Raw genomic sequence first — 461,373 nt, forward strand, 5'->3', positions numbered from 1 at the left:
GGGCGGGATGACGGCAATAAAATACATTTCGATTGCTAAAACTTCAAGAGCAACTGCAACAAGAGATTTACAGGATTTGACAGAAAAGAAGATTTTGATGCCAAGAGGAGAAGGCCGAAATCGTTCGTATGATTTGAACCTGGTTATCAAAAAATAAGTAAAAGCTTCACCTTATATTAGCGCTTTCTTGACTTTAACTCAGGGGAAATTATTTCAAAAAAACCTATTTTTGCACTTATGATAAATCCCTTCACCGACGAATATTTTATGAAAAAAGCTTTGCAGGAAGCTGAAATGGCTTTTGATAAAGGCGAAATTCCTGTTGGAGCAATCATTGTAGTTGCCGATAAAATCATTGCAAGAAGTCACAATTTAACCGAATTGCTTAACGATGTTACGGCTCATGCCGAAATGCAGGCCATAACCGCTGCGGCCAACTTTTTAGGCGGAAAATATCTCAAAGACTGCACTTTATATGTTACCCTCGAACCTTGTCAGATGTGTGCGGGAGCTTTGTACTGGAGTCAGATTTCAAAAATTGTTTTTGGTGCACGTGATGAGCAACGTGGTTTTATGACCATGGGAACCAAATTGCACCCAAAAACGACCGTAGTTTCAGGAATCATGGCCAATGAAGCCGCCGATTTAATGAAACGTTTTTTTGTGGAGAGACGTAAGTAATTAGAATAAATATCCTCCAAGGTAAACACATATAAACATCATAAAGCAATTAAAGCAGATGATATTATAAAACATATTTTCGGAGAAGCCTTTTTTTGAAAGTAGTATTTTTGTACTTATCCCTATTGAAATAAGGAGAATAAGACAAGCGTAGAATTGAATCCCATTAATGCTAAAGCCACTTGAAAGAAGATCGGTGTAGTTTCTTGTTTTGGATTTTATTTTTGTTACAAATTTAAATAGTAAGGAAGTTTCAATTTCAATATTATTTTCTTCAATGTATTCTTTTGTAGTAGAAAAAGTAAATCCTTTATGTGTAAAATAATGATAAGAAACTTTTTGTCCGGATTTTCCTGAAGTTCGAACAAAGTACTTAGTTATTGTATCATTAGTTTTTGAAGAGGGTAAAATATAATAGTCTGCAAAAGCAATTAAAATCAAAAATGAAATTATCCCCAGCAGATATATAATGATATTTTTATTTTTAATGATAAATTCATTTTCCGTAGAATAACTGTTGGAGTTGCGGGACATTTTTTTTACGTATTAAGATATATGAAATATAGTGTTTTTGTAATAACTTTTTTTGAATTTTCAACAAAAGTTAAATAATTCACTCTGCTGAATTTTCCTCTTAAAAGATTTAGAAAAATACATTATATTTATGCAATATAATTGACAAACCACTAGTTAATCATAGAGCGGTTAAAGCTAAAACATGCTGTCAATTTCCAAATTCATAAACCTGTAATTCTAAATTAAAGTGAAAGTAAAAGGACTATTTCTCGCGTTTTTTGTGTTTTTTATTTTTCAATCCTGCGGCAGAAAATCAGCTGCCGATTTCAATTCCGATTTTTCATTATTCAAAGAGTACATTGTCAGTTTTACGGGAGGAATCGTCTCTTCGGAATCTGACATTAGAGTCGTTTTGGCTTTTGATAAAAAGGAATGGAAAGTCAATCAGGAATTAGACGACGATTTATTTGATATTTCGCCAAATGTCCGTGGAAAAGTAGTGGCGCTTTCGACCAATACGATTGCTTTTATTCCGGAGAAAAAATTAGAAGCAGGAACAGAATATCAGGTGACCTTAAACTTAGACAAGCTCATCACTATTCCGAAAGAGAAGGAGGAGACACTTTCGAAATTCAACTTCACAGTCAAAACAATCAAGCAGGATTTCACCATCAATACGATGGATATTCAATCGTACAGTAAAGATTACCAGTATCTGAACTGCGTTCTAAAAACGGCAGACAATATGGATATCGAAACGGCTAAAAAATTAATTACGGCCCGTCAGAATGGAAGTGATCTTAAAATTAAATTCGAAAAAAAATCAGGCTCAGCCAAAGAATTCAATTTTAAAATTGACAGTATTCAACGCTATTTAGAAGCTTCGAATCTGGAAATCGCATACGATGGCGGTGATTTTGATATCGACCAGAAAGGGCAATTGGATTATGCCGTTACGGGTTTAAAAGAATTTAAAATTGTAAAAGTTGATATTCCCGAGGGAAGCAATCAGTCCGTTGTAATTAATTTTTCGGAGCCCTTAGAAAAAGGCCAGGATTTTAAAGGATTGGTTTCGATTCAGAATACCAACAATCTCAAGTTTTCGACTCAGGGAAACCTGCTGAAAGTATATTTTAGCAATACAGCACCGGAGAAAAAAGAAGTGCCAGTGCCGGTAGCGGTAGAAGAAAGCGCAGCTATAGCTGTTGATTCTGCAGCTGTTGTGGTCGATTCTGCAGCGGTAGCGACCGATAGTGCCGTGGTGGTAGTTCAGGAAGAGGAAGCTAGTCCGGAGCCGGAACCCGTTTTATCGGGGGAATTGCTGCTTGAAGTTTTTCAGGGAATTGAAAGCCAGTACGGCAAAAAGATGGACGCAAATTATACCGAAAAAATCAATTTTGACCAGATAAAACCGAACGTTAGATTTGTTAAAAACGGAACCATCCTGCCAAGTTCAAACAATCTGAAACTGAATTTTGAAGCGGTAAATTTAAGTGCTGTAGATGTAAAAGTGTATAAAATTTATAAAAATAACATTCTTCAGTTTCTGCAGTACAATGAGCTGAACGGAAGTCAGAATCTCAAGAAAGTGGCGCAGCCGGTGGCGAAAACCACACTGAATTTAATTGAGAGCAAACTGATAAATCCGGCGAAGTGGAACACCTTTGCTTTGGATTTGTCTAAAATAATTACGCCTGAACCGGGAGCTATTTATCGCGTAGAATTTGTTTACAAAAAGAAATATTCACTGTACAAATGTGAAACGTCTGAAGGAGATTCAGAAGGCGAAGAGGAAGAAGAGGTAGATGAAGATGATGTAAACTACAGTGGCAATTCGTACGATGATTACTATTATGACGATTATGACTGGCGAGAAAGTCAGGACCCTTGTTCAGGATCTTACTATTATAATGCCCGAATTGCGACCAATATTTTAGCAACAGATTTAGGAGTTATAGCCAAAAGAGGTGAAAATAAATCGTACTTATTTGCCGTAAATAATATTGTAACCACAGAACCTGTTTCGAACGCAAGAGTGGATTTGTACACCTTTCAACAGCAAAAAATTGCGACTGCGGCTACGAGCAGCGAAGGGATTGCTTCGTTTCAGCTCAATAAATTTGCCTATTTCGCTATCGTTACTTTGGGGGATCAATCGACTTATGTGAAACTGGATGACGGATATTCGTTATCGGTAAGTAACTTTGATGTTGCAGGGGAGACTTTGCAAAAAGGGTTAAAAGGGTTTATCTATGGAGAGCGTGGCGTTTGGCGTCCGGGAGACAATGTGTATTTGTCCTTTATCTTAAACGATGCGTCGAATAAACTTCCGAAATCACATCCAATTAAATTGCGACTGAACGATCCGAATGGTAAAACGACCTATCAGACCATTCAGAAAACAAATGACCTGAATCATTATAGTTTTATAGTTCCAACAAGTGCCGATGCGCCAACCGGAAACTGGGAAGCAATGATAAGTGTGGGAGGTGCTAAGTTTTACAAAAGCATAAAAATAGAAACGATCAAACCGAACCGTTTAAAAATCAAGAATACGTTCTCCAGAAAAACACTATCGTCCTCTTATCCTAACAACAGCAATCTTGAAGTGACCTGGCTTCATGGTGCCATTGCAAAAAATCTGAATGTAGAAATGCAGGCGAAATTTTCGCAGCAAACAACTACTTTTAAAGGCTATGAGAAATTTAATTTTGACGATCTGGTACGCCAGTTCAGCACGGAAGAGATCAATGTTTTCTCCGGAAAATTAAACGAGAGTGGAAGAGCTTCAGTTCCTATTCAGCCAAAACTGCAAGGACAGGCTCCGGGAATGCTTCGCGCTTCATTTATTACAAAAGTATATGAAGAAGGAGGCGATTTCAGTACCGATGTTATTTCGACGACCTATTCACCTTACAAAACCTACGTAGGGATAAAAGCACCGGAACCTAATAAATACGGAATGCTGGAAACCGGAAAGAACAACCGTTTTGATATTGTTACCGTGGATGAAAACGGAAGACCAAAATCAGTTCGAAATCTGGAAGTAAAAGTGTTTAAAGTAGACTGGCGTTGGTGGTGGGATGCTTCCAGCGATAATCTCTCGAATTATAATTCATCAAATGCGACTACCTCTTATAAAACCCTTGTGATCGATACCGATTCCAGAGGGAAAGGAAGTATTGATCTTTCTTTAAGCGATGAAGAATGGGGACGCTATTTAATACGTGTTGCGGATAATACCGATGGACATGCAACTGCTTTAACGGTAAATATTGACTGGCCAGTCTGGTCTGGAAAAACCCGTAACAGAGATGCGTCTACAGCCAATATGTTGGTATTCTCTACCGATAAGAAAAATTATGCGGTAGGCGAAAAAGCGCAAATTTCGTTCCCGTCAAGTGAAGGCGGTCGTGCTTTGATTTCGATTGAAAACGGATCAAAAGTGGTACAGACCATCTGGGCCAAATCAAAACAGGGCGAAACCAAAGTGGAAGTTCCAATTACAGCAGCGATGGCGCCAAACGTATATTTTAATATCACACTTTTACAGCCTCATGCTTCGACTAAAAACGACTCGCCTATTCGTATGTACGGAATCGTTCCGATCGAAGTAGTAGATAAAAACACCATTTTAGCACCAACCCTTTCCATGCCGGATGTTTTAAAACCGGAGCAGACTTTTACGGTAAAAGTGGGAGAGAAAACCGGTAAAGAAATGACCTATACGATTGCAGTTGTAGATGAAGGACTTCTGGATTTAACCCGTTTTAAAACACCAAATGCCTGGGATAGTTTTTACGTTCGTGAAGCTTTAGGAGTTAAAACCTGGGATATTTACGATGATGTAATCGGAGCCTATGGCGGAAAAATAAATCAAATCTTCAGTATTGGTGGAGATCAGGATTTAGGCGGTGGAAAAGCCAAAAAAGCCAACCGATTTAAACCTGTAGTGTTGTATTACGGACCGTTTAAATTAGAAAAAGGCCAGACAAAAGCACATCAGTTAAAATTGCCAAAATACATAGGTTCTGTTCGAACCATGGTTGTGGCGGGTGATGCCAGTACAAGTGCTTATGGAAGTGTAGAAAAAGCAACTCCGGTTAAAAGTCCGTTGATGGTATTGGCTTCGTTGCCAAGAAAAATATCGCCTTCAGAAAAAGTGACTCTTCCGGTTACTGTTTTTGCGACCGAAAAAAATATTAAAAGAGTAACTCTTCAGCTTAAAACGAGCAACGGATTAAAAGTAATGGGAAGTGCTGCCCAAAGTCTGAATTTTACACAGCCTGATGAAAAGATGGCGTATTTTAATCTGGTAGTGGGTTCTGCTACCGGAATTGCTAAAGTTCAGGTAATTGCGACCTCCGGAAAAGAAAGATCGGTTTATGATGTAGAGATCGATATGACCAATCCTAATCCGGTTACAAATACCTATACCGATGTTGTTTTACCTCCAAACAGTACCAAAACAATTACATGGAAAACCTTTGGAGTTTCAGGAAGTAATAAAGCCAGATTGGAAGTTTCGTCAATGCCAACTATCAATTTGAATGGAAGATTGCAATACCTTATTCAGTATCCGCATGGCTGTGTAGAGCAAACTACTTCGTCTGTTTTTCCACAGTTGTTTTTAAGTGATATTGTCGATTTGGACAATACCCGAAAAGGAATCATTCAGAAAAACATCACTGCCGGAATTACCAAATTAGGAAGCTTTCAATTGCCGTCTGGTGGCTTGTCGTATTGGCAGGGAAATACAACCGCCGATGATTGGGGATCTTCATATGCCGGACATTTCCTGATTGAAGCAGAGAAAAAAGGGTATGTTTTACCAATTAACTTCAAATCAAAATGGATTTCATACCAGCAAAAAGAAGCCAAACAATGGCGTTTTGAAGCGAAGTATGGCAATGATCTTGCTCAGGCCTATAGGTTGTATACATTAGCGCTGGCAGGCAATGCCGATTTGTCTTCGATGAACAGATTGCGTGAAACGAAAGGGATTTCAAACGAAAGTAAGCTTCGTCTGGCAGCTGCGTATGTTTTGGCCGGGCAGAAATCAGCTGGACAAAATTTATTATTACATGCCAGTATCGACAATGAATCTAATGAGTATAATTATTACTACTATGGTTCAAGCGAAAGAAACAGAGCAATGGCTTTAGAAACGATGCTTCTTTTAGGGCAAACGCAAAAAGCATTCACTATGGCTTCAAAACTGGCAAAAGAAATGTCGACAAACCAATGGATGAGCACACAAACAACAGCGTATTGCCTGTATGCGATGTCTAAATTTGCGGCAAGTAACGGGCCAAAAGGGATCAACCTTCAGTTCAGTAAAAACGGAAAAGGTGAAACCATAAACACGCAAAAGACAATCGCTGACAGAAGTTTAGTTGTTCAGGCAGGTGCGAATAGTGTGGTTTTAAAGAATCTTAAAAACAACACCGTTTATGTTCGTGTTTTAAATACCGGAATATTACCAATAGGACAGGAAAATGCAATTCAGAGTGATGTTTCGGCCAATATTATTTTCAAAAACAGAAAAGGCAGTGTCATTAATGTTTCGAAAATAAGTCAGGGAACCGAGTTTGTTGCAGAAGTTACGGTAAGAAATCAAAGAAATGAAAGCGTTCAGAATGTGGCATTATCGCAAATTTTGCCTTCAGGATTCGAAATCGTTAATACCCGTTTCACCGACTACGGTGATGCAACAAATAATATCGCAGATTATATTGACATTCGCGACGACAGAACCAATTTCTATTTTGGAATGAAAGCCAGAGAAACCAAAGTATTCCGAATTTTGTTAAACGCATCGTATTTAGGAAATTATTATTTACCGGGATTACAGTGCGAAGCCATGTACGACAATACATTCCTGGCCAGAACAAAAGGGTTCTGGGTTGAGGTTGTGAAATAGAAAATAAAATGGTCCACGGGTTTTACGGATTAAGCGGATGTTTACGGGTTAAATTTAATTCAGTCTAATCCAATAAAGAAGATCTGTGCGAACCTGTTTAATCCGTAAAACCCGTGGGCTAAAATCATTACTAAACTTTGAAAAATAGATTAATAGCGTTCATACAACGCATTATAAATTGGATTAAAAAGAATAAAATAAAATCAGCAATTGCATTTGTGCTCTTGCTGATTTATTATTTCTCTATACCCCGAACGTTGTTTAAAGAGCCGTACTCAACGGTTATTGAAAGTAAAGAAGGAGAACTGCTTGGTGCTAAAATCGCCCGTGACGGACAATGGCGTTTTCCGGCACAGGACAGCGTACCCGATAAATTCAAGAAATGCATTGTTTATTTTGAAGACGAGTACTTTTATAAACATCCCGGTTTTAACCCAGTTGCGATGGTAAATGCGATCAAGCAAAACCGAAAAGCAGGAAAAGTAGTTCGTGGCGGAAGTACACTGACACAGCAGGTAATCCGATTGTCCCGAAAAGGAAAAGGAAGAACTTATTTTGAAAAACTGATCGAAATGATTCTCGCAACCCGATTGGAATTGGGCTATTCTAAGAATGAAATTCTCGAATTGTATGCGGCTCATGCTCCGTTTGGAGGAAATGTGGTCGGACTTGAAATGGCCGCGTGGCGTTATTTTGGTGTGCAATCCAATCAATTGTCGTGGGCAGAAAATGCGACACTGGCAGTTTTACCCAATGCGCCAAGTTTGATTTATCCGGGTAAAAATCAAATAAAATTATTGAACAAACGAAACAGGCTTTTGCTGAAATTACACCAGGAAGGCGTAATTGACAAGCAAACCTATGAACTTGCCGTTGAGGAACCTTTGCCGCAAAAACCATACGATTTGCCTCAAATAGCCCCGCATTTGTTACAAAGAGTGGCTAAAAACGAGGAAGGAACCAGGGTGAAAACAACAATTGATTATGCTTTGCAAAACAGAGTCAATCAAATTGCGAGATACTATTACAATCAGTACAAGCAGAATGAAGTGCATAATCTGGCGATTCTGGTAATTGATGTTTCCAATAGAAATGTAATCAGCTACGTTGGTAATGCTCCAACGGATAAAGACCATCAAAAAGATGTTGATATTATCGATGCGCCAAGAAGTACCGGAAGTATCCTGAAACCCCTTTTATATGCCGGAATGCTGGACGATGGCGAATTACTGCCCAACACTTTGATTGCCGACGTACCAACACAGATTGCAGGTTACACACCGCAAAATTTCAATCTGACCTTTGATGGCGCGGTACCGGCGCATCGGGCTTTATCGCGCTCGCTGAACATTCCGTCGGTTTTAATGCTGCAGGAGTTTGGAGTCAATAAGTTTTATGAAGAACTGCAAAAGTTTAAATTGCGCGACATTAATAAAACTCCGGATCATTACGGCTTATCGCTTATTTTGGGAGGAGCCGAAAGTAATTTGTGGGATTTATGCCGAACCTATGCAAATCTGTCTTCTACCTTAAATTATTATGTTAAGAATCAGGCACAATACCGAACGAATGAATTTACAGAGTTAAATTACAAGAACGATTTTGAGCCCGATTTTGGCTCAGAAAGTGATCAGAAGAACATCTTGGGTGCCGGATCAATTTGGGCGGCTTACAATGCCATGGAAGAGGTCAATAGACCGGAAGGAGATGAAGCCTGGAAGTTTTACGACAGCTCTCTTAAAATTGCCTGGAAAACCGGGACCAGTTTTGGTAATCGTGATGCCTGGGCAATTGGTACAAATTCAAAATATGTGGTAGGAATCTGGGTTGGAAATGCAACAGGCGAGGGCCGACCTACTTTAACGGGAGTCACAAGCGCAGCACCGGTTTTGTTTGATGTTTTTAATTTACTGCCAAGGCAAAAATGGTTTCAAACGCCTTATAAGGATTTGGAAGAAGTTGAGGTGTGCCGTTTGAGTGGTTACTTAGCCAAAGACGGTTGTCCAAAAATGAAACAATGGGTTCCCAAAAAAGGAAAATCGACAGCCGTTTGTCCGTACCATAAAACTGTTCATTTGGATCGTGCAGAACAATTTCAGGTGAATAGCAGCTGTGAAAACATTGATAACATAGTGACTAAAAACTGGTTTGTTTTGCCTCCGGTTATGGCTTGGTATTACAAGAGTCAGCATATCGAATACCTGCCGCTGCCTCCGTTTAAAGAGGGCTGTCAGGGTACACAAACCACAACAATGGATTTTATTTATCCGAAGACCAACGGCAAAATTTATTTAACGAAGAATTTTAATAGCGAAGTTCAGCCTGTAATCCTGAAAGTAGCCTATTCGGAGAGGGATAAAGAGCTCTTTTGGTATGTGGATGACGTTTATAAAGCAACCACAAAAACGTTTCATGAACTGCCTGTTACTCCAACTTCAGGAACACATTACATTACAGTTGTAGATGCATTTGGCAATGAAATTAGAAGAAAAATCGAGATTGTGAGGGAATAAGCGAGTATAAATTCCAATTTTTAAATTCCAAACTCCAAACTGTTTGTTGTTTGTTTAATGAATTTTTAAACAAGTGCTATGTTAGGCTTCGACTTCGCTCAGGCAGACATAGCACTTGTCATTTCGACCGTAGGGAGAAATCACGCACGAGACTCGACAAAGATTGGCGACTTTAGGGACGGAATTTCTTATGTGATTTCTCCCTTCGGTCGAAATGAAAGAAAAAAACTTCTTATTAATTCGTGAATTGCTTCGCCTGTTCGCTATCGCTCGAGTCGTGGCGAAAAAAAAAAGGCATAAAAAAACCGCCAGTCTTTCGAAAGGCGGTTTTGATTTTTATTCTGAAATAACATTTCCTTTTTTATCATAGAAATGGTATTCTAAGTACGTGTAAGCGTCACGAGGTATGATTTTCACCCATTTCTTATGTTCAAAAAACCATTTTGAACGTAATGATGGAAAACCTTTACTGAGGTATGCAGCCACAAACGGATGTACGTTAAGCACAACACTTTTGTGGGTTTTTAGAATTCTATCTAAATCAGATGAGATTTTATCAATGATTAAAATTGGCGCTTCAATTTCGCCATGCTCATTGTTTGGATCTTCTTCTCTGGTTTTAATATTAACTTCTGGTCTTACGCGTTGTCTGGTAATCTGAACTAAACCAAATTTACTAGGCGGTAAGATTTTATGCTTTGCTTTATCGTCGCTCATTTCTTCTCGCAAGAAGTCGAACAAAACCTTCCTGTTTTCAGGATTAGACATATCGATAAAATCAACTACGATTATTCCACCCATATCACGCAAACGAAGTTGTCTGGCAATTTCGGCAGCGGCAATCATATTCACTTCCATGGCAGTGTCTTCCTGGTTGGTTGCTTTATTCGAACGATTTCCACTATTTACGTCAATAACGTGAAGAGCTTCAGTATGTTCGATGATAAGATAAGCACCTTTACTCATGGAGACGGTTCTTCCAAATGAAGTTTTGATTTGTCTCTCTATATTGTATTTCTCAAAAATTGGAGTGTCATTTGATTGATAAAACTTAACAATCGATTGTTTTGAAGGTGCAATTTCTTGCAGATATTCCTTCGTTTGATGGTACAACTCTTCGTCATCTATTTGAATACCGCTAAAGGTATCGTTGAATACATCTCTTAATATCGAAGAAGCTCTGTTGAGCTCTCCTAATACTTTTGAGGGATGATGAGCAGTTGGTAATTTTTTACACATTGCAGTCCATCTGCCAAGCAGGTTCTGCAAATCTTTTTCTAATTCGGCTACGTTTTTGCCTTCGGCTACTGTGCGAACAATAACACCAAATCCTTTAGGTTTGATCGATAGAACAAGTTTTTTTAGACGATCCTTTTCCTTTTTGTCCTCTATTTTTTGAGAAATAGAAACACGGTCAGAAAACGGAACGAGAACAATAAATCTTCCAGCCAATGAAAGCTCAGCGCTTATTCTTGGACCTTTGGTCGATATAGGTTCTTTTACAACTTGAACTAAAACAGATTGATTGGCACTTAAAATATCAGTAATGATGCCATCTTTGTCAATCTCTTTTTCAAACTGAAAGGTTTTTAGGGAGAAATCTTTTATTTTACCTGCGCTTACAAGTTTTATGAATTTCAGTTGAGAAGCTAAGTTAGGTCCTAAATCGTGATAATGTAAAAAAGCATCTTTTTCGAAGCCTACATTTACAAAAGCAGCATTAAGTCCGGCAACTGGTTTTCGTATTTTGGCAATAAAAATATCACCAACTTGAAAATTGCTTTTCTCTTCTTCTTTGTGTAATTCAATTAGTTTTCCATCTTTTAATAAGGCAAAATCTACGGCTTCAGAACTAGATCTAATGATTAATTCTTTATTCACACTGTAAATTTTTATCTGTTTTTTCAGAAAATAGAAGAAAGAGGAAAGGCTAGAGATTTTTAACAAAATCTAAAGTCTAAAATCTAAAGTCTAAAATCTTATTTACAGATGGATTAAACAATATTTTTAACAGGTATTGAACCCGGGAGGGAAAGTTTAAATTTCAATTTTCTAAACTCCAAATTCCAATTGAAAGAAATATTGATTTCTTAAATTTTGGAGTTTGGATTTTATTTTTTGGAATTTTTGAAGTTTCCCAAATTTCAATGAACGTTTAAAAAGAAAAAAGTAGTTTAAAACTACTTTTTCTTCTTGTGACGGTTAGCTCTCGCTCTTTTTTTACGTTTGTGAGTAGCTACCTTATGTCTCTTTCTTTTTTTACCACTTGGCATATCGTGTCGATTTTATAATTAATTAATAGTATTATTTTGCTTCGTTATTTGTTTTTACTCCTTCTACAAAAACTTTTGCAGGTTTAAACGCAGGAATGTTGTGTGCTGGAATCTTGATAGTGGTATTCTTAGAAATGTTTCTACCAGTCTTTTCAGCTCTGGTTTTTACGATAAAACTTCCAAAACCTCTTAGGTAAACATTGTCTCCAGTTTCTAGTGAAGTTTTAACTTCTTCCATAAAAGTTTCTACTGTTGCTTGAACATCTCCTTTTTCAAGACCTAGTTTCTCTGAAATTTTCGCTACGATATCTGCTTTCGTCATTTTCTTTCCTATTTTATTTTATAAATGGTGTACTATTTTTTTGAGTTTGCAAATATAGGAATTAAAAAAATAATTAATCAAGCTAAATCGTTAAATTTTAATTACATAAACATTTACTTTTGTATTCTAAGTATTTTGCAATGAATTTTTCTAACATATTGATAAAATGGTATTTACAAAACAAACGTGATTTGCCATGGCGAAAAACGACCAATCCATACCATATTTGGCTCTCAGAAATTATGTTGCAACAGACGCGAGTTGCGCAGGGAACGCCTTATTTTTTTGCATTTACGAAGGAATTTCCTACTGTATTTGATTTGGCAAATGCTTCGGAAGAGCAGGTTTTGAAACTTTGGCAGGGATTAGGGTATTATTCCCGTGCCCGAAATTTGCATAAAACGGCTCAATATGTCGCAAATGAGCTGAATGGAATTTTTCCTCCTAATTATAAAGAACTTTTAAAATTAAAAGGTGTTGGCGAATATACAGCGGCTGCAATTGCTTCTTTTTCTTATAATGAAGCTGTCCCTGTTGTTGACGGAAATGTATTTAGAGTACTTTCCCGTTATTTTGATATCGAATCGGATATTGCTTCCCCTGCTACTAAAAAAGAATTTACAGAACTGGCACACGAATTAATGCCAAAAGACAATCCTGCTATTTTCAATCAGGCGATAATGGAGTTTGGTGCTTTGCAGTGTGTGCCTAAAAGTCCGGATTGTAATACCTGTGACTTTAATGATAGCTGTGCAGCATTACAAAAGAAAAAGGTCGCTCTTTTGCCGGTGAAGTCGAAGAAAGTTAAAGTAACCAATCGCTTCTTTAATTATCTGATTTTGGAAGATGTTTTAGGAAATACTTTAATTCAGAAAAGAACAGCAAAAGGTATCTGGCATAACTTATATGAGTTTCCTCTTTTGGAAACGACTGAAATTGTAGATTTCGATGTAGTTTCAAAAGCGGTTAAAGACAGTGTTTTTTCGTCCTATACAATTATAGGTATAGAAGATTACGCAGAGAGCACTGTTGTTCATAAACTTTCGCACCAACATTTGCACATACAGTTCTGGAAGGTTAGAATAGAGGGTGTAGTTGAAAATGGATTGAATACCAGTGATTTAAAGGGTTTTCCTTTTCCGATTGTGATTTACAATTTTATCGAAAAGCAGGAAATAATTTGCTAAAAAAAATGTATCTTTGGGTTAAATACCACTAATAAATTATGAACGGAACATTAAACAAAGTGATGTTAATTGGCCATCTGGGCGATGATGTAAAAATGCATTATTTTGATGGAGGAAATTGCATTGGGCGTTTTCAGTTGGCTACAAATGAGGTTTATATCAATAAAACGACCAATGAAAAAATAACTTCAACAGAATGGCACAACCTGGTTGTACGAAACAAAGCGGCCGAAATTTGCGAGAAATACTTGTCGAAAGGAGATAAGATCTATATTGAAGGACGTATCAAATCACGTCAATGGCAAGCAGAAGACGGTACTACAAAATATACGACAGAAATTCAGGTTACGGAGTTTACTTTCTTGACTACCAAAAAAGAAACCGGAAATCATAAACCCAATCAGGATACAGAACCGGCAAAAAACACTAACTTTGACGCGACTAACGAAGGCTTACCTATTAATGATTTGCCTTTTTGATTGTTTAACTAATCTTTTTTAATTTGGACCCGGAGCCCAGTTTGTTTTTTAATACGATACTAGACATCAATTTGATAATTGGTTTTGTCGGAATATTTATTTTGCTTTTTTTATCGGCAATAGTTTCAGGTGCCGAAGTGGCACTTTTCTCTTTGTCTCAAAAAGACATCGACGATGCACTGCAGGAGAACCATTCCAAAGGAAAAATTATTTCCAGCCTTTTAGATAAACCCAAGAAACTTCTGGCGACCTTATTAGTAGCCAATAACTTTTTTAATATTGGAGTTGTTATTCTGTTCTCTTATACAGGACAGAGTATTTTTGCGAATATAGATTCGCCAATCCTTAAGTTTATTCTCGAAATAATACTGGTTACTTCCCTGATCTTACTATTTGGAGAAATACTTCCTAAAGTTTATGCGAGCCGCAACAATGTGAAATTTGCAAAACGCATGGCTTACCCCTTACTTGTTTTGGATAAATTACTGTCGCCAATCAGTTTGCCTATGCGTAGTGTTACGTTATATTTGCACAATAAATTGGGAAAACAGAAAAACAATTTCTCTATCAATCAGCTTTCACAAGCCTTGGAATTGACGGATTCTGAAGGCACATCAAGCGAAGAGCAAAAAATACTGGAAGGCATAGTGTCTTTTGGGAATACCGATACCAAGCAGGTAATGAGTCCGAGGATTGATATTTTTGCGCTGGAGATGTCCGAATCGTTTGCGGGGATTTGCCCAAAAATTATTGAAAAAGGATTTTCGAGAATTCCGGTATATCGTGACAATATTGATCAGATAGAAGGCGTTTTGTTTGTGAAAGATTTACTGCCTCATATTGATAAAGAAGAATTTGACTGGACGTCGTTAATCAGAGAAGCCTTTTTTGTTCCGGAGAATAAGAAACTGGATAATTTGCTTAAAGATTTTCAGAGCCTTAAAAGCCATTTGGCGATTGTAGTTGATGAATACGGAGGAACATCAGGATTGGTTTCGCTGGAAGATGTTATCGAGGAGATTGTGGGGGATATTAGTGACGAGTTTGATGATGAGAACCTCAATTTTTCTCAGATTGATGAAAAGAATTTCCTATTTGAAGGAAAAATAAATCTTAAGGATTTTTACAGAATCGTAGACGTTAATGAAGAAATCTTTGAATCCCGTAAAGGAGAGGCCGAGACACTGGCAGGGTTTATTTTGGAAATTCTGGGTAATTTCCCTAAAAAAGATCAAAAAATAGCGTTTGAAAACTGCGTTTTTACAATAGAAACGGTGGATAAGAAACGTGTAAAACAAATAAAAGTAACAATAGATTAAGAATGCTAAAAAAGACAATTTCGATAGCAACAATTTTACTGGCATTGACGGTTGTAAGCTGTAAAGATGATGTGGTGCCAAAGCCGGCAAGTTTTCTTCGTTTGGATTATCCTGAAGCAAAATATGTAGGTTTTGAAAACAATTGCCCGTTTACTTTTGAAATGAATGAAGGAGCTGTAATTAAAGGAGAGAAAAACTGCGGATTTGCCATTACTTATCCAAAGATGAAAGCTACCATTTATCTGACCTACAAACCAGTTCATGGTGATATTGAAAAACTGCTGAAAGATGCCCAAAAGCTAACCTATGAGCACGTTATCAAGGCCGATGATATCTTAGAACAGCCGTATTTAAACCCCGAAAAAAAGGTTTACGGTATGTTTTATCGTGTAGATGGAAATGCTGCTACAAACTCACAATTTTACGTGACCGACAGTACAAAACATTTTATTACAGGATCGGTTTATTTTTATGCCAAACCTAACTTTGATTCGGTTATGCCGGCTGCGAGTTACATCAGGAATGATATGCAGCGATTAATGGAAACATTAAAATGGAAATAAAAGTCCGTACTTAATTTTATACTACCCCCAAAAAGTGAGATACTGTTTTGGGGTATTTTATTTAAAAGTTTTTTGGTTTAGTATCAAAGTGCTAGGCTTTTGTTATTTGCGCCTCAGGAAGCAGAAAAAGCCTCATTCATAAACTGTTGAAGTCCCGATTCTTCAAGGATTTCAATCGAGAATTCGCCAAAACGTTTCGGAAGCCAGAGGATTTTAACGCCGCTTGGAGAGTTAAGACTTTCTCGTGATAAGGGATTTCCGTTCTCGTCCTCTGGCTGCACGCCTGAATGGATCAATTCGTCAAAAGCAGCTTCGATGTCGGGAGTAGAATAACAATGGCGGTAAATTGTTCCTTCGCCCTTTGTGTCTATTAGATTTTTTAGATTTCCGGAAAAAGGTTGCACCAGCATAAAACGTTCCTCGCCAATTTTTACAACAGCATAGGTAACATGTAATTCGTCTCTTTCCCAGGTGAATTTTTTTGAGATTTGCGCTCCGAGGATTTTTGCATAATAGTCGCAGGCCGCTTGCAGATCGTTAACTAAGATGTCTATGTGGCTAAATTTAAGTTCCATTATTTTTTAGGGCTGTTTGAAATGATTCATAAAAAAAACAGTAGCAAGCCTGAGTTTACTACTGTTTAAAGATTTATTTTTTGTCAATTCTTTTAGAACTGAATAATCGCCTGATTACGATTTGATATCTAAAACTTTATACGTTTTGCCGTCTCCGGTTGCCTGAACTGTTTTGGTTAAATTTTCCTGGTTTTGAACTGTTTTATCAAATACCACAGTCGCTGTTTTTTTCTCAAAATCAACCGTTGCTTTTTCTACACCGTCCAGATTCGATAATTCTTTTTCGATCGTTTTAGCACATCCCATAGCACAAGTCATCCCTTCGATTTTGAAACTTGAAGTCTGCACATTTTCAGCAGCAATAGCTTTGTGTTCTTTAGGAGCTGTGTTCTCCGATTTTATGTTGGCCAGATTTTTATCTTCTTCTTTTTTGCAGCTTACCATTACTAAACCTGCGATGGCGATAGCAGCGATGATTTTTGTGAATTTCATATTATAAGATTTTAATTTGCGAATAATGTTCTTTGCAAAATTAGTAAAAAGGAAGAGGTCAATTCGTAAAATTATTACAAATTTGCAGTAAAATACGATTTATGGAGGCAAAACAATTAAAGTGGGCTTATTTATTGGTACTCTCGCTGATCTGGGGAAGTTCGTTTATCCTCATCAAAAGAGGTTTGGTTGGATTGACAGCGGTTCAGGTGGGTTCGTTCCGAATTATATTTGCAGCTTTGTTTTTGCTGATTGTGGGTTTTAGAAGTTTAAAGAAAATTTCGCGTCGTCAATGGAAATTTGTCGCCATTACTTCTTTCTTCGGGACCTTTATACCGGCTTTTCTTTTTGCGATTGCCGAAACGGAAGTTGACAGTTCAATCGTGGCCATTATGAATTCGCTTACCCCTTTAAATACATTGGTTCTGGGGATACTTGTTTTTGGAATCCAATTTCAGAAAAGGCAGGTTTTGGGTGTTTTTGTGGGTTTGATTGGGTGTTTGCTGCTGGTTTTAAGCGGGGCGTCTTCGCATCCTGGGCAAAATTACTATTATGTTATTCTGGTCGTTATTGCGACGCTTAGTTATGCGATAAATGTCAATTTGATTAAGAAATACTTGTCCGATTTAAATTCACTGAGCATCACCACAGGGAATTTCGCGGTATTACTTATTCCGGCTTTACTTATTTTAAGCACAACCGATTTTTCTCAAAGAATAAGTCTTGAAGCCACGCAGCATTCTATTTTGTTTGTCATGATTTTAGGAGTTCTGGGTACCGGAATTGCCAATGTTTTGTTTTTTAAATTAATACAAATGTCATCGCCGGTGTTTGCAACGTCGGTAACATATTTAATTCCAATCGTGGCATTTTTCTGGGGACTTCTGGACAATGAAATGCTTACACCGATTCAGTTTTTTGGTGCTTTTATTATCCTTATCGGAGTTTATTTATCGGCTAAAAAGTAGGTGTTGTTTGTGAGATGTCTTCTGTGAGATGTTTTCTGTGAAATGTTTTCTGTGAAATGGGAGATGTTTTTTTGTGCATTGACAGTCTTTCTTTGTTTGTGATGAAAACGATTGTCACCCTGAGCGAAGTCGAAGAGGAGGCAAATGGAGCGGGGGGCTTCGACTTCGCTCAGCCTGACAAAGGCTTGTCGCAAAGTTGTCATTTCGACCGAAGGGAGAAATCTTCGCAAGTAGCTCCGCAACGAGTTTACTTATCAGCTGAAAAGTAGCTGTTATTTGTAGATTTATAGCCAGACAACGGTTTGTCGCAAAGTTGTCATTTCGACCGTAGGGAGAAATCACAACAGAAATTCCGTATGGAGTATTGTCAACTATTGTCAATAAAAAAAGCTTTGCCAAAGTGATGAACTTTAACAAAGCTTTTAAAATCTTAGTATCTCAGAACCTTAGTACCTTAGCGCCTCAGCTCCTCAGATTAAAGAAAATCTGCTTCTGAAACTCCTTCGTTAATTTTGATGTCAGACATTTTGATGTCTAATTCAAAACCTACATTTTGAACGATGTTAAAAGGAACTTTTACTCCTTTTACGTCTTTATAATCGTTGAAGTTTGTGATTTGTGTAGTTGCTTTTCCACCTTGCTCACGATCTTTTGATTCGGCTAGTTTAAGGCCTGAAGTAACATCGTAGAAATAAGTTGTTTTACCTTCTTTAATGGCATAAGCATCTTTACCGTTGATAGGCTCGATACGGTCTACTTTTAAGTCGGCTCTTTTTGAAAGCAGAAGTTCCTCAAAAGGTGCAGCACTTGCTTTCATTTCAGCAAGATCAGCTCCTTCAAGGTTTTTGCGTTGTCCTTGTTGTTCGATATAAGCGCCTTTATCGTTTACCACCTGTTTCATTAAATTCATCGGTCCCATGGCTAGAGAAACCATCATTTTTCCTTTTGAATCTAATTTAGAAGTAAATGTTAATGGAGTAGGAGCTTGCGGAACAGTTGTAGATCCTGTCATCGAAAGGGTTTTAACGGCAGCTACTGCTTTTTCTCCCCCAATTGCTTTAAGGTAGTTTTCGAAAACTGTTTTAGCAGTAATTCCGGCTGGAACTTCTTTTTTGGTTACTGGTTTTTCAACAGGATTTCCGTATTTATCAAAATAGAAAATCGGAATTTGAAGTTTCTCTAAACCTGTAATCACGTCAGCTCCTTTTCCGGCAATCACAATTCGCATATTGTCCAGTAAAAAGTATTTGTTGGCAACACGGTAAATGTCGTCAGCGGTTACATTGTTTATAGTTTGGATGTATTTTTCGTAGAAATCAGCTGGAAGTTTTTCTGTTTCAATGTTTAAGGCATATTGTGCAACGGTTTGCGGTTTTTCAATCTGCATTACAAAACGTCCGATATATCCGGCTTTTACATTCTTCAAAATGTCTTCAGAAACTTTCTCCGTTCTGATTCTTTTGATTTCTTTAATAAATTGAACTACTGCACTATCCGTTACGGTGTTTCTTACGGCCGAAGAGGCTCTGAATTTGGTTACATACTTTCCGCTTCCAATGCTGGAGCGAGCACCGTAGGTCCAGGCATGTTTCTCACGTAAATTCATGTTTAGGTAACTGTTGAAATCACCTCCTAAAATTTGATTTGCGATTACAGCAGGAAAGAAATCAGGATCGCTCATTTTTAAATTCACGGTATTTACCAATGAAATTTCAGATTGAACTGCATTCGGAACATCAACAAAATCAATTTGAAGTTTAGAAGCGTTCGCCGGAGCAGGGTAAGTGTTTTTTGGAGCGGCTTGTTTTTTCCACCCGTTAAAAAGTTTTTCTACCGCAGCTTTTGTTTCTTTAAATTTAACATCACCTATGATAACTAAATAAGCATTTTCAGGAACAAAGTGAGTGGCATAATTGGACTGAACATCAGTAAGAGTTACATTTTTTACGGTTTCCTCTGAAAGATATTCTCCTGATGGATGGTTTTTTCCAAAAGCTAAAACGTCAACAACTCTGTTGGCAATTGCCGGAACGCTTTTTTCGTCGGCTTTAAGTCCTTCGATTAATTTTGCTTTTTCCTTATCAAATTCTGCCTGAGTGAAATTCGGCTGTAATGTTCCTTCGGCTAAAAGTTCTAAAATACGTCCGGAATATTTAGAAAGCGAACTTGCGGAAGCTCCTGAAGAAGAGAAGTTAATGTTTGCTCCGTAAAAATCGATTTCTTCATTGAAAGCTTCTTTGGTTGTTTTCTTTGTTCCGTTACCAATCAAACTGCTTGTCAGATCATCAACACCTTTTTTGTTTCCTTCTGTAAAAGGAGCATTGTCCAGTGTCAGGTTAAAACTTACTCGGGGTAATTTATGATTTTCAACTACCAAAACCTTCATCCCGTTTGCCAAAACAAAAGTTTGTGGTTTCTTGATGTTGACTACAGGCGAGTTGCCTGGTTTCGGTTGTGGACGGTCTTGTGCTTGCATAATTCCAGTTAGGAATAAAAGGATTAAAAATGTATGTATTTTTTTCATGATTCGATGACTTAGTTTTGAGCTTTAGTTGAAGGAATATAGTCTAAAATTAAACGCTGGTTAGGGTTTAGGTACTTCTTGGCTACTTCTCTGATTTCTTCTCTGGTGATAGAATGATAAAGGTCGATCTCGGTATTGATAAGGTTTACATCTCCGTAAAGCAGGTAGAAAGAAGCGAGGTTTTCTGCAATTCCTTCAACACTTGCATTGGCGTTCACAAAATTATTGTCGAATTTGTTCTGTAATTTTTGATAATCTTTTTCAGAAATCAAATCCGTTTGAATTTTTACAATCTCTTCGTCCATTTCTTTTAAAATGTCGGTTGTAGTGTTAGGTGCCATTGGTAAGCCGTACAAAATGTACATTCCATAATCTTCCTGACTAAATCCTACTGCTCCAATCTGAAGCGCCATTTTTTTGTCGTCGACTATTTTCTTGTACAATTTAGAGCTTTTTCCATCACTTAAATAAGAAGAAATCAAGTCTAAAACTCTGGCATCTCTGGTTTTCATAGACGGAGTTCTGTACGAAGCAACTACCATCGGAATCTGAATATTCGGATCTTCGTAAGTGGCTTTGATAGTCTGATTGATTGGTTCTTCGATATAAGTTTGTTTTTTTACCTCTTCGCCTCTCGGAATTGCTGCAAAATACTTCTGAATCCATTCTTTTGTTTTGGCTTTGTCAAAATCACCTGCCACAACTAAAACAGCATTGTTTGGCGTATAGAATTTTTTATTAAAAGCCTGAAATTCTTCAAGAGTTGCAGCATCCAGATCCTTCATAGAACCAATAGTGGTCCAGCGGTACGGGTGTTTTTTAAACATATTTTCTTTTACAACCGGCAGAATGTTTCCATAAGGCTGATTGTCGTAACGCATTCTTTTCTCTTCCTTAACGACTTCATTTTGAGTATCAACACCAATTTTATTGATCACCGGATGCATTAACCTTTCTGATTCCATCCATAAACCAAGTTCTAAGCTGTTGGAAGGGAAAACTTCGTAGTAATACGTTCTGTCGTCAGTAGTGTTGGCGTTATTTACACCTCCATTGGCGGTAACAATTTTCATCCATTCGCCACGTTTGATGTTTTTGGTTCCTTCAAATAACAAATGTTCGAAGAAATGGGCAAAACCCGTTCGGTCCGGACGTTCATCTTTTGATCCTACATGGTACATGACTGAGGTGATCACCACCGGAGCCGAGGGATCATTATGCAAAATGACGTGCATACCGTTATCTAAATTGTATTCTTCAAAAGCTACCTTTTGAGCATGAGCCACTCCGCCGAGCATTAGTGCCGCACTTAACATAAGTATTGAATTTTTCATAAATTAATAAATTTATATTTACCTAAATAAATAGGTAGTCAAGAGTTGATTATCGTTACACCAAAAATAACTTTTTTTACTTAGCATTTAGGAAAACAAGGGTAAAATGATTTTATTTTAACAGTATTTTACTTCTAAATGGCTTTTTTAGAGCGCAGGAACAGCTTGAAAAACAGTGCTAAAAAGGAAATAAATATTTTTGGAATAAGGGATTGCACAGTAAATTATTAGTTGTATATTTGCAACCTTAAAAATCAATAAATCAATTTGGTATGTATGCAATCGTAGAGATAGCAGGGCAACAATTTAAAGTAAGCAAAGACTTAAAGGTTTATGTTCACCGTTTGGCTAACGAAGAAGGTTCAAAAGTTTCTTTTGACAAAGTTCTTTTATTAGACGATAACGGAAATGTAACTTTAGGCGCCCCAGCTATAGAAGGTGCTTCAGTAGAAGCTAAAGTGTTACAACACTTAAAAGGAGATAAAGTTATCGTTTTCAAAAAGAAAAGAAGAAAAGGATACAAAAAAAGAAATGGTCACAGACAATATCTTACTCAAATTGTAATTGAAGGTATTACTGCAGCAGGAGGAACTAAAAAAGCAGCAGCTAAAAAAGCAGTTGTAGCAGAAGATGCAGCTACTGAAGAAGTAGAAGCTCCAAAAGCGAAAAAAGCAGCTCCAAAAGCAAAAAAAGAAGCTACTAAAGAATAATAACAATATTTAAACTCATACGTCATGGCTCACAAGAAAGGTGTCGGTAGTTCGAAGAATGGTAGAGAATCAGAATCAAAACGTCTAGGCGTTAAGATTTTTGGTGGTCAAGCTGCTATTGCTGGGAACATCATCGTTAGACAAAGAGGTTCAAAACATAATCCAGGTGAAAACGTTTACATCAGTAAAGATCACACACTACACGCAAGAGTAGCTGGAGTTGTTAAGTTCCAAAAGAAAAAAGATAACAAATCTTATGTATCTATCCTTCCATTCGAAGCATAAGCATTAGACTACTTATTACAAAACCCGTTCATCTTTGGTGAACGGGTTTTTTGCTTTATATCCAATACTTATTATTTGTATTTTTGGAAGGATTAATCTATCCAAATTTTGAAAAAAATAGTTTTCCTCCTGTTTCTTTTCTGTACAAGCCTGTTTGCAAAAGAAATTCACTCTGCCGAGCAAGTTGCATCATTGACCGATGCTCAAAAAAAGATTTTATACGAGTTTGCCGTTTTGCAAAAAAGGGGTTCTGATGTTACTGTTTATTGGCAAAAGCACAAAAAACAATTTTCTGGACTAAACGACACGGTAAGAAATCAATTAGCGAACGAAATTTATGCCAACTCTCATATAGTCTATACTCCCGTAAAAAATTCTGCAGTTCAACTATGGATGCAAACACAATCGCTGACCAATTGGATGTTGTATCTCTCGGCATTTATTGCAATATGTTCGATAATAGGTTTGTTGCGTAATTATTGGAATTCATTGATCGGTATCCTGATCAATCAGTTTGCTCCCTTATTCAGACTTTTATTTTCTGCAATTTTATTAACGTACGAATTGTTGTTAGTGGGGGCTGCCTGCGTTGTTTGGGGGTGTTTTATAGAAGAAATGACATTGCGGACGATAGTAATTCATACAGGTTTGTTTTTGCTATGGAGCCAGTCCACAGCAATTTTTACCCGTAAATATTTGGTGCAGAAATATATTTTTGAAGTAAAGAATAATTTCTGGGGAAATGATAAATGGGAAACTGTAAAAACAATTTGCTTGCCCACTATCATCGTTACCCTGGCGCTGTTTTATCTCTTGTATAAAGTTCCGGCGGACACGGTGTATAATTATGAAATTGTGATTGCTGCAATGGCGGCTATTTGTGCTTTGCCTTTTTGGCGAATTTTAGAGAAATATATGTACCCGATTCTGATACCCTACAAAGAGAAAGATACTTATATTGAAAGAAGTGTTTATTCGCTCGCAGCTTGTGTGGTTTTGGCGCTAATAATCGACGGATTCCTTATTTGGCAGTATAATGCAATTTTTTCGTATGTAATAACCGCTTTGACAAGCTTACTAATTGTATCTTTTTTACTGTTGTCGCTTAAGGATAATTACAAACGCAATTATAAGAATTACTATTATTTACAATTTGTTACAACGCTCTTTTTTGCCTCGGTTTTGTTTTATAGTTTTCACATTCATTCTGCCGAGATGATTTGGGTTTCATTAATTGGTGTAAGTACTTTTATCGTGATTAAATATTGGGAAATCCCGACATTTTTCTTTAGTTGGAAAAGAAGCAGCAACTGGACTTGGGGATTTTTAGGTATGGCAGCCTTATTGTGGTTGTTGGCAAAAGGTATTTTATATGTTTCCGGAACATTGTCTGTTTAGTAATGGACTAATATAATGCTATAAAAACCTGTACGTTAAATCTTTTGTTGAAAATGCAAAGCCATTAGAGATCACAAAAGAATAGCAATCTCTAACGCGCTTTACAGTAAAGTGAATACCTTTTTTGAGCCTGATCCTGACTTTTATTTTAATATTGATGGAAGTATATAGTCTTGTACAATTTTTTCAGCTTGTGCATGCCCATAAGGTTTGTTGTAGGCTTTTGAAGTAATGATTACGACAAGCGGAAGGTTCTTGAAAATCATAAACTCATTTCCACCATTTCCGGCGCAGTAATAGGTTTCGTAAGGAGTATTTTTAAAAGTAAAAGTTTTGTTCCAAAACAGATAACCATAGTATTGGTTTTCTCTTTCCGGAATCTGAAACTGGTGGGTTAGGGTTTTTTGAACCCAATCAGTCGTTAAAATTTGTTTACCATTCCAAAGGCCATCATTCTGATACAATTGCGCATATTTGGCATAATCCAGTGCTGTCATTTGCAGGCTTCCGGCTGTATTGGCTACTTTCTGCGGAGTGTATTGCCATTGGTAATGCGTTATGTTTAGGGGTTTAAAAAGCTTTTCATCGGCATATTTTTCCAATCCTCCAGGCACAGATTTATGAATGATGTCACCCATTAAAACGACACCGGCCGTAAAATAATCCCATTTACCGCCATTGGTTTTAGATTTGTCCATCGGTAAGTCTAAAGTAAATTTTACCCAATTGTCTGTAGGGTACATGTTCTCTTCGTTTCCGGGAGAATCGCTATTTTGATCAGAGCCCTCAAAGGCGGAGCTCATGGAGAGTAAGTCCTTTATTTTTACGCTGTCTTTTTTAGACTCATAATTGGCATAGTTCTTTAAATCGTAGAACTGGTTCAGCGTTTGATTTTCATTCTTAAGATAACCGTCGTTTATGGCAATTCCTGCTAGGGTTGAGGCAAAAGATTTTCCTGCCGATCGGGTATCGTGCAAAGTGTTTCTGTCGGCTTCATTAAAATATTCTTCAAGCAGCAGTTTTTTATCGTAAATGACAACCACACTGGTGATTTCCTTCAAATTGTAGCTGGCAATAGCGGCATTGAGTTGTTCAATTTTCTTTTTGTCAAAAGCAAAGTTTGAAACTTCCCAGCCGCTGTTGGGTTGAATGGGTTGAATTTCGATTTGTTTGGGGGTCAGTTTGGGTGCTTTTAAGATCAGCTGAATTTCTCCTTTTGCAATTAAATCTCCCGTTTTGACTGAACCATTTTGATTCGTTTGATAAGGACGAATTTCAATTTTCAGTTTATGCTTGCCATTGGTTAGCGCATTCTCTCCGCCATTCACTTTAAATCGTTCCCAAAGGTAAATAGACCACCAGTCTTCTTTTTTGGAACTCGTTAAAGGAACCCTGAAGGTTGTTGAAGTGTCTTTGCTGCCTGCCGATCCAAAACTGCATCCGTAATTAAGGTTTTCGGTATAGAGAAGTTTATTGTCGATGTAAAAGGCAAATTGAAGGTTTCCTGTCGTTAAAAGTTGATCTGCGGGTAATTCCGGATTCAATTGATGTAGGTAATTTGTAACAGAGTTGTTCATGAAAACCCTGATGTTCAGATCGGATTTATAGGTTAGTTCAAAGGATTTCAGAAAATCAGTTTCTTTATACTGATCCAGTGGAATGTTGCCTTTCATAAAAGTGACTTTACCCACATTGTTTTTGTGCAGTTCAGTTGTAATTCCGTCCGTTTGGAACAGGTCACTGTTTTGTGCCGAAATCATACCATTACAAAATAGCAGGGCAAGTAAAAAAAAGTGTTTTATCATTTGATTGATTATAAGGATTGAAAGGCAAATCTACGCTGCAACAAATTCTAAAAATTGTACAGGATTAACATTTGACTTATTTTTTGAAAAGTAATTTTTTATGCGCTGACGGATTTAGTCCGTTTATTTCTCTGAAGGACCGGGTGAGATGACTTTGGTCGGAGAAACCGCATTCGTAGGCGATTTCGGTTAGCGATTTGTTTTGTAATGCGATGAGCGATAGTGCTTTTTCTACTTTTAATTTTCGGATGTACTCTCCTAAGTTGCAATGAAAATACTTTGAAAAATCTCTTGAAAGGTGAATAGGGTGTATGCCTAATGTTTTCGACAAATAATCGAGTGTCATGGTTTCGGTAAGCTGATCGTGAAGAATTTCATCAATCATTGTAACCCATTTGGGGTTTTTATGCAAGACAGACTGAAAATCGCCATTTAGTTTTGATAAAATCTCGATCAATAGCGTTTGGGTGGGCAGGTCATAATGAAAGTCGTCAACCTTGGTCGCTCTGAAAATTTTATACATCAAAAGTTTGATGTCGGGGTTCAGGATGGTCGCGCTTCCCTGCAGGTTGTCGCTGTTCATGGTGAGGCTGTCAAACCATTTCTTTTCGATTTCGAGATGAAAACCTCTTGTGAAACCTTCCGGTTTAATGTTGTAATGTGGTTCCTGCCAGTTGTGAAAAAGGAGGCTTCCGGGGGCGCAATTGTACACTTCTTTTTTATTTCCTTCAATTACATTTCCCTGCAGGATAAAGGTAAAGTAAGCATGCTCGTGATAATGCCAATCTACTTTAGGATGTGTATATACGGTATCTGTTAACGTTATTCCTTCGAGAGAAATCGTTTTGTTTGTCTGGCCGTAAAACTCTCCTCTTTTTGATTGTTTCATGAGTAGGTTGCATTGCTCTTCAAAACTATAAATATAATTTGATTTAAATAAAAAAACCTGTCCATAATGAACAGGTTTTCAGGATTTATTCCTCAGTATCTTTTGTTTCCTCTAAATTTTGAGATTTTCTTCCCACTTTTATTTTTGGATTGTCCTGAGTTCCGGTAATGGTCAGCGGAATTCCAAAAATTCCTAAAGGAGGAAGGCCTAAACGCATTTTTAAGTTCAGTTTTCCGTCTAAACTTGTTGTGCCTTCGATTCTTGGTCGGAAGCCTGCAAACTTAAACTTAAAGCGTTCTACGGTCATGATATTGTTTTTGATCGTAGTTTTAATGTCTACTTTTGAAAGATCCGGATTTTTTATCGATTCCGTATTGGTTTGTTTGCTTACCGCACTAAACATTTTCAATCCCCTAACTTTCACATCTTTTATCGAAAGAGTTCCTCCACCGGCAAGCGACGGATAAACCGGTTCCATATTGCTGTTTAAACGGCCTTTTAACTGGTAGTCTAAAGAAACAATTCCTTGTGCTTTTTCGGCAGCGCTTGCCATTTTTCTAAAAACTTCAATTTCGTTGTAGGCTCTTTTAATGTCAAAATCAGAAGCTTTAATCGCGTAATCAAAATTGGCTTTTTTAGGAGTTATCGCTTGATAATTAGCGTTCATGCTCACGTCGCATCCAATGAGATTAAAACCGGTATTCTGCATGTTCAGTTTGCCTTTGTTCATGCTTAAATTTCCAACTGCATTTAAAAGATTCAATTTGTCGAAACTTACTTTTTGGGCATTCGCTGTAAATTGCAGATTTAAATTGGCAGGAATAATAATAACTCCTGTTTGTGTCGTTTGCTTTTGAGGCTGAGTTTCTGTTTTGCCTTCGGTAACCGAAGTAGTTGTCGGAGTAGCCGACATAAATTCATCCACATTAATATAGCGCGATGTCGATTTGAAAGAACCTTTTAAGACGCCGGTATTGGTCGTTGCATAATTAAAAACGTTCTGTAAATAACCATTTAACCTAAAGTCGGATTGGCCGTAGGCTGCCAGAAAGTTATTGAAGGACATTTTATCCTGATTGATCTTAAAAATACCTTCTTTGATGATGAATTTCTTCGGAAGATACTCAGAGGTAATTCCAATATTTCTAAGTTCAAGAGTTCCTTTGTTGTGCAGCTTGCGGTAATTTCCTTTTTCGGCATCGCTTTGTTTGCCTTTTAAAACCAAATCAGCTTTAACGAAACCGTCTAAGTCTAGTCCTTTTTGAGAGAAAACTTTATAGATTTTGTTGACATCCAGTTCTCCTTTTGCTTTGATGTCGTAAGCTAAATCATTAAAATTGCTAAGATCGGCTTCTACAAAAACAGGCTTTCCTTCAAAGGTAAATTGAGCGGGTTTTAGTTTTATTTTTAAGTCACCAAAAGTTCCTTTCTGATTCTCAACCTTAGATTTGATGGTGATGTCTGTAATCGGATTTGGATAATAAGGTGTTTTTAAATAACCGTTTTCCAGATCAATGACACCATTGGTAACCGGAAGAAGTTTGTTTTTTAAATCAAATTTACCATTTGCTTTTACATCTCCTGCCAGGTTTCCTTTTAGTACGATGTTTGGAATTCCAAGTGCCTGCATTAATTTCCCAAGGTCAATTTTGGCTTTAAAATCGGCGTTGATATCCGGTGTTTTTACACCTTTAACGTTGAATTTCGTTTTTAAATAATCTTGCTTGATGTTTAACGACAGGTTTTTGGCGTCAACCATAAGGAGATCCGGATTTAATGACGGGACTTTTGTTTTGATCTCTAAATTCAGATTAGAAACCGGGAAAGCGCTTTTGTTGTAATTAACAAATCCGCTGTCTATTTTCACATCCATATTAAGATCCGGTGCAATATTTTGTGCGGCAATATAGTCTCCTTTTAAAGTTAAAAGCAGGTTGGTATTTCCTTTCAATTCTGTTTTCGACAGCCAGGTAATGTATTTTGGAGGGAAGGCAGTAAAAACATCGTGTAAATCACTATTGTCTGATTTTATCACAAAATCCATATTGTATCCGTCTTTCAGGAAGTTGAATTTCCCAATAAAGTCGACAATAAGGTCGTTTATTTTAAGGTTATTTTGTTGGAAATAAAAGGACAGGGAGTTGACGTTGACTTTTGTGATCAGGTCAGCATTTACCTTTTTGTTCATCAAATAAGGTTCATTTTCATAAACGATATTTAACTTTTCAATTTTTGCTTTCGAATACAAATCGAAAACGGCTTTGTTTAAATCTCCTTTTCCTAAATAATCAAATCCAAAAGCATCAAAATGTATTTTCGTCGATTTGTCGTCGTAAACAATCTTACTGTTTAAAATCTCGATTCGTTCCAGTTTTAAGGCGGTTTCGGTGCTGTCTTTCGGATTTGAATCCTGCGAAGATCCTTTGTAAATGTTGTAATTGGCTTCTCCTTCTTCGTTTACTTTTACATTGATAAAAGAATCAGACAAATAAATCTGATCGATTTTTACCTCTTTGCTAAAAACCAGACTGGCTACATTTATACCAAAAGAAACTTCCTTGGCGGTAATGAATTTTTCGCTTTTATAAGGAGCTGAGCCGTTAAGGTTTAAGTCGCTTAAGGTTAGAGTCAGAGAGGGGAAATGCTGAAAAAAAGAAACCGAAACATCAGAATAGTTGAGTTCTGCGCTAAGTTTCTCGTTGGCAGTTTTTTTAATCTGTTCCTTGATTGTATCTTCAAAAATAATGGGCGTAAGGAACAGTAATCCTATAATGACAACAAAAGTAATCCCAAGGTATTTGGCCGTTTTTAGTAAAATGGTCTTTATTTTATTTGCAGACATAACAAATTGTGGTATTTATAGGTAAAAATGAAAATCGAATTTTAAGAATTATTATCCGTGTACGGTCTCACTTTTTCCGTAGTTGGTAATAATTGAACCTTCGAATTCAATCCATTCTTTCCAGCGTTTATCGATATCTATATTGTCGGTATATTTTCTTGCAAAACCTAAAAATGTAGTGTAATGTCCGGCTTCAGAAATCATTAAATCACGGTAGAATTTAGCCAGTTCTTCGTCTTTTATGTTTTCTGAAAGTACTTTAAAACGCTCGCAGCTTCTGGCTTCAATCATAGCCGAAAACAACAGACGATCGCAAAGAGCATCTCTGCGGCTGCCGTCTTTTTTCATGAATTTAAAAAGTTCATTTACATAATGATCTTTTCTTTCACGCCCCAGAGTCAAACCTCTTTTTTTGATGATATCGTGTACCATTTGCAAATGCTCCAGTTCTTCTCTTGCGATCACAAGCATTTCGGTTACCAGTTCTTCCAATTCAGAATTGTAAGTAACTAAGCTGATGGCATTTGAAGCGGCTTTTTGTTCGCACCAGGCATGATCCGTCAAAATTTCTTCGATATTTGATTCTACGATATTGACCCAGCGGGGGTCTGTGGCTAATTTTAGTCCTAACATAATTGCTTCCGAAATTTGTATTTGGCAAAATTAGTCTTTTTTCGACCAAAAACAGGAAATATCGTGCGAATACGCTCGAAAAAGCATTATTTTGCAGGTTGAAATGAATATAAATGAATCCAGTGCGTAAACTTTTAATTATTGGTTCTGTCTGGCCCGAGCCAAATTCGTCTGCTGCCGGAGGAAGAATGATGCAGTTAATTTCCATTTTTAAGGATAATGGATTTGAGATTACATTCGTCAGTGCAGCCCTGGACAGCGATTTTATGGTAGACTTGTCTGCGTTTGGTGTTGATAAAAAAAGTATCGAACTCAATTCGGCCAGTTTTGATGCGTTTGTGATGGAGTTAAATCCAAATGTTGTGTTGTTTGATCGTTTTATGATGGAGGAACAATTTGGGTGGCGTGTGACCGAAAATTGTCCGGAAGCCATCCGGATTCTTGATACAGAAGATTTACATTGTTTGCGTGCAGCAAGGCAAAATGCTTTTAAGAAGAACCGAAAATTTGAACTCGAAGATTTGTTTTCTGAAGAGGTCGCCAAGCGGGAAATTGCCAGTATTTTAAGGTGTGATTTGTCTTTGATTATTTCAGAATTTGAGATGAATATTTTGAAAGAAATGTTCAGAATCAACGAAGAGCTGCTTTTGTATCTCCCTTTTTTAGTAGAGGCAATGTCGGATGATGCCCTTTTGAAATTGCCTTCCTTTGAAGAAAGGAAAAAGTTTGTTTTTATTGGGAATTTCTTTCACGAGCCCAATTGGAACACCGTTCAGTATTTAAAAGAAACCATCTGGCCTTTGATAAAAAAGGATTTTCCGGAAGCTATTTTAGAAGTTTACGGTGCTTATCCGTCGCAAAAAGTAGTACAGCTGCATCAGCCAAAAAACGGGTTTTATATAATGGGCAGGGCAGAAGATGCTAATGAAGTTGTGAAAAATGCAAGGGTTGTTCTGGCGCCTATTCGGTTTGGAGCTGGCTTAAAAGGTAAATTGCTTGAGGCAATGCAATGCGGAACACCTAGTGTAACCACAACCATTGGTGCTGAAGCCATGCACGCCAGCTTACCCTGGAATGGATTTATAACCGATGATGTATCCGAATTTGTTAAAAATGCCATTGCACTTTATCAGGATGAAAGTCTTTGGAAAGAGGCTCAAAAAAAAGGTGTCGCTATTATTAACGAATGTTATCTGAAAGATAAATTTTCAGCTGGATTAGTGTCTGTAGTCAACTCATTGCTGATGGATTCTAAAAGCCATCGTCTGCATAATTTTATGGGGAATTTATTGCAGCATCACGCGTATCGAAGTACGATGTACATGTCGAAATGGATCGAAGCTAAGAATAAGAACTAAAAAAAAACCAGATTACACTTTGCGTAATCTGGTTTTTTTTAGTCTCAGTCTCAGTTTTCAGTCTCAGTCGCAGTCTCAGTTTTCAAGCAGCACTGCCTACTACAACTGTTCACTGCGACTGAAAACTGGGACTAAAAAACTCTATTTCAAAACCCCTTCAACAGCTTGAATCGTTGTAGCATGATAACCTGATTTTGCTTTTTCGAAAATCTGTTTTGCCCAAACTTTTCCTTCCGGAGTTTTAACCATTTCTTTGTAAAGCATCATTACCGATCCTGTTCTGCTTATTCCGATTAGGAATTGCTCAATTGCAGGATTGGCTGCTTTGTATTGATGTTCAATGGCCTGAACAAACCATTGGCGTTTGATGATGAAATTACCGCCTTTTGTAAAGTTGAATTCTTTGTCAATCGCTTCCATTTCTGCTGCTGTAATGTCAGCTGGAAGATGATCTATAAAATGTTGTTTTTCGGCAGTTGTCGTAATTTTTTTGCTTAGACCTGCTACGCCCGTTTCTCTCCAGGTTTTTTGGATTTGATCAATTGCATCAAAATCAGGAGAACTTACCGGAAGGATGTTTGACGGAATTCCCGGTTTGTAAATCCAGTCTTCTAATTTGATTTTATCGGCTAAAGCTTTGTCGCCTTTAATCAGGTTTTCATTGATGTACTTTACAAAATCTTCTGTTGTAATGGATTTGAAGGCATGAGAATCGAAATAGTTTTTAATAAACGGATCGAATTTCTCACGGCCAACCGCATTCTCGATAACTCTTAAAAAAGCATACCCTTTTACGTAAGGAATCATACTGATACCGTCGTCAGGATTTCTTCCCGTAAGGCTTACTTTTAATCGGGTATCCGGATTTTCTGCTCCATATTCTGCTACATTATCCACTAATTCTTTGTTGGTGATAACATTTTGCATTTCAAATTCTTTCTTTCCAAAGATGGCTTCTCCAATTCTGTGTTCCACATAAGTGGTAAAACCTTCGTTTAACCAAATGTCATCCCAGGTTGCATTGGTCACTAAGTTTCCGCTCCAGCTGTGTCCTAATTCATGTGCTAAAAGACTTGTTAGGGAGCGATCTCCTGCAATTACGCCCGGAGTTAAGAAAGTTAGGTTCGGGTTTTCCATTCCGCCATAAGGGAAGCTTGGTGGTAAAACCAATACATCATAACGTCCCCAACGGTATGGACCGTAAAGTTTTTCGGCAGCAACGACCATTTTTCCAAGTTCAGCAAATTCCCAAGCCGATTTTTTCAACATGGAAGGTTCTGCGTAAACTCCGGTTCTGTTGTCGATTGCCTGGAATTCAATATCTCCAACGGCAATTGCCATTAAATAGGACGGAATTGCTTTATCCTGCTTAAAAGTATAAACTCCGGTATCGTTTTTCTTCTGTGGATTCACAGCGCTCATAACGGCTAATAAATCTTTAGGAACCGTAACTTTTGCATTGTAAGTAAAACGAATTCCCGGTGAATCCTGACACGGAATCCAGGTACGCGACCAAACGCTTTCGCCCTGAGAGAATAAGAATGGCTTCTTTTTGTCTGCGGTTTGTTCCGGTTTCAACCATTGCAATGCTACAGCCTCTTTGGTGGTGTTGTAGTAAATATTTACTTTGGTAGTGTTGGGTTCAATGGTAATATGAAGCGGTTTTCCGTGAAATTCGGTGTCCGCACCAAGTTCGAATTTAGTTTCTTTTTCTTCGTCTCCTAAGGTTACTTTGGTAATGTTAAGGGTGTTTTCGTCGAAGATAATTTCGTTTCCTTTACTGATGTTGTCAATTTGCCAGGAAGCTTTTCCTGTGATGGTTTGGGTGTTGAAATCGACTTTAATGTCAAGGTCGAGGTGTTTCACAACAGCCAATTCCGGTTTAGAATAGCTGTGTTCGTCAATGACGGCTGTATTTTTTTCGGTTTGTTCTTTTTTCTGGCAGGCGAAAGCCGTTAAGAATAAAGCTACAAGGATTGTTTTCTTCATTTTTATGTGTTTTGGATTTGCGGATGAAAATTAAACAAAAAATCCCGTTTTGAATGAACAAAACGGGATTTTATTATAGGGGTCTTCGACTTCGCTCAGACGGACATTCGACTTCGCTCGGACATTGACTTTGCTAAGATGAACATGGCATAAAAATTATGCTAACATGGTCACCGGGCTTTCGATGTATTGTTTTAGTGTTTGTAAAAACTGAGCTCCGGTTGCACCGTCAATCGTTCTGTGGTCACAAGCCAATGATAACATCATGGTATTTCCAACTACAATCTGACCGTTTTTCACTACCGGTTTCTCTACAATTGCTCCTACAGAAAGGATAGCAGAGTTTGGCTGATTGATGATTGAATTGAATTCAGTGATACCAAACATTCCAAGGTTAGAAACTGTAAAAGTGCTTCCTTCCATTTCCTGTGGTCCTAGTTTTTTGTTTTTAGCTCTTCCGGCAAGATCTCTTACTGAAGCGCCAATTTGAGATAAACTCATGGCGTCTGTAAATTTCAATACTGGAACTACTAATCCGTCTTCAACCGCTACAGCAACACCAATGTTTACGTGGTGGTTGATGATGATAGCATCTTCTTTCCACTGAGAGTTGATTTTTGGATGTTTTTTCAAGGCTAATGCACAAGCTTTGATTACCATATCGTTAAAAGATACTTTTGTATCCGGAACGGTATTGATTGTTGCTCTTGCGCCCATAGCTTCGTCCATGCTTACTTCGATCACTAAGTTGTAGTGAGGAGCTGTAAATAAAGATTCTGCCAAACGTTTTGCGATAATTTTACGCATTTGAGAGTTTTTGATCTCTTCGGTGAAAACTTCTCCGGCAGGAACAAATACTTTTGGTGCAGCAGCAGGAGCAGCTTCTGGCGATTTAGCAGCAGCTGTTACAGTTGCAGCAGGTGCCTGAGCAGCAGCTGGAGTAAAGTTTTCGATATCGCTTTTTACGATACGTCCGTTTTCTCCTGAACCTTTAACCTGAGTCAATTGGATTCCTTTGTCAGAAGCGATTTTCTTTGCTAATGGTGAAGCTAAGATTCTTCCTCCGTTTGAAGTTTCGGCTACAGTTTCTGTTGCTTTTTCAGCAGCAGGAGCAGCTTTTACTTCTTCAGTTGCAGGAGCGCTTGCAGCACCTCCGGCAGTATAGTTTGCAGAAATTCCCGAAACATCAGTTCCGGCAGGTCCAATGATAGCTAATAAGCTGTCAACAGGAGCTGTATTTCCTTCCTGAATTCCAATGTATAATAAAGTTCCGGCATTGAAAGACTCAAACTCCATAGTGGCTTTGTCTGTTTCAATTTCGGCTAAGATGTCTCCTTCAGCTACAGTATCACCTACTTTTTTCAACCAGGAAGCTACAGTTCCTTCGGTCATAGTGTCGCTCAAACGTGGCATGGTAACCACTACAACACCTTTTGGTAATTCAGTTGCCCCTTTTGCAGGAGCAGCAGTTTCTGTTTTTGTTTCTGCAGCAGGGGCAGCTTCCGCTTTTGGAGCTTCTGCAGCAGGGGCAGCACCACCGGCTAAAAGAGCAGAGATGTCTTCTCCTTCGTTACCAATGATGGCTAATAAAGAGTCAACAGGAGCAGTTTCTCCCGCTGGTATTCCGATATGTAAAAGAGTTCCTTCGTTGAAAGACTCAAATTCCATTGTTGCTTTGTCTGTTTCAATCTCAGCTAAGATATCTCCTTCGCTAATTTTGTCGCCTACTTTTTTAAGCCAAGTCGCTACCGTTCCTTCCGTCATAGTATCGCTCAAACGAGGCATTGTAATAATTGTTGCCATTGATTTATAGTTTATGAGGTGTAAATGGATAGTCTTCTTGTGCGTATACTACATCATACAATTGTTGTAATTCAGGATATGGAGATTCTTCAGCAAATTTCACACATTCTTCTACTAAATCTTTTACTCTTTGGTCGATTACTTCAATTTCTTCTTCCGTAGCATATTTTTGATCCATAATTACATCTAAAACCTGAGTAATAGGGTCAATTTTTTTGTATTCTTCTACTTCTTCTTTAGAACGGTACAATTGTGCATCAGACATTGAGTGTCCTCTGTAACGGTACGTTTTCATTTCAAGGAAAGTAGGTCCGTCACCACGACGTGCTCTGTCAATCGCTTCTGTCATTGCTTCTGCAACTTTTACCGGATTCATTCCGTCAACAGGTCCGCAAGGCATTTCGTATCCTAAACCAAGTTTCCAGATGTCGGTGTGATTTGCAGTTCTTTCAACAGAAGTTCCCATTGCATAACCGTTGTTTTCAACGATAAATACAACCGGTAATTTCCATAACATAGCCATGTTGAAAGCTTCGTGTAATGAACCTTGTCTGGCAGCACCATCACCAAAGTAAGTCATAGTAACTCCGCCAGTGTTGAAATATTTATCGGCAAAAGCCAAACCAGCTCCTACCGGAATTTGTCCACCAACAATTCCGTGTCCTCCGTAAAAACGGTGCTCTTTAGAGAAAATGTGCATAGAACCTCCCATACCTTTTGAGGTTCCGGTTGCTTTTCCTAAAAGTTCTGCCATTACGTTTCTAGGATCAACTCCCATACCAATTGGCTGAACGTGGTTTCTGTATGCAGTAATCATTTTGTCTTTAGTCAGGTCCATAGCGTGCAATGCACCTGCTAATACAGCTTCCTGACCATTATATAGGTGTAAAAAACCTCTAACTTTTTGTTGAATGTATAATGCTGCAAGTTTGTCTTCAAACTTTCTCCAAAGTAGCATGTCTTCGTACCACTTTAAATATACTTCTTTTGTAACTTCTTTCATCTGAATTCTTTCTTTTGCTAAAGTTTGTTTGTGTTATCAATTGTTGCCTATAACGCAAAATAGTTTCCTCCCACAAATTTGCGCCCGAAAGGTCGGGATGCAAAAATAAGACATTCCTATTAAGAAGTAAAATTTAAAAGCCACTTTTTGGCTTTTTTTTACAAGAACTTTTTATCAAACATAAAAGGAAGTAAATTTTTTAGGGATGCCGATTTATAAACTTCACCTATTTCACCCATAAAATAGATTTCGATAGGGGTATCCTGTCTGATCTCGTATTCTGCAATAGATTGTCGGCAAGAACCACATGGTGGAATCGGTGCTGTCGTCTGGTTGGTGTCTGAAGCTGCTGTAATGGCCATTTTTAAAATTTTGGCTCCCGGATACACACTTCCTGCATGATAAATAGCAACACGCTCTGCACATAATCCTGAAGGATAAGCTGCGTTTTCCTGATTAGATCCTACGACTATTTTTCCGTTGTCTAAAAGTAAAGCAGCTCCAACCCGAAATTGAGAATAGGGAGCGTAAGCGTTTTTGCGGACTTCGACTGCCTGACGCATTAAGTCCTGAATGTCGTTTGAAAGTTCTTCAATGTTGTTGTAAACGTTAAAGGATGATGTAATGCTTATTTCTTTCATTTGTTTTTAAGGGAAAAAAAATCCAAATCTCTAACTTAATAGAAATTTGGATTGTTATTAATTTTTTTGTTTTCTGGTTTTAGTATACTTCGTATTTGTCGCCAAAGTTAAAGGTTAAAGAAAAACGAAGTGTATTTTCTAACGGATTTTTAACTTTTGAAGTCGAAAATAAATACGAAACGTCAACTTTTACAACATTATATTTGAATCCGGCTCCTAAAGAGAAGAATTGTCTTGCTCCTTTTACCGGGCTTTCGTGAAAATATCCTGCTCGTAAGGCAAAAGCATCCTGATACATATATTCGGCACCTACACTATAAGTGATTTCTTTTAGTTCTTCGCTAAAACCACCCGGCGCATCGCCAAATGATTTAAAGATTCCGGATACCCAGCCAATGTCTTTGTAGTTTTTGTAGTTTGCTGCGTTAGCTTGTTCCTGAGAAATGTCTCCCGGATCTGTAAAATCGCCGTCGCCATTTGCATCTACAGGAGTTCCTGGTCCCGGAGGAGTTGGAACTAAAAGTTTGCTGACTTCGACACTAAGGCCTACTTTGTTGTAATCGTCTAAGATGAAGTCGAAACCTCCTCCTAATCTAAGATTAGCCGGTAAAAAGTTAGAGCTGATATCGTCGTTATCATAACTTATTTTTGGTCCAAGATTTTGAAGGTTGAAACCACCTCTCCATCTTCCGTTGAAGTCAGAATAAGCAATTTCTTCCGATTGGTAGAATCCGGCAACGTCTACAGCGAACGAACTTGCTGCTGATGCATCGATATCTTCCGAAGCAATTTTCAGGTTAGAACGAATGTATCTTGCGGCTACAGCCATAGAGAATGTTTCGCTTAATTTAAGAGAATAAGATCCGTCGAAAGCAAATTCATTCGGTGAAACGATTCTTGCCGCTTCATTTGGATCTCCGGTGGTGCGTAACTCAATATCTCCAAAACCAAAATAACGGAAACTTCCCGCGAAGGCGCTTCGGTCGTTGATTTTGTTGTAGTAGGTTACCTGGCCTAATGAAATGTCATTGGCTAAGTCAGTCAGATAAGGAGTGTAACTGATAGAAAATCCCTGCTTGTCTACGGAGAAAGCATATTTTGCGGGATTCCATTGTTGCGAATAGGCGTCGGCTGATGTAGCAACACCCTGATCGGCTAAACCGGCGGCTCTTGCGTCGGCTGCGACTAGTAAAAAAGGTACTCCGGTAGTAATAGGGCGTTCAATGTTTTGAGCTTTTGCGTACGGAATAATTAAAAAACAAATTAATAATAGCGATATTTTTTTCATTTACGTAATTATGGAGTTGGTGATACAAATATATAGATTATTATAAGATGACAAGCTTTTCGTATTTTTCTGCCTTTTTATTTGTCAAATTTGATTTGACAGTGAGTTTGTAAATATAAACGCCTTTCCCGATTCGATCGCCAAAATCATCCTTTCCGTCCCAGGTTATTTCTCTCGACAGGAAGCCTTCTGTGGTGACGATCTGGTTTTTTGTCCAGACTACTTTACCGGTTATGGTCATGACCTGAACCTGAACATCAAGCGGTTCGTAAGGTCTGTTGTGTGAAAACCAAAATTGGGTATAGGTTGAAAAAGGGTTAGGATAATTAAGAACGTGAGTTAGGGTTAGCGATTCATCTCCAACAACTATAAATTGTATTTCACTGGTTACAGGATTGTTGTATACATCCCATGCCGTAAAAGTTATAGTGTGCATTCCGGCGGCAAGATTTCGCAATGGAAAACGTAAATTTCCATTGGTATAATCGTCTAGTTTTGTCTGATAATAATCATTGAGAACAAAAGGGTTGCTTACATCGCCATCCAGCACTGCTATAATATCATGCCCGATTCCGCTTGCTGTATTGATTCCGTTTTCATCTTCAAGAAACGCCAGTAAAAAGGGCGATTCGTTTGTAATTCCTCCCGATACAAAAGTTTCATCGTTCATATATAACTTCACTTTTGGACTTATATTGTCCTGTGGAGCATTTTCATTTATTCCTCCAATTTTTATGGTAGTGTTGTAACCGGTTTGATTTTCAAGTGTTTGTGTTTTCTTGGAGTAAAAGCTGATTCGGCCGTAATCAACTGGGACACGAATGTCTCTTGGTACGACAAAGCTAAATTCGAACTGACCGTTGGTTACCGACGCATTTCCTCTGAAAATAGTTTCACCTAATATTTTGAATGACATTGCAGGGCTATATCCATCGTTGTTCAGAGTGGTGGAGGTGATTAATTTATCGAAAATAGCTGTTGCCAATTCGCCATTGTAATTGCTTAAAAGATTGTTGTTCTCGTCGGTAATTTCTCCTGTGATTTTAATTTTAGATAAGGATTTGAAATCCGGAATTGCCTGAGAAACTGCAATATCATTGATTTTTGTTAGATTGATTTTTGGTTTCGGAATGGCCAGCATCAAAGCGGGATCTCCAATATAAAAAATAACATTACTGGCAGAACTTGGGTTTTCATTTTTAGAAATTCGGAGTGCCTCTGCGATAGTTGTGTATTGACTGGATCCGTAAGAAAACAGGTTTTTGTTCAGGCTGTCGTTAAAGTTTTCGGCATTGTATTGTCCGATCGCACGAACGGTGGTTAACATGGAAATAGCGCCGCCTTTTGGGTTCCAAAAAGTATATTCTCCTGCGGTTGGTCTCGTAGGGTCGTCAAATCTTGAAAACTCACAGGTGATGGTGATAAATAACGGGTATTTGTATTGGTTGCTCAGGTTTTGTCCGTCTGATTTTTCCCAGAGTCGTTCGCCTGCCAGTCCGTCTTCACCGCCATGTCCGAGATAGTTGAAAACTAAAGCGCCTTTTTCGAACGCATTAAACATATCGGTTCTGGCTTTAGGGTATCTGGCTCCTCCTGCCGAAGCTTCCTGTGTATAAGAGTCGAGAAGAATTTTGTCGATATTAAAGAATGGTTTTTGAGTAGTAATCGCATCGGCAAGGCTGTTTTGGCGGACTTGCAGACTCGCGTCTGAGGCTCTGTCGGAGTCATCGCTTATCATAACGATGTTGTTGCGCCAGTTTCCAAAAGATTTCTGATCGTGATATTCGAGAACTTTATTGACCATTTCAGCTGCTTGTGCATTATCAGAAATTAACATTCGGCCTACTGCGATATCAATTCCGCCAAATGGGAAAACAACAACTCCTTCATTGGCATCCATCAGGCCGTAAAAATCATCTGATGCAAATGAGGCTTCTCCGGTAGAGTTGCTGGTTGCAGATTGATATATAGGTACAATATTGGTGTTGTTTGAAATTCGGTCCTTATAATCAAACGAGGCGTCTCCAAATAAGTTTACATATTTAAGTCTTTTGTCGGGAGAAGAAGCGTTATTATAAAGGTATCGAATGCAATTTCGGATGGCTGCTACATCTTGCTTTCCGGAAGAGAACTCCTGGTAAATGTTTTCTAATGCTACTACTTTTACGTTAAATTGGAATTCCCCGGTGAAAAGTGGCTAGTTTTTCGGCTTGGGAAGTCAGAGATTTTGGAGCTACAATAATATAGTCGATATCCTGAAAGCTGTTTTGAGCATTCCTGAAAAGGGTTCCTTTTAAATTCTGATTGACAACTTTAGACTGGTTCTCTTTTAAAGGAGCGTAATAATCGGCGGGGTCAATCGCTATGTATTTTCTGATTTCTCCTAAAGCTGCCTTAAAACTAAAGTTGGCTTGCCCTGTGTTTTCTATTTTTAAGGTATTGGTCGGATCTGTGACGTCCCAAATTTGAGCAATACCGGCGGCGTTGCCTACTGTGTAATTGACTATTCCGGGGGTTGCACCTGCTAAATCGTATTGAAATTTAAATTGTTTTCCGGTGCCCAGAAGTTTTCTTTTGGCAATCAGATTAATGAAATCAAGGTATCCTTTTGATCCCGGAACACCATTGTTATTATAGGTAAGTTTTATTTTTACATTTTCGGCTCCGGTAAAAGTTGCGTTGGCCGGTAGTTTCTGAGCGTAAAATTTTATATCGCCATTGAGAACTAATGCCTGAAAATTGAGAGTGCCAACATTTTGCCCGTTGGCAGAAATGGCAAACGAAGTAGGAGTATAGGCTGCCGAAGCTGCTTTAACGTCTATTTTTACAGGAGTAGAAGGGTCGATATTCGGGAAGTTGAAGTTGAACTCCTGCTCCTGAGTAATGTCGAAAGATTCACCGTACCATTCGCGGCCTAAGTGAGCGATGTTTGTTTTGTCGATTTCGTGAAACTGGTAGTCGTCAAAAGTATTGAGTTCTAAAGTGCTGCTTCCGGTTGGCTGGTTGAGCGGAGAGATTCGTTTTCCGTCGCCGCCCGTAATGGTAATGTAATAGTAAGACTTGGTGTCGTACAGGTTTAAGTTGGTCTGGCTTTCGGTACTCCAGTTTTCAACTCCTTCACCATAAAAAAGAATATAGTCTTCGTTGTTAAAAACACCATCTGCTTCCCCGATAATCTGAATGGCATTTTCTGTCAGGTCTTCCGGATAATAAACGTTGTTGGCCAAAGGAAGCATTTTTCCTCCGTTTCCATAGATTTTGATTCTTCTCGGATCCGTTTTTCCCGGGTCAAAACCAATACTTTGCAAAAAGGCTCTGGAGAGTTTATAAACACCCGATTTCTCGACGTAAAAACGGTACCAGTCTCCCGAAGATAATACAGAATTGTAAACGGCAGCTGTTTTTTGAAAAGAAGAAGAGTTATTGTTTTTTGCTGTTGTACTGGTAGTCGTATTGTAGGAAAAAGATCGTATTCTTTTAAAGCTGTTTCCTTCTTTTATGATAGGCGACAAAGATAAAAACACCTGCGTCAGGTCTCTTGAAAGGGTTGTTTTTAAGGTTTCATTTGGTTTTTCGGGGATGTTTTCAAGGGAAAGGTCGCCAAGATCAGCAATTGAAACAGACTCGTAAATAATGTTGGAAATTTGAATCGAATTGTAGTTCGCAGAGCCTGCTTCCGTCAGATTCAATAATAAAATTATGCTTTTTTTAGTAGTATCATACCGGAAACCGTTTCCTGAAAAATAGGGTATTTTTAATTTAGAGTCACCAAAACTCATCTCTTTTTTGTTTTGCCAATCTAACGTAAAGCCTCCATTTATCTGGGAAAATGAGATAAAAGGAATCAGAAAAAGGTATAAAATCAGGGCTTGTTTCATTAGTGGATAAAACGGTTTTTAATTAAAAATATTTTAGTAGGTAAAAATATAGTATTTCATGTTATAGTAAATAATAAAAAGTATATTTTTGCGTTCGTAACAATAGGTTATTTTCTGGTAAAAAACAGCTAAATAAAATTATTAGACCGGATGTTGCTAATTAAATGTTAATTATTATATTGCAGCACCTAAATTTATCACCTACAGAATGAGTATGAAAGTAAACAAAATTGTAGTCTTGCAATTAATGATGTCAATGGTATTGATGTTAGGCACGGCTAGTTGTAGCAAAAAATCGAGTTCCAGTCATGCGTCCAGGGCAACTGGTTGGGACGTAGACAGTCAAAATGGAACTGCTGCCAGAAATGCAGGAAAAAAACAACAGGCTGGTCCTGGTTTAGTTTTTGTTGAAGGAGGTACATTTACTATGGGTAAAGTACAGGATGATGTTATGCACGATTGGAATAACACACCAACTCAACAACACGTTCAGTCATTCTATATGGATGAAACTGAAGTTACCAACGGTATGTACTTAGAATACCTGGAGTGGTTAAAGAAAGTTTTCCCACCAACAGAAGAAAATTACAAGAATATTTACGAAGGAGCATCTCCTGATACGCTTGTATGGAGAAATCGTTTAGGATATAACGAAACGATGACCAACAACTATTTAAGACACCCATCTTACGCAAACTACCCTGTAGTAGGTGTAAACTGGATTCAGGCTGTTGAATTCGCTAAATGGAGAACTGACCGTGTGAACGAAGCAGTTTTAGAGAAAAACGGTTACCTTAAAAAAGGAGCAAAAACTCAGGATGTTAGCGCTGAAAGTTTATTTAATACAGAAGGTTATGTTGCTTCTCCAAGTACAACTTACGGAGGTAACGAAGAACTTGTATTAAAGAAAAACCCTAGCGGAAGAAAAAAACCTAAAGCAGGTAAAGACGGAGTAGTTTCGGAAGAAAAAAATGTATACGCACAACGTTCTTCAGGGATTATCCTTCCAGAATACAGACTTCCTACCGAAGCAGAATGGGAGTATGCTGCAGCTGCTGATGTTGGACAAAGAGAATACAATATCTATAAAGGACAAAAGAAATATCCTTGGTCTGGAGATTATACACGTTCTTCAAAGCGTAAAAATAAAGGAGATCAATTGGCTAACTTTAAACAAGGAAACGGTGATTACGGTGGAATTGCAGGTTGGTCTGATGATGGTGCAGATATTACAAATTCTGTAAAAAGCTACGCTCCTAATGATTTCGGATTGTATGATATGGCTGGAAACGTAGCCGAATGGGTTGCCGATGTTTACAGACCTATTATTGATAATGAAGCAAATGATTTCAACTACTTTAGAGGAAACCAATACGCTAAAAACAAAATCGGGAAAGATGGTAAAATTGAAATTATCACTAAAGATAATATTCAGTACAAAACATTAAGTAACGGTAAAAAAGTAGCAACTAACTTACCAGGAGAAATTGCTCAGGTTCCGGTTGATGAAAACGAAACTTATTTAAGAACAAACTTTGATACAAGTAACAACATCAACTACAGAGACGGTGACAAACAATCTTCTAAGTATTTTGATTTTGGAGATTCTGAATCAGGAACTAAAGCAGATCAAACGATGTACAACTCACCTAAACACAACATCACTACTGATAGTTTAGGTCAGATGGTTAAAAAATATGACAACTCTAGTAAACGTACCACATTAATCGATGATAATGTAAGAGTATACAAAGGTGGTTCTTGGAGAGACAGAGCTTATTGGTTGGATCCGGGTCAAAGAAGATATTTCCCTCAGGATATGGCAACTGATTATATCGGATTTAGATGTGCAATGTCTAGAGTAGGAGCTAAATCTGAAAAAAGAAAATCGCCAAGAAACTAAATTCTGGCAAATTCAATAAAAAAATTCCAAATTCCAACTGATTTACTCAGCTTTTGGAATTTGGAATTTTTTTATTGCTTAATTTTAATATGTAAATATTTTTATAAATGAATATCCAGGACATTCATAGCTTGTTTTTAAAATGTAAATCAGTTTCAATTGATACCCGAAAAATTGAGAAGGATTCTATGTTTTTTGCTATTAAAGGTGAAAATTTCGATGCCAATACATTTGCTGCACAGGCAATAGAATTAGGCGCTTTATTTGTTGTTATTGACAATGCGGCTTATGCTATTGACGACAGAACGATTCTCGTTGAAAACAGCCTGGAAACGTTGCAGGAATTGGCAAAGTACCACAGAGCATACTTAAAACTTCCTATTATTGCCCTGACCGGCAGTAACGGAAAAACAACGACCAAAGAGCTTATCAACGTAGTGTTGTCTCAAAAGTATAAAACCAAAGCCACTGTTGGGAATTTAAACAACCATATTGGTGTTCCGCTAACCTTGTTGTCTTTTACAAAAGATACCGAAATTGGAATTGTCGAAATGGGTGCAAATCACAAGAAAGAAATTGCTTTTTTATGTGATCTTGCACAGCCGGATTTTGGTTATATCACCAATTTCGGAAAAGCACACCTCGAAGGTTTTGGCGGTGTTGAAGGAGTGATTATTGGGAAAAGCGAAATGTACCAGTATCTGGCAAAAGAGGATAAGATCGCTTTTGTAAATCTGGAAGATCCAATTCAGATCGAGAAATCGGAGGGAATTGAGTCTTTTACCTTTGGAGTAAACAAAGCTCAGGCCAACTTAGAAATCAAGAGCATTAAGGCCAATCCTTTTGTGGTGATTGAATACAATAATTTTAATGTAGAATCGCATTTAATTGGGCTTTACAACGCCAATAATATTAATGCGGCTGTAGCGATGGGTGCTTATTTCAAAGTGGAAGACAGCGCCGTAAAACACGCTATCGAAAACTATATACCGGAGAATAACAGATCGCAGTTGCTAAAGAAAGGATCAAACGAGATTATTCTGGACGCTTACAATGCCAATCCGAGCAGTATGGCGGTGGCTATTACTAATTTCCTGCAATTGGAAAACCTGAATAAGGTGATGATTTTAGGAGATATGTTTGAGTTGGGTGATGAAAGCAGGCAGGAGCATCAACTGATTGTAGATTCGTTAGCAGATCAGGATAAATCGGTTTGTTATCTGATCGGAAAATCCTTTTACGAAACAAAAGTAAGCAGCGATAAACTTCATTTTTTTGAGACTTTCGATACTTTTGCAGCGTTCTTAAAGACCACACATTTTGCAGAAAATACGATTCTGATAAAAGGCTCCAGAGGAATGGCTTTGGAACGAACCTTAGAATTTATCAACTAACAAAAGGGGACTGTCCGAAAAGTATGAACTTTCTCTTATTATGTTATTGGTTTAAGTCTCTACTTTAGTTCGACGCGGATAAAACAGATTTACTTCGTAAAAACGCGAATGAAAACAGATTTTTTTTCCTCATTTAAAAGTTTTTTAATTTTTAGAATCCGTTTTTATTAGCGTCTTCGCGATAGCGAATCCGTCAAATCAGCGTTAAATTAAGACATTAATTTTTGCCGACCAATAAACTGCTTTTGGATTATAATTCAATCTAAAATTATTTATAAAACAAGGCTATCCGAAAAGTATGAACTTTCTCTTATTATGTTATTGGTTTAAGTCTCTACTTTAGTTCGACGCGGATAAAACAGATTTACTTCGTAAAAACGCGAATAAAAACAGATTTTTTTTCCTCATTTAAAAGTTTTTTTAATTTTTAGAATCCGTTTTTATCAGCGTCTTCGCGATAGCGAATTCGTCAAATCAGCGTTGAATTAAGACGTATAATTTTTGCCGACCAATAAACTGCTTTTGGATTATAATTCAATCTAAAATTATTTATAAAAACAAGGCTGTCCGAAAAGTAAGGACAGCCTCTTTTTGCTTTTAAATGCTCATGAGAAAACCAATCAGGTTTTCTTTTTTATTCAGTCCTAGTTTTTTCCTCAGTCGGTAGCGGGCCAGTTCGACGCCTCCTGTCGAAATATTCATAATTTCGGCTATTTCTTTCGTCGACATATTCATCAGTAAATAAGTGGACAAATCCAGCTCGCGTGGCGATATGGTCGGATACTTTTCTTTTAAGCGTTTTAAGAACTCAAAATGCACGTTTTTGATGTGTTTTTCAAGGTCTTTCCAGCTTTTGTCGGTGTTGACTTCCTTAACAATGCTTTTGTTTAATTTACTCACCTGAAATTTTGTCGATTCATCAAGAGCCTCAATGTCAATTTCTTTCAGTTTATGAATGATTCCGTTCAGGATCTTGTTTTTCTTTACTACTTGTAAAGAATTGTTCACCAGTTCTTTGTCTTTCGCCAGAATTTTGATTTGCAGTTTGTCGTTTTTTAGCTTTTCAATTTCTTTCGCCAGTTCATATTGCTCCTGTCTTGTTTTTGCATCTCTTTCGAGGTACAGTTTTCTTTGTTCAATGGTTTCGTAGTATTTATTTTTTCGGATTTTTACTTTTATTCGATTCGAAACAATATAAATCAGGATGATAAGCAATAAGAAATAAAGCATAAAGGCTAAAAAGTGCCTGTACCAGGGTGGTGAAACCGTGAAAGAAAGCGTTGAGGGTTCAGATTGTATTCCGTAACTGTTTCTGACTTTTACATTCATCGTATATTCTCCTTCCCGAAGGTTGGTGTATTCTTTTATTGAAATGGTCGACCAATTGCTCCATTTGTCATCAAAAGGCTCTAACTGATAGGAGAACTGCACGTTTTCCAGATTTTCATAGGTAGGAGAGGAGAATGTAAATCGTACATGATTGGAGGAATAGGGAATGCGGATGTTGCCTATTTTATTTGGATTGTTCCCCAGTACGATCGTGTCGCCGGGAATGAAAAACTTCGGATGAAAGCCTTAGGCTTGGTTACAAAATGAGTTAATAATTTAGAATTGTAATGTGCCAGACCATCTGTTAGTCCTATAAAGATATTCTGAGGGTCTATGGTGTTTATCGATAAATAGTTGCTCACCAGATTACCCGTTAGATTGGAGAACGGCGCAACTACATTTTTATAGGTATTGTTTTCCTTCATTAAAACCCCAAGAGATTCATCAAAAGCATACCATAAATTGGATTGCGAATCTTCGCTTAAGGCATTGATAACAGGGATGTTTTTGAAAAGCCTGGACAATGCTTTGTCCTCGATAAACAAGTTTTGCTCTTTGGAGTACAGATAAAAATGATTGTTGGATTGAAAGTATATTTTGTGATCAATTTTCTGAAGGCTTCCAATGTTTTTGTAGGCAGGAGTCAATTGGTCTATTTTTTTTATGTACGAAAAACGGGTTAGCTCATCGTTTAGTGTCATCCTGTAAATAGACGCATCTCTTTTAAGCCACAAATAAGAGTCGTCAACTTCAAAGCTGTTGGATGATTTGTCAAAGCCGTTAATCTGATTTTTGAAAACTAAACCGCCAGCTGTTTTTTCAAAAATGGCAAATCCATCGTAATTAGAACCAATGAAAAAATTAGGACGATTTGGGATTCTCTTAAAACCATAGTAGCCTTTTGAATCGATCGTACGGGTTACTTTTCCTCCATTTATGACGAGTGCCCCTCTGTTGTTTGCACAGATAAGTTCGTTTTCTATCACCTGTACATTCCAGGATTGCGCGGTTGTTCCTTCTACAAGTTTAAAAACGCCTTCTTTAAAAGTAGTATTCCAGGCGTGGTAAAAAACACCCTGATTGGTCGCCACATACAAATTACCCTGATCAATTACAGAAGCATAAACGGTACTGATGTCGTAGCTAAATCCAAAATAGGTAAAGGGGGAGTTTTCGTTAATGTAGGCAATACCGTTGTCGAGGCCAAGCCAGAGATTGTTCTTGTTGTCTACAAAAGAAGTCAGAATGGTATTGTTTTGAAGTCCTTTTTTACGGTTAACATGCTGAATGATTTTACCGTTAAAATCGCAAATAATCACACCGTCTAGGACTGAATTTAAAACAATAAAGTTGTTCTTTATAATAGATCCGCCAAGAGAATTGTTCTTTTTTACAAAATCATTGGCTTCCGTATTCCATGGTTTTACAGTGCTGTTTTCGTAGATAAATAAGCCTCTCTCAAGAGTAATGATGAGTATTTTGTTTTTCTCTAACGTATACATGCCCCAAATCTCGGTATTGTTTAAGACTTTGGTGTTGGGTAAAACATAGAGTCTATTATTACGGTACTCTAAAATACCGTGTTCTACATCCTGAAAATATAGCTTGCCGTTTACCACGAATGAAAATTGGAAACGCCCCGGGGCTTTCAGGATCGAAAGCTTTCCGTTTTTGTAGATGTAGGCCCGTGCAAAAGACTGAAAGATGATTTCATTGTTTACAGCATGAATCTTCCATATAAAGTCAATGATCTTGATTTTGTTTTTGTCTACTTTTTGAGCCAGTGAGGTATATTTAAGTCTGCCTTTAGCATTGGGTTGAAAGTATCCAAATTCATTATAGCCTCCAACAAAAATTTTGCCCGAAGCGTCAATCTTCAAACAACGAACGGAGGTTTCATTGGGAAGAGGATATTTTCGCCATGAAGCTCCGTCGAATTGCAAGAGACCATTATTGTTTGCGAAATAGAGATTACCGTTTTTATCCTGACCAATATTCCAGTTTTGTGTTCCTCCCTTGTATTCATTACGCTTGTAATTTCTTACATCGGGTAATCCAATGTTTTTAACCTGCCCGAAAAACGGAATTGCGAATAAAGTAAAAAAAGTAATAATAAAATATGATTTTATCAATTTCATGGTTTTTTAGGGTTGTTTTGGTTTTTGGTAGTTAAGTGTTTTATTTTGAGTTATTTAGGTCTGATTTTTCGCTACTATCACGATGTAGGAGCCTGTTTTTATGATAAAAATAAGCATTAAAGGGTAAGTGTAGTGTTTGTTTTTGAAATTAACATTTCGATAACATCTTAAAATAAGAATTTATTTATCTGTAAATTAGTGTTTTATAAAAAAAATGATGTGTTTTTGTATGGCAGTTAAATTTACTTTGATGTGTTTTTGTAGTGAAGTTTAATTGCTGATAGTAGAAATTTAGGTTTAGTATTGCATCAAATTACTAATTAATTAACCAAAATTTTTAGAAAAATGAAATTAACAAAATTACTTACTTTTTGTATTTCGTCTCTATTGTTTTCAGTTATCGCAATGGCACAAGATGTTACGGTAAACGGAATCATAAATGATGAAAGTGGAATGCCAGTTCCGGGTGCATCTATTTTAGTAAAAGGTACAACCAAGGCAACTGCATCTGATTTTGATGGAAAATTCCAAATACAAGTTCCTTCAAATGGAGTATTGACGATCACTTTTATTGGATATGCTCCGGTTAATGAAGCTGTAAATGGAAGAACAAAAATGACAATAAAGCTACTACCGGAATCACAGTCGTTAAATGAGGTTGTGGTAGTAGGATATGGTACTCAAAAGAAATCAGTAGTTACAGGAGCCATCTCCAGTGTAAAAGCTGCCGATCTGGAAAAAGTGCCAAATGGCCGTGTAGAACAATCTTTACAAGGTAGAGTCGCCGGTGTATCAGTAGCTGCTACATCAGGACAACCAGGTTCTGCTTCAAAAGTTCGTGTCAGAGGGGTAACTACTTTCAGAGAAGGCGGAAACGATCCTTTATGGGTGGTTGACGGTATTGCTGTAGATGCAAACGCAATTGGTTTTATCAATCAGAGTGATATCGAGTCTATCGAAGTCCTTAAAGATGCTGCTTCTGCCGCAATCTATGGTACTCGTGCGGCAACCGGGGTTATTTTGGTAACCACTAAAAAAGGAAAATCAGGAAAAATTTCGGTGAACTATAATGGTTTTGCAGGAACTTCAGCTCCGGCTAAAAGATTGGATCTGTTAAATGCAGAACAATACGGGAGAATAATGAATGATAAGTCTATTGCAGACGGTGGTGCTATCAAGTATCCTAATCCGGCATCTTTAGGAAAAGGTACAGACTGGCAGGATGCGATTTTTAATGATTCTGCTTTTAGATATACACATGAGTTGAGCATTAGTGGAGGTAGTGAAAAATCTACTTTTTATGTTTCTTTCGGAATACAGGATCAGGAAGGGATTGTTGCAACAGACATTTCGAACTATACAAAGAAAAACTTCCGTTTAAATTCTACTCATAAAATTTCAGACTATTTTACGTTCGGACAAACTTTTGGTTACACACACCAAAAAACCAAAGGTATCGGAAACACCAACAGTGAGTTTGGAGGTCCTTTAAGTTCAGCAATTAACTTAGATCCGCTTACTCCGTTAACCGTGACAGATCCTGCTGTTACAGGTACTGGTTTTTACACCAATCCAAATGCGGTTAGAGATGCAAACGGAAATCTTTACGGAATTTCTTCATTGGTACAACAAGAGATGACCAATCCTTTGGCTTATACGCAGACAAGACTGGGCGGTTTTGACTGGTCGGATGATTTTGTTGGAAACGCTTATTTGGAGGCCAACATCACAAAACATTTAAAATTTAGAACTACACTTGGTGGTAAGATCGCTTATTGGGGGAAACAAGGTTTTACTCCGATCTTCTTCTTAAATCCAAACATGAAAGAGGACCGAAACAATTACAGCCAGGACAATAACAAATCATTCTCCTGGACCGTGGAAAACACTTTGGCTTACTCTAATAAATTTGGGAATCATAGTGTAAATGTTTTGGCAGGGCAAGGTGCTTATGTGGAGAACATTGGAGGTACGATTGGGGTAACGATGTTTGGTTTGCCAATTACAAGCTACAAAGATGCGTCTTTCAATTTTGATATTCCGCAAACGGATCGTGTAAACAGAGCAAGTGATCTTGTAGAACACAAACTGGCATCCTTGTTTTTACGTGCCAATTATGATTATTTAGAAAAATATCTTTTCACAGGAATCATTCGTCGTGACGGATCAACCCGTTTTGGTGAAAATAAAAAATGGGGAGTTTTCCCTTCCTTCTCTCTAGGATGGGTGGTTTCTAAAGAAGGTTTCTGGAAAGAGAATAACGTATTCAACAGTTTAAAACTGCGTGGAGGATATGGAGTTGTGGGGAATGATAATATAGAGGATTTCAAATACAGAGGTTTGGTTGTTGGAGGATACAATTATTCCGTTGGAACTACAGGTTCAATCACAACCGGTTATGGAAACTCTACTTTGCCTAATGCCGATTTAGGATGGGAAGAAACTTCACAGACTACGGTAGGTCTTGATGCAAAGATTTTTAGCGATTTTTCTCTTACTCTCGATTACTTTAAAAAGACGACCAAAGGAATTTTAAGAAATGTGGTTATCCCGGGATATGTTGGAGTTGTTGATGCTCCTTCAGCTAATATCGCAGATATGAACAACAGTGGTTTTGAAGTTGAATTGGGCTACAGAAAAAAACTTGGGGATTTCAATTTGGGGGTTAATGCCAATTTTGCCTATTTAAAAAATGAGATTACGTATGTGGGATCTTCTACCAACTACATTGTTGGAGACGCTACTTTCCAGTCTATGGGGCCGGTAACAAGAACACAGGTTGGTCATTCCTTCAATGAGTTTTATGGTTTTAAAACAGCGGGTATTTTTCAGAATGATGCCGAAGTTGCTGCTTACAAAAATGCTGCGGGAGGCTTAATTCAGCCAAATGCAAAACCGGGAGATTTCCGTTGGACAGATACCAATGGCGATGGTGCGATTACCGATGATGATAAACAATTTTTAGGGACTAATATTCCTAAATATAGTTTTGGATTTACAGTAAACCTGGATTATAAAAACTTTGATTTCATGGCATTCGCTCAGGGAGCTGCTGGAAGTAAAATTTTCCAGGGATTACGAAGACTGGATATCCTGAATGCAAACTACCAGACAAGCGCTTTAGGACACTGGTCAGGAGAAGGAACTTCAAACGATTATCCTAGATTGTCAAACAATGACCCGAACAAAAACTTCAGCAACATGTCTGATTTTTACCTTGAAAACGGAAACTACCTGCGTTTGAAAATCGTTCAGCTTGGATATACATTACCAACTAACCTATCGTCAAAAATTGGTTCAGACAAAGTTCGTTTTTACTTGACCGGAGAAAACCTAATCACTTTTACCAAATACAGTGGATTTGATCCGGAAATTGGAGGACAGGTTTATGGTGTAGATAAAGGAGTTTATCCACAAGCCAGATCTATACTGTTAGGAGCTAACGTTCAATTCTAAAAATTAAAAGCTATTATGAAAACTATAAAATTTAAATACCTATATATTGCTGCTGCAATGGCTGTTCTTGGATCTTGTTCTGAAGATTTTGTAACCATTGATCCGCAAGGAAAATTTGATACCAGTACGTATTTTTCTAACGAACAACAATGTTACGCCGCATTAATGGGCGTGTACGATCCATTACGAAAAAACACCGGTGGTTTTGAAAACCTTCTGGCCATGTTAAATGCCGGATCAGACGATTTTTATGCCGGAGGCGGAAGTGCGACAGACGGAAATGGAATCCAGAATTTCTCTACGCACTCTCTTACTTCTATCAGTATTCCGGGAAGTTACTGGAACGATCATTACCAGGGAGTTTCCAGAGCAAACATTTTATTAGATAAACTTCCGGGCGCTACTATGAGCGAAACGGTAAGAGCCAGATTTGCTGCAGAAGCTAAAACCTTACGTGCACTTTATTATTTCAATTTAGTGAGATTGTTTAAAAACATTCCGTTGGTTTTGGTGCCTTTAAATACACAGACGATTTACGATCCGGAGCAGGTTGCACCAACTGTAATTTATGCACAAATCGAAAAAGATTTATTAGAAGCGATTGCTGCTTTGCCTAATACCGTGGTTGCCGAGACTGAAGCCGGAAGACTCAACAAAGGGGCAGCACAGGCGATATTAGGAAAAGTATATTTGTTTGAAGGTAAAAATCCTCAGGCAGCGGCTGTTTTGGCACAAGTAAATGGTACACCGGGTCAGGTAAATCAATACGGAAATAAATTATTGCCTGAATTTAGTGACCTGTGGGTGACGACCAATAAATTTAATGCAGAATCATTATTAGAAGTATCCCATACCAGTGCAGGAAATTCTGACTGGACCTTTTGGGGAACGGGTAGAGACGAAGGAAATACGCTAAACATTATGGTTGGACCAAGAGGATATTCAAGACCAACGGGTTCTACTGCACCTGATCTTCCTTCAGGCTGGGCTTTTAATGTGGCCACTCAAAAACTGTACGATGTAATGAAAGACGATCCAAGATTTGGAGCTACTATTTTAGATTTAAAAGCATTAAAAGCAGCAGGTAAGGCAAACTACATTCCGGCTTATCAGGATACCGGTTACTTCCTGAACAAATACCTTCCGAGACAGTCAGACGTTCGTACCGGTGGGGGTAATGCCGAGTTGAACTACAAACAAAATTCATATATCATCCGACTGGCGGATACCTATTTAATGGAGGCTGAGGCTTTAGGATCAGGAGCCAGAGCACAGGCATTGCTTGACGAGGTTAGAAAAAGAGTGCATTTGCCTTCAGTTCCCGTAACCTTAGCGGCTATTAAAACTGAGAGAAGAATGGAATTAGCGGGTGAAGGACATCGATTTTTTGATTTAGTACGTTGGGGAGACGCAGCCTCTGCACTAGCAGATAGAGGGTTTAACGCTGGTACAGACGAAATTTTCCCGATACCTTATACCGAACTTAATGGTACGAAGCTGAAACAAAATCCGAATTACCAATAGAGGGTTAACAAGTTCAAAAACACAAAAAAATCCAGCTATAAAGTATTCCTAATGTCGTTTTAGCATTAGAAATACCGGATAGTTGCGATACTAAAGCAACAGCAATTTCTTCGCTGATTGCAACACTACGATAACAAGCGTTGAAGGACGCTGAAAAGGAAGTTTTGAGTTAAGTTTAAGTTTGGTTGGCAATAGCCCATAATCAGTATGAGTATGGGCTATTTTTTAAATCTCTTGAGCAGTCTCGAACCATTTTTATTGAAAAGAGCTCAGTAAAAAATCAATTTTAGAATTAAAAATAATACTGTAAGAATGAGAAAAAAGTTTTAAAATACTATGTTTTTTGTTTTCGTTGTCGGCTTTCGCACAGCAGTCTAAAACAAAAAAAGAATTTACAACCAACGGAAAAAAGATAACAGTTTATACCACTGCCGAAAATTCAAATTTAAGATTGGCTTCAACCGCTAATCTGACTTTTTCATCGGCCAAACAGCCCCTTGAAATTGAGGCTTCTGTTTTTGTAGAACCGTCTAAAAAATTTCAGACTTTCATGGGAATCGGAGGAGCCATTACCGATGCAAGTGCCGAAGTTTTTGCTAAACTGCCAAAAGAAAAACAAACCGAATTTTTAAATGCCTACTACGACAAACAAAAAGGGATAGGCTATTCATTGCTAAGAACCACAATCCAAAGTTCTGATTTTAGCAGTGGAAGCTATTCTTATATCAAAGAAGGAGATAAAGATTTAAAAACGTTTTCGATTGATCACGACAAGCAATATCGCATTCCTTTAATAAAACAGGCTATAAAAACGGCCGGAGGAAAACTCACCACTTATGCAGCTCCCTGGTCGCCAAATGCTTTTATGAAAAGCAATAAAGACGTTTTAAAAGGCGGAACCTTACTGCCGGAATACTATCAGAGCTGGGCCAACTTTTATGTCAAATTTATAAAAGCCTATGAAAAAGAAGGAATCCCAATTTGGGGAACTTCTACTCAAAATGAGCCGATGGCGGTTCAGAAATGGGAATCGTGTATTTATACCGCTGAGGAAGAAAGAGACTTTATTAAAAATTTCCTTGGACCAACTTTAAAAAAGGAGCAATTAAGTAAGGTTAAAATTATTGCCTGGGACCACAATCGCGATTTAATGAATTACAGAGCAAATGTGATTTATACCGATCCCGAAGCATCAAAATATGTATGGGGAATGGGGTTTCACTGGTACGAAAACTGGTCTGGAGGAGCATCCATGTTTGACAACGTAGCAAAAGTAAATGAAGCCTATCCTGACAAAGGATTGTTGTTTACAGAAGGCTGTGTCGAAAAATTTGATGCTAAAAAATATCAATTTTGGGGCAATGGCGAACGATATGGCATTTCGATGATTAATGATTTTAACAATGGAACGGCCGGATGGACCGACTGGAACATTCTTTTAGATCAAAATGGAGGGCCTAACCATGTGGGGAATTTTTGTTTTTCACCTATTCATGCCGATACTACAACCGGAGAATTAATTTACACCCCATCTTATTATTACATCGGGCATTTTTCAAAATTCATTCACTTAAATGCCGTAAGAGTAAGTTCTGCCGTAAGCAGAAGCGCTTTGTTAAGTACGTCATTTTTAAATACAGATGGCACAATGGCAACAGTGGTCATGAATCAGACAGACAAAGAAGTGACCTACAATTTAATCATAGGTGCTGAACAGGCTGCAGTAAAAATTCCGGCACATGCGATACAAACACTGGTTTACTAGTGTGCTTTTACAATTGAGGGGTAAATCGGGTCTTCCGGATTAACCCTCAATTGATTTCAAACTTAAATCAAATCCCTTTTGACAGTAACAATGAAAAACCGAAATAAAATTTTAATTGCGCTTGTATTCGTTTTAGAATTGAGTTGTTCGTCATCCAATGATGCCGTTGTTCCTCCGGTCGTACCGCCAGTTACAGTGGCGAATGATGTCGATTTTTGGCTGACAAAAGGAGATCAGAGTGTTTTACTGGCAAAGCAAACCGGAAACTTAGGATTTAATACGATCCCTAATAGTTATCCAAACATTGAAGTAAATGCTGCCCAAAAATACCAGACCATTGATGGTTTTGGCTATACCCTGACCGGTGGAAGTGCGAGCGTCATCAATCAATTGAATGCGACAAAAAAAGCAGCACTTTTACAGGAACTGTTTGGTACCTCAGAAACAGCAATCGGAGTGAGTTACATCAGAATCAGTATAGGAGCCTCCGATTTAAATTCGGAACCCTTTACCTATGATGATATTGCTGTTGGAGACACTGATTTAGATTTGGCAAAGTTCAGCTTAGACAAAGACCGAAACGGAGTCCTTGCGCTTTTGAAGCAGATTCTGACAATCAATCCCAGATTTTAATTTTGGCAACGCCCTGGTCTGCGCCACTTTGGATGAAAGACAAAAACAGCTTTGTTGGAGGGAAGTTGCAAACCAAATATTACGGAGTCTATGCGAAGTATTTTGTAAAATACATTCAGCAAATGAAAGCCGAAGGAATCACCATTGATGCGATAACGCCTCAGAACGAACCCTTGCATGGCGGCAATAATCCAAGTATGGAAATGTCGGCTTTAGAACAAACGGATTTCATTAAAAATCATTTAGGACCTGCCTTTAAAACAGCCAATATTACGACTAAAATTATTGCATACGATCACAATTGTGACAATCCCAATTACCCAAAAACCATATTGGCTGATGCTGCTGCATATGCTTTTGTCGACGGTTCGGCTTTTCACTTATATGCCGGCGACATTTCGGCACTTTCGGAAGTGTATACCGCTTATCCGGCCAGGAATATTTATTTCACAGAACAATTTACCGCTTCAACAGGTGATTTTGGAGGAGATTTAAAATGGCATCTTAAAAATGTAATCATCGGTTCGATGCGCAACTGGAGTAAAAATGCATTGGAATGGAATTTAGCCAACAATGCGGCTTTTGAACCGCATACGGCAGGCGGTTGTACTACTTGCAAAGGCGCACTAACCATTAATTCGGGCGAAAGTTTTCAGCGTAATGTAGCTTATTACATTATTGCGCATGCGTCTAAATTTGTTCCGGCAGGTTCGGTCAGAATTGGCAGTAATATAAACGGGAGTCTTCAAAATGTAGCTTTCCTTACGCCCTCAGGTTCAAAGGTTCTCCTTGTGGAAAATGACGGTTCGGGCAGCGTAAATTTCAATATTAAGTTTGACGGTAAGTGGATTACAACATCCTTAGACGCAGGAGCGGTAGGGACTTACACATGGAAATAATCGAATAATTGATGAAAAAAATAAATAGTTTTCAGATGAAAAAAATAATTATAGCAGTACAGTTGCTGCTTTCGGCTACAGTTTTTGGACAGGGATTTTTGCACAGAGACGGGCAGAAAATTGTGGACGGAAATGGAAAAAACATCGTCTTAAGAGGATTAGGTTTAGGCGGCTGGATGGTGCAGGAAGGTTATATGTTACAAACGCAGCCTTTCGCAAGTCCTCAATATGTCATCAAACAAAAAATTCAGGAGGTTATTGGAGAACAGGGCACAAAAGAGTTTTATGCAGCCTATAAAGCCAATGGAATCACAAAACGCGATATCGATTCTTTAGCAGCCTGGGGCTTCAATTCGATTCGTTTGCCGATGCACTATAATTTGTATACCCCATCCATTCAGGAAGAAAAAAATGGAGAAATTACCTGGATCGAAGAGGGATTTACCATGACCGACAATTTATTAAAGTGGTGTGCCGAAAATAAAATATACCTTATTCTCGACCTGCACGCTGCTCCCGGAGGACAGGGGAATGATGCTGCAATTTCAGATTATGACACTACCAAACCTTCCTTATGGGAGAGTGAAGCCAATCAGAAAAAAATGATTGCCCTCTGGAAAAAACTGGCGTCACGCTACAGAGACAACCCGTGGATAGGGGCTTACGACATTATCAATGAACCCAACTGGAATTTTACCGGAACAAACAAAAATGGTTGCGACGAAAACTCCAACGGCCCTTTAAGAGATTTGATGGTTCGGGTTACAAAAGCCATTCGGGAAGTTGATACCAACCATTTAATTTTTATTGAAGGAAATTGTTGGGGGAATAATTACAACGGAATTTTTCCTTTGTGGGATGAGAATATGGCTTTGAGTTTTCATAAATACTGGAACTATAATACCAAAGCGTCGATTCAGAAAATGTTCGATTACCGAACGCAATACAATGTGCCGATCTGGCTTGGAGAAAGCGGTGAAAACTCGAATGTCTGGTTCAAGGATGTATTGACATTGGTAGAAAGCAACAACATCGGATGGGCGTTCTGGCCTATGAAAAAAATCGAAAACATAGCAGGAGTTACTTCTGTAACCAAGATTCCGGAATACGATGTATTATTAAAGTACTGGAAAGAAGGCGGTTCGAAACCAACTGCCGATTTTGCGAAAAAGACTTTAATGAAAATGGCCGATAATTATAAAATGGAAAGGGTAACCGTAAAACCGGATGTGATTGACGCCATGTTCAGACAGGTACAAACCAACGACACCAAACCCTATAAAAAACACGTAATTCCGGGGAAAATTGCAGCAACGCAATACGATTTAGGAACCAATGGATATGCTTATTCCGATACAGATTTTATAAACTACAGAGTTGAAACCGGAAAATTTGAAGAGTGGAACAAAGGAAATACCATGCGAAATGATGGTGTAGACATTCTGCCCTGCAAAGATGCCGGTTCAAACGGATATCAGGTTTCCTTTATCGAAGACGGGGAGTGGTTGCAGTTTACTGCGCAGGTAGCGAAACCAAAAACATACAAAGTAGCGATTCGTTATTCGGGCGAAAATGCAGAGGGGAAACTATATCTCGAAACACAAGATGGAAAGAAATCTGAAGTGCTTACGTTGCCGGCCACGGGAGGAAAGGACAAATGGAAAACGGTTGTTTTATCGGGAGTGACACTAAACGCCGGAACACAAAAAATTAAAGTCGTTTTCGAAAAAGGAGGTTTCAACCTGAATTACTTAGATTTTTCAGAACAGAAAAAATAAAGGCTTAAAGAGGTATTAATAAGAGAGTAGGTGTGTTTAAACAACCGCCACAGATTAAAAGGATTTAAAAAATATATGCGTGGGATGTAAAATGTGAGATGTTAGATGCAAACTGTGACTGTAACCTGTGACTGTAACCTGCGACTGAAAACTGCGACTGCAAACTGCGACTGAAAGAGCGACTGCAAACTTTCTATGTGTTTAAATGCATCCAACGGGTTAAATTAACATTATTTTGAAGTTTATATTTTTCTTTGAGACCAATGAAATGCTAGCTTTACGGATCAAATTTTTTTAAGATGAAAAAGACAAACACAATTACTCTCGTACTGCTTCTGCTTTTAGTTAATGGCTCATTTTATGGCCAGAATGTAAAATTGATGACCTATAATATTCGTTTGGATGTTGCTTCTGATGGAGAAAACGCCTGGCCTAACCGGAAAGATTATTTTAATTCTCAAATCAGATTTTACAGTCCGGATATTTTTGGAATTCAGGAAGCGCTGCCCAATCAGGTGGCCGATATAACTTCCGCTTTTAAGGATTACAACCAATTTGGAATAGGAAGAGAGGAGAAAGGCACAGGAGAAGCCTGCACGATTTACTATAAAAAAGATCGTTTTCAGGTACAGCACAGCAACACCTTCTGGTTGTCGGAAACACCAACTGTGGTTTCAAGAGGCTGGGATGCTGCCTGTAACAGGGTTTGTACCTATGGATTGTTTAAAGATTTAAAAACGAAAAAAGAGTTTTGGGTTTTCAACCTGCACCTTGATCATATGGGCGAGGTGGCCCGTGTAAAAGGAGTAGAGCTGGTACTGTCTAAAATAAAAGAAATAAATACTAAAAATCATCCGGTGTTTTTAATGGGAGATTTTAACTCAGAACCGGATACCAAACAAATTAAAGAGATCAAAAAAGTGATGGAGGATACACAAGAGGTTTCGAAAGAAAAACCTTTTGGCCCTTCCGGTACCTTTAATAATTTCAAGCACAATGAAGCTGTAACCTTATTGCTGGATTATATTTTTATCTCTAAAAACAGCGGATTAAAAATTCAAAAACACGCAGTCTTAAGTGACTCCAGGGATTTAAAATATCCGTCGGATCACTTGCCTGTCTTAATAGAAATAGATTAAAATGAAAAACATCAACAAAAAACTTCAGATTTTACTCTTGCTGCCGCTCATCGCAGTTCAGATAAAATGTGGAACTTCAAACAACTCCGCTGCCCGGTCCGGAAAAGCCGAAGCCTGGATCACCACTACTAATGAAGTTTCAAAACTTCAAAAGCAAAGTGACTTGGTTTTTAAGGCTGAAACCAATTCGAATCCGACCATTTTGGTAGACGCTTCCCAAAAGTTTCAGACGATCGAAGGTTTTGGATTTTCGTTAACGGGGGGAAGTGCCCAAAACATTCTAAAACTCGATAAAGCCAAAAAAGAAGCACTACTTCAGGAATTGTTTTCCCGAAAAAAGGATGCTATTGGATTGAGTTATCTGCGAATTAGTATTGGCGCTTCTGATTTGAATGAAAGAGTTTTTTCGTATGATGATCTGCCCGAAGGGCAAACCGATTTAAAATTAGAGCACTTTGATCTTGGACCTGATTTAAAAGACGTGGTGCCGCTTTTAAAAGAGATTTTGGCCATAAACCCAAAGCTCAAAATTATGGGTTCGCCATGGTCGCCGCCTGTTTGGATGAAAGACAACGGAAGTTCGAAAGGCGGAAGTTTACAGCCCAAATACTATCAGGTTTATGCCGATTATTTTGTAAAATACATACAGGCAATGCAAGCGCACGGAATCGTTATTGATGCGATAACACCACAAAACGAGCCCCTGCATCCGGGAAACAATCCAAGTATGTACATGACGGCATTGCAGCAGGCAGAATTTATTAAAACCAATTTAGGCCCTGCTTTTGCAAAAGCTAAAATCAAAACCAAAATTGTGGTTTACGACCACAATTGCAACAAACCCGAATATCCTTTAACCATTCTGAATGATCCAAAAGCATTGCCTTTTGTGGCAGGTTCAGCCTTTCATTTGTATGAAGGAGACATTAGCGCTTTAACTACCGTTCATAACGCCTATCCGAAAAAAGAGTTGTATTTTACAGAACAATATACCGGATCGGGCAGCAGCTTTGAGTCTGATTTAAAATGGAGTGTGAAAAATGTGGTCATTGGTTCTATGCGCAATTGGAGCGTCAATGCACTTTCGTGGGGACTGGCCAATAACGAAAAATATGAACCCTTTACTCCGGGCGGATGTTCGACCTGCAAAGGAGCTTTGATGATCGATAAAAACCAGAACATTAAAAGAGAAGTAGGCTATTATATTATTGGGCATGCTTCCAAATTTGTTCCCGAAGGTTCTGTGAGGATTGCCAGCAACCTTAGCGGAAATTTGTATAATGTTGCCTTTAAAACACCAGACGGAAAAACCGTTTTAATTGTTGAAAACGATGGTGCAAACACAGAGACCTTCAATATAAAAGAGAATCAAAAACAAGTTACAACATCCTTGGACGCGGGTTCGGTAGCAACTTACGTATGGTAAATCTAAATTTAGTATGAAAAAAATAACCACATTCACTTTACTGCTGCTGTCGTTTGTTGCGGCAGCCCAACAAGAAACAGTAGATCAAAAGGTAAATGCGCTATTGAAAAAAATGACCCTTGAGGAAAAAATTGGTCAGCTCAATCAATACACAGGCGACAACGCAGCAACGGGGCCCATTACCATAAACGCAAATAAACAGGCCGAAATAAAGGCCGGACTTATCGGTTCGATGTTAAACGTGGTGGGAACAACCTATACCAGACAGTATCAGGAATTGGCGATGCAGTCTCGTTTAAAAATTCCATTGTTATTTGGTCAGGACGTCATTCACGGTTACAAAACTACCTTTCCAATTCCGTTAGCCGAAGCGGCCAGCTGGGATTTACCAGCAATCGAACTGGCGGCCAGAGTGGCAGCGACAGAAGCTTCAGCAAGCGGGATTCACTGGACCTTTGCACCAATGGTCGACATTGCCCGTGACCCGCGTTGGGGACGCGTAATGGAAGGCGCCGGAGAAGATACCTATCTGGGATCTAAAATAGCCTATGCCAGAGTAAAAGGTTTTCAGGGCAATAAACTGGGAGATCTGAACTCGGTTATGGCTTGCGTAAAACACTTTGCAGCCTATGGTGCAGCGGTGGGCGGAAGAGATTACAACTCGGTAGACATGAGCGAACGAATGCTTCTGGAAACCTATTTGCCTCCTTTCAAAGCCGCTCTTGATGCCGGGGCAGCCACTTTTATGAACTCCTTTAATGACTTAAACGGAATTCCGGCCACAGCAAATGTACATTTACAGCGTGACCTCTTAAAAGGAAAATGGAACTTTCAGGGATTCGTAGTATCCGACTGGGGATCGATAGGCGAAATGGTCGCACACGGTTACTCCAAAGATCTGAAAGCTGCCGCACTTGCCGCCATTACAGCAGGAAGCGATATGGATATGGAAAGTAATGCCTACCGCTATCATTTGGCAGAATTGGTTAAAGAAGGTAAAGTGTCTGTCGATTTGATTGATGACGCCGTAAAACGTATTTTACGCAAGAAATTCGAATTGGGTTTATTTGAGGATCCGTACCGCTATTCCGATTCCAAAAGAGCAGACAAAGCTTTAAGCAATCCTGAAAACAGAAAAGCAGCGCTGGAAGTAGCTCAAAAAAGTATCGTGTTATTAAAGAACGATAACGAAACATTACCCCTTTCAAAAAACGTAAAAACAATTGCCTTCATAGGTCCGATGGTTAAAGAATACAAAGCCAATATGGGATTTTGGTCGGTTGAATTACCGGAAGTGGATTATGACAAATGGGTGGTTTCGCAATGGGACGGTTTGCAAAAGAAAGTAGGCAAAAACACCAAATTGCTCTATGCCAAAGGATGTGAAGTAGACGGAGACAACAAAGACGGTTTTGCCGAAGCAGTGGCAACAGCTAAACAAGCCGATGTTGTTATTTTGAGTATCGGAGAACGACGTGATATGAGCGGTGAGGCCAAAAGCCGAAGCGATCTTCATTTGCCGGGGGTACAGGAAGACTTAGTAAAAGCCATTCAGGCAACCGGAAAACCGGTAGTTGTTTTGGTAAATGCAGGGCGTCCTCTTATTTTCAACTGGACAGCCGATAATGTTCCGGCCATTGTGTACACCTGGTGGTTGGGAACCGAAGCCGGAAACGCCATCGTAAATGTGTTATTTGGAGACTACAATCCGTCCGGAAAATTGCCTATGACTTTTCCGAGAGAAGTAGGGCAGATTCCGATTTACTACAATCATTTCAGTACCGGAAGACCCGCTAAAGACGAAGATGCCAAAAACTATGTATCAGCTTATATCGATCTGAAAAACTCTCCTAAATTTCCTTTTGGATATGGGTTGAGTTATACAAAATTCAATTATACCGATCTGAAATTGTCTTCGACTAAAATGACCGGCAACGAAACCATCAAAGTTTCTTTTCAATTGTCCAATGTTGGAAAAGTAGCCGGAGAAGAAGTCGTACAATTGTACTTAAAAGATAAATTTGGATCTGTAGTTCGTCCGGTTTTGGAATTGAGAGATTTCCAAAAAGTAAAACTAAATGCCGGAGAATCCAAAACAATCGAATTTACAATCGACAAAGAGAAACTGTCTTTCTACACTAGCAAATTAGAATGGACCGCAGAACCCGGAGATTTTGAAGTACTGATTGGCACCTCATCAGCTGATCTTAAACTAAAAGCAAATTTTGAATTGCTTTAGATTTTAAACACAAAAAGATAGATTACATATATAAAAAAGGGGCCAATTGCAGCCCCTTTTTTGTATTCTTATTTAAACACATAGATACATAGTTAAAAATGCAGGGCAAGACGTTTCACTTCAAATAAAGCACATATCCAGCTATGCGAAAGAAATTTATTTCTTTTTGTATCCTCCTTTAGCAATCCAAAATCTATGTTTCTATGTGTTAAAAATTTAGCGTTCCAATCAACAGCACTTGTATTCAAACACCACTAGGTTAAAGAATTAAATTAGTGACAATTCGTGTAATTGGTGTTTAAATAATAGCTCTTTTTTTTATAATTATTTCACTAATTTTTTGAAATTGAATTTCAGCTTGTTCAGCAAACCTTCTTCTATAATATCAACCCCAATTCCATAATTGCTGTCTGCGATTTCGTTATGTGCCTCCCTGAAAGCTTCAAAGTCGTTTTCGGGAATTTCTAAATTAATTAAAGGTTTAAAATCGATCGTAACAGTTCCTCCGTTTTTGTTGATTTTTTTACGGCTCACATAATCAAAATACGGATTGTTGATCGTGCTTTCCTGTATGGTGAACTTCTCCGTAACATCGATTTTCTGATCGGTTACCAGAGTGATTTCATATCTTTCATTGTCAAAATTGTGCCAGAAAGAAATGTCTTGGTGTATAAAATCCCTTACCCTGTTTTTAACGATATTAGCATCAAAATACATTAAGAAACGATTTTTTTGACCGTCTGAAAAATAAGGATTGTCAATAGTAGTCTGATACTCCACTGTAAACTCGTTACTTTTTTTATCATCGCTGACAATTTCAATTGCGGCATCTTTAAAAATCTTTCTCAGATCCGTTCCGTTTCGGTCGTTCGTATAATTTAAGGTATAAAAGAAGAAATTATTCCAGCTGTCAATAATCTCTCTTTTATTGGTGTTTTTAAAATATCGGCGCATGCTGTTGGCACGATTTCCTTTGTACACCGTTGTTACCTTTAGCTTGCCCACATTTTGCTGTGCCACAAATTCCGATTTTTCGTCTACGGCATAATACGAAAAACGATGAGGTGGTTTGTGCTGTAATTCCAAATTTGGTTTTACTTCCAGATAATGCAGGAAGAAAATAAAGCCGCGGTTTTCGATCAATCCAAATTCATCGCGTAGGGTCGCATCCACAAAATAACTTTCGTCCTTGTAATTGATTTTAACAATAACGTGATTAAAAGTCAGTAGCGATGGTAAGTAGTACTTGATATAAAAGTCAGTACCAAAATTGACCAGAATAATCGAAGAATCAATTCCGATATAATCTAAAATTACTTTTAGCAAAACCGATTTTGCCTTGCAGTCACCTTGTTTGTTGGCAAAGGTTACGGCAGGTTCCTGCGGTTTGTGGCCGTTCATCTCGTCGGCATTGTAAATATAATTGATGTGGTTTTGAACATATTCTATGGCAAATTGCAGTTGATCGTCTTTAGAATCAATCTTGTCCAGTTTTTCCACCAAATCCGGAGCAAAATCCACCAGAGAAGATTGGTCGAAAATCGTCTCATAAATAGGAGAGATGTAATTAGACAACTCATTCCAGTCGGCTGCGGTAGCAAAATCGATATAAGAAGAAACCTCGCGGTTCGAATCTACAAAATTGATGTAGTTTTCTTCTTCGCGAACATAGGCTTCCCCTTTTTTCAAATAGTTGACCTCCGGAGCCAGTACATTTCCGTCTTCATCTCTAAAAAACGTTTTTTTGTAGGCAATCGTTTTCTCGCGATCATTTTTAAAAGTGAACTTGTACTTTCCGTAAGCCCAGTAACTGTCAGGGCCTACCCATACATATTTGGAGAACTCTTTGCGCAGAAAATCACGATCGGTAAATATTTTAATTCTCGAATCTTCCATGATCAGAATATCATACAGACGAAGGTCTTTTATGGTAATATTGATCTTTTTATTACTGCTTAAAACACCTCCGCCGCTTTGGTTTTCGCTGTCGAGTATTTTAACTTTAGTATCGGCAATTTTGTCTACCAAAACACCATCCCGCAACACACTGATTCGGTGTATCACATAGGTTTCATTTTCTTCGAGTACTACATCCACAACCGAGGCTCTTTCTAAATTAGAAGGCTCATTCAGCGTATAGGCCAGGCAGGCATATTCACTGTTTTCGTTATCGTTGGTGTAATAAATTTTATCTAAAAAATAACAATAATCACGTCCCTCGTCGGCTTGCTTTTGAGAGAAGTCCGATTCTTTTATGTAGTCAATAAGTTGATTATCGGTAACAACAGTGGCCCAGTGTTCCGGCTTTTGAATCTTGTAAATTTCTGATTGAATGGCTTGTTCCATAATAATTTGAGTTGAAGTAGGTAAAATCTTCTATTTCTAACAAAAATATAGATTTTTACCAATATCCGAATGGGGCGGATGTATTATTAAGAGAAGTTCAGTTTTCGCAGCATAAATAAAATATTATTTGATTTTGACGAAATTTCACCTCCAATACTGTAACAAACAGCCGAAAAATGGGGGAAATTGCAAGAAATAGCACCGTTTTTGAAGGGATGCATTTTTGTTTAATACTCCAAACAGAATAATTCTATAACTGCTTATTCTACCGCTTATTACTTGTACAGATGCACTTATTACGTCCTTTTGGAAGGGGGTTTATTTTGACGTAAAAAACGTACATCTTGTCGGATATTTGCGAAAAAAAGGAAGGATATGAAAAAAAAATACTTCTACGCAAATTGCTATGGAGGCAGCAAATTCGGGGGGTCTACAGTCTTAGATCCTGTACCAAATAACCAAAGAATAATAAGGCCGGAGTTGCTTTAAAAGATTAAGTGACAGGATAATAATTACGAATGGTAACCCGTCAGGTCTGTTCGTTTTTACTGCACCAACAGTTACAAATGTAAAGCCGCCTTGCTATTCATGGAGATGAAAACATTTTCGGATTCCTGATTTTCTTAACGAATAACAAATTAAAACATGAAAAACCCCCAGTTTAAAGTGTTTGCTTTTTTTATGAAAGCAGCACTGATTGTACTTCCTTACATCTCCTATAGTCAATGCACGGTAATCACTAATAATCCGGGTTTTGAGTATCCTTTGGGTGGTGGGATAGTGAATCAAAGTCAGGTTCCGGGATGGAAAACGACAGCTCCGGATGAATCTATAGAAATTTGGACCAGAGTAAACGCAGAGAATTTTCCCCCGTTTGAAGGAGATCAGTTTGCCGAACTTAATGCTTACGTTGCAGCGGGATTGTATCAGGATTATAATACTGGAGAAGCGACCACGTTTAATTATTCGTTTGCCCACAGAGGAAGAAAGGGTACCGATGTTATGGTGCTAAAAGCAGGTCCTCCGGGAGGTCCTTATACCGAAGTAACCAGAGCGACAACAGGAAATACGGCCTGGAAAGTATATACCGGAACGTATCAAATACCTGCTTCTCAAAATACGACAAGGTTTATTTTCGAGGCTGTTTCCACCTCAACGGGTAATGCAGCTATGGGTAATTTGTTAGATGCAATAAATTTTACCGCTACTGTAGGTACACCGCCGGTTACAGGCACCAGTACTGCTGTTTGTGAAGGAAATCCGGTAACACTAACAGCTACTGCCAAACCTGGCTCTACTGTTAATTGGTACGATTCGGCGGGGAGTTTTATTCATACAGGATCAAGTTACACCACTTCAGCTTTATTTAGTAATACAAAATTTCAAATAGAACAGGTTAGTAGTTCAGGGTGCAAAAGTGGTTTGTCGGATATAAATGTAACCGTAAATCCCGCACCTGTTATCACTATATCGGGAGCGTTAAAAGCTTGTTTAACAACAACCCTAACAGCAGTTACCAATGCTCCTGTGCCAAGTTATGTGTGGTACAAAGACGGTTCAATTATCAATGGACAAACAGCAGCAACACTTGTTGTATCAACCAATGGGAGTTATAAAGTAAGCGTTGTAAATGGTAGTACTTCCTGTAGGCAAACTTCGGATGCAAAAACGGTGGTCGTTACGGATACCACTAGTCCCCTGATAAGCTGTCCGGCAAACATTAACCAGTCTGCCGATAAAGGAAAATGCACTACCAACGTTACGATCACAAACCCAACTGCGACTGACAACTGTTCGACAACCTTTACCTTTAAAGGAGTTCGTTCGGATGCTTTGGATTTAACCGCGGCTTACCCGGTTGGGGCAACCACCATTTTATGGACCGCTACCGATGCTTCGGGCAATGTTTCGACAGCCTGTACACAAACCATTACGATTACCGATAGCGAAAAACCAATCATCAGCTGTCCGCCCAATATTACACAAACGGCTGATGCCGGAACATGCGGCGCAAACCTTACGATTACAAACCCAACGGCTACTGATAATTGTTCAGCTGCCTTTATTTTCACAGGCGTTCGTTCGGATGCTTTGGCATTAACCGATCCTTATCCGACCGGGATAACAACTATTACATGGACAACTAAAGATACCGCGGGAAATATTTCGGTATCCTGTGTACAGACCATTACGATTACCGATAGCGAAAAACCAATCCTAAACTGTCCGGCAAACATCACTCAGGTTACAGATTTGGGAACATGCAACGCAAGCGTTACGGTCACTAGCCCAACGGCGACTGACAACTGTTCGACTGCCTTTACTTTTACAGGAGTTCGTTCGGATGCTTTGGCTTTAAACGCGGCTTATCCTACTGGCGTAACCACCATTTCATGGACCGCCACAGATGCTTCGGGAAATGTTTCGGCAGCCTGTACACAAACTATTACGATTACCGATCGCGAAAAACCAATCCTAAACTGTCCGGCAAACATCACTCAGGTTACAGATTTGGGAACCTGCAACGCAAATGTTACGATCACAAACCCAACGGCGACCGACAACTGTTCGACTGCCTTTACTTTCATAGGAGTTCGTTCGGATGCTTTGCCTTTAACGGCTGCTTATCCTACTGGCGTAACCACCATTTCATGGACCGCCACAGATGTTGCTGGAAATGTTTCGGCAGCCTGTACACAAACCATTACCATTATCGACGCTGAAAGACCAATACTAACTTGTCCGGTAAACATTAATCAGACGGTCGATGCAGGGAAAAATAGTGCAAACGTTACGATCATAAATCCAACTGCGACTGACAACTGTTCGACTGCCTTTACTTTCACAGGGGTCCGCTCCGATGCTTTGGCACTAACCGCTGCTTACCCGGAAGGCATTACCAGAATTGTATGGACAGCCACAGATGCTTCAGGAAATATCTCGACATTCTGTGTGCAAAAGATTAAAATAACCAATCCTGCAAAACCGGTCTCAATCTGCCCAGAAGAGTAAGCAGTTGGGGAATGCAGAAAAAAGCAACCGGGCAGTTCTGGTGCTCTATTGTAAATCCGGAGATAGCCAATAATTATGTCGGAAGCCTTACCGTCAGGGAAGAAAACCAACTAATGATTGCCGCTTTTATCCGATTAAATAAAATTACAATTAGCAAAACAGCCCGGAATTTTCTGAGCCATTTAGATGATGTAAAAAGAACATTTAGCAAAATGTCGGGATATTACGATGCCTATTAAATACAAATAACAGGAATCATTTTTAGCTCAAAATCACACCATAATTTCAATCAAAACAGTATCTATTCCTCTGGGCGAGGATTGTGACTTCAAAACAGTTGTGATCCTACTCCAAATTCAGGTTCTTAAATTAAAAAAATAGCAACATATGCAAAATACTAGTTTTAAAAAACTCGATTTTCTCAATTTACTTTATAAAGAATACAGAGGTTATTCTTTTTTGTTGAGAATAGCACTGCTTGTGCTTCCTTATATCGCACACAGTCAATGTACGGTAAATACTGTAAATCCAGGTTTTGAGCTGCCAGTGGGGGGCGGGATAGTGAATCAAAGTCAGGTTCCGGGATGGAAAACGACAGCTCCGGATGGATCTATAGAAATTTGGGCCAGAGTAAACGCAGAGAATTTTCTACCCTTTGAAGGAAATCAGTTTGTCGAACTTAATGCTTACGTTGCAGCGGGATTGTATCAGGATTTTGATACTAGAGAAGCTACTACGTTTAATTATTCGTTTGCCCATAGAGGAAGAAAGGGTACCGATGTTATGGTGTTAAAAGCAGGTCCTCCGGGAGGGCCATATACCGAAGTAACCAGAGCGGCAACAGGAAATACGGCCTGGAAAGCATATACCGGAACGTATCAGATACCGGTTTACCAAAGTACGACAAGGTTTATTTTCGAGGCTGTTTCCACCTCAACGGGTAATGTAGCTATGGGGAATTTATTAGATGCAATAAATTTTACTGCAACTTTGGGTACGCCACCAGTTACAGGTGCCGGCAGTGCTGCTTGCGAAGGAAATTCGGTAACACTTACGGCCTCTGCCAAACCGGGCTCTACTGTTAATTGGTATAATTCAAGCGGGATTTTACTTTATACAGGACTAAGTTACACCACTCCGGCTTTATTTAGTAATACAAAATATCAAATAGAACAGGTTAGTAGTTCAGGGTGCAAAAGCGGTTTATCCGATATAAATGTTACAGTAACCCCCAGACCTGCGATCACGTTATCCGGAGCGGCAAAAGCCTGTTTAACCACCACCTTAACGGCAGTTACCAATGCTGCTTCTCCAAAATTTGTTTGGTATAAAGACGATGCAATTATCAACGGGCAGGTTTCATCGACATTGGTTGTAACGGCCAATGGAAATTATAAAGTAAGAGCTATAAATGGTGTGACTTCTTGTGATCAGACTTCTGACGTAACAACTGTGGAAGTTGCTGATACCACAAGTCCCGTTATAACCTGTCCGGCAAACATTACACAAACTGCTGAAGCAGGAAAATGCGGCGCAAACATTTCGATTACAAACCCAACGGCTACCGACAACTGTTCGACTGCTTTTACTTTCACAGGAGTCCGTTCGGATGCTTTGGCTTTAAACGCGGCTTATCCTACTGGCATAACCACCATTTTTTGGACCGCTACCGATGCTTCGGGAAATGTTTCGGCAGCCTGTACACAAACCATTACGATTATCGATAGCGAAAAACCAATCATAAACTGTCTGGCAAACATCACTCAGGTTACAGATCCGGGAACTTGCAACGCAAGCGTTACGATCACAAACCCAACCGCGACTGACAACTGTTCGACTGCCTTTACTTTTACAGGAGTGCGTTCAGATGCTTTGCCATTAACGGCTGCTTATCCTACTGGCGTAACCACTATTACATGGACTGCGACAGATGCTTCGGGAAATGTTTCGACAGCCTGCGCACAGACCATTACCATTACCGATACTGTAAAACCGGTTCTAAAATGTCCGGCAAACCTTATACAAACGACCGATACAGGAAAATGCAGTGCAAGCGTTACGATCACAAACCCGACTGCGACTGACAACTGCTCAACTGTCTTTACTTTCACAGGAGTGCGTTCGGATGCTTTGGCTTTAAACGCGGCTTATCCTACTGGCGTAACCACTATTACATGGACTGCCACAGATGCTTCAGGAAATGTTTCGACACCTTGTACACAGACCATTACCATTACCGATGGCGAAAAACCAATCATCAGCTGTCCGGTAAGTATTACACAAACTACCGACGCCGGAAAATGCACTGCAAGCGTTACGATCACAAACCCAACGGCTACCGACAACTGTTCGACTGCCTTTACTTTCACAGGAGTTCGTTCGGATGCTTTGCCATTAACCGCTGCTTATCCGATAGGCTCCAGTACAATTAGATGGACTGCGACAGATGCTTCGGGAAATGTTTCGACAGCCTGTACACAGACCATTACCATTACCGATACCGAAAAACCGGTTATCACTTGTCCTGCAAACCTTACACAAACTACTGGTGCAGGAGCATGCGGTGCAAACCTTACGATCACAAACCCAACGGCTACTGACAACTGTTCGACTGCCTTTACTTTCGCAGGAGTGCGTTCGGATGCTTTGGCTTTAACGGCTGCTTATCCAACCGGGATCACGACAATTACATGGACTGTGACAGATGCTTCGGGAAATGTTTCGACACCTTGTACACAAACCATTACCATTACCGATAAAGAAAAACCAATCATAATCATTCCATCCAATATTGAACAAACTGCCGATGCAGGAAAATGTGGTGCAAAAGTTACTATTGTAAATCCAACTGCGACTGATAATTGCTCAACTGCCTTTACTTTCACAGGAGTGCGTTCGGATGCTTTGGCATTAACCGATGTTTATCCTATAGGTACAACCACCATTAGCTGGACGGCTACCGATGCTTCGGGAAATATTTCGTCATCTTGCGTACAAACCATTAAAATTACCGATACCGAAAAACCGGTTATCACTTGTCCGGCAAACATTACACAAACGGTTGATGCCGCAACATGCAGTGCAAACCTTACGATCACAAACCCAACGGCTACTGATAACTGTTCAACTGCCTTTACTTTCACGGCAGTGCGTTCAGATGCTTTGGCTTTAACTGCCGCTTATCCTATAGGTACAACCACCATTAGTTGGACCGCCATTGATAATAATGGTAATGTGGCAACCTGCGAACAGCAGGTTACGGTATTGGGTTCGATAAAAGCGACCAATGATTCAGGAGCTCCCGTAAATAGTACTGTAGGGGGTATGGTTGTAAATGTTTTAGACAATGACTTGCTGAATTGCACAACAGCAACAGCAGCTAAGGTAAAAATTGCTTTGGCAGGGACCTTGCCCGCAGGAATAAATTTTGACACCGCTACGGGTAAAGTAAGTGTAAATGCACATACCCCGGCAGGAACCTATACCTTTGATTATACGATTTGTGATCTTTTGAATCCTACAAATTGCAGTACATCGACAGTTACAATAGAAATTGAAGCTTCCAAAATAGAAACCCCTGTCCAAACGCCATCCTTTACGATTGGCGCTACAGGAGGTACTACGCCTTCGATAGTATCCGGCAATACCCTAAACGGTCAGCCGGTAGTCATCGGTACCAAACCGGGAGAGGTAACCCTTACAGGTACAAAAGTGCCGGCAGGATTTACGCTAAATCCCGACGGAACAGTTACCGTTCCGCCAAATACACCTGGAGGAAGTTATACGGTCGAATATCAGCTGTGTGAAGTAATTAACCCCGCCAATTGTAATACGTCTACCGTTACAATAGAGGTGGAAGCCTCCAAAATAGAAACCCCTGTCCAAATGCCATCCTTTACTATTGGGGCTACGGGAGGTACTACGCCTTCGATAGTATCCGGCAATACTATAAACGGTCAGCCGGTAGTCATTGGTACCAAACCGGGAGAGGTAACCCTTACCGCTACACAGGTACCACCGGGATTTACGCTAAACCCCGACGGAACAGTAACCGTTCCGCCAAATACACCTGGAGGAAGTTATACGGTCGAATATCAGTTGTGCGAAGTAAGCAATCCTGCCAATTGCAGTACAGGTTCAGTTAAAATAGAGATCGAAGCTTCCAAAATAGAAACCCCTGTCCAAACGCCATCCTTTACTATTGGCGCTACAGGAGGAACTACGCCTTCGATAGTATCCGATGTTAAAATAAACGGTCAGCCGGTAGTCATTGGTACCAAACCGGGAGAGGTAACCCTTAGCGGTACAAAAGTGCCGGCAGGATTTACACTAAACCCTGACGGAACGGTTACAGTTCCGCCAAACACAGCCGGAGGAAGTTATACGGTCGAATATCAAATGTGCGAAGTGAGTAACCCTGCCAATTGCAGTACAGGTTCTGTTACAATAGAAATTAAAGGACCAACAAACAACTGTGAGATTAAGGTATCCAATGCCTTTTCTCCAAATGGAGATTCCCTGAACAATCGTTTCTATATCCAGGGGCTCGAATGTTATCCGGATAATACCGTAGAAATCTACAATCGCTGGGGCAAGCTGATATACAAATGTGAGCGCTACAACAATGAAGATCGTGTTTTCACTGGAGGAAACGGCGAAGTGGCCGGAACCTATTATTATGTCTTAAAATACAGGGATAGTAACGCTCAAACTCATGAAAAAGCAGGATACGTATTTATCAGTAAATAGCCTATTGGGTAGGCAAGATCAAAAATTAACAATCGTTAATCTTCATTCTAAAATCTATGTGTTAAAATAATAGCCACAGCTTATAAGGATTAAAATAATCTGCTCAATCTGCCAAATCTGCGTGAAATGTGAGATGTAAACTGCGAAATGCGACTGTAAACTGCGACTGCAAACTCTGAAAAGTGAAACGTTTTTTTATAGGCGCAGTACCTATGTAACTATGTGTTAAAATAATGATACCCAAGAGGGGTTAATTGTAGCCCGCGGTCTGAACACGAATTCCACGAATTTACACAAATTAGTGGCAATTGGAACGCTGAAATTTTTAACACATAGAAACATAGATTTCTATTGCGAAAAGAGGATACAAAAAGAAATAAATTTCTTTCGCATAGCAGGATATGCGTTTTATTTGAAGTGAAACGCCTTTTTTATAGGTGCAGTACCTATGTTTCTATGTGTTGAGGTAATAGCCACAGCTTATAAGGATTAAAAGGATTAGCTCACCCGAGCGATAGCGAATTGGCGAAGCAAATCATAACAGAAATTCTGTATAGAATATTGTCAACCTTTGTCGAATTCAGCATGTGATTTCTCCCTCCGGTCGAAATGACAACTTTGCGACAACCCTTTGCGACAACCCTTTGTGATAAACCTTTGTGACAAGCCTTTGTCCGGTTGAGCGAAGTCGAAGCCCCCGCTACAATTGCCTCCTTCGACTTCGCTCAGGGCGACAATCGTTAATCATCATTCTAAAATCAACAAACCACACCTGCTTTTCAGTTGATAAATAAACTCGTTGCGGAGCTACTTGCGAAGATTTCTCCCTCCGGTCGAAATGACAACTTTGCGATAAACCGTTGTCTGGCTATAAATCTACAAACCACACCTACTTTTCAGCTGCTAAATAAACTCGTTGCGGAGCTACTTACGAAGATTTCTCCCTCCGGTCGAAATGACAACTTTGCGATAAACCGTTGTCTGGCTATAAATCAACAAACCACACCTACTTTTCAGCTGATAAATAAACTCGTTGCGGAGCTACTTGCGAAGATTTCTCCCTCCGGTCGAAATGACAACTTTGCGACAACCCTTTGCGATAAACCTTTGCGACAACCCTTCGTCAGGCTGAGCGAAGTCGAAGCCCCCCGTACCAAATTCCAAATTCCAAATTCCAAATTCCAAATTCCAAATTCCAAATTCCACATTCTCACATTCTCACATTCTCACATTCCCACATTCCCACATTTTCACATTTCACATTCCCACATCTCACATTTCACAAAAAACATTTCACAAAAAAACATACTCCAACTACCTTATACTACCGCTTATTACCCATACAGACGCACTTATTACGTCCTTACTCGGGGATGTTGATTTTGCTCGTAAAATTCTTACTGTTATTAGATATTTGTCTCAAAATGTAAGGATTATGAAAAAAAACTACTTATACGCAAGCAGTATAGGGCAAGCAAAACCGGACCGATCTACAGGCTTAGATACAGTGCCCCATCACAAAGTTGTCATTTCGACCGAAGGGAGACTCGAGCGACAGCGAACAGACGGAGTAAATTACATTCTCGAAGTTTCTTTAAACCGTAAACCACTACTGCCGATTGGCGAGGGCTATAGGCCTTTAACAGCAACTGCGGTCAGTCGTTCCTGCGGGTATCACTACCACTCAAACAAGCCCATAAGCTGCCCGGCTCGTTTATTTAATGACCTCAGCTCCAACCTTATTTTTTTACAGAAAGTGGAAACCGTTTATGGTTTGGCCTAAAACAATCTTAAAGACCTGATTATTTAATGAATAACAAAATTACCTATGCAAAATATTAATTTTAAAACAGCCCATTTCCGCCCTGTATTTCCTAAAAAATACATCAGGTATTCGTTTTTGCTCCAAATAATAGCCATGCTATTGCTTCCTTATATGGTGCACAGTCAATGTGGCGCTAACTTAGCTGTAAACCCAGGTTTTGAGTCAGGTTTTCAGGGATGGGGATCTAATGTATCATTGGTTCAGAGTGGAGCATGGTTTTCCGAACCGACCAGAACTAAAAGTGATCGTAGCTATGCTGTAAATGTTTATGAGGGATCCTACTCTGCTAATGTTTCCGGTGGATCCGTATATCAGGATTTTGATACTTCGGGATTCCGTAGTGTTGATTATTCGTTTGCCTTTTTAGGAAGCGATGCTAGTGGTTGGCATGGTGGTGCAGGGTTAACCTTACAAGCGGGTCCTCCGGGAGGTCCTTATACTGATGTAATTCAAACTTTAGAGTACGACTTAAATTGGCATTTAGTTACCGGAAGTTATCAAGTACCGGCCAATCAAACCAAGACAAGGTTTGTTTTTGCGTATACAGGAGCAACTTTATTAGGTTCGGACGGGGGATCAATTGTTTATGGAACTTTTATAGATGATGTAAGTTTTAAGGGTGTTCTAAATGAACCGGCCGTTAGTTTCATTGGTAATAATTCGATTTGTAAAGGGAATTCGAAAACAATGAGGGCCTCTGGTAATTCTGGCGCAACATTTAATTGGTACGATGCAACCGGAACCACTTTACTGTATACAGGACAAAGCTACACTACTCCGGCTTTATCGAGTGAGACGACTTATAAAGTACAGCAGGTTTTGAATTCGAGCTGTAAAAGCGGCTTCACCAGTATAACGGTTTACGTAGAAGACTTACCTAATGCTAGTATCTCGGGAGCTTCAAAAGCCTGTGTAAAAACTACCTTACAAGCAGATGCCTATTATCGTAATTCTATTAATTTGGCTAAATTTGTTTGGTATAAAGATGATGCCGTCATCAACGGGGAAACTCGACCAACTCTTGTGGTAACAGCCAGTGGAAATTATAAATTAAAAGTTATCAGTGCCAGTATTAATGCTTGCGAGCAGACTTCTGCTCCTCTAGCTGTAGAAATAGTTCCCGATATCGAAAAACCGGTCATCACTTGTGCGGCCAACATTACACAAACGGCCGATGCCGGAAAATGCACGGCAAATGTTACGATCACCAATCCAACTGCGACAGACAACTGTTCAACTGTCTTTACTTTCACAGGAGTTCGTTCGGATGCTTTGGCTTTAACGGCTGCTTATCCTTTGGGGAAAACCACTATTTCGTGGACTGCTAAGGACGATTCTGGAAATGTTTCGGCATCTTGCGATCAGACCATTACCATAACCGATACCGAAAAACCGGTCATCACTTGTGCGGACAACATGAACCAGGGGGCCGATTTCGGAAAATGCACTTCAAATGTTATCATCACAAAACCAACTGCGACTGACAACTGTTCAACAGTCTTTACTTTCACGGGAATCCGTTCAGATGCTTTGGCTTTAACGGATGCTTATCCTTTGGGCACAACCACCATTAGTTGGACGGCGAAGGATGGTGCCGGAAATGTTTCGGCATCTTGCGATCAGACCATTACCATTACCGATACCGAAAAACCGGTGATAATTTGTCCGGCCAACATTAGCCAAACGGCCGATGTCGGAAAATGCACGGCAAACGTTACGATCACCAACCCAACTGCGACAGACAACTGTTCGACTGCGGTTACTTTCACAGGAACCCGTTCAGATGCTTTGGCTTTAACGGCTGCTTATCCTTTGGGGAAAACCACGATTAGTTGGACTGCTAAAGACGATTCTGGAAATGTTTCGACATCCTGTGATCAGACCATTACCATTACCGATACCGAAAAACCGGTTATCACTTGTTCGGCCAACATTACACAAACGGCCGATGCAGGCACAAACAATACAACGGTTACGATCATCGACCCAACGGCTACTGACAACTGTTCGACTGCGGTTACTTTTACGGGAGTTCGTTCGGATGCTTTGGCCTTGACGGATGCTTATCCTGTTGGGAAAACCACCATTTCGTGGACGGCTAAGGACGACGCCGGAAATGTTTCGACATCTTGTGATCAAACCATTACCGTTACCGATAAAGACGTCTGTGACGTAAAGACTATAAATGCGAGTTTTGAGGAACCTTCGATTAAAGGGGCCCCTGCTAAGTATCAGTCGGTGAATCAAAGTCAGTTTCCGGGCTGGAAAACAACAGCTTCGGATGGAATGATGGATATTCTCGTAACGGGTTTTGAGAATATTTCTGCTGTTGAAGGATCCCAGTTTGTTGAAGTTAATGGTAATGTTGTAGGGGCATTGTATCAGGATTTTGATATTAGTGAAGGAGTCTCTGCCTTTAGATATTCGTTTGCCCATAGGGGAAGAATGGGTGTCGATGTTATGGTATTAAAAGCCGGTCCTCCGGGAGGCCCTTATACCGAAGTAACGAGAGCTTCAACAGATAATACGGCCTGGCAGGTCTATACCGGAACGTATACTATACCGGCTTCCCAAAAAAAGACAAGGTTTATTTTTGAGTCTCTTTCATCTGCAGGAGGTTCGTCAACTCAGGGTAATCTTTTAGATGCGATACATTTTACGGCTACTTTAGATGCGCCGCCTGTTACAGGTGCCGATAAAAGTATTTGTGAAGGGAGTTCGGCAACGCTTAAGGCCTCTGCTATAGCTGGCGCAACCGTTAATTGGTATGATGCAGCCGGGACCAATTTACTGTATACAGGACCCAACTACACCACTCCGGCTTTATCGAGTGAAACCACTTATAAAGTAGAACAGGTTACAAGTACGGGCTGTAAAAGCGCCAAATCTGATATAAAAGTTACCGTAAACACCAAACCTACGGTTAGCCTGTCGGGAGCTTCAAAAGCTTGTTCAACCACCACCTTAACAGCAACTACCAATATTAAAGCTATTGCTAATAATAATAGTGTTACTGTAAATGATCCTGGTTTTGTTTGGTATAAAGACGATGCTGTTATCAATGGGGAAACTAAAGAAACACTTGTGGTAACAGCCAGTGGAAAATATAAAGTAAAAGCTACAAGTAGTTTAACTGGTTGCGATCAGACTTCTGATCCTATAGATGTGGTAATTGGTGATACCGAAAAACCGGTTATCACTTGTGCGGCCAACATCAGCCAAACGGCCGATGCAGGAAAATGTACCGCAAACGTTACGATCACCAATCCAACTGCGACTGACAACTGTTCAACTGCGGTTACTTTCACGGGAGTTCGTTCGGATGCTTTGGCTTTAACGGCTGCTTATCCTTTGGGAAAAACCACGATTAGTTGGACTGCTAAAGACGATTCTGGAAATGTTTCTGCCTCTTGCGATCAGACCATTACGATTACCGATACCGAAAAACCGGTTATCACTTGTGCGGCCAATATTAGCCAAACGGCCGATGCAGGAAAATGTACTGCAAACGTTACGATCACCAACCCAACTGCGACTGACAACTGTTCAACTGCGGTTACTTTCACGGGAGTTCGTTCGGATGCTTTGGCTTTAACGGCTGCTTATCCTTTGGGGAAAACCACTATTTCGTGGACGGCGAAGGACGATGCCGGAAATGTTTCAGCCTCTTGCGATCAGACCATTACTATTACCGATACCGAAAAACCGGTTATCACTTGTGCGGCCAACATTAGCCAAACGGCCGATGCAGGAAAATGCACTGCAAATGTTACGATCACCAATCCAACTGCGACTGACAACTGTTCAACTGCGGTTACTTTCACAGGAGTTCGTTCGGATGCTTTGGCTTTAACGGCTGCTTATCCTGTGGGAAAAACCACGATTAGTTGGACTGCTAAAGACGATGCTGGAAATGTTTCGACATCTTGCGATCAGACTATTACTATTAGCGATAGCGAAAAACCGGTTATCACTTGTGCGGCTAACATCAGCCAAACGGCCGATGCAGGAAAATGTACTGCAAACGTTACGATCACCAATCCAACTGCGACTGACAACTGCTCAACTGCGGTTACTTTCACGGGAGTTCGTTCGGATGCTTTGGCTCTAACGGCTGCTTATCCTGTGGGAAAAACCACGATTAGTTGGACTGCTAAAGACGATGCCGGAAATGTTTCAACCTCTTGCGATCAAACCATTACCGTTACCGATACCGAAAAACCGGTTATCACATGTCCGGCCAATATTACACAAACGGCCGATGCAGGAAAATGTACGGCAAACGTTACGATCACCAACCCAACTGCGACTGACAACTGTTCAACTGCGGTTACTTTCACGGGAGTTCGTTCGGATGCTTTGGCTTTAACGGCTGCTTATCCTTTGGGGAAAACCACTATTTCGTGGACTGCGAAGGACGATGCCGGAAATGTTTCGACATCTTGTGATCAGACCATTACGATTACTGATACAGAAAAACCGGTTATCACTTGTGCGGCTAACATTAGTCAAACGGCCGATGCAGGAAAATGCACTGCAAATGTTACGATCACCAATCCAACTGCGACTGACAACTGTTCAACTGCGGTTACTTTCACGGGAGTTCGTTCGGATGCTTTGGCTTTAACGGTTGCTTATCCTGTGGGAAAAACCACGATTAGTTGGACTGCTAAAGACGATGCCGGAAATGTTTCAGCCTCTTGTGATCAGACGATTACTATTAGCGATAGCGAAAAACCGGTCATCACTTGTGCGGCTAACATTAGCCAAACGGCCGATGCAGGAAAATGCACGGCAAACGTTACGATCACCAATCCAACTGCGACTGACAACTGTTCAACTGCGGTTACTTTCACAGGAGTTCGTTCGGATGCTTTGGCTTTAACGGCTGCTTATCCTTTGGGGAAAACCACTATTTCGTGGACTGCGAAGGACGATTCTGGAAATGTTTCGACTTCTTGTGATCAGACCATTACGATTACTGATACCGAAAAACCGGTTATCACTTGTGCGGCCAATATTACACAAACGGCTGATGCAGGCAAAAACAATGCAAACGTTACGATCACCAACCCAACTGCGACAGACAACTGTTCAACTGCGGTTACTTTCACAGGAGTTCGTTCGGATGCTTTGGCTCTAACGGCTGCTTATCCTATGGGAAAAACCACGATTAGTTGGACTGCTAAAGACGATGCTGGAAATGTTTCGACATCTTGCGATCAGACTATTACGATTACCGATACCGAAAAACCGGTTATCACTTGTGCGGCAGATGTTGCAACAAAGGCAGACGACGGTTTGTGTACGGCAACAATTGCCCTAATTGCACCAACTGTTAACGATAATTCTGCGGCTGTAGCGGTAACCAATAATGCACCGGCTGCATTTCCGGTGGGGGTTACGACAGTAGTCTGGACCGCTACGGATAATAGCGGTAATAAGGCTACTTGCGAGCAGAAAGTTACCGTATATAGTTTGATAAAAGCGACCGATGATGCAGTAGCTTCCGTAAATGGTGCAGTAGGAGGTAGTGTTGTAAATGTTTTAGACAATGATGTACTAAATTGTGGTGTGGCAAAAGCCAATGAGTTAAAAATTGCTTTGGCAGGTAAAGCGTTGCCATCAGGAATAGATTTTAACACCGCTACCGGTACAGTAAGTGTAAAACCAAATACACCAGCAGGAACCTATACCTTTGATTATACGATTTGTAACCTTTTGAACAGTTCAATTTGTGGCACAGCTACCGTTAAAATAGACGTGGTAGCACCAAAAATAGAAACTCCGGCTCAAACGCCAACAGTGGTTGTGGATCCAAAAACGGGTACCACTCCTCCGATAACATCCGATATTAAAATAAACGATCAGCCCGTAACCATCGGAACAAAACCGGGTGATGTAACCGTTACCATTATAAAAGCGCCTCCAGGATTTATTTTGAACCCTGATGGTACGGTAACCGTTCCGCCAAACACACCGGGAGGAACGTATACGATAGACTATAAGGTATGCCAAGTGAGCAACCCTGCCAATTGTGTTACAGGATCGGTTAAAGTAACCGTGGATGCACCAAAAATAGAAACCCCGGTCACAACGCCAACAGTTGTGGTGGATCCAAAAACGGGTACCACCCCTCCGATAACATCCGATATTAAAATAAACGATCAGCCCGTAACCATCGGAACAAAACCGGGCGATGTAACCGTTACCATTATAAAAGCGCCTCCAGGATTTATTTTGAACCCTGATGGTACGGTAACCGTTCCGCCAAATACACCGGGAGGAACGTATACGATAGACTATAAGGTATGCCAAGTGAGCAACCCTGCCAATTGTGTTACAGGTTCGGTTAAAGTAACCGTGGATGCACCAAAAATAGAAACCCCGGTTACAACGCCAACAGTTGTTGTGGATCCAAAAACGGGTACCACTCCTCCTTTAACATCGGATATTAAAATAAACGATCAGCCCGTAACCATCGGAACAAAACCGGGCGATGTAACCGTTACCATTATAAAAGCGCCTCCAGGATTTATTTTGAACCCTGATGGTACAGTTACCGTTCCGCCAAATACACCGGGAGGAACGTATACGATAGACTATAAGGTATGCCAAGTGAGCAACCCTGCCAATTGTGTTACAGGTTCGGTTAAAGTAACCGTGGATGCACCAAAAATAGAAACCCCGGTTACAACGCCAACAGTTGTGGTGGATCCTAAAACGGGTACCACTCCTTCACTAGTAACCGATGTTAAAATAAACAATCAGCCCGTAACCATCGGAACAAATCCGGGCGATGTAACCGTTACCATTATAAAAGCGCCTCCAGGGTTTATTTTGAACCCTGATGGTACGGTAACCGTTCCGCCAAACACACCGGGAGGAACGTATACGATAGACTATAAGGTATGCCAAGTGAGCAACCCTGCCAATTGTGTTACAGGTTCGGTTAAAGTAACCGTGGATGCACCAAAAATAGAAACCCCGGTTACAACGCCAACAGTGGTGGTGGATCCTAAAACGGGTACCACTCCTTCACTAGTAACTGATGTTAAAATAAACAATCAGCCCGTAACCATTGGAACAAATCCGGGTGATGTAACCGTTACCATTATAAAAGCGCCTCCAGGATTTATTCTGAACCCTGATGGTACGGTAACCGTTCCGCCAAACACACCGGGAGGAACGTATACGATAGACTATAAGGTATGCCAAGTGAGCAACCCTGCCAATTGTGTTACAGGTTCGGTTAAAGTAACCGTGGATGCACCAAAAATAGAAACCCCGGTTACAACGCCAACAGTTGTGGTGGATCCTAAAACCGGTACCACTCCTTCACTAGTAACCGATGTTAAAATAAACAATCAGCCAGTAGTGATCGGAACAAATCCGGGCGATGTAACCGTAATCATTACAAAAGCGCCTCCAGGATTTATCCTGAACCCTGATGGTACGGTAACCGTTCCGCCAAACACACCGGGAGGAATTTATACGGTAGAGTATCAGATCTGTCAGGTGGGCAATCCTAAAAATTGTACTACAGGATCCGTTAAAATAGAAGTTGGAGGACCAACAGACGCCTGCGTGATTAAGGTATCCAATGCCTTTTCTCCAAATGGAGATTTAGAGAACGATCGTTTCTATATCCATGGTCTCGAATGTTATCCGGATAATACCGTAGAAATCTACAATCGCTGGGGCAGGCTGGTATACGAATGTAAGCACTACAATAATGTAGATCGTGTTTTCAGAGGAGGAAATGACGAATTGGTTGGGACTTATTATTATGTCATAAGATACACTGATGACAAGTCTCGAACGCATGAAAAAGTAGGATACTTATATATCGGTAAATAATAATTAAACCAAAAAGGGCTCAGTCAAACAAAGCTGAGCCCTTCTTAAAAGAAAGGACATGAGAAAATTATTTTTATTTTGTATAATTTATTCCACAATTGGATTTGCACAGCAAGATTCACAGTTTACCCAATACATGTACAATACGCTTACTATAAACCCGGCTTATGCTGGTTCAAGAGGGACAACGAGTATCTTCGGATTGTACCGTACCCAATGGATTGGACTTGAAGGAGCACCCAAAACAGGCAGTTTTTCGGTACATACACCGCTGAACAATAGTAAGTTGGGAATGGGGGTTTCGTTGGTAAACGATAAAATAGGGCCAACGGATGAAACTACATTATCGGCCGATATATCGTATACAGTACCCACATCGGCCACCTTTAATCTTTCTTTTGGGATTAGGGGAACAGGCAATTTGTTCAGTTTGGACCCCAATAAATTAAATCCCGAACGACAGGGAGATCCACAGTTTCAAAATTTAGAAAGTGTGTTTTCACCCAATATAGGAGCCGGTTTATATTGGTATTCCGATAAGGCTTACATTGGTTTGTCGATCCCTGCTTTTATCGAAACCAATCGATACAACGATAACAATGTATCTATTTACAAGGATAAAATATGTTACTATTTTATAGGCGGTTACGTATTTGATTTGTCTCCTTCAATTAAATTTAAACCCGCAGTACTGACCAAAATGAGCGCAGGGGCCTCCTTGCAGGTAGATCTTTCGGCAAACTTTATGTACAACGAGAAGTTTGTACTTGGAGCGGCCTATCGAACAAATGCTGCCGTAAGTGCTCTGGCCGGGTTTCAAATTACAGAAGGCCTGTTCGTAGGATATGCATACGATTTTGACACCACTGCTTTGCGCAATTACAATTCAGGTTCACACGAGATATTCCTGCGATTTGAATTGTTCAAAAATCAAAAATCAATAATGTCGCCCAGATTTTTCTAGACGGATACTAATAAAAAACGGAGGTAGTAACACCTCCGTTTTTTTTATAGCATGCCGACTAAGAATTATTTTAAAACGGTGTGGATAAAGTCCATGGCGCCAATTCCTTTGTAAGAGGCATAAAGGGCTTTGTCAAAAGCTTCCCGCTTTGCTTTTTTATCTTTCGATTCCGTTTCAACAATCATTTCATTGAAAATTCGCTCCTGTTCTTCACTATATTTTAAAGAAGCTTCCAGAAGATACGTTTTAGAAACAAACCCGAATGACTCCCAGATCTTATTCCTGATTTTTTCATTTATATTTTTTAACGGATTGTTACTCATATCTCCTGCATTAGTGTTCTACGTTTCCTGTTGGATTAAAAAGGGTAAACAGGGTGTTGGTTTACAGTGTGTTTCTGATTTTTTGTTCAAAAACGAACAAAACACGTTTCAAATGTGTTATTATGACGCAATGTAATTATTTTTTTTAACTCCATTTTTATTTTAAGCAAAAATTGTGATAATTACAGGGGTTGTCTTTTACGGAAATCCGTAATATAACAAAAACTCAGTTGTCTAAAAAGGCTTCGGATTTATAAAAATGCATTAAATTGCAAGGACTATTAAAGAACTTGCTGATTTAAGAAATACCGGATGCCGAAAAAAATAATAGAAAATAGCGAAAATTATCAACCCGGACTTTCGATTGACTGTGTCATTTTTGGATTTCATGACAATCAGCTTAAAGTTTTACTCATCAAAACTTCTTTTGATGACAAATGGTCTTTGCCCGGAGGATTTATACCCCTTGAGGAGGATATTGACACCGCAGCAGTTACCGTTTTAAAAGAACGCACCGGAATGCAGGGGATTTTTTTAAGGCAGTTTGCGACTTTTGGCCGTGTAAATCGATACGATCAGGATTTTGGGAATGCGGTACTGGATCATTATGATATTCCGAGAGAAGAGGGAAAATGGCTCCTCCAGCGTTTTATAACCATTGGATATTATGCTTTGATTGATTTTTTGAAAGCAGTGCCTCAAAAAGAAAACAGTCAGGAAATTATAGAATGGATTGATCACAAAGAAGTTCCCGAACTCATTTTAGATCACAGAGAGATTCTCGATAAAGCGTTGACTACCCTTAGGATTGAGCTGAATTTAATGCCGGTTGGTTATAATCTGTTACCTGAAAAATTCACCATTCCGCAGCTTCAAAAGCTGTATGAAACCATTTTGGATCGAAAATTAGACAGACGAAACTTTCTGCGCAAAATCACCAACATCGGGATTCTGAAAAAACTGGACGAAAAGAAAAGCAACGTTGCACACAAAGCGCCGAACTTGTATACTTTTGATACCGATAAATACAAGGAAGTCCTTAAAAACGGGTTGAATCAGGGGTGGTAAGAGAGGGGACTTCATCAATTTTAAGCAATAGAATCTTAAAAAAAAGAGTTACATATGGTTACAATTGAAACATTCAGAACCCTTGCATTGTCCTTTCCGGATGCAACAGAAGAACCTCATTTTGAGAAAACATCTTTTCGTATCAGCAAAAAAATATTCGCCACTTTTGATGAAAAGAACAACACCGCCGTTTTAAAATTAAACGAAATCGACCAGTCTGTTTTTTGTGCTTCTAGCGAAATGATTTTTTATCCGGTTCCCAACAAATGGGGCAAGCAGGGCTGGACGATTGTAGCGCTTTCAAAAGTAAGACCCGAAATGTTTGAGGACGCTTTGATTCTTTCGTATCAAACTGTGGCATTCAAAAAAAAGTAGCGTTGTACTAGGGGTTTACAATAGTTCTGAACGTTAAATTGACTCTGGGTTTTGAAACCGTTTTTGTGGGAGGCAACCGATGCAACCAATGGGTTTGGGTAGTGCCTTTCATAACTAGTAAACTTCCGTGTTCTAAAAGTAAAGACACCGTTTCTTTGGTTTCTTTGTGTTTGAAGGCAAATTTCCGTTCAGCGCCGAAACTCACTGAGGCAATGGCACCGTTCTTTTTTAGATCTTTTTCGGCATCACTGTGCCACGCCATTCCTTCCTCACCGGAATGATATAAATTGAGCAGACAGGAATTAAATGTTTCTCCCGTTTTTTCTTCCATGATAGCTTTTAATTCCAGTAATTCTGGAGTCCATGAAAGTGCTTTTTTGGTCGTATTGGAGTAGGTATATTCAAAACCCGAATCGCCGTACCAGGCTACTTTTCGTTTGGTTAAAATTAGTTTACCAAAGATAACTGCTTCATCATTTTTCCATTCAATCGTGTCGAGAAGCACCTCTAAATAACGATTTGAGTCTGCTCTCGAAAAAAGCTTTCCGTAATAATTAACCGTCCCGTCTTTAGGAAGCAGATTCGTTGTTTCGTCGGTATGCGGATTAAATAAGTCCATTTTTCCAGTTTTGATATTCGGTTTTCATGCAATGTCCGCAAGGTCGGAAACCATTTTTTTCGGCTTCTTCCCGAGTAGAAAAGAAAACCCGGTTTTCTCGTTTCATTCTTTTCCCGGAATTGCATTTTAGCGTTCCGTAGATCTTTAGTTTTCGGTTTCCACCGAAGCAAATTTCTACATTTTTAATTTTACTTCGTAAATCCGAATCGGAAATTTTAGAGTGTTGGAGCATTTTTTTTGAGGTTCTGAGGTTCTGAGGTTTTGAGGGGCAAAGGGGCAGAGGTGCAAAGGGACAAAGGTTTTTTTAAATCTCAATCAGAGATTTAATAGTGTCAAGGCATTTATTTTTAAGTTGCAAAAACTTAGAATCTTAGAGCCTTAGTACCTCAGAACCTCAAGACAAAGCATCATGAAAAATAATCCCCAATGTATGTCGTTCACCCGAATGGATCTCGCTAACACCATGTTTCATAGCAGCGCGATAATATCCTTTTGTTCCTTTTACGGGTCTGAAATTGGTGGTAAAAACTAAAATGTCTCCTTTTTTAGGTTTCAGCACGATGGCTTTAGATTGTGCCCGCGGTGTTTGCTGTGTCAATACAAACTCACCGCCGGTAAAATCTTCGTCGGGTTCATTGAGAAAAAGTACAATTTGAATTGGAAAATAAATGTCTCCGTACAAATCCTGGTGCAAAGTATTGAAACCGCTTTTGCCGTATTTTAAAATTAAAACAGTCGCCTTAAATTGATGATTGGCATGGCATTGCTCCAGTAATTTTTCGTGCGTATCGGGGAAAACAGTTTGTATATTAAGGGCTTTCATCCAGGCGTTTGCAATGGGAGCCAATTTGGGGTAAATAGAAGTACGCAGGCTCTGGATTAAATCAGGCAGCGGATAATTGAAATATTTGTATTCGCCTAAGCCAAAACGGTAGCGTTCCATAACGACCGTTTTTCGGTATAAATCCGGATTGGAATAATCGGCTTTTAAAGCTTCGCATTGTTCGTTATGGAGCACATTCGGAATGATGGCAAATCCATTTTCGTGCATAGATTCGGTGATGCTGTCCCAATGAAGGGAAGCAATTTTTGAGGATATATTTTGCATAATAATTTTAGATTGAGGTTTTTTTGCCGCTATCAAAGCGATAACGAACAGATGAAGTAATTCACGAATTTATTTTTCACATTTTGAGAAAATCGATGCAGTAGCATTAGTTTAATTCGTGAATTCGTGGCAGAAGAATTAAGGATTTATCTGTGCGCCTTCCCAGCCAATAATAGCCGTTTTACGGGTGTTCCCCCACATATATCCCCCAAAGGTTCCGGTGGATTGAATCACACGATGACAGGGGATCAGAAAAGCTACAGGATTGCTTCCAATAGCGGTTCCCACAGCGCGCGAAGCATTTGGTTTCTCAATTTGCTGCGCTATAGCACCGTAAGTAGAAAGTTGCCCCATTGGAATTTTTAAGAGCGTTTCCCAAACTTTCAATTGAAAATCGGTGCCTTTTAAATGCAGTTTAATTTCGGATAGTTTACTCCAGTCATTTTGAAAAATAAACAGTGCATTTTGCTGTATTAAATCCAGTTTTCGGGAAAAAACGGCGTTGGGGAATTTATGTTTTAAATCCTCAAAGCCTATTGCTTCACTTTCTGCAAAAGCCATAAAACAAACTCCCTTGAGGGTTGAAGCCACAATGATATTTCCAAACGGACTTTCTGCAAAACTGAAATTGATTTCTAAGTTCTTTCCCCCGTTTTTATACTCGGCAGGGGTCATGCCTTCAATATTGACAAACAGATCGTGCAAGCGGCTGGTGCCCGAAAGACCAGTGTCAAAAGCGGCATCGAATAAAGTCGCCTGACGGTCTTCCTGAAGTATTTTTTTGGCATGTTCAACACTAATGTACTGCAAAAACTTCTTCGGACTTGTGCCGGCCCATTCCGTAAACAAACGTTGAAAGTGAAAAGGACTTAGATGCACTTTTTCGGCAACTTCATCAAGATTGGGCTGTGCTTTAAAATTGGCTTTGATATAATCAATTGCATCAGCAATCCGATTATAATTAATGTTTTCCTGTGTGTTCATTTTCTTTCCATTTTATAAGGCAAATATCGACAGGTTTTTAAAGGTATAAAATCCGAAACTTGCGGAAGTAGTTTTTTGTTTCAGGTTTCAGGTTTCACGTTCTGTTCAAACTTGAAACTTGAAACTTGAAACCTGAAACCTGAAACTTGAAACCTGAAACAATTACCACTACAGTTCTTTTTCCATCTTATAATTAATCAGTTCAACCCCCAATCTTAGATTTCGCTGTTCGACTATTGAGGTAAAACCGTTTTTTTCGAAAAAGGGTTTAGCGGTGATACTGATGTCAGAGGTTATGATTTTTGAATGTTGTTTCTTCGCTTCACGTTCTAATTCGATTAAGAGTGTATTGGCGATGCCTTGTCTTTGATAATCTTTGTGGATGTAGAAGAAATCAATATAATTTCCGTCCTTCAAAGTTCCAAAACCAACAATCTTGGACTCGATAATAACCAATAAAACGATTTGTGTATGGATAACGGCTAACCAGCGCTCGGTATTATGAACACCTGAAGTCCAGGCCTCAATTTGTGCAGGATTGTAATCGTTTTTACAAACAGCTTGTATGGTTTCGGTATACAATTGCTGCATTTCCGGTAAATCTGAAATTGTTGCTTTTCTGAAAGTTGTCAAAGTATTGATTTTTAGTGTGATGCGTGTCTTGATAGTATCAAATGATACTATCAATTATTGATTTAAAATGCCCTAATGTGCCGTTGTCTTCGAAAAAACATTAATTACAACTACACCAATTAAGATCAGGGCTAATCCAATTATCGCCGGTAAATCAGGTATTTGTTTGAAGAAAATAGCGCCAATAATAGTGATTAATACAATACCAACTCCGGACCAAATGGCGTAGGCAATTCCGACCGGAATGGTTCTGATCGCAAAACTTAAAAAGTAAAATGCACCGCAGTAGCCAATAATGGTTATAATGCTTGGAATCAGTTTTGTAAATTCTTCCGATTTTTTTAAAGCCGAAGTAGCAATGATTTCAAACAGAATGGCAATTCCTAAAAAAAAGAAATTTTTCATGCTTTTATTATTTTTATAAAGTTAGGTTTAATTATTTAAGATTATTTTTTGCTGCAGCAACAAGTATCAATTTATAACCGTTTTCGGTTCTTAAAAATTCAAGATGATCCTGTTTAAAGTCGGCTTTGTTTTTTGAGGTAATGACTATGTTTTTTAAGGGATACATCCATTCTTTAGCTTCATTGCAATTGTTGAAGTAAGTTGTATATTCATCTGTTTCAAAAATAAATGGATTGAGTCCGTCATTTGATACAAAATAATCCGTTTTAGCGTTTTTTAATTCTTCAAGTTTTAACTTTAGATAAGTATAATTCTGATGGATAAAGGCAGCTTTGGATTCATTTTTCCAGCCAGTTGGTTCTTTCCAGTAGGTGATTTTATCAAAGGAGTGCTGCTTTAAGTTCTTTTTTGATAAATCAGAAAGCAAACTGGTTTTTAACCACAATTTAAATTCTTTCTCATAATTGATGAACGAATAATACTGACCGTCAACGCCGAGGAAATTTTCCCTTGTTTCGTCTTTACCTGGAGCTTTTGATTTTTCTAAAGAATAAAAATTAAGTTCGTCATGATAGGCAAAATTCTCAATTAAGATTTTATTGTGGGTGTCAATCAGATCTTCTTTTCCCCCGGACCAGCTAAAGTGTTCGTCGCCAAATTTCTTTTTAACAGCACCTTTTAAGGCGATAATCATTCCGTTTCGGGCTTTGGTCAGGGCGCTATATTCCGCAGGAATTGCAATTTTTCCGTCACCGTCAAACATTCCTGTTAAGTCTGTTTTAGGGTCTGTAAAACGAATAAAACCTTCATTTTCACAATCAGGACCATTGTCAAAAATGTACAAACTGTCGCGTCCGACTATTTTACCGGATTTACTGAGATAATAACTCTTCCAGCTTTGGCCAGTTTCTTCGGTGACGGCAATAATTTTGTCGAATTTACGGGCAGTAGTGAATCCCATAAACTTTGGCGGTATCTGAATAGTTCCGTTCAGGTCTTTAAATCCGATATGGGTAGTGTCTTTGTCCCAAAACGCAATCCAGCTGTCTTTGTTTTGTGACAGTACAGTATAATTGGTAAAAAGGAACACATATAGAAGGAGCAGACGTTTCATGAAAAGAAATTTACAGTAAAGATAAGGATAACGTTTTTGAAAAAAAGATATTGGTTTTTTGGAACAAAAAAATGTACTTTTCAAGAAAAAATAAATAAATGAATAGAATTGTATTGATTTTGATGAGCTTTAGTCTTTCTGTGTTTTCCCAAAAAAAGCAACCAAGTAAAGAGGAGAAAGACATGATTTATGAAGTTACGTATAATGTAAATAAAGAAATTTTTAAAGCACCTAATTTCCCATTTAAAAAAGTAAAGGGAAAAATGGATGAAATTCAAAAGAAAGCAATTCAATCTGCTGAAGTGATAAATTCTTCAATAGATACAATTATCGCAAGAGGAATTTTGAAATTGGAAAAATCTAAGTATGGATACGACCTGTTGTTTAATTCACGCTTTCCTTCCTATTTTAAAGAAAATGATGAACCTTCTATTGTAGATTTTCACCCTGTAACCAGCAAGCTGTTTAATCTGAAAAAAGAGTTGATTGAAATTCAGCATGTTGGGGGAACTTCTTTTGGAAGCGAGTTTTTGTATAAATACAAGAACGGAAAAGAGGTTAATTTGAATTTTACGACGCTGCGTAAACAGGATCAGATCAACAATGCTATAGATTTTAAAAACAACAACGAACTTGACGAAATTAAAGGAAGTGTGGTTTACAATATTAAATTCATTACAGATTATGCTCAGGTAAAGCTTTCTCAAAAGGATATAGGAAGTACGTTTAAGTTGAATAACATTGAGTACAATTTAGTAGATGTTATAAACAATGTAGTTTTGATAGAGGCCGTTGATCTGAATAGCGATCGAAACAATAAGATGCGCTTGATAAATTATGATGAGTTGGGCAATGTATTGGTCAATTACAGCTATAATGAACTAGCAGAATTAAAGAAGAAAAATAAAAAAATCAATGATGAAAGGGCTGGTTTTGGTGATGTAAGAGGTAATATCAGTAAACGTGTTTTTGAGGCTCTTAAAGCTAATCCTACGATGAGTTTTGAAGAGTTTAAAAAATTATTTACGATAGACGATATAATAAATGAAAAAAAGAACTACATCTTTATTCAGACTATTGCTCCAATTAAAAATGATTTTGTTCTTTTTGAACCTATTTATGGTATAGACAGGTCTTTTGAGATGGTTCCGAATCTGAAAGAGCCAGAACCAAAAAAAATGATGGCAGAAGATTACAATGCGCCACAATTATCTGCAGATTGGAATGAGAAACTATTCGGAAATATTAAAGAATACACAGAGAACTTTTACTATGCAACAAAAAAGAACGGCAAATACGTAAAAGGTAAAATGCAAAATTATACCACGTATAAAAGGAATTCGAATGGGGAGTTTGTTGAAGATAAAATGTTTCCTAAAAAGTCTGATTTTCCGGAGAACAAGTACAATAGTTTAAAGCAAAAGATCGAATCAATAGGTTACGATGATGATGAAAAGATTACCGGAAGAACGATTTATAGTTATGATACCGGAAATAAATTATTGGAAGAGAAAAGTTATTTTTCGGATAATGATACTTTAAGAAGTTTAGTAAAGTATGTGTATAGTAAAAATCAAGTTGTAAAAACAAGCTTTTCTTATGATTATCAGGGAGGAGAAACGAAAATTTCAGAGTCTGAGGATGTGTTAGTGTATGATGAAAGAGGAAATCTTATAGAAGAACATTCGAAGAATAATAAAGAGGATTCTGTGTATTTGGATGAAATGGTAATTTATAGAAAATACAACTCTGATAATAGAAGAATAGAAGAATCAGGTTCGGATACTTTTTTCGGGGATGGGAAAGTTAAATTGAGTACAAAACTGGAATATCTTAAGATTGACAATCAAAAAAACTGGACCGAAATGTTTATTGAGGGAGGGTTAAGTTCAGAAAAACCAGAAGCTAATTTTGTTGAGCGAGTTTTTGTCTATGAATAAGAAGTGATACTAAAAAACAAACCCCGACAGGTTTTTTAAAACTTGTCGGGGTTGAAAGATAGTAATGGTTTAATTTTCCTAAGGATTAAGCGACAATCCGACACTGAAAAACAATCTGACTTTATCGATATTATTGATCCATGAAGTATCGAAATGGATTGGGCCTAAAATGGACTGATAGGAGATAGCAGCTCCTCCGGATATCAGAAGACTGGTATTGAAATTATCATCCCATTTTCCTTTTGGCTTAAACACATTGTCGCGGAAATCGCGAAAAGTATCAAAACCTACAGAGGCAATATTAACATGAGGGGTCAGATAGATTTTCCGGTAATATTTATTTGTGATCCGAGTTTAAGCCCCATATATTGCGTTACATTGAGTTCGTCTTCATGCAAACCCGGAATGAAAAGCGATTGCTGCCAGAACTCGGGATAATACCACCCAGAAAATATTTTGCTGCGTAACCAAAATCTGTAAAGGGCAGTTGATGGTCTTGAAGTCTATCCTGAAAAATAAAATAGGTATCAAATCCTATAATTCCCGTAATTTTCTTTTTTAGGGATATTCTCTTTTCATAGCTAAAACCAAATTTTGTGTAGTCGTTTGTTGCCCCCGAAACACGCGTAAAACCTTCATCGGAAAAGGAGGCATTGATATCGGTAAGAAAGGATCGCGCAATATTTGATTTTATAATGGTTCCGTTTGTAGCAAAGAAAACTTTATCCATATCATTATAGGAATAATGCATGTTGAATTCGATGTTGTTAAAGTTGTAGCTTTTTAGCGAAATGGTGTTCGGACCGTATTCCCGATCATATTTTGGTTTTAAATTGGTGTAATTATAGTTTAAGCCAAAGCCAAAATAGCTTTTTAGCGAATTTAAATTTCGGTTGATCTCACTGCTAAATTCAAATGCATTATAAAGAATATTGTCTGAGGCCCTGCCATTGATGTAAATTTCCTGTTTTAGGAGAGCTCCGTAAAGTTCAGTTCCCCACCACCATTCTCTGCGGCCTCCAAAATTTTTCTGAAAATTGATTCTGGCTTTTGGCTGTTCTGCAATATCGGCAGTTACCAAAAGACGAGAGGCATCTGCAAGAATATTTCTGGCGGTGTAATTAAAAATAATGCCAACCCCTCTATAGGTGTCATAGTGTACGGAGGTGTTCAGCTGGTTTTTGGCACGTTCAAATCCAAATAAGGTGATGCCCGTTTTGTTACCGTCTTTAACGAAATAGCTATAACCAATTTCATCAAAAAGATTGGTTCCCATAGCTCTGTTTATACCTGAGATTAAATCTTTGGAGGTATATTTTACATGAGGCCTAAGATTGGCTCTTCCAACGACCAGAGGCAGGTTTTCCGGACTTATTTTTTTATAAACGATCGAGTCAAGAACAAATTCTTTGGGCATATACGGCAATTTGTGCGTTCGTTGCTGAAATCCCTTTAACTTTTCCGACAAAGCAATTAAAGCCGGAAGATTGTGATTTGCGGCTACTTTACCGTCTTTGTAGATTTCGTTACTGGCTGCAAAGTCAGCTGTCGAGAAACGCAGGTTGGGCATATGATCGACTAATATGGTACACAGATCACGGTTTGCCGGGTTTTTAACATTACTCGGAAACATACTGGTCTGCATTAATATCATCATAATATTATTTAGTTTGCCCATTGGTTGCATTCCTCCCCCTACATCACTACCAATAATAATGTCGGCACCCATTTGTTTGGCAACATCAGTTGGGAAATTATTTAATACACCTCCGTCTACTAATACCGTTTTTTCGTAAGGCACTGGTTTGAAAATAGCAGGTAAAGACATACTGGCGCGCATGGCATAAGCTAAATTACCTTTGCTTAAAATAACTTCTTTACCTTCAACCAGGTCGGTAGCCATAGCTCTAAAGGGTATCGGGAGACTGTCAAAATCTTTAACATTATAGACAGGAAAGGTTAATTCGGAAAGAGATTCTCTAAGATTTTGATCGTTTAAAAGCGAACCCACACTATTGAGCTTTCCGTCTTTAATTCCTATTCCGACCAAATATCTTTGGAATTCTCTTTTTTCTTCGGCACTTACAGATTGCAACGATTGACCTCCGCCAAGGAGTTTGTCCCAATAAATATTCTTGGTGATTTTTTCGATACTATCGCCCGAATATCCCATAGCATATAAACCGCCAATGATACTGCCCATACTGTTTCCAACAATAAGATCCGGAACGATATGCAGGGAATCCAGTTTTTGCAAAAGCGGAATATGTGCAATTCCTTTTGCTCCACCACCGCTTAGTACTAAAACGACTTTAGGTTTTTTTTCCTGCGAAAAAAGAATGCCCGGAAGACATACTAGAAACAAGAAGATCAATAAAAGATATTTTTTTTTCAAGAGCAGGGTGTTTATGTAGTTGAGAAGTAGTGACTTATTTGAATTCTTAAAATTAAAAAGTTATTCTGAAAAAAAACTTTTTTTGGCAGAAATCTTTTGTTTCCATAGAAATAGGCCTCGTTTATTTGTGAAAAGCTATTAAAAACAAAATCCGACCCGTTTTTAAAAACCGGTCGGATTTGAAAGATATAATCGAAGAAATCTAAAATCAGAGATCTTTGATCTAAAATTATTTAGTATCTGTAGTATTCTGGTTTGAATGGACCTTGAACTTCAACACCAATATAAGCAGCCTGATCTTCGCGAAGAACTTCAAGTTCAACACCTAATTTAGCTAAGTGTAAAGCAGCCACTTTTTCATCTAAATGTTTTGGCAACATATAAACGTCATTGTTGTAAGCAGCACTGTTGTTCCATAATTCGATTTGAGCCAAAGTCTGGTTTGTAAATGAGTTACTCATTACAAAACTTGGGTGACCTGTAGCACAACCAAGGTTTACTAAACGACCTTCAGCCAAAATGATGATATCTTTTCCGGCAATAGTATATTTGTCAACTTGTGGTTTGATTTCGATTTTAGAAGCACCGTGGTTTTTGTTCAACCAAGCCATGTCAATTTCGTTATCAAAGTGTCCGATGTTACAAACAACAGTTTTGTCTTTCATTTGCTCGAAGTGCTCTCCAAGAACGATATCTTTGTTTCCTGTAGTAGTAATGATGATATCAGCATTAGCAATTACAGTGTTTAATTTTTTAACTTCATAACCGTCCATTGCAGCTTGTAAAGCACAAATCGGGTCAATTTCAGTAACCGTTACGATAGAACCTGCACCTCTGAAAGAAGCAGCAGTTCCTTTTCCAACATCACCGTATCCGCAAACTACCACTCTTTTTCCAGCTAACATTAAGTCAGTTGCACGACGAACAGCATCTACTGCAGATTCTTTACAACCGTATTTGTTATCAAATTTAGATTTAGTAACAGAGTCATTAATGTTAATTGCAGGCATTGGTAAAGTTCCGGCTTTTACTCTTTCGTAAAGTCTGTGAACACCAGTTGTAGTTTCTTCAGATAATCCTTTAATTCCAGGAACCAATTCAGGGAAACGGTCAATAACCATATTCGTTAAATCTCCACCATCATCCAAAATCATGTTCAATGGTCTTCTGTCTTCACCAAAGAATAGAGTTTGCTCAATACACCAGTCAAATGATTGCTCATCTAGACCTTTCCATGCATAAACCTGAATTCCGGCAGCAGCAATAGCAGCAGCAGCCTGATCCTGAGTAGAGAAAATGTTACAAGATGACCAGGTAACTTCAGCACCAAGAGCAATTAAAGTTTCGATCAAAACAGCAGTTTGAATCGTCATGTGCAAACATCCAGCAATACGAGCACCTTTTAAAGGTTGTTCGTCTTTATATTCAGCACGAAGCGCCATTAAACCTGGCATTTCTGCTTCAGCTAATTCAATTTCTTTTCTTCCCCAAGCCGCTAGAGAGATGTCTTTTACTTTGAAAGCCACAAAAGGCGTAGTTGTAGTACTCATTTATAGTATATTTGTAATTGTAAAATTTTTGCAAATTTACGGAATAGCTTTTTAATTTTGACTACTTTCTGTCAGATTTGTGAAATGTTTAATTTCTTAATCTTTAGAATATTAGTGGATTACTGTTGCTGTCCTATTGAGCATAGTCAAAATAAGAAGCTAATCCTGCTGTCCACTATATCTTTTGCGGCGAACCCCGCCACAAAAGGATGCCGTTTCCATCAGGGCTAAAAGACGAGACATTAAATAAGAAATTTCGTTTTCAAATCAGGAACAACTCATAACTAAAAACTCATAACTCATAATTAAAAAAGAATGCCTCTATTTCAAACCATACAATTCAACGAGACAACTAAAATCTTAGTTTGGCACATAACCGAATCATTTGAGGAGTTAGTGAGCCAAGTAGTTTTGAAAGAAAAAACACAGTTAAGGTTGGACGGAATGAAATCTCAAATGCACCAGCGTGCCTTTTTGAGTGTTCGCATGCTTATTCAGGAAATGGGGTTTACAGATCATGATTTGCACTATGACGAATTTGGGAAACCGTATTTTAATGGTCACACTTATATTTCCATCACGCATTCGCATGATTTTGCAGCCATTATAATCAGCGATGAAACAGTAGGAATCGACATGGAATTGCAACGCGAAAAAATTCTTCGAATCGCCGACAAATTTGTAGAGACCGAAAACAGTTATTTAAACACCCAAAACACCCCCGACTACATCCGCGAACTGACGATAATCTGGGGAGCCAAAGAAGCTATTTTTAAAATCAGAAACGAAAAAGGAATCAGTTTTAAAGATCATATCAGCGTAAATGCCTTTTCGTTAGCTAAAAGCCAAACGGAGGCGAGTCTCCATTTTAATGATCTGGTACTGGATTTTGAGGTGCATTATAAAGAAATTAAATCAGACAGCACAGGGCAAAGCTTTACTTTGGTTTATGCTTTTGAAAAACAAAATTCCAATAAAAAAATTCCAAATTCCAAGGTTTAGTCTTGTCATTTCGACTGAAAGGAGACTCGAGCGATAGCGAACAGGCGAAGCAAATCACACCAGAAGCTCGGCAAAAATTGGCAATTTTGTCAGCGGAATTGCTTATGTCATTTCGACCGAAGGGAGACTCGAGCGATAGCGAACAGGCGAAGCAAATCACGCTAGAAGCTCGACAAAGATTGGAATTTTTGTTGGCGGAATTCCTTGTGTGATTTCTCGTTCCTCGAAATGACAAGATTGTGGGGTTGCTTTGTTTTTTTGCGTTTAGTTTGTCATTTCGACCGAAGGGAGAAATCACAAACAGTGCGTTTTAAGATCTGGTATCACAAGGTTTCACTCATCTTCTTACGGTGCTCAAACATACTCATAAACAAGAAAGTACCCATTTTTCTGGCGCGTCGTTTTAATGTTTCGGCATTTTCGCCTTCAAAATGTTCCTCTAAAGTCTGAAACCAATAGTTCAGCCAGATTCCAAATTCATTCGAAGTGATTCTTCCTTCAAAATGCGAATCAACCTCATTGTGCACCGCATGCGGATTGCCTTTGTATTTTTTGACGGCAAATAAATTGGTTTCCCAAAAATCGGTTAGCTTCTCTAAATGAGCGTCCCAGTCCTGGATCATGGTATTAAAATAAAAGCCGATTTCTTCATCGGCTCTTATTTTAGCATAAAACTGATGTACTAAAAATTCGACATCTGCCCGGTTCTCTATTTGTTTTCTCATAGTATAAAACTATTTAACAGAATGAAAAATACACTTAAAAGGGCACTTGCAATAATAAAGTTAAAAACCGTTTTGTGTTTCATTTGTGCCAGTATAGAAGTATTGGCAAAAACACAAGCCAGAACAATAATAGCAAGTTGTATCATTTGTAGTATTGAGGTTCCGTTAGCCAGCACATACATTGCAGCAGCACCCCCTAAACAGCTTTGACCAATTACAGCCATTGCAGCAGAACCCATATAATTTTTATTGAAATTTTCGAATGTTGTTTGATATAGTGTCATGATATTGAGATTTTTATACTACAAAGATACAGTCACTATGAGGGTGCATTTTATGACTTAAATCATAAAAACTAAATTATTTTATCGGTATACTTTCCTGTTTATAATTTTTAAAAGACCTTTTTTCTCAAGCGCTTTTATGGTTCTGATGACCGTTTCGACACGTAAACCGGTTAGGTCTCCAATTTGTTGTCTGGTAAAGTTGATGAGGTAGCCATTTTCGTTTTTTTCAAAATTGAAATAGGCAATTCCATGATCGATTAACTTTAAAACACGATGTTCCGGTTCCTGCGTCGACATTTCAGCTGCCATAACCGATTTGTAGTACAGACGCTGCGCCAGGTTTTCGATGATTTTAAGACTAATACCGGGGTTTTCTTCCAGCAATTTCATAAAGTTGCTTTTGGAAAGTAGCAGTACTACTGAGGCTTCAACCGCAATGGCATTCGCAGGATAATTTTGATTTAAAAATAAAGGAGGTTCTCCAAAAGACTGCTCTTTATAAAAAATACCCTGAATAAACTCACGTCCGTCATCGTTATAATTGCTCATTTTCACCTCGCCTGAAACAATTTGGTAATAATGTGTGGGCAGGTTATTCTCTTCAAAAATAATTTCATTTTTGTCGAATGACTTTTTCAACGCGTCATATTTTTCCAACAGATCAATTGCAATCATACTTTTGTTTAGCTATAACACAAATATAATTCATTCAAAATAGTTCTTCTGCATCAAAAAACTTTTACTTTTACGCCCATTATGAGACAAAAATTACTCACCATACGGCAAGAAATTTTGGAAGCTAAAAGGAATGGGCAAAAATTACTGGCTATACTGTTAGATCCGGATAAGATTGTTTGGGAAAATTTAGATCATTTATTGCTCAAAATAAATCAATCGCCCGCAACACATATATTTGTGGGAGGAAGTATTGTACAGGCAACAATTTTAGAAGATTTAATTTCAAAATTAAAACAAGATACCAATTTACCCGTTGTTATATTTCCGGGTGATCCTTCACAGATTTCGCCTCAGGCAGATGCGATTTTGTTTTTATCATTGTTATCAGGCCGGAATCCGGATTATTTAATAGAATATCAAGTTCAGGCTGCTCCAATTTTAAAAAGAACCAATCTGGAAGTAATTTCGACAGGTTATATTTTGATTGAAAGCGGGAACGAAACGGCCGTAGCACGCGTAAGTAAAACAAAACCACTGGATCGGGATAATTTTGATCTGGTTTTGGCAACAGCACAGGCAGGAGAAATGTTAGGGAACCAATTGATTTATTTGGAAGCGGGAAGCGGTGCAAAAAAAGCAGTTCCGTTAGAAATGATTCGGTTAATTGCCCAAAATGTGGAGATTCCTATAATTGTTGGCGGAGGAATTGTAGATTTGCACGGAATTCAAAACGCTTATAATGCCGGTGCTGATTTAGTGGTTATTGGAACCGCTTTTGAAAACGACAGTCATTTTTTTGAATCATAAAAATAAAACCAACCCAAAATAACCAATTCGATTATGATTGATTTTTTTCTGGACAGTTATAAAAACACTCCGTTATGGCATATTGCTCTGGAGTTTGTGGTTTTTATCTGCGGTATTTTGAGTGTTTGGTTTGCAAAAAAAGAAAATATATGGGTATATCCGACGGGTTTGATCGCCACCGTTATTTCGGTTTATCTGTTGTATGTTGCAGGTTATATTGGTGATATGATTATCAACGGATATTTTTCCATTATGAGTATTTACGGTTGGTATGTGTGGGCCAAAGGAGGAACAGTAGAAGATAATTTGCCCATAACACGTACAAACACAAACGAAAAAATAATTGGAATTGTATTGTTTTTTATAACTGTTTTTGTAGTTTTCGGCATTTACAAATACTTTGATTATGAAATCAAAAATGACAATTATGTCGATATGATTTCATCTGGAATATTTTTTGCGGGAATGTGGTACATGGCGAAGAAAAAGATCGAGAACTGGACGCTTTGGATCATTGGTGATATTATCGTGGTGCCCCTTTATGCTTATCGCGGTTTAGGGATGTTGTCACTTCAGTATTTAATTTTTACAATTTTGGCTATTTCAGCTTATTTAGAATGGAGAAAAATCTTAGACAGCAAAAAACAGCTATCATAAAAATTGCTTTATTTGGTCCTGAAAGTACAGGAAAAACTACCTTGGCAAAACAGCTTTCGGAATATTATGAAACCGAATGGGTTCCTGAATTTGCACGTGATTATTTGCAGGAAAAATGGGAAGAGAATCAGCACATTTGTGTAGCTGAAGATATGTTGCCTATTGCCTACGGACAAGTAGCTTTAGAAAATCAAAAGCTTAGTTTGTCTAAAAAATACCTTTTTTGCGATACCAACTTAATGGTGACAAAGGTTTTCTCTGAAATGTACTATGGTTTTTGTGATCCGCTTTTAAATGAGGCGGCATTAGAGCACGAATACGATTTGTTTTTCCTGACGGACATTGATGTCCCATGGGAAAAAGACGATATCAGAGATACTCCGGAAGGCCGTGAAACGGTATTTTCTGTTTTCAAACAAACTCTTATTGATACAAAGAAGCCTTTTATTATCCTTTCCGGAAATAAAGAGAGCCGTTTGGCCAAAGCGGTAGCTATTGTAGAACAATTGGCTATTGCAAAACAACATGGTTTTTCGTCAGAAGATTTTGTTCAGATATACGAACACGGAATTTCTTTTGAAAAGATTGTACAGCAACTACAAATTTTTAAAAACGGAATAACAAAATCTAATTTAATTAGTCCGGCTACAATAACCAATGGTGTTTTAAGTTTATCAGAAGCAGAATTTGAAGAAAAAGCAGCTTTTTTTGATGTCCAAAAATCAAAAATCAAACTTAAAAAGTTTGTTCCGGCTTCGGGAGCGGCGAGTAGGATGTTTAAATTTTTAAGTGCTTTTTTGAATGATTTTGAATTTGAGAAAGAGACTATTAATGCTTATATCAATAGGAAGAATGATAAAGAGCTATCTATTTTTATCGTGGCAATGGATAAATTTCCATTTTTTAAAACTATTGATAAAAAGCTGAAAGAAATTTATCCTGATTTTGAAACGTTAGACAGAGATTATAAAAATTACTATTTCATAAAGCTTTTACTGTCACTTGAATATTTTGATTTTGCGAATAAGCCAAAAGCAGTTTTGCCTTTTCATCAATACCAGACACATATAGCAAATCCAATCGAAGAACATCTGAATGAATGCGTTCACTATGCGTCATCAAATCAATTTTCTAATTTGCATTTTACTGTTTCAGAGATGCATCAGGATTTGTTTGAGAATGAAATAAAAGTTCTTAAAGAAAAAATAGAAAAAGAATCGGGAGTTAAAATTGAAATTGGTTACTCGTATCAGCGTAAAGGCACAGATTCTGTTTGTGTCGATGCAGTAAACGACCCTATTCGGGATAAAAATAATAAATTAGTTTTTAGACCTGGTGGGCATGGAGCATTAATCGAGAATTTGAATGGGCTTGATTCTGATGTCATTTTTATTAAGAATATCGATAATGTAATTCAGAATCATATTGATCAAATTGCGTTGTATAAAAAGGCACTAGCGGGAGTTTTACTTGAAATTCAGCAAAAGGTTTTCGGTTATTTAACTGCAATTGAAAAACAGGAGATAAAAGAAGAAGACCTTGAAGAGATTGTTACTTTTTTATTGAAGAAGCTTAATATTGAACTGAATAGTGATTTTAGTAAATTTACTTTTGAAAATAAAATCAGTAAGATTAAAGATTTGCTAGACAGACCAATTCGTGTTTGCGGAATGGTGAAAAATGAGGGAGAGCCCGTGGTGGACCATTTTGGGTAATGAATGATAAAGGATCGGTTTCATTGCAGATTGTTGAAGCATCGCAAATAGATCTGACCAATAAAAAACAACAGGAAATCCTGGCTTCGGCAACTCATTTTAACCCCGTTGATTTAGTTTGCGGAATTAAAAATTATAGGAATGAAAAGTTTGATCTATTGCAATTTGTAGATCAAAAAACAGGTTTTATTGTTGAAAAAAGTGTTGAAGGAAGAGTAGTAAAAAGCTACGAACTGCCAGGATTGTGGAACGGAGCAATGGCCAATTGGCTGACTATCTTTGTGGCAGTACCCTTAATTACTTTTAATCCGGTGAAAACAGTAAACGATTTATTAAAAGCAGCACATCAGCCACAATAATGGATGTCGAAAAAATTATATCAGAGTTAAGTTTTAAAGCAGTACGCAGCAGCGGTGCGGGAGGACAAAATGTAAACAAAGTGTCATCAAAGGTTGTACTGACTTTTGATTTGAATAGTTCGCAGGCGTTGTCTGAAGACGAGAAACTGCTTTTGCAAAAGAATATTGCTGCCCGTTTAACAACAGAAAATATTCTGATTTTAAATTGTGATGAAGACAGAAGTCAGCTTAAAAACAAAGATATTGTTGTAAAACGTTTTTTAGAGCTGATTAAAAAAGGTTTATATGTTCCTAAAGTTCGTAAAGCAACTAAAATTCCAAAATCGGTGATTAAAAAACGAATCAAGGATAAAAAGAACGTCTCTGAAATAAAGCAATCCAGAAAGAAACCCAATTTGGATTAAATACCAAATTCCAATCATAACGATTAGATTTCGTTGTCAAAAATTGGAATTTGGAATTTGGAATTTGAAAGTTGGATTTCTTAGATTTCGTTGTCAAATATTGGAATTTGGAGTTTGAAAATTGGATTTTTTAATACTACCTTTACTCCGTCTCAAAGGGGTGCTCTAAATAACGAGCTGAGATCATACCCAAAGAACCTGAGCGAGTAATGTCGCTAAGGGAAAGACGACAATTTTAGCGTATACACTATACTTTGTCGTGAAACATTTATTAATTTAACAATAAGAATAATTCCCCCTTTTATTTGTAATTCTTTACAGATGAAAACTTTTTTTAAAGGTGCTGAGGTGCTAAGTTACAAAGGTTCTAAGATGAACCAAAAATCAATTTTCTTTCTTCTATTTTCTATTTTCTTTTCTCAATTGTCTTTCGCGCAAGAGCAGGATTCTACTAAAGTCAATAAACTGGATGATGTTTTAGTTTCGGCAGTTCGTGTTACGACCAAAACCCCGGTAAGTTTTAGTAATCTCGATAAAAAAGACATTAAATTTAGAAATCTTGGTCAGGACATTCCAATCCTAATGAACTATCTGCCGTCAGTGGTTACCACTTCTGATGCAGGAGGCGGAATAGGGTATACCGGAATCAGGGTGCGTGGTAGTGATGCTACCAGAGTAAACGTGACCATTAACGGAATCCCCTACAATGATGCCGAAAGCCAGGGAACTTTTTGGGTAAATATGCCCGATTTTGCTTCTTCTGTTGAAAGTTTACAGTTGCAGCGAGGTGTTGGAACTTCTACCAATGGTTCTTCTGCTTTTGGAGCCAGTTTGAACATGCTGACCGATAATTATGCGACCAAAGCAAGTGGGGAAATTTCAAGCTCTTACGGAAGTTTCAATTCAAATAAAAATACCGTAAAATTCAGTACAGGTTTATTAAACGATCATTTTGAACTGGCAGGACGTTTGTCTACTATTAAATCGGATGGTTATGTAGATCGTGCAAGTTCGGATCTAAAATCGTATTTTCTTCAGGGGACTTATGTAGGTAAAACAACTTTGATTAAAGCGCTCGTTTTTGGAGGAACTGAAAAAACGTACCAGTCCTGGAACGGAATTGATGCTGAAACTTTAAATTCAAACAGAACTTACAACTCTGCCGGAAAATATAAAGACGAAGCAGGAAATGTTCATTTCTATGATAATGAAACAGACAATTACAAACAAAATCATTATCAATTACATTGGAGTGAATCCATTTCCGATCAATGGAGCAGTAATTTAGCGGTTCATTATACAAAAGGGCAGGGCTACTATGAAAACTTTAAATACAATGAGCCAGTTGCAGGTTATGGACCAATTCAGCCTACTAAAATGGTGGAAAATGATCTTGGAGAACTTGTTCCCGGTACTGACTTAATTCGTCAGAAATGGTTGGACAATGATTTTTACGGGACAACTTTTTCAGTAAAATACAAAGAAGAAAAACTGGATGTGATCGTAGGTGGTGGCTGGAATAAATATGAGGGATCTCATTTTGGTAAAGTTATTTGGGCAAGAAATTCTTCTCAAGCCCTGCCTGGAAATCACTATTACGACGATTTCTCAACTAAAACGGACGGGAATATTTTTGCAAAAGCAAATTATCAGTTCACTGAAAAGTTAAGTTTCTATGGCGATTTGCAATACAGAAATGTACAGTACAAAGCCAATGGTAAAGATACAGGATTAGTAGATGATAGCTTTAATTTCTTTAATCCGAAAGCAGGTTTGAATTACGAAATTAACTCCAAAAACACCCTTTACTTTTCATACGCCAGAGCCAATCGCGAGCCTAACAGAACCGATTACGAAGGTGGAAATGTAAAGCCTGAAAAACTAAATGATTTTGAATTAGGATGGAGATTCAATTCGGATAAATTTCAGTTGAATTCAAATGTTTATTACATGGCTTATAAAGATCAGTTAATTTTAACCGGAAGACTGGACGATGTTGGAGCTCCAATTCGTGCAAATACCGAAAAAAGTTACCGTTTAGGTTTGGAAGTAGATGCTACTATACAACTTTCTGAAAAGTTTATTCTTAGACCAAACTTCACTTTAAGCAACAATAAAAATATTGATCTGGCTGTTGAAGGGGAGCATTACGGAACAACTGATATTGCTTATTCACCATCGGTTATTGCTGGAAATATTATTGTGTACAGTCCGATTCAAAGTTTACACATTTCGTTATTGCAAAAATATGTAGGCGAACAATACATGAACAATATTGAATTGCCGGCTGCTAAACTGGCGGATTATTTTGTGAACGATTTGAATGTTTCTTATGAAATCAAGCCAAAATCTGTTTTCAAATCAATTTTAATTACAGGTTTGGTAAACAATATTCTGGATAAAAAATATGTTTCAAATGGAGCAATGTGGGACGTTTACCCTTACTACTATCCTCAGGCCGGGATTAATTTCCTAGCGGGATTGACATTGAAATTCTAAAAAAGTAAAAAAGCCTGAAAAGTTAATTTTTCAGGCTTTTTTTTATTTTAATTGTAAACGTGAATCACCGTTCCGGTTACTTCTACACGATATTGTTTTAAGGGATATTCTTTACCTCCCAATCCGGTAAATAAACTATACGCAGTCTTGTCGCAGGAACAAACAGCATTTATACCATCGATGGTCATGGCGGTGCATGATGTTATAGGCTGATTAGGACAGGCAGCGTCAAATGCATTGTAACCGCTTCCGGTATTAAAAATAATAATTCCTTTTGCACCATAATTTGGAACAATGACAGCATTACTTACAAATTTAAGGTTTGAATAGGCCGGCAAATTCATATCAACAGAAAGGTTAACCGTATAGCTTGGAATGTAAGGGTTTTTATTACTTCGGTTATTGTCGCTACAGGATAAAAGCACAGAAACAAAGACAATTAAGTACCAGAATTTTTTCATTATTTTAATAAGAATTAGTGAAACAAAAATAATTTATTTAGATTTGAATTCTATATGATTAACATATAATTATGTACTATTAAAAATAATAGTATATTTGTAATAAGAAATCCCGTCCCGATGGGATTTTTTGTATTTATATAAACGACGAAGTTATGAGTAAAGTATCTTATTATACAGCAGAAGGATTAAAAAAATTAAAAGATGAGTTGGAGCATTTAAAAAGTGTAATGCGTCCAAAGGCATCTCAAGATATAGCGGAAGCAAGAGATAAAGGTGATTTATCTGAAAACGCCGAATATGATGCTGCAAAAGAAGCGCAGGGTCTGTTAGAAATGAGAATTGCTAAGTTGGAAGAAGTGTATTCTAATGCGAGATTAATTGACGAATCTCAATTGGACGTTTCGAAAGCGTTGGTTCTTTCTAATGTGAAAATTAAGAATCAAAGCAACGGAATGGAAATGAAATATACGCTTGTTGCCGAAAGTGAAGCCGATTTAAAAACAGGAAAAATCTCTGTAACCTCTCCGATTGGAAAAGGTTTACTAGGAAAATCTGTTGGAGAAGTAGCTGAAATTACGGTTCCAAACGGAGTTTTGAAATTCGAAATTCTTGAAATTACCAGAGACTAATTTTTTAAGTGTAACTGTTTAATCGTTAAATCGGTTGAACAATGAACCAATTAAACGAAAATAGAATGTCAATATTTACCAAAATAGTAAACGGAGAAATTCCGGCTTATAAAATTGCTGAAGACGATAATTATTTGGCTTTTTTAGATGTAAACCCAAATGCAAAAGGGCATACACTTTGTATCCCAAAAAAAGAAATCGATAAAATTTTCGAGATAGAAGACGAGTTGTATTTAGGGTTAATGAAGTTTTCTAAAAAAATTGCAATTGCTTTAGAAAAAACCGTTCCCTGTAAAAGAGTCGGAATGGCGGTTGTTGGTTTAGAGGTGCCTCACGCACACGTACATTTGATTCCGTTAAACGAAATGGATGAAATGCGTTTCCAGAATAAAGTTTCGCTTTCTAAAGAAGAGTTTGAAGCTTTGGCTAAAGACATTCAGTCAAATTTATAAAACAATGTCAGACTGAGCGAAGCCGAAGTCTGTCGTTTCAAACATAAAAATCTCGACTCCGCTCGATTTGACAGTCGAAATAAAAAAGATAAAGTGCAGTAAAGTAATTTTACTGCACTTTTTTATTTAGCGAAATCAGTCAAATTTATAAAACACCACGTCAGACTAAGCGAAGTCGAATATGTCAGACTGAGCGAAGTCGAAGTCTTTTGTTACACTTTTTTATTTAACGAAATCTGGAATGTAGTTCCTTTTCCAATTTCAGAATGTAAAACTTTTATTTTTCCGCCATGATATTCCTCAACGATTCTCTTGGTCAATGAAAGTCCCAGACCCCAGCCGCGTTTTTTCGTGGTAAAACCGGGTTCGAAAATAGTTTTGAACTGTTTTTTATAAATTCCTGTTCCGGAATCTTTTACATTAATTTTTACATGCTGCGAATCTTCTTCGATTTGAAGGTCCAGCGTTCCTTTTCCTTTCATGGCGTCGATTGCATTTTTAATCAAATTTTCGATCGTCCAGCTGTGCAGCGTGGGGTTTATCATAGCCAAAATGCTTTGCTGAGGGGCATGATAAGAGAACGAAACCTGTTTTGAAAAACGGGATTGCAGGTATTTGTAGGTGTTCAGCGTTTCGGCAACAATATCTTTCTCTTCTAACACAGGAACCGATCCAATTTTAGAAAAACGGTCTGTAATGGTTTGTAAACGCTCAATGTCTTTTTCGATCTCAAGGGTTATGGACGGATCGATCTCTTCAGTTTTTAAGATCTCGACCCAGCCAATTAAGGAAGATAAAGGTGTTCCGATCTGATGTGCTGTCTCCTTAGCCATTCCTGCCCAAAGCTTGTTTTGAGTGGCCATTTTGGTACTTCGGTAAAAGTTATAAATCAAAGCTCCAAATAAAAAGATAATAAGCAATAAGGCGATCGGATAGTATTTTAATTTGTTGATCAATGCCGAGTTTCCATAGTACAATGCCTGATGTTTTCCGGGAGCATACTCAATAACGATAGGCTCATTTTCATTTTTTAGATTTTTGAGATAGGATAATGTGCTTTTTTCATTTTGAAGAACTTCTTCGGGTACATTGACAGAACTAATTACCTTGTCATACATCGTAAGCATAACGGGAACCGAGGTATTGTTGTTGATGATTTCAAGCGGTAAATCCAGATCTGTATTTTCATCTGCATTGACCAGTGTCTTTTGTGCATTGGCCCAAAGATTCATTTTCAGGCGTTCTTCGTTTTTAAAGATTTGAAAAAAAGTATAAGTGTTCCAGAGAATCAAAGAAATGATTAAAAAGGAAATAAAAATAATGATCCAACGTGTTGTATTTCTTCGCTCGGAAAAAGACATAACTATTTTTTTGTGGTATAAATATAACGAAATATACACATTTAATATTTTGTGGAGCGTTAAAGATTTTTTTGTTTTTAAGTCTGAAACTATTTCTTTGGATTAAACGATTTTTCTATTTTTGTAGCTACGGAAATGAGGTTCCATTAAAAAGAAAAATATGATTAGCATTGATCCAAAAGAAATACCAACGGCAAAATTACAAGGTTATTTACAAAGTGCTGTAGGGCCGAGGCCAATTGCATTTGCGAGTACAATTAGTGCTAAGGGAATACCTAATTTGTCGCCTTTTAGTTTCTTTAATGTGTTCAGTGCCAATCCGCCAATTTTGGTTTTTTCACCGGCCCGACGTGTACGCGATAATACCGTTAAACACACTTTGATTAATGCGGAGGAAACCCGCGAAGTCGTAATTAATGTTGTGAATTATGATCTGGTACAGCAAACATCGTTAGCGAGTACAGAATATGGTGAAGGCGTAAACGAATTTATAAAAGCCGGATTGACGCAAATTCCCTCTGATTTTGTAAAACCTTATCGCGTAAAAGAGTCTCCGGTACAGTTTGAATGCAAAGTGACTCAGATTATTCCGTTAGGAGATCAGGGTGGTGCGGGGAATTTAATTCTTTGTGAAGTGGTTAAGATTCATATTCATGAAGCAATTTTAGATGAAAACGGAGCCATTGATCAGCATAAAATCGATTTGGTTTCGAGATTGGGAAGTAATTGGTACTCCAGATCGAATCAGGGACTTTTTGAAGTGCCTAAACCATTGACAACTTTAGGAGTTGGAGTAGATGTGATTCCGGATTTTATCAAAGAAAGTCCTGTTTTTGACGGAAATGATCTTGGAAAATTAGGCAACATTGAAGCCTTGCCTACCACAGAAGAAGTTAGTATATTTGTGAAAGAAAATTTTTCGGTAAAAGGAGTTTTAAGCTCAGACGATCTCGAAAAAGTACACTTGGAAGCCAAAAAATATCTGAATAAAGACGATATTTCATCGGCCTGGAAAGTACTTTTAGCAAAACAATAAGAATAGAAACAATAATTAATATAGAAAGAAGATGGAAGTTACAGGAAAAGTAAAAGTGGTGAACCCAGAGCAACAAGTTAGTGCTGCATTCAAAAAAAGAGAGTTGGTTGTTACCACAGATGAGCAGTATCCACAGCATATTTTGATCGAATTTACGCAAGATAAATGCGATTTGTTAAGTAGCTACAAACAAGGTGAGGCAGTAAAAGTTTCTATCAATTTAAGAGGAAGAGAATGGGTTAATCCACAAGGTGAAACCAGATATTTCAATAGTATTCAAGGTTGGAGAATCGAGAGACTGGCACCGGAAGGTCCTGGACAAACGGCTCCAATGCCAGCTGCAGAAGCTTTTGCACCGGCAACTAATTTGAACGAAGACGAACCGGACGATTTACCGTTCTAAAAAAGTTAAAATTTCAAATAGTAAATTCCAAATTCCAATTCATGAAATGTGTAATTGGAGTTTGGAATTTGCTTTTATATTTAAACTTCGTGTAATCGTTTATCCTTGCTGAAAAAGGAAAAAATGAAACACCCTCCCGGAATTTGGAATTTTAATATTGGATTTTTTTAAAATGTATTACGTATTTAACGATTTGTTTTTTCCACCCGTTTCAGAAGCCGATGAAGAAGGAATTCTGGCTATTGGCGGAGACTTAGACCCGGAAAGACTGAAACTGGCTTATAAAAGCGGAATTTTTCCGTGGTTCAATGAAGGAGAACCGATTCTTTGGTGGTCACCCGATCCCAGAATGGTTTTGTTTCTTGATGAGTTGATCGTGTCAAAAAGTATGCGTAATATTTTGAATAGAAAACAGTTTAAAGTTACCTTTAATCAAAGTTTTGAAGCTGTGATTTCGAATTGCCAGAACATCAAACGTGATGGTCAGAACGGAACCTGGATTTCAAACGAAATGATTGATGCCTACTGTAAATTAAACGAACAGGGGATCGCAAAATCTGTTGAAGTCTGGCAGGATGAAGTTTTGGTAGGAGGTTTGTATGGGATTGATTTGGGTCATGTTTTTTGCGGAGAAAGCATGTTTTCGAAAGTATCAAATGCTTCAAAAGTGGCTTTCATCGCTTTGGTGCAGTACTTAAAAGAAGCGAACTACAAACTTCTGGATTGTCAGGTTCATAATTCGCATTTAGAGAGTTTAGGTTGTCGTGAGATTGATCGCGAAGTGTTTATATCCATTTTAAAAAAGGAATAAAATGAGTGCAGTTCATATTGTAAAAGAACTTTATATCTATCCTGTAAAAAGTCTGGCAGGAATAAGTTGTCAAAGCGCCCATGCCGAAGAAATGGGGTTTGAAAACGACCGCAGATGGATGCTTGTTGATGCTGAAAACAAGATGCTGACACAAAGAGAATATCCTCTTATGAGTCAGTTTTATCCTCAGATTTCGGAAGGTAAAATCAGCATTGCTTTTAAGGACCAAAAACATGATTTTTTAATCGAAGAACATTTAGATCAGCCCATTGCCGTGAAAGTGTGGGAGGATGACAGTGATGTCGTTGAAGTCAATAAAAATACTTCGATCTGGTTTAGCGAACTTTTGGGTTTCGAATGTAAACTGGTTAAAATTATTAGAAACGGAGATCGTAAACACGAAAGTTCAAAACTAAAAGAAACCTTTAATGTAAGTTTGGCCGACGGTTATCCGTATTTAATGATCGGAACCGAAAGTCTGGATTTTCTAAATGAAAAACTGGAAGACAAAATTACCGTTTTGCGCTTCCGTCCGAACATTGTAATCAGCAGTCAAAAGGCTCATGAGGAAGACGATTTTGTTGCTTTTAAAATTGGAGAAGTGCGGTTTAGAAACATAAAACCCTGCGGAAGATGCATTATGGTAAATAATGATCCGCAAAAAGGCATTGTAAAAAAAGAACCTCTGAAGACTTTAAGTAAATATCGAAATGTAAACAATTCCGTTTTATTCGGAACCAATATTGTAAGCCTGAATTCAGGACTTATCAGTGTTGGAGACGCGATTGTTTTTTAAAAATTAATTTTCATAAAGTTCCAGTTTAGCGTATTGAAAAGCACTAACTCATTGTTTAAAGTGGGTAATTCCAAAATTAATTTTAGTGTTTCATGCGCCATCATTGTACCGATAATTCCGGGTAATGTTCCTAAAACGCCATTTAGGTTACAATTCGGGACATCTTTTGGATCTGGCATTTCGGGGAATAAATCACGCAGATTTTTACTGCCCTTATGATTGAAAACGGCAACTTGCCCTTCAAACTTTAAAATGCTGCCATACACCAAAGGTTTTTGCAGCGCCACACAAGTATCGTTAACCAGATAACGGGTGGTGAAATTATCCGAACCATCGACTACAATATCGTATTGCTCAATAATCTGTGCTGCATTTTCGGGAGTTAATTTTTCAACAATAGCTTCAGCTTTTATTAATGGATTTAGTTCCGAAACCACTTCTTTTGCAACAATAGCTTTGAGTTTGCCAATTTCATTTTCCGTATATAAAATTTGCCTGTGCAGATTGTGAATTTCGATAGTGTCAAAATCCATAATGCCAATATAACCAACTCCGGCTGTGGCAATATATTGTAGAATTGGACAGCCTAAACCACCAGCGCCAATCACTAAAACTCTGGCTTTTTTGAGTTTTTCCTGACCTTCATCGCCGATTTCGGGAAGAATGGTTTGTCTGTTGTAGCGGAGAAATTCTTGTATGATGCTCATTTTGGAATTTTAGATTTTAGATTGTTGGAATTTGGAATTTAAGTATTGGAATTTGGATTTTGAATATTGAAATTTCCCTAACAGTAACTTTTGTCCCAGTCTTTCCAAACAGGTTCATAGCCTGAATTGGTTATAATTTGTGCAATCTCTTTGGCAGAACGTTCATCGCTGATCTCAAATTGTTCTAGTGATTGCGGGTCAACAACATAACCACCGGGATTGGTTTTCGATCCTGCACTCATGCTTGTAACGCCAATTGGTATAATATTATTTCTGAACTTCTCATTTTCACGTGTAGAAATCGAGATTTCCAGATCTTCATTCCACAAACGGTAGGCACAAATCAACTGTGTGAGATCTTTATCATCCATAATAAAATTAGGCTCGATAATGCCTTCTGCCGGTCGGAGTCTTGGAAAGGAAACCGAATATTTGGTTTGCCAGTATTTCTTTTGCAGATAATCCAGATGCAGGGCATTAAAAAAACTATCCGTTCGCCAATCTTCCAGACCTAATAAAACACCAAGCCCCATCTTATGGATTCCTGCTGTGCCAATTCGGTCGGGAGTCTCCAGTCGGTAATCAAAATTAGACTTTTTTCCTTTTGTATGGTATTTTTTATAGACATCCTGATGATAGGTTTCCTGATAAACCAGAACAGAATAAACACCAGCCTGATGTAAACGCTCATAATCTTCGGTGGAAAGCGGCTGAACTTCAACAGAGATAATTGAAAACTCTTTTCTTATTAACGCAATGGCATTTAAAAAATAATTGATGTTTACCGTGTAGTTTGCTTCACCGGTAACCAGTAAAACGTGGTCAAAACCGATCTCTTTTAAAGCTTCTACTTCAATTTTGATCTCCGCATCAGTAAGGGTTTTTCGTTTGATTTTATTGTCTAAACTAAATCCGCAATAGGTACAAATGTTTTGGCATTCGTTGCTTAGGTACAGCGGTGCATACATTTGAATGGTTTTACCAAAGCGCTTTTTGGTAATTTCATGACATTGCTGTGCCATTTGCTCCAGATATTGTTGTGCAGCAGGAGAAATTAATACCAAAAAATCATCGAGACTTCGTTTGGTTTTAAACAAAGCGCGTTCTACATCTTTTGATGTGGTTTGATATATTTTAGATTGAATAGTATCCCAATCATAATTCTCAAAAACCGATTTGAATGTTTTCATTGGATTGTGTTTTGTTTCACGCAGATTTTTGTGGATAGGTTAGATTTTGTTTACGACTCGATGTATATTATCCAGAATATTTATGCAATTAAAGTTGACCAATAGCCCCAGTTTTTTATCTGTTAATTTTAAATAAGTATTTAATTGTTTAAAGTGAATGGCTTTTAATTCATCTACAGATTTTAATTCAACAATTACTTTGTTTTCAACTAATAAATCCAATCGAAAAGTGATATCTAATTCTACATTATCATATTTAACAGGTAGATTAATTTGTTTGATAGTATTTAGGCCATCCTTGTTTAATTGATAATATAAAGCACTTTCGTAAACGGATTCCAACAATCCTGGGCCTAGAGTGTTGTATACTGTAAAAATAGCTCCTCGTACTCGATATGAAATTTCATTTTCTGACATAATAGTAACTTTAAATCAAATTTAATGAAATTTCCTACTTTTTTTGTAAAATATTTTCTCGCAGATTTGGCAGATTGAGCAGATTATTTTTGTCCTGTTTTAATTCAGATAAATCTGCTTAATCGGCAAGATCTGCGAGAGATTAAAAACTACTCATATAAAAAAGAGGTCAAAGGACTGGAAGCCAAAGCATGATTTTGCTGAGGAGCAATTTTAGCTTCAAAGGCTTTTCGGCCGGCAATAACCGCTTCTTTAAAGGCCTCTGCCATTAATCTCGGATTTCCTGCAACCGCAATTGCAGTATTCACTAAAACAGCATCAGCGCCAATTTCCATCGCTTTTGCAGCGTCAGACGGTGATCCGATTCCGGCGTCGACTATTACCGGAACATTACTCTGTTCGATAATAATTTCCAGAAAATCGATTGTTTTTAAACCTTTATTGCTTCCAATGGGAGAACCTAAAGGCATAACGGCTGTTGTTCCTGCACTTTCCAAATGTTTGCATAAAACGGGATCGGCATGAATGTAGGGCAGAACAAAAAAACCAAGTTTAGCCAGTTCTTCTGTTGCTTTTAAAGTCTCTATCGGATCGGGCATCAGGTATTTCGGATCTGGGTGAATCTCGAGTTTCAACCAATTCGTTTCCAGTGCTTCTCTCGCTAATTGTGCTGCAAAAACGGCTTCTTTAGCATTTCGAGCTCCTGATGTGTTGGGTAATAAATGAATGTTCGGATGATTCAAATGCGTTAAAATAGCATCTGTTTCGGTTTCGAGATCGATACGTTTTAGAGCCACAGTTACCAACTCGCTTCCCGATGCCAAAATGGCCTCTTCCATTTCCAGGTTGGAACCAAATTTTCCCGTTCCTAAAAACAGGCGGGAGGTTAAAGTTTTATCTCCTATGTTAAACAATGACGTTTGCATATAACTTTTCGTTTAGTTGTTGAATAAGTTTTCCTTTTTGATCGCTTTCTGTAAGCATTCCTGAGACTGCAATTCCATGAATTCCGGTTTCCATTAAAGGGGATATGTCGTTTAGCGTGATTCCTCCAATAGCATAAACAGGAATCTCAAGTTTATTTCTTTTTAGCTCCTGTATAATTTTAAAATAGCCTGACAAACCCAGAATCGGACTTAGTTTTTCTTTGGTTGTTGTAAAACGAAAGGGGCCCAAACCAATATAATCACAGCCATTTTTAATATGGCTTTCAATGTCTTCAAAAGTGTTGGCTGTTGCTCCTATGATTTTGGTATTGCCCAGTATGGCTCTTGCTTCGTCGATTTTCATGTCCGAAAGTCCTAAGTGAACTCCGTCTGCTGCGATTTGCTGAGCGAGGTAGAGGTTGTCGTTCACAATAAAATTCGCCAGATACTCTTCGCATAAAAATTTTACGGCTTCAGCCAAAGCAAAAGTGTCTTTTTCAGTTTGATTTTTAAAACGCAGCTGTACCCAATCGCACCCGGCATCTAAAGCCTCATGGATATTATACAGTTGCTCTTCTATGGTTTCTCCTTGTGAGATGTATTGCAATTTATGATACATAATGATGTCCGATTAAAGTTGAAGTGGAATTCAGATATTTTTCTATGTAGATCTTAGCATTCCTGCAGGCTTCTTTTAAAGGTTGATTCCATGCAAGATTTGAGGCAATTGCGGCTGATAATACGCAGCCTGAGCCGTGTTTCTCAAAGCATTTTTTATCAGAAGGCAGCAGATCGGTAATTTCGTCTTTCAGAAACAAACGATCGGTTCCGGTTGTCGAAGGATGATGTCCGCCTTTTAATAAAATGTTCGTGGGAATTTCATTTTGAAGCCCAGGTTGATTAGTGATAAAACCCGGAAATAATAATTCGATTTCGTTGTAATTAGGCGTAATCAAATTAATTTTGGATAAAATTTCATTTAAATCGAAACGATCGTCAAGGCTTGTGAATTCAAATTGAGTAGTTGATTTTAAGACCGGATCCCAAACAATTAAAGTGTCAGGCGATAGTTGTTTTATCACCGAAAGAATCTGATTCAGATAATTCAAGGACGGAACAATTCCAATTTTAACAGCGCTGATTTCGTACCGTTCGAAAAAGGTTTCGACAGTACGAATGACAAAATTCAAAGGAGTCCATTGAATTTCAATAAACTCATTTTCAGTTTGAATGGTATTCGCGGTTAAAATCGCAAAACCGGTTACCTGATGCTGCTCAAAAGTTTTGATGTCTGCCAAAACACCGGCACCACCCGAGGGATCAAAGCCGGCTATTGAAAGTGCAATTGGACGATTTGCTGACATAATTTAAATTGTTTTACGGGGTTTTCATTTTTCCAGATCGTTCCTAAAAGAGCGATATCATCAAAACCATTTTTGAGTGTTTTTTGAATGTTTTCAGCATCCATTCCGCCTAAAGCGATCACTTTTGTTTTGTGATTTGTTCTTGATTTTAAAACTTCAAACAGGTTGGTTTTTGGATGATATTCTTCTTTGGAAATACTTTTAAAAACAGGACTTAGAAATGCGTAATCAAAATCATTTTCCAGCGAATTAAAATCTTCAATAGTGTGTGTTGATGTTGATTTTGATCCGTTTTTATTCCTGCCGGGGTTTAAAAATTTTGCTGGTACCTCATGACTATGTTTTCTTTCTTTTTCAGAAAAATGTAAGTTGCCAATTCCTAAATCTTCTGCGAGGTCATGATGATTATGCAAGACAAGTTTATTTCGATATTCCGGTTTTATTTGATGAATAAACTGCACGGTTTCTGCTTCAGAAAAATCGGGTTTCCGAATATGAAGCAAAGCCAATCCTTCTTCAAATAAGGAATGAACGATGTCTGTTTCATTTTTAATTTGGGAAGGATTGGTAATTACGATCATATTTTTTTTGTAAAATGTTTTATGTGAGATGTTTTTTGTGAAATGTAAAATGTCAAATGTTTTCTGTGAGATAGGTAATCCTCATCTAACATTTCACAGAAAACATTTTACATTTCACACGCACTAGATGTAGATCTCTTTCCCCTGCTCGATAAACTCTTCTGATTTTTCCTGCATACCTTTTTCAGCAGCAGCGACATCACGAATTTCCTGAGAAATCTTCATAGAACAGAATTTAGGACCGCACATCGAACAGAAATGAGCCACTTTTGCACCATCGGCAGGTAGTGTTTCATCGTGGAATTCTCTAGCCGTATCGGGATCTAGAGCTAAGTTGAACTGATCTTCCCAGCGGAATTCAAAACGCGCTTTACTTAAGGCATTGTCACGGTATTGCGCACCCGGATGACCTTTGGCCAAATCGGCAGCGTGAGCAGAAATTTTATAGGTGATTACGCCGTCTTTTACGTCTTTTTTATTGGGTAAGCCAAGGTGTTCCTTCGGAGTAACATAACACAGCATCGCGCAGCCGTACCAGCCAATCATTGCCGCTCCAATGGCAGAGGTAATGTGATCGTAACCCGGTGCAATGTCGGTTGTTAGAGGTCCCAAAGTATAAAAAGGTGCTTCGTGGCAATGTTCCAGCTGTTTGTCCATATTCTCCTTGATCATATGCATAGGAACGTGACCCGGACCTTCAATGAAAACCTGAACATCGTGTTTCCAGGCAATTTTAGTTAATTCTCCCAAAGTTTCTAACTCGGCAAATTGAGCGGCATCATTGGCATCTGCAATAGAACCCGGACGTAAACCGTCGCCCAGAGAAAAAGCAACATCATATTGTTTCATGATTGCACAGATCTCTTCAAAATGAGTGTATAAAAAGTTTTCTTTATGGTGAAACAAACACCATTTTGCCATAATAGATCCGCCACGCGAAACAATTCCCGTAACCCTGTCGGCAGTTAAATGAATGTAACGTAACAGTACCCCGGCATGAATGGTAAAATAAGAAACACCTTGTTCTGCCTGTTCGATTAAAGTATCGCGAAAAACTTCCCAGGTTAGGTCTTCGGCAATTCCTTTTACTTTTTCCAGAGCCTGATAAATGGGCACGGTACCAATCGGCACAGGAGAGTTGCGAATAATCCATTCTCTGGTTTCATGTATGTTTTTACCCGTTGATAAATCCATAATGGTATCGGCACCCCAACGGCAAGCCCAGACGGCTTTTTCAACTTCTTCTTCAATGCTTGAAGTCACAGCGCTATTACCAATGTTGGCGTTTATTTTTACCAAAAAGTTACGACCAACAATCATAGGTTCGCTTTCAGGGTGATTGATGTTGTTTGGGATAATAGCTCTTCCGCAAGCTACTTCGCTTCGAACAAATTCGGGAGTGATTTTGCTTTTTGGCGTATTGGCTCCAAAACTATGACCGCCGTGCTGGCATTGCATGGCTTTGGTTTGTTCGTTTAAAAGCTCTATTCGCTGGTTTTCACGAATAGCAATATATTCCATTTCAGGAGTGATAATGCCTTGTTTGGCGTAATACAATTGTGTGACATTTGCTCCGTTTTTGGCTCTTTTAGGCTGATGCAAATATTCAAATCGAAGATGATTTAAACTTTCGTCTTTCAATCGGCTCTGTCCGTAATCGGAAGTAATTTCACTTAGGATTTCGACATCATTACGATCTAAAATCCATTGTTCTCTTAGTCTTGGAAGCCCTTTTCGGATGTCAATTTCAATATTTGGATCAGTGTATGGCCCTGAAGTGTCGTAAACCGTTACGGGAGGATTTTTTTCAATTCCGCCGTTTGAAAGTTTAGTGTCGCTTAGCAGCACTTCGCGCATGGCCACTTTGATAGGGTGAATTTCACCATTTACGTATACTTTTTTGGAGTTGGGAAATGGTGTTCTGGAAATTTGTTCTTCTGTAGTCATAGCTTGTAGTTGTATTTTGTGAGATGTGAAATGTAAGATGTGAAAATATAATTGTCGATTGTAGAGGGGCACGGCAGTACGCCTGCTTCTTACTTGACAATTGGAATTTGGAATTTAAAAAATTGGAATTTTAACCTCCCTGAGTAGCAGAAATAATTAGAATTTCGTCAGTTTCGGATACGAGTTGTTGGTTCCAGTTGGCTCTTGGAACAACAGTATTGTTGAGGGCAACGGCAATTCCGTTTTGTTTATTGGGAATTTCGAGATCGAGCAATGACTGAATGCTTAACGATTCAGCATTGAATTGTTTGATTTGTTGGTTGATTTTTAGTTCCATTCCTTTTGGGTTTAGTATGTAGTTATACTTTAGGAATGGCTGCAATTGCGCATAAAAATGCGCGCAGAAGTCATCTTACTTTTCCCTACGCTAGTGTGAGCTAGATCAGGTTCAGAGGGTAAAATCTCAGCCTACAAGTTGTAGACACCCCTAAAGTGTGAAGCAAATATATGTAATTTTTGTTTAAAAGTTTCAGGTTTCAAGTTTCATGTTCAAAAAAACTGAAAACTGAGACTGTGACTGCGACTAAAAGCTGAAGCTATTTCCCCTTTCGGATAAAGCAGTCTTCGACATGATCGTTAACCATTCCGGTGGCCTGCATATGAGCGTAAATCACCGTTGAGCCAACAAACTTGAAGCCGCGTTTTTTCAAATCTTTGCTGATTTCGTCGGAAAGTGGAGTTGTAGCAGGAACATCTTTTAAGGTTTTTGGGTTGTTGTCGATCGGTTTTCCGTTGGTGAATTTCCAAATATACTTGGAGAAGGTACCAAATTCTTCCTGTACTTTCAGGAATGCCTGTGCGTTTGAAACGGTAGCGCGAATTTTAAGTTTGTTGCGAATAATTCCGGTATCCTGTAATAGAGATTCTATTTTCTCTTCTGGGTACTGAGCAATTTTTTTATAGTCGAAAGCATCAAAAGCAGCTCTGAAGTTTTCTCTTTTGTTCAAAATGGTGATCCAGCTTAAGCCTGCCTGAAAGGTTTCCAGAATTAAAAACTCGAATATAGAAGGATCGTCGTAAACAGGAACGCCCCATTCTTCGTCGTGGTATTTTTTATATAAAGCACTGGAAGAACACCAGCCGCAACGTATTAGATTTTCACTCTCCATTATTTTTTGTGTTTGGGGTCTTCGTGTGCTGGATCTCTGTCTAAGTATTTCTTAATCAAATGATGTCCTGCATAAATCGCCGGTGTCAGTAAAACAGCAACTGACAGTTTAAAAATATAACCCGTTAAACCTGATGAAATGAAAGTATCAAAATCAATTTTTCCGGGCAACCAGAACGCAATTCCAAGTACAATAAAAGAATCGAATAATTGCGAGATTACAGTTGATCCGGTTGTTCTGAGCCATATTTTTCGTTCTCCGGTACGTCTTTTAAAAAACCAAAAGATCCAGACATCGATCAGCTGAGAAGCGATGAAAGCGATTAAACTCCCGACGATGATCCACATACTTTGACCGAAAACGGCACTAAATTGCTCGTCGTTAACAGGACTGATTCCTTTGGCAGCCGGAATAACAATGGCCATGAATAAGATTAGAAAGGCATATGCAATCAAACAGGCGGTTATAAAGGACAGTTTTTTCACTCCTTTTTCACCAAAATACTCGTTGATCAAATCGGTTGTTAAAAAGACAATAGGCCAGGGCAGAATACCAATGCTCATGACAAATGGTCCAATCTGAATTAATTTTCCTCCAATAAGTTCGGCTACAACAGCATTCGTGATAAAGATGCCGGCCAGAATTACAAAAACAATTTCTCTGCGGTTTTTAAACATGTGGTTTGGTTAATGATGTTTCAAATTTAAACTATTTCTCTATAACTTTTTAGCGGAATTTTTAAATTAAAGGGTAGTTTTTTAGAGGGGCTCAAAGTTAAAATTTTCAAATGAATACTGATTTTTAGTTACATTTGGGATAATAAACTATTTAAAACAAATCGACGATAATGAAAAAATTAATGACAATTTTTCTCATGGGAACAACCTTATTTGCGGCTAACGCACAGACCAATCCGTTGGTTCAAAAATGGACGGGCCCCTATGGCGGAGTTCCTGCTTTTAATGAGTATAAAGTTTCGCAGTTTAAACCGGGAATTGAATTTGCTATTCAGGAAAAACTAAGCGAAATAGATGCTATTGCTAACAATCCGAAAGCACCAACTTTTGATAATACAATTGCTGCGATGGAGCGTTCAGGTGCCACAATGGACCGAATTTCTGCTGTTTACGGAATTTACAGATCTAATTTAAGCAGCCCGGAATTTAGTGCTATTGACAGAGAAATGTCTCCTAAGTTTTCGGAGTTTAGTGATAAAATCAATCAGAATAAAAAACTCTTTACAAGAATTGAAACGCTTTACAATTCTAAGGAGAGTAAAAAATTAACCAGCGAACAACAACGTCTGATCTGGTTGTATTATACAAATTTTGTTCGTCAGGGAGCAAAATTAAATGAAGCGGATAAAGAGAAAGTGGCCGCAATAAATAAGGAGCTGGCGACACTTTTTACCCGTTTTAGTCAAAACTTATTGGCGGAAGAGCAAAATCAATATGTGGAATTAAAAACAGAAAGTGATTTTGACGGACTGCCTGAAGAGGTTAAGAAAGCCGCTATTGCTGAGGCCAAAGACAGAAAACTAAATGTTTTGGGTTGTATTGCTAATACACGTTCTTCAATTGAGCCTTTCCTGACTTTTTCTACACGCAGAGATTTAAGAGAAAAAGCGTTTGATATTTTTGTAAAACGTGGTGATAATGGAAATGCGAATGATAACAATTCAACATTAGTTTCTATTTTAGAATTACGAACTAAAAAAGCTAAATTATTAGGTTTCCCAACTTTTGCGCATTGGAGTTTGTCTAACAAAATGGCAAAGGATCCTCAAAAAACTTTAGACTTAATGCTTTCTGTATGGGAACCTGCAGTTGAAAAAGTGCGTGAAGATGTAGCAGAAATGCAAAAAATCGTAGATGCAGAAGGGGGTAAATTCAAAATTCAGCCATGGGATTACCGTTATTATGCTGAAAAAGTTAGAAAAGCGAAGTACGATTTAGATCAAAATGAAGTTAAACCGTATTTACAGTTAGAAAAGTTAAGAGAAGGAATGTTTTGGGTAGCGGGCGAATTGTTTAATTTGAGTTTTAAACAAATTTCAAATGTGCCGGTGTATCACCCTGACGTTCGTGTTTGGGAAGTAAGTAATAAATTGACAGGTAAAGCAGTTGGTTTATGGTATTTTGATCCTTATGCACGTGCAGGAAAACGTTCAGGAGCCTGGATGAATGCGTATCGCAATCAGGAGAGAATGGATGGAGAGGTGTTGACGATTGTGTCTAACAACTGTAACTTTATAAAAGGAGCTCCGAACGAGCCTATTTTAATCTCCTGGGAAGATGCTTCAACTTTGTTTCATGAGTTTGGACACGCGCTTCACGGATTATGTTCAAATGTAACTTATCCAAGTTTAGCAGGAACTTCTGTAGCTCGTGATTATGTTGAGTTCCCATCTCAATTATTAGAGCATTGGTTAGCGACTCCTGAGGTGTTGAACAAGTTTGCATTACACTACAAAACGGGTGAGCCGTTGCCAAAAGCTTTGGTGGACAGAATTGAAAGAGCAGCTAATTTTGGTGAAGGTTTTTCAACTGTAGAAACTATTTCGAGTTCTTTAATCGATATGAAGCTTCATTTGGCGACTACGACTATTGATCCTCATAAATTTGAAAAAGAGATTTTAGATGCGCTTCATATGCCGTCAGAAATTGTAATGCGTCATAGAATTCCTCAATTCGGACATATTTTCTCAGGTGACGGATATTCGGCAGGATACTATAGTTATTTATGGGCTGATGTAATCAATGCAGATGCTTACGAAGCTTTTACGGAAGGAAAAGGACCTTATGATAAAGCGGTGGCAAAACGTTTGTATGAAACTATTTTCAGTGTTGGAAATACGATCGATCAGGAGAAAGCCTATGAAAACTTTAGAGGAAGAGCTCCTAAATCGGATGCTTTAATGCGTGCCAGAAATTTTCCGATTAAGAGTAAGAAGTAATAATGTAATATGTTAGATGTGAACTGTGAGATGTGGATTGTAAAATGTACATCTCACGGTTTGCATTTTACTTTTCACAGTTTACATTTCACAAATCCACAATAACATAAAAAAAGCCCGAATAAATTAATATTCGGGCTTTTTAAATATTGAAATAATATATTAACCTAAAGTAACTCTTTTGAAACCTGTAATTTCAACATTGAATCCTTTAACATAATCACCAACTTTTTTACTGTCATCTTTGATAAAGTTTTGATCTAACAAAGCTTTTTCTTGATCTAAAGTAGTGTTGTCAGAGATGAAACGTTGAACTTTTCCAGGAATAATTTTATCCCAAATTTGCTCTGGTTTACCTTCAGCTTTTAATTCAGCTTTAGCATCTTCTTCAGCTTGTTTTAAAACTTCTTCAGTTAATTGAGAGAAAGAGATGTATTTAGGAACATTTTTTAAAGTTTTTCCTAAACGTTTTGCCTCTTCATTATCTTTTTCGATTACAGCAATACGAGCAGCAAGTTCAGATTCAACGAAAGCAGGATCAAAATCTTTGTAAGATAATGTATCAGCTCCCATAGAAGCAACTTGCATAGAAACATCTTTAGTTAAAACGTCAGCGTTAGGAATTGCAGCAGAAATTGCAGTTAATGCAGCAATTTTGTTAACGTGAACATAAGATCCAACGAAAGCACCTTCTAAAATTTCAAAACCACCGATTTCGATTTTTTCACCGATAACACCAGTTTGTTCGATTAATTTTTCAGCAACAGTAATTCCGTTGAAATCTGAAGCTAAAAATTCTTCTTTAGAAGAAAAGTTAATAGCTTTTTCAACTAAATCTTTAGCTAAAGTTACGAAAGCTTCATTTTTACCTACGAAATCTGTTTCGCAGTTTAAAGTGATGATAGCTCCTTTAGTGTTGTCTGCATTGATAAAAGAAACAGCAGCTCCTTCAGAAGACTCACGGTCAGAACGGTTAGCAGCAACTTTTTGTCCTTTTTCTCTAAGGATTTGGATCGCTTTATCGAAATCTCCTTCAGCTTCAACTAAAGCTTTTTTACAGTCCATCATTCCGGCACCTGTAGATTGTCTTAATTTATTTACGTCTGCAGCAGTAATTGTTGCCATAATATTTTGAATTTTAATGTTAAAAGTAAAAATTCCATCTTCTAAATTCTAAACTCCAATTTTATTAAATTATCAACATAACGTTTTTAATTTGTGTTTGGAATTTAGAATTTAAAATTTGGAATTTAAAATTTGATTTATTCTTCAGTTGCAGGAGCAGTATCAACAGCTGGTGCAGCTTCAACAGCAGCAGCAGTTTCTTCTGTAGCTTCAGTTTCTTTTTCAGAACCTCTGTCAGAAAGACCTTCGATTACAGCAGCAGTTACTAAAGATAAAATTTTGTCAATTGATTTAGAAGCATCATCATTTGCAGGAATAACGTAATCAACCTCTCTTGGGTCAGAATTCGTATCAACCATTGCGAAAACTGGAATGTTTAATTTTTGTGCTTCTTTTATTGCGATGTGTTCAGCTTTGATATCTACTACGAACAATGCTGCAGGTAGTCTAGACATATCAGCGATTGAACCTAAGTTTTTCTCTAATTTAGCACGTAGACGATCAACTTGCAAACGCTCTTTTTTAGATAACGTCATGAAAGTACCATCTTTCTTCATTTTATCAATAGAAGACATTTTTTTAACTGCCTTTCTGATAGTAACAAAGTTAGTTAGCATTCCACCTGGCCATCTTTCAGTGATGTAAGGCATGTTTGCAGCTTTTGCTTTATCAGCAACGATGTCTTTTGCTTGTTTTTTGGTAGCTACGAATAAGATTTTTCTACCTGATGCAGCGATTTTTTTCAAAGCTTCGTTAGCTTCTTCAATTTTTGCTGCAGTTTTATATAGATTGATAATGTGAATACCATTACGCTCCATATAAATGTAAGGGGCCATATTTGGGTCCCATTTTCTAGTCATGTGTCCAAAGTGAACACCTGCTTCTAGTAAGTCTTTAACTTCTATTTTGTTTGCCATTTTTGTACTAGTTTACGTTCTGTTGATTAGCAATGTGTTTTTTTGGCTTTAGGCGCTAAGCATTAAGCTTCCGACTTCAAGACTTTTAACCCATTTAGATGCTAAACTATTTCCTACCTCGATAGGAGAGCAACAACAACTGTGTTTTTTAATTTCAATAAATAATTGATGGTGTCCTGTACCAAATGCACAAGACAGGTAAATATTAACGTTTAGAGAATTGGAATCTCTTACGAGCTTTCTTCTGACCGAATTTCTTACGTTCAACCATTCTTGGATCTCTTGTTAATAAACCTTCTGGTTTTAAGATAGCTCTGTTTTCGATGTTCACTTCACACATTACACGTGCTAATGCCATTCTTACAGCTTCTGCCTGACCAGTTGAACCACCTCCGTAAACGTTTACTTTTACATCAAAGTTACTTGCATTTTCTGTCATAGATAATGGTTGTAAAACTTTGTATTGTAAAGTTGCAGTTGGAAAGTAAGTTGCGAATTCTTTTTTGTTTACAGTGATTTTTCCTGTTCCTTCAGAAACATATACACGTGCAACAGCGGTTTTTCTTCTACCGATTTTGTGAATAACTCCCATTACTTAAGATCGTTTAGGTTAACAGTTCTAGGTTTTTGAGCTCCGTGAGTATGCTCAGCACCTACAACAACATTTAGATTTCTAAAAAGTTCAGCTCCTAATTTGTTTTTAGGTAACATTCCTTTTACAGCTTTTTCTACTAATAATGCAGGATTCTTAGATTGCAATACTTTAGCAGTTAAAGTTCTTTGTCCTCCTGGGTAACCTGTATGACGCATGTAAATTTTGTCATTCATTTTTGTACCTGTAAGGTTAATTTTTTCTGAGTTGATAACAATTACGTTATCTCCACAGTCAACGTGCGGTGTGTAACTTGGTTTGTACTTACCTCTTAAGATCATTGCAACCTTTGAAGCAAGACGACCTAAGTTATGACCCTCAGCATCAACAACAATCCACTCTTTAGTTACAGTGGCTTTGCTCGCTGAAATTGTCTTGTAGCTTAATGCGTCCATAATATTATTTTAATTAAACATTCCATCCCCAATAAAGGGGATGCAAAAGTACAATTAATTATTTTAAAACCAAATACCTGAAAAGAATATTTTATCTGCTGAAAATCAGGGCATCAGTTTTTGATTTAAAACAATTAAAAAAAACCGCCTTCACAATAACGCGAAGGCGGTTCAATATTTAGAATTGTTTTGTACTAAACAATAAATAAATTTGCAATATCAACCACTTGTTGTGTTGTAAGTGGCTCATCATAAGCTTCTGACCCTGCGGAAGCTCCAAATGCGGCGGCGGTATTAAATCCTGCCTGCACCGTAACTCCTTCGCCATTGTAAACCGCTTGAGTTGCTTCGGGCATTCCTGCTCCTCGCTCGCTATTCGAAATCCATCCTTTTAATCCTCTTAAGCGTCGTACTTCAGAAGCATGGCGGGCTTCTACGGAGTGAATTTGTAAGGCAGCAGTCAATAAATCGGGAGTTGTGATTAAATTTGCAGCCTGACCTTTGTAGGCTCTAACGCCCGTATCTTCAAAGGCTTGTGCCAATGCTAAAAAGGTTGGGTAGTCATGAAATGGATCAAAAGCGCCTCCTACGGTAAAGTCAAAAGTAGGTTTGGGAACAAAGTTCGCACTCATCGTACCTCCTAATCCTTTGATTAAAAAAGCAACGTGATCGGACTCGTGTGCTGCTATTTGTTGGAAAACTTTCAAATCGCGTCCGCCATTTTCTGATGCCGGGATTACTCCGAAATCTAATGCCATGGCATAAAATTCGTTTTCCAGGTATTCTAAAGTTAAGGCAAATTGCAAAGCTCCAATGGGAGTTGCAGGTGTCGCTGTAATGTCTTTTGCCAATGCTTTATTGGCCATTGCAGATAATCCAAAAGGGATGGATGCGTAAGCCAGTGTTTTTCCAATACTTCCAAACTGATTAAAACTGTCTCTTCTTGAACCAGTGCTTCTCATCAAGCTATCATCAGTAAACGTTTCTATAAATTTTAAAATATTCATAATTTCTAAGTTTTAGCTTGTTAAGATTAAGGTAAGTATTTGGCTGTGAATTTTGTGGTAATGAAACCTCCTGCAATAGGTAGAATTTTTGAAGGATCTTGTGCAACATCCAAACCTGTAGTTGCGTTTACAACATCATCGCCGGCAAAATCCTTAGAGTTCGGATTAATTAAGCTTCTGATGGCCGAGGCATGTCTGGCTTCTACCGAAACAATTTTTCCAGCTAAAAGCAGGTAATCAGCACTTTTAATTAATTTCCCTGCTCCGTTATAAGCAGCTACTCCGGTATCTTCGAGCGCTTTTGCGGTAGCAAGAACTTCGGTACGGCTGTTGAAATTTAAAGAACCATAATTAAAAGCTAAGGAGGGAAGCAGTTGAGAGCTTGGGTCAGGAAGCGCTCCGGTTAAAGCGGCTTTGAAAAAATCTCTGTGAATAACTTCGTGATGGTACAAGTCTGTTAATACCTGTCGTTCGATAGGATTAAAAGTGGCATTAAAGTTTGCTGCGTTTACAACCTTAGTATAAAAGTCGGCTTCCAGCTGTTCTAAAGCATACGCATAGGTTAATACTCCAAAATCACCGGATCCTAAATCAAAGACGCCGTTTCTGATTCCGGGTAACGTAGTGTCTTCCATTTCGTTATCATTGTCATTATCACTGCAACCGGCCATAATCAAACCGGCACCAACTAATGTAAGACCGCTAAGCTTAAGAAAGCTCCTTCTGTTATTCAATGAAGGGTCAACTTCATGAATTTTAACTTCGTTTTTCATAATCAAGGACTTTTAAAAGGTTAATAACATGTATTAAGGTATTAACGAAATTTTAGGACTTGCGGTTTTAGAAACGAAGCTTATTTTAGTTTTATTTAAAAAACACGCTGAAATTTTAAATAGGATCACGTGTTTTTTGTTTTATTTTAGGTAATTCTACTATATTTGTATTAATTACATAAAATTTATTTTTAAATGAAAGCTAAAGCAACTCTAAAACAAATTGCGAAGGAACTGGGTGTTTCTGTATCGACTGTTTCTAAGGCACTGAATGATAGCCCGGAGATTAGTGAGCAAACAAAGGTGAAGATTAAGGAGTATGCCAAACTCAAAAATTATAAGCCCAATGTTATTGGTTTGAATCTGAAGAATCGTAAAACCAAAACAATAGGAGTAATTATACCTAATATATTAAACTCCTTTTTTGCAAAGGTTTTTAGTGGTATCGAAAAAGTAGCAGATAAAAAAGGATATAATGTAATCACTTGTATTTCGAATGAATCTTTGGAGAAAGAAGTGCATACACTTGAAATGTTAAGCAACGGAACGATTGACGGGTTTATCTTATCAGTATCAGAAGAAGCGCAAAAATTAGAAGACTATGCTCACTTTTCGGCTATCATTGCTGATGGAACACCTATCGTGATGTTTGACAGAATAGCTGATGGGGTAGAATGTGATAAAGTGGTCGTAGACGATTTCGATTCGGCCTTAAACTCAACACAACATTTGATTGATTTAGGCTGTAAAAACATTGCACTGATTTCTTCGGTAGACAATTTAAGTGTTGGAAAATTAAGAGCCGATGGTTACTTAAAAGCGTTGAAAGACAATAATATTCCGGTAAACGAGAATATCATTCTTCGTACCGACTCAGAAGAGGATATGAAAGCTAAAATTGACGCCATTTTTGAACATAAAGTAGATGCTATTTTTGCTTTGGATGAAAATGATTCGGTGGCTGCTTTACGTGTAAGCTTGAAAAAAGGATATAAGGTTCCCGAAGATATTTCGATAATCGGTTTTGCTGATGGAATTCTGGCTTCAAGACGTTTGTCGCCAAGTTTAACGACAGTAAGTCAGCATGGAATTGAAATTGGTGAGGTGGCTGCCCGACAGTTAATCAAACGTTTAGAGGAGTCGGAAGAAGAAACCTCCGATTATGAAACAATCGTCATCAAAACAAAGTTGAAAGAACGGGAATCAACCAGAAAATCTAAATAATAAAGAAAAACCATCAGCTGAAACTGATGGTTTTTTTATGTTTAAAATAAAAGTAAAAGAATAAATATCGTTAGAAAAAATAATAGTATTCTGAATTTCTTTTGTTGTTCTGCTTTACGCAAATACCCCTCTTTTTCTAAATCCCAGGCGAATATAATTTCTATAAGTGTTTCTCCTAAATTAAATATAAAGTCAAAGATGCTATAGCTTTCTTTGGAAATTTTTAATGCCTCAAGATTTTCCTTTTTCTTTTCTATATATTTAGCCTGATCTATTAATTTAAAATTGATTTTTCGGTTGTAGAGTTCGTCAATTGCCAATTTGTATGCCTGAGGATTCCATTTTTTTGGAGCTCCTGCTATCGCCAGTAATTCTTTTGTTGTTCGGGTTTTAATAGGCGGCTTAAAATTGTCTTTCATATGAATCTGACATAAAATCTAAAATCAACACTCTGAAATCTAAAATTATTAATGTGCAGCCAGCCAGTCTTTACCCATTCCGAGTTCAACTTCTAAAGGAACGGCCATAGTAAAGGCGTTTTCCATTTCGTGTTTGATCATAGGCTGAATCTTCTCGAGTTCGTCGTTGTGAACATCGAACACAAGCTCATCATGCACCTGAAGCAGCATTTTGGATTTCCAGTTTTCTTCTTTTAGTTTTTTATGAATGTTGATCATGGCAATTTTGATCACATCGGCAGCGCTTCCCTGAATTGGTGCATTTACGGCATTTCGCTCGGCAGCACTTCTAACTACAGCATTTGCTGAATTAATGTCTTTTAGATAACGACGACGGCCCAAAATGGTTTGTACATATCCTTTTTCACGCGCAAATTCAATTTGTTCAGAAATATAAGATTTCAGTCTCGGGTAGGTTTTGTAATACGCCTCGATCAAAGCGGCGCTCTCGCTGCGGGATAACGAAGTCTGATTGCTCAGTCCGAAAGCAGAAACCCCATAGATAATTCCGAAGTTAACGGTTTTGGCGTTGCTTCTTTGTTCGCGGGAAACTTCATCCAGAGGCACATCAAAAACTTTAGCAGCGGTGGCTTTGTGAATGTCTTCTCCGTTTTTAAAAGCCGCAATCATATTTTCTTCACCACTTAAAGCGGCAATAATTCTTAATTCTATTTGCGAGTAATCGGCAGAGATTAAAGTGTAGTTTTCATCGCGTGCGACAAAAGCTTTACGAATCTGACGTCCTCTTTCAGTACGAATCGGAATGTTTTGTAAGTTCGGATTGTTAGAACTCAAACGTCCTGTAGCTGCAACGGTTTGCATATAATCGGTATGAACGCGTAATGTTTTTTTGTCTACTTGTTCCGGTAAAGCCAGTATGTAAGTACTTTGCAATTTCACCATCTGACGCCAGTCCAGAATTTGTTTTACGATAGGGTTGTCGTTGGCCAAATAAGTCAAAACCTCCTCGCCGGTTGCATATTGCCCGGTTTTGGTTTTCTTTTGCTTGGCTCCTCCAATTTTAAGTTTATCAAATAAAATATCACCCAACTGTTTCGGAGAAGCTAAGTTGAATTTTTCTCCGGCAGTTTCGTATATCTGCTGTTCTAAAGATTTGATCTCCACATCCATTTCTTTAGACATTGCATTTAAAAACTCTACATCCAGACGAATTCCTTCGGTTTCCATAGCTGCTAAAACGCTTACTAAAGGGATTTCGATTTCGTCAAACAGTTTTTTAGTCTCAGTTTTGTCTAATTCTGTAGTAAAAATTTCTTTTAACTGCAACGTAATATCAGCATCTTCGGCAGCATATTCCTTGATGTCTTCAAGTGCTACATCGCGCATTGTAATTTGATTTTTTCCTTTTTTACCAATCAGTTCTTCAATTGGTTTAGGGGCATATTTCAAATAGGTTTCTGATAAAACATCCATATTGTGACGCATGTCCGGATTGATCAGATAGTGCGCAATCATGGTATCAAAAAGTTTTCCTTTTACAGTAATGTCGTAATTGGAAAGGATTTTTAAATCGTATTTTAAATTCTGACCTATTTTTTCGATGTTTTCATTCTCAAAGAAAGGTCTGAATTTTTCAATTAAAGTCTGAGCTTCTTCCTGATTTTCCGGAAACGGAACGTAAAATGCTTTTCCTTTTTCATAAGAGAAGGCAATACCTACCAACTCGGCATGCAAAGCATCTAAACCTGTAGTTTCGGTATCAAAACAAACAGAAGTCTGGTTTTGCAGGTTTTGTAAAAGCAGTTTTATGCCAAGATCTCCCTGAATCGCCTGATAGGAGTGAGGCGTATTTTCGAGCGTATTGTAAAAAGAAGTTCGGGTTGTTTCTGTATTTTCTTCGGTAGCACCGCCTCCAAAAAGATCAAACTGATCTTCGTTTTTAGGCTGTGGTTTTTTGTATAATTTGGCATCAGAAACCGGAGCAGAAGCCGCTGATTCATTCCCGTTGCCTGTTTTAAACAAATTGTCAAACTGCTCTGCCATTCGTCTGAACTCAAGTTCCTGAAAAATAGCATCGGTTTTTTCAATATCAGGACGAACTAATTCGTAATCGTCTTCGTTAAATGTTACCGGACAGTCCAATAAAATGGTTGCCAGTTTTTTAGACAACAATCCTTTTTCTTTATTGGCCTCGATATTCTCTTTCATTTTTCCTTTTAGCTTATCAGTATTGGCTAATAGGTTTTCCATCGTTCCAAATTCTTTCAGAAGTTTTTTGGCGGTTACTTCACCCACTCCCGGAAGTCCCGGAATATTATCGGCAGCGTCACCCATCATTCCAAGGAAATCAATCACCTGTTCCGGACGCTCGATTTCAAATTTTGCCAAAACTTCAGGAACTCCCCAAATTTCAATTCCATTTCCCATACGGGCAGGTTTGTACATAAAGATATTTTCTGAAACCAATTGGGCAAAATCCTTATCCGGAGTCACCATAAAAACTTTATAATTTTCTTTCTCGGCTTGTTTGGCGATCGTTCCAATTAAATCATCGGCTTCAAAACCCGACACTTCAATAATTGGAATGTGCATGGCTTTCAATAATTCACATATATAAGGAACGGCAATTTTGATGGCTTCAGGTGTCACATCGCGATTGGCCTTGTATTCAGGGAATAATTCGTTTCGCAAATCGCTTCCGCCTTTGTCAAAAGCTACAGCCAGGTGATCCGGTTTTTCACGTTTGATCACATCTAAAAGCGAATTCATGAATCCCATGATCGCAGAGGTATCCATTCCTTTGGAGTTGATCCTTGGGTTTTTTATGAAGGCGTAGTAGCCGCGAAATATTAAAGCGTAAGCATCAAGTAAAAAAAGGCGTTTTTGTGACGACATATGTTCAGTTTATCAATTCAATTTTCAAAGTTACAAATATCGATATAATATTAGGACACAAATTAATTTGTTATTTGTTTTTCCTGATTATAGTAGGAAGGATTTAATTTTTTTTCTGTGAAGTTTAAAATAGAACTAAACCAGAAGGAAGGTTTTGTCGTAAGTAAATAAAAAACAATGTGTTATGAGAGAAAATTTATTTACACCGCGATCACTTTTTTTGATGGGATTAATGTCATTTTTAGGTGCATGTTCTAATGATGACGACAGAACTCCAATTCCACAGCCCGAACCAGAACCAATGCCTGGTACTGCCCCTCCGGTAGACTTTACCGCATTAAGTAATGATAACAAAGTTTTTTACTTTAATGCCAAAGATTTAAAAACTCCTGTTCGTTCCTATTCTATAACAGGGTTACAATCAGGCGAGAGTATCATTAGTATTGACTACAGACCAGCTACAGGCCAATTGTATGGATTGGGCTCTACCAGCAGATTATATACCATAAATGAAAGTTCGGGATTAGCAACAGCTTTAGGAACGGCATCTTTCTCTCCGGCAATTGAAGGAACATCGTCTTCTATAGATTTTAACCCCACGGTTGACAGGGTACGTCTGGTGTCTAATAACGGAAAAAATCTGAGATTGCATCCCGAACTCGGAACTGTAGCTGCAACCGACGGAAATATTAATGGGGTAGCGAATGCTCAGGTAGGAGCGATTGCTTATACCAATAGTCTTTCAGGAAGTACGACGACACAGCTTTTTGATATAGATTATGCTACGGATAAATTGTACTTGCAAAATCCCCCAAATGATGGAACTCTTCAGGAAGTAGGGAGCTTAAAGGTTGATTTTTCGGGAGTTGGAGGTTTTGATATACAGCCGGATTCGAATTTAGGAATAGCAGTAAACAATAAAAATAGCGAATCAAGATTATATACGATTAATTTAACGAATGGAGAAGCAACCTGGGTTGGGGTTTTTACACAGCAGATTGTTGAAGTAGCTTTTAAAACAAAACCTATCGCTTTCGCAACATCCGAAACAAACATTTTGTACCGATTTAATCCGGCTACAGGAACTTCAAATTCAGTTGCTCTGATAGGGATGAATTCAAGTGAGCAGGTGGTTGGTTTGGACTTCAGGCCTGCAAACGGAGCACTTTATGCCCTAACCAATCAAAGCAGACTGTTAACGATTAATTCTTCAAACGGACAGGTGACCGCTGTTGGTACTGGATTGTCTCCAACATTGTCCGGACAGAATTTTGGTTTTGATTTTAATCCAACGGTTGACAGAATACGTGTGGTAAGCAATACAGGGCAAAACCTCCGACTGCATCCGGATACAGGAGTAGTTGCGGCTACTGATGTTCTTCTTAATCCGGGGTCACCATCCGTTACAGCTGCCGCTTACACGAATAATTTTGCACAAGCTTCGACTACACAGTTATTTGTTATCGATTCCGGTACTAATAGTCTCTACCTTCAAAATCCGCCAAATAACGGAACTTTGGTGTTGGTGGGCAGTTTGGGAGTAATGACAACGGGAATGAACGGGTTTGATATAGGAGGGGCCAGTAATGAGGCGTTTGCAGTATTAACCGTTAGTGGTGTACAGTCGGTTTATAAGATTAATTTAACCACCGGTACAGCAACAAAAACAGTTGATTTTTCTCCGGCAGTTACTTCGATGACTTTAGGATTGGGCTTTTAAAAGATAGAATAAAATATACATGCGATAAAGCGACAGGATATTCCGGTCGCTTTTTTTATAAATTAAAGTTAAAATTTTAATAGGGCATGATTTCTTCATTTTGTCTTCATATTGCAGGGGTAAATTTGATCTGTAAAATAAAAGGTATTAATATAAAATTTTAGAAATCATGAGAAATTTATTGATGTTGCTAGTGGCAGTTTTAGGAACAAGTGTTATGGTAAGTGCATTTCCAGCTAAAGGTATTAAACCGGCTCCGGCTAAAGAAGTAAAAGCGACAAAACACCCTAAGCATAAAATGGATAAAAAAGCGAAAGCAGTAAAAACTGCAGCGCCAAAAGCAGAAGCTCCAAAAGACAAAAAATAAGACAATAAAAGTGTAAAACAAAAGAACTATTTAAAACAAAAGTTATGAAAAATCTAATGATGTTACTCGTGGCAGTTTTGGGAACAAGTGTAATGGTTAGCGCGCAAACAGCTCCGGCAAAGCCAACTCCTGTAAAAGAAGTAAAAGCAACTAAGCACCACAAAAACAAAGCCGATAAAAAAATGAAAGCGGAAAAAAGCGAAGCTCCAAAAGCAGAAACAACTAAAATGAAGTAGTAAAAATTGTTTTCGTTTTGCTTACGGAAAATTGTAAACGAGGCAAAACAGAAGTAATGATTATGGAGAATGAGGTTGAAGAGAGCTGGTAAAGAAATTTACTGGCTTTTTTTATTCGTTAAATTTTTTAATAATGCGCAACGATGCTTTTTATAATTGCTTAAATTTAGTTGCGCTTAAAAGCTGTATTATGAATATTTTAATTGTTGAAGATACTAAAGAACTTGCGGTAGAAGTTTATGATTTTCTGTGTAATGCAGGTTACGTTTGTAAAATTGTTCACAATTGTGGTGACGCTTTAGAAGAAGTAAACAGCAACGATTACGACGCTATGCTGCTGGATCTTGGTTTGCCTGACGGAGATGGATTTGAAGTGCTGAAAACCGTTCGGAAAACCAAATCGAAAATGGCTGTTATTGTGCTTACTGCCCGCGGTGAACTCGATGACAGAATAAACGGTTTGCATTTGGGTGCCGATGATTATCTGACAAAACCGTTTGCGCTCACCGAACTTAGTGCGCGATTGTTTGCCGTCATTCGCAGGATGCATGGTTTTACTTTGAACAATTTAAGCATTCATGGTTTTTTACTGCAGCTTCAGGATTACAAAGTAAGTTATAATGAAACGCCTATCAATCTCACCAAAAAGGAGTTTGATATTTTTCAATATTTGGTTCTCAATAAAAACAGAGTCATTACCCGATTGCAATTGACAGAGCATATTTGGGGAGACATTCTCGAGGTCAATTCCGATTCTAATTTTATTGATGTTCATGTTCGGAACCTTCGAAAAAAACTGGACAAACATACCGAAATTGACTGGTTTGAAACGGTCAGAAATGTTGGGTATCGTATAAACGAATAAAGAATAACGACTGTGAAAATAAAACATCAACTGGCTATTTTTAATGCGCTGACAAGACTGTTGGTTATTTTAATTTTATGGCTGATGCTGCCTATTTTGGTTGAAAATGTGGTGTACCGACATATTAATAACGGCCTGCTCGAAAAGAAACAGAAGTTTATCGAACATTTGAATCAGAATGAGATTGATGATTTTATGGAGAATTCAGGAGATTCGACTGAAACCTACTCGCAGTTTTCAACCCTTCACAGTGAGTTTCTGGTACTTTCAAAGTCTTCAGTGAAACCCGATCAGAAAAAGCCTGTTTTTAGTAATGACTATCGGATTATCGAAGGAGAAGAGAACGAATACCGAATTTTGCAGTATCATTTTACTTATGGAAATCAGGATTATCAGCTCGAAATTGGAAGCAGTTTGGGGGAAGTAAAAGACCTTACTTTTATCATTCGCTTTTTTATCATAATTGTTTTTGTGGTTATATTGCTGATTACTTTTTTAGCGGATACTTTTTACATCGAATATTTACTCAAGCCTTTTTATAAAATTATTGACACTAAAATAAGGCGGGTCAATGAGCCTGAAGCCTTTGATCATACCCCAATAAAAGCCAGATCACGGGATTTCAGAGAGCTTGATTTTGTTTTAAATCAGATGATGGACCGTATTGCGGAGCTTTTTAAAAAAGAGAAACAGTTTATTTCAAATGTTTCGCACGAGCTTCTAACGCCAATTGCTCTGCTTAAAAGCAAGTTTGAGAACTTATTGCAAAACGAATCTCTGGATGATAATGCATTTGATAAAATTGCAGGGTCGTTGAAAACATTAGACATGCTCAAAAAAATCATCAACAATTTATTGCTGATTTCCAGAATAGAGAACAATCAGTATGAAGCCATCGAGCATATCAATTTTCATGAGATTGTAGATGATCTGCACGAGGATTTGCAGGACCGAATTGAGGACAGGGAAATTCAGTTTCTGAATAAGATGCAGCATCATTATGTCTTCACAGGAAATAAAACGCTGATTCATATTCTCATTTACAACTTGGTGACCAATGCTATAAAATACAATAAACCACAGGGCAGTATTACGATAACGGACGGTTTCAACCAGCCTAACTATTTTATTTCGATAACAGATTCCGGTGTTGGAATGAATGATTCTCAAATCGAACAGATCTTCAACAGGTTTGCCAGAATCAGTTCAGATCAGGACGGTCAGGGCTTGGGGCTTGCTATTGCCGAAAGTATCGCTTCTTTTCATCATATCGAAATTAAGGTGACTTCTGTAGTAAATGCAGGAACCACTTTTACCTTGTTGTTTCCGGAAACGGGAAAACACAATTAAAAGTTAATTTTTTCAGAAGACCCCAATCTTCATTTAATCTTCATTTTCCGATTCTATCTTTGAGGTATAATAAATGAAGATATTAATAATCATAAAAACTAAAATCATGAGAAAATTAGTAATGTTAGCAGTAGCTGTTTTAGGAACAACTGCAATGGTAAGCGCGCAAACAACCCCAGCAAAATCAGCCCCTGTAAAAGAAGCAAAAGCGCCTAAAAAAGACAAAAAAGCGGATAAAAAAGCGAAAAAAGAAGCAGCAGCTAAACCCGAAGCAGCAAAAGCTCAAAAATAAAACAACATAGTTTACTGTGGTAGACCTGTTGTGGATTATAAAAGGTTTTAAAAAATTTGGTAGAAAAAAAGCTGATAGAGAAATCTGTCAGCTTTTTGTTATTAGCAGCGTTAAATTTTTGATAATAAAAAGCCATACAATTTTCATTCTTTGTTACTTTGCTTAAAACTATAAATAATGATCCTTAAGTTTCTAATTCTTTGCGCTCTTCTTCTATTTATTGAGTTCTATGCGTATCAGGCCTTTCGCACTTTGATCAAATTAAGATGGGTGTTGGTAGGGTATCAAATTATAAGTTTACTGCTTTTAATTTTTATCATGTATTCTTTTTCACAGGTTGACCGCTCCGTTGGACAAACGAGACAGTTTATGTTTACGACCGGTTTGATGCTGTTGGTTTATGTGCCAAAAATTGTACTGACACTAATCATGTTTGGCGAAGACATTTTTAGATTGGGAGCAGGAATAGTAAATTATTTTGTTTACAATTCAAGCGGTTCAGAGGCTATTCCGTCAAGGCGAAAATTCATCAGTCAGATTGGTTTGGGATTGGCAGCAGTTCCTTTTCTGTCTTTGATTTATGGAATTTTTGAAGGGAAATATAACTTTAAAGTAATCAAACAAACCATCTTTTTCCCGGATCTTCCGGATGCTTTTGATGGGTTTAAAATTACTCAGATTTCCGACGTTCATAGCGGAAGTTTTGACAATCCGGATAAAATCAATTATGCCATTGACCTGATCAATGCTCAGGAAGCCGATTTAATTTTGTTTACCGGAGATATTGTCAACACCCATGCTAAAGAAATGCATCCCTGGCTGGAAACCTTTAAAAGAATAAAGAATTATAAATATGGGAAATTCTCCGTTTTAGGAAACCATGATTATGGCGAATATGTAACCTGGCCTTCTGAAAAAGAAAAAGACGAGAACTTCAAAGAAATTAAGAATCTTTATGGTCAGATAGGATTCGACCTTTTGTTAAACGAACACCGATACATTCAAAAAGGTGATGACAAAATTGCACTGATTGGGGTAGAAAACTGGGGAGAGAATTTTAAAAAGGCAGGAGATTTAAACAAAGCCTCTCAGAATGTCACTCAGGACGATTTTAAAGTGGTGATGAGCCATGATCCGACGCACTGGGAATACGAAATTAAAAATCATCCGAAAAAGTTTCATTTAACACTGTCAGGACATACACATGGCATGCAATTTGGGATAGAAATTCCGGGTTATTTTAAATGGAGCCTTGCGCAGTATATCTATAAGCAGTGGGCAGGGTTGTATGAAAATGCAGGCCGATACGTTTATGTGAATCGTGGATTTGGTTTTCACGCTTATCCGGGGCGTGTAGGGATTATGCCCGAAATAACCGTGATTGAACTAAAAAAAGGGAACAATGTGGCTTAATTCGTTAAAAATGCTACATTTGTATATAATTATCTCTTTTTAAAAGATTAAAAAAGAATTAAATTTTTGGTTTTATGTCAAAATTTGGAGAACTTATAAATGCTCAAGTTCCAGTGTTGATTGATTTTTACACCGATTGGAACGAATCATCTGTATCAATGCATCCTGTAATTAAGGATGTTGCGGCTGCACTTGGCGATAAAGCCAAGGTGATCAAAATTGATGTGGATAAAAATCAGGAATTAGCAGAAGCACTACGTATTAAGGGACTTCCTACTTTAATGATTTATAAAGAAGGGCAAATGATCTGGAGACAATCCGGAGAACTTGATGCAAATACCATTATAGGAATTGTCCAGGAACAATTTAGTTTATAGAATAACGAACTTCTTAAGGATATTATTTAATGAATAATATCAAATGTATACCCATTCTCTTTTAAAAAATGTAACGTTTTAGGCAGGGCAAATTTTAAATTTGGTGATGCTTTTATACTGTCATGGAATACAATTACACTTCCTGATTTTACATTTTTAGTTACATTTTCAAGACATTTCTCGGGAGTAATACTCTGATCGAAATCGGCGCTTAAAACGTCCCACATGATGATTTTGTACCCTAATTTTCTCAGGATTTTAGATTGTGCTTTTTTGATTTTCCCGTAGGGCGGGCGAAAGATAAGGTTGCACGTTTTTTCCTCTTTCAGAACGGCAGCGCAATGTTGCACATTTTGAATATAGTCATCGGTGTGGCTTTTCCAGCCATTAACGTGATTCATGGTATGGTTGCCAATGGAATGCCCTTCTGTGATTAATTTTTCAAACAAAGACAAGTTGGCTTTGATGTTTTTTCCAATACAGAAGAAAGTAGCTTTTGCATCAAACTTCTTTAATTCAGATAAAACCCAGTCTGTAATCTCCGGAGTTGGGCCATCGTCAAAGGTGAGGTATATTTTCTTTTCGTTGTTTGGAATGTCCCAACAGTACTTAGAAAATACCCTTTTGATGAATGAATTTGTTTTTACCCAGTAAAAGCTCATTGTGTAGTGATTTACAGATATGTAAAATTAAAAAATGCAGCGCTACTAATCAAGCTGCGCTGCATTTTTTTAATTGCTATGTTTTTCGTATCTTATTCTTTTTCTCTTCCAAAGCGTTCGAAAACATTTACATAAGTATTAAAAGTTACTTTATGTTTTTCGTAAAAAGCAAGATCCTTGTTCTCTTTCATCACTTGTAATAAGCTTCTGTAGCGCTCGATGTCTGTAATGATATCAATCGCTAAGTCGGTTTGATCACCAGGCGTCAGAGTGGCATAATAGTTTAGTTCTTCTTTGTATTTCTGAACCAACTGGTTAAGCAAATCATGTGCTTTGGCAGTTTCTCCTACTTTGTAATATCCTCCTGCGAAAGGTTCTACTAAAGAGTAATAACCAAATTTGTCTACAGGCATTTTTGTCATGGCCAGTTCGATCACTTTTTTCGCTTTATCGGTTTTGCCTTCAACAATAAGCTGATTCATTAAACGGGATAAATTGGTACGGTAGGTGATGCTGTTTCTTCTGGTTTCAGGATCATGGTAAATGTTACCATTGCTGTTACCCCAGTCCCATTTCATTACAATATCGTAAGTTTTGTCAGCATCCATTTGTCCCATATCCATTGGACCTCCGTCTTTTGAAGGTACATTTTTAATAGGAACTAATTTGTAAACCATTCCGTCCAGCTGCAAATAGTCTTTTAACCATAAATAGTCTTCATCGTCAAAAGCGCCTCCGCTAAAATAAATTGGTCTTTTCCAATTGTTATTAGCCAGGATGTCCAGCATCATTAAACGGTTTTTGTACAAGGCACTTCCTTTGATGTCAATATCCATATAAGAAACGATAGAATCGTTGTATTTTGGATTAACGACTTTGTTTTTGATGATGACATTTTTGTCTATAGGAACTCTGATTTTGTTCGTAGGATAAAAATGAATCGTTTGTCCGTTTTGTAAACCTACAGTTGATTTTGGATTTTTAATAAAATCAATAAAGTCCTTGATGTTCCAGCGGGTATCAATTTTAGGAATATGCGCTACATAATCCAATTTGTCACCCACATATTGATCGTGTGTAAAAGAAATTGGCAACGGATCAGACTCGTATGCTTTTGCTTTCATTTGATCGATATACCAGTCGGTCATAAACAGGCTGGTGTTTACGATTTTAACATCCGTTCTGATGTGTTCAATTTCCTGAGCATACCAAAGCGGGAAGGTATCGTTGTCTCCAATGGTAAATAAAATTGCATTTTTGTCGCAGGAGTTCAAATAAGCTTTTGCCATTGCAACAGCCGTGTATCTTCCTGAACGGTCGTGATCGTCCCAGTTTTGAGAAGCCATTAAAATAGGTGCGGCTAGTAAACTTGCAGCAATAATAACCGGGCCGGCAATTTTAGGGGCAACATATTTCTGGATGCTTTCGTAGAGCGAATAAACGCCAAATCCAATCCAGATGGCAAACACATAAAAAGAGCCTACTAAGGCATAATCTCTTTCACGAGGCTCAAAAGGTCTCTCGTTTAAGTATATTTTTAAAGCAATTCCGGTAAATAAGAATAAAGCTAAAAGAACATAGAAGCTTTTTAAGTCTTTATTGGCATGGTACATTAACCCGATAAGTCCCAAAATAAACGGCAAGAAGTAATAAACGTTTCTTCCTTTGTTGTTGGTTACATCAGCAGGTAAATTGTCCTGAGAGCCAAGGTGTAAAGAGTCAAGGGCTTTGATTCCGCTAATCCAGTTTCCGTCAATATTGTCGTATTTTCCTTGATTGTCACTCTGACGTCCAACGAAATTCCACATCAAATATCTCCAGTACATATATCCAAATTGGTATTCGAACATGAAGCTAAAATTGTCTACAGCAGTTGGCTTCTCGATGATTAGATAGTCACCATAGCTTCTTAAGAATTTTACGTAACCTTCGTTGTCAATTTGTTTTTGAGCATACGCTTTTCTGAATTCTGAAACTGTTTTTTCAACTTCATTACGCAATTGTGCGGTAGCTTTGTTGTATTCCTCTTCGCTTAACTGACTGGCATCGATTCCGTATTTCCCTAAATCCTGCTCGTAGTCATAATTTGGGTTAATTTTGAATTGAGGAGGGTTAGTGAAATTGATATAGTTTTGAATGTGCCCTGTTTCGGTACTCCACATTCTAGGCAGAATCGTTTTTTGATTGTCGTCTGAATTTTGTTGAGCGTTTTTGTAATTATTGGTAATGATATATTTACCGTTTTATAATCTCTTTCGTAGTTAGGAGCTTTATCTGAATACGGATTTTTAGCATCAAGACCTGCAAAAACTTCGGTGTACTGAGGGCCATAAAACAACGGATTTACACCGTACTGTTCACGATTGTAGTAAGCAAGTACTTCGGCAGCATCAGACGGTTTATTTTCGTTAATTACAGTATTGGCATTCGCACGAACAGGAAGCATGATCCAGGTAGAGAATCCGATTAAAATAAATAGAACACAAAGAATAACCGTATTGTAAAAAATCAATCCTTTTTGTTTGGTGAATTTTAATCCAAAATAGAAGAAAGCGATTAGAATAAGCGTTACAAAAATAGTTCCTGAGTTAAAAGGCAGTCCAAAACTATTTACCATGAAAACTTCAGTATCTGCAAAGGCTGCCATAGTTAATGGTAAAAGCAATTTGAAGATGAAAAGCAAAACACCAATTACCACAACATTGGCAATAAGGAAGTTTTTGATCGTAACTTTTTCGTAATGTTTGAAATAATAAAGGAATCCGATAGAAGGAATGGTTAATAAAGCCATAAAGTGAACTCCAAACGAAAGTCCGATAACAAGAGAGATGATTAAAAGCCATTTGTTTCCTTTTGGCTGGTCCATATCCTGCTCCCAACGCAAACCAAGCCAGAAAAGCAAGGCAATTAATAAGGAGGCCATGGCATAAACTTCGGCTTCAACGGCATTAAACCAGAAACTGTCAGAGAAAGTATAGGCAAGGGCTCCAACAAATGAACTTCCTAAAATAACAATTGAATTGTTTTGGTCGATTTCGGCAAAACGCCCTACAATTTTTTTCAAAATCATAGAAGAAGACCAAAACATAAACAGGATCGTAAAGGCACTTGAGAAAACCGACATCATATTAACCATTACCGCTACATGTTGTGCATCTGTCGCAAACATCGCGAAAAAAGCACCCATCATTTGAAATAAAGGAGCTCCGGGTGGGTGGCCTACTTCCAGTTTAGCTGCGGTGGCGATATACTCTCCGCAATCCCAAAAACTCATAGTAGGTTCAACGGTTAAGGTATAGGTAATTAAAGCGATTGCAAATGCAAACCAACCAACAATAGTATTCCATTTATTGAAATTGAATTGTGCCATATTTAGGTGTTAAAATTTTGTAATTTTTCTATCGTACAAAGAAAATGTTTTTTTGTTTAAAGAAACGAGCATTAACAAAAAAAACTGTAAAAGTATTTGTTTGAAGTAAGGTGTTGTTTGTGAAATACTTGTGCAAACGTTACGGATTTTGAAGAAAAAAAAACAGCAAAAAATGATTTTTTTTCTTCAAAAAGCTTGTGCGAACTAAAAAAAGCTTTAAATTTGCACTCGCTTAACCGCTTTTACTGGTCTATGGTGTAATGGTAACACAACTGTTTTTGGTGCAGTCTTTCTAGGTTCGAGTCCTAGTAGACCAACGTAAAGCCTCTCATTCGAGAGGCTTTTTTTATGCCCTGATGTTTCGGTCCGTTTTAAGATGTGGGCAAAAGTTGGGGTTTAGAAAAAAATAAGCAAGAGGGTAAAAATAAATCTGGGTTTCTTGTTGTTTTGAGCAAGAAGCTGACTTTGTGAGGTTTGTGTGGGTTTTTGAGGTGAAAAGGAAAGCGGGAGAGTGGAAAAAGGTGTAGTAGTACGATTCGCTAATTCTTAAATATTCATTTTTTGTTAAAAAAAGTTTGCGTAAACTAAAAAAAGTTTTAATTTTGCACTCGCTTAATCGCACTGCTGGTCTATGGTGTAATGGTAACACAACTGTTTTTGGTGCAGTCTTTCTAGGTTCGAGTCCTAGTAGACCAACATAAAAAGCCTCTCATTCGAGAGGCTTTTTTTTATGCTTTAGTTTTTCTGAAAGTGCCGGATTGTAAAATTTGTCAGCTGGACTCTTTTAGATTTTGAATGTAAGTACTGGTCTGATCGCGTGATTGACTAATCCTTCGCTAATGCTTCCGTTGAAAAAGTGTGCAAAACCGGTTCTTCCGTGTGTGCACATTCCGATGATGTCGGCATTAATGCTGTTGGCGAAATTGATGATTCCTTTTTCGATGTTGGTGTCGTTGTAGATTTGAGCCGTGTAATTGTTGAGATCAAATTTGGAGACAAAAGCATCTATGGTTTGCTGAACTTCGTGAGTGGGTTTGAAGCTGTTGGGAGTGCAGATGGTGACTAAGTGTATTTTTGAATCGAAAATTTTGGTTAATTTCAGGAATTTTTCAAAAGGTTTTTTGGCTTCCTCTGAGAAATCTGAAGCGAAAACAATATCGGAAGCGCTAAAATTGGTGATGTTTTTTTTGATTACCAGGACTGGGGTTTCGGAATTTCGAACTACTTTTTCGGTATTGGAGCCAATTAAGAGTTCTTCGATGCCGGATGATCCGTGTGATCCCATTATAATTAAATCAATTTCGTATTCTTTGCTTACCTGAGTGATGCCGTGAATCGGTTTGTCTATTTTTACAATTTCGGTAACCGGAATCCCGTCCAGATAAGGTTTCGAGGAAATTTGATCGAGCATTTCGTTGGCTTTTTTCATAAAAAGCATGGTTTCCGGAATGCTTGTACCGCCCAGAACTGCGTCGTTCATTTGGCTTGGTAATTCGAGCATGTGTAAAATGATAATCTCAGAATTGTTTTTCTTTGCAATCTGAGAAGCGACTTTTAAAGCGTCTTCCGCATGTTCGGAGAAGTCGGTAGGAACTAGGATTCGTTTCATGGTGTTTTAGGGCTTGAATAGTTAAAAATCGATTATTTTTATGTATTTATAAAGATAAGAAATATTTTTAGGGCAATCTATTTATTTTGATTTATAAAAAAAACACTATATTTGCACCGTTATTTATTAAAATCTAAATAATGAGGGGACTAAGTGTCCCCTCTTTTTATAAAATTATGACATTTAAAGAAAAAGTAAACGGATTAATTACAGAAGCACTTCTGGAAAAGCCATCGATCTTTTTGATTGATCTGGCTGTGTCAGACTCTTTTAAGGTTAGTGTTGGTTTAGATGGTGATAATGGAGTGGCGCTGCAGGATTGTATTGATGTAAGTCGTGCAATCGAGAATAATCTGGATCGTGAAGAGCAGGATTTTTCGCTTGAAGTAGCCTCTGTTGGAGTAGGGTCACCTTTGAAAATGACAAGACAATACATCAAAAATATTGGTAGAACGTTGATTGTTACTACAAATACTGAAAAAATTGAAGCAGAATTGGTGGAAGCTAACGATGTTTTTATAATTTTGTCTTGGAAAGCAAGAGAACCGAAAAAAGTAGGAAAAGGAAAAGAAACAGTTCAAAAAGAGCAACAAATACCTTATACAGAAATTAAAGAGGCAATTGTTACAGTAACATTTTAATTAAAGAATTCGCATGGAAAATTTAGCATTAATCGATTCATTCTCAGAGTTTAAAGATAATAAACTTATTGATCGTGTAACGCTTATGGCAATTTTAGAGGACGTGTTTAGAAATGCATTGAAGAAAAAATACGGTTCTGATGATAACTTCGACATCATTATAAATCCTGATAAAGGAGATATGGAGATCTGGAGAAGAAGAGTAATTGTTGCTGATGAGGATCTGGATTTTGAAAACGAAGAGATTACTTTAACTGAAGCAAGAATGATTGAAGCTGATTTTGAAATCGGTGAAGAGGTTTCTGAAGAGGTAAAATTGATTGATTTAGGAAGAAGAGCTATTTTGGCTTTGCGTCAAAACTTAATATCTAAAATTCACGAACACGATAATACAAATCTTTACAAGCAATTTAAAGATATTATCGGTGATATTTATACTGCCGAAGTACACCACGTACGTCCAAGAGTTGTAATTTTGGTCGATGATGAAGGAAATGAGATTGTGCTTCCAAAAGAAAAACAAATTCCATCTGACTTTTTCCGTAAAGGAGATAATGTTCGTGGAATTATTGAAAGCGTTGAATTGAAAGGAAACAAACCTCAAATTATCATGTCAAGAACTTCTGAGAAGTTTTTGGAGAAATTGTTTGAGCAGGAAATTCCTGAAGTATTCGACGGTTTAATTACAGTGAAAAATGTAGTGCGTATCCCGGGTGAAAAAGCAAAAGTAGCGGTAGATTCTTACGATGACAGAATTGATCCGGTTGGAGCTTGTGTGGGTATGAAAGGATCTCGTATTCACGGAATCGTTCGTGAGTTAGGAAACGAAAACATTGATGTAATTAACTATACAAACAATATTCAATTGTTTATTACAAGAGCCTTGAGTCCTGCTAAAGTTTCGTCTATCAAAATTGACGAAGAAAATAAAAGAGCTGAAGTTTTCTTGAAGTTAGAAGAAGTTTCTAAAGCAATTGGTAGAGGAGGTCATAATATAAAATTAGCAGGTCAGTTAACGGGTTACGAGTTAGATGTTATCAGAGAAGGTGATGTTGCTAGTGGCGAAGACGATGACGTTGAATTAACTGAGTTTTCAGATGAAATTGAAGGCTGGGTTATCGAAGAATTTGCAAAAATTGGTTTAGATACAGCTAGAAGTATCTTAAAGCAAGAAGTAGAAGATTTAGTAAGAAGAACAGATTTAGAAGAGGAAACGATTCTTGATGTTATGAAAATACTAAAAGAAGAGTTTGATAGCTAGTTATCTGCTCTAACAACACAACGAAAAAGGTAATAATAAAAAGGTTATATGTCTGAAGAGAGAGTAATAAGAATAAACAAGGTTTTAAGGGAATTAAATATTTCGTTAGAAAGAGCTGTTGATTATCTAAAAGATAAGGGAATTGCTATTGATGCAAATCCAAATGCAAAAATTTCTGATAGCGAATTTAATATCCTACAAAGCCAATTTGCGGGCGATAAGGGGAATAAGGAAGCTTCTAAAGAGGTAGGAGAAGAGAAAAGAAAAGAGAAAGAAGCATTACGTGTTGAACGTGAGAAAGAAATTGAGGACAAACGCAGACAAGACGAGGAGCGCCAAAAACAACAGGAAGTTATAAAAGCGAGAGCCGTTGTAACAGGACCTGTTCAAGTAGGTAAAATTGATTTAAACCCGAAGAAACCTGCAGTTGTTTCTACTCCTGTTGAGGAACCAGTGAAAGCTGAAGAACCAAAAGTAGTTGTTACTCCAACTCAGCCAGAAAAACCTGTTCAAAAAGAAATTGTACAGCCAGAGCCTGTAGTTGCTCCTGTAGTTTCTGAAGAGAAAAAGGTAGAAAAACCTATTATTACAGAGAAAAAAGAAGTAAAAGTAGAGGCTCCAAAAGTAGCGCAGGAACCTGTTGTTTCAACTGATCCTACGACTGCGGAGGAAACCATTACTACACAATATCAAAAATTATCTGGAACTACTCTTACCGGGCAAACCATTGACTTGTCTCAATTTAACAAGCCTAAAAAGAAGAAAGAAGATCCAAAGATCACTCCTAATAAACCAGGAGCTCCGGGAGCCGGAAATAACGCTAACAAAAATAAGCGTAAAAGAATCGCTCCTAAACCGGGAACTCCGGGTGCACCAAAACCTGCAACAGGTAATGCGCCGGGAACTCCAAATCCTAATAAAATTACACCAAATACTGGTGGTGGAGGTTTTAATGCTAACAGAAGTGCAAGACCTGGTTTCGTAAAAGGAAACCGTCCTGCGATTGTAGCAAAAGTAGAGCCTACTGAAGAGGAAGTAAAAAACCAAATTAGAGAAACTCTTGAAAAACTTCAAGGTAAAGGTGGAAAATCTAAAGCGGCTAAATACAGAAGAGATAAAAGAGAAACGCACCGTCAGAAATCTGATGACGAGCAAAGAGCACTTGACGAAGGAAGTAAAACAATTAAAGTTACTGAGTTTGTTACTGTAGGTGAAATTGCAATCATGATGGATGTGCCGATTACTAAAGTAATTGGAACTTGTATGTCACTTGGTATCATGGTAACCATGAACCAGCGTTTAGATGCTGAAACTTTAACTATCGTAGCTGACGAGTTTGGTTATGAAGTAGAGTTTATCACAGTTGATATCGAAGAAGCTATCGAGGTAGTGGAAGATAAAGAAGAAGACTTAGTGGTTAGAGCACCGATTGTTACTGTAATGGGTCACGTCGATCACGGTAAGACCTCTTTACTGGATTATATCCGTAAAGAAAATGTTATTGCCGGAGAGTCAGGAGGTATTACACAGCACATTGGAGCTTACGGTGTAACTTTAGATAATGGTCAGAAAATCGCATTTTTAGATACTCCGGGTCACGAGGCGTTTACCGCGATGCGTGCACGTGGAGCTCAAGTTACCGATATCGCTATTATTGTTGTTGCTGCGGATGATGATATCATGCCACAAACAAAAGAAGCAATTTCTCATGCACAAGCGGCGGGAGTTCCAATTATATTTGCAATCAATAAAATTGATAAACCAAATGCTAATGTTGAGAAAATCAAAGAGCGTTTGGCTAGTATGAACTTACTTGTTGAAGATTGGGGTGGAAAAATTCAATCACATGATATTTCTGCAAAAGTTGGAACAGGTGTAAAAGAATTATTAGAGAAAGTTTTATTAGAAGCGGAAATCTTAGATTTAAAATCGAATCCAAACAAAGCGGCTCAAGGAACAGTTGTTGAGGCGTTCTTAGATAAAGGAAAAGGATATGTTTCTACCATTTTAGTTCAACATGGAACTTTAAAAGTAGGGGATTATATGTTGGCAGGTAAGCATCATGGTAAAATTAAAGCTATGCATGACGAACGTGGACATATAGTTAAAGAAGCTGGACCTTCGACTCCGGTATCTGTTTTAGGTCTTGACGGAGCTGCAACTGCGGGTGATAAGTTTAACGTTTTTGAAGACGAAAAAGAAGCAAAACAAATTGCGTCTAAACGTTCTCAATTAATGCGTGAACAATCGGTACGTACACAACGTCATATTACATTGGATGAAATTGGACGTCGTATTGCTCTTGGTCAGTTTAAAGAATTGAACGTAATCCTTAAAGGAGACGTTGATGGATCTGTTGAAGCATTATCAGATTCGTTCTCTAAATTGTCTACAGAAGAAATTCAAATTAATATCATTCATAAAGGTGTTGGAGCAATTACTGAAACCGATGTTATGTTGGCTTCTGCTTCTGATGCGATCATTATCGGATTTAACGTTCGTCCTGCAGGAAATGCGAGACAGCTTGCTGATAAAGAAGAAATCGATATCCGTTACTACTCTATTATCTACGCTGCAATCGATGACTTGAAAGATGCAATGGAAGGAATGTTAGCTCCTGAGATGAAAGAAGAAATTTTAGGAACTGCTGAAATTCGTGAGATTTTCAAAATTTCTAAAGTGGGTTCAATCGCTGGTTGTATGGTGATGGATGGTAAAATCATGAGATCTTCTAAAATTAGAGTGATCAGAGACGGAGTAGTGGTGCATACAGGTGAACTTGTAGCATTGAAACGTTTCAAAGATGATGTGAAAGAAGTTTCTAAAGGATACGATTGTGGTATTCAGATTAAAGGATACAATGACATTGAAGAAAGAGATGTTATTGAGGCTTACCATGAAGTAGCAATCAAAAAGAAATTGAAATAATATTCGATACTTATATACTAAAGTCCCAACGAGAGTTGGGACTTTTTTTTGTGAATATATTTTAAAGAAAAGTGGAAACATCCGATGTGATTTCTGACTTAAATAATTATTTCGTTTATTTCAATTTTAATATTATTTTTGATTAAAAATATTTGATTATGAAACAACTTATATACACAGTACTTCTTTCTTTGAGTTTTTCTACACTATCTTTTGCTCAGGAAGCAGTTGAAAAAGCTGCTCCGCCGGCAGGCAATGCAGTAGTGGGAGATTATTATGGTGCCGATGTTTCTAAGACTTCGGAAACTAAAGCGATCACGGTCGAGAAGTTAAAAAGTGAATTGGAAAAGACGAGTAAAGCGGAAAACATCTCGGTAAAAGGAGTGGTGACGGATGTGTGTCCGAAAAAAGGCTGCTGGGTTACGGTGAAAACAGAAGACGGTTCTCCGTTTTTTGTAAAAATGAAAGACTATGCTTTTTTCGTGCCAACAGCATTAAAAGGAAAAAGTATTGTACTGGAAGGTACGGCCGAGAAGAAAATTACTTCTGTCGAAGAGTTGAAGCATTATGCTAAAGATGCCAAAAAAACAAAAGCAGAAATAGATGCGATTACCAAGCCAAAAGCAGAAATACGATTTATGGCGGATGGAATTAAAGTGGTGAATTAAAAGGCCTTTTTGATTTACAATTCGATATTTAAATTTTAAAGTCTCAACGAAAGTTGGGACTTTTTTATTGGAGTAAAATTCAAAACGGCATTTGCAGATCAGGGCAAAGTGATTCGGGATGAAATTCTAGAGATTGGTTGTTATTGTGTTTTAATTCATAAAATGAAACAGAAAGACAGCATATTTAGGAGGGTTCAGTTTTGGGGGAATTGATTTCTTTGTAGGATTATTTTTTATTTTTGTGATGTTGAATATATCTGTATGGATTATATATTTTGTATGAGACTGAAACTATTTCATATGATGACCGGTTTTTGGGGTAAAAGATTCAAGTCTGGGAGAGTTATGCATAAGTTTACAAATGTGGAAGAGATGAGAATGGTGATGCCGGATTTGCTGCAGGGTTATCTTTTGGATGAAGAAATGCCGAATAGTTTGCTGCTGTTGACTCCGCCTCCTGAACCCGCTTCTGATACTTTCAAATTTGATTTGGAGCACGCCAGAAGAGTGTCAAAATCTAAAGATCAGATTCGTTTTTTGCAGGCGGTTAGTGATGCCAATTTGTCTTTTCCGCATGCGGTCAGATCGTTTGAGGCTGTTTTAGGAATTGATATTGATGAGCTGCTTACGCCAAAGCTGTATATCCTTATGCGTCGGGTGATGACAGATGCAGGATTGTCGACGTATACAGCAAAGAATTTTTACAATCGCGAACGGCCTTTTGTAGTGAACAAACAAAAAACCTGCACTCCTGAAAAGGAAGATGTCTTACGAAAAGTGGGGTCTTTTCCGTCAGGACATGCTGCGGTAGGCTGGGCGTGGGCTTTGGTTTTTAGTGAAATCTTTCCCGATAGAGAAGAGGCGATTCTTGAACGGGGTCATGATTTTGGCGAAAGCCGGGTGGTTTGTAATGCACACTGGTATAGCGACGTCGTGAAAGGCAGGGAAATGGGAAGGGCAACGGTGGATTGTCTTCGTGCCAATACAGCTTTTAATGCCGATTTAGTGATGGCTAAAGAAGAAGTGTTTCAGCTTTTGAAAAACAAGGAAAGCTAAGAGGGAATTAACTTCTAAAACGGATGTTTTTGAAGTTGGATAAGGGATACAAAAAAAAGGCAATTTCGATTGAAATTGCCTTTTTTTTGTGCTGTTTTGTTTTGAATTGGAGATTACTTCCCGGGCTTTAGTAAAAACACACTTTTGTATCTCTTTTTGATGTCTGCCAGGTTCTTTTCAGCTTCTATTCGGGTCTTGAAATTCCCTACAATTACTTTGTAGTTGGGCGTATTGAAGATTATGGTCCCGTCTATAGTGTTGTATTCTCTTTTGAAATCCGATAACGTTTTCTTTGCTTCTTCGCTTTTACCGCTGAAGATTTGGATTTTGTAAGTATCGTTTGTACTTATTGCTGTGTTAATTTTGCGTTTGTCGTTCAATAATTGCTCGAATTTAGGATCCTGATTTAGTGTTAAATTTTGATCCTGAGCATGAATATTATAAGCTAAAGTGAACATTGTTAGGGTGAAGAAAACTCTTTTCGAAGGGGTTAAAATTCTCATAATGTGATGGTTTTTGAGCAAAAATACTATTTAAAATTAGTATGTGAAAATTTGATATTATTTAGAATTGATATAAATTGATATTTAAGACTATTTTAAGGTTTTGAGAATAACACATAAGTCGTATTTTTGTGCAAGTTTTAAAAGAAGGTATTAGTTTTTCGTTGATTTACTACAGAAAAAATCATACCAAAAATTAGTAGATAATTATTATACTATATGAAAAAGGTGGGTAACCATAATTCGATCTCAAGAAAATTGCTGCTTAGCTTATCGCTAACGCTGCTTTTCTCCCTAACTTCATTTGCTCAAGATCCTGCTGCTCCTGCGGCGCCTGAAGCTGCTGCTCCGGCTGCAACTGCTGGTGGTGATCCGGTAAAAGGGAAAGAACTTTTTAATGCAAATTGCGCTGCATGTCACAAATTAGATGCCAAATCAACAGGTCCTGCTTTAAGAGGAGTTGCTGGAAAGCATGACATAGCCTGGATCTACAAATGGGTTCACAACAGTTCTGACATGATTAAGTCAGGTGATCCTGTAGCAGTAAAACTTTTTGAAGAAAACAACAAGTCTGTAATGACTTCTTTTCCTCAATTATCAACAGGAGATATTGATAACATTATCGCTTATACTTCTGAGGTAAAAGCTGAGCCAGCGGTTGCTGCTGGTGGAGCTGCAACTCCTCCCGGAACAAATGTAAGCGGTGGAGGTATTTCTAATAATATTATTTTAGGTGCACTTGCACTTGTAATGGCTATCTTGGTGGTTATGTTGTTCATGGTGAACAAAGTATTAACTAAAGTAGCACGTAATAATGGTATTGAAGTTGCTCCTAAAGAAGCTTCAACTCCAATCTGGAAAGCATTTGCCAGAAACCAATTTTTGGTATTAGTAACTGCAATTTTCTTGCTATTGGCAAGTGGGTATTTCGTTTACGGATATCTAATGCAGGTGGGTGTGGATCAAAACTATGAGCCAATTCAGCCAATTCACTATTCTCACAAAATTCACGCTGGTGATAACGAAATCAATTGTAAATATTGCCACTCTGCTGCACGTGTGAGTAAAACTGCTGGTATTCCATCTTTAAATGTTTGTATGAACTGTCATAAAAACATCTCTGAAGTTGCTGAAACTACTGCTACTCCTGAGTACAGCAAAGCGTTTTACGATGCTCAAATCCAAAAGTTATATGATGCTGTTGGTTGGGATAAAGCAAAACAAGCTTATACCGGAAAAACGCAGCCAGTAAAATGGGTTCGTATTCACAACTTACCTGATTTTGTTTACTTCAACCACTCTCAACACGTTACTGTTGGAGGTATCGAATGTCAAACTTGTCACGGTCCTGTGGAAGAATTTGAAATCATGAAGCAATACTCTAAATTAACAATGGGATGGTGTGTTGATTGCCATAGAAAAACTGATGTTAAGATGGAAGGAAATGCCTACTATGATAAAATTCATGCTGAACTTTCTAAAAAATACGGTGTAGAGAAATTGACTGCAGCGCAAATGGGAGGTTTAGAATGCGGTAAATGCCACTATTAATCGAATTATTAAGATTTTAATATTTATATACAATGTCATCAAACAAAAAATACTGGAAAAGTGTTGAGGAACTAGAAAATAGTTCTATTGTTGAGGCGCTTAGAAATAACGAGTTTGTTGAAGAGATTCCTACAGATGAATTCTTAGGGAATGCAGATGCTTTAGCGTCATCTGGAACTTCACGTCGTGACTTTTTAAAGTACGTAGGATTTAGTACTGCGGCAGTTACACTTGCTGCGTGTGAAGGTCCTGTGCACAAGTCTATCCCTTATGTTTTACAACCAGAGCAAATCATTCCTGGTGTTGCAGATTACTATGCAACTACTGTATTTGATGGTTTTGATTTTGCTAATCTTTTGGTAAAAACTCGTGAGGGTCGTCCAATTAAAATTGAAAACAATACAATCGCTGGTGCTAAATTTGCAGCTAATGCGAGAATTCACGCATCTATCTTAGGATTGTATGATAGCGCTCGTTTAAAAGAGCCGAAAGTAGAGGGTAAACAAGCTACTTGGTCAGCTGTTGATTTAAAAATTAAATCAAGTTTAGCTGAAGCAAAAGCTAAAAACCAACAAGTGGTATTATTAACGAATACACTTGCAAGTCCATCTACTGAAAAATTAATCGCTGAATTTATTGCTAAAAATCCAAATGCTAAGCATGTTGTTTATGATGCAGTTTCTTCATCTGAGGCTTTAGATGCTTTCCAGGCAGTATATGGTCAAAGAGCTTTAGTTGATTATGATTTTTCAAAATCTAATTTAATTGTATCTGTTGGTGCTGATTTCTTAGGAGACTGGCAAGGTGGTGGATACGATAGTGGATATGCAAAAGGACGTATTCCTCAAAACGGAAAAATGTCTCGTCATTTCCAATTCGAATCAAATATGACATTATCCGGAGCAGCTGCTGATAAGCGTGTTCCAATGACTACTGCTGTTCAAAAACAGGCTTTAGTTCAAATATATAACATTATTGCAGGTGCTTCTGTTCCTGTTACTTTAGATGCTGCTTCTAAAGCTGAAGTAGTGAAAGCTGCTCAACAATTAAAAGCTGCCGGATCTAAAGGGGTTCTGGTATCCGGAATCGAAGATAAAAACGCTCAGTTATTAGTTTTAGCTATCAACCAAATTTTGGCGAGTGAAGCTTATACTACTGCAGGAGCAAGACAAATTAGAAAAGGATCTAATGCGGTTGTTTCTCAATTAATTAAAGATCTGAATGCTGGAAGTGTTCACACTTTAATTATGAGTGGAGTTAATCCTGCTTACACTTTAGCTGATTCAGCTGCTTTTGTTTCAGGATTGAAAAAAGTTAAAACATCTGTTGCTTTTTCATTAAAAGAAGATGAAACTGCTTCAATTGTTACTGTTGCTGCTCCGGCTCCTCATTATTTAGAGTCTTGGGGAGATGTAGAAATAACAAGCGGAACTTATAGCTTAACGCAACCAACGATTCGCCCTATATTCAATACCAAACAATTTCAGGATGTTTTATTGTCATTAAATGGTGCCGCAGGTACTTTTTATGATTATTTAAAAGCTAATTCTTCAGGATTTACTGCAGGATCTTCTTGGAACAAAGTATTACATGATGGTGTTGCAGTGGTTGGATCTGCTGGATTGTCTGGAGGTGCTGTTGATGCTGCTACCGCTGCAAATGCACTTGCAAAATCTAAAGCAGCTGGTGATTTCGAATTGGTATTATATACTAAAACGGGATTAGGAGATGGACAACATGCTAATAACCCTTGGTTACAAGAGTTCCCGGATCCAATTACCAGAGTTTCATGGGATAACTATGTTACTGTTTCTAATGCTGATGCTAAGAAATTAGGATTGTCAAATGAAATCGTTGCTAACGGTGGTTTGAATGGAAGTTATGCTACTATTACTACTGCTGACGGGTTTAAATTAGAAAATGTACCGGTAATTGTTCAGCCAGGACAAGCTGTTGGTACAGTTGGTTTAGCAGTTGGTTACGGTCGTAAAGCAGCTTTAAAAGAAGAAATGCAGGTAGGTTTAAATGCTTACGCTTTATATAAAAATTTCAATAGTGTTCAGTCTGTTTCCATTGTGAAAGCAAATGGAGAGCATGAGTTTGCTTGTGTTCAGGGACAAAAAACATTAATGGGTAGAGGAGATATCATTAAAGAAACTACCCTTGATGTATTTAACAAAGAAAATGCTGAACATTGGAATCCACAGCCAATGGTATCTTTAGATCACCAGGAAGTTAAAGCTACAACAGTAGATTTATGGGAATCATTTGATCGTTCAACAGGACATCACTTTAACCTTTCTATCGACTTAAATGCTTGTACAGGTTGTGGAGCATGTGTTATCGCTTGTCACGCAGAGAACAACGTTCCTGTTGTTGGTAAAGCAGAGGTAAGAAGAAGCCGTGATATGCACTGGTTGCGTATCGACAGATACTATTCTTCTGAAAGCACTTTTGAAGGTGATAACGAAAGAAAAGAAAATATTGCAGGTTTATCAAGTTCATTATCTACATTTAATGAAATGGAAAAACCAGGAGACAATCCACAAGTTGCATTCCAACCAGTAATGTGTCAGCACTGTAACCACGCACCGTGTGAAACAGTTTGTCCGGTTGCTGCAACATCTCACGGTCGTCAAGGTCAAAACCACATGGCATACAACAGATGTGTTGGTACTCGTTATTGTGCAAACAACTGTCCATATAAAGTACGTCGTTTCAACTGGTTCTTGTACAACAAAAACAGTGAATTCGATTATCACATGAATGATGATTTAGGTCGTATGGTATTAAACCCAGACGTAAACGTTCGTTCTCGTGGAGTTATGGAAAAATGTTCATTCTGTATTCAAAGTACACAAGCTGTTATTCTTCAGGCAAAACGTGAAGGTAGAGTTGTGGCAAAAGATGAATTTAACAATGCTTGCGCTTGTTCTGCAGCTTGTTCGTCTGGAGCTATGGTGTTTGGAGATGTAAATGATAAAGAAAGCGAAGTTGCTAAGTTAGCAGAAAGCGATAGAATGTATCATTTATTAGAGCATGTTGGTACAAAACCGAACGTTTTCTATCATGTAAAAGTTAGAAATACTTAGTAAAATTATTAATTAGAAACAATATAAAGGATTATGTCGTCTCACTACGAAGCACCCATTAGAAAACCTTTAGTTATAGGTGATAAATCTTATCACGATGTAACAGTAGATGTAGCTGCACCTGTTGAGGGGCCTGCAAACAAACAATGGTGGATTGTATTTTCAATCGCATTAATAGCCTTCCTTTGGGGGTTAGGTTGTATAATTTACACTGTATCTACAGGTATCGGAACATGGGGATTAAATAAAACAGTTGGTTGGGCCTGGGATATCACGAACTTCGTTTGGTGGGTTGGTATTGGTCACGCCGGAACATTAATTTCTGCGGTACTATTACTTTTCCGTCAGCGTTGGAGAATGGCTATTAACCGTTCTGCTGAAGCGATGACTATCTTCTCAGTAGTTCAGGCAGGTTTATTTCCAATTATTCACATGGGGCGTCCATGGTTGGCATACTGGGTTTTACCTATTCCAAATCAATTTGGATCTTTATGGGTAAACTTTAACTCGCCATTACTTTGGGACGTATTTGCAATTTCAACGTATCTTTCGGTATCATTAGTTTTCTGGTGGACTGGTTTATTGCCTGACTTTGCAATGCTACGTGACAGAGCAATAACGCCTTTCAATAAAAGAGTTTATTCTATCCTAAGTTTTGGATGGAGCGGTAGAGCAAAAGACTGGCAACGTTTTGAAGAAGTATCTTTAGTACTTGCAGGTTTAGCTACTCCACTTGTACTTTCTGTACACACTATTGTATCGATGGACTTTGCTACTTCTGTAATTCCAGGATGGCATACTACAATTTTCCCTCCGTACTTCGTTGCAGGAGCGGTATTCTCAGGATTTGCAATGGTAAACACCTTGTTGATCGTAATGAGAAAAGTTTCTAACTTAGAAGCTTATATTACACTACAACATATCGAGTTAATGAATATTGTAATCATGATTACAGGTTCTATCGTAGGGGTAGCGTATATCACTGAGTTATTCGTAGCTTGGTACTCAGGTGTAGAGTATGAGCAATATGCGTTCTTAAACAGAGCTACCGGACCTTACTGGTGGGCATATTGGTCGATGATGACTTGTAACGTTTTCTCTCCACAGTTCATGTGGTTTAAAAAACTAAGAACAAGTATCATGTTCTCCTTTATTATTTCGATTGTAGTAAACATCGGAATGTGGTTTGAAAGATTTGTAATTATTGTTACTTCTTTACATAGAGATTACCTTCCATCTTCTTGGACAATGTTCTCACCAACATTTGTTGATATTGGAATTTTCATCGGAACGATTGGTTTCTTCTTCGTATTGTTTTTATTGTACTCAAGAACATTCCCTGTAATTGCTCAGGCAGAGGTGAAAACAATTTTGAAAGGAACAGGAGATAATTATATTAGAGAAAGAGCAGCAAATAAAGATTCACACCATGAGTAATAAAGTAATATACGCCATTTATAATGACGATGATATTTTGATGGATGCAGTAAAGAAAACCAGAGCTGCTCATCATCATATTGAAGAGGTTTTTACTCCATTCCCAGTTCACGGATTGGATAAAGCTATGGGCTTAGCACCAACAAGATTAGCAATTTGTGCATTTTTATACGGATGTGTTGGTATTTCTGTTGCTACAACTATGATGAGTTATATCATGATTCATGACTGGCCTCAGGATATTGGTGGAAAGCCAAGTTTCAGTTTCATTCAAAACATGCCTGCATTCGTGCCAATTATGTTTGAGATGACTGTATTTTTTGCTGCCCACTTAATGGTGATCACTTTTTATATGAGAAGTAGATTATGGCCATTCAAACAGGCTGAAAATCCTGATGTAAGAACAACAGACGACCATTTCTTAATGGAAGTTGCTGTAAATGATAACGAAGCAGAACTAGTTTCTTTTTTCGAAGGTACAGGAGCTGTTGAAGTTAAAGTAATTGAAAAGAATTAATTGTAGCTATGAAAAGGATATATAAAATAACACTTTTAGTTGGTATAACTATTTTAGTTTCATCTTGCCACAATAATTCGGCACCAAACTATCAGTATTTCCCAAATATGTATGAATCTGTTGCTTACGAGCCATACACAGAAGCAAAAATATTTAAAGGAGGAAAAGAAGGACAACTTCCTGTAGAAGGAACTATCAATAGAGGTTTTGAACCTTACGAATATGAAAATTCAACTGCGGGTTATGAATTAGCGAAAGCCAATTTAAAATCACCTTTGAGTGAAGCAGATAGAAATTCTGGAAAAGGTAAAGAACTTTTCGAAATTTACTGTATCAGCTGCCATGGTGCAACTGGAAACGGTAAAGGTAAATTGGTTGAAAGAGAAAAATTTCTTGGAGTACCTAGCTACAAAGACAGAGTTATCACTGAAGGAAGTATCTTTCACGTTGAAACTTATGGTTTAAACGCAATGGGTTCACATGCAAATCAATTAAGTGCCCACGAACGTTGGTTAGTTGCTGACTATGTTCTAAAACTAAAAAGCCAATTATAATTGTTGAACAAACTGATCGTAATAGATATGTATACATTTTCAAGTAAATTAAAAACTTTTTCTATCATCCTAATGGTTCTTGGCCTATTAGGAATTGGGTATGGTTTTTTAAGTGCACCTAAAGATATTCAAGAAGTTGAAAAAATACTAGCTGCAGATGCTCATGGTTCTCATGGTGCTGCGCATGGTGAAGCTGCCGAAGCTTCTCATGAAACTGCAGGTCATGAAGCTAAAGAAGCTTCACATGAAGGTGCTGCGCACGCAGAAGCTCCAGCAGTTTCTCATGATACAGCAGTAGCTTCACATGATTCACTTAAAGGTGCAGCGCACACAGAAACTCCAGCAGTTTCTCACGAAGCTGCAAAAGTTTCACATGACTCACACGAAGGTGGAGAGCATGCGAAAGTTGATGCCGCAGGTGAACATGAAAAACATTTGGAGCATGTATTGCACCAATTGCAAAACAAACCATGGTCAGCATTATATGTTGCTTGTATTTTCTTTTTACTACTTTCTATGGGAGTTTTAGCATTTTATGCTATTCAACAAGTTGCTCAGGCAGGTTGGTCTCCGGTATTGTTTAGAGTAATGCAGGGAATCACAGCTTACTTACCAGCTGGTTCTGTTATATTCTTCATCATTTTAGTACTTTGCGGATTGAATTTTAACCACATTTTTGTTTGGTTAGGAGAAGGAGTTACAGATCCAAAACACGCTAATTATGATGCTATCATTGCTGGAAAAGCAGGTTACCTGAACTTTCCTTTCTGGATCATCAGAGCAGCAATCTTCTTAATAGGATGGAACTTATACCGTCACTATTCAGCAAAAAACTGTTTGGCTCAGGACGAAGCTAAAGATGATCTATACTACAAAAAGAACTTTAAGTTATCTGCAGGATTCTTAGTATTCTTTATCGTATCTGAGTCTATTATGTCTTGGGACTGGATTATGTCATTTGATCCACACTGGTTCAGTACATTGTTCGGATGGTATGTTTTTGCTTCTTTCTTTGTAAGTGGTATCACTTCAATCGCATTAGTAACGATCTACTTGAAATCTAAAGGATATTTAGAGTATGTAAATACAAGCCACATTCACGATTTAGCTAAATTCATGTTTGGTATTAGTGTTTTCTGGACATACTTATGGTTCTCACAATTTATGTTGATCTGGTATGCTAATATTCCTGAAGAGGTTACTTACTTTGTAACCAGAATTCAATTATACAACTTACCATTTTTTGGAGCTGTAGTTATGAACTTTGTGTTCCCATTATTAATATTGATCAATACAGACTTCAAACGTCTTAGCTGGGTTATTGTAATGGCCGGTGTAGTGATCTTATTAGGACACTATGTTGATTTCTTTAATATGATTATGCCAGGTACAGTTGGAGATAAATGGTTTATTGGAGTTCCTGAAATTGCCTCTATTCTTTTCTTCTTAGGATTGTTTATTTTTGTAGTGTTTACTGCATTAACTAAAGCTCCTTTGTTAGCAAAAAGAAATCCTTTCATTGAAGAAAGTAAACATTTTCATTATTAATATTTAAAGAAGTAAACAGATGACAAGTTTGTTGGTAATTATAGTTTTAGTTTTATTAGCAGTTGCTTTGTGGCAATTGACCAAGATATTTGATCTTACTCAGGTAGGATCTTCTTCGGACGATTCTCAGGTTGCATCGGATAATGATAATAATGTTCAGGGGTATATCATGTTTGGCTTTTTGGCATTCATTTATATCTTTACGATTTACGGTTTACTAAAATGGGGTGGTTTAGCACTTCATACTCCTGCTTCAGAGCACGGACTTTTAGTAGATAATTTAATGAATATTACCTGGGTTTTAATCTTTGTAGTTCAATTTATTACACAAGGATTATTATACTGGTTCTCTTTTAAAAACAGAGGAAATAAAGATAAAAAAGCTTTATTCTTTGCTGATAGTAATAAATTAGAAGCAATCTGGAGTATTATTCCATCTGTAGTGTTGGCTTGTTTGATCCTTTACGGATTGTACGCTTGGAACAACATTATGTTTGTGGATAAAGACGAGGATGTAATCGAAATCGAATTATACGCACAACAATTTAAATGGACAGCAAGATATGCTGGTCAGGATAATGTTTTAGGAAAAGCAAACGTTCGTTTAATCGAAGGTATCAACACTTTAGGAGTTGATATGTCTGATCCTAACGCTCAGGACGATATCGTAGTTTCTGAATTGCATATTCCAAAAGGTAAAAAAGTACATTTCAAAATGCGTTCTCAAGACGTATTACACTCCGCTTACATGCCTCACTTTAGAGCGCAAATGAACTGTGTTCCTGGAATGGTTACTGAATTTGCTTTTATTCCAACGTATACAACTTCTGAATACAGAGAGTTACCATTTATGGTAGAAAAAGTTGCACACATCAACAAACTTAGAGCTGAGAAAAGCGTTGAGTTAGTTGCTAAAGGAGGAACAGCTTTAGATCCTTATACATTTGACTATTTATTATTATGTAATAAAATTTGTGGAGCTTCTCACTACAACATGCAAATGAAAGTAGTTGTGGATACTCCGGAAGATTACAAAAAATGGTTAAGCGAAAAAACTACATTAGCTCAGGATATTAAAGCCGCTGCTGCTGCAGATGCTGAAAAGAAGGCTGGTGAAGAAGCAAAAGCGAGCACTGATAGTACTGCTAAAGATACTGTAAAAGTAATTATCGATACGGTTAAGGCAGTTGTAGCTAAAGTGGCTATGAAATAATATTATTAAGAAAATTTAAAGTACACATATATGTCAGCAGAAGCGCACGGTCACGATCACGGACACGATCACGAGCACGAACATCATCATAAAGACACGTTCATTACTAAATACATCTTTAGTATTGATCACAAAATGATTGCTAAGCAATATTTAATTACCGGTATCATTATGGGTATTATTGGTATTGCAATGTCTTTGCTTTTCAGAATGCAATTGGCTTGGCCAGAAGAGTCTTTTAAAATCTTTAATGTTTTATTAGGAGATAAATTTGCACCTGATGGTGTAATGGCAAATGATATTTATTTGGCCCTAGTTACAATTCACGGTACCATCATGGTATTCTTTGTACTGACGGCCGGTTTGAGCGGAACCTTTAGTAACTTATTGATTCCACTTCAAATTGGAGCGCGAGATATGGCTTCCGGATTTATGAACATGATTTCATACTGGTTGTTTTTCTTATCTGCTGTAGTAATGTTATGTTCTCTATTTGTTGAAGCTGGACCAGCATCTGCAGGTTGGACAATTTACCCTCCATTAAGTGCTTTACCACAAGCAATTCCAGGTTCTGGAACAGGTATGACACTATGGTTAGTTTCGATGGCTATCTTTATTGCATCTTCTTTAATGGGATCTTTAAACTACATCGTAACCGTTATCAACCTTAGAACTAAAGGAATGTCTATGACTAGACTTCCATTAACAATCTGGACATTTTTCGTAACAGCTATCATTGGTGTTATTTCATTCCCTGTATTGTTGTCTGCTGCTTTATTATTGATCTTTGACAGAAGTTTTGGTACTTCATTCTTCTTATCTGATATCTATATTGCCGGAGAAGTTTTACACTACCAAGGAGGTTCTCCTGTATTGTTCGAACACTTATTCTGGTTCTTAGGTCACCCTGAGGTTTACATCGTAATCTTACCAGCAATGGGACTTGTTTCTGAAATTATGGCTACGAACTCTCGTAAACCAATCTTCGGATACAGAGCGATGATCATGTCAGTTCTTGCAATTGCATTTTTATCTACAATTGTTTGGGGTCACCACATGTTTATTTCAGGTATGAATCCTTTCTTAGGATCTGTATTTACTTTCACTACTTTATTGATTGCAATTCCATCTGCTGTAAAAGCGTTCAACTGGATTACAACTTTATGGAAAGGTAACTTACAATTCAACCCTGCAATGTTATTCTCTATCGGAATGGTTTCTACTTTCATCACTGGAGGTTTAACAGGAATCATTTTAGGAGACAGTACTTTAGATATTAACGTTCACGATACTTACTTCGTAATTGCTCACTTTCACTTAGTAATGGGGATCTCTGCACTTTACGGAATGTTTGCTGGTATTTACCACTGGTTCCCTAAAATGTACGGTAGAATGTTGAATAAAAACTTAGGTTACATTCACTTTTGGGTAACAGCAGTTTGTGCTTACGGAGTATTCTTCCCAATGCACTTTATCGGATTAGCTGGTTTACCAAGACGTTACTATACAAACACGAACTTCCCATTATTTGATGATTTACAAAATGTGAATGTTTTAATTACAACATTTGCACTTATAGGAGGAGCGTTCCAATTGGTATTCTTATACAACTTCTTTAGCAGTATTTTCTACGGTAAGAAATCTGTTCAGAATCCATGGAAATCAACAACATTAGAGTGGACTACTCCGGTAGAACATATCCACGGTAACTGGCCGGGAGAAATTCCTCACGTATACCGTTGGCCATATGACTACAGTAACCCAAATCACGATGTAGATTTTGTACCGCAAAATGTACCGATGAAAGAAGGTGAAGAAGTTTTACACCACTAAAAATACTTTAAAAGACTGTCTGAAAAGACAGTCTTTTTTGTTTATACAGGTTTCAGTACAGCATAGCATCAGATCTGGGTTAAAGCGTGGAAAATAATATTGTAAGGATTTGAACGATAGGTAATTGTCGTATATTTATAGAGAAGTTAGTTTGATTTTTCATAAATAGATTATTCCCCGATAATATGAAGGTACTACTGATTCCCAATACCATTTTTAGTTTTTTTAAAAACAGAAAAGGAGTTTCTTTTTTGCGTGAAAACGATAAGATCATTAGACAGTCTATATTCACTGTCTTTTTTATTGGAATCGGGATCTGGTTTATCAAACATGAGCGATCTGAGTTAGGAGAAGTTAAAAACGCAATTGCCAATGCCAGTTCTTTTTGGGTTTTGTGTGGTATTGCCCTTTCTTTGATTTATATAACACTTCAGGCGTTAATGTATTTTGCCTCCTTTAAAGCGGTTCAGAGTACAATATCTTTTAAACAGGCCGTCATTTTATTTTTAAAACGAAACTTCGTAAGCGTTTTTTTACCGGCAGGCGGAATTTCTTCTTTGGCCTTTTTTACAAAATCCATTGAAAAGAGTGGAGTAAAACCCACTCAAATTCATTTTGCCTCCATCGTATATGGTTTTGTGGGGATACTTTCGGTTATCATTGTTGCCATTCCCGCTTTGATGTACTCCTTGTTTCAGGGAACTGCCGGATCAGGAGAATGGTATGCGTTGGGAGCTGTCATTGTCTTAAGTTTAAGCATCTTTTTTATTTACGATTCGATTCTGAAAAAGGGGAGCTTATATCGCCTGATCATAAAGTTTCTTCCCTCGGCGGTGGTCTTTTTGGATGATTTGCAGCAAAACAAAATCGTAAAAAAGAATTTCCTGCAAGTTGTCTTTTATTCTGTACTCATCGAGTTCGCTGGAATAGCGCATTTGTATATCGCTATGATTGCTTTGGGGTTTACACCCTCGCTCCCCGCATCTGCAATGGGCTATATTATTTCGGTTATATTTTTAATTGTTTCACCCTTTCTCCGAGGGCTGGGTGCGATCGAAATTTCAATGAGTTTTATCCTGATGCAATTTGGTTTTGATAGTGTCAGTGCGATAGCCATTACTTTTTTATACCGTTTCTTCGAATTTTGGGTCCCATTGCTGGCCGGTGCATTCATTTTTGTTTTCAATGCCAATAAATTATTGATGCGCATTGTACCTTCTTTTTTGCTTTTTGTTTTGGGATTAGTAAACATAATATCTGTTTTAACCCCGGCTATCGCAGAACGTTTGCACATCCTCAAAAATATCATTCCGGTTTCGGCCATTAGAGCCTCCAATTATTTTGTCATAACTGCTGGCTTATTTATGCTGGTGAATGCTGCTTTTATGCTAAAGGGACTCCGTAATGCCTGGTGGTCTGCCGTTTTTTTAACCACTATTTCAATCATCGGGCACCTTACCAAAGCGATCGATTATGAAGAAGCCGTAATTGCCCTGATTGTACTCGTGAGTTTAATTATAACCCGAAAAGAATATTATATAAAAAGTAACGCCCACTTGCAGAGCATTGGACTTAAAACGGTTTTAATTAGCATTGCGGCAGTCTTATTGTATGGGATTCTGGGGTTCTATTTTCTGGATAAAAAACATTTTGACATTGACTTTCATTGGCAGGAATCCATAAAATATGCACTGCAAAACTTTTTTTTAATCGGGAGTTCAGATTTGGTACCACTTGACAGATTTGCAAGACACTTTTTACTATCGATCAACATCTGTGGTTTTTTATCGATTGCATTTCTTGTCTTTGCTTTAATACGACCTTACACCATAAAAAAAGGAGCGGTAGAAGATGATTTCCTGTCGGCATCCGAACTTTTGAAACAGTATGGCACCTCTTCTTTGGATTATTTTAAAACCTATGATGATAAAAACATCTTTATCGCAAAAAGTAAAAAATCTTTCCTTGCCTATCGTGTGGCCGATAATTTTGCCGTAGTCTTAGAAAACCCCGTAGCGGCTTCAGCAGATGAAATCAAACAATGTATAGTCGAATTTGATGTTTATTGTTACGAGAACGGCTTAAGAAGCATTTATTATCGGGTGCCGGAAGACAACTTAGAATTGTTTGCTTCATTGCACAAAAAAAACTTATTTATAGGTCAGGAAGCGGTTGTCGATCTGTCTGTATTTACAATGGAAGGAGGAGCCAAAAAATCATTGCGTAATGCGATAAGCAAAGTCAAAGAGAAAGGCTTTCAAACAACCATTCATAACGCACCCGTAAAAGATGGATTGCTGCAAAAAATAAAAGCAGTAAGTGATGAATGGCTTGCAAGCACCGGAGAAGTGAAATTGTTTTTTCTCAAGGCAGATTTGAGTGGGAAGAACTCAAACAGCAAACCATTATTACAGTAGAAAATGCCGAAGAGAAAATAGTGGCTTTTTTAAATGTCATTCCTGATTTTGCCAAAGGAGAAGGGACCTATGATTTGATTCGTAAAACCAATGATGCCCCAAACGGAATCATTGATTTTATACTTCTGGAACTTTTCGCTTATTTAAAATCGCAGGGCTGTACTTCAGTCAATTTAGGATTGGCAGCTATGAGCGGAATTGAAGATGCAGATAGCTTTCCCGAAAAATCAATGAAGTTTGCCTATGAAAGAATTAAATATTTTTCGCACTATAAAGGATTGCGCGATTTTAAAGAAAAATTCACTCCGGTATGGCACAACAAATATTTAGTTTATACCCATGACTATGATTTATTGCAGGTTCCGCTAGCTTTAAACAAAGTTGTAAAACCATAATAAAGAACATGAAAAGGAGGAAGGCAGTGCGGGTAAATTGGGTTAAGGTCATGGCAATAGGCTGCATCATTACCTGTATATTCGATTTTTTGCTGCTCTTTTTATTAGGAAGCTATTATAAGGGGTATAGTCAGCTGCACAACACCATTAGTTCTTTGGGGGCAACTGTGAGTCCGGTTTCAGAATTGATTTCCATATGGTGGATCGTAATTGGGATTGTATTTATTGTTTTTGGAATCGTTTTTAAAAGAGCATTTGATAAAGACCTCAAAGGAGTAAAGCTGGCTTCTTTGTTAATTATAATGTATGGTTTAGGAGAGGGGATTGGTTCGGGGCTATTTAAAGCAGATGTAATAGACGGTAAAAGAACCCTTTCGTTTTTGCTGCATGACATTGCCGGAGGTATCGGAATTGTTGCTGCTTTGCTGTTGCCCTTAGTGATGTGTACCGTAATTTCAAAAGAAAACAATCCTCGTTTTTATAACTTTTCCGAGATTGTTTTTGGTATTGGAAGTCTTACCCTCTTATTGTTTGTACTTCATATTCCCTCTGATACAGGGGCATTAATTGCTTCGTACAAAGGATTGTGGCAAAGACTTTTTCTGTTGAATTTGTATGTTTATTTTATATCAGTTTCAATCATAATGTATAATAAGAACACTATAGTTTAGGATTTCGTAACGTTAAAAAATAATTCAGATGAACAAAATCATAACACTCCTCTTGTCCGTTTTTATTTTTAGTACTCCTGCTTTTGCTGTAACAGCAGACACTATAAGAGTTGGAGCATTTGGAAAAGTCACCATTTACAAACCAAAAACAGTACCAACTGCGGTCGTATTGTTTGTTTCCGGCGATGGAGGCTGGAACAGCGGCGTTGTTGAAATGGCCAAAAACATTGCCGATCAGGGGGCAGTCGTTGCAGGGATCGATATCCAGCATTATTTTAAAGAAATAAAAAAGCAAAAAGCAAAATGTTATTACCCGGCCGGAGACTTTGAAGAGCTTAGTTTGCTGCTGCAAAAAAAGATCAGGATCAAACAATACTTAAAACCAATATTGGCCGGATACTCTTCAGGAGCAACTTTAGTTTATGGAATGCTGGCTCAGGCACCTGCCAATACTTTTAGCGGGGCCATTGCTTTAGGTTTTTGCCCCGATATCGAAACCGACAGGACTTTATGCGACGGCTCAGGACTTACTTCGCATGTTTTAAAAGAAGGGAAAGCCTATTTTCTTGAAAAAACAGAAAAATTATCAGCTCCTTTTATCGTGCTTCAGGGAACTACAGATCAGGTTTGTAATTATGCCGACACCAAAAAATACATGGAGGGCATGAAACAGGGAAAATTAATTACATTGCCCAAAGTGGGTCATGGATTCTCGGTTACTAAAAACTGGCTGCCACAGTTTACAGCCGCATTTAAGGAGATTTTAAATACGCCCACGTATAGCGAACAGAAAGCACAACAAAATCAGTTGCTCAAAGAACAGCAGCTGAAACCGTTGCCATTTGAAATGCCGCTAACCTTAATCCCGACAAAAAATAAAGACGAAGCGTTGCCTGTTGCCTTCTTAATTTCCGGAGATGGAGGATGGACAAGTTTTGACCAATCTGTTGGTGAAGCTCTGGCAGAAAAGGGAATTGCCGTAATAGGACTGGATGCCCAGAAATATTTCTGGAATGCAAAAACGCCCAGCGAGACTTCGGAAGCAATAGGTAAGGCGGTTGAACATTATTTACAGCAATGGAATAAAAAAACATTTATACTGGCGGGTTATTCATTTGGAGCTTCTGTAATTCCGTTTGCTGCGGGTAATTTTCCCGAAGCATTAAAAGAAAAATTAAAAGGCCTGTATCTCTTGTCGCCTGATGTGAAAGCCGATTTTGAAATTCACATTGCAGACATGCTGAGTATGGAAAGTGCAAAGGATACTTACGATGTGATTTCCGAAATAAAAAAAGTCAAATCCTATAATCCGGTTTGTTTTTTTGGGGATGAAGAAGATGCCGCAACCCGTAACAGGTTTTCAGAATCGGGGATCAAAACTATTGAACTGCCGGGCTCGCACCATTACAACAATGACTACAATAAAATAGCAGAAAGTATTTTGAAAGAAATCAAATAAAGCAGGGACTTTAAAAAAGCAAAACGACTCCTTTTGTTGAGTAAAAGGATAGCTAAATACAGGGTTTAAATTATTGGTTTTTAAATGTTTGAAAATAATTTTGAAAAAAAATCTTTTTTGAGGTAACAAATAGTATAGCAGTGCATCAAAAGGGAAACTTTAAAAAATTAAACATTATGAAAACGAAATCAATTTTACTTGTCGTGTTACTGCTTCTTATTTCAAAACCTGTTTTTTCTCAAACTGCCTTTAAGGTAGAAGTAAAAGGTAAAGGAGCACCGTTGTTGTTATTTCCTGGTTTTGGCTGTACGGGAGAAATGTGGAATGAAACTGTAGCCGGGCTTTCTAAAAATTACGAATGTCACATTTTTACCTTCGCAGGATTTGGCAACGTTCCTCCAATTGAAAGTCCGTGGTTGTCTACCATAAAGAATCAGGTGGTTTCTTATGTAAAAACCAAAAAATTAAAGAAAGCTACATTAATCGGTCACAGTTTGGGAGGGACTCTGAGTTTGTGGCTGGCTTCTGAAGAAACCAATTTGTTCAAAAAAGTAATTATAGTGGATGCGCTGCCGGCAAGTGCGGCACTAATGATCCCGAACTACAAAGGAGAAGTTATTCCGTATGACAATCCGCAAAGCAAAATGATGCTGGCGATGGATCAAAAGGCATTTAATGCGATGAATTCTCAAACGGTCTCTTATATGTGTCTGAACAAAGAAAAGCAAAAAACAATCAGCGAGTGGATGAATGTTGCCGATCGAAAAACCTATGTATACGGTTATATTGATATGCTTAATTTAGATTTGCGCAACGAAATTGCTAAAATTAAAATTCCGGTAGTAATTTTAGCAGCAACAAATCCGGATCTTGCTACCGTACAAAACACCTATAAAGCCCAGTATGAAAAGCTGCCGTCTGTTAAAATTTATTATGCGGCCAACTCCGCTCATTTTGTCATGTATGATCAACCGGAGTGGTTCATGGAAAAAATAAAATCAGAAATACAGTAAAGTGGCTAAAAAAGAACAATTTAACGATCTCTACAACACACATTACAACAAAGTGTTTCGTTTGTGCAAAGGTTATTTTTGTGGAGATGTCGCATTAGCATCTGATGCAGCTCAGGAAATTTTCATAAAAGTATGGGAAAGTCTGGATACCTTCCGAAATGAATCGAGCATTAGCACCTGGATGTACAGGATCGCGGTAAACACCTGTCTTCTCTATTTGCGGAAATCATCATCCAGAAAAGAAATCAGAGCAGCGGTCCTGCCTCAGGTGGTTTCGGAAACCTATTCAAACGAAAAAGAAGAACAACTGCAACAAATGTATCTATGCATACAAAAGCTTGAAGAGACCAACAAAATGATTATTCTGATGACTTTAGACGGCATAGAATATCCGGAAATAGCAGAAGTAATCGGGATAACTGAAGAAACACTTCGGGTCAGAATCCATCGAATTAAAAAAAGTTTAACGCAATGTGTACAAAATGAAAACATTTGAAGAATTACAAAATATTTGGGATCAGCAGGCAGAATCCAATACAAAACCAGCTGCAACGGCTATAATTAACAAAGCGGAGGCACATACTAAAAAAATCAAACGCAACCATTTTTGGACCAGGGTAATCCTGAGTGTAACCTCGATCATACTCATCTCTTATTATATTTGGGTGGGCGCCTATAAACAAACATTGTTTAGTTTTGGATTGGGAACTATGATTGCAATGCTCGTATTTCGTATCGTTTTAGAGTGGATTAGTGCCGAAAAATTAGCACATTTAAATACAGCGGTTCCCTTATTGGAATACAGTCAACAGGCAGAGCAGTTTTATCAATGGAGAAAAAAAATCCACTACATCTTTACACCAATAATTTACCTGACCTATATTGGCGGTTTTGCGTTCCTTTTACCCATTTTTAAAGAAAATTTCTCCAGAGGCTTTTACCTTTATATCGTATGCAGTGGTTTTGGTTTTTTACTGTTTTTTGGACTATTGATGATAAGAATCATTAAGAAGGAAGTAAAGCTCTTGGACTTCTTAAAAAACATTTCTTAAAAAGAGTATCAGAAATCACATGGCGGATAACGAAGGCTTGTTCGCCATTAACCCGCAAAGGAACAATTTGAAACTTGAAACTTGGAATTTGGAATTTGAGATTTGGATTTTTTTATTTGATTTGTAACTGTTTTACAAACTGATTTCTTTGTCTATCTTTGTAAAATGAATGAAAACTTAGATCCCACCACAAAAGGATACAATCCGGAAGAATTAGATCTTGAAAAAAGATTGCGTCCGCTGTCATTTGATGATTTTGCAGGACAAGATCAGGTTTTAGAGAACCTAAAGATTTTTGTTGCTGCGGCTAATCAGCGTGGTGAAGCACTCGATCACGCCCTTTTTCATGGACCTCCGGGATTAGGGAAAACTACTTTGGCTAATATCCTGGCCAATGAGCTCGAAGTGGGAATTAAAATTACTTCAGGACCTGTTTTAGACAAACCGGGAGATCTGGCAGGCTTGCTTACCAATCTTGATGAAAGAGACGTGCTGTTTATTGATGAGATTCATCGTTTGAGCCCTATAGTCGAAGAATATTTGTACTCGGCGATGGAGGATTTCAAAATAGACATTATGATCGAATCTGGTCCAAATGCCAGAACGGTGCAAATCAATCTGAACCCTTTTACGCTGATAGGCGCTACAACACGTTCGGGACTACTGACCGCTCCAATGCGAGCCCGTTTTGGAATTTCATCACGCTTACAATATTACACCACTGAACTTTTGACCACAATTGTCGAAAGAAGTTCTTCTATACTTAAAATGCCCATTTCATTAGATGCTGCTATCGAGATCGCTGGCAGAAGCCGTGGGACACCTCGTATTGCCAATGCATTATTGCGAAGAGTTCGTGATTTTGCACAAATAAAAGGAAATGGAACCATTGACATCGAAATTGCACGATATGCCCTAAAAGCCTTAAATGTCGATGCACACGGATTGGATGAAATGGACAATAAAATTTTACTGACCATCATTAATAAATTCAAAGGAGGACCTGTAGGACTATCGACTTTGGCAACTGCTGTTTCAGAGAGCAGTGAAACCATTGAGGAAGTTTACGAACCCTTTTTAATTCAGGAAGGATTTATTATGCGTACACCACGCGGACGTGAGGTTACAGATAAAGCGTACAAACATTTAGGAAAAATAAACACCAACATTCAGGGCGGATTGTTTTAATCCTGTTAGACATGTCTGAAAATAAAAAATACAAGTACCCGAACAAGCTTTCAATCGTTAGGTTCTTTCTGGATGCCGAAGGAGTGCGTAAAAATCCTATTCCTTACCATAAAAGATACTTTGAGCAGTTTGGAGACTCCTTTTCGCTAAAAATAGGACGGTCGAAACATTTGATCTTATCACGGGATAATGAGATTGCCCAGCATATTTTACAGAAAAACCAGAAGAACTATCACAAATCAAAATTTCAGTCCGTTTACCTTTCTAAATACTTAGGAAAAGGACTTTTGACTGTCGATGGTGAATTCTGGCTCAAACAAAGACGGCTGATTCAGCCTGCATTTCACAAGCAAAAAATGAATCAGTTGGTCGAGAACATGAACGAAACGATTGTCTCAGAACTGAAGGAAATCGTGGAAGAAAAATCCTTTGATCTTTTTCCTGTTATGAGCCAGCTGGCCTTTAATGTAGTGGCCAAGTCGCTGTTTCATCTCTCGGTTTCTGAAGAAAAATTAAATCGTCTAAAATTTATCATCGAAGAAGTTCAGAACTTTTTAATCAAAGAAATTCGGCTTCCGCATAAAGCATGGTGGTTTTCGGTAAGTGGTCAGGTAAAAAAACATCTTGAACTGGCCGAAGAAAACAATCAGATTATTCAGGAAATTATCGAGGATCGAACCACTTCGGGAGAGGCAGTAAACGATTTGCTTCAGCTGCTTTTAGAAACCCGTTATGAAGATACCGGTGAAGGAATGTCGGTCAAACAACTGATTGATGAAATTAAAGTTCTTTTTATTGCCGGACATGAAACGACTGCCAACGCCTTAACTTTTACACTTTACCTTTTGGGAAGAAACCCCGAAGTGCAACAGAAGGTACTGGACGAAATTCTGGAAATCGAATCGCAAACAGCAAACGTGGTAGAACAGCTGCAGCAAATGACCTATTTGAATGCGGTGCTCAATGAATCCATGCGTTTGTATCCGCCTGCCTGGATTACAGACCGACAAAATGTGGAAGACGATACGATCGGGCAGTACCATTTAAAAAAAGGGACTTTAATAGGCGTTTCTTTTTATGAGCTGCACCGAAACCCTAAATATTGGAATGCGCCGGAGGAATTTATACCGGAGCGCTTTCTGGGAGAACAGAAGAAACACTCCATGCAATATTTTTATCCTTTTGGAGCCGGGCCAAGAATGTGTATTGGAGCCGGATTTGCGATTTATGAAATGTGCCTTACTGTGGCCCATATTGTGAAAAAATACGAACTTAAATCGGAGACAGCTGCGATTGGGTTCAACCCCTTAATTACCTTAAAACCTGTTGGAGTAGAAGTTTTATTCTCTAAAAGATGACCATCAATTCTAAAGAGACATATTCAGCATTCATAAAATCCGAAGCCAAAAGGCTGGGTTTTCTTTCTTGTGGAATATCCAAAGCAGGATTTCTGGAAGAGGAGGCACCCCGTCTTGAAAAATGGTTAAACAACAACCATCACGGGAAAATGGGGTATATGGAAAACTACTTTGACAAACGACTGGACCCAACTTTACTGGTCGATGATGCCAAGAGCGTAGTGTCGCTTTTATTAAATTATTATCCAACAGAAACCCAGACCGAAGACAGTTTTAAAATTTCAAAATACGCTTACGGTCAGGATTATCATTTTGTAATTAAAGAAAAATTAAAAGAATTTTTACACTCCATTCAGGAAAATATCGGCGAAGTATCAGGTCGTGCTTTTGTAGACTCGGCACCCGTTTTAGATCGTGCCTGGGCAGCAAAAAGCGGACTGGGCTGGATTGGTAAAAGCGGTAATTTGCTGACGCAGAAAGTAGGATCTTTTTATTTTATTGCAGAACTTATTCTGGATCTGGAATTAGAATACGATCATGCTACAACAGATCATTGCGGATCCTGTACCGCCTGTATTGATGCCTGTCCCACACAGGCAATAGTGGCTCCTCATGTCGTAGACGGGAGCAAATGCATCTCGTATTACACCATCGAACTCAAAGAAAACATCCCTTTTGAAATGAAAGGCAAATTTGATGAATGGATGTTTGGTTGTGATACCTGTCAGGACGTTTGTCCCTGGAATCGATTCTCAAAACCGCATTCCGAACCTTTATTCAATCCCAATCCGGAATTACTTTCTTTCTCAAAAAAGGACTGGATCGAAATTACGGAAGAAACTTTCCGATTAGTTTTTAAAAATTCCCCTATCAAAAGAACCAAATTTGATGGCTTAAAACGCAATATTATTTTCCTGGAATAAAACGGAAAAGAAGGTATTATTTTTCTGATTTTTTTATCTTTTTAACGCTTAAATGTGTTTTTTGTCGGTTTTTTTAGAACAATCCCCTCGTTTTTTACATCGCAACTAGTTGATATTCAACACGGTACAAGGTGTTGCTTTTGGAGTAAGATATAACTATCTAATAATCAGTCTATTTACGTGTGGGATAAGCTTTTTTTATTAAATTTGTGTTAATCCCCCCAAGTTTGTACTGTCATTTCTTTGTTTTTAATTCAAAAATTTAAATTTATGAAATTAAATTACTCTGATAGATTACATAAAGGACTGAATAACACACTTTTATTTTTTTTATTTGTACTTCCTGTTTACACCTTTTCGCAAAACTGTACTGTTAATGCAAATGCTGACAGAACAATTTGCCCCGGTGGAGCTACAGCTTTGCCCCCCGACCAGTTTTATTTACTGGGAACGGCAAATACAGCACCAGGTACTAACTTTCTGGAAAATCCGGTATGGAGTCAGATAGCAGGACCGGCAGTACAGATCGTAGATCCTAATTTACAGCAAACTTTAGTAAGAGGAGCAGTCCCGGGAAATACCTATACTTTTAGATTAACCGCTAAATGTGAGGACGGTTCCACCATATTTGATGATATCGTAATGGTGATTTCACCAATCACCCTTTCAAATGCAGGAGCGGATCAAACGTATTGTCAGGGGACGTATCCCTTAAACGCAAATGCGATTGGGCCAACAGAAACCGGAACCTGGTCAGTTGAAGGAAATAATAATGCCGGAGTTACGGTTAATAACCCGAATTCGCCAAACAGTACCATTACAGTTTCAGGAAACAGCTCAGGCTCAACCACTTTAAGATGGACCATAACAAATGGATCGTGTACCTCAACGGATGATGTTATTATTTCAAGTCTGGGTGGAAGAATGCCTGTTACTGCGGGAACCGATATGACACTTTCACACTGTTATTCATCGACCCAAACGGTAAACCTTAACGGAAGTTTCGGCGGAAATACTCCAGGACAGCAGCAAGGTACCTGGACCGTTGTTTCGGGACCGAGTATACCAACTTTTTCCAATGCAAACCGAAATAATACAGCAGTAAGCGGTTTACTTGAAGGAACCTATGTTTTTAGATGGACCGTAGCCGGAACCTGTGCAAATGGTGTAGATGAAGTCACCGTAATCGTTCCGCCACCAACGGCCGATGTTACCAATGTCACCGGTTCGACCGCTTATTTTTGTGATGGACGAACCTCAACAATTCTGCAGGGAACCATACCGCTGTATGTAAATGAAAGCGTGCAATGGACGCAGACAGGAGGTCCGACAGCAACAATTCAAAACCCTACTTCTCCTTCGACACTAGTATCGGGAATGACCGCATTAGGGACTTATACTTTTTCATATACCCTTACCAACAGCGTTACCAATTGTGTTAGAACAGCAAACTACGTTGTGGTTTTAGAAGATATCATTTCGATTTCGGGAGGCCCTAATCAGACTTTAGGGTGTAACGAATCGGAGGCCGTAATTCCGGTAACTTTTACGGGTAACGGACAAATGAGCTGGCAATTAGTATCCGGGCCAAACATAAACCCGGTACTCAATCCGCCATACCCGTCTTATCCAACAGCTCCGGTAAATTTTTCAGGTAATAGCGTTACGATTGGACAATTGACATTTTCCGGTACTTATGTACTTCGGTTAATCAAAGCTCCAAATCCGGGGTCACAATGCGAAACAGTGTACAATACGGTCGTTATAGTAGTTTCGGCGCAACCGACCACTTCAAGCGCAGGAACCATGCAAATTGTGCCCTGTAATTCTACTTCTGCAACCTTAGCCGGAAATTTGGTAATTTATGGAAAAGGAACCTGGTCGCAGATTTCCGGTCCAAGTATTGTCACTTTTACAGATGTGAACAGCCCAACAACCGGGGTATCACCTTTGGTTAATGGAGGGTATATGTTTAGATGGACCATTTCGGGTGGATCAGGCTGTGATGTCACACAAAGTACTTCTGAAGTATTGGTGTCGAGTGCTGCTCCAACCCCTGCTAATGCCGGAAACGATCAGGCGGTTTGTTTTGACAGTACAGTAAAATTACAAGGAAATGCCACACAAAGCAGCGAAAACGGAACCTGGACAGTTTCTCCCAGTGCCGGTGTCGTTTTTAGTGATCCGGGCGATCCTAACAGTACCGTAACCGGATTGGCCGCAAATACAACTTATACTTTTACATGGACAATTGTAAATGGCTGCGGTACATCGGCAGATACGGTAGATGTTGTTACCAATAACACCGAAGGAGCGGATGCTAATGCCGGAGCAGATCAATGTTTGCCTACCGGTACAACCACCATCACCTTAAGCGGTAATACTCCAGCTCCGGGAACTGGTTTATGGACACAAACTGCAGGCACAGCAGCAACAATAACAAATCCAACACTATACAATACTACAGTAACCGGACTAAGTGATGGAGATTATACTTTTAAATGGACCGTTAGCAATGTAGGCTGTGCGGATGGAGAAGATACTGTGGGGATTACTATAGCTCCTGCTATTACAGTAGCTCAGGCGGGAGCCACGCAAAATTTATGCAGTAATAGTACAACCGTAACCGGAAATGCACCTGCACCCGGAGAAAGCGGTTTATGGGAACTGGTTAGCGGAGGAGACGGACCTGTTATTGCAAACCCAACGAGTCCGACCACTACAATTACCGGTCTGACTCCCGGCTCCTGGGTTTATAAATGGACCATTTCAAGAGGATTTTGTGCGAGTACTTCAGATACCGTACAACTCAATATAGACGAAGCACCTTCACCGGCAATAGGAGGACCGGATCAGACCGTTTGTAACCAAAGTCAGGTTACTCTTGGGGCAACACCTCCTTTGACGGGTAACGGGATATGGTCGTTAATTAGTGGTCCGAATTCACCTGTTTTTTCAGATGCAAGATCGGCAACCTCAACTTTATCAGGACTAATAACCGGAGAATATATTTTAGAATGGGCTACCTATACAGGTGTGAATTGCCCAACAAACAGAGATCAGGTGACGATAAAAGTAACAGAAGTTGCGGCAGTCGGTCCTGATTTTGCTACCTGTCTGGAAGGGCCTTTGTTTTTGGTTGGTAATGTTGCCAGTACCGGAATCTGGAGCTATGTTTCCGGAGGGACAGGAGCACCAACGATTACCACAACCAGTAACAATAGTGCGGCCGTAACCAATTTAGTACCGAGTGTATATGTTTTCAGATATACGATCGCGGCACAGGGTTTTTGCCCTGAAACGTCAGATGATATTCAGGTCACGGTAAACGGTCAGATTGTGACAGCTCCCAATGCGGGTCCGAATCAGGAATTTTGTGATGCGGGTGTAAATCAAATTCAGCTGGCAGCTTCGGCACTTGATCCCGGAACAACAGGAAAATGGACCAAATTGTTTGGCCCTGCAGGAGGATCTTTTGTTGATGATACAAACCCCAACACCATATTTACAAATCCGGGTTATGGATTTTATGTGTTTAACTGGACGGTTAGTTCAGGAACCTGTAGCGAATCGGATCAGATTAGAATTGAGAACTCAGAGCCACCTTCACCGGCACTTGCAGGAGGAGACCAGGTTATTTGTGGATCGGTAACAGATCTTACGGCAATTCCTCCTTTAGCAGGTGTGGGAAATTGGACGCAGGTATCCGGTCCTACAACTGCCGTATTTAGTTCTGAAATTTCAGCTACCACTTCCGTTAGTAATTTAACTCAGACGGGAGGGATATATGTTTTCAGATGGACTATTACCAACGGAGCGTTATGTCCTTCTACAACAGATACAGTTCAAATTACCGTTACGGCAAATCTGACGATTCCTAATGCAGGACCAGATCAGACCATCTGTGTATCGGATAGTGCAACTTTAGCGGCCAACGCAATTACGGCCGGAACGGGGCAATGGTCAAGAGTTAGTGGCCCTGCGGGATCTTTTTCTGATACTGCAAGCCCAACTTCGTTATTCACGCCAAGTGCTCAGGGAACCTATGTTTTGCGATGGACAGCGACGAATCTTAGCTGTGTACTTTTTGATGAGATGACCTTAGTCGTTAATCCGTTACCCTCAACTTCAAATGCAGGAACACCCATTAACATTTGCGAATTCCAAACCCTGACTTTGGCCGCAAACACGCCAGCAATCGGAACGGGATTATGGACACAGGTTTCGGGACCAACAACCGTTGCTTTTACCGCTGCAACTTCACCAACAACGACTATTTTAGGAACACAGCCGGGAGTGTATGTTTTTGCCTGGACCATTTCAAACGGATTGTGCGCACCAAGTTCCAGTAATGTAACTGTAACCGTAAATGCGTTACCGCCATTGGCAGATGCAGGACCTGATCAGACGATTTGTAATACCGGAACGGTAACGCTAAATGGGAATAATCCTGTAACCGGTATCGGAACCTGGACTTTTGTGACGAATCCGGGAGGTACGGCTTTGATCACCAATCCTAATGCTTTTAATACGACCGTAACCAATATATCAGTAGGGACAACGCGATTAAAATGGACCATTAGTAACGGTTCTTGTAACTCTTATGCGGATGAAGTAAATATTATACGACCATCAGATTTAACTCTTTCGGCATTACCAAGTGACACCACAATTTGCCAGGGCGGAACCACAACTTTAACGATAACCCCAACAGGAAGTGTAGCTCCTTATACGTACCAATGGCAAACATCAGCCAATGGAATAACGGGCTGGACGAATGTTTCAGGGCAAACAGCTGCATCCTTTACAACCAGTAGTGCCTTGGCAAATGGAGAATATTATTACAGGGTAAATGTTTCAAGTACCTGTACGCAGGTGACGAGCAATGTGGCAAAATTAACCATTATTCCGGATCCTGTTGTGACTCTTCAGCCAACGGGAAGTACCATTTGTTCGGGCGAAACACATACCATGACCGTTGGGGCAACCACTACCAATACAGCAGCCGGGACGATCGCTTATCAATGGCAAAGTTCGGTGAATGGAACTTCAGGTTGGACCAATGTTTCGGGTGGAAGCGGAGCCAATACGACAACTTACACCACAGCGGCATTAACATCCAGTTTATACTTTAGAGCACAAATTACACAATCGGGAAGCGGCTGTGAAACCTTCTCCAATTCAGCATTGGTCAATGTGGCACGAATTACAACGCAACCGCAAACTCCTGCAGCTGTCTGTGTAGGCGGGATTGTTAGTATCAATATTGTCGCAACATTGGACGGAGGTACAGGAACGCTAACCTATCAATGGCAAAGTAACTCGGGTGCCGGTTTTGTGAATGAAACGAATCCAACAGCGACAACAGCCAATTTTACTTCGGATATTTTGAATACAACCACACAGTTCAGATGTCTGATCACTTCATCAACAACTAATTGTGTACTGACTTCCAATACCGTTACAGCAACGGTAGTACCCGATCCTGCGATATCAGTTCAGCCAACCGGAGGAATTGTCTGTACGGGCGGGGCATTTACCTTGTCGGTTACAGGAACAGGCGGAACCCCCGCTTTAAATTATCAATGGTACAGCAGTTCCGACAACCTGAGTTTTACATTACTTTCCGGGGCAACTTCAAGTACTTACACGACTCCGGCACTCACTCAGGACACCTATTATCGTGTAGACGTTTCGGCAACGGGAAGTGGCTGTGGTCTGGTATCTTCAAATAGTGTATTGGTAGATGTAATTCCGGATCCTGTAGTAAACGTACAGCCTGTTGGAAACACCATCTGTTCGGGAGCAACACATACTATGACCGTAGTAGCTTCGGGAGATCCTTTGGGCGGAGCTTTGGTCTATCAATGGCAAAGATCTGTAAATGGAACCACAGGCTGGGTAAATACAACAGGTGGAAGCGGGGCAACAACAGCGTCTTACACCACCGGAGCATTAACATCTACTTTTTATTACAGAGTCAGAGTGAGACAAGGGGCTAATGGTTGTGAAGTATTTTCGGATGCCGTTCCGGTATTTGTGGCAACTATTACCACTCAGCCGACAACTCCGACAGATATTTGTGTTGGAGGAATTGTAAACATCAACATTGCGGCCTCTTTAAACGGAGGTGCGGGTACCCTTACTTATCAATGGCAAAGTAATACGGGTTCAGGTTTTGTGAATGAAACAACTGCAACTGCAACCACTCCTAATTTTACGTCAGGGGCATTAAATGCAACGACACAATTCAGATGTTTGGTAACATCATCTACCACCAATTGTATCTTAACCTCTAATACCGTTACGGCAACAGTCGTTCCCGATCCGTCGATTACAGTACAGCCGGCAGGAACAACAATTTGCTCGGGAGGAAATCATACCTTATCAGTAACGGGGGCCAATGGAACCCCAGCTTTAACTTACCAATGGTTTAGCAGTACCAACAATGCTACTTTTACAGCCATTGGCGGTGCAACTTCGGCAACCTATACAACCCCGGCTTTAACTCAGACGACCTATTACAAAGTAGAAGTTTCGGCCAGTGGAAACGGCTGTAATACCATTACTTCCAATGTGGCTATGGTGACCGTTTTATCTGCGATCTCCATCGTAACACAGCCGGTCGCAAAAACAAATATTTGCAGTGGATCAAATGCGACCTTAAATGTAGTCGCTGCAGGAGGTTCAGGGAATTACAGTTATCAATGGAAAAGCTCCGTTGTTTTAGCGGGACCTTATACCAATATTGCAGGAGCAACTTCGGCAAGTTATACCACCCCAAATTTAACACAAACTACTTTTTACCAGGTGGCGATTTCTGATCCTACTCAGGGTTGTACCACAGTGTTGTCCGGTATCGCCGCAGTTATTATTCCAAGTATTGAGACTCAGCCTGTAAATCCAACTACCGTTTGTGTGGGAGGTACAGTGGCGATTTCAACAGCGGCTTCGGCAAACAATGGTTCTGCTTCCTTTACTTATCAGTGGCAGCGTTCCGCAGATGGTGTGACTGGCTGGGCCGACATTACAGGAGAAATTAGAGCCACAAATCCACATTATTTATCAGGACCACTTAGCGCTACGACTTATTACCGCTGTGTAATCACCTCATCAAATCCAAGCTGTACTCTTATTACAAATGTTGTAGTCGCAACCGTTATTCCCGATCCGACGATAACAGTACAGCCGGTTGGTGGAAATATTTGCGAGGGAGGAGTATTCACCATGACATCCGGTGCACAAAATGGTTCCGGAAACTTTACCTATCAATGGCAAAGATCATTGGACGGAACAACAGGATGGGCAAATGTAACAGATGGCTCCGGTGCCAATACCACCACTTATACCACAGGTTTTGTAAATGCAGATGCTTTTTACAGATTGCGTGTAACCGATTCAGGAATTGGATGTGGTGTTATAAATTCCAATCCGGCGAAAGTAGATGTTTTCGAAATCCCGATAATTACGACACAACCAAAAGATGGAGAAGCTTGTATCAACCAGGCTCATACTTTTACCGTTGTGGCTACAGGAAATATTCCTGCGAGTCCTGTATTGTATCAATGGCAGACCGCCAGTGTTTTGGCCGGCCCTTATACCGATGTTACAAGCGGAACAGGTGGTACAACAGCTTCGTACACCACACCAACTTATGCAACAGCAGGAAACAGATATTTTAGAGTCATCATTTCTCAGGGAGAGTCAGGTTGTCGTACCACATCCAATCAGGTGACGTTAGAAGTTTTTGATATACCAGCCGCACCAACGGGTTCAGTCATACAACAGCCTTCCTGCGCAAATGCTACAGGAACAGTAAGCATCGTGAATCCTGATTTAGGAACCGGTTACGAGTACAGCAGTGATGGAACGACCTTCCAGGCGAGCAATGTTTTTGCAGGTTTGGCTTCGGGTACGGTAACCATTTATGTGAGAAGAGTGGGATTGAATACCTGTATTTCATCGGGTACGACCTTTACTATTTTTAACAGAATCTGTGCGGTTCCTGAAACCTTTACAGCCATCAACGGAGATACGGGTGGAAGTACAGCACCACATTCTATATTAGATAGTGATACCTTAAACGGAGTTATTTTAAACCCATCAGCAGTTAATGTTACGATAAACTCTATTTCGAGTTACTTAATTTATGATTTTAATCCGCTATCCAGAACTATTTCTGTAGCACCGGGAACTCCACCGGGAGATTATACTTTAACCTATACCATTTGTGAAATCGTAAATCCGGGAAATCCTTCTGATCCTGCAAATTTTGTAAATTGTTCTACCACTACAGAAACCATTAGTGTAACCACAGCCGGAATCGATGCCCGAATTGATATTGTTAAATATCTTGTAAACGGCTATACCGGTGCCAACAATGTAATTAATGCTTTAACAAACGATACTGTGGGCGGTGCACAGGCTACATTATCCAATGTGACGCTTAGTGTAGTCAATCCGGCATTACCGATCGACCCTCTGGTAACAACAGTTCCGTATCTGGATATTACAACCGGAAACGTGAATGTACCGCCGGGAACGGTAAAAGGCTTGTATGAAATTGTGTATAAGATCTGTGAAATTGGAGCGCCTTTAAATTGTGATACCTCAAGTATTCTGGTTCCGGTTGGAAACGCAGTGATTATAGCGAATGATGACAGAGTAGAAAATATAAATGGTCATTTAGGACTCATGAATGCTGCGAATGCCTTAACCAATGACACTTTAAACGGAGTGCCAATTACAGGAGCAAACTTTAATGAAATAACCATTACACAAAATGTGTTTGCCACACCTTTATATCCTGGCGCCAATGTACCGGTCTTTAGTACAGCCACGGGAAGCATAAGCATTCCACCGGGAACGCCTGCCAACACTTACTTTATGACCTATACCATTTGCGAAAAATTAAACCCAACCAATTGTGCGGACGGTAGTATTGCAGTGGTGGTAAATGCCGCTCCGATCATTGTAAATGACGACCGTATAGACAACATAAATGGTTACGACGGAGGTGTAGACGTAATTAATGTGTATACAAATGCAGCCGGTGCTGATACTTTTGACGGACAGGTTATCAATATCAATCTGGCCAATGTGCTGACTCCTTCAATTGTAACCCCTGCACAGCCTAAAGCTCCGGGAGCTCCGGTTCCTGTTTTAGATATTTCGTCAGGTTTTGTTACCGTTCCTCCGGGAACCCCGGCAGGGCAATATCAAATTAAATATCAAATCTGTGAGGATCTTAATCCGGGCAATTGTGATGATGCCATTGTGATCATTACGGTAATTGCACCAGTTATCGAAGCAAATGATGATACTGTTTTAAACGTAAATGGTTATGAAGGAGCAGACGATGTTATCAATATTTATGATAACGACTTGCTAAATGGCGGAATGCTGGATCTTCCGGATATTACAACAACTGTTATATCAACTCCGGCTCCAATAAACGGAGGTCCGGTTCCTACACTTGATAGCGTTACCGGTTTAGTAGACGTTCCGGCAGGAACACCGGCAGGAGAATATAAATTTGTGTATAAAATCTGTGAAAACCTAAACCCGACGAATTGTGATCAGGCGGTTGTTACTATTGTAGTAGCTCCTGCTGTAATCGATGCCGTAAACGATGCCAATTTTGCACCAATTAATGGTTTTGTCGGAAGTCCAAATGCCTTAAATGCTCTAGACAATGATACCCTTAATGGTCTTGCCGTAAATCTTTCTGAAGTTGTCATTACCAATATCATTCCGGCTACACCAATCAATGGAGGTCTGGTTCCGGTATTAAACGGAACAACCGGAATTGTAAGTGTACCTCCGGGAACTGCGGCAGGAATGTATTTTATTGGCTATCAGCTGAACGAAAAATTGAACTTGTCCAATACCGATTCAGCCATCATAACCGTTGAGGTTTCAGCTCCGCTAATTGTAGCCAATGATGATACAATTGCCAACATTAACGGCTATGTAAACACCACGAACGCAATTGACGTTTTATTGAATGATACCCTTAACGGAGTTACAGCAAACATTTCGAAAGTTACCATTACAGTTGATGTTGCGGCAACACCAATAAACGGAGGGCCAATTCCGGTACTCGAGCCTTTAACAGGATTTGTAAGTGTTCCGGCAGGTACTCCAGCGGGAGATTATGAAATTCAATACCATATTTGCGAAAAAATTAATCCGCTGAATTGTGACAATGCTAAAGTTTTCATTACAGTAACAGGAGCACAAATTGATGCGGTAAATGATGCGGTGGCCAATATCAATGGATTTACAGGAGCGACCAATGCCGTGAATGCCCTGACGAATGATACTTTAAACGGAATGACCGTTATTCCTTCTCAGGTTACCATTAGTAATATAGTTCCGGCTACACCAATAAATGGAGGAGCTGTTCCGGTTCTAAACCCTTCGAACGGAAATGTTGATGTGCCACTGGGAACCGCAGCAGGTACTTACACCATTGGATACCGCCTAAGCGAAAACTTAAATACGACCAATTTTGATACAGCCACCATAACAATTGTTGTTATAGCGCCAACGATTATTGCGAATGCAGACAGCACCGGTAACATTAACGGATTTACCGGAGCAAACAACGCTGTAAATGCCATTACAAATGACAGATTAAACGGCTTAGATATTCAATTGACTGCAATCGATATTACATCCATAAGTACCACAACTCCGGCAGCATATATTTCTGGAAACCCGGTTCCGGTATTAGATATCATTACCGGAAATGTAAATGTACCGGCAGGAACAGCAGCCGGAACTTATGTAATTCATTACCGTATTTGTGAAAAACTAAATCCGTTAAATTGCAGCGAGGCCGATATAACCATAAACGTTATTGCCCCAATCATTGATGCGAATACTGATTTTGCGGGTAATATTAATGGATATACCGGAGCCAATAATGTAGTAAATGCTCTAACGAATGATACCGTTAACGGACTTGCCGCACAAGCCGCTCAGCTTAACATTAGTGTTTTGAGTATAACTCCTCCGGCAACTTCAACAAATGGAATTGTTCCGGTATTGAATACCGTCACCGGAAGTGTCGATGTACCGCCAGGAACTTCTGCGGGGACTTATTTTATTCAATACCAAATCTGCGAAAAAATAAACCCGGCAATTGCAGTCAGGCAGCAATTATCATAGTCGTAAATGCGCCTGTAATCGTTGCTGAAGATGACACCATTACCAACATAAATGGTCAGTCGGGAATAAATAATGCTCTGAATGCCTTTACAAATAATGACACGTATAATGGTGTACTGTTAACAGATGTCAGCTTAATCATTCCAACCATATTAAGTCCGGCAACATCTATAAACGGAGGTTTGGTTCCTGTCTTAGATCTTGCCACAGGAAATGTAAATGTACCGGCAGGAACGCCGGCAGGAGCTTATCAGATTAAATATAGAATCTGCGACAAATTAAATCCGACGAATTGCGATGATGCCGTTATTAATATTGTAGTAGTCGTTTCGACAATTGTTGCGAATGACGATGCAATCGACAATATTAACGGAGACACCGGAGCAACTAATGTATTGAATGCGTACGCCAACGATACTTTGAACGGAACAACAATTTTGCAGACCAATATTAACAGTACCCTGATTAGCGGAGCAAACTCCATAAACGGAGCTGCAGTTCCTGTTTTAAATGTTCTTACCGGTGCTGTAGACGTTCCTGCGGGCACGGCTGCCGGAATATACTCTATTGTATATAAAATTTGTGATAAATTAAATCCGTCCAATTGTGATGAAGCTGTTATTAGAATTACGGTAGCGCTGCCCTCCATTCGATTGCTTAAACAAGGAGTTTTCGTAGATAGCAATGGCGATGGTTATGCACAGCCGGGAGAGCTAATCCGTTATTCTTTTGTGGTGACAAACACCGGAACTTTAGATTTAACCAATATCATTGTAACAGATCCGAAGGCAACAGTTACCGGAACTGCAATTGCAGTATTGGGAGTTGGACAATCGGATACCACAACTTTTAAAGGAACCTATGTCTTAACTCAGGCTGATATTAACAGAGGATATGTCGAAAATCAGGCTTTGGTTACGGCACAGCCTGTTAGCGGAGCAGCCATACAGGATTTGTCCGACAGTAATGACCTTACTTTAATTGGACCTAATGACCCTACGATCACTCCGGTACCGCAGCATAAAGAACTGACCTTGATAAAAGGAGGAGTATTAACAGGCAATGGAGGAGTAGGTTCGGTTATCAAATATAGCTTTACGGTTAAAAATACCGGAAATGTAGTCGTTACCAATCTGGTAATAAGCGATCCGATGTTAACAGCCACTTCTATAGCGGTTACTCCAAATGTGTTGGCCCCGGGCCAAACGGGAATAGCCATGGCATCGTATACGGTAACTACAACAGATGTAGCCAATGGCGAAGTAGTCAACTCGGCATTGGTCATTGGAGATGATCCGCAAGGGAATCCGGTCATCGATATTTCCGATAGCGATGATCCTGCTTTAACCGGTGATGATGATCCGACAGTGGTTGATTTAGATCTTAAACCTTCTATTGCGCTTATCAAAACAGCCACTTTTAATGATGAAAATAAAAATGGATTTGCCGAGATAGGAGAAACAATTACGTATCACTTTAGCGTTACCAATACCGGAAATATTCTATTGGTGAATGTTGTGGTCAAAGATCCGAAACCGGGAATAACCATTACAGGCGGTCCGATCATTTTAAAACACGGAGAAACAAATTCGGATAGTTTTGTCGGGACTTATGTTTTAACCGCTGCTGATATCGAGGCCGGATCTGTTGAAAATCAGGCTGAGGTGAATGCCGTAAGCCCGGACGGAAAAACGGCAACAGATTTGTCTGATGGCAATTCTATTCTGGGAGATGACCCAACCGTACTACCCTTAAACTCTTGTAAAATTGTAGTTCACAATGCGTTCTCACCAAATGGTGACGGAATCAATGAAGTTTTCAAAATTGACGGAGTTGAATGTTACCCGGATGTATTTGTAGAAATTTATGACCGTTGGGGAGTTTTGGTTTATGATGCTCATGGTTATAATAACACGTCAGTTGCCTTTAAAGGAATCTCAGAAGGAAGGGCAACGGTCAACAAACAAAAAGGATTACCGGTTGGTACTTACTTTTACGTGATTACGTATAAAACGTATTTAAATGAGCCAATAAGTCTGATGGGGTATTTGTATTTCTCTAAATAATGTAAAGTATTGATTTCTAATTTGTTAAAATAAAAAAGGCGCGACATTGTTGCGCCTTTTTTATTGCGTTTTTGTCACTATATTCTGTAAAAGTGTAATATATACATAATGTACCTGCTCATTTTTATCGGTTCGTTATCAAATAGTCATTTTTTTTGTAGTCAAAAGAGTATTACGGTCGGCAAAAAGTGTTGTTTAACGTTAATCTGGGTAGTTTATCGAAAAATGTAGCTGATAGACAGTTGTTTGCATATTTTCGCGCCTCCAAAACTACATAATTTAACCAGAGACAATTTGTGTCTTGAACCTAAATACCTATGGTCCAAACGCTATCTTTTTTTGATAAAGCCTTTAAGAAGTTTTTTTTAAGACTTCAAAAATCCATTACTATTATTTTTCCGTATCTATTCTGTATGCTGAATACCCCTGTTGGTTTTTCGGCAGCGGATATTTCCATTTCTAAAACCCCACTATTTTATGTATAACTTTACTTTTAACAAGTTTAATTTTTTGAAGCAGATCTTTTTTGTTTTGTTTTTTGGATTAACATCATTACCTGCGTTTTCACAAGTTTGTGGTACACCAGGAGGTGACGGACCTGTTACCGTATCAAGTTCTGTAAATACGTATTTCCCTATTTCGGGTAATATTACATTGAATGCAGGAACCCAATCGATAGTATTGGGAGCAGTACCGGCAACAGATCAATATTCTAACAATTTTGGGGCAACCCCAATTTCGGTAGGAGATTTGATTTTGATTATTCAAATGCAGGATGCTACAATAGACTATACCAATACAACCAGTTATGGTTCAGGAACTTCAAACAGTGGGCCGGATAATTTAGGAGGAACAGGATTTACTTCTCTTGGTAATACGGGAGTTTTTGAATATGTAATTGCAACTAATAGTGTCCCGCTAACTGGTGGGAATTTAACGTTTAAGGGTACTGGAACAAATGGTGGAACCCTGAATAGTTTTTATAATGCAGATGCTACAACGACCAGAGGGAAAAGAACTTTTCAAATTGTCAGAGTACCACAATATTCTAATTTAACACTTACTTCTTCGATTACTACACCGCCTTTTAACGGTGTTGCCGGAGGAGTTATTGCTTTTAATGTTTCCGGTACATTCAATTTTGCCGGATTTTCGATTGATGGAAATGCCAGAGGTTTTAGAGGTGGTTATAGCCCAAAAGCTGATTCTAATCTTAATAATGCTACAACTTATGTTGGCTTATCAGGTGATAATACAATTTCAGGAAAAGGGGAAGGAATAGCCGGAACCCCTCGCTATATGTGGGATGGATTTAATCAGGTTGATAATTTAGTGGAAGGAATGCCTGGCGGATCGTCAGGTAGAGGAGCTCCTGCTAATGCCGGAGGCGGTGGAAATGACCATAATTCCGGAGGCGGTGGTGGTGGTAATGGCGGATTCGGAGGCTTAGGTGGTGCAGGCTGGCAAGGTGGAGGAGGAAATGTTCTTCCTTTGACTGGAGGCGGAAGACCGGGTTTCAGATCTTATATTACGGCAACTCCCTTTCCAAAATTGGTCATGGGAGGCGGTGGAGGTGCCGGAGATGCTAACAATGCCTCAACCGGTGTAAAAGGAGGTGTCGGTGGAGCCATTATTCTTATCAACGCAGGGACAGTTCAGGGAACAGGTAATATTTATGCCAATGGAGGAAAAGGAGCACCAGGTACTTTTTCGGGATCACCCGATGGAGCCGGAGGTGGTGGAGCCGGAGGAACTGTATTATTGAATATCTCGAACACTAGTACTGCAACGATCAGAATAGAAGCCGATGGAGGTGCAGGAGGAAATACAGAAAATGATAATAACAATTCACACGGACCTGGTGGTGGTGGTGGTGGTGGAATGATCCGTCACAATCTTACCGGTACCGTAACGGTTACGACCAGTGTACTAGGAGGGGTTTCAGGAAAATCTAATGGAGGTGCAGGAATCGCAAACGGAGCTGCAGCAGGAACAGCCGGTAGCGCATCAACTTTTACATCACAAGACGTGCCGCCAAACTTACAAGTGAATTCCAATTGTTTTCCATCTTTGGAAACCAAAGTAAAAGCATTATCAACTGCATCAGCTTGTAATGCTATAGGAGAGAAAGTTTCCTATGAAATTCAGATTAAAAATACGGGAGCAGGAAATGCTGCAGGAGTCTTTTTAGACTTTCTTTTTCCAACAGGTATTGAGTTTGATACTGCTACAGCAACTTATTCTGCGGAAGCGACAGGTCCTTCGGGAATATTGACCAATACAGCTACAGCTAATAATCCGTTATTCGGAGGCTTTAATATTGCGCAAAATGGAGTGGTTACTATTACCTTAACAGGAAAAGTAGCGGCGTCTATTGCTGCGGGAACCTATAGTGCTAATGCACAGGCTTTGTACCTGGATCCGACACGTACAACGGCAAATCCAAACAGAAGAATTACAGCATTTACAAACGCTTATGGTTCTGCAAATAAAACCTATGAAGGGGTAAATCAGGCCAACGTTGCCGGAACAAACTTTAAAGGCAGTGGAGAAACGGTGGATGATATCACCATTTTACCTTTGCCGGCAACGCCAACCGCTACAGTGGTGCAATCTACTTGTCTTACACCAACAGGAAGAATAACAGTAAACACTCCTGCACCGGGGCCGGGAATCAGTTACACCTTAAGAGGAACAAATCCGGTAACGGCACCAGTAAACAATACAACAGGTATTTTCTCGGGATTAGTACCAAACAGCTATGTAGTGACCACGACAAATGCTCAGGGATGTACTTCGGCTCCTACTGCAAGTATGACAATCAATTCGGTTGCGGGAGCACCAACAACTACAGGAGTTTCGATTTGTCAGGGAGGTAGTGGGACATTAACGGCTACTTCTACCTGTTCAAATTCGGCTGCTATAGAGTGGTACACATCGGCTTTAAGTTTAACACCAATATTTACAGGTGCCTCTTTTAATCCGGTAGGGGTTGCGGGATCAGGTTTGACAAATACAAGTACAGCAGGAACCACCACCTTTTATGCGGCTTGCCCGGGTATTGGAAACTGTAGAACAGCTACAAATTTTGTGATCAATGCAATACCAACCATCACCGGAACAACACCGGCTGCACAATGTGATGCGGGATCGGTAACCTTAGGAGCTACTGCTTCGTTAGGAACAATTAGCTGGTATGCTGCTCCTACAGGTGGTACAGCATTGGCAACCGGAACTAGCTTTATTACACCTAACTTATCAACTACGACGACTTATTATGTAGATGCAACCGGAAATGGATGTACTACAGGAACGAGAACGGCGGTTATAGCTACAATAAATACAAGACCAACAATAGATGCTACAACACAGGATTCCAGATGTGGTGCAGGAACATTAACGTTAAATGCAACAGCATCAGCAGGAGCAACTATCAACTGGTATGCTAATTCAACAGGAGGGACATCATTAAAAACAGGAGCGAGTTTTACCACGCCAAGTTTATCAGCTACCACTACTTATTATGTAGAAGCTGTTTCAGCAGAAGGCTGTCCTTCGGCTTCAAGAGTTGCGGTTGCAGCGGTTGTAAATACAGCCTCTACAATTGCATTTACCAGTGGGACACAAAATCCGACAATTTGTAATGGAACAGCAATTCCAAGTGCCGTTTATACTTTTGGAGGAAGTGCCACCAATGCTACGGCATCAAATTTACCGGCAGGTTTGTCGGCTACTGTTGATTCCAATGCAAAAACAATAACTATTTCGGGAACACCAACAGCCAGCGGTACTTATACCATTACAACAGTTGGACATACAGCACCTTGTGCGGCTGTTACAATAAATGGAGCTGTAACAGTAACCACTGCATCAAATGCAGGTACTTTATCAGGGACTCAAAATATTTGTGTTGGCGGAACCACTACGTTTACTACCAATGGAAATTCAAATGGAAGCTGGTCAAGTAGTGCTACCGGAGTTGCAACAGTAAATAGTTCAACGGGAGTAATCACTGGAGTTACAGCCGGAACCGCTACAATTACCTATACAGTAACCGGAACAGGAGGTTGTGCCAATGCAACAGCTACCAGAACGGTAACGGTAACTGCCGCTCCAAATGCAGGTACTTTATCAGGAACTCAAAATATCTGTGTTGCCGGAACGACTACGTTTACTTCAAACGGAAATACAGGCGGAAGCTGGTCAAGCAGTGCTACCGGAGTTGCAACTGTAAATAGTTCAACAGGAGTAGTTACCGGAGTTACAGCCGGAACCGCTACAATTACCTATACAGTAACCGGAACAGGAGGTTGTGCTAATGCAACAGCTACCAGAACGGTAACAGTAACTGCTGCGCCAAATGCAGGTACTTTATCAGGAACTCAAAATATCTGTGTTGCCGGAACGACTACATTTACTTCAAACGGAGATACAGGCGGAAGCTGGTCAAGCAGTGCTACCGGAGTTGCAACTGTAAATAGTTCAACAGGAGTAGTTACCGGAGTTTCAGCCGGAACCGCTACAATCACATACACCGTAACTGGAACAGGAGGTTGTGCTAATGCAACAGCTACCAGAACGGTAACCGTAACTACTGCACCAAATGCAGGAACTTTATCAGGAGCTCAAAACATCTGTGTTTCTGGAACGACTACATTTACTTCAAACGGAAATACAGGCGGAAGCTGGTCAAGCAGTGCTACAGGAGTTGCAACTGTAAATAGTTCAACAGGAGTAGTTACCGGAGTTTTAGCCGGAACTGCTACAATTACCTATACAGTAACCGGAACAGGAGGTTGTGCCAATGCAACAGCTACCAGAACGGTAACCGTAACTACTGCACCAAATGCAGGGACTTTATCAGGAGCTCAAAACATTTGTGTTGCCGGAACGACTACATTTACTTCAAACGGAGATACAGGCGGAAGCTGGTCAAGCAGTGCTACAGGAGTTGCAACTGTAAATAGTTCAACAGGAGCAATCACTGGAGTTTCAGCCGGAACAGCTACAATTACCTATACAGTAACCGGAACAGGAGGTTGTGCCAATGCAACAGCTACCAGAACGGTAACCGTAACTACTGCACCAAATGCAGGGACTTTATCAGGAACTCAAAATATTTGTGTTGCCGGAACGACTACGTTTACTTCAAACGGAGATACAGGTGGAAGCTGGTCAAGCAGTGCTACCGGAGTTGCAACTGTAAATAGTTCAACAGGAGTAGTTACCGGAGTTTCAGCCGGAACCGCTACAATTACCTATACAGTAACCGGAACAGGAGGTTGTGCTAATGCAACAGCTACGAGAACGGTAACAGTAACCACTGCACCAAATGCAGGAATTTTATCAGGAACACAGGAAATCTGTGTTGGAGCAACAACAACATTTACCTCAAACGGGACGAGTGGAGGAAGCTGGTCAAGCAGTAATACAACAGTCGCTACAGTAGATGCTGCCGGGATAATTACAGGAAAAGCATTTGGAACAGCAACAATAACTTATACCGTAACCGGAACAGGAGGTTGTGCTGATGCAATTGCTACGAGAACCGTAACAGTTAGCGACACTCAAAAACCAACGATCACTTGCCCGGCAAATGTTACTGCTGTGGCAGATGCAGGTTCATGTACGGCTACGGGAGTTGCTTTAGGAACTCCAACTACGAGCGATAATTGTTCGGGAGTTGTAACGGTGACTAATAATGCGCCATCAAGCTTCCCAATAGGAGTAACCACTGTAACGTGGACAGCTACTGATGCTGCCGGAAATACACAAACTTGTACTCAAACTGTAACAGTTAGCGACACTCAAAAACCAACGATTACTTGTCCGGCAAATGTTACTGCTGTGGCAGATGCAGGTTCATGTGTTGCTACGGGAGTTGCTTTAGGCACTCCAACCACAAGCGATAACTGCTCTGGAGTAGTAACGGTGACTAATAATGCACCATCAAGCTTCCCAATAGGAACAACAACCATAACCTGGACGGCTACTGATGCTGCCGGAAATACACAAACTTGTACTCAAACGGTAACAGTTAGCGATACTCAGAAGCCAACAATTACTTGTCCGGCAAATGTTACTGCCGTGGCTGATGCTAATTCTTGTGCTGCTACCGGAGTTGTTTTAGGTACTCCAGTGACTTCAGACAATTGTTCAGGAGTAGTAACGGTGACTAATAATGCGCCATCAAGCTTCCCAATAGGAGTAACCACCGTAACTTGGACTGCTACAGATGCTGCCGGAAATACACAAACTTGTACTCAAACCGTAACGGTTAGCGATACGCAGAAACCAACCATCACTTGTCCGGCAAATGTTACTGCTGTGGCTGATGCAGGTTCATGTGCTGCTACGGGAGTTGTTTTAGGCACTCCAATTACGAGCGATAACTGCTCTGGAACAATAACAGTAACTAACGATGCATCATCAAGCTTCCCAATCGGAATCACAACCGTAACCTGGACGGCTACTGATGCTGCCGGAAATACCCAGACTTGTACGCAAACGGTAACCGTTAGCGATACGCAGAAACCAACCATCACTTGTCCGGCGAATGTTACTGCTGTGGCAGATGCTAATTCATGTGCTGCTACCGGAGTTGTTTTAGGTACTCCAGTGACTTCAGACAATTGTTCAGGAGTTGTGACAGTGACTAATAACGCACCATCAAGCTTCCCAATCGGAACAACAACTGTAACCTGGACTGCTACTGATGCTGCCGGAAATACACAAACTTGTACTCAAACGGTAACGGTTAGCGATACTCAGAAGCCAACAATTACTTGTCCTGCAAATGTTACTGTTGTGGCTGATGCTAATTCTTGTACGGCTACCGGAGTTGCTTTAGGCACTCCAACCACGAGCGATAATTGCTCTGGAGTAATAACAGTGACTAATAACGCGCCATCAAGCTTCCCGATCGGAATAACAACCGTAACCTGGACGGCTACTGATGCTGCTGGAAATACCCAGACTTGTACGCAAACCGTGACGGTTAGTGATACTCAAAAACCAACCATCACTTGTCCGGCAAATGTTACTGCTGTGGCAGATGCAGGTTCATGTGTTGCTACCGGAGTTGCTTTAGGAACTCCAACTACGAGCGATAACTGCTCAGGAACAATAACAGTAACTAATAACGCGCCATCAAGCTTCCCAATCGGTACCACTACCGTAACCTGGACGGCTACTGATGCTGCTGGAAATACACAGACTTGTACTCAAACCGTAACAGTTAGCGATACGCAGAAACCAACCATCACTTGTCCGGCAAATGTTACTGCTGTGGCTGATGCTAATTCATGCGTTGCTACCGGAGTTACTTTAGGTACTCCTACCACGAGCGATAACTGCTCAGGAGTAGTAACGGTGACTAACAATGCACCATCAAGCTTCCCAATCGGAATCACAACCGTAACGTGGACGGCTACTGATGTGGCAGGAAATATTGAGACTTGTACTCAAACCGTAACAGTTAGCGATACGCAGAAACCAACCATCACTTGCCCGGCGAATGTTACTGCTGTGGCTGATGCAGGTTCATGCGTTGCTACCGGAGTTGCTTTAGGAACTCCAGTAACTTCAGACAATTGTTCAGGAGTAGTAACCGTAACCAACAATGCACCATCAAGTTTCCCAATCGGAATCACAACTGTAACCTGGACGGCTACTGATGCTGCTGGAAATACACAGACTTGTACTCAAACTGTAACGGTAAACGACACTCAAAAACCAACCATCACTTGTCCGGCAAATGTTACTGCTGTGGCAGATGCAGGTTCTTGTACTGCTACCGGAGTTGTTTTAGGTACTCCAACTACGAGCGATAATTGTTCAGGAGTAGTAACTGTAACTAACGATGCACCATCAAGCTTCCCAATCGGAATAACAACTGTAACCTGGGCCGCTACTGATGTGGCAGGAAATACTGAGACTTGTACTCAAACCGTAACAGTTAGCGATACTCAAAAACCAACCATCACTTGTCCGGCAAATGTTACTGCTGTGGCTGATGCTAATTCTTGTACTGCTACCGGAGTTGCTTTAGGTACTCCAGTGACTTCAGACAATTGTTCAGGAGTTGTAACCGTAACTAACGATGCGCCATCAAGCTTCCCAATCGGAACAACAACTGTAACCTGGACGGCTACTGATGCTGCCGGAAATACCCAGACTTGTACGCAAACCGTAACGGTAAACGATACTCAAAAACCAACCATCACTTGTCCGGCAAATGTTACTGCTGTGGCTGATGCTAATTCATGCGCTGCTACCGGAGTTGTTTTAGGCACTCCAACCACGAGCGATAACTGTTCGGGAGTAGTAACAGTAACTAACGATGCACCATCAAGCTTCCCAATCGGAACAACAACCGTAACGTGGACGGCTACTGATGCTGCCGGAAATACACAAACTTGTACGCAAACGGTAACCGTTAGCGATACTCAGAAACCAACCATCACTTGTCCGGCAAATGTTACTGCTGTGGCCGATGCAGGTTCATGTACGGCTACCGGAGTTGCTTTAGGTACTCCAACCACAAGCGATAACTGCTCTGGAGTTGTAACCGTAACCAACGATGCACCATCAAGCTTCCCAATCGGAATCACAACCGTAACCTGGACGGCTACTGATGCTGCTGGAAATACCCAGACTTGTACGCAAACCGTGACGGTTAGTGATACTCAAAAACCAACCATCACTTGTCCGGCAAATGTTACTGCTGTGGCAGATGCTGGTTCATGTACGGCTACCGGAGTTGCTTTAGGAACTCCAACTACGAGCGATAACTGCTCAGGAGTAGTAACCGTAACGAATAACGCACCATCAAGCTTCCCAATCGGAACAACTACCGTAACCTGGACTGCTACTGATGCTGCCGGAAATACACAAACTTGTACGCAAACCGTAACCGTTAGCGACACGCAGAAACCAACAATTACTTGTCCGGCAAATGTTACTGCTGTGGCAGATGCTGGTTCATGTACGGCTACCGGAGTTGCTTTAGGTACTCCAGTGACTTCAGACAATTGCTCTGGAGTTGTGACAGTGACTAATAATGCGCCATCAAGCTTCCCAATCGGAACAACAACCGTAACCTGGACAGCGACTGATGCTGCCGGAAATACACAAACTTGTAGGCAAACGGTAACCGTTAGCGACACTCAAAAACCAACCATCACTTGTCCGGCAAATGTTACTGCTGTGGCAGATGCAGGTTCATGTACGGCTACCGGAGTTGTTTTAGGAACTCCAGTAACTTCAGACAATTGTTCAGGAGTTGTAACTGTAACTAATAATGCACCATCAAGCTTCCCAATCGGAATCACAACCGTAACGTGGACCGCTACTGATGCTGCAGGAAATACACAAACTTGTACTCAAACGGTAACGGTTAGCGACACGCAGAAACCAACAATCACTTGCCCAGCAAATGTTACTGCTGTGGCTGATGCTAATTCATGTACGGCTACCGGAGTTGTTTTAGGAACTCCAACCACGAGCGATAACTGCTCAGGAGTTGTAACTGTAACTAACGATGCACCATCAAGCTTCCCAATTGGTACCACTACGGTAACGTGGACGGCTACTGATGCTGCAGGAAATACCCAAACTTGTACTCAAACCGTAACGGTAAGCGATACACAAAAACCAACCATCACTTGTCCGGCAAATGTTACTGCTGTGGCAGATGCTGGTTCATGCGTTGCTACCGGAGTTGCTTTAGGTACTCCAGTGACTTCAGACAATTGCTCTGGAGTTGTGACAGTGACTAATAATGCGCCATCAAGCTTCCCAATCGGAACAACAACCGTAACCTGGACAGCGACTGATGCTGCCGGAAATACACAAACTTGTACTCAAACGGTAACCGTTAGCGACACTCAAAAACCAACCATCACTTGTCCGGCAAATGTTACTGCTGTGGCAGATGCAGGTTCATGTACGGCTACCGGAGTTGTTTTAGGAACTCCAGTAACTTCAGACAATTGTTCAGGAGTTGTAACTGTAACTAATAATGCACCATCAAGCTTCCCAATCGGAATCACAACCGTAACGTGGACCGCTACTGATGCTGCAGGAAATACACAAACTTGTACTCAAACGGTAACGGTTAGCGACACGCAGAAACCAACAATCACTTGCCCAGCAAATGTTACTGTCTTGGCAGATGCAGGTTCATGTACGGCTACCGGAGTTGTTTTAGGTACTCCAGTAACTTCAGACAATTGTTCAGGAGTAGTAACGGTAACTAATAATGCACCATCAAGCTTCCCAATAGGTATTACTACGGTAACTTGGACAGCTACTGATGCTGCTGGAAATATTGAGACTTGTACTCAAACGGTGAAAGTAATAGGACCAATCAAAGCAATTGAAGACCGTGTAACATCATTTAATGGTGTTCTAGGGGGAATTGCGGTTCCAAGTGTTTTGGATAATGATTCTTTGAATTGTAAAAGTGTAGTTAGCAATGAAGTTATAACTACTCTGGTTACAACCTTACCTTCAGCTTTAAGTTTCGATACCAATACAGGAGCCGTTACGGTTAAGTCAAATACGCCATCAGGAACTTATACTTTCGATTATCAAATTTGTGAAGTTTTAAATTCAACAACAAATTGTGCGACAGCGACGGTTACTATTATAGTTGAAAACCCAATTGTAGCCAATGATGACAATACCTATCCGGTACAAACACCAGGTACAACAGTAGCCACTACCGTTGGAAACGTAACAGGAAATGATACTTTAAACGGAGTAGTAGTAACAGCTGCCAATACCAATGTAACTCCAATCAAAACAGGACCATTGAGCATTGACGCTGATGGTAAATTAACCTTAGATCCAAACACGGTATCGGGTACTTACCAAATCACGTATGAAATCTGCGAAGAAGGAGCAACACCTAAAAACTGTGCTTCTGCAACAGCAACAGTTGAAGTTAAAAATCCTCTTGTAGCCAACGATGACAATACTTATCCGGTACAAACACCAAGTACAACAGTAGCCACTACCGTTGGAAACGTAACAGGAAATGATACCTTAAACGGAGTAGCAGTAACCGCAGCCAATACCAATGTAACCCCAATCAAAACAGGACCATTGAGCATTGACGCTGAAGGTAAATTAACCTTAGATTCAAATACGGTATCGGGTACTTACCAAATTACGTATGAAATCTGCGAAGAAGGAGCAACACCTAAAAACTGTGCTTCTGCAACAGCAACAGTTGAAGTTAAAAACCCAATTGTAGCCAACGATGACAATACGTATCCAGTACAAACACCAGGTACAACAGTAGCCACTACCGTTGGAAGCGTAACAGGAAATGATACCTTAAATGGAGTAGTAGTAACAGCTGCCAATACCAATGTAACCCCAATCAAAACGGGACCATTGAGCATTGACGCTGATGGTGAATTAACCTTAGATCCGAACACGGTATCGGGTACTTACCAAATCACGTATGAAATCTGCGAAGAAGGAGCAACACCTAAAAACTGTGCTTCTGCAACAGCAACAGTTGAAGTTAAAAACCCAATTGTAGCCAACGATGACAATACGTATCCGGTACAAGTACCAAGTACAACAGTAGCCACTACCGTTGGGAACGTAACAGGAAATGACACCTTAAACGGAGTAGCAGTAACCGCTGCCAATACCAATGTAACCCCAATCAAAACGGGACCATTGAGCATTGACGCTGATGGTAAATTAACCTTAGATCCAAACACGGTATCGGGTACTTACCAAATCACTTATGAAATCTGTGAAGAAGGAGCAACACCAAAAAATTGTGCTTCTGCTACAGCAACAGTTGAAGTTAAAAATCCAATTGTAGCCAATGATGATACTACCTATCCGGTACAAACACCAGGTACAACAGTAGCCACTACCGTTGGAAACGTAACAGGAAATGACACCTTAAATGGAATAGCAGTAACAGCTGCCAATACCAATGTAACCCCAATCAAAACAGGGCCTTTGAGTATTGACGCTGATGGTAAATTAACCTTAGATCCAAACACAGTATCGGGTACTTACCAAATCACGTATGAAATCTGCGAAGAAGGAGCAACACCTAAAAACTGTGCTTCTGCTACAGCTACTGTTATAGTTGGAAATGGAGCGATTAACGCACTGACGGAAACTACACCTTCGATAAATGGAAGTGTTGGAGGAACCACTGCTTCATTGTTAAATAATGATACTTTGAACGGAAATCCGGCAGTGATTAAAAATAGTCCGGGAGGAGTAATTTTAAAAGGCATAAATGTTCCAGCAGGATTAACTTTAAATGCAGACGGAACAGTAACTGTAAAAGCAGGAACTCCGATAGGGAAATACGAAGTTGAATACAGTATTTGCGAATATCTGAATCCAACAAACTGTGCCACTGTAAAAAGTTATGTTCCGGTAACAGGAGCGGTTATAAAAGCAAATAATGATAACGCCGGAACTGTTGACAGCAGTAAGGGACAAAGCTCGACAACAAGTATTTTTCAAAATGATACTTTAAACGGTGTGTTGCTGAATCCTTCAACGGTTATCTTAACGACCGTTGTTCCAAATCCGAATTTGACTTTAAAAGCGGATGGTACAATTGAAGTAAAACCGGGAACAGCATCTGGAACATATGAAATAACGTATCAAATTTGTGAAGCTTTAAACCCAACGAATTGCAGTCAGGCGGTTGCGAAGATTACGGTAATTAATATTGTAGACCCTGATCCTCCACTACCATTTGTGAAGATTGTGGTTGTAAATGATGGTATTGTAAATGTTGACGGGATAAATGGTTCTCTTGAATTTATCAATGTTTTAGGCAATGATTTATTGAAAGGTTTACCAATTAATCCTTCAGATGTTACACTTACAGATCTGTCTAAAAACCCTTATTTTGAATTTAATTCAGATGGAACTGTAAATGTAAAACCAAATACTCCGGGTGGAAATTACAGCTTAAATTATCAGGTTTGCGAAAAAGCGCATCCAACGAATTGTGGTACCGCTACGCTAACTGTTTTTGTTGAAGTTCCTGCTATTGCAGTAATTAAAACAGCAGTATTTAATGATGAAAACGGAAGCGGATTTGCAAATGCCGGTGAAACCATTACGTACAAATTTAAAGTAACCAATACCGGAAACGTACGATTAACAGGTGTTATGATTTCTGACCCATTACCGGGAGTTGTAGTTTCAGGACAGGCAATTACTTTAGAGGTAAACGAATCTGATGAACACAATTTTACCGCTACTTATAAAATCACACAAAATGATATCAATAAAGGTAAAGTAAGCAATCAGGCGAGCGTTCAGGGACGAAGCGGTAAAGGAGTTGTGGTCGATGATATTTCAGATGATGAAAGCAACCTGGAAGACAAACCTACCGTATTGGATTTAACGGGTTGTGTGATAAAAGTCTTTAATGCATTCTCACCAAATGGAGATTCTAAAAACGAACGTTTCTATATTCAAGGATTGGAATGTTATCCAAGTAATACGGTTGAAATATACAACCGTTGGGGAGTTTTGGTCTTTGAAATGGACAACTACAACAATGAAGATCGTGTTTTTAAAGGTTTCTCAGAAGGTCGTACCACTATAAAACAATCTGAAGGATTGCCGGTTGGAACTTATTTCTACATCCTGAAATACAGAGACAACGAATCGAATCCGCATGAACAATCGGGTTATTTATATATCAACAAGTAAAAATTACGGCGGCCTGACACTTCCGGGCCGCTTCTTAAAAGCCATTCAAATGAAAAAGATAATTTTAATGTTCCTGTTATTTTCGGTTGTGTGTTCGGCTCAGCAAGATGCGCAATACACACAATACATGTACAATACCATCGCAATAAACCCTGCTTATGCGGGCTCCCGTGGTGCATTAAGTGTTTTTGGGTTGTACCGTACACAATGGATTGGACTGGACGGAGCACCCGAAACCAGTACTTTTTCCATCAATACTCCTCTAAACAACAGTAACTTAGGATTAGGAGTTTCTTTAGTAAACGATAAAATTGGACCTACCAACGAGAACACTTTATCAACCGATTTGTCTTATAGTGTTCCAACCTCAGAAACTTTTAAGCTTTCTTTTGGAATAAAAGCCACGGCGAATCTTTTTAATTTGGATATCAACAAATTGAATCCCGAAAATCAGGGAGATCCGCAATTTCAGAATCTAAACAATAGAATTACACCTAACATTGGAGCCGGAGTGTATTGGCATTCTGATAAAGCCTATGTAGGATTGTCGATTCCGAATTTTATCGAAACCAATCGTTTCAATGATGATGATACGGCAATTTTTAAAGATAAAATCAACTACTATTTAATGGCAGGTTATGTTTTTGATTTGGACTATTACATCAAATTCAAACCGGCAATATTAACCAAAATGGTTCAGGGAGCGCCTTTACAAGTAGATGCTTCGGCTAACTTTATGTTCGATGATAAATTTGTTGTAGGATTGGCCTATCGTTGGAGTGCCTCGCTGAGTGCAATGGCAGGTTTTCAGGTAACAGATGGTTTATATATTGGTTATGGCTACGATCATGAAACCACTAATTTAAGAAGATACAATTCGGGATCACATGAGATCTTCCTGCGTTTTGAGTTTCTTAATAATTATAATAGAATTACCTCACCAAGATTCTTCTAAAATGTTCCTCTATGAAAAGCCAAAAAATACTATACACCTTATCCTTTTTATTTCTTTTTCTAAATACAATTGCACAGACCGGCAAAATAAATTATGCTGATGCCAAATACGAAAAGTACGCTTATATCGATGCCATAAAAATCTATGAAAATGTGGCTGACAAAGGATATAAAGACGAAAAAATGTTTCAGCGTCTTGGGAATTCCTACTATTTTAACGGAGAGCTCGTAAAAGCTTTGAAGTGGTATGATGAATTGTTTGGCATGAACAAACAGCAGGAGCCGGAATACTTGTACCGATATGCACAATGTCTGAAAGCTGCCGGAAATTATACGAAAGCAGATGCGACATTAGAAAAATTCAATCAAAAACAGGCAACCGATAAAAGAGGGGTTTTGTTTGAAACGAATAAGAACTATTTAAGCGCCATAAAAGCAAATTCAGGACGATTTGAAATTGCCGATGCCGGAATAAACTCTAAATATTCAGATTACGGAAGCACCATCTTTGACAATAAATTAGTTTTTACCTCCGCCCGGGATACAGGAGGAGTGGCAAAGAAAAATTTCAAATGGACCAATAGTTCCTTTACCAATTTATACACCGCCGAGATGTTGCCGGACGGGAGTATAGGAACGCCACAACGTTTTCAGAAAAAAGTAAATACAAAATTCAACGAATCGACACCCGTTTTCACGAAAGACGGTCGAACCATGTACTTTACCCGAAATAATTTTTTAAACGGGAAAAGAGGCAGAGACGAGAAAAAAGTCACCTTATTAAAATTGTATAAAGCAAACCTAATTGAAGGGGAATGGAAAAATATAGAAGCACTTCCGTTCAACAGCGATCAGTATAGTGTAGCGCATCCAACCTTAAGTTTAGACGAAAAAACACTTTATTTTGCTTCAGATATGCCGGGAACCTTAGGCCAGTCTGACTTGTTTAAAGTAGCCATAAACGGTGACGGAACCTTTGGAAAACCTCAAAATTTAGGCGCAGCAATCAATACCGAAGGCAGAGAAACCTTTCCTTTTATTTCAGAAGATAATGAACTTTATTTCGCAACCGACGGAAGACCTGGATTGGGCGGACTTGACGTATTCGTAGCAAAAATAAATAAAGAAGACACTTTTGAAGAAATACAAAACATAGGGGAACCAATCAATAGTCCACAGGACGATTTTGCTTTTGTAATAAACAGTAAAAACAGAAACGGATTTTTCTCTTCCAACAGAGACAATGGCCACGGACTTGATGATGTTTACCGATTTACCGAAAGACGAAAACTAAATTGCGAGCAGGAATTACTGGGTACTATAACCGATTTGGAAACCAATGTGGTTCTTTCAAATACCAAAGTAGCATTGTTTGATGAAAATTTCCAGGCCGTAGCAGAAGTTGTTTCGGATGAAAAAGGAAACTATATTTTTCCGAATGTAAAATGTGGTAAAAATTATTTTGTACGTGCTTCAAAAACAGATTATGAAAGCAAAGAAACCCCGGTAACCATAAACAGAAACTCTGGAAAAACAACCTTACTAATTCAGCTCGAAAAGAGAGTTAAACCAATTGGAGTTGGAACCGATCTGGCCAAGACACTTGATATTCCGATTATTTATTTTGATCTGGACAAAGCGACTATTAAAAAAGAATCTGCTTATCAGCTGGAGAAAATTATCGAAATACTAAAACAGTATCCAACCTTAAAATTAGATATCCGTTCTCATACAGACAGTCGACAAACCTTGAAATACAATCAGGTTTTATCGGATAAACGAGCCAAATCGACTAGAAACTGGCTGATTCAAAAAGGAGTAGATCCAACCCGATTAACCGCAAAAGGTTACGGTGAAACACAATTGGTAAACCACTGTTCTGATGGTGTAAAATGCACCGAAGAAGAACACGAACGCAACAGAAGAAGTGAGTTTGTAATCACCAATTTGTAAACAAAAATAAACAGTAAAAAAGCCCTTTTCTAAAACTTAGAAAAGGGCTTTTTGTTATTATCAAATTATTCGCAATCTTGTCATTCCGAGGAACGAGGAATCTCCACAAGAAACTAACACAAAGTGTATGCTGTTGTTGTTATCAAATTATTCGCAATCTTGTCATTCCGAGGAACGAGGAATCTCCACAAGAAACTGACACAAAGTATATGACGTTGTTGAGTTACTCCCTAAGATTCCTCGTTCCTCGGAATGACAAAACGATGTATAAAATACGCATTGACATCAACAGCCAACAATAAAAAACTTTGCGCCTTAGCGTCTCTGCGAGCAAAAAAACATCCCTTACGTAATATAATTCGCAAAAAAGTTTTAAAATTCATCCATTTCTTTAACATAAAATTTATAAAACAGAAAATATTAGTTATTTTGTTTAAAATGAATGAGTTAGATTTTAAAAAATCGTTTTCGCTGTTGTGTGTGTACATTTTTTTCTAACTTTATAGATCTAAAATTTTTCAGATATGACTGTAGATCAAATACTAAACACAAAAGGGAAAAATGTTTACTCAGTTCTTTCAACGACAACGGTTTATGAAGCCTTAAAAGTGATGGGAGAGAAAAACATAGGAGCCATTCTTGTTATTGATGGTTCCGATTTAAAAGGAATATTGTCTGAAAGGGATTATGCCCGAAAAATTGTTTTAAAAGATAAATCATCAAAAGAAACCTTTGTGCATGAAATTATGGAAAGCAATATTTTCTCGGTAAAACTTTCAAATAATATTGAAGATTGTATGGAACTGATGAGTACCAAAAGAATCAGGCATTTACCGGTTTTAGAAGATGGAGTCGTAGTAGGAATAATATCTATAAGTGATGTGGTTAAGGCCATTATCGAAATTCAGAAAGACACGATACATCATTTAAACTCTTATATTTCGCAGTAAAACAAGCTAAAAAATAGAATCTTTTAAATAGTCCAAAATTTTTTGGGCTATTTTTTTTGAGGTCTCTAAAATTTATTTTTAAGAAAAGAAAGTAGCAAAAATAGGCCATTTTAAAACAAGACTTATATCTTTGTAAGCTAGAATAAAAGCTAAAATAAATGAACAAAGAGAGTAAAAGAAGAGAAGCGTTACTGTACCATTCAGAACCAACTCCAGGAAAAATTCAGGTAGTTCCAACAAAAAAATATGCAACCCAAAGAGACTTGTCTTTGGCTTATTCGCCAGGAGTTGCAGAGCCATGTTTAGACATTGCAGCAAACGTAGAAGACGTTTACAAATATACAGCAAAAGGTAATTTAGTTGCCGTAATCTCAAACGGTACAGCAGTTTTAGGACTTGGAGACATTGGCCCTGAGGCTTCTAAGCCTGTAATGGAAGGGAAAGGATTATTGTTTAAGATATTCTCTGATATTGATGTTTTTGATATTGAAATCGGTACAAAAGATATTGAAGAATTTATTCAGACCGTAAAAAATATTGCCCCAACTTTCGGAGGGATAAATCTGGAAGACATTAAAGCACCGGAATCTTTTGAAATCGAAAGACGATTGGTAGAAGAATTAGACATTCCGGTAATGCACGACGATCAGCACGGTACAGCCATTATCTCGTCAGCAGCTTTAATTAATGCCCTTGAATTGGCAGGAAAAAAAGCAGAAGATGTAAAAGTTGTAGTTTCGGGTGCAGGTTCTGCAGCGATTGCTTGTACTGATTTATATGTTTTGTTAGGAGTTCAGGTTAAGAACATCAAGATGTTTAACAGTAAAGGACTTTTAACAAAAGACAACCCTTCACTATCAGAATTGCAAATGAAATATGCAGTTGATGGTCCTAAAGTTGATTTGGCAGAAGCAGTAAAAGGAGCTGATGTTTTCATCGGATTATCTTCAGGAGACATCCTGACGCCTGCAATGTTGTTGACCATGAAAGAGAATCCGATTGTTTTTGCGATGGCAAATCCAAATCCGGAGATCGATTATAACGTAGCGACAGAAACTCGTAAAGATGTTATTATGGCTACAGGACGTTCGGACTTTCCTAACCAGGTAAACAACGTTTTAGGTTTTCCGTATATTTTCAGAGGAGCATTAGACGTACGTGCTACAAAAATAAACGAAGCTATGAAAATGGCTGCGGTAAAAGCATTAGCTATTTTGGCAAAAGAGCCGGTACCGGAGCAGGTTAACGTAGCCTACGGAGCAACAAAATTAGGTTTTGGTAACGATTATATCATCCCTAAACCATTTGACCCTAGATTGATTACCGTTGTGGCGCCTGCAGTTGCAAGAGCAGCAATGGAATCAGGAGTAGCAAAAAATCCTATTACAGACTGGGCAGCTTATGAAGATGTGCTTCGCGAACGTATGGGGAACGATAATAAAATGGTGCGTTTGATTACCAACCGTGCTAAAGTAAGCCCTAAAAGAATTGTTTTTGCTGAGGCAGATCAGTTAAACGTACTTAAAGCAGCGCAAATTGTACATGAGGACGGAATTGGTTTCCCAATTTTACTAGGAAACAAAGAAGTTATTTTAGAGCTGAAAGAAGAATTAGGTTTTGATGCAGAATTGGAGATCATCGATCCTAAAACGAATGAAGAAGAAGGAAGACGTAACCGATTTGCAAATTCTTACTGGGAAACAAGAGGAAGAAGAGGCGTTTCGTTATTGGATTCACAAAAATTCATGCGTGAAAGAAACTACTTTGCTGCTATGATGGTGAATGAAGGTGAAGCAGATGCTTTGGTAACTGGTCATACAAGAAGTTATCCAACGGTAGTAAAACCAATGTTACAACTGATTGAAAAAGCACCGGGAGCTTCATTAATCGCTACAGCCAACATGATGTTGACGTCACGCGGACCAATGTTCTTGTCTGATACAGCAATTAACATCAACCCTTCAACAGAAGATTTGATTAACATTGCTATCATGACCGCTAAAACCGCTAAAATGTTTGGTGTAGAGCCTGTTATTGCAATGGTTTCTTATTCAAATTTCGGATCTTCAACAAGTCCAAATGCATCAAAAGTAAGAGAAGCTGTAGCTTATCTGCATAAAAATCATCCGGAAATGATTGTTGACGGAGAAATTCAGGCCGATTTCGCATTGAATCAGGAAATGCTTGCAGAAAAATTTCCATTCTCTAAATTAGCAGGTAAAAAAGTGAATACTTTGATCTTCCCTAACTTAGATTCGGCTAACATTACCTATAAAATGTTAAAGGAATTGTATAAAGTAAACTCTATTGGACCAATTATGATGGGAATGGGTAAACCAGTTCACATTTTCCAATTAGGAGCAAGCGTTGAAGAGATGGTAAATATGGCTGCAATTGCAGTTATTGACGCTCAGGAAAAAGAGAGTAAAAAGATTAAATTAGCAAAATAGTATAAAAAATAAGGTTGCAATAATATTGTCGTATTTTTAACGCATTTTTATTATATTTGACCTTAATATATTATACTATGATAGCACATTTACAGGGGAAATTAGTAGAGAAAAATCCAACAGATGTCGTAATTGAATGCGGCGGAGTGGGGTACCAGGTAAACATTTCTTTACATACCTTTTCATTAATTCCCAATGTAGAAAATATAAAATTGTATACGCATCTTCAAATCAAAGAAGATGCGCATACATTATTTGGTTTTGTAGAAAAATCAGAGCGCGAAATATTCAGAATGTTATTGTCGGTTTCCGGAATTGGAGCAAACATTGCCAGAACAATGTTGTCGTCTATAGAACCAAGACAAATTATCAATGCTATTGCCTCTGGAGATGTAGGCGTAATCCAGTCCATAAAAGGAATCGGAAACAAAACAGCACAAAGAGTTATACTTGATTTAAAAGAAAAAGTGTTAAAATTGTACGATTTGGACGAAGTTTCGGTCGTTCAAAACAATACAAATCGAGATGAAGCGTTATCTGCTTTGGAGGTTTTAGGTTTTGTACGTAAAACTTCTGAAAAAGTAGTGGAGAAAATCGTAAAAGAAGACCCAGAAGCTACGGTGGAAACCATCATCAAAAAAGCATTAAAAAGCCTATAAAACCAATTTATTTAAACCAAGAGTATGCGTAAAATTTGTATTTTTTTACTGTTTTTATTTTGCGGTAATGTTTTGCGTGCGCAAGTAAACCCAACAGTTCAAGATACAACTAAAACACAATTCTCCGTTGGTAAAGTAGAGTTAGGAAATCCGCCAAGTATACTTTCGGCCTATCGGTATGATCCCATAACTGACCGATACATTTACACCAGTTCAGTAGATGGATTTTCAATCAATTACCCTATTGTATTAACACCAAAAGAGTATGAAGATTTAGTTTTGAAAGAATCGAGAAGAGATTATTTCAGAAAAAAATCAGATGCTATAGACGGTAAAAAAACAGGAAGTGAAGCCAAGAAAAAGGATTTACTGCCCCGATATTATATTAATTCAGGACTTTTTGAAAGCATCTTCGGAAGCAATACGATAGACGTAAAGCCAACAGGATCAGTAGAAATGGACTTAGGGGTTCGATATACCAAACAGGATAATCCCGCTTTTTCACCTCGAAACAGATCGAGCCTTACCTTCGATTTTGATCAGCGAATCAGCATGAGCTTACTGGGGAAAATAGGAACCAGATTAGAGGTAAATGCAAATTATGACACCCAGTCTACCTTTGCTTTTCAAAACTTATTTAAGCTTGCTTATACCCCTTCAGAAGATGATATTGTTCAAAAAGTTGAAGTAGGTAATGTGAGCATGCCTTTAAACAGTACCCTTATTCGTGGAGCTCAAAGTTTGTTTGGAGTTAAAACCGTTTTACAATTTGGTAAGACAACCGTTACCGGGGTTTTCTCCGAACAGAAGTCACAAACCAAGAGTATAGTTGCAGAAGGTGGCGGTACAGTTCAGAACTTTGATTTGTATGCACTCGACTATGATAATGACAGACACTTCTTCTTATCGCAGTATTTCAGAAACAAATACGACGCCTCTTTAAAAAAATATCCTTTTATCGATAGCCGTGTTCAGGTGACCCGAATAGAAGTTTGGGTAACCAATAAACAAAACAGGGTAACCACCAACAATAATAACCTGCGTAACATTATTGCGCTTCAGGATTTAGGAGAAGGGCAGGTTACCGGAGTGCCGGACAATCAGGTTGTAGTAATAAGCAATCCGGCTGGTTTTTTTAACAACCCGATCGACACACCAACAGACAACAACAACAACAAATACGATCCGGCTACCATTGGAAAACCGGGGGCGTATTTGAATTCGAATATTAGAGAAATTGTAACGGCAAAAACCGGATTCAATAATGCCAATACCAGTGAAGGAACAGATTATTCTGTTTTGGAAAATGCCAGAAAGTTAACCGCAAACGAATTTACTTTCAACGCACAGTTAGGATACATCTCTTTACAGCAGCGTTTGGCTAATGACGAAATTTTGGCAGTAGCCTTTGAATACACTGTTGGAGGGAAAATTTATCAGGTTGGAGAATTTGGAAGTGACGGAGTTGACGGGACAGTAGTTACCGGAAACAACAACGCCAATAAAGCGATCATTACACAAAGCTTAGTATTAAAAATGCTGAAAAGTAACTTGACCAACGTTCAGAATCCGGTTTGGAATCTGATGATGAAAAACGTTTATCAAATTCCTCAGGCTTATCAAATCAAACAAGATGATTTCAGATTAAACATACTTTATACGGATCCTTCTCCGATCAACTACATTACGCCGGTTCCGGGAACAACTTTCCCAGCAAGCCCAACCGCAGATAACAAAGTCGATCAGACTCCGTTATTAAATGTCTTCAATCTGGACCGATTAAATTACAACAACGATCCGCAAACCGGAGGGGATGGTTTCTTCGATTATATTCCGGGGGTTACCGTAGACGTTCAGAACGGGCGAATTATTTTCACCACAAAAGAGCCTTTTGGAGAACTATTGTTTAAAAAGTTAAACACAGGTGCGGGAGAAAATTATGACGATCCAAATTCCTATAATGCCAATCAGAAAAGATACGTTTTTAGAAACATGTACCGCAACACACAGTCCGGAGCTTTACAGGACAGTGATAAAAATAAATTTTTATTAAGAGGAAAATACAAATCATCAGGAAGTAACGGTATTCCAATTGGAGCGTTTAACGTTCCTCAGGGATCGGTTGTCGTGATGGCTGCCGGAAGAAGACTGGTAGAAGGAATCGATTATAGCGTAGATTATCAATTAGGGCGTGTTCAGATTCTGGACCCTTCGCTTCAGGCTTCCAATACACCAATCGAGGTGTCTTTGGAGAACAATTCAATTTTCGGCCAACAAACCCGAAGATTTATTGGCTTCAATGTTGAGCATAAAATCTCAGATAAATTTATCGTTGGAGGAACCTATTTGAAAATGAATGAAAAACCATTTACTCAAAAATCAAGCTATGGTCAGGAATCTGTAAACAATGCTATTTTTGGATTCAATGGAAATTACTCCACCGAAGTTCCTTTCTTCACCCGATTAGTAAATAAACTACCAAACATTGATACCGATGTTCCTTCCAATCTTTCGATAAGAGGAGAAGTAGCTTTCTTAAAACCGGATGCTCCAAAAGCGAGTGATTTTGAAGGAGAAGCCACTATTTATGTAGACGACTTTGAAGGCTCACAGTCTACCATCGATATGCGATCAGCATACGCATGGAGTCTGGCTTCAACACCATTTGTAAACTCTATAAACGACAATACTTTTAATGCCAATTCCAATACATTAGAGTATGGTTTTAAACGTGCAAAATTAGCATGGTACACCATTGACCCTGTTTTTTATGCCTCAAAACCATCCGGTATTTCAAACGATGACTTATCATTGAATACCACCCGACGTATTTATAGCAGAGAATTATATCCAAACACAGACATCGCTCAGGGGCAGATTCAGGTCGTGAATACCTTAGATTTAAGTTATTATCCATCTGATCGTGGACCTTACAACAACAATCCAAACTTCGGTACAAGTCCGGCCAGTTCAAACTTTGGAGGGATCATGCGTGCTTTGAACTCGACCAATTTCGAACAAGGAAATGTCGAATACATTCAGTTTTGGGTAATGGATCCTTATGTGGGTAATGGACAAGCCGCAGTTAACAATACCGGAAAAATTTATTTCAACTTAGGAGAAGTTTCAGAAGACGTATTAAAAGACGGAAGAAAACAATATGAAAACGGATTAGGCCCGGATCAGATTATGGTGAATCCGAGACCACTATGGGGAGACGTTCCGGCATCGCAGTCTTTAATTTATGCCTTCGATAACAATGCCGGTAACCGTAGCAATCAGGATGTTGGTTTAGACGGTTTGCCAAATGGTAAAGAGGCTTCAGTATATACAAATTATGGAGGAGAAGGAGATCCCGCTGCAGACGATTATACGTATTATTTAAATACAGACGGAGGCGTTTTAGAACGTTATAAAAATTACAACGGTACTGAGGGGAACTCACCTGTAAGTATCGATTCACCTAACCGTGGATCAACAACATTGCCGGATGTGGAAGATATTAACCGTGACAATACCATGAGTACGATCAATGCGTATTATGAATACAGTATTGATATGAAACCGGGAATGCAGGTAGGGCAAAACTTCGTTACCGATATTCGTGAAGTGAGTAATGTTGAATTGCCAAACGGATCAACCACTACAGCAAGATGGATTCAGTTTAAAATCCCGGTTGCTCAACCGCAAAATACTATTGGAAACATTACCGATTTCAGATCGATTCGTTTCATGCGTATGTTTATGACGGGCTTTAGCAATCAAATGACCGTTCGTTTTGGAGCCTTAGATCTGGTTAGGGGAGAGTGGAGAAGATACACAGGAACACTGGATGCTAACGATACGAATCCGAATGACGACGGAACGGAGTTTGATGTTTCGGCAGTAAACATTCAGGAGAATGGCACAAAATGCCCTGTGAATTACGTGGTGCCGCCAGGAGTTCAGAGAGAGCAATTGTACAACAACAATACAATCATCAATCAAAACGAGCAGGCTTTGGCATTGCGTGTAGGAGGGTCTGGTTTACAATATACAGATGCAAGAGGAGTTTTTAAAAATGTAAGTGTAGACATGCGTCAGTACAAAAAACTAAAAATGTTTTTACACGCTGAATCATTACCAAATGAGAATACTTTATTAGACGATGAAATGATTGGTTTTATTCGTTTTGGAAATGACTACACTCAAAACTTCTATCAGGTCGAAGTTCCGTTAAAAGTTACCCGAACAGGAGGGTCTTGTACCATAAGCCCTGATCAGGTTTGGCTCGAAGAGAACAATATTGACTTGGCACTGGAATTATTGACCAGAATGAAGATTAAAGCCATGAGCATCGATATTAACTCTGATAAAAGAGATATCAACGGAATTTATTATCCGGACGACGATTTAAGCATTAGCGGAGGTGACGGAGACGGTAAGTTGAGATTAGGGATAAAAGGAAATCCGAACTTTGGTTTGGTGCGAAATTTAATGGTAGGGGTTAAGAGTAGAGCCGATCATAAAACCATAAAAGGAGAGGTTTGGTTTAACGAACTTCGTATGGCCGATTTAGAGAATAAAGGCGGTATGGCAGCGATCTTAAATATCGATACCAATATGGCCGATTTTGCGACCGTATCTGCGACCGGTAAGAAAAGTACAATTGGTTTTGGATCTTTAGAACAAGGAGCCAACGAAAGAAGCCGTGAAGACATTCAGCAGTATAATATCGTAACCAACTTGAATTTGGGTAAATTATTACCGCCAAAATGGGGGATCAATTTACCGTTCAATTATGCTATTGGAGAAGAAGTAATCACACCGGAATACGATCCGTTCAATCAGGATATCAAACTAAAGCAGCTGATTAGAGAAACTACTAATGAGGCTGAAAAAGAAAACATCAGAACCAGAGCGATTGATTATACCAAACGCAGAAGCATTAACTTTATCGGGGTTAGAAAAGACAGGGCTCCTGAACAGAAGCCACATGTTTATGATGTCGAGAATTTAACCTTCTCGCAATCGTACAATCAGGTAGAACGTCACGATTATGAAGTAGCAGACTTTGTAGACGAGCAATCGAATACAGCGGTGAATTATGCCTACACCTTTCAGCCTAAAGAAGTAGTGCCTTTCAAGAAGACCAAATTCATGAAGAAAAGCGAGTACTGGAAGCTGTTAAGCGATTTTAATTTTAACTATTTGCCTTCCAATATTTCTTTTAATACAAATGTTTTAAGACAAAGTAACCGTCAGCAATTTAGAGAAGTAGAAGTAGAGGGGATTGGTCTCGATCCTTTGTACCGCCGAAATTTTGCCTTTAATTATCAGTACGGATTTGGTTTTAATCTGACAAAATCCCTGAAAATTAACTACACGGCAGCATCCAATAATATCGTGAGGAACTTCCTGAACGATGATAATTCGCCAAAACAGGATTTTAATATCTGGGACGATTATTTCGATATCGGGACACCAAATCAGCACTTACAGCAATTGGTACTGAACTATGATATTCCAATCAATAAAATTCCGGTTTTGAGTTTTGTAAAAGCGACTTATTCGTATACTGCCGATTACAGCTGGCAGCGTGCTTCGACGGCATTTTCGCAATATGAGGATCCTAACGGAAACCAGTTTGATTTAGGAAATACCATCCAGAATGCCAATTCGAATACGCTTACGACAACACTTAACATGAACATGCTGTACAAGTATTTGGGATTAACTCCGGGAGCAAAAGCAGGGGCAAAACCTAAAGCAATTGCACCTCCAAAACCAGGAGAGAAAATTGTAAATACAGCAAAACCGGCAACCACCAGCAGTCCGTTTTACGATGGCATGATTGGTATTCTGACCAGTGTTAAAAACATTCAGATTAACTATACTAAAAATAGCGGAACGGTTTTACCGGGGTATACGCCGGGTGTTGGTTTCTTTGGAACATCAAGACCTACTTTAGGATTTGTTTTCGGAAGTCAGGATGATATTCGTTATGAGGCCGCCAAAAATGGTTGGTTAACGACCTATCAGGATTTCAACCAAAGCTTTACGCAGGTAACAAACAAATTATTGAAAGTGACTGCGAATATCGATTTATTCCCGGATTTAAAAATTGATCTGAATATGGATCGCGCTTATTCCGAAAACAGATCAGAGCAATATAGTGTTGTCAAAAATACTGGGACAGGAGAGTTGGATTACACGCCTTTGTCACCTTATAATTATGGGATGTTCTCTATTTCGACAGTGCTGATCAAAACAGCATTTTCAACCAGTAGTGCCACAGAGTCTGCTGCATTTGATGATTTCAGAAACAACCGTTTGATTATAGCAAACCGTTTGGCAGAGGACCGTTATGGTGCAGGAGCTCCAATACCGAGATACGGAGATGCTAATAACCCGATTCCGGCAACAACAGATCCAAATTATAAAGTTTATGTGGCCAATGAAGGATACCCAATCGGATTTACCAAAAGCAATCAGGCTGTTTTATTGCCGGCATTCTTAGCGGCCTATTCCGGAGGTAATGCGTCAAGCAGTTCGACCGATATTTTCAGAAGTTTCCCTATTCCAAACTGGAGTGTGAAGTACAATGGTTTGATGCGTTATAAATATTTTAAAGATAAATTCAAGCGTTTCTCTTTACAGCACAACTACAGGGCGTCGTATACAATCAACCAGTTCCGTTCGAACTTTGACTATATTGAAAAACCTAACGGACAAGATGTGAACACCAATTTCTATAACAAAACCATCATGTCAAACATCAACCTGGTAGAGCAGTTCAGTCCGTTAATCCGAATGGATTTTGAATTGAAGAGTTCATTGCGTGTGCTTACAGAGATTAAAAAAGACAGAGCTTTGTCGATGAGTTTTGATAATAATTTGTTGACCGAAGTAAAAGGAATGGAATATGTTATTGGTCTGGGGTATCGTTTTAAAGATGTGATCTTCTCCTCAAGACTGGCAGATACTCCAACAGGAATTATAAAAAGTGACATCAATATTAAGGCTGATTTCTCGTATAGAAACAACGAAACATTAGTACGTTATTTAGATTACGACAATAATCAGTTAGCGGCAGGACAAAATATCTGGTCGTTAAAACTAACAGCAGATTATGCTTTCAGTAAAAACCTGACCGCAATATTCTATTACGATCACTCGTTTTCAAAAGCGGTAATCTCGACGTCATTTCCTTTAACCAACATTAGATCAGGATTTACACTCCGCTATAATTTTGGAAATTAATTTTTAGTTTCTAAAGGGGATTTTATTAGAAGATTATTACATTTGTGCCTCAATTATTAAATTACCAATTTTCAAACACAACTATTATGAGCATACCAGCAAATTTAAAGTACACAAAAGATCACGAATGGATTAGCATCGAAGGCGATGTTGCAACAGTAGGAATCACTCATTTTGCACAAAAAGAGTTAGGAGATATCGTGTATGTTGAAGTAGAAACTTTAGATCAGACACTTGACAAAGACGAGGTTTTTGGAACAGTTGAGGCTGTAAAAACAGTATCAGATTTGTTTTTACCATTAACAGGAGAAATCATTGCGTTTAATGACAGTCTTGAAAGTGCACCTGAAACTGTTAATTCTGATCCGTACGGCGATGGTTGGATGATCAAAATTAAAATTGCAGATGCATCAGAAATAGATTCTTTATTGTCTGCTGACGCTTATAAAGAACTTATAGGTGCCTAAACAATTGCTCTTAATCTGGGCGATTATCTGTTCAGGAATCATTACTTATTTTTGTTTGACAGATTCAAGTAACATTCCGGCGGTAAATTTTCCGAGTATAGATAAAATTGTCCATTTTTGTTTTCATTTTGGATTTACAATTTCCTGGATTTTGTTTTTCAAAAAAGAGCTAAAAGGGAAAGCACCAGACGATTTCAAAGCTTATTTAATTTCATTTATATTTTCAGTTTTTTTCGGAATTACAATCGAAATTCTGCAAAGTGTTTTAACGGTTACACGAGCATCTGATGTAACAGATGTTTTGGCTAATGCACTTGGAGCTCTATTTGGTATCTTTGCCGCTATAGTGTTTAAAAAACAAATAGATAGAATTTAAAAATATAAAATCCCACTTCGGTGGGTTTTTTTGTGCCCTAATGGTAACGCTTTCCAAATTGGGTAAAACTTCGCGGCTTAGCGACTTTGCGAGAAATTCTATTTAGTCAGAGAAAAATGGATGAAAAGATTAACGATTTTAGATTTTTGATGTGCCATAAAATGGTCGATTATATTATTGAGAAACATCAAATCAAAAAGCAGCAATCGTTACGCTGCATTCAAAAATCACTTAATTTAATGACAGCACGTTGTCAGATTATTTTTTCATGTTGCTTTGTTTGAAAAGAAACCCGTGTCGACTTTGTGTAAATCTTCGTGGCCATGACTGTTAATTTTAATTTAAAATGTATTTTTGTCCCAATTCTCAGAACACTCGCAAATCATGAATGTTAAGCAATATCTGGACTCTACCTATTTAAAAACCGCTGCACAAGCCGGACTGTCAGAAGCAGAAAACACCCTTGTGGTTAAAAATGCTATTGAAGAAGCAATTCGTGAAGGCTTTAAATTAATCATGATTCGGCCGGAACAGGTGGTTTTGGCAAAAGAAATGATTCATAAAGCCAATTCGACTTTGCTGGTGGGCACCGTTATTGACTTTCCCGAAGGAAGTTCAGATTTAGAATCTAAATTAAAAGAAGCAAACAAAGCAATTGAAGACGGAGCAGACGATTTGGATTTTGTTTGCAACTATACTGCTTTTAAAGAAGGGGATATCGATTTGGTGAAGCAGGAAATTTTAGTGGGAACACAAATTGGTCTTGCGAACAATAAAACCGTAAAATGGATTATTGAGGTTGCGGCCTTAAATGATACCCAAATAATTCAGCTTTCGGCATTGATCAAAAATGTAGTCATATCACATTTTAAAGAAGAAAACTATGCTTCGGTTTTTGTGAAATCATCTACCGGATTTTATAAAACCGAAAACGATTTGCCAAACGGAGCAACACTGCCAACCATTATAATGATGTTAGAAAACGCATCGCCTTTGCCGGTTAAAGCGGCGGGAGGAGTTCGCTCTTACGACGATGCCATAGAAATGATTCGTTTAGGAGTAAAACGAATCGGAACCTCTGCTGCAAAAACAATTGCAGATGGAGGGAATACCCCAAATCAATATTAAATAAAAACCCAAATTTACGTGAATAAGATTTTCCTGTCTTGTATTTTAACCTTAACCACTTTGTTTGCTTTTTCGCAGGAAAATACAAACACCTCTATTAAACCCGGTTTTACCGCAGAACAATTTCCGGTTTTCCCAAATTGCGAAAACCTTCAGTCCAAACAACTGGAAAATTGTTTTTATAAAGAAGTACAGGATTTTGTGTTTCAAAATTATCAGGTGCCCGAAAATCTAAAACAAGCCAACTACAAAGGAGAAGTAAAAGTGCTTTTTGAAGTAGATGCAAATGGAGAATTCAAAGTAATTTATGTAAATGCGGTAAACGATGCTTTGTCAGAAGAAGCGACACGTGTTTTTAAGAAATTCCCAAAAATAAAACCGTCTACCTATAACGGGAAACCAACCTATTCCAAATACACCATTTCGATAGACATTCCGTTAAAAAGCGCAAATCAGCTTGCTGAGGAAGCGTTGGCAGCGGCTCAAATTTTAAAACCTCTTGAGAAACCAATGACCGAACTGGATAGTATTGTGTACAAAAAATACAACAATCCGGAATTTGAAAGTCATTTGAATATTCCGTTTTCACACAGCTATTATGCGCAGTTTGATGGAGCGATGAATCAGGTGGGAACTAACAATCATACCGCGTCTAAGCCTTATACGTATACCGAAGTTTCGAAATACTACAATTTAAAAGCAGTAAATCAATCACTTCAAAAAAATGTTTCTAGCTGGCTGGGAAGAAAATTCTGGAATGAAAACATGGTTCAGATTCAGGGAGAAGACTATTGGCTGGCCCTAAATCCAATTGTGGACTTGCAAATGGGTAAAGCTTCAGATTTGGATGCTTCCTATACCTATGTAAATACACGTGCCTTGAATTTTAGAGGAGGATTAGGGAAACAAATTAATTTTACCACAACCATCTTTGAAAGTCAGGGAGATTTGCAGGGTATTACAATGATTTTGCCGAAACCTTAAAGCCATCAGGAGGAAATCCGGCTATTCTTCCGGGAATGGGAATTGCCAAGCGATTCAAAACGGATGCCTATGATTTTCCTTTGGCAGAAGCAAATATCACGTACGCCCCAAGTAAAATCTTTGATCTGCAATTGGGTTACGGAAGAAACTTTATCGGTGATGGTTACCGCTCCTTGCTGGAAAGCGACGGGGCAAGTCCGTATCCGTATTTTAAAATCAACACCACTTTCTGGAAAATAAAATACACGAACACCTATATGTGGCTCAAAGATGTTCGTCCCGATGTTACATTGGAAAAAACGTATGCCACAAAATTTATGGCCAATCATTATTTGAGCTGGAATGTTTCGAACAAACTGAATTTAGGCTTTTTTGAATCGGTAGTCTGGACGGATACCAACAACAGAGGCTTTGATATTAATTTTGTGAACCCAATTATTTTCTATCGTTCTGTAGAATTTGCCTCATCGTCAAGAAGTGGAAATGCATTATTAGGGTTAACTTCTAAGTATAAATGGAACAATAACGTTAATTTGTATGCACAGTTTTTACTGGATGAATTTTCATTGGGAGACATTAAAAGCGGAAATAATAGCTGGAAAAATAAATTTGGATACCAGATTGGAGCGAAGTATTACAATGCTTTTAAAGTGAAAGATTTGTTATTGCAGTTCGAATACAACCATGTACGTCCGTATGTGTACTCACACAGTGCGGTGATTACCAACTACGGGCATAACAATCAGAGTGTCGGGCACCAATGGGGCGGGAATTTTAAAGAACTATTGGTAATCGGGCGTTACCACAGAGGACGTTATTTTGCAGATGCCAAGTTTACTATGGGGACAAGAGGACTGGACTTTGATACTGCTGAGGATAGTTTTAACTACGGAGGGAATATTTACAAAAGTTATGATGAAAAACGTCCGTTCGATAATGAGGTAAAAGTAGGACAGGGAAACAAAACAAGCGTTTTTATTGCCGACATACAAGGAGGTTATCTGCTAAACCCGATGACGAATCTGAAACTGTTTGGAAGTTTCTTATACCGAAACTTTGATCCTACAAAAGATACAGCGACAACTTTTAAGCAAAGTACGACTTGGTTTTCGATCGGATTGCGTTCGGATATCTTCAATTGGTATTTTGATTACTAGGATTTTTAATAAGATTTTTCGAAATAATTGTGTTAAAGATTTGCAAGTCCTTATTTTGTAAAGGTTTTATTGAAAAAAATCTAATTTTATAGGTCTAAATTCTACAATCTAATTTGTACATTTGCACCACTCAAAAAAAACATCCAAACAATTACCGTATTGAACGCTACTAAAAATACATTTTCAATAAAATCAATATTTACCGATTTCAAAGAGATTACTAAAGCTGGTTTAGCAATCAGTGTATTGTTTTCTTCTGTTGCCGGGTATTTATTGGGAGTTAATGAGGAACATCCTTTCAAATGGAGCGTTTTGGCAGTTTTGGCAATTGGAGGGTATTGCATGGTTGGGGCTTCAAATGCTTTCAATCAGGTGATCGAAAAAGACATCGATGCTTTAATGGATCGAACTAAAAATCGTCCGGTTCCTTCTGGGCGCATGTCTCCAAAAATGGCTTTGTTTGTGGCGAGTTTGCTTACTATTGTGGGTATCGCTTTGCTTTACACCATAAATGCCAAGTCGGCAATGTTTGCTGCCATCTCCATATTTTTATACACCAGTATTTATACCCCTTTGAAAACCGTAACTTCGTTATCTGTTTTTGTAGGTGCTTTTCCGGGGCGATTCCTTTTATGTTAGGATGGGTTGCTGCTACAGGAGAATTTGGTATCGAAGCCGGAACACTGTTTTTGATTCAGTTTTTCTGGCAATTCCCTCATTTTTGGGCTATTGGATGGTTTTTGTATGAAGACTATGAGAAGGCTGGGATCTTTATGTTGCCCACCGGAAAAAAAGATAAAGGAACTGCTTTGCAGATTATTTTATATACAGTTTGGTTAATCATTGCTTCGTTACTGCCGGTTTTAGGTTATACAGGGCAATTGTTTATTACACCAATAGCAGCAATTTTAGTGTTTTTATTGGGATTGTGGATGTTGTTTTATGCCGTGCGTTTGTATCAGTTAAGAACAGCAAAAGCAGCGAGAACATTAATGTTGGTAAGCGTTTCGTATATATCATTGCTGCAAATCGTATTTATAGTAGATAAATTTTTAAGATAGTTATGGAAATGACAATAACAAGAACAGAAACGGCGGCTGAAGATAAGCTAAGGAAAGCCAAATCGGCAAAACTTATCCTGTTATTCGCCATGGTAAGTATGACCATGATGTTTGCCGGACTTACAAGTGCTTTTGTGGTAAGTAAATCAAGAGCTGACTGGTTGAAAAACTTTGAATTGCCAACAGCGTTTTATTACAGTACGGCAGTTATTATAGCGTGCAGTGTTACTTTTTATCTGGCTAAAAAAGCCATTCAGAAAGACAATAGAAGCGCTACTACAGCATTGCTTTTGGGAACTTTGGCATTGGGGATTTTATTCGTTGTACTGCAATTTGCAGGCTTCGGACAAATCGTAGAAAGCGGGTATTATTTCACCGGAGAAGGTAGTTCGATTACTACAACATTTTTGTATGTAGTAACCGTGACACACTTGTTACACTTGGCCGGAGGGTTAATTTCACTTTTAATTATAATTTATAATCATTTTAAACAAAAATACAATTCGACTCAAACTCTTGGTATAGAACTAGGTGCGATGTATTGGCACTTTTTGGATTTATTATGGTTGTATTTATTTTTATTTTTATATTTCTTTAAATAAGAAAAAAACGTAAATTTGGGAACTTTTTAACGAATATCTTTTATGGGAGCGACAGTTACTACTGCAAACAACGACGAAAAAACTTGGGGAGGCGGAGACATTCAGCCACTAGGAGCAAGTTATGGTAAAATGATGATGTGGTTTTTTATCGTATCGGATGCCTTAACATTCTCTGGATTCCTTGCCGCTTATGGCTTTTCTAGATTTAAATTTATTGAAACCTGGCCTTTGGCTGATGAAGTGTTTACTCACTTTCCATTTATGCATGGCGTTGCGGCACCAATGTACTATGTGGCCTTAATGACTTTTATTTTGATTTTCTCATCTGTAACAATGGTTTTGGCTGTTGATGCAGGTCACCAATTGAAAAAAACAAAAGTTGCAATCTATATGTTCTTAACGATCATTGGAGGTTTAATCTTCGTGGGTTCTCAAGCCTGGGAGTGGAAAAACTTCATCAAAGGTGAGTACGGAGCAGTAGAAACAGCAGGTGGAAGTTTATTGCAGTTTGTTGATAAAGATGGTAAAAGAGTAGCTCTTGCTGATTTTGCAGTTAAATTGCCGGAACAAAGAGAAGCTTTAACAAGAAGCCATTCAACTTGGTTTATGGAAGATGCTCAGTCACAGCCAACTTATACAGTTGCTGAAATTCAGGCTGGTTTTAAAGCACATCCTGAAGTTTTGATCAGAACAGAACAACTTACAGATAAAAAGAAAAAAACAGTTTTATCAAGAGAAGAATCTGAAACTCGTTTAGCAAGCGCTAAATATGTTGTAGAAGGAGCTAACTTGATTAGAAACGAATACGGAAATAAATTATTTGCTGATTTCTTTTTCTTCATCACAGGATTCCACGGATTCCACGTATTTTCTGGAGTTATCATTAATATCATTATTTTCTTTAATGTATTATTGGGTACTTATGAAAAAAGAAGAAGCTACGAAATGGTAGAGAAAGTTGGTTTATACTGGCACTTTGTCGATTTAGTTTGGGTATTTGTATTTACAGTTTTCTACTTAGTTTAATTTTAGATTTTAATTATTATGTCACACGAGCACGTATCAAATACAAAAAGAATCTGGTTTGTTTTTGCATTACTATCAGTAGTAACTACAGTAGAAGTTATCCTTGGTATTTACAAACCTGGAGTATTAGAATTTAATCATTTTGTTGGTCTTAATTTATTGAACTGGATATTTTACATCCTTACAATATTTAAAGCATATTATATAGTATGGGCATTTATGCACATGGAAGGTGAAAAAAGCAGCCTTAGATGGTCTGTGGTAGCACCGGTTATTTTCCTAGTTTTATATTTATTGTTTATTCTATTGACAGAAGGACATTATATTTATGGGGTTTTTAAAGATTCTACTATTAAATGGAATTTTTAACATGATATTAATTCGAAAAGAGTCCCGATAACATCGGGATTTTTTTATTTTTGTACCTCAATAACTTCTGCAGATATAATGAAAAAAAATATAGTTCTCTTTGTCCTTTTTGTTTTGCCAATTGTAGCTTATTTGTTTTTTGCTTCCGGTGTTAACAGCTTCACTACACTTCCCGTTATAACGCCAAAAATTGCCGACTTTGGTAATTGGAAATCTCTGGATGGTAAGAAAGTTTTATTGGATAAAAAGATCACCGTTTTGGGTTTTTCAGGATCTGAGATTTTAAGTAATCGAGGGAATTATTTCAACTTAAACGAAAAAATCTACAAACGTTATAATGGTTTTGAAGATCTTCAGTTTGTGATACTTTGTCCGCTCGGAACAGAAGCAGATGCACAAAAAGTATTAGATGCACTTAAACCTTTTACAGATGTGAAAGGCTGGAACTTCGTTTTTGCTTCACCTGAGGAAATTCAAACATTTTACAATCAACTGCATTTAAAAGGAAAATTAGATCAGAATCTTGGGACTCCGAATGTCTATATTGTAGACAAAGAAAGAAACCTAAGAGGAAGAAAAGATGCTGCCGAATACAAAGAAGGTTATGATACTTTTCATCCTTCTGAGTTAAGCAATGAAATGCTGGATGATTTTAAAATTATTCTATACGAATATCGTGCTGCTCTAAAAAAGAACCACAACTCAACTAAGCAACTTTAATCCTTGTATCATGTTTAAAAATAAATCCTATATCGGTATTTCATTTATCATTTTAATCTTTGGAATTTATGCTGTACCTAAAATCGTTGACAGAATTAAGAACGGCGAAATTGTAAAAGGAAACCGTTTGGACAATGTAGGTGTGAAAACATCAAAAGCCGATGGTAAATTGATAAAGATCGGACCTGCTCCAAAATTCGAATTAACGAATCAGGACAACGCAAAAGTTTCGAATGAAACCTACAAAGGAAAAGTATATGTTTTAGAATTTTTCTTCACAACCTGTCCGTCAATCTGCCCGAAAATGAATTTGAGCATGCTGGAAATTGAAAAAACGTTCTTCGGAAATCCAAATTTCGGAATCGTATCCATTACCATCGATCCGAAACACGATACACCACAAGTTTTAAAAGACCATGCGAAGTTGTTAGGAGTGAAATCATCTACCTGGAATTTCTTAACGGGAGATAAAACGACGATCATGGAACTGTCGAACAAAGGTTTTAATTTGTATGCCGGAGAGAACGAAAAAGTAAGCGGAGGTTTTGAACATTCAGGTTTGTTTGCTTTAATTGATAAAGACGGAAATATCCGTTGCAGAAAAGATGAATTTGGAAATCCAAACATCTATTATGACGGATTAGACAAAAAAGGCGTAAGAGAGATACAGGAAGACATTAAAATATTATTAGAAGAATAAAAATGGAAGATCATTCATTAGAAAAAAAATACAGTAAGCTTATTGTTGCGGTTTCAATTGTAATTCCGCTTGTAGTGGCGATACTGTTTGGAGTTAAATTAAAAGATTTTGGAGTTAATGTTGAACCGCTTTCTTTTCTTCCTCCAATTTACGCTACCACAAATGGTATTACGGCTGTAGTTTTGGTTTGGGCGGTATTGGCTATTAAAAATGGAAAACGTAAGCTTCACGAGCGTTTAATGACTTTTGCGATCGCGCTTTCAGTTGCCTTTTTAGTAATGTATGTAGCGTATCACATGACCTCTGATTCTACTAAATTCGGAGGAGAAGGAGCAATCCGTTATATCTATTTCTTTATTCTGGTTACTCATATTTTATTGTCTATCGCGATTATCCCATTGGTGTTGATTACTTATGTACGTGCACTTGCAAAACGTTTTGACAGACATAAAAAAATTGCAAAAATTACCTTCCCTCTTTGGCTGTATGTTGCCGTTACCGGGGTTGTAGTTTATCTAATGATTTCTCCTTATTATGCGCATTAAAAACAATAATATTCAACCTTTAAAATCCAAATTCCAGGCAATACTATTTGGAATTTGTTTTTTCTTCATTGGAATTTCAGCAAATGCACAATGCGCGATGTGTCGTGCGGCACTTGCCGGAGATTCAAATATTAAAAAAGCAGAAGCAGTAAACAACGGAATTGTTTATTTGATGGTCATCCCGTATTTACTGGTGGCTGTAATAGGTATTCTGATCTACAGAATGTACCAATCTAAAAAGAAAAAAGATAATTAGTCAATTAGAAAATTAGATAATGTGGTAATTCATTCATTATCTAATTTTCTAATTATCTCATTATCTCATTATTATTTCAAACCGTTTACTGAGACATTTACAGTACCATTTATTTTGATAAAGGCGATAATGGCCTGATTGGTCAGTTGAATTTTGTCAAATTGAATGTCTTCCATTTTTCCATTCACAAAAACACCCGGCATTGGAGAATAGTTTTTAAGATAGGCAGCCATATTCTTTTTACCCTCTTCTAAATTGGGTTGTATCGAATAGCGACAGCTTTCTTCCATTTTTCTTAAAATATAACCTTGTCCCAGCCAGCTTGCCGTGCGCATTAACTTGCTTTTTGTATCTAAAACATAATCAAGTTTTTCAAAGTAAATTTCTTTGGTCTGCGCGTTGTATTGCGGGAATCCGTTGAGATAAAGAGTACCGTTTATCGATCCTAAAACATCAAGAGCGATCACCATTTTTCCGTTTTTATGCCAGATCGATACATTTTTTACCGTGATCTTTTTACTCCCGGAACCAAACTCCTGACCGGCAAAATTTTTGGTCATAATCTTTGAGGCATCAATATAAGTCGATATAGCGGCTATATTTGCCGAAATCTGATTTGGGATCTTAGCAACAGGTTTCAGGATGATTTTATTAGCACTAAATTTCGATTCGGGCTGTTTGCCTACGATCGTCTCCATATTACACTTCATTCCCATATCCAGTACAAACTGATCATTTTTCAGTTTGGCATTGGTCGAATAAACTTCAACCGGAACAACTCTTAGCCAGCTTTCGTAGGTATCACTCAATTGAAAGGGCGTGCATATTTTTTCTAGGGCCGCTAATACATTAGGTTTAAAATCCATTGATTTTTCGATGGCCTCATCGATTTTCTTTTCGATTTTCGATTTAAAAATAGAAATCGCAGGATTTACCAGATACGTAATAGGCATGTTTTTTCCAAAAATTTGCATCGTTGGACTTTCATTCCAGTCCAGTGATTTGAACTCCGTTTTAGTATTTAATTTCCAGTTCGTCAGTGCCACTTCGCTAGAGAGTGTAATTACACCATTCAGGTTGAACTCTCGGGTATCGTAAAGTTCAACGCCTAGTTTTTTGGTGCCAATACGGTATTTGATCGTTGCTTTTAGTGGCAAAATTGTTTTTATCTTTTTGTCCGGGCTCGCAGGATCATTTAGGATTTTTATCGGAGCCTGTTTCCAGATTTTCATCTCGATATCGTCGTCGTCGATCGTATTGTCTTCATAAATCAATCCGTTTAGAAGAGAATTGGTCTGATTTTCAATGTCAGTAAGCTTTACCGTGATGGGTAAATTGATAAAAGAGGGTGTTGCTTCATAAACTAAGGGGCTTGCGTCGTCTGGTTCCGGTTTTAAGGTTTCCAGTTTTTGGGCTGTAGAGCAGCTTGTAAGTACCGCAATTAGCGTGAATAAAGAGATAATGGAAGTAAACTTCATCGTTAAGATTTTTTTAAGTCTGACAAAATTAAGAAAACAATTATATTATCGTGAAAATGTGTAACAATTAGCAAGAAAGAGAGTCTAATTCCAAGAACAAAGGCTAATTATTAACGTTTTATTACCATAAACCGGTTAAGAAAAATGTTATTATTGTTTTAAAATTTAACAGTTATTACCATGATCGAGATCAAAGATTTGCACAAGTCCTATAAAATGGGCAATTCGGAGTTGCATGTGTTAAAAGGAATTAATTTTAATATTGAAGAAGGTGAACTGGTTGCGATTATGGGATCATCAGGATCTGGGAAATCTACACTTTTGAATATATTGGGAATTCTGGATGAGGCTGATTCTGGTAGTTATGTGTTAGATAAAACCCCTATTAAGAAGCTAAACGAAACCATAGCCTCTAAATATCGCAACAAGTTTTTAGGTTTTGTTTTTCAATCTTTCAATCTCATCAATTATAAAACGGCTCTCGATAATGTTGCAATGCCTTTGTATTATCAGGGAATCAAAAGAAAAGAACGTTACGATATCGCAATGAAATATTTGGAGAAGGTCGGACTTGGTTCACACTCTCATCATTTACCTAATGAGCTTTCCGGAGGTCAGAAACAGCGTGTTGCTATCGCGAGAGCTTTGGCTTCAAATCCAAAGGTTTTGCTGGCCGATGAGCCAACGGGAGCTCTGGATACTAAAACTTCCTATGAAGTTATGGAGCTGATTCAGGGAATTAACGATGAAGGAAAAACAATTCTGATTGTAACTCACGAACCTGATATTGCCGCAATGTGCAAAAGAAACGTGGTCCTGAAAGACGGATTAATTATCGATGATAAAAAAGTAGAACAAGTTAGAGCCTCATCTTATGTTTAATATTGAGCGTTGGCAGGAAATATTTGATGCAATCTCTAAAAACCGGTTGAGAACATTTCTTACCGGAGTTTCTGTAGCGTCAGGGATTTTTATTTTAGTGATTTTGCTCGGAGCAGGGAAAGGACTTCAAAACGGAATTGAGAAGCAATTTGAAAATGACGCAAAAGGAATAATCGAAGTCTGGTCTGAAGCAACGACCAAACAATATAAAGGACTAAATCCTGGCAGACAAATTCAGTTACGAAATAGTGATTATGATCTTCCTGTTAAAAAGTTTGGTGACGTGATTGATAAAAAATCACCTGTTCGCAGTACCTGGGGAGGGGTTGTGAGTTACGGAAAAGAATCAGGAAATTATTTGTTTAGGGGGATTAGTTCGGATTATATGGTGCTTGAAAATGCAACTATTATTAAAGGACGCTTCATTAATAATAATGACATGATTCATAATGAGAAAGTGGCAGTTATTGGTTTGAAGGTTAAACAAGATCTGTTTAAAGAGCAAGATCCTATAGGAAAAGAGATTTTAGTCAACAATATTAATTTTAAAGTGATTGGGGTTTTTACAGATCCTTCAGGAGAGCGTGAAGAATCAAGGGTTTATATGCCCATGACTACTAATCAGCGTGCTTACGGAGCTGGTGATAAAATAGACGGAATGCAGTTTGTTTTAAATAAAAAAGAGAATTATGATGAGGCGCTGGCACAATCAAAAAAATTCACAGAAGAGGTAAAAGCATTATTGAAAAGTAAAAATATTATTGCACCTGATGACAATAGCGGCATCGGTATTTTTAGTTCAGTAGAGGAGGCAAAACAATTTTATGATTTAAATCTTTATATCCGATTGTTCTTTTGGTGGGTTGGTATTTGTACCATCATCGCCGGAGTTGTGGGAGTAAGTAACATTATGCTTATCATCGTAAAAGAAAGAACAAAGGAAATTGGAATACGAAAAGCACTTGGAGCCTCTCCGTTTTCCATTATTTCGATGATTCTCCATGAGTCTATCTTTATTACCACGATCGCCGGTTTTATAGGTTTATTGTCCAGTTTATTATTGCTGGAATTTGTGGGGCCGTTGGTACAAAGTGAATATTTTAGAAATCCTGAAGTTGACTTTAGTGTAGCTTTAACCACGCTTGTCCTGCTTGTATTTGCTGGTGCTATGGCAGGATTTTTCCCGGCATACCGAGCAGCCAAAATTAGACCTATTGTAGCACTTAGAGACGAATAATTATGTTTAAAAAAGATAATTGGGACGAGATTTTACAGGCTTTGACAGCCAACGTTTTCAGAACGATTCTAACGGCATTTGGGGTATTCTGGGGTATTTTTATTCTGGTCATTTTGCTGGCAGCCGGAAATGGTTTGGAGAATGGTGTAAAAAAAGGTTTTGACGGAATTGCAACCAATACCATGTTTATGTGGAGTCAGACAACGTCAAAAGCATACAAAGGTTTGCCTAAAACACGTCGTTATGATTTTAGAAATAGTGATGTTGCGGCTTTGAAATCGACTTTACCGGATTTATTGTACGTATCACCCCGAAATCAGCTGGGTGATTTTAACGGAACCAATAATGTAGTTCGCGGTACCAAAACTGCGGCATTTACCATTTACGGAGATTATCCGGAGCTGATCAAACAGCAGCCGATGGATATTATTAAAGGACGATTTGTCAATCAGCAGGACATTCTTGACAGACGAAAAGTGGCAGTAATTGGTAAAGGAGTGATTAGTGAACTTTACGGAAAAGAAGAAGAAGCGGTTGGAACCTATGTGAAAATCAACGGGATCAATTTTATGGTCGTGGGAGTCTATAAATCAAAACAGCAAGGCGGGAATGCAGAGCAGGAACAGAAAAATATATTTATTCCGTTTACTACTTTTCAACAGGCCTTTAATTTTGGGGATAAAGTAGGCTGGATGGCACTAACCGCAAAAGACGGAACCTCTATTACCGATTTAAAACCAAAGATTTTAGAAAAAATAAAAGCGCTTCACTCGGTTAATCCTGCTGATGAAAGAGCTGTTGGAAATTTTGATTTATACGAACAGTACAATAAAGTACAAAGTCTTTTTAACATACTGAAAATTATTGCCTATTTTGTGGGGACATTGGTTTTGATTTCGGGCGTAATTGGTATTTCAAATATTATGCTCATTGTAGTTAAAGAACGTACTAAAGAAATTGGTATCCGCAGAGCTTTAGGAGCGACTCCTGCAGCAATTCGCGGACAAATTTTATCTGAATCTATATTTCTAACGATTATTTCGGGAATGCTTGGGATTGCTGTAGCTACCGGAATTATTGCGCTCTTAAATATGGCTTTAGATTCGATGCCGGCAGATAGTAACACCATGTTTGCTAATCCAAGTGTCGACTTAGGAGTTGTATTTGTCGCTTTAATCATATTAGTAGGATCTGGTTTGCTGGCAGGATTTATTCCGGCACAAACCGCAATTAATGTAAAGCCGGTAGACGCTTTGCGAACAGAATAAATTATCAATCAGAATATAATCGAATTAAACTGAAAACACAATGAAAAAAGGAGTAACCGTAACCATTTTAATCTTTATTGCTATTGTTTTTTTTGGCGCACTATACTACTTGTACGCTAAGAACCAAGAATCTCCAATTGTTTTTAAAACGGAGAAAGCAGAGATTAAAACGATCGTGAAGAATACAATTGCAACGGGTAATATTCAGCCTAATGAAGAGGTCCTAATCAAACCAAACATTTCAGGTATTATCGAAGAAGTGTATATCAAAGCAGGAGAGAAAATTAAGGCGGGCGATATGATTGCAAAAATCAGAGTTGTAGCCAATGTTTCTAATGTGAGCAGTACCCAGAATCAGGTACAAACCAGTAAAATTGCTTTAGACAATCAGGAGAAAATTTATCAAAGACAAAAAACATTATTTGACAAAGATGTAATTTCTGCAAATGATTTTGATGCGGCACAATTGGCTTACAAACAGGCCAAACAAACCTATCTTGCAGCCAAACAAAGTTTAGATATCGTAAAAACAGGAACAACAACTTCGCTTGGAAATTATGCCAACACCTTAATTCGTTCAACGGTAAACGGAATGATATTGGCAGTTCCGGTTAAAGTAGGAAATCAGGTTATCGAAAGTAACAACTTTAACGAAGGAACCACCATTGCCAGTGTTGCAGATGTAGGAAGAATGATTTTTATTGGAAAAATTGACGAATCTGAAGTAGGGAAAATCAAAGAAAGAATGGCAATAGAAATCACAGTCGGAGCGATCGAAAACAAGAAATTTGATGCAGTGCTGACCGATATAGCTCCCAAAGGAGTTGTAGAAAACGGAGCCATTCAGTTTGAAATCAAAGCGGCTTTAGAGAATAGAGACGCTACTTTTATCAGAGCGGGTTTAAGTGCAAATGCTTCGATTATTTTAGAAAAAGCAGATAAAGTTTTAGCGATCAAAGAATCATTAGTGCAATTTGATAAAAAAACGCAAAAGCCTTATGTGGAGATTGAAACTGCTCCTCAAAAATTTCAAAGAAGAGACTTGGTTTTAGGGGTTAGCGACGGAATTTATGTTCAGGTGAAAAGCGGAGTTAAAGCTTCAGATAAAATTAAAATCTGGAATCAGGGATTGATAACTGAAACAGAAAAAAAATAAATTGAAGCAAATAAAGAGTTTTTGGTTTTTAAAAAATGTTAAATTTGCGTAGTCTTTTTACTATGCTTTCATTCAAAATATATGAAAATAAATAAATACAATAGCCTGGTTTTTGCAATGTTATTTGGGTTTGGCTTGTCTGGTCAGGCGCAGGCGAAGAAATGGACTTTGGAAGAGTGCGTGAAATATGCAATGGAGAATAATATCACGATCAAAAATTCAGAACTGGATATTAAAAGTGCAGCCATTGATAAAAAAGGAGCAATAGGTAATTATTTACCAAGTGTTAGTGCAAACGCTTCACATTCCTGGAACATTGGTTTGAATCAGAATATTACAACAGGTTTGCTTGAAAACCAAACAACTCAGTATTCTTCTATCGGAGCTACGGTTGGAGTTGATATTTACAGAGGTTTACAAAATCAGAATACACTTAGAAAAGCAAATCTTTCTATAGTAGCATCAAAGTATCAATTGCTTAAAATGCAGGAAGATATTGCGCTGAATGTAGCCAATGCTTTTTTGCAGATACTTTTTAACAAAGAAAATTTAAAAGTAAAAACAGAGCAATTGTCTATCGATGAAAAACGTTTAGCCCGTTCTGAAGAGATGGTAAGTGCAGGAACAATTCCGCGTGGTGATTTATTTGACCTGAAAGCAACAGTGGCTACAGATAAACAAGGTATTATTGTTGCCGAAAATAATTTGCTGATTTCTAAATTGAGTCTGGCTCAGCTTTTACAATTAAAAGAATTTGCAGATTTTGATGTAATTGATAATACAAACGCAAAAGATGAAAATAACATCATGGCACAAAGCCCGGTTGATATTTACAATAAAGCAAAAGAAATAAGAACCGAATTAAAACTGGCTCAGACTAATCTTGAAATTGCGCAGAAAAATGTAGCGATTGCAAAAGGAGCTTATCAGCCAACTTTGAGTGCTTTTTACAATTTTAATACAAGAGCGAGTTATTCGGAGATTGTTACTGGATCTACTTTGAATACGGCTAACCCTTCGATTCCGATCGGTTATGTTCAGGGAACAAATCAACCCGTTTTAAAAGATAACTACTCACCAATTTTAGGAAATGCAGCACCAATTTTAGATCAGTTTAACGATAATAAAGGACAATCTTATGGACTGCAACTTTCGATTCCTATTTTTAATGGTTTCTCCGTTCGAAATAATGTAGAAAGAAGTAAAGTAAGTTTAGAGAAATCTAAAATAGATTTAGAGCAAAAAAGTTTAGATTTGCAACGTAATGTTTATACTGCTTTTACAGATGCAAAAGGAGCTTTAAATACTTACGAATCGTCAACCGTAACATTAGAGGCAAGACAGCAGGCTTACAACTATGCAAAAGAGAAATACGATGTAGGTTTGATGAATTCATTTGATTTTACGCAGGCACAGACATTATTAACGAATGCACAGTCTGACGTTATCAGAACAAAATACGATTACATTTTCAAAATAAAAATTCTTGAATTCTACTTTGGAATTCCAATTGTTCCAATTGTTACAAAATAATTTATTATGTCTAAAAAAACGATTTATTTTTTAGTAGGTGGCGCAGTAGCACTTATTGCAGTTTTAGTTGGTCTTTCGAAAGCGGGGGTTATAGGGAATAAGGATGAGGGAAAAGAAGTAGAAATTTCAAAAGTAATAGCTTCAACAATTGTTGAAACAGTTTCGGCAACGGGTAAAATTCAGCCCGAGATCGAAGTTAAACTATCGTCAATGGTTTCGGGAGAAATTATTGCTTTAAACGTAAAAGAAGGTCAGGTAGTTAAAAAAGGAGATTTATTGGTAAAAATAAATCCTGATTTGTATACTTCAGGTCTGGATCGTTCTGTTGCTAATTTATCCGGAACTAAAGCTGGTTTAACTCAGTCTGAAGCGAGTTATAAAGAAGCAAAAGCAAGTTACGACCGTAATAAAACTTTATACGATAAAGGAGTAATCTCAAAATCAGATTGGGATAAAGCAATTTCGACTTATGAAGTGGCCAAGGCGAATAAACAAAATGCGTACTACAATGTTAAAAGTGCTTCGGCATCGGTTACCGAAGCTAGAGACAATTTAGGGCGTACTTTAATTTATGCTCCTGCCGACGGAACAATTTCAGTTTTAAATGTAGAGTTGGGAGAGCGTGTTTTAGGAACACAGCAAATGGCAGGAACAGAGCTTTTGCGTGTAGCCAACCTAAACAATATGGAGGTTGAAGTTGATGTAAACGAAAATGATATTGTTAAAGTAAAAATTGGCGACGAAGCAAACGTTGAAGTTGATGCTTATCTGAAAAAGAAATTTAAAGGTATTGTAACCAGTATCTCTAACTCAGCCAGTACAGCACTGACTTCAGATCAGGTGACAAACTTTAAAGTGAAAGTACGCATCCTGAAAGAATCTTACCAGGACTTACTGGAAGGACAGCCGGCTACTTATTCACCTTTCAGACCCGGAATGACCGCTACAGTTGATATTTTGACCAAAACTAAAAAAGATGTTTTGGCAGTGCCAATCAGTTCAGTTGTCGTAAAATCAGATACTAGTGCTGTAAAGGACTTTAAAGTAGAAGACCCGAACGAAGACAAAAAAGCAGCTCCGAAAAGCGATAAAAAGTTTGAGTGCGTTTTTGTAAAAGAAGGAAATAAAGCCAAAATCAGAATTATTAAAACGGGTATTCAGGACGATACTAATATCGAAGTAATGTCAGGACTAAAATCGGGAGATGTTGTCATCACAGGCCCTTATAGTACCGTTTCTAAAGATTTAAATTCAGGAGATAAAGTAAAGCTTAAAACAGCAGCTGCTCCTAAGAAATAATTTGCATAACTATCAATTTTAAAAATACACACATTGTCTTTTATTCTCAATATCGAAACCGCTACCAAAAATTGCTCCGTATCCATTGCTAAAAATGGAGAAACAATCAGATGCAGAGAAATAGCCGAAGAAGGCTATTCGCATGCCGAAAAACTGCATGTTTTTATCGAAGAAGTAATTGCAGAAGCAGGTATCGCAGTTGAGGATTTGGTGGCTGTTGCCGTGAGCCAGGGGCCGGGTTCTTATACCGGTTTGCGTATTGGTGTTTCGGCAGCCAAAGGACTGTGTTTTGCTTTAAATATTCCATTGATCGCCGTAGATACTTTACAAACCTTAGCGTCACAAGCCAAAGTTGCCGAAGGGAAAATTATTCCGATGCTCGATGCCAGAAGAATGGAAGTGTATAGCGAAGTGTTTACAGCAGATTTAAAAGTAGAAAGAACGATTCAGGCTGAAGTTATTACGGAAGACTCTTTCAAAGAGTATACAGAGACTGTTTATTTTGTGGGAGATTGTGCCGATAAATGTAAAGCAGTTTTAACCCAGCCGAATTTTGTCTTTTTAGAAGACATTAAATACCCTTCAGCGGCTGCGATGAGTCAAATCAGTTACGATAAATACCAAAAAAGCGACACTGTTGATGTCGCTTATTTTGAACCTTACTATTTAAAAGATTTTATGATGGCACCTCCATCAAAAAAAGCATAAAACCTTTTTATTTCTGAAGTGTATACGGCTGAACCGAAATTCCGGCTTCATCTAAAGCGGCTTTACAATTCTCTAAAGTTTCAGAGAAAACAGCTCCATAATTAGCATTTTTTGCCCAAGGACGTACGGCGAATTCTACCGAACTTGCGGTTAAGTTTTTGACAAAAACTTCCGCAGCAGGCTTTTTAAGCACTTTCGGATTGCTGTTTAAAACGTTCAAAAGAATGTCTTTTGCCTTTTTGATATCGGAGTCATAAGAAACAGCAAACGTCAAATCGGCTCTTCGTTCTCCCTGCATCGAATAATTGATGATTGTTCCGTTTGATAAAGCACCGTTAGGGACAAAAACGGTCTGATTGTTGGCCGTTAACATCTTGGTTACAAAAATCTGAATTTCGACTACTGTTGCAACAATTCCGCCCGCGGTTTCGATGGTATCGCCAACTTTGAAAGGTTTGAAAACAATAATCAGCATTCCTCCTGCAAAGTTAGAAAGTGATCCCTGCAAAGACAAACCTACTGCAAGTCCCATGGCTCCTAATATGGCAACAAATGATGATGTTTCGATTCCCAATTTTGAAATAAAAGTCACAAACAATAAAATTCGGAGTGCCCAAATTAAGATGTCAGAAAGGAATCGGGTCAGGGTAGGATCCAAATTTCTTTGCACCATTATTTTTGTAATGATTCGGTTTATCAATCGGATGGCGTAGATTCCGACAAATAAAATGATAAATGCCGAGATTAATTTTGGAGAATAATCAACTAATACGTTAATAAATTTAGTAGCATAACTACTAATCTGCTCTGGATAAATGTACATGTTTTTCGAATAAAAAAACCTTCTCAGGGAGAAGGTATATTAGTTTTGCAAATATAAAGATATTTCCTAAGATAAGAAAAAGTAGTTTTATTCCTTCTCAGGAGTCTCGTCAATAACTTCATCCGCTTTAGCAGCTGTTTTTTCGCTAATATCGGCTACGGTTTCTGAAACAACTGTTTTGGTTTCTCCGGTAAGCTCGCTGGTTTTTTCTTTTACGGTATCAATTACATCGCCTATCGAATCAGATGCTTTTTCTACATATTCGCTAACGAAGTCTTTCGCCTGATGTGCATAGTCCGTTGCCGTTTCGATCAATGGTTCTGATGCCTCTTTGGCTTTTGTAAAAGTTTCTTCGGCAAAGGTTTCCGCTTTATCGATATAAGGAGCAGCAGCTTCTTTGGCCTGTTCAAAAGTAGTTTCGGCCTGTTGTGCCAAATCAGTAGCAGAATCTTTGGCTGTGCCAAACAAATTCTTAAAGAATGAAGATAATCCCATAGTTATGATATTGATTAGTTTAGAATACAATATTAACTATTTTTAAAGTATTATAACCTTTTTAGAGTAATAATTTGCTGATAATTAGTGGGATATGTTTTTGCGTAAAAAAAGCGCCTACCAATGGCAGACGCTTTTTGTTCTTTATTATCGGATAAAAATTTTAAGCATTTAAAGCTTCTACCTTAATTTCTTCATCGTTTAACATGCTTTTTAGCATATTTTCGATTCCGCTTTTTAAAGTGAAAGTAGAGGACGGACAGCCGCTGCAAGCACCTTGTAGAATTACTTTTACCGTTTTGTCATTTTCATTATAAGAATCAAAAGCAATATTTCCCCCATCAGCAGCTACTGCCGGTTTTACATATTCTTCCAGTATGTTGATGATTTGTTGTGAAGTAACATCTAATTTATCAAAAGCTTCGTCTTTGGTAATGTCGTTTTTAGTAGCCACTTCAATAAGGCTCTCATCCAAAACAGTTCCACCATTTTCAATAAACTGCTTGATAAAAGTTCTTACTTCAAGAGTAATTTCCTGCCAGTCGTTGATGTCGTATTTGGTTACCGAAATGTAATTTTCATCAATAAAAACTTCTTTCACGTAAGGAAATTTGAACAATTCTTTAGCTAGTGGAGAAGAAGCAGTTTGATCGATATTTTTGTATTCAACCGCGTTTCTTGTCAGCATTCTGCTTACCACAAATTTCAGCGCAGCAGGATTTGGAGTTGTTTCTCCATAAACCGTGATGGGCTGTTTTTTAGCTGTGTTCTCATCCGCTTTGATAATTACACCACCTTTGTCTACAAATGCCGTAATTTGTTCTGCAACGGCATCTTTTACATCATCCCATTCTACAATACTGTATCTTTCGATTGCGATAAAGTTTCCTGAAATATAAACGGTTTTTACGAACGGTAAATAGAATAATTGCTGCGCTAAAGGAGACGCTTGTGCCTCATCAATATTTTTGAATTCAAAACTTTGATTTTGAGTAATAAAATCTTCAAATTCAAATTTTAATATCGTTGGGTTTTGAGTTTCTTTTATGGTGATTTTTGTCATGATTTGTAATTTTTTACAAATTTAGTAAAGTTATTTTTTGCTGATACCTACTATTTGATTTTTTAATAAAAGAATTAAGACTCTTTTCCAATAAATCTTATTAAATTTGTACTGCCTTAAATTTAGTTGATTAATATGTTGTTTTATGAAGTTTAGAATCAGTGTTTTATTGTTTTTTTTAATTGTATCGACCTACTCCTATTCACAAGAAGGAATTCCCGTTTACTCCGATTATTTGTCAGATAATTATTATTTAATTCATCCCTCTATGGCGGGCGCTGCAAATTGCGCTAAGATAAGATTGACGGCCCGGAAACAATGGTTTGGTCAGGAAGATGCTCCCTCGCTACAAACACTGACTTTTAATGGCAGGATAGGGGAACGATCAGGTGCCGGAATCATTATTTTCAACGACAAAAACGGATACCATTCTCAAAAAGGATTAAAACTTACCTACGCACATCATATTATGTTTTCGAGAGACGAAGTTGATTTAAATCAGCTGTCATTTGGTATTAGTGGTGGAGTGATTCAGAGCCAGCTGGATGAAACGAAATTCGGAACTACTTTTGATCCTATAGTTTTTGGTTCGATTCAAAAAGATTCATACTTCAATTTAGATATCGGAGCATCGTACAACTATCTTGATTTTTATGCCCATGCAACAGTTCAGGGCGTGCTGGAAACCAGAAGAGAATTATATACCGAATATGAGAGTGATAATCTGAGAAAATTTCTTTTTAGCGCCGGATATGTTTTTGGAAAAAGAAGTGATATTACCTGGGAACCTTCCGTATTGTTTCAGTTCTTTGATAAAACCAAAGAAAAAACAATCGATTTAAACCTTAAAGCTTACAAAAATATGGACTTCGGAAGTTTATGGGCTGCCTTGTCCTACAGAAAAAGTCTTAACGGTACGCAATACAGCACTAACAGTGGAGTAGCCGCTCAAAAACTACAGTACATTACACCAATCGTTGGTGTGAATTATAAAAATTTCATGTTTGCCTATACCTATTCTCAGGTTACCGGTGATGTAAAATTTAATACAGGTGGCTACCACCAAATTACACTGGGAATCAATTTATTTTGTAAAAAGGAACGCTACGACTGCGCTTGTCCTGCAATTAATTAAAAATATAGTATGCTGATTAAATCTGTAAATGGAAAAACACCTTTGATTCCAGAGGATTGTTATGTTGCCGAAAATGCAACAATTGTGGGTGATGTTACCTTTGGAGCTTCGTGCAGTGTTTGGTTTAATGCCGTTATCCGTGGTGATGTAAACTTTATTACCATTGGAAATAAGGTCAATATTCAGGATGGAGCCATTATTCATTGTACGTATCAAAAACACCCGACTATCATAGGAAACAATGTTTCAATCGGACACAATGCTATTGTTCACGGTTGTACCATTCACGATAATGTGCTGATCGGGATGGGGGCTATTGTTATGGACAATTGTGTAGTCGAAAGCAACTCTATTGTTGCGGCTGGCGCTGTGGTTACGCAAAATACGGTAATCACCTCGGGAAGTATTTATGCGGGTGTTCCGGCTAAAAAAGTCAAAGACATTGATCAATCTGATTTTGCAGGCGAAATAGAACGTATTTCAAACAATTATGTCATGTATTCCGGCTGGTTTAAAAACGATGAACAGGAATAAATATTTCAAAATTCCAAATTCCAAAAATCAAATTCCAAATTCCAAGGTTCGACACTTTTGGAATTTGGAATTTTATTTTTTTGAAATTTAAAAATTTAGAGGTTGATCTTTTCGAAAAAAGCCGTTTTATAGCTTTCGCTAATTGGGATTCGCTTGTCGCTAATCAGAACTTTATTTTTTTGAATGGATTTCACATGTTTTATATTGATGATATAAGAGCGGTGAATGCGTGAAAACCCTTTGTTTGAAAGCAGGTTTTCAAGTTTGATTAAGCTAATTAGAGTAAGAGTAAATTTATTATCAATAGTATATATTTTTACGTAATCTTTAAGTCCTTCGATAAAAAGGATATCAGAAAAATTCATTTTTACATTTTCGTATTCAGCCCTTACGAACATAAAATCCTGTTCTGTTTCAGCTCCGGCGGTGTTTTCAGAAATAGCCTGAACCGTTGTGGCCGGGTGTAAAACCTGCTGTGCTCGTACGACCGATTTTAGAAAACGATGGAACGGAATGGGTTTTACCAGATAATCTACTGCACCCAGATTAAAACCTTCTACAGCATAATCGGAAAAAGCGGTCGTAAAAATTACCAATGGTTTTTTTTCAATGGTATTTAAAAAATCGATTCCGGAGAAATGAGGCATCTGTATGTCCAGAAAAATCAGATCAATATTGTTTTGATTGATAAAAGAAACGGCATCAATGGCGTTGTTAAAAGTGTGCACCAATTCGAGAGAATCTACTTTTCGAACAAAATCTTCCAGTAACTCAACCGCTAAAGGTTCATCGTCTATAATTACACATTTCATCTGTTGAAGTTTTAATTTTAAAAATTTTGTTTAGAGCCAAAAGTACTTTTAAACCAGTAAAATAAGTTTTAAAATTATCATAAAATACGGACCGGATTTTAAACGATCCTGCTACTTTCGGGGTCTTGTTTTGCGGTAAGCTGTTGTAAAATTGCAATTCATCGTATTTAGTTTATGGCTGTTTGAATTTTATCTAATTCCAGATTCAAATGCACACGAAAAAATTTGTCGTCTTGTGTGATATCCAATTTGTGCGCATTGGGATACAGCAAATCCAGTCGGTTTTGAATATTCACCAACCCAATACCTGAATTGTCAGGATCTTTGCTATAGTTTTCGATCGTATTTTCGATCCAGAAATCGAGACTGCTGTTCAGAATGAATATTTTAATTTTAACATGAGCCGCACCTTTATAATCGGTTCCGTATTTGAACGCATTTTCGACAAACGAAATCAATAACAGAGGCTCAATAAATTTGTTTCGGGTGTCGCCATGAACATTGATAACGATGTCTTCGATATTGTTTAACCGTAGTTTTTGCAATTCGATATAGTTCTGGATGTAATTGATCTCTTTTTCCAAATCAACGGTTTTATTATCGGTTTCATACAGCATATACCGCATGAGCTCGGATAAGGTAACGATGGCATCAGGAACTAAATCGGATTTTTTGTGTGCCAGCGAATAAATACTGTTTAAGGAATTGAATAAAAAATGCGGATTGGTTTGTTTGCGCAAATAGATCAACTCGGTATTTGTTCGGTGGGTTTCGGCAATTAGTTTGTTTTGCTGATTGTTGTAAAAAGCTGTAAGTGTTCTGATAATCGCACTGATGGTGATGATTAAAATATAGAAAAACGATGGGCCAATTTTAAAAAATAAAGGCTGCTGTCTTGTTGCAAAAATTGCTTTTACTCTGGTGCCTTTGTACATTAATTTAAGATCTTCCGGAGGCGGCAAATTTTTTAAAGGTCTTGCCTGGCTAAAATCAGGAATAAAATAATTGATCCGGATAATCATAAAAAGTAAAATAAGAGCAAATACAAATACAAAATAGAGCCAGTATTTTTTCTCTAAAAGCAAAACAGGAACCAGATAAAAATAATTCAGATAAAACAAAACAATTCCCGTACTCCATTGTACATAAAAATCGGTGCTGACCTTAAACGGACTTTCATAAAACTGAATTAATGAAGTCAGAATAAAGAAAACCCAGATGATGGTATGGAACAAAATTTTGTTTGAACTTGTATTTCTGATCGTATCTAGTGTCATCTATAATTTTATTTTTAATAAAATTAAATCATTTTTGGTTACTGTTGGCGATCTATTTTGATCGAGTCGGCTTGCGACTAAGTGCGCTACCTTTAAGGCATCACTTTCTGTGGCGAAACTTTTAGAGTCGTTTATGACGGGAATAATAGCCTGCTTGATGATGATTTTGTTCTTTATAGCAATCGAATAACCCCAACCTGACGTAGTTTTGAAGGCTTCGATTTTAAAAGTTTCATTTTTCGCGCAGGCTATAAATTGTAAAATAAGTACCGTAAGCAATACATTCTTCCGGATTTTACTCCAGAAGAACTGCATTTTTATTTTAGTTGTCATCACTTGTTTGTTCCTCTAATGGTTTAAATTCCCAGGCATCATCAAAATACGTTGAACCTGTTCTTCCCAGCATATAAAATCCGCGATTGTTGATGGCGAACCCCACAGCATCTGTTCGGCTGGCACCTTCCATAGGTGTTTTTTCTGCCCATAAATCGGTAGTTGGATTGTATTCCCAGATCGTTTTGATGTTTTCTCCACCCACAACATATCCTAAACCGTTCATTGCAAAACTTGAGGCATTTGAACGAACAATAGCATAATCGTCATTGTAAGAGTTGTCATCATCGGTATCTTTATCAATATCGCGTTTTCGGGTCCATACATCAGTTGCAGGATCAAATTCCCAAAAATCTTCCTGATAAACGCCATTATTGCTTCCTGTTCCAAGATATACTTTATCGGCGATCACAAAGGCTGTTGCGTTGCGTCGTTTATTCCCGCTAAAACCATTTACAAGTGTCCAGGCATTGGTCTGGTCGTTGTATTGGTAGAAATCTTTCAGGTAATTTCCATCATAACCGGTTCCAAAATAAGCTTTGCCACCCGCCTGAAAACCTACTGCTGCGTAACGGCCTGTTCCGGCAAAATCGGCTTTTTGAGCCCACGTATTGTTAGCGGGATTGTACTGATAAAAGTCTTTTAATTTATTCGTCCCGTCATAACCCAAACCAATGTACCCTTTTTGATTCAGGGCAAAAGCCGAGGCAGAACTTCTTCCGATACCTGGAAAATCAGCTTTTTGCTCCCAGTAATCTCCGGTAGAATTGTAAGACCATAAATCTTTCAAATAAACATCTCCGGTATAACCTGTTGCAACATAAGCATAATCGCCAATTACAAAACTGGTAGCACTGGATCTTGCAGGTCCGTCAAATGCCGATTTTTTAATCCAGTTTCCTATTAAATCTTCGTCGCTGTCGTTGCTGCAGCCTATAAAAAAGAGACTTGAAAACAACGTTGCGAATACTATTCTTTTTTTAAAATTATTCATAATGTATTAAGTTTATTTAGTGTTTGTATTTGATGCCAATTCCTAAGACATAGCCATTGCCAGTATTAAAATCATAGACTTTATGATGGTCTTTGTCCGTCAGACTGTATTTTTTGTTAAAATCATATCCGGCTTTAAAATTCAGAAACCAGTTTTTGTCTACATTTCTTTCATATTCAAATGCTGTCGTCATTTGTGATAAAGTAGCCTTCTCAGCACCGTTAATCGGTTGATTTTCGGCGTCTAAATGATAGAAATTACCATTGAAGCTGTTGGTCAGACTAAATTTGTTGCGGACATTATTAGAGTAGGTGATCTTTGAATCCGGAAAACCAATGAGCAAACTGCCCTCCGTGTTGAATTTATAATGCAAAGACAGTACAGGTAAGAACTTGGCATTGCCCAGTGCAGTCGATCTCGCAATTCCAATCTTAAGGCTTGTTTGTGAATTGAACTGCTGCTTCATTTCTAAACTTCCCAAAACAGAAAGATCACTCAGCTCCGGACTACTCTGGAAATTTAGCGTTGGAACAATCGAAAAACTCATATGAGTTGTATTGGAAAGCGCATGCGTAATTTCAAATTTGTTTTGAATCTGGTTGAATTGTTCCTCATTCTCCTTTGTTTTGTAACGTCCTAATTCATAATTCACGCTCAGATTCGAATAGGCTAATGTGTTTGTTATTTCGTTTTTGCTACCTGTTTTTTTGCTGTAGGATAGGCCAATACTGCTTTGAGTGAAATCAATTTGATCTGTTGGTTCCGTTTTTAAACTCAGGTTGACTTCAATATTTTCCTGAGCTTTCATCCCGAAAAACGAAATCAACAACATCGAACGAATGAGTACCCTTATTTTCATTGTTTATTTATTGGTTCAAAAGTAGGAGGCTACTGGTTTTAAAAAAAAGAAGATATATGTATGGGTATTTTTGATAGACTAAACAGCCGTTTTTAAGGCTGAATGCGGTATTTGTTGGTGTTGATCTGTTATAGATGATTTTTGGCTGTTTGTAGTGCAAAAAAGCAGGACTGTATATGTTATGATGCAGCGCGAAAGAGTGCCATTTATATTTGTTCAAAAATTTAGATTATGCACAAGTATATAGGGATGTTATTTTTAGCGATCAGCCTGTTTTCATGCGGAACCGATTCGGATGCCGGCGAATTTGTGGTTGGATCCGATTATCTGGCCTTAGGCAATAAGGTTATTTTGATTGATACGATGAGTGTAGAGGTGTCAACCATAAACTTTGACTCTTTGGTAACATCTAATCAAAAGCGGATTTTAATTGGGAATTATGAAGATCCCATTTACGGAAAGGTAAAATCGAACAGTTATTTTCAACTGGCTTCCGATTCTTATGCTTTAAAAAATGACGGATCGGATACGGAAACGACCAATTATGTTTTTGATTCTATTTCGATGATTCTCAAATACGACAAGTATTATTACGGAGATACCACCAGAGTACAGACTTTTGACATTCGTCGACTGACTCAGAAAGTCAAGCCCAATACAAACGATTATAATTTTTACAACAATTCGGTTTTAAGTTATGGTGATGAGAGTCTGGGAACTATTTCATACAAGCCCAGACCAGGTGAGAAAGACTCGATTAATGTAAAAATGAGCAGCACTTTTGGAGCCGCTCTTTTTCAGAAACTCAAGAAAAGAGAAATTACAGATTTTGATAGTTTTAGTGAATATCTAAAAGGGCTCGTTCTCGTTCCGTCTACTGCAAATTCGGGAAGCGTTATTGGTTTTCATGTCGCGACAAGTACAGTGCGGTTGTATTATTCGAAATATCAGGCAAACACCGAAGAAGTTCCATACATCATAGATTTTAAAATTTCGGATGCTCAAAAACAGTTTAATGCGATCTCTTTGGATAAAACGGGAACCATAATCCAAAATTTACCGGCTTCGAATAGTAAACTGCCGAGTTCGCTGACTAATCGACAGGGGTTTATTCAGGCGGGTACCGGAGTGGCCTGTAGGATTGATTTCCCCAACATTAAACAATTGAAGAATATCTCGGCTAATGGAGCAATTGTCGATGCGCAATTGTTTCTTAAACCGGTTAACAATACCTACTCAGAAAAATACCCGCTGGCCGATTCTTTGAAAATTTATGTAAGCGATAATTTAAACCGAATTAGTGCTTCATTGGTCAATTCAGCCAGAAAGGAAGTATTTGGTGTTTTGAACAAAAAGAGCGATGAATTTAATGAGAACGTTGGTTATTCGATCCCTATTGGTTATTTCCTGCAGAAAGAAATGCTGAAACCATCCAATACAAGATCTTCTTTGATTCTCACCTTACCCGGGATTTCTAAGACAGTAGACCGGATTGTTTTAGGCGATCAGAAACATTTGAACAATAAACTCCTGCTTAAAATTTATTACATCTCTTATTAAATGAAAAGTAAAATTCTTTATTTAAGTGGGCTCATTTTGATGTCACTTACTTCGTTTTCTCAAAGTATTTCAAGTTCTCCTTATTCGCTGTATGGTTTAGGAAGCGTGTATGATTCCGATTTTGGAGATATTCCGTCTATTGGGTCGTCGGGAATTGCTTTGCCGTCTGCTACTTTTATCAATAATCTGAATCCGGCTTCTCTGGGGTATCTGCCACAGCATCATTTTATGTTTGATATTGGAGGAAAAGCCATTTCGACCACTTACCAAAGCAGTTCACGAAGCGAAAGTCGTAACAATTTTCAATTTTCACATCTGGCTTTTGCATTTCCCGTAACTAAAAACTCGGGATTTAGCATCGCGATACGCCCTTACTCGAGTTCGGCTTTTAAAATTTCGAATTTAAAATTGCCAATCGAAAACAGTCAGGATTTTTATTATTTAACGGCAGCAGGTTCCGGCGGATTAAACAATCTGGATTTGTCATATGGCTACCGATTTGGTAAGAAATTTTCTGTTGGAGCTTCGGCATCCGTGCTGTTTGGAAATACAACCGACAACAGGAGTTTTTTAATCATGAATTCGGTTACCAGCATTCAGAAAAAAACAAATTACAATGGTCTGCGTGCCACATTAGGGGCTCAATATCAAATTGATTCTACTTTTACGGTTGCGACAACTTTTAAAGTACCAAGTCAGATAAAGGCGTCCAAAGTACAAACCGTTCAAACCATTGCCAATGATGTGGTAACAACAATAGAATCGGATGTGGCTTCAGATACCGATGATTATTATATGCCTTTAGAGATGGGTATCGGGATCAGTAAACGCTTCAAAAACAATTTAAACATGACACTGGATTACGAAAAAAGTCTGTGGGGGAATACCAATCAATCTGAATTGTACGGCAATTTTGTAAACCAGGATCGGTTTGCTTTGGGATTTACCTACAGTGGAAGAAAAAATGTTCGCAAGTACTGGGATAGGGTACAGTATGCTGCGGGAGCCAATTTTGACACGGGTTATCTTGAAATCGATGGAAAAAGAATCAACAATGCCGCAATTTCAATAGGGCTTACTTTGCCTATCGAAAATACAAACTCGTCTTTAAATATTTCTTATTCGTACGGACAAAGAGGGAGAATTTCGGATAATCTAATCAAAGAAAACTATCATAAAATATCCCTTAATTTATCTTTGGACGGAATTTGGTTCGTCAAGCGAAAGTTTGAATAAGGCTTTAAAAATCCTTTTCAATTACGGGATATTTGTACTCCAAAATCGATTTTAAAACCTCGGGATTAGAGTTGACATAAAATACAGGTTCGCTTTTTGGGTTGGTGGTAAAACCAACGGTCTCGCGCAGGATGTTTTGTGTTTGTCTGGCAACAGCCTCTCCCGAATCAATGATGTGAATGTGCTCCGGAAGTATCTTTTTGATTTGCGGAATCAAATAGGGGTAATGACTGCATCCCAGTACAAGATAATCGATATTGGCATCGATCATAGGCTGTAAGTAGGATTCCAGTAACTGAGTCATTTCCGGCGAATAGAGCTTCCCGTCTTCAATGAGCTGAACGAGTCCGTAACCCACCTGTTCAATGATAGTCGTATGCTGAAACATTTCGGCAGTTTTATTGAACAGTTCGCTGTTTAGGGTTCCTTTGGTCGCCAGTATTCCAATAACCTGTGTTTTCGAATTGGTAGCAGCCGGTTTAATGGCCGGTTCAATTCCGATAAAGGGAATGTCGTAATCAGCGCGAAGTTCACGAATGGCATTGGTTGTTGCCGTATTGCAGGCTACGACGATTAGTTTGCAGTTTTGTTCCAGTAAAAAATCGACATTTTTTTTACTTAAAGCAACAATCTCTTCTTTTGTTCTTTGACCGTAAGGAGCATTTTTACTGTCGGCTAAATAAATGGTCTTCTCGTTTGGAAGTAGCTCATGAATGGCGTTCCAGATGGAAGTTCCTCCAATACCGGAATCAAAAACGCCTATAGGATTGTTGTTTGTCATAGTACAAATTTAATGTTTTTTGAAATATATGCATATCTCAATTTAAAGGAAATCTTTGAATGTTTTTTTGCTCGCGAAGACGCTAAGTCGCCAAGTTTTTTTTGGGTTACCGATATCTAACTCCTAAAAAAGTAGACAAAGCCGGTATCTCGGAGAGATTACATATCGATAGAATATGAAAAGATGACAGGTTTTTTACAGTTGAATAGATCATAATAAAAAACGGTCCGCACACAAGTACAGACCGTTTTTTATATAAAGAATTCGTTTATTAGAATCCTAAATCTTTTTTTACATCAGCAGTGATGTTTGGACCATCAGCTAATAATAAAGTAGAACCGTCTAATACATATTGGAAACCTTTAGCTTTTCCAACTTTTTGGATAGAAGCTCTTACTTTTTCCATTAATGGTTTTACGATGTCAGTTTCTTTTTGTTGTAATTCTTTTTGAGCGTTGTCTCTGTAGTCAACAATTCTTTTTTGCATGTCCTGAACTTCTTTCGAACGTTCTCCGTTTACAGCATCAGTTACAGTTGCAGCTTCAGCTTCGTATTTTTTGATTTTTACTTGATATTCGTCAACCATTTTTTTGTATTCAGCATCATATGTACCACTTAATTTTTGTAGTTGATTTTGAGCATCTAGCATTGCAGGCATTTTCGACATAATCTCGCTAACATCAACGTGAGCTACCTTAGCTTGCGCGTTCATCGTGTTGCTTGCTCCTAAAACTAGTATTGCAGCAATTAGTAAAGTTTTGATTTGTTTCATCATTTTTAAAAATATTAATTAATTATTGGTCGTATTTGATTTTTGCATTTCGGCTTCTTTTGCTTTTTTCGCCGCTTCTCTTTCTTCTAAAATTTTCTTTCTTCTGTCTTCTAATTCTTTCTTGCGCTGTTCGTAAAGTTTTTGTCTTTCTTCAGCTTTATTTACTGCCGGTTGTGCCGGTGTTGTTCCTTCCGTTGGTGTAGCAGTGGTAGTGGCAGGTTTAGCTGTTGTACCGTCTGTTTTCACTGGCTCTGTTTTCGCAGGTTCAGAAACCGTGCCATTTTTTTTGGCATCCCTTTCGGCTGCTAGTGCTTTTCTTCTGTCGTCGTATTCTTTTTTCTTAGCTTCCTGCTCCAGTCTTCTGTCTTCAAGCAATTTTAATCGGGCTGCTTTTTTGTCGTCCAATGTTTTTTGACGGTCAGCCATTTCCGGATTCTCATCAATTGCATTTTCCAGTTTTTCTTTAGCTTCCTGGTTTTTCAATTGTTTTTTAGACAGCTGTTCGCGTTTTTCAGTTCGGTTCAGAATACGAATAACCTGATCGCTGATGTCGTACTTTTTATTGCTAAAAAGCATTGTTAAATCAGAGGATTTGTCAAAGATAAAATCGTAATTTTTTGCTTCGGCAATATCCTGTACCGCTGTAAAAACCTGATCTTGTATAGGCTTTGCCAATCCTGCTTTCTGATGCATTAAATTACCGTCAGAACCAAATTGCTTCTGCTGATAATCCATCATTTCAGTTTCGAGAAATTTAATCTCGGTTTCTTTTTCCTCAATAAGCTCTTTCGTCAGTAAAGCTCTTTCGGCTTTAAGGCTTTCTTTAAGATTATTGATGTCTATTTTTTTGGTTTCTATTTCTTGTTTCCACTTTTGAGCCTTAAGCTCTAATTGTGCTTTTGCTTCTTTGTAATCAGAAACATTTTCCAAAATATACTCCATATCGATGTAGCCAATCCTTGTCGTTCTTGTTTGAGCCTGACTTGTATTTGCTACAATCAGGGCTAAAAATATAAATAAAAATTGTTTTCTCATAACATTACTTTATTTGAAAATTTTTAACCAACTATTGTTTTTTTAAAATTGTTGTCCGATAATAAAATGAATTTCTTTACCATGCGCCTTAGTTTCTCCCGGTTGAGGATCGAAACCGTAACCCCAGTCAATTCCTAATAATCCGAAGGCTGGCATGAATACACGTAAACCAACACCTGCTGAACGGTTCAGATCAAATGGATTGTAAGCTTTAAAAGTTGGGTATGATGAACCCGCTTCTAAAAACGCCAATGCATAAATCGATGCAGAAGCTTTTAATGTAATCGGATAACGCAATTCCATAGAGAACTTGTTGTAGATTGTTGCTCCAATCTGATCTCCATTTGCATTTACCGGAGTCAAAGAGTTATTTTCATAACCTCTTAACTGTACTGTTTCTCTACCATCCATCGAGTAGTTCGCCATTCCGTCTCCTCCTAAATAGAAGCGCTCAAACGGTACAACACCTCTTTGCTGATTATAGGCTCCAAGGAATCCAAACTCTGTTAAAGTTCGCATTACTAATTTACCATAAAGTTTGGTATACCACTCACCTTTGAATTTAATTTTATAATATTCCAGCCAGTTGTATCTTTTTTGATCCACTTTACCCTGGTCTGTATCTGCACTTGCGTAATCAGAACCTACACTCACTACACCCGGTTGTCCGTTTATAGTTTCTGTTTTCGTGTAATCTCCAGTATTCATTGGTCTTCCATCTGCACCAGATGTTGGACTTCCTGTATATTGTGTTTTGTATTCTTTTTGATTTTTTAAATCACCATAATCAATTCCGTTAAATAAGGAATAAGGAGGTGTTACTTTTGCCGAAATACTAAAGTCTGAACCGTAGGTCGGGAATATTGGGTTAAGCCCTTTATTACTTCTCGAAAGTCCAATAGTATACGCTAAGTTTCTTGACGCTCCGTTACCAAAGGTAAACAATCCTGTATTATAATTGTTCAAATCATAGTGCTGGTAACTTACAGATTGTGACAATACGAAGTAATCGTCCGGCACATTAAGTCTTTTTGCTAAACCAACTTGTAACGTTAAGATGTTAAAACTTTTGCTTTTATCTACATTTCTGGTAGCGAAGTTGTTTAAGAATTGTTTACTGTATGAGATAGATGAACTAAATTGTACCGGTTTTTTTCCTCCAAACCATGGCTCTGAAAACGATACACTATAGGTTTGAAAGTAAGTACTTCCTTGTAAACGAAGGGCTACTTTTTGACCGTCTCCCATTGGTAATGGTTTGTACGATTCTTTGTTGAAAAGGTTTCTTGCTGAGAAGTTGTTGAACGATAATCCCAATGTTCCAATGAAACCTCCACCACCGTAACCTCCCTGAAGTTCGACCTGGCTGGATCCTTTTTCTACAACATGGTACTCAATATCAACAGTTCCAGCTGCGGCATCTACGTTCTTGAATTTTGGATCAATTGCTTCAGGATCAAAGAATCCTAATTGTCCAATCTCGCGAATTGTTCTTACCAATTGCTCTTTACTGTATTTTTCTCCCGGTTTTGTTCTTAACTCACGATAGATAACGTGGTCATTTGTTTTATCGTTTCCTACAACCGATATTTTGTTGAAGTAAGCGATAGGACCTTCGGTAACTCTAATTTCAAAATCGATAGTATCGTTTACTGTTTTTACCTCTACAGCGTTGATGTTAGAGAACAGGTAACCGTTGTTTTGATATAAGTTTGTGATGTCTTCTGCATCAGGTTTTGTTTTGTCGGCGATACGTTTTTCCAATAAAACACCATTGTAGGTTTCTCCTTTTTTGATTCCTAAGTAACGGTTTAATAATTGATCAGAGTAAACGGTATTTCCTAAGAATTTGATGTTTCCGAAGTAGTATTTGTTTCCTTCTTCAACTTTAATTTTGATGCCCAGCATGTTCTTGTTCTTGTTGTAAGTAACAGAATCATAAATAATACGGGCGTCACGATATCCTTTTTCTTTATAAGCAGCAACGACTTTTTCTAAGTCGGTTTTGTATTTTTCAGGAATGAATTTGGAAGATTTTAAGATACGAAGTACATTTTTTTGCTTGGTATCTTTCATGGCAGATCGCAATTGATTTCCGGTAAGTTGTTTGTTACCTATGAAATCGATATTGCTAATTTTGACTTTATCGCCTTTGTCTATCCGTACCAGAATGTTTACACGATGACCGTTTAGGGTATCAGGAGTGTTGGTAATGGTGACTTTGGTGTTGTAGAAACCTTCTTTTTTATATTTATTTTCAATATAATTTTTGGTTGTCGTGATTAAGTTTTCGTTGACAATTTTGTTTTTGGTTAAATTGTTGTCCTTAATTAATCCTTCGATTTTATTTTTCTTAACCCCTACAAATTTAACTTCATTTAATTTAGGAAGCTCGACAATGTTCAGATCCAGATAGATACTGTCGTTGTCGATTTTATTAACGTAAAAAGAGATTTCGTCAAAAAGTCCAAGTTTACCTAATTTTTTAATAGCGCCACTAATTTCTTCCCCCGAACTGCTATTTCCTGTCCTTTTTGAAGGCCAGAGAAAGTAACAACGGTTTGTTCGTTAAAGCTTATTTTACCAACAACAGAAACTTTAGCAAGAATATATTTTTTCCCTTGATCAAAAGGAACTCTTTCTTGTGCTTTAATTTGTGAAAAACTACCCAAAATAAGTAGGGTAAAGACTATTTGTATTCTTTTTTGCAACACTAAAATATTATTTAATTTGTTCACTGGTTTTTCCAAATCTACGTTCTCTTTTTTGATAACTAATAATAGCCTCATATAAATCTTGGTCTTTAAAGTCTGGCCATAAGACATTAGTAAAATATAGTTCTGCATAGGCGATCTGCCATAGCAAAAAATTACTTATTCTATGCTCTCCACTTGTTCTTATTAATAAATCTACGTCAGGTAAATTTTGCGTGTAAAGATGCTCATTTATAATTGAATCGTCAATAGCGTCTATTGAAATTATATTATTTTTAACTTTATCACTGATGATTCTCACGGCATTTACCAATTCTTCTCTTGATCCGTAACTTAATGCAAGAGTTAAGGTTAGACGCGTGTTATTTTTTGTTTTGTCGATTACATCCAAAAGCTCTTTTTGAGCTGATTTTGGTAGTTTTTCAAGGTTACCAATTGCATTAAGTTTGATGTTGTTTTCCTGTAAGGTAACAAGTTCTTTTTTTAATGAATTGATCAAAATTTTCATCAGTGCTTCGACTTCCAATTTTGGACGATTCCAGTTTTCTGTCGAAAAGGCGTATAGTGTCAGGTATTCAATACCAAGTTTGGCACAGGTTTTTATGGTGTTTTTTACAGATTTTGTTCCGTTTTCGTGACCAAATGCTCTTAAAAAACCTTGTTGTTTTGCCCAACGACCATTTCCGTCCATAATAATGGCCAAATGTTTGGGTAAGTTTGTTTGATCTATAGATTCTAGTAAATTCATTTTATTATTCTGCGCAATAGCAAGGTTTTTGTCCAAAGGTATAAGTTAAAGTAATACCAGAGAAGACATACCAATCATTATTATTTAAATTTCCAAACTGTAATATGTTCGTGTTTTTTGTATTTGGGTTGCTGGAGTCGATAGCATCTGTAAAAGTATATCGTGCTCCAACTTCGGCTCCAAGCACTAAATGTGGGGTAATGTTAGATTTTATACCCAATATAATAGGTATAGCAAATGAGTTTGAGCTCACCGATTGTGTTACGCTTGGACTTGATGTAAAGCGATACAACTTGTCGTACATAAAAAAGTTTAATCCTGAGAATATATAAGGAGTCACTTTTGGGTGGTAATCATGCAGATTAAAATCGAAAAAATTGAATTCCAAACCCGCAGAAAGTTCTTTTACATTATTTTTAAAGCTATAGCCTCTTCTGTTTCTTCCCGTTTCCTTAGAGTCTAAATCGTTTCCAACAACGGTTGATTGAGTGTAGGAGAAGCGATATGAGTGACGTGGACTCTTGTTCCATTTGTACAAAACGCCGAAAGCCAATTTTTCCGGTGAGATATAAGTAGTGTTGCCTACATCTCCTACAAAGTTGCTTCCGCCCAGAAAAACACCAATCTCATTGATTTGAGCATTTAGTGTGATAAAGGGGAAAAAACATAACAATAAATTAAAAATTTTCTTCATTTAATTGGAAATTGCGTGCAAATATAATAATTATCGATACGAATCAACGTTTGTTTAGCTAAATGTGCTTTTTTTTCAATTTACAATATGATTTTAAGCCATTTAATGTCGATTCGCTATATGCAGAACGGGAAAATGTAGCATTATCGTATAGTGGTAATTCAGAAAAAAGCTTAATTTCTCTTGTCTTCTCCCCAAAGTAGCTTGTTTCTCAAGGTTTTTAAGAAAGTTTCGCCCGGTATTTCCACCATTTTTATTTTGAAATCCGTCTTTTTGATTTTTAAAACAGATTCATTTTTTACAGAAGTGATTCTCGAATCTAAAGAGACTAAATACTGATCTTCTCTTCCGGTAACGCGAAGTTTGATCTCGGTATTGTCCGGGATGACTAATGGTCTGGCGTTTAAATTGTGTGGTGCAATAGGAGTGATTACTAAACTTTCGACATTTGGGGTCAAAATAGGACCGCCACAGCTTAAAGAGTAACCTGTTGAACCGGTAGGTGTTGAAATGATTAAACCATCTGCCCAATACGAATTCAGATATTCGTTGTTTAAATACGTTTCAACCGTGATCATCGAGGTGGTGTCTTTTCGGCTCACCGTAACTTCGTTCATCGCAAAGTTTAATTCGTCTTCGATAGCGTCGTTTTTCGGATCGCAGGTTAAACTCAATAAAGTCCTTTCGGAGATGGTGTATTTTTTGTCAATGATATATTGTAGAAAATTATCAATACTTTCTTTTGGAACGCTTGCCAGAAATCCTAATCTTCCTGCGTTGATGCCTAATATAGGAAGGCCCGAGTTGCGAACCAGGGTGGCAGCTCTTAAAATGGTACCGTCACCACCAATACTAATAAGCATTTCAAAACTATCATCTAACGAAGTAGTGGCCGAAAAGGTATTGTATTCCTTTTTAACGATCTTCTTTTCGTAGAGCATTTTCAGGAAGTTCTCTTCAATTACCATTTCGACATTATTGGAATTGAAAAAAATAAAAATGTCTTTAATAATAGGCTCTGTACTGTTTTGGTAATACTGCCCGTAAATGGCTACTTTCATTCTTTGTAATTAGATAATGAGGTAATTAGAAATTAGATAATTAGTCAATGTGTTAATTAGATGATTTGTCAATAGGAAATTGTTTAATTATCTAATTTACTCATTGGTACATTATATATTAAGGTATTTGTCCAGGTAATCTGAACGTTCTTTTAAACTGTTGATATAGGCGTCTTCCTGATGTTCTGAGATGATTTCGTAATTGTAGCGTCTAAACGTCTGAATGATTTCATTCATAGGTCCAACCCCAATTTTTATGGTAATCTGGACATTGTCTAAATCAGCTTCAGAGATAAAACAGCCAAGGATTTTACCGTTGTTACTTTCTATAATTTGAGTCACTTGACCCATAGAGTAATCCAAAAGTCCTTTTTGAACGATAATAATACCGCCTTGCTCTTTTATGAATGGGGTTTCCTGAAAAAATTTCATGATGTCTTCCATTTCATAATAACCAACATAGGCATTATTTTCATCAAGAATCGGAATGGTATTGGTATGATTTTTTGCAAATACTTCCAAAACATCGAGCCACAGCATTGATTTTCGGGCATAAAAACGTTCTAAAGTATATTTGTAATCAATTGCTTTTTTGTCGGTGTCAAAAGTTTCGACATCATCAGCGGCAATACTTCCAATAAAAATGCCGTTTTCCAGAACCGGAAAATGCGAAAAGTTCAAATCAGCAAAAAAGTCCTGAACCGATGCTATCGTTTCCTGACTATCAATTGCCCTGAAATCATTGGTGATATAGTTTGTAATTTCTGTCATAAATCTATTGAAGATATTTCATGCAAAATAATCAAAAAATAGCAAAAAACGCTACGTTTTACTTTGTATTTTTGTCGTAACAAATATAGTGTTACTAGAATTAATTATCTATTTATATGACAAAGTTAAGTGTAAATATCAATAAAATTGCAACGCTGCGAAATGCACGTGGCGGAAATGTTCCTGATTTATTAAAAGTTGCGGCCGATATTCAGAATTTTGGTGCGCAGGGAATCACGATTCATCCGCGTCCGGATGAGCGTCATATTCGTTATCAGGATGCACGCGATTTAAAAGCAATTGTACATACCGAATATAATATTGAAGGAAATCCACAGCATAATTTTATCGATCTGGTTTTAGAATGCAAACCAACACAGGTGACTTTGGTTCCTGATGCCATTGGGGCGATTACCTCGTCTGCAGGCTGGGATACTGTAGCCAATCAATCGTACTTAACCGAAGTTATTCAGGAATTTCAGCGCAACGGAATCAGAACTTCGATTTTTGTTGATCCGGTGCTGGAGGTTATTGAAGGAGCAAAAAAAACCGGAACAGATCGTATCGAATTGTACACCGAAGCTTTTGCACATCAATACGGCCTGGGGAATAAAAACGGAATCGATCCTTATGTTGAAGCTTCAAAATTAGCCAATGAATTAGGTTTGGGAATCAATGCAGGTCACGATCTTAGCTTGGATAATATTCAGTTCTTCAAACAAAATATTCCGGGATTGCTAGAAGTTTCTATTGGTCATGCTTTGATTTCAGAAGCGCTTTATCTTGGTTTGGATAATGTCGTAAATATGTATCTGAATAAGTTGAAATAAGTTTTCTGTTTTAGATGATTTCGTGACGCATTGCGTACCGAATTGAACAGAATGCCAATTCATTGAGGAAATAAAATAGCATATACGCTCAGAAAACATTGGGTAATTGTTTACTTTCGCACTTTTCTTATTAAAATCAAGTGCCAAAAACAATTACCCTCTTTTTTTTACTCTGTTTTTCCAATGTATTTGCCCAATCCAAAGCCAGCATTATTGGAAATATAAAATCTTCTGAACACGAAAACCTCATTGGAGCAAGTGTTTCTTTAGAGGCGGATCAGCAGTACTATTACACAATATCAGATTCTATTGGTAATTTTTTACAACAAATGCCCTTAGGGCAGGTAGAAATAGCCATTAGTCAATTGGGATATCTTAAGAAAGTTATTAAGCTTAAGGTCGTAAAAGATACCGTGCTTTCGATTATACTTGAAAAAGATGTTGCTCATTTGAAAGAAGTCATAGTAAACAATGATAAAAAAAGTGCCATTACGACTTTATCAGGAGGCAAATTATCATTTAATTTAAAAGAATTGTCGGCTGTTCCGACCGTTTTGGGAACCACCGATATCATCAAGCTTTTACAGTTGACACCCGGAGTGCAAAATTCGGGAGATGCAAACGGATATTTATATGTTCGGGGTGGAGACCCGGGGCACAATGCCATTTTATACGATGGAACGCCTGTGTATGGAATGTCACACTTGTTGGGCATTTTTCCTTTTTACAATACCGATCATATTAAAGGTGTCGAGTTTGATAAATCAAGTTCGAATGCAAAATATGGCGGACGTTTAAGTTCAACCACACTTTTGATTCCGAATAAAAAAGTACCTTCAGAATTGGGTATTCAGGGGAATGTTGGAATTTTAGCTTCACAACTTACCTTGACGGCTCCTATAGGTAAAAATTCGGGCTTGTATATCTCGGGCAGGAAAACGTATATTGATGAGATTGTTGCGCCATTACTGCGTTCCGGTTCAAAAAACAATGACGTTCAGAATATGAAATACGGTTTCTCTGACGGAAATATGACTTTTATTTCTCAGGTTTCTAAGAACAATTTACTCTCTATAGATGCTTTTGTTAGTGGTGATGCATTAAAAATCAATGATGAAAATCTTGCTTTGCGCACAAGTTTAAAGTGGAGTAATATTACCATTTCGCCAACCTTAGTAACGACCATTTCGCCAAAAGTAAGCATGTCAAACGCTGTTTATTTTAGTAAATATTCTAATGAGCTGGATATGGAGCAGGCTACAATTGGGTTTGACGTTTCGTCCTATGTAAAAGACTTTGGATTTAATAATGTCTTCCGATATCAGATCAAAAATGTTCCTGTAGAATCTGGTCTGCAATATGTACATCATGATTTGCAGCCTCAAAAAGTCAATGTCGAAAACCTGACCGATGCCAATAGTGCTATTCAAAACAAAACAATTAATGCCAATGAAGCGGCTGTTTTTACTACTATACGACCAAAATTTACAGATCGTTTAAATGCTGAATTGGGTATTAGGGTTAATTATTACACGTCCGGTTCCCGTGATTCCTATTTGCATTTTCAGCCCCGTGTTTTGTTGAATTATAACTGGAACGAGAAATATTCTTTTTACGGATCTTATAACAGACAATATCAGTATCTGAGTTTGATCACAACTTCAAGTGTCGGGATTCCTACTGATTTTTGGATCGCCAGTTCCGATGGTATAAAGCCGCAATTGTCAGATGAGTTTTCGATTGGTTCGAATCAGAATATTTCAAAGAACTTTACGACTTCTCTAGGAGGATTCTATCGCTCGATGAAAAATTTACTCGAATATCCGTATGGGATTACTCAGTTTAATGAAACGACAACATTCAAAAACGATTTGTTGACAGGAAAAGGAAAAGCATACGGATTGGAAGTAATGCTGCGCAAAAGTAATGGGAAGTTTACAGGCTGGCTGAGTTATACGTTAAGCTGGTCCGATCGAAATTTTGCGGAATTGAATAATGGAAAAACATATTTTGCCAAATACGACAGACGCCATAATTTGTCGATCGTTGGAATGTATGAGCTGAATGCCAAATGGAATTTTGGAGTAACACAGCTATTTGGTTCCGGAAACCGATTTACAATGCCTACTTCCTGGTATTTCATCAACAATAATCCCGTTAAAGAATATTCGGGCTACAACAATGCGCAGATGCCCAATTACATCCGGACAGACCTTTCGGTGAATTACTTTTTCCTGAAAACGAATAAAAAAGAAAGTGCGCTGAATTTTTCAATTTACAACACCTTCAATATAGAAAATCCGATTTATGTGGTTTTGGATGTTAAGGTGAATAAAGATAAAAACAGTGTAATTGTAAAACAGGAAGAAAAGGTTTTGTATCGCATATTGCCTTCTGTAAGCTGGAGATTTAAATTTTAAAAGATGAAAAAATATATACTGTTTCTTGTAGCTTTGATTGTGACGAGTTGTTCGAAAGACGATTTTAGTACGCAAAGTGCCGAATCTAAAATTGTAGTAGAAGGCTGGATTGAGGAAGGCGATTATGCTCAGGTTTTATTGTCGAGGAGTATTCCGGTTACCGAAATGATTGATTCTACCAATGTTTTAAATCATGTGATCCGATCAGCCAAAATTACAGTTTCTGACGGTCAGACGTCGGAGATCTTAAAGGTTAAAAATGATAAAGACAGAGTGCCTCCGTTTGTCTATTATGGGACAACCTTAAAAGGAGAAGCAGGAAAAGAATATTCGCTAAAAATTGAATTCCTGAATCGGATTGTGGAAGCGACAACGAAAATTCCAAAAACCGTAGCGATAAAAAGTGCAGAGTACGTAAAGAAAACGGATACCGATACAACGGGTTATGTGTTTGTGAAATTTGACGATCCGGTAAACGAAAAGAACTATTATCAGATTGCGACACGAATAGAAGGGAAGGAGTCCATTTTTGTGCCTTCGTTTTATGGTAATTTAGATGATAAGAACTTTAGTACAACCACAGTATCCGTACAAATTAACAGAGGAGTTTTACTCTTTCCTAAAACTAAGTTTACGCCTTATTTTACAGACGGAGATTTAATTCATGTAAAATTGAGAACTCAAAATAAAGAAGCGCTGGATTTTTGGAACAGCTGGCAAAACGAAATCGTAAATAGCAGAAACCCTATTTATCCTGCAAACACCAGTTTAAAATCGAATATAAAAGGCGGTATAGGTATTTGGGCAGGATATGGTCAGAGTACTTTGATTGTAAAGACTCCGGAAAAAAGAAAGCCGTTTTGAAAATGTTTTCAAAACGGCTTTAAGGTTATCTTTTAAAAGCAATTATCTTTGGAATGCTTTTACGAAATTCTCGAATTTAGTTTCAAGTGCTCCAAAACCTTCTGAGAAATAAGTACTCATTTCTACCTCAGTGTTGTCACTGAATTTTAGGTAATAGATTTCTTCCATATAAGGTTGTGAAAATGATTCCCCTTGATTTGTACCCCATGACCAGTATTTGTCTTTCTCATTCCAAACAGGCAGGTTAAAAGTATGTTTACCTCTCGCTTCTGAATGTTGGATAATATCAGCTATTTTAGTTCCGTCTTTCTTAGAAACTAAGATCAATTTTATGTTTTTGTTGAAAAGAGCGACCAAACCTTCAGAGTATTTTTTCTCGTATGCGTTTAAAGCAGTGTAATAGGCTTTGTAGTCATTTTTAGGGTTGGTGTTGTCAGTTATATAAGCAGGACGGATTATGCTTTTGTCTAATGCAATATCATCAGCTGCTTCAGTAGCTAAATCCATATTAGCAACAATAATAAAATTGTCCATTAACTTAATTAAACCATTTGCTTTTCCTCTGTATTGAACCAGTTCGCTATTTTCAAGTAAACCATCAATGTTTGCTGTACTTCCGGCGTTGAAATCAACTAATGTTTTTCCGTTAAAAGTAAAAGCTGCTTTTGAAGTGCTTTCAAGCGCTTTTTTACCACTCATTTCCCAGGCATAACCATCATTTAAAGTCATCTTGTAGGCAAAATCGTCCGGAATTTCTTTTTTGTTAGAATACTTTGCAGTTTGTGTAAAAGTAGCTGCCGGAGCATTATCAATTGTTAAGGTAGCATCTGCAGTTGTTGGTAAAAAGAAATAGTCATATACAGATGGACTTTGAGTGTATTGTTGTTTTACAGGGTCATACTTCCAGCTTCCATAAGTATCGATGCTTTTTACTTTGATATCAGATGAAGTGCTTTTAGCAGAGAATACTGCATTGTTTGTTGTTTGCGATGCTTTTGCAGGGAAAACAAACTTTAATTCTGTAGTAGAAGCTGTTTTAACCCAGATTTTTGCAGTATTGTCCCAGGTATAAATACCGTAAACACCAGAAACATTTAAAATATCTTCTACTGCATTATCATTTTTCCCATTAAAAATATCAATCTTTCTAAGGCCTAATAATCTGCCTAAGTTTTGTATTGCTTCAATAGCACCAGAACTTTTTGATTTGTCTAACTGAACCAGCATCTCATTCGCTTCAGCTTCTAATTTTACTTTTTGTTCCGCCGGAGTTAGTTTTGAATAAGGCTGTTTTACAAGATTTGCAATTTGTTCTGCCAGAGTCTGGTTTTGTTCAGTTGGAGTTTCTTCTTTGAGTTCGTCACTAGAACATGAAACCATAAGTTGAGAAGCAACTAACGATAGTAAAAATAATTTTTTAATCATGGTTGAGGTTTAAATTAAATAAATTGAATCAAAAATTCACTTTGATTTTTAGAGCCGCAAGTTACGTTTAGTATTTGTGCTTTCTTTACGGGAAGCCGTAAGGCAGGAAACTTTTTTTCTACTAAAATAGCCTTATGAAGCCTAATTAGTTTAAAGGTGGATCCCTAAACTTTTTTTACCTTTGTGAGCAGTTTTTAAAACCACAATAAATGTTATACTCAAAAATAGAAGGAGAAGGAAAACCTTTAGTCATCATGCACGGATTTTTAGGAATGTCTGATAACTGGAAAACACTAGCAGGACAATATGTCGATGCTGGTTTTCAGGTTCATCTTTTAGATTTAAGAAATCACGGCCGCAGTTTTCATTCAGATGAATGGTCTTATGAGGCGATGGTACAGGACGTGTTTGAATATTGTCAGGCCCATCAGTTGCATAAAATAGATCTTTTGGGACATTCAATGGGAGGAAAAGTAGCCATGCTTTTTGCGACTACCTATCCTGAAATCCTTGATAAATTAATTGTAGCCGATATTGGTCCGAGATTTTACAAACAACACCATCAGGATATACTGGCAGGTTTAAATGCCGTTGATTTTTCGGTAAAACCAAGCCGAAATGATGTTGAGGCAATCGTTGCACAATACGTTCCCGATTTTGGTACCCGACAATTTTTGCTGAAAAATTTATACTGGGCTGAACCAGGGCAGTTGGCTTTTAGATTCAATCTGGCTGTTTTTAATGACAATCTGGACGCTATCGGAAAACCATTGGCTGAAGGTCTGGTTTTCGATAAAGATACCTTATTTATTAGAGGAGGAGATTCAGGTTATATTGCAGATTCAGATTTTGATGCCATACGCGGGCATTTTCCAAAGGCTAAATTCGAAACCATTCCCAATGCCGGGCACTGGTTGCATGCCGAAAATCCGAAATTGTTTTTTGAACTGACCGCTACCTTTTTAAAAGAGTAGGTTTTGATTTCAGACTGTAAATGCTGTTCCGCTTAAAAAGATGAAAGTTATAATTGTATTAGGATCTCCAAACTCAGACAATGGAGACTTGGGGGAAATTGCTTTAGACCGTTTAAATTATTGTCTGGATATTTTTAGCCCTAAAGAGCATTGTATTATTTGTACAGGTGGTTTTGGCGAACATTTTAATAATACTCCGCATCCGCATGCCGATTATGCCATGAAACATTTACGAAACAACGGACTTAGTACGGAAAATTTTTTAGAGGCCGCATTGTCTGCTAATACAGTTGAGGACGCTGTATTGTCTAAAAAAATAATCTTAAAGCATCATTTAAATTCAGTTGTTGTCGTTACTTCCGATTATCATGTGGAAAGGGTAAAGCTTATTTTTGATGAAATTTTAGGATTTGATGGTATAGAATACGCCGGAGTAGTACACGACATGTCTGATGAGGAAAAAGAAAAATTGCTGGCTCACGAAAAAAAAGCAATCAGCGGAATTTTAACTAAAGGTTTATATTATTAAATTTTAGTACTTTTAAATAAAATTTTAAATCAAAAAAATATGAAACTATTACTTAGACTCCTTGTTACCGCAGGCTTGGTTTTGTTAATCGCAAATTTCTTACCGGGTGTACACGTAGCAAGTTTTACGACAGCAATAATTGTTGCGGTTGTTTTAGGGTTATTAAATCTGTTTATAAAACCAATATTAGTCATCCTGACATTGCCTGTGACACTTATTACTTTAGGTTTGTTTTTACTGGTGATTAATGCGATCATTATTTTACTATGTACCAATATTGTCGGAGGATTTGCGGTCGATTCATTCTGGACAGCCTTGTTCTTTAGTGTCATCTTGTCTATCCTTCAGTCTATTACCTACAAAATAGTAGGAGACGAGAATTAAAACAAATTGAGAGAGCGTGATTAAAACGTATTCAAATACAATAGATTAAAAACTTGGTTGGGTTGCAAAAATTTTATAATTTTGCGACCCAATTTTATTATGTAAATTAAAGAAGAAAATGGATATTAAAAGAGTAGCAACAGACGCTGTGAACGAAACCATCGTAATGACAGTTGTTCACATGGATTATAAAGGTCAGGTAGCAAAAAGAATAAACGAAAAAATGCCATTGGCTACTGTAAAAGGTTTTAGAAAAGGACAGGTTCCTAAAGACCTTGTTGAAAAACAATACGGAAAAGCAATTAAGCAGGAAGAAGTTAAAAAAGTAGTTGATTTGGCTTTAGAGCGTTTTGTTCAATCTGAAAGATTAAATCTTTTAGGAACTCCACTTGCCAAAGAAAATGAAAATTTTGACTGGGATGCTGAAGAATTAACATTTGAATACGAAATTGGTTTAGTGCCAAACTTCGAAATTGATTTAGAAGCTAAAAACAATATCGTAAAATACATCGTAACTGCTGACGATAAATTAATCGACGGTCAGGTAGAGCGTATCCAAAAACAATTCGGAAAAGCAATTCCACAAGAAGCGGTAGTGGCTGATTCAGATTTGACAGGAACTTTCTCTAACGAAGAAAAAGGAATCAACAATACCACTACAATTGCTTTATCTACATTCAACAAAGCTACTGCTGATAAATTCATCGGTAAAAAAGTAGGTGATGTTGTAGCGGTAAGCACAAAAGGTTTATTCGAAGATGATCACCAATTAATGGATTACTTAAAAGTAGCTCATGATGATGTTCACGGTTTAGATATCGAAGTAAACTTTACTATCGAAGCGATCAACGGAGCTGAATTGGCTGAATTGAACCAGGAGTTATTTGATAAACTTTTTGGTGAAGGAAAAGTAGCTTCTTTAGAGGATTTGAAAGCTAAAATTAAAGAAGATGCTGAAGCTCAATTCGCACAGCAGGCAGATCAAAAATTATTGTTAGACGTTCAGGAATTCCTGATCGAAAGCACAAAATTTGATTTACCGGCTGAATTCCTTAAAAAATGGTTGCAAACTGTTGGAGAGAAAAAACTTTCTGCAGAAGAAGCTGAGGTTGAATACGCAAGATCTGAAAAAGGATTACGTTTTCAATTGATCGAAGGAAAAGCTATGGCTCAAAGCAATATCCAAATTACATTTGAAGATTTGAAAGCTTTTACAACAAACGCAATCAGACAGCAAATGGCTCAATTTGGACAAACAAATCCAACTGACGAAGAAGTTCAGGGAATTGTTGCAAGAGTATTATCTAACCAGGAAGAAGTGAAAAGACTTTCTGAGCAGGTAGTAGCTGAAAAATTATTGGAAGTGTTCAAAGAAAAAGCAAATCCAACAACAAAAGAAGTAACTTACGAAGAATTTATTGCCGCTTCATACGGAGAATAATTTCTAAAAAATAAGTATATTTGAGCGTCAGGAGTTTTTTCTGACGCTCTTTTTTTTGTTTCAAGTTTTTTTTGTTTCAGGTTACAAGTTCCAAGTTTTCGTTGGAACGAACGGTAAACAACCTGAAACTTGAAACCTGAAACAAAAAAAGTAAGACAAATTGGCATCCTTTATAAAAAGGTATGAACTTTGTCTTATCCGATTAAGTCACTTTCTGACTTTAGATTTTCAAACTTTAAACTAAAAATATGAACTACGGTAAAGAATTCAAAAAATTTGCTACAAAGCACCAGGGAGTAAACGCAATGTACTATGATAAAATCATAGCTGCAATGAATCCAACTAATATGACTCCATACATTATTGAAGAACGTCAGTTGAATATTTCTCAATTAGATGTTTTCTCGAGATTAATGATGGACAGAATTATCTTTTTAGGAACAGGTATCGACGATCAGATCGCGAATATCGTTCAGGCACAATTATTATTTTTAGAAAGTGCTGATGCTTCAAAAGACATCCAAATTTATCTAAATTCTCCTGGAGGAAGTGTTTATGCAGGATTAGGAATTTATGACACCATGCAGTATATCAAACCAGACGTAGCGACAATTTGTACCGGTATGGCAGCCTCTATGGGAGCTGTTTTATTATGTGCAGGAGCAGCAGGAAAACGTTCGGCTTTACCACATTCAAGAGTAATGATTCACCAGCCATCAGGAGGAGCTCAGGGAGTTGCAACAGATATGGAAATCAACTTACGCGAAATGTTGAAACTGAAAGATGAATTGTATCATATTATTTCTCAGCATTCAGGACAAACTTTTGACAAAGTACATAAAGACAGTGAGCGTGATTACTGGATGATTGCTGACGAAGCGAAAGAATACGGAATGATTGATGAAGTATTAAGAAGAGGATAATTTTTTAAAGGTTCAAAGTTGCAAAGTTATTAAGGTTATAAGATTAACTTGAAACTTGAAACCTGAAACAAAATTACACTTGAAACAAAAAATAAAAAGTTAAGAGGTTGCTAAGTTTTTAAGGTTTTAGTGATAAATCTTAGAAACTTAGTAACTTTGCAGCTTAGTAACTAAGAAAGAATGGCTAAAGTAGTATTAGAATGTTCGTTTTGTGGAAGAAAAAAGCCAGAAACCAATTTATTGATTGCAGGTATTAATGCACATATCTGTGATAAGTGTATCGAACAGGCACATGGAATTGTATTAGAAGAATTAAAATCAAGCGGAAGCGCAAAACTTGTTGGGGATTTAATTTTAAAGAAACCAAAAGAAATCAGAGCCTTCTTAGATCAATATGTTATTGGTCAGGATCAGACAAAAAAAGTAATGTCGGTTGCTGTTTACAATCACTACAAGCGTTTAATGCAACAGCAATTAGACGACGAAGTAGAGATTGAGAAAAGTAACATCATCATGGTGGGACAAACCGGAACAGGAAAAACATTAGTAGCTAAAACAATTGCTAAAATGTTAGATGTTCCTTTGGCTATCGTTGATGCGACCGTACTTACAGAAGCAGGTTATGTAGGAGAAGATGTTGAAAGTATTTTGACACGTTTGCTGCAAGCTGCCGACTATGATGTAACCAAAGCCGAAAGAGGAATCGTTTTTATTGATGAGATCGATAAAATTGCCCGTAAGAGCGATAATCCATCCATTACCCGTGATGTTTCTGGTGAAGGAGTGCAGCAGGCTTTATTAAAATTATTAGAAGGAACAGTGGTTAACGTACCGCCAAAAGGAGGACGTAAACACCCGGACCAGAAATTTGTGGAAGTAAACACCCAAAACATCCTGTTCATCGCAGGAGGTGCTTTTGATGGTGTCGAACGCATTATCTCTAAACGTCTGAACCGTCAGGCCGTTGGATATTCGACTTCTAAAAATGTAGACAATATCGATAAAGACAATTTATTGCAATACATCATTCCAAAAGACATTAAAGATTTTGGTTTGATTCCTGAGATTATTGGACGTTTACCGGTTTTAACGCATATGGATCCTTTAGATAAAGAGACCTTGCGTGCAATTTTGACACAGCCTAAAAATGCTCTGGTAAAACAATATCAAAAATTATTCCTGATGGATGATGTTGAGTTCACCATTACAGATGAAGCATTAGATTTTATTGTAGACAAAGCATTAGAGTACAAATTAGGTGCACGTGGATTGCGTTCGTTATGCGAAGCAATTTTAACCGATGCCATGTACGAATTGCCAAGTTCAGACGATAAAATCTTAAGTATCGATAAAGATTATGCAAAACATACTTTGAATAAAAATCTATTGAAACGCATGGAAATCGCTTCATAAGTTTCTAAAATTAGATTAAAACAGTTTATTAAAACCTGCTCGTTAATTCGGGCAGGTTTTTTTATGCAGTAAAATATCTTCCTAATCTAGTTTGTTTTAAGTTTTTTCTTATATTTAAAAAAATGTATTGCTATGAAGAAGATGCTAGTCAGAGTAATTGACGATTATGCTAATTACGAGTTATAATTGAGAACTATTTGATTGACACCGTCCTAAAAATACCATTTTAATTAAACATAACACATTATGAGTAAAGTATTAATTGTCTTAATGGTATTCTTTACAGTGCGGATTATATCGCTTGCCATATCTCTTGCAAATGAGAAAAAACTAAAAGCTGAGGGAGCAACACAATTTGGAAAACTAAATTCTTTTTTTCTATCCGTAACACATTTCCTTTTTTATGTATGCTCCTTTTATGAAGCCTATACCCAGAAAATAACGTTCAACAGATATAGTGAATACGGGCTTTGCCTCATGATCTTTGGTTATACAATGCTTTTTTATATTATTTATCAGTTAAGGGAAATATGGACTGTAAAAATATATATTGCTCCCAATCACAAAGTAGTCCGGTCATTTTTGTTTCGAACGATACGACATCCAAATTACTTTTTAAATATCATTCCCGAACTTGTGGGAGTCGGATTATTGTGTAATGCATGGAAGACATTAACATATCTTTTCCCTGTGTATCTGGTACTTTTAGTGATTCGGATTATTCAGGAAGAAGAGGCGATGAAAAGCATAAAGTAACCCATCTTTCAGGAACATTTTTACTGCACCCTGAACTTCTCTCTGTACTCAATAGGTTTCATACCCACCATTTTATAAAATACTTTTCTAAAAGCTTTGGGATCATTATAGCCCGTTTTCTCAATAATTTCAGAAATCGAAAGTTGAGTTTGCTCCAGATATTTTTTAGAACTTTCCACTCTTATATTTTGCAGATACTCAATTGGCGGATACCTGTAACTTGCTTGAACCGTCTTGTCATGTTGCGGGCACTTGTAGGAATGTCTTTGGTAATTTCTTCCAGTTTTTCGATCGTGTGGTATTGGCTTTCTATTTTTTGTTGCAGCATCGCAACTAAGGTGTCATTGTGCAAATGATTCGGTCTAAAAGTGCTGAAATAGCTTTGTTTGTATCGGTTTAAATCAATCGAGAAAATCTTTGCAATTTGAACTGCAATTTCATTTCCACAGTATTTCTGAACCAAAAGAATCAGTAAGTGAAAAGTTGAGGTCGAGCCTCCGCTGGTATACAAACTACCGTCTGCGGTTAAAGTTTCCTCGGGTTTTAATTTTACCAATGGAAATGCTTTGGTGAAAGCGCTGCAGGCATCAACATGTGTTGTGGCTAACTTTTCGTTAAGCAAACCCGAAGCTGCAAATAAAAAGGCACCAGTACAAAAACTCGCCAGTTCGGCTCCGGACTGATGGTGTTTTTTCAGCCAGGGGATGAAATTTTTGTTCTTTGCAATCATCTCACTCATATTATCAGTAGTAAAAGCGGGGATCAAAATAAGTTCAAGAATGGTGTCAGAATCTTCAATCGGATTAACCTTATACCCAAACAACTGTCCTTCATTGATCTGCTCAGCCGATTGAAATACCATAATTTCAAAAGGTTTTTCGTTTTCTTTAGAGAGTTTGTTGGCGGTTTCAAAAACTTCTAAAATGGCCGCTATGCTTAGTAATTTATAGTCGTGCGGAACAATTAATCCTACTTTCTTAGTCATGATAATATAGGTTTTTGGAAAAATGAATGTTTACAAAAGTAAGTATTTTGTCTTAAATGCCCCTAAAATTGACTTTTAATGTAACCTAAAGCTAATCCTAAAAAATTAAATTTGCTTTAAATAATTTGTAATTTTATAAAGAATGATCTTTTATTTTAATAAATAAACCATGATAACAGTACAAAATACCATTAACGCACCCGTAAGCAAAGTCTGGGAGTTCTGGACAGCACCCGAACACATCACAAAATGGAGTTTTGGTTCTCCGGACTGGTCTACACCTTATGTCGAAAATGATTTGAGGGTTGGAGGTAAATTCAAATATACGATGGCCGCCAAAGACGGAACTGCGACTTTTGATTATGAAGGAGTTTATACCGGGGTAGAAACCTTTTTGGTAATAGCGTATCAATTATCTGACAACAGAATCGGAAGTGTTCATTTTGAAGAAAATGGTGAAAAAGTAATTGTTACAGAGAAATTTCAACCTGAAACAGAAAATTCTGAAAGCATGCAAAGGCAATGGTGTCAGGCTGTGATAGACTGTTTTAAAGACTATGTTGAAAATAACTAAATAAAAAACGAAACAAGATTTAAGTTTAAAAAAAACAATTAAAAACAAAAACAAAATGATAACAGTACAAAACACGATTAAGGCATCAATAGACAAAGTTTGGGAATTTTGGACATTACCCGAACACATCACAAAATGGAGTTTTGCTTCTCCGGACTGGCATACACCTCATGCCGAAAATGACCTGAGAGTAGGAGGGAAATTTACATCGACTATGGCTGCAAAAGATGGCAGTATGAGTTTTGATTTTGGAGGGGAATATACGGTAGTCGAAAAAAATAAAACCATTGAATATATTTTAGAAGATGGGAGAAAAGTAGAAATTGCTTTTAAAGAAACAGCAAACGGAGTGGAGGTCATTGAAAGTTTTGATCCTGAAACGCAAAATCCGGAAGAGATGCAGCGCGGCGGCTGGCAGGCGATCATGGATAATTTTAAAAGTTACACCGAGAGCAATTAGTTTTTTTAGGCTCAAAGGTTCAAAGAAGCAAAGTGACAAAGGTGTCGATTGACATCACACAGATAGAGTTTAATTTTAAAAGCAGTAAGAATGACAAAGCAAATATGGCTGAATTTGCCAGTAAAAGAGGTGGCAAAATCAAAAGCTTTTTTTTCGAAAATAGGATTCTCTTTTAATGAAGAACACGATACACCAAGCTCGACTTGCATGGTGGTTGGAGAAGGAAAATTTGTAGTGATGCTTTTTGAAGAAGCATTGTTTGCCAGTTTTTCTCAAAATAAACTCACCGATACCCAAACAAGTTCAGAAGTTTTGATTTCGATTGATGCCGAAAGTATTGCCGAGGTCGATGAACTGGCGAGAAAAGTTACAGAAGCCGGAGGAACTGTTTTTGCTTCTCCTGCAGAAAGTCAGGGCTGGATGTACGGTTTCGGTTTTGCAGATTTAGACGGTCATCGTTGGAACGTATTATTTATGGATTTTAGTAAACTATCATGAGTATGGAAACTTTAGAATTTAAAATTAGAATTAAAGCTCCGGCACAAAAAGTCTGGTCGGTTTTGTGGAATGACGAAACGTATAAAAAATGGACAGGAGCTTTTTGCGAAGGTTCATATGCGGTAAGCGAATGGAATCAGGGTGATAAAATACATTTTCTGTCTCCAAACGGAGAAGGAATGAACAGCATTATCGAGACCAAAACGCCAAACGAGTACATGGCTTTTAAACATATAGGCGAAATCAAAGATTTTAAAGAACTGCCTATTGACGAAGAAACAAAAAAGTGGAGCGGCGCAATGGAAACCTATCGATTAACAGCCGACGATGAGTTTACTGATCTGGTGGCTCAGGTAGATGTAGTCGAAAAATACATTGACTACTTTAAAGAAGCTTTCCCTAAAGGGCTCGAAATGGCCAAAGAACTTTCAGAACAATAAATAACAGACAACAAACGACAAACGACAAACGACAAACAATAAACAAAAAAAAACAAATATCATGGCAACAGCAGTAAACCCCTATTTAATTTTTAACGGAAATTGTGAAGAAGCATTTCTGTTTTATCAATCCGTTTTTGGAGGAGAATTTCCGTTTCTTGGAAGATTTAATGAAATGCCGGAAGGCGAAGAAGGATGTGGTCCGGTATCCGAAAAAGACGGTAACCGAATCATGCACGTGTCACTGCCAATTGGAAACACTATCCTGATGGGAAGTGATAGCAGCGAACAATCCGGTGATGTAGTTTTTGGCGGGAATTTTTCAATCTCCATAAATGTAGACAGCGCAGCAGAAGGGGATCGAATTTTTAACGGACTCTCAGCAGGAGGAGCCGTTTTTATGCCAATGGCGAAAACCTTTTGGGGAGCTTATTTCGGAATGTTCAAAGACAAATTCGGTGTAAGCTGGATGGTAAACTTTGATGAAAATATACCGACTTAAAATAACTTCTTTCATTTTGTCCACCATAAAAAAGATTTCAGGGATTCTTAATATAATCCTTGAAATCTGTGGTCAAAAAACAGTTTTGAGATCAAAAAAGTTAGGTTATTTTGATCCCGGAACTTAATTGTTAAATTACTCCAAAAAGCACATTCTTAGGTGCTTTTTCTTTTTAAAAAACAAGCAATATCTTTTTTTATCAACTTTAGATTGTCGATTTTTGTCACTCATAAAATCAATAAAGATTAAGATGGTAAGAGAAGACAAAGAGATTATTTTATTAAAAGTTTCAGGACATGATAAAATAGGAGTGACGGCAGGTTTGACTGCTGTGTTGGCAACCTACGATGCTAATATTTTAGATATTGGTCAGGCCGATATCCATGATACACTTTCTTTGGGGATTTTATTTGAAATTCAGGCAGGTTCCTCCTCGGGCCCGGTTTTAAAAGACTTGCTGTTCAAAGCTTATGAGCTGGAAATTAAAGTAAAATTTATTCCGATTTCTATTGACGATTACGAAAAGTGGGTAAAATCACAATCGAAACAGCGTTACATTATCAATATACTGGGCGAAAAACTGACCGCTTCTCAGTTGGCTGCTGTAACTAAAATAATGTCAGACCAGCATCTGAACATTGATTCTATTATAAGATTAACAGGGAGAACCTCTATTGTAGAAATAGAAGAATATCCACGCTCTTGCATACAATTATCCGTGACTGGTGAAATTGTAGATAAGATCCATATGACAGCAAGTTTCATGGAAATTTCCAGAACTTTGGATGTCGATATTTCATTCCAGGAAGACAATATTTACAGACGAAACAGACGTTTGGTTTGCTTCGATATGGACTCGACTTTAATTCAGACCGAAGTAATTGATGAACTGGCTGAGCTGAACGGAGTAGGAGATGAGGTTCGTGCGATCACTGAATCGGCAATGAATGGCGAGATTGATTTTAACGAAAGTTTCAAACAGCGTATGGCTTTGCTCGAAGGGCTGAGCGAAGATGTTTTGCAAAATGTTGCCCTCAATTTACCCATTACAAAAGGAGCCCATCGATTGATGAAAGCCTTAAAATATTACGGATATAAAACGGCAATATTGTCTGGAGGATTCACCTATTTTGGAGAGTATCTACAGAAAGAATTGGGTATCGATTATGTTCATGCGAATCGATTGGAAATCAAAGACGGTAAGCTAACAGGTAAATACATAGGCGATATTGTAGACGGCCAAAAGAAAGCCGAATACCTTAAAGCAATCGCCGAAAAAGAAGGAATTCACATCAATCAGACCATAGCGGTCGGAGACGGTGCCAATGACTTGCCAATGCTAAATTTAGCAGGTTTGGGAATTGCTTTTCACGCCAAACCAAAAGTAAAAGAAAACGCGGCAACCTCAATTTCAAGTCTGGGTCTTGACGGAGTTTTATATTTATTAGGGTACCACGACAGGTATATTGATATGATGTAAACCTGACAGTTGAAATAAATCAAAAAAAACCTTAGTTTTTCAATAAAAGCTAAGGTTTTTTTATGGGCATGTCCCGCTGAAAAAGCGGGTCGGGCTATCCGTTGCGCACGAGCGAAGCGAACTGACGAAGTAATCTTTTATGTCCGCCGCGGCGGACACAAAAGGATTTCCACTTCTATCCCTCATGCGATTCGGTAATATTGAGTCTTATTTTTCTCTGGATTTCAATTCTTCTTTGATGTCTTTTAAAGTCTTAAAATTTAAAACAAGTAGTGGCAGTAAAGCAATAGGAACAACCTGAGAAGCACTGAATCCTTTTTTAAAAACAAGATAGATGTTGACAATACATAATAAAAGTAAAATTACGGCAAAGCTATAGGTGGCTGTTTTTGACATCTTTTGGCTTTTAAGTAATTCTTCGGTAGTCATTTCGCTAAATTTTTTAGTACTCATCTTATTTTGGTTTTTGGTTAATTGAATAGTGTATTTTGAGATTTCAGGTTGCAGGATGGTTTAGTTTCCACCCTTTCCCGATTAAATAGTTTTTACATTTTAAGCAAAAATTAGTTTCCTCATCTAAATGGTTTTTTCCTTCAGCATCTCGCATTAAACATGTTTTTACCGGACAATGAGGTAGACCTTCGGTATGGCCTAACTCATGCAAAACAACTTTATAGAATTGTACTTCTTTGTTTCTTTTGCTCAGTCTAAAATCAGAAACCACGCAGGATTTGCCAGGATGATACCCCAGTCCCATAACGCCCCAATCCTTGTTTTTACCTTTGGTAACGCTAATGTCGCTGTTGGATAAACCCACAATTACAGAATCTTTACCTACATTATCTTTGATGGTTTTAATAATAGTGTCGGCACGATACCTGTTTCTGGCCGGGTAAAATGCATTTTCCGGGAAGGGAATGTTGGCTCTTAAAACAACATTAGGGTTAATCGTTTGTATTTTATGATAAACATTTTTTGCCTGCTCTGTTTTGAAATTCCCCAAAGGTTGAAGAACAATTATTTTTGAATGCTGTTCTTTGGTACAGGAAACGAGAATAAACAGTAAAATCAAAAGGGAACTTTTCATTTTGCAGATTCTAAGTTCGTTAACTCAATATTTTTAATAGATCCGAGAGGGGCAATTTTGATCGCATTATTTTTTGGAGTCAGATAAAAATAATAAGCGCTATTTACATCTATCAAAAAAATGGCTTCGGTTTCCCCTGTGTTAAAGGTGAGTTTTTGCTCGTATTTCAGTTTATTAAGCCTGATTTTCTCTGCAATTTTGTGACCTTCGCCAATTCCTAAGCCAAGGAAAAAACTAAGCAATCCAATTCCAATGGAAACTAGAAAAAAATGTTTCAGCTTGCTTTTGATCTCTAAGTCTGAAAATTTATCGCCATCCGGTTTAGTACCGATTAATTTTTTTGCCCAGCTTTTGTTGCGATCCTTGTAGCACAAACTCAGAAAAACTAAGATAAGAACGGCGAAAACAATTAGACTTAAAATGATAATCGGATTTGCAGTTAGATCAGCAATGGGGCTGATCAGAATATCCATAATGGTGGAGTATTTCAGAATGTTTATTTTCAATTGGAAAAAGAAAACACATTCTTTTAAAATTCCCAGTACGACAAGAAACAGATAACCTATTGGAATTAAATTCTGGATTTTTTCTGTTGATTCCATTCTAACTAACGTGGTATTTCATTAAAGTTCTTATCAAAAACTACATCTCTTTCAATTGCTCCAAATAATCCCTCTGATTCGAAAGCCTTGGAATCTTATGCTGTCCGCCTAACTTGTCACGTTCTTTTAACCAGTCGTAAAACAAGTTCTCGCGTGCCACATTAATCACCAGAGGATTTAAAGTCATATTGTTGTGACGTTTGGCTTCGTAATCAGAATTTAAAGTTTGTAGTGTTTCATCCAGCACTTTTTGAAAAAGCCCTACATCAGCAGGTTTTTTCTTGAACTCAATCATCCATTCGTGAGCTCCTTTTTCCTTGTCCTGCATAAAAATAGGAGCAACGGTATAATCGATCACTTCGGTGTGCGTCAGCTGGCAGGCTTTGGCAATGGCCTGATCGGTATTTTCGACCATTAGTTCTTCTCCGAAAACATTAATATGATGTTTGGTTCTGCCTGTTACTCTGATTCTATAAGGGTTTAGAGAAGTAAAACGAACCGTATCTCCAATCAAATAGCGCCATAAACCGGAATTCGTTGTAATGACAATGGCATAGTTTTTATCGAGCTCCACATCGGCCAAACGAATTACTTTTTGATTTGGAGTACCAAAGGTATCCATGGCTATAAATTCATAGAAAATACCATAATCCAGCATCAGCAGTAAATCGCTCGAATTGTTTAAATCCTGAATAGCAAAAAAGCCTTCTGACGCATTGTAGATTTCGTAGTATCTGAAATCTTTGCTTGGTAAAATCTTTTTGTATTGTTCTTTATATGGGGAGAAACTTACACCTCCGTGGAAATAAACTTCCAGGTTTGGCCAGAGGTCCAATAGACTTTCTTTACCTGTATTCTCCAAAACTTTATTCATTAAAACGAGCATCCACGACGGAACGCCTGCAAAACTGGTTACATTTTCGTTTTTCGTTTCATTTATAATCGCAGCAATTTTAGATTCCCATTCGCTCATTAGCGAAGTTTTGCTGCTCGGGGTACTGCTAAATTCAGCCCAGATAGGCATATTCTCAATCAAAATAGCAGATAAATCGCCAAAGAAGGTATTGTTGTTTTCATAGATTTGGGAACTTCCGCCCAGACGGAGACTTTTGCCCAGAAACAATTCCGAATCCTCATTGTTGTTGAGGTACAGACAAAGTAAATCTTTACTCCCTTTATAATGACAATCCTCGAGGGCTTCATTACTCACAGGGATAAACTTACTTTTGGCATTTGTAGTTCCGCTCGATTTGGCAAACCATTTTATAGGGGTTTCCCAAAATACATTTTGTTCCCCTTGTCGGGTACGTTCAATCAAAGGCTGAAGCTCTTCGTAGGTAGCAATCGGCACCCTTTCGGCAAAAGTTTGATAAGAATTGATCGATGCAAAATCATACTGTTTCCCTACAATAGTATTTTCTGAAGCTGTCAACAAATTGTGCAGCAGCTCTTCCTGAACTTCATTCGGATATTTTAGAAAAAGTTCTATTTGATGTATCCTTTGTTTTAGGACCCAGGAAGCGAAAGAGTTGATTATTGATAAGGGCATGAGTGAAATTTATATTTTAGATTGCTGATTGTAGATTTTAGATTTTACAATTCGCGTAAAATCAGGAACCTTAAAATTTGAATATCGAAAGACAAATACTAACTTTGCCGTTGTATCAAAAATAGTGTTTTTTTGTAAAAAATAACATTCTATTTTTATTAAACATTCCGGTTCAGCTGAATTTTAATTCTTAAAATTCAGAATTCAGGCAGGCCAATCTAAAATCTACAATCAGCAATCTCAATTCTAATGACATATCAAGGCGTACTTACAAAAATGCAAACTGAAATAGGGGCTCCAATTCAGTATTATTTGGTTTTCGAAGACAGTTTTCTAAACATGAATCAATTACTGAACAAAGAAATTGAGATTAATTTTGTGGGATTTGAATGTCTGAACTGTCATAAGAAGAAAAAGATTTACCGACAAGGGTTTTGCTATGAATGCTTTTATTCGAGCCCTGCCGTTGGTGATTGGATTATGCGCCCGGAACTGAGTACGGCGCATCTGGGAATTGCAGACCGGGATTTGGAGTACGAACAAAAAGTACAGCTTCAGCCGCACGTGGTTTATCTGGCTTTAGCGAGTGAGGTAAAAGTTGGAGTAACCCGTAAAACTCAGGTGCCGACACGTTGGATCGATCAGGGAGCAACTCAGGCGATTGCGATTGTTGAAGTTCCAAACCGATATTTGGCCGGAATTACGGAGGTCGCACTAAAAGACCATTATACCGACAAAACAAACTGGAGAAAGATGCTTCAAAATACAGGTGAAAGTTTTGACCTGCTTGCCGAGAAAGCAAAAGTGGAAAGCCTAATTCCGGCAGAAGTACAGGAATATTTTTATTCGCAAAAGAATGATTTGTATGAACTGCACTATCCGGTTTTAAATTATCCGACTAAAGTAACAAGTCTTAATCTGGATAAAACCCCAACTTTTCAGGGAAAACTAACCGGAATTAAAGGGCAGTATCTGATTTTTGAAAATGGAACCGTTTTTAATGTTAGAGGGTCCGAAGGTTATGTGGTGAGCATAGCGGTTTAACATTTTAGAGAGAAAAAATATCTCGTAAAGTATTGATTGTTAATTTTTTATTATATTTATAACACTGTTTTTAGCATGTTGTAATCTGAATCCTGAAAGATTTGATTACAATTTTGTAATAATTATTTATTAGAAGATTTTTATTTTAGATCTAAAGAGAACCTAGTTTAGTAAAAGGATAAACGAAAGTTTTTTTTGAATTTCCAAAGACAAATATTTAATCAATAAATTAGTTAAAAGATGAGTGTTTTAAAAAGAGTAAATGTGGTCAGGCGCAGCTTAATGCACTACCTCACTAAGAACATTGGAAAACCAAGAACAGAACAGAACATTGTTTTAGTAGATAAAAACGAAGTAAGGCGGGTTTTGATCTGTAGGCCAAATGCCAGACTGGGAAATTTATTATTGATTACACCACTTGTTCAGGAAGTCACCGATATGTTTCCAAATTGTAAAGTCGATTTGTTTGTTAAGGGAGCTTTAGCTCTGGTGATTTTTGGAAATTATCAAAATATTAATAAAGTAATCGGTTTGCCTAAAAAACCATTCAGCAATTTATTCCAATATCTGAATGTCTGGATTTCAATAAAAAGACAAAACTACGATATCGCGATCAATGTCGATCAAAATTCTTCTTCAGGACGTTTAGCAGTCCAGTTCTCTAATGCTAAATATAAATTCTACGGAGATTCAAACGATGAATCTCAACTTCTAAAAAATGACTACGATCATATTGCGAAATACCCCGTTTATAATTTCCGAAATTATTTAACGAAACTTGGATTAGCAAAAAGCAATAAAATAATAGCCCCGATTGACCTTAGATTGTCTTCTTCTGAAATTGTGGAAGGAAAGAAAATCTTAACTGATTTAGTACAAAACTCTAAAAGAACGATTTGTATTTTTACTTATGCAACAGGCGCAAAATGCTTGCCAGAGGAGTGGTGGGAGAACTTCTACACCCAACTAAAGGAAGAATATAAAGACTATAATATTATTGAAATTCTGCCTGTAGAAAATGTTTCGCAGATTGGCTTTCAGGCGCCAACTTTTTACAGCAAGGACATCCGAGAAATAGGATCTGTAATCGCCAATGCCGACTTGTTTATTGGTGCCGATAGCGGAATCATGCATTTGGCCAGCGCAGTACAGACTCCAACAATTGGACTCTTCTCGGTCTCCAACCTTAAAAAATACGAACCTTACGACAATTGCAGTATCGGAATAGATATTAATTTGCACACCAAAAAGGATTATGTGAAAATCATAAACTCCATCCTGAATAATGGGAAGCTTAGTACTATCGGACAAGCAATTTAAAAATATAAGAACAACAAAAAAGGCATCCGTAGATGCCTTTTTTATTTAGTTTTTCTTCTTAAACAAGCCATTTATTAAGTCGCTGGCTTTTTTAGTTACTTCCTGAGTTTTCTGCTCTTTTTCGGTTGCAGCTGCTTTTGTGGTGTCTTTTGCCTTTGTGTTTTTATTGATAAAATCATTTAGGGCCGAAGTTCCTTTTTGAGTCAGCTTGTCTCTTTGCTGATTCGCAACCTGTGCCGCCAGACTTGTCACTGCACTTTTCATATCCGTTGTTATTTTTGGATTCGAAAAATTACCGCTAACAATAGCATTTATCGGAATGTTTTGCAGTTTTGCAGCATCCGCAGGAGACATTTTTGCCAGGAAAGCATTGGCTTCATTTCCTAAATATTTGGCAGGAACGTCTAATTTTAAATTGTAATTCATCGTTTGGTCAAAACCATGTGTTCCGCCAACTGTAATCTTAATGTCCTGATATTTGATGTCAAATGGCTTTACACTCACTTTTCCGTTATCAAAGGTCAAGGCTGCTTTAATATCGTTTAGATTTATTTTATTTGGATCAATAAACTTCAGGTTTGAAGTTAAGGCATTTAAAACCGTTGAGTTTTTAGAATTTACAGTAGTCGAAAGCAACTGACCTATCAAATCTCCTGAAATCGATTTTAAGTCCGGAGTTAACTCTTTGTCGTCTAAGTTTCCGTTTAATTTTATAGTCGAATTTAATTTTCCGTTGATGATTCCGGCCAAAGGAGCAATTTTTTTCATCATGTCCAATTGCGTAAAAGTTTGCGCAATATCCACCTGATTGAAACCTAAATTCATATCAAAAGTAGGCACCTTTGTTTTGGTAGAAACAGCTCCGTTCAGACCAATTGTTCCGCCAAAAATCGATGTTTTAAAGTTTTCTAAAGTTGCTTTTTCATCCTTCACAATCAACCTGCCCGAAACGTCTTTTAGTTTTAGATTGTCATATAAAACCGTAGTCGCTTTGGCATTTAAAGTACAATTTAAAAAAGCAGGAATCTTCATGGCTTCAGATGGTTTGGCAGCCGTTTTCTCTGTTGCAGCCGTTCCCGAAGTCATAAAATCATCAACCGCTAACTGGTTTGAACTCATATTGAAATTCCCTCTCAGCTCTTGTTTTTTGAACATAAAACCATAGAAATTTTCCAGTACACCATTAATGCTTAAATCACTTTTTCCGGTCGTAGCATCAAATTTCTTCAGGTTTATGGTACTCGGATTAAACTCAACCAATGCTGTACTAATGTTCATCGATTTGTTGTTCTCGTCGGTATATTTAAATCCTGACAAGCTCATTGTTCCGGCGTTTTTAATATTTTGATATTGACTCTTTTCAACAGAAGCCATATCAAATTGTGTGGTAACATCGGCCTTTAAAATACCCGCAAGAGGTTTGTCCATCTTAATTGGATACGCTTTAGAAAGATTCGACAAGTTGATCGTCCCTTTTAAAGCGGCATTCACCATCGGATTTTGTGTTATGTTTTTAATGTTGGCTTTGGCATTAAAAACATCTTGATCAATTCGGAAAGAAAGTTTATCCAGATTCACATAAGTATCATTCAGAATTCCCGTTTCATTGATGATTTTTGTATCAATTACAATATTCTGAACTGACTTTGGCAGGTTTGGATATTGAAACGAAGCATTGTTCGAAGCAATCGCAATATTAAATTTAGGAACCGTGGTCTCCGTCAGTTCTCCTTTAGCAAAACCGGCTACTGTAAAATCTCCGGTAGTCTTTACACCATCCAGACTAGAAGCATAAGCGGAAGGAATTAATCCAAGAAAGTTTGTAAAAGATGAGGTAGGCGTCTTAAACTTCAGATCGTAAATTTGTTTGGCATCTGCCATCTGAATAAATCCGTCAAACTCTAAAGGCAATTGATTGATTAAAGCTTTGTTCTCTTTAAACGTATACTTGCTCTTTTCAAGGTCAATTCCTAACACAGCATCTAAAGTCAGTTTTACATTTTTCATGTAATTGATTTTATCCATATCCAAAGAAACGTTAGCCGTAGACTTTGTTGTCAAATCTAATTTTGAATTGGTAAAATCACCCGTTCCTTCGTGATTCAAACTGTCGATTACCATTCTTATTTTAGATCCCTGATCGATATATCTGAAAGTAAATTGTTCAATTTTATAGTTTTGAATTTTCAGCGAAAGCGGTTTGCTTTTATCGTCTTTCACCTCTTTTTCTTTGTTTTTTAGGGCAATATCAAAATTCCCAACACCATCTTTGTTAAAAATAATATTGATCAGACCATTTGTAGAACTGATTCCCTGTATGTTCAAAGGTTCGTCTTTTCCTTTAAAAAGCTCTTTAATGCTCATCTTCAAATTCAGTTCGCCTAACGAAACCAAAGTGTCCCCTTCAAAAGGAGCTTTATTGATAATCACCAGTTTTTCGATCCCCACTGTGGCGTTCGGAAAGTTGCGAAACAAACTTAAATCGGCATCCGTAAAACTTACTTTCGCGTCAACACTTTCGTTGATGGCTTCTGAAATTTTGGCTTTTATTTGATCTTTAAAGAAATACGGAATGGCAAATAAGGCCGCTATTAAGACCACAAGAACTATGGCTGTTATTTTTAAAATTTTCTTTAACATATAAATAAATTGAGGGGTTAAATTGCTAACTGATTGCTGCAAAAATAGTTTTTTTTGGTGGAGTTCGTATATAAAGTTTTTGTAAAACATAAGAGTATACTCCTGTTTCTTAAAAACAAAAAACCGTCTGAATTATATATTCAAACGGTTTTTTAAGGATTTTATGATTGGGATTATTTTTTAATGAAAGAAACAATCTTATCGATCATGATTTGGGAGACAGGCAAACTTTCGTTTTTATAACTTTCCAGATTGGCCTGATGGTCTCCGTCGACGATTTTCATGATATGATTCATTTTGTCAACGATCAGGAGTTCCGCATTTTTATTGGCTTGAGATAACTGTTCTGCATCTTTTACGGTTACTTGTAAATCCTGATTTCCCTGAACGATTAAAATAGGGAGATTCAACTTTTTGATTTCGGTTTGCGGATTGTATTTAAACCACGAAATTAAATAGGGCTGAATGCTTGGTCTAAAAAGAGAATTCAGCATTGGATCTACTTTATTTACCGTATGACCGCTTTTCAGGCTGTCAATAATAGGGAAAGTCATTTCCTCTATTTGTTTGTTTGATTTAGAAGCAATTTGCGTTTTGATCAATTGGTCAGCAGATTCTCCCGCTCCCGCAATGGAGATGAACTTATTGGCTTTTGCTCCGGCAATCATTCCAATTAAAGAGCCTTCGCTGTGTCCAATTACAATGATCTGAGAAAAACGAAGGTCTTGCTTTAACAGATTGATCCAGCTTTTGGCATCTTCAGTGTAATTTTCAAATACAAGAGTTTGTTCTGAAATGGCCGATGGTTTGCTTTCTCCAATTCCTCTTTTATCGTATCGCAATGAGGCAATTCCGTTTTTTGCCAGGGCTTCTGCCAGCATTTTCAGAGAATTGTTTTTCATCATCGGATTGTTGCCGTTGCGATCCGTAGGGCCCGAACCCGAAATGATTAAGGCTACCGGACATTTTGTTTTTAAATCCGGCATTGTCAACGTACCAAAAAGCTGATCGATGTTGATTTTTAAAACGATCGGAGTTTCTTTAAAAGGAACTTCCGTTTTATTTTGGGCATTTACAAAACTCAGAAACAAAAGAGCAGCAAGCGCAAATAACTTTTTCATTTTTAAAATGGAATTATTTAATGTTTATTCCAAAAGGAAGCATCGCCTGAACGCCTTTTTGTTGCTGAAGTCTTTTTACCTGCTCGATAAGCATGTAATTTTCTTCACCAATTTCTTCCTTAATAAAAGCTTCTTTTGATTGCGCAAAAGGCAATCTTGAAATAAGGTCATTGAATGTTTTTTCGTATTCAGGATAGTTTTGTGTGCTGTACGTTTTGATTTTTGCAATTTTCGCCGCTTCAGCAATCGCATCATTCAAGCCTCCGATTTGATCCACTAATCCAATTTTTAAAGCTTCACTTCCTGACCAGACTCTTCCTTGTGCGATAGCATCTACCTGAGCAAAAGTCATTTTTCGGCCTTCCGCCACATGCGTTACAAAAGTGTTGTAAATGTGTTCTACACCTTCTAAAGTAAAGGCTTTAAATTTTTCGTCCACACGTACAAACGGGCTGTAATTTGCCGAGTTTTCATGCGTTTTTACCTGTTCGGTGTTTATGCCCAGTTTATTGGCTAAAGGCGTAAAGTTGGGTAGTATCCCGAAAACACCTATAGAACCTGTAATCGTATTGCGCTCTGCAAAAATTTTGTTGGCGTTACACGCAATATAGTAACCGCCTGATGCAGCATAATTTCCCATAGAAACCACAACCGGTTTTACTTTTTTGGTAATCTCAATTTCTCTCCAGATCAGATCAGAAGTTAAGGCACTTCCTCCCGGCTGTCTATTCTGAGGACGATTGCTTTTACATCTTCATTTTTGCGGGCTTCCTGTAAAGAACGTCGCATAGAACCTTCACCAATTACCGTAACATCTCCTTCACCGCTTTGTATTTCGCCCTGAGCATAAATAATAGCAATTTGATCCGTTGCCGTATTGGTTAAAGCTGTTGTAATGTTATTTTGCGTATAATCTGAAATAGAAATCTTGTTGTAATCGTCGTCTCCCGTTACTTTCAGAGCTTTTTTGATTGCATTATGGTAAACGTCCTCATAAGCAATAATATCTACCAGATGTTGTGCTTTGGCCATTTCCGGAGTTCTCGCTAATAAACCATTGGCGATTTCATTTAATTTGGCCAGCGGAATATTTCTGCTTTTTGAAATATCCGTTGAAACAGTAGTCCAGATCGAGTTTAAAAGCGCAGTCACTTGTTCTCTGTTGGCATCACTCATCTTATTTTCAAGAAAAGGCTCAACAGCACTTTTGTATTTTCCGTGACGAATCACTTCCATATGGATACCTGATTTATCCTGAAAATCTTTGAAGAACATCACCTCAGATGAAAGACCTTTAAAGTCTAAATCACCGGCAGGATTCAAATAAATAGTATTGGCTACTGAATTAAGGTAATATTCTTTCTGAGAGTAGGTATTGGCATAAGCCCAAACAAATTTTCCTGATTTTTTGAAACTTTCAAGCGCATTTCTCAAATCTTTGTATTGTGCCAAACCTAAAGAAGACTCGTCATTTAAAATAGAAATTCCTTTAATATTGTCATCTGTTTTTGCCGCTTCGATAGCATTGATCACATCGGTTAAGCCGATGCCTTTTTTATCCGAGAAAACAGTTACCCAAGGGTCTTTGTACTTTCCGGCATAGTCGTTTTGAATTTGTTTTAAATTTAATTCGATTACAGAATCATTTTTGACAGAAACAGCATCGTCTCCTCCAAAAATTGCTCCAATAAGAATTACCCCAAAAAAGAAGAGGATAATAAACACAAAAATACCAATAACGGTGGCAATTATATTTCCTAAAAACTTCATAAGTGTATTTTTTTTAATAAGTATCTAAAAAGGTTGGTTTGTTACAAAAGTAGTCTAAAAACAAAGTAATTTGAATACAGAATTTGATGAAATAGCTGTAACTGCTATGTTTTGGGACATTAAATTAAAGATAAGATATTTAGTAAGATAAATATTGTTTGAGCTTAGAATATTTTATATTTGATGAAAACAATTGTTGTACTATGAAAGATAAAGTGATCATTTTAACCCTTTTCTTCTTTGGGTTTTATGCCGGGGCTCAAAAAATACAAACTAAAAAAGTAGTAGTCGATAAATTGACAAAACTTCCCTTGGAAAATGTAAGTGTTTACAATCAAAAAGACAACTCGATGACCAATGCTGACGGTGCTTTTTCTTTTATTTCAGATCAGGATGAATTGAATTTTAGTTTGATTGGCTATGAAAATCTTAAACTCAGCTTTGCGGAAATAAACAAACAGGACACCATCTTTTTAGAAAGCAAAACCATTGAATTGGAAGAGGTAGTAGTGGGCGCCGAAATGGCAATCATGAAAAAAGCATATGCCAAAGTGAAAGAGAATTATATCTTCGAACCTTACAATGAAAATTTCTTTTTGCGCTGTGTTTTGAAGAGAAATGGAGAAATGCAACGACTGCAGGATATTTATGGAAAAGTATCGAGAAAGGGTATTTTTAAAACAAAATCACAACCGGATAATAAATGCGAAGTAGAGATTTTGAATATGAGGAAAGCCGGAATAAAAGTGAAGGAGGATTTTGTGTATTTTGAATTTCAGAGTTTTGAAAAATTATTTGATTTAAATGCGATGATATTAATCAATCTGGAAGACTTTGAGCTAACTCAGGAAAAAAAGATAAACGGTAATTTTTTTAAAATTAGTTTTATCCGAAAAACGGAGAATGCGAGTGGGCAAAAAAGGAGTGGTTATTTTATCATCAACAAGGACGACTATGCTATTGTAGAAACCTATTTTGATTTTAATGATAATGAGGAAAAGATACCGTTTCAAAAAAAGGGTAAAGTCGAATATCGAACGACTGTTTTAAAAATCAGCGCCAACTATAAAAAAAGCAGCAGTACCCATAAATATTATCTGAATAACGCAAAATCAGAGGTTAGAGTAGAATTGCTTGAAAACGAAGTAGTGAAAAAAGCGTTTTACGATTATTCGACCAATTTTTTTGTAACGAATAGTTTTATTGCCGAAAAAGCAAAGTCAAATCTGTCGATGGATAAGGATCTTTTTAAAGTCAAATACCCGTACTCGCAACAATTTTGGAAAAGCCAGAATCAGCTGCCGTTAACAAATGATTTAAGTGCGTTTTTGAAACGGGTTTCAGAAAACAAAGACAACAAGAAAGAGTTTGAAATAGATGGAAACTTCTAGTTCTTGAATCAAATAATGTGGTTAATTCTAAAATAGTTTTAGTTAATTTGCATTAATTATGAAGTCACAACATCAGATCGTTTTATCAATAGGCAGTAATCAGGGAGACAGGTTAGCAAACATCGAAACGTGTATCAGTTTGATACATAAAGAAGTGGGGACTGTAATCAGAGTTTCAAAACTCTATGAAACTCCTGCCTGGGGGTTTGAAAGCGATGCATTTTATAATTGCGCGCTGGTTTTGCATACCTACTTATCGGCACAAAAAGTATTAAGTCAGGTTTTAAAAGTCGAAAAACAATTAGGTCGAATCAGGTTGGAGCAACAAGGGTATCAATCCCGGATTATCGATATTGACCTGATTACTTTTGATGATGAAATTATTGAGTCTGAAAAATTACAGATTCCACATCCATTAATGCAAAACAGAAATTTTGTTTTGCTTCCTATGCAAGATTTAAGCTTAGACTGGAAACACCCAGTTTTTCAGAAATCTGTTTCAGAGTTAATTGCCATTTCGCCGGACGATAGTATTTGCAAAGTCGTTCAGCATTTGAAAAATCCTTTGCGCGAAATTGTACTCGAAAACTTCAATTATATTGCTTTTGAAGGGAATATCGGAGCAGGGAAAACGACTTTGGTGCAAAAAATAGCCGAAGATTTTAATGCTAAAACAGTCTTAGAGCGTTTTGCCGATAATCCGTTTTTGCCTAAATTTTATAAAGATCAAAATCGCTATGCTTTTCCGTTGGAAATGTCTTTTCTGGCCGATCGCTACCAGCAGTTATCAGATGATCTGGCACAGTTTGATTTGTTTAAGGATTTTATTGTAGCCGATTATCACATCTTTAAGTCCTTGATTTTTGCTAAAATTACCCTTGCAGAAGATGAATATCGCTTGTATCGAAATTTGTTTGATATCATCTATAAAGAAATGCCAAAACCTGATTTGTATATTTATTTGTATCAGAATACGGAAAGATTGCTGCAAAATATCAGGAAACGCGGACGAAATTACGAACAGAATATTGAGGCCGGTTATCTGGATAAAATCAACAACGGTTATTTGGAGTACATTAAATCTCAAACCGATCTGAACGTACTGATTATTGACGTTTCAGATCGCGATTTTGTGAAAAACCACAAGGATTATCTTTTTATCTTAGATGAAATTCAGAAGAAGATTTTAATTAGATAATTAGTCAATTAGAAAATGTGATAATTCCTTAATCAATTACCTCATTTTCTAATTATCTAATTGCCTCATTGCCTATTTTGGCCAGTTTAATTTCTGAAACAGATCCCAAACAACAATTCCGGCACTTACCGCAATGTTTAAAGAGTGTTTGGTGCCTAATTGCGGAATTTCAATACAACCATCGCAAAGCGCAACGGCTTCCTGAGCAACACCGTAAACTTCATTACCAAAAACCAATGCATATTTTTGATTTTCCTCGGTTTTAAAATCCTGAAGAAAAATAGCGCTCTCCACCTGTTCAATGGCAAGCGTCAGTACATTTTCTTTTTTAAGATTTTCGATCACCTCGAGTACATTCTCGTGATGCTCCCAGGCTACAGTTTCGGTAGCGCCAAGAGCTGTTTTGTGGATTTCTTTATTGGGTGGAGTGGCGGTAATGCCACACAGGATTATTTTTTCGATCAAAAAAGCATCGGCGGTTCTAAACACAGATCCAATATTGTGCAGACTGCGAATATCATCTAAGACTAAAATTAAGGGAGTTTTGTCTGATCTCTTAAAATCTTCAATTGATTTTCGGTCCAGTTCGCTATTTTCAAGTTTTCTCATATTGTTTGTATTCAGGTCATAAAAAAAGCCTCCAAAGATAAGGAAGCTTTTTTAATTATTTTATTTTACTTTTCAGATTAGCTTTTTACCGGATCTGGTAAAACAGTACCTTTAATAGTAAGAACTTTTGTTGGTTGTCCTTCAGCATTAGAAGTAACAGTTACTGTTTTTGTAAAAGCACCAACTCTGTCAGTAGCATATTTTACACCAATAATACCTTTAGCTCCCGGAGCGATTGGCTCTTTTGGAGTTGTTGGTACAGTACAACCACATGATCCTGTTGTGTTTGTGATGATTAATGGTTTTGTTCCGTTGTTTACAAAAACAAACTCACGTTTTCCATCTGCATTGTGAGCGATAGTTCCGTAATCAATAGTTTCTGTTTCGAAAGCCATTCCAGCACCTTCAACTTTAGGAGCTTTACCTTTTTTAGCGCTTTGAGCGTTAGAAGCTGTAATTCCAACTACAGCTAACATAGCGATTAAAATTATTTTTTTCATCTTTTAGAGTCTTTTTTAATTATGACAAATCTATGTAAAATTCTTATATCTCAACTTAAAAAAAGCTTAAAATATTTTAATTTTTGAACGACTTCTATATTCCTCCAAAAAATCATAAATTCGCTGTCTTAATTTTTTCATTTAAAATACAATAATTTGGCAGCGAAAGAGAAAGTGGTGAAAGAAACACCTTTAATGAAACAGTACAACGAGATCAAGAGAAAATATCCTGATGCATGTTTGCTTTTTAGAGTAGGTGATTTTTATGAAACCTTTGGAGAAGATGCTATTAGAGCCTCAAAAATTCTGGGAATAACGTTAACCAAAAGAGGTGCAGGTTCTGATACAGAAACTGCTTTGGCTGGTTTCCCGCACCATTCTATTAATACGTATTTGCCAAAATTGGTCAAAGCCGGACTTCGTGTGGCCATCTGTGATCAGCTTGAAGATCCGAAAATGACCAAAACCATCGTGAAACGTGGTGTAACGGAGCTTGTAACTCCCGGAGTTTCTTTAAACGATGAGGTTTTACAGTCTAAATCAAATAACTTTTTAGCATCGGTTTATTTTGCTAATAAAAATATCGGAGTTTCCTTTCTGGATGTTTCCACAGGAGAGTTTCTAACGGCTCAGGGAAATGCCGAGTATATCGATAAATTGTTGCAAAACTTTAACCCAAGTGAGGTTTTGGTTCCGAAAAACAATAAGGGCGATTTTAAAATTGCTTTTGGAGATGATTTTCATAGCTTTTATTTAGAAGACTGGATTTATAAGGAAGATTATGCTTTGGAAACGCTGACAAAGCACTTTCAGACTTCTTCCTTAAAAGGTTTTGGTGTAGAAGAATTAAAAGAAGGAATCATTGCTTCCGGAGCAATCTTGTATTACCTGTCCGAAACACAGCACAACCGCGTGCAGCACATTACAGCCATTCAGCGTATTGCTGAAGATGCCTATGTGTGGATGGATCGTTTTACCATCAGAAACTTAGAATTGTATCACAGTTACAATCCGAATGCAGTAACCCTTCTGGATGTGATTGACAGAACACTTTCGCCAATGGGAGGACGTTTGTTGAAACGCTGGCTGGCTTTGCCTTTAAAGGATAACGCTAAAATAAAAGGACGTCATGATGTCGTTTCGTATTTAAAATCCAATTCCGAAGTTTTACAAAGTATCCAATATCAGATCAAGCAAATTTCGGATTTGGAACGTTTGATTTCTAAAATTGCAGCTGGGAAAGTTTCACCGCGTGAGATTGTTTATCTGAAGGAATCTCTGGATGCTATTATTCCGATCAAAACCCTTGCACTTGAAAGTCCGCAACAAGCGGTGAAGGTTATTGGAGATAGTTTGCATGCCTGCGATTTGTTACGAGAGAAAATTGGAACCACCTTAAATCAGGATGCGCCGGTTGCTGTGGCTAAAGGAAATGCCATTGCCAAAGGAATCAGTGAAGAGCTGGATGATTTGCGTGCTATTTCAACTTCGGGAAAAGAATATCTGGAGGGGATTGAAAAAAGAGAATCAGAGCGTACAGGAATTTCCTCGCTTAAAATTTCATTCAATAATGTTTTTGGGTACTATATTGAAGTTAGAAACACCCATAAAGATAAAGTTCCTGGAGAATGGATTCGTAAACAAACACTGGTAAATGCGGAGCGTTATATTACAGAAGAGTTAAAAGAATACGAAAGCAAAATTCTGGGAGCAGAAGAGAAAATTTATAAAATAGAATCGGAGCTTTTTGAGCAATTGGTTGCCTGGATTGCAACTTATATCAAACCGGTACAAATGAATGCCAATTTGGTGGCGCAGTTGGACTGTTTGTGTTCGTTTACGCAATTGGCTATAGAAAACCAATATGTATGTCCGGAGATCGATGAAACTTTTGAATTGGAGATCAAAAACGGACGTCACCCTGTTATTGAAAAACAATTGCCGGTTGGCACTCCTTATATTGCTAATGATGTTTATCTGGACAGAGAGACACAGCAGCTGATTATGATTACCGGTCCGAACATGTCGGGTAAGTCTGCTATTTTAAGGCAAACCGCTTTAATCGTATTGTTGGCTCAAATGGGAAGTTTTGTTCCTGCTGATAGTGTTAGAATGGGAGTTGTGGATAAAATCTTCACCAGAGTAGGGGCGTCGGATAATATTTCGATGGGAGAATCTACGTTTATGGTTGAGATGAATGAGACGGCTTCTATTTTGAACAATATCTCAGATCGCAGTTTGGTACTTCTAGATGAAATAGGACGAGGAACCAGTACTTATGACGGGATTTCGATTGCCTGGGCGATTGCCGAGTTTTTACACGAACACCCATCAAGGCCTAAAACCTTGTTTGCAACACATTATCACGAATTAAATGAGATGACGGAATTGTTGCCTAGAATTCAGAATTATAATGTTGCGGTAAAAGAGTTAAAAGATAATGTTCTTTTCATTCGTAAACTGGTAAAAGGAGGAAGTGCTCATAGTTTTGGAATTCATGTGGCAAAAATGGCCGGAATGCCTCAGATCGTAATTTTGAAGGCGCAAAAGTTATTGAAGAAACTGGAGAAAAACCATTCAAGTGAAGCGTTAAATGGTGTTAAGTCTGAAAATGACGAAATGCAGATGAGTTTCTTTAATTTGGATGATCCTTTATTGGAAGAGATAAAAGAAGAAATTCTGGGGCTTGATATCAATGCGATTACACCAGTCGAAGCACTGATGAAACTCAACGAGATTAAAAGGATGTTAGTTCGAAAATAAATTTCATTTTTAAAGTTTAGGTTATCAGAAAGTTATAAAATAAGTCGATTTTTTTTTCGAAAAACGCTTGTGTAATTGAATAAATGTCCTAAATTTGCACTCGCAATACAGAACAAGTCAAGTATTGTAGTTCTTAATTAGAATTTGAAATGCGAAAATAGCTCAGTTGGTAGAGCGCGACCTTGCCAAGGTCGAGGTCGCGGGTTCGAGCCCCGTTTTTCGCTCAATACCAAATAATGCTCGGATGGTGAAATTGGTAGACACGCTGGACTTAAAATCCAGTGAACAGCAATGTTCGTGCGGGTTCAAGTCCCGCTCTGAGTACTAAAGCCTCTTCTTTTGAAGAGGCTTTTTTTATGGCGTAAACTCACGCGTTTAATAATGAACTCACGAAGTGAATTTATTACTAAGAATCTAGGATTCTAAGAAATCTAAAATCAACAATCTGAAATTTAAAATCTAAAATAATATATGGGTGCCTTTGTAATTAGTAAGCGGTTTAATGATGAATACAAATTCGTGTTTACTTCGAGGAAAGGTAAAGTGATATTTACGAGTCTGAGTTATGAATTGAAGTTTGAATGCGAGGAGGATGTTGAGAAATTTAAGGTGAATATTGACATGGCCAGGTTTTTGAAATTTAAAGGCTCTGGAGGAAAGTATTTTTTTAAATTGATGTTGGGGGAGGTTCACTTTGCGACAAGCCGAAAATACACTACTGAATTGCTTTTGCAAAAGGGGATCAAGGAAATTGTAACGTATGCTTCACGGTCGGAGATTTTGGACTTCTCGTCAAGTGAGTCAATTTTTGAGGATGAGGAAGTGAATGAGGAGGAGGAAGTGATGGATTAATACAAAAGTATCTTTGAGATACTTTTTTTTGGTGTATGGGTATAAAAAAAGCTATCTTTTAAAAGATAGCTTTTTAATTTTTTGTGTAATTTAGAATTACTTTTTAGCAGGAGCAGCAGCCTCTTCAACTTTTGCAGCAGCAGAGTCAACTTTAGCAGCAGCAGAATCAACAGTTGCAGCAGCAGAATCAACTACAGCAGCAGCAGAATCAACAGCAACAGCAGTAGAATCTACAGCTTCAGTAGCTGCAGCGTCAGCTTTTTTACAAGATACAACAGTTAAAACAGCAACAACAGCTAAACTTAAAAATACTTTTTTCATCTTACTTTATTATAAAAGGTTAATTATTAATTCGTGGCAAAGATATAAATTTTTTAATATGTAAAATATTTTTTTATTTTTTTTTTAAAATATTTTCATTGCTCACGATTATCTTATTTATCAAAGAATATGCCAAAGTAATAAAAAATTGTTAAATTGCTGTATATTTTGTCTAAATTATTTTTCGCTGAGGATTTCATAAGAGAATTGGGGGTTTTTGTTCTCTTAGTTGCAGTTTGTTTTGTTTTTTACAGTTTACGGAGTTGCATCAGGAAAAACAAAAAGAGCTTAAATAAGCTCTTTTGTATATAATAAGGTTACCGTACTTCGTGTGATTTGAAAAAAGGGCTTAGGCAACGAGATTCATAATGCTGTTAGTAGCGCCAATGTTGTCCTGAATATACGATTTACAGATCTGACTTTTTTCTTCCAGGTATTCTTTGTTGTGAAGCAAAAGATCCAGCTGCTGTTTTAGTTCAGAAGGATTAGAGATTACCAGACATCCTCCAAGTTTGACCAGCTGGACAGCTTCGGCAAAATTGGAGTAATTAGGGCCAATCACAATCGGGATTCCAAATGTTGCAGGTTCCAGAATGTTGTGGATTCCCGGGTTTCCAAAACCACCTCCTACATAGGCGATTGTTCCGTAACTGTAAATTTTGGTCAGCAATCCTATAGTATCTATAATAAAGACGTTATAGCCGGACAAGTCTTTGTCTTTTTTTTCTGAGAATAAAACAGTCGATTTCGTGATTTGTGCTTTTAGGCTTGCAATCTGATCGGTCTTAATATTGTGCGGTGCAATGATGAATTTTACATCTTCTCCTGCCTGATTAATATATTCAGCTAGTAATGCTTCGTCTTTGGGCCATGAGCTTCCTATAACTATGGTTGGGGTGCTGTTTTTGAATTGTTCGATAAAATCCAGTGTGTTGTCTCTTTCTAAAATAGCATTTACGCGGTCAAAGCGGGTGTCGCCTGAAACCACAACATTGTGAAAACCGATACGTTCTATTTTTTCTTTCGAACTTTTATTCTGAACAAAAAAGTAAGTGAATGCTTTTAGCGCTTTTCTGTAAAAACCACCATACCATTTAAAGAACATCTGACTGTCTCTGAAAATTCCGGAAATCAAATAAGTCGGAGTCTGAGTCGTTTCTAATTGATTTAGATAGTTCAGCCAGAATTCGTATTTTATGAAAAAAGCCAACTCAGGATGGGCTAGTTTTAAAAACTTTTTCGCATTGCTTTTGGTGTCCAGAGGAAGGTATAGCGTAACATCTGCAACAGTATTGTTTTTGCGCACTTCGTAACCGGAAGGAGAGAAAAAGGTAACGATGATTTTGTGAGCAGGATATTTTTCTTTGATTTTTTCAATTACCGGCAGGCCTTGTTCGTACTCGCCAAGTGAGGCAGAATGGAACCAAATCGTTTTATCTGATGGTTTTATTTTTTCTTCCAGAATGGCGAAAACGTTTTTACGACCGTCGATAAAAAGCTTAATTTTCGGACTAAAAAGTGCAACAATTTTCAGAAAAAAGCCAGCAATAGAAATAACTAAATTATAGAGAAAAAGCATCTGTTTGTTTTTGTGGCTAAATTACGGTTCTTTCGATTATTTTCATTGGTTTGAAGGTATTAAATAACTATTTTTGTTCCTCCTTTTAGAGACGCTGTATGAAATGCAAGTCTTTAATTTTAAAATATATTGAAAATGAAAAAAATTCAAATGGTTGACCTAAAAAGTCAATACGAAAAAATAAAAACTACAGTTGACGCCTCTATTCAGGAGGTTTTGGATACCAATACTTATATCAATGGACCTCTTGTACATCAGTTCCAGAAAAATCTGGAAGACTATCTGGGAGCAAAACATGTGATTCCGTGTGCAAATGGAACAGATGCTTTACAGATTGCCATGATGGGATTGGATTTAAAACCGGGCGATGAGGTAATTACTGCCGATTTTACTTTTGCAGCTACAGTTGAAGTTATTGCTTTATTGCAATTAACGCCTGTTTTGGTTGATGTGGATGTGGTAAATATGAACATCGATATCGAAGCAATCAAAAAAGCAATTACGCCAAAAACAAAAGCGATTGTTCCGGTACATTTATTTGGACGTGCAGCAAACATGGATGCTATTATGGAAATTGCTGCCGAACATAATTTATATGTAATTGAAGACAATGCACAGGCAATTGGAGCAGATTATATTTCTAAATCGGGAGTAAAAAGCAAAGTTGGTGTAATTGGTCATGTAGCAGCTACTTCATTTTTTCCCTCTAAAAATTTAGGTTGTTATGGAGATGGAGGAGCAATTTTTACGAATGATGATAAATTAGCACACATCATACGAGGAATCGTAAATCACGGAATGTACGAACGTTACCATCATGATGTTGTGGGAGTAAATTCACGTTTGGATAGTATTCAGGCAGGAGTTTTAAACGCAAAATTACCATTATTGGATGAGTACAATGCAGCACGTCGTTTGGCGGCTACAAAATACAATGCAGCTTTTGCGGGTAATGCACATATTATTACACCTGAATTTGATGCAAACGAAAACGATCATGTTTTCCATCAGTATGTATTGAGAATTATTGATGCAGATCGTAATGCTTTGATGCAGCATTTATTGGATAAAGCCATTCCTTGTGCTATTTATTATCCAATTCCATTGCATTCGCAAAAAGCTTATGTTGATTCTCGTTATAAAGAAGAGCAGTTTCCGGTTACCAACCAATTGGTGAAAGAAGTAATTGCTTTGCCAATGCATACAGAGCTGGATGATGAGCAAATCAAATTTATAACGGATTCTGTTTTGGAATTTTTGAATAAATAATTAAAGATTAAACCAAATAAACAACAACACAAAATAACCACAAAATGAAAGTATTAGTAACAGGAGGATTGGGATTTATCGGTTCTCATACTGTAGTCGAATTGCAAAACGAAGGATTTGAGGTAGTAATCATCGATAATCTTTCCAATTCTACAGAAGATGTTTTAAAAGGAATCACAGCCATTACCGGTAAGACGCCTTTGTTTGAAAAATTAGATTTAAGAGAAAAAGCAGCTGTTCGGGAGTTTTTTAAAAAACATAGCGATGTTACAGGGGTAATTCATTTTGCGGCTTCAAAAGCAGTTGGAGAAAGTGTTGAGAATCCATTGTTGTACTATGAAAACAATATTGCTTCCTTAGTATATTTATTGCAGGAATTACAGCAAAAACCAGAGGCAAGTTTTATTTTTAGTTCGTCTTGCACAGTTTATGGTCAGGCTGAAAAAATGCCAATTACAGAGGATGCTCCGGTACAGGCGGCAATTTCGCCTTACGGAAATACCAAGCAAATAGGAGAAGAGATTATTACTGATACGGCCAAAGTAACCAACATCAGTGCTATTTTGTTGCGTTATTTTAATCCGGTTGGCGCTCATGCTACAACTGAAATTGGGGAGTTGCCAATTGGTGTTCCTCAAAACTTAGTGCCTTTTATTACACAAACAGGAGTGGGATTACGTCAGGAATTATCGGTTTTCGGAGATGATTATCCAACTCCGGACGGAACAGCAGTTCGTGATTATATTCATGTGGTAGATTTAGCGAAAGCGCACGTAATTGCATTACAGCGTTTGTTTAATAAAAAGAACTTACAGAAAGTAGAAACTTTCAATTTAGGAACCGGGAAAGGAAGTTCGGTTTTGGAAGTAATTCATAGTTTTGAAAAAGTAAGCGATAAAAAATTACCGTATAAAATTATGCCGCGTCGTGAAGGAGATATTACCGAAGCCTACGCAAATACTGATAAAGCAAACAGTGTTTTGGGCTGGAAAGCACAACTAAGCTTAGACGAAGCTATGGCAAGTGCCTGGAAATGGGAACAGAAAGTTCGTTCTTAGCTTTTTTCAGACGAAAACAAAATATAAGAAAAATCCCAAATAATATAAAAAATTATTTGGGATTTTTATTTTTGGTTTATTTTATTTTGTAAATTTGTAAGAATAAATTGTAGGAATTATGAAAAAGAAAAATGAAAAACCCAGAGTTAGTAAGGTGGAAGAGCCTGCTGTAGAATATGAAGTTCAAAAATCTAACTTTAAAGGAATCGACGGGGAAACTTTTGATTTTGATGCCGAGTTTGCAAAAGGATTAACACCGGAAGAATTTAAAGCCGAAATGTTTAAGAGAATAGAGGCTTATCCGTGGAAAAAATAATTTTTGAAAAAGAAGTTCTTAACTCCTTTGAAGATTTAGTTTTTGCACTTTTTAAAGAGGACTATTTTGGTTATCTGGAGTCCTCTCAGAATTATGTAGGCAAAATAGTTGATTTTATTATTTCAGGTATTTCAAGTTTCCCTCATAAGAAAACACCAAAAGCACTTAAATATTTAGGTTCAAACTATGTTTTTTACAAACCGAATGCCAGGACAACCTGGTATATTTTCTTTGATAAAAAAGATCAAAATTATTTGATTACAGGAATTACAAATAATTATTGTGTAGAAGCAAAAGAGTTATAAAGACAAATCCTCATAAACCATTGGTTCATGAGGATTTTATTTATATCGTCAGCAACTGAAAACTGCGACTGAATGCTAATTATGCATTTGCAGTAACCGCTTCTTTGTCAATTTTATTGATCAAACCTGCTAATACTTTTCCTGGGCCAACTTCGGTAAACAAAGTAGCACCATCAGCGATCATTTGCTGAACAGATTGTGTCCATTTTACCGGAGCAGTCAATTGTATGATTAAGTTCTTTTTGATTTCGTTTGCATCAGAAACAGCATTTGCGGTTACGTTTTGGTAAACCGGACAAACTGGAGTTGAGAATGTAGTTGCTTCAATAGCAGCAGCCAATTCTTCTCTTGCTGGTTCCATCATTGGAGAGTGAAATGCTCCTCCAACAGGCAAAATTAAAGCGCGTTTTGCTCCGGCAGCTTTCATGGCTTCGCAAGCTTTTTCAACTGCTGAAGTTTCTCCTGAAATTACCAGCTGTCCCGGACAGTTGTAATTTGCAGCAACAACGATTCCGTCAATAGAAGCGCAAACTTCTTCAACGATGTTATCAGCCAAACCTAAAACCGCTGCCATTGTAGATGGAGTGATTTCACAGGCTTTTTGCATGGCTAAAGCACGTTGAGAAACTAATTTAAGTCCATCTTCAAACGATAAAGTTCCGTTTGCAACCAAGGCTGAAAACTCTCCTAAAGAATGTCCTGCAACCATTTCAGGTTTAAAATCTTCGCCTAAAGTTTTTGCTAAAATAACCGAATGTAAAAATACAGCCGGTTGTGTAACTTTAGTTTCTTTTAGTTCTTCGGCAGTACCTTCAAACATAATATCTGTAATTCTAAAACCTAAGATTTCATTAGCTTTTTCGAACAATTCTTTGGCTAAAGCCGATGTTTCATATAGGTCCTTGCCCATTCCTGTAAATTGTGCGCCCTGACCCGGAAATACGTATGCTTTCATTTGTCTAATTTAAAGATTGAATTTTTTTGAATTGAAAATTAGTTTCAATTGAAAGGCAAAAATAACATTTTTTTATTTCGTATAATCCTTAAACATGTAAATCCACGCTAATCTTGAAAATCGGAGATTAAAAGAAGTGAGCAGGGTAATGACAATAGCAATAATTGGAATGATTCTTAAATCGAAATTCTTTTCGAAGAAGAATTGTGCAATACAATACGTTGCAATTCCCTGAGCTACTGTTAATCCGTAGTTTACATACATAGCGCCAAAGAAATAACCTGGTTCTTTTTGAAATTTGTAATGACAGTGACTGCAATATTCGTTCATTTTTGGAAAACCAAAAGTTAAAAAAATATTTTTATCCGTAAAAACTTTTCCTTTATGACAAATAGGACATTCGTTGCTTAAAATATGGGTTAATGCACTTGACATGATCTTGTTGTTTTTTATTTATACAAAGGTAATCCAGAGATGTATTAAAGTCTTTTTTATATCTTCGCTACTTATAGCACAATAAAGACATTTATTATGACATCGTCTACCTTAAACGAATTTGTAAACGAAAAACAGGATTGGGCGATCGCATATATGACCAATAAAAAATAAATTCTATAGATATGAAAAAGTACCCGGTTTATAGTGTTCAGAATTTTAGCTGTAACGATATTCATCGTGATTTTTATGTCAATACGTTCAAAGAGCATTTAAAAAGTCACAGTTTTGTTGAAGAACCGCATCGGCATGATTCGTATCTTATGGTGTTTTTTACGAAAGGCTCAGGGCAGCATGAAGTTGATTTTGATCAGTTCGAAATCAAAAAAGGAAGCTTGTTTGTGTTGCAGCCCGGACAAATGCATCATTGGAGCTTATCTGAAGATATTGAGGGGTTTGTGATTATTTTTTCGCAGGAATTATATAATTTATATTTCGGACAGAAAAACATCAACGAGTATAATTTTTACCATTCGATTCACAATCGTCCGGAAATGGTTTTTGAAGAAAAGGGAATCCTTAAAATCAGGCCCTATTTTGATTTATTAATTCAGGAGAGTATTCAGGATAACAGATACCAGCTCGATAAAATGCTGAATTTATTAGATTGTATTCATATCGAGATCGCGCGCAAATACATTGAAACGTATTCGCATCAAACGCATTCGTATAATATTAAAATTGATAAGTTCGAAATGCTTTTGGAGCAATACTTCAAACAGGAAAAATTACCCTCTTTTTATGCAGAAAAACTAAGTATCACTTTAAAACATCTAAACCGGATCTGTAATGAAATTCTACAAAAAACTGCAACGGAAGTTATTACAGACAGGGTGGTTTTAGAGATAAAGAGAATGCTGATTGATAAACAGTTAGCGGTTAACGAAGTGGCGTTTAAAGTAGGTTACGAAGATTATTCGTATTTCTCCCGATTCTTTAAAAAACAAACCGGAATGTCGCCTACAGAATTCCGAAATACTGTGCGATAATTTTTTATAGCCACGAATTCATGAATTGTTTTTCTAAGCTTTGTAAAATGAAAATTCATGAATTCGTGGCAAACAAAAAATCCTGTACTTGAAGAGTACAGGATCTTATAACCAACCAAATTAAATCTATTTTTGAAGAATTAGGCTTGCTTTGCAAATTGTAATTCAATGTTCAAACGAACTTCTTCCCCTACTAAAACACCTCCAGTTTCAAGAGCGGAGTTCCAGTTTAGTCCCCAGTCTTTACGATTGATTTTTCCTTCGATGCTTAATCCTGCTTTTGTATTTCCCCAGGGATCAGTCATAATTCCGCTAAATTCTACCGGAAACGTTACTGATTTTGAAACACCTTTGATGTTTAAGTCTCCCGTTAATTCATAGGCTCCAGCATTGATTTTTTTGAAAGAAGAACCTTTGAATGTTAGTTTTGGGTGATTTTCAGCATCAAAGAAATCGCTGCTTCTTAGGTGATTGTCTCGGTCTGTGTTTGCAGTATCGATAGAAGTGATGTCTCCTGTAAATTCGATTGCGGCATTTTCGAAGTTGTCTCCGTCTGTGTTAATTGTTGCGTCGTAAGTTCCAAATTTACCTGAAACATTTGTAAACATCATGTGTTTAACTTTAAAACCAATTTCTGAATGTGTTGGGTCAATTGACCATTTTGTAGTTGCCATAATTTTATTTTTTAAATAATTAATTTCATTTTGATAGGACAAAGTTACGGCGGTAGTGAGGGTAAGGGACTTAACCTAGATTAAGAAACAAAAAATGCGATGACTTTTTTGAGTATCGCATCTTTTATTGTTGCTTTGAGAGCTCCCGATTAGAGGGAAGAGTCTTGGTTTTTTTGCCACGGATTAAAGGATTTTCATTGATTAGTATGTTTCAATTCAGAAAAAATCTTTTTAATCTATATAATCTGTGGCAAGAAAATTAGCTTTTGTTATTCATGTAAAAAGTCAAAGCGCCCGAAGGACATTTTTGAACCGTTTGTATTATTTTTTCGGTGGTAGATTGTTCAGGAAGGATCCATGGTTTTTCTTTTGGATGAAAAACATCGGGATTGTTTTTTACGCAATTGGCAGAATGAATGCATTTTCCGGATTCCCAGACAATGGTAACTTCTCCATTAGTATATTCTTTGATTAGGTTGTTTGGATTCATGGTTGAAAATTTTAGCGGTTAATTTTAGTTTTAAATTCAGACCAATTTTCTACTATAAAGTTAGTATTTCTTTTTGGCTTTACTGGGAATTTAGATAAAAAAAAGAAACGATAACATGCTGTTGTTCAGGTTTGTTATCGTTTCTTTTGAAAAAGTGCAAGCTGTGTTTGATGAATTAATAATTCATAGGAACTTCCATCAACAGAAATTCGGCAGCTGTATTTGCTTTGATGTTTAAAGCTTCAAAATCAGAGATTCCCATAGCGTCACGAGTGTTTAATTCCTGACCGTTAATCGTTACATCTCCTTTTAAAATGAATATATAAACTCCGTTTCCTTCTTTTTTTAGTTTGTAGGTTGTCGCGATTCCGGCATCAAAATTCCCCATATGAAACCAGGCATCCTGATGGATCCACACTCCTTCATCATCAGCATTTGGAGATAAAACCTGAGACAGTTTGTTGTGTCTGTCGGCAACATCCAAAGTAATTTGTTGGTAACGCGGCGTTACATTTCTTTTGTTAGGAAATAGCCAGATTTGCAACAACTTAGTTTGCTGATCGGCATTTGGATTGAACTCACTATGCTGAATTCCGGTTCCGGCGCTCATGACCTGAATATCACCATTTTTAATGATTTCGGTATTTCCCATGCTGTCTTTGTGTGCTAAATCGCCTTCTAACGGAATTGTGATGATTTCCATATTATCGTGGGGATGTGTTCCAAAGCCCATTCCACCCGCAATAGTGTCATCGTTCAGAACGCGAAGTGCTCCAAACTGAATTCTTTCCGGATTGTACCAGCTCGCAAAGCTAAAACTGTGGTAGGCATTAAGCCATCCGTGATTTGCATTTCCTCTTGTTTCTGCCTTGTGTATTATTATGTTTTCCATGATGCTAATTGTTTTGTTATTTTTATAGTACAAATTTACGATCAACATGCATGAAAAGCACTTAATGTAGATTAAGAAAAGGGTCTGAGGTTCTGAGGCTCTGAGCTGCTAAGCTTCTTAGGTTCAAAGGTACAGAGGTTTTGCGGCGACTGAGATTGGCTGGATCTTCGTGTTTATGATCTAAACATTCTAAGAATCGAATAGTCCAAATAATCTAAGAAGTCTAAGAAGTCTAGCTGTATTGTGAAATAAACTGCTGCACAACGGCATCTGTATTCTCATGACGTTTTTTCTTTTCAAGTGCAATTGGAGGAGCGGCTCTTTCAAGGCAGTCTTTTACATCGCAGGTTTCGCAGGTTACGCCAACAATTCGCTTCACTAGTGGCTTTCCTTCAATGAATTTGAATTTCTTTTTCATGGTTGGATTAATTAAAATACCAACCGAAATACTGCGTATGTTGTCTTTGATGAAAGGATCTTTTGTGGCTGATGAAAAAACCAGATATTCATTTCCACTATGGATATAACTTGAGATCTGAGCATCAAAAAAGTGTGGTTTGTTTTGTTTGATAGCCTCGTCTATGGTTTTTACTGAAACCCATCTTCTGCAATAATGCTCGTTGGTTTCGTTGGCATGCGGTTCCTGCTGGTTGGTAATGTGCAACTCCTTTTTGATCTGATAAAAATCAGAGCCAATTTTGTGGGACATTCTTAAAAAGAATAAGTTCTTCAGGTGGAAATCCTTAGGAAGCAAATTGGTTAATCTTTGGTAAAAGGATTCCGGCGAAACTTCAAAACTTTCGATCAGCGTTACAAATTCTTCCGGATTTGGTTTTTCGTTATTTAAAAAGTCATTGATTTTACCTACGATCAATTGTCTCGGCAATAATAAAGCGCCTGCAAAGTAAGAGGCATAGAAATTATGCAATACCTGATCGAAATTCTCAAATTTAATCCAGCTGAACGTCAGTAAACGATCGGATAAATTCAGATAGTTATAGGCAATTTCTTTGGCCAGAATGAAGGCTTTCTGCGGATCGTCAATTTCGGTTGAAAGTAGCAGCGTTTTGCTTTTTGGTACGTAGATGGAGCGTAGATCTTCTAAGGCTTCCTGATCGGTAAAGGCAATTTCTTTTATCGTATAATCAAATTCCTCTTTAAGAATGGCTTCGAGCTCTTTAATCGATATTTTAGAATCTAAATTAATCTGGAAGGACTTAGAAAAAGCAATGACCTTCTCTTCTAAATCTTCAAAATAATTACTGTGTGCTTCCTGATAGGAGCGTAAAGCCGCTAAGAAAAAACTTTCCCGGCTCAGATTGTAATGCTGTGCAATTTCGATAATGGTACTGATAAAGGCATTGACCTTGGCAGGGGCATTGGCAATAATATCAATTAAATCTGCCTCCTGAATCCCAAAAAGTTCGAGGGGAATCTCTTTTAAAATACCCGATTTTAAGATTTCTCCAATCGGGGCGAGGTTGTTATCGAGCTTTAACGAAACCATTTGGTCGTAAGTAACGTCCAGATGTTCGCATAAAAGTAAAATTTTATCTGTTTTAGGATATTTTTTTCCTTTCTCAATTTCGTTTAAATACGATTTTGAAAGGTTGGTCAATTTGGCCAGGCCAAAAAGAGAAAGGTTTTTCTGGGTGCGGACCTGCTTGAGTTTTAGCCCAAAAATCAGCTTTATATAGTCTTTTTCGATATCCATAATATCAAATGTAAGTAATCTAAAAATAATCGCCAAAAAAATATTTTTTAAATTTAGCGAACGTTCGCTTGTTTTGTAAAAAACTTTTTTCTAATATTGTGGTGTAGAAAATATTAACCGTCAGATTGTTATGATTGGTGTTGTCTTGTAAGGGCAGAAAAAGACCAACGATTGATAACTGATTAAAAGCAGTAGCTATGAAAAACCAATTAGAGATTACCGAGACGGCAATGGAGTTTTTGGCCGAAAAGAAGCTTTCCTATCCAAAGATCTGGACAGAAGAAGCGATTGTTTTTATAACCGATTTACATCGAAAATTCGAGTCGCAACGAAAATTATTGTTGTTGCAGCGCGAACAAAAACAAACCGCTTTTGATCAGGGAGTCATGCCGTCTTTTCCTTCAGAAACTAAAACCGTCAGAGAAAGTAATTGGGTGGCTGGAGAAATTCCAAAAGATTTACTGGATCGTAGAGTAGAGATAACAGGGCCTGTTGATCGTAAAATGATTATCAACGCCTTGAATTCGGGAGCCAAAACTTTTATGGCAGATTTTGAAGACAGTACTTCTCCGACCTGGAAAAATTTAATGGATGGACAGGTGAATTTGATTGATGCGGTTAATAAAACGATTTCCTATACCGATTTGGTTAAACACAAATCATATCACTTAAATGAAAAGATTGCGACATTGATCGTACGCCCACGTGGATTGCATTTGCCGGAAAAACATCTTTCGATTGATGGAAATTCGGTTTCAGGTTCTTTGGTAGATTTTGGGTTGTATGTTTTTCATAATCACAAAAGGCTTTTAGAAAATAACTCAGGACCATATTTCTATATTCCAAAATTAGAGCATTACCTGGAAGCGCGCTGGTGGAATACGGTAATTGATTTTACCGAAGATTATCTGAAGTTAGAAAGAGGAACGATAAAAGTGACGGTTTTAATTGAAACTATTACAGCAAGTTTTCAACTGGATGAGATTATTTATGAATTGAAAGAACATATCGTAGGCTTGAATTGTGGTCGTTGGGATTATATTTTCTCTTACATTAAAAAATTCCGCAAGCATCCTAAGTTTATTGTTCCGGATCGCGATCAGGTAAATATGACTTCGCCTTTTATGAATGCCTATTCGAATCTGGTGATTCAAAGATGTCACAAACGCGGTATTCATGCAATTGGAGGAATGGCTGCTCAAATTCCGATTAAGAATAATGAGGAAGCGAATGCAGTCGCTTTTGCAAAGGTAAAAACCGACAAGGAACGTGAAGTAAAAAATGGTCATGACGGAACCTGGGTAGCGCATCCGGATTTGGTTTCACTGGCTAAAAATGTTTTTGATGCCGGAATGCCAACACCAAATCAAATTCATGTTAAAAGAGAATATCGCAAAATAACAGAGGCAGATTTGATCGAACCGCCGATAGGGATTATAACAGAAAACGGTGTTCGCAAAAATATTAATGTTGGAGTGCTGTATTTGGCTTCATGGCTGAACGGACAAGGTGCTGCGGCTTTGCACAACCTGATGGAAGATGCTGCGACGGCCGAAATTTCGAGATCGCAATTGTGGCAATGGCTTCAGAATAAAGTGGTTTTGGATAATGGACGAAAATTAGATTTGGCCTATTATCATGAATTGGCTTTAGAGGAATTTCAAAAGATTAAAAATGAATTAGGAGAAGAAATTCATGAAAAACAACAATTTCCATTAGCAGAAAAAGTACTGGAAAGATTAGTAGTAAATACTGATTTCGTTGACTTTTTGACGATTCCCTGCTACAAATATTTATAAAAACGCTGCGCTGATAATTAAAAATCTGCGTAAAAAAAAACTTACACGAGTCTCAGCTGAAACTAAAAACTGCGACTGAAAACTATTTACTTACTAACCAACTTAACTATATTACTTATGAAAACAACAGAAGACAGAATTCAGGAATTGATTAACGATTGGATCACGAACCCAAGGTGGAAAGGTGTTGAACGTCCGTATACCGCTACAGAGGTGGTTACGCTTCAGGGCTCTTATCATATTGAGCATTCTATTGCTAAAATGGGGGCGGAGAAATTATGGAGAAAGTTAAAAAGTCAGGATTATGTTGCTGGTTTGGGTGCTTTAACAGGAAATCAGGCGATTCAGGAAGTCGATGCTGGTTTAGAAGCGATTTATTTGAGCGGCTGGCAGGTAGCAGCCGATGCAAATTTGGCAGGAGAAATGTATCCTGACCAATCACTTTACCCAGTGAATAGTGTACCGATGGTGGTTAAAAAAATTAACAGTGCCTTGTTGAGAGCTGATCAGATTCAGGTAGTAAACCAGGTTGAAGATAAAAAAGATTATTTGGTTCCGATTGTGGCCGATGCGGAAGCAGGTTTTGGTGGGAATCTAAATGCATTCGAATTGATGAAATCGATGATTGAGGCAGGAGCTTCAGGGGTTCATTTTGAGGATCAGTTGAGCTCTGCTAAAAAATGCGGGCACTTAGGCGGAAAAGTTTTGGTACCTACTCAGGAGGCGATTAACAAATTGATCGCAGCCCGTTTAGCGGCAGATGTTATGGGGGTTTCAACACTGATTGTGGCAAGAACAGATGCTGATGCAGCTAATTTGCTAACGAGTGATGCCGATCCTAGAGATGCAAAATTTATTACCGGAGAAAAGACCAATGAAGGCTTTTTCTATGTAAACAGCGGAATCGATCAGGGAATTGCAAGAGGATTAAGTTATGCGCCTTATGCCGATTTGATTTGGATGGAGACCAGTAATCCTGATTTGGTTTATGCTAAGAAGTTTGCCGATGCAATGAAAAAAGAGTTTCCGGGTAAAATGCTGGCTTACAATTGTTCTCCATCTTTCAACTGGGCTGCAAAATTATCAGTAGCAGAAATGGAAACTTTCAGAGAAGATCTGGCAGCTATGGGATATAAATTTCAGTTCATTACTCTGGCAGGATTCCATGCTTTGAATACTAGTATGTTCGAATTGTCAAAAGCGTATAAAGAACGCGGTATGGCAGGATATTCTGAATTGCAGGAAAGAGAATTTGCTTTGCAGCAAAACGGATTCAGAGCTGTAAAACATCAGGCTTTTGTAGGTACTTCTTATTTTGATGCAGTTCAGAATACAGTAACCATCGGGAGGTCTTCGACTACTGCAATGAAACACTCTACGGAGGTTGAGCAATTTTAATTCAAAAGAAAAACCAGTTCATCGAACTGGTTTTCTTTTTTTATCTCCTAATCTGTGGCTATTTTTTTAAAAGCCTGGCTTTCATTTTGCTGAAAAATTCAGGTGTGACACCAATAAAAGAAGCGATTTGTTTTTGAGGAACTTTATACACCAGTGTGCCATATTTAGCGCAAAATTTCTCAAAACGTTCTTCTGCTGTCAGACTTAAATTATCCATTAAGCGCTGTTGATTGGCAACCAGAGAGTTTTCGATTAGAATTCTGAAAAAACGCTCCAGCTTTGGAATATCAAGATACAATTGTTCCTGATTTTCTTTGGACAGCGAAAGGACTTCTGAATCTTCTAAAACTTCTATAAAGAGTTGTCCGGGTTTCTGTGAAAAATAGCTGTACATATCGCTCATCCACCAACCTTCGCACGAAAAAGCCAGAACATGTTCGACAATGTTATCGTTGATGTTAAAGCTTCTTAGGATTCCCGAGTTTACAAAATAGGAGTGTTTACAAATTTCGCCGGCACTCAATAAAATTGTTTTGGCTTTGTAAGAATGAGTCTCCGTTTTCGATAAAAAATGAGCTTGTTCTTCGGGAGTCAGTGAAACGTGTTTGGCTATGTTTTCAAGAATTGACGCCATTATTTTTCTTTTATCAGGGTAAATGAGCTTACTTTAAAACGGTTGTCTTCTACTTTTCCAATTACTGAGGCTTTACGAACCGCATTACAGAAACCATCTTCGGCATGGGCATCGCCATGTTCGTCAATTGTTGTTCCGTCTACAAAATAAGTTTTTCCGTCAATGCGAACCGCTAAATCACAGCTTTTGCCTTTCATTCCAAATTGGCATTCGCCACAGGCTGTTTCTACAGTTAGGGGTTTTTCGTTTGCTTTTTTATCCTGAGCCTGAGCAGTAATTCCTATAAGCAGGAAGAGTGTAAATAATGCGTTTTTCATTTTTAAGGGTTTACGGTTATTAGTTTTGAAGTTGTTTTGGCGCGTTCTGTAATTTCGTCGATTGGTGTTGCAAGGGTATCAGAACTTAAAACAACGCCCATTCGACGGTAAGGTCTTGAAGTGGGTTTTCCAAAAATCCTGAAATCGGTTTTGGGTAAAGCGGCTACTTGTTCGATTCCGGTAAAAGTTGGATTTACAGAATCCTGTGAAGCTAGAATAACAGCACTTGCACCGGCTTTTTCAAGAGTGATTTCGAAAATTGGCAGGCTTAGAATAGCTCTCAGGTGCAATTCGAATTCGTTGAAATTTTGTGTTCCGGCTAAAGTGACCATTCCGGTATCGTGCGGGCGAGGAGAAAGTTCTGAGAAATAAACTCCATCGCTGGTTAGGAAAAATTCGACACCAAAAAGCCCTGCACCTCCCAGTGCTTCGGTAATTTTTTCGGCCATGTCCTGCGCTTCATACAAATCGGCTTCAGAAACTTTTGCCGGCTGCCAGCTTTCCTGGTAATCGCCACGCTCCTGACGGTGTCCGATTGGTGCGCAAAACAGGGTTGGATTGTTATTTTGAGTAATCGTTAAAAGAGTAATTTCTGAGTGGAAATCAACAAATGCTTCTACAATAACTTCAATTACATCGCCACGCGAGCCAGCAACGGCATATTGCCAGGCTTTCTCGATATCATCAGCTGTTTTTATAGTTGATTGTCCTTTTCCCGAAGATGACATTAATGGTTTGACTACACACGGAATTCCAACTTCCTGAACGGCTTTTTGTAGTTCTTCTGCTGATGTAGCATATTGGTATTTAGCTGTTTTTAGGCCTAGTTCTTTTGAAGCCAGATCGCGAATCGCTTTACGATTCATGGTAAAGTTGGCTGCTTTTGCAGATGGAACAACGGTAATGCCTTGTTTTTCGTACTCGTAAAAACGTTCTGTTCGGATGGCTTCTATTTCGGGAACGATAAAGTCCGGTTGGTGTTTGGCTACTATCCGATCCAGTGCTTCGCCGTCGAGCATGTTTATGACCTCAAAACCGTGTGCTACTTGCATGGCTGGAGCGTTTTCGTAATTATCTACAGCAATTACGGTTTGTCCGATTCGTTGTGCGGCAATGACAAATTCTTTGCCTAACTCACCCGAACCTAAGAGTAGTATTTTCATTTTAGAGTAATTGTGTTGTTGGAGAAGTAAAAGTAGCGAAAAAGAGTTTAATCGCAAAGTCTTGTATGTCCATGCAATTTATATTAACCGCGAAGTTTGCAAAGCTTTTGATGTTCAGTTAAAAGAAAAGGTTCGCAAAGATTTTTTTTAAATCTTTGCGAACCTTGCGTATTCCTTTGCGAACTTTACGGTTAAAATTCTAATGAAAATGATCTTCCTCTATTTCAAATTCTGCATCTTTTTCCCAGATTTCCATTTCACAAGGTTTGCAGTTGAATTTTAGTTTGTACTCTAATTCACCTTGTTTTAAAACCAGGGGTTCTTTTACCTTAACACCTGCTATATCTTTTTGGTGTATCGGACATTTTTTTAATTCGTATTTGATGCAATATTTAGTGGTCATCACACGTGATTTTCCCGGATCCCATTGTAATTCAAATGCTTTCTCAATTTCGGTAACACCATGACGCTCGTAGAATTTACGGGCCGTTTTGTTGGAAACATTGTACATGAAATCCAATTTAGTTTCCGGATAAGGGTGTGATGTTTTAACTAATTGGTGTTCTTCGCGTTTGTAGTTTTTCAAACGAATTTCAGTCAGCTGATCGTAAACAGTTCTTCGCATTTCATTGATTTTTGAAATAGGAAGGAACCAGTTTTGAGAGAACATAATATTGATTTCATCAGCAGTGTAAGGCGTAAAACCTGTTTTTGCTAATTGTGTTTTGATGTTTTCTTCGATAGATTCACCCGTTTTAGTTTGCTCTTTAGAATGTTCTAAATTTACAACACTCACATTTCCGTCTTCGTCGGTTGCGATTAATTCAAAGCCAGTTGCTGTTTCGGTAAGCAATAAAGTAGTACTCAGTTTTCGTACAGCACTGTCTTCTCTTTCTACAATTTTGATGAAAGCGGCATCGTTGTTACGGTAAATAAAAGTTCCGTCTTTTACTTCTTTTAAAACGTTTGGATATATTTTGCCGTTTTCGGCTTTGTTTACGTAGATTCCGTCGGCTTCATTGTTTTCATTGATGAAACAAAGTCCGTCACCGTTGTTTAGTAATTCACCGTTTTCAATTTCGTAAGCGTTTCCAACAGTTCTGATTAATTTACCAATATATTGACCTTTTGATTTTGGGCTTTCCCAAGAACCAATAGAGCTGTGTCTTTCGTTTACAAAATAATCTGTATAACCACGGTTGAAAGTTCTGCTTAAAGAAGAGTCAAAAGTATAAGTACATTTTCCCGAAGAAGCTTTGGTGTATTTATCACTTCCTGCGCCTTCTAAGTAGCTGTCTAATTTTTGTCGTAAATAAGAAACATTGTTTTTAACATAAACAACATCTTTTAATCTTCCTTCAATTTTAAAAGAAACAATTCCGGCCTCAATTAAATTCGGAATCTGGTCTGAAATATCTAAATCCTTGATCGAAAGCAAGTGACTGTTTCGGATCAAAGTTTCTCCGTTTCCGTCTATTAAGTTATACGGTAAGCGGCAGTTTTGTGCGCAGGAACCACGATTGGCACTGCGTTCTCCATTGGCCACACTCATATAACAATTTCCACTGAAAGAAACACATAAAGCTCCGGTTACGAAAAATTCTAATTCAACATCAGCTTCGTCGTAAATGGTTTTAATTTGATGCAAATTTAATTCGCGGGCTAAAACCACACGTTTGATTCCGGCATCTTTAAGGAATTTTATTTTATCGGCATCACGGTTATTGGCTTGTGTACTGGCGTGAAGTACGATAGGAGGCAAGTCCATTTCCATAATCGCCATGTCCTGAATGATCAGGGCATCAACACCAATATCGTATAATTCCCAGATCATTGAACGGCAAGTTTCCAGTTCGTTATCGTACAAAATGGTATTCATAACCACAAAAACCTGTGCATTAAAGAGGTGTGCATATTGTACCAATGCAGCTACATCTTCGATAGAATTGTTGGCATTCGAGCGTGCTCCAAATTGTGGTGCACCAATATAAACAGCATCAGCACCACTATTTATGGCTGCCATTCCCCCAATTAAATCCCTGGCAGGAGCTAATATTTCAATCTTCTTCTTCATTTTAAGTACTTTAGGCTTTTGTGGTATTCACGCAAAAAAGTTTGCAAAGTTCTTATAAATATTTCGAGTTTGCTAATACTGAGGTGATTTTTTTGGAATTGTTAACTTATATGGAATGATGCTGATTAAGAGTGCAGTTTACTTAAGATATTTAATAATTCCGGTTGTTTCGGATGTCTTTTTAAAATTGAATCGGTTCATAAATAAGTTGTACTACCCCGGATTTAAAAGTATTAGTTGTAATTAGCTTCAATTCGATTCGTTTTTTTAAGTCCTCAAATAGCGGTTTGCCACTTCCTAAAGCTACTGGATGAACTGATATTCGGTATCGGTCAATAAGGTTTAATTCGATGAATGTTTTGATAAGACCCGACCCACCGTACAACCAGATGTCTTTTCCGGATTGTTTCTTAAGGTCATTTACTTTATTTAAGAGGTCAGAATTGATGAAAGTAACAGACTCTTCTTTTTTATTCTGACTGGAAAAAACATATTTGTTTTTGGAGTGTACTTCTTTCCAAAGTGATTTTTCGTCAGGACTTGCATTTTCATCGGGTTGATAGTTTCCCCACATATCATAACTAACTCTGCCATAAAAAATGGTGTCTATACTGGATAAAAAAACATCAAATTCCATATCATCGTCCATAATACACCAATCGGTTTCTCCATTAGGACCTTCAATAAAACCATCTAAAGTGACTGCCAGATCTAAAATTATTTTTCTCATTTGGGGATTTTGTTTTTATGTACTTTGATATAAAAATAAAGTTCTTTTTGGATGAATCTAATTGTTTGTGTGTTAAAATGGTTTTAGTGGTGGCAAATGGTCGGAAATATATCTGGTTAATGCAATACCATTTACAGGTCTTTCTGAATTAGATCCAATTTCGACCATTTTCCTGATCTCAGGAAAATGGTGATTTATAGACTTGCCGACATTTTACGGCCATCAATAGCTTTAAATTTATATTGTTTGCCTTTTATCTTGATTTAACTTTAATGCCCATAACTAATGACTCTGGTGATTTTCCAGCCTGTAGGGGTGTTTTTCCAGATATGAGTAAATTTATAGGTGCCACAGTTGATGAGTTCTCCATTTTCAAGTCGGCAGAATTTATGCAATCCGGTTTGTATGGCTCCATAATCTTTAATGGGGTAAACTTCAATACTTCCTTCTACCAGAACTCTTCTCGTATATCCATAATTGGTAAAAATTCGCTGGAAGTTTTCCATTGTTTTTGTATAGTTGTCCAGCCCTCCTGTATCATGAAAGAATTCAAGGTCTTCTGCGAATAAAGTTTTTAATTTTTCTAAATCACCTTTGTTAGCTGCGTCAAAAACGACTCCGTCCATTTTTACAATGGTATCAAATAGCTCTTTAGATACGGGTGTATAGGGTTTTGATTCGGTTATGGTTATTTTTTTAGTTACGGTACAGGATGTTACGAACACTCCTATTGTGAGCAGTAATATGATTGTATAAATTGTGTTTTTCATGTTTATTGTTTTGAAAGTGAACTTCTTAAAGGGCAGATCCAATATTTTTTTTATTGATTTGTTAAAAATACTAATAATATGATTTAAAAAGACGGGGTTGTTAGGGGAGTACTAAAATGTAATTTGTTCTGCCGCAGCTTATTTTTTGGGTTAGGGATAGGAGCAACATCCTTTTGCTTTTTTCTTTAAAAAGCAAAAGATACAGCGGATAGCCCGGTTCGCCGCGGCGAAATCCCCCATAAAAGGTAAAAACTACTTTCTGTAACCTTTAGCGGATGAATGTCGTCAAAGCTTTTATCAATCAGACTAAATAATCACAAAATGAAAACCTTCTTAAAATCGTTTATTGTTTTATTTCTAATGGGCTGTTCGGGACTGTCGGCTCAGAGTTTGGAAACCAAAATGGATCAATTAATTGCCTTAAAGTTTAAACATGAAAATCCCGGAGCTGTTTTTCTGGCGGTTAAAAAAGGGAAAGTAGTGTATCGAAAAGCTTTTGGAATGGCCAATTTAGAAATGGGCATTCAAATGCAGCCTGAATTTGTTTTTGAAATTGGATCGATGACGAAGCAATTTACGGCTGTTGCTGTTTTGATGCTGGCAGAACAGGGAAAGCTTAAACTTGATGACGAAATCACGAAGTTTATTCCCGATTATCCAACCAATGGAAATACCATTACCCTGCATCATTTGCTAACACATACTTCCGGAATTAAAGATTTTACAAGTATGAAGGCCATAAAAGATATTGCCAGACGGGATTTGTCTCCAAAAGAACTGGTCGATTTTTTCAAGAATGAACCCGCTGATTTTAAACCCGGTGAGCAATACAAATATTGTAATTCAGGATATGTGCTTTTGGGGTATATTATTGAAATAGTATCCGGACAAACTTATGAAGCGTTTGTAACACAGCATATTTTTAAGAAAACCGGAATGGAAAATACGTATTATGCAAGCCATGATAAAATTATTAAAAACAGGGTTTCCGGTTATCGCGACCGCGAGGAGTATGTAAATGCGAATTATATCAGTTTTTCTATTCCATATGCTTCCGGTTCGATACTATCAACGGTTGATGATTTGCTGAACTGGCAATATGCAATAAATGCGAATACCTTATTAAATCCTTCTTCTACAAAGAAAGCATTTGTAAATTACACGTTAAACAATGGGACAAATATTGATTATGGGTACGGCTGGCATTTAGAAAAAGTAAAAGATAAAATCGTTCGGGAACATGGGGGAAGCATCTTTGGCTTTAAATCAATGGGGGTTTATGAGCCGGAAGAACAAATTTATGTAGTGGGTTTAAGCAATTGTGAGTGTAATTCTCCAACTTCTATTACGAAAGATATAGCCTCGCTTTTAATGGACTAAATAAAAAAAAGGGCGTTTTCACTTGAAAACGCCCTTTTAGCTATTGTTTTATGGTATTATGCAGTCAAAGCTTCTTTGATTCTGCGTAAGGCTTCTTTTAAGATATCGTCGCTTGTAGCATAAGAGAAACGGATACAATTTGGGTTTCCAAAAGCATCACCGGTTACAGTTGCTACGTTAGCTTCTCCTAAAAGATACATCGAAAGATCGTTTGCATCTTTAATTTCAGTTCCTCTTAGAGTTTTTCCGAAGAAAGAAGAAACGTCAGGGAAAACATAAAAAGCTCCTTCCGGAACGTTGATTTTTACGCCTGGGATTTCTTTTAACAATCCTACTACTAAGTCTCTGCGGGTATGGAAAGCCTTAACCATGTGGTTCAATACACTTGGATCCGCTTCTACTGCTGTAATTGTTGCACGTTGTGCTACCGAATTTGCTCCAGAAGTTACTTGTCCCTGAATTTTTACACACGCTTTTGCGATGAATTCAGGAGCTCCGATGTAACCAATTCTGTATCCTGTCATAGCGAAGGCTTTTGCAACTCCGTTTACAGTAATTGTTTTTTCTAACATTCCCGGGATAGAACCGATGCTGCAGAAAGTTCCTGAGAAATTGATGTGTTCGTAAATTTCGTCAGCAACTACGTATATGTTTGGGTGTTTTTCCAAGACTTTTGCAAGAGCTGTTAACTCTTCGCGGCTGTATACAGATCCAGATGGATTACAAGGAGAACTGAACCACATCATTTTTGTTTTTGGTGTGATGGCAGCTTCTAATTGTGCTGGTGTAATTTTAAAATCAGTATCTACAGAAGTAGGAACTTCAACAGGTACTCCACCTGAAAGTTTTACGATTTCGAAGTAAGAAACCCAGTATGGTGCTGGTAAAATAACCTCGTCACCATCGTTTAACATTACTTGTGCAATATTGTATAAAGATTGTTTTGCTCCTGTAGAAACCACGATTTGAGATGGTTTGTACTCCAATCCGTTATCTCTTTTGAATTTTTTGCAGATTGCTTCTCTCAATTCTAAATAACCCTCTACCGGAGAATAAGTACTATAGTTTTCGTCTACTGCTTTTTTAACGGCTTCTTTAATAAAATCTGGTGTATTAAAGTCCGGTTCCCCTAAACTTAAACTGATAATGTCTTTTCCCTGTGCTTTTAATTCACGCGCTAAAGCAGCCATTGCTAAGGTTTGTGATGTCGCTAAGTTGTTGATTCTGTCTGAAAGAATATGATTCATTATAAAATTTTTGAATGTCCTTAATTTCAACTTTAATTAAGGAAGGTTAATGATTAATAGTTTCTTATTTTATGCTAACTCTGGTTTTGCTCCAAGGTCTCTTAAGTGTTTGTAGTGCGCTAGTACAGCGCCTCTCATGGTTTTGAATTCATGATAAGGCAAATTGCATTCGATGGCAGTTTGTTTTACAATTTCAGCAATTTTTCCGTAGTGAATATGACTGATATTTGGAAAAATGTGGTGTTCGATCTGATGATTTAGACCTCCTGTAAACCAGTTGATTACTTTGTTTTTAGGGGCGAAATTAGCAGTTGTGTACAATTGGTGAATGGCCCAGGTATTTTCGATTTCCCCATCTTCATTCGGTACAGGGTTTGAAGTTTCTTCAACTACGTGTGCCAATTGAAAAACAATACTTAAAATTAATCCGGCTGTGTAGTGCATGACAAAGAATCCGATAACTACTTTCCACCATATAACACCTAAAATCATTGGCAAAGCCATCCAGATCAAAATGTAGATTATTTTGGTGATCACTAAAACCGTCCATAACTTGGTTGGACTTTGTGGTGCTCCGTAGGATAGTTTTCTTTTTAAATAATCCTTCATCTGTTTGAAATCGGTTGTAAGAGCCCAGTTAAACGTCAATAGACCGTATAAGAAGAAAGAGTAATAGTGTTGAAATTTATGAAAACGACGCCATTCTGCGTTTTGTGTGAAGCGGATAATTCTTCCGGCATCAAGATCTTCATCATGACCGTGAATATTGGTATAAGTATGGTGAAGTACGTTATGTTGTACCTGCCAGTTGTGCACATTTCCTGCTAATATATAAATACTTCCTCCCATGATTTTGTTGATCCATGATTTAGAAGAGTAGGAGCCGTGATTTCCGTCGTGCATCACATTCATTCCAATTCCGGCCATTCCAACTCCCATCAGGATGTTTAGCAGCAATTGCGCCCAGAAAGGCATATTAAGTGTTAGAATTAAAAAGTACGGTGTTAGAAAAACGGCAAAAAGAATAACAGCTTTTAAATGCAGCTTCCAGTTTCCTGTTTTCTGAATGTTGTTCTCTTTGAAGTAATTGTTTACTCGTGAGTTAAGTGTTCTGAAGAACTTCAGATTGTCTTGCTTAGCAAATGTAGGCGCAGTGTTATTCATAATTATTTTAAATAGGTTTCAAAGGTAATTATTATAAATTTTCAATTTGCAAAATTGAGTTAAATATTTCAATCGTAAAGTAGTACTTTTGTTAAAAAATTAGAGCAATGGATGAGATATTGAAATATTTTCCAGATTTGACCGATCTTCAAATCGAACAATTTCAAAAATTAGACTTTTTATACCACGACTGGAATGAAAAAATCAATGTGATTTCAAGAAAAGACATTGATGCCTTATATACAAAACACATTTTGCATTCGCTTGGAATTGCAAAAATTATGAAGTTTGAACCGGGAGCTACTGTTCTGGATGTTGGTACTGGTGGCGGATTTCCAGGGATTCCATTAGCCATTCTTTTTCCTGAAACCCGTTTTTATCTGATTGATGTTATTGCCAAAAAAATTAAGGTGGTGCAAGGAGTGGTAGATGCATTAGAGTTAAAAAATGTGAAAGCAGAACAAAAGCGTGCTGAGCTGGTAAAAGGCGACTTTGATTTTATTGTGAGTCGTGCCGTAACGAACATGCCTGATTTTGTTTCGTGGATAAAAGATAAAATAAAGAAACAGCATAAGCATACCTTAAAAAACGGAATTCTGTATTTAAAAGGTGGAGATCTGACCGAAGAACTGGCTTCTTTTCCTAAAGCCACTTTGTATGATTTGTCAACGATTTTTGAAGATGAATTTTTTGAAACCAAAAAAGTAGTACACCTGCCTTTGAAGTTTACGGTTTAATTCCTGAAAAAAATAACCCAATAATGACTGCCTGTTTTAGCGTCATTATTGGGTTTTGTGTTTAAATCCGTGTGTCATGATTAAGAAACTTTTCTAGACAAATGCAAAAACGGATTGGTTTTATGGTTTACGTTTTGCATGTATTTATGAAAGGCTTTTTCTGATGCTGCAATGGTATACTGAAACTTAGGGTTAAAGAAAAAATCACGGCATATTATAGGTTCATTACTAGAATCATATACTTTTTCGTCGGTTTCATCCAGATTTTCATCTTTGTAAGGGCAAGGGTACAGATGGTTTAATTGTATAATGATCGTATTGAACCATTTGTCAAAGTTTTTTCTTTTTGGCGTGATATGACGGGCAAGTAATACAAGTCCCAGAATTTCATTTTGCAAAAAGTAAGATCCTTTTCTGTATCTTACATCAATCATTCTTACGGCCATGTGGGCAGCCCACAAAGGTCCATCTATAGGGCCTGAAGCCGGTATGTCAAAATTAGTATCAAATAATAATGGATCTGTTAATTCCGGATTTTTGATCGAATACCAGAGTGCTTCAATTCGTTTTTCCGTATCGTTGATACTGGTTCTGTTCCCTACAAAACGCCAGTGTATCCATTCCAGTAATGCGGCACTAAGCCCTACCGTTGCTTTGTGATTAATACTTGACAATATTTTTTCGAGATCCTTATTTTCGTCTAAAGGGTCTAAGAATTTTTCCATCTTCTTTTTGTTCCAGATAAAATCAATAGGATGCCCGATGTGTTTTGAATTTAAAATAATCTGCGGTGCGTTTTTTAAGCTTTTCATAAGTCAATTTGGTTTGTTGGTTGATTTACTTTTTTTTGACCCTTAGGTCGGGTAATAATTGGTTATGAAGTTTGTTTTTTAGTTAAAATTTAGGTCGTTGTATGCGCAACTATAGAGCAAATTTATGTTGAGTTTTTCTTTTTTTATGTAACAGGAAGACATATAACTATCACGATAAGACAAAGTTTTTATCTTTAATAAATCCGAATAAAATTGAAAGAAAAAACTTAATTTTTAATAAATTGTCAAGATTTTTTTGTAGGTTAATACTTTTGAAAATGAATTGATATTGTTTTTGCTACAAGTTGGAAAAAATGTAAAAGAGTTGAGGTTCCTCTAAAAATTGACTTTTTGATGTTTTAGAGGTCATAATTGAGGAACAAACGTCATTCGTCCTCAGTTATCTTTCGCTGGTGTACTTTTATTTGCTCAATCTCTGTTAGAGGGATATCTTTACTACAGCATAATCACTTTTGGCTTGAGAATAATGGCAAAATTATCGACATATTGGAAAATTCAGCTCACAGGGTGGACCGCAACATCTTTGTATTGGGGTGTTTCGGCCTTCCTTGGCAGTACTTTTATGTGGACGATTGGTATAGCCGATTTTGTGCTGGATGTCTGTATCGGTATTGTATTGACACATCTGTATCGAAATTTTGCTTTAAAAAAGGGTTGGAATAAATTAAGTCTTAAAAAGCTGATTCCTAAAATCATAGGGAGTGTTTTGGTACTTTCTTTATTGTATATGTTTTTGATTGTGGGAAAACTGTATCTGGTACGATTGTTTGTTTTAAAAAGCACTTCCATTTCGTTTATTTCGTTTTTACAATCAACACAGCTGCAGGTTTTTATTACGGGTACCAGACTGATGTCTATCTGGGTGCTGGCGTATCACCTTTATCATTATTCAAGACTTGAGATAGAAACGGTAAAAGAAAATGCACGATTGTCAGTTATCGTAAAAGAAGCACAGCTAAGTAATCTGAGCGCACAGCTTAATCCGCATTTCTTTTTTAACTCATTAAATAGTATTAAGTTTTTGGTGTTAGAAGATCCGCATTCGGCGAGAAGGGCCATTGATCTTTTGTCTGAGCTGTTGCGGAATTCTTTAAACAATAATATCGGACAACTGGTACACTTAGCTGACGAAATTAATCTGGTCAGAGATTATCTGGAATTGGAAAAAATACGATTTGAAGAACGTTTGCAAGTAAAAATTGAAGTCGTTACAGCTTTATCAGAGCATTTGGTTTTACCTTTAAGTATTCAGACTCTGGTTGAAAATGCGATTAAACATGGAATTGAAAAAAGAAAAAACGGAGGCTTTGTTGCTGTAAAAGTAGAGCAGGAGAGCGATCTTGTAAAAATCAGCGTTCAAAATTCAGGGAAACTTAGTAAAGAAATTAAGGATTCTTCCGGCATCGGATTGAATAATCTGAGAGAGAGATTGCTGTTGCAGTACAAAGGAAAAGCTTCTTTTGAAATTAAAGAAATGCAGGACGAAACAGTTTTGGCAACTATTTTACTACCATCGGCATGAAAAAGATAAAAGTTATTATAGTAGACGACGAACGTCTGTCGAGAGAAGAACTCAAAAGGGCCTTACAGTCCTACGACGATTTTGTGCTTATTGGAGAAGCCGGAAATGCTGATGAAGCAAAGAGTCTGATTGAGGAAAAAATGCCTGATCTGATCTTTTTAGACATTCAGATGCCTGAGAAATCCGGGTTCGATTTGTTAGAGTCACTCGATAGTGCGCCGGCAGTATTATTTACAACAGCTTATAACGAATATGCCGTGCAGGCTTTTGAAGTAAATGCTTTAGATTATCTCATGAAACCCATCAGGGAAGAACGTTTTGCAAAAGCAATCGATAAAATAAGAAACGCTTTATCCGGAAAGCTTTCTTTAAGTGATGCTACAGCAAAAGACCGAAAAATTTTCATCAAGGATGGGGAGAAAAGATTCTTTATTCAATTGGACGAAATTTACCTGATTGAGTCGCTTGAAAATTATACCCGACTTTTTTTCAGGACAAAAAAGCGCTTCAAAGACGTTCGCTTCGTCAATGGGAAGAAATGCTGGATGAAAATGTTTTTTTTAGAATAAATCGAACTGAAATTATAAACACCAATCACATTCAGGAAGTTAATCGAACCGCTGAGGGCAGACTGGAAGTGAAATTAAAAACGGGTGAACGATTAGAAGTTTCAAACCGTCAGGCCGTGAAATTTAAAAATCTCAATGGGATTTAATTAAAAAAAGAAAAACTCATTCTTTTTAAATCGCTATAGCAAAAGAAGAGGTTACATAAAGGAAGCCGTTTTTAGAGGTACTAAAAACAGCAGGACGCAGTGTGTTGTATTTGGAATAAAATTCCGGAAAAATAAACCCCAGATTGGATACCACTGCTTCTTTTAAAATTTAAACAGAACTATTTAAAACGAACAACGCAATGAAATTAATTCTAAAATTGGTGTTTTTTACTTTTTCAATAATCAACACCTATGCGCAGCAGACAAGCGTGACAAGATCAAAGGATCTGGAAAGTGCTTATGACATTCAGGACAGTGTGATGATTAAAACCAGAGATGGTGCTTTACTATCGGCCATGGTGGTACGCAAAAAAGGAGTTTCTGCTCCCCAACCCGTGATCTATCAGCATACCATTTATGTCAGAGAGAAAGGAAGAGATCTTGCCTCCTTAAAAACGGCAGCAGACCATAATTATGTGGGTGTTATGGCCTATTCGAGAGGGAAACGATTCAGTCCTGATACCATATCGCCGTATGAAAACGAGACGACAGATACCTATGATGTTATCGACTGGATCAGTAAACAAAAATGGTGTAATGGAAGTGTAGGGATGTACGGCGGCAGTTACAATGGTTTTACACAATGGGCAGCCTGTAAAAAAATGCATCCGGCACTTAAAACGATCGTGCCCTCTGCCGCCAGCCGACCGGGAATGGGACTACCTATGGAAAATAATGTTTTCATAAACCCCAATTATGAATGGGCGTTTTATGTAGGGAACAATAAATACCTGGATACGGTGGCAGGAAACGACAGGCAGCGTTTTAGAAGAATGACTTTCAGATGGTGGGAGACAGGAGCTGCCTATAGAAAAATGGATAGTATTGACGGTGTTTCCAATAAGTTTTTCCAGAAATGGCTGGCGCATCCTTCCTTTGATGCCTATTGGCAGAAAATGGCACCGTACGGAAAAGATTTTACACACATCAATATCCCTGTTTTAATTTTTGATGGGTATTATAATGATTCGCAGAATTCAAGTTTGTATTTTGCAAGAGAACTTCAAAAGTACAATCCAAAAACACCGGTTTACGTCGTGATTGGGCCATACGGTCATTTTGGTTCCCAGACCGGAGGAGAAACTATTGTGAATGACTACAAAGTCGATTCGACAGCGATAATCAATGTGAGGAAAATAACCTATGAATGGTTTGATTATATTCTGAAAAACGGGACAAAACCGCAAATACTGAAAGACAAAATAAACTATGAAGTAATGGGAGCCAATGAATGGCGAAGCGCTCCTTCTTTGGATAAAATGGCCAATGGTTTTGTTAAATTGTATTTGACGGATCATAAGTCGGGTGATTTTTACGCGTTAGAAGATCGTAAGCCAGCGCAAAGTAAATACCTGTATCAGGAAGTTGATTTTGCCGACAGAAATACGCAAAACAATGATTACTACCCGAGCCCGGTTATCCGTAAAGAGATTGAGACCAGCAATGGGTTTACTTTTATTAGTGCACCTTTGAAAGAGCCAATGTTGGTAAACGGGTCATTTTTAGCCGAGATAAAAGCGAGTATCAATAAAAAAGATATGGATTTTGGCGTCACTTTGTATGAGGTTATGCCAAACGGGGAATATTTTCATTTGTCTTATTTCATCGCACGCGCGAGTTATGTAAAAGACAGTACAAAAAGGAATTTATTGAAACCGGGACAAATCGAAATCATGCCTTTTTCAAATACCCATTTGGTGAGTAAACAATTGAGTAAAGGAAGCCGATTACTGGTTTCGATCAATGTAAATAAAAATTCCTATGCGCAATTGAATTATGGAACAGGAAAAGAGGTCAGTGATGAAACGATTAAAGATGCAAAGGAACCCTTAAAAGTAAAATGGTATACCGATAGTTTTATACAGGTTCCAACCTGGAAATAAAAAATACCGTAAAAACAAAAGCCGAATCTTAATGAAAAGATTCGGCTTTTTTATAGGGACAAGTTTCTAACTTGAAACATGAAACATGAAACTTTGAAACATGAAACAAAATTAACCTAAGAATGGGTATCTGTAATCTTCCGGAGTTACAAACGTTTCTTTGATTGTTCTTGGAGATGCCCAACGCAATAAGTTCAATGCAGAACCTGCTTTATCGTTAGTTCCTGAAGCTCTTGCTCCACCAAATGGTTGCATTCCTACAACGGCTCCTGTTGGTTTGTCGTTGATGTAGAAGTTACCTGCAGCATTTTGCAATTTCACTGTAGCTACTTCAATAGCATAACGATCCTGGCTAAATACTGCTCCGGTTAAAGCATATTCAGAAGTAGTATCCACTAATTCTAAAGTCTCTTCCCATTTAGCATCTTCGTAAACATAAATCGTGATTACCGGTCCGAACAATTCGGTTTCCATGGTAGTATATTTTGGGTTTGTCGTTACAATAACGGTTGGCTCAATAAAGTATCCAACTGATTTATCGTAATTTCCTCCAACGATGATTTCAGCATCAGCGTCTTTTTTAGCCTGGTCGATGTAACTTGCTAATTTATCAAAAGAACCTTCGTGAATAACTGCTGTGATGAAGTTTCCAAAATCTTCCGGAGAACCTATTTTGAAAGATTTCACATCCGCAATTAATTGTTCTTTTACAGCTGGCCATAAACTTTGTGGGATATAAGCTCTTGAAGCCGCAGAACATTTTTGTCCTTGAAATTCAAATGCACCACGAACAATTCCTGTAGTCACTTGTTTTACGTTAGCGCTTGGGTGTGCAATGATAAAATCTTTACCACCAGTTTCTCCAACGATTCTTGGGTAAGTTTTGTAGTGGTGAATGTTAGCGCCAATTTTAGCCCAGATATCTTTAAATACGTGAGTTGATCCTGTAAAGTGAACTCCTGCAAAATCGCGGCTTGCCAATACAGTATCAGTAATCATTAAAGCATCACCAAAAACAACATTGATAACCCCATCAGGAACACCTGCTTCTTTGAAAATATCGATGATGATTTTTGCAGAGAAAACCTGACTGTCGCTTGGTTTCCAAACTACAACGTTACCCATCATAGCAGCACTTGCAGGAAGATTTGCAGCAATAGCAGTAAAGTTAAAAGGAGTAATTGCGTAAACAAAACCTTCAAGAGGTCTGTATTCTAAACGATTCCAGGTTGTAGAATCTGATTTTGGCTGATCTCCGTAAATCTGAGTCATAAATTCTACGTTGTAACGTAAAAAGTCAATTAACTCACAAGCAGCGTCAATTTCTGCCTGGTGGATATTTTTAGATTGACCAATCATTGTTGCAGCATTAATGCGGGCTCTGTAAGGTCCTGCAATAAGTTCAGCAGCTTTTAAGAAAATAGCAGCACGTTGTTCCCATGCCATATTTGCCCATGCTTTTCTTGATTCAAGAGCGTTGGCAATTGCTTTTTCGATATGTTGTTTTTCAGCTAAGTGATAGGTTCCTACGATATGTTTGTGATCGTGAGGAGCTGAAATTGTTCTTGTATTTCCAGTTCTGATTTCTTCGCTTCCGATGTATAACGGCACGTCGATTTTAGAGTTCCACAAAGTAGTGTAAGCTGCCTGTACTGCTGCTTTTTCTGGTGAATTAGGTGCGTATCCTTTTACCGGCTCGTTTACCGCTTTAGGTACGTGAAAGAATCCTTTTAGCATGTTATTTAAAATTAGATAATTAGACAATTTAAAGGTTAGAAGATTTGATTGTTACGAATAATCTAACGTCGCACAAAAGTACAAAGGATAAATTAATAATTTGACAAATTTGTGATTAAGATAACGATAAAAAAGGCAGTTCTTGAACCAAATATTTAGTTTAAGGCAAAAGGAGCGCACATTCTGAAAGTAGGAACAATAACTTTGAATGTTTTTGTAGTAGTAAAGTTGATCATATTAAAATGACCTTTCATGGCACCATAAGGAGACGATAATAAACAGCCTGAGCTATAGGTGTGATTTTCTCCCGGTTTTAAAACTGGTTTTTTGCCAATTACACCCTCTCCGTCAACAACTTCAAGGTCGTTTAAAGAGTCAAAAATTTCCCAGTGACGAGAAGTCAGCTGAACGGAATCTTTGCTGTGATTTTCGATTGTAACGACATAGCTAAAAGCAAAGTGAATCTTGTAGTTCTTGAAGTAAGTACCTTCAAAACTAGTCAAAACAGATATTTTTATGCCTCTTGTTATCTGAGAAACCATACTAAAGTAGTATATATGTGTGCGTTATAGTTGCAAATCTACGAAAAAAAATCTTTCCGCCTAAATCCTTAACAATGTTTTAATTTATGATGTTGATCGAGCTGGCATTTCCTTTGCCTATAACTCTTTGGTAGCGATCGTTACTTTCTCTGTAGTAAACCAGTATGGTGTATTCATTTTCAGTCTGATAAAAGTTTCCGTCGATCGCATTTTCATAATCAATCACCCCTTTTTTATCGGCAACCGTATATTGAAAAGCGGTAAAACCCTGCTTGATCACAATTGCTTTTTCAAAAATACCTTTCTCTGAATTGTAATCCATTTTAAATTCCGGAACTAAGCTGTAATTGTTGAACATTCCGCTGATATAAATGTCTTTGCTCGAAGATCTGAAAGTAGGGGCAGACAGACTGAAATATACCCAGGCATAGTCTGCTTCAATTTCATTGTTGGAAGCATTGATATTCTTCACCACAAAGTTTCCGTTTACATCCTGATTGTTCGTGTAAATTTGATTGGCTCTTGCCAGATTCGTGAACAAATAAGAATTATAAATATCGTTGCTGGTTCCTACTTTTGCAACATTGGTACTTGCGGCACGGATGTCCTTGTTCTCAAAATACAGGAACTCATTTCCGCCCCAAAACTGTGTTTCCTGATCGTATTTGTATACCATTTGATTCCCGATGGTGTACTGCGGAGGGATGTTTTTGATCGCCGTATTAAAGTTTCCATTCTGTAACAACAGAACTTTTATATTTTGCAGAGGCGTCTGAAAAACAATATCGTTAGACGATATCGAAAAATCCAGATTTTGTTTGTAATCAATATTCGCCAGGTTTCGGCTTCGTTTTACCTGAGCTGCTACTGTAGCGCGATTTTCGTATAAAATAAATTTTCTGGACAGCACCACTTCCTTATCCTCGTTTAAAATTCGGAGCATATAATTGCCCGAAATTCGAAACTGAGTGGTAAACTGATTGGGGAAAGGAAGTCGGTAATGCGAATAGATCTGAAGCGTATTAAACGAATTCGAATAATCGGTGATGCGCTGATTGTCGAAACCGCTGATATAGTCATTTTTTGGAATCTCGGTTGGTTTCCAGTTGTAATCACAGTGTATCACTTCAAAATAATAATTGGCTTCGTTGCCAAACAAATCATCAAATTGAAATTGAAACGTATCGCCTAATTCGAAAATCGGAACCACATTGCCGCCGTTCTGAACAAACGAAATGGTTTTAATATTGTAAGGAGGACTTACTTCGGTTTGTACTTCCTGAGCTGTCGCTGAAGCAAAAAATAAAAATATAAAGAGATTCTTAAACAATTTTTTCGGCATCTTATTAGGTTGTAAGATTGTAAATATAACAATTTTATAGAACCTAATAAGATGCTATTTTAGAGGTTTTGAAAACAAATGGATCAGGAACCCAGAAGATATTCCAGATTGGCTTCGATTTCGTTGCTGATATGGCTCTCTTCCAAAAGGGAATCCGACAGTAGTTTTTTGTTTTCCTGTAGTTTGATTATTTTTTCTTCTACCGTATTTTTTGAAATGAACCGAACCACATTCACCTTGTTCAACTGCCCGATACGATGTGCTCTTCCTACTCCTTGTTTTTCAGCAAAAGGATTCCACCACGGATCTAAAAACAGCACATAGGAAGCTTTGGTGATGTTCAGTCCCACACCTCCTGCCTTGAGTGAAATAAAGAATAACAACGGATTTTCATTTTCCTGAAATAATTTAACCTGTTGCTCTCTTTTTTGCGAAGGCGTTTCACCGGTAATCTCACAAAATTCTATTTTGTTTTCCTTGCACCAGCTTGTGTAAAAATTCAAATTGGTTACAAAGGAGCTAAAAATGATCACTTTTTGTTTTCCTTTCACTAAGTTTTTCAGGTAATTGGTTACGGCAATATATTTTCCGGAATCGACTTCTGAATCCTGGTCGACCATTTTGGGATGGTTGCTCAGCTGTCTTAACTTCATCAAAGTATTGATAATGCTAATCTTGTCGGGACTTGAACCGTCTGTTTTGAGTAAAAAATTACGTGCTTTTGATTTCTCTTTTTCATATAATTTTTCCTGCTCAGTATCCATGTTGCAGTAATAAATCTGCTCTGTCAATTCGGGTAAATCTTTTAAAACCTGCTCTTTGGTTCTTCTCAGGATATAAGGCTGGATGAGGTTTTTTAACTCCGCCAAACTATTTTCGTCCTGTTTTTTCTCGATCGGAGTTTTGAAATTTTCTGCAAAAAAAGCATAAGTACCCAGAATATCCGGATTTATAAACTGCATTTGCGACCAGAGATCGTCTAAGGAGTTTTCGATAGGCGTACCGCTTAAGGCAATTTTATGCCCCGTGCTGATTTTATTGATGGCCTTGAAAATCTTAGAATCCCTGTTTTTGATGTATTGGCTTTCGTCCAGAATCAAATAACGGAAGTTGTATTTTTCTAAAATTGAAATATCACGGTGAAGGATGCTGTAACTCGTAAAAATCAGATCGGTTGTTTCCAGTCGGTTCGAGAGCAACTTTCTATCGTTGCCAATGTATTGCATTTTTGAAAAATGAGGTGTAAATTTTGCGGCCTCATTGTACCAGTTAAAAACCAGTGAAGAAGGTAGTACAATCAAAGCTTTCAAGGGAGCTCTTTCGATAACAGTTTCATTTTGAAACAAATCAAAATTTGTGGTTTTGGTTGTAAAACCTAACTGTTCCTGTACGGCAACCAAAACAGCCAAAGTCTGTAATGTTTTTCCAAGCCCCATGTCATCCGCAAGACAGGCGCCCAGGTTTGAATTGAAATGCCCCAAAAGCCATTTTATTCCGTCAATCTGATAAGGTCTTAAAGTGGCTTTTAATAAATCAGACGATTGATATTCAGCCTTAGCAATTACCTCGCTTTCAATTTCCGGAATGGTGTCTAAAGCGGTAAAATTACTTTTACGCAAAAGTACATTTCCGTTTTCTGTTCGGGCTAATTTTGCGAGTGAACCATATTTACTAAGCCATTCTAAAGGAATCAGAAAGTAGTTTCCGTCAGGCAGTAAAAAGAGTCTTTCCTTGCTTTTTATGTTTGGAATGATTTCGCTAAAGTTGATGGTATAATCCCCAATAGAAATGATGATTTTAATATCAAACCAATCTTCTTTTGTTTCTTCTTTTGAAGTCGTAACCGTATGATTTTTTGTAATGATCTCTTTGCTTTCCAGTTTCAAGTTCTGGATAATAAACCCTGAATTTTCTAACTCTTCTTTGCGATCAATAACAAATTGAATATTAGAATAAGGATCATGAATTTCAGTATCTGAATTCAATCCGAATAACTCGTTTTTGATTTTTATTAAACCAATTTCCAGTAATTTATTTGTATATAAAACTTCATCAGTACTTCGTTTAAACTGAATTATTTTGGGCTCATTTGGAATGCTAAAATCGACAAATGAATGTGTTTTTTTTGTTTTACTGGCGTCAAATAAATAGCCGTTATACTCAAAATAAAGGTTGAGGTAATAACAGTTTTTAAAGAAATCATAAACAGGTTGAATCGTGCATGAAATAATTTTGTCACGACTTTCAATTTCAAAACCAGTCGCTTCAATATCGATTTTTTTGGCTATTTCAGGAATGAAATTCTTAAAATAATTGTCCACTAATTTTGAAGGTATTTCGATTGATTTTTTCTTTAAAAAAGGAGAAAGTTTTTTAGCATTAAGTTCTTTCAAACGTCCTAATTTTTTATCGATAATCAACCAGCCCGGTTCGTCCAAAAGAATATCTGTACTTTTATCCATTGGTAGAAATGTGGTTTCGTCTTCTTTTAAAGATAAAGTATAAGTAATGCCTTCGGCGTGTTTGTCAAATTGAATTTGAGGTTCAAACTCTAACGGATTTGTGTCGACTCTCCAGCGATAAAAATCCTTTTCGGCACTCATATTAGCAGAGAATGGAAATTGCTCTTTTACAATTAGATGGTAAAAGGATTCTAAGTTAAATTTTAAATGCTGACGAATGGCAAATTCAATTTTGGAATCTTTTTGTAAATCAGCAATTGTTTTAGCCGATTTGATTTTGGCGCTAAATTTCCTGAAAATAAAATCAGGCTTTAAAGAGTCACAAGCCGTCAGTATTTTTTTTGTATTGGAATCTAAATTTTCAAAAAGAACTCCAAAACTTTCAAGTACATCTGCACTCGCTTTTTTTTCTAGATATTTAATGTCATCGGTATTCTCAATGATATAGGCTGTTGGGATATATACATTCAGGTTTTTTTCAAAACTGATGTCAAAGCAAAACTGAAATGATTTTGTAGGTTCCAAGATTTAGGGATTTGGTTGGCTTATAATTTAGAGAGTGGGCAAAAAAATAAAGAGTTTTCAAAATATCAATAATTTGAAAACTCTTTTTAAATGAACTTGTATCACTTATAGGGTGAAAGAATTAGTTTTCCTGTTTAAAGCAAAGCGGAATGATTTCGCCTTTTGCCAAACAATATTTTTCTACCAGTTCAGGTGAAATTTTATGGGTATAGTCTTCTTCGATTACGATAAAACCGATACTTCTTAATTTATCAAAATAATCACGGCCGTAAATGCGCACGTGATCGTACTGGCCAAATATTCTCGCACGTTCTTTTTGATCGGTGATGGTATCGTCGGCAAAAGTAACTGCTCTGGATAAGTCCTGCGGAATTTGAAGAATCGCCATTCCGCCCGGTTTTAAAACGCGATATAATTCACGCATCGCTTTTGTGTCATCCGGAATATGCTCTAAAACGTGATTACACAAGATAACATCGTATTCATTGTCTTTAAAAGGCAAGTTACAAATGTCTGCTTTTACATCTGCCAAAGGCGAAAATAAATCAGTTGTAGTATAATCCAGGTTTTTCTGCTTGCGGAATCTTTTGTAAAAAGCCTGTTCCGGAGCAAAATGAAGTACTTTTTTTGGTGCTGTAAAAAAATCAGTTTGATCGTTTAAATACAGCCAAAGCAAACGGTGTCTCTCTAATGAAAGTGTACTTGGCGAAAGCACATTATTACGTTGTTTTCCGTATCCGTAAGGCAAAAATGATCTAAAACTTTTCCCATCAATAGGATCAGTATATTTACTTCCTTTTAAGGAAAGCGCCAAAATCGGTCGGGCAACATAACTCAAACGAATTAATAATGGACGAGGTATTGTATTTAAAACTAATTTGAATAATTTTTTCACAGGGTTTTATTCGGGGTTGAATTTTAATTATAGAACTAACGGCACTTTTCTGAATTCGTCTTCTTCATTGCTTTCGATTCCTAAAGCTTTATAGATGTATTGGAAAGTTGATAATAACTCTGGTTTTCCGTCAATTAAAGCCACGTCATGCTCGAAATGTGCACTTGGTTTTCCATCAGCGGTTGTAATAGTCCAGCCGTCTTTATGTTGTTTGATGTTTCTTGTTCCCATATTGATCATTGGCTCGATGGCCACAACCATTCCTTCTACAAACAGTTTTCCGCGGCCGCGTTTTCCGTAGTTTGGCATTTCAGGTTCTTCGTGCATTTTTTGACCTAAACCGTGTCCTACCAATTCGCGAACCACTCCGTAACCGTGAGCTTCCGTGTATTTCTGAATCGCATTTCCAACATCTTCCACGCGATTTCCGGCTTTAAATTCTTTGATTCCTACGTAAAGAGATTCTTTAGTTACTTTCAGAAGTTTTTTAACTTCAGGAGCCACTTCTCCAATTTCGAAACTATAGGCGTGATCACCGTGATATCCATTCTTGAATGCACCACAATCTACCGAAATAACATCACCGCTTTTCAGGGGCGTATTGTTCGGAATTCCGTGTACAACCTGAGAGTTAGGACTCATACATAGCGAATTCGGGAAATCATACAATCCCAAAAAACTCGGAACAGCACCGTGATCACGGATGAATTCTTCAGCTAGTTTGTCCAGGTATAATGTGGTTACTCCTTCTTTAATTTCAGAAGCAATCATTCCTAATGTTTTAGATACGATCAAAGCACTTTCGCGCATTAATTCGATTTCTTCACGTGATTTTACAATAATCATAATTTCGGATTTTCAGTTGGCAAAAGTACAAATTTTAATATTATTTTTTAGCTAAAAATTTTTCGTCACGAATTCACGAATTAAAAGGAATGACAGGCGTTTAAAAATGGGTCACGGATTCACGAATCAATATTTATGCGTAAAGTTTACAAAGAGAAATTCGTGAATTCATGGTCAAAGGATAATTAGTATCAATCACTAGTTCGCAGAAAAGCCGTAAATTAGTAAAAGTCTAAAACTACTATAATTATGGAAACGTCTATAGATCCTGAAAATATATCCAAAAAGAGAGCTTTAAATAAGATGAAACGGAATGCATTAGCGCTTTTGGGCTTTGCAGTATTTTTATTTGTGATAGCCGTTTATTTTAAGATTCCCATGCTTCAGGCTTTTAGCGAGGCCGCGATGGTGGGAGGAATTGCAGACTGGTTTGCTGTGGTGGCTTTGTTTCGTCATCCACTGGGAATCCCGATTTGGCATACTGCAATTATTCCGACTAAGAAAAATGAAATTGGTGAAAACTTAGGGAATTTCGTTTCAGAAGAGTTTTTGAATCGCGAGAAACTCGAAATAAAACTGGAGGAGTTTAATTTTGCAACAAAAGCTTCCGACTGGCTTTCGCAGCAGGATAACGCCAATAAAATTGCCAGTGTGGTGGCTTTGAATATCATTCCGGGAGTTTTGAAAACGATAAAAGATGAAGATATCAAACGATTTATTCAAACTCAGTTCAAAGAGAAACTGGAGGCTGTCAATTTTGGCGATTGGGTAGCGCTGGCGTTAGAACCTTTGCAGAAAGGGAATGTGAAGGACGAGCTGCTGACCAACGTGCTGAATGTTATGAGTACAGAACTGAGCAATAATAAGGATCTGATTCGGAAAAAAGTAAAAGAGTCAACCCCGTTTCTGAGTTTTGGTTTGGCCGATAAAAGCATTACAGAAGGTGTTTTTAATGGGCTTGCTGATTTTTTAAACGAGGCAAAACATCCCGGAAGTGCGATCAGACTTAAAATAGACGAGTATGTTTATGACTTTTTAGACAAGGTAAAGAATTCAGAAGAGATGCGGGTAAAGATTAATACCATGATTCTGAGTTTTGCCGGCAAAAAAGAGGTTCAGGATTATGTTAACGGAATTTGGGATGAAATCAAAGAATCGATTTCAACTGATTTGAAAAAGGGCGATGAATCGTCGATAAAGAAAAGTATTTCGGGTTTAATTCAGGGTTTCGGAAACGGAATAAAAGAAGATGCGGTGATGATTGACAAGATCAATAATTTCATCAAGAATGATTTGCTTTCTATTCTTCTAAATAATAAAAAAGTGATAGGAGATTTAATTTCCTCTACGGTAAAAAGCTGGGACGGAAAAGAAGTTTCAGAAAAACTAGAACTGGAAATCGGTAAAGATTTGCAATACATCCGAATCAACGGGACGCTGGTAGGAGGCCTTATCGGACTCGTGATTTATGCCGTCGAGTGGACGTATCATTATCTGGTTTAGCCTGTTGGATGTGATTTATAGCTGTTCTTTTCTGGCTTATAAAGAGCTATGCTATATGTTGAAATAATCGCCACAGATTAAAAGGATTAGAAAGATTAAAAATCTGCCTAATCTGCGAGAGTGAAAGTAAGTGCACCAAATTTAATCTCAGGAGCGATCTGCTCTCATTTAAGCAAACGTTTTATCCGTTAGATCACTCCTAAGATTTAAAAAATTATTGAGGATTGGCCATGATTTTGAACAGCTCCGAGTTAGAGATGTAAAACCTGTTTTCCAAAGCGATTGAAGCCAGTTTTGCGCTAACCAGGTTGTTTTCCCTTGTATTGATAAGAAACAAAGAACTTTCTCCAAAAGAGAACAATCGTTCTTCTGAGTTTAACATGGCGGTGTTATTGTCTACTAAATCTTTGGCCAGTTTTTTTTGTTTGATCAGTGAATTGATTTCTACTTTTTGTGCCGTTATCTTGTTGGTCAGCTGCGTTCGTTCCAGAGCCAATGCAAATTCATTTTCCTGAAGTTTGTATTTGGCTAATTTCAGACTTCCGCGTTCTTTTCTAAGAAACAAAGGGAAGTAAAATTCTAAACCAATCTTGTAATCGTCAAACTTGTATTTGTCAACATATCTGGGCTCGGACAAATAGGAGTAGCCTACATTTATTTTGGGCAACAGCATATTTTGCTTCAGGTCTTTTTCAACCTTTAACATGTCTATTTTATTTTGCAGCGCATTTAATTTCGGATGGGCTTCTAAGTTTGTATCGCCTTGCAGCAGTTCGTTTGTTTTTAAAGTTTCCTGCAAGGTTGATTCAAGTGCTGTTTCGGGCACCAGCTCGTCTGAAATTTCCAACGGGATATTATTTTCCAGCCACATAAAATTCGATAATTCGAGCTTGGCTTTTGTTAGTTTTAACTTGGAATCTTCAAGGCTCAAGACTCTGTTTTTTACAATAATGCCGGCCTCAATACTGTCTATGGCGGGTTTGTCTCCCTGAGTGATGAGCGATTTAATGCCTTGCAAACGAATTTCGGCATTCTTGCTGTACATTTCGTAAAGCTTCATTTCTTCAAAATTCTTCTTCCAGTTAAAATAAGCAAGCGAGGCATCGTACAAAATGCTAACGGCCTGAAGTTTTCGTTCCGATTCGCTCAGTTTGACCTGAATTTTCGCTTTTCGTACGTCCGCCATTCTTTGGTTGATGAACAATCCCTGACCAAGCGGAACACTGATACCAAAAGAAGTTAAACCCTGATTTGGGGTAGTGTTCTCCGGATTTAGGTAAACCCCTTCGTTATTGTCGAATCCTGCTTTCAGTTCAATTCCATACCAGGTAGGGATTTTAAAACTGCTGTTCAGAATCGAATAATATTCTTTGTCTTTAAATTGTTTCTGGCTAAAATCTACTTCAATTTTCGGATCAAAACCACCACGGGCCATCATCAGATTGGCTTGTGCCTTGCTTAGTTCCAGATTAGCATTTTTAACCAATGGATGGTACTTTTTTACATATCCCAAAAACTCATTGTAGGTGAGCTCTTTGGAGAAGGGCTGCTGGCCAAAAACGGCACAGCCCAAGAAAAGAAAAGCGATAAGTATTGGTTTCATTATTTTTTTTCTTTAGTTACTTTTTGAGCGCTTTTGTAATAATTAGGAGGGAATCCGTTTAGGGTTCTCCAGATTTCAAACCAGATTGGCACAGTGTCTAACAAGGCAATCGTTTGGGCACCGGAGCCAATGCTTAATTGTTTTGGCCATTTTGTTTCGTTAGGGTCCGGAGCGATCAAAATTCGGTACTTACCATTATCGCTGATAAAGTTTTCTATCGCTACAACTGTACCTCCAAAAGTTCCGTAGGACATATCCGGCCATCCCGAAAACACAATGGTAGGCCATCCGTCAAACCAAACACGTACTTTTTCTCCTTTTCTGATCAAAGGCAGATCAATTGGGCTGATATAGGTTTCTACTGCAATATCGTAATGAGAAGGCATGATAGTTACAATTGGTGTTCCCTCTTTTATCGTTTCGCCCAAACCAGCCTGCAAAGCGCGGTTGATGTAACCGTCTTGTACCGCTTTGATGTAGTACATGCCATTACGCAAACTATAATTGGCGTATTGATTCTCGAGTTTACTCACCTGTGCTTCGGTATCAAATTTATTGCTCAGCGTTGTAAACTGGTCGCTTCTTGCTTTGGCTACTTTTTCACCGTACTCCGCCGTAATTCTGTTAATCTCCACTTTGGCGTTGATGTACTCATTTTTGCTGGTTAGGTATTTGTTTTCCTGTGTGATGATTTTAGCGTCAACATCCTGTAGTTTCAGACGTTTTTCTTCCACATCCGTAAGCGGTTTCAATCCTTCCTTGTTTAATTGTACCGAACGGTTGTATTGAGTATTAGCAATTCGCAGCTGTGTTTTTACGGCAATCAGATTGATACTGTCGCTTTTTATTTTTAAAAGTGATTGTTTGACTTTGTTTCTGGCTTGTTCCAGTTTTAGTCTTTTTTCATTTTCGATCGCCTGAATCTGCCCCGAAAGTGTAGTCACTTTTTCGCCATACGATTCCAAAGAGTTTTTCTTAGCATCTACCTGATTTTTGGTGTTTTCAACCAAATTAGGATCCATATAATCTTCCTTGATCTCAGAAATAAACAGAATCGTGTCTCCTTTTTTAACGAAATCTCCTTCCTGTACGTACCATTTTTCAATACGTCCCGAAATCACACTCTGGATCGATTGTGGCCTTTGGTTGGGTTTTAAAGTGGTTACCGCTCCCGAACCCGAAATGTTTTGTGTCCACGGCAATAAAAGCGCAATGATTCCTAAAATGGAAGATGCGATGATGATTCGGTTTAGAATTTTATAATGTGGCCTGTTGCTTAGGTTTCTTACAGTCTCGTATTGATCAAGCGGCTGTAATTTTGTTTTATTGTCAGAGATATTTAGCATGGCTTAGTTGTTTTTTTGATCCAGTATAATTTGACCGTTTTGCATTGTAATTTTTCGAGTCGATTTTGTTTGCCAATAAGGGTTTTTAGACGAAACGATAATCGTCCATTTGTTCTTTTCAGAAGTAATAAAATCGATAATTTCATTGGCAACATTTTCGTCCATTGTATCTGTCGGATCTTCGTAGAAAAGCACTTTTGGTTTGTGAATAATACTTCTGGCCAAGAGGATTTTTTGAGCATTAGAAGACGATAATTGTTTTCCTTCAGGGTGAATGTGGGTTTTCAGACCTTTAGGCAGCAATTTAATCAGTGGACTAAGCTGAACACCATCCAGTGCCCATTTGAGATCTTCGGTGCTGATCAACGGATCGTTAAAAGTGATGTTTTCTAAAATCGTCCCGTCAAATGGGGTTTCGTTGTGAATGATGCTGCCAATCTGCGAGCGATATTGTTTCAGATTTATTTTTCTAAAAGTATCATCATTGATGTAAAAAGCGCCCGAACTTTGTCTTAATAAACCGGATAATACGCGAATAAGAGTTGTTTTTCCTGAGCCATTTTCACCCTCGATGACAATTTTTTCACCTTGGTCAATTTTTAACGAAATGGAATCTAAAGCATTTGTTGGAGAATCCGGAAATTTGAATTTTAAGTTCTCTGTTTCTAAAGAGATGCTGTTGTAACAATGATCATTTAAGGAATCAGACTCGGAGTTCTCCTCTAAAGCTAGATCAGTCACCTGTCCAATTTTCTCCACAGAAGTTAAAACATCGTAGAAGCTCTCCAATCCGAGGATGATTTTTTCTACCGATGTAATCACCAGTAAAATGATGATCTCAGCAGCAACAAACTGCCCGATATTCATTTCCTGACTCAGTACCAGATAACCTCCAATTGATAGTAAACTTGCGGTAATAATAACTTTGAAAATAATCAATTGCGTAAATTGTTTTTTGATTACGCTAAAGTGTTTCTCTCTGTAGTTAAGATAACCCGCTACGATTGAATTGTTTTTTTGAAGCGCAAAATCATAATTCAGTTCATTGCGGAAGCTAAAATTATTACGGGCCATTTCCTGTAACCAGCCTGCCACTTTGTATTTGAATTTGGATTCTTTTAAACTGGTTTCTAAACCTGATTTATACGAAAATTTGAAAATAAAGTACAGAAGCAGGAACAATAAAAGTCCGAACACAATAAAGTACGGGTGGTAGAGGGAGAGTAGAATAATACCGAAAGTAATCTGAAGCAAAGCGGCAGAAAAATCGGTTAGTAATTTTGAAGTTCCTTTTTGAATCGTAAGGGTGTCAAAAAATCGGTTTGTTAGTTCCGGCGGATAAGTACCGTACAATTCTTCTGATTTTATTTTAGGCAGACGGGCTGCAAATTCAAAAGAAGCACGTACGAATATTTTTTGCTGTAAGTTTTCCGTGATACGCAATTGCATGAACGACAGCACACCAACAAGAGCCACACCACCCACTACAAGTATAATAAGTACGATCCAGGAAACACTAACTCTTCCGGATTGTATAAAAGTAATGATAGCCTGAATTCCAAGTGGAAGTGATAAGCTGACTAATCCGGCAAAAATAGCATAGAAAAAAATCTGGTAAATGTCTTTTTTGTCCAGTTCTAGTAAATGGTAAAATCTTTTTAAAGGAGTCATACTGTTTTTTTTATAATTAGCGCAAAACGTTTTCTGCAAGGTTTAGGTAAAATTGAGTGGTCGTAACCGTTTCATTACAATCGGTAATTGTTTTTAAATGATCCGTTAGAAAATGCTGATGTAAACTTCCTTCAACAATGGTTGACACCAGTGATTTGGCATACTGATAGTCGGGATTCACTTCTTTTACAATAGAAACGACCCGATTGATAACCCTTTTGTAGATGAGGAAAAAGCCTTCTTTGTTCTCCTGATCGACTTCTTTGGTATGAAGCGTTTTGGTGAATTCGGCAATGATGATTCTGTTTAAAATGGCTTCGTTGATATGTTCGGTTGAAGTATCGTCCGTGATTTTTTCGGTAACGATGGTGATGGCTTTTTTTAGTTTTTCCTGCTTGTCTGCAATATTCGTAGTCGTAAAAACCAGTTTGTATTCCATCCAGCTCCAATACCATGAAGACAGGTAGACCAATAGTTTGTGTTTGTTTTCAAAGTAACGATAAATCGAACTTTCGTTTGAGCCTATTTTTTCGCCTAATTTTTTAAATGTAAAATTATCAAAACCAATATCGTCAATTAGAAGGATGCTCTGTTCAATTATTTTTTTTCCCAACGCAGATGTTTCCGGATCTTTTACATAGATCTTTTCGTTGACTTGCATTTTTATATTTGATAGTATAATTTGCATAAAAAAATATTTTTCATGCAAAGATAATAGTATTACTATTGATTAAGAAATTTTAACTCTTATTTATGCTTTGTTTTTTAATGTACGGTATCGTTTTTATTCAGGATTGTAAATAGCAAACCCGACAGGTTTTTAAAACCTGTCGGGTTTATATTGAAGATTCAGTAAGATCGCAACTGAATACTGCGACCGAAAACTGAGACTGAATACTAAAAAACTATAACAAAGAATGGCAAGTCATCGCATTAGGCTGCTGTATGCCCATTAACTCCAGAATAGTAGGAGCAATGTCGCCCAGCACCCCATTTTGAATATTTTTCAGCTCTTTGTCTACTAAAATAATCGGCACCGGATTAGTTGTATGTGCTGTATTTGGACTTCCGTCAGGATTAATCATCGTTTCGCAATTTCCGTGATCGGCAATAACAATTGTAGTGTAATTGTTGGCAAGAGCAGCTTCGATAACCTCTTTTACGCAGGCATCTACCGCTTCGCATGCTTTAATTGCGGCACTCATGATTCCGGTATGTCCCACCATGTCACCATTGGCAAAATTAAGACAGACAAAATCTACCTCACCTTTGTTCAATTCAGGCACCAAAGCATCTTTTAATTCAAAGGCACTCATTTCCGGCTGTAAATCGTAAGTGGCTACTTTTGGAGAATTTCTCAAAATACGGGATTCTCCTTCAAATGGTGTTTCCCTTCCTCCGGAGAAGAAAAAGGTTACGTGTGGATATTTCTCTGTTTCGGCAATACGAATTTGCTTTTTACCTGCTTTCTCTAAAACCTCACCAAGAGTTTCGGTGATATTGTCTTTGTTGTAAACTACTTTTACATTTAGATATGTTTCGTCGTAGTTGGTAAGCGTTACATAATACAGGTTTAATTTGTGCATGTTTTGCTCGTGGAAGTCTTGCTGTGAAAGCGCTTCGGTAAGCTCACGGCCTCTATCGGTTCTAAAATTAAAGAAGATAACGACATCGCCTTCAACGATTGTTGCTAATGGTTTTTCCTGCTCGTCAACCATTACGATTGGTGCAATAAACTCATCGGTAACATCATGTGCATAACTGTCAAGAATACTGGCTACGGCATTTTTGGATGGAGTTCCTATACCGTTTACTACTAAATCGTAAGCCAATTTTACACGCTCCCATCGTTTGTCACGATCCATTGCGTAATAACGGCCAACGATTGATGCAATTTTTACCGGAGTATCTTTAATGTGTTCTTCTAAATCGTGAATGTATTTTGCCCCTGATTTAGGATCAACATCGCGACCATCTGTAAAAGCATGAACAAAAACATTTTCCAGGCCATATTCCTGTGAAGCATCAATTAATCCGCGTAAATGTGAGGTATGAGAGTGAACACCTCCGTCAGAAACTAATCCTAAAAAGTGAACTTTTTTATTGTTTTCTTTAGCATAAGTAAAAGCATCAATAAGTACTTGTTCTTTTGCCAGTGTTTGATGTGCTACGGCTAAGTTTATTTTGGCTAAATCCTGGTATACAATTCTTCCGGCACCAAGATTCATGTGACCTACTTCACTGTTTCCCATCTGGCCTTCAGGTAAACCAACATTTAATCCGTCGGTACGAAGTTGTGCGCTTGGGTAATTTTTGTAAAGGCTATTTATAAAAGGAACATTTGCATTGTCTATTGCAGATACTTTAGGGTCAGGAGATTTTCCCCAACCGTCTAAAATCATAAGGATAACTTTCTTGTTCATTAGTTTTTGTTTTTTACAAAGATAAGTCATTTCTAAAATCGACAAGAAAGCGCGGTGACAATTACGGTTAATAAAATGAAGCCTATTAAAAAATAATAATTTGGTTAAAGAACCCTAAAAATTTTAGAATTAATTCACGCTAGGCTCTTTTTCTGATCTTATTTTTGACAGCATTATAGTCTATAAAATATTTCACACTTACCGAAAAGATGTGTTTTAATGCCTGATTGTTGAGCAAGTCGGTTATGTTGTGTTTAAAGTCTTTGTTGATAATACGCTCAAAATTAACACCATTGTTACGGTATAAAACCGAAAGCTGGCTGCCTGGAGCAAACCACCAGGAATAGGATAAATCAGTATTCCAGGAATAAAAACTGGAGTTTTTGTTTTTCGTGTATTGCGGGTAAGGCGATAGAGTTCCGTCGTCCTGAAGTTCCAGTATGTTTTTGTTTTCGGCATACGACCAATATTGCCTCACAGCCAGATTGAGGGTCATAGCACTGTTTAAAGCATATTTTCCGTTCAGACTGTTCGAATAGGTAATGACATTCCGATTAGCAAAAACAATCGTTTCGGGAGTGTTGTCGTTGTTGTCGTCGTCAAAATCGTCGATATAACCTTTGTTGTTGTTTCTTCGCAGAAAGCTAAAAGCATAGGTAATTAAAAGCTTGTCGTTAAAGCGGTACCTTGGTCCAGCATCTACGCCGTACGCCATTCTGCCTGCTTCATCAGCAAAGATTATAAACGGATTTAAATCCAAAGCAAACTTTTTGTTGTAATTGGTCGAAACACTTCCCCAGATTTCTACTTTTCTCGGAATGATCACATAGCGGTTTTCGGCTCTTGGTTCATAGTAATCATGCGTCTGTAAAGGAAAAAGGTCGAACCCGGCGCCATAAAAATTGTTTTTTAAAGTAGAAAGATTGACTTCTGCACTAATCCTGTTTTCCTGTACTTTTCCGGATTCTTTATTAAACTCGGTGTACATATCATAGTCTACTTTGAAAGTATTAAAGAGTTTTGTGGGGTTTAGGATGCGATAATTTCCGTTTCCGTAAAAATTGTAATAGTTGGTATAAAAATTAATCCCCAAATCGTTAGGATCAAAATCCTTGGAAACATAGTCTGAACCAATACTGTAACGATAGTTTCCGCTGGTTTCGGCAAAACGAATGGTGCTGAACAGGCCGCTTTTGTCTTCGGTATCATTAATCAGGCTGTACTTTACATTACCGGATAAACTGTAAGTGTTGGCTTTTGTTCTTAAATCCCAGGCTAGTCCCGTCACATTCGCATCCCTGTAATGACCGTTTCGGGTAACGTTTGTGTTGATAAGAGTAACGGAAGAATTTTTGCGGAATCGCTGATCCAGAACCAAAACATTATAATTGGTCAGCGGTTCAGCTACTTCGCGTCTGGTTTCGCCCGAAAGAGTGTCTTTTATAGTGGCAAAAGTTTTTTCGGTAACGGCATTTAAAATACCAATTCCCAATCCATTTTTGGTTCTTCCCGAGATTTTTAAAGCATTGATGAGGTTCACATTCTGAACTTCTTCAATTATTTTTTCATTGTCTTTTAAAGTAATTTCTATGGAGGGCTTACCTCCAATTCTTCGGGAGTAAAACATCTTGCCTTTGTTGAACAAGTCGGTTCCTTCTGTAAAAAAGGCTCTGTTTTCGTTAAATTGCTGTTCAAACGGTCCCAGGTTTAAAATCTGATCGTCGTATTTGGTTTGTCCAAAATCCGGAATTAAAATGGCGTCAAGCGTAAAAGCATCGTTTATTCCGTACTTAATATCCATTCCTCCTTTTAAAGTAGCAAATGTCTTCTGACCGTCGGAGGCATTTAAATAATAAGAAGCATAAGGCATAAAAAACAATCGGGTAGGAGGTGTGATGTTGACGATTCCTTCCAGATTACCATTTTGCTGCGTAAACGTTCCTATTTTGGTATCGATCAAATTCCAGGTGTATTTTTTACGCTCCCGTCTGATCTCCCGGAAAAAGTTAATGCCCCAGGTTTGTTTGTCTCCGCCTGGAAAACGTAAGGCAGCGTACGGAATTTTTATTTCTACAGCCCATCCTTTATCATTTAAAACCGCTTTGCTGATCCATACCGCATCCCACGAATAATCTTCGCCATTGGCATCTGTCATAATACAGTCACCCTGAACATCAGCTGCCGAAACAAAGAACTCAAAATTTTGCTGACCGTCATTAAAACCATTGATAAAGACCCCAAACATATCGGCTGTTCCGAAATTGTCGCGCTGTGAAATCTCTTTTAAAACCTTAGCGGGGTCATCATACAGCATTGCAGCGACATAGATTGCATCATTGTTGTACAGTACTCTGACCTCGGTTTTTTGATTGTCGGGAATAGGTTTACCGTTATCGGGTTGATACATTACAAAATCTGTAGCAGGCGGAACATTTTTCCATACAGTTTCGTCAAGTTTTCCATCAATTAAAATGTTTTCCTTAATCAATTGAGCCTGCAGTGTTTTCTTTTGAGCATAACCCCAAAAAGAAAAGAAAAGAAAGCTGATAAAAACTAATTTTTTCATGTGGTTTTAAGAATCGAAAAATGAATACAGCGGCTTTTGTTAATAGACACGATTGTTTTTAAAATGTTACAGTTTTAATTGAAATAAATGAATTTTCTGTCTTTTTTGCAAGAAAAGTACGTAAAACCGCTTTTATTCTTATCATTGGGTAAACCTCCTACAAAAATATTTGTTTTTTGCTCGAAATGCTAATTTATTACTTTGATTCTGTTAAAGTTTCAACAAAATAGGGCTGATTTACCCACTTAAATTTTGACAGGTACATTTTTTTTATACTTTTGCCAAACCCCAAACTTTGTTTAACCTAAAGAAATTCAATGATTTACAAGATTTATCCGTTACTGGTGTTTTTGCTGTTGTCTTTTGGTAAAGATTCAAACAACACCAATGAAGTTAAAAAAGCGACTGTGAAAGCAATCGCTAAAGTTGAAACGCTTACTGTTGATTCTAAAATTGAAAGTATCTACAATACTTTAAATCCGAATCATTTTTCACTCCCGGAACTCAGAACTTTTTCTGAGGCGCTGAAGGGTTTTTACCTCTTAAAAGAAAGGGGTGTAATCCAAAAAGATATCCTGACACTTATCGATTTTAGTTTGTCTTCAAACACAAAACGTTTGTGGGTAATCGATCTGGCAACCAACACTGTTTTATTCAATTCTTTAGTGGCTCACGGCAGAAATACCGGAGAAGAATTTGCGTCTAATTTTTCAAATTCAAACTCCTCTTTCAAAAGCAGCTTAGGATTTTATGCAACAGGCGAAGTGTATCAGGGAAAACACGGTACTTCTTTGCGCCTGGACGGACTGGAGAATGGAGTTAATGACAACGCCCGCGAAAGGGGAGTTGTAATGCATGGTGCCGATTATGTTTCGGAATCGTTCATCAGAAACAACAAACGATTGGGAAGAAGCCAGGGATGTCCGGCAATTCCAATGGCGATGACCAAAGAAATCATCGAAATCATAAAAAACAAATCACTTTTGTATATCTATCATCCATCCAGAAGTTTCACGATGGAAGAAAGGCTAATTTCTTAGCTTAGCGTACAAATCTGAATCTAAATTATAAATGTCAGCTCTGAAAATGAGCTGATTTTTTTTGCTCCATGCCGTCCAGTACCATTGGTATAAGGCGTATTTTTTTGTAATTCGAACACTAGTCGTCTTCTTGGAAGCGATGATCGTGTCAATTCTTTCTTTAGGCCAATCTGTAGAAGTAGAATCACCCAAAATATGCTGCGCCAGTTCTAACGGATTTTCTACACGAACGCATCCCGAACTTAAAGAACGGTTGCTTCTTCCAAAATTATTGCGATGGTTGGTATCATGCAGGTAAACACTATGGTTGTTTGGAAATAAAATTTTCATTAAACCCAGAGCATTGTTGTAACCGGGACTTTGAACATAACGGTAATTTCCGGGTTTGTTTTCGTTCCAGGAATTGGGTGGGATTACGTTTCCGGCGGTATCGTAAATCGTAATGTTTTTATTGGTTAAATAATTGCGATTGCGCTTCATTGCCGGAACCACATCTTCTTTTAAAATCGTTGGCGGTACCGTCCAGGTCGGGTTAAAAACGACCGTTCTTAATTTCGAAGTGATAATAGGAGTTTTTCGTTTACTTGTTCCTACTACAATATTACGGACTAAAGTGGTGTCCTGGCTTTCGACAACATGCAAGCTGTAGTCGGGAATGTTGATAATAAAGTAATTTTCGGCTAAATCAGTAGTGTACCATCTCCAGCGTTCTAAATTGGCAATGATCTGTTTTTTTCTTTTTTCTTTAGAAAAGTTTAAAGCGTTTATGGTTCCTACACCAATAACTCCATCAGCAGCCAGGCCGTGTCTTTCCTGAAATTTTTTAATCGATTCAAAAGTTTTTTGATCGTAAATAGACGTAAGACTGTCTTTTCCGGTCATGTCTTTCCAGTACAAAAGCCTTTTCTTGATGTTAATTAAAGCGGTATTGGTGTCGTTTAAGACAATTTTATTGGCTGATTCAATAGTTTGGATGTCGTCATCAGGGAAAGTATCGATGATTTCGAGTGCTTTCAACAGCTGTTTGTAAGGAGATGCCTTTGACTGAATACCGTCAACAATACTGTCCAGTTTGTTTTTATTGAAAGCTTTTATCAGTACATTGTTTACATCAAATGTTTTTTCTTCTAAATCCCAGTCGGTGTAGAGCTTTTTAGGATCAAGTTTTCCTTTATAAAGATGGTTGAGGTATTTTTCAAAATTATAAGTAAGCAAAATGTCATAGGTGGCCAGATCGGTATCACTTAATGTACTGATCTTGCTTTCGAACTTTTTTAGCCTCGAAGCTTTGTAATCTTCAGGATCCAGACCTAATTGTTCGGCATTTGTCAATTGCGATAATACATAGGTTCTTTTTTTCAGGTTCCCCCAAACAGTAGTGTTCTCTGAAGAGTTGTAGAACTGTTTAAGCGTCTCGCTTTTAAAAGTGCCAATAAAAGCGGTGTCAATGGTTACCTTTCTTTCATCAGTAAGTATAATGGCCGGAGTCGCTTTTTTAACTACGGGAATAATTTTTGGAGCGTCTTTTTTGCAGCCAACAAACAGGTATATTACTAATAAGAAGTAAAAATTCTTCATTCGATATTCTTTTAAACGTAAAATTATCCTCGCCAGTGTTTTTCAAGTTGAACAGAATTGTCTGGGGAATGACGCTTCGCTCTTTTGTAAAATGTACAGTAGCGGTTTTGGTATTAAATCAAATCGGCTTGGTTGGCATTGCAGTAGGTTTTGCAATGTTTGATGAAAGCCTTTTCAAATTCTTTTTTCTATAAGGGCTTTTTTGAAATAATCCTTGAATCGGAATTTGATTTTTTCGGCAAATATAGCTTTGATTTTTTCAAAAAATGAAATAATTCTTATTAAATTTTTATTACGAAATAATGTACTGGGTGAAGTATTTCTAAATTCCAAGTTTCAAGTTTCAAATTCCACATCTGACATTCCACATCTGACATTTCACATCTGACATTTCACATCTGACATTTCACATCTGACATTTCACATCTGACATTCCACATCTGACATTCCACAATTTTCACATTTTCACTTTCCGCAAACCGGGATGTTCAATCAAATTTCCATTAATTACCCCCAATAGGTTATAAAATGAGTCCTGTTGACAGGCTGTTTTTTTAATTTTCTCTATCAAAGATACGATTTTCGGCTGATTTTTCTTTTCTGAAAATGGAGTGAAGGACAATATGAGTTTCTTTTGAGGCTATTTTGGCTGAGCTACCCAAAAATAAGGGAAAATAATTGAGGTTATAACTTTTTAATTTTAAATAAGTTATCGAAAAATGTGAATTTTTATTGATTTTTTTTGCCGAAAAGCTTGCTTTTAACTGAACTTATGTTCTATATTTGCACCACAGTAATGCGAAAGTAGCTCAGTTGGTAGAGCTCCAGCCTTCCAAGCTGGTTGTCGCGAGTTCGAGCCTCGTCTTTCGCTCTAAAAAAACCGAGATTTAATCGTTTCGGTTTTTTTAACAAAGCTAAATAATTTTTTATTTTTATTTTTTTTAATGATTTAAATTATTTATATTTGCACCCTGTAAATGCGAAAGTAGCTCAGTTGGTAGAGCTCCAGCCTTCCAAGCTGGTTGTCGCGAGTTCGAGCCTCGTCTTTCGCTCTTTAAAAATCCTCAAACATTTGTTTGGGGATTTTTTGTTTTTAGTCATAATTGGTCCGCACAAAAAAACAATACGCGGATTATACTGATTCGTTTTACGAAAACGCGGATCAGTGCGGATTTTTTATATTATCCGTATGAGGATAACTTGTATTCTTTTGGAGAATCCGTTTTTATCAGCGTTTTAGTGGAGCAAATCCGCGTTATCTGTGTTTTTTTTAATCAGATTCAAAAGGGAAAAAACAAACTCCAGATCTTTATATCTAATTGCTTAAAAAATTGGAATTTGGAATTTAAAAGATTGGGATTTAAGATCTGTGGAATTTCTTGTGCTCTTCATAGTTGAAAAATCAATACGCGGATTATACTGATTCGCCAGGCGAAAGCGCGGATCGACACAGATTTTTTATATTATCCGTTTTTATCAGTGTTTTCGTGAAACGAATCCGCGTTATCTGCGTTCTTTTTGGGTTAGGTAAGGAGAAAAAAAATCCAAATCCCAAATCTTTCTATCTAATTGATTAAAAAATTGGAATTTGGAATTTAAAAAAATTGGGATTTATAAAGCTTGAATTTTTACTTCAGATTGCTTAAATCACTTTCTGTTTCTAATTCTGTTGGAACTTCGTTTTGTAGAAACAAACGAGCCTGCAGGTTTCCTTTTAAGGTAATTTTGTCGCCTTTAACTTCCAGCCAGCTGCCTTCTCGTAAGCCTAAAACCGGAATTGCATTAAAGGCATGAAACTCTTTAATTCGCGTTTCTCTTGTTTCTCCCATGTGTTTCGATTGCAGGTCCGGGTCTAAGTAATGCGGGTTTAGATTGAAAGGGATTAAACCCAGTGTTTGAAAACTTGGCGGATAAATGATTGGCATATCATTAGTGGTTTGCATAGACAGACCGCAAATATTACTTCCGGCACTAGTTCCTAAATAAGGTGTTCCGTTTTTTACAGTTTCAGAAAGAAGCTGCATAATATTGTGTTTGTACAATTGGGTTACCAGTAAAAAAGTATTTCCTCCTCCGGTAAATATTCCTTCTGCATTTTTCAGGGCATCTTCTGCACTTTCAAATTCGTGAATTCCTTTAACAGAAATGTTGATTGAGGTAAAAGCTTCTGAAACCTTTGCGGTATAATCATCATGTGAGATGCCTCCGGGACGGGCAAACGGAATAAATAAGATGCTGGTACAGTTTTTGAAATGAGATTGTAAAGTAGGGAGTAAATACTCTAAATAGCTGCCTTCGTGAAGGGTAGAAGTGCTGGCAATGATAATGCTTTTCATATAATTTAAACTCAGGTTGAACCGGTTAAAGATATTAAAAACTCTCTCTTTACAGCCTCTTCGTTGAGTTTAATTAACATATTTTTACCAACTCCTTAGTATTAAATTTGGAGAACATTAAGATATTTTTACAGCTTTAAGAAAAACGCTAAAAAATTGTTATCGATGCATAAGGTTCTCTGTTTTTTGGTTATTGTTTTAGGGCAAACCGGTTGGTCTCAGGCTCAGGACAAGGCTGTTTTAAACGGAAGGATAACTTCTAATGCCACTGATTTGGAAGGAGTTTATGTCATCAATGCCCGGACAGAGGTAATGACAACAACAACTGCTTCGGGAGCGTTTTCAATAGCTGCCAAGGCGGGCGATGAGCTTGTTTTTTCATCTGTATTATTCAGGGAAAACAGGGTGGTGTTAACGGCAGAAAACTTTTCGGATATCAATTTTACGGTGAAACTCAATATGGTGATGCATCAGTTGCAGGAAGTTATCGTGAAAAATTACAGTAATGTCAATGCTGTTTCTTTGGGAATTATTCCTGCTGGGCAAAAATCATATACGGCAGCCGAACGAAAATTGCGTACGGCTACCGATTTAAATGCGACGGCAAGCGCAGGAGGTATGGTGGGAGCTTCTGTTTCTGCTGATCCTTTATTGAATTTCTTTTCAGGACGTACCGCCATGCTTAAAAAAGAAGCAGTGGTAGAGAAAAAAGAGGCTTTTATGAAGCTTTTAGAAAAAATGTTTACACTCGAGCATTTTGTGGATCGCTTGAAAATTCCTCTGGAATATGTAAAAGGATTCGAATATTACGCAGTAGATAATGATAAGTTCACGGTGATTCTGAACTCTAAAAACAAAACTTCTACTGAGTTTTTATTGGGAGAATTGGCTGTTAAGTATAAAGAAATAATTGCAAGTGAAAATAAATAAAATCATATACATTGCCCTGCTGCTGTTGGTTCAGTTGGGTTTTACGCAGAATAAAACTTCGAAAGAAATTTTTGGACAAATTTTCGAGCAGTCTACTTCGGTTGACGCGGTAAATATTATTAATAACGCGACCCAGGTAACGGCAGTTTCAGATGCAAACGGGATGTTTTCGATTGTGGTAAAAGAAGGAGATGTTTTGGTGTTTTCGGCTGTAAATCTGGAGGGGTATAAAAGAAGGATTACAGCGGAAGATATGAATTCGGCTTTGCTTCGCATTAAAATGACAGCCAAAGAGGTAGAGCTTAAAGAGGTAGTGGTGAATGAGAATGCTAATATTACGGCTGAAAATTTAGGGATAATTCCATACGGGCAAAAAAAATATACGGCCGCAGAGCGAAAAGTGTATACGGCAACTTCTACTTCGGTAGACAAATTACTCAATAAGATTTCCGGACGAACTGCAATGCTTAAAAAGGAAGTTAATGTCGAAAAGAAAGAGATGCTTTTTAGGAAAATGGAATATCTTTTTGAGGAAAATTATTATACGGATCGATTGAAAATTCCTGTAGCAGATATTAAAGGATTTCAATTATATTGTGTAGATGATGCTGAATTTGCCGTATCTTTGGATACTAAAAACAAAACAATGAGTATGTTTTTATTAACCGATCTAGCCCGAAAATATCTAATAATTCTCGAAAATGAAAAATAGCCTAACTGTATTACTTATAAGCCTGGTTTGTCAAATTGCACTGGGACAAAACTCAAGAAAACCATTGCACGGACAAGTTACAAACAAATCGCTTGCCATTGAAAGCGGTTATGTAATGAATGTAAATGCCAATGTCAGAACCTTTATCGGTTCAGGCGGATTGTTTGATATCATGGCAAAACCCAAAGACACCTTGTTGTTTACAGGATTGGCGTTTCAATCTAAAAAAATTGTGCTGACGGAAAAAGATTGTGCCGAAATTTTGCTTTCCGTGCCTTTAAATCTGATAAGCAATGAGCTGAAAGAAGTTTTGGTGCATAAAGATCTTAAAGTGAAAGCACTTGGGGGAGGTTCGCAGAAATATGCTGACATGCAATTTGAGGATGATAAACAGTCTACAGCCAAAAATATCACAATGTATTCCGATCAGACTATTAAGTACGGAATGGATTTCGTTAGAATTTTTAAAGATGTTAAAAAGCTGCTCTCTAAAAATGAGGACGTAAAAGAAGAAGTTATAACCGATATGGCTTTTATCGAATATTCAAGATCCAATTTTAAAACAAATTTCTTCACAGGTACGCTGGGATTAAAAGAAGATGAAATTGAATTGTTTTTAATGTATTGCTCAAATGATCCGGAATCAAGAAAACATCTTGAGCCTGAGCAGAAATTTGAATTGATTGATTTCTTAGTCAATAAAAACAAAGAATTTAAAAAAGTGAAAGTTTCGCAGTAATGAAAAATAAAGTAATCTATCCTTTACTTAGCATCTTGTTTTTGTCGCTTACTGCTTTTGCATTTCATAAGTTTTATGTGGGCGTTTTTCAGGTCAATTATGCGGCTGAAAAAAAGATGATTCAGATTACTTCCCGTATTTTTATTGACGACCTGAATAATGGTATGGAGAAAAAATACCATAAAAAAACATTTGTAGGAACCGATAAAGAAACCGAGGCGGATGTAGAGTTGTTGAAAAGATACCTTTCAGAAAACTTTAGCATTAAAATAAACGGTCAGTCAAAGCCTATTACTTTTCTGTCTAAAGAAGTAGAAGCCAGCGATGTTTTGGTGTGTTATTCCCGTATAAAAGACATTGATAAATTCAAAACCATTGAGATTTCAAACACGATTTTGGTGGATTGGAATGCTGAGCAACAGAACATTACGCACATTACGGCATTTGGCAGTAAGAAAAGTGTTCTGTTTACAGAATCTTCGAGGAAAGAATTGTTAAAGTACTAGATAATATATAAAATTATTATTTTAAATTGTTATTTTCACACCCTGACAAAATTACCATTAAAATTTTATGAAAAAACTTTCATTATTGTTGATTTTTCCTGCGATGCTTATCGCTCAGGACAAAACAGTTGCTCCAAAGCAGCAAGGGAAGTACGATACGAACAAATTCAGCCAGATGTACGATCTGTTAGCTACTCCAAATATGTTTCGTACGGCTTCGGGAGCACCGGGTCCGGCCTATTACCAACAGCAGGCAGACTATAAAATTGATATTGAATTAGACGATAAAAAATCAAGAATAGATGGTTCTGAAGTAATAACCTATTCTAATAATTCTCCTGATGTTCTGGAGTATTTATGGATACAGTTAGATCAAAATCAGGCCAAAGCAAACGGTCAGACCTCTTTGGCGGAAAGTGAAAAAATCAATCCTGTTTTGCCTTTGGATGGGTTTTCAAGCAAATATTTGAAAAAAGACTTAGAGCGTGGTTTTAATATCGTGGAGGTAAAAGACGTAAAAGGAAATCCAATGTCGTATACCATCAATGAAACGATGATGCGTATTAACCTGGCAACCCCGCTAAAACCGGGGGAGAAAATTTCACTGGCGATCAAATGGTGGTACAACGTTAATAACTATAGAAAAGAAGGCGGCGGACGCTCCGGTTATGAGTCATTTGACAAGGACGGAAATAAATTATATGTAATTGCTCAGTTTTATCCAAGAATGGCCGTTTACAATGATGTAGAAGGCTGGCAGAACATGCAGTTTTGGGGAAGCGGAGAATTTGCACTGCCTTTCGGTAATTTTGATGTAAACATTACAGTTCCTGCTGATCATATCATTGATGCTACGGGAGAATTGACAAACAGAGCCGAAGTTTTCACAGCAGAGCAGGTAAAACGTTACGAATTGGCTCAGAAATCATTTGACAAACCTGTTGTAATTGTAACACAAGCCGAGGCTGAGGCAGCAGAAAAAGGTTTTTCGGAAAAGAAAAAAACATGGAGATTTAGTGCGAAAAATGTACGTGATTTCGGAATTGCTTCTTCAAGAAAATTCATTTACGATGCAATGGCTGTAAAAATAGGAAACAGAGTCGTGATGGCGGAGTCTGTTTATCCAAAAGAGGCAAACCCTTTGTGGGGAGAAACTTCTACAATGGTGGTAGCACACACTCTAAAAAGTTACTCAGCACACACCTTTGATTATCCTTATCCAAAAGCAGTATCTGTTTCGGCAGAAGATCAGGGGATGGAGTATCCAATGATTTGCTGGAATTATGGTCGTCCGGATGAAAATGGAGTGACCAGCAAAGAGGTTAAAAACGGAATGATTGGTGTTGTGATTCACGAAGTGGGGCATACCTTTTTTCCAATGATTGTAAACTCAGACGAACGTCAATGGAGCTGGATGGATGAAGGATTGAACTCGTTTTTACAATACATGGCAGAACAAGAGCGTGATCCGAGCTTTCCTTCACGACGTGGTCCGGCAAAAAATATTGTTCCTTATATGAGTGGAGATCAGAAATTTTTAGAGCCTATTATGTCTAACTCTGAAACCATTCATCAATTTGGAAATAACGCTTATGGAAAACCGGCAACGGGTCTTAATATTTTAAGAGAAGTTGTAATGGGAAGAGAATTGTTTGACTATGCTTTTAAAACATATGCCAACAGATGGAAGTTTAAGCATCCAACCCCAGAAGATTTCTTCAGAACTATGGAGGACGCTTCGGCAGTTGATTTAGACTGGTTTTTTAGAGGATGGTTTTATTCTACAGATTTTGTAGATATCGGAATCAAAGAAGTAAAACAATATTATGTTTCTGAAACTCCAACAGCAGATATTAAAGACATTAAAGTTAGAAAAGGACGTTTTGGATTTGATAAAGGACCTTTTGTGTATTTAGTTGCCGGTGATAATGCTGAAGTAAGCGCTTCAAGCAAAAAAGCTTTGAAAGTACAAGATGTAAAACTATTGTCAGATTACGTTAGTCAGACTTTTACGGCAGAGGAAAAAGCCAGCCTGAAATCGCCTAAATACTTTTATGAAGTAGAGTTTAGTAAGCCGGGTGGAATGATTATGCCAATTTTGGTTGAGATTACTTACGAAGACGGTTCAAAAGAGAATTTCCAGTATCCGGCTCAAATTTGGAGAAAGAATAATGATACTGCCAAGAAAGTGTATGCCACTGAAAAAGCAATCAAAAGCATTCAGATAGATCCGAAATTAATGACCGCCGATATTGATGTAACCAACAATAGCTGGCCGAAAGTAGAAGAAAAATCAAAATTTGATTAAGAATAAGCTTAAAAAAAGGCTGTCTCATTTTTGAGACAGCCTTTTTTTTATAAATTAAAATCTTTCACAAAGGAACTGTTTTCTTTTGTCTGAAATTGCTCCGGCGAAGCAAAACGTTTACAGGATATGTAATTTATCGGTATCCAAAAGCTCCAGCGGAGCGGAAATCTTTATAAACGATTTCTTTTTTTAAGTAAATTTTAAAACGGTCCGTTGCAAAATTTAATATCTTTGTGACACACAAAAATAAAAGATATGTTTGGTATAGGAGGAGGAGAATTAGTTTTTATACTGTTTATAGTACTAATGCTTTTTGGTTCAGATAAAGTGCCTGAAATCGCCCGTACAATGGGTAAAGCGATGGCGCAATTAAAAAATGCAACTAACGATATTAAAAGCGAAATTCAAAAGGGAGCTGAGGCTAATGGTCTTGATTCAAGATCACTTACAGATATAACAGGGAATATCAATGCACAGATTAATGATGCCAAGAGTAATCTGATGGGAGACTCTGCTAATTTATTAGGAGATACCGCTACAGAAATAGACAAAGTAAAAGAAGACATTGATTTAATCTCAGGACCTGTAAAACGCCAAAGATAATATGCTTGAAAAAATACAAAAATTAGACACCGAACTATTGGTGTATCTTAACGGTTTAGGTTCTGAAACATACGACAAACTTTGGCTGATTATTACCAGTCAATTGAATTGGACTCCTCTTTTTCTGTTGTTCTTTTACGTGATTTATAAAAAGTTGGGAGGCAAACAAACCTTATATTTACTGCTTTTTATAGCGGTTCTGATCACATTTACAGATCAGGTTACCAATTTGGTAAAATACACCGTTCAGCGATTGCGACCATGTAATAATCCTGAGATTAACACCATTATTCGTGTGGTACAGACTCGACAATCATTTAGTTTTTTCTCTGGTCATGCAGCCAATACTATGGCAGTAGCTACTTTTTTATACTTCATTTTACGAGATCGTATTAAATATTTGGGGTTCATCTTTTTATGGCCCTTGATTTTCGCTTATAGCCGAATCTACCTGGGATTGCATTATCCGGGAGACATCCTGACTGGTTATTTCGTTGGAGCGCTTTTCGGATCCTTACTTTATTTGGTATACCGTAGGTTGAAACCACAATATTTTCCGGGGTAGTTTTTTTTGGAGGTTCTGAGGGGCTAAGATACTAAGGTTCTAAGTTTTTTTTTCGAGAAAACTTAGAACCTTATTTGTTTAGTGTTTTAATTATTGTGTTGAATTGTCTCTGATAGAATATAATTGAAGGTTCTGAGGCGCTAAGGGTCTAAGTTTTTTTCTTGATTTGTCTCCAGCTTTAGCTGGAGAAATATATTTTTAGAAATACAAAAAGGCTTTAGCCGAATTAAACTGCATTTAATTCGGCTAAAGCCTTTTCTTTAATCCTAATTTTATACTTCAGCTAAAGCTGAAGGCAAGTCATCAATCAGCCAGAAAAAAACTTAGAACCTTAGTATCTCAGAACCTTAGCACCTCCTCTAAAGCACTCTACTAACCGTCAACCCATCACGAATAGGCAATAAAACTGTTTCGACTCTTGGATCATTTTTCAGGAGTAAATTGTACTCTAAAAGCACTTTGGTGCTAATGTCATTCGGATGAACCGGTTCCAGTATTTTTCCACTCCATAAAACATTATCGGATAAAATAATACCGCCTTTGTTCATCTTCGGAACAATCATTTCCCAATAATTCAGGTAGTTTTCTTTATCGGCATCAATAAAAACCAAATCAAACTTAACATCCAGAGTCGGAATGATGGTGATAGCTTCGCCTAAATGCTGGAAAATTTGTTTTCCCCAGGGAGATGCGTCAAAGTATTTACGTTGAAAATCTACTAATTCTTCTTTGATGTCAATGGTATGAAGTTGCCCGTTTTCCTGCATTCCTTCACACAAACACAAAGCGGCATAGCCGGTATAAGTGCCAATTTCAAGAATATTCACAGGACGAATCAATTTAGATAACATGCTTAACACACGGCCCTGAAAATGTCCGCTAAGCATTCTTGGCAGCAGTATTTTCTGGTACGTTTCTTTGTTAAGTTTTGCTAATAATTCCGGTTCATTCTCAGAATGTTGTTCGATATAATCTTCGAGGTCTTGTGAAATAAAATGCATCGTGTAGTATCTTCTAAATTTGAGTGTAAAAATACAAAAATATCGGTTCGCTTTTGGGTATAAAAAAACCATTCGTTGTTAGCGAATGGTTTCGTTTTAGAATCAGAAGGGACTATTTTTTCAAAGCGTCTTTAACTTCTTTGGCAGTTTTAACAGTTCCGTCTTTAGCTGCTTTGGCTGCATTTTCTACTTTTTCAGCGCCTTTTTTAGTCGCGTCTTTTACATCTTCAGCTGCTTTTTTTGTAGCATCTTTCACGTCTTCGGCAGCATTTTCAGTTTTGCTTACAGCACTGTCTTTTACTTCTTCAATATCTGTTGTTAAAGAGTCAACCTTGTTGCCAAGAGTTAATTCTTCTTCTGCAGGTTTTGGTTCTTTCTTTTCGCAAGATTGAACACCGAATGCTAATAAAGCGATAACAGCCAGACTTAAGATTTGTTTTTTCATAATGAATTGATTTTTTAGATTGATAAAATTTAAAGGTTATAAAGCTGAAAAATAAAGATACACATTTTAAAATTGCTGAGCTCTTTGTAAGATTATTTTCCTTTTGAGTCCAAGACAATTCTCGTGCCAAAAATTTAAGTTTTGAAAAGTTGCACTCGTTTTTTTAAGGAAGTTTACTTTTAGAAGAGAAGCATATGCTGCTGTTCCTTTAATTCTAATCGATGGCCTTTAAATTATTGTTTGATCAACTCGTTGGTGAGTAATTCATAAAAAAAAGATTTAACACATAGCAACATAGGTTTTTGGGGCAAAAAAGGGAATGAAAAGTATATTTCTTTCACATAAAAGAAGTAGGTGTATTTTAAATAAAGAGAAATACTTTTTTAGGGATGCAGAACATATGTTGTTATGTGTTAAAATGGATTACACTGAACGGCTTACTTAACCACTAAAACATTTTCATTTTTTACATAATCAGTTAAAGTAATATTGAAAAGCACGGTTATTTCTTTACCGGCTCTAACAACTCCAAGAGCCGCTGATGGGGTTGTCATTTCAAAATCAGCAAAAGTCATTCGGTTGGATCCTTGTAATGTAAAAGTGTCATTGTTGTAGGTTGTTATTCTTACCTGGGTTCTGTAATCCTTACTCACGCCAGCGATGGTATAGGTTCCGGTAAGAATCCAGGTTGATTCGTTTACTTTCTCGGCAGCTTTTAAGACATACTTGATGTTTTTGTATGTTTTTGTTTCGAGCGTTGTATAAGCCACATCATCCATACTGCCTTTGCTGCTTTTTATGCTTTCTGCTAATAAGGAAACTGTTAGATTTTTAATATCTGTTATTTTCGAATCGGTAACAGTCAGGTAAGCGCTGCCGGATGCTTCTGATGATTTCATTACCCAATCGTGTATGTTGGAGGTTCCCGCAACTTCGAAAGTTGATTTGGATAGGGTATATTTTCTTTGAGCGTTTACTTGTATTGCTAATGTGATGACTACTGCGAATAAAATTGATTGAATCGTTTTCATTTGTACGTGGTGTTTATTTAGTTAAATTTAAGTTCAGGTGATAATTCAGCTTGGTTTTTATAGCGAATTACTTTCTTTTTCTTAGATCAAATTTATCACGAACGAATGGCAAAAGAACTGATAAAAATCATGGTAAAGATTTTATTTAAAGCTTATAATAGAAAGGAAAAATGAGCTTCCTCAGAAGTGTTTGGTAGAAAAAGTTTCAAGAAGACCTTTTCGGTTATTGATTTTTAAACAAGAATGACTTTAAAAACCAAAAAAAAGGACAAAAGTGATTAACTTTGCAGCATGCAAATGGAGAAAAAAGACATACGAGCCTTATCAAAAGATCAGTTACGCGATTTTTTTGTCGCTAATAATGACAAAGCTTTTCGTGGAAATCAAGTCTATGAATGGTTGTGGAGCAAAGGAGCGCACAGTTTTGATGACATGACCAATGTGGCCAAAACAACCCGTTCTATGCTCGAGGATAATTTTGTAATCAATCATATTAAGGTTGATACGATGCAGCGCAGCAGCGACGGAACGGTAAAAAATGCTGTTCGTTTACACGATGGTTTAGTGGTAGAATCGGTATTGATTCCAACAGAAACCAGAACAACTGCTTGTGTTTCAAGTCAGGTAGGATGTAGTTTAGATTGTAATTTCTGTGCTACTTCACGTTTAAAAAGAATGCGAAATCTGGAGCCGGGAGAAATCTACGATCAGGTTCTTGCCATAGATAAAGAGAGTCGTTTGTATCACAATCACCCCCTTTCGAATATCGTTTTTATGGGAATGGGAGAGCCTTTGATGAATTACAACAATGTAATCAAAGCCATTGACATGATTACCTCACCGGAAGGTTTAGGGATGTCTCCAAAACGTATTATGGTTTCGACCTCGGGAATTCCGAAGATGATTAAAAAAATGGCCGATGATGATGTAAAATTCAAATTGGCGGTTTCACTGCATTCTGCTATCGATGAAGTGCGCGCACGAATTATGCCTTTCAGTAAAAATTTCCCGTTGGCTGATTTGAGAGAATCACTGGAATACTGGTACAGAAAAACCAAAAATAAAATTTCGTACGAATATGTAGTCTGGAAAGGCATCAATGATGACAAAGCTTCGATTGATGCTTTGGTAAAGTTTTGCAAATACGTTCCATGTAAAGTCAATCTGATCGAATACAATCCGATTGATGATGGCGAATTTCAGCAAGCTTCAGAAGAATCGATATTGGCCTATATAAAAGCACTCGAAAATATTGGCGTAGTCGTAAAAGTACGTCGCAGTCGCGGAAAAGATATCGATGCCGCTTGTGGACAGCTGGCAAACAAAGAGGGATAGATAGCGTTTCGTTCGGTAAATAAACAATACAATTGATTTTTTTGCCAATATCGTTTCAATCCTAAATTCAAATCGGACTTAATAGAATGTTTCATCCTGTTTTTTTACATTAGTGTATAAATTATTGATATACTAATGTAAAATACACGGGGTTTTTTTATTTAAAATAGTATATTTGGGATCGAAATGAATATTACTTCTCAAATAAAACAGCCCATTTTTAACGAGATGGAACTTTTTGAAAAAAAGTTCCATGAATCGATGACCTCAAAGGTGGCTTTGTTGAATCGTATCACCTATTATATCGTAAACCGAAAAGGGAAACAAATGCGTCCGATGTTTGTTTTTCTAACCGCTAAAATGGTTTCTGAAGGTGTTGTAAACGAGAGAACGTATCGTGGTGCTTCTGTAATTGAACTTATTCATACGGCTACTTTGGTACACGATGATGTGGTAGACGATAGTAACCGTCGTCGTGGATTTTTCTCGATTAATGCGCTTTGGAAAAATAAAATTGCCGTTTTGGTTGGAGATTATTTACTATCCAAAGGACTTTTACTCTCTATAGACAATGGTGACTTTGATTTATTGAGAATCATTTCTGTCGCTGTTCGCGAAATGAGCGAAGGCGAACTACTTCAAATCGAAAAAGCCAGAAGACTCGATATTACCGAAGAGGTTTATTACGAGATCATCCGAAAGAAAACTGCAACACTTATTGCAGCCTGTTGTGCACTTGGGGCAAAATCGGTAATTGAAGACGATGCTCAGGTCGAAAACATGAGAAAATTTGGCGAACTTATCGGAATGGCTTTTCAAATCAAAGATGACTTATTTGATTATAGCGAAGAAGCCATAGGTAAACCAACCGGAATCGATATTAAAGAGCAAAAAATGACTTTGCCCTTAATTCACGTATTAAATACTTGTACCCCGCAAGAAAAAAAGTGGTTGATAAACTCCATCAAAAACCACAATAAAGACAAAAAACGCGTCAAAGAAGTTATTGCTTTTGTAAAAGGGAATAACGGATTGGCTTATGCCGAACAAAAAATGGTGCAATTTCAGCAGGAAGCGCTTTCTTTATTAGAGAACTTTTCGGATTCTGAGTTTAAAGATGCCCTTGTTTTAATGGTAAACTACGTTATAGAAAGAAAGAAATAATCTTTTTTTAATTAAATAATTAGGAAATTTGTTAATTAGATAATTGATTTACTTTGTTGTATATCAGTGGCTTATTTGTGTTTGTTGGAATTTGGATTTTTTTTATTGAAATTTTTCACTATTTCATGCAACCATTTCAAAACGTTATGCGTCTATGCTAATAGAAGTCTGTTACTAAACCAAAACCAAATGCTTATTAATGAAAATTATTCACCTACATCAGGAAGAAACTGAAATTATAAGGTTGGCAGTCGATAATAATCGACAGGCACAACAGCAAATATACAGTCGGTTTTCTTCAAAAATGTTAAGTGTTTGTCGACAGTATATAAAAGACATTCAACTGGCAGAAGATGTAATGATAACCGCTTTTATGAAAGTGTTTACAAATTTAAGCAGATTTGAACATAAAGGAAGTTTTGAAGGATGGGTCAGGCGGATTATGGTGAACGAATGTATCTCTTATTTGAGAGTTCAGAAAAAAGTAAAATTTAGTGAAGAAGAAATTTACATCGAAGAAAGTTTCAACGCAATTGACAGTCAGTTTTCGATAGATCAGATTCAGTTTTTAATTGATGCTTTGCCCGACGGTTATAAAATGGTTTTTAATTTATATGCCATAGAAGGATACAAACACAATGAGATTGCCAAGATGTTGGGGATTAATGAAGGGACATCGAAATCGCAATTATCGCACGCCAGAAAGATGCTGCAAACACAAATTACAATTTTAAAAAGACAAGATAATGGAACCGAATAATTTTGAAAAGGATTTCCGTGAAAAACTAAATCAGCGTAAAATAGAACCAAGCGATAAAGCCTGGGATCGATTGGATGCGATGCTGAGTGTTGCTGAGGACAAGAAAACAACGATTGACCTTCGTTCACGACAAACCGGGAAAAAGAAATGGATGTATGTTGCGGCAAGTTTGGTTGGGTTTTTACTGGTTGGAACCTTCTTCTTTAATCAGAAGAAAAACGCAGACCAAATGCCAAAAGAAGCAATTGTTATTGAAGAAAATGCAAAAAAAGACTCTGTTGTACAGCCGGCTTTAAATATACAGGAGGCGGTTAAAGACGCAGTAGCAATTTCAAAAGAAAAAGAAGTTAGGAATGCAATTAAACCAGAAAACCATCAAATTTCAAAACCATATAAAACCATTAAAAATGAATCAAATCAAATAGCGGAGTCTTCAATCATCATCAAAAACAATCCCAAAAAACAATCAACGCTTACCCAGACCTTAGTTGGGGAGCAGCCTAAAAAAGAAACGGTAGAGCAGCTGTTGCAATCGCCAGAAAAAACGGTTGTCGCTGAAAATTCGGTCAAACCAAAATCAAAACTAAGAGTCAATGCTAGTGACTTGCTGAATCAGGTCGATGGCGAACTGGAACTGTCGTTTCGTGAAAAAGTAATTACAAAAGTCAATAAAAATTACGAAGCGGTAAAAGTGGCTTTGGCCAATCGAAACCAGCAGGAATAAAGTTTCAAGATCCAATCGGGAGCGCTCGGGTTGGGGGAAAATCAAAAAATCAAAAATCAAAACCATAATTCCGACAGCTGTCGGGCAGGCTTTTAGTGCCAATTCCGAATCAAATTAATAAGGTATAAATCATCAATCAACAATCAATTTTAAAAAGAAAACAGTCATGAAAAAATTTACCATTCACCTCGTTATTTTAGTCTTCTTATTTGTGAGTAAAGTACTCGGACAGGAGACTTTTGAATCAAGAGCTAAAAAAATAGCCCATAAAATAGAAAAGGTTACCAAAGAAGAAAAAGAAAATTTGAAAGTAGAAGTTGAAGCTGTAAATGTGCAATTATCCGAAGGGAAAATTACTCACGAGCAAGCGGACAAGCGCAAAAAAGAACTGGCAGAAGCCAGAGCGGTAATTATCGAAGAAAAAGTAACGGCAGCACAAAACGAACTAAGTGATCTGGTACAGCAAAAAGTTGACGGAAAGATCAAAGAACAGGATTCTTCACGTATTTATACCATTCGCTGGAATACGAAACGCAGGAGTAAAGATTCTATCCACGGTGAGCGAAGAACCACATCACAATTTGTATTTGCAGCAGGATTGAATAATATGATGGTTGATGGTAAATTACAGGATTCTAAATATAGGTTTACAGGATCGCATTTTTACGAATGGGGATTTACCTATAATACCAGGTTAATGAAAAACGATAATTTGTTGCACGCTAAATACGGATTGTCTTTAATGTATAATAATATTCGCCCGAGAGATAATAAATATTTTGTAGTCAATGGAAACCAGACAGAATTGCAAACCAATGCGATTCATTTAGATGAATCCCGTTTTAGAAATGTGTACATCGCAGTGCCAATTCATTTAGAGTTTGACTTTTCAAGACCAAAAGTAAGCAACGGAAAAACCTATTTCAGAACCCACGATAGCTTCCGTTTTGGAATCGGAGGTTATGCAGGAGTCAATGTAAAATCAAAACAAATTCTAAAATATGATCAGGACGATTTAGATTATAAAACCACAATAAAAGGAGATTATAATGTGGATAATTTTATTTACGGATTGAGTTCTTACATTGGTTATAAAGAAATGAGTTTGTATTTGAAATACGATTTAAACCCGTTGTTTAAAAACAATACCGTAAAAGAAAATAATATTTCATTGGGGTTAAGATTTGATTTTAATTAAGAATACAATTGATTAGTTAGTGAGAAGAGCGTTTCGAAAGAAGCGCTTTTTTTTGTTTAAAATTGCCTGATTTCATGGGGGATTTGTGTACTTTTACAGACTTCAAATTTTATAAATATTTTACGTTTTGATTTCACAAAGTACAATTGATTCTGTTTTTGAAACTGCTCGTGTAGAGGAGGTTATTGGTGATTTTGTTAATTTAAAACGAGCCGGAAGTAACTTCAAAGGCTTAAGTCCGTTCTCAGATGAGCGCTCTCCGTCGTTCATGGTATCACCTGCAAAAGGAATCTGGAAAGATTTTAGTACCGGAAAGGGAGGGAATTCAGTCAAATTCCTGATGGAACACTCGCAGTTCACCTATCCGGAGGCGATTCGATACCTGGCAAAAAAATACAACATAGAAATAGAAGAAACGGAGCAGACCGATGCTGAAAAAGCGATGACTGATGTCCGTGAAAGCATGTATCTGGTTTCGGAATTTGCCAAAGAATATTTTCATAAAACACTTCTCAATTCAGAAGAAGGAAAAGCAATTGGACTTTCTTATTTTAAAGAAAGAGGTTTTACCAATGAGACCATCAAAAAATTTAGTTTAGGTTATTCGCCGGAAACCTGGGATGCCCTTACCAAAGAAGCTTTGGGTAAAGGATACAAACTGGAGTTTCTGGAAAGCACGGGTTTAACAATCGCAAGAGAAGATCGTCCGTTTGACAGGTTCAAGGGGCGTGTTATGTTCCCTATTGAAAGTATGTCCGGGCGTGTTTTGGGTTTTGGAGGGCGTATTTTAACCAATGATAAAAAAGCGGCAAAATATTTAAACTCTCCAGAAAGTGATATTTACCATAAAAGTAAAGTGCTTTATGGAATTTTTCAGGCAAAACAGGCCATCGCGAAGCAAAACAATTGTTATTTGGTTGAAGGGTACACCGATGTAATTCAGTTTCATCAGGCCGGAATCGAGAACGTTGTGGCTTCATCGGGAACCGCTTTAACACCCGATCAGATTCGTTTGGTCAATCGATTAACGCGAAATATAACCGTTCTTTTTGATGGGGATGCTGCCGGATTACGAGCTTCCGTTCGAGGAATCGATTTGATTCTGGAAGAAGGTATGAACGTAAGAGTTTGTGCTTTTCCTGACGGAGAAGATCCGGACAGTTTTGCGCGTAAAAATTCGCATGATGATCTTGTTGCTTATTTAGAAGAAAACAGTAAAGATTTTATACAGTTTAAAGCCTCTCTTTTGATGAAAGAGGCTAAAAACGACCCTATAAAAAAGGCCGATCTGATTCGGGATATGGTCAATAGTATTGCTAAAATTCCGGACCGCATTCAGCGTGAAGTTTATACGCAGGAATGTGCCAGAATTATGGATATTTCTGAGCAGGTTTTGGTGAGTACTTTGGCGCAGCTCATTCAAAAGGATATTGCCGAAGTCAATAAAAAACAAAAGCAGGAACAAAAGCCTTTTGAAGTTTTCAGGAATCAAAGTCCAAAAAATACCGGCTATTCAGGAGGTGATCCCGATGATCCAAGAACTGGACCGCCCGAAGATTATTATCCGGGAGAGCCTGGATTTGCTCCACAGGAATCGGCTGAAAAAGTGGATATTTTATACCGTTTAGAACGTAAAGTAATTGAGATTTTATTGCTTTATGGAGATAAAACGGAAGAATTTGAAGATGTACTTTTGAAAAACAACGATGAAGGCGAAGTTGTAATGGTCTCTGAAATGAGAGAATACAAAGTGTATGAGCGTATTTATTTGAGTTTACAGGAAGATGAAGTAGAGCTTTCGAACAATTTGTTCCGTGACATCTTTACCGATTTAATTGGGTTTTACAATCAGAATGAAAAATTCAGTCTTGAACAATATTTAATGCGTTTGCAGCCTGACTTTGCTCAGGAGGTTACGGATATTTTAATGGAAGATGAAAAGTTAGCCCTGCACGATTGGGAAGGTCAGAACATTTTTTCTAAAATGAAACACGAAACCATTGCGCAGTATGTTACCGAAACGATTATGTCGATGCGTTGGTTTTTGGTTGATAAAATCATCCATGAATTAAAAAGCTCTATAAAACCTGATAATTCAGATAATACAGAGCTTTTGTCTATGGTTGTCGATTACTCAAAATTAGTTAACTCATTCTCGAAAAAACTGGGTAGAGTAATGTCGAGATACCATTAAATAATTTCTAAAGTCTTAGCTTTGTTTACTAAGTCAACTAAATTAGTAACATTTAATTTAGTCAATAATCTTAATTTGTAAGTACTGATTGTTTTTTCGTTCAGATTTAAGATTTTAGAGATTTCATTGTTTTTCTTACCATCACTTAAGTAACGTAAAACTTCGATCTCGCGATTTGAAAGTTTTCTGTACAAACGCTCGCTTTTGCTTTGTTTAGCAATAAGCGCCATGTTTTTGCGTACTGTTTCGTTGATGATAATTTTTCCTTCGTGTACCTTAATAATAGAAAGACCTAAAGTTTCAAGTTTTTCTGTTTTGTGTACGTAACCGGAAACTCCTGCTTTGATAGCATTTGGAGCATACATTTGTTCAGCGAGGTCACTAAAAATTACAATTTTTGTTTTTGGGAAATTTTTCAGGATGGATTTTACTTCAAAAATACTTGAAAGTCCTTCCAGTTCCAGATCTAGGATCAGGATGTCGATTTCTTTCGTTTGAAGGATATCTCTAACCATTGAAAAATTGCCGACGTTGGCAACAATTGAAATTTGATCGTGGTCTTTAAAATAAGACTTAACGCCAAAGTGAGTCACAGGATGATTGTCTGCAAGACATACTTTAATCATAATTTTTACCTTTTTTAGAATTGTTCATGTTTTTGGAACTGTAAAATTAATAAATAAATTCTGTAATTAATTGCAGACAAATGTTAAAAAGTATTATTTTAACGTTTTTGGTATGATACAGACCGGAATTGGGTCCATTTTATGCTTGTTGCTGGTGTTTAAACGTTTATAAATTTCAAAGACAATTTTCTCTCTTCCACTCAGATCAGCTCCCGTATTTCCTGACTCCGAGGTCAACATTGCCCATTCCAGTTCGTCATAACTGGCACCTAATTGGTCCTCATCGGTACGGTTGTCGCCAAATAATCCATCAGTAGGAGCTGCGGTTAAAATTGACTCCGGAATTGTTAAAAATGCTCCTAAAGCGTATACATCTGACTTCATTAAGTCGGCAATTGGACTTAAATCGACTCCACCGTCTCCATATTTAGTGTAAAATCCTACTCCAAAATCCTCTACCTTGTTTCCTGTTCCTGCTACAAGCAAACCATGAATTCCTGCTAAATAATACAAAGAAGTCATTCTTAAACGGGCACGTGTATTGGCCAGCGATAAATTTACTTTTGCTTCGTCATTTGTTTGAGGTACAGCACTTTTAAAAGCCTCAAAAGTGGCGGTTAAATCGGTTTCTACACTCGAAACATTCGGGAAACGTTTCTGAAGCTGCTCAATATGCTCTCTTCCTCTTGAAACCTGATTTGCAGCCTGATGAATTGGCATTTCGACACAGAGGACTTTCAAACCCGTTTGCGCACATAAGGTAGAAGTGACAGCAGAGTCAACTCCGCCTGAAATTCCAATTACAAAACCATTAACTTTTGCCTGGGTAGCATAATTTTTTAACCACTCTACAATGTGGGCGTTTACTTTTTCTGTCTGAATGGTACTTTTTTTAGCCATAATAATTCAAGATTTAAGATACAGGGATGTATATTTGCACAAATATTTTTAAGCGCAGTTTGCTTAAAATATGAGCAACACAAATCTAATTAAAATAAAATGAAAATATATCGCTTAGCAGTGGTTCTGTGCTTGTTTTTTTTGTCCTGTGATCAAAAAAACAAAGTCGAAAAAGCAGTAGAAGAAATTCCGGTTGATATTAAAGTAGAGCGTTTTGACAAGGTGTTTTTTGAGACCAAACCAGAAGATTTGGCTAAAGTAAAAAAACAATATCCTTTTTTCTTTCCGGCAGGAAACGACGACAATATCTGGCTAAAAAAAATGCAGGATCCAATCTGGAGAGAAGTTTATACGGAAGTTCAGAAAAAGTACAGCGATTTTGAGCCGGTACGCAAAGAATTTAATACGCTTTTTCAACATGTGAAATATTATTTTCCTAAAACAAAAACGCCAAAAGTAATCACCGTAATTGGGGAAATGGATTATAATGCCAAAGCGATATACGCAGACAGTCTGGTAATTGTAGCATTGGAATTGTATTTGGGGAAAGAGCATAAATTTTATGAATTCCCAAATTACTTGAAACAAAATTTCGAAGAGAGACAAATTATGCCCGATGTGGTTTCGAGTTTTGCTTATCGAAACATTCCGGCCTTTCCGGATAAAAATTTAGTTTCTCAAATGATTTTTGAAGGAAAACAATTGTATGCAAAAGATTTACTGCTGCCGGATTATACCGATGCTGAAAAAATTGGTTATACCCCCGAACAGATAAAATGGAGTCAGGAAAACGAAGCGTATATGTGGCGCTATTTTATTGAGAATGAAATGCTGTACAGCGACGATCCAAAACTAACAGGCCGCTTTATAGCACCGGCACCATTTTCTAAATTCTTTTTGGAAATAGATAATGATACACCGGGTCGAATAGGAGCTTGGCTTGGATGGCAAATGGTACGGTCGTATATGAAGAATAATAACGTAACTTTGCCGGAATTATTAAAAACAGAATCAAAGGTAATCTTTGAAAAATCAAAATATAAACCTAAGAAATAATGTCAGATACAATAAAATCAGAAATTAGATTCAATATAGAATTAGATCAAAACCGCGTTCCGGAAAAATTATCCTGGACAGCAAAGGACGGCGGAGTAGAAGCGGAAGATGCAAAGGCAATTATGTTGTCTATTTGGGACAGTAAAGCCAAAGAAAGCATGCGTATTGATTTGTGGACAAAAGATATGCCGGTAGATGAAATGAAGATTTTCTTCCACCAGACTTTGGTTGCGATGGCGGATACTTTCAAACGTGCTACCGACGATGAGAAAATGTCAGATACCATGAAGGACTTCTGTGATTATTTTGCAGAAAAACTGGATCTGACTAAATAGTTGAAATTCCAAACTTTAAATCTCAAATTCCAATATCAAAAATCCCAAATTCCAATTGTAAGGATGGAATTTGGGATTTTTTATTGAATATTTTGGGATTTGGAATTTCCCTATTGGAATTTTTTTTATAAAAAAAAACAGTAGTTAAAATTCCAATATAAAAAAAATCCCAAGTTCCAATTGTAAGGTTGGAATTTGGGATTTCTTTTATTGATTCTTTTGGGATTTGGAATTTCCCTATTGGGATTTGGAATTTAAAACCCCGAGTTGTTTTTAAAAACCTCCTGGTTTACTTCGTCGATATACGCTAAAAGCTCTTCTTTTCCGATGGCCTCGGTAGACGAGGTTACGAAATATTGAGGCATTTCGGCCCAGTTATTGGCGAACATTTGTTTTTTGTAGGCTGCAATATGAGAATCGATTTTTACTTTGCTGATTTTATCTGCTTTGGTAAAGATGATGCAAAACGGAATTTCGCTTTCTCCCATATAAGACATGAATTCGATGTCAATTTTTTGCGCTTCATGGCGGATGTCAATCAAAACAAAAGCGCAAACTAATTGCTCTCTGGTTTCAAAATAATCCGTGATAAATTGCTGGAAAACAGATTTTGTTTTCTTGGATACTTTGGCGTAGCCATAACCCGGTAAATCGACAAGGAACCAATTGCTGTTAATCTTAAAATGATTGATTAACTGTGTTTTTCCAGGTCGTCCTGATGTTTTTGCTAAATTTTTATGATTGGTAAGCATGTTGATCAAGGAGGATTTACCTACGTTTGATCTTCCGATAAAAGCATATTCTGGTAAAAATTCCTGCGGGCATTTTGATACTTCAGAATTGCTGACAATGAATTCGGCGGTATTAATTTTCATGTTTTTTGTTTTTAAAACCTCCTAAAAGTCGAAAGTTAGATGCTATAAATTCTTTTTAACGAGCCATTCTTCCAGAATTTTGTTGAATTCCTGAGGATGCTCCATCATAGCAGCGTGTCCACATTTGTCTATCCAGTACAAAGTTGAATTAGGCAATAATTTATCAAATTCTTCGGCAACATTTGGGGGAGTAACAGCGTCATTTTTACCCCAGATGATACAGGTTTCTGTTGTCATTTTTGGTAAATCTTTGGCCATATTATGACGAATGGCGCTCTTGGCAATCGTCAGGGTTTTGATCAGTTTGATACGGTCATTAACGGTTGCATACACTTCGTCAATAAGCTCCGGTGTTGCAATTGCAGGGTCGTAAAAAACATCTTCAGCTTTCTTTTTGATGTATTCGTAATCGCCTCTTTTTGGATAGCTGTCTCCCATTGCGCTTTCATAAAGTCCTGAGCTTCCTGTTATTACCAGTCCGGCAACTTTTTCAGGATACAACTTTGTGTGATAGAGAGCAATGTGGCCACCTAAAGAATTGCCTAGTAATATAACCTGATCGAAGCCTTTAAAAGTAATAAAGTCTTTTACATACTTGGCAAAGCTTTTTACGTTCGTTTTTAAAATGCTTTGAGTGTATATTGGCAAATCCGGGATTACAACTTTGTATCCTTTTGGTGGAAAATATTCGGCTACAGCATCAAAGTTACTAAGGCCTCCCATTAAGCCATGTAAAATAACGATAGGAGTTCCTTCTCCAGCTTCATAATAGCTGTATTTGCCTTCTTTTTTGTAGTGTTTGTCCATTTAATTTAATGCCAATTTCAATTTGGACAAATATAGGGTTTAATAAATAAAAATGAATTTTTGCCACCGTTTTTTAACTAGATAATTTTAGTATAATTTCTAAGTGATTAAAAATCAGTTGAAATGGGTGTTTTTGATCGATTTTCTAAATGTTAAGAAACCAGCATAATAGCTAAATTTTTAAGAAAAATAGCGCGTATTTTTTTTGAATGATTAGTGTAATTGATGATTCGTTAATAATAAGTTAACGTATTGATTATGTATGGGTTAAGCGAAGTGGGAGGAAAGTGGTTAAACTTATTAACAAAGTGGTACATAGTGGTAAAATGTGGTAATATTTTTTATATTTTTGTCCTATAACATATTAATGAATTTTTCTTGAACACAATTGTCGGAACATATGAGTGTAAAGTCGATGCTAAGGGGAGGCTAATGTTGCCTGCGCCCTTGAAAAAGCAGCTGACTTCCTCTCTTCAAAACGGATTTGTTTTGAAGCGCTCCGTTTTTCAACAGTGTTTAGAATTGTATCCAATGGACGAGTGGGACCTGATGATGCAAAAAATCAACAAGCTGAATCGCTTTGTAAAAAAGAACAATGATTTCATTCGAAGATTTACTGCGGGTGTTAAAGTGGTAGAGATTGATGCATTGGGGCGATTACTGGTTCCAAAAGATTTGGTGACTTTTTCAGGTATTTCTAAAGATGTGGTTTTTTCATCTGCGGTTAATATTGTGGAGATTTGGGATAAGGATTTATATGAAAAATCAATAAGCGGCGAAGATATGGATTTTGCAGATCTGGCCGAAGAAGTAATGGGAAATATTAATGACGACGACAATGGAATATCATAATCCGGTTTTGCTTCATCCTACAGTTGATGGTTTAAATATTAAACCTGACGGCATTTATGTGGATGTTACGTTTGGAGGCGGGGGGCATTCAAAAGAAATTTTGAGACGATTAGGACCAAACGGAAAATTATTTGCTTTTGATCAGGATGAAGATGCACTTGCGAATGCATTACCAGATGAACGGTTTACCTTAATTAATGAGAATTTCAGATTCATAAAAAGATTTCTGCGTTTTCATGGTGTTAAAGGAGTAGATGGAATTTTGGCCGATTTGGGGGTTTCATCCCATCAGTTTGATGTTCCGGAAAGAGGTTTCTCGACAAGATTTGATGCTGAACTGGACATGCGGATGAGTCAGAAAAATGATTTAAATGCTTACCGGGTGGTTAACGAATATGAAGAACAGGATTTACGTCGTGTTTTTTTTGATTATGGGGAGTTGAAAAATGCTCCGGTTTTGGCAAGAACAATTGTGGAAGCCAGACAAGGTTATCCAATCAAAACGACAGATGAATTGAAAGAAGTTCTGGCAAAATATTTACCGGAAAGAGTTCGTAACAAAATATTGGCTCAAATTTATCAGGCGATCCGAATTGAGGTAAATCAGGAAATGGATGTTTTGAAAGAGTTTATCGAGCAGTCGTTAGAAATTTTAAATCCAGGTGGAAGATTTTCGGTAATCTCTTACCATTCTTTAGAAGACAGACTGGTAAAAAGATTTATCAAAAACGGAATGTTTGAAGGAGAGCCGGAAAGAGATTTTTACGGAAACTTTTCAGTACCGTTTAAAACAATCGGAAAGCTAATTGTACCGGACGATGCTGAGATCAAAATCAACAACAGAGCAAGAAGTGCAAAATTAAGGATTGCTGAGAAGATATAGTTTGTGAGATGTTGGTTGTGAAATGTGAGCTGTGAAATGTGAAATGTGAGTTTGAAACAACAACCCTAAACGATTAAACAGTTAAACGGTTAAACAATCAAACAAACTAGTATAATATATATAGGTAGAAAAAATGAAAAGTGGTGTATTTGATATATTAAAAGCAAGATTTCTGATCAATGATGATGCAGTAAAAAACTGGCGTTTCATTGTTTTCATTATTCTGCTTGCAATTCTGATGATTGCCAATACACAGCGTTACGAACAGAAGGTTTTTGAAATTGCAAAACTGAACAACGAAGTAAAAGAATTGCGATCTGAATTTGTAGACCGTCGTTCAGAATTGATGAAGTTAAAAATGGAATCCACGATATCGGATAAAATGCTTGAAAAGCAAATTTTTCCATCAACGGTTCCTCCAATTAAAATAGAAGTAAAAAAAGAAGAAGAAAAAAGTTTCTTTAAAAGAATATGGCAGTAGAAGATAAACATATATCCTACAGAATTTACCTCGTAGCAGTTTTCATCTTTGTGATGGCAATTGCTATTGTTGTTAAGTTGACCAATATTCAATGGGTAGAAGGAGATTATTACAGAAAACTGGCGAAACAGCGTACCGTTAGAAATTTTGTAATTCCGGCAAACAAAGGAAACATCTATTCGGCTGACGGAAGCTTGCTGGCGACATCAATCCCTAATTATGAAATTCGATTTGATGCTAAAGCTCCAAAAACGGAGACTTTTGAGAAATATGTAAAAGCATTATCCGATTCGTTAGCAACTGTTTTAGATCGCCCGGGTGGATATTATGAGCAGGAATTAAGAAAAGCAAGGGCAAATAAAAACCGTTATTATTTGATTGCCCGTAATTTGAGTTATACCGAATACGTGAAAATAAAAGGCTTCCCTTTATTTAGTTTAGGAGCTTTTAAAGGAGGAATTATTGTTGAACAGGAAACGGTAAGAAAACATCCGATCGGGAAAATTGCGGAAAGAACCATTGGTTACGACCGTATTGATCCGGCAACCGGAGTCGAAGTAGGTAAAGGGATTGAATGGGCTTTTAAAAGTTATCTGAACGGTAAAGACGGTAAGATTTTAAAGCAAAAAATAGCCAAAGGACAGTGGAAACCAATTCGTGATGTCAATGAAGTTGATCCTCAGGATGGTTTTGATGTAGTGTCGACCATTGATGTTTTTATTCAGGATATCGCACACCATGCCTTATTGAAACAGTTGGAAGAATACGAGGCCGATCATGGTTGTGTAGTGGTGATGGAGACTGAAACGGGTCATGTAAAAGCGATTTCCAATTTGGGAAGATCAGAAGACGGATCGTATTATGAAACCACAAATTACGCTATAGCCGAGTCGCATGAACCGGGATCGACTTTTAAACTGGTCGATTTAATGGCGATTTTGGAAGATAAAGTAGCCGATACAAGTACGGTTTATGACAGTCATGGAGGAGAAATGAGGTATTACGGACGCGCTGTTCGTGATTCGCACAGAGGAGGTTACGGAAAAATTTCGCTGGCACGTGGATTTGAAGTTTCTTCCAATACCGTAATGGTTCAGGCAGTGTATGAAAACTATAAAAGCAATCCGTCAAAATTTGTAGATCATATTAACTCGTACGGATTAAATAAAACATTAGGCTTGCATTTTAAAGGAGAGGGAAGACCTTATATACCACAACCCGGAGACAAACATTGGTCGGGAGTTTCACTTCCGTGGATGGCTTTTGGTTACGGAGTTTCGGTAACACCTATGCAAACACTGGCGCTTTACAATGCAGTTGCCAACAATGGGGTGATGGTTAAGCCGCAGTTTGTTTCTGAAATAAAAGAGTGGAACAAAACCATCAAGAAATTTGATGTAGAAGTAATCAATCCGAAAGTATGCTCGCAGGAAACCATTAACAAAGTAAGAGCGGTATTGCTTAATGTGGTTAAAAAAGGAACCGGTTCTAAATTGTATTCGAAAGATTTTTCGATGGCAGGAAAAACCGGAACAGCACAGGTGAATTATGGAGGGAAAGAAGGAAAGTCGGCGTTGTATTATGCATCCTCTTTTGTGGGATATTTTCCGGCCGAACATCCTAAATACTCTTGTATTGTAGTCGTGCATAAGCCTAATACATCAAAAAATAATTATTACGGAGCAGACGTTTCAGGGCCGGTTTTCAAAAGAATCGCTCAAAAAATATTTACAGACGCACCTTCAACAAATAAAATAAAAAGACTGGATTCAAGGATTCCAAAACAAGACAACAGTTATAACAAGTATACCGCAGAAGCCAATAAAAAATTAAATCAGGTTCCGGATTTAAAAGGAATGCCGGGAATGGATGCTGTTGCATTGTTAGAAAACCTAGATTTAAAAGTAAGGGTTATTGGAGTAGGAAAGGTGAAAAAACAGTCTATTCAACCGGGACAAAACATTAGTAAAAACGCAATTATAGTTTTAGAATTATCGTGAAAATACTGAAAGACATATTATATAAAGTAGCGATTGAATCTGTAACAGGTTCAACAGAAATCGATATACACAAAATTGATTTTGACTCGAGAAAAATTGAAGCAAATGATGTTTTTGTGGCTATTCGCGGATCACTTTCAGATGGTCACGATTATATTGAAAAAGGGATTCAGTTGGGTGCTATTGCAGTTATTTGCGATACGCTGCCTGAAAACATCGAAAAAGGAATTACCTATATTAAAGTAAAAGATACCAATGCGGCTTTGGCTTTTATGGCGGCTAATTTCTTCGGAAATCCATCCGAAAAATTAAAATTGGTTGGAGTTACCGGTACAAACGGAAAAACAACCATTGCATCATTATTGTTTCAGTTGTTTCAAAAAGCAGGTTTTAAAGTGGGGTTATTGTCAACCGTGAAAATCATGGTAGATAATACCGAATTTCCTGCAACACATACCACACCGGATTCTATTACAATCAATCATTATCTGAATGAAATGATAGAAGCGGGTGTAACACATTGTTTCATGGAAGTAAGTTCGCATGGAATTCACCAAAAACGAACTGAAGCCTTACATTTTGTGGGTGGGATATTCACGAATTTGTCGCACGATCATTTGGATTACCATCCCACTTTTGCCGAATACAGAGATGTGAAAAAATCTTTTTTTGATTCGTTGCCAAAAACAGCTTTTGTCTTATCAAACATCGATGATAAAAACGGAAGTGTGATGTTACAAAATACAGTGGCTCGAAAATTTACCTATGCTTTAAAATCATATGCCGACTTTAAAGCGCAGATTCTGGAAAGCCAATTGTCGGGTTTATTGTTGAAAGTAAACGATAATGAAGTTTGGGTAAAACTAATCGGAACTTTTAATGCTTACAACGTTCTGGCAATTTATGGTACAGCTGTAGAATTAGGAATGGATAGTCTTGAAGCGTTGCGCTTACTGTCTGATTTAGAAAGTGTTTCGGGACGTTTTCAGTATATTGTTTCAGAAGGAAACATCACAGCGATTGTTGATTATGCCCACACGCCGGATGCTTTAGACAATGTTTTAAAAACAATTAACGACATCCGTACCAAAAACGAACAGCTGATTACAGTTGTAGGTTGTGGCGGAAACAGAGATAAAACGAAACGACCAATTATGGCAAAAATTGCTACAGATCTTAGTGATAAGGCAATTTTAACCTCAGACAATCCAAGAAACGAAGATCCTGAAGTGATTTTAGACGAGATGGAAAAGGGGGTTGAGGCTCATAATTATAAAAAGATATTGAGAATTTCCGATCGAAAACAGGCTATTAAAACGGCTTGTCAATTGGCACAGCCCAATGATATTATCTTAATTGCCGGTAAAGGTCATGAAACTTATCAGGAGATAAATGGAGTACGTCATCATTTTGATGATATGGAAACGGTAAAAGAAATTTTAGAACAACTAGGGAAATAACAAAAGGGAAATTCCAACAATGGAAATTCCAAATTCCAAAATCCAAAAACCAATTTAACATTGGAATTTGGGATTTAAAAAATTGGAATTTTAAAAAAAATAGAGAAATATGCTATACTATTTATTTGAATATTTAGACAAAACATTAGATGTGCCGGGAACGGGAGTTTTTCAGTACATCACTTTCAGATCGGCTTTAGCATTGATGCTTTCATTGCTTTTGTCAACGATTTACGGAAAAAGAATTATAAACTTTTTACGTAATCAGCAAGTTGGTGAAACGGTTAGAGAGTTAGGTCTTGCAGGTCAGAATGAAAAAGCAGGAACTCCGACAATGGGGGGACTGATTATCATTTTTGCGACGCTGGTACCGGTTTTGTTGTTTGCTCGTTTGCATAATATTTATATTGTATTGCTTATTGTTACCACACTTTGGATGGGAACAATTGGTTTTGTAGACGATTACATCAAAATATTCAAAAAAGACAAACAAGGACTGAAAGGAATTTTTAAAGTAATCGGACAGGTTGGTTTAGGGATCATAGTAGGATCTGTGCTTTATTTTAATCCTGCTGTAACCGTTAGAACAGATACGGGAAGAACAGATATTTTTAAAGCATCAGGTACTAATACGACGGTAGTTTTGCCGGCGCCTATGGAAGAAAAGTCAACTGCTACGACAATTCCTTTTGTAAAAAATAACGAATTCGACTATGCCGAAATCTTAGCCTGGACAGGTGAAGGGTATGAAAAATGGGCCTGGTTAATTTTTATACCGGTTGTGATTTTTATTATCACAGCAGTTTCAAACGGTGCCAACTTAACAGACGGTATTGACGGACTCGCCGCAGGAACTTCGGCAGTCTCGGTCCTGGCACTCGGAATATTCACATTTCTTTCCGGTAATATCATTTTTTCAAATTATCTGAATATCATGTATATCCCGAACTCAGGAGAGATGACGGTTTTTATCTCCGCATTTGTAGGGGCACTAATTGGTTTTCTTTGGTACAACTCTTATCCGGCTTCGGTTTTTATGGGAGATACGGGAAGTTTAACTATCGGAGGAATTATTGCAGTGTTGGCAATTGCAGTTCGTAAAGAACTATTGATTCCGTTATTATGTGGAATCTTTTTGGTAGAAAATTTCTCTGTGGTTTTGCAGGTGAGTTATTTCAAATTTACCAAAAAGCGTTTCGGTGAAGGCCGCAGAATTTTCCTCATGTCGCCATTGCATCATCACTATCAGAAGAAGGGATATCATGAGAGTAAAATCGTAACCCGATTTTGGATTGTTGCCATCATGTTAGCCATATTATCAATCGTTACTTTAAAATTAAGATAGATGAGATTGGTAGTTTTAGGTGGAGGAGAAAGCGGTGTAGGTACTGCTATTCTCGGAAAGAAAAAAGGATACGAGGTTTTTGTATCGGATTTTGGAAAGATAAAAGAAAGTTATAAGGAAGTTCTTATCATTAATAAAATTGCCTGGGAAGAGGAACAGCATACAGAAGACCTGATTTTAAATGCCGATGTGGTGATGAAAAGTCCGGGGATTCCAGAGAAATCTCCCATCGTAAAAAAACTGGTAGCAGCCGGAGTAAAAGTGATTTCGGAAATCGAATTTGCAAAACCTTTCACAGAAGCGCTGACGATCGGGATTACAGGTAGTAACGGTAAAACTACTACAACGATGCTGACCCATTATTTACTGAAGTCGGCGGGTTTGAATGTAGGTCTGGGTGGAAATATTGGAAAAAGTTTTGCCTGGCAGGTTGCCGAGAATAAATACGATGCCTATGTACTTGAGCTGAGTAGTTTTCAGCTGGACGGAATTATTGATTACAGACCCGATATAGCCATCATAACCAATATTAGTCCGGATCATTTAGACCGATACGAATATAAATATGAGAACTATATCAATTCGAAGTTTCGAATAACAATGAATCAAACCGAGAGTGATTATTTGATTTATGATGCAGATGATGAGGCGATTGCAGGATGGTTGAAGAACAACAAAACAAAAGCAAAATTAATTCCTTTTTCATTGACTGAAAAATTAAATGAAGGGGCTTCTATAAATAACAACAAAATGGAAATAAAGATCAACCAAGAAGAGTTTACAATGGAAACAGAACACATTGCGTTAGAAGGAAAACATAACATGAAAAACGCAATGGCAGCAAGCTCTGTAGCGAAGTTGATGCAAATTAGAAATGCAACAATTCGCGAAAGTTTATCGAATTTTCAAGGTGTTGAGCACCGTTTAGAGAAGGTACTTAAAATTCAGAATGTACAATACATCAACGATTCAAAAGCGACCAATGTTAATGCTACTTTCTTTGCTTTAGACAGTATGAATGTGCCAACAGTATGGATTGTTGGTGGAGTGGATAAAGGAAACGATTACAACGAATTGATGTCATTAGTTCGCGAAAAAGTAAAAGCGATCATCTGCCTTGGAATTGATAATCATAAAATTATCAATGCTTTCGGAAATGTGGTTGATATCATGGTTGAAGTAAATAATATGAACGATGCTGTAAAAACAGCACAGCGTTTAACAGAAAAAGGAGATGCCGTTTTATTGTCACCGGCCTGCGCAAGTTTCGATTTATTCGAAAGCTACGAGGATAGAGGAAGACAGTTTAAGCAAGCGGTTCATAACTTGTAGAAAATTAGTTTAAAGTTTCAGGTTTCAAGTTCGGGGCCTGAAACTTGAAACATGAAACCTGAAACAAAAGAAACCTGAAACAAAAGATTATGAAAGAGCTGGTGAACAAACTAAAAGGAGACAGGGTAATATGGTCATTCGTGGCTTTATTGGCGTTGTTTTCGTTTATGCCTGTTTTTAGTGCGAGTAGTAATCTGGCCTATATTGGGCATGGTACCGGAAACACTTTGGGGTATTTGGTAAAACACCTGGCTCACGTGTGTATTGGTTTTCTGATTATTTATTGGGTACATCGCGTGCCGTATCATTATTTCAGAGCGATTTCAAAAATTGCCTTGCCGATTGTTTGGTTTTTATTGCTTTATACCTTGTTAAAGGGTACTGTTATTGCGGGGGCAAACGCGAGTCGTTGGATTCAGGTTCCTTTTATCGGAATTACGTTTCAGACATCTACTTTGGCAGCTAGTATATTGTTCATTTTTGTGGCGCGATACCTGTCTAAAACCAAAGATGAGAATGAACCGTTTCAGGCCTCGTTAATACAGCTTTGGCTGCCGGTTTTTATTACACTGGCACTTATTTTACCGGCGAACTTTTCGACTACTGCGTTGATCTTTTCCATGGTAATTATGTTGACATTTATTGGGAAGTATCCCTTAAAATATATTGGGTTTATCATTGGTTCCGGAATTGCAATGTTTGCGTTTTTCCTTTTGGTGGCGAAAGCGTTCCCGGAGTCCAGATTCTTTAGCAGGGTTAGTACCTGGGGGAGTCGTATAGAAAACTTTACTACTGATAAACCGGATGAAGATGATTATCAGATAGAAAAAGCAAAAATTGCAATTGCATCTGGAAAACTGGGAGGTTTAGGTCCAGGGAAAAGTGTTCAGAAGAACTTTTTACCACAGTCTTCTTCCGATTTTATTTATGCGATTATTGTAGAAGAATACGGTTTGGTGGGTGGAGTGTCCATTTTGGTTTTGTATTTATTACTGTTGTTCCGATTTGTGATCGCCTCGCATAAAGCCAACACCTTATTTGGAAAACTCGTCGTCGTCGGACTCGGGTTCCCCATGATCTTTCAGGCGATGATTAATATGGCAGTTGCGGTAGAGCTGTTGCCGGTAACAGGGCAGACCCTCCCGTTGATCAGTAGTGGAGGTAGTTCGATTTGGATGACCTGTTTCTCTCTTGGGATCATCATCAGTGTGACGAAGAAAGAAGAAGAAATCGCCGAAGAGCAGGAAGAAAAAGAAAGACGAAAAGAAGCACTTCAACGATTAATTGACAAAGAATTATCAGAAGAAGATTTGCCGGCAGATGAGAAGATATACGAAGAAGAAGGGATGTATTCGATTGAGGACAATTCCAGAAATCCGATGAATGCCGTTCTAAATAAGTAAGTATAGAGCTGAAATAATAGAAGCAAGATAATAGAAGAAAGAGAATAGAGAAATAGGTTGATAAGTTATAGAGGGAACTCACAATTCATAATTCACAACTCATAACTAAAAAAAATATGGCAAAATATAAATTCATATTAAGTGGTGGTGGTACAGGAGGGCATATCTATCCTGCAATTGCTATTGCAAATGAATTAAAGTTACAATTCCCTGATGCTGAGTTTCTTTTTGTAGGTGCCAAAGATAAAATGGAAATGCAGAAGGTGCCTCAGGCGGGTTATGAAATTAAAGGGCTGTGGATTGCAGGTTTGCAAAGAAAGCTGACCTTACAAAATTTGATGTTTCCGTTAAAACTGGCAACAAGTTTGCTAGAGTCAAGACGAATTATAAAACAGTTTAAGCCCAATGTGGTCATTGGTACCGGAGGTTTTGCCAGCGGACCTTTATTACAGGCGGCAGGATCGGCTGGAATTCCAACAGTGGTTCAGGAGCAGAATTCGTTTCCGGGAATTACAAATAAATTGCTGAGCAAAAAAGCAAATGCAATTTGTGTAGCCTATGGAAATCTGGAACGTTTTTTCCCAAAAGAAAAAATTGTTCTGACTGGGAATCCGGTTCGTCAGGATTTGATCGACATCGAGAGCAAACGTGCGGAAGCAATTGCTTTTTATGGTTTAGATCCGAATAAAAAGACATTGTTGGTTTTAGGCGGGAGCTTAGGAGCGAGAAGAATCAACCAGTTAATTGAAAAAGAATTGCAAAAATTTCTTTCACAAGATGTTCAGGTAATCTGGCAATGTGGGAAACTGTATTTTGAAGAATATAAAAAATACAATCAGCAAAATGTTAAGGTGGTTGATTTCATTGAAAGAATGGATTTTGTATATGCCGCTGCCGATGTGATTATTTCACGTGCAGGAGCGTCATCAGTTTCAGAATTGTGTATTGTAGGGAAACCGGTAATATTTATTCCGTCGCCTAACGTAGCCGAAGACCATCAGACTAAAAATGCGCAGGCCATTGTAGAGGCAAAAGGAGCCATTTTGCTGAAGGAATCGGAATTGGACAATGAATTTAGTATTGTTTTTGAAGCTTTGCTTAAAGATGAAGGAAAGCAAAAGCAATTGAGTGCAAATATTAAGAAATTAGCAAAACCAAGAGCTACACAAGATATTGTAGCCGAGATTGTGAAATTGATTCAGCGATAAGCTGTAAGCCTACTGTTTAAAACGGAACGGTTTGAATGGTTAGATAATATTAGAGAATAAATAATTAAAGATAAAAGTGGAAAGGCTTAAAGCCTAAAGCTTAATGCTTAAAGCAGAAAGAAATGAATTTAAATCAAATACAAAACGTTTATTTTATTGGTATTGGAGGCATCGGAATGAGTGCCCTGGCCCGCTATTTTAAAAATATAGGGAAACAGGTTTCGGGTTACGATAAAACGCCATCAATGCTAACAAATGAGTTGATTGAAAGTGGTATTGATATTCATTTTGAAGATAATATTAGTTTGATTCCGACTGATTATTATATTGAGAATACATTGGTGATTATTACACCTGCTGTACCCAAAACACACTCAGAATGGAATTATTTTACAGAAAGAGATTATGTGGTTAAAAAACGTGCAGAAGTTTTAGGGATTATCACCAAAGACACGTTTTGTTTTGCTGTGGCAGGAACACATGGAAAAACCACAACCTCAAGTATTTTGGGGCACATTTTGTATGAAAGCGGAGCAGATGTTACGGCTTTTGTAGGTGGAATTGTAGAAAACTACAACTCGAATCTAATTGGAGAAGGAAAAACAGTAACCGTAGTGGAGGCAGATGAATTTGACCGTTCGTTTTTGCATTTACATCCGGATATCACCTGTATTACTTCAATGGATGCAGATCATTTGGATATTTATGGAACCAGCGATGCGATTGAAGCTTCGTTTGTGGAATTTGCTTCAAAAGTAGAAGATAAAAATAACTTGTTTATCACCAAAGAACTACCGCTTGAAGGAGTTCAGTGTGCTATAAATGAAGAGGCAGTATATAAGGCTTTTAACGTTCGTATCGATAACGGAAGTTATGTTTTTGATGTGCAGACACCATCAGAAGTAATGACTGATTTGCGATTTGGACTGCCTGGAAAACACAATTTAATGAATGGATTGATGGCTATTGCAATGGCCAAAACGTTTGGCACCCCGACCGACTCCATTGCAAAGGCCATCGCTTCATTTAACGGAATCAGAAGACGTTTTTCGTATCAGATTAAGTCGGAAGATTTAGTTTATATAGACGATTATGCACATCATCCAACAGAGATAAATGCTGTTCATCAAGCGGTTAGCGAATTGTATCCGGGACGTAAAGTACTGGCGATTTTTCAGCCGCATTTATTTAGCAGAACCAGAGATTTTGCTGATGGATTTGCCGAAAGTTTGTCCAAGTTTGATGAAGTGTTTTTAATGGATATTTATCCGGCACGTGAATTGCCAATGGAAGGAATTACATCGGAATGGCTGTTAGGTAAAATGACCAATTCGAACAAAAAAATTGTTGCAAAAGATGATTTATTAGCGGAGATCAAAGCCAGTGATGCGCCAATAATTGTGACAATAGGAGCTGGTGATCTTGGAGAAATGGTTCCATCAATCAAAAAAATGCTGAATGAAAATATTTAATTGGACAAATATTCGATTGATACTCATTTTAGGGCTTGTTCTTTTTTTATATTCTTTCGCCCAACATCGAAACGGAGATCGAAAATTAAAAAAATCGATGGTCGTTTTTGTAGGAGAAAATACGCTTTTTGTGAAGCCTGAAACGGTTAATAAATTGTTGATAGAAAATAAAAGAGACGCTTCCAGTATTAGAAAAGATGAGTTAGATTTGAATAAGATAGAGAAAACCCTTGATGCGCAAGACATGATTGAGAAGTCAGATGTTTTTGTAAGTATCGATGGCGTTCTAAAAGCAGTAGTAAAACAGAAGACACCAATAGCGCGAGTTTATGATGGTGATCGCTCTTTTTATATTGACTATGAGGGTAATAAAATGCCTTTGTCTGACAATTATACTGCGAGAGTTCCTCTTGTTTCGGGGGCAATTAATAAAAAAAATAACGAAGATTTAGCTGCTTTATTTCGCACAATTTATGACGATGCGTTTTTGAAAAAAAACATCATTGCAATACAAATTATGCCTAATGGTAGCTTAAAATTGTTTAATAGAAATTATAATTACTTCATCGACTTTGGCAGAACGATGAATGTTGATAAGAAATTTAATAACTATAAAGCCTTTTTTCAAAAAGCGGTTTTAGATAGTTCGTTATACAAATACAAAAAAATTGACCTTAGGTTTACGGAACAAGTAGTTTGCACAAAATAATAGAAAATGGAAAAAGATAACATTGCAGTAGGTCTAGATATTGGAACAACCAAAATAGTTGCCATGATAGGCAAGAAGAACGAGTATGGTAAACTGGAGATTTTGGGGATTGGGAAATCCAAAAGTTTGGGAGTCGCCAGAGGAGTTGTAAATAACATCACACAAACGATTCAATCCATTCAGCAGGCAATACTTGAAGCAGAAAATAATTCAGGTTATAAAATTAAGGATGTGGTTGTGGGTATCGCCGGACAGCACATCAGAAGTATTCAGCATACAGATTACATCAGCCGTAATAATCCGGAAGAAGTAATTGGAGAAAAAGACATTCAGCTTTTGATTGACCAGGTAAATAAACTGGCCATGTTACCGGGAGAAGAAATCATTCATGTTTTGCCACAAGAGTTTAAAATTGACGGGCAATCTGAAATTAAAGAGCCTATCGGAATGTACGGAGGAAGGCTGGAATCGAGTTTTCACGTAGTGGTAGGGCAGGCTTCTTCGATCAGAAACGTAGGAAGATGTATTCAGAGTTCGGGTATCGAATTGTCAGGACTAACATTAGAACCTTTGGCTTCTGCCGATGCGGTTTTAAGTCAGGAAGAAAAAGAAGCAGGAGTAGCGTTAATTGATATCGGTGGAGGAACAACAGATTTAGCCATTTTTAAAGATGGTATTATTCGTCATACTGCCGTGATTCCTTTTGGAGGAAATGTTATTACAGACGATATCAAAGAAGGTTGTTCGATTATTGAAAAACAAGCAGAGCTTTTAAAAATAAAATTCGGATCGGCCTGGCCGGGAGAAAATAAAGACAACGAAATTGTCTCTATTCCGGGATTAAGAGGAAGAGAGCCAAAAGAAATTTCGCTTAAAAACTTATCTAAAATTATTCATGCCCGTGTGGTGGAAATTGTAGAGCAGGTTTTTGCAGAAATTAAGGCTTACGGACACGAAGATCCCCGTAAAAAATTAATTGCCGGAATTGTGCTTACAGGTGGTGGTGCTCAGCTAAAACACATTAAACAATTAGTAGAGTACATTACAGGTATGGATACCAGAATTGGATATCCAAATGAGCATCTGGCAGGAAATTCCAGCGAAGAAATCTCAAGTCCGTTATTTGCAACCGCAGTTGGTTTAGTAATGAACAGTATCGAAAACAGTACGCAAAGTGCTGTAAGAATGGAGATTGTAAACGAGCAGACAAAAGTGGTTTACAGAAATGTACCACCACAGCAGCAACAGCCGGTACAACAGCGATACGAAGTAGAAGAAAACTACGTTGAAAGAGTAGAAACTATTGAAGAAACCAGAGAAGTTCGAAACAACAGCTCTAAGGAAGAATCAACAGAAACAAAAATTAGAAGATCATTTTTTGACCGATATGTCGATAAAATCAAAGATTTTTTAGACAACGCAGAATAGAATAATAAGAGAAAAGGATTACTTTTTGCCCCAGATCAAGAAGTAAAAAATGTATTAAATAAGAATTTCAAAAACCAAAAAGATGATGAGCAACTCAGAATTTGGAAGTATTTCATTTGATTTACCAAAAAACCAATCAAATGTAATCAAAGTAATAGGTGTAGGTGGAGGTGGTAGTAACGCTATCAACCACATGTTTAAACAAGGTATTAAAGGCGTAGATTTTATCGTTTGTAATACCGATTCACAGGCACTACAGAACAGTTCGGTCCCTAACAAAATTCAGTTAGGAGTAAATTTAACAGAAGGTCTTGGAGCAGGAGCAAATCCTGATGTAGGACAGCAATCTGCTATTGAGAGCATCGCTGATATCGAAAAAATGTTAGACCGTGGTACTAAGATGGTATTTATTACCGCTGGTATGGGTGGTGGAACAGGTACCGGTGCAGCTCCGGTAATTGCGCAGTTGGCAAAAGAAAGAGAAATTCTGACAGTGGGTATTGTGACCATTCCGTTTCAGTTTGAAGGGAAAGTACGTCAGGAGCAGGCACTTTTAGGAATCGAAAAATTGCGCAAGCAGGTCGATTCATTAATCGTGATCAACAATAATAAATTAAGAGAAGTATACGGAAATCTTGGTTTTAAAGCCGGATTCTCTAAAGCGGATGAAGTTTTAGCAACTGCCTCAAGAGGTATTGCCGAAGTAATTACGCACCACTATACTCAAAATATCGATTTACGTGACGCTAAAACTGTTCTTTCGAATAGTGGAACAGCGATCATGGGATCTTCTGTTGCCGAGGGAGAAAACAGAGCCAAGGAAGCTATTATTTCAGCCTTGGATTCTCCATTGTTAAACGACAATAAAATTACAGGAGCCAAAAACGTATTGTTGCTTATCGTTTCTGGATCAAATGAGATTACGCTGGATGAAATTGGTGAAATCAACGATCACATTCAGGTAGAAGCAGGTTACAATGCCAATATTATCATGGGGGTTGGTGAAGACGAAACTCTTGGTGATGCTATTGCTGTGACTATTATTGCGACAGGTTTTGATGTTGAACAACAAAATGAAATCGTTAATACAGAGCCTAAGAAAATCATTCATACCTTAGAGGATGAGCAAAGAAGCGTTCATAATCTAACCAATAAATCGGTTACTGCTTTTGATTTAACAATCGATACACCAACCAGCAAATCAGAAGAAAAAATTGTTTTTGATTTGATGGATGATGAAGATACGGTTGCTCCCGTAACACCTACTCCGGTTGTGCCAGTTGCAGTTACTCCATTTGAAGTTGCTCCGGTTGCAGTTACTCCAACAATCAATCAGGAAGAGTTAGTAGTGATGTCTGAGTTTATCAAAAACCTTGACGTTACTTTTGAAATCGTTTCGCCAATAACCGATATTGATTTTACCATTACGGCTCCACAGGCAGAAGTTTTTCAGGATGTAAAACCTGTTCAGCAAGTGCAGCAGCAAAGAACATTCGAAAGAGAAGAACAAACAACCTTCTCCTTTGATTTGCCAATTTTCAGATCAGAGCCTGAAGTGAAAAAAGAGCCAGTTGTTGAAGAAACTAAAATTTTATTCGAATTAACAAACGAAACCCGTAACATCAAAGTGAATGATCCGGTTTCTTTTGTACCGGTAACGGAACTTTCTGATAAAGGAATCATCAAGTATTCTTTAGAAGAGTACATGGAGGTTGAAAACGATTTAATGACCTCAAAACCGGTTGAAAAAGTGGTAGAAGAAGTAATTCCTGAGGAATTGAATATCACCATGAAACCAAGACCTGATTTTGCTACGGATGCCGATTATTCAACAACGGCTAATGTTTCTCCGATGGAATTGACAATCGAAGAGACTTTACGTTTGAGAGCGGAAGAAAGAAGAAAAAAATTAAAAGAGTTTAATTATAAATTCCATAATAATGTGTCTAGAATTGATGAACTGGAAAAAGAGCCTGCTTACAAAAGATTAGGTATCGATTTGTCTAATTCACAATCAAATAACACCAATTCAAGAATTTCGGTTGGAACAGATAGTAACAACGATTTACAATTGCGCTCCAACAATTCGTTTTTGCACGACAACGTAGATTAATTTTAGAATCATAATAATTAGGATAACCCGAAAATTGGATTTAATTTTCGGGTTATTTTTTTTATCTTCGCACAGAATTTAAAATTTGACTTCGTAAACAGGTTTTTAAAGTGAATCTTGATGATGCGTTAGGGCGAAGACAACATTATAGTTTTAAATGTAATTTAGCAATCGATAAGCCTGGCTTATTTAAATAAAAGTAAAAAATGAGTTTACAAACACTAATCATGGACGAAATTAAAACGGCCATGAGAGCAAAAGATACAGTAGCATTAGAAGCATTAAGAGCGATTAAATCTGAAATGTTATTGGCTGCAACGGCTTCAGGTTCTAAAGAAGAATTGACAGAAGACGATGAAATTAAATTGCTTCAAAGATTGGTGAAAACCCGTAAAGAAAGCGCCAGAATTTTTACCGAGCAAAACCGTCCTGATCTAGCAGAACCGGAATTGGCTCAGGTAGCAGTAATCGAGAAGTTTTTACCAGCTCAGTTAAGTGAGGAAGAAGTAGAGGCAGTAATAGCAAAAATCATTGCTGAAACCGGAGCTTCTGGAATCGCTTCAATGGGTAAAGTAATGGGATTGGCTACTGCACAATTGGGCGGAACAGCTGAAGGAAAAACCATTTCGGCAATTGTAAAAAAATTATTAGTATAAAAACAATATAAATTCCAATATTTAAAATCCAAATTCCAATTCTAAAATTGGAATTTGAGATTTGGAATTTGAAAGTTTAATATTTTCGACCACGTAGTTCAACTGGATAGAATATCAGATTTCGGCTCTGAGGGTTGGGGGTTCGAACCCCTCCGTGGTCACTAAAACAAAGGCCTGAGAATGTATGTTCTCGGGTTTTTTTGTGTCTGGAACTTTGTCACAGATCTTAATTTAAGAGGCCTGATAACTTTAAAATATAAAAAGGTTTTGTGTTACTTTCTTAACTTTGTGTACACATCCCAATACTATTAGTTAAGAAGCACTATAGATCAAAACGAATGACAAAGGAAGAGTCTGTTAAAGAGTACTATTTTAGAATCAATAAGAGTATCGATTATATTAAAGAAAACCTTCAGGAGGAACTTTCTTTAGAGAAATTGGCTGATCTTTCTAATTTCTCAAAATTTCATTTTCATCGAATCTTCAAGTCAGTAACAGGAACGACGATCAATGAGTTTATTAAAAACGCAAAGATAGAAAGAGCGCTGTTTTTCTTAATGTACAATCCTTCAAAAACGATTAGTGAAATAGCCAATGACTGTGGTTTTTTAAGCATTTCGTCTTTTTCAAGAAGTTTCCGCGAAGTGAGACAGATGACGCCAACGGAATGGCGAAAACGACATCAAAATAGCAATATTGGTATAACAGATAGCAATATTGGAAAAATGCAGTCCGAAATCGAAAACTACCTTGCACTCAAATTAAATAACTTAAAAAATATTGAAATGAGTGAAACAATGAAACTTGATTTTGAAATTAAAAAACTGGAGGCATTTAATGTTATTTACATCCGAAACCTCAATATCCACAAGCATGATAGTGAAACATTTGAAGAGATGTTTAAACAGCTTTTTAGCTGGGCTTCTCCTCGAAATTTAGTAAATTTTCCTGAAACCAAAGCGCTGACTGTTTATAGAAGCAATGCTAATTTAGAGGGAAAGCTCCAGGCTGATGTTTGTTTGTCTGTTCCCGAAAAAATAGTGGGCGAGGGAGTAATTGGCAGTACAGTAATAAGCGGGGGTTTATACGCTGTTTTCCATAAAGAAGCGCTAATGTCTGAATGTTTTAAAACCTGGAATTACATTTACGAAGTATGGTTTGAAGAAAATGGCTATCAGCCTGATAACAGGAATTTCTTTTTAAGTCATTTAAACGATCCGAAACTGCATCCTGAGAACCTTCACATTATTGACATTTACATCCCCATAAAATTACTGTGATACCGGTAAAAATTAAAATTAATTTAAATCAAATGGAATGAAATTGTCATTTAGGATCTCCTTTTCTTTGACGGGTAATGGTTTACAGTTTAATTTTAGAGTAAAGTATTTCTAATCGTATTCTATACCGTCAGGAGCATATTTAAAATTTATATAAAACAAAACGCCTTTAAATAAGGCGTTTTTTTATGCTTTTTCTCCATGAAGTTATTTTCCCTCGGGAGCGTCTTTTTGTTGGTTGTACGGTTGCTTATAGGGTTTCTATGTTATTGGTGTCAATGTACTGCTGCACTTTTAAAAATAGATCATCGCAGCCCTTTATAATTTCGGCACGTTGGTCTCTTACGGTGCTCCAGTGTCTGCTTGTTTTTCTGAGGGACAAAGCCGTAAATTCGACTGAAAAGGCTGGGCATTTTTTGGAGAGTTCCTGAAAAACAACACCTTCGCCAGTTCCCGAATTGTAGCCTTCCTGAGCTTTGCAGTTAGCTCCCTTTGAAAAATACGTTAAAAAACCATTTTCCGGATTGGTTTTATAGCTTTGGTAAATCGTTTTGAGCATCGGGTCTCCAATACTGCTGATCGCATTGTAGCTGGTTTGAAACAATCCAGCTTCGGCCTCTTCTGCCTTAGGATTAATGATGTCTTTTTTGTCGTTTCTTTCGGCTCCAACACAATGTCTTCCTGAGCTTTCAAGCATTCCCATGCCCATCATTAACACAAAGAGATGACGAAGGGTACCTGCTTCACTTTGGTCATTATCGATGCCATTGTCCTTAAAAATGGAACTGTAAAGAGTTAAAGAATCCTTATTGGGGTCTGCGCCTGGTTTTTTTGCCATTTCCTTTACGATGGGATCTCCTTTTTTCAGTTTGCAATACACTCTTCCATACGTTAAAGCCATACCTTGATAGTAACCAATTGGAGCGATTCCCTGACCTTCTTTCCAATAATAACGAACAACGTCCAGACCTTTAACTATATTGGCAATGTCGTTATAAACCGAATTACTTTGTGGGGCATCAACAGGAGCCAAATACTGGAGCGATACCCAGCCAGTTGTTTCACCGTGTTTTACTTTTGCCCATTCCTTATTTTCGAAGGTTTCAATATAGATTACAACATCTCCTTTAAACAAATCTCCTATTTTATTGTCGGTTGTTTTTTCCGGGCTTTTTCGTATCCGTACCCCATCACCTGTAACTAAATAAGTCTTTGTGGTTGTAGTAGTGGTCGGAGCGACAGCTGGCGTATTGGGAGTAGCAATTCTGTTTTTTAAAATAACAAACCAGGCTTTAGAAGTGTCTGTTAAAAAGCCATTATCGTCTATTTTAACGTTTTTTAAGCTTACAGAATTCTCTACATTACCGCCAATCACTTTTAAGGTATTTCCTTTTTTATCTACGACAAGGTCAGAATGAGAGGGGTAACTGTTCGTCGTACTGTCGTAATTAATAGTTCCGACAGAGTCTTCTCTGAGGTAACAAATTAAATCTCCAATCTCCGGCACATAGTCAGAAAGTCTATACCCCCAAAAACCATAAGCGGTATCCTCTTTTTGTTTGGCGATTATGGCTTTTCGAATGTAAGCGGAATGCTGTGCATTATAAAGAAAACGACTTTCGGCTCCGGCTGTTTTCATGATGTACGAAATGAATGCGGCCGACCATGGCTGGTCAACATCCTTGCCGTCAAGATTTGTATTTACACCCGTTTTCCAATAGGTACCAACTCTTTGGTAATAATTGTCTTCGGTTTCCCGATGTCCGGTCTTTCCAAAAACAGGTATTGATTTACCGTGTTTGTCTTTCTCGTATCGGAGAATTTCCTGCATCCCGAAAAATTCCCATTCTTCTTTTGCAATACTGATAAGTTTTTCTCTAAAAGCCATATGGTTTGAATTTAGTAGTTACGTTGAAAAGAATTGTAGATAGGTAGCTGACGTGGGGATATTCTTTTATAAGGAGGGTGATATTTCTTGTAAAGGATTGAAGTGTAGTATTTTATATAAAATTAATCAATTGCAGAACGCTTTACAACGAGTGTTTATACCTGATTTTGAGTTAGATATAAAAGGAGAAAGCAAAGAAAGGGGAAAAATAATAGCGGATGAGGATTGGCTCTTAAAACAAAAACCTGTTTCGTTTGGAAACAGGTTTTTCTAATTTTTTTGATTTGTTAAAGGAGATTATTTTTCAGATCCCGCTTTTGGTTTTCTTACCAGAATGTAAATTGAGACTAAAAAAACAATGATGTACACTATTGCTAATGCGGGTTTCTCGAATTTTAGCTTTTCAAAGTCGAATTGTTTATAAATCGTTACTCCTAAAATGATTGCGACAATCAAAAAAGTAAACGATATTGATCTTTTTTTTTCCATTTTTTAAGGTTTTATAGGTATGTTAATTGGTATTCTTAGAATAGCGACAACTCTTCTTGCGGGTATCCTTCCCAACAGAATAGGATGTAGCTGCTTTTAAATCATAGCAGTTTTTTTGTTGATTTTTCCTTTTAATCCGGCAGAAAATTACTTTCTGGAAAATAAATTCTCTACCACCCAGGCAGGGCCAATCATTAAAAACTGAAGATCTTTTAGAAAAGAAGGTTTTTTTCCTTCGATATTATGTCCGTAGAACTGTCCGATCCAGGCAATCGCAAATACACCGATGGAAAATATCCATAAAGGGAAAACCTGTCCGATATAAAAATTTACAACCAGACAAATCGCCGAAAAAACAGCAATCTTTAAGGCCATGGCTACCGATAAACGGATGTAAAAAAGGAGCACAAAAACTAAAACAACAGCAGCCCAGTTTTCGATAACAGGAGCGTTTAGTTTCAAAGTATCAGAAATGATATTGCTTGGAATACTCATTAATAAACCTACGATCGAAAAGTAAATAGCAGGTACGCAAACATAATGAATCGCCTTGTTTTTGGGGTTCTGATGACTTACTGCGTACTCATCAAACCATTGTTCTAATGTTCTCATTGTTTTTGGTTTAGGATCGTAAATCTACTAAAATTTCTTTTAGTTTTATCAATTTTGAACTTTCCCGGAAATGAATACGCTCAAATTTTAGAGTAAACACTCAAAAAGTAGCGTATTTGTCTTATTGTGATAGTTTTATGGCCTTATGGAGTATACCGTTGTTTTTTTACTTGTTAAATTTGTGTAATTTTAAAACAAATCTTGTTAAATTATTTAAGGTATGTACGATAGTAAAAATAAAAAAAAGAAGGTTGTAAGAACATCTATTGCTCTGCATCATAGAGAAGATCAAATAGAGAATACACTAAACGAGTTTGATCTTTCTGTATATCCCGGAGATGAAAATGATATTTCACGTGACAGATTTATAAAAGCAAAAATAACTTTTGGGATACTTGTTCTTCTTGCTTTTTTATTTTCCTTTATTGCATTACTCATCATGAGATTTATCAATTAATGACACAGAGAAGTTTCTTTCTGATGATAATCAAAAACATTGTCCCATAAGGCGTCGATCGTAACAAGCGCCTGGTTTAAAGGGATTACGCTCCATTTGCCATTAAATTCAATACCAAGTCCCATCTTTTTTAATTTCAACAAAGCATCCTGTACATCAAAATCAAGGTCTGTATTTAGTTTTGTTGCAAACCACGATTCAATTTGAGTATCAAGCTCGTCGGCTGTAATAGGAGATTCATTTTTGTACAAAAAGGTATACGCCAGTATGGTTTCCTTCAATACCTCTTCTTCAGAGGAATTTAACAGTGAATAAAAAGCACCGCTGTTGTTTCCAAGATTCTTAAAATACAGGCTATCCGAAAGTATTTTTGAATATTTAATCTTCTTATTGACAAAGTTGCTGTACTGACGGAACAGGTAAAGCGATAGAATTCCCAGTGCTATTAAACCCTGATTCAAAGAAGCTTTGCTGTTGAGTAAATCAATCGTTTCGCCCGATTGATATGCGCCATACATGCCAATCAAAGCCGGGATTACAGTCGTACTTAAAAGAGAAATTCCACCTCCGATTCCGGGAACCCAAAAAAACAATTTATCCGTGGTAGACATTCTCGGAATGGCATTTGGGAATATGGTTTCGAGATCGTTTTTAGGAACGCGTTTAAAGATTTTTAAAGCAACCGATCCGGGTTCAATGGGCATTTTCCCCAACTTCACTTTCTTTTCCTTTATATAATCCTCTTCGCTGTAATGCAGATAAATTAAAACGCGGTCGTAATATTCGATTTCAATTTCTTTCTTCCAGAAAAAATATTTTTTAATCTTTTCTTTTGCTTTATGATGTCCCCGAACGTATAATTCATAATCCTTAAAGGCATTAAAATCAATAGAGAGTTTTAAGCCGATTAAGTCTGAATCTTCAAAAGCTTCGTCCAGTGTTTCCTGATCTATCCGACGATAATTTCCCTGTTCTAAAACCGTAAGCAAGGTTTCTTTGAAAATACTGAAATCGCTTTTGCCTTCAAAACTTTTACGCTCTTTCGGGCTTAAATCCGGGTCAAACAAAGCATAGTTTTGTTTAAGATTCCGGTTAAGATTAAAAGCTTCGTAATGAAAATAATGCTCAATAATATCAAACAGTTTTTTGAAATCATCCACTTTTTTCGAATCGTCAGCAAAGGCACTGAATTGTTGTTCGAGTAGGAATTCTTTGTTGAAAGGAATATAATGTTCTCGTGTCATAGAGATTTAAAGGGCTTTGTTTTTTTAAAGGGTAAAGATACAAAGGTTCAAAGTGATTTTGTTTTGATCACAATAGAGTTTTTGAAGTTTGTTTTCGTTTTAGATTCATCAGAGATGGAGTTTTTGCTGCTACCCAATCAAATGAAACTTTCCGCAATAAAATACAATTAAAAAAGTGAGATTTTTAATCGTTGGCATCGATTAGAAATCCCACTTAATTGTTCCAAAAAAAATGACATCATTTCATAATTTCCCTTTGGGAAAACTACAGGTTTAAATAAAAATTATCCACGGCAATTTTACCACTTAATAAAGTTCCGGCAACCCGTATTTATACCTGTTTTTGAGTTTTTTTACGTCAGGAGTGCAAGTGCAAAAAGGACAGTCTTTTGCTTTGATGCTAAGTGTTTTAAGTCTTTTTTCAAAGCTTCCTGTCTTTGCAGTGCAGTTGAAGAAGGTTTTTTTAGGGTATTAATTCCCCTCCGATTTTTTCAATTCTATTATTTTATTGATGTATTGGATGAGATTTTCTTTTTCTACCGAAAAGGGAGCTTTTTCATCTTCGGTGCTCAGGTATAAGTGCGCAATACTTTCGGCGTCCATATTTTCCTGCACATAATGATACTCAATATATTTTATAATGCTTTCTACAAAAAGCTCCTGCAGCCTGCCTTTTTCTATCGTTTCTTCGTCCTTGTTTTTTATTTTTTCTATTTCCGATTCCGGTAAATCAATAGTGAGGTAAGTAGTATCTACAGCCACATTAGAAAGCATTTCTTCGCTCGCTTTTCCTGTAGCATTGCAATACGCACAGGGGCCTGGCGCCCATTTTAATTGTTTGTTTAAACGTTTTATGTCTTCCCAATCTACAAAACCTTTTCCGAGACATCTGGGGCATCCTGAATTTGATTTTTTAAACAGAAAATTAAAAAGAGTCATTTTTCTAAAAATTTGGTTAAAGTTTTATAGCCTCGCGAAGATAAATTATTTATGTAAGAAAAATATTTTTAAAGCAGATTGTTTTTTGAGATTTTAAACATTTTAGAAGTAGGAAAAGCAGCAGATTTTTGCCTTGTAATGGGAACTGTTTTTGGAGTACAGAAATTGGAATGACGAATTGGGCAAGCAGATCGATGTATAGCTATTCAGAATTCAGGAAAATGTGAGAAAATAGAATGTTTTTTATCAGGAGCAGAATCAAATTCAAAAAGTTTTTGCTTAAATTTATGCACCTCAAATTTAAAGAGAATCTACACGTTAAAGTAGCCGGAATAACAACCGGGAAGAGCATTGTGCCTCAATGAATTATTTTTAGCCATTATTACTATTATTTTTAATGTTTGTGTAACAGAAATTGTGAACGAACGTCTAAGTAATGGGCATAATCGTTAGCAAGCCTCTGGATTATTTTAGATTCGGAATTTCTTATAATCCATTTTTAAGTAAGATTTACAATTCATCGTGGTCCTGTAATTCGTTGATTATTTCATGTATCATTAAAGTAGAAAAATATGGTTGTTGAAGTTTTTAAGACAAATGTGCAAAAAGAGGCAGATAAAGATTATGTCATTGCCGTTATTCAAACCCAATTTCCCGATTATAAAATCAACTTTGATTTAGAAGATTGCGATAAAATATTGCGTATAGAAGGTATTGATCTGGAACCCGATAATATTATCGATTATGTAAATTGTTTGGGATATACTTGTGTAAAATTAGAATAATTAGACTATGATAAATTTTATTGTTTTTTGCTTTTTACTGTTAGTGAAACAGTTTTAAGAATCCGTTTTTTTGAGATCGGAAAGTTTTCTTTCCTATAAGTACGCATTATTTTTTAAATTTGTGTTCTTATGAAAAAAAAGCCTTCCTTTTTTGACTTTACTCAAAAGGTCAATTATAAAAACGAAATTTTAGCGGGATTAACAGTTGCGATGACGATGATTCCGGAATCATTATCGTTTGCAATTCTAGCCGGTTTTCCGCCTTTGGCAGGCTTGTATGCTGCTTTTATAGCGGGCTTGGTTACCTCGGTTTTTGGAGGGAGACCCGGAATGATTTCGGGTGGGGCAGGAGCGACCGTTATTGTTTTAATCGCTTTAATGAAATCGCACGGCATCGAATATGTTTTTGCAGCCGTCGCACTTGGAGGGATCGTTCAGATCTGTGTTGGACTTTTTAAACTCGGAAAATTTATCAGACTGGTACCACAACCAGTGATGTACGGTTTTGTAAACGGGCTTGCAGTAGTGATCTTTATGTCACAGCTGGAACAGTTTAAAACCGTTGTGAATGGCCAGACGACATGGCTGCAAGGTTCTCCTTTGTATATTATGTTGGGCTTAGTTGTGCTTACGATTGGGGTTGTAGTGCTTTTTCCAAAGATAACAAAAACAGTTCCGGCTTCTTTGGTGGCTATTATGGTCGTATTTGCCATCGTACTAATCTTTAATATTGAGACCAAAACAGTTCAGGATATTGCTTCTGTGCAGGGAGGATTTCCACCGTTTCATATTCCGAATATTCCACTTTCTTTTGATACCTTAAAAATCATATTTCCGTACGCAGTAATTGTTGCCGCTGTCGGTTTAACAGAAGGTTTGCTGACTTTGAACCTTGTTGATGAAATAACAGGTACAAGAGGCAATAGTAACAGAGAGTGTATTGCTCAGGGAAGCTCCAATATATTGAATGGGTTCTTTTTTGGGATGGGCGGCTGTCCAATGATTGCGCAGACACTGGTCAATCTTTCTGCCGGTTCGAGAGCGCGACTTTCGGGAATAATCGCTTCGTTGACTATTTTAGGAATCATTCTTTTTGGAGCGCCTGTCATTGGAAAACTGCCAATGGCTGCTTTAGTAGGAGTGATGATGATGGTGGCGGTTACCACTTTTGAATGGACGAGTTTCAGAGTCATTAATAAAATGCCGGCACACGATATCTTTGTCGGGATTTTAGTAGCGGTAGTCACTATTTTATTGCACAATCTGGCTTTGGCAGTTTTGATTGGGGTGATTGTTTCAGCCCTTGTTTTTGCCTGGGAAAGTGCCAAAAGAATTCGTGCCAGACATTATATTGATGAGACCGGAATAAAACATTATGAAATTTACGGACCCTTATTTTTTGGTTCGATTGCTGCTTTTGTAGAGAAGTTTGATGTGGTAAATGATCCTGATCATGTGATCATTGATTTTAAAGAAAGCCGAATTGCAGATATGTCCGCTATTGAAGCATTGAATAATTTGACAAAAAAATACAGTCAGTTAAATAAAGTGATCGAATTGCAACATTTAAGTGAAGATTGTATTGTTTTACTTAAGAATGCTGAAGCTGTTATTGCCGTAAATGTAATTGAAGATCCAACGTACAAAGTAGTCTCTTAATTAGATAATTTGGCAATTAGATAATTAGAAAATTCTATGCGTAACGAACAGCAATTATCTAATTATCTAATTGACACATTCCCAAATTATTTAAGCATGCTGCTAACCTCGCTAAACTTTCCGTCGACTTCATCGATTTGTAAGCCCAGTAGGTGTGCAATTAAAGGATATACCGAAACATTCTGGAAGGATCTTACTGTTTTGTTTACTTTAAAGGCTGGACCTTTTGCGTAAAAAATGGCCTGCATGTCTTTCTCTTTGTTGTCATATCCGTGTGTGCCTCCGTTTACCTTCTGAGAGGATTCTTTTACCAGACTATACCCTTTTTTGGCTTCAATTACAAAATCATGAACTCTCGGATTAGTGCCGTAGTGCAGTCTTTTCGGAACCTCGTTTGATCTCCAGAATTTAATATGAGGTACTTTTTTTAAAGCTTTTGCGATAGAATCCTGAAAGCCCGGTTTTGCCTGCAGGCTCATAATTGGGTTGATTACGGCTTTGTAATCCAGCCATTCGGGTTTTAGATACTCCAGAATCGCTACCTTTTTATCGTTGCTAATATTGGCCATTCCGTGATCTGAGACGATAATTAAATTGATCTGTTTTCCAATAGGCAATTGATCCAGTTTAGAAGATAAGAGTCCCATAAGAGTATCCATCTTTCTGATTGCTTTTTCGTTTTCAGGAGAAAGCGGACCAAATTGATGCCCTGAACGATCGGGCTCATCAAAATAGAGGCTGATAAAATGCGGACGCTCTTTTTCCGGAAGCTGCAGCCATTGAAGTACAGTGTCGATTCGGGTTTCGTAAGGGATTTTGTCATCGTACTTTTTATAGATACCCGGCCTTTTCTGATCGGTATCTGAACCCGGCCAGAAAAAAGAAGCTGCCTTTATACCCTGTTGTTCGGCAACATTCCAAATGGGATTTCCACCATAAAAACGGGAATCATTTTTGGCATTTGTCGATAGTGAAAAAGATTCGTTTAGCGCTGCATCATAAAAAACATTATTAATAATTCCGTGATGATCAGGATAAAGTCCGGTCACTATTGCATAATGATTAGGGAAGGTTTTGCTCGGATAAGAAGGTCGCATTGATTTGGCGTGAACACCTTGTTTGGCTATCTTTTCAAGATTTTGAAGTTTAAAATGTCTGGCATAATCCCAACGAAATCCATCCATAGAAACTAAAACGACGTAAGTATCTTTATTGGTTTGCGCATTTAAAATAAAAGAAAGCGAGAAGAAAAGTACAGATAGGAGAGCGGTAAAATGCTTTTTCATTGTTGTAATTATTGAGTTGCAAAGTTATCAATAACCACTTTCATGCGCAAAAACAGAATGTTAAACAATCATAAAGTAAAAATTGTTTGCTACAGATTAAAAAGATTCTCACAGATTGTAATCTTTTTGATCCTTTAATCTGTGGCTAAAAAAAAACAGTGTAATTCGCGGCAAAAAAAAACGCCAGATAGAAATCTGGCGTTTTGAATTTGGAAGAAAAGAACGATTACATCATTCCTGGCATACCGCCACCCATTGGCATTCCGCCAGCGCTTTCTTCTTTAATATCGATTAATGCACACTCAGTAGTTAAGATCATTCCCGAAACTGAAGCAGCATTTTCAAGAGCCACACGAGTTACTTTTTTAGGATCAATAATACCAGCTTTAAGCATGTCAACATATTCGTCAGTTTTTGCATTGTAACCAAAGTCACCTGAACCTTCACCTACTTTTGCTACAACTACAGAACCTTCAAGACCTGCATTTTCAACAATAGTTCTTAATGGAGCTTCAACAGCGCGAGATACAATCTGAATTCCGGTTGCCTCGTCAGCGTTATCCGCTTTAAGGTCGGCCAAAGCAGCTTTTGCTCTTAGTAAAGCAACACCACCACCGGCAACAATTCCTTCTTCAACAGCAGCACGTGTTGCGTGTAACGCATCATCAACTCTGTCTTTTTTCTCTTTCATTTCAACTTCAGATGCAGCACCAACATAAAGAACAGCAACACCACCGGCCAATTTAGCCAAACGTTCCTGTAATTTTTCTTTATCATAATCAGAAGTTGTAGTTTCCATCTGACCTTTAATTTGGTTCACTCTGTTTTTGATGATATCTGCTTCACCAGCACCACTTACAATTGTAGTGTTGTCTTTATCGATAGAAACTCTTTTTGCTGTTCCTAACATTTCGATAGTAGTGTTTTCAAGGGTATAACCTCTTTCTTCAGAAATTACAGTTCCACCAGTCAAAATAGCGATGTCTTCTAACATTGCTTTTCTTCTGTCACCAAAACCAGGTGCTTTTACAGCAGCAATTTTTAAAGCTCCACGTAATTTGTTCACTACAAGAGTTGATAAAGCTTCTCCGTCAACATCTTCAGCAATGATTAATAATGGTTTTCCTGATTGAGCAACTGGCTCTAAAACAGGTAGTAATTCTTTTAAAGAAGATACTTTTTTGTCGTATAATAAGATGTATGGAGCGTCTAATTCAACTTCCATTTTCTCAGGATTTGTTACGAAGTAAGGAGAAAGATATCCTCTGTCAAACTGCATACCTTCAACAACATCTACAAACGTATCTGTTCCTTTGGCTTCTTCAACAGTAATAACCCCTTCTTTACCTACTTTTGCAAATGCAGTAGCGATTAGTTCTCCAATCACTTCGTCATTGTTTGCAGAGATAGAAGCAATTTGTTTGATTTTATCAGAATCACTTCCTACTACTTTTGCTTGTTTTGCAAGATCAGCAACGATTGCTTCAACAGCTTTGTCGATACCACGTTTCAAGTCCATTGGATTTGCTCCTGCAGCAACGTTTTTTAAGCCTTCTTTTACGATTGCCTGAGCTAAAACTGTAGCAGTTGTAGTTCCGTCACCCGCTAAATCATTGGTTTTAGAAGCTACTTCTTTCACCATTTGTGCGCCCATGTTTTCTAATGGGTCTTTTAATTCGATTTCTTTTGCAACCGAAACTCCATCTTTAGTAACTGTTGGTCCACCAAATGATTTTCCGATAATTACGTTACGACCTTTTGGTCCAAGAGTTACTTTTACAGCATTTGCTAATGCATCAACACCACGTTTCAATCCGTCACGTGCTTCAATATCAAATTTTATATCTTTTGCCATTTTTTTAATTTTGTTTAAAGTTTGGTTTGTTTCAAGTTAATGAAGTTCTTAATTCTTAATACTTCGTACTTAAGACAATATTTTTTTAGATTATCGCCAAGATATCATCCTCACGCATAATCAAATAATCAGTTCCTTCCAGTTTTAATTCTGTTCCTGCATATTTACCATAAAGAACAGTGTCGCCCACTTTTACAGTCATTGTGTGATCTTTTGATCCGTTTCCTACTGCAACTACAGTCCCTTTTTGTGGTTTCTCTTTGGCAGTATCCGGAATAAAGATTCCTGAAGCAGTTTTAGTTTCAGCTGCAACAGGCTCAATAAGTACGCGGTCTGAAAGCGGTTTTATGTTTAAAGCCATGATTTTATAATGTTATTAGGTTATACGTTTTTTAATGTTCTAGAAACTTTCAGAAACTGTGCCATGCTCTTAAAACTGACATTATTTCTTAAAAAAAATGCCAGCTTTGACAGGCTGGCATTTTATATTGATATCGAAAATTATTATTTTGCTGCAGGTGTTGCCGGAGCAGGTGTTTGTTGAGCCGGAGCAGCTGGTGTAGTAGCAGGCGCCTCAGTTTTTTCAATGATTTTAGACTCACCGTCACTTAATGATCCTGTGAAGCTTAAGCTGGAAAGCAAAATTAAAGCAATCAAAATAGTAGCTAATGTCCAAGTACTTTTGTCTAAAAAGTCAGTTGTTTTTTGTACTCCACCTAACATTTGAGTTCCGCTGATAGTAGAAGACAATCCGCCTCCTTTAGGGTTTTGTACCATGATTACTACGATCAATAGAAAGCAAACTATTGTGATTAAAACTAAAAAAATTGAAAATGTGCTCATTGTTTAAATATTATTGTTATTTTGTTGTAAAATCTTTATATCCGAAATACGGTCTGCAAAGAAACTAATTTTTTCTGGATATTTCAAAATTAATATTTCATATGCTTGTATTGCTTTGGTGTATTTTTTTTGTTCCAAATATACTCTGGCTAAAGTTTCAGTCATTAAGTAGGAATTATCCTCTTTATTAGGGTCGGATACTACTGTTTGTGTTATTGCAGTCTGTTTGATCGGAGAGATTTTCGGATTGGTTTCGATGAATTTATCGATCAATTCCGCCTTTTTCTTTTTCTCATCGTCAATTGTTTCCGATTCAACTGCTTTTTCAGACTGTTTTATTTCGGTTGAAGTTTCTTCAGTTCTGTCAATTGGTTCTGTTCGGGACAATTGCAGCCATTCCTGAAAAGAATGTTTCTCGTTTACCGAAAAATCTAAGGGCTGTCCTATTTCCAGGTTTTCTTCTGCCGTTTTTACACTTTCTGAAATTTCAATTTCTTTTGGTTCTTCGACTGCTTTAGGCTGTTCAGGAACAACGGTTGTTGCTTCTTTTATAGAATTTAAGATCGATTGCTCGATTGGATTCACTTTTACTTCCGCTACTTCCGCAATCTCTTCCTCTACTATTTCATCGAAAAAAGTAGGTGTTGGCTCTTTAACCGGAGGTAATGCAGCTTCTTCCGGAGCTAAATTTACTTCTGGCAGCTCCGTTTTGGCAGGTTCTTCCACAGTTATTGGAGCAGTTTCCTGAGGAGTGACAGAAACAGCTTGTTCGATAACAACTTCAGCTGGTTTTTCTTCTGCTTTTACAGGGGCTTCAAAAGTTACTGCTGCCACTTCTTTTACGGTATCAATAATAGATTGCTCGATAAATGGTTTAACCGGTTCTTCTGTTGTTTTTACAGGCTCTTCAAAAGTTACTGCTGCCACTTCTTTTACGGCATCAATAATAGATTGCTCAATAAATGGTTTAACAGGTTCTTCGACTGTTTTTACAGGTTTTTCAAAAGTTACCGTTGTGGCTTCTTTTATAGAATCCAGTATAGATTGCTCGATTGGATCCACTCTGACCTCAGTTGCTTTTTTTACTTCTTCAAAGGAAACAATTTCACTGTCAAAAACTTTAATTTCGAGTAGATCTCGCAGTTTTCGGTCGTAATAGTCACTCTGAATCGAAGTGAAAGTTTCAGAAGTAATAAAGTCAAATAAAACGGTACGATCCGTAGTATGTGCTGCCGTAACTTTTAGGGCATAATTATACTTAAAGCTGTTTTGATCGTAAAGCCCTTTCAAGCGCAATGCCCTTGCACTTTGAAAATAGGGAAATTCATTCAAAACACTTCCTAATGCCTCTGCCTGTTTCTCTGTGATAGTATCAGGTTTGTTCATTAAGTAGGTATAATCCGTTACATTCATTTATTCTTTGTGTTTAATCGGTTAACTGTTAATCGTTTTATTGGTTTTGCTGTTTAATCGATTAAACGGTAAAACGTTTTAACGATTCAACAAATAAGCAAACTACCATTTTGCTAATGACTCATTGAAAATATCTTGTGTGATTCTTTCAAAAATAACCTGAATTGCGGTATTCAGAGTAGCTCCGGTAGGCAGTCCCTGTCCTTCGAAATCATAGTAGAATTCAAATGTTTTTTCGAAATCATCTTTTTCTTTCTTTTTGTTCGTAAACCTAACATTTACACGAACAGTCAAACGGTTTTGAGAAGCTCCCTGATTGGCAGTTGCCGTCATTGGAGTGGTTCTGTAATCTACAATTTCTCCTTCGTAAACTAAATCACCGCTATTGCTGACTAAGTTTAAATTGGTTTGATTTTGAATCAAATCCTGTAACGTCAAAGTAAAAGTTCGGTCAATTCCAGGTTCAATTAAATCAGCATTATTCTGAAAAAAGTTAACCTGAAAAGTTTTGGCATCGATGTTTCCTGTTCCGGTAAAGTTGTAAACCGAACAACCGCTTAGAAGGAACAAGCTCATTAAGGCTAGTAAAGAATATATTTTTTTCATAATATCAATTGGGGTAAAATCCAATGTTTTAAATTCCAAATCTCAAATTCCAAATTCCAATTTTGGGGAAACTCTATTTTTTTTCAAATATAACAATTTGAATTTGGCGCTAGCGAACTGGCGGAGCAATTTGGGATTTATTTATTTAGATTTAACGTTCAAACTTGGAATTTGGGCGTTGGAATTTGAAACTTGTTTTTTTTATAAATCGAATTGTTTAATTTTTCTGTACAAAGTTCGTTCCGAAATTCCCAGTTCATCTGCTGCTGCTTTTCGTTTTCCTTTGTTTTTTTCTAATGACTTTTTGATCATTTCGATTTCTTTCTGTTCCAAACGCAAAACCTCTTCTTCTTCGATGGTTTCTGCAAACAAATAATTGTCATCCTGCATCTGATAATTCTCTTCGCGGGCAGTAGGCGTCATTACAGCGGTTCTTGGTTCTTCTTCAAAATCAATTTCGCTTTCGTTTTCCTGAGAACCGTATATTTTCTGAATTAAATTCGGATTGATATCCTGCACTTTTGTGCCGTTTTTCATTAATTCTAAGGTGAGTTTCTTCAAATCGTTCAGGTCGCTTTTCATATCAAAAAGCACCTTGTACAAGATGTCTCTTTCGGTACTGAAATCACTTTCTTTTTTATTGTCGTTAATAACAGAAGGCAAGTTGCTTCCTTCGGTTGGTAAATACGACTGTAAAGTAGCTAATGAAATATCGCGATTGGTTTCCAGAACCGAAATCTGTTCGGCCACGTTTCGTAATTGACGAATGTTTCCGTTCCATCTGAATTTTTGAAGAAGCTGTACTGCATCATCGTCTAATTTTAACGGTGGCATTTTGTATTTGTGCGCAAAGTCGGCAACAAATTTTCGAAACAATAAATGGATGTCGTCGTTTCTTTCGCGCAATGGAGGTAGCGTAATTTCGACAGTCGTCAAACGATAATACAAATCTTCACGGAACTTTCCTTTTTCGATTGCATTAAACAGGTTGACATTTGTAGCGGCTACAATTCGCACATTGGTTTTCTGAACCTGCGAAGAACCTACTTTGATAAATTCACCATTTTCAAGCACACGAAGCAAACGAACCTGAGTTGTTAAAGGTAATTCTCCAACTTCATCAAGGAAAATCGTTCCGCCATCGGCTACTTCAAAATAACCTTCACGCGTACTTGTAGCACCTGTAAAAGCTCCTTTTTCGTGACCAAAAAGCTCACTGTCGATAGTTCCTTCCGGAATAGCTCCACAGTTTACCGCAATATATTTTCCATGTTTTCTGTGTGAAAGCGAATGGATGATTCTTGGAATATTTTCTTTACCTACACCACTTTCCCCGGTTACCATTACCGAAATATCAGTAGGCGCAACCTGAATGGCTTTTTCAATAGCGCGATTTAGTTTAGGATCGTTTCCGATAATCTCAAATCGCTGTTTTATTGCTTGAACTGTTTCCATGTATGTTTTTGTTTCAAGTTTTGTTTGTTTCAGGTTTCAAGTTTCAAGTTACGCAAAGAACCTGAAACTTGAAACCTGAAACCTGAAATAACTTTTTTAATTCATTTCAGAATATCCAACAGCTTTTCCTTTTAATGTTCCTGATGTACAGCTTTCGATTTTGACATTTACAAAGTCTCCAATCTTGTAATTTTCTTTAGGGAAAACCACTGTAATGCTTTGTGAGTTTCTTCCTGAGAATTCTTCCGTTGATTTTTTAGAGACTTTCTCGACTAAAACTTCAACCGTTTGTCCTACGAATTCCTCACTGCGGAACCAGGCATGTTTTTGTTGTAAATCGACAATTTCCTGTAATCTTCTGGCTTTGGTTTCTTCTGCAACATCATCTTCCATTTTTCTTCCGGCCAAAGTTCCCGGACGCTCAGAGTAGGAGTACATATAACCGAAATTATACTTCACATATTCCATTAAACTCATAGTGTCCTGGTGATCTTGTTCGGTTTCTGTAGGGAAACCGGCGATCATATCCTGCGAAATCGATGCGTTCGGAATGATAGCTCTGATTTTATCAATCAAAGTCATGTATTCTTCACGAGTGTGCAAACGATTCATTTCTTTTAAAATTCTGTTACTTCCCGACTGAACCGGTAAGTGAATGTGTTTGCAAATATTAGGGTGTTTTGCAATAACGTGCAATACACTTTCGTGCATGTCCTGCGGATTAGAGGTCGAAAATCGGATGCGCATTTTTGGGAAACCAACGGCTACCATCTCCAGTAATTGATCGAAATCAACTGCTGTTGCTTTTTGCATTTCGGAGGCATTTACGAAGTCCTTCTTTAATCCGCCGCCGTACCAAAGGTAACTGTCGACATTTTGCCCTAACAGCGTAATTTCTTTAAAGCCTTTGTCCCATAAATCCTGAATTTCATTCATGATACTCTGAGGTTCACGGCTGCGCTCACGTCCACGTGTAAAAGGCACAACGCAAAACGTACACATATTATCACAGCCACGGGTAATAGAAACCAGGGCAGTAATACCGTTACTCATCAAACGAACGGGTGAAATGTCTCCGTAAGTTTCTTCTTTTGATAAAATGACATTGATGGCGTCGCGTCCTTCTTCAACTTCTGCTAATAAATTCGGCAGATCCTTGTAAGCATCAGGTCCAACAACAAGATCGACTATCTTCTCTTCTTCTAAAAACTGACTTTTTAAACGTTCGGCCATACAGCCCAAAACGCCTACTTTCATTTTCGGATTGATGCGTTTTACAGCATTGTATTTTTCCAGACGTTTGCGAATAGTCTGTTCGGCCTTATCCCGAATCGAACAGGTATTTACCAGAACTAAATCGGCGTCTTCAAGAGTTTGTGTAGTATTAAAACCGTTTTCAGATAAAATGGAAGCTACAATTTCACTGTCCGAAAAATTCATCGCACAACCGTAACTTTCAATAAAAAGTTTTTTAGTATTCTCAGGTTTATTTTCCAAAACGAGGCTTTCACCTTGTTTGCTTTCCTCAATAATCTTTTCCATTGTATAATTTCAAAGTGCAAAGATAAGGGAAATGCCGTGAATCTGACAAGATGGCAGAGAAAAGATTTTAGATTTATGATTTTGTAATCTGTGAGCTGTGATCTGTGATCTGTGAGATGTGAGATGTGATCAACAATTAACAATCAACAATCAGCATCTGCAATCCAAAAAGTTATACCTATATATGTATAAAGTGAGAATACAGATAAATCTGCAATTTTAGGAAACATAATACTAAAATAACTCAAAAATGAGTTCGCGGAGTAGATATTTAAAAAAAATAGATACTTTTGTTGCAGAAAAATAGAGCAATGGCAAAGAATTTAGTAATAGTGGAGTCACCTGCAAAGGCGAAAACGATAGAGAAATTTTTGGGAAGTGATTTTCAGGTAGAGTCAAGTTATGGGCACATAGCCGACTTACCATCAAAGGAAATAGGAGTGGATGTTGAGAATGGTTTTAAGCCTAAATATGAAGTTTCTCCGGATAAAAAAGCCCTGGTAAGTAAGCTGAAAACACTATCTAAGAATGCCGAAATGGTTTGGTTAGCGAGCGATGAGGACCGCGAGGGGGAGGCTATTTCATGGCACCTGGCGGAAGAATTGAAACTGGATACCAAAAAAACCAAAAGAATCGTTTTTCACGAAATTACAAAGACTGCAATTCTTAAAGCAATCGACAATCCAAGAGAAATTGATTACAATCTGGTAAACGCACAACAGGCACGTCGTGTTTTGGATCGTTTGGTAGGTTACGAATTGTCTCCGGTACTATGGAGAAAAATTAAAGGAGGTTTATCTGCAGGACGTGTACAGTCGGTTTCTGTGCGTTTGATTGTAGAGCGTGAACGTGAAATTCAAAATTTTAATGCAGTTGCAACGTATTCTATCGTTGCAGAATTTGTAAACGAGGCAGGTAAAGCTTTTAAAGCAAAATTGCCAAAGAACTTCAATACTAAAAAAGAAGCCGAAGATTTTTTAAATAAAAACATCGGATCTCAATATCAGGTAGCCGATTTAGAAACTAAACCTACCAAAAAATCACCAACAGCACCTTTTACAACTTCAACGCTACAACAGGAAGCGGCAAGAAAATTGTATTTGCCGGTTGGAATCACCATGCAATTAGCACAGCGTTTGTACGAGGCCGGATTGATTACTTATATGAGAACGGATAGTGTGAACCTTTCAGCTGAGGCGATGAGTGCGGCTGAGGCTGAAATCATAAAATCATACGGAAAAGAGTTTTCTAAGCCGAGAACCTTTGCCAACAAAAACAAAGGAGCGCAGGAAGCACACGAGGCTATTCGTCCTACAGACATGTCGCGTCATACCGTGAACATCGATCGCGATCAGGCCCGTTTGTATGATTTGATCTGGAAAAGAACCCTGGCTTCACAAATGAGTGATGCACAATTGGAAAGAACAAACGTAAAAATCGAAGCGAACAATCACGATGAGATTTTTACAGCGTCAGGAGAAGTTTTACTTTTTGAAGGATTCTTAAAAGTGTACTTAGAAGGACATGATGATGATGAGGAAGAACAGGAAGGAATGTTGCCAGCCTTAAAAGTAAACGAAAAATTAGCCAACAACTATATTACAGCAACCGAAAGATATTCAAGACCTCCGGCACGTTATACGGAAGCTTCGCTGGTAAAAAAATTAGAGGAATTAGGAATTGGACGTCCGTCAACCTATGCACCAACGATTTCTACCATCATCAACAGAAATTATGTTGAAAAGGGAACTCTGGAAGGGCAGGAGCGTAATTATACTCAGCTGACGTTGCAAAATAGTAAAGTTGGAGAGAAACTGTTAAAAGAAAACACAGGTTCAGATAAAGGTAAATTAGTGCCTACAGATATCGGAACGATTGTTACTGATTTCCTGGTGAAGAACTTCGGAAACATTCTGGATTATAATTTTACAGCAAAAGTAGAACAGGATTTTGATGAAATTGCTGAAGGAAATATCGACTGGGCAACCATGATGCAGGAGTTCTACAATAAATTCCATCCCAATGTAAAAGAAGTTGAGGCGAATGCTGAACGTGAAAGCGGGGAGAGAATTTTAGGGAAAGATGCTGACGGAAGACAGGTTTCTGTTCGTTTAGGAAAATTTGGTCCAATGGCTCAGATTGGAGAAGCGGATGATGAAGATAAAAAGTTTGCCAGTTTAATGTCAGATCAGAATATTGGAAGTATTACACTGGAAGATGCTTTGAATTTGTTTTTACTTCCTAAAAGTTTAGGGGAATATAAAGGAGAAGAGGTTGAAGTAAATAACGGTCGTTATGGTCCTTATGTACGTCATGGCAGTGTTTTTATTTCATTACCAAGAGGAGAAGATCCTTTGAGTCTTTCTAAGGAAAGAGCTCAGGAACTGATTGACGAAAAAGCACTTGCTGATGCACCAATTGCGGTGTATAAAGGAGAGTCGGTTCAAAAAGGAGTGGGTCGTTTTGGTCCGTTTATCAAATGGAACGGTCTTTTTGTGAACGTGAGCAAGAAATATAATTTTGATAATTTATCTCAGGCAGATGTTGAAGAATTGATTGAAGATAAATTGCAAAAGAATATCGATAAAGTGCTTCACAATTGGGAAGAAGAAGGTATTTTGGTTGAAAAAGCCCGTTGGGGTCGCTCTGTGATTACCAAAGGGAAAATCAAAATTGAACTAAGTAAAGATGTTGATGCTACAAAATTAACCTTGGCTGAAGTTCAGGAAATGATTGCCAAAAAAACACCGGCTAAAAAGACTCCGGCTAAGAAAACCGCAACTGCAAAGAAAACAACAACCGCAAAGAAAGCTCCGGCTAAAAAACCAGCTGCAAAAAAGAAATAAAAAATGGAATTTGATTTTCTAGAACCAGTTAACGAAGGAATTTTAAAATTTATTAATTCGTTGTCTTCACAAGAGCTGGGTAGTAAAATAGTTTTACACACTCAGGATCAGTTTCCGGATATTAGCAAAATAACCATTGCCGTTATTGGAGTTTTGGAAGATCGCCGTAATAACGATGCTGTGAATGTGGTCAATCTAAACGCGGTTCGTAAAAGACTTTACAGCATGTTTCCGGGTAACTGGGATGCTTCGATTGCAGATTTAGGAGATATTCTGGCAGGTGATTCTGTAACGGATACTTATTTTGCTTTAAAAAAGGTGACTTCTGCCTTGATTAAAAATAAAGTGATTCCTATAGTTATTGGAGGTTCACAGGATTTGACCTATGCTTTGTATCGTGCCTATGACGATTTGGAGCAAATGGTAAACATGGTTGCGGTAGATAATAAGTTTGATTTTGGTAAAGAGAATGAAACGGTTTCGGCCAATTCGTATTTGACTCAAATTATTATTGACGAACCTAATAATCTTTTTAACTACTGTAATATAGGGTATCAAACCTATTACAATTCACAGGAAGAAATCGATCTGATTGAAAAGCTGTTCTTTGATGCATATCGTTTGGGCGAAATTTCAAATAATATTGCCTTGGCAGAGCCTGTTTTCAGGGATGCTGATTTAGTTAGTATTGATTTGAATTCGGTAAAATCATCGGCTTCAGGAAACATGATTTCATTTGAACCAAACGGTTTCAATGGAAAAGAAATATGTTCGTTAGCCCGATATGCGGGAATTAGTGATAAAGTTTCCTGTTTTGGAATTTTTAACCATAATAGTACAAGCCCGGAGGCGGCTATTATTGCACAAATCGTGTGGTATTTTATCGAAGGATATCACTATCGTTCTAAAGAATATCCATTTGGTAGTAGAGCAACGTACTTAAAATATATTGTTCCTTTGGAAGACGAAGAATTGATTTTTTATAAAAGTGATAAGACCGATCGTTGGTGGATCGAAATCCCGTTCGAATCGAACGGTCACAATAAATTAAAACGAAATACGTTATTACCGTGTTCATACGATGAGTATTTATCTGCTTGTAATCAGGAATTGCCTGAAAGATGGTGGAAAGCGCAACGAAAAAATGCTTTATAAAATGAAATTTCAACAGAAATCTTAATTTTTTAGCATATTAAAAATACCGTTAAGTAGTATTAGTAGGAAAATAAATATTAAGTTTTATAAATTGCGTTTTACGTCGATTTTTTGCGCTAGTTTATCGATGAAATATTTTTTTTTTATTTTATTTAACATTATTTTTGACCAATAAAATAAATTTCGCAACTAGTATTGTTTTTTAGATAAATAATAAATACGTTTACGGACTTATAATAATGAATAGATAATCCCAAATTTATATGAAGAAGTTTATTGCATTTGCAACAATGTTAACACTAGTAATCGGCTGTGGTAAGTCAGGTGACAAAGGTGAGTTAGTTGGTGTTACAGGAGGTAAATGGCATCCTGAGAAGCCTTATGGAATGACATTAGTTCCTGGTGGATCTTTTATTATGGGTAAATCAGATGCTGATTTAGCTAATGTGGAGGATGCTCCTACCAGAACGGTAACGGTTCGTGCATTTTATATGGATGAAACGGAGATCACCAATAGTGAGTACCGTCAATTTGTAGACTGGGTAAAAGATTCTACAATGAGAGTTCGTTTAGCAATTTTGGCCGATATGACAGGGCAAAAACCAGCTGGTGACTCTAAAGGTAAAAAAGGCGGCAGTATTGCTGATTATGCATTTAATGATTCAGATCCGGAGAAAATGACGGCATATGATAAATATATGTATGATAACTACTATAGCGTAGGAACAAAAGATGATCCGTATGCAGGTAGAAAATTAAACAAAAAAGTGAAGTTAATTAAGGATACAAAAGCGTATCCGGATGAGTACTATACTGAGGTAATGGATTCTATGTATTTACCAATTGAAGAGTCATACAATGGCTTAAGAACAATTGATGTAAACAAATTGAAATTCCGTTATTCATGGATGGACATTCAGGCTGCAGCGAAAGCTAAAGTTGGTAAAAGAAAAGACTTCGTTAAAACAGAGCAAGTTAGCGTATATCCTGACACAACCGTTTGGATTAAAGATTTCGCTTACTCTTATAATGAGCCAATGCACAATGATTATTTCTGGCATAAAGCTTACGGAGATTATCCTGTAGTGGGTGTAACCTGGAAACAGGCAAAAGCATTCTGCGCATGGAGAACTTTGAACAAAAACAGTTACATTAAATCTAAGAAAAAAGGACGTGACTTAGTAAACTCTTTCAGATTGCCAACAGAGGCAGAGTGGGAGTATGCTGCAAGAGGAGGTCTGGAATCAGCTACTTACCCTTGGGGAGGTCCTTACACAAAAAGCGACAGAGGTTGTTTCTTAGCAAACTTCAAACCAAGCAGAGGAGATTATGCTGCTGATGAGGCGTTGTACACTGTTGAAGCTAAATCTTACGAGGTTAATGGTTATGGTTTATACAACATGGCAGGAAACGTTTCTGAGTGGACTGATTCAGCTTACAATCCAAATGCATACGAATATGTTTCTACAATGAATCCAAACGTAATTGACGGAAACAACCAAAGAAAAGTGGTTCGTGGAGGTTCTTGGAAAGACGTTGCTTATTTCCTACAGGTAAGCACACGTGATCACGAATATGCTGATTCTGCAAGAAGTTATATTGGTTTCAGAACTGTACAAGATTACATGGGAACTCAAGCAACTGGAAGCGGAAAAAAAAGAAAGTAAATAATTAAAATCAAATTCATAACCAAATCAAATCTATTTTAAATTAAAACCTAAAAAAAAGTATTATGGCATTATTAAGTAAAAAAGCAATGAATTTCGCTTATGGTATGGGAGCGGCAGTAGTAATTATTGGAGCTTTATTCAAAATTACTCACTTTGAAATTGGACCATTAACAGGAACTGTGATGTTATCAGTTGGATTGGTAACTGAGGCGGTAATCTTTGCTCTTTCTGCTTTCGAACCAGTTGAAGACGAATTAGACTGGACTCTTGTTTACCCTGAATTAGCAAACGGTCAGGCTAGAAAAAAAGCTGACAAAGTTGAGACTACAACTGACGCCCAAGGATTGTTGTCTCAAAAATTAGATGCAATGTTGAAAGAAGCTAAAATTGACGGTGAGTTAATGTCAAGCTTAGGAAACAGCATCAAAAACTTCGAAGGAGCTGCAAAAGCAATTTCTCCAACAGTAGATTCTATTGCAGGACAAAAGAAATATGCTGAAGAAATGTCTATGGCTGCTGCACAAATGGAATCATTAAACAGCTTATACAAAGTACAATTAGAAAGTGCTTCAAGAAATGCACAAGCAAACAGCGAAATTGCTGAAAATGCTTCTAAATTAAAAGAACAAATGCAATCTATGACTGCAAACATTGCTTCATTAAACAGTGTTTACGGTGGTATGCTTTCTGCAATGAGTAACAAAGGATAATTAGTTTTTGACTATTATATTAAATTTATTAATAAGAACTAATTAGAAAAAATGGCAGGAGGAAAATTAACCCCTAGACAGAAGATGATTAACCTGATGTATCTGGTTTTCATCGCAATGTTGGCAATGAACGTATCAAAAGAAGTAATTTCAGGTTTTGGTTTATTTAACGAAAAATTTGAAGCTTCTAATACAACAGCAATTACAAATAATACCTCTTTATTAACAGCTTTAGATCAAAAAGCGGCTGAGGCAAAAGGAGAATTTGCTATCGCTGCAGAAACAGCTCATAAAATTGAAGCAATTTCGAAAGATTTTTACGCTTATATCGGAACTTTAAAAGCACAATCTGTTAAAGGATTTGAAGCGGATAAAGAAACAGGTAAGTTGCCTTATGAATCTATGGACAGAGGAGATAATATCGATAACTGGTTTACAGGAGACGGATATACTGCTAAAGGTAATGAGATCATAGCAAAAATCGAGAAATATAAAGCTGATATTAAAGCTACTTTAGGATCAGATAAAAAATACGCTAACATTATTGCGGAAGTAAATCAAAAATTTGATGTTTCTGATGTAAAAAACAAAGACGGTATAAAAGAAAAATACTTAGCTTATCATTTTAAAGGTTTCCCTGCAATTGCTTCAGCTGCAAAACTTTCAGCTTGGCAAAATGACGTTACAAAAGTGGAAACAGATGTTTACAACAGTGCATTAGGAAAAGCGGCTGTTGCTGCTGCTTCTTATAGCAACTACCAAGCGATTGTTGTTTTAGACAAAAACGCTTACTTCCAAGGAGAAAAAGTTACTGGTAAGGTAGTTTTAGGACGTTATGACGAAAACACAAAACCAACTTCATTCCAAGGTCCTGGACAAATCGTTAACGGACAAGCGGTTATCTCGTTAACTGCCGGAGGTGTTGGAGAGCAAAACATTAACGGACAATTTACTTTCTTAGAAGATGGTAAAAACATTCCACTTAAATTTGCCGGAAAATATGTTGTAGTACCAAGACCAAACTCTGCTACAATCTCTGCTGATAAAATGAACGTAGTATATAGAGGAGTTGTTAATCCAATCTCTGTATCATTTGCTGGTGTTGATGCTAACAAAATTGTAGCAAGCGCTCCAGGATTAGCTTCAGCTGGTAAACCAGGAAAATATAACATGAACCCAGGTTCAGGTACTGAAGCTACCATTTCTGTTACTGGTACATTACCAAACGGAGATAAAGTTACAGATAAGAAAACATTCAGAATTAAAGGTATTCCTGGACCAACAGGTACAATTAGAGGAGAAATGGGTGTTGTTAAAGGACCTAAATCTAACTTAGAAATTGCTACTATTGGTGCTAAATTACTTGATTTTGATTTTGAAGTTGGTTTAGATGTTGTTGGATTTAACTTAAAAATCGCAGGACAGCCTACAGTGGTTGTTAACGGTAACAGATTAAATGCACAATGTAAATCAGTTCTTGCAAGAGCTGGAAAAGGAGACCAGGTTACTATTTCTGAAATTAAAACTAAACTTGTTGGAGCTGGTAGTTACTTATTGCCAAGAACTGCTCCGGTAATTTACGAAATACAATAATAAAGTAGGTAAAACTACAATTCAATATCTTATAATGATATCATGATGAAAGTAAGAAATTTTTTAATAGCTATTGTTTCTATCGCTGGAGGTTTTTCTTCTTATGCGCAATCGAATTTGCTTAATGCAAAAACACCTGATCAGATAGGACTTAAGACTCCTGCGCAACTTATTTCTGATAACGATAAGCCTTTAGCTTATGGTTATGTAGATGATAGAGATATCTTAATGGGAAAAACTACTTGGGAAATCATTGATTTAAATGAAAAAATCAACTTTCCAATGTACTTTCCGGTTGATACGGCTAATATTGGTTCTGACAGACGTTCACTTTATGACGTTTTGACGAAGGCTGTTAAAAACGGCAAAATAACTGAAGTATACAGCGACAGTTATTTCAATACTAAAAAATCTTTGAAAGATATTCAGGGTGCGTTATCTCGTATTGATACAACAGATGCAGGTAGAGAATTAATCAACCAATATCCGGACGACTATAAAACACGTGTAGTGAAGAAAAAAGTAGTTACGGGTACAGGTAAGAAAAAAGTAGTTTCGTATGTGGATGAAACTGTTGGGCCAACAAGAACGGTACCAGCGGAATATATCCTGAAACAAGACTTAACTGCTGCAGATGTTACACAGTATAAAATTAAAGGATACTGGTATTTTGACAAACGTCAGAGTGAATTGAAATATCGTTTACTTGGAATTTGTCCAGTAACTCCGGATGTTTACACGATGAACAGTGACGAAAAGGATTATATCGAGTTATTTTGGGTTTTCTTCCCTAATGCCAGAGAGGCACTTCACGAAGCAAAAGCATTTAACGACAGTAATTCTGCACTTCCAATTTCATTCGATCAGATCTTAAATTCAAGACGTTTCAATGCTGTTGTTTATAAAGAAGAAAACTTGTACGGAGATCGTGAGATCAAAGATTACATGAAAGACAACGCACAAAACCAATTGTTAGAATCTGAAAGAGTAAAAGAGAAGATTCGTAACTTCGAGCAAGATATGTGGAACTACTAAGTATCTGAATAACAATATATCAAAAACTCTTACTACATTTGTAGTAAGAGTTTTTTTTTGTCCATTAATAAAAGAATTAATTGCTGAATCCGGAGGGATCGAGATTTTTTTATAAGCTGTTCCAGGTGTCTTTATGGTGCTTTTATCTGGTTTTTTGGTAGATGTAGGAAAAAGAACAATAAATAGTATAAGTTTACGTTCAATAGATTTTAATCGTCTCATTATGAAAATAAGAAAGTTTTTAATCGTTATTATTGGAGTTATCGGAAGTTTTAGTTCTATAGCACAATCAAATTTACTGAATGCAAAAACAGCGGATCAGATTGGGATAAAGAAGGCGTCTCAGATTGCTGCAGACAATGACAAACCTTTGTCCTATGGTTATGTAGATGACCGGGATGTTTTGATGGGAAAAACGACCTGGGAGATTATTGATTTAAATGAAAAAATCAACTTCCCTTTATATTTTCCGGTAGATACAGCCAATATTGGTTCGGACAGACGTTCGCTTTACGACGTTTTAACCAGAGGAATAAAAGCGGGCAGAATCACAGAAGTGTATGCCGACAGTTACTTTAATACGAAGAAATCACTTAAAGACATTCAGGGCGGACTATCACGTGTCGACACCACGGATGCAGGTAGGGAGTTAATCAATCAGTACCCGGACGACTACAAAACGCGTGTAGTCAAGAAAAAAGTAGTTACCGGAACAGGTAAGAAAAAAGTAGTTACTTATGTTGACGAAACAGTTGGCCCAACCAGAACAGTGCCGGCCGAATATATTTTGAAACAGGATTTAACGGCAGCAGATGTTACGCAGTATAAACTAAAAGGATATTGGTATTTTGACAAACGTCAAAGCGAATTGAAGTATCGTTTACTCGGAATTTGTCCGGTAACACCCGATGTTTATACCATGAATAGTGATGAGAAGGATTATATTGAGCTATTTTGGGTTTTCTTCCCCAATGCGCGGGAAGTATTAAACGAAGCGAAAGCATTTAATGATAGTAATTCTGCACACCCTATCTCGTTCGATCAGATTTTAAATTCGAGACGTTTTAATTCGATTATCTATAAAGAAGAAAATGTATATGGAGATCGTGAAATTAAAGACTACATGAAAGATAACGCACAAAAGCAACTGTTAGAATCTGAACGGGTAAAAGAAAAGATTCGTGACTTCGAGCAGGATATGTGGAGCTATTAAGGATATCGTAACATTATACCAAAAACTCTTACTACATTTGTGGTAAGAGTTTTTTTTATTTTACCCTATTTACACATGTTGGATTATATAATCGTCGGATCTGGATTGGCTGGAATTTCATTTGCTGAAATTGCGCTTAAAAACAATAAGTCTATAGTAGTTATAAGTGACGAATCGCAAAATTCATCAAGAGTTGCCGGAGGCTTGTACAATCCGGTGATTTTAAAACGCTTTAGCGAGGTTTGGAAAGCGGAGGAACAGCTGTCCTTAATGGACGAATTCTATGAAACCCTTGAAGGTAAATTGAAAACCAAGGTAAATTTTAAACTTCCAATTTTAAGAAAGTTTTTCTCCATAGAAGAGCAAAACAATTGGTTCGCGGCTTCTGATAAACCACTTTTAGCGCCATTTCTTTCCACCAAATTAATCTTTAAAAAATACAGCGGTATTGAGTCTCCATTTGATTATGGAGAAGTTTTGCATACTGGTTATGTGGATACCGCGCTTTTATTGGATAAATACCACGAATACTTACTTCAAAATAAAATATTCCTTCAGGAGTCATTTGATCATGCGCAACTGATTATTCACGAAGATTTTGTGCAGTATAAAGAATATCAGGCCAAACACATTGTTTTTGCGGAGGGCTTTGGCTTGCATGCCAATCCATTTTTTCAGGATTTGCCGTTAGATGGGACTAAAGGAGAGCTTTTTGTGATCAAAGCACCGGATCTTGATTTGGATGTGATCGTAAATACCAGCGTCTTTATTTTGCCTTTAGGGAATGATTTGTTTAAAGTTGGTGCAACCTACAATTGGAAAGACAAAACCGATGTGCCAACAGAAGAAGGGAAAACTGAGCTACTGGATCGTATAAAGGAAATTATCAGTTGTGACTTTGAAATTGTTTCGCATTTTGGTGGAGTGAGACCAACTGTACGCGACCGAAGACCCATGATAGGAACGCACCACCAGTACCCATGCCTGCATCTTTTAAATGGCTTAGGAACACGCGGTGTTATGCTCGGACCGGCAATGGCCAAAGATTTGTTTGATTATATCGAAAACCAGCAAGCTTTAGATCCGACAATTGATATTCATCGTTTTTATAAAAAAAGAAAATAGTTTTATTCTTTTCCTGCGTTGGGATCGTAAGAAACAAACATGTTGATGTACAGGTTTCTGGAAAGTCTTAAAACAAACGGAAACAATAGAATTAAAGTGATAACAATGGTCAGGAAAGACTCTTCAATTGAAGTTTTAAAAAATACAAATGAAACAATAAAAGCTGCAATTCCTACGGCAACATTTAAGCCATAACTCACATACATTGCACCATAAAAAAACGACGGTTCAATCTGGTACTTTAACCCGCAGTGACTGCAATTTTCGTTCATTTTAAGAACCTTGGTCAAATGCAGCGGATTTCGGTCTGAATACATACTTTCTTTCTGGCATCTCGGGCAGCTTCCTGTTAGTATACTGTTTAGTTTGGATCCTTTTTTTAACATGGTTACAATTCAATTAGGTGTTGAAGTTATAGCGAATCATTTTCTGTTTTTAGTGTGAAGATTTTTGACACTGAGAAAAAATATTCAAAATTTATCTTACAAAGAAGAGTGAAGCAAAGATACTATTTTAGTTTGTATTTTTCGCCATAAAGCAAGCTACGACTTATTATGACTGCCAGATGCGGTTTTTTTGAGCAACCAAACTCAATTTGTTAATAAATATTTTCGGTTTTACGGAAACCCACATTTTTACTTAGCTTGCTTTTTGTATCATTGTATGTTTTATTTTTTTTTAAAGGCATCTTAACGACAGTAAAATTAAAGAAAAGGCAAAAAAAGACATCGATTTATCAAAGAGTATTATTGGGTTAGGTTGGGGTTAAATAAGGAGGCAGGGCCTAATTTTGATTTGGAGACTTCGGTTATAAGGATCAATAATAAGAAAGTCAATTGATAAATTATAATAAACAGGTATTTCTGTAAGCATTTTAAAAAGTATTCATTTGAAAATAGAGTATAAAAAATATACCCATATCTCTTTCGATTTATGGTTGACACTGATAAAATCCAATCCGGAATTTAAGAAAAAAAGGAATTTATTATTTAAAAATTTCTTTGAAATCGACGGTACGATAGATAAGGTAAGCGAGGTAGTAAGATACTATGATGTTTTGGGTAATAATATTAACGAAAAAACAGGATTGAATATAGATACGTATGAACTTTATTATCTAATTTTAAGCGCGCTGCAAGTTGATATTGCTAAAATTGATACCGATAAATTAAGTCAGTTTTACGAAGAAACAGCTTCTTTATTTATGGAGTATAAACCAGAATTGATTTTCCCGGATACAAAGAAATTATTTCAGGAAATGACAAATGAAGATAAGTCTATTAATATCTTAAGTAATACAGCTTTTATTAAAGGCAGAACCTTAAGAAAGTTATTGGCACATTATGAATTGACAGATTATTTTAAGTTTCAGATTTACTCTGACGAAGTTGGATTTTCAAAACCAAACAATGAAATTTTTCAATTGGTTTTTGACGAGATTAATACCTTTAAAAGTGCACAAAAAAAAGAGATATTGCACGTTGGAGACAATAGTGTTGCCGATTATAATGGCGCAATTCGTTTTGGATTTGATGCACATCTATTAAAAATATAAAAGTGAATAAAAGTTACAGCTTACACAAGATTCTTGACAGCGATAATTGTCCGTTTAGAGAACAGGAATACAGTAAATTTAAATTTGGAGACAAATCATATGCAGAGCAATTTGCAAAAGACTTGTTTGAGGGTTTTGTAAAACAATTTGGAGAATTGCTGTTAGCGTCAGAGCAGGAAATTGTTATTCTGCCAAGTCCATACCTGTCTATACCTACAGCTTCGAATTTTTTATGTTCTTACTTTAAAAAAGAACTGAATAGTTTCCTCTTTAAGAATGGTAAAAAGACCAGTATAGAATCAAAAATCTACAGAAATCAAACCTATGTTACAGATTACGGTAATTTAGATTTTGAGGAAAGAGTGAAGTTAATTTCGAATGATACCTATTACATTGACCGCAATTTTATAAATGGAAAGCTTTGCATTTTTGTTGATGATATTAAAATTACGGGTAGTCACGAACATACTGTGAATAAAATTCTAAATCAATACAATGTAAATGGAGATTTTGTTTTTGTGTATTTCGCAGAACTTGTGAATAAAGACATTCATCCTAAAATTGAAAACCACTACAACTACTATGCGGTTAAAAATGTTGAAGATATTGTTGAGATTATAAACAGTCCTTCTTTTCAATACAATACCCGAATCGTCAAGTTTATTTTAAGTTTAAACGAAGAGCAGTTTAGGTATTTGGCAGAAAATATTTCAATCGAAAAAACGAATGACTTATTTCATTTGGCAATAAGCAATAATTATCATCAGATTTTAGAGTATCAATCAAACATTAATGTAATAAAAATAGATTAAAACTATGGCTATCAATTTACAAAAAGGACAACGTGAAAACATAAATGCACCCAAATTCACCATTGGTTTAGGATGGGATACTAACAGCAGCAGTACAGGATCAGGTTTTGATCTTGATGCGTCGGTATTTATTTTGGGAGACAATAAAAAAATAATATCAGATTCACATTTTGTTTTTTACAACAATCTGAAATCACCAGACGATGCGATAATACACACAGGTGATAATTTAACCGGAGACGGGGACGGTGATGATGAGCAGGTAAAAATTGACTTGACTAAAATCAATTCGGCAGTAAAAGAAATTTGTGTTGTGGTAACCATTCATGATGCTGAAAACAGAAGACAAAATTTTGGTCAGGTTAGAAACTCTTTCATTCGTATTGTAGACGAAAGCAATAACAGTGAAGTGGTTAAATATGAGTTAGAAGAAGATTTTTCAATAGAAACAGCTGTAGAGTTCGGAAGAATTTACAACAAAGACGGGCAATGGAAATTTGAAGCTATTGGCGTTGGAATGAAAGGCGGATTAGAAGATTATTTAAATAAATACAATTAAAAAGATATGGCAATTAATTTAGAAAAAGGACAACGTATCAGTCTTGAAAAAAGCAATGGTACTAAATTACAAAATATTTGTGTTGGTGTAAACTGGGGAGCAATTGAGAAAAAAGGCTTTTTCGGAACCAAAAAAGAAGCAGTAGATTTAGATGCAAGCTGCGCGGTTTATGATGACAAAAAAAATCATATTGACTCCGTAAATTTTAGAAAACTATTGTCAAACGATCGTGCGATCAAGCACAGTGGTGACGATTTAACAGGAGATTTAAATGGTGATGACGGTTTGGATAATGAGGTAATTACTTTAGACTTTTCGCAATTATCACCGGCTGCCAATCATGTTGCCTTTTTTATAAATAGTTTCAGAGGACAGGATTTTAAAGACATTCCTTTTGCTTCTATCAGAATTTATGAAGGAACTCCAACAAAAGTAAGTCAGGAATTTGCCCGTTATGATGTTGCAAATGACGCTTCTTTTGCCGGAAATGTTTCTATGGTTTTAGGTGTTTTTTATAAAAGAAACGGAGATTGGAAATTTAGTGCAATTGGAACACCAACTAATGATAAAAAGTTGGAGCAGACTATCGTTACCATTCAACAAAACCATCTATAACTAAATTATGTCAGAAAATCAATTAGTTGCCCAAGAGAATACTGCATTGATTGATAAGGATGGAAATGTAAACTTAACTTCAATTTCTGAAACGGAAGTTAATAGTTACAAGTCGATCTCAAATCAGTTAAATGAAAATGATACCAATTCAATCTTGAATTATGGAGCTGATATCCAAAATTCGATTGCGAAGCAAAGTGATACTTTTTTAACTAACGTCAGAACTTATAACTCAGGTGAAGTTGGTACATTGATAAATGACTTGCTTACAGAGTTAAATTATGTTGATGTAGATCAGTTGGATCAGGGACCGTTTAAACGATTCCTTTCTAAAATTCCGATTCTGAACAAATTGGTAGTCGATGTAAAAAAATTATTCCAGCAATACGATAAGATTACTGTAAATATTGATAAAATCAGTAATAAAGTAAAGGCAGGAATGATCAATTCTGTAAAAGATAACAGTGCCCTTCAAACCATGTTTGACGGAAATGTGAATCTTATTAAAGAGATGGAAAAACACATTATTGCAGGACAAATTCGATTTAAAGAATTGGGTGAAGAGCTTGCTGTAATGGAAGGTAATCCGGCGCAATACCAGGATTATCAAATCTCCGATAAAAGGAACTTTATCAATCGTCTGGACAAACGTCTGGCCGATATGAAAATTGTTCGTTTTATTATGTTGCAGTCTTTGGCGCAGATTCGTGTAGTACAAAACAACAACACTTCTATTGCCGAAAAAGCACAGTCGATTTTGACAACCACTATGCCGGTTTGGAAGAATCAATTAACGCTTGCGGTTGCTTTACAAAGACAAAAGCAGAATATTGAAGTACAGCGAAGAGTATCTGAAACAACAAATACTATCTTGCAGAAAAATGCTGAAATGTTAAAACAAAACAGTATTGAAGTAGCAAAAGAAAATGAAAATACAGTGGTATCTCTTGAGACTTTAAAAATGACAACAAAATCATTGATTGATACGTTGACAGAAGTAAAACAAATTCATGAGCAAGGTACTGAAACCAGAAGACAGCTTGATGCAGGATTACAAAGTCTTGAAGTTGAACTAAAAAAAGGTGTGATAAGTTAATTGAACAGAAATCAGTTAAATGCAAGAGGAAGAGGAACGGTTTGTTCAAATAATAAAAGATAGTAATAGAAAACTTGTGATTTTAGAATTGTTATCCAATTTCTTTAGTCACAAGGATTTTGTTGGTGTTTTAATAAAAACAAGAATTATTCATGCTCTCTTTGAAAACAATAAAACATTAGACATAAATAAACTTGAACTCTTTCATATACAGTTTACAAGCAGTTTTATTGAATTGTTTCAGAAATTAAAAAAATCGAAAGAACAGCAGTATCTTTTGATTTCTGATGAGATTTATATCAATGAAGATATGATAATCAAATTAGAATCAGAAATTGGAGAATCCGGATTTGCAGAAAAAGCAAAGGCACATGCAAAAAATATGTCCGGAAAAATTGAAGAACTCTATAGTATGTTTGCCAATGAAAACTCAGATTTTTTTAATTGGAACGAAATTATAAGTTTTTCAGACCGTGTCAAACAAGAATATTATCGGGAGATCACAGTTGAAGAATATGAAAAAATAGCCTCTTTAGATAAGAAGTGGTATGAAAATAAACAGGTAAAATTTGAGAAGAAACTTTTAGGAAGACTGAATATCCTGAAATTTAAAATTAAGTTTTTGTGTGGACTGGTTTGCAATAATGAAGTTATTGAGGTATTCGAATTTAGAGACACTAATGATAGATTTGTTTTTTTAGTGAATGGAAAAGTATTTTACTTTTTAGAGGAGTCAACGGCAAAAGAGCTTAATCTTACTAAAAATGACTCCGTAAAAGGGGAGATTATCACACAGCTAAAAGAAAAAAACACAGCATTAACAGTCGAATTGAGTACCATAAAAACATCATTTCCTGAAAATGTGAGTGGTGTATTGGGAGAATATTTGAATAAAATTTCATCTATAGATTTTATTGAAGATCTTCAAAATGTAGATGAGCAAACCAATATTTTAAAAACAATGTTAAATATTAATATTAAATAAAAGAAAAATAAAATGGCAATTAATTTAGAAAAAGGTCAAAGACAGAGTATTGAGGCACCAAAATTTATTGTTGGACTTGGCTGGGATAGTAATTCAAGCAGTACAGGAGAAGGTTTCGATTTGGATGCTTCTGTTTTTTTAGTCGGTGCTAATGGAAAAATTCCTAATGACAACCATTTTGTTTATTATAATAATTTGAAATCACCTGATGGTGCTGTAACACATACCGGAGATAATTTGACCGGAGCAGGAGACGGGGATGATGAAAAAATTCAGATCGATTTGTCTACAGTATCACCGGATGTAAATGAAATTTGCTTTGTTGTAACCATTCATCATGCGGATACCAAAAGACAAAATTTTGGTCAGATAAGAAATTCATTTATCAGAATTATTGATCAGACCAATACAGAATTAGTAAAGTACGAGCTTGATGAGGACTTTTCTATTGAAACAGCTGTTGAGTTTGGAAGACTTTACAAACGAAACAATGAATGGAAGTTTGAAGCTGTAGGAATTGGAATGAAAGGTGGTTTGCAAGATTATTTGAATAAATACAATTAATAAAACAATGGCAATTAATTTAATCAAAGGGCAAAAAATTGATTTGATAAAATCAAATGGTGAATCATTAACCAATTTTTGCGTTGGTGTAAACTGGGGCGTAATTGAAACAAAAGGATTCCTTGGGCTGTCAAAAAACGTCGTAGAAATTGATTTGGATTTGAGTTGTGTACTGATTGATGATCAGAACAAACTTTGCGATCATTTGTACTCTCCTTTATACAAAGTAGAAGCTTTGCAGCAGTTTGGCCTTACAAAAGGAAAATTGTTAAGTACTGATGGAGCTTTAAAGCACACCGGTGATGACCTTGCAGGTGACAAAGGTGGAGATGACGGTTTAGATAATGAGATTATTACAGTTGACCTTTCTAAAGTTGATGCCAAAGTGAGTCAGATATTTTTCTTTTTAAATAATGCAGGAAAAGAGGATTTTTCTAAAATTCCTTATGCGAAAATCAGAATGTACGAAGGTACTCCAACCAACGTGGTTTCAGAATTTGCTTCTTATAACGTTTCTGCTGATTCAAAATATGTAAACAAACGTTCTATCATTATGGGAAAATTGTACAAACATAATGGAGAATGGAAATTCAGCGCAATTGGCGATCCAACAGCTGATACATTTTTAGGACAGACGATTCAAAAAATACTTCAGTCTTATCTGTAATGGAAATTTTTTTAACAGTCAAAATTGAAAGAATCTGCACGACTGCTTGCGGAGCTGTATGAGATTGTATCAAAAAAGATGTAATGTAGTGGAGCAATACTATATGTCATCAAAAATGATATGTTTTTGATGATGTAAATGCTCTAAGGTGCCTATTTTATATATCCTTGGTTTATGACGATCAGTACTTGTTTCAATGGCAGGGAAATCGTAATATTGCCCGCCGAAAGTTAACTTCACTAAAAGATTTTACCAAAGACAAAGAAATTCCTATTGAAGCAATGATAGAGCTTAATGACAAAAAAAACTTTCACAAGAAGAAGCAGCAAGAATTATCAGAATTATAAATGCCAATCAATAAATTTTAAACTAACCTAATTAATATTCAAAATGAATCAACACCCTATTTTTTCAGAACACCCGGATTAATAATCGTTTTTGCGATTGCAATAGTGATTATGCTTTTACTGGATTTGGGAATTTTTAGTAAAAAAAGCCATGAAGTAAGCAACAAAGAAGCAGTAACCTGGTCATTAGTATGGATTAGTTTAGCGATGATTTTTAGTGGTTTGGTTTATTATTTTGCGGGACCGGCGAAATTTTACGAATTTCAGTCGGCTTACTGGATTGAGAAAGCACTTTCTGTAGACAACCTTTTTGTATTTATATTAGTCTTCAAGTTTTTTGATGTAGCCAACCAAAACAAACACAAGGTTTTATTTTGGGGTATTATCGGAGCATTGGTTTTGAGAGCTATCTTTATCTTTTCGGGCGCTTTTTTAATCGAACTTACTTATTTAAACAAGCTTTTAAGCCTGGTTGGAATTGAAGGTTTCAAATACGATATTAATTTAATCATGACAGCTTTCGGACTGTTTTTGGTCTATGCAGGAATCAAATCATGGTCTGCCGGCGATGATGACGATGAAGAGGATTATAACAATACCAGAGGAGCAAGATTAATCAGAAAGTTTTTTAGCGTTAGCGATAAATACGACGGAGATAAATTCTTTACATTCGAAAACGGAAAAAAACTGGCAACACCACTTTTAGTAGTAGTAGCTGTAATTGAGTTTACCGATTTATTGTTTGCGGTAGATTCTATACCGGCAATTTTCGCCATTTCGAACGATCCGTTCATTCTTTATACGTCTAACATTTTTGCTATTTTGGGACTGAGAGCCTTGTTCTTTTTATTGGATAACTTCATTCATTTGTTTAGTAAATTGCAGTATGGTTTAGCTATTATTCTTTCGTTTATTGGAGTAAAAATGATTATTTCTCCATTTTATCATATTGAATCTGTGTATTCATTACTTGTAATTGGTGGAATTCTGGCGATTTCAGTAATTGCATCAGTGATGTTACCAGAGCCAAAAGAGGCATAAGGAATACAATAGATAGTATATTAAACGGATAAAGGTCATTTAGGCTTTTATCCGTTTTTTTTATGAAAATGCCTTGTACCATTTGTTTTTAAAACGACAGTCGAAACTTAAATTAATTGTCATACTTTTGCACTTTCAAAAAGTAAAGTAAATAAGGTACTTAAAGCCTTTACTGCTTGCAACAATAGTTACACATTATGCTTAATATACACAATCTTTCGGTTTCTTTTGGAGGAACATATTTATTTGAAGAAGTTACTTTCCGTTTAGGAGCTGGCGACCGCGTAGGTCTTGTTGGTAAAAACGGAGCTGGTAAATCTACAATGCTTAAAATGTTAGCAAGAGATTTTGCTCCTGATTCCGGGGTTATTTCCCAGGAAAAAGATATCCGAATGGGGTTCTTGCGTCAGGATATTGATTTTGAACGCGGAAGAACGGTATTGGAAGAAGCGTATGAAGCCTTTACAGAAATTAAAATTGTAGAGAAAAAACTAGAAGAAATCAATCATCAATTGGTTACCAGAACCGATTATGAAAGTGAAGAATATGGCCAGATCATCGAAGATTTATCTGATTACACCCATCGTTTTGACCTTCTTGGAGGTTATAATTATGTAGGAGATACAGAGAAAATTCTTTTAGGATTGGGTTTCAAAAGAGAAGTTTTTAATAACCAAACCGAAACATTTTCGGGAGGTTGGAGAATGCGTATTGAGTTGGCTAAACTGCTATTGCAATCCAATGATGTATTGCTTCTGGATGAGCCAACCAATCACCTGGATATTGAGAGTATCATTTGGTTGGAGAGTTTCCTTCGTAACTATCCGGGAGTTGTGGTGATTGTATCGCACGATAAAATGTTCCTTGATAATGTAACCAATCGTACGATAGAAATCTCTTTGGGGAAAGCCTATGATTTTAATAAGCCGTATTCGCAATATTTAGAATTGCGTCATGAAATTCGCGAAAAGCAACTGGCAACTCAAAAGAATCAGGCGAAGAAGATTGAAGAAACTGAAAAATTAATCGAAAAGTTCCGTGCAAAAGCTTCCAAAGCTTCGATGGCGCAATCGTTAATTAAAAAGTTAGATAAAGTAGAAAGAATCGAAGTGGATGAGGATGATAATTCGGTAATGAATATTTCGTTTCCAGTTTCAAAAGAACCGGGAAAAGTAGTAATCGAAGCCGAACATGTAACAAAAGCTTACGGAGATAAAGTTATTTTAAAAGATATTGATTTGTTGGTAGAACGCGGAAGTAAAATTGCTTTTGTGGGACAAAATGGTCAAGGGAAATCGACTTTTATTAAGGCTATTGTAAACGAGTTTGAATACAAGGGGAACATCAAATTAGGACATAACGTACAATTGGGTTATTTTGCTCAAAATCAGGCAGAATATCTTGATGGTGAAATCACATTGCTGCAAACGATGGAAGATGCGGCAACCGATACCAACCGTATGAAAGTTCGTGATATGCTGGGATCCTTTTTATTCCGCGGAGACGATGTTGAGAAAAAAGTAAAGGTACTTTCAGGAGGTGAGCGTAACCGTCTGGCACTTTGTAAACTGTTGTTGCAGCCTATCAATGTTTTGCTGATGGATGAGCCTACGAATCACCTGGATATTAAATCGAAGAATGTCCTGAAAGCAGCACTTCAAAAATTTGGAGGAACGCTGTTATTGGTTTCTCACGATAGAGATTTTCTTCAGGGAATGTCAAATATCGTTTACGAATTCAAAGATCAAAAGATAAAAGAATACTTGGGAGACATTAATTATTTCTTAGAGCAACGCAATTTGGAGAACATGCGTGAGGTTGAGAAAAAAGATGTTGCGAAAGCTGCGGCTCCAAAAGAAAGCAATAAAACTTCTTACGAAGATCAGAAAAAAGGAAAAGCACTTCAAAACCGATTGAGTAAAGTAGAGAGTCAAATCAAGCAATTGGAAAAAGACATTCAGCACGATGATAAAATGCTGGCCTCGAATTACGACAAACACATTGAAGACGCCTCGTTTTTTACCGCATACAACAAAAAGAAAAAAGACTTAGATCAATTGCTATTGGACTGGGAGATCGTTCAGGAAGAGATTGATAACTTTAATGCTTAATTAGTTTCAGTCGCTGTCACAGTCTTCGGTCTCAGTGTTAGTTTTCAGTTTTGAAATGAATATATAACTTTGCCAGGGATTAAACTCTGGCAAAGTTTTTTTTATGCTCAAAGGTTTTCGCCTCTAATAAAAAACATCTCACATCTCACATTTCACAAATCACAAAATAAGACCGATAGATTTAGAGTGCATAATAGCCTCACTACTGTCTTTATAATAGCAAACAGAAACCTCTAAATTTTCGAGATTTTTCAGGATCGCTTTGGTGGCTTCTTTTTTGTGTTTCCCTGTTTGTCTGATATAAACTGCTTTTACGGTTACAGGAAATATTTTGCAGATGCGCTCATACAAAATGGGGTCTTGCTGCGAATCATCTCCTAGTAAAACATATTTAAGATTGGGGTAGAATTCCAGAACGTGTTTTATTTTATCAAATTTATGATCGTGATTCCCACGTCCGCTCATGAAGAAATCGGCGATTCCTCTTTTGATATCTTTCAATAGAATTACGGCTCTCGGCAGATGATGTATTTTGGTGAATTTGACGATAAAACGATACAAATTCCATTCGCTGCTGGATACATAAAAAAAAGCGTTTTCCTCTTCCTTATTATTTCTTCCGGCTGAACTCAAAGCCTGATAATGCGGAACGACACCTTTAAAAACCTTACGGTCGTTTACATTTTTAAACAAAAGAACATATATTTTCCGAAAGAAATTCCCGGTGTGCGAAATCAGAAAAGTGTCATCAATATCCGAGATAATACCTAGTTTGCCTTTGTGAGGCCTGATAAAACTGCCTTTTTCGGTTATGGTCTCCGTTTTATGTTTGATGCTGACTTCGTATTCAATCCAACCAAAATGAGTTTCTTTTTCCAATGGAATACAAAACTTAAAGTAACCGTCGTCCAATGTTTTGGTGTGAATCTCCTGATTGCCGCATTTTAGATAAATATCAAAATTTTTGATGGTTTTTATTCTGAACTGATTGATAATTGAAGTGGCATTTTTGAAGTTTTTCTTCTGAAAATCATACTCATAGGTTCTTCTGAAAACATGTCCCATTACAATTAATTCTTCTTCATTGGCGTAACCGCGATATAATTGTAAAATTGGTTTCATTAATTGTGTATATTTATGGATGATGTAAATTAATTATTTTAATTGATTTTAAAAACAAAACTTTGAAAAAGAATATCCTATTTGTGGTAAATCCTATTTCGGGAGATCTGGATAAATCAGATTTAATATCCGTTGTGGAAGAGTTCGCGGCTACCAATGATTTTGATCTGGAAGTTTACGAGACGACCGGAAAGAACGATCAGAAAAAAGTACAGGGGCTTTACAATCAGTACCAGCCCGAACGTATTGTTGTGGCCGGGGGAGATGGCACCATAAAGATGGTGGCCGAAGCGGTGGAGCAGTTTGATGTCGTTATTGGCATTTTACCCGCTGGTTCAGCCAACGGATTGTCGGTCGATTTAAACTTGCCGGATACCATCGAGGAGAACCTGAAAATAGCTTTTTTGCATCATTATATCGAAATGGATATGATTAGTATTAATGGCAAAAAAAGCATTCATTTGAGTGATATTGGCGTAAATGCTAATCTGGTAAAGAACTATGAAGAAAGTAATTTACGTGGTTTCTGGGGGTATGCTTTACAGGCATATTCGGCTTTAAAAGAATCAGAAGAGCCTTTTGTAGCCACAATCTCAGCTAATCATGAAACCGTCGAGCATACCGCGCGAATGATTGTTATTGCCAATTCTCAGAAATACGGCACAGGTGTCATTATTAATCCGAATGGTGCGATGAACGACGGAAAGTTTGAATTGGTGATCTTAAAAAGCCTCGATTTATTGTTAATCGGAAAAATTATAACAGGAAACATGCCGATTGATTCGGATGATATTGTAATTATTTCCACAGATAAGGCGACGATAAAAACAGATTATCCGGTGAATTTTCAGATTGATGGAGAGTATTGTGGGGCGCAAAGCTCGCTGGAAATTCATATTTTGCACAAACAAATGAAAATAGCAATTCCCTAATTTATATTCTGTTTGAAACCGATTGTGAAATGTATCGCCCCGATGGGGCTAAAAACGGTGTTTGAATCTATTTCTATAGATATTGTACTCCTAGCGGAGTTTACTCTTGTAATTTTAGGAAGAGATAAATATTGATTGTTTTTTTGCTCTCTTCTAAATTCCGTAGGAATGTTTTATATTGTAGCAACGGATTTTAATCCGTTGAAATAGGGTGGTGTTTTATGAGTTCCATAGGAACGATTTGTATAACCTTCAATCTAAAATCTCTTAACTAGCATTATAAATTCAGTATTTATTTAAACGGATTTCGTTCCTGCCAGTCCGTTTTGGGTTCGAGATAATTAAACAATCGGCCAATATTGTGATTGATAAGGGTGTTGCTGTGGGTAATTAATCCGTACATCTTGACCGGCTTCGCTCCAACAGAGCTTTTAATTTCGAGGGCTGTTCGGGCAAATACAACGGTTTTGAAACCGTGATTGATCGAATAGGCAATCATGTCGTAAAGCATGTTCAGGTACAGCATTTTTTCGCGTTGAATGGTCTCATCATAGCCTAAAAAATAGGTGTCCATTGCGTTTCCATTTTTAATTAGTGTATTGAATCCTATTAACTTCTCTTCTAAAAAATAGCCATAAAATAAAAAATTATCTTTCATGATTTCTTTAAAAAAGCTAAAGTGATTTCGGGCTAAGAAAAAGGTATTAAAAGGGGCGTTTTTGGCCACATGAAAATACAAATCGTAGATAACATCCTCGTAGCGTTTAATTTCGGCTAAAGACATTTTTCGCTTCTCAATTCCGTCTGCTTTTTTCCGGGCCCGTTTGTATTGATCGCGATATTTTTTTGACAGTGCATCAATATAATTTTGTTCAGAAGTCCATTCTTTATGGATCTCAAAAATCATATTGGGTTGGGTCGAAAAGGTATAATTGTTTTTAAATTCGGCCTGGAGGGGGATAATTTCAGTCGCTGTAAAATCTTTTATACTCGTAATATGAACTTTTTTTCCGTTTGCTTTCAGGTCTTTTTTTAGCTGATTAATCGCTTTGTGCAGTGTTTTAAAGGCTATGGGTAGCTTTATGTCTGAAGCAAATACAAATGCATTTTGTCCTGTAAGCATATTGTTTCCCACAAATAACACATGAGAAGCAAAATTCTTAAAAGCAAAATTGCGCACAGAGGTTTTTAAACATTGGTCGCGTTCGCCAAAGGAATCTAATTTTTCGGTAAATAGAAACTGAGTTAAAACAATTCCGGTCAGTTTGTTATCGTTGAAAATTCCAATAAAATGACATATCATATTTACCGGACAGGAGTTTTCCAGTACTTCAAGATATTCTTTGGTTAAAAAAATATTCTCTACGGCCAGAGAATTCCATTCTGAGGGCAGTAGCGACGCGCTGTTGTATATTTCGAAAGAATAGGTTGTAGTCAAAAGAGTGAGCTAATTTCTTCAAAATTAGATAATATTTATAAGAACTCAATTGCTTTAAGTTATTATTAAGAAAACCCGTCTGAGTTTTAATTTCAAACGGGTTTATAGGTTGTATGTTAGGCAAATGCACAGATGATTCCGCCCATCAGTGTAAGCGAAACTGCCCAGAAGCCAGCATGAATAAAGATATATTTCCATGATTTTCTCTCAAATAAACCATTGATTCCAATCACTGGTAAGGCAAAAAACAAGGCCGACATGAATCCGTGAAGGGCACCATGTTTAAACGTGCGGTAGGCTAGTCCGTAATCATTCAGAAAAGCAGCATAGGAAGGTTTTGCAGTGGCAACCAAAGGAGGCCCGCCCACCATTCCCAAAGCACCGGTTTGGTGGATGGTTAGTGACATTAGAATTACGGTAATCATTAAGGAAAAAAGGTACGTAAAACCAAATATTTTAAGCATATTTCCTGTTCGAAGATCTTCTTCTGTGAGATTATTTTCTCTCATCCAGACAGTTCCAAACACTTTTGGGTTGTACCAGATAAATCCAACAGCCAGTGTTACGACTGCAGATAAAAATAGGGCAATAGGGTTAAATTCCATAATATGAGGTTTTTAGGATTAGTTGTTCAAATTTAAACAAAAAAGTTGCAAAAAATACATTTTATATAAGTAGTAAAATTACGGTTAAATTAATTTTTATCAACAGTTTATCGACATTATGTGCTTTATAACTGTGAAATGCATAATTTTATACCATCAATAAAACCCCAATTTTGTGATGAAAAGCTTAACCACATTTTTTTTAGCTTTTATTTTTTCTCTCAATATTTTTGCTGACACGGTTTCAGATAAAGAGAAAGAGGCGCTTATCAAATTGTATGATGCGACAAAGGGTTCGGACTGGAAAGTAAAATGGGATTTATCACTCTCGGTCGCCACCTGGCACGGGGTAATCGTTAAGAATGGTAAAGTTGTCGAACTGCATTTGGCCAATAACAATCTAGAAGGAAATCTGCCTGTCGAATTGTTTGCTCTGGTCAATTTAGTCACCATCGATTTGCACGATAATAAAATTCAGGGACAGCTTCCTTTAGAGATTGGAAAATTAAACCAATTAGAGACTCTGGCGCTATTCAATAATGAAATTCAAGGACAGTTACCGGGTTCGCTTTATACGATCAGAACTTTGAAAGTTTTGCTTTTAAACCAAAACCAGCTGTCGGGTAGTTTAAGTAAAGAAGTGGCCAACTTTAGTGCTTTGCAAAACCTGAGTTTGTTTGATAATAATTTTGAAGGAGAAATTCCAAATGAATTGGAAAAATTACATCATTTGTCTGAATTGAATCTTTCGTATAATAAATTTAAAGGAGGCGTTTCGAAAAATCTGATTTTGCTGGACGCTTTAAATATGACGATGTTTGACGAAGAAGGGAATCCTTTTTTATTAGAAATCGCCGCTGAAAAAGAAACTACAATGGTTACCCGAAATTAATCGCGCTTATGAATGAATTTTACACTCGTTAAAAAGTTGATTAAATATATTTAGTTAATTGTTTAAAAACCGTAATTCGTTACGGTTTTTTTACGTCTGAAATTTACCTTTTCCAAGTAGAAAAAAATAACATTTTTTTTAGTCCATTGCTTTTTTTTCATAACTTTAATTCTTCAATTTGCAGAAGAAACAAATTGAGAGCACAATAAGACATCTAACCTTTTTAATAATAAAATTATGGTAGTACAGTATCAGGGAGAACAACACGGAAAAGCGACAGCATTTACAATAAGAATCATAGGAAACAATTTGTCTAAAAGCAGTTCAAATTACCAGATTGATTTATTGGTTGGGGACAAGCAATTGCCCACTTTTACAACGGGAATTCACCAGAGCTTGTCCAATTGTTTAAAAGAGATCTATTTGTTCAGAAAACATAATGGTATTACTTTTCAGCCTTCGTCAGAAAAAATAGCACCACTTTTAGTTCCGTATGATCTGGTTTTATACAACTATAACAAATATGCTTTGTTTATGGCCTAAGCCCAGTTTATTTATCGTAAAAAATTACAAAGACTGTCTTTAGAGACGGTCTTTTTTTTGCTTTATAATGCGGCTTTTAAACTAAAGTTTCTATATTTTTTTCGTTAGGGCATTTCTGTTTCATAAATTTTATTATGTTTGCTAAATCGATTTAGCAATATCTGAAACACTTTTAGCCATGAAAAAAATTCTTTTAACCTGCTTTTTTATTATCGTTTCGAATACTCTGACAAAGGCTCAGGAACTACAGTCTCCTGATGGGAATTTGACACTAACCTTTACTTTAAACACCGAAGGAACTCCGGTGTATTCGCTGAGTTATAAGAAAAGAGAGGTAATCAAAGAAAGCAGGCTTGGTTTTGTTTTAAAATCAGATATCAGGATGAATAAAGGCTTTCAGATTGTCGATACAAAAAAACAGTCGGAAGACAATTCGTGGAAACCGGTATTAGGAGAACAAAAAGAAATTAGAAACCAGTACAATGAACTGAAAGCTGATTTGATACAGGAAAAGAGTCAACGAAAGATCGCTATTTATTTCCGCTTGTTTAATGATGGTCTTGGCTTTCGATATGAATTTCCGGTACAGGATAATTTGCGTCATTTTATTGTTCAGGAAGAAACTACAGAGTTTAATTTAACGGGAGATCATAAGCTTTTTTGGATTCCGGGAGATTATGATACCAACGAATACAGTTATACCACTTCGAAAATATCAGAGATGCAGTCTTTGGTATACAATGCTACTCATGTTTCGCTGGCTGCTCAGACTACGATTAAAAACCTGGCTACTCAGACGCCTTTGATGATGAAGACGAATGACGGACTTTATATCAATATTCACGAAGCAGCTTTAAAAAATTATCCTGCAATGTGCCTGAATGTTGATGATAAAACCTATTCGTTGAGTTCACATCTGGTGCCGGATGCTGTTGGAAATAAAGGATACATTCAGACCGGGAGTTTCACACCCTGGCGTACTATAGTGGTGAGTGACGATGCCAGAACTATTTTGGCTTCAAAAATGATCTTAAACCTGAATGAGCCATGCGCATTTGAAGATACGTCATGGATCAAACCAGTAAAATATATTGGAGTGTGGTGGGAATATTTTACCGGGGGAGGATCTACCTGGGCGTATTCGGACAATCAGGATGTGGTAATTGGCGCTACCGATTTTTCTAAATTAAAGCCCAATGCAACACACGGAGCCAATACCAAACACGTAAAAGAATACATAGATTTTGCTTCGGCAAATGGTTTTGATGCCGTTCTGGTAGAAGGATGGAATGAAGGATGGGAGGATAATACCGCTTTTAAAAAAGAACGCATTTATAGTTTTACCAAAGCCTATCCCGATTTTGATGTGAAAGATTTAAGTTCGTATGCGAACCAAAAAGGAGTGAAAATCATCATGCATCATGAAACGACTTCTTCAACTGCAGAATACGAACGACAACTGCATGATGCCTTAAATTTTATGACTGACAACCAGTACAATGCAGTAAAGACAGGTTATGTAGGGCCAATTATTCCAAGAGGAGAACACCATGACGGGCAGCAAATGGTCAATCATTATAACTATGTAGCCAAAGAGGCAGCCAAACATAAAATCATGGTTGATTCTCATGAAGCGGTTCGCCCAACAGGATTGCACCGTACCTATCCCAACTGGTTTGCGCAGGAATCGGCCCGCGGAACTGAGTTTGAGGCAATGGAAGGAATTCATCCGGATCACACTACAATTTTACCGTTTACACGTCTTATGGGAGGCCCGATGGACTATACACCGGGAATTTTCCAGGGAGATTTATCGGTATACGGATCAAAGAAAAACAAACTGAGCACAACCCTGGCGAAGCAGCTGGCGCTTTATGTGACCATGTACAGCCCGTTACAGATGGCGGCTGACTTACCTGAAAATTATATGCGTTTCAAAGATGCTTTTCAGTTTATAAAAGAGGTCGCATTAGACTGGGATGAAAGTTACATTCTGGAAGCAGAACCGGGCGATTACATAACAATAGCCAGAAAGACCAAAGGAAAACAAGAATGGTTTGTAGGCGGAATCACAGATGAAAACCCGCGTACAGCTTTGATTGATTTTAGCTTTTTACCGGCAGGAAAATCGTATAGTGCAACGATTTACGAAGACGGAAAAACGGCAGATTACAAAACCAATCCACAATCGTATAACATCCGCAAAGTGACAGTAAACAGTAAAACGAAACTAAAGCAAAAATTGGCTTCCAGCGGCGGAGTTGCTATTTCTATTAAGTAAGAAGTGAAAAGTGGTATACGGATTCCACAGATTCGCTAAAGCGAAAACGCGGATTAAACTGATTTAAAAAAAACAGCTAAAAAGAAATCTGCCTTATCTGCTTAATCTGCGAGAGAAAAAATTTAGCCATAGCTTATAAAAGGATTAAAAAACCTTCCAATTCGTGGCAAAAAAAATAATAAATAACCAGAGGACGAGACCAACCCGCTCCTCTCAATGACATAAAAAATGAGCATGAAAATTTATCCTTTACAATTTGAACCCATACTAAAAGACAGAATCTGGGGAGGCGAAAAACTAAAAACCATTCTGAATAAACCTATTACCTCAAAAATTACAGGAGAAAGCTGGGAATTGTCTACGGTAGAGGGAGACGTGAGCATGGTTGCCAACGGAGCGTTAAAAGGGCAATCGTTGACCGATTTAATTGATCAGTCACCAAATGAAATTTTAGGAACCGCAGTCTACGAACGATTCGGGAGTCAGTTTCCTTTGTTGTTTAAATATCTGGATGCAAGAGAAGATTTGTCGATACAAGTACATCCGAACGATCAATTGGCCAAAGAGCGTCATAATTCTTTTGGTAAAACAGAAATGTGGTACATCATGCAGGCAGATGCCGATGCGAGAATTATTGTTGGTTTTAAAGAAGATTCGAGCAAAGAAGAATATCTGGAGAATCTTAACAATAAAACACTGGTTTCGATTTTGGATGATGTAAAAGCCAAAGCGGGTGATGTGTTCTTTTTGGAAACCGGAACAGTTCACGCGATAGGTGCTGGACTGGTTGTGGCAGAAATTCAGCAGACATCAGACATAACGTACCGTTTGTATGATTTTGACCGCACAGATGCGCAGGGGAATACAAGAGAATTACATGTTGATTTGGCATTGGATGCGATTAATTATAACAAAGTCGATACACAAAAAAAATATGAAACGGCCGCAAACAAATCGAATGTGATGGTGGATTGCCCGTATTTTACCACTAACTTTCTTCCGCTTGACGGGACAGTTGAAATCAGTAAAAAAGGAACAAGCTTTACCGTTTATATGTGTACCGAAGGTCATTTTGAAATTCGCTATGAAAATGTAAATTATCAGTACAAACAAGGCGATACCGTCCTGATTCCGGCCGGGATGCACAGTTACGTCCTAAAAGGGACCGCTTCCATTTTAGAAGTATACATCTCATAAAAGAAAGTCACGGAGACTATTTTTGTCATGTTACAGGTCTTTAACTAGGGTTCATGAAAACTTTATCGCGTTGAAAAATAGAGAATTGAAGAGAATTCATATTAAAAACAATAGCGATGATCAGGAACAGCAAAAATGATTAATGGAGAAAATACCTGTAAATACTGATGATTATATGTTTAATTAACTTTAAAATAATGATTTGTATAAAAAAAAGATTTACAAAATCGTTTTAGTAACTGTTTTTGTATATATTTGTGATATAATTAATAACTGCTTAATAAAAAATTAACTCATTAGATGAAAAAGATTACTATTAAGGATATTGCTACAGAGGCTCAGGTATCCATATCTACTGTATCTTTTGTCATCAACGGTAAAGGGGAGAAAATGGGCATTAGTCCGGCAGTAATCAAAAAGGTGCAGGAAGTGGCTGAAAAGCTGAATTACAGACCAAGTATGATTGCGACCAGTCTGAGAACCGGGAAGACCAGATCTATCGGACTTATTGTCGAAGATATTTCGAATCAGTTCTTTGCAGACCTTGCCAGAGTTATCGAAGATGAAGCAAAGAGTATTGATTACAGAGTTTTTTATTGCAGTACAGGAGGAGATGACGGACGTTCTGAAGAATTAATACACAGTTTATTACAGGCAAATGTAGACGGCTTTATTGTCACACCAACGCAGAATTTGGAAAATAGTATTGACCTTCTTTTAAAGTTAAAAAAACCGGTCGTATTAATCGACAGGTATTTTCCGGGACAAAGAGTGAGTCATGTGGTGATGGACAATTATGAAGCTTCCAACTCGGCTGCAAAATATCTGATAGCTAAAGGCCGTAAAAACATAGCGGTGGTAAACAATACCTCCGAAATGATTCAGATGAAACTGCGTGAGGATGGCTACAGGGATGCTTTGAAAGAAGCAGAAATGTACAACCCGTCGCTTGTTCTTCATATGGATTACCATACCAATGAAGAAACAAGAATAGCCGGTATAATTGGGTTCTTTGAGAAAAATCCGGAGATCGATGCGGTTTTGTTTTTGGCAAATTATATGGGACTTGCGGGACTTCAGGCTTTTAGAAGAATGGGAGTTAAAATTCCCGAAGACATTTCGGTGATTAGTTTTGACGACCACGACAGTTTTAAATTGCATACGCCAACGATAACTGTTATTGCACAGCCGATAGAAGATATTGCTGTAAAATCCATCCAGTTGTTAATGAGTCAGATGACGGATATGGAGAAATTTGAAATAGAAAAAAGTCTTAAAAAAGGAAAACTGATTGTCAGAGAATCGGTTTAATTTTTTGGGAAGAAAAAAATAAAGAGAAAAAGGAACGTATCGTTTTTTTTTACTCCTTTTACTAAATCGTTTTAGTAAAATTTAGGTCAGATAAATGGAGAATCAATTGTTTTTTTGACCGGTTTACGATATCGATTTCTTAAAAGAAAGGCTAATAAACATGACTATTACACCAAGGTATTTATAAGGTGAAAGTCTTATAGATACCTTAATTCTAAAACCGAGTGCAAAATTTTTATTAATTATTTAAAAACAATCAAATTAAAAACAATCACAAAAATCAAAACAAACAAATAACCAAAAAAAAATGCTTATGAAACGAATATTGGCAGTGTTAGGAATGGTGTTGTTCAGCAGCTTAGGAGTTGTGGCGCAAAACCGATTGATAACAGGCATAGTGGCTGATGCAGAGAACAAGGGAATTGTTGCTGCATCGATTGAGGTTCAGGGAAAACCGTATAGTGCAATTACTGATGCGGAAGGCCGATTTAAAATGAATGTTCCCGAAGGACCGGTTACTTTAAAGGTATCCTCTATAGGTTTTACATCGCAATCAATCGTATTGCAGCAAAACCAAAACAAAATTTCAGTGGTATTGGTAGAAAATACTCAGGAATTAAAAGACGTTGTAGTAACCTCGTTTGGAGTTAAAAAACAAAAGAAAAGTTTAGGTTATGCCGTTGGAGAACTGAAAGGCGATGACCTGACAAAAAATAAAGAAATTAACTTAGGGAATGCCCTTCAGGGGAAAATTGCCGGGGTTAACGTTTCTGCGCCGGTTACGGGGCCGTCAGGATCCAGCCGTGTGGTAATTCGTGGAGCAACTTCGGCTTCAGGATTGAACCAGCCTTTATATGTTGTGGATGGTATTCCAATTGATAACAGCCAGCAAGGAAACGCAGGAATGTGGGGAGGAGCTGATAAAGGAGACGGTATGTCTTCTTTCAATCCTGATGATATCGCTTCTATGTCGGTATTAAAAGGTAGTGCCGCTTCTGCTCTTTACGGATACAGAGGATCAAACGGTGTAATCTTAATTACGACTAAAAAAGGAAAAACAGGAACCGGAATTGGAGTAGATTTTAGTACCAACTCTACTTTTAATACACCGGCAAGTTTATTGAAATGGCAAGATCAATACGGAGCGGGAGCACCGGTAAATGGTGTCGCTACAAGATTTAAAAGCCTACAGGAACTTAGAGATGCGTATTATTTTGCGTGGGGAGATAAATACGACGGAACACCTTCTTTGGCTATTGACGGAACTACTAAACCTTACCAGGCTTACGGAAAAGATAACGTTGAAAACTTCTACAGAACCGGATTTTCTTTCAGTAACACGTTGGCTATTTCAGGTGGAAGCGAAACTACTAATTTCAGATTGTCTTTCGGAAATACAAAAGATGAATCGATCATGCCGGGAACAAACTTTGGAAGAAATAACATTGCTTTAAGTTTAAATTCAGCAGTAAATAAAAAAATAAGCATCGAGTCTAACGCTCAGTACATCACAGAGAAAAGTCGCAACCGACCTTATTTGAATGACTCTCCAAGAAACCCTTCTTTTCCAACTACTTTCCTGACACCGGGTACTGATATCAGATGGATCAGTAATGGTTTTGATGAAAATGGTGGCGAGGCTGATTATTTTGGAACAAACAACTACCACACAAATCCTTACTTTGCATCACAATCGCCTTTAAACGATGACCTTAGAAAACGTTTTATCGGTTCTGCAAAAGTAAATTACAACATTACTGATAAAATCTACGCAAGAGCAGTTCTTGGAGTGGATGATATTAACTATGAGTACACGGAGATTGAGCCTACCGGAATCAACTACCTTCCGGGCGGATCTTATGAAAACAGATTAGAAAACCGTTCAGAATACAATGCTTCGGGTTATTTAGGGTACAAAGGCGATATCGTTAAAAACCTTTCTTTAGATGCTTTCATTGGAGCTAACCGTCAACACAACAGATTTAGCGGAATTAAAATGAAAGGGAATAACTTCATTGTTCCATTCCAATATTTCTATGGAAATACACAACCGGCTCAAACGGAGAAATTATTTGGTGAAACTGAAGTAAACTCTCTTTTTTATTCGGCTGATATCGGATACAAAGATTTCTTATATGTAAGTTTAACAGGTCGTGAAGACTGGTTCTCTACTTTAGATCCATCCAGCAACAGCACATTTTATCCATCTGTGAGTTCAAGTTTTATTTATTCTGAAGTAATCGATTTACCGGAATGGATGTCATACGGAAAATTCAGAGCAGGTTGGGGTAACGTAGGAGGTGGATTGCAGGAAGCTTATGCTTTATCTTTAAATTATACTTCGCCAGACGGACAAACAGATTCTTTGGGACAACCAATTTTGGGTGTTAAAGGAGAAACAGTTCCGAATAAATTTTTAAAACCTTATAACGTAACTACAATCGAGTTTGGTTTCGAAAATACATTCTTCAACAACAGAGTAAGTACAGATTTGACTTTCTACAGCAAGAAAACGACGAATGATATTACAGATGCCGATATTTCTCAGGCTTCTGGTTACAGAACAACTAAAATTAACGTGGGAGAAATCCTGAACAAAGGGGTTGAATTTGCAGTTAATGTAAAAGCGGTTAAAACACCAAATTTCTCTTGGAGTGTAGGCTATAATTTTGCTTATAACAATAGTGAGGTTCTTAACCTTTCAGATAAAATTACAACCAAATCATTGGAAGGAAACAGAGACGGAAGAGCTTCTGTGGTGTTAGAAAAAGGACAGCCTTTTGGAGTAATTAAAGCGTACGACTATTTAAGAGATGCTAACGGAAACGTTGTATTGGATACTAATGGAAAATTCCTGAGAGGGAACCTGATTATTGCAGGACAAGGTGTTGCACCAACATCTATGGGACTTTCAAATGATTTCCAGTATAAAAACTTTACACTTTCAGTTTTTGTAGATGCTAAATTTGGTGGAGAGATTTATTCTGCGACCAACCAGTTAGGAGCCCGTTACGGATTAACAGAACAAACACTTTCTGGTCGTGAAGGCGGAGTTGCCGTAACCGGAAAAGATGTTAACGGAAATGCGGTAAACACAACTGTTTCGGCTTACGATTACTGGAGAAGCTATAGTGATGTAACTTCAAATTTTGTATACGATGCCGATTTTGTGAAACTAAGAGCCATTTCATTTAGCTATAATTTCCCAAAAACATATTTGTCAAAAACACCATTTCAAGCCATCAGCTTAGCGTTTTCAGCACATAATTTATGGACGATTTACGACAAAGTTCCAAACATTGACCCGGAATCAAACTATTCTAATAGTAATGCCCAAGGTATGGAAAGAGCTTCTATGCCTTTGACCAGAAACTATGGATTGACACTTAATGTGAAATTTTAATAATCAAACCGAAAGATGAAAAATAAATATATAAAAATATTTTGTATCGCAATTGTGGGGGCAATGACATTGGCTTCATGCGATAAAGGATTCGAAGAGTTAAACAGGAATCCAAATGCTTTGCTTGATCCGGCTGTAAAATCAATGTTTACACTTGCTGAGATCTACGTTGACGGGCAAGATTTTTCAAATACCAGAGGAAATAACCTGTATGCGGCACAAATCGTTCAGCAATTTTCTTCATTAGGAGGACCAGGTTCAAAATATACCTATTCTCCGGAATATTCTGCAGCACTTTTTGGCGAGTCTTACGGTAAAGGATTGAATCAGATTTTTCAATTAATGTCGGTTGCAAAAGACGCACCGGAAAACTCAAACATGATTCAGGCTTGTAGAATCATGAAGGTGTTTATGTTTCAAAAATTGACAGATACTTACGGTGAAGTTCCTTATTTTGATGCAGGTAAAGGATACAATGGAAACGTTTTTGCCCCAAAATATGACACACAGGAAGCGATCTACAACGACCTTTTAAAAGAATTAGACGAAGCAGGTGATGCTTTAGATGCTAATAAACCATTCGTTGGTAATGCCGATTTGTACTACCAAAGTAATGTTGCCAAATGGAAAAAACTGGCAAACTCTTTAATGTTGAGAGTAGCGATGCGTTTGTCTAAAGTAAATCCTGCCAAAGCAAAACAATACGTAGAGAAAGCAGTATCAAAAGGTGTTTTTACTTCTAATGACGACAGTCTTGTTTTAAAACACGATTCAGGTCCGGCTGGGGTTAAAACCAATCCAATTACCTCTTCATGGGTTCAGAATGATCTGAACAAAGGAGATGCAAACATCAAATTCAGTAAAACCTATATCGATGCGTTGAAAAACAGTAACGATCCGCGTTTAAGAATCTACGCTAAACTGGAAGCTTCAGGAAACAACAATCCGGCAGTCCAGCAAGGTCTTGCAAACGATGCTAAAGAATTTCCGGGAGGAGACAAAAAACTGTTTTCAGATCCGAACACTTCTACGGTTTTACGTTTAGATGCCCCAACTTTAATCATGTCTTATGCTGAGGTACAATTTATATTAGCAGAAGCTGCGGTAAAAGGCTGGAATGTTGGAGGAAATGCACAAAAGTTTTATGAAGATGGTGTAAAAGCTGCGATGCAAATTCTGGTAATTTTTGGAGACAAAGTACCGGCGGTTACCACTGCAGAATACAACACCTATATCGCGGCGAATCCGTTTAAAGCGGCAGGAACCGAAGCTCAGAAAATCGAGCAGATTATCACTCAAAAATGGATTGTATTACTTTTCAATGGTTTTGAAGCATTTTCAGAATACAGAAGAACAGGATATCCGGTTTTAGTTCCTGTGAATGATCCAACAGGAGAAACGAAAGGAACTGTACCAAGAAGATTAATCTACGATCAGTCCGAATTGATCACAAATTCGGCTAATTATAAAGAAGCCATAGCACGCCAGGGGTTGGATTTAATGACAACCAGAATCTGGTGGGATAAACAATAGTTTAAAAATTGTGGTGAGTTAGTTGAGTTAAGCCGGGTAGGGATACCTGTACCTCCCGGCTTATTTTTAATTTTCTGTTTGATTTTCATTACATTAGAGGAATGGTATCGAAAATAGTTCGCCAGGTTTAAATCCCTTTTTTTCGCAAAAGACAAGTTGCTTCTGCTGAAAAAGATGGAATAACCATTCAAAGAACTTATAATTAGACAGCCTTTTAAGGAATCGAAAATCAGAAATCGAAGATCTAAAGTCAACAATCTAAAACGAATTAAAGCTAGGCAGCCGTAAAAAAAGGAAATGATTTCAGAGTATTTTGTTAGTTACTTTTATTCCGTATTAAACCTTTAAGCGAGAAGGAAATAATTAAAAAATAATTATCCTTCTCCAACTGCCGGCGATCGAATTAAAAAAAATGAATTACACCCAAAGCGTTAATTTATTGTTCAGCTAATACCGATTCAGTATTCAATGTAGTCTCATAAAAAGTGGACTATTTCATAGGATATCGGCAGTGTACCAGAAAATAAACGACTAGATATATAATTATAATTGGTATAAAATGGAGTATACAAAAAGATTTTATTGGTTTGTCGGCGTTTGTCTCGCCAATTTTTCATTGGCGGCAAATGCCCAAAACACAGATTTAAAAACCGGCTGGAAGTATCGGGAGACTAAAACGACCCAATGGCACCCTGCGACAGTTCCGGGAGAAATACATACCGATTTACTCAACAATAAAACCATACCGGATCCATTTTACCGGGACAATGAAAAAAAACTGACCTGGATTGAAAAGAAAGATTGGGAATATAAAACCACTTTCAAAGTAAGTCCGGAAACTTTAAAAAAGAAAAACACCGACCTCGTTTTTGACGGATTGGATACTTACGCCACCGTTTATTTGAACAATCAGCTGGTTTTAAAAGCCGATAATATGTTCCTGCAATGGCGTGTCGATGTAAAAAAGATACTAAAATCAGGAAACAACGATCTGCTTATTGTGTTCAAATCGGCACAAAATGTAGTCGATTCTCTGGCCAAGAAAGATTTACCGTTTGTAATTCCCGACAATCCGCGTGCGTATGTGCGTAAAGCGCAATATCATTTTGGATGGGATTGGGGACCAAAATTCACCACTTGCGGAATCTGGAAAACACCGAGGTTAGAAGCTTACGACAAAAAAACTCCGGAGAAACCCTATGTATTAGATCGTAAAATCGAATTGGTTCAGGAACCGGATAAGGTTGGTAAAACCTTTTATTTTAAAATAGACGGAAAGCCTGTTTATATGAAAGGCGCCAATTACATTCCGTCTGATGCATTTCTTTCGAGAGTCACCAAAAAAGAATACGAAAAAGTAATAGGCAGGGCCAAAGAAGCCAACATGAACATGCTTCGCGTTTGGGGAGGTGGTATTTATGAAGACGATTATTTCTACGATTTATGTGATAAAAACGGAATCTACGTTTGGCAGGATTTTATGTTTGCCGGAACAATGGTACCGGGAGACGATGCTTTTTTTGCCAATGTAAAAAAAGAGGTTCAGTACCAGGTGAAACGTTTACGCCATCACAAGAGTATTGTTTTGTGGTGTGGAAATAACGAAATCGACGAAGCCTTTAAAGATTGGGGATGGCAAAAAAGCATGAAAATGCCCAAACAGGATTCAATTCGTTTATGGAAAGATTACGTTCGTTTGTTTCAGGACAGTATTCCAAAATGGGTAAAAGAAGTAGACAATAAACGACCATATATCAGCTCTTCGCCATCGTTCCACTGGTCGAAAGCAAAAAGTTTAACCGAGGGAGACAGTCATTATTGGGGAACCTGGTGGGGACTGGAAGATGTTGAAGCCGTACAAAATAAAACAGGTCGTTTTGTGAGCGAATACGGAATGCAGGCGATGCCTAACTATTCGTCTATCGAAAGATTTACAAATCCTGAAGATCGATATTTATATTCCGATATTTTACAGGCCCATCAAAAAGCCGGAAAAGGATTCATGAAATTAGATTCGTATTTGAACAGGTATTTCATTGATTCGACCAAAATAAAGAAAATGAATGTGGAGGACTATACCTACCTCACACAGTGTTTACAGTATTATTCGCTTAAAAATATTATCGGAATCCACCGTTCCAAAGCACCCTATAATATGGGAACATTGGTTTGGCAGCTCAACGATTGCTGGCCGGTAGCCAGCTGGAGTGTCACCGATTATTACGACCGACAGCCTAAAGCAGCCTGGTACGCCATGAAGGAAGCTTATCGCGATGATAAAACTCCTGAAATTGATTTAACCCGTCCGATCAATCTGAAACTAGAGGACCCGAAAATCAGCTGGCAGGTCAAAGGCAATCAACTTATTTTAAAAGCTTCAAAATTTGCCAAATACGTCAATGTTTCGATAAAAGGATACACCGGAAAATGGACCGACAACTATTTCGATCTGAAAGCCGGAGAAGAAAAAACAATTACGTTTGAAGGAAAAATGGCAAAACCAGAGGTTAGAGTTTATTCTTTATATGATGTTCTTAAGAGGTACTAAGGTTCTGAGAGGCTGAGGTTCTGAGTCTTTTTTAGGTACAAAAGGTTCAGAGTTTCAAAGGTTCAAAGCGACAAAGGTTTTCTGGCAGTGCGTTTGCTTGGCGAGCTTTGCGTAAAACCTTGCGCACTTTGCGGTTAAATTTTAGAAAAAACAGTTGTGTAAATCGGTGTCATCCGTGGCCCATCACACAAGTCAAATAAAATAATATATGTTTACAAAATACAACAAAATAGCTTTTAGCGGCATCTTAGCTTTAAATCTATTTTTTGCCAATCCTGCAATTTCACAGGAAAAGAAGGCAAAACAAACTAATTTAGATTACACCCAATATGTAAATCCGTTTATAGGCTCAGCGGGTCACGGACACGTATTTGTGGGAGCCAATGTTCCTTTTGGAGCCGTACAACTAGGGCCTGTAAATGTTTTTGAAGGCTGGGATTGGTGCAGCGGATACAACTATGCGAGCAATACTATTTTGGGTTTCACACATACCCATTTGAGCGGAACGGGAATTGGAGATCTGAACGATATTCTTTTATTGCCGGTATCTGGAAAAGTGCCGCTTACCAAAGGAACAAAAGAAGACATGACAACGGGTTACGGATCTTATTTCTCTCATCAAAATGAGGTAAGCAAGGCAGGATATTACAGCGTTGTACTGGATAAATATAAAATTAAAGCAGAGCTGACAGCCAGCGAAAGAGTAGGTTTTCATAAATATACTTTTAATGCAACTACCGATAATCATATTTTACTGGATCTTGCAGACGGGATAGGCTGGGACAAACCGGTAAAAACATTTATCAAAAAAATCAACGAAACCACTCTTGTGGGCTATCGTTATTCTGCAGGCTGGGCGGCCGATCAGCGTATTTTTTTCACAATGGAATTTTCTGAGCCAATTTCTGCGATGGCCTTGTATGATGCGACCACTGCAATTGCCGGAAACGAGGGAGAAGCTTTAAAAATGAAAGCTGTTTTGGATTTCAAAACATTAAAAAACAAACAGATATTAGTAAAAGTTGGAATATCTCCGGTAAGTTATGAGAATGCTTCGGCAAACATTAAAGCCGAGATTCCGGGTTGGAATTTTGAGGCTGTTGCCAAAGAAGCAACTTCAAAATGGAACAAAGAACTGAACAAAATTCAGATCAAAGCCGACGATAAAACCATGAAAGTTTTTTACACGGCCATGTACCACACCATGTTTGCACCTTCCATCTTTAATGATGTCAACGGCGATTACAGAGGTACCGATAAAAAAGTGTACGAAAAAGCAAATTTTACCAACTACACCACCTTTTCACTTTGGGATACGTACCGTGGACTGCATCCTTTGTACACCCTTACACATCCCGACAAAATCAATGACATTGTAAAATCATTTTTGGCTATTTACGAGCAGCAGGGAAGATTACCGGTTTGGCATTTAATGGGGAATGAAACCAATACCATGAATGGAAACCACTCCATTGCTGTTATTGTAGATGCCTACATGAAAGGATACAGAGGTTATGATATTGCGTTGGCCTATGAAGCCATCAAAAAAACAGCGATGCAAACCCGTGACGGAATGGATTACGTGCAAAAACTGGAATATATTCCTGCCGATAAAATGGTAGAATCTGTTGGAAATGCTTTAGAATACGCTATCGACGATTATTGTGTAGCCCTAATGGCAAAAGATTTGAACAAAACCGAAGATTATAATTACTTCTCTAAAAGAGCTAATTTATACAAACTTTATTTCGACAAAGAAACTGCGTTCATGAGAGGGAAATTAACCAATGGAAATTGGAGAACACCTTTCAATCCGCTTTCATCAGCACATCGTAAAGACGATTATGTAGAGGGGAATGCCTGGCAATATACCTGGTTAGTGCCACAGGATCCTTATGGTTTGATTGATTTGTTTGGAAGTGAAGACAAATTTCTGGCCAAATTAGATTCTCTTTTTCTACTAACAGATAAAGTAGAAGGCGAAGAAATCTCTCCGGATATCAGCGGTTTAATAGGGCAGTATGCACAAGGAAATGAGCCAAATCACCATATCCCATACCTATACGCCTACGCAGGACAACCTTGGAAAACGGCGAAGTTAATCCGTGAAATCGATGAGAAATTCTACTCGACAAAACCTGATGGATTGTGCGGAAATGAAGATTTAGGACAAATGTCGGCCTGGTACGTTTTGTCTTCAATGGGATTCTACTCCGTTAATCCGGCCAACGGAATCTATGTGTTGGGAAGCCCCTTAGTAAATACAGCAACCCTGCATCATAAAAAAGACATTTCGTTTACCCTCAAAGCAATCGATAACAGCAAAACGAATATCTATATCCAAAAGGCGGAGTACAATGGAAAGCCTTACACAAAATCATACATCACACACGATATGATTGTAAAAGGAGGAGAATTGAAATTGTATATGGGAAGCAAACCGTCGACCACTTTTGGAGTGAAAAAAGAAGACAGACCGCTTTAGAATTGCAGATTTTAGATTTTTAGAAGAGATCAGTTACCATTTTTAGCTTATAGCCTATAGCTTAAAGCCTAAAGCAAAAAAATAAAAACATGAAAATAAAGAGTTTACTTTTTTTAGGGATACTACAATGTTGCATTTTGGTGAATGCGCAAGTCAAAACCATAGACGCTGTCGAATATGTAAACCCTTTAATGGGAACACAGTCTTTGCATAGTCTTTCAAACGGAAATACCTATCCGGCGATTTGCAGACCCTGGGGAATGAATTTCTGGACACCGCAAACCGGAAAAATGGGCGACGGCTGGGCCTATATTTACACCGCCGATAAGATTAGAGGATTCAAACAAACCCATCAGCCTTCACCGTGGATGAATGATTACGGACAGTTTTCGATCATGCCGGTAACCGGTAAAGTAGCTTTTACAGAAGACGAGAGAGGAAGCTGGTTCAGCCATAAAGCAGAGGTTTCAAAGCCGTATTACTACAGCGTTTACCTGGCCGATTATGATGTAACTACAGAAATTACGACTACCGAAAGAGCCGCACATTTCCAGATTACCTTTCCGGAAAACGAGCAGTCCTCTATCGTAATCGATGCTTTTGACAAAGGATCTTACATCAAAATAATTCCATCTGAAAATAAAATCATTGGATATACCACCCGCAATAGTGGCGGAGTTCCGGAGAATTTCAGAAACTATTTTGTACTGCAATTTGATAAACCTTTTACAACTAACGCGACCTGGCACGATAAAGTCCTGGAAAAAGACAAACTGGAATTAAAAGACAATCATGTAGGCGCCGTTGTTGGATTTAAAACTAAAAAAGGAGAGGTTGTAAACGTAAAAGTTTCTTCTTCCTTTATCAGTCCGGAGCAAGCGGAACTGAATTTAAAGAACGAATTGGGTACCGCATCTTTTACGGAAACCGTAGCACAATCCAAAAAGGAATGGAATAAAGTTTTAGGAAAATTAAATGCCGAAGGCGGAAGCGAAGAACAGCTAAAAACGTTTTACTCCTGCTTGTACCGCACCGTTTGTTTTCCACAAAAACAATATGAGATAAATGCAAAAGGAGAAATCGTGCACTATAGCCCGTATAACGGTAAAGTATTGCCGGGTTATATGTATGCGGGAACAGGTTTTTGGGATACTTTCCGTGCCTTGTATCCTTTGTTAAATCTGGTTTATCCTTCGATTAACAAAGAAATGCAGGAAGGATTAATCAACGATTATAAAGAGGGAGGCTTTTTGCCGGAATGGTCAAGCCCGGGATTCCGTGACGTGATGGTAGGAAACAACTCGGCCTCTGTAGTTTCAGATGCTTACATCAAAGGATTACGCGGTTACGACATCAATAAATTGTATGAAGCCTTATTGCACGGAGCCAATAACGAAGGGCCATTAGAAGCAGTAGGAAGAAAAGGAGTATCGTATTACAACACTTTGGGTTATGTTCCTTATGATGTAAAAATCAACGAAAATGCAGCCAGAACCTTAGAATATGCCTACGATGATTTTGCAATTTGGAAATTAGCCAAAGCACTGAACCGTCCAAAAAAAGAAATCAGTTTGTTCGAAAAAAGAATGATGAATTATAAGAACCTTTATAATCCTGAAATCGGATGGATGAGCGGCAGAAACAAAGACGGAAGTTTCCCTAAAAACTTTAATCCGCTTAAATGGGGAGACGCTTTTACAGAAGGAAATGCTTTGCATTATAGCTGGAGCGTATTCCATGATGTACAGGGTTTGATTGATTTAATGGGAGGGGAGAAAAAATTCACGGCCAAATTAGACGCTGTTTTTACAACACCTCCGGTTTTTGATGACAGTTACTACGGAGCTGTTATTCATGAAATTCGCGAAATGCAAATTATGAATATGGGGCAATATGCACATGGAAATCAGCCGATACAGCACATGATTTATTTGTACAACTATGCAGGAGAGCCTTGGAAAACACAATATTGGTCAAGAGAAGTTATGGATCGTTTGTACAAACCAACCCCGGACGGTTACTGCGGTGATGAAGATAACGGACAAACTTCGGCCTGGTATATTTTCTCTGCAATGGGATTCTATCCGGTTTGCCCGGGAACAGACGAGTATGTACTTGGAGCGCCTTTGTTTAAAAAAATTACGTTGGAGCTCGAAAATGGAAAGCAATTGGTTATCGATGCACCGAACAATTCGGCCGACAACAAATATGTTCAGGAATTAAAATGGAACAACACCACTCATACCCAAAACTTCATCAACCATTTTGAAGTACTAAAGGGAGGTGAATTCAAATTTGACATGAGCAGCAAACCTAATTTACAAAGAGGAACTTCGGCAAGTGCCTATCCATATTCTTATTCAACTTCAAAATAATACTATGCAGTCACGTAGAAAATTTATAAAAAATACAGGGATTTTTTCAGCAGGATTATTGGCCCTTCAAACGGATGTTTTCGGCATGCAATCGGACGTGTTCAATTTTTCGATCAAAGATTTTGTAAGCAAAAGACCCCCGCTGGCAGAACGAAAATTTACCAGTAAAGCTATTGAAGCTGCAATTGTAAGAATCAAAAAACAAATTGCCAATCCGGAACTCGCCTGGTTGTTTGAAAACTGCTTTCCAAACACCTTAGACACCACCGTTGATTTTGAAATCATTGACGGAAAACCCGATACTTATGTCATTACAGGAGATATCGATGCCATGTGGTTGCGCGACAGTACAGCACAAATTTGGCCTTATATTCCGTTTATAAAAGAAGATAAAAAACTGGCAGAATTGATAAAAGGAGTCATCAATCGTCAGACCAAATGTATCTTACTCGATCCTTATGCGAATGCTTTTTACAAAGATTTTGCACAAGTAAGTGAGTGGAAAAATGACATGACCAAGATGCAGCCCGGGATTCACGAGCGCAAATGGGAGATCGATAGTTTGTGTTACCCAATACGACTGGCACACGGTTATTGGAAGGAAACCGGGGACATTAGTTTGTTCGACAGCAAGTGGAAAGAAGCGATGCTTTTGGTATTGCAAACTTTCAAAGAGCAGCAAAGAATACATGATAAAGGACCTTACAATTTTCAGCGAGTTACAGCCTGGGCTACGGATGGTGTGCCTTTAAGCGGTTACGGTTATCCGGTAAAACCATGTGGATTAATTGTTTCGACTTTCAGACCAAGTGACGACAGTACGCTGTTTGGCTATTTGATTCCGAGTAACATGTTTGCAATTGAAGTATTGGGGTATCTGATTGAAATTTTCTCTTTGCCGGCTTTAAAAGACGACAATTTAGTCGCTAAAGCCAAAGAATTGGGTGGGCAGGTTCAAAAAGGACTGGAAGAAAACGGAATCATCGAACATCCGAAATTCGGAAAAATCATTGCTTTTGAAGTCAACGGTTACGGTAGTTTTCACATGATGGACGATGCCAATGTTCCGTCTCTATTGTCGTTACCTTATTTAGGCGCTATAGCACCGGACAATCAACTGTATCTGAATACCCGTAAAGTAGTACTTTCAGAAAACAATCCATTTTTCTACAAAGGAAAAGCAGGAGAAGGTATTGGAGGGCCGCATACCGGAACCGATACCATCTGGCCAATGAGCATCGTTTTGAGAGCCATTACCAGCGTAGACGAGCAGGAAATAAAACAATGCATCAGTAATCTGATCAAAACAAATGCGGATACCGGTTTCATGCACGAATCTTTTCATAAAGACGATGTAACCAAATTTACCCGAAAATGGTTTGCATGGGCCAACACCTTATTTGGAGAAATGATCGTACATACCAGCATTCATTATCCTCAAATTTTAAAAGACAAAAACATTTAAAAATAAATATACCATTAAGAGATTGTCCTAACCGTTAACCCGTCAGGTTTAATTGGAGGGTCAGAAACAGGTCGCCATATGGTTTACCGGATCTCTTAATAATTCAAAATAAAATAAGAATGAATAAAGAATATGCCGTTGGATTAGACATTGGAGGTACACATATCACCGCAGCGATCATTGATATAGTGGACATGAAAGTGATCGATTTTTCAGTGCACAAAGAATCTTTCGATTCAAATTTGCCTGTAGCGGAAGTAATGACCATTTGGGAAAAAGCAATTCGCACTGCGATAGAAAATTCAAAAGTAGAAATTACTACGGGATTGGCAGTTTGTATGCCGGGTCCCTTTGATTATACGAATGGTATTTGCTGGATAAAAGACCAATCTAAATACGAACATTTTTATGGGTTGAACATTCGCGATTTGTTTCAGGACCAACTGAATTTGTCGAATGATTTTCCGATTCTTTTTGAAAATGATGCCGTTTGTTTTGGTAAGGGAGAAGTTTTTAAAGACGCTGAAAACCTTTCTAAAAAAGTAATGGCAATCACGCTTGGTACCGGACTTGGAGCTTGTTTTATAGACAAAGGAGAATCGATTAGTACGGGTGATTTAGTCCCGGAAGACGGAGAAATATACAATCTGCCTTATAAAGAGGGGATTGCTGAAGATTATGTTTCTGCACGTGGACTAATAGCGGGTTATTTTGCTTTAAGCGGAAAAAAAGCAAACAATGGTTTAGAGCTTTTTAATTTGGCTAAAGCCGAGGATAAAGTGGCGATAAAAGTGTTTGAAAAAATGGGAGAAGATTTGGCGGCGATTGTTATTCCGTGGTTAGAAAAATTTTCAGCAGATAGCTTTATAATTGGAGGGAAAATAGCAAATGCAAGCGAATTTTTTCTGCCTGTTTTCCATAAAAAATTAAAAGAAGCAGGAAGCGAAGTTAACGTTTCTGTTTCTACAGATAATGAAATAGCAGCATTATTAGGCGCAACAAGTTTGCTTTACACAGCATAGTTTTGATTATATTAGATGCCACAGATTAAGAAATCCATTTGAATATTTTAATCTCTGGCAAAAAATAGTTCGTTGGCCCATAAAAGAATAGATATGACAAATTCAAATCGCAGAAATTTTATAAAAACGGCAGCTATAGCTTCAGTTGCTGTAGCTTTGCAATCTTTCAATTCAAATTCAGAAGAAGAAGAAAAAAACATAGTTTCTAAAAAAGGGAAAAAGCCAATTGTGCTTTCTACCTGGAGGTTTGGAATTCCTGCCAATGAAGCGGCCTGGGAAGTTTTAAAAAACAAAGGAACTGCTTTAGACGCTGTCGAAGCCGGAGTTAAAATTCCGGAGGCCGACCCTAAAGAAAGAAGCGTAGGGTATGGTGGACGTCCGGACAGAGATGGCCGCGTAACGTTGGATGCCTGTATTATGGATGAAAATGCCAATATAGGATCGGTGGCTGCTTTAGAATACATCAAACATCCCATATCGGTTGCAAGAGCCGTAATGGAAAAAACACCTCATGTGATGCTGGTAGGCGATGGAGCCTTGCAATTTGCCGTAGCACAAGGTTTCAAAAAAGAAAATCTGCTGACAGAGGAGTCTGAAAAAGAATGGAAAGAGTGGTTAAAAGACAGTAAATACAAACCCATTGCCAATATCGAAAATCACGATACAATTGGAATGATCGCTCTGGATGCCCAAGGAAACCTTTCGGGAGCCTGTACAACAAGTGGAATGGCGTTTAAAATGCACGGACGTGTTGGAGATTCCCCAATTATTGGAGCCGGTTTGTATGTCGACAATGAAATTGGAGCGGCAACAGCCACCGGACACGGTGAAGAAGTTATTAGAATTTCGGGTTGTCATCTTGTGGTTGAATTGATGCGACATGGTAAATCTCCTCAAAAAGCCTGCGAAGAAGCCGTTGCCCGAATTGTAAAATTAACAAAGAACAGAAACAAAGACTTAAAAGACATTCAGGTGGGTTTTATCGCCCTGAACAAAGCCGGAGAGTATGGCTCATATTGTATTCAGGGAGGTTTTAACTATGCCGTTTATGACGACACCGGAAACCGTTTAATCGATGCCGACTTTTTTCTGAAGTAAGATATTGATTTTGCCCTTGATAGGGTTAGTTATTTTGTAATGCGCAAGGATCACTGGATCTTTGCGCATTTTTTATTTTAACGTGAGTTTAATAATGACATAACTAAGAAAGAAATCAGTGTAAATCTGCGTTTTCGCTTTAGCGAATCCGTCTCATCTGTGTACATATTTGTAGCTCTTTTGGGTTAGTCTCAGATTAAGTTTAGAATTTGTTCCTCCTGTTGACAGGTGCAAAGATAAACACGACGGATACCCTCATGCCCACAAAGCTGAGAAGACAAAGTAAATTACAAAAAAAAGCTTCGGGGAGATCCGAAGCTTTTTGCGTTTTATAATTTTAACTGTGCTTAATAATGACGTAAACAAGGAAAAAATCTGTGTAAATCTGCGTTTTCGCTTTAGCGAATCCGTCTCATCCGTGTACATTATTTGCGGCTCTTTTGAGTCTATTCCTCCATTGCAGTTTCAAACTCCATATGGTCAATGGTTTCTACGGCTGCCTGTGCAGGTTTAGATGCTTTTAGTCTATTGAATCTTTCCAATTGTTCTGATTCTCCCTCTTCACCACTGAAATAAGGGAAAACATCCATAATAGGAGATTCAGAAACTGCCGGGATAGAATACTCTCCCATCGTACTTTGCATTACATGCAGCGTGTTGTCGTAAGCTTCTCTTACATCATTTGCCTGAACCAGCATGTACATATTTGACTTTCTTTCCTTACCGCTTTCTTCATCATAAGCCAATAAGGATACTTTGGATTTAAACCAACGGTCTGTATTTTCAAAAGGGTGAATTTCGGCGTAATTGGCCACTTTTATATTGGTGATTTTAAATTCCTCACTAATATAAGCCGACATCTCTTCATTAATTCTTCTCTCAGCTTCTGTATAAGACAAAGCATCTACCAAATAAGGTTCTGTTAAAACCTTTTGTCCTCCGGTTTCATCTGTCTTTCTATATTTCACTTTGCATTCGTACCAAGTTGCGCTCATCTTTGTTATTTTTTAAGGATGCCAAAGATAGATTTTACAGGAAAAAAAACTCGGAATTTACAAAATAGATATTCACAATTTCAACGCTATTTTGGTAAGATTTTGATTTTTAGCACTTAAGCTTTAGAAGGTGGAATTTATTCGAATCGTTGCTTTTATCAAAGCTAATCCTTCAATATTTTTTAGAAGAACCTCTTTTGACTGATGCTGGCTGTTTTCACTTACCAATTCAACCCAATCGTCACCTTTGTCTGATTTCTGGATCCGCCTGAGCAGCAAAAATTCTTCAAGATCAGCTGTTATAATAGCGATCAGATACAATTCTCCCCAAATGATATGCTCGATGTTGCTGCTTACCTTTTTATAGATAACAAGGTCTCCGCTTTTTAAAAGAGGGTACATACTGTCGCCACTAACATAAATGGCTCCGTCGCATTTGGGTAAGTTTGGAACCGAAACATAATCTATAGGTTTTTCGTTGGTTTCCTTAAATAAAGAAACGGCACCTGCAGCGGTTTCAACATCGAATACAGGTACAAATTGCTTTTTTATTGTTTTTGAGGTGGTGACTTCATAGACCGAAGCAGGTTCTTCAATCTCGCTCATTTTAATACCCCATTCATATTCAAAAAAAGCAGCATTTTCAAGCATATGACCTTTTCCTGTCAAAAGCCATTCCGGACTAATTTCAGGATAAATGCGAAGTATCTGCTCAATTTTTGATGCGCCAACATCTTTTACTTTATCTAAAAAACCATTCGAAAGTCCCGTTTCAATATAAAATTTCCTTCGGTTAATTCCTTTATAATCAATTATTTGTAAGATTCTATTTATAATCATTGTGCTATTTTTTAGATTATTAGATCTTTTTATGAATTTTTGTAGAATATAATCTATATATTTGTAGGTAAAAAGATACAAAAGTGTAATTTAAACAAACGTACGAAAAAAAACACGAAATATATTAATAAAGCGTAAGATCGTCAAAATTTCAGAAAGAAAGTAGCGTTGCTATTCCCAAGGATTCTTTAAGTTATGTGAGGATAGAAAAAGAGAGATGAGGTTTAACATAAAAGAACAAAATATGAATTATACGCCAAAAATAGACCCGAATAACCCGCATAGTGACCGATTGGAAAAAGCGATTACAAACCTGCTTCCGTTTGTTGCGGTAGAAGCCGTTTATGTGTCGTACAATCGACGTAATAAAGTAATGGTAATCACTTTTATTATGAAAAAAGAGAGTAATCAGGACACAGAAGCTCTGAGTGTGGTACTCGATAAACTCATAAAGGTATATCCCGATTTTATTTTTAAATTTATTGATTCTGATTGTGCCAGTGTAGGTTTTAGAAAAGGAAAACCTTTCTTTATTCGGCATTGCACGCTAAAAGAACTGGTTTATTTTGAGCCGGGAGCTGAAGTCTTTTATCCTCAAAAAAATACCTCAAAAAAGCTGATAAGAAGAGCCAGAAAAAGATTTTACCTTGATCTGGAAGCAGCTGTTGTGTCCTTTAGAAATGTATCGGTTTACACCGGAAGCAGTAATAACATTCCAATTGCCTTTGCCCTGTACCAAACCCTGAGGTATATTTACATTTGCGCCTCCGAATTTTTTACCCCTGTTTTTATTACTTCTACCTGTTTGTTTACCCATTACGATTATAGCATCGGTTTTACGCCTGAATTAAAGAAAATACTCAATAAAGATGTTGAGACGGATAACGAGATACTTAAAATGCTTAATATGAGCTATTCCTGTGTGATGGAACATAGGGAGGCAGATGACATTAACCCGGAGTTGCTTGCAAAGGCAAAAGCAAAAGTGGAATTGTTACAAAAGGAGATTAATAAACTTTTTTTAGAGTATAAAATAGTATGCAGAGAGAAGATGCAGAAACTGAGTTATCAAAAATGTACTGCAAAACACATTTTCAGCGATAAAATTCCGTCGAATTATTTTATTGATGATGCTTTGAAGAATATTGGAGCTGTAATAGCAGCGGCCTTTGAGGTAAGATGTATCTATTGTTTTGGTTATACGATAAATCATGATAAGGAGCAAGGGGCTAAGAATTATTCGGAAAAACTTCCCCGTTATCATTTTTATTTACTGATCGTGAGTCCGGAGCCCTTTGATGATGAAGTACGTTTGATGAAAGAGCTGATTCAGGAAAAATTTGAAAGCAAGTATAAAGTAACAATTCTTAGTCATTGCTCAGAATCGATTAGTAAGAAGAGACAGGATCAGAAATATTTTTTCGATCACATTTTTACAAATGGACTTCTGGTGTACAGCAATCCTTTTTATCTTTCTTATCCTAAAAAATGCATTGCAAAATGGGAGTCTCCTGTTAACGAAAAATACCAGCTAAGCAGATTATCAAAGGCACAACAATTTTTTGATCAGGCGCAGCATTCTCTCAGTTATGATTCTGTTGGTATAAAAAAAGTACTTTTCAGAAAAGTAATCGAGCAAATTTGTGCAGGGCTTATCTATTTGCATTTAGGTTATCCTTCGGGTAAATTATCAATAGACAGCTTGTTCTCTTTATTAAAATACATTCAGGATATCGAACTTCCTTTTGATTGTAACAATGAAAAGGAAAAAACGCTTTTTCGATACCTTTCCGAGACAGCGGTAGTGCCTATAAGTGCAGCAAAACAGTATGTTAAGAACGAGTATGATAAACTTATTGAGTATAAGTGTATCTTATTTTTGAAGCATGCAAATGATCTGACAGAGAAAGCAGCCGAAAAATTAGATTATAGGAAGACTCGTTTTTTTAGTTAATTGTCGGACTCTGTAAAGAGTTCTATTAAAAATTGCACAAAGGCTTTTGACTTGGTGCAATTTTTTCATTTTCTACGGATGCCTTTTTGTGAATATCTTCTGCTTTTTTACCTAATGAAGGTACAGAGGTTTGTTCTTTTAGAATGAAATAACCCTTAGAATTTGACTTAGATTATCCTGGCCTTATACTATCTTATCTGATGTTGTTTCTGTGGGACTTTTTTTATGAAAATAATTGAATTGAGGTTTTTTTATTTGTTTTATTTGCGCCAAATTTTGCCTTTTTAGGATGGAATTTGAATTTTACTTATGAATCATTGCGCGTTTTTTGACCGCGTTACTTGCAAGGGTGATTTACTGTAATTAATAGGCTGCACATTTATAGATCACAAACTACAGTCTTAAGCAATAATGCATAGTTGATCAGAATTGAAATGAAAAAATTTTTGTTTTTTGGGGCAATTGCCCTAATGTTAGGAGTAAGTGCATTTGCTGGTGAGGAGGGTAATGATGAATGCCCAAGTCATTGTGGAAATAATAACCAACTTTGTTGTAAAACTAAAGGAGGAAGTACTTATTACGGAGGTGTACTACATTAGTATTTTATGCAGGCTGTCTTGTAACAAGACAGCCTACATTATTAATAATATAACATTAAGTATTATCATATGAAGAAGATAGTTGTACTAGTATTACTTTGTTTGATCTCTATTGCATTAATTTTTGTTTTGCATACAATTTGTTTAAAACAAAATATAAATATTGGTACGTTTAAAAGGGATTTTATCAATGTAAATTTTAATAAAAGCAGTAAAATAGACTTGCCTTTTAATTGTAACAATATTATTGAAGTAAATGATAAGTATATTGTTTTAAATGAAATAGGTTTAAATAAAATAATAAAAATTGACTTCAATACTAAAAAATATACATTACTAGATTTAAAGCACAGGGATCATAATTCAAATTTTGTTAATGATACATTGTATTCTTTCGATCCTTATTTGAAAATGGGATTTAGATATGATGTAAACTTAAGAAAAATTGATAGTATTGATTTTAAATTCTCTTTTGATAGGGCAATTGCAATTGGACGTGGTGAAATTTTATTCAGGGCTTCCAATAAAGATTTCACTAAAGGAATATTTAAAAGTTACGATATCCAAAAGTCAAAAGGTAATGAGCTTTCAATTCGATTAAATGACAGTTCTGAAATCGACGGAGGGTTATCAAGTGATGGTTTTTTTGCTTTTCAAAAAAGCAATTTGTTTTATATTCAATTTAATAAAGGACGATTCTATAAAGTTGATCTAAACTTACGACGTATCAAAAGTTTTAAGACGATAGATAAAATAGAAAGGGTTGGCGATATAAAAATCTCTAAGGACTCATCGTTTTACTTTTCTAAACCAGTCTTGAATATTAACCTGTTTTCATTAATTCATAAAGATAAGCTATTTGTGGTGTCGTTTGCTAAAGGAAAGGCAGATGCTTTGAGCAAGTTTTTAAAGTATAGAACAGTAGATGTTTATAGTGTTAATAGTGGTAAATATTGTAATAGCTTTTATTTGCCTAATAATGCAGATGAAAAAACGCGTGATATAAAAATGAGTAATAACAAATTGTATTTACTATTCAACTCCAAAATTATTATTTATGAACTATAGAAGAAAATATATGGAAGGAGTTTGTTATCTGATGGCAGTATTATTTTTTTATGCTGCTTTCTCAAAAATGGTTGAATTAGATGTTTTTTTTAAACAATTAGGGAAATCACCATTAATTCCATTTAATATGCAAGAAAACGCTGGAGTTGGTGTTCTGGTTGTTGAATTTTTGGTTGTTTACTTTGTTTACAAAAGGAAATTTCAATTAGCATTAATAATATCTTTCTTTTTAATGGCATTTTTTTCTTTGTACATTGGTTACTTGATGTATTTCTCATATTATATTCCATGCAGCTGTGGAGGTATTCTTGGTACTATGTCATGGAGTGTACATTTGATTTTTAATATCATTTTAACAGTTGTCATTGCGATAGCATACATAATTTCCGAATGAAAAAAATAATTACACTAACATTCATCATTACTTCATTTTTTGGTTTTTCTCAGGAAGTAGTTAAAAATGAGTTGATTGATTCTTCAAAAACAGAGACTCTCAAAGAGATAAAAATCATTCAGAATAAGAGAAAAGCTGGAGTTTATAAACTTCGCTTACCCAAAGAAATTTTAAAAAATGAGAGTATGGGTAAGACTTTGCGGAGAGTCGAGAACATTACCTTAGATAACAATAAAACTGTTTATTTTAAAGGGAAGAGAATCAAAAATTACATTTATAATGATAAAGTCATAACTCAGGAAGAATTTTTCAAACTATTGTCTGAGAACATTGTTTCTTTTCAGATTGTTGAGAATTATTTTAATTTATCAACTGGTGAGAATGAACTCGTTATAAAAGTAATGGACAATAATGGTAATGTAGATAACATAAAAGGCTCTGTCGACGGAACGCTTGGTTTTTTGCAGGAATTTAACTTTCTAGGCTCGAGTGTATTTTATAAAAAGAATAAATTTTCAACAGTTCTGAATATTTCCGGTCTCAAAAATGTTTCGGATAACAGCTCGGAGGAAACGTATAATGGGAATACTTTAAATTATGCGAACCACAGAGTTTTGTACCAGTCCAATTTCTCCATGCTTAATGTTTATGAAATCGATAAGTCAAGTAGTATTTCGTTGCGAAATAAGTACTCGGTAGTAGATGAAAACAGAGTTAGTTTTTTTCCGGATTTATCAGAGGCAGCTTATTTTTTTCTGGTTCGCGATTATAACACCAATGTGAGGTACGAGAAGCGAACAGTAAATAATTTAGAGTATAAACTCAATTTAGACTATGTAAACAGCAATAATAAAATTGAAAACAGGTTTAATAAATCGAATCAAAAATTTACCGAATGGACATTTAGTTCCTCTGTTTCAAAATCAATTAATAAATTATATGTTCAATCGGCATTAGTACTAACGTATCGCAATTATGTTTTTGATAATGTAACAGATAGAAGTGAGGTGAAGCAAAATATCGTAACTCCTTTTGTCAGTTTTAGTTACGACATCAACCCTAATAATTCATTGGTATTTGGAAACAGATTTCAGTTTTCTGAGGATAAAGTCAACAATGATGTCGTTTTTCATCATAATTTTTATCTGCCAAATTTTACTTATTTCTCGAAAATTGACTCCATATTAGATGTAGAATTCAATTATAAGAGATACGTCGTCAGACCAAGTATCAGATCAATTTCGAACTTTACTTATCAGGATTTTAATAATAATTCAGTTGTAAATCCGTCTTATATAAAACCTGAAATCGACAATTCTTTTTCTCTCGATTTAGTGAAGAACATAAAGAAAGTCGATTTAACCTTAAATTTCGGTTATTTAAAATCATCCAATAATATTTCTGTTGTCAATACCCTAGATGCGTACAAAATGGTTTCTGAAAATGTAAATCTGGATTCCTATAATAGCCGCTCAGTAGGTACTTCTGTTTCCTTTAAATTTTATAAAGAATCGAGGTTCAACTTAAATTATAGTTACACAAAGTTAAAAATGCAAAAGGCAAATGAAATTCATAAAGGAGTTGTGAATTATCTTGATTTATCTGTTAGCGGCAATATTGATAAAAGCACCATGTATTCGATTAACTCTTATTACATCGACAGGTTTTACGATTTTAATTTATATCGTTCGGTGAAACCGGATCTTTCGTTAAGTGTATCACGTAATTTGCTTAAAGACAAACTAAATATTAGCCTGGAGTATAGAAATATATTGAATACTGATGCAAACAGAATGTTGCGATTTAGAGATAGTGGCAATGAATATGTGTTAAACAATACCAACACATCTAATATGATCTTAATAAATGCATCCTATAATTTCGGAAAAACATTTAAAGTAAATCGCAAATACATTCGGAATATTAGTTCGGATATGAAGTTGTAAATTCAGGGACCATTCGATACCTTATGGAATTTTAGGACGAGACATTTATAACAAAAAAAGCTTCAGATTTCTCTGAAGCTTTGTCTTTATAAGAGGGCGTCTTAAAAATTTGTATTTACTTTTTTAGAACGGTCTGCAACATAGGAAATAAGCCAGGTTATTGGTCCTTCTTTTACAAAAAATATTTTTTTCTTCTCTAAATTTGGAATGCTTTCTACGCAGGCCGATAGTATGTTATTTGCCGAAATAAGGTATTTCTGATCGTATATGTTTAATACTCTTGCCGCTTCCTTGTTGGTTTTAGAAAGATTGTTAAACTTGTTGAAGTTATTCTTCAGGATCGCATCATAATCGATAATATCTTCAAGTTTTATAGGCAGGAAATGATCTTTGGTGTCTTCATTATAATATAATGTGGTAAAGGCCCAAACAGCTCCACCGGACAAATAGATCTTTTCTTTTTTCAATAAAAGAGGATTTGCATCAAGCATTTCTTTGATCTTTTTACGTACCACCGGATTAAAATCAAAAGATTTTTCCTGATATACCGACATATCACTCGCCTGACTTTGGTTTACAACCGTCTTTTTTACAGCATCAGTAAGAGACATAGTACCAAAATCAAGTTCCAAAGGAATAAACTCTAATTTGTTATCAGCAAGTTCATCAATGTAGCCACCTTTAGTACTTGCAGCACCAATATCAAGAAGCAGAGCATTAGCATAATCAACAGGAGGTATAGAACCTTTAACTAGTATTTTAGCTTCCTCGTCAACATTAATAACATCAAGCTCTTTGTTGGTTAGGGTACTGATTTTGTTTTTTAAAGCATCAAGGTTGCGGGCAGATCCGAAAACAGAAGAAGCTACTAAAAAGATATTTTCTTCTGGGATTTTAAATTGTGCTCTTATTTTTGTCAATTGAGTAAAAACGATAAGACCAGCTTTACTAATGTCTTCCTGAGTAAGTTCGCCATTTGTAGTGATGTGTTTGGCAAAACTCAAACCTTCATCATTTGAGTAGTAGGAAATTTTATAGTCCGCTTTTTTGATATTGTTTACGTCAAGGACTGTTACCTTTATTGTTCTGCGTCCGATTTCAATTCCGGCATAAAGATTTTTTTGAGCAAATGAACTTATGGAAAAGAATAAACTGAAAAGTATAAAAACTAGGATTTTGGGGGTGTTTTTTTTAAGCATTGTATTTAATTATGTTATAATAATTTATTGATAAAGATTGTAAGTTGTTGTTGTTTAGAAATTATAAGGTTAAGTAAAAAAATAACGGTTTTTTAAAGTAAATAATTTAAAACCGTAGAAATGAGTTCTTAAAAGTGATTCAGTTTTTTGTTGTGATAATTTTAAAAAGCAAAAAAGGCTTTATAATTGTTAATGTATAAATGACTAGATTAAAGAGTAATTGCCCATCAGGACTGATAAAAAACGACTAAATATTCAGGGCGCAAATTTATAAAAACAATTACGAATACAAACCCGGTTATTAAGAAAACATATTATTTAATTGTTAAGGAAATCCCGTAAAGTAATTGACAGACAATTCCGTATTTTTTGAGTATTGAAAAAGAATACTAACAGGAAATGATCTGATAACAGGAGTCTCTGATATTTATGAGATCTCTTAAATTTGTCTTGTTTTCAGCATAGTCTGCAGTTTCAATGAAGGGTAAGTATTGTGATATTGCGTTGTATTCTTCCTGAGGTTTTCGTTTTTTATAGTAGTTTTGTTTTTAGAAGTGGCACAACGTCAGAGACATTTGCGTCGTATTCAGTAGAACAATCGGGGGAGTGAGGTTTAATAAAAAAAATAAGGAGATGAAACAAAATATTTATGATGATACAGATTTTTTTGAAAACTATGGTAAAATGTTACGTTCGATAGATGGATTGAACTCAGCAGGAGAGTGGCATGTTTTAAAAAAGATGCTGCCCGATTTTCAGGGAAAAAATGTTCTTGATCTTGGTTGCGGTTATGGATGGCATTGTATTTATGCAAAGGAACAAGGAGCAGAGAATGTCATTGGAATTGATTTGTCGAAGAAAATGATTGATAAAGCAAAGGAAAAATCAAAGGGATTATCAATAACTTATTACCAAATGCCAATTGAAGATATTGTATTTGAAAAGGAACAGTTTGACATTATTTTTAGCTCGCTTACCTTTCATTATGTACAAGATCTGGAAGCTCTTTTTCGTAAAATCTATCAGTATTTGAAGAAAGGCGGGAGTTTTGTTTTTTCTATGGAGCATCCCGTTTTTACAGCAAAAAACGAGCAGGATTGGTTCAGGGATGAAAATGAAAACCGACTACATTGGCCAGTTGACAATTACCAGTACGAAGGAGTGAGGCAAACGTTTTTTTTAGGTCATGAAGTAGTAAAATACCATCGAACGGTAGCAAGTATTCTAAATATGGTAATTAATTCAGGTTTTAGTATTACACAAATAGCTGAGCCTAAACCGTCAGAGGAAATCATTGAAAAGTATCCGGAAATGAAAGAGGAATTAAGAAGACCAATTTTTATTATGATTTCTGCTGGAAAACCATAAAGGAATGAATTTTGAATTCATATAGCAAGTATAAACGAAAAGAAGCGTCTTCAGTTCAATTGAGACAGCTTCTTTTCATTTTACTCCGTTAGATTACTCTATCAAATTTTCCTCTATTAATTCTTCAAAAGATTTATTTAATTCTTCCGTTTCATCATCATCATGATAATAAATCCAAACTTTATTATCAGGAGAAATAAATACCGGATCTCCATTTCCACTAACGGAAATGACATAACTGGATTGTATTAATTCACATCTGTTATCAACCAGATAGTTACTTCTAAAATCCTTTGTTAAATCGATAACAGTTTCTTCTGATAACATTTCGCAGTTATTAAAACCATAAACCGGAAAACCTGTATAGCTACCTCCAAAGAGACTTAAAAACTGTGCATAATCATTATCGAATTTTACATTAAGTTCGGTTTCAGCATTTTTAATTGTTTCTTCATTAACCGGTTTACCTGCAAACAAATCATCATCTGACAGTATTACTTTTATTTTATCTATTAATTCTTGTTTCATATTTTTTATTTACATTTTATTCCTCTCTTATTAAGCTCTGTTTCGGCTAGATGAGCATGATATTCCTTTCTCCAATTATCAAATGCTTCTCTCTCTGCTTTTGTTAATCCTCCTCCTTTTTTCTTTCCAAATGGATGTTGTCCGGGATTGGTATGCGGCTTGTCATGGTGTTTAGCTGGCATTCCAACTATTGGACCATCAGGGTTTTGTTTATAATGATGTAAAACTATAGTGTTTCCTTGTTTGTCTTTAGGAGAAAGCCCCCAACCGCTTTTTGTATTAGCATAATATAACTTCTGTAATTCTTTATCAGATAAATGACTTATGTCGGTATATCCATTCACTTGTAATGTTGTTCCTGCACTATCTGTAAAATTAACAAAACTTGAAGGATTTGAACTCAGCCCAAAAGGATCAATCCAACTATTACTATCATAAACATAAGCATAAAAATTCGGATTATCCCCAGCTAATCCAATAGGGTCTTGCGATAAATACAGCCCAGTTTCAGAAGAATAATAACGATGTCTGTTGTAATATAGTCCCGTCTCCACATCCTCATATTGGCCCAACTGTCTAAAAGGAATAAAGTTTCTATCGCCTTTTAAATCTTTTAAGCTTCCATAAAGATCATAATCGGTTTCCCAAACCAGTTCGCCTGTTTCTGAATAGGCCTGTATTGGCCTTCCAATATAATCGTTTATTATACCATATTTTTCTTCACCAATAATCTTAGCGCTTGGTACAAAAGAACCTCCTTCATAAATCCAGGTTATAAGATTCTCAACGGGTTCAGTTTTGTCATATACTAAATCATCGTCTTGGATAACAAGTTGAGGTCTGTTTTTTAGATCGTATTTCCATTCGTGAATAAGAACGTTACCATCCCAAACATAACGATTTATTTTTTGGTTTGCAATTTTTACCGTACGTCTTCCCAGTGCATCGTATTCAAAACGTACAACTTCACCATCAGGATTAGTTACACTCTCAAGCATGCCGTTGGCCAGCCAGGTATAAGTGGTATCTCCGTACTGCCATTGCTCGTGTTCTTGCTGTAATTTTAGTTTTTCTTCTTTATTAACTGCAAGTTTGTCAATCCAACTGGTGGACTCCTCAAAAACGAGTGCCTTGGTAATATCACGGGTACTTTTGTGTACTAGATTCCCGATTTCGTCGTATTTGTAAAAGTACTTTTCATCCTGCAGCAGTTTGCCGCCTTTGCCATATTTACGGTCACTTTGGTCCTGCGTTTTGTATAAATTACCTACCGCATCCGGGGTTTTATAGAGTTCTTCGTTCCCATTGTAACTCTTAGCCAGATTGCCAAAGTCATCATAATCAAAATAGATCATGCCACCGGTAAGCTGATTGACTTTACTGCGGAGCTGCTGGTTGGTATCCCAGTTGTAATAACGCGATCCGGTACGTTTGCCGTTTGCAAAAACTTCCTGCTCTTTTTGTTTACCGCTGCTGTTGTAGCTGGTTTTGATGTACAATCCTCCTGTGGCAAGTCGCTCTATTTCGCGTCCTAATTCGTCTCGTTTCAGCGTAGTTTCCCAAGCCTGATGCTGTTCTTTAAGCTCCTTGCTTTGAGCTTCTATACGCTCCAATTGCCCTTTTTGGTTGTAATGAGTGCTAATGTTGGCGCCAAGATTGGTACTGATATGAGTACGTTGTCCTAATTCGTTATAAGTAGATGTAAGTGTTATGCTATTTTCGTTGGCGTCTAGCTGTTGTTTTTGCGTTTCCTCTATGATACGTCCCATTTCATCTCGTTCAAAACAAATACTTACGTTTTGATTGACGGCTTCTATGAGCAATCCATTTTTATTATAAGTATAGGTTTCCCAGGTGCCATCGTGATAATCGGCTCTGGTGATGCGTCCTAGTGCATCTTGCTCGTAGTCAGTAAATTTTCCGCCTCCGTGGTCTATTCTGGTTACTTCACCAGCCAGGTTACGATTGTATTTTTTTACGATACCATCAAAAGCAGTTTCCCGCATGATGTATCCGGCCTTGTCTCGGCTAAAACTATAACTTTCGTTGTCCTCATTTTTTATACTGCTAAGCTGCTCCATTTTGTCGTAGTTAAAACGGACTTTTACACCGTTTTGCTCTCTGGTAGCCAGACTTCCCAATGGGGTATAACTAAATTTGATATCGTTTTTTTTGTCTTTTAAGGCAATTACTTCATCATAGTTATTGTACGCAAATTCAATAATATTACTGTCTTTCTCTACAATTTGCTGCACTCTGTCGAGTGCATCATAGGTAAAGTAGTCCGCCATTTGCATTGGGTTATAAACCGCCCGTACACGACTGCGGTGGTCGTATTCCCATGATTTGAGTTTTTGCTCATTCTCTCTCCATTCGATGAGGTTGTATTGCTGATCATACACCAGTTCAAGCTCGTTATTATTTTTGGCAACACTCAAAAGTAGTCCGTTTTCATAATAAGCAAAATGGGTACTGGTTTTGTCCGGTGCAATTATGGTTTTAAGCTGATGTGGCTTTTGATCTTTGTACAGGTAAATGGTTTTGTTGCCTTCCGGATCGATGGCAATCGAAGGACGATTTTCATCGTCGT

General features: G+C 37.4%; 362 protein-coding genes, 7 tRNA genes, 5 pseudogenes and 2 riboswitches (2 of these 376 running past the window's edge). Of the genes and pseudogenes, 225 read left to right on the plus strand and 149 right to left on the minus strand.

The window, feature by feature from the left end; all coding sequences use genetic code 11:
• Nucleotides 1–157: the end of a Fic family protein gene (locus tag OLM61_RS10135; RefSeq protein ID WP_264526222.1), read on the plus strand. It extends 956 nt beyond the left edge of the window; 157 of the gene's 1,113 nt are visible here — the last part of the coding sequence; its start codon lies beyond the left edge, outside the window; it ends in the stop codon at nucleotides 155–157.
• An 80-nt stretch (nucleotides 158–237) separates the two neighbouring features.
• A complete protein-coding gene (locus OLM61_RS10140) occupies nucleotides 238–681 on the plus strand; it encodes a nucleoside deaminase (RefSeq protein ID WP_173964272.1) in 444 nt (147 codons plus the stop codon).
• Here OLM61_RS10140 and OLM61_RS10145 read toward each other — a convergent pair whose 3' ends face one another.
• A complete protein-coding gene (locus tag OLM61_RS10145) occupies nucleotides 682–1,215 on the minus strand; it encodes a hypothetical protein (protein WP_264526223.1) in 534 nt (177 codons plus the stop codon).
• Between the two features lie 229 nt (nucleotides 1,216–1,444).
• Here OLM61_RS10145 and OLM61_RS10150 point away from each other — a divergent pair, with 229 nt between their 5' ends.
• Together OLM61_RS10150 and pbpC are read left to right on the plus strand one after the other, a co-directional pair.
• A complete protein-coding gene (locus OLM61_RS10150; protein WP_264526224.1) occupies nucleotides 1,445–7,120 on the plus strand; it encodes an alpha-2-macroglobulin family protein in 5,676 nt (1,891 codons plus the stop codon).
• A gap of 137 nt (nucleotides 7,121–7,257) precedes the next feature.
• On the plus strand, nucleotides 7,258–9,633 hold the full coding sequence (gene pbpC, locus OLM61_RS10155; RefSeq protein ID WP_264526225.1) for a penicillin-binding protein 1C: 2,376 nt from the start codon (nucleotides 7,258–7,260) through the stop codon (nucleotides 9,631–9,633).
• Between the two features lie 336 nt (nucleotides 9,634–9,969).
• Here the strand turns inward: pbpC and OLM61_RS10160 are convergent, their stop codons facing one another.
• A complete protein-coding gene (locus tag OLM61_RS10160; protein ID WP_202702537.1) occupies nucleotides 9,970–11,514 on the minus strand; it encodes a ribonuclease E/G in 1,545 nt (514 codons plus the stop codon).
• Between the two features lie 423 nt (nucleotides 11,515–11,937).
• On the minus strand, nucleotides 11,938–12,228 hold the full coding sequence (locus OLM61_RS10165; protein ID WP_007805026.1) for an HU family DNA-binding protein: 291 nt from the start codon (nucleotides 12,226–12,228) through the stop codon (nucleotides 11,938–11,940).
• Nucleotides 12,229–12,368: 140 nt separating this feature from the next.
• Between OLM61_RS10165 and mutY the strand changes: the two genes are divergently transcribed.
• The 4 genes from mutY to gldD are packed head-to-tail and all read left to right on the plus strand — an operon-like array spanning nucleotide 12,369 to nucleotide 15,776.
• Nucleotides 12,369–13,415: an A/G-specific adenine glycosylase gene (gene mutY / locus OLM61_RS10170; RefSeq protein ID WP_264526226.1), complete on the plus strand. Its 1,047-nt coding sequence runs from the start codon at nucleotides 12,369–12,371 to the stop codon at nucleotides 13,413–13,415.
• Nucleotides 13,416–13,453: 38 nt separating this feature from the next.
• A complete protein-coding gene (locus OLM61_RS10175) occupies nucleotides 13,454–13,894 on the plus strand; it encodes a single-stranded DNA-binding protein (protein WP_264526227.1) in 441 nt (146 codons plus the stop codon).
• A 23-nt stretch (nucleotides 13,895–13,917) separates the two neighbouring features.
• On the plus strand, nucleotides 13,918–15,213 hold the full coding sequence (locus OLM61_RS10180; protein ID WP_264526228.1) for a gliding motility-associated protein GldE: 1,296 nt from the start codon (nucleotides 13,918–13,920) through the stop codon (nucleotides 15,211–15,213).
• Nucleotides 15,214–15,215: 2 nt separating this feature from the next.
• Nucleotides 15,216–15,776, plus strand: coding sequence for a gliding motility lipoprotein GldD (gene gldD, locus OLM61_RS10185; RefSeq protein ID WP_263362619.1), 561 nt, complete (start codon nucleotides 15,216–15,218; stop codon nucleotides 15,774–15,776).
• Nucleotides 15,777–15,889: 113 nt separating this feature from the next.
• Here the strand turns inward: gldD and OLM61_RS10190 are convergent, their stop codons facing one another.
• A complete protein-coding gene (locus OLM61_RS10190; RefSeq protein ID WP_264526229.1) occupies nucleotides 15,890–16,351 on the minus strand; it encodes a VOC family protein in 462 nt (153 codons plus the stop codon).
• A gap of 114 nt (nucleotides 16,352–16,465) precedes the next feature.
• Nucleotides 16,466–16,843, minus strand: coding sequence for a heavy-metal-associated domain-containing protein (locus OLM61_RS10195; protein ID WP_173964262.1), 378 nt, complete (start codon nucleotides 16,841–16,843; stop codon nucleotides 16,466–16,468).
• Nucleotides 16,844–16,944: 101 nt separating this feature from the next.
• On the opposite strand from OLM61_RS10195, the gene OLM61_RS10200 reads away from it, so the two are divergent.
• Nucleotides 16,945–17,811: a DMT family transporter gene (locus OLM61_RS10200; RefSeq protein WP_264526230.1), complete on the plus strand. Its 867-nt coding sequence runs from the start codon at nucleotides 16,945–16,947 to the stop codon at nucleotides 17,809–17,811.
• A 475-nt stretch (nucleotides 17,812–18,286) separates the two neighbouring features.
• Here OLM61_RS10200 and OLM61_RS10205 read toward each other — a convergent pair whose 3' ends face one another.
• Together OLM61_RS10205 and OLM61_RS10210 are read right to left on the minus strand one after the other, a co-directional pair.
• Nucleotides 18,287–20,335: a M16 family metallopeptidase gene (locus OLM61_RS10205; protein WP_264526231.1), complete on the minus strand. Its 2,049-nt coding sequence runs from the start codon at nucleotides 20,333–20,335 to the stop codon at nucleotides 18,287–18,289.
• Nucleotides 20,336–20,346: 11 nt separating this feature from the next.
• Nucleotides 20,347–21,669 (minus strand): M16 family metallopeptidase, encoded by a 1,323-nt coding sequence (locus OLM61_RS10210; RefSeq protein WP_264526232.1) that lies wholly within the window; start codon nucleotides 21,667–21,669, stop codon nucleotides 20,347–20,349.
• 272 nt (nucleotides 21,670–21,941) lie between these two features.
• On the opposite strand from OLM61_RS10210, the gene rplU reads away from it, so the two are divergent.
• From rplU to OLM61_RS10225, 3 genes are all read left to right on the plus strand, one after another.
• Entirely contained in the window at nucleotides 21,942–22,379 is a 438-nt protein-coding gene (gene rplU / locus OLM61_RS10215) for a 50S ribosomal protein L21 (RefSeq protein ID WP_068844917.1), read from the plus strand.
• A gap of 24 nt (nucleotides 22,380–22,403) precedes the next feature.
• Nucleotides 22,404–22,664, plus strand: coding sequence for a 50S ribosomal protein L27 (gene rpmA / locus OLM61_RS10220; RefSeq protein WP_017497241.1), 261 nt, complete (start codon nucleotides 22,404–22,406; stop codon nucleotides 22,662–22,664).
• Between the two features lie 108 nt (nucleotides 22,665–22,772).
• A complete protein-coding gene (locus tag OLM61_RS10225; protein ID WP_264526233.1) occupies nucleotides 22,773–24,062 on the plus strand; it encodes a hypothetical protein in 1,290 nt (429 codons plus the stop codon).
• 143 nt (nucleotides 24,063–24,205) lie between these two features.
• On the opposite strand, the gene OLM61_RS10230 is transcribed toward OLM61_RS10225, so the two are convergent.
• The 4 genes from OLM61_RS10230 to OLM61_RS10245 all read right to left on the minus strand — a co-directional run bounded on the left by OLM61_RS10230 (nucleotide 24,206) and on the right by OLM61_RS10245 (nucleotide 30,231).
• On the minus strand, nucleotides 24,206–25,867 hold the full coding sequence (locus tag OLM61_RS10230; RefSeq protein WP_264526234.1) for a serine hydrolase domain-containing protein: 1,662 nt from the start codon (nucleotides 25,865–25,867) through the stop codon (nucleotides 24,206–24,208).
• Between the two features lie 76 nt (nucleotides 25,868–25,943).
• Nucleotides 25,944–26,756 (minus strand): helix-turn-helix domain-containing protein, encoded by an 813-nt coding sequence (locus OLM61_RS10235; RefSeq protein ID WP_264526235.1) that lies wholly within the window; start codon nucleotides 26,754–26,756, stop codon nucleotides 25,944–25,946.
• 85 nt (nucleotides 26,757–26,841) lie between these two features.
• Nucleotides 26,842–29,598 (minus strand): AsmA-like C-terminal region-containing protein, encoded by a 2,757-nt coding sequence (locus OLM61_RS10240; RefSeq protein WP_264526236.1) that lies wholly within the window; start codon nucleotides 29,596–29,598, stop codon nucleotides 26,842–26,844.
• A 51-nt stretch (nucleotides 29,599–29,649) separates the two neighbouring features.
• Complete coding sequence (locus OLM61_RS10245; RefSeq protein ID WP_017497237.1) at nucleotides 29,650–30,231, minus strand: tRNA-(ms[2]io[6]A)-hydroxylase; 582 nt, start codon at nucleotides 30,229–30,231, stop codon at nucleotides 29,650–29,652.
• A 113-nt stretch (nucleotides 30,232–30,344) separates the two neighbouring features.
• On the opposite strand from OLM61_RS10245, the gene OLM61_RS10250 reads away from it, so the two are divergent.
• Nucleotides 30,345–31,589 (plus strand): glycosyltransferase family 4 protein, encoded by a 1,245-nt coding sequence (locus OLM61_RS10250; protein WP_264526237.1) that lies wholly within the window; start codon nucleotides 30,345–30,347, stop codon nucleotides 31,587–31,589.
• A gap of 141 nt (nucleotides 31,590–31,730) precedes the next feature.
• Here OLM61_RS10250 and OLM61_RS10255 read toward each other — a convergent pair whose 3' ends face one another.
• The 7 genes from OLM61_RS10255 to OLM61_RS20900 form a co-directional block, all read right to left on the minus strand.
• Nucleotides 31,731–33,578, minus strand: a complete 1,848-nt coding sequence (locus OLM61_RS10255) for a hydrolase/aminopeptidase (protein WP_264526238.1) — start codon at nucleotides 33,576–33,578, stop codon at nucleotides 31,731–31,733.
• A 156-nt stretch (nucleotides 33,579–33,734) separates the two neighbouring features.
• Nucleotides 33,735–35,381 carry a pyruvate dehydrogenase complex dihydrolipoamide acetyltransferase gene (locus OLM61_RS10260; RefSeq protein WP_264526239.1) on the minus strand — a complete coding sequence of 549 codons (1,647 nt, stop codon included), beginning with the start codon at nucleotides 35,379–35,381 and terminating at the stop codon, nucleotides 33,735–33,737.
• A 4-nt stretch (nucleotides 35,382–35,385) separates the two neighbouring features.
• Nucleotides 35,386–36,384 (minus strand): pyruvate dehydrogenase (acetyl-transferring) E1 component subunit alpha, encoded by a 999-nt coding sequence (pdhA, locus tag OLM61_RS10265; protein ID WP_017497233.1) that lies wholly within the window; start codon nucleotides 36,382–36,384, stop codon nucleotides 35,386–35,388.
• Nucleotides 36,385–36,542: 158 nt separating this feature from the next.
• Complete coding sequence (cdd, locus tag OLM61_RS10270) at nucleotides 36,543–37,025, minus strand: cytidine deaminase (protein WP_264526240.1); 483 nt, start codon at nucleotides 37,023–37,025, stop codon at nucleotides 36,543–36,545.
• 79 nt (nucleotides 37,026–37,104) lie between these two features.
• Nucleotides 37,105–38,313 (minus strand): type IX secretion system outer membrane channel protein PorV, encoded by a 1,209-nt coding sequence (porV, locus tag OLM61_RS10275; RefSeq protein ID WP_264526241.1) that lies wholly within the window; start codon nucleotides 38,311–38,313, stop codon nucleotides 37,105–37,107.
• 40 nt (nucleotides 38,314–38,353) lie between these two features.
• Complete coding sequence (gene porU / locus OLM61_RS20895) at nucleotides 38,354–40,456, minus strand: type IX secretion system sortase PorU (protein ID WP_319800552.1); 2,103 nt, start codon at nucleotides 40,454–40,456, stop codon at nucleotides 38,354–38,356.
• Between the two features lie 25 nt (nucleotides 40,457–40,481).
• On the minus strand, nucleotides 40,482–42,191 hold the full coding sequence (locus OLM61_RS20900) for a hypothetical protein (RefSeq protein ID WP_319800549.1): 1,710 nt from the start codon (nucleotides 42,189–42,191) through the stop codon (nucleotides 40,482–40,484).
• A gap of 214 nt (nucleotides 42,192–42,405) precedes the next feature.
• Here OLM61_RS20900 and gldJ point away from each other — a divergent pair, with 214 nt between their 5' ends.
• Together gldJ and OLM61_RS10290 are read left to right on the plus strand one after the other, a co-directional pair.
• Nucleotides 42,406–44,094 (plus strand): gliding motility lipoprotein GldJ, encoded by a 1,689-nt coding sequence (gene gldJ, locus OLM61_RS10285; RefSeq protein ID WP_264526242.1) that lies wholly within the window; start codon nucleotides 42,406–42,408, stop codon nucleotides 44,092–44,094.
• 107 nt (nucleotides 44,095–44,201) lie between these two features.
• Entirely contained in the window at nucleotides 44,202–45,488 is a 1,287-nt protein-coding gene (locus tag OLM61_RS10290) for a UDP-N-acetylmuramoyl-tripeptide--D-alanyl-D-alanine ligase (RefSeq protein WP_264526243.1), read from the plus strand.
• 597 nt (nucleotides 45,489–46,085) lie between these two features.
• Here OLM61_RS10290 and OLM61_RS10295 read toward each other — a convergent pair.
• Nucleotides 46,086–46,919: a triple tyrosine motif-containing protein gene (locus OLM61_RS10295; protein ID WP_264526244.1), complete on the minus strand. Its 834-nt coding sequence runs from the start codon at nucleotides 46,917–46,919 to the stop codon at nucleotides 46,086–46,088.
• 77 nt (nucleotides 46,920–46,996) lie between these two features.
• The gene (locus OLM61_RS10300; protein WP_264526245.1) at nucleotides 46,997–48,955 is read right to left on the minus strand and encodes a hypothetical protein; all 1,959 of its coding nucleotides are present in this window, start codon (nucleotides 48,953–48,955) and stop codon (nucleotides 46,997–46,999) included.
• 345 nt (nucleotides 48,956–49,300) lie between these two features.
• Here OLM61_RS10300 and OLM61_RS10305 point away from each other — a divergent pair, with 345 nt between their 5' ends.
• The 9 genes from OLM61_RS10305 to OLM61_RS10345 all read left to right on the plus strand — a co-directional run bounded on the left by OLM61_RS10305 (nucleotide 49,301) and on the right by OLM61_RS10345 (nucleotide 63,814).
• Nucleotides 49,301–52,411 (plus strand): SusC/RagA family TonB-linked outer membrane protein, encoded by a 3,111-nt coding sequence (locus OLM61_RS10305; RefSeq protein WP_264526246.1) that lies wholly within the window; start codon nucleotides 49,301–49,303, stop codon nucleotides 52,409–52,411.
• Between the two features lie 15 nt (nucleotides 52,412–52,426).
• The gene (locus OLM61_RS10310) at nucleotides 52,427–53,935 is read left to right on the plus strand and encodes a RagB/SusD family nutrient uptake outer membrane protein (protein WP_264526247.1); all 1,509 of its coding nucleotides are present in this window, start codon (nucleotides 52,427–52,429) and stop codon (nucleotides 53,933–53,935) included.
• 343 nt (nucleotides 53,936–54,278) lie between these two features.
• On the plus strand, nucleotides 54,279–55,700 hold the full coding sequence (locus tag OLM61_RS10315; protein ID WP_413614376.1) for a glycoside hydrolase family 30 protein: 1,422 nt from the start codon (nucleotides 54,279–54,281) through the stop codon (nucleotides 55,698–55,700).
• Nucleotides 55,701–55,778: 78 nt separating this feature from the next.
• A complete protein-coding gene (locus OLM61_RS10320) occupies nucleotides 55,779–56,333 on the plus strand; it encodes a hypothetical protein (RefSeq protein ID WP_264526248.1) in 555 nt (184 codons plus the stop codon).
• A gap of 2 nt (nucleotides 56,334–56,335) precedes the next feature.
• Nucleotides 56,336–57,232, plus strand: coding sequence for a glycoside hydrolase family 30 protein (locus OLM61_RS10325; protein WP_264526249.1), 897 nt, complete (start codon nucleotides 56,336–56,338; stop codon nucleotides 57,230–57,232).
• Nucleotides 57,233–57,267: 35 nt separating this feature from the next.
• Nucleotides 57,268–59,010, plus strand: a complete 1,743-nt coding sequence (locus OLM61_RS10330) for a cellulase family glycosylhydrolase (RefSeq protein WP_264526250.1) — start codon at nucleotides 57,268–57,270, stop codon at nucleotides 59,008–59,010.
• Nucleotides 59,011–59,309: 299 nt separating this feature from the next.
• On the plus strand, nucleotides 59,310–60,149 hold the full coding sequence (locus tag OLM61_RS10335; protein ID WP_264526251.1) for an endonuclease/exonuclease/phosphatase family protein: 840 nt from the start codon (nucleotides 59,310–59,312) through the stop codon (nucleotides 60,147–60,149).
• A 1-nt stretch (nucleotide 60,150) separates the two neighbouring features.
• Nucleotides 60,151–61,575: a glycoside hydrolase family 30 protein gene (locus tag OLM61_RS10340; protein ID WP_264526252.1), complete on the plus strand. Its 1,425-nt coding sequence runs from the start codon at nucleotides 60,151–60,153 to the stop codon at nucleotides 61,573–61,575.
• Between the two features lie 13 nt (nucleotides 61,576–61,588).
• Nucleotides 61,589–63,814, plus strand: a complete 2,226-nt coding sequence (locus OLM61_RS10345; protein WP_264526253.1) for a glycoside hydrolase family 3 N-terminal domain-containing protein — start codon at nucleotides 61,589–61,591, stop codon at nucleotides 63,812–63,814.
• Nucleotides 63,815–64,138: 324 nt separating this feature from the next.
• On the opposite strand, the gene OLM61_RS10350 is transcribed toward OLM61_RS10345, so the two are convergent.
• Nucleotides 64,139–66,160: a hypothetical protein gene (locus OLM61_RS10350; protein WP_264526254.1), complete on the minus strand. Its 2,022-nt coding sequence runs from the start codon at nucleotides 66,158–66,160 to the stop codon at nucleotides 64,139–64,141.
• A 645-nt stretch (nucleotides 66,161–66,805) separates the two neighbouring features.
• Here OLM61_RS10350 and OLM61_RS10355 point away from each other — a divergent pair.
• The 6 genes from OLM61_RS10355 to OLM61_RS10380 all read left to right on the plus strand — a co-directional run bounded on the left by OLM61_RS10355 (nucleotide 66,806) and on the right by OLM61_RS10380 (nucleotide 84,570).
• Nucleotides 66,806–69,172 (plus strand): HYR domain-containing protein, encoded by a 2,367-nt coding sequence (locus OLM61_RS10355; protein WP_264526255.1) that lies wholly within the window; start codon nucleotides 66,806–66,808, stop codon nucleotides 69,170–69,172.
• A gap of 11 nt (nucleotides 69,173–69,183) precedes the next feature.
• Nucleotides 69,184–69,411, plus strand: coding sequence for a hypothetical protein (locus OLM61_RS10360; protein WP_264526256.1), 228 nt, complete (start codon nucleotides 69,184–69,186; stop codon nucleotides 69,409–69,411).
• A 148-nt stretch (nucleotides 69,412–69,559) separates the two neighbouring features.
• Nucleotides 69,560–73,921, plus strand: a complete 4,362-nt coding sequence (locus OLM61_RS10365; protein WP_264526257.1) for an HYR domain-containing protein — start codon at nucleotides 69,560–69,562, stop codon at nucleotides 73,919–73,921.
• Nucleotides 73,922–75,356: 1,435 nt separating this feature from the next.
• Complete coding sequence (locus OLM61_RS10370; RefSeq protein WP_264526258.1) at nucleotides 75,357–75,704, plus strand: hypothetical protein; 348 nt, start codon at nucleotides 75,357–75,359, stop codon at nucleotides 75,702–75,704.
• 45 nt (nucleotides 75,705–75,749) lie between these two features.
• Entirely contained in the window at nucleotides 75,750–83,606 is a 7,857-nt protein-coding gene (locus tag OLM61_RS10375; protein WP_264526259.1) for an HYR domain-containing protein, read from the plus strand.
• Between the two features lie 58 nt (nucleotides 83,607–83,664).
• Complete coding sequence (locus tag OLM61_RS10380) at nucleotides 83,665–84,570, plus strand: type IX secretion system membrane protein PorP/SprF (protein ID WP_264526260.1); 906 nt, start codon at nucleotides 83,665–83,667, stop codon at nucleotides 84,568–84,570.
• A 65-nt stretch (nucleotides 84,571–84,635) separates the two neighbouring features.
• On the opposite strand, the gene OLM61_RS10385 is transcribed toward OLM61_RS10380, so the two are convergent.
• The gene (locus tag OLM61_RS10385) at nucleotides 84,636–84,893 is read right to left on the minus strand and encodes a hypothetical protein (RefSeq protein ID WP_264526261.1); all 258 of its coding nucleotides are present in this window, start codon (nucleotides 84,891–84,893) and stop codon (nucleotides 84,636–84,638) included.
• Nucleotides 84,894–85,205: 312 nt separating this feature from the next.
• On the opposite strand from OLM61_RS10385, the gene OLM61_RS10390 reads away from it, so the two are divergent.
• Both OLM61_RS10390 and OLM61_RS10395 read left to right on the plus strand, forming a co-directional pair.
• Nucleotides 85,206–85,961, plus strand: coding sequence for an NUDIX hydrolase (locus OLM61_RS10390; RefSeq protein WP_264526262.1), 756 nt, complete (start codon nucleotides 85,206–85,208; stop codon nucleotides 85,959–85,961).
• A 54-nt stretch (nucleotides 85,962–86,015) separates the two neighbouring features.
• Nucleotides 86,016–86,336 (plus strand): MmcQ/YjbR family DNA-binding protein, encoded by a 321-nt coding sequence (locus OLM61_RS10395; RefSeq protein ID WP_264526263.1) that lies wholly within the window; start codon nucleotides 86,016–86,018, stop codon nucleotides 86,334–86,336.
• 7 nt (nucleotides 86,337–86,343) lie between these two features.
• Here OLM61_RS10395 and OLM61_RS10400 read toward each other — a convergent pair whose 3' ends face one another.
• From OLM61_RS10400 to OLM61_RS10430, 7 genes are all read right to left on the minus strand, one after another.
• A complete protein-coding gene (locus OLM61_RS10400) occupies nucleotides 86,344–86,955 on the minus strand; it encodes an alpha-ketoglutarate-dependent dioxygenase AlkB family protein (protein ID WP_264526264.1) in 612 nt (203 codons plus the stop codon).
• Nucleotides 86,942–87,187, minus strand: coding sequence for an Ada metal-binding domain-containing protein (locus tag OLM61_RS10405; protein WP_264526265.1), 246 nt, complete (start codon nucleotides 87,185–87,187; stop codon nucleotides 86,942–86,944). Before OLM61_RS10405 ends, OLM61_RS10400 begins: the two co-directional genes overlap by 14 nt.
• Nucleotides 87,188–87,349: 162 nt before the next feature.
• Entirely contained in the window at nucleotides 87,350–88,063 is a 714-nt protein-coding gene (locus OLM61_RS10410; protein ID WP_264526266.1) for a 2OG-Fe(II) oxygenase, read from the minus strand.
• Between the two features lie 138 nt (nucleotides 88,064–88,201).
• The gene (locus OLM61_RS10415; RefSeq protein ID WP_264526267.1) at nucleotides 88,202–89,047 is read right to left on the minus strand and encodes a methylated-DNA--[protein]-cysteine S-methyltransferase; all 846 of its coding nucleotides are present in this window, start codon (nucleotides 89,045–89,047) and stop codon (nucleotides 88,202–88,204) included.
• A gap of 168 nt (nucleotides 89,048–89,215) precedes the next feature.
• Nucleotides 89,216–89,734 carry a GNAT family N-acetyltransferase gene (locus OLM61_RS10420; RefSeq protein ID WP_264526268.1) on the minus strand — a complete coding sequence of 173 codons (519 nt, stop codon included), beginning with the start codon at nucleotides 89,732–89,734 and terminating at the stop codon, nucleotides 89,216–89,218.
• An 18-nt stretch (nucleotides 89,735–89,752) separates the two neighbouring features.
• Complete coding sequence (locus OLM61_RS10425; RefSeq protein WP_264526269.1) at nucleotides 89,753–90,085, minus strand: DMT family transporter; 333 nt, start codon at nucleotides 90,083–90,085, stop codon at nucleotides 89,753–89,755.
• 31 nt (nucleotides 90,086–90,116) lie between these two features.
• On the minus strand, nucleotides 90,117–91,199 hold the full coding sequence (locus OLM61_RS10430; RefSeq protein WP_264526270.1) for a hypothetical protein: 1,083 nt from the start codon (nucleotides 91,197–91,199) through the stop codon (nucleotides 90,117–90,119).
• 98 nt (nucleotides 91,200–91,297) lie between these two features.
• On the opposite strand from OLM61_RS10430, the gene OLM61_RS10435 reads away from it, so the two are divergent.
• The gene (locus tag OLM61_RS10435; protein ID WP_264526271.1) at nucleotides 91,298–93,139 is read left to right on the plus strand and encodes a hypothetical protein; all 1,842 of its coding nucleotides are present in this window, start codon (nucleotides 91,298–91,300) and stop codon (nucleotides 93,137–93,139) included.
• 78 nt (nucleotides 93,140–93,217) lie between these two features.
• On the opposite strand, the gene OLM61_RS10440 is transcribed toward OLM61_RS10435, so the two are convergent.
• The 3 genes from OLM61_RS10440 to ahcY form a co-directional block, all read right to left on the minus strand.
• Complete coding sequence (locus OLM61_RS10440) at nucleotides 93,218–93,394, minus strand: hypothetical protein (RefSeq protein ID WP_264526272.1); 177 nt, start codon at nucleotides 93,392–93,394, stop codon at nucleotides 93,218–93,220.
• Nucleotides 93,395–93,512: 118 nt separating this feature from the next.
• Nucleotides 93,513–95,534, minus strand: a complete 2,022-nt coding sequence (locus OLM61_RS10445) for a patatin-like phospholipase family protein (RefSeq protein WP_264526273.1) — start codon at nucleotides 95,532–95,534, stop codon at nucleotides 93,513–93,515.
• 233 nt (nucleotides 95,535–95,767) lie between these two features.
• Nucleotides 95,768–97,084 (minus strand): adenosylhomocysteinase, encoded by a 1,317-nt coding sequence (gene ahcY / locus OLM61_RS10450; protein ID WP_264526274.1) that lies wholly within the window; start codon nucleotides 97,082–97,084, stop codon nucleotides 95,768–95,770.
• A 315-nt stretch (nucleotides 97,085–97,399) separates the two neighbouring features.
• Between ahcY and OLM61_RS10455 the strand changes: the two genes are divergently transcribed.
• On the plus strand, nucleotides 97,400–98,086 hold the full coding sequence (locus OLM61_RS10455) for a 4'-phosphopantetheinyl transferase family protein (protein WP_264526275.1): 687 nt from the start codon (nucleotides 97,400–97,402) through the stop codon (nucleotides 98,084–98,086).
• Between the two features lie 323 nt (nucleotides 98,087–98,409).
• Here the strand turns inward: OLM61_RS10455 and OLM61_RS10460 are convergent, their stop codons facing one another.
• The 3 genes from OLM61_RS10460 to OLM61_RS10470 all read right to left on the minus strand — a co-directional run bounded on the left by OLM61_RS10460 (nucleotide 98,410) and on the right by OLM61_RS10470 (nucleotide 99,773).
• The gene (locus OLM61_RS10460) at nucleotides 98,410–98,811 is read right to left on the minus strand and encodes a group III truncated hemoglobin (protein ID WP_264526276.1); all 402 of its coding nucleotides are present in this window, start codon (nucleotides 98,809–98,811) and stop codon (nucleotides 98,410–98,412) included.
• Nucleotides 98,808–99,095: a hypothetical protein gene (locus OLM61_RS10465; protein ID WP_264526277.1), complete on the minus strand. Its 288-nt coding sequence runs from the start codon at nucleotides 99,093–99,095 to the stop codon at nucleotides 98,808–98,810. Before OLM61_RS10465 ends, OLM61_RS10460 begins: the two co-directional genes overlap by 4 nt.
• An 81-nt stretch (nucleotides 99,096–99,176) precedes the next feature.
• Nucleotides 99,177–99,773 (minus strand): Crp/Fnr family transcriptional regulator, encoded by a 597-nt coding sequence (locus OLM61_RS10470; protein ID WP_264526278.1) that lies wholly within the window; start codon nucleotides 99,771–99,773, stop codon nucleotides 99,177–99,179.
• Between the two features lie 81 nt (nucleotides 99,774–99,854).
• Here OLM61_RS10470 and OLM61_RS10475 point away from each other — a divergent pair, with 81 nt between their 5' ends.
• The 5 genes and pseudogenes from OLM61_RS10475 to OLM61_RS10495 all read left to right on the plus strand — a co-directional run bounded on the left by OLM61_RS10475 (nucleotide 99,855) and on the right by OLM61_RS10495 (nucleotide 106,217).
• On the plus strand, nucleotides 99,855–100,583 hold the full coding sequence (locus tag OLM61_RS10475; protein ID WP_264526279.1) for a geranylgeranylglyceryl/heptaprenylglyceryl phosphate synthase: 729 nt from the start codon (nucleotides 99,855–99,857) through the stop codon (nucleotides 100,581–100,583).
• A 33-nt stretch (nucleotides 100,584–100,616) separates the two neighbouring features.
• Nucleotides 100,617–101,240 carry a nicotinamide riboside transporter PnuC gene (gene pnuC / locus OLM61_RS10480; RefSeq protein ID WP_264526280.1) on the plus strand — a complete coding sequence of 208 codons (624 nt, stop codon included), beginning with the start codon at nucleotides 100,617–100,619 and terminating at the stop codon, nucleotides 101,238–101,240.
• Nucleotides 101,201–103,314: pseudogene (locus OLM61_RS10485) on the plus strand (DUF4301 family protein). The gene pnuC and the pseudogene OLM61_RS10485 overlap by 40 nt, the downstream one beginning before the upstream one ends.
• Nucleotides 103,314–103,718, plus strand: a complete 405-nt coding sequence (arfB, locus tag OLM61_RS10490; RefSeq protein ID WP_264526281.1) for an alternative ribosome rescue aminoacyl-tRNA hydrolase ArfB — start codon at nucleotides 103,314–103,316, stop codon at nucleotides 103,716–103,718. The pseudogene OLM61_RS10485 and the gene arfB overlap by 1 nt, the downstream one beginning before the upstream one ends.
• Nucleotides 103,719–103,864: 146 nt before the next feature.
• Nucleotides 103,865–103,958: riboswitch (TPP riboswitch) on the plus strand.
• Nucleotides 103,959–104,039: 81 nt separating this feature from the next.
• A complete protein-coding gene (locus OLM61_RS10495; protein ID WP_264526282.1) occupies nucleotides 104,040–106,217 on the plus strand; it encodes a TonB-dependent receptor in 2,178 nt (725 codons plus the stop codon).
• 47 nt (nucleotides 106,218–106,264) lie between these two features.
• Here OLM61_RS10495 and OLM61_RS10500 read toward each other — a convergent pair whose 3' ends face one another.
• Nucleotides 106,265–106,678, minus strand: a complete 414-nt coding sequence (locus tag OLM61_RS10500) for a Rieske (2Fe-2S) protein (RefSeq protein WP_264526283.1) — start codon at nucleotides 106,676–106,678, stop codon at nucleotides 106,265–106,267.
• 155 nt (nucleotides 106,679–106,833) lie between these two features.
• Between OLM61_RS10500 and greA the strand changes: the two genes are divergently transcribed.
• Together greA and OLM61_RS10510 are read left to right on the plus strand one after the other, a co-directional pair.
• Nucleotides 106,834–107,310: a transcription elongation factor GreA gene (gene greA, locus OLM61_RS10505; protein WP_017497969.1), complete on the plus strand. Its 477-nt coding sequence runs from the start codon at nucleotides 106,834–106,836 to the stop codon at nucleotides 107,308–107,310.
• 65 nt (nucleotides 107,311–107,375) lie between these two features.
• Nucleotides 107,376–107,762, plus strand: a complete 387-nt coding sequence (locus OLM61_RS10510) for an HIT family protein (RefSeq protein WP_264526284.1) — start codon at nucleotides 107,376–107,378, stop codon at nucleotides 107,760–107,762.
• Between the two features lie 212 nt (nucleotides 107,763–107,974).
• Here OLM61_RS10510 and OLM61_RS10515 read toward each other — a convergent pair whose 3' ends face one another.
• On the minus strand, nucleotides 107,975–109,123 hold the full coding sequence (locus OLM61_RS10515) for a sensor histidine kinase (protein WP_264526285.1): 1,149 nt from the start codon (nucleotides 109,121–109,123) through the stop codon (nucleotides 107,975–107,977).
• A gap of 160 nt (nucleotides 109,124–109,283) precedes the next feature.
• Here OLM61_RS10515 and OLM61_RS10520 point away from each other — a divergent pair, with 160 nt between their 5' ends.
• From OLM61_RS10520 to OLM61_RS10535, 4 genes are all read left to right on the plus strand, one after another.
• Nucleotides 109,284–110,159 (plus strand): flavin reductase family protein, encoded by an 876-nt coding sequence (locus OLM61_RS10520; RefSeq protein ID WP_264526286.1) that lies wholly within the window; start codon nucleotides 109,284–109,286, stop codon nucleotides 110,157–110,159.
• Nucleotides 110,160–110,190: 31 nt separating this feature from the next.
• Nucleotides 110,191–110,562: a DUF3127 domain-containing protein gene (locus tag OLM61_RS10525; protein ID WP_041516416.1), complete on the plus strand. Its 372-nt coding sequence runs from the start codon at nucleotides 110,191–110,193 to the stop codon at nucleotides 110,560–110,562.
• A gap of 172 nt (nucleotides 110,563–110,734) precedes the next feature.
• The gene (aat, locus tag OLM61_RS10530) at nucleotides 110,735–111,373 is read left to right on the plus strand and encodes a leucyl/phenylalanyl-tRNA--protein transferase (RefSeq protein WP_264526287.1); all 639 of its coding nucleotides are present in this window, start codon (nucleotides 110,735–110,737) and stop codon (nucleotides 111,371–111,373) included.
• A gap of 1 nt (nucleotide 111,374) precedes the next feature.
• Entirely contained in the window at nucleotides 111,375–112,169 is a 795-nt protein-coding gene (locus tag OLM61_RS10535; protein WP_264526288.1) for an MOSC domain-containing protein, read from the plus strand.
• Here OLM61_RS10535 and OLM61_RS10540 read toward each other — a convergent pair.
• The 11 genes from OLM61_RS10540 to OLM61_RS10590 form a co-directional block, all read right to left on the minus strand.
• Nucleotides 112,166–112,876 (minus strand): HesA/MoeB/ThiF family protein, encoded by a 711-nt coding sequence (locus OLM61_RS10540; protein WP_264526289.1) that lies wholly within the window; start codon nucleotides 112,874–112,876, stop codon nucleotides 112,166–112,168. The two genes, OLM61_RS10535 and OLM61_RS10540, sit on opposite strands and share 4 nt — an antisense overlap.
• A 77-nt stretch (nucleotides 112,877–112,953) precedes the next feature.
• Nucleotides 112,954–114,066, minus strand: a complete 1,113-nt coding sequence (gene thiH / locus OLM61_RS10545; RefSeq protein ID WP_264526290.1) for a 2-iminoacetate synthase ThiH — start codon at nucleotides 114,064–114,066, stop codon at nucleotides 112,954–112,956.
• Between the two features lie 39 nt (nucleotides 114,067–114,105).
• Nucleotides 114,106–114,483 (minus strand): GxxExxY protein, encoded by a 378-nt coding sequence (locus OLM61_RS10550; protein WP_264526291.1) that lies wholly within the window; start codon nucleotides 114,481–114,483, stop codon nucleotides 114,106–114,108.
• A 149-nt stretch (nucleotides 114,484–114,632) separates the two neighbouring features.
• Nucleotides 114,633–115,409, minus strand: coding sequence for a thiazole synthase (locus tag OLM61_RS10555; protein ID WP_319800550.1), 777 nt, complete (start codon nucleotides 115,407–115,409; stop codon nucleotides 114,633–114,635).
• The gene (locus OLM61_RS10560; RefSeq protein ID WP_264526292.1) at nucleotides 115,390–116,028 is read right to left on the minus strand and encodes a thiamine phosphate synthase; all 639 of its coding nucleotides are present in this window, start codon (nucleotides 116,026–116,028) and stop codon (nucleotides 115,390–115,392) included. The genes OLM61_RS10555 and OLM61_RS10560 overlap by 20 nt, the downstream gene beginning before the upstream one ends.
• Complete coding sequence (locus OLM61_RS10565; protein ID WP_264526293.1) at nucleotides 116,018–116,773, minus strand: hydroxymethylpyrimidine/phosphomethylpyrimidine kinase; 756 nt, start codon at nucleotides 116,771–116,773, stop codon at nucleotides 116,018–116,020. Before OLM61_RS10565 ends, OLM61_RS10560 begins: the two co-directional genes overlap by 11 nt.
• A complete protein-coding gene (locus OLM61_RS10570) occupies nucleotides 116,740–117,354 on the minus strand; it encodes a thiamine phosphate synthase (RefSeq protein WP_264526294.1) in 615 nt (204 codons plus the stop codon). Before OLM61_RS10570 ends, OLM61_RS10565 begins: the two co-directional genes overlap by 34 nt.
• Nucleotides 117,355–117,477: 123 nt before the next feature.
• Complete coding sequence (thiC, locus tag OLM61_RS10575) at nucleotides 117,478–119,301, minus strand: phosphomethylpyrimidine synthase ThiC (RefSeq protein ID WP_264526295.1); 1,824 nt, start codon at nucleotides 119,299–119,301, stop codon at nucleotides 117,478–117,480.
• A 130-nt stretch (nucleotides 119,302–119,431) separates the two neighbouring features.
• Nucleotides 119,432–119,638 carry a sulfur carrier protein ThiS gene (thiS, locus tag OLM61_RS10580; protein WP_264526296.1) on the minus strand — a complete coding sequence of 69 codons (207 nt, stop codon included), beginning with the start codon at nucleotides 119,636–119,638 and terminating at the stop codon, nucleotides 119,432–119,434.
• Nucleotides 119,639–119,703: 65 nt separating this feature from the next.
• Nucleotides 119,704–119,800, minus strand: a riboswitch (TPP riboswitch).
• A 97-nt stretch (nucleotides 119,801–119,897) separates the two neighbouring features.
• Nucleotides 119,898–120,470, minus strand: coding sequence for a DNA-3-methyladenine glycosylase I (locus OLM61_RS10585; protein WP_264526297.1), 573 nt, complete (start codon nucleotides 120,468–120,470; stop codon nucleotides 119,898–119,900).
• Entirely contained in the window at nucleotides 120,470–121,147 is a 678-nt protein-coding gene (locus OLM61_RS10590) for a queuosine precursor transporter (protein WP_264526298.1), read from the minus strand. Before OLM61_RS10590 ends, OLM61_RS10585 begins: the two co-directional genes overlap by 1 nt.
• 170 nt (nucleotides 121,148–121,317) lie before the next feature.
• Between OLM61_RS10590 and OLM61_RS10595 the strand changes: the two genes are divergently transcribed.
• Entirely contained in the window at nucleotides 121,318–123,426 is a 2,109-nt protein-coding gene (locus OLM61_RS10595; protein WP_264526299.1) for a M3 family metallopeptidase, read from the plus strand.
• Between the two features lie 162 nt (nucleotides 123,427–123,588).
• Here the strand turns inward: OLM61_RS10595 and tsf are convergent, their stop codons facing one another.
• The 6 genes from tsf to OLM61_RS10625 all read right to left on the minus strand — a co-directional run bounded on the left by tsf (nucleotide 123,589) and on the right by OLM61_RS10625 (nucleotide 128,295).
• Nucleotides 123,589–124,551: a translation elongation factor Ts gene (tsf, locus tag OLM61_RS10600; protein ID WP_264526300.1), complete on the minus strand. Its 963-nt coding sequence runs from the start codon at nucleotides 124,549–124,551 to the stop codon at nucleotides 123,589–123,591.
• A gap of 137 nt (nucleotides 124,552–124,688) precedes the next feature.
• The gene (gene rpsB, locus OLM61_RS10605) at nucleotides 124,689–125,468 is read right to left on the minus strand and encodes a 30S ribosomal protein S2 (RefSeq protein ID WP_264526301.1); all 780 of its coding nucleotides are present in this window, start codon (nucleotides 125,466–125,468) and stop codon (nucleotides 124,689–124,691) included.
• 205 nt (nucleotides 125,469–125,673) lie between these two features.
• Entirely contained in the window at nucleotides 125,674–126,060 is a 387-nt protein-coding gene (rpsI, locus tag OLM61_RS10610; RefSeq protein WP_017497947.1) for a 30S ribosomal protein S9, read from the minus strand.
• Complete coding sequence (gene rplM / locus OLM61_RS10615) at nucleotides 126,060–126,515, minus strand: 50S ribosomal protein L13 (RefSeq protein WP_026983738.1); 456 nt, start codon at nucleotides 126,513–126,515, stop codon at nucleotides 126,060–126,062. The genes rpsI and rplM overlap by 1 nt, the downstream gene beginning before the upstream one ends.
• A gap of 194 nt (nucleotides 126,516–126,709) precedes the next feature.
• Nucleotides 126,710–127,522, minus strand: coding sequence for a ferritin-like domain-containing protein (locus OLM61_RS10620; protein WP_264526302.1), 813 nt, complete (start codon nucleotides 127,520–127,522; stop codon nucleotides 126,710–126,712).
• Between the two features lie 26 nt (nucleotides 127,523–127,548).
• Nucleotides 127,549–128,295, minus strand: a complete 747-nt coding sequence (locus OLM61_RS10625; protein WP_264526303.1) for a ferritin-like domain-containing protein — start codon at nucleotides 128,293–128,295, stop codon at nucleotides 127,549–127,551.
• A gap of 195 nt (nucleotides 128,296–128,490) precedes the next feature.
• Between OLM61_RS10625 and OLM61_RS10630 the strand changes: the two genes are divergently transcribed.
• A complete protein-coding gene (locus OLM61_RS10630) occupies nucleotides 128,491–129,519 on the plus strand; it encodes a LacI family DNA-binding transcriptional regulator (protein ID WP_264526304.1) in 1,029 nt (342 codons plus the stop codon).
• Between the two features lie 41 nt (nucleotides 129,520–129,560).
• Here the strand turns inward: OLM61_RS10630 and OLM61_RS10635 are convergent, their stop codons facing one another.
• Nucleotides 129,561–129,938: a hypothetical protein gene (locus OLM61_RS10635; RefSeq protein WP_264526305.1), complete on the minus strand. Its 378-nt coding sequence runs from the start codon at nucleotides 129,936–129,938 to the stop codon at nucleotides 129,561–129,563.
• Between the two features lie 48 nt (nucleotides 129,939–129,986).
• The gene (gene polA / locus OLM61_RS10640) at nucleotides 129,987–132,833 is read right to left on the minus strand and encodes a DNA polymerase I (protein WP_264526306.1); all 2,847 of its coding nucleotides are present in this window, start codon (nucleotides 132,831–132,833) and stop codon (nucleotides 129,987–129,989) included.
• 184 nt (nucleotides 132,834–133,017) lie between these two features.
• On the opposite strand from polA, the gene OLM61_RS10645 reads away from it, so the two are divergent.
• From OLM61_RS10645 to OLM61_RS10680, 8 genes are all read left to right on the plus strand, one after another.
• On the plus strand, nucleotides 133,018–134,553 hold the full coding sequence (locus tag OLM61_RS10645) for a DUF4394 domain-containing protein (RefSeq protein WP_264526307.1): 1,536 nt from the start codon (nucleotides 133,018–133,020) through the stop codon (nucleotides 134,551–134,553).
• Between the two features lie 169 nt (nucleotides 134,554–134,722).
• On the plus strand, nucleotides 134,723–134,920 hold the full coding sequence (locus tag OLM61_RS10650; RefSeq protein WP_264526308.1) for a hypothetical protein: 198 nt from the start codon (nucleotides 134,723–134,725) through the stop codon (nucleotides 134,918–134,920).
• Nucleotides 134,921–134,964: 44 nt separating this feature from the next.
• Nucleotides 134,965–135,156, plus strand: a complete 192-nt coding sequence (locus OLM61_RS10655) for a hypothetical protein (RefSeq protein WP_264526309.1) — start codon at nucleotides 134,965–134,967, stop codon at nucleotides 135,154–135,156.
• A gap of 190 nt (nucleotides 135,157–135,346) precedes the next feature.
• On the plus strand, nucleotides 135,347–136,021 hold the full coding sequence (locus OLM61_RS10660) for a response regulator transcription factor (RefSeq protein ID WP_264526310.1): 675 nt from the start codon (nucleotides 135,347–135,349) through the stop codon (nucleotides 136,019–136,021).
• Nucleotides 136,022–136,033: 12 nt separating this feature from the next.
• Nucleotides 136,034–137,371, plus strand: coding sequence for a sensor histidine kinase (locus tag OLM61_RS10665; protein ID WP_264526311.1), 1,338 nt, complete (start codon nucleotides 136,034–136,036; stop codon nucleotides 137,369–137,371).
• A 106-nt stretch (nucleotides 137,372–137,477) separates the two neighbouring features.
• Complete coding sequence (locus OLM61_RS10670) at nucleotides 137,478–137,663, plus strand: hypothetical protein (RefSeq protein ID WP_173964126.1); 186 nt, start codon at nucleotides 137,478–137,480, stop codon at nucleotides 137,661–137,663.
• 177 nt (nucleotides 137,664–137,840) lie between these two features.
• Nucleotides 137,841–139,076, plus strand: coding sequence for a metallophosphoesterase (locus OLM61_RS10675; protein ID WP_264526312.1), 1,236 nt, complete (start codon nucleotides 137,841–137,843; stop codon nucleotides 139,074–139,076).
• A gap of 74 nt (nucleotides 139,077–139,150) precedes the next feature.
• On the plus strand, nucleotides 139,151–139,453 hold the full coding sequence (locus OLM61_RS10680; protein ID WP_007803883.1) for a thioredoxin family protein: 303 nt from the start codon (nucleotides 139,151–139,153) through the stop codon (nucleotides 139,451–139,453).
• Between the two features lie 26 nt (nucleotides 139,454–139,479).
• On the opposite strand, the gene OLM61_RS10685 is transcribed toward OLM61_RS10680, so the two are convergent.
• Both OLM61_RS10685 and OLM61_RS10690 read right to left on the minus strand, forming a co-directional pair.
• Entirely contained in the window at nucleotides 139,480–140,115 is a 636-nt protein-coding gene (locus OLM61_RS10685; RefSeq protein ID WP_264526313.1) for a polysaccharide deacetylase family protein, read from the minus strand.
• A 92-nt stretch (nucleotides 140,116–140,207) separates the two neighbouring features.
• Nucleotides 140,208–143,485 (minus strand): annotated as a pseudogene (locus OLM61_RS10690) (protein O-mannosyl-transferase family).
• Between the two features lie 246 nt (nucleotides 143,486–143,731).
• Between OLM61_RS10690 and OLM61_RS10695 the strand changes: the two are divergent.
• Nucleotides 143,732–143,802: transfer RNA gene (locus tag OLM61_RS10695), tRNA-Gln, on the plus strand.
• Between the two features lie 308 nt (nucleotides 143,803–144,110).
• Nucleotides 144,111–144,181: transfer RNA gene (locus OLM61_RS10700), tRNA-Gln, on the plus strand.
• A gap of 88 nt (nucleotides 144,182–144,269) precedes the next feature.
• Here the strand turns inward: OLM61_RS10700 and OLM61_RS10705 are convergent.
• Complete coding sequence (locus OLM61_RS10705) at nucleotides 144,270–145,094, minus strand: universal stress protein (RefSeq protein ID WP_264526314.1); 825 nt, start codon at nucleotides 145,092–145,094, stop codon at nucleotides 144,270–144,272.
• A 176-nt stretch (nucleotides 145,095–145,270) separates the two neighbouring features.
• On the opposite strand from OLM61_RS10705, the gene rimP reads away from it, so the two are divergent.
• From rimP to OLM61_RS10730, 5 genes are all read left to right on the plus strand, one after another.
• Complete coding sequence (gene rimP, locus OLM61_RS10710) at nucleotides 145,271–145,735, plus strand: ribosome assembly cofactor RimP (protein WP_264526315.1); 465 nt, start codon at nucleotides 145,271–145,273, stop codon at nucleotides 145,733–145,735.
• A 13-nt stretch (nucleotides 145,736–145,748) separates the two neighbouring features.
• On the plus strand, nucleotides 145,749–146,996 hold the full coding sequence (gene nusA / locus OLM61_RS10715; RefSeq protein WP_099710734.1) for a transcription termination factor NusA: 1,248 nt from the start codon (nucleotides 145,749–145,751) through the stop codon (nucleotides 146,994–146,996).
• Between the two features lie 48 nt (nucleotides 146,997–147,044).
• The gene (infB, locus tag OLM61_RS10720; RefSeq protein WP_264526316.1) at nucleotides 147,045–149,924 is read left to right on the plus strand and encodes a translation initiation factor IF-2; all 2,880 of its coding nucleotides are present in this window, start codon (nucleotides 147,045–147,047) and stop codon (nucleotides 149,922–149,924) included.
• Nucleotides 149,925–150,082: 158 nt separating this feature from the next.
• Nucleotides 150,083–150,592 (plus strand): DUF4920 domain-containing protein, encoded by a 510-nt coding sequence (locus OLM61_RS10725; RefSeq protein WP_264526317.1) that lies wholly within the window; start codon nucleotides 150,083–150,085, stop codon nucleotides 150,590–150,592.
• Nucleotides 150,593–150,937: 345 nt separating this feature from the next.
• Nucleotides 150,938–151,648 carry an acid phosphatase gene (locus OLM61_RS10730; protein WP_264526318.1) on the plus strand — a complete coding sequence of 237 codons (711 nt, stop codon included), beginning with the start codon at nucleotides 150,938–150,940 and terminating at the stop codon, nucleotides 151,646–151,648.
• Nucleotides 151,649–151,761: 113 nt separating this feature from the next.
• Here OLM61_RS10730 and OLM61_RS10735 read toward each other — a convergent pair whose 3' ends face one another.
• Nucleotides 151,762–152,151, minus strand: a complete 390-nt coding sequence (locus OLM61_RS10735; RefSeq protein ID WP_173964117.1) for an SPOR domain-containing protein — start codon at nucleotides 152,149–152,151, stop codon at nucleotides 151,762–151,764.
• 219 nt (nucleotides 152,152–152,370) lie between these two features.
• On the opposite strand from OLM61_RS10735, the gene OLM61_RS10740 reads away from it, so the two are divergent.
• The 40 genes and pseudogenes from OLM61_RS10740 (at nucleotide 152,371) to OLM61_RS10930 (ending at nucleotide 224,934) form a co-directional block, all read left to right on the plus strand.
• Nucleotides 152,371–153,702 (plus strand): c-type cytochrome, encoded by a 1,332-nt coding sequence (locus OLM61_RS10740; protein WP_264526319.1) that lies wholly within the window; start codon nucleotides 152,371–152,373, stop codon nucleotides 153,700–153,702.
• A gap of 32 nt (nucleotides 153,703–153,734) precedes the next feature.
• On the plus strand, nucleotides 153,735–156,794 hold the full coding sequence (locus tag OLM61_RS10745; RefSeq protein ID WP_264526320.1) for a TAT-variant-translocated molybdopterin oxidoreductase: 3,060 nt from the start codon (nucleotides 153,735–153,737) through the stop codon (nucleotides 156,792–156,794).
• A 33-nt stretch (nucleotides 156,795–156,827) separates the two neighbouring features.
• Entirely contained in the window at nucleotides 156,828–158,231 is a 1,404-nt protein-coding gene (nrfD, locus tag OLM61_RS10750; RefSeq protein ID WP_173964114.1) for an NrfD/PsrC family molybdoenzyme membrane anchor subunit, read from the plus strand.
• Complete coding sequence (locus OLM61_RS10755) at nucleotides 158,224–158,748, plus strand: DUF3341 domain-containing protein (RefSeq protein WP_056245298.1); 525 nt, start codon at nucleotides 158,224–158,226, stop codon at nucleotides 158,746–158,748. The genes nrfD and OLM61_RS10755 overlap by 8 nt, the downstream gene beginning before the upstream one ends.
• Nucleotides 158,749–158,756: 8 nt before the next feature.
• Nucleotides 158,757–159,302: a c-type cytochrome gene (locus OLM61_RS10760; protein ID WP_173964113.1), complete on the plus strand. Its 546-nt coding sequence runs from the start codon at nucleotides 158,757–158,759 to the stop codon at nucleotides 159,300–159,302.
• Between the two features lie 27 nt (nucleotides 159,303–159,329).
• On the plus strand, nucleotides 159,330–160,850 hold the full coding sequence (locus tag OLM61_RS10765) for a quinol:cytochrome C oxidoreductase (protein WP_264526321.1): 1,521 nt from the start codon (nucleotides 159,330–159,332) through the stop codon (nucleotides 160,848–160,850).
• 19 nt (nucleotides 160,851–160,869) lie between these two features.
• On the plus strand, nucleotides 160,870–162,063 hold the full coding sequence (locus tag OLM61_RS10770) for a cytochrome c oxidase subunit II (protein WP_264526322.1): 1,194 nt from the start codon (nucleotides 160,870–160,872) through the stop codon (nucleotides 162,061–162,063).
• Between the two features lie 30 nt (nucleotides 162,064–162,093).
• Nucleotides 162,094–163,896, plus strand: a complete 1,803-nt coding sequence (locus OLM61_RS10775; protein WP_264526323.1) for a cbb3-type cytochrome c oxidase subunit I — start codon at nucleotides 162,094–162,096, stop codon at nucleotides 163,894–163,896.
• A gap of 185 nt (nucleotides 163,897–164,081) precedes the next feature.
• Nucleotides 164,082–166,313 carry a phosphatidylglycerol lysyltransferase domain-containing protein gene (locus OLM61_RS10780; protein ID WP_264526324.1) on the plus strand — a complete coding sequence of 744 codons (2,232 nt, stop codon included), beginning with the start codon at nucleotides 164,082–164,084 and terminating at the stop codon, nucleotides 166,311–166,313.
• Nucleotides 166,223–166,708 (plus strand): phosphatidylglycerol lysyltransferase domain-containing protein, encoded by a 486-nt coding sequence (locus OLM61_RS10785; RefSeq protein WP_264526325.1) that lies wholly within the window; start codon nucleotides 166,223–166,225, stop codon nucleotides 166,706–166,708. The genes OLM61_RS10780 and OLM61_RS10785 overlap by 91 nt, the downstream gene beginning before the upstream one ends.
• 8 nt (nucleotides 166,709–166,716) lie before the next feature.
• Entirely contained in the window at nucleotides 166,717–167,379 is a 663-nt protein-coding gene (locus OLM61_RS10790; protein ID WP_264526326.1) for a DUF998 domain-containing protein, read from the plus strand.
• Nucleotides 167,380–167,407: 28 nt separating this feature from the next.
• Complete coding sequence (locus OLM61_RS10795) at nucleotides 167,408–168,838, plus strand: AcvB/VirJ family lysyl-phosphatidylglycerol hydrolase (RefSeq protein ID WP_264526327.1); 1,431 nt, start codon at nucleotides 167,408–167,410, stop codon at nucleotides 168,836–168,838.
• Nucleotides 168,839–169,014: 176 nt separating this feature from the next.
• Entirely contained in the window at nucleotides 169,015–169,851 is an 837-nt protein-coding gene (locus tag OLM61_RS10800; protein WP_264526328.1) for an alpha/beta fold hydrolase, read from the plus strand.
• Between the two features lies 1 nt (nucleotide 169,852).
• On the plus strand, nucleotides 169,853–170,347 hold the full coding sequence (locus OLM61_RS10805) for an RNA polymerase sigma factor (protein WP_264526329.1): 495 nt from the start codon (nucleotides 169,853–169,855) through the stop codon (nucleotides 170,345–170,347).
• A complete protein-coding gene (locus OLM61_RS10810; RefSeq protein WP_264526330.1) occupies nucleotides 170,334–170,903 on the plus strand; it encodes a hypothetical protein in 570 nt (189 codons plus the stop codon). Before OLM61_RS10805 ends, OLM61_RS10810 begins: the two co-directional genes overlap by 14 nt.
• Before the next feature lie 165 nt (nucleotides 170,904–171,068).
• Nucleotides 171,069–172,091, plus strand: coding sequence for a Holliday junction branch migration DNA helicase RuvB (gene ruvB, locus OLM61_RS10815; RefSeq protein ID WP_017498167.1), 1,023 nt, complete (start codon nucleotides 171,069–171,071; stop codon nucleotides 172,089–172,091).
• 11 nt (nucleotides 172,092–172,102) lie between these two features.
• Nucleotides 172,103–173,449: a cytochrome P450 gene (locus OLM61_RS10820; RefSeq protein WP_264526331.1), complete on the plus strand. Its 1,347-nt coding sequence runs from the start codon at nucleotides 172,103–172,105 to the stop codon at nucleotides 173,447–173,449.
• Complete coding sequence (gene queG / locus OLM61_RS10825; RefSeq protein ID WP_264526332.1) at nucleotides 173,446–174,372, plus strand: tRNA epoxyqueuosine(34) reductase QueG; 927 nt, start codon at nucleotides 173,446–173,448, stop codon at nucleotides 174,370–174,372. Before OLM61_RS10820 ends, queG begins: the two co-directional genes overlap by 4 nt.
• A gap of 270 nt (nucleotides 174,373–174,642) precedes the next feature.
• Nucleotides 174,643–185,547, plus strand: a complete 10,905-nt coding sequence (locus OLM61_RS10830) for a PKD domain-containing protein (RefSeq protein WP_264526333.1) — start codon at nucleotides 174,643–174,645, stop codon at nucleotides 185,545–185,547.
• 182 nt (nucleotides 185,548–185,729) lie between these two features.
• Nucleotides 185,730–187,613, plus strand: a complete 1,884-nt coding sequence (locus tag OLM61_RS10835; RefSeq protein WP_264526334.1) for a gliding motility-associated C-terminal domain-containing protein — start codon at nucleotides 185,730–185,732, stop codon at nucleotides 187,611–187,613.
• 510 nt (nucleotides 187,614–188,123) lie between these two features.
• Nucleotides 188,124–201,335 (plus strand): HYR domain-containing protein, encoded by a 13,212-nt coding sequence (locus OLM61_RS10840; RefSeq protein WP_264526335.1) that lies wholly within the window; start codon nucleotides 188,124–188,126, stop codon nucleotides 201,333–201,335.
• Between the two features lie 49 nt (nucleotides 201,336–201,384).
• Nucleotides 201,385–202,290, plus strand: a complete 906-nt coding sequence (locus tag OLM61_RS10845; protein WP_264526336.1) for a type IX secretion system membrane protein PorP/SprF — start codon at nucleotides 201,385–201,387, stop codon at nucleotides 202,288–202,290.
• An 11-nt stretch (nucleotides 202,291–202,301) separates the two neighbouring features.
• Nucleotides 202,302–204,242, plus strand: coding sequence for an OmpA family protein (locus OLM61_RS10850; protein WP_264526337.1), 1,941 nt, complete (start codon nucleotides 202,302–202,304; stop codon nucleotides 204,240–204,242).
• Nucleotides 204,243–204,766: 524 nt separating this feature from the next.
• Nucleotides 204,767–205,192, plus strand: coding sequence for a CBS domain-containing protein (locus OLM61_RS10855; RefSeq protein WP_264526338.1), 426 nt, complete (start codon nucleotides 204,767–204,769; stop codon nucleotides 205,190–205,192).
• Between the two features lie 158 nt (nucleotides 205,193–205,350).
• Nucleotides 205,351–207,642: an NADP-dependent malic enzyme gene (locus OLM61_RS10860; RefSeq protein ID WP_264526339.1), complete on the plus strand. Its 2,292-nt coding sequence runs from the start codon at nucleotides 205,351–205,353 to the stop codon at nucleotides 207,640–207,642.
• Nucleotides 207,643–207,719: 77 nt separating this feature from the next.
• Nucleotides 207,720–208,301, plus strand: a complete 582-nt coding sequence (gene ruvA / locus OLM61_RS10865; protein WP_264526340.1) for a Holliday junction branch migration protein RuvA — start codon at nucleotides 207,720–207,722, stop codon at nucleotides 208,299–208,301.
• Nucleotides 208,302–208,325: 24 nt separating this feature from the next.
• Nucleotides 208,326–215,543, plus strand: coding sequence for a cell surface protein SprA (gene sprA, locus OLM61_RS10870; RefSeq protein WP_264526341.1), 7,218 nt, complete (start codon nucleotides 208,326–208,328; stop codon nucleotides 215,541–215,543).
• 86 nt (nucleotides 215,544–215,629) lie between these two features.
• Entirely contained in the window at nucleotides 215,630–216,010 is a 381-nt protein-coding gene (gene gcvH, locus OLM61_RS10875) for a glycine cleavage system protein GcvH (RefSeq protein WP_173965419.1), read from the plus strand.
• Between the two features lie 4 nt (nucleotides 216,011–216,014).
• Nucleotides 216,015–216,386, plus strand: a complete 372-nt coding sequence (locus tag OLM61_RS10880; RefSeq protein ID WP_264526342.1) for a VanZ family protein — start codon at nucleotides 216,015–216,017, stop codon at nucleotides 216,384–216,386.
• 384 nt (nucleotides 216,387–216,770) lie between these two features.
• Complete coding sequence (deoC, locus tag OLM61_RS10885; RefSeq protein WP_264526343.1) at nucleotides 216,771–217,514, plus strand: deoxyribose-phosphate aldolase; 744 nt, start codon at nucleotides 216,771–216,773, stop codon at nucleotides 217,512–217,514.
• Nucleotides 217,515–217,532: 18 nt separating this feature from the next.
• A pseudogene (locus OLM61_RS10890) lies at nucleotides 217,533–219,655 on the plus strand (energy transducer TonB).
• A 159-nt stretch (nucleotides 219,656–219,814) separates the two neighbouring features.
• Nucleotides 219,815–220,294: a protoheme IX farnesyltransferase gene (locus OLM61_RS20970; RefSeq protein ID WP_413614358.1), complete on the plus strand. Its 480-nt coding sequence runs from the start codon at nucleotides 219,815–219,817 to the stop codon at nucleotides 220,292–220,294.
• The gene (locus tag OLM61_RS20975) at nucleotides 220,249–220,716 is read left to right on the plus strand and encodes a protoheme IX farnesyltransferase (protein ID WP_413614378.1); all 468 of its coding nucleotides are present in this window, start codon (nucleotides 220,249–220,251) and stop codon (nucleotides 220,714–220,716) included. Before OLM61_RS20970 ends, OLM61_RS20975 begins: the two co-directional genes overlap by 46 nt.
• 2 nt (nucleotides 220,717–220,718) lie before the next feature.
• Entirely contained in the window at nucleotides 220,719–221,318 is a 600-nt protein-coding gene (locus OLM61_RS10900; RefSeq protein WP_264522724.1) for a heme-copper oxidase subunit III, read from the plus strand.
• A 42-nt stretch (nucleotides 221,319–221,360) separates the two neighbouring features.
• Nucleotides 221,361–222,344 carry a cytochrome c oxidase subunit 3 gene (locus OLM61_RS10905; RefSeq protein ID WP_264522725.1) on the plus strand — a complete coding sequence of 328 codons (984 nt, stop codon included), beginning with the start codon at nucleotides 221,361–221,363 and terminating at the stop codon, nucleotides 222,342–222,344.
• An 18-nt stretch (nucleotides 222,345–222,362) separates the two neighbouring features.
• A complete protein-coding gene (locus OLM61_RS10910) occupies nucleotides 222,363–222,713 on the plus strand; it encodes a cytochrome C oxidase subunit IV family protein (protein ID WP_173965424.1) in 351 nt (116 codons plus the stop codon).
• A 78-nt stretch (nucleotides 222,714–222,791) separates the two neighbouring features.
• Nucleotides 222,792–223,433: a hypothetical protein gene (locus OLM61_RS10915; protein ID WP_264522726.1), complete on the plus strand. Its 642-nt coding sequence runs from the start codon at nucleotides 222,792–222,794 to the stop codon at nucleotides 223,431–223,433.
• Nucleotides 223,434–223,443: 10 nt separating this feature from the next.
• Nucleotides 223,444–224,133, plus strand: a complete 690-nt coding sequence (locus OLM61_RS10920; protein WP_264522727.1) for an SCO family protein — start codon at nucleotides 223,444–223,446, stop codon at nucleotides 224,131–224,133.
• Between the two features lie 2 nt (nucleotides 224,134–224,135).
• Nucleotides 224,136–224,678: a DUF420 domain-containing protein gene (locus OLM61_RS10925; RefSeq protein ID WP_264522728.1), complete on the plus strand. Its 543-nt coding sequence runs from the start codon at nucleotides 224,136–224,138 to the stop codon at nucleotides 224,676–224,678.
• Nucleotides 224,668–224,934 carry a hypothetical protein gene (locus tag OLM61_RS10930; RefSeq protein ID WP_264522729.1) on the plus strand — a complete coding sequence of 89 codons (267 nt, stop codon included), beginning with the start codon at nucleotides 224,668–224,670 and terminating at the stop codon, nucleotides 224,932–224,934. The genes OLM61_RS10925 and OLM61_RS10930 overlap by 11 nt, the downstream gene beginning before the upstream one ends.
• Nucleotides 224,935–225,005: 71 nt before the next feature.
• Here the strand turns inward: OLM61_RS10930 and OLM61_RS10935 are convergent, their stop codons facing one another.
• Complete coding sequence (locus OLM61_RS10935; RefSeq protein WP_264522730.1) at nucleotides 225,006–226,412, minus strand: DUF4403 family protein; 1,407 nt, start codon at nucleotides 226,410–226,412, stop codon at nucleotides 225,006–225,008.
• A 180-nt stretch (nucleotides 226,413–226,592) separates the two neighbouring features.
• Here OLM61_RS10935 and OLM61_RS10940 point away from each other — a divergent pair, with 180 nt between their 5' ends.
• The 7 genes from OLM61_RS10940 (at nucleotide 226,593) to tsaB (ending at nucleotide 234,495) form a co-directional block, all read left to right on the plus strand.
• A complete protein-coding gene (locus OLM61_RS10940; RefSeq protein ID WP_264522731.1) occupies nucleotides 226,593–227,294 on the plus strand; it encodes an ABC transporter ATP-binding protein in 702 nt (233 codons plus the stop codon).
• A complete protein-coding gene (locus tag OLM61_RS10945; protein ID WP_264522732.1) occupies nucleotides 227,287–228,531 on the plus strand; it encodes an ABC transporter permease in 1,245 nt (414 codons plus the stop codon). The genes OLM61_RS10940 and OLM61_RS10945 overlap by 8 nt, the downstream gene beginning before the upstream one ends.
• A gap of 2 nt (nucleotides 228,532–228,533) precedes the next feature.
• Nucleotides 228,534–229,799, plus strand: a complete 1,266-nt coding sequence (locus OLM61_RS10950) for an ABC transporter permease (protein ID WP_264522733.1) — start codon at nucleotides 228,534–228,536, stop codon at nucleotides 229,797–229,799.
• Nucleotides 229,800–229,839: 40 nt separating this feature from the next.
• Nucleotides 229,840–230,955: an efflux RND transporter periplasmic adaptor subunit gene (locus OLM61_RS10955; RefSeq protein ID WP_264522734.1), complete on the plus strand. Its 1,116-nt coding sequence runs from the start codon at nucleotides 229,840–229,842 to the stop codon at nucleotides 230,953–230,955.
• An 81-nt stretch (nucleotides 230,956–231,036) separates the two neighbouring features.
• Complete coding sequence (locus tag OLM61_RS10960; RefSeq protein WP_264522735.1) at nucleotides 231,037–232,488, plus strand: TolC family protein; 1,452 nt, start codon at nucleotides 231,037–231,039, stop codon at nucleotides 232,486–232,488.
• A 6-nt stretch (nucleotides 232,489–232,494) separates the two neighbouring features.
• The gene (locus tag OLM61_RS10965) at nucleotides 232,495–233,787 is read left to right on the plus strand and encodes an efflux RND transporter periplasmic adaptor subunit (RefSeq protein WP_264522736.1); all 1,293 of its coding nucleotides are present in this window, start codon (nucleotides 232,495–232,497) and stop codon (nucleotides 233,785–233,787) included.
• A gap of 33 nt (nucleotides 233,788–233,820) precedes the next feature.
• Nucleotides 233,821–234,495, plus strand: coding sequence for a tRNA (adenosine(37)-N6)-threonylcarbamoyltransferase complex dimerization subunit type 1 TsaB (gene tsaB / locus OLM61_RS10970; protein WP_264522737.1), 675 nt, complete (start codon nucleotides 233,821–233,823; stop codon nucleotides 234,493–234,495).
• Between the two features lie 7 nt (nucleotides 234,496–234,502).
• Here tsaB and OLM61_RS10975 read toward each other — a convergent pair whose 3' ends face one another.
• From OLM61_RS10975 to OLM61_RS10985, 3 genes are all read right to left on the minus strand, one after another.
• Entirely contained in the window at nucleotides 234,503–235,318 is an 816-nt protein-coding gene (locus OLM61_RS10975; RefSeq protein WP_264522738.1) for a mechanosensitive ion channel family protein, read from the minus strand.
• An 87-nt stretch (nucleotides 235,319–235,405) separates the two neighbouring features.
• Complete coding sequence (locus OLM61_RS10980; RefSeq protein WP_264522739.1) at nucleotides 235,406–235,843, minus strand: YtxH domain-containing protein; 438 nt, start codon at nucleotides 235,841–235,843, stop codon at nucleotides 235,406–235,408.
• A 133-nt stretch (nucleotides 235,844–235,976) separates the two neighbouring features.
• Entirely contained in the window at nucleotides 235,977–236,876 is a 900-nt protein-coding gene (locus tag OLM61_RS10985) for a NifU family protein (protein WP_264522740.1), read from the minus strand.
• A 145-nt stretch (nucleotides 236,877–237,021) separates the two neighbouring features.
• On the opposite strand from OLM61_RS10985, the gene OLM61_RS10990 reads away from it, so the two are divergent.
• Entirely contained in the window at nucleotides 237,022–238,011 is a 990-nt protein-coding gene (locus OLM61_RS10990) for a type IX secretion system membrane protein PorP/SprF (RefSeq protein WP_264522741.1), read from the plus strand.
• A gap of 9 nt (nucleotides 238,012–238,020) precedes the next feature.
• Nucleotides 238,021–238,545 (plus strand): gamma carbonic anhydrase family protein, encoded by a 525-nt coding sequence (locus tag OLM61_RS10995; protein ID WP_264522742.1) that lies wholly within the window; start codon nucleotides 238,021–238,023, stop codon nucleotides 238,543–238,545.
• A 95-nt stretch (nucleotides 238,546–238,640) separates the two neighbouring features.
• On the opposite strand, the gene OLM61_RS11000 is transcribed toward OLM61_RS10995, so the two are convergent.
• The 5 genes from OLM61_RS11000 to OLM61_RS11020 form a co-directional block, all read right to left on the minus strand.
• The gene (locus OLM61_RS11000; RefSeq protein ID WP_264522743.1) at nucleotides 238,641–239,357 is read right to left on the minus strand and encodes a LytR/AlgR family response regulator transcription factor; all 717 of its coding nucleotides are present in this window, start codon (nucleotides 239,355–239,357) and stop codon (nucleotides 238,641–238,643) included.
• 167 nt (nucleotides 239,358–239,524) lie between these two features.
• On the minus strand, nucleotides 239,525–240,634 hold the full coding sequence (locus OLM61_RS11005; protein WP_264522744.1) for a sensor histidine kinase: 1,110 nt from the start codon (nucleotides 240,632–240,634) through the stop codon (nucleotides 239,525–239,527).
• Entirely contained in the window at nucleotides 240,635–240,967 is a 333-nt protein-coding gene (locus OLM61_RS11010) for a DUF4907 domain-containing protein (protein ID WP_264522745.1), read from the minus strand.
• Complete coding sequence (locus OLM61_RS11015; protein WP_264522746.1) at nucleotides 240,957–241,961, minus strand: Kelch repeat-containing protein; 1,005 nt, start codon at nucleotides 241,959–241,961, stop codon at nucleotides 240,957–240,959. Before OLM61_RS11015 ends, OLM61_RS11010 begins: the two co-directional genes overlap by 11 nt.
• Before the next feature lie 16 nt (nucleotides 241,962–241,977).
• Nucleotides 241,978–242,820, minus strand: coding sequence for a DUF6268 family outer membrane beta-barrel protein (locus OLM61_RS11020; protein WP_264522747.1), 843 nt, complete (start codon nucleotides 242,818–242,820; stop codon nucleotides 241,978–241,980).
• A 231-nt stretch (nucleotides 242,821–243,051) separates the two neighbouring features.
• On the opposite strand from OLM61_RS11020, the gene OLM61_RS11025 reads away from it, so the two are divergent.
• Together OLM61_RS11025 and OLM61_RS11030 are read left to right on the plus strand one after the other, a co-directional pair.
• A complete protein-coding gene (locus OLM61_RS11025) occupies nucleotides 243,052–244,380 on the plus strand; it encodes a DUF4270 domain-containing protein (protein ID WP_264522748.1) in 1,329 nt (442 codons plus the stop codon).
• Entirely contained in the window at nucleotides 244,381–245,616 is a 1,236-nt protein-coding gene (locus OLM61_RS11030; protein WP_264522749.1) for an aromatic hydrocarbon degradation protein, read from the plus strand.
• A 4-nt stretch (nucleotides 245,617–245,620) separates the two neighbouring features.
• Here the strand turns inward: OLM61_RS11030 and murI are convergent, their stop codons facing one another.
• From murI to OLM61_RS11070, 8 genes and pseudogenes are all read right to left on the minus strand, one after another.
• Nucleotides 245,621–246,397, minus strand: a complete 777-nt coding sequence (gene murI, locus OLM61_RS11035) for a glutamate racemase (protein ID WP_264522750.1) — start codon at nucleotides 246,395–246,397, stop codon at nucleotides 245,621–245,623.
• Nucleotides 246,398–246,668: 271 nt separating this feature from the next.
• Nucleotides 246,669–247,172, minus strand: coding sequence for an OmpH family outer membrane protein (locus tag OLM61_RS11040; protein ID WP_264522751.1), 504 nt, complete (start codon nucleotides 247,170–247,172; stop codon nucleotides 246,669–246,671).
• Between the two features lie 15 nt (nucleotides 247,173–247,187).
• Complete coding sequence (locus tag OLM61_RS11045) at nucleotides 247,188–248,204, minus strand: OmpH family outer membrane protein (protein WP_264522752.1); 1,017 nt, start codon at nucleotides 248,202–248,204, stop codon at nucleotides 247,188–247,190.
• Between the two features lie 42 nt (nucleotides 248,205–248,246).
• A pseudogene (locus OLM61_RS11050) lies at nucleotides 248,247–250,993 on the minus strand (outer membrane protein assembly factor).
• Nucleotides 250,926–251,666: an isoprenyl transferase gene (locus OLM61_RS11055; RefSeq protein WP_264526376.1), complete on the minus strand. Its 741-nt coding sequence runs from the start codon at nucleotides 251,664–251,666 to the stop codon at nucleotides 250,926–250,928. Before OLM61_RS11055 ends, OLM61_RS11050 begins: the two are co-directional and overlap by 68 nt.
• Nucleotides 251,667–251,670: 4 nt before the next feature.
• Nucleotides 251,671–252,360 (minus strand): DUF6089 family protein, encoded by a 690-nt coding sequence (locus OLM61_RS11060; RefSeq protein ID WP_264522753.1) that lies wholly within the window; start codon nucleotides 252,358–252,360, stop codon nucleotides 251,671–251,673.
• Nucleotides 252,361–252,533: 173 nt separating this feature from the next.
• The gene (locus OLM61_RS11065; protein WP_264522754.1) at nucleotides 252,534–253,421 is read right to left on the minus strand and encodes an NAD kinase; all 888 of its coding nucleotides are present in this window, start codon (nucleotides 253,419–253,421) and stop codon (nucleotides 252,534–252,536) included.
• A 111-nt stretch (nucleotides 253,422–253,532) separates the two neighbouring features.
• On the minus strand, nucleotides 253,533–254,192 hold the full coding sequence (locus tag OLM61_RS11070; RefSeq protein ID WP_264522755.1) for a CBS domain-containing protein: 660 nt from the start codon (nucleotides 254,190–254,192) through the stop codon (nucleotides 253,533–253,535).
• Nucleotides 254,193–254,308: 116 nt separating this feature from the next.
• On the opposite strand from OLM61_RS11070, the gene OLM61_RS11075 reads away from it, so the two are divergent.
• The 3 genes from OLM61_RS11075 to OLM61_RS11085 all read left to right on the plus strand — a co-directional run bounded on the left by OLM61_RS11075 (nucleotide 254,309) and on the right by OLM61_RS11085 (nucleotide 258,306).
• Nucleotides 254,309–255,022: a pyridoxine 5'-phosphate synthase gene (locus tag OLM61_RS11075; RefSeq protein WP_264522756.1), complete on the plus strand. Its 714-nt coding sequence runs from the start codon at nucleotides 254,309–254,311 to the stop codon at nucleotides 255,020–255,022.
• Nucleotides 255,023–255,162: 140 nt separating this feature from the next.
• Nucleotides 255,163–257,442 (plus strand): TonB-dependent receptor plug domain-containing protein, encoded by a 2,280-nt coding sequence (locus tag OLM61_RS11080; protein ID WP_264522757.1) that lies wholly within the window; start codon nucleotides 255,163–255,165, stop codon nucleotides 257,440–257,442.
• Between the two features lie 3 nt (nucleotides 257,443–257,445).
• On the plus strand, nucleotides 257,446–258,306 hold the full coding sequence (locus OLM61_RS11085) for a DUF4249 domain-containing protein (RefSeq protein WP_264522758.1): 861 nt from the start codon (nucleotides 257,446–257,448) through the stop codon (nucleotides 258,304–258,306).
• A 42-nt stretch (nucleotides 258,307–258,348) separates the two neighbouring features.
• Here OLM61_RS11085 and OLM61_RS11090 read toward each other — a convergent pair whose 3' ends face one another.
• Complete coding sequence (locus OLM61_RS11090; protein WP_264522759.1) at nucleotides 258,349–259,731, minus strand: hypothetical protein; 1,383 nt, start codon at nucleotides 259,729–259,731, stop codon at nucleotides 258,349–258,351.
• A gap of 209 nt (nucleotides 259,732–259,940) precedes the next feature.
• Between OLM61_RS11090 and OLM61_RS11095 the strand changes: the two genes are divergently transcribed.
• The 7 genes from OLM61_RS11095 (at nucleotide 259,941) to OLM61_RS11125 (ending at nucleotide 266,151) form a co-directional block, all read left to right on the plus strand.
• Nucleotides 259,941–260,705, plus strand: coding sequence for an alpha/beta fold hydrolase (locus OLM61_RS11095; protein ID WP_264522760.1), 765 nt, complete (start codon nucleotides 259,941–259,943; stop codon nucleotides 260,703–260,705).
• A 40-nt stretch (nucleotides 260,706–260,745) separates the two neighbouring features.
• The gene (locus OLM61_RS11100) at nucleotides 260,746–261,234 is read left to right on the plus strand and encodes a YdcF family protein (RefSeq protein ID WP_264522761.1); all 489 of its coding nucleotides are present in this window, start codon (nucleotides 260,746–260,748) and stop codon (nucleotides 261,232–261,234) included.
• A gap of 39 nt (nucleotides 261,235–261,273) precedes the next feature.
• A complete protein-coding gene (locus tag OLM61_RS11105) occupies nucleotides 261,274–261,618 on the plus strand; it encodes a phage holin family protein (protein ID WP_264522762.1) in 345 nt (114 codons plus the stop codon).
• A gap of 118 nt (nucleotides 261,619–261,736) precedes the next feature.
• Complete coding sequence (locus tag OLM61_RS11110) at nucleotides 261,737–263,059, plus strand: trigger factor (protein ID WP_264522763.1); 1,323 nt, start codon at nucleotides 261,737–261,739, stop codon at nucleotides 263,057–263,059.
• A 248-nt stretch (nucleotides 263,060–263,307) separates the two neighbouring features.
• A complete protein-coding gene (gene clpP / locus OLM61_RS11115) occupies nucleotides 263,308–263,982 on the plus strand; it encodes an ATP-dependent Clp endopeptidase proteolytic subunit ClpP (RefSeq protein WP_264522764.1) in 675 nt (224 codons plus the stop codon).
• 180 nt (nucleotides 263,983–264,162) lie between these two features.
• On the plus strand, nucleotides 264,163–265,395 hold the full coding sequence (gene clpX / locus OLM61_RS11120) for an ATP-dependent Clp protease ATP-binding subunit ClpX (protein WP_264522765.1): 1,233 nt from the start codon (nucleotides 264,163–264,165) through the stop codon (nucleotides 265,393–265,395).
• Nucleotides 265,396–265,641: 246 nt separating this feature from the next.
• The gene (locus OLM61_RS11125; RefSeq protein WP_264522766.1) at nucleotides 265,642–266,151 is read left to right on the plus strand and encodes an isoprenylcysteine carboxyl methyltransferase family protein; all 510 of its coding nucleotides are present in this window, start codon (nucleotides 265,642–265,644) and stop codon (nucleotides 266,149–266,151) included.
• Nucleotides 266,152–266,171: 20 nt separating this feature from the next.
• On the opposite strand, the gene OLM61_RS11130 is transcribed toward OLM61_RS11125, so the two are convergent.
• Nucleotides 266,172–266,330 carry a helix-turn-helix domain-containing protein gene (locus tag OLM61_RS11130; RefSeq protein ID WP_264522767.1) on the minus strand — a complete coding sequence of 53 codons (159 nt, stop codon included), beginning with the start codon at nucleotides 266,328–266,330 and terminating at the stop codon, nucleotides 266,172–266,174.
• Nucleotides 266,331–266,332: 2 nt separating this feature from the next.
• Nucleotides 266,333–267,136, minus strand: a complete 804-nt coding sequence (locus OLM61_RS11135; RefSeq protein WP_264522768.1) for a GlxA family transcriptional regulator — start codon at nucleotides 267,134–267,136, stop codon at nucleotides 266,333–266,335.
• Nucleotides 267,137–267,305: 169 nt separating this feature from the next.
• Between OLM61_RS11135 and OLM61_RS11140 the strand changes: the two genes are divergently transcribed.
• From OLM61_RS11140 to serB, 6 genes are all read left to right on the plus strand, one after another.
• Nucleotides 267,306–267,710, plus strand: coding sequence for an SRPBCC domain-containing protein (locus OLM61_RS11140; protein WP_264522769.1), 405 nt, complete (start codon nucleotides 267,306–267,308; stop codon nucleotides 267,708–267,710).
• Between the two features lie 55 nt (nucleotides 267,711–267,765).
• The gene (locus OLM61_RS11145; RefSeq protein WP_264522770.1) at nucleotides 267,766–268,170 is read left to right on the plus strand and encodes an SRPBCC family protein; all 405 of its coding nucleotides are present in this window, start codon (nucleotides 267,766–267,768) and stop codon (nucleotides 268,168–268,170) included.
• Nucleotides 268,171–268,260: 90 nt separating this feature from the next.
• The gene (locus tag OLM61_RS11150; RefSeq protein WP_264522771.1) at nucleotides 268,261–268,668 is read left to right on the plus strand and encodes a VOC family protein; all 408 of its coding nucleotides are present in this window, start codon (nucleotides 268,261–268,263) and stop codon (nucleotides 268,666–268,668) included.
• A 2-nt stretch (nucleotides 268,669–268,670) separates the two neighbouring features.
• Complete coding sequence (locus OLM61_RS11155; protein WP_264522772.1) at nucleotides 268,671–269,108, plus strand: SRPBCC domain-containing protein; 438 nt, start codon at nucleotides 268,671–268,673, stop codon at nucleotides 269,106–269,108.
• A 61-nt stretch (nucleotides 269,109–269,169) separates the two neighbouring features.
• On the plus strand, nucleotides 269,170–269,610 hold the full coding sequence (locus tag OLM61_RS11160; protein WP_264522773.1) for a VOC family protein: 441 nt from the start codon (nucleotides 269,170–269,172) through the stop codon (nucleotides 269,608–269,610).
• 250 nt (nucleotides 269,611–269,860) lie between these two features.
• On the plus strand, nucleotides 269,861–271,090 hold the full coding sequence (serB, locus tag OLM61_RS11165) for a phosphoserine phosphatase SerB (protein WP_264522774.1): 1,230 nt from the start codon (nucleotides 269,861–269,863) through the stop codon (nucleotides 271,088–271,090).
• A 207-nt stretch (nucleotides 271,091–271,297) separates the two neighbouring features.
• On the opposite strand, the gene OLM61_RS11170 is transcribed toward serB, so the two are convergent.
• From OLM61_RS11170 to OLM61_RS11185, 4 genes are read right to left on the minus strand one after another with little or no spacing between them, the layout of a single operon-like run.
• Nucleotides 271,298–271,543 carry a redox-active disulfide protein 2 gene (locus tag OLM61_RS11170; protein ID WP_264522775.1) on the minus strand — a complete coding sequence of 82 codons (246 nt, stop codon included), beginning with the start codon at nucleotides 271,541–271,543 and terminating at the stop codon, nucleotides 271,298–271,300.
• Nucleotides 271,544–271,586: 43 nt separating this feature from the next.
• Nucleotides 271,587–272,177, minus strand: a complete 591-nt coding sequence (locus OLM61_RS11175; RefSeq protein ID WP_264522776.1) for a Zn-dependent protease — start codon at nucleotides 272,175–272,177, stop codon at nucleotides 271,587–271,589.
• Nucleotides 272,174–272,779 carry a hypothetical protein gene (locus OLM61_RS11180; RefSeq protein ID WP_264522777.1) on the minus strand — a complete coding sequence of 202 codons (606 nt, stop codon included), beginning with the start codon at nucleotides 272,777–272,779 and terminating at the stop codon, nucleotides 272,174–272,176. The genes OLM61_RS11175 and OLM61_RS11180 overlap by 4 nt, the downstream gene beginning before the upstream one ends.
• 40 nt (nucleotides 272,780–272,819) lie before the next feature.
• Nucleotides 272,820–274,328: a GH3 auxin-responsive promoter family protein gene (locus tag OLM61_RS11185; protein ID WP_264522778.1), complete on the minus strand. Its 1,509-nt coding sequence runs from the start codon at nucleotides 274,326–274,328 to the stop codon at nucleotides 272,820–272,822.
• 249 nt (nucleotides 274,329–274,577) lie between these two features.
• Here OLM61_RS11185 and OLM61_RS11190 point away from each other — a divergent pair, with 249 nt between their 5' ends.
• On the plus strand, nucleotides 274,578–275,372 hold the full coding sequence (locus OLM61_RS11190; RefSeq protein ID WP_264522779.1) for a DUF2797 domain-containing protein: 795 nt from the start codon (nucleotides 274,578–274,580) through the stop codon (nucleotides 275,370–275,372).
• 240 nt (nucleotides 275,373–275,612) lie between these two features.
• Nucleotides 275,613–276,692 carry a glycosyltransferase family 9 protein gene (locus OLM61_RS11195; RefSeq protein WP_264522780.1) on the plus strand — a complete coding sequence of 360 codons (1,080 nt, stop codon included), beginning with the start codon at nucleotides 275,613–275,615 and terminating at the stop codon, nucleotides 276,690–276,692.
• A gap of 45 nt (nucleotides 276,693–276,737) precedes the next feature.
• On the opposite strand, the gene OLM61_RS11200 is transcribed toward OLM61_RS11195, so the two are convergent.
• From OLM61_RS11200 to sppA, 3 genes and pseudogenes are all read right to left on the minus strand, one after another.
• Nucleotides 276,738–279,332 (minus strand): AsmA family protein, encoded by a 2,595-nt coding sequence (locus tag OLM61_RS11200; RefSeq protein ID WP_264522781.1) that lies wholly within the window; start codon nucleotides 279,330–279,332, stop codon nucleotides 276,738–276,740.
• A gap of 173 nt (nucleotides 279,333–279,505) precedes the next feature.
• Nucleotides 279,506–280,453, minus strand: a complete 948-nt coding sequence (locus OLM61_RS11205; RefSeq protein WP_264522782.1) for an alpha/beta hydrolase — start codon at nucleotides 280,451–280,453, stop codon at nucleotides 279,506–279,508.
• A gap of 13 nt (nucleotides 280,454–280,466) precedes the next feature.
• Nucleotides 280,467–282,223, minus strand: a pseudogene (sppA, locus tag OLM61_RS11210) (signal peptide peptidase SppA).
• A gap of 203 nt (nucleotides 282,224–282,426) precedes the next feature.
• Between sppA and OLM61_RS11215 the strand changes: the two are divergent.
• Together OLM61_RS11215 and folK are read left to right on the plus strand one after the other, a co-directional pair.
• Nucleotides 282,427–283,614: a carboxypeptidase-like regulatory domain-containing protein gene (locus OLM61_RS11215; RefSeq protein ID WP_264522783.1), complete on the plus strand. Its 1,188-nt coding sequence runs from the start codon at nucleotides 282,427–282,429 to the stop codon at nucleotides 283,612–283,614.
• Between the two features lie 58 nt (nucleotides 283,615–283,672).
• Nucleotides 283,673–284,812, plus strand: a complete 1,140-nt coding sequence (gene folK / locus OLM61_RS11220) for a 2-amino-4-hydroxy-6-hydroxymethyldihydropteridine diphosphokinase (RefSeq protein ID WP_264522784.1) — start codon at nucleotides 283,673–283,675, stop codon at nucleotides 284,810–284,812.
• A 72-nt stretch (nucleotides 284,813–284,884) separates the two neighbouring features.
• Here folK and OLM61_RS11225 read toward each other — a convergent pair whose 3' ends face one another.
• Together OLM61_RS11225 and OLM61_RS11230 are read right to left on the minus strand one after the other, a co-directional pair.
• Nucleotides 284,885–285,421: an RNA methyltransferase gene (locus OLM61_RS11225; RefSeq protein WP_264522785.1), complete on the minus strand. Its 537-nt coding sequence runs from the start codon at nucleotides 285,419–285,421 to the stop codon at nucleotides 284,885–284,887.
• Between the two features lie 77 nt (nucleotides 285,422–285,498).
• Nucleotides 285,499–285,921 (minus strand): DUF1573 domain-containing protein, encoded by a 423-nt coding sequence (locus tag OLM61_RS11230; RefSeq protein WP_264522786.1) that lies wholly within the window; start codon nucleotides 285,919–285,921, stop codon nucleotides 285,499–285,501.
• Nucleotides 285,922–286,077: 156 nt separating this feature from the next.
• Between OLM61_RS11230 and mutS the strand changes: the two genes are divergently transcribed.
• The 4 genes from mutS to OLM61_RS11250 all read left to right on the plus strand — a co-directional run bounded on the left by mutS (nucleotide 286,078) and on the right by OLM61_RS11250 (nucleotide 289,536).
• Complete coding sequence (gene mutS / locus OLM61_RS11235; protein WP_264522787.1) at nucleotides 286,078–288,684, plus strand: DNA mismatch repair protein MutS; 2,607 nt, start codon at nucleotides 286,078–286,080, stop codon at nucleotides 288,682–288,684.
• Nucleotides 288,685–288,835: 151 nt separating this feature from the next.
• Nucleotides 288,836–288,908: transfer RNA gene (locus tag OLM61_RS11240), tRNA-Gly, on the plus strand.
• A 14-nt stretch (nucleotides 288,909–288,922) separates the two neighbouring features.
• Nucleotides 288,923–289,008 (plus strand) — tRNA-Leu (locus OLM61_RS11245).
• A gap of 147 nt (nucleotides 289,009–289,155) precedes the next feature.
• Nucleotides 289,156–289,536 carry a DUF1508 domain-containing protein gene (locus OLM61_RS11250; RefSeq protein WP_264522788.1) on the plus strand — a complete coding sequence of 127 codons (381 nt, stop codon included), beginning with the start codon at nucleotides 289,156–289,158 and terminating at the stop codon, nucleotides 289,534–289,536.
• A 96-nt stretch (nucleotides 289,537–289,632) separates the two neighbouring features.
• Here the strand turns inward: OLM61_RS11250 and OLM61_RS11255 are convergent, their stop codons facing one another.
• Both OLM61_RS11255 and OLM61_RS11260 read right to left on the minus strand, forming a co-directional pair.
• Complete coding sequence (locus tag OLM61_RS11255; RefSeq protein ID WP_017497763.1) at nucleotides 289,633–289,857, minus strand: hypothetical protein; 225 nt, start codon at nucleotides 289,855–289,857, stop codon at nucleotides 289,633–289,635.
• A 349-nt stretch (nucleotides 289,858–290,206) separates the two neighbouring features.
• A complete protein-coding gene (locus tag OLM61_RS11260) occupies nucleotides 290,207–291,436 on the minus strand; it encodes a 3-deoxy-D-manno-octulosonic acid transferase (RefSeq protein WP_264522789.1) in 1,230 nt (409 codons plus the stop codon).
• A gap of 135 nt (nucleotides 291,437–291,571) precedes the next feature.
• Here OLM61_RS11260 and OLM61_RS11265 point away from each other — a divergent pair, with 135 nt between their 5' ends.
• From OLM61_RS11265 to OLM61_RS11280, 4 genes are all read left to right on the plus strand, one after another.
• On the plus strand, nucleotides 291,572–292,705 hold the full coding sequence (locus tag OLM61_RS11265; RefSeq protein ID WP_263362739.1) for a DegT/DnrJ/EryC1/StrS family aminotransferase: 1,134 nt from the start codon (nucleotides 291,572–291,574) through the stop codon (nucleotides 292,703–292,705).
• Nucleotides 292,706–292,749: 44 nt separating this feature from the next.
• Nucleotides 292,750–293,763, plus strand: coding sequence for a UDP-glucose 4-epimerase GalE (gene galE, locus OLM61_RS11270; RefSeq protein WP_264522790.1), 1,014 nt, complete (start codon nucleotides 292,750–292,752; stop codon nucleotides 293,761–293,763).
• A gap of 118 nt (nucleotides 293,764–293,881) precedes the next feature.
• Nucleotides 293,882–294,079 (plus strand): hypothetical protein, encoded by a 198-nt coding sequence (locus OLM61_RS11275; protein WP_264522791.1) that lies wholly within the window; start codon nucleotides 293,882–293,884, stop codon nucleotides 294,077–294,079.
• On the plus strand, nucleotides 294,067–294,384 hold the full coding sequence (locus OLM61_RS11280) for a hypothetical protein (RefSeq protein ID WP_264522792.1): 318 nt from the start codon (nucleotides 294,067–294,069) through the stop codon (nucleotides 294,382–294,384). Before OLM61_RS11275 ends, OLM61_RS11280 begins: the two co-directional genes overlap by 13 nt.
• 79 nt (nucleotides 294,385–294,463) lie before the next feature.
• On the opposite strand, the gene fabD is transcribed toward OLM61_RS11280, so the two are convergent.
• Both fabD and OLM61_RS11290 read right to left on the minus strand, forming a co-directional pair.
• Nucleotides 294,464–295,339: an ACP S-malonyltransferase gene (fabD, locus tag OLM61_RS11285; RefSeq protein ID WP_264522793.1), complete on the minus strand. Its 876-nt coding sequence runs from the start codon at nucleotides 295,337–295,339 to the stop codon at nucleotides 294,464–294,466.
• 72 nt (nucleotides 295,340–295,411) lie between these two features.
• Entirely contained in the window at nucleotides 295,412–295,774 is a 363-nt protein-coding gene (locus OLM61_RS11290) for a DUF983 domain-containing protein (protein WP_264522794.1), read from the minus strand.
• Between the two features lie 185 nt (nucleotides 295,775–295,959).
• Between OLM61_RS11290 and OLM61_RS11295 the strand changes: the two genes are divergently transcribed.
• On the plus strand, nucleotides 295,960–296,823 hold the full coding sequence (locus tag OLM61_RS11295) for a helix-turn-helix transcriptional regulator (RefSeq protein ID WP_264522795.1): 864 nt from the start codon (nucleotides 295,960–295,962) through the stop codon (nucleotides 296,821–296,823).
• A 140-nt stretch (nucleotides 296,824–296,963) separates the two neighbouring features.
• Here the strand turns inward: OLM61_RS11295 and OLM61_RS11300 are convergent, their stop codons facing one another.
• The 4 genes from OLM61_RS11300 to OLM61_RS11315 all read right to left on the minus strand — a co-directional run bounded on the left by OLM61_RS11300 (nucleotide 296,964) and on the right by OLM61_RS11315 (nucleotide 300,593).
• Nucleotides 296,964–297,497, minus strand: coding sequence for a YceI family protein (locus OLM61_RS11300; RefSeq protein WP_264522796.1), 534 nt, complete (start codon nucleotides 297,495–297,497; stop codon nucleotides 296,964–296,966).
• A 259-nt stretch (nucleotides 297,498–297,756) separates the two neighbouring features.
• Nucleotides 297,757–297,987: a (4Fe-4S)-binding protein gene (locus OLM61_RS11305; protein ID WP_173965493.1), complete on the minus strand. Its 231-nt coding sequence runs from the start codon at nucleotides 297,985–297,987 to the stop codon at nucleotides 297,757–297,759.
• A 175-nt stretch (nucleotides 297,988–298,162) separates the two neighbouring features.
• Nucleotides 298,163–298,879 carry a pirin family protein gene (locus OLM61_RS11310; RefSeq protein WP_264522797.1) on the minus strand — a complete coding sequence of 239 codons (717 nt, stop codon included), beginning with the start codon at nucleotides 298,877–298,879 and terminating at the stop codon, nucleotides 298,163–298,165.
• 232 nt (nucleotides 298,880–299,111) lie between these two features.
• The gene (locus OLM61_RS11315; RefSeq protein ID WP_264526377.1) at nucleotides 299,112–300,593 is read right to left on the minus strand and encodes a helix-turn-helix domain-containing protein; all 1,482 of its coding nucleotides are present in this window, start codon (nucleotides 300,591–300,593) and stop codon (nucleotides 299,112–299,114) included.
• 197 nt (nucleotides 300,594–300,790) lie between these two features.
• On the opposite strand from OLM61_RS11315, the gene aceB reads away from it, so the two are divergent.
• Together aceB and aceA are read left to right on the plus strand one after the other, a co-directional pair.
• Entirely contained in the window at nucleotides 300,791–302,392 is a 1,602-nt protein-coding gene (aceB, locus tag OLM61_RS11320; RefSeq protein WP_264522798.1) for a malate synthase A, read from the plus strand.
• Nucleotides 302,393–302,509: 117 nt separating this feature from the next.
• A complete protein-coding gene (aceA, locus tag OLM61_RS11325; protein ID WP_017497777.1) occupies nucleotides 302,510–303,790 on the plus strand; it encodes an isocitrate lyase in 1,281 nt (426 codons plus the stop codon).
• Nucleotides 303,791–303,848: 58 nt separating this feature from the next.
• Here aceA and OLM61_RS11330 read toward each other — a convergent pair whose 3' ends face one another.
• The 6 genes from OLM61_RS11330 to OLM61_RS11355 all read right to left on the minus strand — a co-directional run bounded on the left by OLM61_RS11330 (nucleotide 303,849) and on the right by OLM61_RS11355 (nucleotide 309,478).
• A complete protein-coding gene (locus OLM61_RS11330) occupies nucleotides 303,849–304,424 on the minus strand; it encodes a Crp/Fnr family transcriptional regulator (RefSeq protein WP_264522799.1) in 576 nt (191 codons plus the stop codon).
• Nucleotides 304,424–304,741, minus strand: a complete 318-nt coding sequence (locus tag OLM61_RS11335) for a DUF6370 family protein (protein WP_264522800.1) — start codon at nucleotides 304,739–304,741, stop codon at nucleotides 304,424–304,426. Before OLM61_RS11335 ends, OLM61_RS11330 begins: the two co-directional genes overlap by 1 nt.
• A 2-nt stretch (nucleotides 304,742–304,743) precedes the next feature.
• Complete coding sequence (gene purT, locus OLM61_RS11340) at nucleotides 304,744–305,904, minus strand: formate-dependent phosphoribosylglycinamide formyltransferase (protein WP_264522801.1); 1,161 nt, start codon at nucleotides 305,902–305,904, stop codon at nucleotides 304,744–304,746.
• A gap of 199 nt (nucleotides 305,905–306,103) precedes the next feature.
• Nucleotides 306,104–307,978, minus strand: a complete 1,875-nt coding sequence (locus OLM61_RS11345) for a peptidase U32 family protein (protein WP_264522802.1) — start codon at nucleotides 307,976–307,978, stop codon at nucleotides 306,104–306,106.
• Nucleotides 307,979–308,159: 181 nt separating this feature from the next.
• The gene (locus tag OLM61_RS11350; protein WP_264522803.1) at nucleotides 308,160–308,708 is read right to left on the minus strand and encodes a dihydrofolate reductase family protein; all 549 of its coding nucleotides are present in this window, start codon (nucleotides 308,706–308,708) and stop codon (nucleotides 308,160–308,162) included.
• Nucleotides 308,709–308,977: 269 nt separating this feature from the next.
• Nucleotides 308,978–309,478 carry a nuclear transport factor 2 family protein gene (locus tag OLM61_RS11355; protein WP_264522804.1) on the minus strand — a complete coding sequence of 167 codons (501 nt, stop codon included), beginning with the start codon at nucleotides 309,476–309,478 and terminating at the stop codon, nucleotides 308,978–308,980.
• A gap of 321 nt (nucleotides 309,479–309,799) precedes the next feature.
• On the opposite strand from OLM61_RS11355, the gene OLM61_RS11360 reads away from it, so the two are divergent.
• Complete coding sequence (locus OLM61_RS11360) at nucleotides 309,800–310,858, plus strand: serine hydrolase domain-containing protein (RefSeq protein WP_264522805.1); 1,059 nt, start codon at nucleotides 309,800–309,802, stop codon at nucleotides 310,856–310,858.
• Between the two features lie 56 nt (nucleotides 310,859–310,914).
• Here the strand turns inward: OLM61_RS11360 and OLM61_RS11365 are convergent, their stop codons facing one another.
• Together OLM61_RS11365 and OLM61_RS11370 are read right to left on the minus strand one after the other, a co-directional pair.
• On the minus strand, nucleotides 310,915–312,105 hold the full coding sequence (locus OLM61_RS11365) for a pyridoxal phosphate-dependent aminotransferase (protein ID WP_173965503.1): 1,191 nt from the start codon (nucleotides 312,103–312,105) through the stop codon (nucleotides 310,915–310,917).
• Nucleotides 312,106–312,174: 69 nt separating this feature from the next.
• On the minus strand, nucleotides 312,175–313,269 hold the full coding sequence (locus OLM61_RS11370) for a fatty acid desaturase family protein (protein WP_264522806.1): 1,095 nt from the start codon (nucleotides 313,267–313,269) through the stop codon (nucleotides 312,175–312,177).
• A 107-nt stretch (nucleotides 313,270–313,376) separates the two neighbouring features.
• On the opposite strand from OLM61_RS11370, the gene rsmG reads away from it, so the two are divergent.
• Nucleotides 313,377–314,006, plus strand: a complete 630-nt coding sequence (gene rsmG / locus OLM61_RS11375) for a 16S rRNA (guanine(527)-N(7))-methyltransferase RsmG (protein WP_264522807.1) — start codon at nucleotides 313,377–313,379, stop codon at nucleotides 314,004–314,006.
• Between the two features lie 80 nt (nucleotides 314,007–314,086).
• Here rsmG and OLM61_RS11380 read toward each other — a convergent pair whose 3' ends face one another.
• A complete protein-coding gene (locus tag OLM61_RS11380) occupies nucleotides 314,087–314,818 on the minus strand; it encodes a hypothetical protein (RefSeq protein WP_264522808.1) in 732 nt (243 codons plus the stop codon).
• 487 nt (nucleotides 314,819–315,305) lie between these two features.
• Here OLM61_RS11380 and OLM61_RS11385 point away from each other — a divergent pair, with 487 nt between their 5' ends.
• The 4 genes from OLM61_RS11385 to OLM61_RS11400 all read left to right on the plus strand — a co-directional run bounded on the left by OLM61_RS11385 (nucleotide 315,306) and on the right by OLM61_RS11400 (nucleotide 319,019).
• Complete coding sequence (locus tag OLM61_RS11385; protein ID WP_264522809.1) at nucleotides 315,306–316,361, plus strand: sensor histidine kinase; 1,056 nt, start codon at nucleotides 315,306–315,308, stop codon at nucleotides 316,359–316,361.
• Nucleotides 316,358–316,930 (plus strand): LytR/AlgR family response regulator transcription factor, encoded by a 573-nt coding sequence (locus OLM61_RS11390; RefSeq protein ID WP_264522810.1) that lies wholly within the window; start codon nucleotides 316,358–316,360, stop codon nucleotides 316,928–316,930. The genes OLM61_RS11385 and OLM61_RS11390 overlap by 4 nt, the downstream gene beginning before the upstream one ends.
• Nucleotides 316,900–317,076 (plus strand): LytTR family DNA-binding domain-containing protein, encoded by a 177-nt coding sequence (locus tag OLM61_RS11395; protein WP_264522811.1) that lies wholly within the window; start codon nucleotides 316,900–316,902, stop codon nucleotides 317,074–317,076. The genes OLM61_RS11390 and OLM61_RS11395 overlap by 31 nt, the downstream gene beginning before the upstream one ends.
• 200 nt (nucleotides 317,077–317,276) lie before the next feature.
• Nucleotides 317,277–319,019, plus strand: coding sequence for a CocE/NonD family hydrolase (locus OLM61_RS11400; protein ID WP_264522812.1), 1,743 nt, complete (start codon nucleotides 317,277–317,279; stop codon nucleotides 319,017–319,019).
• 111 nt (nucleotides 319,020–319,130) lie between these two features.
• Here OLM61_RS11400 and pruA read toward each other — a convergent pair whose 3' ends face one another.
• From pruA to map, 6 genes are all read right to left on the minus strand, one after another.
• The gene (pruA, locus tag OLM61_RS11405; RefSeq protein WP_173965510.1) at nucleotides 319,131–320,756 is read right to left on the minus strand and encodes an L-glutamate gamma-semialdehyde dehydrogenase; all 1,626 of its coding nucleotides are present in this window, start codon (nucleotides 320,754–320,756) and stop codon (nucleotides 319,131–319,133) included.
• A 155-nt stretch (nucleotides 320,757–320,911) separates the two neighbouring features.
• Nucleotides 320,912–321,298 carry a Co2+/Mg2+ efflux protein ApaG gene (gene apaG / locus OLM61_RS11410; protein ID WP_008467225.1) on the minus strand — a complete coding sequence of 129 codons (387 nt, stop codon included), beginning with the start codon at nucleotides 321,296–321,298 and terminating at the stop codon, nucleotides 320,912–320,914.
• A gap of 79 nt (nucleotides 321,299–321,377) precedes the next feature.
• On the minus strand, nucleotides 321,378–322,640 hold the full coding sequence (locus OLM61_RS11415) for a DUF5103 domain-containing protein (RefSeq protein WP_264522813.1): 1,263 nt from the start codon (nucleotides 322,638–322,640) through the stop codon (nucleotides 321,378–321,380).
• An 83-nt stretch (nucleotides 322,641–322,723) separates the two neighbouring features.
• Nucleotides 322,724–325,627, minus strand: coding sequence for a DEAD/DEAH box helicase (locus OLM61_RS11420; RefSeq protein WP_264522814.1), 2,904 nt, complete (start codon nucleotides 325,625–325,627; stop codon nucleotides 322,724–322,726).
• 121 nt (nucleotides 325,628–325,748) lie between these two features.
• The gene (locus OLM61_RS11425) at nucleotides 325,749–326,522 is read right to left on the minus strand and encodes a class I SAM-dependent methyltransferase (RefSeq protein ID WP_264522815.1); all 774 of its coding nucleotides are present in this window, start codon (nucleotides 326,520–326,522) and stop codon (nucleotides 325,749–325,751) included.
• A 27-nt stretch (nucleotides 326,523–326,549) separates the two neighbouring features.
• Nucleotides 326,550–327,368, minus strand: a complete 819-nt coding sequence (map, locus tag OLM61_RS11430) for a type I methionyl aminopeptidase (RefSeq protein WP_264522816.1) — start codon at nucleotides 327,366–327,368, stop codon at nucleotides 326,550–326,552.
• A 249-nt stretch (nucleotides 327,369–327,617) separates the two neighbouring features.
• Between map and OLM61_RS11435 the strand changes: the two genes are divergently transcribed.
• Nucleotides 327,618–328,871: a DUF445 domain-containing protein gene (locus OLM61_RS11435; protein ID WP_264522817.1), complete on the plus strand. Its 1,254-nt coding sequence runs from the start codon at nucleotides 327,618–327,620 to the stop codon at nucleotides 328,869–328,871.
• 214 nt (nucleotides 328,872–329,085) lie between these two features.
• Here the strand turns inward: OLM61_RS11435 and OLM61_RS11440 are convergent, their stop codons facing one another.
• The 6 genes from OLM61_RS11440 to OLM61_RS11465 all read right to left on the minus strand — a co-directional run bounded on the left by OLM61_RS11440 (nucleotide 329,086) and on the right by OLM61_RS11465 (nucleotide 338,480).
• The gene (locus tag OLM61_RS11440) at nucleotides 329,086–330,474 is read right to left on the minus strand and encodes a TolC family protein (protein WP_264522818.1); all 1,389 of its coding nucleotides are present in this window, start codon (nucleotides 330,472–330,474) and stop codon (nucleotides 329,086–329,088) included.
• On the minus strand, nucleotides 330,474–331,820 hold the full coding sequence (locus tag OLM61_RS11445; RefSeq protein WP_264522819.1) for an HlyD family secretion protein: 1,347 nt from the start codon (nucleotides 331,818–331,820) through the stop codon (nucleotides 330,474–330,476). Before OLM61_RS11445 ends, OLM61_RS11440 begins: the two co-directional genes overlap by 1 nt.
• Nucleotides 331,821–331,823: 3 nt before the next feature.
• Nucleotides 331,824–333,491, minus strand: a complete 1,668-nt coding sequence (locus OLM61_RS11450; protein WP_264522820.1) for a peptidase domain-containing ABC transporter — start codon at nucleotides 333,489–333,491, stop codon at nucleotides 331,824–331,826.
• Between the two features lie 16 nt (nucleotides 333,492–333,507).
• Nucleotides 333,508–334,179: a TetR/AcrR family transcriptional regulator gene (locus OLM61_RS11455; protein ID WP_264522821.1), complete on the minus strand. Its 672-nt coding sequence runs from the start codon at nucleotides 334,177–334,179 to the stop codon at nucleotides 333,508–333,510.
• 217 nt (nucleotides 334,180–334,396) lie between these two features.
• Nucleotides 334,397–335,914, minus strand: a complete 1,518-nt coding sequence (gene gpmI / locus OLM61_RS11460) for a 2,3-bisphosphoglycerate-independent phosphoglycerate mutase (protein ID WP_264522822.1) — start codon at nucleotides 335,912–335,914, stop codon at nucleotides 334,397–334,399.
• A gap of 139 nt (nucleotides 335,915–336,053) precedes the next feature.
• Nucleotides 336,054–338,480 (minus strand): carbohydrate binding family 9 domain-containing protein, encoded by a 2,427-nt coding sequence (locus OLM61_RS11465; protein WP_264522823.1) that lies wholly within the window; start codon nucleotides 338,478–338,480, stop codon nucleotides 336,054–336,056.
• 317 nt (nucleotides 338,481–338,797) lie between these two features.
• On the opposite strand from OLM61_RS11465, the gene OLM61_RS11470 reads away from it, so the two are divergent.
• Entirely contained in the window at nucleotides 338,798–339,520 is a 723-nt protein-coding gene (locus OLM61_RS11470; RefSeq protein ID WP_264522824.1) for a murein L,D-transpeptidase catalytic domain family protein, read from the plus strand.
• On the opposite strand, the gene OLM61_RS11475 is transcribed toward OLM61_RS11470, so the two are convergent.
• Nucleotides 339,509–341,098: a L,D-transpeptidase family protein gene (locus OLM61_RS11475; RefSeq protein WP_264522825.1), complete on the minus strand. Its 1,590-nt coding sequence runs from the start codon at nucleotides 341,096–341,098 to the stop codon at nucleotides 339,509–339,511. The two genes, OLM61_RS11470 and OLM61_RS11475, sit on opposite strands and share 12 nt — an antisense overlap.
• 798 nt (nucleotides 341,099–341,896) lie before the next feature.
• Between OLM61_RS11475 and OLM61_RS11480 the strand changes: the two genes are divergently transcribed.
• Nucleotides 341,897–341,969 (plus strand) — tRNA-Gly (locus tag OLM61_RS11480).
• Nucleotides 341,970–342,077: 108 nt separating this feature from the next.
• A tRNA-Gly gene (locus OLM61_RS11485) sits at nucleotides 342,078–342,150 on the plus strand.
• 576 nt (nucleotides 342,151–342,726) lie between these two features.
• Here the strand turns inward: OLM61_RS11485 and pepE are convergent.
• Nucleotides 342,727–343,434: a dipeptidase PepE gene (gene pepE, locus OLM61_RS11490; protein ID WP_264522826.1), complete on the minus strand. Its 708-nt coding sequence runs from the start codon at nucleotides 343,432–343,434 to the stop codon at nucleotides 342,727–342,729.
• Between the two features lie 165 nt (nucleotides 343,435–343,599).
• Here pepE and OLM61_RS11495 point away from each other — a divergent pair, with 165 nt between their 5' ends.
• The 7 genes from OLM61_RS11495 (at nucleotide 343,600) to OLM61_RS11525 (ending at nucleotide 349,797) form a co-directional block, all read left to right on the plus strand.
• Nucleotides 343,600–344,364, plus strand: a complete 765-nt coding sequence (locus OLM61_RS11495; protein ID WP_264522827.1) for a hypothetical protein — start codon at nucleotides 343,600–343,602, stop codon at nucleotides 344,362–344,364.
• A complete protein-coding gene (locus OLM61_RS11500) occupies nucleotides 344,351–345,076 on the plus strand; it encodes a carboxypeptidase-like regulatory domain-containing protein (protein ID WP_264522828.1) in 726 nt (241 codons plus the stop codon). Before OLM61_RS11495 ends, OLM61_RS11500 begins: the two co-directional genes overlap by 14 nt.
• A complete protein-coding gene (locus OLM61_RS11505; RefSeq protein ID WP_264522829.1) occupies nucleotides 345,066–345,815 on the plus strand; it encodes a hypothetical protein in 750 nt (249 codons plus the stop codon). The genes OLM61_RS11500 and OLM61_RS11505 overlap by 11 nt, the downstream gene beginning before the upstream one ends.
• A complete protein-coding gene (locus tag OLM61_RS11510) occupies nucleotides 345,815–346,321 on the plus strand; it encodes a DUF6702 family protein (protein WP_264522830.1) in 507 nt (168 codons plus the stop codon). Before OLM61_RS11505 ends, OLM61_RS11510 begins: the two co-directional genes overlap by 1 nt.
• A 67-nt stretch (nucleotides 346,322–346,388) precedes the next feature.
• Nucleotides 346,389–348,629 (plus strand): M1 family metallopeptidase, encoded by a 2,241-nt coding sequence (locus OLM61_RS11515; protein WP_264522831.1) that lies wholly within the window; start codon nucleotides 346,389–346,391, stop codon nucleotides 348,627–348,629.
• A 255-nt stretch (nucleotides 348,630–348,884) separates the two neighbouring features.
• Complete coding sequence (locus OLM61_RS11520) at nucleotides 348,885–349,232, plus strand: twin-arginine translocase TatA/TatE family subunit (RefSeq protein WP_264522832.1); 348 nt, start codon at nucleotides 348,885–348,887, stop codon at nucleotides 349,230–349,232.
• 1 nt (nucleotide 349,233) lies between these two features.
• Nucleotides 349,234–349,797 carry a phosphatase PAP2 family protein gene (locus OLM61_RS11525; protein ID WP_264522833.1) on the plus strand — a complete coding sequence of 188 codons (564 nt, stop codon included), beginning with the start codon at nucleotides 349,234–349,236 and terminating at the stop codon, nucleotides 349,795–349,797.
• A 359-nt stretch (nucleotides 349,798–350,156) separates the two neighbouring features.
• On the opposite strand, the gene OLM61_RS11530 is transcribed toward OLM61_RS11525, so the two are convergent.
• The 3 genes from OLM61_RS11530 to OLM61_RS11540 form a co-directional block, all read right to left on the minus strand.
• Nucleotides 350,157–350,798 carry an O-methyltransferase gene (locus tag OLM61_RS11530; RefSeq protein WP_264522834.1) on the minus strand — a complete coding sequence of 214 codons (642 nt, stop codon included), beginning with the start codon at nucleotides 350,796–350,798 and terminating at the stop codon, nucleotides 350,157–350,159.
• A 112-nt stretch (nucleotides 350,799–350,910) separates the two neighbouring features.
• Complete coding sequence (locus OLM61_RS11535; protein WP_263362776.1) at nucleotides 350,911–351,243, minus strand: hypothetical protein; 333 nt, start codon at nucleotides 351,241–351,243, stop codon at nucleotides 350,911–350,913.
• 437 nt (nucleotides 351,244–351,680) lie between these two features.
• Nucleotides 351,681–352,274 carry a YceI family protein gene (locus OLM61_RS11540; RefSeq protein WP_264522835.1) on the minus strand — a complete coding sequence of 198 codons (594 nt, stop codon included), beginning with the start codon at nucleotides 352,272–352,274 and terminating at the stop codon, nucleotides 351,681–351,683.
• Nucleotides 352,275–352,565: 291 nt separating this feature from the next.
• On the opposite strand from OLM61_RS11540, the gene rlmN reads away from it, so the two are divergent.
• The 6 genes from rlmN to dnaG all read left to right on the plus strand — a co-directional run bounded on the left by rlmN (nucleotide 352,566) and on the right by dnaG (nucleotide 359,649).
• Entirely contained in the window at nucleotides 352,566–353,609 is a 1,044-nt protein-coding gene (gene rlmN / locus OLM61_RS11545) for a 23S rRNA (adenine(2503)-C(2))-methyltransferase RlmN (RefSeq protein ID WP_264522836.1), read from the plus strand.
• A 186-nt stretch (nucleotides 353,610–353,795) separates the two neighbouring features.
• Nucleotides 353,796–354,773 carry a polyprenyl synthetase family protein gene (locus tag OLM61_RS11550; RefSeq protein ID WP_264522837.1) on the plus strand — a complete coding sequence of 326 codons (978 nt, stop codon included), beginning with the start codon at nucleotides 353,796–353,798 and terminating at the stop codon, nucleotides 354,771–354,773.
• Between the two features lie 199 nt (nucleotides 354,774–354,972).
• Nucleotides 354,973–355,533 carry an RNA polymerase sigma factor gene (locus OLM61_RS11555; RefSeq protein WP_264522838.1) on the plus strand — a complete coding sequence of 187 codons (561 nt, stop codon included), beginning with the start codon at nucleotides 354,973–354,975 and terminating at the stop codon, nucleotides 355,531–355,533.
• Entirely contained in the window at nucleotides 355,520–356,257 is a 738-nt protein-coding gene (locus OLM61_RS11560) for a hypothetical protein (protein ID WP_264522839.1), read from the plus strand. The genes OLM61_RS11555 and OLM61_RS11560 overlap by 14 nt, the downstream gene beginning before the upstream one ends.
• 166 nt (nucleotides 356,258–356,423) lie before the next feature.
• Entirely contained in the window at nucleotides 356,424–357,455 is a 1,032-nt protein-coding gene (locus OLM61_RS11565) for a hypothetical protein (RefSeq protein ID WP_264522840.1), read from the plus strand.
• A 127-nt stretch (nucleotides 357,456–357,582) separates the two neighbouring features.
• Nucleotides 357,583–359,649, plus strand: coding sequence for a DNA primase (gene dnaG, locus OLM61_RS11570; protein ID WP_264522841.1), 2,067 nt, complete (start codon nucleotides 357,583–357,585; stop codon nucleotides 359,647–359,649).
• Here dnaG and OLM61_RS11575 read toward each other — a convergent pair.
• Together OLM61_RS11575 and nadE are read right to left on the minus strand one after the other, a co-directional pair.
• Nucleotides 359,646–360,275, minus strand: coding sequence for a response regulator transcription factor (locus OLM61_RS11575; protein WP_026730588.1), 630 nt, complete (start codon nucleotides 360,273–360,275; stop codon nucleotides 359,646–359,648). The two genes, dnaG and OLM61_RS11575, sit on opposite strands and share 4 nt — an antisense overlap.
• Before the next feature lie 93 nt (nucleotides 360,276–360,368).
• Nucleotides 360,369–361,175: an NAD(+) synthase gene (nadE, locus tag OLM61_RS11580; RefSeq protein WP_264522842.1), complete on the minus strand. Its 807-nt coding sequence runs from the start codon at nucleotides 361,173–361,175 to the stop codon at nucleotides 360,369–360,371.
• A gap of 99 nt (nucleotides 361,176–361,274) precedes the next feature.
• On the opposite strand from nadE, the gene gldB reads away from it, so the two are divergent.
• The gene (gene gldB / locus OLM61_RS11585; protein ID WP_264522843.1) at nucleotides 361,275–362,231 is read left to right on the plus strand and encodes a gliding motility lipoprotein GldB; all 957 of its coding nucleotides are present in this window, start codon (nucleotides 361,275–361,277) and stop codon (nucleotides 362,229–362,231) included.
• Nucleotides 362,231–362,566, plus strand: a complete 336-nt coding sequence (gldC, locus tag OLM61_RS11590; protein ID WP_264522844.1) for a gliding motility protein GldC — start codon at nucleotides 362,231–362,233, stop codon at nucleotides 362,564–362,566. Before gldB ends, gldC begins: the two co-directional genes overlap by 1 nt.
• 254 nt (nucleotides 362,567–362,820) lie before the next feature.
• Here gldC and yihA read toward each other — a convergent pair whose 3' ends face one another.
• Nucleotides 362,821–363,441, minus strand: coding sequence for a ribosome biogenesis GTP-binding protein YihA/YsxC (gene yihA / locus OLM61_RS11595; RefSeq protein ID WP_264522845.1), 621 nt, complete (start codon nucleotides 363,439–363,441; stop codon nucleotides 362,821–362,823).
• A 42-nt stretch (nucleotides 363,442–363,483) separates the two neighbouring features.
• On the minus strand, nucleotides 363,484–364,248 hold the full coding sequence (locus OLM61_RS11600; protein ID WP_264522846.1) for an alpha/beta fold hydrolase: 765 nt from the start codon (nucleotides 364,246–364,248) through the stop codon (nucleotides 363,484–363,486).
• Between the two features lie 378 nt (nucleotides 364,249–364,626).
• Between OLM61_RS11600 and mraZ the strand changes: the two genes are divergently transcribed.
• The 16 genes from mraZ (at nucleotide 364,627) to OLM61_RS11680 (ending at nucleotide 382,870) form a co-directional block, all read left to right on the plus strand.
• Nucleotides 364,627–365,100, plus strand: coding sequence for a division/cell wall cluster transcriptional repressor MraZ (mraZ, locus tag OLM61_RS11605; RefSeq protein ID WP_173965548.1), 474 nt, complete (start codon nucleotides 364,627–364,629; stop codon nucleotides 365,098–365,100).
• Nucleotides 365,075–365,983 carry a 16S rRNA (cytosine(1402)-N(4))-methyltransferase RsmH gene (rsmH, locus tag OLM61_RS11610; protein ID WP_173965549.1) on the plus strand — a complete coding sequence of 303 codons (909 nt, stop codon included), beginning with the start codon at nucleotides 365,075–365,077 and terminating at the stop codon, nucleotides 365,981–365,983. The genes mraZ and rsmH overlap by 26 nt, the downstream gene beginning before the upstream one ends.
• 133 nt (nucleotides 365,984–366,116) lie before the next feature.
• Complete coding sequence (locus tag OLM61_RS11615) at nucleotides 366,117–366,464, plus strand: FtsL-like putative cell division protein (RefSeq protein ID WP_264522847.1); 348 nt, start codon at nucleotides 366,117–366,119, stop codon at nucleotides 366,462–366,464.
• The gene (locus OLM61_RS11620; RefSeq protein ID WP_264522848.1) at nucleotides 366,455–368,464 is read left to right on the plus strand and encodes a penicillin-binding protein; all 2,010 of its coding nucleotides are present in this window, start codon (nucleotides 366,455–366,457) and stop codon (nucleotides 368,462–368,464) included. Before OLM61_RS11615 ends, OLM61_RS11620 begins: the two co-directional genes overlap by 10 nt.
• Complete coding sequence (locus tag OLM61_RS11625; protein WP_264522849.1) at nucleotides 368,461–369,924, plus strand: UDP-N-acetylmuramoyl-L-alanyl-D-glutamate--2,6-diaminopimelate ligase; 1,464 nt, start codon at nucleotides 368,461–368,463, stop codon at nucleotides 369,922–369,924. The genes OLM61_RS11620 and OLM61_RS11625 overlap by 4 nt, the downstream gene beginning before the upstream one ends.
• A gap of 109 nt (nucleotides 369,925–370,033) precedes the next feature.
• The gene (gene mraY / locus OLM61_RS11630; RefSeq protein ID WP_264522850.1) at nucleotides 370,034–371,269 is read left to right on the plus strand and encodes a phospho-N-acetylmuramoyl-pentapeptide-transferase; all 1,236 of its coding nucleotides are present in this window, start codon (nucleotides 370,034–370,036) and stop codon (nucleotides 371,267–371,269) included.
• Nucleotides 371,270–372,601, plus strand: a complete 1,332-nt coding sequence (gene murD, locus OLM61_RS11635; protein WP_264522851.1) for a UDP-N-acetylmuramoyl-L-alanine--D-glutamate ligase — start codon at nucleotides 371,270–371,272, stop codon at nucleotides 372,599–372,601.
• 89 nt (nucleotides 372,602–372,690) lie between these two features.
• The gene (locus OLM61_RS11640) at nucleotides 372,691–374,004 is read left to right on the plus strand and encodes an FtsW/RodA/SpoVE family cell cycle protein (RefSeq protein ID WP_264522852.1); all 1,314 of its coding nucleotides are present in this window, start codon (nucleotides 372,691–372,693) and stop codon (nucleotides 374,002–374,004) included.
• Nucleotides 374,005–374,120: 116 nt separating this feature from the next.
• The gene (gene murG / locus OLM61_RS11645) at nucleotides 374,121–375,212 is read left to right on the plus strand and encodes an undecaprenyldiphospho-muramoylpentapeptide beta-N-acetylglucosaminyltransferase (RefSeq protein ID WP_264522853.1); all 1,092 of its coding nucleotides are present in this window, start codon (nucleotides 374,121–374,123) and stop codon (nucleotides 375,210–375,212) included.
• A 122-nt stretch (nucleotides 375,213–375,334) separates the two neighbouring features.
• Nucleotides 375,335–376,684 carry a UDP-N-acetylmuramate--L-alanine ligase gene (murC, locus tag OLM61_RS11650; protein ID WP_264522854.1) on the plus strand — a complete coding sequence of 450 codons (1,350 nt, stop codon included), beginning with the start codon at nucleotides 375,335–375,337 and terminating at the stop codon, nucleotides 376,682–376,684.
• Nucleotides 376,671–377,393 carry a cell division protein FtsQ/DivIB gene (locus tag OLM61_RS11655; RefSeq protein ID WP_264522855.1) on the plus strand — a complete coding sequence of 241 codons (723 nt, stop codon included), beginning with the start codon at nucleotides 376,671–376,673 and terminating at the stop codon, nucleotides 377,391–377,393. The genes murC and OLM61_RS11655 overlap by 14 nt, the downstream gene beginning before the upstream one ends.
• 6 nt (nucleotides 377,394–377,399) lie before the next feature.
• Nucleotides 377,400–378,821: a cell division protein FtsA gene (gene ftsA / locus OLM61_RS11660; RefSeq protein WP_264522856.1), complete on the plus strand. Its 1,422-nt coding sequence runs from the start codon at nucleotides 377,400–377,402 to the stop codon at nucleotides 378,819–378,821.
• Nucleotides 378,822–378,903: 82 nt separating this feature from the next.
• Nucleotides 378,904–380,934, plus strand: coding sequence for a cell division protein FtsZ (ftsZ, locus tag OLM61_RS11665; RefSeq protein WP_264522857.1), 2,031 nt, complete (start codon nucleotides 378,904–378,906; stop codon nucleotides 380,932–380,934).
• Nucleotides 380,935–381,140: 206 nt separating this feature from the next.
• Complete coding sequence (locus OLM61_RS11670; RefSeq protein ID WP_263362790.1) at nucleotides 381,141–381,590, plus strand: GatB/YqeY domain-containing protein; 450 nt, start codon at nucleotides 381,141–381,143, stop codon at nucleotides 381,588–381,590.
• 87 nt (nucleotides 381,591–381,677) lie between these two features.
• Nucleotides 381,678–381,751, plus strand: a tRNA-Arg gene (locus OLM61_RS11675).
• A gap of 177 nt (nucleotides 381,752–381,928) precedes the next feature.
• Nucleotides 381,929–382,870 (plus strand): AraC family transcriptional regulator, encoded by a 942-nt coding sequence (locus OLM61_RS11680; RefSeq protein ID WP_264522858.1) that lies wholly within the window; start codon nucleotides 381,929–381,931, stop codon nucleotides 382,868–382,870.
• 250 nt (nucleotides 382,871–383,120) lie between these two features.
• Here OLM61_RS11680 and OLM61_RS11685 read toward each other — a convergent pair whose 3' ends face one another.
• The 3 genes from OLM61_RS11685 to OLM61_RS11695 all read right to left on the minus strand — a co-directional run bounded on the left by OLM61_RS11685 (nucleotide 383,121) and on the right by OLM61_RS11695 (nucleotide 385,859).
• A complete protein-coding gene (locus tag OLM61_RS11685; RefSeq protein WP_264522859.1) occupies nucleotides 383,121–384,758 on the minus strand; it encodes a DUF2272 domain-containing protein in 1,638 nt (545 codons plus the stop codon).
• 297 nt (nucleotides 384,759–385,055) lie between these two features.
• Entirely contained in the window at nucleotides 385,056–385,247 is a 192-nt protein-coding gene (locus tag OLM61_RS11690) for a hypothetical protein (RefSeq protein ID WP_264522860.1), read from the minus strand.
• 147 nt (nucleotides 385,248–385,394) lie between these two features.
• The gene (locus OLM61_RS11695; RefSeq protein WP_264522861.1) at nucleotides 385,395–385,859 is read right to left on the minus strand and encodes a DUF962 domain-containing protein; all 465 of its coding nucleotides are present in this window, start codon (nucleotides 385,857–385,859) and stop codon (nucleotides 385,395–385,397) included.
• A gap of 220 nt (nucleotides 385,860–386,079) precedes the next feature.
• On the opposite strand from OLM61_RS11695, the gene OLM61_RS11700 reads away from it, so the two are divergent.
• Nucleotides 386,080–386,316: a hypothetical protein gene (locus tag OLM61_RS11700; protein ID WP_264522862.1), complete on the plus strand. Its 237-nt coding sequence runs from the start codon at nucleotides 386,080–386,082 to the stop codon at nucleotides 386,314–386,316.
• On the opposite strand, the gene OLM61_RS11705 is transcribed toward OLM61_RS11700, so the two are convergent.
• Nucleotides 386,313–387,560: a TMEM143 family protein gene (locus OLM61_RS11705; RefSeq protein ID WP_264522863.1), complete on the minus strand. Its 1,248-nt coding sequence runs from the start codon at nucleotides 387,558–387,560 to the stop codon at nucleotides 386,313–386,315. The genes OLM61_RS11700 and OLM61_RS11705 overlap by 4 nt on opposite strands.
• 471 nt (nucleotides 387,561–388,031) lie before the next feature.
• On the minus strand, nucleotides 388,032–388,499 hold the full coding sequence (locus OLM61_RS11710) for a hypothetical protein (protein ID WP_264522864.1): 468 nt from the start codon (nucleotides 388,497–388,499) through the stop codon (nucleotides 388,032–388,034).
• 572 nt (nucleotides 388,500–389,071) lie between these two features.
• Here OLM61_RS11710 and OLM61_RS11715 point away from each other — a divergent pair.
• A complete protein-coding gene (locus OLM61_RS11715) occupies nucleotides 389,072–389,284 on the plus strand; it encodes a hypothetical protein (RefSeq protein ID WP_264522865.1) in 213 nt (70 codons plus the stop codon).
• Nucleotides 389,285–389,413: 129 nt separating this feature from the next.
• Complete coding sequence (locus OLM61_RS11720) at nucleotides 389,414–390,943, plus strand: SulP family inorganic anion transporter (protein WP_264522866.1); 1,530 nt, start codon at nucleotides 389,414–389,416, stop codon at nucleotides 390,941–390,943.
• An 86-nt stretch (nucleotides 390,944–391,029) separates the two neighbouring features.
• Here the strand turns inward: OLM61_RS11720 and OLM61_RS11725 are convergent, their stop codons facing one another.
• From OLM61_RS11725 to miaB, 8 genes are all read right to left on the minus strand, one after another.
• Nucleotides 391,030–392,229 carry an ectonucleotide pyrophosphatase/phosphodiesterase gene (locus OLM61_RS11725; protein WP_264522867.1) on the minus strand — a complete coding sequence of 400 codons (1,200 nt, stop codon included), beginning with the start codon at nucleotides 392,227–392,229 and terminating at the stop codon, nucleotides 391,030–391,032.
• Between the two features lie 226 nt (nucleotides 392,230–392,455).
• Nucleotides 392,456–394,084 (minus strand): chaperonin GroEL, encoded by a 1,629-nt coding sequence (gene groL / locus OLM61_RS11730; protein WP_264522868.1) that lies wholly within the window; start codon nucleotides 394,082–394,084, stop codon nucleotides 392,456–392,458.
• An 85-nt stretch (nucleotides 394,085–394,169) separates the two neighbouring features.
• On the minus strand, nucleotides 394,170–394,445 hold the full coding sequence (gene groES, locus OLM61_RS11735) for a co-chaperone GroES (protein ID WP_012023920.1): 276 nt from the start codon (nucleotides 394,443–394,445) through the stop codon (nucleotides 394,170–394,172).
• A 143-nt stretch (nucleotides 394,446–394,588) separates the two neighbouring features.
• On the minus strand, nucleotides 394,589–394,927 hold the full coding sequence (gene secG, locus OLM61_RS11740) for a preprotein translocase subunit SecG (protein ID WP_264522869.1): 339 nt from the start codon (nucleotides 394,925–394,927) through the stop codon (nucleotides 394,589–394,591).
• A 3-nt stretch (nucleotides 394,928–394,930) separates the two neighbouring features.
• The gene (locus OLM61_RS11745; RefSeq protein ID WP_264522870.1) at nucleotides 394,931–396,340 is read right to left on the minus strand and encodes a tetratricopeptide repeat protein; all 1,410 of its coding nucleotides are present in this window, start codon (nucleotides 396,338–396,340) and stop codon (nucleotides 394,931–394,933) included.
• Between the two features lie 102 nt (nucleotides 396,341–396,442).
• A complete protein-coding gene (locus OLM61_RS11750) occupies nucleotides 396,443–396,946 on the minus strand; it encodes an LptE family protein (RefSeq protein WP_264522871.1) in 504 nt (167 codons plus the stop codon).
• A gap of 201 nt (nucleotides 396,947–397,147) precedes the next feature.
• Entirely contained in the window at nucleotides 397,148–398,401 is a 1,254-nt protein-coding gene (locus OLM61_RS11755) for a sigma-54 interaction domain-containing protein (RefSeq protein WP_264522872.1), read from the minus strand.
• A 96-nt stretch (nucleotides 398,402–398,497) separates the two neighbouring features.
• Complete coding sequence (miaB, locus tag OLM61_RS11760) at nucleotides 398,498–399,943, minus strand: tRNA (N6-isopentenyl adenosine(37)-C2)-methylthiotransferase MiaB (RefSeq protein ID WP_264522873.1); 1,446 nt, start codon at nucleotides 399,941–399,943, stop codon at nucleotides 398,498–398,500.
• A 311-nt stretch (nucleotides 399,944–400,254) separates the two neighbouring features.
• Between miaB and topA the strand changes: the two genes are divergently transcribed.
• The 8 genes from topA to OLM61_RS11800 all read left to right on the plus strand — a co-directional run bounded on the left by topA (nucleotide 400,255) and on the right by OLM61_RS11800 (nucleotide 411,290).
• Complete coding sequence (gene topA / locus OLM61_RS11765; protein ID WP_264522874.1) at nucleotides 400,255–402,789, plus strand: type I DNA topoisomerase; 2,535 nt, start codon at nucleotides 400,255–400,257, stop codon at nucleotides 402,787–402,789.
• A 3-nt stretch (nucleotides 402,790–402,792) separates the two neighbouring features.
• The gene (locus OLM61_RS11770) at nucleotides 402,793–403,944 is read left to right on the plus strand and encodes a formimidoylglutamase (protein WP_264522875.1); all 1,152 of its coding nucleotides are present in this window, start codon (nucleotides 402,793–402,795) and stop codon (nucleotides 403,942–403,944) included.
• Between the two features lie 263 nt (nucleotides 403,945–404,207).
• The gene (gene gldK / locus OLM61_RS11775) at nucleotides 404,208–405,611 is read left to right on the plus strand and encodes a gliding motility lipoprotein GldK (RefSeq protein ID WP_264522876.1); all 1,404 of its coding nucleotides are present in this window, start codon (nucleotides 404,208–404,210) and stop codon (nucleotides 405,609–405,611) included.
• A 65-nt stretch (nucleotides 405,612–405,676) separates the two neighbouring features.
• A complete protein-coding gene (gldL, locus tag OLM61_RS11780; RefSeq protein ID WP_264522877.1) occupies nucleotides 405,677–406,324 on the plus strand; it encodes a gliding motility protein GldL in 648 nt (215 codons plus the stop codon).
• 51 nt (nucleotides 406,325–406,375) lie between these two features.
• The gene (gene gldM, locus OLM61_RS11785; RefSeq protein WP_264522878.1) at nucleotides 406,376–407,917 is read left to right on the plus strand and encodes a gliding motility protein GldM; all 1,542 of its coding nucleotides are present in this window, start codon (nucleotides 406,376–406,378) and stop codon (nucleotides 407,915–407,917) included.
• A gap of 45 nt (nucleotides 407,918–407,962) precedes the next feature.
• A complete protein-coding gene (gldN, locus tag OLM61_RS11790) occupies nucleotides 407,963–408,952 on the plus strand; it encodes a gliding motility protein GldN (RefSeq protein WP_264526378.1) in 990 nt (329 codons plus the stop codon).
• Nucleotides 408,953–409,175: 223 nt separating this feature from the next.
• Nucleotides 409,176–410,165, plus strand: a complete 990-nt coding sequence (gldN, locus tag OLM61_RS11795) for a gliding motility protein GldN (protein WP_264522879.1) — start codon at nucleotides 409,176–409,178, stop codon at nucleotides 410,163–410,165.
• A gap of 75 nt (nucleotides 410,166–410,240) precedes the next feature.
• A complete protein-coding gene (locus OLM61_RS11800) occupies nucleotides 410,241–411,290 on the plus strand; it encodes an NAD(P)/FAD-dependent oxidoreductase (protein ID WP_264522880.1) in 1,050 nt (349 codons plus the stop codon).
• A gap of 2 nt (nucleotides 411,291–411,292) precedes the next feature.
• On the opposite strand, the gene OLM61_RS11805 is transcribed toward OLM61_RS11800, so the two are convergent.
• Nucleotides 411,293–411,676, minus strand: coding sequence for a DUF983 domain-containing protein (locus tag OLM61_RS11805; protein WP_264522881.1), 384 nt, complete (start codon nucleotides 411,674–411,676; stop codon nucleotides 411,293–411,295).
• Nucleotides 411,677–412,179: 503 nt separating this feature from the next.
• Here OLM61_RS11805 and OLM61_RS11810 point away from each other — a divergent pair.
• From OLM61_RS11810 to OLM61_RS11855, 10 genes are all read left to right on the plus strand, one after another.
• Nucleotides 412,180–412,845 carry an HAD family hydrolase gene (locus OLM61_RS11810; RefSeq protein ID WP_264522882.1) on the plus strand — a complete coding sequence of 222 codons (666 nt, stop codon included), beginning with the start codon at nucleotides 412,180–412,182 and terminating at the stop codon, nucleotides 412,843–412,845.
• Between the two features lie 2 nt (nucleotides 412,846–412,847).
• A complete protein-coding gene (locus tag OLM61_RS11815; protein WP_264522883.1) occupies nucleotides 412,848–413,657 on the plus strand; it encodes a phosphoribosyltransferase family protein in 810 nt (269 codons plus the stop codon).
• 4 nt (nucleotides 413,658–413,661) lie between these two features.
• Complete coding sequence (locus OLM61_RS11820; protein ID WP_264522884.1) at nucleotides 413,662–414,216, plus strand: TerD family protein; 555 nt, start codon at nucleotides 413,662–413,664, stop codon at nucleotides 414,214–414,216.
• Nucleotides 414,217–414,222: 6 nt separating this feature from the next.
• Nucleotides 414,223–414,831: a TerD family protein gene (locus OLM61_RS11825; RefSeq protein ID WP_264522885.1), complete on the plus strand. Its 609-nt coding sequence runs from the start codon at nucleotides 414,223–414,225 to the stop codon at nucleotides 414,829–414,831.
• A 7-nt stretch (nucleotides 414,832–414,838) separates the two neighbouring features.
• Nucleotides 414,839–415,927, plus strand: a complete 1,089-nt coding sequence (locus tag OLM61_RS11830) for a toxic anion resistance protein (protein ID WP_264522886.1) — start codon at nucleotides 414,839–414,841, stop codon at nucleotides 415,925–415,927.
• A gap of 19 nt (nucleotides 415,928–415,946) precedes the next feature.
• On the plus strand, nucleotides 415,947–416,912 hold the full coding sequence (locus OLM61_RS11835) for a hypothetical protein (protein WP_264522887.1): 966 nt from the start codon (nucleotides 415,947–415,949) through the stop codon (nucleotides 416,910–416,912).
• Nucleotides 416,913–416,924: 12 nt separating this feature from the next.
• A complete protein-coding gene (locus OLM61_RS11840; protein ID WP_264522888.1) occupies nucleotides 416,925–417,476 on the plus strand; it encodes a TerD family protein in 552 nt (183 codons plus the stop codon).
• Between the two features lie 7 nt (nucleotides 417,477–417,483).
• Entirely contained in the window at nucleotides 417,484–418,143 is a 660-nt protein-coding gene (locus OLM61_RS11845; RefSeq protein WP_264522889.1) for a TerD family protein, read from the plus strand.
• 458 nt (nucleotides 418,144–418,601) lie between these two features.
• A complete protein-coding gene (locus tag OLM61_RS11850) occupies nucleotides 418,602–419,531 on the plus strand; it encodes a TerC/Alx family metal homeostasis membrane protein (RefSeq protein ID WP_264522890.1) in 930 nt (309 codons plus the stop codon).
• 197 nt (nucleotides 419,532–419,728) lie between these two features.
• A complete protein-coding gene (locus OLM61_RS11855; protein ID WP_264522891.1) occupies nucleotides 419,729–421,642 on the plus strand; it encodes an ABC-F family ATP-binding cassette domain-containing protein in 1,914 nt (637 codons plus the stop codon).
• Between the two features lie 159 nt (nucleotides 421,643–421,801).
• Here the strand turns inward: OLM61_RS11855 and OLM61_RS11860 are convergent, their stop codons facing one another.
• Nucleotides 421,802–422,764 (minus strand): App1 family protein, encoded by a 963-nt coding sequence (locus OLM61_RS11860; RefSeq protein WP_264522892.1) that lies wholly within the window; start codon nucleotides 422,762–422,764, stop codon nucleotides 421,802–421,804.
• A 62-nt stretch (nucleotides 422,765–422,826) separates the two neighbouring features.
• Here OLM61_RS11860 and OLM61_RS11865 point away from each other — a divergent pair, with 62 nt between their 5' ends.
• Nucleotides 422,827–423,696 (plus strand): diacylglycerol/lipid kinase family protein, encoded by an 870-nt coding sequence (locus OLM61_RS11865; protein WP_264522893.1) that lies wholly within the window; start codon nucleotides 422,827–422,829, stop codon nucleotides 423,694–423,696.
• A 292-nt stretch (nucleotides 423,697–423,988) separates the two neighbouring features.
• Here the strand turns inward: OLM61_RS11865 and OLM61_RS11870 are convergent, their stop codons facing one another.
• Both OLM61_RS11870 and OLM61_RS11875 read right to left on the minus strand, forming a co-directional pair.
• Nucleotides 423,989–425,134, minus strand: coding sequence for a GNAT family N-acetyltransferase (locus tag OLM61_RS11870; protein ID WP_264522894.1), 1,146 nt, complete (start codon nucleotides 425,132–425,134; stop codon nucleotides 423,989–423,991).
• Between the two features lie 116 nt (nucleotides 425,135–425,250).
• Complete coding sequence (locus tag OLM61_RS11875) at nucleotides 425,251–425,739, minus strand: DUF1761 domain-containing protein (RefSeq protein WP_264522895.1); 489 nt, start codon at nucleotides 425,737–425,739, stop codon at nucleotides 425,251–425,253.
• Between the two features lie 178 nt (nucleotides 425,740–425,917).
• On the opposite strand from OLM61_RS11875, the gene OLM61_RS11880 reads away from it, so the two are divergent.
• The 13 genes from OLM61_RS11880 to OLM61_RS11940 all read left to right on the plus strand — a co-directional run bounded on the left by OLM61_RS11880 (nucleotide 425,918) and on the right by OLM61_RS11940 (nucleotide 447,892).
• Entirely contained in the window at nucleotides 425,918–426,631 is a 714-nt protein-coding gene (locus OLM61_RS11880; RefSeq protein WP_264522896.1) for a Two component regulator three Y domain protein, read from the plus strand.
• A gap of 237 nt (nucleotides 426,632–426,868) precedes the next feature.
• Complete coding sequence (locus OLM61_RS11885) at nucleotides 426,869–427,174, plus strand: hypothetical protein (RefSeq protein WP_264522897.1); 306 nt, start codon at nucleotides 426,869–426,871, stop codon at nucleotides 427,172–427,174.
• A 178-nt stretch (nucleotides 427,175–427,352) separates the two neighbouring features.
• Nucleotides 427,353–429,455: a glycoside hydrolase family 97 protein gene (locus tag OLM61_RS11890; RefSeq protein ID WP_264522898.1), complete on the plus strand. Its 2,103-nt coding sequence runs from the start codon at nucleotides 427,353–427,355 to the stop codon at nucleotides 429,453–429,455.
• Nucleotides 429,456–429,683: 228 nt separating this feature from the next.
• Nucleotides 429,684–430,652 carry a type I phosphomannose isomerase catalytic subunit gene (locus tag OLM61_RS11895; RefSeq protein ID WP_264522899.1) on the plus strand — a complete coding sequence of 323 codons (969 nt, stop codon included), beginning with the start codon at nucleotides 429,684–429,686 and terminating at the stop codon, nucleotides 430,650–430,652.
• 300 nt (nucleotides 430,653–430,952) lie between these two features.
• Nucleotides 430,953–431,963, plus strand: coding sequence for a LacI family DNA-binding transcriptional regulator (locus OLM61_RS11900; protein ID WP_264522900.1), 1,011 nt, complete (start codon nucleotides 430,953–430,955; stop codon nucleotides 431,961–431,963).
• Nucleotides 431,964–432,276: 313 nt separating this feature from the next.
• Entirely contained in the window at nucleotides 432,277–435,366 is a 3,090-nt protein-coding gene (locus OLM61_RS11905; protein WP_264522901.1) for a SusC/RagA family TonB-linked outer membrane protein, read from the plus strand.
• A gap of 15 nt (nucleotides 435,367–435,381) precedes the next feature.
• Complete coding sequence (locus tag OLM61_RS11910) at nucleotides 435,382–436,899, plus strand: SusD/RagB family nutrient-binding outer membrane lipoprotein (RefSeq protein ID WP_264522902.1); 1,518 nt, start codon at nucleotides 435,382–435,384, stop codon at nucleotides 436,897–436,899.
• Nucleotides 436,900–437,458: 559 nt separating this feature from the next.
• Nucleotides 437,459–439,447, plus strand: coding sequence for a beta-mannosidase (locus tag OLM61_RS11915; RefSeq protein ID WP_264522903.1), 1,989 nt, complete (start codon nucleotides 437,459–437,461; stop codon nucleotides 439,445–439,447).
• Between the two features lie 208 nt (nucleotides 439,448–439,655).
• Nucleotides 439,656–441,932: a GH92 family glycosyl hydrolase gene (locus tag OLM61_RS11920; protein WP_264522904.1), complete on the plus strand. Its 2,277-nt coding sequence runs from the start codon at nucleotides 439,656–439,658 to the stop codon at nucleotides 441,930–441,932.
• Nucleotides 441,933–442,021: 89 nt separating this feature from the next.
• Complete coding sequence (locus OLM61_RS11925; RefSeq protein WP_264522905.1) at nucleotides 442,022–444,307, plus strand: GH92 family glycosyl hydrolase; 2,286 nt, start codon at nucleotides 442,022–442,024, stop codon at nucleotides 444,305–444,307.
• Between the two features lie 4 nt (nucleotides 444,308–444,311).
• Nucleotides 444,312–445,772 carry a glycoside hydrolase family 125 protein gene (locus OLM61_RS11930; protein WP_264522906.1) on the plus strand — a complete coding sequence of 487 codons (1,461 nt, stop codon included), beginning with the start codon at nucleotides 444,312–444,314 and terminating at the stop codon, nucleotides 445,770–445,772.
• A 119-nt stretch (nucleotides 445,773–445,891) separates the two neighbouring features.
• Nucleotides 445,892–446,794, plus strand: coding sequence for an ROK family protein (locus tag OLM61_RS11935; protein ID WP_264522907.1), 903 nt, complete (start codon nucleotides 445,892–445,894; stop codon nucleotides 446,792–446,794).
• 93 nt (nucleotides 446,795–446,887) lie between these two features.
• Nucleotides 446,888–447,892 (plus strand): isoaspartyl peptidase/L-asparaginase family protein, encoded by a 1,005-nt coding sequence (locus OLM61_RS11940; protein WP_264522908.1) that lies wholly within the window; start codon nucleotides 446,888–446,890, stop codon nucleotides 447,890–447,892.
• A gap of 446 nt (nucleotides 447,893–448,338) precedes the next feature.
• Here the strand turns inward: OLM61_RS11940 and OLM61_RS11945 are convergent, their stop codons facing one another.
• Nucleotides 448,339–448,887: a DUF4494 domain-containing protein gene (locus OLM61_RS11945; RefSeq protein ID WP_264522909.1), complete on the minus strand. Its 549-nt coding sequence runs from the start codon at nucleotides 448,885–448,887 to the stop codon at nucleotides 448,339–448,341.
• 123 nt (nucleotides 448,888–449,010) lie between these two features.
• Entirely contained in the window at nucleotides 449,011–449,727 is a 717-nt protein-coding gene (locus OLM61_RS11950) for a helix-turn-helix transcriptional regulator (RefSeq protein ID WP_264522910.1), read from the minus strand.
• 244 nt (nucleotides 449,728–449,971) lie between these two features.
• On the opposite strand from OLM61_RS11950, the gene OLM61_RS11955 reads away from it, so the two are divergent.
• The 4 genes from OLM61_RS11955 to OLM61_RS11970 all read left to right on the plus strand — a co-directional run bounded on the left by OLM61_RS11955 (nucleotide 449,972) and on the right by OLM61_RS11970 (nucleotide 455,688).
• Complete coding sequence (locus OLM61_RS11955) at nucleotides 449,972–451,681, plus strand: hypothetical protein (protein ID WP_264522911.1); 1,710 nt, start codon at nucleotides 449,972–449,974, stop codon at nucleotides 451,679–451,681.
• Between the two features lie 668 nt (nucleotides 451,682–452,349).
• Nucleotides 452,350–453,348 (plus strand): hypothetical protein, encoded by a 999-nt coding sequence (locus tag OLM61_RS11960; protein ID WP_264522912.1) that lies wholly within the window; start codon nucleotides 452,350–452,352, stop codon nucleotides 453,346–453,348.
• The gene (locus OLM61_RS11965) at nucleotides 453,338–453,742 is read left to right on the plus strand and encodes a MauE/DoxX family redox-associated membrane protein (RefSeq protein ID WP_264522913.1); all 405 of its coding nucleotides are present in this window, start codon (nucleotides 453,338–453,340) and stop codon (nucleotides 453,740–453,742) included. The genes OLM61_RS11960 and OLM61_RS11965 overlap by 11 nt, the downstream gene beginning before the upstream one ends.
• On the plus strand, nucleotides 453,739–455,688 hold the full coding sequence (locus OLM61_RS11970) for an outer membrane beta-barrel family protein (RefSeq protein ID WP_264522914.1): 1,950 nt from the start codon (nucleotides 453,739–453,741) through the stop codon (nucleotides 455,686–455,688). The genes OLM61_RS11965 and OLM61_RS11970 overlap by 4 nt, the downstream gene beginning before the upstream one ends.
• 101 nt (nucleotides 455,689–455,789) lie before the next feature.
• Here OLM61_RS11970 and OLM61_RS11975 read toward each other — a convergent pair whose 3' ends face one another.
• Entirely contained in the window at nucleotides 455,790–456,887 is a 1,098-nt protein-coding gene (locus OLM61_RS11975) for an exopolyphosphatase (protein ID WP_264522915.1), read from the minus strand.
• 633 nt (nucleotides 456,888–457,520) lie between these two features.
• Between OLM61_RS11975 and OLM61_RS11980 the strand changes: the two genes are divergently transcribed.
• Nucleotides 457,521–458,255, plus strand: a complete 735-nt coding sequence (locus OLM61_RS11980; RefSeq protein WP_264522916.1) for a class I SAM-dependent methyltransferase — start codon at nucleotides 457,521–457,523, stop codon at nucleotides 458,253–458,255.
• 93 nt (nucleotides 458,256–458,348) lie between these two features.
• Here the strand turns inward: OLM61_RS11980 and OLM61_RS11985 are convergent, their stop codons facing one another.
• A complete protein-coding gene (locus OLM61_RS11985; protein WP_264522917.1) occupies nucleotides 458,349–458,783 on the minus strand; it encodes an SMI1/KNR4 family protein in 435 nt (144 codons plus the stop codon).
• A 5-nt stretch (nucleotides 458,784–458,788) separates the two neighbouring features.
• Nucleotides 458,789–461,373: the 3' portion of an RHS repeat-associated core domain-containing protein gene (locus OLM61_RS11990; RefSeq protein ID WP_264522918.1), read on the minus strand. 1,618 nt of this gene lie beyond the right edge of the window; the window shows 2,585 of its 4,203 coding nt (coding positions 1,619–4,203); the start codon falls outside the window, past its right edge; it ends in the stop codon at nucleotides 458,789–458,791.

It is taken from the genome of Flavobacterium sp. N502536, assembly GCF_025947345.1.
In the GTDB taxonomy this organism is placed as follows: domain Bacteria; phylum Bacteroidota; class Bacteroidia; order Flavobacteriales; family Flavobacteriaceae; genus Flavobacterium.

Bases quoted from the DNA above. Each gene is read 5' to 3' on its own strand.
- sprA (WP_264526341.1), top strand. From the start codon at position 208,326: ATGCGTAAAATTTGTATTTTTTTACTGTTTTTATTTTGCGGTAATGTT.
- OLM61_RS11725 (WP_264522867.1), bottom strand. From the start codon at position 392,229: ATGAAAAAGCATTTTACCGCTCTCCTATCTGTACTTTTCTTCTCGCTT.
- OLM61_RS11530 (WP_264522834.1), bottom strand. From the start codon at position 350,798: ATGCATTTTATTTCACAAGACCTCGAAGATTATATCGAACAACATTCT.
- OLM61_RS11840 (WP_264522888.1), top strand. From the start codon at position 416,925: ATGGCAATTAATTTAGAAAAAGGTCAAAGACAGAGTATTGAGGCACCA.
- rlmN (WP_264522836.1), top strand. From the start codon at position 352,566: ATGCAAATGGAGAAAAAAGACATACGAGCCTTATCAAAAGATCAGTTA.
- porV (WP_264526241.1), bottom strand. From the start codon at position 38,313: ATGAAAAAAATATCGCTATTATTAATTTGTTTTTTAATTATTCCGTAC.
- murD (WP_264522851.1), top strand. From the start codon at position 371,270: ATGAGATTGGTAGTTTTAGGTGGAGGAGAAAGCGGTGTAGGTACTGCT.
- OLM61_RS11930 (WP_264522906.1), top strand. From the start codon at position 444,312: ATGCAGTCACGTAGAAAATTTATAAAAAATACAGGGATTTTTTCAGCA.
- OLM61_RS10290 (WP_264526243.1), top strand. From the start codon at position 44,202: ATGAATATCCAGGACATTCATAGCTTGTTTTTAAAATGTAAATCAGTT.
- OLM61_RS11565 (WP_264522840.1), top strand. From the start codon at position 356,424: ATGAAAAAATTTACCATTCACCTCGTTATTTTAGTCTTCTTATTTGTG.
- OLM61_RS10855 (WP_264526338.1), top strand. From the start codon at position 204,767: ATGACTGTAGATCAAATACTAAACACAAAAGGGAAAAATGTTTACTCA.
- OLM61_RS11255 (WP_017497763.1), bottom strand. From the start codon at position 289,857: ATGAAAAAAGTATTTTTAAGTTTAGCTGTTGTTGCTGTTTTAACTGTT.
- OLM61_RS10775 (WP_264526323.1), top strand. From the start codon at position 162,094: ATGTCAGCAGAAGCGCACGGTCACGATCACGGACACGATCACGAGCAC.
- OLM61_RS11695 (WP_264522861.1), bottom strand. From the start codon at position 385,859: ATGAGAACATTAGAACAATGGTTTGATGAGTACGCAGTAAGTCATCAG.
- OLM61_RS10905 (WP_264522725.1), top strand. From the start codon at position 221,361: ATGGGAGCGACAGTTACTACTGCAAACAACGACGAAAAAACTTGGGGA.
- OLM61_RS11305 (WP_173965493.1), bottom strand. From the start codon at position 297,987: ATGAATCCAAACAACCTAATCAAAGAATATACTAATGGAGAAGTTACC.
- OLM61_RS11450 (WP_264522820.1), bottom strand. From the start codon at position 333,491: ATGACTCCTTTAAAAAGATTTTACCATTTACTAGAACTGGACAAAAAA.
- OLM61_RS11905 (WP_264522901.1), top strand. From the start codon at position 432,277: ATGAAACGAATATTGGCAGTGTTAGGAATGGTGTTGTTCAGCAGCTTA.
- OLM61_RS11025 (WP_264522748.1), top strand. From the start codon at position 243,052: ATGCACAAGTATATAGGGATGTTATTTTTAGCGATCAGCCTGTTTTCA.
- ftsZ (WP_264522857.1), top strand. From the start codon at position 378,904: ATGATGAGCAACTCAGAATTTGGAAGTATTTCATTTGATTTACCAAAA.
- OLM61_RS11260 (WP_264522789.1), bottom strand. From the start codon at position 291,436: ATGCTTTTTCTCTATAATTTAGTTATTTCTATTGCTGGCTTTTTTCTG.
- OLM61_RS11890 (WP_264522898.1), top strand. From the start codon at position 427,353: ATGAAAAAAATTCTTTTAACCTGCTTTTTTATTATCGTTTCGAATACT.
- clpP (WP_264522764.1), top strand. From the start codon at position 263,308: ATGAACTACGGTAAAGAATTCAAAAAATTTGCTACAAAGCACCAGGGA.
- OLM61_RS10245 (WP_017497237.1), bottom strand. From the start codon at position 30,231: ATGTTAGGACTAAAATTAGCCACAGACCCCCGCTGGGTCAATATCGTA.
- OLM61_RS11385 (WP_264522809.1), top strand. From the start codon at position 315,306: ATGGCAAAATTATCGACATATTGGAAAATTCAGCTCACAGGGTGGACC.
- miaB (WP_264522873.1), bottom strand. From the start codon at position 399,943: ATGGAAAAGATTATTGAGGAAAGCAAACAAGGTGAAAGCCTCGTTTTG.
- OLM61_RS10635 (WP_264526305.1), bottom strand. From the start codon at position 129,938: ATGAAAGACAATTTTAAGCCGCCTATTAAAACCCGAACAACAAAAGAA.
- OLM61_RS10995 (WP_264522742.1), top strand. From the start codon at position 238,021: ATGCTGATTAAATCTGTAAATGGAAAAACACCTTTGATTCCAGAGGAT.
- OLM61_RS11100 (WP_264522761.1), top strand. From the start codon at position 260,746: ATGAAAGTTATAATTGTATTAGGATCTCCAAACTCAGACAATGGAGAC.
- OLM61_RS10230 (WP_264526234.1), bottom strand. From the start codon at position 25,867: ATGATAAAACACTTTTTTTTACTTGCCCTGCTATTTTGTAATGGTATG.
- OLM61_RS11895 (WP_264522899.1), top strand. From the start codon at position 429,684: ATGAGCATGAAAATTTATCCTTTACAATTTGAACCCATACTAAAAGAC.
- OLM61_RS11365 (WP_173965503.1), bottom strand. From the start codon at position 312,105: ATGAATCATATTCTTTCAGACAGAATCAACAACTTAGCGACATCACAA.
- OLM61_RS10145 (WP_264526223.1), bottom strand. From the start codon at position 1,215: ATGTCCCGCAACTCCAACAGTTATTCTACGGAAAATGAATTTATCATT.
- OLM61_RS11180 (WP_264522777.1), bottom strand. From the start codon at position 272,779: ATGGAATCAACAGAAAAAATCCAGAATTTAATTCCAATAGGTTATCTG.
- OLM61_RS11805 (WP_264522881.1), bottom strand. From the start codon at position 411,676: ATGTTAAAAAAAGGATCCAAACTAAACAGTATACTAACAGGAAGCTGC.
- map (WP_264522816.1), bottom strand. From the start codon at position 327,368: ATGATTATTGTAAAATCACGTGAAGAAATCGAATTAATGCGCGAAAGT.
- OLM61_RS11965 (WP_264522913.1), top strand. From the start codon at position 453,338: ATGAACTATAGAAGAAAATATATGGAAGGAGTTTGTTATCTGATGGCA.
- OLM61_RS11095 (WP_264522760.1), top strand. From the start codon at position 259,941: ATGTTATACTCAAAAATAGAAGGAGAAGGAAAACCTTTAGTCATCATG.
- OLM61_RS10175 (WP_264526227.1), top strand. From the start codon at position 13,454: ATGAACGGAACATTAAACAAAGTGATGTTAATTGGCCATCTGGGCGAT.
- OLM61_RS10820 (WP_264526331.1), top strand. From the start codon at position 172,103: ATGTCTGAAAATAAAAAATACAAGTACCCGAACAAGCTTTCAATCGTT.
- pepE (WP_264522826.1), bottom strand. From the start codon at position 343,434: ATGAAAAGCATTATCATTGCCAGCACTTCTACCCTTCACGAAGGCAGC.
- OLM61_RS11000 (WP_264522743.1), bottom strand. From the start codon at position 239,357: ATGAAATGTGTAATTATAGACGATGAACCTTTAGCGGTTGAGTTACTG.
- OLM61_RS11515 (WP_264522831.1), top strand. From the start codon at position 346,389: ATGAAAAAACTTTCATTATTGTTGATTTTTCCTGCGATGCTTATCGCT.
- rplM (WP_026983738.1), bottom strand. From the start codon at position 126,515: ATGGACGCATTAAGCTACAAGACAATTTCAGCGAGCAAAGCCACTGTA.
- OLM61_RS10430 (WP_264526270.1), bottom strand. From the start codon at position 91,199: ATGAAACGTCTGCTCCTTCTATATGTGTTCCTTTTTACCAATTATACT.
- nrfD (WP_173964114.1), top strand. From the start codon at position 156,828: ATGTCGTCTCACTACGAAGCACCCATTAGAAAACCTTTAGTTATAGGT.
- groL (WP_264522868.1), bottom strand. From the start codon at position 394,084: ATGGCAAAAGATATAAAATTTGATATTGAAGCACGTGACGGATTGAAA.
- OLM61_RS11065 (WP_264522754.1), bottom strand. From the start codon at position 253,421: ATGAAAGTAGCCATTTACGGGCAGTATTACCAAAACAGTACAGAGCCT.
- OLM61_RS10435 (WP_264526271.1), top strand. From the start codon at position 91,298: ATGAATAGAATTGTATTGATTTTGATGAGCTTTAGTCTTTCTGTGTTT.
- ruvB (WP_017498167.1), top strand. From the start codon at position 171,069: ATGAATGAAAACTTAGATCCCACCACAAAAGGATACAATCCGGAAGAA.
- OLM61_RS11935 (WP_264522907.1), top strand. From the start codon at position 445,892: ATGAATAAAGAATATGCCGTTGGATTAGACATTGGAGGTACACATATC.
- OLM61_RS11150 (WP_264522771.1), top strand. From the start codon at position 268,261: ATGACAAAGCAAATATGGCTGAATTTGCCAGTAAAAGAGGTGGCAAAA.
- OLM61_RS10235 (WP_264526235.1), bottom strand. From the start codon at position 26,756: ATGAAACAATCAAAAAGAGGAGAGTTTTACGGCCAGACAAACAAAACG.
- OLM61_RS10910 (WP_173965424.1), top strand. From the start codon at position 222,363: ATGTCACACGAGCACGTATCAAATACAAAAAGAATCTGGTTTGTTTTT.
- OLM61_RS10250 (WP_264526237.1), top strand. From the start codon at position 30,345: ATGAATCCAGTGCGTAAACTTTTAATTATTGGTTCTGTCTGGCCCGAG.
- gcvH (WP_173965419.1), top strand. From the start codon at position 215,630: ATGAGCATACCAGCAAATTTAAAGTACACAAAAGATCACGAATGGATT.
- OLM61_RS10745 (WP_264526320.1), top strand. From the start codon at position 153,735: ATGTCATCAAACAAAAAATACTGGAAAAGTGTTGAGGAACTAGAAAAT.
- OLM61_RS11920 (WP_264522904.1), top strand. From the start codon at position 439,656: ATGTTTACAAAATACAACAAAATAGCTTTTAGCGGCATCTTAGCTTTA.
- OLM61_RS10585 (WP_264526297.1), bottom strand. From the start codon at position 120,470: ATGGAGAGTGAAAATCTAATACGTTGCGGCTGGTGTTCTTCCAGTGCT.
- OLM61_RS11335 (WP_264522800.1), bottom strand. From the start codon at position 304,741: ATGAAAAACGCATTATTTACACTCTTCCTGCTTATAGGAATTACTGCT.
- OLM61_RS11910 (WP_264522902.1), top strand. From the start codon at position 435,382: ATGAAAAATAAATATATAAAAATATTTTGTATCGCAATTGTGGGGGCA.
- OLM61_RS11520 (WP_264522832.1), top strand. From the start codon at position 348,885: ATGTTTGGTATAGGAGGAGGAGAATTAGTTTTTATACTGTTTATAGTA.
- OLM61_RS10395 (WP_264526263.1), top strand. From the start codon at position 86,016: ATGGTTACAATTGAAACATTCAGAACCCTTGCATTGTCCTTTCCGGAT.
- OLM61_RS11140 (WP_264522769.1), top strand. From the start codon at position 267,306: ATGATAACAGTACAAAATACCATTAACGCACCCGTAAGCAAAGTCTGG.
- OLM61_RS10410 (WP_264526266.1), bottom strand. From the start codon at position 88,063: ATGCAAAATATATCCTCAAAAATTGCTTCCCTTCATTGGGACAGCATC.
- OLM61_RS11135 (WP_264522768.1), bottom strand. From the start codon at position 267,136: ATGACTAAGAAAGTAGGATTAATTGTTCCGCACGACTATAAATTACTA.
- thiC (WP_264526295.1), bottom strand. From the start codon at position 119,301: ATGACTACAGAAGAACAAATTTCCAGAACACCATTTCCCAACTCCAAA.
- OLM61_RS11175 (WP_264522776.1), bottom strand. From the start codon at position 272,177: ATGAAAAGTTCCCTTTTGATTTTACTGTTTATTCTCGTTTCCTGTACC.
- OLM61_RS11400 (WP_264522812.1), top strand. From the start codon at position 317,277: ATGAAATTAATTCTAAAATTGGTGTTTTTTACTTTTTCAATAATCAAC.
- OLM61_RS10385 (WP_264526261.1), bottom strand. From the start codon at position 84,893: ATGAGTAACAATCCGTTAAAAAATATAAATGAAAAAATCAGGAATAAG.
- OLM61_RS10455 (WP_264526275.1), top strand. From the start codon at position 97,400: ATGCCTCTATTTCAAACCATACAATTCAACGAGACAACTAAAATCTTA.
- OLM61_RS11330 (WP_264522799.1), bottom strand. From the start codon at position 304,424: ATGGCGTCAATTCTTGAAAACATAGCCAAACACGTTTCACTGACTCCC.
- gldL (WP_264522877.1), top strand. From the start codon at position 405,677: ATGGCATTATTAAGTAAAAAAGCAATGAATTTCGCTTATGGTATGGGA.
- OLM61_RS10200 (WP_264526230.1), top strand. From the start codon at position 16,945: ATGGAGGCAAAACAATTAAAGTGGGCTTATTTATTGGTACTCTCGCTG.
- OLM61_RS11390 (WP_264522810.1), top strand. From the start codon at position 316,358: ATGAAAAAGATAAAAGTTATTATAGTAGACGACGAACGTCTGTCGAGA.
- topA (WP_264522874.1), top strand. From the start codon at position 400,255: ATGGCAAAGAATTTAGTAATAGTGGAGTCACCTGCAAAGGCGAAAACG.
- OLM61_RS10785 (WP_264526325.1), top strand. From the start codon at position 166,223: ATGGCTTGCAAGCACCGGAGAAGTGAAATTGTTTTTTCTCAAGGCAGA.
- thiH (WP_264526290.1), bottom strand. From the start codon at position 114,066: ATGAAAACATTCAAATCGGTTTTTGAGAATTATGATTGGGATACTATT.
- OLM61_RS10370 (WP_264526258.1), top strand. From the start codon at position 75,357: ATGAAAAAAAACTACTTATACGCAAGCAGTATAGGGCAAGCAAAACCG.
- OLM61_RS11030 (WP_264522749.1), top strand. From the start codon at position 244,381: ATGAAAAGTAAAATTCTTTATTTAAGTGGGCTCATTTTGATGTCACTT.
- rpsI (WP_017497947.1), bottom strand. From the start codon at position 126,060: ATGGGAGTTATTCACAAAATCGGTAGAAGAAAAACCGCTGTTGCACGT.
- OLM61_RS11070 (WP_264522755.1), bottom strand. From the start codon at position 254,192: ATGACAGAAATTACAAACTATATCACCAATGATTTCAGGGCAATTGAT.
- gldC (WP_264522844.1), top strand. From the start codon at position 362,231: ATGTCAGATACAATAAAATCAGAAATTAGATTCAATATAGAATTAGAT.
- OLM61_RS11800 (WP_264522880.1), top strand. From the start codon at position 410,241: ATGTTGGATTATATAATCGTCGGATCTGGATTGGCTGGAATTTCATTT.
- OLM61_RS11380 (WP_264522808.1), bottom strand. From the start codon at position 314,818: ATGAAAAGCTTAAAAAACGCACCGCAGATTATTTTAAATTCAAAACAC.
- gldB (WP_264522843.1), top strand. From the start codon at position 361,275: ATGAAAATATATCGCTTAGCAGTGGTTCTGTGCTTGTTTTTTTTGTCC.
- OLM61_RS10625 (WP_264526303.1), bottom strand. From the start codon at position 128,295: ATGAAAAACGAAGTTAAAATTCATGAAGTTGACCCTTCATTGAATAAC.
- OLM61_RS10650 (WP_264526308.1), top strand. From the start codon at position 134,723: ATGAGAAATTTATTGATGTTGCTAGTGGCAGTTTTAGGAACAAGTGTT.
- OLM61_RS11295 (WP_264522795.1), top strand. From the start codon at position 295,960: ATGAAAAAGTACCCGGTTTATAGTGTTCAGAATTTTAGCTGTAACGAT.
- OLM61_RS10425 (WP_264526269.1), bottom strand. From the start codon at position 90,085: ATGAAAAATTTCTTTTTTTTAGGAATTGCCATTCTGTTTGAAATCATT.
- OLM61_RS10300 (WP_264526245.1), bottom strand. From the start codon at position 48,955: ATGAAATTGATAAAATCATATTTTATTATTACTTTTTTTACTTTATTC.
- OLM61_RS10555 (WP_319800550.1), bottom strand. From the start codon at position 115,409: ATGCAAACGTCATTGTTTAACATAGGAGATAAAACTTTAACCTCCCGC.
- OLM61_RS11825 (WP_264522885.1), top strand. From the start codon at position 414,223: ATGGCAATTAATTTAGAAAAAGGACAACGTATCAGTCTTGAAAAAAGC.
- OLM61_RS11370 (WP_264522806.1), bottom strand. From the start codon at position 313,269: ATGAATAACACTGCGCCTACATTTGCTAAGCAAGACAATCTGAAGTTC.
- OLM61_RS11770 (WP_264522875.1), top strand. From the start codon at position 402,793: ATGGAATTTGATTTTCTAGAACCAGTTAACGAAGGAATTTTAAAATTT.
- infB (WP_264526316.1), top strand. From the start codon at position 147,045: ATGTCTGAAGAGAGAGTAATAAGAATAAACAAGGTTTTAAGGGAATTA.
- gldN (WP_264522879.1), top strand. From the start codon at position 409,176: ATGAAAATAAGAAAGTTTTTAATCGTTATTATTGGAGTTATCGGAAGT.
- OLM61_RS11345 (WP_264522802.1), bottom strand. From the start codon at position 307,978: ATGAAGAAGAAGATTGAAATATTAGCTCCTGCCAGGGATTTAATTGGG.
- OLM61_RS10765 (WP_264526321.1), top strand. From the start codon at position 159,330: ATGTATACATTTTCAAGTAAATTAAAAACTTTTTCTATCATCCTAATG.
- OLM61_RS11355 (WP_264522804.1), bottom strand. From the start codon at position 309,478: ATGAAAAACACAATTTATACAATCATATTACTGCTCACAATAGGAGTG.
- gldK (WP_264522876.1), top strand. From the start codon at position 404,208: ATGAAGAAGTTTATTGCATTTGCAACAATGTTAACACTAGTAATCGGC.
- OLM61_RS11315 (WP_264526377.1), bottom strand. From the start codon at position 300,593: ATGGATATCGAAAAAGACTATATAAAGCTGATTTTTGGGCTAAAACTC.
- OLM61_RS10465 (WP_264526277.1), bottom strand. From the start codon at position 99,095: ATGACACTATATCAAACAACATTCGAAAATTTCAATAAAAATTATATG.
- OLM61_RS10350 (WP_264526254.1), bottom strand. From the start codon at position 66,160: ATGGAACAAGCCATTCAATCAGAAATTTACAAGATTCAAAAGCCGGAA.
- arfB (WP_264526281.1), top strand. From the start codon at position 103,314: ATGGATGTCGAAAAAATTATATCAGAGTTAAGTTTTAAAGCAGTACGC.
- OLM61_RS11200 (WP_264522781.1), bottom strand. From the start codon at position 279,332: ATGTTAAAGAAAATTTTAAAAATAACAGCCATAGTTCTTGTGGTCTTA.
- OLM61_RS11615 (WP_264522847.1), top strand. From the start codon at position 366,117: ATGAAAAGTGGTGTATTTGATATATTAAAAGCAAGATTTCTGATCAAT.
- gldJ (WP_264526242.1), top strand. From the start codon at position 42,406: ATGAAAGTAAACAAAATTGTAGTCTTGCAATTAATGATGTCAATGGTA.
- OLM61_RS11510 (WP_264522830.1), top strand. From the start codon at position 345,815: ATGAAAAATAAAGTAATCTATCCTTTACTTAGCATCTTGTTTTTGTCG.
- OLM61_RS11060 (WP_264522753.1), bottom strand. From the start codon at position 252,360: ATGAAGAAAATTTTTAATTTATTGTTATGTTTTTTCCCCTTTATCACA.
- OLM61_RS11185 (WP_264522778.1), bottom strand. From the start codon at position 274,328: ATGCCCTTATCAATAATCAACTCTTTCGCTTCCTGGGTCCTAAAACAA.
- OLM61_RS11455 (WP_264522821.1), bottom strand. From the start codon at position 334,179: ATGCAAATTATACTATCAAATATAAAAATGCAAGTCAACGAAAAGATC.
- OLM61_RS10570 (WP_264526294.1), bottom strand. From the start codon at position 117,354: ATGATCGTAATTACCAATCCTTCCCAAATTAAAAATGAAACAGACATC.
- OLM61_RS10660 (WP_264526310.1), top strand. From the start codon at position 135,347: ATGAATATTTTAATTGTTGAAGATACTAAAGAACTTGCGGTAGAAGTT.
- OLM61_RS10795 (WP_264526327.1), top strand. From the start codon at position 167,408: ATGAACAAAATCATAACACTCCTCTTGTCCGTTTTTATTTTTAGTACT.
- OLM61_RS11835 (WP_264522887.1), top strand. From the start codon at position 415,947: ATGCAAGAGGAAGAGGAACGGTTTGTTCAAATAATAAAAGATAGTAAT.
- OLM61_RS11700 (WP_264522862.1), top strand. From the start codon at position 386,080: ATGTACGATAGTAAAAATAAAAAAAAGAAGGTTGTAAGAACATCTATT.
- OLM61_RS11205 (WP_264522782.1), bottom strand. From the start codon at position 280,453: ATGAAAAAGTTATTTGCGCTTGCTGCTCTTTTGTTTCTGAGTTTTGTA.
- OLM61_RS11925 (WP_264522905.1), top strand. From the start codon at position 442,022: ATGAAAATAAAGAGTTTACTTTTTTTAGGGATACTACAATGTTGCATT.
- OLM61_RS10375 (WP_264526259.1), top strand. From the start codon at position 75,750: ATGCAAAATATTAATTTTAAAACAGCCCATTTCCGCCCTGTATTTCCT.
- OLM61_RS11875 (WP_264522895.1), bottom strand. From the start codon at position 425,739: ATGGAATTTAACCCTATTGCCCTATTTTTATCTGCAGTCGTAACACTG.
- OLM61_RS11090 (WP_264522759.1), bottom strand. From the start codon at position 259,731: ATGATTAAAAAATTATTTTTACTATCGTTAGTTGCTTCTCAACTTATG.
- OLM61_RS11945 (WP_264522909.1), bottom strand. From the start codon at position 448,887: ATGAGCGCAACTTGGTACGAATGCAAAGTGAAATATAGAAAGACAGAT.
- OLM61_RS20900 (WP_319800549.1), bottom strand. From the start codon at position 42,191: ATGAAACAAGCCCTGATTTTATACCTTTTTCTGATTCCTTTTATCTCA.
- OLM61_RS10195 (WP_173964262.1), bottom strand. From the start codon at position 16,843: ATGAAATTCACAAAAATCATCGCTGCTATCGCCATCGCAGGTTTAGTA.
- OLM61_RS11015 (WP_264522746.1), bottom strand. From the start codon at position 241,961: ATGAATAATTTTAAAAAAAGAATAGTATTCGCAACGTTGTTTTCAAGT.
- OLM61_RS10725 (WP_264526317.1), top strand. From the start codon at position 150,083: ATGAAACAACTTATATACACAGTACTTCTTTCTTTGAGTTTTTCTACA.
- OLM61_RS11850 (WP_264522890.1), top strand. From the start codon at position 418,602: ATGCTTTTACTGGATTTGGGAATTTTTAGTAAAAAAAGCCATGAAGTA.
- murI (WP_264522750.1), bottom strand. From the start codon at position 246,397: ATGACAAACAACAATCCTATAGGCGTTTTTGATTCCGGTATTGGAGGA.
- secG (WP_264522869.1), bottom strand. From the start codon at position 394,927: ATGAGCACATTTTCAATTTTTTTAGTTTTAATCACAATAGTTTGCTTT.
- OLM61_RS11445 (WP_264522819.1), bottom strand. From the start codon at position 331,820: ATGCTAAATATCTCTGACAATAAAACAAAATTACAGCCGCTTGATCAA.
- OLM61_RS10630 (WP_264526304.1), top strand. From the start codon at position 128,491: ATGAAAGCTAAAGCAACTCTAAAACAAATTGCGAAGGAACTGGGTGTT.
- gldN (WP_264526378.1), top strand. From the start codon at position 407,963: ATGAAAGTAAGAAATTTTTTAATAGCTATTGTTTCTATCGCTGGAGGT.
- OLM61_RS11075 (WP_264522756.1), top strand. From the start codon at position 254,309: ATGACAAAGTTAAGTGTAAATATCAATAAAATTGCAACGCTGCGAAAT.
- fabD (WP_264522793.1), bottom strand. From the start codon at position 295,339: ATGAAAGCATACGTATTTCCGGGTCAGGGCGCACAATTTACAGGAATG.
- OLM61_RS10965 (WP_264522736.1), top strand. From the start codon at position 232,495: ATGTCTAAAAAAACGATTTATTTTTTAGTAGGTGGCGCAGTAGCACTT.
- cdd (WP_264526240.1), bottom strand. From the start codon at position 37,025: ATGAAAGAAATAAGCATTACATCATCCTTTAACGTTTACAACAACATT.
- nusA (WP_099710734.1), top strand. From the start codon at position 145,749: ATGGAAAATTTAGCATTAATCGATTCATTCTCAGAGTTTAAAGATAAT.
- tsf (WP_264526300.1), bottom strand. From the start codon at position 124,551: ATGGCAACAATTACTGCTGCAGACGTAAATAAATTAAGACAATCTACA.
- OLM61_RS11170 (WP_264522775.1), bottom strand. From the start codon at position 271,543: ATGAGTACTAAAAAATTTAGCGAAATGACTACCGAAGAATTACTTAAA.
- OLM61_RS11415 (WP_264522813.1), bottom strand. From the start codon at position 322,640: ATGCCGAAAAAATTGTTTAAGAATCTCTTTATATTTTTATTTTTTGCT.
- OLM61_RS11915 (WP_264522903.1), top strand. From the start codon at position 437,459: ATGGAGTATACAAAAAGATTTTATTGGTTTGTCGGCGTTTGTCTCGCC.
- OLM61_RS11525 (WP_264522833.1), top strand. From the start codon at position 349,234: ATGCTTGAAAAAATACAAAAATTAGACACCGAACTATTGGTGTATCTT.
- OLM61_RS11985 (WP_264522917.1), bottom strand. From the start codon at position 458,783: ATGAAACAAGAATTAATAGATAAAATAAAAGTAATACTGTCAGATGAT.
- polA (WP_264526306.1), bottom strand. From the start codon at position 132,833: ATGTCGTCACAAAAACGCCTTTTTTTACTTGATGCTTACGCTTTAATA.
- OLM61_RS11435 (WP_264522817.1), top strand. From the start codon at position 327,618: ATGGAAACGTCTATAGATCCTGAAAATATATCCAAAAAGAGAGCTTTA.
- ftsA (WP_264522856.1), top strand. From the start codon at position 377,400: ATGGAAAAAGATAACATTGCAGTAGGTCTAGATATTGGAACAACCAAA.
- OLM61_RS11655 (WP_264522855.1), top strand. From the start codon at position 376,671: ATGAAAATATTTAATTGGACAAATATTCGATTGATACTCATTTTAGGG.
- rsmG (WP_264522807.1), top strand. From the start codon at position 313,377: ATGGATGAGATATTGAAATATTTTCCAGATTTGACCGATCTTCAAATC.
- ahcY (WP_264526274.1), bottom strand. From the start codon at position 97,084: ATGAGTACTACAACTACGCCTTTTGTGGCTTTCAAAGTAAAAGACATC.
- OLM61_RS10305 (WP_264526246.1), top strand. From the start codon at position 49,301: ATGAAATTAACAAAATTACTTACTTTTTGTATTTCGTCTCTATTGTTT.
- OLM61_RS11125 (WP_264522766.1), top strand. From the start codon at position 265,642: ATGAGTAAAGTATTAATTGTCTTAATGGTATTCTTTACAGTGCGGATT.
- OLM61_RS10140 (WP_173964272.1), top strand. From the start codon at position 238: ATGATAAATCCCTTCACCGACGAATATTTTATGAAAAAAGCTTTGCAG.
- OLM61_RS10210 (WP_264526232.1), bottom strand. From the start codon at position 21,669: ATGAAAAATTCAATACTTATGTTAAGTGCGGCACTAATGCTCGGCGGA.
- OLM61_RS11970 (WP_264522914.1), top strand. From the start codon at position 453,739: ATGAAAAAAATAATTACACTAACATTCATCATTACTTCATTTTTTGGT.
- OLM61_RS10955 (WP_264522734.1), top strand. From the start codon at position 229,840: ATGAAAAAAGGAGTAACCGTAACCATTTTAATCTTTATTGCTATTGTT.
- OLM61_RS11250 (WP_264522788.1), top strand. From the start codon at position 289,156: ATGGGTGCCTTTGTAATTAGTAAGCGGTTTAATGATGAATACAAATTC.
- queG (WP_264526332.1), top strand. From the start codon at position 173,446: ATGACCATCAATTCTAAAGAGACATATTCAGCATTCATAAAATCCGAA.
- OLM61_RS11885 (WP_264522897.1), top strand. From the start codon at position 426,869: ATGGTAGTACAGTATCAGGGAGAACAACACGGAAAAGCGACAGCATTT.
- OLM61_RS10190 (WP_264526229.1), bottom strand. From the start codon at position 16,351: ATGGAACTTAAATTTAGCCACATAGACATCTTAGTTAACGATCTGCAA.
- purT (WP_264522801.1), bottom strand. From the start codon at position 305,904: ATGAAAATACTACTCTTAGGTTCGGGTGAGTTAGGCAAAGAATTTGTC.
- OLM61_RS10735 (WP_173964117.1), bottom strand. From the start codon at position 152,151: ATGAGAATTTTAACCCCTTCGAAAAGAGTTTTCTTCACCCTAACAATG.
- OLM61_RS10770 (WP_264526322.1), top strand. From the start codon at position 160,870: ATGACAAGTTTGTTGGTAATTATAGTTTTAGTTTTATTAGCAGTTGCT.
- aceB (WP_264522798.1), top strand. From the start codon at position 300,791: ATGAAAAACCAATTAGAGATTACCGAGACGGCAATGGAGTTTTTGGCC.
- OLM61_RS10355 (WP_264526255.1), top strand. From the start codon at position 66,806: ATGAAAAACCCCCAGTTTAAAGTGTTTGCTTTTTTTATGAAAGCAGCA.
- OLM61_RS11560 (WP_264522839.1), top strand. From the start codon at position 355,520: ATGGAACCGAATAATTTTGAAAAGGATTTCCGTGAAAAACTAAATCAG.
- OLM61_RS10335 (WP_264526251.1), top strand. From the start codon at position 59,310: ATGAAAAAGACAAACACAATTACTCTCGTACTGCTTCTGCTTTTAGTT.
- OLM61_RS10400 (WP_264526264.1), bottom strand. From the start codon at position 86,955: ATGGACTTATTTAATCCGCATACCGACGAAACAACGAATCTGCTTCCT.
- greA (WP_017497969.1), top strand. From the start codon at position 106,834: ATGAGTAAAGTATCTTATTATACAGCAGAAGGATTAAAAAAATTAAAA.
- aat (WP_264526287.1), top strand. From the start codon at position 110,735: ATGTATTACGTATTTAACGATTTGTTTTTTCCACCCGTTTCAGAAGCC.
- OLM61_RS10550 (WP_264526291.1), bottom strand. From the start codon at position 114,483: ATGTCAGAAAATGAAATTTCATATCGAGTACGAGGAGCTATTTTTACA.
- gldD (WP_263362619.1), top strand. From the start codon at position 15,216: ATGCTAAAAAAGACAATTTCGATAGCAACAATTTTACTGGCATTGACG.
- OLM61_RS11350 (WP_264522803.1), bottom strand. From the start codon at position 308,708: ATGAGAAAAATAATTTTAGATCTGGCAGTCACTTTAGATGGTTTTATT.
- OLM61_RS10415 (WP_264526267.1), bottom strand. From the start codon at position 89,047: ATGAACACACAGGAAAACATTAATTATAATCGGATTGCTGATGCAATT.
- OLM61_RS11195 (WP_264522780.1), top strand. From the start codon at position 275,613: ATGAGTGTTTTAAAAAGAGTAAATGTGGTCAGGCGCAGCTTAATGCAC.
- pruA (WP_173965510.1), bottom strand. From the start codon at position 320,756: ATGCTAAAAGGATTCTTTCACGTACCTAAAGCGGTAAACGAGCCGGTA.
- OLM61_RS10510 (WP_264526284.1), top strand. From the start codon at position 107,376: ATGTCAATATTTACCAAAATAGTAAACGGAGAAATTCCGGCTTATAAA.
- OLM61_RS10755 (WP_056245298.1), top strand. From the start codon at position 158,224: ATGAGTAATAAAGTAATATACGCCATTTATAATGACGATGATATTTTG.
- murG (WP_264522853.1), top strand. From the start codon at position 374,121: ATGGCAAAATATAAATTCATATTAAGTGGTGGTGGTACAGGAGGGCAT.
- OLM61_RS10405 (WP_264526265.1), bottom strand. From the start codon at position 87,187: ATGCTCCAACACTCTAAAATTTCCGATTCGGATTTACGAAGTAAAATT.
- OLM61_RS11900 (WP_264522900.1), top strand. From the start codon at position 430,953: ATGAAAAAGATTACTATTAAGGATATTGCTACAGAGGCTCAGGTATCC.
- thiS (WP_264526296.1), bottom strand. From the start codon at position 119,638: ATGGAACTAAAAATCAACCAACAAATCAAACAATTCAATGCTGAATCG.
- OLM61_RS11230 (WP_264522786.1), bottom strand. From the start codon at position 285,921: ATGAAAAAAATAATTTTAATCGCTATGTTAGCTGTAGTTGGAATTACA.
- OLM61_RS10460 (WP_264526276.1), bottom strand. From the start codon at position 98,811: ATGAGAAAACAAATAGAGAACCGGGCAGATGTCGAATTTTTAGTACAT.
- OLM61_RS11470 (WP_264522824.1), top strand. From the start codon at position 338,798: ATGATTTACAAGATTTATCCGTTACTGGTGTTTTTGCTGTTGTCTTTT.
- OLM61_RS11620 (WP_264522848.1), top strand. From the start codon at position 366,455: ATGGCAGTAGAAGATAAACATATATCCTACAGAATTTACCTCGTAGCA.
- OLM61_RS11975 (WP_264522915.1), bottom strand. From the start codon at position 456,887: ATGCTTAAAAAAAACACCCCCAAAATCCTAGTTTTTATACTTTTCAGT.
- OLM61_RS11290 (WP_264522794.1), bottom strand. From the start codon at position 295,774: ATGTCAAGTGCATTAACCCATATTTTAAGCAACGAATGTCCTATTTGT.
- OLM61_RS10500 (WP_264526283.1), bottom strand. From the start codon at position 106,678: ATGAAAAAATTCTGGTACTTAATTGTCTTTGTTTCTGTGCTTTTATCC.
- OLM61_RS11020 (WP_264522747.1), bottom strand. From the start codon at position 242,820: ATGAAAATAAGGGTACTCATTCGTTCGATGTTGTTGATTTCGTTTTTC.
- OLM61_RS10620 (WP_264526302.1), bottom strand. From the start codon at position 127,522: ATGAATATTTTAAAATTTATAGAAACGTTTACTGATGATAGCTTGATG.
- OLM61_RS10680 (WP_007803883.1), top strand. From the start codon at position 139,151: ATGTCAAAATTTGGAGAACTTATAAATGCTCAAGTTCCAGTGTTGATT.
- OLM61_RS10470 (WP_264526278.1), bottom strand. From the start codon at position 99,773: ATGATTGCAATTGATCTGTTGGAAAAATATGACGCGTTGAAAAAGTCA.
- OLM61_RS10475 (WP_264526279.1), top strand. From the start codon at position 99,855: ATGAGACAAAAATTACTCACCATACGGCAAGAAATTTTGGAAGCTAAA.
- OLM61_RS10590 (WP_264526298.1), bottom strand. From the start codon at position 121,147: ATGTTTAAAAACCGCAGAGAAATTGTTTTTGTAATTCTGGCCGGCATC.
- OLM61_RS10730 (WP_264526318.1), top strand. From the start codon at position 150,938: ATGCATAAGTTTACAAATGTGGAAGAGATGAGAATGGTGATGCCGGAT.
- OLM61_RS11755 (WP_264522872.1), bottom strand. From the start codon at position 398,401: ATGGAAACAGTTCAAGCAATAAAACAGCGATTTGAGATTATCGGAAAC.
- gldM (WP_264522878.1), top strand. From the start codon at position 406,376: ATGGCAGGAGGAAAATTAACCCCTAGACAGAAGATGATTAACCTGATG.
- OLM61_RS11555 (WP_264522838.1), top strand. From the start codon at position 354,973: ATGAAAATTATTCACCTACATCAGGAAGAAACTGAAATTATAAGGTTG.
- OLM61_RS10990 (WP_264522741.1), top strand. From the start codon at position 237,022: ATGAAGTTTAGAATCAGTGTTTTATTGTTTTTTTTAATTGTATCGACC.
- OLM61_RS10675 (WP_264526312.1), top strand. From the start codon at position 137,841: ATGATCCTTAAGTTTCTAATTCTTTGCGCTCTTCTTCTATTTATTGAG.
- folK (WP_264522784.1), top strand. From the start codon at position 283,673: ATGAAGTCACAACATCAGATCGTTTTATCAATAGGCAGTAATCAGGGA.
- OLM61_RS11550 (WP_264522837.1), top strand. From the start codon at position 353,796: ATGAATATTACTTCTCAAATAAAACAGCCCATTTTTAACGAGATGGAA.
- ruvA (WP_264526340.1), top strand. From the start codon at position 207,720: ATGATAGCACATTTACAGGGGAAATTAGTAGAGAAAAATCCAACAGAT.
- OLM61_RS11215 (WP_264522783.1), top strand. From the start codon at position 282,427: ATGAAAGATAAAGTGATCATTTTAACCCTTTTCTTCTTTGGGTTTTAT.
- OLM61_RS11690 (WP_264522860.1), bottom strand. From the start codon at position 385,247: ATGGAAAAAAAAAGATCAATATCGTTTACTTTTTTGATTGTCGCAATC.
- OLM61_RS11830 (WP_264522886.1), top strand. From the start codon at position 414,839: ATGTCAGAAAATCAATTAGTTGCCCAAGAGAATACTGCATTGATTGAT.
- OLM61_RS10515 (WP_264526285.1), bottom strand. From the start codon at position 109,123: ATGTCTTTTTCCGAGCGAAGAAATACAACACGTTGGATCATTATTTTT.
- OLM61_RS11010 (WP_264522745.1), bottom strand. From the start codon at position 240,967: ATGACAACTAAAATAAAAATGCAGTTCTTCTGGAGTAAAATCCGGAAG.
- OLM61_RS10900 (WP_264522724.1), top strand. From the start codon at position 220,719: ATGGAAATGACAATAACAAGAACAGAAACGGCGGCTGAAGATAAGCTA.
- mutY (WP_264526226.1), top strand. From the start codon at position 12,369: ATGAATTTTTCTAACATATTGATAAAATGGTATTTACAAAACAAACGT.
- yihA (WP_264522845.1), bottom strand. From the start codon at position 363,441: ATGAAAATTAATACCGCCGAATTCATTGTCAGCAATTCTGAAGTATCA.
- OLM61_RS11160 (WP_264522773.1), top strand. From the start codon at position 269,170: ATGGCAACAGCAGTAAACCCCTATTTAATTTTTAACGGAAATTGTGAA.
- rpmA (WP_017497241.1), top strand. From the start codon at position 22,404: ATGGCTCACAAGAAAGGTGTCGGTAGTTCGAAGAATGGTAGAGAATCA.
- OLM61_RS11395 (WP_264522811.1), top strand. From the start codon at position 316,900: ATGCTGGATGAAAATGTTTTTTTTAGAATAAATCGAACTGAAATTATA.
- OLM61_RS11085 (WP_264522758.1), top strand. From the start codon at position 257,446: ATGAAAAAATATATACTGTTTCTTGTAGCTTTGATTGTGACGAGTTGT.
- OLM61_RS10205 (WP_264526231.1), bottom strand. From the start codon at position 20,335: ATGAAAAAAATACATACATTTTTAATCCTTTTATTCCTAACTGGAATT.
- gpmI (WP_264522822.1), bottom strand. From the start codon at position 335,914: ATGAACAAGAAAGTTATCCTTATGATTTTAGACGGTTGGGGAAAATCT.
- OLM61_RS11275 (WP_264522791.1), top strand. From the start codon at position 293,882: ATGAAAAAGAAAAATGAAAAACCCAGAGTTAGTAAGGTGGAAGAGCCT.
- OLM61_RS10390 (WP_264526262.1), top strand. From the start codon at position 85,206: ATGCCGAAAAAAATAATAGAAAATAGCGAAAATTATCAACCCGGACTT.
- rplU (WP_068844917.1), top strand. From the start codon at position 21,942: ATGTATGCAATCGTAGAGATAGCAGGGCAACAATTTAAAGTAAGCAAA.
- OLM61_RS11710 (WP_264522864.1), bottom strand. From the start codon at position 388,499: ATGACTCTTTTTAATTTTCTGTTTAAAAAATCAAATTCAGGATGCCCC.
- OLM61_RS11720 (WP_264522866.1), top strand. From the start codon at position 389,414: ATGAAAAAAAAGCCTTCCTTTTTTGACTTTACTCAAAAGGTCAATTAT.
- serB (WP_264522774.1), top strand. From the start codon at position 269,861: ATGGTAAGAGAAGACAAAGAGATTATTTTATTAAAAGTTTCAGGACAT.
- OLM61_RS11225 (WP_264522785.1), bottom strand. From the start codon at position 285,421: ATGAGAAAACTTGAAAATAGCGAACTGGACCGAAAATCAATTGAAGAT.
- OLM61_RS10925 (WP_264522728.1), top strand. From the start codon at position 224,136: ATGGAAGATCATTCATTAGAAAAAAAATACAGTAAGCTTATTGTTGCG.
- OLM61_RS10525 (WP_041516416.1), top strand. From the start codon at position 110,191: ATGGAAGTTACAGGAAAAGTAAAAGTGGTGAACCCAGAGCAACAAGTT.
- OLM61_RS11155 (WP_264522772.1), top strand. From the start codon at position 268,671: ATGGAAACTTTAGAATTTAAAATTAGAATTAAAGCTCCGGCACAAAAA.
- OLM61_RS10565 (WP_264526293.1), bottom strand. From the start codon at position 116,773: ATGTCAGCAAATCGTCCAATTGCACTTTCAATAGCCGGCTTTGATCCC.
- OLM61_RS10780 (WP_264526324.1), top strand. From the start codon at position 164,082: ATGAAGGTACTACTGATTCCCAATACCATTTTTAGTTTTTTTAAAAAC.
- OLM61_RS10535 (WP_264526288.1), top strand. From the start codon at position 111,375: ATGAGTGCAGTTCATATTGTAAAAGAACTTTATATCTATCCTGTAAAA.
- OLM61_RS11980 (WP_264522916.1), top strand. From the start codon at position 457,521: ATGAAACAAAATATTTATGATGATACAGATTTTTTTGAAAACTATGGT.
- OLM61_RS11505 (WP_264522829.1), top strand. From the start codon at position 345,066: ATGAAAAATAGCCTAACTGTATTACTTATAAGCCTGGTTTGTCAAATT.
- OLM61_RS10830 (WP_264526333.1), top strand. From the start codon at position 174,643: ATGAAATTAAATTACTCTGATAGATTACATAAAGGACTGAATAACACA.
- OLM61_RS11265 (WP_263362739.1), top strand. From the start codon at position 291,572: ATGAAAAAAATTCAAATGGTTGACCTAAAAAGTCAATACGAAAAAATA.
- OLM61_RS10945 (WP_264522732.1), top strand. From the start codon at position 227,287: ATGTTTAATATTGAGCGTTGGCAGGAAATATTTGATGCAATCTCTAAA.
- OLM61_RS10705 (WP_264526314.1), bottom strand. From the start codon at position 145,094: ATGAAACGAATCCTAGTTCCTACCGACTTCTCCGAACATGCGGAAGAC.
- OLM61_RS11055 (WP_264526376.1), bottom strand. From the start codon at position 251,666: ATGAATTTACTAGAATCTATAGATCAAACAAACTTACCCAAACATTTG.
- OLM61_RS11955 (WP_264522911.1), top strand. From the start codon at position 449,972: ATGAATTATACGCCAAAAATAGACCCGAATAACCCGCATAGTGACCGA.
- OLM61_RS10255 (WP_264526238.1), bottom strand. From the start codon at position 33,578: ATGAAGAAAACAATCCTTGTAGCTTTATTCTTAACGGCTTTCGCCTGC.
- OLM61_RS11820 (WP_264522884.1), top strand. From the start codon at position 413,662: ATGGCTATCAATTTACAAAAAGGACAACGTGAAAACATAAATGCACCC.
- OLM61_RS11880 (WP_264522896.1), top strand. From the start codon at position 425,918: ATGAAAAGCTTAACCACATTTTTTTTAGCTTTTATTTTTTCTCTCAAT.
- OLM61_RS11845 (WP_264522889.1), top strand. From the start codon at position 417,484: ATGGCAATTAATTTAATCAAAGGGCAAAAAATTGATTTGATAAAATCA.
- OLM61_RS10845 (WP_264526336.1), top strand. From the start codon at position 201,385: ATGAAAAAGATAATTTTAATGTTCCTGTTATTTTCGGTTGTGTGTTCG.
- OLM61_RS11685 (WP_264522859.1), bottom strand. From the start codon at position 384,758: ATGGCTTTTAGAGAAAAACTTATCAGTATTGCAAAAGAAGAATGGGAA.
- murC (WP_264522854.1), top strand. From the start codon at position 375,335: ATGAATTTAAATCAAATACAAAACGTTTATTTTATTGGTATTGGAGGC.
- pdhA (WP_017497233.1), bottom strand. From the start codon at position 36,384: ATGAAAGAAGTTACAAAAGAAGTATATTTAAAGTGGTACGAAGACATG.
- OLM61_RS11715 (WP_264522865.1), top strand. From the start codon at position 389,072: ATGGTTGTTGAAGTTTTTAAGACAAATGTGCAAAAAGAGGCAGATAAA.
- apaG (WP_008467225.1), bottom strand. From the start codon at position 321,298: ATGGTTTCTCAGATAACAAGAGGCATAAAAATATCTGTTTTGACTAGT.
- OLM61_RS11105 (WP_264522762.1), top strand. From the start codon at position 261,274: ATGAAACTATTACTTAGACTCCTTGTTACCGCAGGCTTGGTTTTGTTA.
- OLM61_RS11495 (WP_264522827.1), top strand. From the start codon at position 343,600: ATGCATAAGGTTCTCTGTTTTTTGGTTATTGTTTTAGGGCAAACCGGT.
- OLM61_RS10340 (WP_264526252.1), top strand. From the start codon at position 60,151: ATGAAAAACATCAACAAAAAACTTCAGATTTTACTCTTGCTGCCGCTC.
- OLM61_RS11680 (WP_264522858.1), top strand. From the start codon at position 381,929: ATGACAAAGGAAGAGTCTGTTAAAGAGTACTATTTTAGAATCAATAAG.
- OLM61_RS11705 (WP_264522863.1), bottom strand. From the start codon at position 387,560: ATGACACGAGAACATTATATTCCTTTCAACAAAGAATTCCTACTCGAA.
- OLM61_RS10760 (WP_173964113.1), top strand. From the start codon at position 158,757: ATGAAAAGGATATATAAAATAACACTTTTAGTTGGTATAACTATTTTA.
- OLM61_RS11540 (WP_264522835.1), bottom strand. From the start codon at position 352,274: ATGAAAACGATTCAATCAATTTTATTCGCAGTAGTCATCACATTAGCA.
- OLM61_RS11440 (WP_264522818.1), bottom strand. From the start codon at position 330,474: ATGAAACCAATACTTATCGCTTTTCTTTTCTTGGGCTGTGCCGTTTTT.
- OLM61_RS10930 (WP_264522729.1), top strand. From the start codon at position 224,668: ATGCGCATTAAAAACAATAATATTCAACCTTTAAAATCCAAATTCCAG.
- OLM61_RS10495 (WP_264526282.1), top strand. From the start codon at position 104,040: ATGAAAACTTTTTTTAAAGGTGCTGAGGTGCTAAGTTACAAAGGTTCT.
- OLM61_RS10810 (WP_264526330.1), top strand. From the start codon at position 170,334: ATGAAAACATTTGAAGAATTACAAAATATTTGGGATCAGCAGGCAGAA.
- OLM61_RS11360 (WP_264522805.1), top strand. From the start codon at position 309,800: ATGAAAACCTTCTTAAAATCGTTTATTGTTTTATTTCTAATGGGCTGT.
- OLM61_RS11040 (WP_264522751.1), bottom strand. From the start codon at position 247,172: ATGATGAAACAAATCAAAACTTTACTAATTGCTGCAATACTAGTTTTA.
- OLM61_RS10310 (WP_264526247.1), top strand. From the start codon at position 52,427: ATGAAAACTATAAAATTTAAATACCTATATATTGCTGCTGCAATGGCT.
- OLM61_RS11190 (WP_264522779.1), top strand. From the start codon at position 274,578: ATGACATATCAAGGCGTACTTACAAAAATGCAAACTGAAATAGGGGCT.
- OLM61_RS11745 (WP_264522870.1), bottom strand. From the start codon at position 396,340: ATGAATGTAACGGATTATACCTACTTAATGAACAAACCTGATACTATC.
- OLM61_RS10950 (WP_264522733.1), top strand. From the start codon at position 228,534: ATGTTTAAAAAAGATAATTGGGACGAGATTTTACAGGCTTTGACAGCC.
- pnuC (WP_264526280.1), top strand. From the start codon at position 100,617: ATGATTGATTTTTTTCTGGACAGTTATAAAAACACTCCGTTATGGCAT.
- OLM61_RS10850 (WP_264526337.1), top strand. From the start codon at position 202,302: ATGAAAAGCCAAAAAATACTATACACCTTATCCTTTTTATTTCTTTTT.
- OLM61_RS11575 (WP_026730588.1), bottom strand. From the start codon at position 360,275: ATGATTAAAGTATGTCTTGCAGACAATCATCCTGTGACTCACTTTGGC.
- OLM61_RS10790 (WP_264526326.1), top strand. From the start codon at position 166,717: ATGAAAAGGAGGAAGGCAGTGCGGGTAAATTGGGTTAAGGTCATGGCA.
- OLM61_RS10670 (WP_173964126.1), top strand. From the start codon at position 137,478: ATGAGAAAATTAGTAATGTTAGCAGTAGCTGTTTTAGGAACAACTGCA.
- OLM61_RS11045 (WP_264522752.1), bottom strand. From the start codon at position 248,204: ATGAGAAAACAATTTTTATTTATATTTTTAGCCCTGATTGTAGCAAAT.
- OLM61_RS10960 (WP_264522735.1), top strand. From the start codon at position 231,037: ATGAAAATAAATAAATACAATAGCCTGGTTTTTGCAATGTTATTTGGG.
- OLM61_RS11475 (WP_264522825.1), bottom strand. From the start codon at position 341,098: ATGAAGAATTTTTACTTCTTATTAGTAATATACCTGTTTGTTGGCTGC.
- OLM61_RS11855 (WP_264522891.1), top strand. From the start codon at position 419,729: ATGCTTAATATACACAATCTTTCGGTTTCTTTTGGAGGAACATATTTA.
- OLM61_RS11950 (WP_264522910.1), bottom strand. From the start codon at position 449,727: ATGATTATAAATAGAATCTTACAAATAATTGATTATAAAGGAATTAAC.
- OLM61_RS11600 (WP_264522846.1), bottom strand. From the start codon at position 364,248: ATGGACAAACACTACAAAAAAGAAGGCAAATACAGCTATTATGAAGCT.
- aceA (WP_017497777.1), top strand. From the start codon at position 302,510: ATGAAAACAACAGAAGACAGAATTCAGGAATTGATTAACGATTGGATC.
- OLM61_RS10920 (WP_264522727.1), top strand. From the start codon at position 223,444: ATGTTTAAAAATAAATCCTATATCGGTATTTCATTTATCATTTTAATC.
- OLM61_RS10595 (WP_264526299.1), top strand. From the start codon at position 121,318: ATGAAAAAATTAATGACAATTTTTCTCATGGGAACAACCTTATTTGCG.
- OLM61_RS10365 (WP_264526257.1), top strand. From the start codon at position 69,560: ATGCAAAATACTAGTTTTAAAAAACTCGATTTTCTCAATTTACTTTAT.
- rimP (WP_264526315.1), top strand. From the start codon at position 145,271: ATGACATTTAAAGAAAAAGTAAACGGATTAATTACAGAAGCACTTCTG.
- OLM61_RS11670 (WP_263362790.1), top strand. From the start codon at position 381,141: ATGAGTTTACAAACACTAATCATGGACGAAATTAAAACGGCCATGAGA.
- galE (WP_264522790.1), top strand. From the start codon at position 292,750: ATGAAAGTATTAGTAACAGGAGGATTGGGATTTATCGGTTCTCATACT.
- OLM61_RS11940 (WP_264522908.1), top strand. From the start codon at position 446,888: ATGACAAATTCAAATCGCAGAAATTTTATAAAAACGGCAGCTATAGCT.
- groES (WP_012023920.1), bottom strand. From the start codon at position 394,445: ATGGCTTTAAACATAAAACCGCTTTCAGACCGCGTACTTATTGAGCCT.
- OLM61_RS10740 (WP_264526319.1), top strand. From the start codon at position 152,371: ATGAAAAAGGTGGGTAACCATAATTCGATCTCAAGAAAATTGCTGCTT.
- OLM61_RS11005 (WP_264522744.1), bottom strand. From the start codon at position 240,634: ATGACACTAGATACGATCAGAAATACAAGTTCAAACAAAATTTTGTTC.
- OLM61_RS10985 (WP_264522740.1), bottom strand. From the start codon at position 236,876: ATGACAAAAATCACCATAAAAGAAACTCAAAACCCAACGATATTAAAA.
- nadE (WP_264522842.1), bottom strand. From the start codon at position 361,175: ATGGCTAAAAAAAGTACCATTCAGACAGAAAAAGTAAACGCCCACATT.
- clpX (WP_264522765.1), top strand. From the start codon at position 264,163: ATGGCTAAAGTAGTATTAGAATGTTCGTTTTGTGGAAGAAAAAAGCCA.
- rsmH (WP_173965549.1), top strand. From the start codon at position 365,075: ATGACGACGACAATGGAATATCATAATCCGGTTTTGCTTCATCCTACA.
- OLM61_RS11860 (WP_264522892.1), bottom strand. From the start codon at position 422,764: ATGAAACCAATTTTACAATTATATCGCGGTTACGCCAATGAAGAAGAA.
- OLM61_RS11750 (WP_264522871.1), bottom strand. From the start codon at position 396,946: ATGAAAAAAATATATTCTTTACTAGCCTTAATGAGCTTGTTCCTTCTA.
- OLM61_RS11110 (WP_264522763.1), top strand. From the start codon at position 261,737: ATGGATATTAAAAGAGTAGCAACAGACGCTGTGAACGAAACCATCGTA.
- OLM61_RS10975 (WP_264522738.1), bottom strand. From the start codon at position 235,318: ATGTACATTTATCCAGAGCAGATTAGTAGTTATGCTACTAAATTTATT.
- mraY (WP_264522850.1), top strand. From the start codon at position 370,034: ATGCTATACTATTTATTTGAATATTTAGACAAAACATTAGATGTGCCG.
- OLM61_RS11535 (WP_263362776.1), bottom strand. From the start codon at position 351,243: ATGAAAAAACAAATCTTAAGTCTGGCTGTTATCGCTTTATTAGCATTC.
- OLM61_RS11310 (WP_264522797.1), bottom strand. From the start codon at position 298,879: ATGGAAAACATAATAATACACAAGGCAGAAACAAGAGGAAATGCAAAT.
- OLM61_RS10520 (WP_264526286.1), top strand. From the start codon at position 109,284: ATGATTAGCATTGATCCAAAAGAAATACCAACGGCAAAATTACAAGGT.
- OLM61_RS10685 (WP_264526313.1), bottom strand. From the start codon at position 140,115: ATGAGCTTTTACTGGGTAAAAACAAATTCATTCATCAAAAGGGTATTT.
- OLM61_RS10380 (WP_264526260.1), top strand. From the start codon at position 83,665: ATGAGAAAATTATTTTTATTTTGTATAATTTATTCCACAATTGGATTT.
- OLM61_RS10915 (WP_264522726.1), top strand. From the start codon at position 222,792: ATGAAAAAAAATATAGTTCTCTTTGTCCTTTTTGTTTTGCCAATTGTA.
- OLM61_RS10560 (WP_264526292.1), bottom strand. From the start codon at position 116,028: ATGTATCATAAATTGCAATACATCTCACAAGGAGAAACCATAGAAGAG.
- OLM61_RS10360 (WP_264526256.1), top strand. From the start codon at position 69,184: ATGCAGAAAAAAGCAACCGGGCAGTTCTGGTGCTCTATTGTAAATCCG.
- rpsB (WP_264526301.1), bottom strand. From the start codon at position 125,468: ATGGCAAACAAAATAGAAGTTAAAGACTTACTAGAAGCAGGTGTTCAC.
- OLM61_RS11145 (WP_264522770.1), top strand. From the start codon at position 267,766: ATGATAACAGTACAAAACACGATTAAGGCATCAATAGACAAAGTTTGG.
- OLM61_RS11960 (WP_264522912.1), top strand. From the start codon at position 452,350: ATGAAGAAGATAGTTGTACTAGTATTACTTTGTTTGATCTCTATTGCA.
- OLM61_RS10800 (WP_264526328.1), top strand. From the start codon at position 169,015: ATGAAAACGAAATCAATTTTACTTGTCGTGTTACTGCTTCTTATTTCA.
- OLM61_RS11640 (WP_264522852.1), top strand. From the start codon at position 372,691: ATGAAAGAGCTGGTGAACAAACTAAAAGGAGACAGGGTAATATGGTCA.
- OLM61_RS10935 (WP_264522730.1), bottom strand. From the start codon at position 226,412: ATGAAGTTTACTTCCATTATCTCTTTATTCACGCTAATTGCGGTACTT.
- OLM61_RS10940 (WP_264522731.1), top strand. From the start codon at position 226,593: ATGATCGAGATCAAAGATTTGCACAAGTCCTATAAAATGGGCAATTCG.
- OLM61_RS10645 (WP_264526307.1), top strand. From the start codon at position 133,018: ATGAGAGAAAATTTATTTACACCGCGATCACTTTTTTTGATGGGATTA.
- OLM61_RS11465 (WP_264522823.1), bottom strand. From the start codon at position 338,480: ATGAAAAAATTAGTTTTTATCAGCTTTCTTTTCTTTTCTTTTTGGGGT.
- OLM61_RS10330 (WP_264526250.1), top strand. From the start codon at position 57,268: ATGAAAAAAATAATTATAGCAGTACAGTTGCTGCTTTCGGCTACAGTT.
- OLM61_RS10655 (WP_264526309.1), top strand. From the start codon at position 134,965: ATGAAAAATCTAATGATGTTACTCGTGGCAGTTTTGGGAACAAGTGTA.
- OLM61_RS10240 (WP_264526236.1), bottom strand. From the start codon at position 29,598: ATGTCTGCAAATAAAATAAAGACCATTTTACTAAAAACGGCCAAATAC.
- OLM61_RS10860 (WP_264526339.1), top strand. From the start codon at position 205,351: ATGAACAAAGAGAGTAAAAGAAGAGAAGCGTTACTGTACCATTCAGAA.
- OLM61_RS10345 (WP_264526253.1), top strand. From the start codon at position 61,589: ATGAAAAAAATAACCACATTCACTTTACTGCTGCTGTCGTTTGTTGCG.
- deoC (WP_264526343.1), top strand. From the start codon at position 216,771: ATGAATGTTAAGCAATATCTGGACTCTACCTATTTAAAAACCGCTGCA.
- OLM61_RS10260 (WP_264526239.1), bottom strand. From the start codon at position 35,381: ATGGCAACAATTATTACAATGCCTCGTTTGAGCGATACTATGACGGAA.
- OLM61_RS11300 (WP_264522796.1), bottom strand. From the start codon at position 297,497: ATGGCAACTACAAAATGGTCAATTGACCCAACACATTCAGAAATTGGT.
- OLM61_RS10540 (WP_264526289.1), bottom strand. From the start codon at position 112,876: ATGAGCATCATACAAGAATTTCTCCGCTACAACAGACAAACCATTCTT.
- OLM61_RS10165 (WP_007805026.1), bottom strand. From the start codon at position 12,228: ATGACGAAAGCAGATATCGTAGCGAAAATTTCAGAGAAACTAGGTCTT.